Source organism: Pseudomonas sp. SWI7 (genome assembly GCF_006351945.1).
Lineage (GTDB): Bacteria > Pseudomonadota > Gammaproteobacteria > Pseudomonadales > Pseudomonadaceae > Aquipseudomonas > Aquipseudomonas fulva.
The window spans coordinates 3,970,597-4,312,500 of sequence record NZ_CP040930.1 but is presented as its reverse complement, the minus strand read 5'-3'; the positions used below and the strand labels follow the sequence as shown (position 1 = coordinate 4,312,500).

The window sequence follows — 341,904 nt, the reverse complement described above, 5'->3', positions numbered from 1 at the left end:
CACTGCCCAGCAGGTCCCGCGCCTGCGCCGAGTTCTTGACCAGCCCGGCACGGTTGAGCACTGCAGCAATCGGCAGCGCCTCGGTTGCAGTCACTTCGATTTCGGGCAGGTCTTCCGGCAACTCGCCTTCCTTCATACGATTACCGGCGCCACGATGAGCGTTGGCTGCGGCTTCTTCCCCATGGAACCGCGCCACGATCTCCTCCGCCAGCTGGATCTTGATGTCCCGAGGGTTCGCCCCATTGGCCACATCCATACGCAGCTGATCGATCTCCTCCATGGAGCGGAAGCTCAGCAGCTCGAAGTAACGCCACATCAAGGTGTCCGGAATCGACACGAGCTTGCTGTACATCACACCCGGCGCTTCCTGGATGCCGACATAATTACCCAGGGACTTGGACATCTTCTTGACGCCATCAAGCCCTTCAAGCAGGGGCATGGTCACGACGCTCTGAGCTTCCTGACCGTAGGCACGCTGCAATTCGCGCCCCATGAGCAGGTTGAACTTCTGGTCGGTACCGCCCAGCTCGACATCCGCCTTGAGCGCGACCGAGTCATAGCCCTGCACCAACGGATAGAGGAACTCATGAATGGCGATGGGTTGATTGGTGGTATAGCGCTTGTCGAAATCGTCACGCTCCAGCATACGGGCGACCGTGTACTGCGACGCCAGACGGATGAAGTCGGCGGGCGTCAGTGCATCCATCCAGGTGGAATTGAACGCGACCTCGGTCTTGGCCGGATCGAGAATCTTGAAGACCTGCTGTTTATAGGTCTCGGCATTGTCCAGCACCTGCTCACGGGTCAGTGGCGGACGCGTGGCACTCTTGCCACTGGGGTCGCCGATCATGCCGGTGAAGTCACCAATCAGGAACACCACGGTATGCCCCAATTCCTGGAACTGGCGCAGCTTGTTAATCAGTACCGTGTGACCGAGATGAAGGTCAGGTGCGGTAGGGTCGAAACCGGCCTTGATGCGCAAGGGCTGACCACGCTTGAGTTTTTCAACCAGCTCGGACTCCACCAGTACTTCTTCCGCACCGCGCTTGATAAGCGCCAGCTGCTCTTCAACCGACTTCATAGACAAACCCGCAAGGCTCAGATTCAGGGGGAGCCAACCATACAAGATCGGCCGTCAAATACAAGTTTTGCAAAGGAATGTGACCTGGGGACGTGCTCGCAGCGTCTACGCGCCCTTGCGTGAAAATGGTTTTGGTTATATTTTATACAGTTATTTCATCTTCATCATGTCATTCATCTATTCCATTTCACCTTTTTCAAAGTCTCCTTACCCATGACCAACGAACCGCCTAAAGCGCCTCCGCTTTATCCGAAAACACACCTGTTGGCCGCCAGCGGCATTGCCGCCCTGCTTAGCCTGGCATTGCTGGTATTCCCATCCAGCGACGTGGAAGCCAAAAAAACCACCCTCAACCTCGAGCTGGAAACCCCTGCCGAGCAACTGAAAGACGAATCCCGCGCCGCGCCGCTGTTGCAGGCATCCGGCGAGCAGGGCTCGCCGTTTGCGCAGATCGATGAGGCGGCCGCATCCACCCAGAAAGCCGAACAGCAAACCCCTCCGGCAGAAGCTGCCGCACAGCCCGCCAAGGACCCTGCCCACCGGGAAGTCACCGTCGCCAGCGGGGATACCTTGTCAACGCTGTTCGCCAAGGTCGGACTGCCGGCCAATGCCGTCCACGACATTCTTGCCAGCAGCAAGCAGGCCAAGCAGTTCAGCCAGCTCAAGCACGGCCAGGTCCTGCAGTTCGAATTGGACAAGCAAGGCCAGCTGGCCAGCTTGCACAGCAAGGTCGGCAACCTGGAAACCATCCGCCTGACCAAGACGGCCAAGGGCTACACCTTCAATCGTGAAATCAGCAAACCCGTGGTGCGCACTGCCTACGCCCATGGCGTCATCAAGAGCTCGCTCTCCGCATCGGCACAGCGCGCCGGGTTGTCCCACAGCCTGACCATGGACATGGCCAAGGTGCTGGGATACGACATCGACTTCGCCCAGGATATTCGCCAAGGTGACGAGTTCGACGTGGTCTATGAGCAGAAGGTGATGGACGGCAAAGTGGTCGGCACCGGCAATATCCTCTCGGCGCGCTTCACCAACCGCGGCAAAACCTACACGGCCGTGCGTTATACCAACAAGCAAGGCAACACCAGCTACTACACGGCCGATGGCAACAGCCTGCGCAAGGCCTTCATTCGCACACCCGTGGATTTTGCGCGCATCAGCTCTCGCTTCTCTGCCGGGCGCAAGCACCCGATTCTGAACAAGATCCGCGCCCACAAGGGGGTGGATTATGCAGCCCCGCGAGGCACGCCCATCAAGGCTGCGGGTGATGGCCGCATCGAGCTCGCCGGCCGGCGCGGCGGCTACGGCAATACGGTGATCATCCAGCACGGCAATCGGTACAAGACCTTGTACGGTCATATGCAGGGCTTTGCCAAGGGCATCAAGACCGGGGGTTCGGTCAAGCAGGGCCAGATCATCGGTTATATCGGGACCACGGGGCTTTCTACCGGGCCTCACCTGCACTACGAGTTCCAGGTCAACGGCGTGCACGTCGACCCGCTGAGCCAGAAAGTGCCGATGTCCGACCCGATCGCCAAGAACGAGCGCCAGCGCTTCCTGCAGCAAAGCCAGCCGCTGATCGCACGCATGGATCAGGAAAAAGCCACGCTACTTGCCATGAACAAACGGTGAGCCCATGGGCCTCTACCTAGGCGTGATGTCAGGGACCAGCCTGGATGGACTGGACATCGCCCTGATCGAGCAAGGCGAGCACGTCGAACTGCTTGCCACCCATTACCTGCCCATGCCAACGGAATTGCGACAAGCGCTGCTTGACCTGTGCACATCTGGGCCGGATGAAGTGGCGCGGGTCGCCCTCGCTGAAAACGCGTGGGCGGCGGTGGCAGCGCAAGGCATACTCGATTTGCTCGACCACCACGCCTTGCAGCCCACCGACATTCGCGCCATCGGCAGCCATGGCCAGACCATTCGCCATGAGCCTGCCCGAGGTTTCACCGTGCAGATCGGCAATCCGGCGCTCCTGGCGGAGCTGTCAGGCATCACGGTCGTGGCTGACTTTCGTCGCCGTGACGTAGCAGCCGGCGGTCAGGGCGCGCCGCTCGTCCCAGCGTTCCACGAAACGCTGTTCGGCCATCTCGAACAGCCGTTGGCCATCCTGAACGTAGGCGGTTTCAGCAACCTCAGCCTGATTGCCAAGGACAAACCGGTCCGAGGTTTCGATTGCGGCCCGGGCAATGTCCTGATGGACGCCTGGATCGAGCGCAAGCGCGGCCAGGCATACGATGCCGACGGCGCCTGGGCGGTCTGTGGAGCTGTGCAACCTGCCCTGCTGGCCTCTCTCATGGCCGACCCATTCTTCGCCGGCAGTGGGCCCAAGAGTACAGGCCGTGAAGTCTTCAACCTGCGCTGGCTGGACAGCCACCTCGCTGCCCTGCCTGCTTATCGCGACGAAGACGTCCAGGCAACGCTGCTGGAGGTCAGTGCACAAAGCATCATCGATTCGCTGAGCACCGCACAGCAGGGCACCAGGACGCTTTTGGTGTGTGGGGGCGGCGCGCACAATGGCGCCTTGATGGCTCGCCTTGCAGCAGGCCTGCCTGACGTGAAGGTGTCCAGCACCGCTGAACAGGGAGTAGACCCTGACTGGGTCGAGGCCATGGCGTTCGCCTGGCTGGCGCATTGCTGCCTCGAAGGCATACCTGCCAACCGTCCCAGCGTTACAGCGGCCAAAGGCCTGCGTGTTCTGGGCGCCATCTATCCGGCTTGAGCCATTGACCTGCCCAACGAAAAACGCCGCGCTTGAGCGCGGCGTCTTGACGAGGGCATGTCGTCAGATCGAGAACGAAGAGCCACAGCCACAGGTAGTGGCGGCGTTAGGGTTCTTGATGATGAAGCGTGAGCCTTCCAGGCCTTCCTGGTAATCCACTTCGGCACCGGCCAGGTACTGGAAGCTCATCGGGTCCACTACCAGCGAAACACCCTCGCGCTCAACGATGGTGTCGTCATCGGCCACTTCTTCATCGAACGTGAAGCCATACTGGAAACCCGAGCAACCGCCACCGGTGACGAATACACGCAGTTTCAGCCGGTCATTGCCTTCTTCGGACACCAGGTTCTTCACCTTCAGCGCAGCACCGTGGGTAAATTCCAAAACCGTAGGGGTGAAGGTTTCGACGCTCATGTTGATTCTCCCGGCGCGGTGGCCGTCATAAAACTCGATGACGGCCATTATCCGCTTTCCCGAGAAAATCGGTCAACAATAGGCGACGGGCTGGTCGCGAATCAGTGCAGCCTGCCGCAAGCCTTCTTCAGCTCACGGCAACAGGCCGGCATGGCTCAGCCCCATGCGCTCATCGAGCCCGAACACGATGTTCAGGTTCTGCACGGCCTGCCCGGAAGCGCCTTTGACCAGGTTGTCGATGACCGACAGCACCACGACCAGGTCACCGCCTTGCGGACGATGAACAGCGATGCGGCAGACGTTGGCGCCGCGCACGCTGCGGGTCTCGGGGTGGCTACCCGCGGGCATCACGTCCACGAAGGGCTCGTTGGCGTAGCGCTTCTCGTACAGCGCCTGAAGATCGACCGATGTGTCGGCGACGGTCGCATACAAGGTGGCATGGATGCCGCGGATCATCGGCGTCAGGTGAGGGACGAAGGTCAGCCCAATGTCCTTGCCCGCAGCCAGACGCAGGCCCTGGCTGATTTCCGGAAGGTGACGATGCCCTTTGACCGCGTAGGCCTTCATGCTCTCACCGGCTTCACAGAACAGCGACCCCACGGCCGCACCACGTCCGGCACCGCTGACACCGGACTTGCAGTCGGCGATCAAGCGCGACGCATCGGCCAAGCCAGCTTCCAGCAACGGCAGGAAACCCAGTTGAGTGGCGGTTGGGTAGCAACCCGGAACCGCGATCAGTCGTGCCTGGCGGATCTTGTCGCGGTTGACCTCGGGCAAACCATACACGGCACCGTCGAGCAGATCAGGCGCGCCGTGAGGCTGGCCGTACCACTTGGCCCATTCAACTGCGTCCTGCAGGCGGAAGTCGGCCGACAGGTCGATGACCTTGGTGCCCGCGGCCAGAAGCTCGCCCGCCAAGGCATGAGCGACACCATGAGGGGTGGCGAAAAACACCACGTCACACGCGCCCAGCGCCTTGCTGTCGGGCACGCTGAATGCAAGGCCGTCGTAATGGCCGCGTAGGTTCGGGTACATGTCGGCCACTGCTACACCCGCCTCCGAGCGCGACGTGATGACCGCCACCTCGGCCTGTGGGTGCTGAGCCAGCAGACGCAACAGTTCGACGCCGGTGTAACCCGTGCCGCCGACGATACCGACCTTGATCATAACGCTTGCCCCTTATCAACGAGCCGTCTGGAAAACGCACGATGATAGGGGCGTGATGCGTCTGTCACAACACTTCAGGTGTCCCTGAGGGCGCCTGGGCACTACTATCTGACGACCGTGAATACCTGAAGGAATGCCCCGATGCTCTACCTATGGATCAAAGCGCTGCACATTGTCAGCGTCGTATGCTGGTTTGCCGGCCTGTTCTACTTGCCACGGCTGTTCGTCTACCATGCCCAGAGCCAGGACAGCATCAGCCAGGACCGGTTCGTGACCATGGAGCGCAAGTTGTACCGAGGCATCATGAACCCGGCGATGATCGCCACCTACGTATTCGGTGCCTGGATGCTCTACCTCACGCCTGGGTGGCTGAGCCAGGGTTGGCTGCACGCCAAACTCACCCTGGTGCTTCTGCTGACCGGCTACCACCACGTGTGTGGCGCCCAGCGCAAACGCTTCGCTGCCGGCACCAACACCCGCAGCCATGTCTACTATCGCTGGTTCAACGAGGTACCTGTGCTGATCCTGCTGGCGGTCGTCATCCTGGTGGTGGTCAAACCGTTCTGAGGGTGTTGCCCAGCACTGGGCGGTGCAGCGCTAACGGCCGATCGGCATAAGCGCCACTGACAGGCCCTGCAGCGGCTCATTCCCAGGCTTGGGCGGCCCAGCAAAACGCAGCATCCACCACTGCCAAGCTGTACACTAGATGCCCTCTTCGGCCCCAGGAGCCCTGCATGACCCGTTACGCCATGATCACCGGCGCTTCCACCGGCCTGGGCCTGGCCCTGGCGGAGGCCCTGGCACGGCGCGGGCGCAACCTGATCCTGGTCGCACGCCACCGTGAAACGCTGGAGCCGGTCGCCATCGAGCTTGCCCAGCGTTTCGGCGTCGAGGTGCTGTTGCGTGCGTGCGATCTGAGCCAACCGCTGAGGCTGTCGGGGTTCGTTCTCGAGCTCGAAGAAGGCGAGCGACGCATCGATTTGCTGGTCAACTGCGCCGGTCACCGCACCTACGGGCCATTCCTGGCCCATGAGTGGGCCGACGAACAGGATCTGCTCGAAGTCAATGTGCTGGCGCTGAGCCGCTTGTGTCATGCCATCGGCAATCTGATGGCGGTACAGGGCGGCGGCCAGATCCTCAACGTTGCCGGGCTGGCCGGTGTGGCCCCTGGGCCCTGGATGGCCACCTATGCCGCCAGCAAGGCCTACGTGATGAATTTCTCCCAGGCCCTGCGCGAAGAACTCAAACCCACAGGCATCAAGGTCTCCGTGCTGTGCCCGGGACCGGTACGCTCCTCACGGCGCCGCATAGCCCGGCTCGAAGGCAAAAGCCGCTGCCTCAGCCCCGAGGAAGTGGCGCTGTACACCGTTCGCGCGCTCGCCCGCAACCGCGCCCTGATCCTGCCGGGGCGACGCAATCGCTGGCTGGCGATCGCCCCGCGGCTGCTGCCGAACTGGCTGGTGCGCAAGCTGGCAGGTGTGATTCACCGGCGTTATTGCCCAGCCGGTATGGAATAGTCGCTGGGCGAGCGGCTCCGGCCTGAGTACACTCGGCCCGGACCCTCACCATGGAGCAAGTGCTGTGGACGATTTATTCCTCAAGATCATCAACCGAGAGATCCCGGCGAAGATCATCTACGAAGATGACCAGGTTCTGGCATTTCACGACATCGCCCCCCAGGCCCCGGTGCATTTTCTGGTCATTCCGAAAAAGCACATCCGCACCCTCAACGACCTGACCGAAGAAGACAAGGGCCTGGCTGGGCACATTCTGTTCACGGCCCAGCGCCTGGCCAGGGAGCTGGGCTGCGAGAAAGGCTTTCGCGTGGTCATGAACTGCAATGAACAAGGTGGCCAGACGGTCTACCACATTCACATGCACGTGCTCGGCCAGCGCCAGATGAACTGGCCACCGGGCTGATCCACCGCAAGCGACTCGAGCGCGATTGGGTTAAACTGTCGGGCACATTCTTGCGGAGGTGCCCGATGGCTACCGAACGTCACTATTCCCCGCTCGACCGCTTGTTGCTGCAGGCCGACACCGCCATGCGCACCTTGCTGCCGTTCAGCGGCCAACCCTCTCGCCCGTCCCCGGCTATCGTCAAACCCGCCGTCGAACTCGAAGATCGGCAGGCACGCCACGTGGCAGGGCTGATGCGCATCAACCACACCGGCGAAGTCTGCGCCCAGGCGCTTTATCAAGGCCAGGCCTTGACGGCCAAGCTGCCGTCAGTGCGCAAGGCCATGGAGCGCGCTGCGGATGAGGAAATCGATCATCTGGCCTGGTGCGAACAACGGATCCGTCAACTCAACAGCCACCCCAGCGTCCTGAACCCGCTGTTCTACGGCATGTCATTCGGCATTGGCGCTTTTGCCGGGCTGGTGAGTGACAAGGTGAGCCTGGGCTTCGTGGCAGCCACCGAGCACCAGGTCTGCAAGCACCTGGATGAGCACCTGGTGCAGATCCCTGCCGAAGATGAAAAATCCCGGGCCATCCTCGAGCAGATGCGCGTCGACGAAGAACAGCACGCCGATGCGGCACTGCAAGCCGGTGGCTACCGCTTCCCTGCGCCTGTGCGTTTTGGCATGAGCCTGCTGGCCAAGGTCATGACAAAGAGCACCTATCGCATCTGAAGGCTCGCCATGACAACACGTTTCGACGCCAAGGACCTGGCGCGAGCGGTCGAGGCGGGGATTCTCCAGCCAGACCAGGAACAGGCCCTGCAAGCCTTTCTCAGCCAGCGGCATAGTGCGACGGGCAGCCTGCAGCTGGCCCATGGCGCGTTCTACTTCGGCGCACTGCTGGTCATGGGGGCCATGGGCTGGCTGCTCAATGAAGCATGGCTACGCATCGGCGACACCGCGTTGCTGGCCGTGGCCAGTGCCTACATCGGGTTGCTGACCCTGGTCGCACTCAGCCTTCAGAAGCGTAAACAACCCGTTGCGGCCGGCGTACTGGCCGCAGCCGCGGTCAGTATCGTGCCACTGGCCGTTTTCGCACTGGAGCGATTGCTCGGTTGGTGGCCGCTCGATGACGTGCAAGCCGATTACCACCAGTACTACACCCAGGTACAAGGCGGTTGGCTGGCCATGGAGGCCGCTACCGTTCTTGCAGGTGTGATGATGCTCCGCCTAGTTCCCTACCCGTTTATCGTCATGCCCATTGCCGTTGCCCTGTGGTTCATGTCGATGGACCTTACCGAGTGGGTAGTCGGCGCGCCATTCAGTTGGGAACAACGCCGGGAGGTATCCCTGTGGTTCGGATTGGCGACCTTGCTGGTGTTTCTGCTGGTCGATGGCAGAACACGGCATGATTATGCCCACTGGGGCTATCTTGCCGGTCTGGCGGCCTTCTGGGGTGGGCTGACCATGCTCGACAGCGGCAGTGAATGGGGAAAAGCCACCTACTGCCTGATAAACCTTGTGCTCATGGGGGTGGCAGTGCTGCTGCGAAGGCCCGTTTTCATGGTGTTCGGCGCACTTGGCGTTGCCGCCTACCTGGGGTACCTGGCGTATGACGTATTTGCCGAATCATTGCTGTTCCCGGTGTTGGTCAGCTTGATCGGCCTGGGCGTCATAGGGCTGGGCCTGCTTTACCAGAAACACCGGGAGCCGTTGAGCCAGTCGGTCAGAAGCGCACTGCCAGGCTGGCTATACGCAACGCTGCCAGCACTGCGCCATTGACGGTCGCCGGTACGCCACGCAGCTCGCGCCCTTTGCTCAACCCAGTTCCACGATCTCGTAGCCATGGGTGATCTCGACCCCGGCACGCTCGAGCATGATCGACGCTGAACAGTATTTTTCGGCCGAAAGCTCGACGGCACGCTTGACCTGCGCCTCTTTCAATCCCCGGCCCTTTACCACGAAATTCATGTGGATCTTGGTGAATACCTTCGGGTCTTCACCTGCGCGCTCGGCCTCAAGAAACGCTTCGCAGCTCTCCACCGCTTGGCGCGATTTCTTCAGGATGCTGACCACATCGAAACTGCTGCATCCACCCAGGCCCAGCAACAGCATCTCCATCGGCCTGACGCCCAGGTTTCGGCCGCCGGCTTCGGGTGGGCCATCCATCACCACGACGTGACCGCTGCCGGATTCGCCAAGGAACATTGCCTCACCGGCCCACTGGATACGTGCCTTCATCACCCGAACTCCTGATTTCGCAAAAAGGGTGTCAGCTTAGTCGTTGTGCCGCTGTGGGAAAAGCATGTAAGGACTCGCTTTAATGCCGAAACATTTTGTAGTGTCTGATAAGCTGGCGCCAATCGAATGGCGTTTTTCCAGCCAGCTGCCATGGATGCCCATGGACTGCACAGAACAGGATTTCGCGATGGTAGCCTCTGCCCTACCCCCAAAGATCAAGAACATCGACAAATTGCTGGTGCACTGTCAACGCCGGCGCTACAGCGCCAAGAGCAACATCATCAGTGCAGGTGAACGCGCGCAGACGTTGTCGTTCATCATCAAGGGGTCGGTCACCATCCTCATCGAAGACGAAAATGGCCATGAGATGATCATCGCCTACCTCAACAGCGGTGACTTCTTCGGTGAGCTAGGGCTGTTCGAACCGGTTGAGGCGCAGCAGCATCGCAGCGCGTGGGTTCGGGCCAAGACCGAGTGCGAAGTGGCCGAAATCAGCTACGACAAGTTCCGCGAACTGGTACGACATGAGCCAGACATGCTCTACGCCGTCAGTAGCCAGATGGCCCAGCGCCTGCGCGACACTACCCGCAAAGTCGGTGACCTGGCTTTCTTCGATGTAACCGGCCGAGTTGCCCGGTGCTTGCTCGACTTGTGCAAGCAGCCCGACGCCATGACCCATCCAGACGGCATGCAGATCAAGATCACCCGCCAGGAAATCGGGCGAATCGTCGGTTGTTCACGGGAGATGGTCGGCCGCGTCCTGAAGGACCTGGAAGAACGCAGCCTGGTCCAGGTCAATGGCAAGACCATGGTGGTACACGGCACCCGCTAGCTGATGGGCACCTCAGCCAGCACCTGCGCGTACGCTTGCGACAGCTGTGCAAACCACGGCGCCGCCGGTACTACCTCATGCAGGGCGATGTGGGCATCGGGGCGGCATCGCTGTTCGAGGTTGCAGCACGTATTGAAGTGGTTGACGGCGGCTACCATCGCCTCGCGATCGTTGTCCAACAGCAATGCCCCATGTACCAGCACCACCGGGCCTTTGCCTGCGGCGCTCTGGCGCCAGCGCTGGGCGGTCCCCACCAACTTGCGGCCATTGAGGTTGACGTTGTAGCGGCCATCGCAGAATGCGCCCTCGATCTCGCCAACCGAGGCGACACCCCCCCACGCCTGCAGCACCTCGCACAGCGGCAGGCACAAGCGCTGGTAGGCTTTTTCGATACGCCCCTGATCGCCCTCACTGCGCGGGGCCGCATAGACCAGGGCAATATTTACCGTCGAATGGGACTGCGGTACAGGCTCGCCGCCGGTCTCGCGCAGCAGCACTGGCCATCCAGTGCCAGCCAGTTGCGAACTCGCCGCTTCAAAGTGCTCCAGCCGGCTCATCCTGCGAGGCATCACCAGCGCCTGATCAATGGGGCGCCAGAACAACACACCGTTATCGCGCTCGCCCCGGCAAACGGCGGCCAGCAGGTCCTGTTCAGTAGACAGCCCTTGCTCGACGGTAAGGGCCAGAGGCTGGTCAGTCATTGCTTCACCTTCAATTGAGTTACGCAGGCTGCGGCCATCATCGTAAGCGTCACAGCCTCTGCACGACTGGCATTGGGGCGCCCATGAGCCAAATGGCAGCCATGAAAAAGCCGGCAACATGGCCGGCTTGGTTCATTCAGTCCAGTTGCTGGATGGTCTTTTTCACTTGATCAGGGAAGAACAAGCGCTGGAGCTCAATCCCCGGGTTCTCAGCCCGCATGAACGCTTCACCCACCAGGAATGAATAGACGCGGTTGATTTTCATCAGCTGCACATCGGCCTGATTGAGGATGCCGCTTTCGGTAATGGCGAGCCGATCCGCGGGGATACGTGGCAGCAGGTCCAGCGTGGCCTCCAGGCTCACTTCGAAAGTGTGAAGGTTACGGTTGTTGACCCCCACCAACGGCGTGTCCAGCGTCTTGAGCGCGCGCTCCAGTTCATCACCATCGTGCACTTCCACCAGCACATCGAGCCCGACCGACTTGGCCGTGGCCGCCAGCTCGGCCATTTTCACATCGTCGAGCGCCGACACGATCAGCAGCACGCAATCTGCACCCAAGGCACGGGCTTCGACGATCTGATAAGGGTCGACCATGAAGTCCTTGCGGATCACCGGCAGTGATACGGCTGCTCGCGCCTGCTGGAGGTAGTCGTCCGCCCCTTGAAAATAATCGACGTCCGTTAACACCGACAGGCAGGTTGCGCCGCCTTTCTCGTAGCTGACGGCAATGTCTGCAGGGACGAAATGCTCCCGGATCACACCTTTGCTAGGAGAGGCCTTCTTGATTTCAGCGATCACCGCTGGTTGCTTGCGCTCAGCCTGACGCAGCATGGCGTTGGCAAAACCACGGGGCGCGTCGGCCGCCTTGGCCAACTGCTCAAGTTCGCCAAGGCTTACGCGGGCACTGCGTTCAGCCACTTCTTCGAACTTGCGGGCGATGATCTTTTCCAGCACCGTTGGCACGCTCATGCTTCGTTCTCCACCTTGAATACGGCTGTAAACGCACCCAGCTCTTGCAGTTTTTCCCAGGCCAACCCGGTGTGCAGCACGTCGTGGGCAAGTTCAACGCCGGCCTTCAGGCTCATGGCGTGATCTGCGGCGTAAAGGGCTGTACCGGCATTGAGCACGATCATCTCGGCGGCCTTCTGGCCGTTCTCGGTCTTGCGTCGACCCAGCGCATCACGAATCAGCGCCAGAGACGCCTGCGAGTCCTCGACCGCCAGGCCATGAAGGCTCTGGCTCTTCATGCCCAAGTTTTCCGGTTCAACCCAGTACTCGGAAATCTCGCCATTTTTCAATTCAGCCACGAAGGTGGGCGCAGCCAGGCTGAACTCGTCCAGCCCATCCTTGGAATGCACCACCAGCACATGCTTGCTGCCCATGCGGTGCAGCACCTCGGCCAGAGGACGGCAGAGCGCCTGGGTGAAGACGCCAACCACCTGATGCTTCACACCTGCCGGATTCGTAAGCGGGCCAAGCATGTTGAACAAGGTCCTGAGCCCCAGATCGCGACGTGGCCCAGCGGCATGTTTCATGGCGCTGTGGTGACTCTGGGCGAACATGAAGCCGATACCCAGGCTGTCGATGCAGCGGGCCACTTGAACGGGTGTCAGGTTCAGGTAGATGCCAGCAGCTTCCAGCAGGTCTGCGCTGCCACTTTTGCCGGACACCGCCCGGTTGCCATGCTTGGCGACGGTGCAGCCGGCAGCGGCCAGGACGAAAGCCGATGCCGTAGACACGTTGAAGATATTGGCGCCATCGCCGCCGGTACCCACAATGTCGACCACCCCATCCAGGGTTTTGAGTTCGACCTTGTCAGCCAACTCCCGCATGACCGACACCGCGCCAACGATTTCGTCGATGCTTTCACTTTTCATGCGCATGCCCATTAGAAATGCGCCAATCTGCGCATCACTGCATTGGCCGGTCATGATCTGGCGCATCACACCGCGCATTTCCTCGGTGGAAAGGTCCAGATGGCCGACGATGCGACCCAGCGCGCTCTTGATATCCATATTCGTTCCTTAGCGGTGGCCGCCGGTCTGCTGGAGGAAATTGGCGAACAGTTCATGGCCCTGCTCGGTGAGTATCGACTCGGGGTGAAATTGCACGCCCTCGATATTCAACGTCTTGTGCCGTACCCCCATGATCTCGTCGACCGAGCCATCTTCGTGTGCGGTCCAGGCCGTCACTTCCAGGCACTCAGGCAGCGTCTCACGCTTGATCACAAGCGAATGGTAGCGGGTCACGGTCACGGGGTTGTTCAGGCCGCTGAATACGCCAAGGTCGCGATGGTGGACCGGGCTCGTCTTACCGTGCATCACCTGGCGTGCCCGCACGACATCGCCACCGAACGCCTGGCCAATGGACTGATGCCCAAGGCACACGCCCAGAATCGGCAATTTACCGGCGAAATGAAGAATGGCTTCGATGGACACACCGGCTTCGCTCGGCGTACAGGGCCCAGGCGAGACGACGATGCGCTCCGGCGCCAGGGCTTCGATCTGGGCGATGGTCATTTCGTCATTGCGAATGACCCGTACATCAGCCCCTAACTCGCCCAGGTACTGGACGACGTTGTAAGTGAATGAGTCGTAATTGTCGATCATCAGTAACATCGAATGAAACCTCTTGAACCTACTGACTTCATGATTCGAACCTTCCTGCACCTGTCGCAGGCGCAACTTAGCCGCTAATGACGTTGAGACAGGAAGGCAAACAAGGGCGGGCCGGACGAACCGGCAGAGGATAAAGTCAGGCGCGCCAACGCCAACGGGCGTGGGCCTTGATAACGCGCATCAAGAGTTTGCTGACGATCAACACAGGGTAGGTCTCGCTCATACGTCTCGGCACAGTAGCCTACCGGGGCGACGGGCGCAATATGCCCGTAAACACTGGGAAACGAATGGCATCAGGTGCGATGCACGCCGTTTTGCTAAGGTCGATGAGGTTGTCCTGATAAAAACAAAGAAAAGGATGTTTATCGATGCTCAACGTACCGTTATTGCGCGTCACCGCCGCCTCCCTGGCATTGGCCTGCGGCCAGGCATTCGCATCCCCTGACCCATACGCTTCATTGATCGTGTTCGGTGACAGCCTGAGCGACGCCGGCCAGTTCGCAGGCCTTCGCTTCACCAACCGCAACGCCGATGGCAGCTATGCACCGGTGTCGCCGATGATCCTGGGCGCTCGCCTGGGCCTGGACGCCAATGCGCTTGGGCCTTCCACATCGCCAGTCAATGCGGCGCTGGGCCTGCCCGATGGTAACAACTGGGCGGTTGGGGGCTATACCACTCGGCAGATCCTGGACTCCATCACCACCACCTCCAGCACGGTCATCCCACCCGGGCGCCCGGGCGCAGGCCTGGTGCTTCGGGAAAAGCCTGGCTATCTGGCCACCGGCCTTCGCGCCGATCCCAATGCACTGTATTACGTGACAGGCGGCGGCAACGACTTCCTGCAGGGCCTGGTCAACAGCCCAGCCGACGCCGTGGCTGCCGGCGCACGCCTGGCCGCCAGTGCTCAGGCCCTGCAACAGGGTGGTGCCCGCTACATCATGGTCTGGCTGTTGCCCGATCTTGGCCAGACGCCCAACTTCAGCGGTACGCCACAGCAAAATCCTCTGTCATTGCTGTCCGGTGCCTTCAACCAGGCACTGGTCAGCCAGCTCAGGCAAATCGACGCTCAGGTCATCCCCTTGAATGTCCCACTGTTGCTGAGCGAGGCCCTCACCAATCCCGCTCAGTTCGGGCTGGGCAGCGACCAGAACCTGATCGGTACGTGCTACAGCGGCGAAAGCTGCGTCGGCAACCCGGTGTACGGCGTCAATGGCAGCACGCCAGACCCTATGAAGTTATTGTTCAACGACGCCGTGCACCCGACCATTGCTGGCCAGCAACTGATCGCCGATTACGCCTACTCCGTTCTGGCCGCCCCTTGGGAGCTTACCCTGCTGCCCGAAATGGCCCACGCCAGCGTCAGAGCTCATCAGGATGAGCTGCGCAACCAATGGCAAGCCCCGTGGCAAGCTGTTGGTCAATGGCAGCCTTTCATCGCCGCTGGTGCCCAAGACCTGGACTTCGGCGGGCAACGCAGCGCCGCCAGTGGTGACGGCCACGGTTACAACTTGACCGTCGGCGGTAGCTACCGGGTTGACGATGCCTGGCGGCTGGGGCTGGCTGGCGGCGTGTACCGGCAGAAGCTGGAAGTGGGCAGCCATGATTCGGACTACACACTCGACAGCTACCTGGCCAGTGCCTTCGCGCAGTACCGTCAGAACCGCTGGTGGGCAGATGCGGCATTGACCGTCGGGCACCTGGATTATGACGATCTGAAACGCACCTTCGCGCTGGGGGTGAGCGAGCGTAGTGAAAAAGGCGATACCCAGGGCGAGACATGGGCCGTGTCTGGCCGACTGGGCTATAACCTGGCGCCGGACAGTGCCCGCTGGCAGCTGGCGCCCTTCCTGAGCGCCGACTATGCCAGGGTCAAGGTCGATGGCTATGACGAAAGAAGTGATCGTGCGACCGCGCTGGGGTTCGATGACCAGGAGCGCACGTCACGGCGGCTGGGCCTGGGCCTGCTGGGTAGCGTGCAGGTATTGCCTGCTACCCGTGTATTTGGCGAGGTGGCCCGTGAGCACGAGTTCGAGCATGACCAGCAGGACGTACGCCTGAAGTTCACCGCTCTGCCGGACAATGATTTCACGCTCGACGGGTATACCCCCCATAGCAACCTGACCCGAGCCAGCGTTGGGGTCAGTCATGAAGTGGTGGCAGGCGTGAATGTGCGTGCCGGGTACAACTGGCGCAAGAGCGATGAGCTCAAGCAACAAGGCGTGAGCCTCGGCATTAGCGTGGACTTCTAGCAGAGGACCAGCCCTGATCAACACTTGACGCTTATCGAAATCCTGAGGCTGCTGTGGCGCCTGTCGAGGCCACTCATGGACCGTTCTGTAGAAGCGGTCTTGTCGGGGCGACTGACCGGCCGCGACGGGCTGCGCAGCAGACCCAGCATGTCAGCTTCGCAGCACAACTTGTCGGGGCCGGTCCGGCGCCCCGACAAGGCCGCGCCTACAAGGGCATGGGCTGCGATATCTCAAGCGACTGCCACCTACCGCGAAGTGGTCTGTTCGGCCAATGCCACCGCGCGGAACATGGCCCGACGCTTGTTGATGGTTTCTTCCCACTCCAGCGCTGGCACCGAGTCGGCGACAATGCCACCGCCGGCCTGTACGTGCAGCTCTCCATCCTTGATCACAGCGGTACGGATGGCGATTGCCGTGTCCATGTTGCCGTTCCAGGCGAAATACCCCACTGCACCGCCATAAACCCCGCGTTTGACCGGCTCCAGCTCATCGATGATCTCCATCGCACGGATCTTGGGCGCGCCGGACAGCGTACCGGCAGGCAAAATGGCACGCAGTGCGTCCATCGCCGTCAACCCTTCGCGCAACTGGCCGGTGACGTTGGAAACGATGTGCATGACGTTGGAATAACGCTCGATCACCATCTTCTCGGTCAGGCGCACGCTGCCTGTCGACGATACGCGGCCGACATCGTTGCGCCCCAGGTCGATGAGCATCAGGTGCTCTGCAATTTCCTTGTCATCCGACAGCAAGTCGTCTTCCAGCGCGCGGTCGGCCTCCTCCGTTGCTCCGCGTGGGCGAGTACCGGCAATGGGGCGCACCGTGACCAGGTTGTCCTCGACCCGCACCAGCACTTCAGGGGAGCTGCCGACGACATGAAAGTCCCCAAAGTTGAAGAAATACATGTACGGCGTCGGGTTGAAGCAACGCAAGGCGCGATAAAGGTCGATGGGTGCTGCCTTGAAGTCGATGGACATGCGCTGCGACGGCACCACCTGCATGCAATCCCCGGCCAGGATGTATTCCTTGATACGGCCGACGGCATGCTCATAGTCATCGCGCGTATAGCTTGACCGGAATGCAGGCTCGGCGGCCTGAGGCCCGCTCAGGTCCAGCCCGCGGCGTGGCGTAATGGGCTGGCGAAGCGTTTCGAGCAGGCTTTGCAGGCGCGCCTGGCCCTGCTCGTAAGCGTGTTCCTGAGCAGGGTCCACCAGCACGATGGCGTGCATCTTGCCAGCCAGGTTGTCGAACACCACCACGGCGTCCGAGACCATCAGGAGGATGTCCGGCACCCCTAGCGGGTCCGGATTGGGGCTCGCGCCCAGACGCTTCTCCACGTAGCGCACGCAGTCATAACCGAAATAGCCGACCAGTCCACCGTTGAAGCGCGGCAGCCCGGGAACGTCGGCCACGTTGTAGCGCTGCTTGAAGGTTTCGACGAACGCCAGGGGGTCCTCGACGTCATGGCTTTCGACCTCGACACCATCCTGCAGGATGGTCACGTGGTAGCCATGGACGCGCAGCACGGTCCGCGACGGCAAACCAATCATCGAATACCGCCCCCATTTCTCGCCGCCCTGCACCGACTCGAGCAGGTAGGAGTTGGGCTGGTCAGCCAGTTTCAGGTAAATCGACAGGGGCGTATCGAAGTCGGCCAGGGTCTCGCAGGCCAGGGGGATGCGGTTATAGCCGGCAGCGGCCAGGCGCAGGAATTCTTCGCGGATCATGAGTAGCCTCGTGGCAAACAGCGTTGGTTCGGGCAAACGGATGGGCCGGCATGCGCCGGCAGGCAGGCGTCAGGCGCGCCAACGCCATCGGGCCAGGGCCTTGATGACTTTCATCCAGAATTTGCCGGTAACCGCCACGTTGGACCCTTTTTGGTCTGAGGCTTGAAGGTCCGCCAACGTTATCCCAGTGGCAGGGTCTACGCAACCGGGCAACAAAGCCCGCAGGTCATCGATCACGAGGCTGGGCGACTCTTCTTCGATAGGCCGCCCATGATTGTAGCCATAGGTCAGCCCAACGCATTGCACGCCAGCTGCCTTGGCTGCCAGCACATCGCTACGCGAATCGCCGACGAACAACGCTTGCTGCGGCGTCACGCCGGCCATCTGCATCACGAACAGCAACGCTGCTGGGTCCGGTTTCTTCTGCGCCAGGGTGTCTCCGCCGATGATCCAGCGGAAATAGCTGCCCAGCTTCATCTGGTCCAGCAAAGGCCCCACGAAGCGCTCCGGCTTATTGGTGATCAAGGCCATTTCCACGCCCCGCTTGCGCAGCCAGCGCAAGGTGTCCTGCACACCTGGGTACACGACCGTCAGGTCGTGGCTTTCGGCGTAGGCGTCCATGAACAGCGCCAAGGCCTGCTCGGCCAGGGCATCGTCCACTCCAGCGTGGTCGATGTCACCCGCCAGCGCACGACGTACCAGCACCTGCGCGCCATTGCCTACCCACTGGCGCACGGCATCGAGGCCCGCGGCGGGTCGGCCGAGTTCGAGCAGCATGCGGTCCACCGCTGCGGCCAGGTCCGGGACGGAGTCGACCAAGGTGCCATCCAGGTCGAACATCACCAGCCTGGGCAGCGCTCCTGGGAACAGCTGCTCGAAGCCGCTCATGGGCGGGCCTGTGCCAGTTCGCTGCGCATCTGGGCAATGACCTGCTGGTAGTCAGGGGCGTTGAAGATCGCCGACCCGGCCACGAACGTATCGGCACCGGCGGCGGCGATCTCGCGGATGTTGTTCACGTTGACGCCACCGTCGATTTCCAGACGAATGTCGCGGCCGCTGGCGTCGATCAGCGCGCGCGCTTCACGTAGCTTGTCGAGCGTGCCCGGAATGAACTTCTGACCACCGAAGCCTGGGTTGACGCTCATCAGCAGCACCATGTCGACCTTGTCCATCACGTATTTCAGGACGTCCAGACTGGTGGCCGGGTTGAACACCAGGCCGGCCTTGCAGCCGCCGTCCTTGATCAGTTGCAACGAACGGTCGATGTGCTGGGTCGCTTCGGGATGGAAGGTGATGTAGGTGGCGCCGGCCTCGATGAAGTCGCCGATGATACGGTCAACAGGGCTGACCATCAGGTGCACGTCGATCGGTGCGGTCACGCCGTACTTGCGCAGTGCGGAGCAGACCATGGGACCAATGGTCAGATTGGGTACGTAGTGGTTGTCCATCACGTCGAAGTGGACGATATCGGCGCCTGCGGCCAGGACATTATCGACTTCCTCGCCCAGACGGGCGAAGTCGGCGGAAAGAATGGAGGGAGCAATAGCGTAGGGCTGCATGGCGCACCTGTTGGGCAGAATCACGGTGGCGCGCATTGTAACTCAGGCAACGGGGTGAAGGCTGATTGGTATCAACGCGTGGCGAGCAGCGGTTGCAACAGGCGCTGGCTTGTCTGCCGCCACAAGGGCTGACAAGCCAGCGCAGACAGCGCTGTCAGGCCGGTTGCTGGGTCCGCAGCTTCTCGCTGCGCCCCCGCAGCCATTCCAAGGTCAGCAGCAGCACCACCGAAAAACCGATCAGCAGGGTTGCCGCAGCCGCGATGGTCGGGCTCAGGTTCTCGCGAATGCCACTGAACATCTGCCGTGGCAGGGTCGCCTGCTCTGGCCCGGCCAGGAACAAGGTCACCACCACCTCGTCGAAGGATGTGGCGAACGCAAACAAGGCCCCGGAAATCACCCCTGGTGCGATCAGCGGCAAGGTCACCCTGCGAAACGCCAGCAGCGGCGAAGCACCCAGGCTGGCAGCCGCGCGCACCAGGTTGTAGTTGAAGCCTTGCAGCGTCGCCGACACGGTGATGATGACAAACGGGACACCCAACACCGCGTGCACCAGAATCAACGAGGTGAAACTGTTGCCAAGGCCCAGAGGCGCGAAGAACAGGTAGCTGGCCACGCCAATGATCACCACCGGCACCACCATCGGTGATATCACCAGGGCCATTACCAGGGACTTACCGGGGAAGTCACCGCGGGTCAGCCCGATGGCCGCCAGCGTTCCGAAGACCATGGCCAGCACGGTCGCCGCCGGAGCTACGATGATGCTGTTCTTCAAGGCCCGCATCCACTCGGCCGAGCCGAAGAAGTCCTGGTACCACTGCAGCGAGAAGCCTTGCAGGGGGTAGACCAGGAAGCTGCCGCTGTTGAACGACAGGGGCACGATCACCAGCACCGGCAAGATCAGAAACAGCAATATCAGGCCGCAGAGAATGCGCAGGCTGTAGAACCAGACCCGCTCGATGGGCGACATGTAAGGGCTCAGCATGACAAGGCTCCTCAGCTCAGGCGCAGGCGGCTGGCGCCGACCAGCCAGCTATAGATCAGGTACAGCAGCACGGTGGCCAGCAGCAGCAGACCGCCCAGCGCGGTGGCCATGCCCCAGTTGATGCTGGTGTTGGTGTAGAACGCCACGAAATAACTGACCATCTGGTCGTTCGGGCTGCCAAGCAGCGCCGGGGTGATGTAGTAGCCGATGGCCAGAATGAACACCAGCAAGCACCCTGCCCCTACCCCGGCATAGGTCTGCGGGAAGTACACCCGCCAGAAGCTCGCGAAGGGATGGCAGCCCAGCGAGATGGCCGCGCGCATGTAGCTCGGGGAGATGCCTTTCATCACGCTGTACAACGGCAGGATCATGAACGGCAGCAGGATGTGCACCATCGAGATGTACACGCCGGTACGGTTGAAGACCAGCTCCAGCGGCTGATCGATGATGCCCATGGCCATCAGCGCGCTGTTGATCAGCCCGCCTGACTGCAGCAGCACGATCCAGGCTGCCACCCGTACCAGAATCGAGGTCCAGAACGGCAGCAAAACCAGGATCATCAACAGGTTGCTCTGGCGTGTCGGCAGGTTGGCCAGCAGGTAAGCCAGCGGATAGGCCAGCACCAGGCAGATGGCGGTGATCACCACACCCATCCACAGGGTGCGGGTGAAAATGTCCAGGTAGATGGCCTGGTCCGGCGTGGCCTTGGCCAACTCGCCCAGGTCGTCGATGCGGTGGTCCAGCGACGCCAGCAAATAGAAGGGTGTCAGGGTACTGGTATTGCGGCGAATCGCCTGCCAATAGGCAGGGTCGCCCCAGCGCTCGTCCAGCGCCTGCAAGCCGTCCTTGTAGGAGGCAGGCTCGGTCTTGAAGGGCAGCGCCCGCGCGGTCTTGGCCAACAGGCTGCGGTAGCCGGCCAGCTCCATGTTCAAGCGCTTGGACAGGTCACCCAGGGTCTGGTTCTTGCGCGATTCGGCCAAGTCCTGGCTCAACGCCTGGTAGACGTCCTCGCCCGGCAAGCCCTTGCCATCCCACTGTGTAATGATATCGACCGTGCGCGGCAAGCCGGCGACCACTTCCGGGTTACCGACGCTCTTGTACAACAGGGCTGCGATCGGCACCAGAAACACCAGCAGCAAAAACAGCGCCAGGGGCGCGATCAGCGCCTGGGCCTTCCAGCGGTTGACCCGCTCGGCGTGTTTAAGGCGCTGTTTGAGATTGGGACCGGCGCCTTCGTTGAGGGGCACTGCAATGGCCATGGCGAACTCCACGATACACACTGAAAGAGGGGCCGCAGCGCAGCCCCTTGCACTGGACGTTTACTTCTTCGCCGCCCAGGCGTTGAAACGTTGCTCCAGCTGCTCGCTGTTGTCCGCCCAGAACGCCACGTCGATCTGCACCTGGTTGGCGATGTTCTCAGGCGTGGTCGGCATGTCTTTCTTGACCTCTTCGGACAGCAGGTCGACCGCCTTGCTGTTGGCCGGGCCATAGGCGATGTTTTCGGAATAGATCTTCTGCTGTTCAGGCTGCACGCTGAAGGCGATGAATTTTTTCGCCTCGTCGCTGTTCTTGGCGCCCTTGGGAATGGCCCAGGCATCGAAGTCATAGATGCCGCCGTTCCACACCACCTTCAGGTTGCTCTCCTTCTGCACCGCAGCGATGCGCCCGTTGTAGGCCGAACTCATGACCACGTCGCCCGAGGCAAGGTACTGCGGCGGCTGGGCGCCGGCTTCCCACCACTGGATGCTCGGCTTGAGCTGGTCGAGCTTCTTGAAGGCGCGGTCCACGCCCTCTTTGGTGCCCAGCACCTTGTACACGTCCTTGGGCGCCACACCATCGGCCATCAAAGCGAATTCCAGGGTGTACTTGGCACCTTTGCGCAGGCCGCGTTTGCCTGGGAATTTCTCGGTGTCCCAGAAATCAGCCCAGCTGCTCGGGGCGGTCTTGAGCTTGTCGGCGTTGTAGGCCAGCACCGTCGACCAAACGAAGAAGCCGACACCACAAGGCTGAATCGCGCCTGGCACGTAGTCGGCCTCATTGCCAAACAGCGCCGGGTCGAGCTCTTCGAACATGCCCTCGTCGCAGCCTCGGGCCAGTTCGGGTGATTCCACCTCCACCAGGTTCCAGGAGACGCTCTTGGTGTCGACCATGGCCTTGACCTTGGCCATTTCACCGTTGTACTCACCAGCGACGATCTTGCCCTTGCCGGCCTTTTCCCACGGCTCGTAGAACGCCTTGACCTGGGCGGCCTTGTTGGCGCCGCCGAACGAGACCACGGTCAGGTCCGCAGCCATGCTCTGGCCAGCGGCGAACAGCCCCAGGGCCAGGGCGGTCAGTTTCAACTGCTTGCGCATTATTATTCTCTCCACAGTTCAGGGTTGGTGCTGCAAACCATCAATGGGCTTCGGTGATCGGATCCAGTGCACGGGCGTGTTCCACTTCCCAACCCAGTGGCACCACATCGCCCACGGCCAAGGCCGGGTCGAGTTCGGCGATGGGCTGCTTCACGAAGAAGTCGGCCTTGCCACACACTTCAAGGCGAACGCGCACGTGGTCGCCCAGGTAGATGAATTCGGCCACACGGCCGGAAAAGCGGTTGGCGCAGTGCTCACTGTGGCCGTTGAGCCGTACCCGCTCCGGGCGGATCGACAGGGTCACCGCTTCGCCTGGCTGGCCCACGTTGACCGCCAAGGCTTCGACCCGCTCGCCGCGCGCCAGCTGCACCTGGCAGCGGTTACCGTCATGGCTCAGCAAGGTGCCGTTGAGGCGGTTGTTCTCACCGATGAAGTTGGCGACGAACGTGTTGCTGGGCGCCTCATACAAGGTGCGCGGATCGGCAATCTGCTGAATTTCCCCTTGGTGGAACACCGCCACCCGATCGGACATGGTCAGCGCTTCGCCCTGATCGTGGGTCACGTACACCACGGTCACGCCCAGGCGCTGGTGGATGTGCTTGATCTCCATCTGCATGTGTTCGCGCAGTTGCTTGTCCAGCGCGCCCAGTGGCTCGTCCATCAACACCAGCTGCGGCTCGAACACCAGCGCCCGCGCCAGGGCCACGCGCTGTTGCTGCCCACCGGACAATTGGCCCGGATAGCGCTTGGCGAAGCTGTCGAGCTGAACCATGTTCAATACCCGTTTGACTCGCTCGGTGATATCGGTCTTGCTCAGGTTGCGCACGGTCAGCGGAAAGGCGAGGTTCTCGGCCACGGTCATGTGCGGGAACAAGGCGTAGTTCTGGAACACCATGCCGATATCGCGCTTGTGCGGGGGCACATTGTTGATGGAGCGACCGGCCAGCTGAATTTCCCCGGCTGTGGGGGTTTCGAAGCCGGCCAGCATCATCAGGCTGGTGGTCTTGCCGGACCCGGAAGGCCCTAGCAGGGTGAGGAACTCGCCCTTGCGGATGTCGAGGTTGAGGTTCTTGACGATCAGCGACTCGCCGTCGTAGCTCTTCTGCACACCACGGAAGCTGACCAGCGTTTCGCCGGTGGCAGCGTTCGACTTCGCCTCACTCATGCCTGCACCTTATTGTTGGATGACTGCGTGAGGCAAAGCGTAGAAGAGCCGCATCCCCCCGGAAATCGGGCGCCCAGAGAGAATGCCATCGTCCGGATGGAAGATTTGTTGTAGGGAACGCCCTACAAGCATGGCGCTTTCAGAACACAAGCCCACACAGTTTGAGGCGTTCGACCGTCAGTCCTTGAGCGCACGACCGCGCCCATGCAAGCGCCGGCGCTGCGTGCGTGCCGGCAGCCTTGGTCTACGCACCGGCTCACGACAGCGATGGCACGGCCCTGAATGTCGCAATCAGATCAGCTTGTGCTCCATCGCATACTTGACCAGCTCGGCCAGCGAATTCACTTTCAGCTTCTGCATCAAGCGCGCCTTGTGGGTGCTGATGGTCTTGCTCGATAACGCCAGTTGCTGGGCGATGTCATTGACGTTGGCGCCCTGGGCCAGGCGTTCGAACACCGAAAATTCTCGTTCCGACAGCAAGGTGTGCAACGGCCTGGATTCGGTCAGGCCCACTTCGAAGACCATGCGGTCGGCCAGCGCCGGATCGATGTAACGCCCGCCCCCAGCTACCCGACGTATCGCCGCCAGCAACAAGGCCGGGTCGCTGTCCTTGGTCGCGTACCCAGCCGCGCCGGCCTTCAGGGCGCGGGCCGCCATCTGCGCCTCATCGTGCATCGACAGCATCAGGATCGCAGGCGCATCGTGCAGGGCACGGATGCGCGGGATCGCTTCCAGGCCACTCACGCCCGGCATAGAAATATCCAGCAGCACCACGTCACACCGGATGTGCCGCAGGCTATCGAGCAACTGCTCGCCGTTTGCGGCTTCCCCTACCACCTGCATGTCCTTCGCCAGCCCGATCAACTGCTTGATCCCCTCCCGGACAATGGTGTGGTCCTCGGCCACCAGCACTCGAATCACGTTCGCTCCTCCTGCTCTAGGGCAATGGCTACGCTCAAGCGCGTGCCGTCGCCGGGCTCACTGTGCAGCACCATGCTGCCGCCCATCATCAATACCCGCTCGCGCATCCCGACCAGGCCAAAGGAGCTGGGGCGCGGCTGGTCGGGGCAGAAACCCTGCCCGTCATCACTGACCGTCATGCGCAAATGCCCGGCCTCGCGCACCAGCTCGATTTCCACGCTGTGCGCCTGGGCGTGGCGCATCACATTGGTGAGCGCTTCCTGAAGGATACGGAAAAGGCCCGTTGCCCGGGCGTCGCTCAATGCCGGCAGCTGGTCAGGAACCTGCACCAGGCAAGGAATCTGGGTGCGCGCCTCGAAGCGTCGGGCTTGCCACTCGATGGCCGAGGCAATCCCCGCATCCAGAATGGGCGGGCGCAGCGCGGTGGCGACATCGCGTACCAGCTGAAACAGCTGGCTGATCAGGCGCTTCATGGTCGTCAGCCGCTCATTGAGGCCGGGGTCCAGTTCGGCAAAGGCCAGTTCGCACATGGACACTTCGAGTTTGAGCACGGTCAGCATCTGGCCCAACTCATCGTGCACCTCGCGGGCGATTCGGGCTTTTTCCTCCTCGCGCACGCTTTCCAGGTGCGCCGAAAGTTCGCGCAGTTGCTCCTGGGAACGGGCCAGGGCCTGCTCGGCGCGCTTGCCCTGGGTGATGTCCCAGACCACCCCATCCCAGACCAGTTGGCCATTACCCAGGCGCCGGGTGCTGGCCTTGATGTCGGCCCAGCGTTGCTCGCCCTGACGCGTCAGGATGCGCCCCTGCCAGGCCCAGTCCTGCTCATTGGCCAGCGCCAGGTCCTGCACCCGGTGATAATCGGCGCGGTCGTCGGGGTGCACCAGGTTGCGCAGCCCCATCTGTGGGTGCTGGATCTCGCCAGGCGTATAACCCACCAATGCCTCACTCCCCTCGCTGACATAGGGAAATTCAAGCCCCTTTTCAGCCGGGTCCCGCTCCAGGCGAAACACCAACCCTGGCACGTTGCCAGCGATTCCCTTGAGGCGTGCCTCGCTTTCGCGCAAGGCAGCCGTGGCGCGATGGCGCTCGGTGACATCAGCCATGTACACCACCAGGTATTCCGCATCGCGAAATCGCAGGAAACTTAATGACAGCTCCACCGGCAGCAGGCAACCGTCAGCACGCAGGCATTGAGTTTCGAACTGCCCGGCACCGCTGTCGCCTGAACGCGCGCCTTTCCACAGGTCCAGCCAGCGTTCCATGCTCAGCGAGGGTTCGAAGTCTCCCAAAGGCCTTTCCAGCAAGGCGCCTTCGCCATAGCCCAGCATGCGCTCAGCGGCCGGGTTGGCATAGCGCACATGGCTGTCCCAATTGACCCACAGAATACCCACGGTGCTCTGATCGATGGCGAACTGACTCAGGCGCGAGGCTTCATCGCGCGCATGCCGCTCTACCAGTCGCTCACGGGTGGCCAACAGGCTGCGCTCCAGCTGACTCTGCTGGCGGCGCTGCCATACCAAGGTGATCAATGCGCAGATCAGCAACAGCCCCAGCAACAAGGCCAGGTTTTGCCAGAACCCTGGCGACTCGCTGATCCTGGAGTACCTGGGCTGCAACCAGCGCTGATGCAACTGTTCCAGTTCCTTGGCCGGCAATGCCTGCAAGCCACGCTCCAACACCTCGGCCAACCGTGGCCAGTCTGGCCGAGAACCCATGCGCAGCAGTTGCGGCAGGCCGATATCCCCCACGACCGCCAGTTCGCTGAACTCGCTTTCACGGGACAGGCGACTCAGTTGGGCCTCGTCCAGGACGGCATAGCTGGCCTGCCCTCCGACCACCAGTTGCAAGGCTTCACGGTCGTTCGGCACTCCCTGCAGGTTCAGGTTGCCGTAGTTGGCACGCAGGTAGTTGGCCAGTGCCCCTGGCATGCGCACGGCCACGCGCTGGGCTGCGTCCAGTTTCTCCAGCTCAACGCCCAGCGCCGCGTTGCGTGGCCCAACGATCAGCTGCGGCACGCGCATGTAGGGGTCGCTGAACAACCACAGGCGCAACGTGGCCGGTGTCTGAGTCAAGCCTGGTGCGAAGTCGATCTCCCCTGCCTGCAAGGCCCGTTCGAGACTGGCCTGGTCTGGATAATGGCGCCACGTGAGGTCCAGATGCAGCACTTTGGCCAGGCTGCTTACCAGCTCCACGTTAGCGCCGTACAGTTGCTGCAGGCGGCGGTCGAACTGGGCATAGGGGGCTTGCAGTACCAACCCAACGCGCAGGCTGCGGTGGGTGTCGAGCCACTGTTGCTGCGTCGGCTCCAGCGCGACCTCTGGCACCGCCTCAGGCCTTGCCACGGCCATCAGCGGCAGCCACAGGCAGCCGATCATCAACAGGCGATGCAATCGCTTCATCTACACGTTCGTCCACACAGGGGCGGCCATCGACCGTGGCCGTAACGGGCAAATACCATTACGCTGCCGGTATCATTCTTGCCTTGGGTTGAGACATGTTCACACTCTATCGCACGACGCTGGCAATGTGCTGCCTGGTCTCGCTCCTTCCTGTGGCTGCGCTGGCTGACGACGCACCGGCGACCCCGCCTGAGAAAGCGCCGGCAGCCACCGAAGCTGCGCCCTCGCGCCCGCCCCTGATCGAGCGCAGCCAGGAGGACGCCCAGGCACTCGAGCGCCGCGTGCCCAAGGCCGAGCAGCAAACCCTGCAAGCCGGTACTGACAGTTTCCTTGCGTTGTGGAAGGCCGCCAACGACAGCGACCCACAGGGCGCGGTGATCATCGTGCCGGGTGCTGGCGAAACGGCAGACTGGCCCAACGCCGTGGGCCCGCTGCGCCAGAAATTTCCGGATGTGGGCTGGCACAGCCTGAGCGTGAGCCTGCCTGACCTGCTGCTCGACAGCCCATTGGCACGTGTGGAAACCAAGCCTGCCACCGCGCCTGCTCAGGCCGATGGGCAAACGGCGCCTGCCAAGGACGAACCTGCCGACGCCAACGCCAACGTGGCGCAAGCCACCGCTGCCGAGCCCGAAGCGGCTCAAGGCACCGACGCCGAAGCTGCCAGCCAGCAGGCCGACCCTGCCGATGCCGAGCGCATTTTCGCCCGCCTGGACGCCGCCGTCGCGTTCGCCCAGCAACACAATGCTCGCAGTATCGTGTTGATCGGTCATGGCAGCGGCGCCTACTGGGCAGCCCGTTACCTGAGCGAAAAGCAGCCGCCAGAGGTGCAGAAGCTGGTCATGGTGGCCGCCCAGACCCCTGCCCGTGTCGAGCATGACCTGGAAAGCCTGACGCCTACCCTGAAAGTGCCCACGGCCGACATCTACTACGTGACCCGCAGCGCAGACCGTAACGCTGCGATGCAGCGCCTGCAGGCCAGCAAGCGGCAGAAAGACAGTCAATACCGCCAGTTGTCCCTGATCGCCATGCCGGGCAATCAGGCCGCCGACCAGGAACAGTTGTTTCGTCGCGTGCGGGGCTGGATGCAGCCCTGATTTCGCAGGCAGGGCAGGATCACTGCCGGCGCTCGGTGCCGGCTAGAGATCCCGGCGCTTACGGATCAGCGCGTAGGCCTGGTGCAGCTCGCGAGTTCGCTCGGTGGCTTCGCGCAGCTGCGCCTCGCTGGCGCCAGTGCCGGCCAGCTTGTCCGGGTGATGACGACTGACCAGTCGGCGATAAGCCTGTTTGACAAGTGCGCCGTCGGTATCGGTGTCCACGCCAAGCAGGCGCATCGCTGCCGCATAGGTCATGCCGACCCCTGCCATGCCAGCCGTTCGACGAGGTTCGTACTCCTGGGACATGGCCTGCACCTGGCGCCGGCTCATGCCCAGTTTGTGTCCCCAGTCCAGCAGCAGCTCACGCTCCTTGTTGCCCATCTTGCCGTCGGCCCAGACCATGCGCCAGCTGGCGCGCAAGGTGCCTTCGGCCGCATGAGGCTGCTGGCGGATCCGGCGCAGATAGCTGCCCAACCGTTCCTTGCCACCCTTGCCCCGATTGAAAGCATCGATCGCCCGCAACCTGGCCGCTTCATCCAGGTTCAGCCGGGCCATTTCCTGCCGAGCCTGCTGGATATGCTGCTCGACCACACGCCCATCGCTTTTGGCCAGGCGCCCCAGCAGCACAAACAGCAACTCTTCGTCCCTTGGCGCCGGACGCCCGCCTAACCGCTCGCGCACATCGTCCCAGCCTTGCAGGCGCAGGTGACGGTCCATCATCTGCCCCAGCAGTGCACCGAGCAGGGCACCCGGAATGCTGGCGATGGCAAACCCTGCCCCAGCCCCGATCAACGTGCCTGGCCACCACATCTCAGCGCTGCTCGCCCAGCAGACGCTCGGCCTCGGCCAGGCGCTCGACGGTACCCACATCGACCCAGTGCCCGGCAAAATGCTCACCGCTCACCTGGCCGCTGGCCATGGCCTGGCGCAGCAAGGGCGCCAACTTGAAGGCGCCAGGTGTGCAGCCTTCGAACAACGCCGGATGCAACACCGAGATACCGCTGAAGGTCAACGTGCCGGGTGCACCGTCCCCATCGACCACCTGAGTGCCGGCCAGGCGAAAATCGCCTAGGCCGTGATGCCCGGGGTTGTCCACCAGCACCAGGTGAGCCAACCCTTGCAGCGGCGCCTGTAGATGGGAGAAATCGTACTCGGTCCAGATATCACCGTTGATCAGCAGGAACGGCGCATCTCCCAGCAAGGGCAAGGCCTTGAAAATACCGCCTCCGGTCTCCAGCGGCTCGCCTTCCGGGGAATAGGCGATACGCAGGCCGTAACGGCTGCCATCGCCCAGGTGGTCCTCGATCTGCTGACCCAGCCAGGCGTGGTTGATCACCACGTCGGTGACCCCTGTCGCCGCAAGCGCCATCAGGTGGTATTCGATCAGCGGGCGCCCCGCCAGCGGTATCAGCGGCTTGGGCGTGTGCAGGGTCAGCGGGCGCATGCGCTCGCCTTTGCCTGCTGCCAGAATCATCGCCTTCATGCACGCGCTCCTGCTTGCAGGCCAGCGATCAGCTCGCCCAGCTCGGCAAGCTCCGGCCGCCGGCCGATCACTTCTTCTATATAGGCGAAGAAGCGCGGTACGTCGGCCAGATAACGCGGTTTGCCATCACGGTGGCAGATACGGGCGAAGATACCGATCACCTTCAGGTGGCGCTGTACCCCCATCAAGTCGCTGGCACGCTGGAAGGCTTCGAACGTGGCCTGCACTGGAACACCGGCGGCCTTGGCCTTGTGCCAATAGTCGTGCAGCCAACCTTCGACCCTCGCTTGCGGCCAACTGAGGAACGCATCCTTGAACAGGCAGGTGATGTCGTAGGTGACCGGGCCGTAAACGGCATCCTGGAAATCCAGCACGCCGGGGTTAGGGTCGCTCTGCATCAGGTTGCGCGGCATGAAATCGCGGTGTACCAGCACCTGCGGCTGGGCCAGGGCGCTGTCGATCAGCAACTGGCTGCATCGCTGCCACGCCGCTGCCTGCGCCTCGTCGAACGCCAGGCCAAGCGCATGCTTCACGTACCACTGGGGGAACAGTTCCACCTCCCGGCGCAGCAGTGCTTCGTCATAGCGGGGCAACGGTGCATCCATGGGCAGCGCCTGCAAGGCCAGCAGGGCATCGATGGCATCGGCGAACAGGGCATCGGCATTGTCGGCGTCGATGACGTCCAGGTAGGTCTGGCGGCCCAGGTCGCCCAGCAACAGGAAACCGCGTTCAAGGTCCTGGCCATGGATCAGCGGCACATGCACACCACCACCGGCAAGCAGGTGATCGATGGCGACGAACGGTCGGCAATCTTCCTGTGGCGGCGGTGCATCCATGATCACGAAACTGTGCCCTGCGCCTTCCCAGCGAAAATAACGGCGAAAGCTCGCATCGCTGCTGGCAGGCGTCAGGCTGCCGGCCGGCACCGGGCCCCAGGCCTGGCGCAGGAAAAGGTCTTGGAGTTGCTGGTCGAGCCACGCGGACAGTTGCTGCAGGCGTACATCGTGTTCAGGCATTACAAGGGTCTCCGACGGCCCTAGCCGTCAAGCGGGTCATGCTTTATTATCCAGCATCTTTTTCAGACCATCGAGAGGCGTGCGGCCCCACACGCGGGCAGATGGCACGCAGGAAGCCCGGACTAATAAGATGGCATTGAAATCCCCCGCGTTTCGTAGAAAGTTTCCGTTGCTCGTCACCGGCAGTCTGCTGGCCCTGCAACCTCTGGCCATGTCGCACGTCATGGCAGCCGAACAATTCGACTGCCAAGTGTCCGCCTCCGGTGGTTGGGACTGCAAGCCCAAAACCGCCGTCACCAACCTGCCACCGCGCCCGGTGCACGAGGGTGCCGCCGCTGCTGGCGGTACCGGCACCGAAGCGACGGGTGAAGCCGAGGCCGACCGGCCGATGCTGGTCACCGAGGCCAAGGGCCGTGGGCTGAAGTCGCGCAGCGAGGACTACAGCCACCTGGACTGGGTCCCGCGTGACAAGCTGACCGCCGCGCAGCTGGCCGAAACCGGCCCGTACTGCGGCGGTGCCTATGTCGAGCCGCTGCGCCCCGGCATGGCGGACACCACGCCCAAGGACGAGTCGCCGACCTACATCAACGCCAAGGTATCCAAGTACCAACAGGAGCAGCAGATTGCGACCCTGGCCGGTGACGTGGTCATGCGCCAGGGCAGCATGCAGGCCCAGGCCGACGAGGCCAACCTGTATCAGGCCGAGAACCGTGGCGAGCTCAAGGGCAACGTCAAGATCCGTGACAACGGCTCGCTGGTCGTCGGTGACCAGGCGCAGATCCAGCTCGACACCGGCGAAGCCCAGGTCGACAACGCCGAATACGTGATGCACAAGTCGCACATTCGCGGCAGTGCCCTGTACGCCAAGCGCGGTGAGAACGCCATCATCCGCCTCAAGGACGGTACGTACACCACCTGCGAACCGGGCAGCAACGCCTGGCAGCTCAAGGGCAACAACATCACCCTCAACCCGGCCACCGGGTTCGGCACTGCCACCAACGTCACGCTGCGGGTCAAGGATTTCCCGGTGTTCTACACACCGTACATCTACTTCCCGATCGACGACCGCCGCCAGTCCGGCTTCCTGCCGCCGTCGTTCAGCACCAGCAGCGACACTGGCTTCATGCTGGTCACCCCGTACTACTTCAACCTGGCGCCCAACTACGACGCCACGTTGTACCCGCGCTACATGACCAAGCGTGGCCTGTTGATGGAAGGCGAGTTCCGCTACCTGACGCCTTCGAGCGAAGGCCAGTTCGGCGGCGCCTACCTCAACGACAAGAGCGACGAGCGCAAGGACCAGACCGACTACAAAGACCAGCGCTACATGGTCAACTGGCAGCACAAGGGTGGCCTGAACGAGCGCCTGATGACCGAGGTGAACTACACCGACATCAGCGACCCGTTCTACTTCCAGGACCTTGAGTCGGACCAGATCGGCGTCGAGAACAAGGACTTCCTCGATCAGCAGGGCGCCCTGACCTATCGCGGCGACAGCTACACCGCGCGGTTGAACGTGCATGCCTACGAGGCAGCGACCATCTCGCAGATCACGCCTTACGACCGCCTGCCGCAGATCACCCTCAACGGTGTGCTGCCGTACCAGCCGGGCGGCCTGACCATGGCCTACGAAACCGAAGCGGCGCGCTTCGATCGTGACCTGAAGAACGGCCCGGTGTTCGACAAGGACGGTAATCTGGATCTCACCGCTGGCGCCGACGGTCGTCGTCTGGACCAGAACATCCAGGGTATCGAACGGGCCAACGGCACGCGCCTCAACGTGGCGCCATCGATCAGCTACCCCATGCAGGCCAGCTATGGCTACCTGACGCCGAAGCTGAAGTATGCCTACACCCAGTACGATCTTGACCTCGATAGCCAAGGCAAGGCTGACGCTGTTCGCCTTGCCAACGCCAACCCTGGTGCCTATGGCAGCTACAGCAGCTCGGTCAACCGCAGCGTCCCGATCTTCAGCGTGGACAGCGGCCTGTACTTCGACCGCAACACCTCGCTGTTCGGCAACAACTACAAGCAGACCCTCGAGCCGCGCCTGTACTACCTGAACGTTCCCTACAAGGATCAGAAGGACATCCCGCTGTTCGACACCGGTGAGACGCTGTTCAGCTATGACTCGCTGTTCCGTGACAACCGCTTCAGCGGTAGCGACCGCATCGGCGACGAGAACAAGCTCTCGCTGGGCGTGACCACCCGCTGGATCGAAGACAATGGCTTCGAGCGCCAGAACTTCAGCATCGGCCAGGCCTACTACTTCAAGGACCGCAAGGTCCAGTTGCCGGGCCTCGACTACCGTGACCGCCAGGACTCGCAGTCGGACGTCTCGCCGTACGCGCTGGTGTACAACTACTACTTCAACCGCGACTGGCGCTTCAATTCGGACTTCAACTGGGACCCGGACAGTCACAGCACCCGCTCGGGCAGTGCAATGTTCCACTACCAGCCTGAAGACAACCCGAACAAGATCGTCAACCTCGGTTATCGCTACCGTAACGACACCATCGCCTACGACTCGGCCACCGGTACGTGGAAAGTGGGTGGTGGCGACTACGGCACCCCGGGTAGCCCGAACTACATCAAGGACTACTACAAGATCCAGCAGCACGACTTCTCGGTCATCTGGCCGATCGTCCCGCAGTGGAGCGTCATCGCTCGCTGGCAGCATGACTACAACCGTAACCGCACCCTGGAAGCCATGGGCGGTTTCGAGTACGACAACTGCTGCTGGAAGCTGCGCTTGATCAACCGTTACTGGCTCGACTTCGACGACTTCAGCCAGGCACTGCCGCAGAACGAAAAAGGCGACCATGGTGTATTCCTGCAGGTCGTTCTCAAGGGCCTCGGCGGCGTCGTTGGCAACAAGGTCGAATCCTTCCTCGGCCAAGGCATTCAAGGTTACCGTGAACGTGAAGAACAAGCTTATTGATCGACTGCGCCCAGTGCTGCTGGGCGTCGCTTTGCTGAGTGGCGCGGTGCATGCCGCGGTGCAACCGCTTGATCGGGTGGTGGCCATCGTCGACAACGACGTGGTCATGCAAAGCCAACTGGACCAGCGCGTGCGGGAAGTTCAGCAGACCATCGCCAAGCGCGGCGGCAGCGTGCCGCCCAGCGGCGCCCTGCAGCAGCAGGTGCTGGAACGCCTGATCGTCGAAAACCTGCAGCTGCAGATCGGCGAGCGCTCGGGCATCCGCATCACCGACGAGGAGCTGAACCAGGCGATCGGCACCATTGCCCAGCGCAACGGCATGTCCATCGACCAGTTCCGCGCGGCCCTGGCCCATGACGGCCTGTCGTTCGACGATGCTCGCGAGCAGGTCAAGCGCGAGATGATCATCAGCCGCGTGCGTCAACGCCGGGTGGCCGAGCGCATCCAGGTGTCGGAGCAGGAAGTGAAGAACTTCCTGAATTCGGACATGGGCAAGATGCAGATGTCCGAAGAATACCGCCTGGCCAACATCCTGATCCCAACCCCGGAAGCGGCCAACTCCAGCGACATCCAGAAGGCTGCGCGCAAAGTGGGCGATGTCTACCAGCAGCTCAAGCAAGGTGCGGACTTCGGTCAGATGGCAATCGCCAACTCGGCCAGTGAGAACGCGCTCGAAGGCGGCGAGATGGGCTGGCGCAAAGCTGGTCAACTGCCTCCGGACTTTGCCAAGATGCTGAGCAGCATGCCGGTGGGTGAAATTACCCAGCCCATTCGCATCCCCAACGGCTTCATCATCCTCAAGCTTGAGGAAAAGCGTGGTGGCAGCGAGAACGTGCTGCGCGACGAGGTGCACGTGCGCCACATCCTGATCAAGCCAAGTGAAGTGCGCAGCGAAGCCGCCACTCAGCAACTGGCTGAAAAGATCTACGAGCGCATCGAAAACGGTGAAGACTTTGCCACCCTGGCCAAGAGCTTCTCGGAAGATCCGGGCTCGGCGCTCAACGGCGGTGACCTCAACTGGGTAGACCCGAACACCCTGGTGCCGGAGTTCCGCGAGCAGATGGCCAACGCCCAGCAAGGCGTGGTGACCAAGCCGTTCAAGACCCAATATGGCTGGCACGTGATGGAAGTGCTGGGCCGCCGCGCTACCGACAGCACCGAACAGGCCCGTGAACAGCAAGCCCTGAGTGTGCTGCGCAACCGCAAGTACGACGAAGAGCTGCAGACCTGGCTGCGCCAGATCCGCGACGAAGCCTACGTTGAAATCAAGCTGCCTGGCGCTGACCAGGCTGCTCAGTGAAGCCCCTGCGCTTCGCCGTCACACCCGGCGAGCCGGCGGGGATAGGGCCTGACCTATGCCTGCTGCTCGCTGCCGACGCCCAGCCCCACCCTCTGATTGCCATCTCCAGCCGTGACCTGCTCGCCGAGCGGGCCACCCAGCTGGGGCTGGACGTTAGCTTGCTGTCTGTCATGCCAGGGCAATGGCCGAGCCAACCGGCACCCGCCGGCAGCCTGTATGTGTGGGACACGCCGCTGTCTGCCCCAGTGGTGGCTGGTCAGCTGGACCAGGCCAATGCGCCATTCGTGTTGCAGACCTTGACCCGTGCCGGACAAGGCTGCCTGGACGGCCATTTCGACGGCATGATCACAGCGCCCGTGCACAAGGGCGTCATCAATGAAAGCGGTATTCCTTTTTCGGGGCATACCGAATTTCTGGCTGAGCTGACCCATACCGCCCAAGTGGTAATGATGCTGGCCACCCACGGCCTGCGCGTCGCCCTGGTCACCACCCACCTGCCGCTGCGTGACATCGCCGAGGCCATTACTGCCGAGCGCATCGAGCGCGTGACACGCATTCTGCATGCCGACATGCGCGACAAATTCGGCATCGCCAACCCTCGCATCCTGGTATGCGGCCTGAACCCCCATGCGGGCGAAGGTGGCCATCTGGGCCGCGAGGAAATCGACATCATCGAGCCTACCCTGACCCGTCTACGTGCCGAAGGCATGGACCTGCGCGGGCCACTGCCGGCCGATACCCTGTTTACCCCCAAATATCTGGAGCACTGCGACGCGGTGCTGGCGATGTACCACGACCAAGGGCTCCCCGTCCTCAAGTACAAGGGCTTCGGCGCTGCGGTCAATGTCACGCTGGGCCTGCCGATCATCCGTACCTCGGTTGATCATGGCACGGCCCTGGACCTGGCCGGCACCGGCAAGGTCGATACCGGCAGCCTGCGCGTTGCCCTGGACACCGCCTACCAGATGGCCGAGAACCGACCATGAACGAGCAATACCAACACCGGGCGCGCAAGCGTTTCGGGCAGAACTTCCTGCACGATGCAGGCATCATCGACCGCATCCTGCGTGCCATCAATGCCAAGCCAGGCGAGCATTTGCTTGAAATCGGCCCGGGCCAGGGCGCATTGACCGAAGGCCTGCTGGGCAGCGGCGCGCAACTGGATGTAGTGGAGCTGGACAAGGACCTGGTGCCGATCCTGCAGCACAAGTTTGCAGGCAACGGCAATTTCCGCCTGCACCAAGGCGACGCCCTGAAGTTCGACTTCAACCAGCTGGGGGTACCGGCACGTAGCCTCAAGGTGGTGGGCAACCTGCCCTACAACATCTCCACCCCGCTGATCTTCCACCTGCTCAGCCACGCCGACCTGATCCGCGACATGCACTTCATGCTGCAGAAGGAAGTGGTCGAGCGCATGGCCGCAGGGCCTGGGGGCGGTGATTGGGGTCGGCTGTCGATCATGGTCCAGTACCACTGCCGCGTCGAACACTTGTTCAACGTAGGGCCCGGCGCGTTCAACCCGCCGCCGAAAGTGGACTCGGCCATCGTCCGGCTGGTGCCGCACGACGTGCTGCCTCATCCGGCCAAGGACCCGCAGTTGCTTGAGCGGGTGGTGCGCGATGCGTTCAACCAACGTCGCAAGACCCTGCGCAATACCCTTAAAGGCTTGCTCGACAGCGCCGCCATCGAGGCCGCTGGGGTGGATGGTAGCCTGCGCCCCGAGCAACTGGACCTGGCGGCTTTCGTGCGCCTGGCCGACCAGTTGGCTGATCAGACGGCCTGACCGTCCCCCTGCCCCGCTGAACGCAGTCAGCACCTGCAAGCAGATCGCCGCCCCGATGCCCGGCGCCTGCTTGCGGGTCAGTCCGCCAGCGCACGTGCCCATCGCGCCGCTGGCCCTCTCCCCTCCCTATGGCCTAGACTGCATCATTGCGTCAGTTCCCAAGGCCCTTGCATGACCGACCCTCGCTATCAGATCGACGTCAGCGTCGTGACCCGTTACCTCAAAGAACAATCCGACCCCGAGAGCAGCCGTTTCGCTTTCGCCTATACCATCACCATCCATAACCATGGCTCGCTCAAAGCCAGGCTGCTGTCCCGGCACTGGCTGATCACCAACGGTGATGGTGAGGTCGAAGAGGTGCAAGGCTCTGGCGTGGTTGGTCAACAACCTACGATCGAGCCGGGCCAGAGCCACACCTACAGCAGTGGCGCCGTCATCACCACCCGCGTGGGAACCATGCAGGGGAGCTACGAGATGTTCGCCGAAGACGGCAAGCGCTTCGACGCACAGATCGCGCCGTTCCGCCTGGCAGTACCTGGGGCGCTGCACTGATGGCCACGTACGCCGTCGGTGACTTGCAAGGTTGCCTACAGCCGCTCAAATGCCTGCTCGAACGTGTGCGCTTCGACCCGGCGGTGGATAAGCTGTGGCTGGTTGGCGACCTGGTGAACCGTGGGCCTGAGTCGCTTGAGACGCTGCGCTACCTGTATTCGATTCGCCAATCGCTGACCTGCGTGCTGGGCAACCATGATCTGCACTTGCTTGCGGCCTGGCGCAACGTCGAACGCCTCAAGAAGAGCGACACGCTGCGTGAAATCATCGAGGCACCTGACGCCGACCAGCTGCTCGACTGGCTGCGCCAGCAAAAGCTGCTGCATTACGATGAACCGCGCGGCATCGCCTTGGTACACGCGGGCATTCCGCCGCAATGGACACTGGGCAAAGCCCTGGAGCTGGCTGGCGAAGTCGAAGAAGTACTGCGCGATGACAGCCGTCTGCCGCTGTACCTGGACGGCATGTATGGCAACGAGCCCGCCAAGTGGAGCAAGAACTTGGCGGGTGTCGAACGCCTGCGGGTCATTACCAATTACCTGACGCGCATGCGCTTCTGCACCGCAGAAGGCAAACTCGAATTCAAGAGCAAGGAAGGGCTGGACAGCGCACCCAAAGGGTACAAGCCCTGGTTCGCCCACAAAGGCCGGCGTTCTCGCCACGTGAAGATCATATTCGGGCATTGGGCCGCCTTGCAGGGCCAGGTCAAGGAACCCGGCGTCATCGCGCTGGACACTGGCTGCGTATGGGGCGGGTCCATGACCTTGTACAACGTCGATAACGGCCAGTACCACCATTGCGATTGTGCCGATGACGGCACACTGCGCCCTGCGGCGCCAACTTCAACCCTCAACGATCAACCCGGAACAGAGCCAACCCCATGAGCGAATTCAAGCGCATCCCCCCCGAACAGGCCCTGGCCCTGCGTGCGCAAGGTGCCGTCGTGGTCGACATTCGTGACCCGCAGGCTTACGCAGCAGGTCACATCACCGGTGCCCGCCACCTGGACAACCATTCGGTCGCCGACTTCATTCGCAATGCCGACCTGGACGCACCGACGCTGGTCGTCTGCTACCACGGCAATTCGAGCCAAAGCGCGGCTGCCTACCTGGTAGGGCAAGGCTTTTCCGACGTCTACAGCGTCGATGGTGGCTTTGAGCTGTGGCGCTCCACCTACCCTGCCGAAACCGCCCAAGGCACTGAAGAATAAATTTTTCATCGTCACTGCAGCCCGCGCCATGTGCGGGCTTGAGACCGTTCTGACGAACGGTCGCTGGCAACTTCCGTCACCCACGCCCTTGACCTTGCCGATTACCAACTATCCTTAAGCGCAGGCCATCCGGAAAAAGGGGAGAGCCGGTACACCGGCGTGCGGGTCATCGGTAGCGCTATAGGGTGTTTGGGGGGTATATGGCAATCGGCAGTGCCGCTTGCATGCCAGCATCAGCTGACTGATCCGGCGTCGTCTCAACGTATCGAGCGAGGTGACGTCATGAGTATTTTTAGCCACTTCCAACAACGCTTCGAGTCCACGCGCCAGGAAGAACTCTCGCTGCAGGAGTACCTGGAACTGTGCAAGGAGGATCGTAGCGCCTACGCATCGGCATCCGAGCGCCTGTTGCTGGCCATCGGTGAGCCAGAGCTGATCGACACCTCTACCAACTCCAGGCTGTCGCGCATCTTTTCCAACAAGGTCATCCGGCGCTACCCGGCCTTTGCCGACTTCCATGGCATGGAAGAGTGCATCGACCAGATCGTGTCGTACTTCCGCCATGCCGCCCAAGGCCTGGAAGAGAAGAAACAGATTCTGTACCTGCTCGGCCCCGTGGGTGGCGGCAAATCCTCCCTGGCCGAAAAGCTCAAGCAACTCATGGAACGGGTGCCTTTCTACGCCATCAAGGGGTCGCCGGTCTTCGAATCACCGCTAGGGTTGTTCAACGCCACTGAAGACGGGGCCATCCTCGAGGAAGAATACGGCATCTCGCGGCGCTACCTGAACACCATCATGTCGCCGTGGGCCACCAAGCGCTTGCAGGAATTCGGCGGCGATATCAGCAAGTTCAAGGTGGTCAAGCTCTATCCGTCCATCCTCAACCAGATTGCCATCGCCAAGACCGAGCCTGGCGACGAGAACAACCAGGACATCTCTGCGCTCGTGGGCAAGGTGGATATCCGCAAGCTCGAAGAATTCCCGCAGAACGACGCCGACGCCTACAGCTATTCAGGCGCGCTTTGCCGCGCCAACCAGGGCCTGATGGAATTCGTCGAGATGTTCAAGGCGCCCATCAAGGTGCTCCACCCACTGCTGACCGCCACCCAGGAAGGCAACTACAACAGTACGGAAGGTTTGGGCGCCATCCCCTATTCCGGGATCCTGCTGGCGCACTCCAACGAATCCGAATGGCACACCTTCCGTAACAACAAGAACAACGAAGCCTTCATCGACCGTATCTACATCGTGAAGGTACCGTACTGCCTGCGGGTCAGCGACGAGATCCGTATCTACGACAAGTTGTTGGTCAACAGTTCGCTGTCCAAGGCCCACTGTGCCCCGGACACGTTGAAAATGCTGGCTCAGTTCACCGTCCTTTCGCGCCTCAAGGAGCCTGACAACTCCAACATCTATTCGAAGATGCGGGTGTATGACGGTGAAAACCTCAAGGACACCGATCCCAAAGCCAAGTCCATCCAGGAATACCGCGACTCGGCCGGCGTCGATGAAGGCATGAACGGCCTGTCGACCCGCTTCGCCTTCAAGATCCTGTCTAAGGTGTTCAACTTCGACCCCCATGAGGTGGCGGCCAACCCGGTGCACCTGCTGTACGTGCTTGAACAGCAGATCGAGCAGGAACAATTCCCGGCCGAGGTACGCGAACGCTACCTGCGCTACCTGAAAGAATACCTCGCCCCCCGGTACATCGAGTTCATCGGCAAGGAAATCCAGACGGCTTATCTGGAGTCCTACAGCGAGTACGGCCAGAACATCTTCGACCGTTATGTGCTGTATGCCGACTTCTGGATCCAGGACCAGGAATACCGCGACCCGGAAACCGGCGAGATTCTCAACCGCATCGCCCTGAACGAAGAGCTGGAGAAGATCGAGAAACCGGCGGGTATCAGCAACCCCAAAGATTTCCGCAACGAGATCGTCAACTTCGTACTGCGCGCCCGTGCCAACAACAATGGCAAGAACCCAAGCTGGCTCAGCTACGAGAAGCTGCGGGTGGTGATCGAGAAGAAAATGTTCTCCAACACCGAAGACTTGCTGCCCGTCATCAGCTTCAACGCAAAGGCCAGCAAAGAGGATCAACAGAAACACAACGACTTCGTCACGCGCATGGTGGAGCGTGGCTACACCGACAAGCAGGTGCGTCTGCTGTCGGAATGGTACCTGCGGGTCAGGAAATCGCAATAAAGCGGCAAGCGACAAGCCGCAGGCTTCACGCTGGCCGGCGCCGGGCACCCGTTCGGCGCCAGTGCCCGCAGCTGCGGCGGCTGCTCTTTCTTGCAGCTTGAAGCTTATGGCTTGCAGCTGCTCCCCGCAGGAGGAACCATGAGCTACGTTATCGACCGACGCCTGAATGGCAAGAACAAGAGCACGGTCAACCGCCAGCGCTTTTTGCGCAGGTACCGTGATCACATCAAGAAGGCCGTTGAAGAAGCGGTGAGTCGCCGTTCCATCACGGATATGGAGCACGGCGAACAGATCAGCATCCCTGGCCGTGATATCGACGAGCCGGTGCTGCACCATGGCCGTGGCGGCAAGCAGACCGTCGTACACCCGGGTAACAAGGAATTCACCGCCGGCGAGCATATTCCCCGTCCGCAGGGTGGTGGTGGCGGCAGTGGCCGTGGCAAGGCCGGCAACGCCGGTGACGGCATGGACGACTTCGTTTTCCAGATCACCCAGGAGGAGTTCCTCGAGTTCATGTTCGAGGACCTGGAATTGCCAAACCTGGTCAAGCGTCACCTGACGGGTGCAGATACCTTCAAGAACGTGCGCGCAGGTATCGCAAGCGAGGGTAACCCGTCACGCATCAATATCGTACGTACACTGCGCTCGGCCCATGCCCGGCGGATCGCATTGACCGGCAGCAGCCGTGCCCTGCTTCGCGAAGCCCAGAAAGAACTTGCCCGCCTGCGCGTCGAGGAGCCTGACAACTTCACCGACATCCAGGAAATCGAGCAGGAGATCGAGCGGTTGAAGGCGCGTATCAACCGTCTGCCCTTCCTCGACACCTTCGACCTCAAGTACAACTTGCTGGTGAAACAACCGAACCCCAGTTCAAAGGCCGTCATGTTCTGCCTGATGGACGTCTCGGGTTCGATGACCCAGGCCACCAAGGACATTGCCAAGCGCTTCTTCATCCTGCTGTATCTGTTCCTCAAGCGTAACTACGACCGGATCGAAGTCGTGTTCATACGGCACCATACCAGCGCGCGCGAAGTGGATGAGGAGGAGTTCTTCTACAGTCGCGAAACCGGCGGCACCATCGTTTCCAGTGCCTTGAAGCTGATGCAGGAAATCATGGCCGAACGCTACCCGGCCAGTGACTGGAACATCTACGCGGCCCAGGCCTCGGACGGCGACAACTGGAACGACGACTCACCCATCTGCCGCGACATCCTCACCCGGCAGATCATGCCGCACGTTCAGTACTACACTTACGTGGAAATCACCCCACGTGAACATCAGGCGCTCTGGTACGAGTACGAACGTATCGGCGATGCCTTCCCCGACACGTTCGCGCAGCAGCAATTGGTATCGGCCGGCGATATCTACCCGGTCTTCCGTGAACTCTTCCAGCGCAGGTTAGCCACATGACCGCCAGAGCACAGAGACGCCAGCCCATCTCCACCGGCTCAGAGTGGACGTTCGACCTGATCCGGACCTACGACCGGGAAATCGGCCGCCTGGCCGAACGTTACGCCCTGGACACCTACCCCAACCAGATCGAGGTGATCACCGCCGAGCAGATGATGGATGCCTACGCCTCGGTCGGCATGCCGCTGGGTTATCACCACTGGTCCTACGGCAAACAGTTCCTCAGTACCGAGAAATCCTACAGCCGCGGGCAAATGGGGCTTGCCTACGAAATCGTCATCAACTCCGACCCCTGCATCGCCTACCTCATGGAAGAGAACACCATGTGCATGCAGGCCCTGGTGATCGCTCATGCCTGCTACGGGCACAACAGTTTCTTCAAGGGCAATTACCTGTTCCGCACCTGGACCGATGCCAGCTCCATCATCGATTACCTGGTGTTTGCCAAGCAGTACATCGCCCAGTGCGAGGAACGTCACGGGATCGATGCGGTGGAAGACCTCATCGACTCTTGCCACGCTCTGATGAACTACGGGGTGGACCGCTACAAGCGTCCCTACCCCATTTCCGCCGAGGAAGAACGTCGCCGCCAGAAGGACCGGGAGGAGCACCTCCAACGGCAGATCAACGACCTGTGGCGCACCATTCCCAAGAGTGCCGACAAGGCCAGTGAGCGGGACGACATGCGTTTCCCCGCCGAACCCCAGGAAAACATCCTCTACTTCATCGAGAAGAACGCGCCACTGCTCGAACCCTGGCAGCGCGAGGTGGTGCGTATCGTGCGCAAGATCGCCCAGTATTTCTATCCGCAGCGCCAGACACAGGTGATGAACGAGGGCTGGGCGACCTTCTGGCACTACACGCTGATGAACGATCTGTATGACGAGGGGCTGATCACCGAAGGCTTCATGATGGAGTTCCTTCAGTCCCATACCAGCGTGGTCTTCCAGCCAGGTTTCGATAGCCCCTATTACAACGGTATCAATCCATACGCACTGGGCTTTGCCATGTACACCGACATTCGGCGCATATGCGAGGCACCCACGGAGGAAGATCGCCATTGGTTCCCCGACATTGCCGGCAGCGACTGGCTTTCGACCCTCAAGTTCGCCATGAGCAGCTTCAAGGACGAGAGTTTCATCCTTCAGTACCTGTCGCCCAAGGTGATGCGTGATCTGAAACTGTTCAGCATCCTGGACGATGACCAGCGGGACGAGCTTTACGTGCCTGCCATACACGATGATGCGGGTTATCGCACCATCCGCGAACAACTGGCTGCCCAATACAACCTCGGCAATCGCGAGCCGAACGTGCAGATATGGAGTGTTGATCGTCGCGGAGATCGCTCACTGACGCTTCGTCACCAGCAACACAACCGCAAGCCCTTGGGGAGTTCGACCGAAGAGGTGCTCAAACACCTGCATCGGTTGTGGGGGTTCGATATTCACCTGGAGACCGTGCAAGGCGACCAGGTGATGAAAACCCATCATATGCCGCCCCGTGGCGAGCACGGCGAAGGCTCCGACTACGGACGCCTGGACATGGCGGTCATTCACCACCTGTGATGCGCCCCCTGGCGGCCGGCAGGTTATGCTGTCGGCAATCAGGGGGAGTTACCTATGCACATTTACAAAGTGGGGGGCGCTGTACGCGACCGTCTACTCGGGCGCCCGGTCAGTGATATCGACTGGCTTGTGGTAGGCGCCACGGTTGAAGACATGCTTGCCGAAGGATTTCGCCCGGTAGGCGCCGACTTTCCGGTGTTCCTGCACCCCAAGACCGGTGAGGAATATGCGCTGGCCCGCACCGAGCGCAAGAGCGGCAGGGGCTACGGTGGGTTTACCTTTCACGCAAGCCCGGACGTCACACTGGAGCAAGACCTGATACGCCGCGACTTGACCATCAACGCGATGGCCGAGGACGCGTGCGGTACGCTCTACGATCCTTACCAGGGCAAGGCCGATCTCGATCGACGCCTGCTTCGCCACGTTTCTCCGGCGTTCGCCGAAGATCCTCTGCGTGTATTGCGCGTGGCCCGTTTTGCTGCGCGCTATGCGCCCTTGGGTTTCAAGGTGGCCAACGACACGCTGGGGTTGATGCAGCACATCAGCGCGTCGGGTGAGTTGCTGGCGTTGACGGCAGAACGCACCTGGAAGGAAATCGAGCGGGCATTGATGGAAGCGCACCCCCAGGTATTCTTCGAAGTCCTGCGAGCGTGCAATGCCCTGCAAGTGCTGCTGCCGGAACTGGAGCCTCACCCCCAGACCCTGGCCTCACTGGAACAGGCAGCCAAGCTTCAGCTTGCTTTGCGCATACGCTGGGCCTGTCTGCTGCATCCTTTGCCCACCGCGTCGATCAAAGCGCTCAATCAGCGCCTGAAAACCCCGCGAGAATGCCAGGAGCTGTCGATGCTGACCAGCCAGTGCCTGGAGCAGGCCAATCAGGCCTTTGAGCTGCCTGCCCAGGCGCTGCTGGATCTGTTGCAAACGTTCGACGTTTACCGCAGACCGCAACGTTTCGAGGACTTTCTAGCAGCGTGCAGGGCGATGGCGCAGGGCAACGGGCGGACAGACTACCGGCAGGCAGACTACTTGCAAGGGGCTATGGCCGCTGCCCGGGCCGTGGATGTGAAGCCGCTGGTTCAGGATGGTCTCACTGGCCAGGCATTGGGTGAGGCCTTGAAAAATGAGCGCCTGCAGGCGCTCGATGCCTACAAGGGCAGCTAGCGACGATGCCGCGCAGCTCGCTCGACCTGCGCGGCAACCCCAGCAGCAGATGGCTGACATACCGGGACTTGCATCCGACAGTACGAGCCTCCATCAGCCAGGCGTCAGTTGCAACCCACGCCACTCGAAGGCGACTGGCGCCAGCACCTGATCGATCTGCGCCTCTTGCCATACCTGCGCCATGGTCTTGCCTACACCCGGGTGCACCAGTTCAGGCGCCAGCAGCGACAACGGCCACAGCACGAAGGCATTTTTCAGAATCTCGGCCCGGGGCAGCACCAACCCGTCGAAAGTGCCATGCAGGTCGTCATACATCAGCACGTCGATATCCAGGGGTAGGCCGAGTCGATCAGGGGCATACCGGCCATTGTCGGCCTCGATGAATTTCAGCCGCCGGTCCAGTTCGATCAACGGCAACGTCGTCTGCCCGGTCACCACGAAATTGATGAACGGCCCGCTCTTGATGCCCACCGCCTGGCTTTCGAAGGCTGGCGAGCAGCGCATGTCGGTCAGGATGGCGGCCAGCGCATCGAGGCCGGCACACAGGTGGGTGTGCCGATCGACGTTGCTGCCAAGGCCTAGGTATACCGTGCTCAGAGACATCCGCGCTCGATCTCCACGCCAACACCACCACGCGCTGCCGGCACTGCGCCCGGCTTGGTGAGCTTCAGGCGTACCCAAGGAATGCCGAACTCGTCCATCAACACGGCAACGAGGCGCTCGGCGAAGGTTTCGACCAACTCGAAGCGTGCCTGCTCGGCGAACCCCTGGATACGCGTCGAAACGCTCGCGTAATCGAGCGCCAGGGCGAGGTCGTCGCCCGCGGCCGCAGGCTTGTTGTCCCAGGCAAAGCTCAGGTCAAGCCGCAGGCACTGGCGAATATCCCGCTCCCAGTCATAGGCACCAATCACGGTATCGACTTCCAGGCCTTCGATGAACACTCTGTCCAAGCACTTCTCTCCACAGCACGACAAGGGCGACTGGCGCCGTTAGAATCAGGGCGTCCTCGCCCGGAATAGTTAGCATGTTTTGGTTACTGGCGCTGCTCGCCTACCTGCTCGGCTCGCTGTCCTTCGCCATTGTCCTGAGCCGCCTTGCAGGCAGCCCGGACCCGCGTTGCAGTGGTTCGGGCAATGCCGGCGCGACCAACATGCTGCGCCTGGCAGGGCGCAAGATGGCGATCCTGACCCTGCTTGGCGACCTGTGCAAGGGGCTGTTGCCGGTAATGCTCGCCCGCCTTGCCGGGCTTGACCTGCACGCGCAGGCCTGGATCGGTATCTGCGCAGTGCTGGGCCACCTGTTCCCCGTGTACTTTCGCTTTCGCGGTGGCAAGGGCGTCGCGACCGCGGCCGGCATGCTGGTCGGCCTGTACCTGCCTGCCGCATTGCTGGCCATCGTTGCCTGGCTGCTGACCCTGTACCTCACCCGGACCAGTTCCCTGGCTGCGCTGATCGCAACACCGCTGACCCTGCCATTGCTGGCCTGGCGCCAGCCCGAGGCCCTGCTGCCGATGACGGTACTGACCGTCCTGATCGTATGGCGCCATCGCAGTAACCTGCGTGACCTGTTTGCAGGCCGCGAGCGGCACTTCTGAGCCCTACAGGGGCGGCAGCTGCTCCATCGGCCAGCGCGCCTGCACACTGATCGCCAGGTCCTGCTGCTGCCCCGCCAGCAGTCGCTGGCAGCCGGCATAGGCGATCATGGCCCCGTTGTCGGTGCAGAACTGCGGACGGGCGTAATAGACATTGCCCTTGAGGTTGCCAAGCATGTCTTCCAGCGAAGCGCGCAGGGCCTTGTTGGCGCTGACACCCCCGGCGATGACCAACCGCTTGAGGCCCGTCTGCTTGAGCGCCCGCTTACACTTGATGGTCAGAGTCTCTACCACCGCCTGCTGGAACGCCAGGGACACGTCGCAACGGGTTTGTTCGTTGTCGTCGCCAGCCTCCCGGCACTGCTGCCAGGTATTGAGGGCAAAGGTTTTCAAGCCACTGAAACTCATTGCCAGGCCTGGCCGATCGGTCATCGGTCGTGGGAACACGAACCGGCCCGGCGTGCCGCGCTCGGCAAGCCGGGCAATTTCCGGCCCACCGGGGTAGTTCAGCCCAATGAGCTTGGCGGTCTTGTCGAACGCCTCGCCGGCCGCATCGTCCAGGCTCTCGCCGAGCAACTCGTATTGACCGATGCCATCGACGCGCACCAGCTGGGTATGACCGCCGGAAACCAACAAGGCGACGAACGGAAACGCCGGCGGGTTTTCTTCCAGCATGGGCGCCAGCAGGTGGCCCTCCATGTGGTGTACACCGATGGCCGGGATATCCCAGGCAAAGGCCAGGGCCTGGGCGCAGGAGGCACCGACCAGGAGTGCGCCGACCAGCCCGGGGCCTGCGGTATAGGCGATGGCGTCGATTTCGGTGGCCACGCAGCCCGCTTCGTCCAGCACCTGGCGGATCAGCGGCAGCATGCGCTTGACGTGATCGCGCGATGCGAGCTCGGGCACCACGCCGCCGAATACGCGGTGCAGGTCGATCTGACTGAACAGCGCATCGGCCAGCAGGCCCCGCTCACTGTCGTATAATGCGACGCCGGTTTCGTCGCAGGATGTTTCCAATCCCAGTACTAGCATGGGCTCGTCCCTTGTGGGGGCTGAATTCGAAGGCGCGCATGATAGTCCCCGTGCAAGGTGCCGACCAGCGGTTTTCGATCAGAGGCTTTGCATTCCGGCTTGCTAAGGGTTAACATCCGCAACCCTTGAAAACCGACGTTCTCCAGCACACCTTTGTTTTGCCAGGAGCGCGTCTACCCCGGTAATGAATTAAGGTAGCCCTGGATGCCAGCCGTCAAAGTTAAAGAGAACGAACCCTTCGACGTAGCTCTGCGTCGTTTCAAGCGCTCCTGCGAAAAAGCCGGTGTACTGGCTGAAGTTCGTAGCCGCGAGTTTTACGAGAAGCCGACCGCAGAGCGTAAGCGTAAGGCAGCTGCCGCTGTCAAACGTCACGCCAAGAAAGTTCAGCGCGAACAGCGCCGCGCCGTTCGTCTGTACTAATACAGACGTTCATCGCAAAGCTTCTGCCCTGCCCGGTTAACCGCCGGGCGATGGCAGTGGTCGTTTCAAACTTGAGCAACTTGCTCAAGGCTCCATGCACCTGTTCAAGCACCGTGCATGCGGGCAACCTGCCTGAAACGTCAGAACTGGTCATTGTGCTGTAGGCCAGGCGTGCACGTCCGACTGACGGGCCTTATGGGCCGGCGACGAGCACTTATTCCCCGCATAGCTTCAAGCATCACCCGCTGCATTCGGCGCGTGAGCGATTAGACTTGCCAGTTGCCAGATTGACGAGACTGCCATGGCCGGGCTGATTCCCCAGAGTTTCATTGACGACCTCATCAACCGCCTCGACATCGTCGACGTGGTCAGCTCCCGTGTCCAACTGAAAAAAACCGGCAAGAATTATTCTGCCTGCTGCCCGTTCCACAAGGAAAAGACCCCGTCCTTCACCGTGAGCCCCGACAAGCAGTTCTATTACTGCTTTGGTTGCGGCGCCGGTGGCAATGCCCTTGGCTTCGTCATGGACCACGACAACCTGGATTTTCCCCAGGCCGTCGAGGAACTGGCACGCGCGGCAGGCATGGAAGTCCCGCGCGAGCAAGGCCGGCGCGACCAGAAACCGCGCCAGCCGACCGATTCCCCGTTGTATCCGCTGCTGGACGCCGCCTCGGAGTTCTACCGCCAGGCCCTGCGCAGTCACCCGACCCGCAAGGCGGCGGTGGAATACCTCAAGGGCCGCGGCTTATCCGGCGAAGTGGCGCGGGATTTTGGCCTGGGTTTCGCGCCGCCGGGCTGGGACAACCTGCTCAAGCACCTGGGTGCCGACACGCTGCAGCAGAAGGTCATGATCGATGCCGGCCTGCTGATCGAGAATGCCGAAACCGGTAAACGCTATGACCGCTTCCGCGATCGGGTGATGTTCCCGATTCGTGACAGCCGTGGCCGTATCATCGCCTTCGGCGGCAGGGTGCTAGGCGACGACAAGCCCAAGTACCTGAACTCCCCTGAAACGCCCGTGTTCCACAAGGGCCAGGAGCTGTACGGGCTGTACGAGGCCCGCAAGCACAACCGCAACCTCGACGAAATCATCGTGGTCGAGGGCTACATGGACGTGATTGCCCTGGCCCAGCAGGGCTTGCGCAACGCCGTGGCCACCCTGGGCACTGCCACCAGCGAAGAGCACCTCAAGCGCCTGTTTCGCGTGGTCCCGAGCGTACTGTTCTGCTTCGACGGCGACCAGGCCGGGCGCAAGGCGGCCTGGCGGGCGCTGGAGTCCGCCCTGTCGAACTTGCAGGATGGCCGTCGCGCGCGCTTTCTGTTCCTGCCCGAAGGCGAAGACCCGGACAGCCTGGTCCGCGCCGAAGGCACCGACGCCTTCATGGCCCGCATCAATCAGCACGCCCAACCGCTGGCCGATTACTTCTTCGAGCAGTTGAGCATCGAGGCAGACCCTCGCTCGCTCGAGGGCAAGGCGCACATGGCGACCCTGGCTGCACCGTTGATCGAAAAAATTCCGGGCGCCAACCTGCGTCAGCTGATGCGCAACCGCCTGCGGGACATCACCGGGCTCGATCCGCAGCAGGTCGAGCAACTGGCCCAGCAGGCCCCCGCGGCGCCCAGCGCAGACTACGATCCAGGCTATGACTACGACGCCATGGTCAGCTACACGCCTGATTACGGCGACATGCCGCAGCCCGATTATGCTGGCGCCCATCAGGAACAAGCCTGGACGCCAAAAAAGGCCGGCGGCAAGAAAGCCTGGAGCGACAAACCCTGGGACAAGCATCGCAAGGGCGGCAAGCCGTGGCAGCGTGACGAGCCCCCGCCCCGCGTGCCGGCACCGGTCGAACCGCCTACGCTGGCGGCGCTGCGTACGCTGCTGCACCATCCGCTGTTGGCCGGCAAGGTGGAGGACGCCAGCCATTTTGCCGACGAAGAACAGCTCTACAGCCAACTGCTGGTGGCATTGATCGAAGCTGCACAGAAAAATCCTGGGCTAAGCTCAATGCAGCTGATCGCACGCTGGCATGGCACCGAACAAGGTCGCCTGCTGCGGGCTTTGGCGGAGAAGGAATGGTTGATCGTGGCCGACAACCTTGAACAACAGTTTTTCGACACCATTACTAGCTTGTCCGCTCGCCAACGTGAGCGAAGCCTGGAACAACTGCTCAGGAAATCCCGTCAAAGCGAATTGACCAGCGAGGAAAAAACCCAGCTTCTCGCCTTGTTGAGCCGGAATGTTCCCGCACAAAACCCGACCTCATCTGGCGCGTGAGGTCCATGCTCGGGTATAATCCTCGGCTTGTTTTTTGCCCGCCAAGACCTTCAGTGGATAGGGTGTTATGTCCGGAAAAGCGCAACAGCAGTCTCGTATCAAAGAGTTGATCACCCGCGGTCGTGAGCAGGGCTACCTGACTTACGCGGAGGTCAACGACCACCTGCCTGAGGATATTTCAGATCCTGAACAGGTGGAAGACATCATCCGCATGATCAACGACATGGGGATCAACGTATTCGAGAGTGCTCCGGATGCGGATGCCCTTCTGTTGGCGGAAGCCGACACCGACGAAGCCGCGGCCGAAGAAGCCGCTGCTGCGTTGGCGGCAGTTGAGACCGATATCGGCCGCACGACCGACCCGGTACGCATGTACATGCGTGAAATGGGCACGGTCGAGCTGCTGACCCGTGAAGGCGAGATCGAAATCGCCAAGCGGATCGAGGAAGGCATTCGTGAAGTCATGGGCGCCATCGCCCACTTCCCGGGCACTGTCGATTACATTCTCGGCGAGTACGACCGCGTCACCACCGAAGGTGGCCGTCTGTCGGACGTCCTCAGTGGTTACATCGATCCCGATGACAACATCGCAGCACCGACAGAAGAAGTGCCGATTCCAGGCGCCAAGACTGCCGCTGCGAAGGAAGAGTCCGAGGACGAGGAAGAAGAGTCCGACAGCGACGACGAAGAAGAGACCGAAAGCGGTCCGGACCCTGTCGTTGCGGCCCAACGCTTCGGCGCGGTATCCGATCAGCTTCAGGCCACCAACAAGGTCCTGAAGAAGAACGGCCGTGATCACAAGGAAAGCATTGCTGCCCTGCAGGCACTGGCCGATCTGTTCATGCCGATCAAGCTGGTACCCAAGCAGTTCGAAGTGCTGGTCGAGCGCGTTCGCGGCGCACTGAGCCGCCTGCGTCAGCAAGAGCGCGCCATCATGCAGCTGTGCGTGCGTGATGCCCGCATGCCGCGTGCCGACTTCCTGCGCATGTTCCCGAGCAACGAAACCGACCAGACCTGGAGCGGTGACCTTGCCAAGCGCAACACCAAATGGGCTGCGGCCTTGGGTGAAAAGGACGCAGCTATCGTTGCGTGCCAGCAGAAACTGATCGACCTTGAGACCGAAACCGGCCTGACCGTTTCCGAAATCAAGGAAATCAACCGTCGCATGTCGATTGGCGAAGCCAAGGCTCGCCGCGCCAAGAAAGAGATGGTCGAGGCGAACCTGCGTCTGGTGATCTCCATCGCCAAGAAGTACACCAACCGTGGCTTGCAGTTCCTGGACCTGATCCAGGAAGGCAACATCGGCTTGATGAAGGCTGTGGACAAGTTCGAATACCGTCGCGGTTACAAGTTCTCGACCTATGCCACCTGGTGGATTCGTCAGGCGATCACTCGCTCCATCGCCGACCAGGCACGCACCATTCGTATTCCGGTGCACATGATCGAAACGATCAACAAGCTCAACCGCATTTCCCGGCAGATGCTGCAGGAAATGGGTCGTGAGCCGACCCCGGAAGAGTTGGGCGAGCGCATGGAAATGCCTGAGGACAAGATCCGCAAGGTATTGAAGATCGCCAAAGAGCCGATCTCCATGGAAACCCCGATCGGTGACGATGAAGATTCGCACCTGGGTGACTTCATCGAGGACTCGACCATGCAGTCCCCGATCGACGTGGCCACGGTCGAGAGCCTCAAGGAAGCGACCCGCGATGTCCTGTCGGGCCTCACGGCACGTGAAGCCAAGGTCCTGCGCATGCGCTTCGGCATCGACATGAACACCGATCACACCCTTGAAGAAGTGGGTAAGCAGTTCGACGTGACCCGCGAGCGGATCCGTCAGATCGAGGCGAAGGCGCTGCGCAAGCTGCGTCACCCGACTCGAAGCGAGCACCTGCGCTCCTTCCTCGACGAGTGATGACTAACCCCGGCCCAGGCCGGGGTTTTTTCTAGGCTTCGCACACCACTGGCCATCCGTCTCCAAGGCCCTGTTAAGCCTGAAAAAACCTCCCTGACACCCATCCAGAGGTGATTGGCCGTCTACACTCGACTCAGACCATTTGAATGCGAGAGGCCGCTATGCCCCTGATGCCGGCAATCCTGCTGGTGACCCTGAGCCTGTGGACCACGACGGGCGTTGCGCAAGTGCAACAGCCAAGTTCGGTCGCCGAGTACGTCGCCGTGGCGATGCCCAGCCCAACCACGGGGCAACCCGACTCCCCGCAAGCCTCCGCACAGCACGGCACTGCCCGCATGTTCTGGTCCGATCTGGTGGTGTACGGCGTACCCACCGTATTGTTGCTGGTACTGGTGCTGGCCACGGTCATGCGTATCAACCGGCGCCTGAGCTCCGAAATCTCCCGGCGCATCGCACTGGAACAGGAGCTGCGCAGCAGCGAGTACCATTACCGTGGTCTGGTCGAGAGCCTTTCAGCCATCGCCTGGGAAGCGGACGTGAACGATTTCACGTACAGCTATGTATCGCCCCATGCCGAAGCTTTGCTCGGTTACCCCCTGAGCAATTGGCTAAAGCCCGGTTTCTGGCGCAGCATCGTGCACCCTGACGATGCGTTATGGGCTCAGGCCTACTGCGAAAGCGAAACCGCCGCCGGGCGCGACCACAGCCTGGATTACCGGGTGATTCGTGCCGATGGCCAAGCGTTGTGGGTGCGCAACATCGTCAGCATGATCAAGCATGGTCACCAGCCCGTCATGCGCGGCCTGATGATCGACATCAGTGAAACCAAGCGCACCGAAGATGCGCTGCGTCTGTCCGAGCAGAAGTTTGCCTCGGTGTTCCAGCAGTGCCCGGACATCTTGCTGATCGCCCGCCACAGCGACGGCTGCTTGCTGGAGGTCAACGAAGCGTTCGAGGAGCAGATAGGCCTGACGCCTGGCCAGGTCATCGGCCGGACGGCGACCGAGCTCAATCTATGGGCAGTCGAGGGTTCAGGCCCTCGCTTGCTGGAGCGCCTGCACCTGGGCGGCATCCGCAACCTGGAAATGAGCTTCAGGCGCAGCAACGGCCAGGTGTTCACAGGGCTTACGTCTGCTGAAACCTTCGAACTCGACGGCACACCTGCGCTGGTGGTCGCCGTACGCGACATCAGCCAGCTCAAGGAAACCCAGCAACAACTGCAGATTTCCGAAGAAAAGTTCGCCAAGGCGTTTCATGCCTCACCAGACGGCCTGTTGCTGTCCCGTCAGCACGATGGCTTGCTGCTGGAGGTCAACGACGGGTTTTGCCGCCTGACCGGCTACGCCCTGCACCCGACCCTGGACCAGACGTCGCTGGACCTTGGCATCTGGGTAGACCTCAATGAACGCAAGCGTCTGCTCGACCAGCTCAACCGAGAAGGCTTCGTACGCGACTTCACCTGCCATATCCGCCGTAGCGACGGGCAGATTCGCCTGTGCGAATTGTCTGCGCGCCCGCTGCCAATCGCCGGCACCGACTGTATGTTGACCATCGCACGGGACATTACCGAGCGCCACCTGATGCAGGAAAAACTGCAACTGGCCGCCACAGTGTTCGAAAACACGGCCGAGGGCGTGCTGATCACCGACATCGACCAGCGCATCAGTGCGGTGAACCGTGCCTTCAGCGAGATCACCGGCTACAGCGAGATCGAAGCGCTGGGCCAGACCCCCCGCCTGCTCGCCTCGGGCCAGCATGACAGCGCCTTCTACGCTGCCCTGTGGCATCAACTGACCGATGAAGGGCACTGGCAGGGCGAGATCTACAACAAACGCAAGAACGGCGAGCTGTACCCTAGCTGGCTGACCATCAGTGCCGTGCGCAATGCCGAGCGCGAGATCACGCACTTCGTGGCGGTGTTCGCCGACATCTCCAGCATCAAGCACGCACAAGCCGAGCTGGACTATCAGGCACATCACGACCCCCTTACTGGCCTGCCCAACCGCACCCTGTTCGAAAATCGGCTCCAGGCCGTGCTGACCTGTGGACAACTGTCCAATCGCCAAGGCGCCGTGCTGTTCCTGGACCTGGACCGTTTCAAGCACATCAACGACAGCCTCGGCCATCCGGTAGGCGACCTGCTGCTCAAGGGCATCGCACAGCGCCTCAAAGAGCAGGTGCGCGACGTGGACACCGTGGCGCGCCTGGGGGGCGACGAATTCATCATCCTGCTGCCTGGCCTGCACAAGCCCAGTGACGCGAGCACCATCGCCAACAAGCTGCTGGCGTGTTTCAACGCCCCCTTCCAGGCCGGCGAGCATGAGTTCTTCACCAGCGCCAGCATCGGCATAAGCCTCTACCCACACGACGGCAGCGATGTCGCCACGCTCATCCGCAACGCCGATGCCGCCATGTACCGCTCCAAGGCCAAGGGGCGCAACCGGGTGGAAGTCTATACCCGCGACCTTACCGCCCAGGCCAGTGAGCGTGTTGCCCTGGAGCACGAACTGCGCCGGGCCATCGAACGCAACGAGATGAGCCTGTGCTTCCAGCCCAAGCTCAGCCTGCAAACCCAGACCCTGGTCGGTGCCGAAGCCTTGATCCGCTGGAGCCACCCGACATTTGGCGAAGTGCCACCGGAGCATTTCATCCACCTGGCAGAGGAAAACGGCACCATCCTGCAACTGGGCGATTGGGTACTGGAACAGGCCTGCCGCCAGATGCAAGTCTGGAAACAGCGTTACGAACCCTTTGGCCCGCTGTCGATCAACCTGGCCGGCGCGCAGCTTCGCCAACCCAACCTGGCACGGCGCATCGAGGCACTGCTCAAGCAACACCAACTCAAGGCCGGCGATCTACAGCTGGAGATCACCGAAAACTTCATCATGAGCCAAGCCGAAGAAGCCCTCGCGGTTCTGCACCAGTTGAAGAAATTGGGCGTGCAACTGGCGATCGACGATTTTGGCACCGGTTATTCGTCGTTGAGCTACCTCAAGCGGCTGCCGCTGGACATCCTCAAGATCGACAAATCCTTCATCCGCGGCCTGCCCGACGACCCCCACGATGCCGCTATCGCCCGCGCCATCATCGCGCTGGGCCGCAGCATGCAGCTGACCATCATTGCCGAAGGCGTCGAGAACCAGGCCCAGCAGCGATTTCTGGCTACCGAAGGCTGCGAGCAGATCCAGGGCTACATCGTCAGCCTGCCCTTGCTGCCGGAGGAATTCGCTGCGCAATTTCTTCGTATAGCACTAACGGATCTTTCGGATGGCACAGGTGCGAAACCCTCGTTATAATCGCGCCTCCTACTGAGGGCCTATAGCTCAGTTGGTTAGAGCAGAGGACTCATAATCCTTTGGTCCACGGTTCGAGTCCGTGTGGGCCCACCATACCCAAAGCCGCGCACTGCGCGGCTTTCGTGTTTTTGGCGGAACCACCTCAGATACAGTCCTATGGTCTAAAGGTACAAATTAGGTACAGTGCGGCTTCGCTTGCACGCCTTTGGACTCCTTCAGATGGCTTCAATCGTCAAAACCCCTGCCGGTTCCTAGAGGGCCGTTATCCGCAAGACCGGGTGGCCAACCAACGCCAAAACCTTCCGCACCAAACGCGATGCTGAGGATTGGTCACGACGCACCTAAGACGAGATGGTGCGCGGTGTGTACATCCAGTGCAGCGGCTCAGAGCGCATGACGCTTGAAATGGCGCTCAAGCGCTACCTGAACGACATCACTCCCACCAAGAAGCCTGCAACCAACGCGGCGAGACATCGAAAGCCAAGAAGCTCACAGAGCCCCTGGGCAAATATTCGCTTGCGGCGCTTTCTGCTGAAATTATTGCCAACTATCGCGACAAGCGCTTGAGCGAGAAAGGGCGCGTAGGAACCACCAGCAACAACGCCGTACGCCTGGAGCTTGCCCTACTCAGCCATCTATTCACCGTGGTCATCCAGGAGTGGGGCTTGGGCCTCACCTTCAACCCGGTGCTGAACATTCGCAAACCAAGCCCGGGCGAAGGGCGTAATCGTCGCCTTTCTACCGATGAAGAAAGACGACTCATGGCCGCAGTGAACAAGCACAGCAATCCCATGCTTGGCTGGATCGTCAGTATCGCTTTTGAGACGGGTATGCGCTCTGCCGAGATCAGCACGCTGCGTAGACCTATGGTCGATCTGCATCGAAACTAGGCACATTTCACCTACAATCTGGCATCTCAGTATCACCAGCGATCATGAAGCTGAAGGGGTTTCTACCTACACGATCACACGGATGGTCTCGGGCCATTGCGAATCCCTCTAAAATAATTTCAGAGATTTGCCCGTACGAGTGCCGCCACCATGCTTGGTGGGGATGTCCGCCATACCTCGCGAGCGATTTGAAGGCGGCTGTATTTTTCATTCCCTACAAAGCTGCGCATGTGATCGCACTCCTGCAGACGAATGAAAAAAAACAACATGTGATCATCAATGTAGTAGAACTCGTCATGATCAAAGCCCTGGGCACGCGCAGATTCGATCAAGTAGTCTAGGTAAACGAAGGAGTCATCTAGGTTATCACCACCTTCTGCATCAACCGGCAAACGCAGATTTGGTTTTCTATTGAATGTGGCGTGTTGCCGTTCATGGCATTCGTAGCAAAGGGTGATGCCGTTGCCAGGCTGGAACCAACCATGCGGGTATAAGGCTCTACGAAAGATGTGATGGGCTTGAACACGATCATCTGAAGCACAGACGACACATTGATTGCCATCTCTAGCCTTAATGAACCGGCTCCAGAGCTGAAGACACCATTTATCCGACCGCCCCTGCTTCACAGCCAGAATCAATCTTAGCTGTTTATCAATAAGATCCAACCGCACCTCTTCCATAGCACCTCCCTTCTCACGAAACCCTACGCGAATGCTCTGCCATCGCGAGGTCTGCCTGACAATAATCAAAATGGAGGGCTGAGGTTGCCCCCAGGTATAGATTTCAGCCAGGACAGAGATGCCTTATGGATCATCATGAGTGCCTGTACATTTGGGGTACGGTACTCAGGTTGGTCAACCTTTTAAGAACTACGCTAAATCCTTTGTATTACGTGGCCTCCAGCTATGCTTACCTCCTCCAAGCCTTGAGTGATTTCGCTAGGCATAACGCCTAGCCCAGCAACTCATAATCCTTTGGTCCACGGTTCGAGTCCGTATGGGCCCACCATATTCAAAGCCGCGCACTGCGCGGCTTTCGGCTTTCTGGGTCGGCGGCGCGGGCGGCAAGGTCACCGTGGCTCAGGCCAGCAACCGGTCGATCAACGCCTGCTCGTAATCGTTGAGTGGCTGATCCTCGTAGAGCTTGTCGGAGGCCGCGACCAGCGCCTGGCCCTCGACCTCACGCCCACTGTCACCATAGACATGCCCAAGGTTCTCCAGCGACTGCAGGTTGCCGTGCTCTGAGAAGGAAATCAGGTACCAGCGCTCGGCCGCCTCGAGCTCGCCCAGTCGGTGATAGGCCACAGCCAGGTTGTGCTGGGCGTAGACGTGGTCGGACTCCAAGGCCTGCAACAACGCCTGCTTGGCCTGTTGATAGTCTTCGAGCTGCAAGTAAAGAAGGCCAAGATTGTTGTAGCCGTCGACATTGCCCAACTCGGCCGCGCGCCGGTAGGCCTGCTCAGCCTGCGGATAACGCTCTGCATGCAGATGGACGTCACCCAGCAAGTTCAACGCCTCCGGATGATCGTGGCGCACAGCCTTGTTGAGGTGTTCGACGGCAGCATCGTGATCGCCATCCTGGTAGGCCATGCTGCCCAGGTAGAAGTGGCTACGGACACAGTCGTACTCGGTGGCTTTCTGGAAGTATTGGCGGGCGGTGTCGTGGTCACCCTCCTGGAAGGCCATGCTGCCAAGGTTGTAGTGGCTGCCCGGATAGTCGTGCTCGGCAGCCCTCTGGAAGTGTCGGCGGGCAACGTCGTGATCACCGTCTTGGTAGGCCATGATGCCCAGGTTGTAGTGGCTGCCGGGATAATCACGGTCGGCGGCCCTCTGGAAGTGTCGATGAGCATTGGCGCGATCATCACGTGCCAGGCTCACCGCGCCAACGCCATTCATCCAGCGCGGGTCGTCGGGACACGCCTTGGCAAGGTTCTCGAAGCACTGCTGCGCAGCGTCCAGATCCTGTGCTCGGAACGCCGCCCAGCCCTGGTCATTGAGCGCAGTCGCCTGCTCGGCACTGAGCGTTTTTTTATTCGTGAACCACATGGTGTTTCCTGCCTTGCGAGGGTCTGCCATGTTAAGGGCGTATAGAAAAGCCAACAAGGTAAAGGCTCTGCTGGGCAGGTTCGAACCACCTTCTCCGAAGCCGCGCAACTGTGCGGCTTTTTTGCATTTCATATCACGTCATGGGCCCGATGCCCGTGTTGAAACCGCCCTTGAGGCCACTATGTTCCCTGCTATGCATTGGACAGTGAGCCGAATAGGCGGCATTATCGGCTCATTTAATGAGCCGAATAGGCTCGCTAATCGGCTCACGTGAACGTAACCTATGAATGACCCGCAATGGATCTGGCAGCAGCCCGGTTGGCCAGGGTTTACTTGGCAAACTGAAACACTCGCCCCACTGCTGCACGCCTGCAGTCAGGCGCAGGGCCGTCTGTTGGGGATGCTCGATGCCGCAGGGCACGACACTGAAGTGCAGAGCAGCCTGGATGCCATGCTGCAGAACATAATCACCTCTTCCGCCATCGAGGGCGAGCAACTGAATGTTGGTTCCGTGCGCTCATCGCTGGCGCAGCGCTTAGGGTTGAACGAGGAAAGCCAATCAGCCACACCGCGATCAGAAGGCCTGGCAGCATTGCTGCTCGATGCCACTCAGGGGTATGAACAAACGCTAGACACAGAACGGCTCTTCATTTGGCACCGCTGGTTGTTTCCAAGCGATGACCCGCTGATGTCAAGACCTCTGCATATCGGCACATTGCGCGGCGATGAGCCCATGCAGGTGGTTTCCGGTCGGCTCCACCGCCCGACGGTCCACTTCGAAGCACCTGCGCGAACTGGCCTGGAAACACAAGTGGCGGATTTTCTCGTCTGGTTCGAGCGCAGTCGCCGCGATGCCAACCTGAACCCTTTCTTGCGTGCGGGTATCGCGCATCTTTGGTTCGTTACCCTGCACCCGTTCGATGACGGTAACGGCCGCCTTACCCGCGCCCTCACCGACTTGGCGTTGGCGCAAGGTGAACGACAAGCCATCCGTTTCTATGCGATGTCCGCGAGCATTCTCGACGACCGCGCCGGTTATTACCGCATCCTGGAAGCCAGTCAGAAAAGTGGACTGGACATCACCCGTTGGCTGTATTGGTTTCTGACCACCTTGCTCAACAGCCTGGAAAAGGCTCTCGTACGTATTGATCGAGTACTGGCAAAGGCGCGATTCTGGCAGGCGCACCGCGGCCAGGGGTTATCCGCAGAGCAGGTAAAAGTACTCAACCGTCTGCTCGACGGTGGCGAGCGCGGCTTCGAGCAAGGTATCAGCGCAGCGCAGTACCAAGCCGTAGCGAAAGTTTCCAAAGCCACTGCTACTCGCCACCTCAGTGATCTTCTGGAAAAAGGCTGCATCGAACGCCTGCCCGGTGGCGGCCGCAGTACGCGTTACCAAATAGCCCAGTGAGCCTCAATGAACGTCTGAGCGCAGCGGGGCAATCCTCCTTGCCCCCACCCACCCAGCCTAGCTAGGCTACCTCCCCCCCTTTCGCTCGCCGAGCCACGCCATGCCAGACCCTCGCCCGTTCGCCCTGGATGAAATCGACCGCCAGCTGATCGCCCTGTTGCAGATCAATGCCCGCGAAAGCGTAGCCATGCTCGCGCGCCAGTTGGGCATCGCTCGCACCACGGTCAACTCACGGCTTGAGCGGTTGGAGAAGAACAAGGTGATTTCCGGTTATGGCGTGCGCTTGGGGCAGCAGGTGATGGGCGGTGGGCTACAAGCGTATGTGGGCATCAAGGTGCAGCCACGCTCGGGCAAAGAGGTCGTCAAACGACTAAGCGCGATGGCCGCTGTGCGGCAGTTGTGCGCAGTGAGCGGCGAGTTCGACTACGTGGCCTGGCTGCACACGGAGTCACCGGAACAACTGGACCAGTTGCTGGACCGGATCGGCAACGTCGAGGGCGTCGAAAAAACCACCACGTCGATCATCCTCAGCAGCAAGGTGGATCGCGGTCAGGCGCTTTGAAACCAATGCTCATGAAGCCGAAATCGTCAAAGTGCTCACCTGACACGTCACTATGACCAACCCTGAGACATTTCGACCTCATTCTGCTTCTTAATAACGAAACGCCCCCTCTCTAAAATGACCGCCAGACGTCTCCTATACTCAGGCTCAGCACATCGCGCAGCCGCTCTGGCAAGGTCCTTCAATGAACAAGAACAACCGGCACCCTGACGACGGCAAGAAACCCATCACCATTTTCGGCCCGGATTTTCCATTCGCCTTCGATGACTGGCTGGAGCATCCGGCAGGCCTGGGCACGATTCCGGCTCAACGTCACGGCGAGGAAGTCGCGATCATCGGCGCCGGAATCGCCGGCTTGGTGGCCGCCTACGAGCTCATGAAACTGGGGCTCAAGCCAGTGGTATACGAAGCCTCGAAACTGGGTGGCCGGCTGCGCTCGCAAGCCTTCAATGGCACCGATGGCATCGTCGCCGAGTTGGGTGGCATGCGCTTTCCGGTCTCGTCCACGGCGTTCTATCACTACGTGGACAAGCTAGGGTTGCAGACCAAGCCCTTCCCTAACCCGTTGAGCTCGGCCTCCAGCAGCACGGTGATCGACCTCGAAGGCCAGACCTACTACGCCGAAACCCCTGCCGATCTTCCCCAGTTGTTTCATGAAGTGGCCGACGCCTGGGCTGACGCGCTGGAAAGCGGTGCGCAATTCGCCGATATCCAGCAAGCGATCCGTGATCGCGATGTACCACGCCTCAAGGCGCTGTGGAACAAACTCGTACCGCTGTGGGACGACCGCACGTTCTACGACTTCGTCGCCACCTCGCGCTCGTTCGCCAAGCTCAGCTTCCTGCACCGCGAAGTGTTCGGCCAGGTAGGCTTCGGCACAGGCGGTTGGGACTCTGACTTCCCCAACTCGATGCTGGAAATCTTCCGGGTGGTCATGACCAACTGCGATGATCATCAGCATCTGATCGTGGGCGGCGTGGAGCAGGTACCGCAAGGTATCTGGCGTCATCGGCCCGAGCGCTGCGCCCATTGGCCCGAGGGCACCAGCTTGCGGTCCCTGCATGGCGGCGCACCCCGCACCGGGGTCAAGCGGATCCAGCGCGCTGCCGATGGCCGCCTGGCCGTCACCGACAACTGGGGTGATACCCGCCAGTACGGCGCCGTGCTCGCCACCTGCCAGACGTGGTTGCTGACCACCCAGATCGACTGCGAAGAATCGCTGTTCTCCCAGAAAATGTGGATGGCACTGGACCGCACCCGCTACATGCAGTCGTCGAAAACCTTCGTCATGGTCGACAGGCCGTTCTGGAAGGACAAGGACCCGGAAACCGGCCGCGACCTGCTGAGCATGACCCTGACCGACCGCCTGACCCGCGGCACGTACCTGTTCGATAACGGCGACGACAAGCCGGGGGTCATCTGCCTGTCCTATGCCTGGATGAGCGATGCCTTGAAAATGCTGCCACACCCGGTCGAGAAACGCGTGCAGCTGGCCTTGGACGCGCTGAAGAAGATCTATCCGAAGACCGACATCGCCGGCCACATCATTGGCGATCCGATCACGGTGTCGTGGGAAGCGGACCCATATTTCCTCGGCGCCTTCAAAGGCGCTCTGCCCGGTCATTACCGCTACAACCAACGCATGTATGCCCACTTCATGCAAAAGGACATGCCCGCCGAGCAGCGCGGCATCTTCATTGCCGGCGACGACGTGTCCTGGACGCCTGCCTGGGTGGAGGGCGCCGTGCAGACGTCGCTCAATGCGGTGTGGGGTATCATCAATCACTTCGGCGGGCATACCCACCCCGAGAATCCGGGGCCAGGCGATGTGTTCGACGAGATCGGCCCGATCGCGCTGGCCGACTGACCCAGGAGCTGTCATGCGCATAGCCTTGTTCCAAGCGCTGCCTGGCCCGCTGGATGTGCCCGGCAACCTGCAGCGGCTGCGCGACCAGGCGCAGTTGGCGGCCGGCCAGGGCGCGTCACTGTTGGTTTGCCCGGAAATGTTTCTGACCGGCTACAACATCGGCTCGGCCCAGGTGCAGCAACTGGCCGAAGCCTGCGATGGCCCGTCAGCGCAGCACATCATGCAGACAGCGCAGACCTACGGCATCGCCATCGCCTACGGTTACCCGGAACGCGACCCAAACGGTGCCGTTTTCAACAGCGCGCAACTGATCGCTGCCGATGGCCGCACCCTGGGCAACTACCGCAAGACGCATCTGTTCGGTGAGCTTGATCGCACGATGTTCACGCAGGGGCCGGATCATTTTCCGGTCGTCGAGCTGGACGGCTGGAAAGTCAGCCTGCTGATCTGCTACGACATCGAGTTCCCGGAAAATGCCCGTCGGCTGGCCTTGGCCGGCGCCGAGCTCATCCTGGTCCCTACGGCCAACATGAAGCCTTACGACTTCGTTTGCCAGGTGACGGTGCGGGCCCGGGCCCAGGAAAACCAGTGTTACCTGGTGTATGCCAACTACTGCGGCACGGAAGACGCCATCGACTATTGCGGACAAAGCAGCATCGTCGGCCCGGATGGCGGCGTGTTGGGCATGGCAGGCCATGAAGAATGCCTGCTGCTGGCCGAGCTGGAACAGCAAGCCGTGGTGCAAGGCCGTCGAGCATTCCCCTACCTCACCGACCTGCGTCAGGCCTTGCACGGACGAACGCCTGGGCAGGATCACTGACAGCGCAGCGCTTGCAGGCTAGCATGGTCGGACCACACGGAGCCCCCATGCCTGACACCATCCGCCAGCTCACCCTTGCCAACGGCCTGCAGCTCACTCTGCGCCACGCCCCTCGTCTCAAGCGCGCCGCGGCGGCGCTCAGGGTGCACGCGGGCGGCCACGACGCCCCTGCCAAGTGGCCTGGGCTGGCGCATTTTCTCGAGCACCTGTTCTTTCTGGGTACAACGCGTTATCCCCTCGAAAATGGCCTGATGCGCTACGTGCAGGCGCTCGGCGGCCAGGTCAATGCAAGCACCCGCGAGCGGACGACGGACTTCTTCTTCGAAACCCCACCCACAGCCTTGGCGGGCGGTTTGATGCGGCTGTGCCAGATGCTGGCCGAGCCGGACCTGGCCATCGCCCGCCAACGCGACGAGCGCGAAGTGATCCACGCCGAATTCATCGCCTGGTCGCGCAGTCGTCAGGCCCAGGCGCATCATGCCTTGCTGCAATCCGTCGCGCCGTGTCATCCGTTGCGCGCCTTCCAGGCCGGTAACCGTTACACCTTACCGCTGCAAGACCCCGCCTTCCAGCAAGCACTGAGGGACTTTCACCGACGCTATTACCAGGGTGGCCAAATGGTGCTGGCGGTGAGCGGCCCTCAGCCCCTGGATGAACTGGAACAGTTGGCCGTGCCCCCCGCACAACTGTTCGCCAGCGGCACGCGCGAGCTGCAGCGCCCTCCACCCCCATTGGGCACAAGCTGCAACCCGCAACTGTTCGCTCATGACCAGATGCCGGCCGGCGCAGAGCATGCCCTAGCGCTGCTGATCAGTTGCCTGAACGACAGCCGGCCCGGTATGTGGCTCGCTGCCGCGCGCCAGCACTGCGGGTTGCAGGCCATCAAGGTTGAAACGCTCTACGCCTTCGCCGGGCAATTGCTCTGGCACATCGACCTGACGCCAGGCACCGGTGTGGCTGTTGGGCAGGCCATGGCCCTGCTTCACGGCTGGTTCGGATACATGCAGAACGCGGACTTGGCGCAGCTCAATCGAGAATTCGGCCGTTTGCAAAGGCGTCGTGAGCACAGCGCCAGCGCCATGGAGCTGGCACGCAGGGACAGCGCAGGGCTTCCCTTTACCGCGCTCGACACACAGGGCCAGCGCGCTTTTGCTGCGCTTCTGGCGAGCCTGCCCCATTCGGACCAGGGTCGCTGGCAGCTCCCTGTGAGCGAGCCGTTGCTGCACACACCGTTGCCTGAGACCGGTGAGTGGTCCTTACCCGGTGGACTGAGCATCAGCGACGCCTTGCCTGCTACGCGTCAGCAAGCAGCCCTGCTTGTGCGTTGGCAGGTACCCCTTGCTTTGAAGGAATCACTGCATGCCGTTCTGGATCAAGCCCTGGCCCCACTCAAAGCGCGCTGCGAGCGCGCTTCGGTACAGCTGAGTTTCGCCAGGGCCGGCCAGGGATGGGCGCTGCGCTGCGCAGGCGTAGCTTCGGCCGTGGTCACCGCCATGGGGATTGCCCTGCCATTGTTGAAGGCCCCGCCGGCCGACTGCTGGGCTGACCGCACAGTGCCACCCAGTGAGCCCATGCCCATCAGGGCACTGCTCGAGCAGTTGCCAAACGCCGTGGCAGGCCTCGAGGTGCAGGCGGTGACCGTGTCACGGCAAAGCCAGGCCCAACTCGACAGGCTCTGGCAACAGGCCACCTGGCATGGGTTGGCTGTGGGTTTCGATACAGATACACAGCGGGCACTGGCAGCCGTCCTGCAAGGCCTGCCTGGCCATGGCCGCGCGCCTGTTCCCGTCCCACCGCCCGCCCGTCGTTGGCACACGGTGGACGGGTACGGCAGCGAGCATGCCCTCCTGTTGTTCTACCCTCTGCCAGCGGGCATGGAGGCAGCGGGCAGGCTGCTGGCTCACCTGCTTCAAGGCCCTGTCTATCAACGTTTGCGGGTCGAACTGCAACTGGGCTATGCGGTGTTCAGCGCCATGCGCCAGGTGGAGGGCGTGCACGGGCTGATGATCGGCGTGCAATCGCCCCACGCCAGCCCGGCGATGATCCTGGAACAGGTGGTCACCTTGTTGCGCGAGCGCGTCACGCTCGATCTTTCCTCACAGCAACTGCTGGCCGATCAGTTCGATGAAGCGGTGATGAGCAACGCCGAGGTCGTGGAGTGGGCCTGGCAGACACACCTGGCTACACAACCCTGGACGCTGGATGGCGTACGCAGGGCTATCCTCAACGTGCGGCAGCATGATCTGGACAGGCTGCAGGACGCATTGCTCAATGGGCAGGCGCCCTGGATCTGTCTGGCCACCGCTGCCGCGCCACCTGACTTTCAGGCCAAGCAGCGCGAGATTATTGCACCTGGTGCAACGCTACTTTCCTGATACACAGTCTTCGGATGAACGGTTTTCTTGTAAGATAGCGCAACCCTGATTCAGGGAACCTCCTGCCTATGGCGGTACCCAAGTAGTAGTCAAGCGTTCCTCAAACCCATTCGGAAGGAGTAATCCCATGTGGACCAAACCTGCATACACTGACCTGCGTATCGGCTTCGAAGTCACCATGTACTTCGCCAACCGCTAAGCACGGCTTAGGGTACGACGCCTCGGCCTGCCGGGGCGTTTTCGTTTTTCAGGCATGACTTTCCGCACAGCATAGAGAGCACCCATGTATATCCAGGTTCTCGGCTCGGCCGCCGGTGGCGGATTTCCGCAGTGGAACTGCAACTGCGTCAATTGCAAGGGCTTCAGGGACGGTACCCTGCGGGCCACTGCCCGCACCCAGTCATCCATCGCCCTGTCCGACGACGGTGTGCATTGGGTATTGTGCAACGCTTCGCCAGACATTCGCGCACAGCTTCAGGCCTTCGCGCCCATGCAGCCTGCCCGGGGTCTGCGCGACACCGGCATAGACGCCATCCTCCTGCTGGACAGCCAGATCGACCACACCACTGGCCTGCTCAGCCTGCGCGAAGGTTGCCCGCACCCGGTGTGGTGCACCGACATGGTCCATCAGGACCTGACCACCGGCTTTCCGCTGTTCACCATGCTCAGCCACTGGAACGGCGGCCTGCAATGGAACCGTATCGAGCTTGAGGGCAGTTTCGTCATCCAGGCCTGCCCCAACCTGCGGTTCACCCCTTTCCCGCTGCGCAGTGCGGCGCCGCCTTATTCGCCACACCGTTTCGACCCGCACCCAGGCGATAACCTCGGCCTGCTGGTCGAGGACACCCGCACCGGTGGCAAGCTGTTCTATGCGCCCGGCCTTGGCCAGGTGGACGAGCAACTGCTGGAGATGATGCAAGGCGCCGACTGTCTGCTGGTCGATGGCACCTTGTGGGAAGACGACGAAATGCAGCGCCGCGGTGTGGGCACGCGCACCGGCCGTGAAATGGGCCACCTGGCCCAGAACGGCGCCGGCGGCATGCTCGAGGTGCTCGACGGCTTTGCACGCCAGCGCAAAGTGCTTATCCACATCAACAACACCAACCCGATTCTCGACGAAGACTCCCCCGAGCGTGCCGAAGTGCTGCGCCGCGGTGTGGAAGTGGCCTTCGACGGCATGAGCATCGAGTTGTAACGGGCCTGCCCGCCACCTCAAGTCTTCCAGGAGCCAGCCGAATGAGCGATGCACTGCCGATGTCCCCTGCCGAGTTCGAGCAGGCCCTGCGCGCCAAGGGCGCCTACTACCACATTCACCACCCCTACCACGTGGCCATGTATGAAGGCCGTGCTACCCGCGAACAGATCCAGGGTTGGGTAGCCAACCGCTTCTATTACCAGGTCAACATCCCGATGAAGGACGCCGCCATCCTGGCCAACTGCCCGGATCGCGAGGTGCGCCGGGAGTGGATACAGCGCTTGCTCGACCACGATGGCGCACCTGGTGAGGATGGCGGCATCGAAGCCTGGCTGCGACTGGGCCAGGCGGTTGGTCTTGACCCCGAGCAGTTGCGCTCACAGGAGCTGGTATTGCCGGGGGTGCGCTTTGCCGTGGACGCCTACGTCAATTTCGCCCGTCGCGCCAGCTGGCAGGAAGCGGCCAGCAGCTCGCTGACCGAGCTTTTCGCCCCGCAGATCCACCAATCGCGCCTGGACAGCTGGCCACAGCACTACCCTTGGATCGACCCGGCAGGCTACGCGTATTTCCGCACGCGCCTTGGCCAGGCTCGCCGCGACGTTGAGCATGGCCTGGCCATTACGTTGCAGCACTACACCACCTGGGCTGGGCAGCAGCGGATGCTGGAAATCCTCCAGTTCAAGCTGGACATCCTGTGGAGCATGCTCGATGCCATGAGCATGGCCTACGAGCTGAACCGGCCGCCTTATCACTCCGTTACCCAGGAACGGGTATGGCATAAAGGGATCACCCTATGAATTTCGATCGTCAGCAAGTGCCCAGGTGGCGCCAGGGTTACCGCTTCCAGTACGAGCCTGCCCAGAAAGGCCATGTGCTGCTCTACCCTGAAGGCATGATCAAGCTCAACGAAAGCGCCAGCCTGATCGGAGGGCTGATCGACGGTCAGCGCGATGTGGCAGCCATCATCGACGCACTCCAGCAGCAATTCCCCGATGTGCCGGAAGTGGCCGACGATATCGAGCAGTTCATGGAGGTGGCCCGTGCCGAACACTGGATCGAGCTTGCCTGAGCTGCCGCCCACGCCCGAAGTCGGCCTGCCGCTGTGGCTGCTGGCCGAGCTGACCTATCGTTGCCCGCTGCAATGCCCCTATTGCTCCAACCCTCTGGATTTCGCAGCCCAGGGCCAGGAGTTGAGCACTGCGCAGTGGTTCAAGGTCATGGCCCAGGCCCGCGAGATGGGCGCCGCGCAGATTGGGTTCTCCGGGGGCGAACCTCTGGTTCGCCAGGACCTCGCCGAGCTGATCGCCGAGGCCCGCCGGCTGGGGTACTACACCAACCTGATCACCTCCGGTATCGGCTTGACCGAGGCGCGCATCGCCGCCTTCAAGCAGGCCGGCCTGGACCATATACAGATCAGCTTTCAGGCCAGCGACGAGCAAGTGAACAACCTGCTGGCCGGCTCCCGAAAGGCGTTCGCACAAAAGTTGGAAATGGCCCGCGCCGTGAAGGCCCACGGTTACCCCATGGTGCTCAACTTCGTTACCCATCGGCACAACATCGACAAGATCGACCGCATCATCGAGCTGTGCATCGCACTGGATGCGGATTTCGTAGAACTGGCCACGTGCCAGTTCTACGGATGGGCGCACCTGAACCGGGTCGGGCTGCTGCCCACCCGTGATCAGCTGGAGCGGGCCGAGCGGATCACCAATGAATACCGCGACAAGCTCAAAGCCGAAGGCAACCCGTGCAAGCTGATCTTCGTCACGCCGGACTACTACGAGGAGCGGCCCAAGGCCTGCATGAACGGTTGGGGCAATCTGTTCCTGACCATCACTCCCGACGGCACCGCGCTGCCGTGCCATGGCGCCCGTCAGTTGCCGGTGCAGTTCCCCAACGTGCGCGACCATGACCTGCGACACATCTGGTACGAGTCGTTCGGTTTCAACCGCTTCCGTGGCTACCAATGGATGCCGGAACCCTGCCGCTCCTGCGATGAGAAGGAGAAGGACTTTGGCGGCTGCCGCTGCCAAGCCTTCATGCTCACCGGTGATGCCAGCAATGCCGACCCGGTATGCGCCAAGTCGCCCGACCATGACTTGATCCTGAAGGCCCGCGAGCAGGCGCAAAGCGCCGACCTCGCCATAGAACAGATGACTTTCCGAAATGAACGAAACTCCCGTGTCATCGCCCGAGGCTGAGTTCACCGCCGCCCAGGCTGTCGCCGCCGGCACCGATTTCGCCGAACTCAAGGTCGGTGACGCCGGCCTGTTCTGGGTCGAGTTTCGGCCTGCCGACGACGCTTGCCGCATTTGGCACTGGCATCATCACCAGGCACGCTGCCTGACCCCCGACGGCTTCAGTGTACGCAGCCGTGTCTACGAATATGGCGGGGGCAGTTTCTGCCTGGGCGGGGACGGACTGGTGTTCGTCAACGAAAAGGACCAGCAGGTTTACACCCAACCTTTGGACAACACGCCGCCGCGCGCCCTTACCCATGACCCCGCCTGCCGTTATGGCGATGTGCAATGGCATGGCGGGCAGGCCCTGGCCGTGGAGGAGCGCCATGGCGAAACCGTGGAGCACCGTCTGGTGGCCTTGGCCGAGGGCACACGTCAGGTGCTAGTCGAAGGCGCCGATTTCTACGCTTCGCCCACGGTCAGCCCGGACGGGGAGCGCCTGGCCTGGATCGAATGGGATCGCCCGGCGCAGCCGTGGACGGTAACGCGACTCATGACCTGCCGTCGCGAGGCCAGCGGCCAATGGGGGCCAGCGCAAACAGTAGCCGCGGGCGATGAATCGCTGCAGCAGCCCCGATTCGATGAGGCCAACCGCCTGTACTGCCTGTCCGATCGCGATGGTTTCTGGCAGCCGTGGGGCGAGCGTGACGACGGCTGGCAAGCGCTGGCAAGCGAGCCTGCCGACCATGCCGCAGCGCCGTGGCAACTGGGCGCCAGTACCTGGCTGGCACTCGGGCCACAGCATTACCTGGCTACTTGGTTCGAAGCAGGTTTCGGACAACTGGGTCTGCGCACGCCCGATGGTCGCACTGAGCGGTTCGCCAGCGCCTACACCCGCTTTCGGCACCTGGCCATGGACGCCACCTGCGTGTATGCCATCGCCGCCTCGCCCATCAGCCCGGCGGCGGTCATTGCGATTGCGCGTGACACTCACGAAGTGAGCATACTGGCTGGGGGCGCCGAGGTACTGCCGGCGCATCGGGTCAGCATGCCCCAATCATTTCATTGCGGAACCGGGAGTGCGCTGGCCCATGGCTTTTTCTATCCGGCGGCAGGCAGCACTACGCCATCGCCGCTGATCGTCTTCATTCATGGTGGCCCGACCTCGGCCTGCTATCCGGTGCTCGACCCGAGGATCCAGTTCTGGACGCAACGAGGTTTTGCCGTTGCGGACCTCAACTACCGCGGCAGTAGCGGCTATGGCCGCGCGTACCGCCATGCGTTGCACTTGCGTTGGGGGCAAAGCGATGTGGAAGATGCTTGCTCAGCCGTCGAGCGCCTGGCGGCCGATGGCCTGATCGACAAGACCAAAGTGTTCATCCGTGGCGGCAGTGCCGGCGGCTACACCGCCCTCTGCGCACTGGCGTTCAGGGAGGTATTCCGGGCAGGCGCGAGCCTGTATGGCGTCAGCGACCCGGTTGCATTGGCGCGTGCCACGCACAAGTTCGAGGGTGACTACCTGGACTGGCTGATCGGTGATCCGGAACAGGATGCCGAGCGCTACCGGCAGCGCACGCCGCTCCTGCATGCCGAGCGAATCAAGGTGCCGGTGGTGTTCTTTCAAGGGGAACTGGATGCGGTCGTGGTGCCGGAGCAGACCCGCGCCATGCTCGCAGCGCTCAACGCCAATGGCATCGAGGCCCAGGCACATTTCTACGCGGGGGAGCGGCACGGGTTTCGCAAGGCCCGTAACCTTGAGCATGCGCTCGAACAGGAATGGCGATTCTACTGCAAGGTGCTTGAGCAGCATTGAACCTGCGGCTCACGGCTACCCGTGAGCCGCAGGGAATTCAACGCTTGGCGATGATGTACACCGCGTGCACGATGCCTGGGATATAGCCAAGCAAGGTCAGCAGGATGTTCAGCCAGAAGGCTCCGCCAAACCCCACCTGCAGAAACACGCCCAAGGGCGGCAGAATGATTGCGATGATGATCCGAATAATGTCCATGCGAGTCTCTCCGTAAGGGGTTACATCACAGACTCGCCGCCGCTTGCAGAGGTTCCACAGGCAAAAAAAACGCCCTGGATCGAATGTGACAGACCCAGGGCGGTGCGCAGAAACGCCAGACGGTTCGGTTGTACGTGGGTGGACTAGGCTGGCATCTTGCGCCCCGAGACCTGGGCCGCGTGCAGTCGCGCGAACGCGCGCGATAGGCGCAACAGCATTTCGTCGACGTTGCCGCGGGTCACGGTAAGCGACGGCGAGAGCCGCAGTACATCGGCCTGGGGCGCACCGACCAGCAGGCACTCTTGCAACGCTGCACGCTCAAGCGCCCGTGCCAGGGGCTCGTTGAGCTGCAATGTCCACAGCAGCCCGCTCCCGCAGACCTGGCCCTGGCCAAAGCGGCCCGCCAAGCGGCTAAGTCCCTCGCGTAGATGGCGGCCAGTGTCCTGCACGTGCTCGATGAAGCCCGCACTCAGCACCGTTTTCAGGACTGCCAGGCCTGCTGCGGCCGTCAACGCATTGCTGTACCAGGCATCCGGCAGGCCTGCCATCGGCGTGCAGCCAGCGCTGCTGCGTACCAGCAAGGCGGCCAGTGGAACGCCTCCACCCAGGCCGCCACCTAGCACCACCATGTCGGCATGCACGCCGTACAGGTTTTCGGCCAGCAACGCACCGCAGCGGCCCATGCCGGTGTGCGCTTCATCAAGGATCAGCAGAATGCCCAGCTCGCGGCAAAGGGCCTCAGCGCCCTTGAGGTATTCCTCGGTTGCAGCAACGATTGCACCCTGGCTTTGCAACGGTTCCAGCACGACGGCTACCGTGCGCGACTCCACGGCCGCGTGCAGTACGGCCAGGTCATTGAACGGCACATGGCTGAGAGGGGCGTGTTCGGGTGTGCAATGGCTTGCACGGCTGGCCACAGGCGCACCATACGCGGCTTCGCCGCCCTGGCGGGCAACGATGATATGGCCAGCACCGTGGCGATGGCGCTCACCCCACTGGCGAGCCAGGCGCACAGCACCTTCATGTGCCTGAGCCGTGCTGTCGAAAAGCAGGGCACGGTCACTCCCGGTTGCTTGGCAGAGCTGGTCGCGCAACGCCAGAACGCCCTCATGCGAGCGCCCCACGCCCGGGTTGATCAAGGCTTGAGCCTGGCTCGCCACCGCCTTCACCACGGGCTCTGGGCTGTGCCCCAGCGTGTTGACCCCGTCGCCTTGATTGAAGTCCAGGCACGCGCGGCCTTGGTCGTCCCAAAGCCAGGCGCCTTGCCCTCTGACGAAAACAGGTGAGCCCATCGCCGCTGTATCGAGACGAGGCCGAGCACGTGCTGGCTCATGCAATGTTTCAATCCCGACAGCACGCGCTGGACGGCGAAGGTTGAACAGATTCATCGAAGTTCTGCACGCTAGGATGATGGGCAGGGCTGGAACGGCTTTGATTCAACTGAATGCCGTACCTATGAATAGGAAGTCAGGCTGCGGTAACGGTGGGGTCCGCACAAAGCCTGTAACCCGTTGTTATACAGCGATAGACTAGGCGTCGAATGCCGATTCCGACATTTCGATTTAGCAGTATTTTCAATAAGTAGAACTTATGGATTTTCGTCAACTGCGTTATTTCGTCGCGGTCTATGAAGAAGGCCATGTCGGGCGCGCCGCCGAGCGTCTGTCATTATCTCAACCGGCCCTGTCCCAGCAGATTCGCCAACTCGAGCATGGCCTGGACCTGAGCCTCTTCGAGCGCAGTAACAAGCGCCTGCTGCCTACACTGGCGGCGCACACCTTGTACAATCATGCCCTGCCCCTGCTCGACGGCCTGCAAAGGGCCCACGAGGCGATGCGAAACTTCAAAGGCCAGGCACTGCGCACCTTGGCGATCGGCGTTTTGCAGACGGTTCGGCCAAGCCTGGTACCGCAGCTTCTGGAACGACTGCGCAAGGCCCAGCCGCACCTGGTGGTGCAGATCTATGAGTTGTCGGGTCTGGAAATCGAGAAGCGCCTGATCAGTGGCACGCTGGATATCGGCATCAGCTATTTGCCCGCGCGCCAACCTGGGCTGCATGGCGTGTTGTTGTACGAGGACGAATTGCAGTTGGTCATCCCAGCGACCCACCCGCTCAAGGACTTCAAGAAGGTGTCGATCCACCAGGCGGCGGAATTGCCCATGCTGATGCTGGGCGAGGAGTTCCAGATGCGCCAGATCTGGCAGGCCCAGCTGGCCAGCCAAGGTCGTCGCCCGCAGGTTCAGGCAGAAATGAATAACATGGCAGGCATTCTCGACAGCCTGTCACACACCTCATTGGCGACCATCCTGCCGGGCCGTGCCAAGGAAGCCGAACAGGCGCAGCAAGGGCTGCTGTGGAAACCATTGAGTGAACCCAGGGTGCCCTTGAAAGTAGGGCTGGTGTTTCGTGACGCTCAGCGTCAACAGGCCTCTATCGAGCTTCTGCGTGGCCTGCTCGAAGAAGAAACCAACCTGCGCGGACCGGTGGCTTCGCCACTGGATGCACTGAGCTGAACGTGACGCACAAGAAAAACCCCGCCGAGGCGGGGTTCTTCAGACTGTTTCCCTGTGACATCCGTATCGCCCCACCATCCTGGCAGGAAATCCTTCGTCGTCTTCCTTGATCTGTCCTATGCGCTTCCTGCGCAACGTCCATGGAAGAAAGATAACCCTGGATCCAATCTGAGAACAGTGGTGAAAAGTCACCACGTGTTGTAGGAAAAGGCTTACAAAGGGTAATCATTCCTATCACCACCCTTTGTCATGGCGACCACCCTGGCGCCGAGCCCTTGCGCTACAGTCGTCTTCATCGCCTGCGCCAGTCCTAGAACTGTTCCGCACCCAGCAGGTACAGCGATTCGCTACCCGCCTTGACCGAGGCGATAAGCGAATCGACGCGGGGCAGCAAGCGAGCGAAATAGAAGCGTGCCGTGCCAAGCTTGCCTTGGTAGAACGCTTCATCACCCTCGCCTGCCAGTGCAGCCTGGGCCATCAATGCCCACATGTAGCCATAGGCGACATAGCCAAAGGCATGCAGGTATTCAACCGACGCCGCCCCGATTTCGTTCGGATTGCCCTTGGCTTGTTGCAGCACCCAGTCGGTCACGCCATCGAGCTGGTCGAGCGCCGCTTCCAAGGGGCTGGTAAACGCAGCCATGCCATCACCGGCACCGGCAATGAACTCACGCACTTCGTTCGAGAACAGCTGGTAGTACGCGCCACCACTGGCCACCACCTTGCGGCCCATCAAGTCCAGCGCCTGGATACCGTTGGTGCCTTCGTAGATCTGGGTAATACGCACATCGCGCACCAGCTGCTCCTGACCCCATTCGCGGATATACCCGTGCCCACCGAACACTTGTTGACCGTGCAAGGTGCACTCAAGGCCCAGGTCGGTCAGAAACGCCTTGGCCACCGGGGTCAACAGCGCGACCAGCTCCTCGCTGCGCTTGCGCACGGCACTGTCTTGCGCGTATTTGGCGCTGTCCAGTTGCAAGGCCACGTAGCTGGAAAACGCCCGTCCGCCCTCGGTCAGCGCCTTCATGGTCAGCAACATGCGCCGCACATCCGGGTGCACGATGATCGGGTCAGCAGGCTTTTCCTTGGCTTGGGGCCCGGTCGGTGCACGGCTTTGCAGGCGATCCCGGGCGTATTCGACAGCGTTCTGATAAGAGCGCTCGGCCGAAGCGAGCCCTTGGATGCCAACCCCGAGCCGCTCGTAGTTCATCATGGTGAACATCGCGGCCAGCCCCTTGTTGGGCTCCCCCACAATGTAACCGACCGCCTCGTCGAAATTCATTACGCAGGTGGCCGAGGCCTGGATACCCATCTTGTGCTCGATGGACCCACAGGTCGCCGGATTGCGAGCACCCAGGCTGCCGTCTTCGTTGACCAGGAACTTGGGGACCAGGAACAGGGAGATCCCTTTGGGGCCTGCCGGTGCGTCTGGCAGCTTGGCCAGGACCAGGTGAATGATGTTCTCGGTCAGGTCGTGCTCGCCACCGGTGATGAAGATCTTGGTGCCGGTCACACGGTAGCTGCCGTCAGCCTGGGGCTCGGCCTTGGTGCGGATCATGCCAAGGTCAGTACCTGCATGAGGTTCGGTCAGGCACATGGAGCCTGCCCACACACCTGAATACATGTTCGGCAGGTACGTGTGCTTGAGCGCCTCGTCGGCGTGGGCGTTGATCGACAGGCAGGCACCTGCGGTGAGCATGGGGTACAAGCCAAACGACAGGCTGGCTGCGTTGACCATCTCCTCGACCTGGGCCGATACCGCCTTGGGCATGCCCATGCCGCCGAAGGCAGGGTCGCCACCCACGCCTACCCAGCCGCCTTGAGCATAGGTGTCGTAGGCTTCGATGAACCCGGCAGGCGTATGCACCGCGCCGTTGTCCCAGCGGCAGCCTTCCTCGTCGGCAGCGCGGCTGAGCGGTGCAATGCTGCGTGCAGTGACCTTGCCTGCCTCCTCAAGCACCGCCATGGCCGTTTCGGCATCGACCAACTCAGCCAAGCCCGGCAGCTGCGCCCACTGCTGGCCCACGTTGAAGACTTCATTCAGTACGAAGCGCATGTCGCGCAGGGGCGCTTTATATTCAGCCATGACAACCTCTCGCTGGTCAGGACGGGCGGCGATGAGCATCGCAGCACGGGTAGTGGAACCAGTGTAACCGAACAACTTTTACGACACATAGGGTCATCAAGAGACTAAGTAGTCAGTTATGGTCACGCTTCCCGCACTGCTCCCCGACGATTTTTCAGGCCGTGCACCATCAAGCAATTACGCCCCGCGGCCTTGGCAGCGTACAGCGCCTGATCGGCAGCCTTGAGCACCTCTTCAACGCTGCGGTTATCGCCCTGCCGTTCGGCCACACCTACGCTGATGGTCACGGTAACCGTGTCGCCACTGCTGCCTGTGCGGCGCTGGCGGCCGGCGTTGTCATCCAGCGGACGAGCACTCTGGTCACGCAAGTGCATGGCATAGCCGGCAATCGCTTCTCGAACCGCTTCCAGATGCGGCACGCACTGGTCAGCCGTCTTGCCCGCGAACACCACGGCGAATTCTTCGCCGCCATAGCGGTAGGCGCGGCCTCCCCCCTTGACCTTGCCAAGCCGGCTGGCCACCAGCCGCAAGACCTGGTCGCCCACATCATGGCCATGGGTGTCGTTGAAGCGCTTGAAATGGTCCACGTCGGCCATGGCGATCACATAGGAGCGCCCTAGTCGCTGCAGGCGCTCATTGAGCGCGCGACGGCCCGGCAACCCGGTGAGCTCGTCACGGAACGCCATCTGGTACGCTTCGTGAGCGACTGCCGTGGCAATCATCAGCATGACCTGGCTGCACATGATGTTCAGCGTGAAAGGCAACACGAACGTCTTGGGCAGCATCCAGAAAATACCGACCAGGCCCACGATCAAGGCGCCATGCAGGGGCCTGGGCGCACGCAGGTACTGTACGACGAGTAACGCCAGCATGCCCATGAACACCGGGTAGGCCAGCTGAATCAGGCTCATCCACTGACCGTGCAAGATCGGCCAGCGGATTTCCGCCAGGCTGGCCAGCAGTGCCTCGGGAAAGCTTTGCTCGAAGCCGGCCGCCACTGCGGCCGTGGCCAACAGCACCGCACACCTGGCGACCAGGTCCTGGAGCAGGTGCGTGCGCTCCTGCCAGATGCCATAAAGGCCATACAACGCCGGTAACAGCAGGCACACGAGGTGGAAGATCACGGCAGCATCTTCACGAACGCGGCCGTTGTCTCGATAGAAGTCAGTCTGGGTATCGAGCAGGAAATAGGCGATGTAGACCGTGAGCATCAGAAACAGCTCCCGCTGGCGCCTGTACACCGCGCAATAGGCGCCGCCCATCAACAGCACGAGGGTTGGCAGCACATTGAAAAGCGATGTGAAGAAAACGCTGAGGTCCTTGACGTAAGCCGCAGCCAAGCCTGCCCCCAGCAAGACGAGAGAGGGTACGAAATGGCTTGGGCGGACAGCGTTAAGGCGAAGCAAGGGCAATTCCAACCTGGCAGACCAATAGTGGCATTGTGCCCTTAGTTGATCGGCCGTTCACCTGGACACTTGAGTACCTTTATTGTTGGCTTGCGCCAGACATAAAAAAACCGTCTGCCGAAGCAGACGGTTCGCATACGACCTGAGGTGACTCAGTAAGCCAGGCCGAAGTGTTCTTCGTCCATGGCCATCAGGTTGTCAGCACCGGACAGCATGGCAGCCACATGCGTGCGGGTACGCGGCAGGATGCGCTGGAAGTAGAAGCGTGCCGTTTGCAGCTTGGCGGTGTAGAACGCCGCTTCACTGGTACCTGCTGCCAGCTTTTCGGCAGCCAAGCGGGCAATGTCGGCCCAGAAGTAAGCCAGGCAGGCGTAGCCGGAGTACATGAGGTAGTCCACCGATGCCGCACCCACTTCCTCACGGTCCTTCATGGCAGCCATGCCCACCTTCATGGTCAGCTCGCCCCATTCCTTGTTCAACGCAGCCAGGGGCTGAACGAACTCGTTGACCGCCTCGTTGCCTTCCTGCGACTGGCAGAACTTGTGCACGATCTTGGTGAAGCCCTTGAGGGCCTCGCCTTGGGTCATCAGCACCTTGCGGCCCAGCAGGTCCAGGGCCTGGATGCCCGTGGTGCCCTCGTACAGCATGGAAATACGGCTGTCACGAACGTTCTGCTCCATGCCCCACTCGGCGATGAAGCCATGCCCACCGTAGACCTGAACCCCATGGTTGGCCGCCTCGAAGCCGACCTCGGTCATGAAGGCCTTGGCGATTGGGGTCAGGAACGCCAGCAGGGCATCGGCCTTCTTGCGCTCTTCCTCATCCTGACTGTACTTGACGATGTCCACCTGCTTGGCCGTGAAGTAGACCATCGCACGGGTGCCCTCGGCGAAGGCCTTCATGGTCAGGAGCATGCGACGTACATCCGGGTGGACGATGATCGGGTCGGCGGCCTTCTCAGGCGCCTTGGGCCCGGTCAGCGAGCGCATCTGCAGGCGCTCGCGGGCATACTTCAAGCCACCTTGGAAGGCCACTTCGGCATGGGCCAGGCCTTGCAGCGCAGTCCCCAGGCGTGCCGTGTTCATGAAGGTGAACATGCAGTTCAGGCCTTTGTTGGCCGGGCCGATCAGGTAACCGGTGGCTGCGTCGAAGTTCATCACGCAGGTGGCATTGCCATGGATACCCATCTTGTGCTCGATGGAGCCGCAGCTCACACCATTGCGCTCACCTGCTGCGCCTTCGGCGTTGGGCAGGAACTTCGGCACGATGAACAGGGAAATGCCCTTGGTGCCAGCCGGTGCATCGGGCAGGCGTGCCAGCACGATGTGCACGATGTTCTCGGCCATGTCGTGCTCACCGGCCGAAATGAAGATCTTGGTACCGCTGACCTTGTAGCTGCCATCGGCCTGGGGTTCGGCCTTGGTACGCAGCATGCCCAGGTCGGTGCCGCAATGCGGTTCGGTCAGGCACATGGTGCCGGTCCATTCACCCGAAACCAGCTTGGTCAGGTAGGTGTGCTGCTGTTCGGCAGTGCCGTGGGCCGAGATGGTATTCATTGCGCCGTGGGACAAGCCTGGGTACATGCCCCACGACCAGTTGGCACCGCCCACCATTTCGCTCAGGGCCAGGCCCAGCGACTCGGGCAACCCCTGACCACCGTGCTCCACATCGTGCGCCAGGCTCGGCCAGCCGCCTTCGACGAACTGCTGGTAGGCTTCCTTGAAACCGGTCGGCGTCTTCACGCCCGCCTCGCTCCAGGTGCAGCCTTCCTGATCGCCTACGCGGTTGAGCGGCGACAGTACCTGCTCACAGAACTTCGCACCTTCCTCGAGAATCGCGTCCACCATGTCGGGCGTGGCGTCCTGGCAACCTGGCAGGCTCTGATAGTGCGCCTCGTAGCCGAGTAGCTCATCACGCACGAAGCGAATATCACGCAGGGGGGCTTTGTAGTCAGGCATCGCGATGAACCTCTAGGTGAGTTCTGTGGGGGACCGGCGCACGCGGCAGGGTCTATCAAACAGTTGTTTGAAACTTACGTTTACCGCTGCCGGATGTCAAGAAGGGCCAGAGGTGCCATTTACGCCACGGAAAATGGCGCATCCGCCATCAACGCCCACGCCACTTCGCCCGTGAGGACGGGGACGCTTCTGGCGAAGAAAAGAAAACGAGGCAGTGCAAGCCTCTGGGCGGTGTGTGGCAGGCGGGAACGCGCTATCGACCGTTAGGCGTAGGTGTCGATGATACGACCCAGCATTTCGTCGGATGCCTTGACGACTTTGGCGCCAAGCTCGACTTCGGTTCTGCCCAGCGCCATTTGCACGGTGCTGGTGGCCAGGTCCATTTGCTGACTTCTGTCGACGGCACGCAGCCGCTCGGCCTGAAAATCACTCGACTGACTGGTGGCGGAACGTTCGGCGGTGGTGTTGGCGAGCTGGCTGGCGGCCTGGTCAACGCGATTCTGACCATTGTGAATGGCACCAAGGCCTGCGTAGAAGGCGGAGCTACCGGTGATTTCCATGTCAGGACTCCATCGACACTGGATGACGGTGAGGCCTCATTAAAGCAGGCCAGCTACCAAAAAGCCCGTTTAAATCGCTAATGGCTCAGTGCCACTTGATAGGCCTTGACCATACCAGCGTCAGTTAACCTTCACGCTTGGCCCCGCCGCTACCGCAGACACGCGCTGGTTAATCCAGCAAGTCCAGTTGCAAATGCTCGGCCACCTTGTCCGCCGTGGCTTGCTTGAGCTTGGGCACTCGGCCCAGACAAGGCGCCGGCAGCCGTTCGGCCAGGCTGGCCAGATTCTCTTCGAGCCGCGACGTTTTTGGCTCGATGATGTTCGCCACCCACCCGGCGAGCTGCAGTCCGTCCCGTTCGATGGCTTCGGCACTGAGCAGCGCGTGGCTGATGCAGCCCAGCCTTACCCCGACCACCAGGATGACCGGCAGCTGCAATGCAACGGCCAGGTCCGACAGGTTCGCCAGGCCCGAAAGCGGCACCCGCCAGCCGCCTGCGCCTTCGATCAAGGTGAAATCGGCCTGGTGCTGCAACACCGTGCGCATATCCGCCAGCAGCTGCGCCACCGCCAGCGTCACACCGGCTTCCCGCGCGGCGACATGGGGGGCGATGGCTGGCTCGAAGGCGAATGGGTTGACCTGCTCGTAGGCGAGCTTGATGGTGCTCTCGTCGATCAGCGCCAGGGCGTCGCTGTTGCGCAAGCCCTTGGCCGTCATGCTGCAGCCAGATGCCACCGGCTTGGCCCCCAGGGTGCTCAACCCCTGCAACTTCGCTGCGTGTAGAAGACCGGCTGCAATGGTGGTCTTGCCGACATCGGTGTCAGTTCCAGCAATGAAATACGCCTGACTCATGAAGTACTCCTATGCCACAGGCTTGCGCAGCACGCCGTAGACCACTTGATAAGTGGCAGGCAGCCCTTGGGGCTGGCGGTAGGCCTCGTACGCCTGGAGCATACCCTGTATGCGGGCGCGCCCGGTGAGCCCGGCAGGACGACCCGGGTTGAGGTTGTGCGCCCCCAGCGCCTTGAGTTCATGGGTCAATGTGCGCACGTGTGCATAATGCAATACATGCGGCAACTGTTGCAGTACCTGCGTTTCGAGGGCACTGGCTGCACATGAACGTTGGTATTCGTCGAAGCGCCTGAAGCGGTTGACGTGTACCTGGCCATCCACGGCCTGCCAACTGCCGCGCAATTCATCGAGCGTACCCACGCACAGGCTGCTGAAAGCCAGGACGCCGCCTGGTCGCAGAATACGCGAAGCTTCTTCCAGCACTTGGGCAAAATGGCTGCACCACTGGACGGCCAGGCTGGAAAAGACGAGATCGACGCACCCCTCCCCCAGCGGCAAGCGCTCGGCATCGCCGACGATGTAGCTTTGGGCGCCATCGGCTCGATCGCGAGCATGACGCAGCATGCCTTCGGCGATGTCCACGGCAACACCGCTTGCAGGCCCGTAACGCTCGGCAAGCACCCGGCTGAAATGGCCCGTGCCACTGCCCAGATCAAGCCAGCGAGTCGGTTCGAGGTCAGATGGCAGCATCGTCAGCAGGTTCATGCCGACCGAACGCTGCAGGGCTGCCACGCTGTCATAGCTGGCTGCCGCACGCGAAAACGACGTGGCCACCTGGCGTTTGTCGGGCAAGGCGCCAGGCAAGCCTGGCTGGGAAAGATCAGTCATCGCCACTCTCATGCAGGAAACTTTTGATACCGCTGGCCAGTTCTTGTGGGTACTCGAGCACAAACGCATGGGAACTGTCTTCGACAAGGCCCACTTCCACGTCGGGCAACAGCTCGCTCAACGCCTGCGCAGCTTCGGCTGGCACCAGGGCATCTGCGCCGGCAAAAAGATGAAGCTGCGGGCCGGCGAAGGCCTCCAGCGCTGCTCGGGTATCGAGCTGGGCCAGTACCTGTAGCGCCGTAGCCAGGTACAGCGGATCGGTGTCTGGAACGCCTACGCCCAGCTGGCGAAGCAAGGTGCGCGGTTGCATGGCCCCTTCGCTGCACAACGTGCGAAAGCGCTTGAGCGTGACCGACGGATGGCTGCGGCAACCATCCAGGAACGTCCCGAAGGTGTCTTCGGCCATCCCGTGAGGCCAATCGGCACGGGCCACGAAACTAGGGTTACTGGCCAGGGTGAGCAAGCCGCAACAGTGGTCGCCGCGCTTGTCGGCCAGGGCACTGGCCAGCATACCGCCCAGCGACCACCCCCCCAGCCACACATCGTTGGGTACCTTGCGATCCAGGTGCTCGACCCAACCCTGGACGTCACAGTGATCCAGCTCCGGCATGGGCATCAGCGTCACCTGAAGCCCAGGGTCCTGGGCGCGCAGGCTGGCTGCAAGCGGCTCAAGAGAAGCGGTGCCCAGGCCCCAGCCTGGTAGCAGTACGAGTCGGTTACGCATCGGCGCGCTCCAGCTGTGGATAACACTCTGCCAATGCATTCAACAATAGCTGCACCTGAGCTGCTGTGTGGGCAGCGCTCAAGGTAACGCGCAATCGCGCACTACCGACCGCCACCGTAGGTGGCCGGATAGCGGTCACCAACAGACCGCGCTCGCGCAGTAGCTGCGACAGACGAAGCGCTTGCGCGCTGTCACCGATGACAATCGGCTGGATCGGCGTCTGGCTCTCCATTAGGCGCAAGCCCAGTTGTTCTGCGCCTTCGCGAAATTGCTGTATCAGTGCCGCCAGGTGCTCGCGTCGCCAAGGCTGTGTCCGCACCAGCTCAAGGCTCTTGAGGGTGGCGCAGGCCAAGGCGGGCGGTTGGCTGGTGGTGTAGATGTAAGGCCGGGCGAACTGGATCAGCGCTTCGATCAGCGCTTCACTGCCAGCCACGAACGCACCCGCCGTACCGCAGGCCTTGCCCAGCGTACCGACCAGTACCGGGACATCGTCCACGCCCAGGCCATAGTGCTCGACGACTCCTCCGCCGCCCACACCCAGGGTGCCCAGGCCATGGGCATCGTCCACCATCAGCCAGGCATCGCGCGCACGCGTCGCCTGGGCCAGCGCCGGCAAATCGGCCACATCACCGTCCATGCTGAACACGCCATCGGTCACGACCAATGTATTGCCCGTGGCCTTGGCCAGGCGGTCGCTCAGGCTGCCGACATCATTGTGCAGGTAACGGCTGAAACGCGCGCCGCTGAGCAGGCCACCGTCGAGCAGCGAGGCGTGGTTCAGGCGATCCTGCAACACCGTATCGCCCTTGCCCACCAATGCGGTGATTACCCCCAGGTTGGCCATGTAGCCGGTGGAGAACAGCAGCGCTCGCGGCCGCCCGGTGAGTTCGGCCAATGCTTGCTCAAGTTGATGGTGTGCCGTGGTATGGCCTATGACCAGATGCGAAGCCCCCCCACCCACACCCCAGCGATCAGCACCTGCCTGCCAGGCCGCGAGCACGTCAGGATGACTTGCCAGGCCCAGGTAATCGTTGCTGCAGAAAGCCAGCAGCGGCTGGCCATCGACCACTACCAGCGGCCCTTGTGGGCTTTCCAGCAAGGGGCGCTGTCGGTAGAGGTCCGCCGCGCGCCGGTCGGCCAGCCGCGCGGCCAAGTCGAAGGCCATGTCAGGCCGAAGCTGCATCGTAGAACAACGCATCGTTGCGCTGCTCGACCAGCGCCTGCTCGATCGCAGCCTGGTGGACTTCATCGGCGTGCTCTTCACCGGCTTCAGGCTTGATTCCCAGGCGTGCGAACAGCTGCATGTCCTTGTCGGCCTGCGGGTTGGCCGTTGTCAGCAACTTTTCACCGTAGAAGATCGAGTTGGCACCGGCCAGGAATGCCAAGGCCTGCATTTGCTCGTTCATCTGCTCACGGCCTGCCGAAAGGCGCACGTGCGACTTGGGCATGAGAATACGGGCCACTGCCAGCATGCGGATGAAGTCGAACGGATCGACGTCGGCCTCGTCGGCCAGCGGCGTACCGGCCACCTTGACCAGCATGTTGATCGGCACGGACTCCGGATGCTCAGGCAGGTTGGCCAGTTGAATCAGCAGGCCTGCGCGGTCATCGAGCGTCTCGCCCATGCCGAGGATGCCGCCAGAGCAGATCTTCATGCCGGCATCGCGCACATAGGCCAGGGTCTGCAAGCGCTCGGCGTAGGTGCGCGTAGTGATGATGCTGCCGTAGAACTCGGGGGAGGTATCGAGGTTGTGGTTGTAATAGTCCAGGCCCGCCTGGGCCAGCGCTTGGGTCTGCTCCTGGTCGAGCTTGCCGAGGGTCATGCAGGTTTCCAGGCCCATGGCCTTGACCCCTTTGACCATCTCCAGCACATAGGGCATGTCCTTGGCCGAAGGGTGCTTCCACGCAGCGCCCATGCAAAAGCGCGTGGAACCAATGGCCTTGGCGCGCGCGGCCTCCTCGAGCACCTTCTGCACCTCCATGAGCTTCTGCTTTTCCAGGCCGGTGTTGTAGTGCCCGGACTGCGGGCAGTACTTACAGTCTTCGGGGCAGGCACCGGTCTTGATCGACAGCAGGGTTGAGACTTGCACCCGGTTGGCGTCGAAATGCGCACGGTGTACAGCCTGGGCGTTGAAGATCAGGTCGTTGAACGGCTGTTGGAACAGCGCCTTGACCTCGGCCAGGGACCAGTCGTGACGTGTTGTTGCAGTTGTACTGGCGCTCATCGGCGTTTCCTTGTTTAGGCTCTAGCAGGCGCCGGGCAAGGAGAACGCCCGCGCTTCACGGATAGCCGAAATAGTCAGGGAAGGCCCATGAACTGTCAACTTAAGCTTAAGAAGCTGGTCTACAATTGGTCACTAGTTAACCAAATATGCGCACTATGCGGTGCCACTGCGCTCCAGCCCTACGCGCTATGCGAGCCATGTGAACAACAACTGCCCTGGCTGAATGATGACCACTGCTCACGGTGCGCCCTGCCTCTGGCCATGGCAGGCATGGAATGCGGACAGTGCAACCGCAGGCCGCCAGCATTCGAACGGGTTCTGGCACCCTGGCATTTCACATTTCCGGTGGACACCCTGATCAGTCGGTTCAAGCACAACCGTCAGTGGCCGCTGGGACGCCTGATGGCTGAGATTGCCGGTCATGCGCTGAGCCATCACTATGCCGAAGGCCTGCCCCGCCCCGACGTGCTGCTTGCTGTACCCCTGACACGGCGCCGGCTGCGTGAACGGGGGTTCAACCAGGCTGCGATGCTGGCGCGTTGGTGGTCAAGGCAACTGGCAGTGCCCTTCGTCGAACACCTGCTGGTACGCACCCGCCACACCACGGCCCAGCAGCATCTGAGCGCCAAGGCTCGATGGCGCAACCTGCGTCAGGCGTTCGCCGTATGCGGTGGCCTGCACGGCCAGCATGTCGCGCTCGTCGATGATGTACTGACCACCGGCGCGACGGCGCAGGCTGTTGCACAGGTCCTGCGCAAGGCAGGTGCCGCACGTGTAGACGTCTACTGCCTGGCACGCACACCCAAGCCCGGCTATGCATGAGCGTGCAGGCCAGTGGCGGCGACGCAGTGGTACGCTACGCCCACCCCGTACACTGGCCCATCACCGAACCGGTCGGATGCCCATGCCCTTACCTGCCCCACTGACCCATCACATTACCCGCCGCCCACAGCGCGTGGCCCTCTTGCAGCACATTGCCGAGCAGGGCTCCATCACCCGCGCCGCCAAGGCTGCCGGCATGAGCTACAAAGCTGCCTGGGATGCGATCGATGAACTCAACAACCTGGCCAGCAGCCCCTTGGTAGAGCGCAGCACTGGCGGGCGCGGCGGCGGCGGTGCACGCCTGTCTGCCGAAGGCGAACGGGTGCTGAGGCTGTATCAGCGCCTGCAAGCCTTGCAAGCTCAGTTGCTCGAAGCCACCGATGATGTGAGCGACCTTGACCTGCTCGGTCGCCTGATGCTGCGCACCAGCGCCCGGAATCAGCTGCAAGGCCAGGTCAGCGCCCTTCATCGCGTGGGGTGGCATGATCGGGTCGGCCTTGCACTGAGTGGGGGGCTGCAGATCGAAGCCTTGATCACTCATGACAGCACCGAGCGCCTTGGGCTGACCTTGGGCACGACGGTGGTGGCCTTGCTCAAGGCAGGTTGGGTGCGCCTGCTGGGCCACAGCGACGAGGCGGATCAACAGCACAATTGCCTGCAGGTGACCGTGGACTCGATTCTGACGGGCACCGATGGCCCCCACGAGGTGCGCCTTGCGCTTGGCAATGGTCAGACCCTGTGCGCCTTCGCCGAACCGGCCTGGCTGGCAGAGCACCAGGTGACCGTTGGCAGCGCCCTGCGTGCGCAGTTCTCGGCCGCCGATGTGGTGATTGGTATCCCGGCCTGACCTGTAACGGCGTTTGGCACATGGCCGAGTGCCCTGCGGCGCCTCGGTGGCCAACGCGGTAACATGGGGGCCACGCTGCCTACCGCCGGAGTCATCATGTCCCACCCGTTCGCCACACTCACCCCCGACTTGGTGCTCGACGCCGTGGAATCATTGGGGTTTCTCAGCGATGCGCGGGTATTGGCACTCAACAGCTATGAAAACCGCGTCTACCAAGTGGGCATCGAGGGCGAGCAGCCCTTGATCGCCAAGTTCTATCGACCCGGTCGCTGGAGCGATGCAGCCATCGTCGAAGAACACCGCTTCACGGCCGAATTGGCCGGCTGCGAAGTGCCGGTGGTAGCGCCTCTGCAGCATCAAGGCAACACGTTGTTCGAACACGGTGGCTTTCGCTTTACGCTGTTCCCGCGCCGTGGTGGGCATGCCCCTGAACCCGGCAACCTCGATCAGTTGTACCGCTTGGGCCAGTTGATCGGACGCCTGCATGCCGTGGCTGCCAGCCGGCCGTTCGAACACCGGGAAGCGTTGGCTGTGGATAACTTCGGGCACGCCTCACTGGACACACTGCTAAAAGGCGGGTTCGTGCCCCGGGAACTGTTGCCCGCCTTCGAATCGGTCGCGCGCGATGTACTGGCTCGAGTGGAAGCCATCTATGCCCGCACCCCGCACCAGGTCATCCGCCTGCACGGTGACTTGCACCCGGGCAACCTGATGCACCGCGACGAGATCTACCATGTGGTTGACCTGGACGACTGCCGCATGGGCCCTGCGGTACAGGACCTGTGGATGATGCTGGCAGGCAATCGGGATGAGCGTCAGGGCCAGTTGGCCGAGCTGGTCGAGGGCTACAACGAATTTCACGACTTCGACCCGCGTGAGCTGGCGTTGATCGAGCCGCTGCGTGCCCTGCGTCAACTCCACTACAGTGCCTGGCTGGCGCGTCGCTGGGACGATCCGGCATTTCCGCCCAGCTTCCCGTGGTTCGGTCAGCCTAGGTACTGGGGTGATCAGATTCTGGCGCTGCGTGAGCAAATGGCCGCCCTCGATGAAGCCCCACTCAAGTTGTTCTAGATCGACCGTCGGCGCTGTCTACAATAGCTGCCGTTAATCAGCATCTTAAGCAAGGACTCTGCATGCACGCTGCAAACCCGCGTCGCGGGTATCTACTGGGCCTGAGTGCCTACATCATCTGGGGCCTGTTCCCCCTGTACTTCAAAGCCATCCAAAGCGTCCCCGCCGTGGAGATCATCGTCCACCGTGTGCTGTGGTCAGCGCTGTTCGGCTCGATACTGCTCGCCTTCTGGAAACACCCCGGCTGGTGGCGCGACCTGCGCGACAACCCGCGGCGCTTGGCCATCCTGGCATTGAGCGGCACATTGATCGCAGCCAATTGGCTGACGTATGTCTGGTCGGTGAACAACGGACGCATGCTCGAGGCCAGCCTTGGCTACTACATCAACCCGCTGATCAACGTGCTGCTCGGCATGCTGATTCTCGGCGAGCGCTTGCGCCGTTTGCAGTGGCTGGCGGTCAGCCTGGCCGCGCTCGGCGTCATGCAACAGGTCTGGCAGGTGGGCAGCCTGCCCTGGGTATCCTTGGCACTGGCGCTGACCTTCGGGTTCTACGGGCTTATTCGCAAGCAAGCCCCCGTGGCGGCCCTGCCCGGCCTGGTTGTCGAGACCTGGATGCTGGTACCGCTGGCGCTTGGGTGGTTGCTGCTGCACCCCGGCGCGATGAGCGCGCAAGGTGAGTTCTACACCACAAGCGAGGCCTTGTGGCTGATGGCTGCAGGCCCCGTGACACTGGTGCCGCTGGTGTGTTTCAACGCTGCCGCACGGCATCTGCCCTACACCACGCTGGGCTTTCTGCAATACCTGGCGCCAACGCTGGTCTTGCTCCAGGCCATCTGGCTGTTCGACGAGCATCTATCCCCAAGCACGCTTACCGCATTCATGTTCATCTGGGCAGGGCTGGCGTTGTACAGCGTCGATGCGTGGTGGAGTTTGCGTAAAAGTCGCTGATCAAAAAACGATCATGTCTCTGTACGCCTTGATATACATGGCCTGCAGAGACATCTCCAGAGCTTATCCACACCCTCGTCCCCGCCGTTTGTGCACAACCCCCTCTGCATTGATCAATTTTCGATCAAATCTCTGCAGCCCTTGCAAGCCGGGCGCTGGGGCCCGATAGCCCCAGCTTATCCACAAGGCCGTCCTCTCTAAATCGGGATAACTTCTGCCAGAGTCTGCGGCAGTGGCGAGCCGCATTTACTCATCCGCGCGCAACCGCAACTCCACCATCAAGTCATCGGCCAGCGCTTCCAGACGTTGCTGCAACTGCTCCAGCGGCAGGGACGCGGGTAATGCCAGAAGGGCCTCGGCATGAAACAGGGGTTCGTTGCTCATCGGTGCCGGGCGTACCTCTGTGGCAATCCGTTCGACGTTCACATTCAGCTCGGCCAGCACACGGGTGATATCCCGCACGATCCCTGGCCGGTCGTTACCTACCAGTTCCATGCCAAAGGGTTTGGATGCATGGGCAGGCTCGCTGCCACTTTCGGCCAGTTGCACGCGAATGCCGTGTGCGGACAATGCCCCTAGCGCGTCCACCAACGCGTCATACCGATCCGCCGGCACTGCCACCCGCAGGATGCCGGCAAATTGCCCAGCCATGCGCGACATGCTGCTTTCCAGCCAGTTACCCTCGAAGTCGGCGATGCACTGGGCGATCCGCTCGACTTGGCCGGCCTTGTCCGGGGCGATCACGGTAAGCACAAGATGTTCCACGGAATGTTCCTCGAGTGGGGTTCAGGCCATACAGCGCCAAGGTGTCGCCACAGTATAGGCAAGGCGCGTCAACCTGCCGCAGGGCAATCCTCCTTATAAATCGTGTACTGTTTTTAGATTTATCTGGAACAATCACTCCGTTTTTTGCGAACATGGCGCTTCCTTGCAGGATCCTGTGCGACCAACAGGTCGCCTGACGGCGCTTTTAGTCTGATAGTGCCCAGCCGGCTGCTTCATGTAGTATCCGTGGGCGCGGACTACACAACGTCGTTTGAAGGTCTGTCGAGGCGCCTGTGAAGAATGCACGTTGCTTGCTGTCAGGCAGGCAAACCGCACCCAGCCGCGTCCGGGCTTGTACCGGAGGCATGCACTGGTGCCGTGCGAGGAGAAGCGCTACAGGCTCAATACAAAAGAGCGAAATAGCTGAGCAGAGTGAGGCAAGCAATGACTGGATACGTTCAAGTCGGTGGCCTTCAGGTCGCCAAAGTCCTGTACGACTTCGTGAACAACGAAGCCATCCCCGGAACCGGCATCATCGCCGAGCAGTTCTGGGCAGGTGCTGAAAAGATCATCAACGACCTCGCTCCAAAGAACAAAGCCCTCCTCGCCAAGCGCGACGAGCTGCAAGCCCAGATCGACGCCTGGCACCAGGCCCGCAAAGGCCAGGCCCACGACGCCCCGGCCTACAAGGCTTTCCTTCAGGAAATCGGTTACCTGCTGCCACAAGCCGACGATTTCCAGGCCACTACGCAAAACGTGGACGAAGAAATCGCCCACATGGCCGGTCCGCAGTTGGTGGTACCGGTCATGAATGCACGCTTTGCCCTGAACGCCGCGAATGCCCGCTGGGGCTCGCTGTACGACGCGCTCTACGGCACCGACGCCATCAGCGAGGAAGGCGGCGCCGAAAAGGGGCAAGGCTACAACAAGGTACGTGGCGACAAAGTGATCGCCTTCGCCCGTGCCTTCCTCGACGAAGCGGCACCACTGGCTGCTGGTTCGCACGTCGACTCCACGGCCTATCGCATCGAGGCTGGCCAGTTGGTCGTCACCCTCAAAGGCGGCAGCAACACGGGCCTGCGTGACGACGCCCAACTGGTCGGGTTCCACGGCGACAGCAACGCCCCCACTGCCGTGTTGCTCAAGCACAATGGCCTGCACTTCGAAATCCAGATCGATGCCAGTACCCCGGTGGGCAGCACCGATGCCGCAGGCGTCAAGGACATCCTGATGGAATCGGCACTGACCACCATCATGGACTGCGAAGACTCCGTGGCGGCAGTCGACGCCGACGACAAAGTGATCGTGTATCGCAATTGGCTGGGGCTGATGAAAGGTGACCTGGCCGAAAGCGTCAGCAAGGGCGGCAAGACGTTCACCCGCACCATGAACCCCGATCGCGAGTACGCAGCGCCGAACGGGGGCAGCGTCACGCTGCATGGTCGCTCGCTGCTGTTCGTGCGCAACGTGGGTCACCTGATGACCAACCCGGCCATCCTCGACGCGCAGGGTAACGAAGTCCCGGAAGGTATCCAGGACGGTCTGTTCACCAACCTCATGGCGCTGCACAACCTCAACGGCACCACCAGTCGCCGCAATACCCGTACCGGCAGTGTGTACATCGTCAAGCCGAAGATGCATGGCCCGGAGGAAGTGGCGTTCGCCGCCGAGATATTCAGCCGGGTCGAAGACCTGCTGGGTATGCAGCGCAATACCGTCAAGGTCGGCATCATGGACGAAGAGCGCCGCACAACGGTCAACCTCAAGTCCTGCATCAAGGCCGCTGCCGAGCGCGTGGTGTTCATCAATACGGGCTTCCTCGATCGCACGGGCGACGAAATCCATACCTCCATGGAGGCAGGCCCGGTCGTGCGCAAAGGCGCCATGAAGAACGAGAAGTGGATCGGCGCCTATGAAAACAACAACGTCGATGTAGGCCTTGCCACCGGCCTGCAAGGGCGTGCGCAGATCGGCAAGGGCATGTGGGCCATGCCCGACCTGATGGCCGCCATGCTGGAGCAGAAGATCGCTCACCCGCTGGCCGGTGCCAATACCGCGTGGGTGCCTTCGCCGACGGCAGCCACCCTGCACGCCCTGCACTACCACAAGGTGGATGTGCAGGCGCGCCAGCGCGAGCTGGCTTCGCGCACACCGGCTTCGGTCGATGACATCCTGGCCATTCCGCTGGCGACCAACCCCAACTGGTCGGACGAGGAAATCCGCAACGAGCTGGACAACAATGCCCAGGGCATCCTGGGCTACGTGGTGCGCTGGATCGATCAGGGTGTGGGTTGCTCCAAAGTGCCCGACATCAACAACGTGGGGCTGATGGAAGACCGCGCCACCTTGCGCATTTCCGCCCAGTTGCTGGCCAACTGGCTGCGACATGGTGTAGTCAGCCAGGAGCAGGTGCTCGAAAGCCTCAAGCGCATGGCGGCAGTGGTCGACAAGCAGAACGCCAACGACCCGCTGTATCGCCCGATGGCGGGCAACTTCGACGACAACGTTGCCTTCCAGGCGGCAGTCGAGCTGGTGCTCGAAGGTGCCAAGCAGCCTAACGGCTACACCGAGCCTGTGCTGCATCGCCGTCGCCGTGAGTTCAAGGCACGCAACGGGATCTGAACGACCGGCGTATAGCGTGAGCTGCTTGCAGCGTTGATCGGCGGGGCCTTCGGGCCCCGCTTGCACATCAGGCCAGCTTCAATTCGCGCTTCACCAGTTCGAGCAGTTTCGCCAGGTCGACGGGCTTCAACAGAAAGTCCACAACCCCCAGGTGCATGACATCAACGGCCTCTTTCACATCGGTATCGCCTGATACCACGATGATCGAAAGCGCAGCCCGGTCCGCTTCCTGCATCTCGCGCACCTTGTGGATAAGGTACAGCCCATCCTCGGGCTGCATCCGCAGGTCGGTGATCATCAGCGCGATGCGAGGCTCCCAATGGAGCTTGAACAGCGCCTCCTGGGCGCCATCGGCCGTCATGCCGTCGATACCCTTGCTTTTGAGATACAACATCAAGGCTTCGCTGTTGACCGGATTATCGTCGACCACGAGCACTACCGGCCGGGCAGGCGGCGGCGCACTCACAGCAGCGAGTGCCGCACGCTCTGCGTCGCTCAAGATATCGGTGTGCTCGGACATGGTCGTCTCGTATCCATTCGCTCTACTGGTAAGACCGCAGATTCTCCGACACCCAATTTACCTTTCGTCGGATTATTGACGTGTTCGTGCCCTAGACTTACGTCCAATGGGCACCACGCCCTCTGCAGGCCGACCATGAATGCCGAAAACAACAAAGCCGACCCTATAGATAGATATATATAGTTCGGCGTAGCGATACGGTCAGGTCGATGAGCAAAAAAGACGCCTACCAGCAAGCGGGTAGAACGGCAGTGCTGCAAAACATCCAGGGCACCCTGCAATTCCTGCAGCGCTTTGCGCCCTTCAACCAGATGGAGCAGAGCCATCTGGCCTACTTGGTCGAGCAGTGCCAGCTGCGCTTCTACGCCAGCGGCGAAAGCATCATCAAGCCAAGCGACGGGCCGGTCGAGCACTTCTACATCGTCAAGCAGGGCCGCGTCGTTGGTGAGCGGCAGCACCTGGTCAAACCCGGCGTCGAAACCACGTTCGAGATTACCCACGGCGAGTGTTTTCCACTGGCAGCCTTGCTCGGCGAGCGAGCCACGCGTACGGAGCACCTGGCCGGTGACGACACCTTCTGCCTGCAACTGAACAAGGCGGCATTCATCCGCGTCTTTTCCCTTTCCGAGGTGTTCCGCGATTTCGCCTTGCGAGGGGTCAGCAGTCTTCTGGATCAGGTCAACCAACAGGTCCGTCAACAGGCGGTGCAAACCCTGGGTACCCAGTATTCCCTCAATACACCGCTAGGCGAACTGGCCATGCGTCACCCCGTGGCCTGCGCCCCCGAGACACCGCTGCGCGAAGCCGTGCGGCTGATGCATGAGCAGCAGGTTGGCTCGATCGTGATCGTCGATGGGCAGCGCCAGCCGACGGGCATTTTCACCTTGCGCGATCTGCGCCAGGTGGTTGCCGCAGCCGATGCCGATCTGGGTGCACCCATTGCACGGCACATGACCGCCGCACCGTTCTACCTGAGCCCCCAGGCGAGTGCCTTCGATGCGGCCATGGCGATGACCGAGCGGCATATCGCGCACGTGTGCCTGGTGGAGAGCGGGCGGTTGTGTGGGGTGGTGTCCGAGCGCGATCTGTTTTCCCTGCAGCGGGTGGACCTTGTGCACCTGGCGCGTACCATTCGTCATGCGCCGCGCCTGGACACGCTTGTTTCCCTGCGAGGCGAAATCAGTCAGTTGGTCGAGCGCATGCTCGCCCACGGTGCCTCCTCTACGCAGATCACCCAGATCATCACCTTGCTCAACGACCACACGGTATGCCGGGTCATCGAACTGGCGCTGGCAGAACGTGGCGATCCGGGGGTGCCGTTCAGTTGGCTCTGTTTTGGCAGTGAAGGGCGGCGCGAGCAGACCCTGCACACCGACCAGGACAACGGTATCCTCTTCGACGCGGCCGATGACACCGAAGCGCAGGCCATCCGGGCGCGGCTGCTACCGTTGGCGCAGTACATCAACCAATGCCTGGCGCAGTGCGGTTTTACCCTGTGCAAGGGCAATGTCATGGCCGGCAACCCTGCGCTGTGCCTGTCGCACAGCGAGTGGTCACGGCGCTTTGCCGGCTTCGTGCGTGACGCAAGCCCGGAGAACCTACTCGGCTCGAGCATCTACTTCGACCTGCGAGTAGTCTGGGGCGACGAACACACGTGCGAGGCGTTGCGCAGCACATTGCTGACGCAGATAGCCGACAACCGTATCTTCCAACGCATGCTGGCTGACAACGCCCTGCGCCAACGCCCGCCTGTGGGGCGTCTGCGCGACTTCGTGCTGACACGCCAGGGCACTGACAAGGCTGGCACCCTGGACCTCAAGGTTCAGGGCCTGACGCCCTTCGTCGATGGCGCACGTGTGCTGGCGCTGGCCCATGGGATCGGTGCTTGCAATACCCTGGAGCGCATCCGCCAACTGGTGGTCAAGGGTGTGATCGATCCCCTGGACGGCGCCGCCTACGAAGAGGCGTACCATTTCATCCAGCAGACCCGCATGCAGCAACATCAACGCCAGGCACGCGACAACCTGGCCTACTCCAACCGCCTGGACCCAGACAGCCTCAACCACTTGGACCGGCGCATCCTGCGCGAGTCGTTGCGCCAGGCTCAGCGGTTGCAAAGCAGCCTGGCCATGAGGTACCAGCTGTGAGCTTCTTCGCATGGCTGCGCCCCCAAGCTCCGCAACTGGCGCTTTCGCAGCGCGAACGCCTGGCGGCCTTGCCCCTACCCACCGCGCTTGGCACCTGCACCCTGCGCGAGCAGCGCTGGGTGGTACTTGACCTGGAAACCAGTGGCCTGAACACCAACCGCGATCAAGTCCTGTCCATAGGCGCAGTGGCCATCGAGGACGGGGCAGTGGACTTCTCGCAGCAGTTCGAGCGGACCCTGTACCGACCTGAGCAGAAGACCAACCCCAGCGTCCTGATACACGGCCTGGGCCCAAGCGCCCTGGCAGCGGGCTGCGACCCAGGGCACGCACTGCTTGACCTGCTCGAGTTCATTGGCACCAGCCCGGTGCTGGCTTTCCATGCGCCGTTCGATGAGCGCATGCTGGCACGGGCCCTCCGGCAGAGCCTGGGTCATCGTCTGCAAATACCCTTCCTCGATGTGGCCGAGCTGGCACCCATGCTCAATCCCGACACGGTGTTGCGAGAAGCCGGTCTCGATGACTGGGTAGCGCGTTTCGAGCTGCAGGTACAAGCGCGTCATCACGCCAGCGCCGACGCACAGGTGACCGCAGAGCTGGCGTTGATTCTCTTGAGCCAGGCGCGCCGCCAGCACATCCAGAGCCCGGCGCAACTTGAGCAATGCCTGCAGAACTGGCGACGTCGGATGGCCCAGCGCCACGGCCTATAGGCAACGGGTCAGGCAGCCGGCCCTTACTACGTGATGGCGGTAGCGGGCTAGCACGCATGCCCCTGCCATATCGCCCAGGCTCGCGATCTCTCTAAAGGAGTTCGCACCATGTCATCCGTCTCACCCTTGCAACATTTCGAGTCATTCGACGCTGAAATCACTGCCCTACTGGCTCCCCTGCCCTTACCAGACCTGCAGCTTTCACCGCTGGCGGGCCGGCAACAATTCTTCGGCGCGCTGGCAGACTACTGGAACCTGCCGGACGAAGCAGGCAGCAACCGCCGTGCTCGGCTCATTGCGCTTCGGCGACAACAGCTTCAGGCCGAAATGGACCTGCGCATCGCTGACGCAACACTGGAGCCTCCGGCAGCATCGCTATTACAGATGTGCCTTGACCAACCCATGTCCTGGACTCGCCAGGGCATCGAAGCGTCCAAGCGCCCACAGCTCTATCGGCTGCTGCTCGATTGCTCAAGACCCAACTGGCGGGCCTACTTGCCCGGCGCCATACTGCTTGTACAAGGCAGTATCGAGGGACAGATGATGACGGGCGATGCGGCCGGCGGCCCAGCCTTGTTATGCAGCCTCTCCCACGGCATCGAAGCGTTCGCCGATGTCCAGAGCCTGCACCTTGAGCTGTGCGAGCGGCTGGATGATCCCCTGCAAAGTCAGCCGATGCTCAAGCTACTGGCGCCTGGTGATGCCGACCGCGCCCATAACGCACAACGACTGCGTTACGACTGGCTGCCCGACGATCTAGTGGAAGTCCAGATTCAGGCCTTGATCGATGCCCAGCGGGCGCGATTGAACGCGGTATGGGGCAGCCAACCCGTGGATCAAACTGGGTTCGCCGAACGCCTGGCAACGGCCGCAGACCTGCTGCCTTGGGTGACCAGCAAGGCAGCGCTGCCGACGCGTTATGGCCTGCTGCTTGAAAAGCACGCTCCTGCCTGGCTCAAGAAGACCTCTACCCAAGGGCTCACGCATATCATGCAGACGATGCAGGAGCTGATCGTGGCCATCGATCAGGCCGCAGCGTCGGGCATTCCTACGCTTGAACAGTTCACCGAACGCAACAGCCTGCTGCAGTGGACCCGCGCCCGCCTCAGCGAGCGATTGAGACTGGACCACCAACTCGATCTGGCACCCGAACAGATCTTCATCAGCGTCACCATTGCCCGTCAGACCGGCCCGGTGATGCCTCCAGCTCAGCCCAGCAGCTATATACCCATCGCTAGCCGGCCGCAGACAGGGGACACCGTGGAGTTGGTCAGGCAAACCTACAGTCTGGATCAGTTGGCGTTGGTGAATGTGGGCTTGCTGGACCTGGACTACTGGCTGACCGCTCGAGTCCACCATAAGGACGAGACAAACATTCAAGGCTTGTCCCCTGCGCAGGCTCGGCAGATGGTCCGTGAGCTCAATGTCGGCGACAGCTATTCACGCTTTCTACGCAGCCACCTGATCGATCTGGAGCAAGGCCAGTGGCGACGGGATGCACATGCGCGAATCAACTGTGCTCGCATGCGGGCTGAAGCCGCCAAAGCCCGCTATGCCGGCCACTTCATGCTCGACCCGCTTGAGCAGGGCTATCGCTGGAGCAGGACCGTGCTCAACTACCCCGACAGCGACTGGCGCCCCCTGGTGCAAGAGAACCGCCTGAGTGTACGGCAGTTGCTGATTGCCGGGCACACCGTACAGGGGGTACTGCTGATCACGCCTGAAACACCGCAAATGCAGCGCTTTCTGGTGTATGCGCCAGATGCACCGGATCGCAGGCCTTGGCGCGAATATGCCAATGCGCGTGCGCTGATCCGATCGCTCCGCGCCAACCCGGATCTACGCACCTACGTGATGGACCGCATACCCTTGGCCCGGCGCAAAACCATCGAGCGCTTGCTGACCAAGGGCGGGCTCGCTCAGCGTCTGAGTCGCCCGGTCATCTCCGGCAATTTTTTGCACGCCTGTTATCTGGCAGAGGTCCGCGCGCTCATGTCGACGGTCGATGCCAGCACTAACACCAAACTGGAGCTGCTGGGCGAGGCCAGCCTGCATGCGTTGTGGATAATACTCGACTTGCTCAGCTTCGTGATTCCGGTACGTGGCCTGGCGCCGTTGGCATTCGCCCGCGCGGTGCTGAGCGTGCTGGACAGCCTTGAAGCGCTGGAAAAGAAAGATCGGGTAGGCGTGCTCAAGCATATGGTGGAGGCTTTTACCCACATGAGCGACGGGGTCAACAGCATCGGCGGCACGACAGTGATCAGGCGCGCCATTCGCGCCATGCCTCCCAACCCACCCTTGATGCTACCGCCTACCTTCCAGGTACGTCCGGACACCGCCAAGTTGCGTTACCGAATCGACGGCATCCATAGCGAAGGCGTGTATGAAAAGCCATCCGAACGTGCGGGACTGGCCCTCTACTACATCCAGGACAAGCAAGGCCGGTACTATCAGGTGGCGTTCGACGGTTATCGCTGGCGTGCCATAGACCCCAGGAAAACCGATGCCTACAGCAAGGTGGCGGTCAGACGGAACGCTGAAGGTGAATGGATCGTCGACTCACCCGTGCTGTGGCACGACGGCCTGCCAGACCTCAACGCATTGCTGGAGCTCTGTCAGCTTCCCGCGCCCCCAGACGGGATCCCACTGGAAGGGGCGAAGGAACTGTACGAAAGCGACGGCCAACCTTACTTGCTTGCCGGTGGCCATGCCTTGCCCGTGCGTGCCCACCTGCTGGCGGATCACTACCATCTGCTGATACCCGGACAGCCCGCTGCGACCACCACCGCATGGGCAATCCTGCGCTGGCACGACGGTCAATGGCGTATACGCGTGCGCCAACCGGGGCGAAGCAGCGACTGGCTGGCACTGCCTGCCGCTTATGCCGTCACTGTAGGCAGCACCTGATCCAGCCGTTGGTACAAGGCACTCTCAGCCGGCCAGTTGCGAAGTAGCCTCGCCCGGTCCCGAGCGAAAGCCGGCGCGAAGCTGCCCTGGCTACCGTGCTGGCACATGGCGTCCAGGTCGATCAGCGACCACCGGCCCCGCTCCCAGAACAGGTTGTGCCCCTTGAAGTCACCGTGGCTGATGCGCTCGCCGATCAGCTGTTGCATGAGCTGCACCAAGGCCTCCACCTGTTCGGCCGGCGCATCGCCCTGCTCGACGAAGGGGGCAAAGCATTCGATGAGGTCGGGGCCGTCGATGTAGTCGGTCACCAGGTAGGCGCGCGTGCGCAAACCCAGTACTCGCTGCTCCAGCACCGCCAGCGGGCGCGGGGTAGCGATGTCGAGAAACGACAGGCGATGCCCTTCGATCCACGAGTGCCAGGCCCTGCTCGGTCGCCAGAAGCGCTTGAGCCAGTGGAGGGTGTTCTTGATGTTGTAGCGTTTGATGACCCGCTTGCGGCCATCCACCTCGACCCGTGCCACGCTGGCTGCGCCGCCAGTCTTGTACAGGTGCCCACGGTCGATCAGCTCATCCGCCTGCTCAAGCACCGGCAACAGGGCCTGGGCCTCGCTACGGACCACAGCCCGCAGGCTCGTCAGGCTGCGCTCCACACTGAACAGGCTGCAATCGCGGCCGGCCTTGTTCAGGAAGTCGCGTTGGCGCCAGACGCGGATCTTGTCTATGTGCTTCTGCAACGCCTCCATCGGCAATGCATGCTCGGCATTGGCCAACAGGTAATGCACCAGCAGCTCCTCGGTGTACGGTTTCAGGCGCTTGGGTAGCTGCGCGAAGAACACACCAAGGTTTTCCAGCACGCGAGGGCGAGAAAGCTGCTGGCCTGGCGTTTCAGCCTTGATACCGGCCCCATCGATCAGGTACAGCTTGCCTGCATGACGCAGCAGGTTGTCCAAGTGCAGGTCCTCCTGCCACAGCCCCTGCTTGTGCATCTGCGCCACAGCCGCCAGGGCCTCGCCCAGCACCTGCTGCTGCTCGTCGGCGAGCACAGGCAGGTGCTCGACCGCCGCCCAGGCATCGGCCAGGCTTTGCGCGCCATCGAGGTACTCGAACAACAGCCAGCCGCCCTCACCCTCCACCAGGCCATCGGCGAGCAGCACCGGCGTAGTCAGCCCCTGCGCGGCGAGCAGCTTCACGCCTTGCAGCTCACGCTGGAACTGGCGCGCGGCATTGCTGCCCACCAGCAATTTGGCCAGTACCGGCCTGCCACGCCATACCCCGACCCCCACATAACGCTGGCCCGGCAGCACGCGCAGTAGACTGAGCAACTGCAGCTCGGCGCTACCGGCGGCATCGGCGAGGTTGATGGCAAGCGGCAGCGATGGGCTGCGTCCTGTGTCCTTCAGCTCGGAAAGCTGCATCAGCGAGCCTCCTTGTGATGACGGCGTTGTACCAGGCGGTTGACCCAGGTTTGGACCAGCGTGCTGTCGATGGGTTGTGCGAGGTAGGCTGCCAGCAATGTGCGTATCTCGCCGTCGCTCCATACCGGTGCCCGGCGCAGCAAGGGCTCGAGGTCCTTGAGGCGGTCGCGCATGCCGAAGAGCAAGGGCCGGGTCTTCTCCAGGTCGATCAACTGCGCCTCCCAGCCTTCTTTGCGCTTACGCAGGAAGATGTGCTTGGGGTAGAAGCAACCATGCACCTGCCCAGCACCGTGCAGCGTGCGCGCCAACTGGCCGCAGGCCTGGAGCATGCCATCGCGTACCGATGCATCGAGTTCGGGCCATTGCAGCAACTGGCTGTCGAGGTCGCGCCAGTCGTCCAGCGCGCGGGTCATCAACAGTGCCCGGTGCTTGCCACCTTGCTTGCGCTCACCGTAGAACACTGCCTCCAATGCAGGAATGTGCAGCTTCTGGTAGCGAACGATATTGCGAAATTCGCGAGCGAAGGTCGGCTCGCCAAAGGGCTTGTGCAGGCTACGGGTAAGGTAGTCGCTCTGGCGCTTGAGGTAATACCCTTTGCCCTCGAGTTCCAGGCGGTACACGCTGCTCCATCCGCCGCGGCCGGTATTGGGCTCGTCCACCGCGTCGAGTTCGAGCGCCCACAGCGCCTCGAAGTCGTCCAGGCCATGGCGCTGGAGCAACGCATGGTCTGCGCTGGCCATATAGTCGGTCATTCCCTTCCCTCGAAAAAGCCCAGTACCTGACGAATGCGCTTCTTGTCACGGGCATTGAGCCGGTCGCGGCCTCGGTACTGCAAGTAAAAGCGCAGGCGCTGGGTTGCCGAAAGGTGGTACTTGGCGACCTTGTCCAGGCAGGCCAGGTCCTTGATCAGGCGATGGCGCCACATGAACCCACGCCAGAAGTCACCCGTGGGGCAATCGATGAAGAACAGCGTCCCTTGGTCATCGACCAGCAGGTTGCGCCACTTCAAATCGTTATGGGCGAAGCGATGCTCGTGCATGACCCGGGTGTGGCGTGCCAGCTGGCGGCTGATGTGGTCCACCCAGGCGCGATCGGCCAGGCGGGCATCGTTGCGGTCGGCCAGTGCCGAGAGGTCCTCGGTGTTGGGCAGCTCGCGGGTGATCATTGCGCCACGGCCGAACGCCAGGCCATTGCGTTCGAGCCCCCAGGCGACCACGTCGGCCGTGGGGATGCCCCACTTGGCGAACTGCTTGAGGTTCTGCCATTCAGCCTTGATACGTGGGCGACCCAGGTAGCGGCGCATGTGCTTGCCAGCACCGGTGTAGCGCTTGACGTAATAGTTGACGCCTTCACGCTCGACACGCACCACTTCGCTGAGCGGATCCCGGGTCAGGCGTTCGCCCTGAAGGGCGAATACCGCCTCGAGGCTGCCGAAATCATTCGCCAGGTGCGCGTAACCTGGCGCCAGTGTCCAACTGGCCATCAGAGTGCATCCCCATAGCGTTGTTTACGGTCGTAGAGTTTCTGCGCCTTGCGCTCAAGCCAGGCGAGCAGTGCAGCTTCGTCCTTCATGACCTGACGCAGCGGGCGCTGGAAGTAGCTGCGCAGAAAACGCAGTTTGTCGCGTTGGGTCAGGCCAATGTCCAGGGCTGAGAAATACAGGGCAGCCAGGTCCTTGTTGCGCCAGCGGCGGCTGATGGCTGGGCGGGTCTGGGCGCGGTGCAGGTCGATCACCGACAACTTGAAATCATCGGCCGTCACGGGCCGGTCGGTGTGCAGCAGGAAGTGACAGATGTAGCAGTCCCGGTGGTTGACGCCGGCACGGTGCATGCCACCGGTCATCTCGGCCACGCGCGTGATCAGGGCACGTTTGAGGCGTGGCGCAGGCGGCTGCCTGATCCAGTCGATGCTGAAGTCTTCCAGGCTGACGGTCGGCGCCAGTTCCTCGGTGATGATGAACGAATGCTGAGTGGCCGGGTTGCCGCCCCGCTCACCGAAAGCCACGGCCGTCATGGTTGGCACGCCAACCTGGTGCAGGCGCTCGATGGCCTGCCACTCCTGGCCGGCGCCCAACACCGGCAACTTGGCCGTGAGCAGGTTCTTGAAGATCTCGCCCCAGCCAATGCCGCGGTGGATCTTCACGAAAAAGCCTTCGCCGGCGACCTCCGTACGCAGGGTGCGGCGCCCCTCGAGCTCCCGATAGACTTCGCCCTGCAGCGCTTCTACCGCCTCGAAGGCATCGCGCCCAGCCCAAAGCCGCTTGAAGGGCTCTGCCACGATCAATTTCATGCCCCCTCCTGCCCTAGGATTACATCGGCGGCATGCTGCGGCATGCTGTAAAGGTCGGCCGTGTCGGCAAATGCCAGGCCGTTGCGCGACCAATCGGCCCGCGCCGCGGGGTCATCGAGCATACGCTGCAGGTAGCGGTTAAGCTGCTCCTGCTCGAACGGCTCGTCCAGCACCAAACCGCAGTCGGCCTCGGCGATGTAGTGGGCATAGCCGCACACGTGCGAAACCAGCACCGGCAGCCCGGCGACCAGGGCTTCAAGCAGCACGGTGCCTGTGTTCTCGTTGTAAGCCGGGTGGATCAGCAGGTCGGCGCCCAGCAGGAAGCGTGGGATATCGCTGCGCCCCTTGAGAAACTGCACCTGGTCGCCCAGGCCCAGCGTCGCGCTCTGCAACTGGAAGACCTTGGGGTCGTCCTGGCCGATCACCAGCAACCGGGTGCGCTTGCGCAAGGGCGCGGGCAATGCCGCCAACGCTTTGAGGCTGCGGTCCACGCCCTTGGTCTTGAAACCGGAACCGATCTGCACGATCAGCAACGCATCCTCGGCCAGGTCGAACTCCTTGCGCAGGTCGGCGCGAATTTCAGCAGCGTTGGGCGGCGCCCGACGATCCTGGGAAATGCCCGGTGGCAGCAGGTGAAAACGCTCGACCGGCGTGCCGTAGTGCTTGATGAACAGCGGCTGCTGCACCTCGGAAATCATCAGGATCTGGGTGCCGGCATCCTTGGCGAACACCGCCCGCTCGTATTCGGCGAAATGCCGATAGCGGCCCCAGCGGCGGTACAGGTCGCTGCGCAGGTTCTGCGCCTTGTCCTCAAAGCAGCCGTCGGCGGCGTAGTACACATCCAGCCCGGGCATCTTGTTGAAACCGATGAGCCGGTCTACCGGGCGCTTGGCCAGGTCGGCCTGCATCCAGGCGGTGAGTTTCTCGTTGCGCCGGTGATTGAAGATCGCCTTGACCGGCGCCACCAGCACTTCGAAACCCGGCGGAATGTCGCCCTCCCAGATCAGTGTGTAGACCCGGATCTGGTGGCCGCGCTGCTGGCACTCCAGGGCTATGCGCATGAAGTCGCGCTGCAGACCGCCAAAGGGGAAGTATTTGTAAAGTACGAAAGCCAGTTGCATCAACGGACATCCTCAGCCAGCAGCAGCGCGCTCAGGCGGCTCGCTACATGCTCGGGATTCAGGCGAGTGAAACACAATGGCCACTCGCGGTTCAGATCGTACCGGCGCAGGTCTTCGGCGCTCGGTTTGTAGGTGCACTTCTTCTGCAAGCAGGGTGCGCACGGCCAGTCACTGGCCTGGTGGATCTGGGTCCGTCCATAGGCGCCGGTCAGGCCCGGATTGGTAGGGCCGAACAGCGAAAGCGTCGGTACATCGAGGGCTGCCGCCAAATGGCCCAGGCCGGTATCGACGGCGACGCAGGCCTTTGCAGCGGCCAGCACACGTGCGACGCCGGCCAGGTTCAACTTGGGCAGTACCTGGCAATGGTTCAAGCCTTGGGCGATGCGCTCGGCCCGGGCCTTCTCGGCCGGGTTGCCCCAGGGCAGGCGCACTTCCAGCCTGCGCCGGCCCATGCGCTCGGCCAGCTCGCGCCAGTAGGCCTCGGGCCAGTGCTTGGTGGTCCAGGTGGTCCCGTGCAGGAAAACCACATAGGGCGCTGCCGGCGGCAACTGCAAGCGCTCAAGGTCCAGGCCGTAACGGCCGATGCCCTCGGGCAGGTCATAGGCCAGCGCCATGGCGAACAGCTGGCGCACGCGCTCGACGGCATGCTGGCCGACCGCAACCGACAGGCGTCGGTCGTAGAAGCGGCTGGCCCAGCCCTCACGGGCCGAATACCGGTCCAGGCCTGCGACCGGCGCCTTCACGTAGCGGGTCAGCCACGCCGACTTGACCAGGCCCTGGGCATCGATCACCAAGTCGTACTGGCGTTCGCGCAGGCGCTGCTTGAAGGCCTTCCACTCGCCGCTGCGAACGGTCTGCCAGAGGTGTTTGCGCCAGCGACGGATGGCCACCGGAATGACCTGATCGACCGCCGGATGCCAGCTGGGTATCTCGGCAAAGCCTTCCTCGACGACCCAGTCGAACCGGATGCCGGGTATGGCATGGGCTGCATCGGTGAGCGCTGGCAGCGTGTGGATCACATCGCCCAGCGAGGACGTCTTGATGATCAGTACCCGCACTTAGTCGACCTCGGTCAGCACGTCGATGATGTTCGCACCGCCCAGACGGGTCAGCGCGGCGATGACCTGACCGGGTTCGAGCAGACGCAGGCAGTTGTAGTGACCGAAGCGGCAGGTGCGATCGAAACAAGGGCTGCATTCGATGCCCAGGCGCACCACCTCGACCTGGCTGGCCAGCGGCGGCGTGAAGCCAGGCGATGTCGAGCCGTATACGGCGACCAGCGGGCGATTGAGCGCCGCCGCCACATGCATCAACCCGGAATCGTTGGAGACCACGGCGTCTGCGCAGGACATCAGGTCGATCGCCTCGGCCAGGGAGGTTTCACCGGCCAGGTTCACGGACTCTTCGCGCAGCCCAGGGATCAGCCGTTCGCGGATCTGCTCACCCACTGGGTGATCACTTTTCGAGCCGAACAGCCAGACCTGCCACCCCTGGCGGATCATGGCATCGGCCACGGCGGCGTAGTGCTCGGCCGGCCAGCGCTTGGCTTCGCCGAATTCAGCGCCTGGGCACAGCGCCAGCACCGGACGGTCCAGCTCCAGGCCGAACTTGGCCAGGGCCGCCTCACGGCTGTGTGGCTCGATCTGCAGGCTGGGCTGGGGGTAGGGCTTTGGCAGCTCGGCGCCCGGGGCATAGGCCAGGGCCATGAAGCGCTCGATCATCAGCGGATAACGCGCTTTGTCCAGCTTGCGGACATCGTTGAGCAAACCGAAACGCATTTCGCCACGCCAGCCGGTGCGCTTGGGGATACCGGCAAAGAACGGCACCAGCGCCGATTTCAGCGAATTGGGCAACAAGATGGCCTGGTCGTACTGACCACTGAGCGACTTGCCGAGGCGCCGCCGCGTGGCCAGCTCCAGCGCACCGTGGCCGAGCGGGAAGCTCAAGGCCTGGCGCACCTCGGGCATGCGCTCGAGGATTGGCCGGCTCCATTCGGGGGCCAGCACATCGATCACGCAGTCGGGGTGCTGCTGTTTCAGGCACTGGAACAAGGTCTGCGCCATCACCATGTCGCCGACCCAGCTGGGGCCAATGATCAGTATTCTCATGCTAGGTCCAGAAACGCTCGGGGAGGCGACAGGCTGCGATTCAGCCTGGCCTCCCCTCTTTATATTCAGGCTATGTGGCCGACAGTGTAACACCGGGGCTGCTTCACGCCCCAATCGCGGCGGATCGTCACCCAGACGAGCCGCCGCCACAGGGTTCAGCTCAGGCCGAGCTCGCTCCAGATACGCCGCACCTGGCGGCGCTCATCGACAAACTGCGCTGCATCGATCACCCCGGCCTGCTTCTGCAGCGCCTGGCGGTGAGAGGCAGCGCGAAACGCCTTGTATACCTCGCGCAGCAGCACCGCGTCGGCAGCAGGCATCAACCCTACTTGCTCCAGCTCTTCCAGAATGCGGATGTTATCGGTCCATCGAACCAGGGCCGTATGGTCATGGGACCAGGCCAAAGCGGCGTATTGCACCATAAATTCGATATCGACGATACCGCCCGCATCCTGCTTGATGTCAAAGGGCATACCCGGGTCGAAGGCGTTGGGTGCGGTGCCGGCCACAGTGGCCTTCGTGCCCAGGCTGGCGCGCATCTTGGCGCGCATTTCACTCACTTCGATACGCAGCTTCTCAAGGTCGCGCGGTTGCCCCAGCACCTGCGCCCGCACCTTCTCGAACGCCTGGCCAACCCGCGGGCAACCCACCAGCACGCGCGCGCGGACCAATGCCTGGTGCTCCCAGGTCCAGGCCTCGCTTTGCTGGTAGCGTTCGAATGCGCCCAGCGAGCTGACCAACAAGCCCGCGGCACCCGAGGGCCGCAGACGCATGTCCACGTCATACAACTGGCCCGAGTTGGTCTGGGTGGTCAGCAGGTGAATGATGCGTTGCCCCAGCCGCGTGAAGAACTGCGCACTGTCGATGGGCTTGGCACCGTCGGTTTCGGCCTGAGGGTCGCCATCGTGGATGAACACCAGGTCCAGGTCCGACCCATGGCCCGTTTCAAGGCCACCGACCTTGCCATAGCCGATGATGACGAATCCCGGGTCGCAGGGGATGCCGTCACTGCCCATGGGTTGACCGTGGCGGGCAACGGTCTGACGCCAGGCCAAGGCAAGCACTTGGTCGAGGATGGCCTCGGCCAGCCACGTCAGGTAGTCGCTGACTTTCATCAACGGCAGGTTGCCACTGATTTCCGAGGCCGCCACGCGCAAGCTGTGCGCCAGCTTGAAGTGACGCAACGCCTCCATTTGCTGCTCCAGATCATCCTCTGGAATGCGCGTGAGGCGCTCGCGCAATTCGCTGGCCAACTCCGGTGCCAGTGGCGGGCTGAACAGGCGGCCTTCATTGAGCAACTCATCGAGCAACAAGGGGTAGCGTGCGATCTGCTCGGCAATCCATGGGCTGGCGGCGCACAGGGTCAGCAGACGGCGCAGGGCACCGGGGTTCTCGGTGAGCAGGACCAGGTAGGCAGAGCGCCGGGCCACGGCTTCGACCAGCGGCAGTACCCGCTCGAGCACCAGGTCGGGGTTCTCGTGCTCGACCGCCTGGGCCAGCAATCGCGGGATGAAGGCATCCAGCCGCTCGCGCCCAAGGCGCTGCATCGAACGCAACTGCGGGCTGGCGCGCAGGGCCGCCAGGCGCCGCAAGGCCTCGCCTGGCAGCGTGAAGCCGGCCTCCTCCAGCTGACGGCCAGCAGCCTCTTCATCCTGGGCCTGCTCCCACAACGGCGACCATTCACCGCCGACCACCAACTCGCCTTCGCTTTCCTCCTCATCGGGATCGGCGATGACCTGCCGGAAGTGCCAGTCGATGCGCTCACGCCACTGACCAAGTTGAGCCTCGAAGGCTTGCCAGTCGGCGTAGCCCAGCATGTAGGCGACTCGGGCCTGATCGGTTTCGTTTTCCGGCAACATTTGCGTCTGGCGGTCGGCGATAGCCTGGATGGCGTGCTCGGTGTAGCGCAGGAATGCATAACCCTCTCGCAGCTCGGTGACCACGGCAGGGGGCAGGTAGCCTTGGCCTTCCAGGGTAGCCAGCACCTTGAGCAAGGGCCGCTGCTGCAAGCTGAGGTCGCGGCCGCCGTGAATCAGCTGGAAGGCCTGGGCGATGAACTCCACTTCGCGAATGCCGCCTGCGCCCAGCTTGATGTTGTCCGCCATGCCCTTGCGCCGCACTTCCTGCTGGATCAGCTGCTTCATGGTGCGCAGGGCCTCGATGGCCGAGAAGTCCAGGTACCGTCGGTAGACGAACGGGCGCAACATTTCCTGCAGCTGGGCGCCGGCAGCCTGATCGCCTGCCACTACCCGGGCCTTGATCATGGCGTAGCGTTCCCAGTCGCGGCCTTGGTCCTGGTAATACTGCTCCAGCGCGTTGAAGCTGAGCACCAGCGCACCGGACGACCCGTACGGGCGCAGGCGCATGTCGACGCGAAACACGAAGCCATCGACCGTGACCGGGTCCAGGGCCTTGATCAGGCGCTGCCCCAGGCGGGTGAAGAACTCCTGATTATCCAGCGAGCGTTTCACGCCTTCGGTTTCGCCGCCTTCGGGGAATGCGAAGATCAAGTCGATGTCCGAGGAAAGGTTCAGCTCCCCCGCACCCAGCTTGCCCATGCCCAGCACCACCATGTGTTGTGGCTGGCCGCTGCGGTTGCCGATCGGCGTGCCGAATTGCTGGCAGTGGCGTGGATACAGCCACTGGTAGGCCTCATCGATGGCGGCGTCGGCCAAGTCGGAGAGGTCGCGGCAGGTCTCACCGAGATCGGCCTGGCGGGTGATGTCACGCCAGATGATGCGTACCTGCTGGCGGTTGCGTTCGCGACGCAGGTTACGGGCAAGCTCGTCCTCGCTTTGCGCCGCCTGGGCAACCTTGGCCACATGGCCGCGCAGCTCGCCCTGCCCGTAGGCCCGTTCCAGCTCGCCGCTGCCCATCAGGCCGAACAGCAGCCCCGGGTCACGTTGCACCTGGGCGAGCACGAAGTCACTGACCGCCGCCACCTGATCGAACTGCCGAGCATGCTGCTCGCTCCAGCTGCCCAGGTCCAGTTCCGGGTGTGCGGCCACCGCCTCGTGCAGAAACTGTTGGTTGCGCAGGGTCAGTGGGTGAAGAACGGCAGGCAGCTGGCAAGGCAAAGGCAGGCGCATGGGCTATCCTTGATCGGCGTGAAATGGATGAGGAAAGGCGGCCAAGGGAAAGCCGGACCACGGTTGGACTGTCATACAAAAGTTGGAAATAGCTGAAAACTTCGAATTCGTGGCATGGAACATCAACAGTTACCCGTTCGTGGAACATTGCCAACCAACATGAACGTTTTTCCTCACAAGCCAGGATGCGACCAAACGTCGCACAAATGTAGTTTTACTACTGTGCCTGTCGTGCAAAAGCATGAAATGCGAAAGCAAATGTAGTAAAACTACACGGCGCCGGACGAAGATCCCGGTAATCCAAGAATTCACGACGTCTGCCCATAAGGCCAGTCGCAATCTCAGGCAATCGATTCTGGTTGCCTTTCCGCCCTGGAGCAAGCCATGCAAGACCTCGATCCAATCGAAACCCAGGAATGGCTGGATGCCCTGGAGTCGGTCCTCGACAAAGAAGGCGAAGACCGCGCTCATTACCTGATGACCCGTATGGGCGAGCTGGCCACCCGCAGTGGCTCCCAGCTGCCGTATGCGATCACCACGCCATACCGCAACACCATCCCTGTCACCCACGAAGCACGCATGCCTGGCGACCTGTTCATGGAACGCCGCATTCGCTCGATGGTGCGTTGGAACGCCCTGGCCATGGTCGTGCGCACCAACCTGAAAGACTCGGACCTGGGCGGACACATCTCCAGCTTCGCTTCCAGCGCCACCCTGTACGATATCGGTTTCAACTACTTCTTCCAGGCACCGACCGAAGAACACGGTGGCGACCTGGTCTTCTACCAGGGCCACGCCTCGCCGGGCGTCTACGCCCGCGCCTTCATGGAAGGCCGCATCAGCGAAGAGCAGATGAACAACTTCCGCCAGGAAGTCGATGGCAACGGTCTGTCCTCGTACCCACACCCTTGGCTGATGCCTGACTTCTGGCAGTTCCCGACCGTTTCGATGGGCCTGGGCCCGATCCAGGCCATCTACCAGGCACGCTTCATGAAGTACCTGGAAGCGCGCGGCTTCATCCCGGCAGGCAAGCAGAAAGTCTGGTGCTTCATGGGCGACGGCGAGTGCGACGAGCCAGAATCCCTGGGCGCGATCGCCCTGGCCGGCCGCGAGAAGCTGGACAACCTGATCTTCGTCATCAACTGCAACCTGCAGCGCCTCGACGGCCCGGTTCGCGGCAACGGCAAGATCATCCAGGAACTCGAAGGCGTGTTCCGCGGCGGTGGCTGGAACGTCAACAAAGTGGTCTGGGGTCGCTTCTGGGATCCGCTGCTGGCCAAGGACACCAACGGTGCCCTGCAACGCCGCATGGACGAAGTCATCGACGGCGAGTACCAGAACTACAAGGCCAAAGACGGCGCCTACGTGCGTGAGCACTTCTTCAACACCCCAGAGCTCAAGGCCATGGTCGAAGACCTGTCCGACGACGAGATCTGGAAGCTCAACCGCGGCGGCCATGACCCGTACAAGGTCTATGCAGCCTACCACCAGGCGGTCAACCACAAGGACCAGCCTACCGTCATCCTGGCCAAGACCATCAAGGGTTACGGTACCGGTGCCGGCGAAGCCAAGAACACCGCGCACAACACCAAGAAGGTCGATGTCGACAGCCTGCGTCACTTCCGTGACCGCTTCGATATCCCTGTCAAGGATGCGGACTTGGAGAACCTGCCGTTCTACAAGCCCGAAGAAGGTTCTGCCGAGGCCCGTTACCTGGCCGAGCGTCGTGCGGCCCTGGGCGGCTTCGTGCCTCAGCGCCGCGCCAAGAGCTTCAGCGTGCCGACCCCGCCTCTGGAAACCCTCAAGGCGATCCTGGACGGCTCGGGCGACCGTGAAATTTCCACCACCATGGCCTTCGTGCGCATCCTGGCGCAGTTGGTCAAGGACAAGGAAATCGGTCAGCGCATCGTGCCCATCATCCCTGACGAAGCCCGCACCTTCGGCATGGAAGGCATGTTCCGCCAGTTGGGCATCTACTCGTCGGTGGGTCAGCTCTACGAGCCGGTCGACAAGGACCAGGTGATGTTCTACCGCGAGGACAAGAAAGGCCAGATCCTCGAGGAAGGCATCAACGAAGCCGGCGCCATGTCGTCGTTCATCGCTGCCGGTACTTCGTACAGCTGCCACAACCAACCGATGCTGCCGTTCTACATCTTCTACTCGATGTTCGGCTTCCAGCGTATCGGCGACCTGGCCTGGGCCGCTGGCGACAGCCGTACCCGTGGCTTCCTGATCGGCGGCACCGCCGGCCGTACCACACTCAACGGCGAAGGCCTGCAGCACGAGGACGGTCACAGCCACATGATGGCCGGTACCATCCCGAACTGCCGCACCTATGATCCAACCTACGGCTACGAGCTGGCGGTGATCATCCAGGACGGCATGAAGAAGATGACCGAAGAGCAACAGGACATCTTCTACTACATCACCGTGATGAACGAGTCCTACCAGCAGCCTGCCATTCCGGCCGGTGCCGAGGAAGGCATCATCAAGGGCATGTACCTGCTTGAAGAAGACACCCGCGAAGCCGCACACCACGTGCAGCTGATGGGTTCGGGCACCATCCTGCGCGAAGTGCGCGAAGCGGCGAAGATTCTGCGTGAAGAGTTCAACGTCGGGGCCGACGTGTGGAGCGTCACCAGCTTCAATGAACTGCGTCGCGACGGCCTGGCCGTGGAACGTGCCAACCGTCTCAAGCCTGGCCAGAAGCCACAGCAGACCTACGTCGAGCAGTGCCTGAGCGGCCGCAAGGGGCCGGTCATCGCGTCCACCGACTACATGAAGCTGTTCGCCGAGCAGATCCGCCAATGGGTGCCGAGCAAAGAGTTCAAGGTCCTGGGTACCGACGGTTACGGTCGCAGCGACAGCCGCAAGAAGCTGCGTCACTTCTTCGAAGTAGACCGTCACTTCGTGGTACTGGCTGCCCTGGAAGCGCTGGCTGACCGTGGCGAGATCGAACCCAAGGTTGTGGCTGACGCCATCGTCAAGTTCGGCATCGACCCGGACAAGCGCAACCCATTGGACTGCTGAGGAGTATTTTTAAGTGAGCGAACTCATTCGCGTACCTGACATCGGCAGCGGTGAAGGTGAAATCATCGAGCTGTTCGTCAAGGTCGGTGATCGTATCGAGGCTGATCAAAGCCTGCTGACCCTGGAGTCCGACAAGGCCTCCATGGAGATTCCGGCGCCCAAGGCCGGTATCGTCAAGGAACTGAAGGTCAAGCTGGGCGATCGCCTGAAAGAAGGCGACGAGCTCCTGGTTCTGGAAGCCGAGGGAGCCGCTGATGCGGCCCCTGAGGCACCTGCCGCCGAGCAGAAGCCCGCACAGGCTGAAGCGGCCGCACCGGCGCCTGCTGCCCAAGCAGCGCCAGCGCCTGCTGCCGCCCCGGCTGCTGCCAGCGTGCAGGACATCCACGTGCCGGACATTGGCTCGTCGGGCAAGGCCAAGATCATCGAAGTGCTGGTCAAGGCAGGCGATACCGTCGAAGCCGATCAATCGCTGATCACCCTGGAGTCCGACAAGGCCTCCATGGAAATCCCGTCGCCTGCTGCTGGCGTGGTCAAGGAAGTCATTGCCAAGCTTGACGACGAAGTGGGCACAGGCGACCTGATCCTCAAGCTTGAAATCGCAGGTGCAGCGCCTGCCGCGGCGCAGGCTCCGGCCGCCGCTGCACCGGCCAAGGCCGAGGCCGCACCCGCCGCCGCTGCCCCTGCCGCCGCCCCGGCTGCCGCTACCCCTGCGCCAGCCGCAACCGCCCCGGCTGCCGGCAACAACGCCAAGGTGCACGCCGGCCCAGCCGTGCGTCAGCTGGCCCGTGAGTTTGGCGTAGAGCTCGGTGCCGTGGCAGCGACCGGCCCACATGGCCGCATCCTGAAAGAAGACGTGCAGGTTTACGTCAAGGCCATGATGCAGAAGGCCAAGGAAGCGCCGGCAGCTGCCGGTGCAACCGGCGGCGCTGGCATTCCGCCGATTCCGGTGGTCGATTTCAGCAAGTTCGGTGAAGTCGAAGAAGTGGCCATGACCCGCCTGATGCAGGTCGGTGCTGCCAACCTGCACCGCAGCTGGCTGAACGTGCCGCACGTCACCCAGTTCGATTCGGCTGACATCACCGAGCTCGAAGCCTTCCGCGTGGCCCAGAAAGCCGTCGCAGAAAAGGCCGGCGTCAAGCTGACCGTCCTGCCGCTGTTGCTCAAGGCCTGCGCCTTCCTGCTCAAGGAACTGCCAGACTTCAATAGCTCGCTGGCACCAAGCGGCAAAGCGGTCATCCGCAAGAAATACGTGCACATCGGCTTTGCCGTGGACACGCCCGACGGCCTGCTGGTACCGGTGATCAAGAACGTCGACCAGAAGAGCCTGCTGCAGCTGGCTGCCGAAGCGGCTGCACTGGCCGAGAAGGCGCGTACCAAGAAGCTGTCGGCGGACGAGATGCAGGGCGCCTGCTTCACCATCTCCAGCCTCGGCCATATTGGCGGCACCGGCTTCACGCCGATCGTCAACGCCCCTGAGGTGGCCATCCTGGGCGTCTCCAAGGCGACCATGCAGCCTGTCTGGGACGGCAAGGCCTTCCAGCCCAAGCTGATGCTGCCGCTGTCGCTGTCGTACGATCACCGTGTGATCAACGGCGCTGCCGCTGCGCGCTTCACCAAGCGTCTGGGCGATGTGCTGGGCGATATCCGCACCATGCTGCTGTAAGGCAGCGCACTGCCCCTCCCGGTGAGGGGCAGTCTCTTTTTCGAGCTGCCACGCTCGTACCTCAACCCCGTCGATTGACGGGGCTTTTTTTGCCTGGCGCAAAGTGGGCGCTGAGCGGGGACATGATGGCCCCGGTGCGCGTCGGCGTTGCCGATCATCGTTGCACAGCCGCTCTGAACAGCCGTCCTACAGATTCCGTACCCTCGGCCGATAACCTTGTTACAGCTTCGTACATGGCCGCTTGCCAGCTATAGGGACATGATGCAACCTTGCCAGATTCGACGCGGTCCAACGCGCGCGTTCCCTCTTCAAGCGAGTTTTCGATGAAAAGCCAACCCGATGCTGGCAACCGTGTGACGGGCGAGGTCGTCACGCAGTTACCCGTGCCCTCGCGGTTGGGCATGCTGCGCTTCGAAAGGCTCAATGAAGCCAGTTGGTCGTTGCTCTACCTGGACCCGGCCTGCGAGCGCCAGTTCGGCGTTCATGCCAGTGACCTCTGCGCGCTGGTCGATGCCCCTTACGCCAGCCTCATGGAACCTGAGGCCCGCTACCGGCTGCATGACGACATCCAGCTGCAACTGTCGCAACGCGGCTACTACCGCGTGCGCTACACCCTGCACACGCCAGGCGCTTCCGTGCGCATGCTGGAGGTCGGCGAAGCCTTCAAACAGCACGCCCGGCAGTTGCTGTGCGGCTACCTGAGCGTACTGGACGATCACCCGGAAGACACGGGCGAGACCGCCAGCGACCTGGAGTCACGCAACAACCGCCTGCAACTGGCCCTGCAACTGAACCAGCGTGCCCAACGTGAGCAGCTCGAGCACCTGGAGCGCGTACGCAGCCAGCAAGACCTGATCCTGCGCCTGGCCCGTCAACGCTACAGCGCCGAGAACTCGTTGCTCGAAGCCGCCGAACTGATCACCCGTAGCGCCTGTGAGATCTACAAGATCGACTGCGCCGGTATCTGGCACCTGGAAGGCCATCGGCTTGAGCCGATCACCGCCTGGTACAGCGATGTGCAAGCGCACCGGCAACCCCAGGCAATCGACGCCAGCCATTTCCCGGATTACCTCGAGGCCCTGCATGCCAGCCGTGCGATCGATGCGCACAACGCTGGGCACGATCCCCGTACACGTGCGTTGATGCAGAGCCTGGGGCCTGGCAACAAGGCCATGCTCGATGCCAGCATTCGCGTCGATGGCCAGGTGGTGGGCGTGTTGTGCCTGGAACAGGCCGGCCAGCCACGGGCCTGGCAGTCCGATGAGATCGCCTTTGCCGGCGAGCTGGCCGACCAGTTCGCCCAGGTCATTACCAATCACAACCGCCGCGCGGCGGCCAGTGCGCTGCACCTGTTCCAACGCGCCGTGGAGCAGAGCGCCAGCGCCTTCCTGCTGGTGAACCGGGATGGGCAGGTCGAGTATGTGAACCCGAGCTTCACCGCCATCACCCAATACAGCACCGAGGAAGTGCAAGGACGTCACCTGGGTGAACTGCCCGCCCTTGAGAACCTCAACGAGCTGCTGTTCGATTCGCCTTCGAGCCTGGCCATGGGTAATAGCTGGCAGGGTGAATTCAAGAGCCGGCGCAAGAACCTGGAACCCTACTGGGGGCAGCTGTCGATCTCCAAGGTGTATGGTGACAACCGCGAGCTGACCCACTACATCGGCATCTACGAAGACGTCACCCAGAGCAAGCTGGCCCAGCAGCGCATCGAGCGGCTGGCCTACACCGACAACCTGACCAACCTGGGCAACCGTCCGGCGTTCATCCGCAGCCTGGACGAATGCTTCGCCCGGGATGTGCAGAATCCGATGTGCCTGCTGCTGGTGGACATCGACAATTTCAAGCGCATCAACGACAGTCTCGGCCATCACACGGGCGACAAGTTGCTTATCAGCCTGGCCAGGCGCCTGCGCAACAGCCTGCATGCCGGCGGTATCCTGGCCCGTTTTGCCAGCAACGAATTCGCCGTGCTGCTCGACGACACCAGCCTGGAGGCTGGCCAGGGGGTTGCCCAGCAATTGTTGCGCACCCTCGACAAGCCGATGTTCGTCGATAACCAGCTGATCAATGTCACAGCATCGGTGGGCCTAGCCAGCGCTCCCCAGCATGGTGCCGACCCCACTAGCCTGATGAAGAATGCCGGGTTGGCGCTGCACAAGGCCAAGGCCAACGGCAAACACCAGGTGCAGGTGTTCACCGAGGTCCTCAACGCCGAAGCCAGCTACAAACTGTTCGTCGAGAACAACCTGCGCCGCGCATTGACCCAGAACGAGCTGGACGTGTTCTACCAGCCCAAGCTGTGCCTGCGCAGCGGCCGGCTGCTGGGCCTGGAGGCACTGTTGCGCTGGAACCATCCCGAGCGGGGCATGATCCGGCCTGACCAGTTCATCAGCGTGGCCGAAGAAACCGGTTTGATCATCCCCATTGGCAAATGGGTGGTGCGCCAATCGTGCCGCATGAGCAACGAACTGCGTGCAGCAGGGCTTGGCAATCTGCACGTCGCGATCAACCTGTCGCCCAAGCAGTTTTCCGACCCTGATCTGGTCGCCTCGATCAGCAGCATCATCAGGGAAGAAGGCTTGCCTGCGCACCAACTGGAGCTGGAGCTGACCGAAGGGTTGCTGCTCGAAGCCAGTGAGGACACCCATCGGCAACTCGACGAGCTCAAAGCCTTGGGCCTGACCCTGGCCATGGATGACTTCGGCACCGGTTATTCCTCGCTCAGCTACCTGAAGAAATTCCCGATCGACATCCTCAAGATCGACCGCAGCTTCATCAAGGACATCCCCGACAACCAGGACGACATGGAAATCACCTCGGCGGTGATCGCCATGGCCCACAACCTCAAGCTGAAGGTGGTAGCCGAAGGCATTGAAACCCCTGCGCAGCTGGGTTTCCTGCGTCGACACCGGTGTGACATCGGGCAGGGCTACCTGTTTGACCGACCTATTCCGGGGCGAGAGCTGGCAGAGCGCCTGCAACGCTATCCGCGAGGTCCAGCCGCCTGACAGCGGCGCAAACCTCGGGCACACTAGAAACCATTCGGGCTACATCGCGAGCAGGCCCGTCCCCACCAGGATCACGCAGGTCATGTGATCGGGAGCGGACTTGTCGGCGATGGCCCTGAAGCTATCCAACTGAATAGACACAGAGGAACGGCCATGGTCCTGCGTTCGGAAATACTGGTGAACAAAAACGTCATGCCCACTGCGGAGCAGGCCCTGCCTGGCCGCGAAACGCCGATGAGCCTGCCCGAGTTCCACTACGTGTTCGAGGAAACGCCGCTGCTCGGGCCATTCTTCGAAGATGTGGATTTCGCCATTTTCGGCCTGGGGTGTTTCTGGGGCGCAGAGCGTCGATTCTGGCAGCGTGAGGGTGTGGTCAGTACCGTGGTGGGTTATGCCGGCGGCTTTACTCCGAACCCTACCTACGAAGAGGTCTGCTCAGGCCTGACCGGGCACACCGAAGTTGTGCTGGTGGTCTTCGACAAGAGCAAAGTGAGCTACGGTGAACTGCTGGCCATGTTCTGGGAACTGCACAACCCGACCCAGGGCATGCGCCAAGGCAACGATGTCGGCACGCAGTACCGCTCGGCCATCTACTGCACGAGCCCAGAGCAGCTCGAGCAGGCCCAGTCCAGCCGCGAGGCCTTCCAGGCCGAGCTGGACAAGGCTGGCTTCGGTCAGATCACCACCGAAATCGACAAAGCACCCACTGTGTACTTCGCCGAGGCCTACCACCAGCAATACCTGGCCAAGAACCCGGACGGCTATTGCGGTATCGGCGGGACGGGCGTGTGCATGCCGGCCAGCTTGCAAGGGAATTGAGCATGAGCACCATGACCCTGTTCCACTCGCCCCTGTCGCCATTCGTGCGCAAGGTCATGGTGGTATTGCACGAAACCGGCCAATTGGACCGAGTGGCACTGCAGCCTGTGAACATCAGCCCAGTCAACGGTGACGAGCAGCTCAACGCCGGCAATCCCATCGGCAAGATTCCGGCGCTGCGCCTGGCCGACGGAACCGTGCTGCATGACAGCCGGGTGATCTGCGAGTACCTGGATCAGCAACATGTGGGGTTGCCACTGCTGCCCCGGGAAGGCTCGGCTCGCTGGCGGCGCATGACGCTGGCCTCCCAGGCGGATGCCATTCTGGATGCAGCCGTCTCGAGCCGCTACGAAACGTTCGTGCGACCCGTCGAGAAACGTTGGGATGGGTGGTTGGAGGCGCAGGGGGACAAGATCCGCCGCAGCCTGGCCAACCTCGAACAGGCCCACTTGGCGGAGCTGATGTCGGGATTCGATTTGGCAGCGATCGGCGTGGCTTGCGCATTGGGGTACCTGGACTTGCGTCAGCCAGCGTTTGGCTGGCGTGAGCGCCAGCCTGGGCTGGCGGCCTGGTACGCCGAGGTGAGCACACGGCCGTCAATGGTCGCCACCGCACCCGATGCCTGAACAGAAGGCTATTGCCGTCAAGCCGGCTCGTGTAGAAGCGATCCGGCGCCCCCTGTAGGCGTGCGTCAGCGGCGATGCGCCCGTTCATGCAACGATAATCAGCAATCAGGCTTGCCAGCGGTAAATCGTTTGGCAGGGTTCACCGCGCCTTTGAACTCGCGCAACGCCTTGGCACCCACCAACAGTGGGTAATTGAAGTTGCTGCGATCCACCAGGTTGACCTCCACGGTTCGCTTCACGTCTCCCAGGCACAGTTCCAGGTCCACCACTGGCCGCTTGGCGCTCTCGGGTGCATCGCCCTCATCCTCATCATCGGCACGGCCCTTGATCTTGCTGATGCGCGAGACCTGGTGCTCGTAAACCTTGTCGTCGGCATCCTTGGTTGCCAAACGGAAACGTACCCACTCCTGCCCATCGCGGGTGAACAGCTCGATGTCCTTGGCAGACAGTGACGCCGTATAGGCGCCAGTATCCATCTTGGCCTTGAGCGTCTGGCCAATCTCCGGCAGCGCGATATTCTCGTAACGCCCGTACAGCGTAGGCTCGGCGGCCATCACCGGTAGCGTCAACAGGGTCAGCACGGCAAACAGTGATTTCACAAGCAAGCTTCCTTGATCGATTTACGGGTTAGACCGCACAGGCAGCCCAGGTTCGCGGTCCAAAGCCTAACCAACATAATGTGAAACATTTGTCCGTGCCGCCGGGCATTGGAGGTTTGGCGTAGTTCGCAACCCTGCTTATCATTGCCGATCGTTATGGTTCTGACAGAAAGAGTCTCCTTATGCGTCGCGTGCTGACCGGCATACTTACAGCCACTTTGCTGCTGCTCAATACCTTGGTGTTGATCGGGCCCCTGCTGGTGTTCGCCTTGTTCAAACTGGTGCTACCTGGTCGTGGGCGAGACCATGCATCAGGGGCTGTAATGTGGGTGGCCGAAACCTGGTCGGAAATCGACAAAGCCATCTTTGCCTTGTGCACCCCCACACAATGGGACATTCGCGGCATCGAAAACCTGCGCCGTGACACCTCGTACCTTGCGATCAGCAATCATCAGAGCTGGGTGGACATCCCCGCCTTGATCGAGAGCCTCAACCGGCGCACACCCTTCTTCAAGTTCTTCCTGAAAAAGGAATTGATCTGGGTGCCGCTGCTGGGCCTGGCATGGTGGGGCCTGGACTATCCCTTCATGAAACGCTACAGCAAAGCCTTTCTGGAGAAGCACCCCGAGCTCAAGGGCAAGGATCTGGAAATCACCAAGGCTGCCTGCGAGCTGTTCAAGCGCCAACCGGTGACCGTGGTCAATTACCTGGAGGGCACCCGCTTCACCGAGGCCAAGCGCCAGGAGCAGCAATCACCCTACCGCCATCTGTTAAAGCCCAAGGCCGGAGGCGTGGCGTTCGTACTCGCAGCGCTGGGTGAGCAGCTCGATGCATTGCTGGACGTCACCATCGTCTACCCCGGCGACAAGGCGCCAGGTTTCTGGGACTTGCTCAATGGCAGTGTCAGCCGGGTAATTATCGACATTCAGGTGCGTGAGCTCGACCCAGCGTTGTGGGCCGGCGGCTACGAGAGCGATCCTGTTTTCCGCCAGACAGTACAGGCGTGGGTAAACCAGCTGTGGCTGGAAAAGGATGAACGGATCGAGCAGTTGCGTTGGGAATAAGGGACGTTGTTGCCTGTAATGGCTATGGCGCCGGCATGCTGGGTCCTGCGGGGTCATGACGGTGCGCGGGGCATCCAGGCGATAGGCGCATTGGACGCTTGGACACCCCGCCAATGAGAGTTCGGCGTCTATTCGGCCCCTGATACTTCTTGTCACACACCCCTTTTGTGGATAAAGATCGATCACAGCACAACTATAAAAATGTCTGGATCGACCGATGACCCACCCATCAAGCTCCGCCCCGCCCCAACTGCGTCGTGTTCTGGGCCTCCCTGCCCTGGTGTTCTTTGGCCTGGTGTACATGGTCCCACTGACCATTTTCACTACCTACGGCATCGTCACCGAGCTAACCGGTGGCCGTACGGCAACCGCCTATCTGATCACGCTGATGGCCATGCTGTTCACAGCCGCGTCCTACAGCTTTATGGTCAAACGCTTCCCGGTCGCGGGTTCGGCGTACTCCTACACCCACATGGCTTTTGGCCAGAACGTAGGCTTTCTGGCGGGCTGGTCGCTGCTGCTCGACTATCTGTTTCTGCCGATGATCAACTACCTGCTCATCGGCCTGTTCCTGAATATCGCCTTTCCAGCGGTGCCGGCCTGGGCGTTCGTACTCGCCTGCATCAGCTTGGTGACCGTGCTCAACGTGGTTGGTATCAGCTCGGTGGCCAAGACCAGCAATCTGATCGTGGGCGCGCAGATCGTCTTCATTGGTGTGTTCATCGCGCTGTCCTGGCAGTCCCTCAGCGACGGCCACCCCATCGACTGGCTGGCGCCGCTGCAAGGTGACGGTAGCGCACCCGGCTTTGGTCCGATGATGGCCGGCGCGGCAGTGCTGTGCCTGTCGTTCCTGGGGTTCGATGCCGTTTCCACCCTGGCCGAGGAAAGCCGCAATGCTCGGCGTGATGTGCCTCGGGCGATCATCCTCACCACGCTGTTCGCCGGCCTGCTGTTCACCGTGCTGGCCTATGTGAGCCAGTTGGTGCTGCCGGGCAGCACCTTCGCCAATGCCGATGCTGCTGCAAACGAGGTCATGCTCAAGGCGGGCGGCCAGTTCCTGGCCAACTTCTTCACGGCCGCTTATGTCGCCGGTAGCCTCGGCTCGGCCTTGGCCTCCCAGGCCGCAGTGTCGCGCATCCTCTACACCATGGGCCGGGACCGGGTGCTGCCCCCGCGCACCTTCGGCCACCTGTCGCCACGCCTCGGCACACCGGTATTCGCCATCGCGGTGGTATCGGCGTTCTCACTGCTGGCGCTGGTAATCGACTTGTCCACCCTCGCCTCGCTGATCAGCTTCGGCGCCTTGGTGGCGTTCTCGGCGGTGAACCTGGCGGTGGTGAAGACCCACCTGATGGACGATGCCAGCCAGCGCAATACCAAGGGGTTGCTGAGCTATGGCGTGGTGCCACTGGTGGGGTTGGGGCTGACGCTGTGGCTGTGGACCAGCCTGTCGGCGCTGACGCTGGTGATCGGGCTGTGCTGGTTCGCGCTGGGCCTTGCCTACCTGGCCGTCCTGACCGCCGGCTTCCGCCGCCCGGTGCGGCTGGTGGATTTCAGCGAAGCGGCCTGATCCAATGATCTGGCGGCCTGCGCTGGCTGTTGTGGAGCGGACGCGTGTCGCGAAAGGGCCGCGCCAGCCTTCACCATCTACCTGGATTGTCCATACCGTGCCCTAGACCGAAGGCTGGTTCAAGGGCGCTGGTGCGGTCCACAAGCTACCCAGGTTCTGCAACAACGACCCTGCAATGCCCTGTTGGCCGAGGTATTGCAGAATCAACGGCGCAAACTGCCCGATCATCCCGGCATCCATCCCCAGCGCCTTGAATGCACTGTACAAGTCGCTGCGGTTTTCCACGTTGTTGCCCAGCGCGTTGCTCAATGCCGACTGGCTTTCGCTATTCTTGCCCAGTATTTCACCCCACCCGCCCAACTCACCCAGCGCATTGGCCCCAGCCAACAGGTCCAGCCCAGGCACCGCTTTGGTCAACTGGCCATATTCCTCAGTGCTGAGGTTGTTACGTGCCATCCCTAGCATCGCCCCCGCCCCGCCCACGGCCTGTTCGGGGGTGATGTTCAATTGGCTGCCCAGGGTATTGAGCAGATTGGCCTGGGCCGCAGGAGCCTGCACCTGGCCTTGTTGCTTCTGGTTCTGCATGGCAGAGACGGCGTTGGCGGCGTCGCTGAGGTTGAAGGCGAACACCGGGCTTGCGGCCAGGGTCATCAGGGTCGCCAGGGTGAATGCTTTCATCGGGAGGGACCTCGTAGGCCGGGATGGCCTGGGAAACGAGGCATTCGACTGGGGTTTGGGGGATTTGTTCCTATCCGACTGTCGACGCAGATGTTCACCCGTACCGTATCCATCACCTGTTACTTCTGCCAGTAGCGGCATACGGAGATCACCGGGATACTCAGAGCAGCCGCTTTAAAAGAGCGAGAGCTATGCGCATTCTGACAGGAGCACACCCGTATGAAAGACGTCGGACCGCACGTTTATTCTGCCTATGGCTTCTGCGCAACACTCCAGCCAGCAAAAATCTTACTTGGATTCAACGGCCAGGCCATAGAGCAGTTCACAAAGTATTATCAGCTGGGCGTCGGTTATCGTAGCTATGCACCGTCACTTCTACGTTTTCTAAGTCCTGACAGTCTGTCCCCCTTTGGCGAAGGCGGGATTAATGCATACAACTACTGCGCTGGTGACCCGGTTAATTTTCAGGATCCTACGGGACATATGCCGAGGCCGATTACTAAAGTCGGTCTACTCCCGAGATACAAGGGACTCGGGCCGACAGCCAAACTGGCGCTCGTCAAAAAATCGCTTAATACTTCTACACCCCGACCGGGTAAACAACCAACAATAAAGCCGGCAGGCACTGCTCCTCAGCCAAAGCACAAACCACCTCGAGCTTCAGAGGTCCCAACCCTGTCTATCAGTACAAATCCTGAGCAGCTCTCGAGCTTACCAGGGGTTAGCAGTTCACATGGTTCTTCCCGAGCGCGTAGCGTCCTTGATGACTACGTAAGTGATATTAACATCAACATCAAAAAATTAAGGATGGTGCAGCGAAAGCGGGAAGAGCACTAACGCGCGACGAGCAAAATTCAATTGATCACTTCAGACGTGAAATTGAGTCCACGCGTCCAGCCTGGAGCTCTTCGAATGCCGACAGCGGTAGTCACCCACCAGAAGCGAACGCAAAGATCCGTGAAGACAGATTGTTATATTAGGTAATGCCCAACCGGACCAGCGGATCAGCGCGCCTAACGCCGCCAGTTTTCCGATTTTTCCGCTTACTTGTAGGACGTTTCAGAAATATGCTTCCAAGCCGTTTAAGCCGTTGCGGTGATCCGGGATGGGCTCTAGTCTCGGCCGGTCGTTGCAAAATCAGCGACCGGCTTTGACAGGCCGCCTTCGTCAAACACATGGCTTAACCTCTATGGCAGCTGTGCATGGGGCACTTCACGTGCGCCGGGTTTTGTTTGACCTACCGGTCTGTCAACCCATGTACAGCTGCCGCCTTCTTGTTTGACAGCAGGCTGGTTGTGGCCCCACTACAGGTCATTCCTCACGCTTAAAATCGTATATGCACGGGATTTGACCATTGACGGCCTGATGGACAACAAGCCGCAGTTGCTTTGGGCTTCGCATTATCTAAGCGCGCTGGCCAAGGCGCTGTTGGACGATGCGGAGTTGGGGATGATGCGCTGAGTGATGGCTAGGGCGGGCTGGCCTCTTCGCGGGCGGGCCCGCTCCTACAGGTTCCGTGTGAGCTTCCGAAACTGTCATTTCTGCCAGTACCTAAATCCCTGTGGCTGTTCAGAATGGGCTTAGAGCAACCTCCATTCACCCCGCACGGCAGGGAGTTGAACCATGAGCAAAGCACCGAACAGTTCGCTTTTATTCTACCAAGGCAACAAGCTGAGTACCGTCCGGGAGGACGCCGTCACTCGTACGATCCTGCGCGGCGCTGAAGCGCCTTTGGCAGAACAACTCACGGGGGCCACAACAACCGCCGGGCTGCTGACAACCGACGACAAGGGTTCTGTGCTCTCTGTGCTGAGCGACGATGAGGAGCCTCCCCACAGCTATTCAGCTTACGGACATGATCCCACCTTGCCTTCAACGCGAGTGGCGACAGGCTTTAATGGTGAGGCGTTGGAACCAACTGCCAGATGCTATCTACTGGGGCAAGGATACCGCGCTTACTCTCCTAGCCTTGGCAGATTTATCGCAGCAGACAGTCTCAGCCCCTTTGGCGAAGGCGGCCTGAATAGCTACGCCTACTGTACGAACGACCCGGTGAACGCGGTCGATCCCTCAGGCCATGCCACGCTCGTTATTGAAATTTTCAAACAAATCAAGCGACAGCCCACAACGACTGTAATCAGGCTTACAGCGGGTAGCAACGTGCCGCCCTCGACGAAGATCGTGAAACAAGGGAACAGCAAGTATTACTCAAAAACCTGGCAGCCGGATACCCTCTATGGATATGAAACTCGAACGCTTAACAGCGTACCGGTAAACCAGGATCTGGGCGGTGGAAAAGGGGCCATATTGAAGGAAAATTTGGCCCGATATAAAGCCAATGAAAAAGATCTACGGACGTTGCAAACATTACAAGATCTACTTCCGACGGAAGCGGGTGGACTGCACCTCAACACACTGGTGGAACGACAGCGCGGTATGTTGAACGAGGGTGGAAGACTGCTGAAGAGCGCATTGGATCCTCAGGACCTTACCACTTATGTCCGTGGTAACCCCAGAACGACTCAGGGCGAATGATCCAGCCAAACGCAAAACGCCACGCACTCCCATGCGTGGCGCTTTCTTATACCGTTGCGAAGCCCGTCACGCCGCGCCCCACATCTTGTGCGGGTCGATCACGAATTTCTTCGGCACACCTGCATCGAACTCGCCATACCCTTCCGGCGCCTGATCCAGGTTGATCACCTGCACACCCACCACTTCGGCAATGTTGATGCGGTCCCACATGATCGCCTGCATCAGCTGGCGGTTGTACTTCATGGTCGGGGTCTGGCCGGTGTGGAAGCTGTGCGACTTGGCCCAGCCAAGGCCGAAGCGGATGCTCAGCGCGCCGATTTTGGCAGCAGCATCCACTGCACCCGGGTCTTCGGTCACGTACAGACCGGGAATACCGATCTGCCCGGCCACACGGGTCACCTGCATCAGCGAGTTCAACACGGTGGCAGGTGCCTCGTGCTTGGCGCCTTCATGGCCATGGCCGCGCGCTTCGAAGCCGACGGCATCGACGGCGCAATCCACTTCCGGCTCGCCAAGAATGTCCACGATCTGTTCGTGCAGCGGGGTGTCTTTGGACAGGTCGACCACTTCGAAGCCCTGGGACTTGGCGTGAGCCAGGCGAGCAGGGTTCAGGTCGCCCACGATCACACAGGCAGCGCCCAGCAGGCGAGCCGAAGCAGCGGCAGCCAGGCCCACAGGGCCGGCACCTGCAACATAGACGGTGCTGCCTGGGCCTACGCCTGCAGTCACGGCACCGTGGTAACCGGTTGGCAGAATGTCGGACAGGCAAGTCAGGTCACGGATCTTTTCCATGGCCTTGTCGCGCTCAGGGAGCTTCAGGAGGTTGAAGTCGGCGTATGGCACCAGTACATATTCGGCCTGACCACCGGTCCAGTCGCCCATGTCCACATAACCGTAGGCACCACCGGCGCGGGCCGGGTTTACGGTGAGGCAGACACCGGTGTGCATTTCCTTGCAGGAACGGCAACGGCCGCAGGCGACGTTGAATGGCACCGAGACCAGATCGCCGATCTGCATGCGCTCGACGTCACTGCCCTTCTCGACGATTTCACCAGTAATTTCGTGGCCCAGAACCAGGCCGACCTGGGCAGTGGTGCGGCCGCGGACCATGTGCTGGTCAGAGCCGCAGATGTTGGTGGAGACCACCTTCAGGATCACGCCGTGCTCGATCTTCTTGCCGCGCGGGTCCTGCATTTTCGGGTAGTCGATCTTCTGCACCTCGACCTTGCCGGCGCCGAGATATACCACTCCACGATTGCCAGACATGCTCTTACCTCGCTTGATTTGTATTTATGCAGCGGTGGTTGAACGCGCCGCCATCCATGGGCGGCATGTGTTTCTGGAATGGGGGAATTGTGGGCCGGATGGGGCCCGATGCACTGACTGGGAGCGACAGGGAGATGCCTTTTAGCGGCAGGTTTGTCGCGGGAAGATAAGGCGCACACACAGGGAGAGGCAGAGGCGAGCCTCGCCGCGACCCAAGCGGCGAGGAGGCCAGCAAAAACGCTAAAGAACGACCGTGCGGTTGGCGTTGAGAAACACCCGCTTCTCGATGTGGTATCCCACCGCCCGTGCCAGGGTCAGGCACTCGATGTCTCGCCCCTTGGCGATCAGGTCTTCGGGGTAATAGGTATGGTCCACCACTTCGACACCTTGGGCGATGATCGGCCCTTCGTCCAAGTCATTGTTGATGTAGTGTGCCGTGGCCCCGACCATCTTCACACCCTTGTTGTACGCCTGGTGGTAAGGCTTGGCACCCTTGAACCCCGGTAGCAACGAGTGGTGGATGTTGATCGCGCGGCCATCGAGCTGGCGGCACAGCTCGGGCGAGAGCACCTGCATGTAGCGCGCGAGGATAACCAGCTCTGCGCCCGTCTGTTCGATCACCTGCAACACCTTGCGCTCTTGTGCAGGCTTGTCCTTCGGGTCGAGCGCGAAATGGTAGTAGGGAATCTTGTGCCAGTGTGCCAACGGCTCGAGGTCGGGGTGGTTGGAGACCACCGCCACCACGTCCATGCCCAGTTGACCGATACGCTGGCGATACAGCAGGTCGTTCAGACAATGGTCGGCCTTGGACACCATGATCACCACCTTGGGGCGATGGTTGGGAGCCGTCAGCTCGAACGCCATGCCAAACGCCTCGCTGCGCTCGGCAAGGCCTGCACGCAACCCGTCTTCGTCGAAGCCGTCAGGCACGCGAAACTCCACGCGAATGAAGAAGCGCCCGGACAGCCGATCATCGAAGGAATGGTGCTCCGTCACGTAGCAGCGTTGCTCGAAGAGGTAACGCGTCACCACGTCGACGGTACCGAGCATGCTCGGGCAGTCGGCGGTGAGAATCCAGGTATCCGGTGCCCGACTCATGGCAGTTCTCCTTAAGCTTCGATGGCCAGCCCGTACTCGGCCGATGCGTCCTGCAGCCACATCCACCAGTAATCGGAGAAGCTGCGGCGGATGACCAGCTCCCAGGTGTCTTCGGCAGTACGCCGAATCACCAGCTGCGACTTGGCGAACACCGTGCCGACAGCCTTGCCGACCGGGAAGTTGTTCGGATGCACGTCGTAGCTGGTGGACTTCATCAGCACGTCGCGCACGTTCGGGCCGCGCAGCTCCAGCAGGCTCTGCCCACCGCTGACATTGACCACCTGGATGTGTTGCCCTTCAAGGGCAGCACGCAGCTTTTGTTCAATCGCCACTTCCTGCCCACCCGGGACGATCAGCAGCCACTCATCAGGACCGACCCATTGCAGCGACAGATCGCCGTTGGCCACGACGGTCAATGCCACCGGCAACTCCAGGCCCAGGGCCTTGTGTACGCCACCGGCAAAGGCTGGATCATGACCGTTGCCACGCAGGGTCAGGTGGCCGAGGAACTTGCGCTCGCGCAGGGTCACGCCAGCGTTGTTGCGGCCCTTGCCCACCAGGCTTGCCAGGTCGGCGTGGTGCAATGGCGACTCGGCCTTGGCCGAGGCGCCGGGGTTTTGCTCGAAGACGTTGATAGCGCTCATTTCATACCTGCCTTGAATTCTTGTTCGTCGATGGGATGCAGACACCCGGTCCAGCAAGCTCTGCCAGCCTCATCGCCGGCGAGCCGGCGCTTACTGAGCGTGCATGAACCTCGGTGTCTGCACCGCGCCTGTAGGAGCCGGCCGGCCTGCGACCCGGCCTGGCCTGCTCCCCAGGGGCCCGGAGTCAAACGTTCTGCCGCTCACCCTTCGGATCGAAGACCACCGAAGACACGATTTCCGCCTCGATCACGCTGCCATCGGCCTGAGGCGAGTAGACACGCTCGCCCATGCGCTTGAGGCCGCCCTTGACCACACCCATGGCGAACGAATAGCCCAGGGAGTTGGCGGCGTAGCTGGAGGTGACGTGGCCAACCATGTCCATCGGGATGGGCTGCTTCGGATCGAACACCAGCTGAGCGCCTTCGGGCAGCCACTGGTTCGGGTCGATCGGTTTCAGGCCAACCAGCTGCTTGCGGTTTTCACGCACGCAGTCTTCACGGTTCATGCCGCGCAGGCCAATCCACGAATACGGCTTGTTGCGCCCCACGCACCAGCTCATGTTCAGGTCGTCCGGCGTCATCGAGCCGTCCGTGTCCTGGCCGACAATGATGAAGCCCTTCTCGGCACGCAGCACGTGCATGGTCTCGGTGCCGTACGGGGTCAGGTTGTACTTCTTGCCTGCCTCGACGATCTGCTCCAGCACGCCCATGGCGTAGTTGGCTTGCACGTTGATTTCATACGACAGCTCACCGGTGAACGAGATACGGAACACACGGGCTGGCACACCACCGACGTTGCCTTCCTTCCAGGTCATGAACGGGAAGGCTTCCTTGTCCATGTCGATGTCGGTCAGCTCGCTGAGCAGCTTGCGGCTGTTCGGCCCGGACAAGGTCATGGTCGCCCAGTGGTCGGTCACCGAGGTGAAATACACCTTCAGGTCTGGCCACTCGGTCTGGTGGTACAGCTCCAGCCATTGCAACACGCGCGCCGCGCCGCCAGTGGTGGTGGTCATAATGAAGTGGTTGTCGCCGACGCAGGCGGTTACGCCGTCGTCGAACACCATGCCGTCTTCCTTGCACATCAGACCATAGCGCGCCTTGCCCACATCGAGCTTGGTCCAGGCGTTGGTGTACACGCGGTTGAGGAACTCACGCGAATCCGGGCCCTGGATATCGATCTTGCCCAGGGTGGAGGCGTCCAGGAAGCCGACGCTGTCACGCACCGCCTTGCATTCGCGGGCAACGGCGGCGTGGATGTCTTCACCGGCTTTGGGGAAGTACCACGGGCGCTTCCACTGACCAACGTCTTCGAACTCGGCGCCATTCTTCACGTGCCAGGCATGCAGGGCCGTGAAGCGCACGGGCTCGAACAGGTGCCCACAGTGACGACCCGCCACCGCGCCGAATGTCACCGGCGTGTAGTTGGGGCGGAACATGGTGGTGCCCATTTCCGGAATGGTGATGCCCATCGAACGCGCCGCAATGGCCAGGCCGTTGATGTTGCCCAGTTTGCCCTGGTCGGTACCGAAGCCCAACGCGGTGTAGCGTTTGACGTGCTCGACCGACTCGAAGCCTTCACGGGTAGCCAGCTCGATGGCAGCGGCCGTCACGTCGTTCTGCTGATCGACGAACTGTTTAGGCGCACGTGCGGTGCCCTTGTCGTGTGGCACCTGGAACAGCGCCAGGGTGGCGTCTTCCTTGCGCGAGACGGTTTTCGGCAAGGTGCCTACGGTCGCCTTGAAGCCTGCTTCGGTGGCTGCACGCACGCCGCCTTCGAAGCCGTCGGCAATGGCATCGCCCAACGGATAGACACCGTTGATGCCGCCAACGCACTCACGCTTTTGCGGGGCATTGCCCGGCACGAAGCCCAGAATGTCTTCACGCCATACCGGACGGCCGCCCAGGTGCGAAGCCAGGTGAACCACAGGGCTATAGCCCCCGGAGGTGGCGATCAGGTCGCACTCGAGGGTTTCGCCAGGGCTGGTGACCTTGTGGGCCTGCACATCGATGGCGGCCACCCGAGCACCCGTGACGTGCTTGCTGCCCTTGGCTTCGATGACAGCACTGGAGGTGAGGATACGAATACCCTTGGCACGCGCTTCTTCGACCAGCGAGCCCCGTGGGTTGTGGCGGGCATCGGCGATGGCCACCACCTGCAAACCTGCATCGTGCCAATCCAGCGCGGTACGGTAGGCATGGTCGTTGTTGGTCGACAGCACCAGCTTGCGGCCAGGCGCTACGCCGTAGCGGCGAACATAGGTCGAAACGGCGCCGGCCAGCATGTTGCCTGGCACGTCGTTGTTGCCGTACACCAGCGGGCGCTCGTGGGCGCCGGTGGCCAGCACCACACGCTTGGCCCGTACACGGTGCACGCGGTGGCGAACCTGGCCGAGCGGAGCACGGTCGCCCAGGTGGTCGGTGAGGCGCTCATGGATGGTCAGGAAGTTATGGTCGTGGTAGCCGTTGACCGTGGCGCGTGGCAGCAAGGTCACTTCCGGCAGGCCTTCGAGCTCCTTGATGACGCCACTGACCCATTCAGCGGCCGGCTTGCCGTCGAGGGTTTCACGGGTGTCCAGCAGGCTGCCACCGAATTCTTCCTGCTCGTCGGCCAGGATCACGCGAGCACCGCTGCGCGCAGCCGCGAGGGCCGCCGCCAGGCCAGCAGGCCCTGCACCGACGATCAGCACGTCGCAGTGCTGGTTCATGTAGTCGTAGCTGTCCGGATCATTTTGCAGCGGCGCGCGGCCAAGGCCGGCTGCCTTGCGGATGTACTTCTCGTACGTCATCCAGAACGACTTGGGGTACATGAAGGTTTTGTAGTAGAAGCCCGGCGGCATCATGCTGCCGCCTACCTTGCCCAGGATACCCATGACGTCATTGTTGACGTTCGGCCAGCCATTGGTGCTGGTGGCGACCAGGCCCGAATACAGGGCTTGCTGGGTAGCGCGCACGTTGGGGATCTGGGTGGCTTCGCTGGAGCCGATCTGCAAGATGGCGTTCGGCTCCTCGGTGCCTGCGGCGATGATGCCGCGCGGACGCGAGTACTTGAAGCTGCGGCCAACGATGTCGACGCCGTTGGCCAGCAAAGCCGCCGCCAGGCTGTCGCCGGCATAGCCCTGGTAAGTCTTGCCGTTGAAGGTGAAGTTCAACACCTTGCTGCGGTCGATACGGCCGCCGCTGGCGAGGCGATAGGTCTGGCTCATACGTTGACTCCCCGTTCGTTTACAGCAGCCGAGCGCGCCGGTGTGTGTTCACGGGCGCTGACTTGCGGCTTCTCGCCAATCTTGTAGGTTTCCAGGATCTCGTAGGTTTCGGTGTTACGGGTGACGTTGAAATACTGACGGCAGCCGGCAACGTGGTCCCACAGTTCGTGGTGAATACCGCGCGGGTTGTCACGGTAGAACATGTACGTGCCCCACTCCTGGTCGGAGCAGGCGTTGGGGTCCAGCGGACGGGCGATGTGCGCCTGGCCAGAGGCGTGGAACTCTTCTTCGGAGCGCAGCTCGCCGCAGTGGGGACAGAAAATATGCAACATGACGGTGTCTCCGGTTAGTGGGCGACGGCGGCAGCGCCGTGTTCGTCGATCAGGGCGCCGTTGTAGAAGCGGTCCATGGAGAACGGCGCGGCCAGGGGGTGCATCTCGCCCTTGGCCAGGCTCGCGGCGAAGACGTTGCCCGAACCTGGGGTCGCCTTGAAGCCGCCAGTACCCCAACCGCAGTTGAAGAACATGTTCTTGACCGGGGTCTTGGTGATGATCGGGCAGGCGTCCGGCGAGGTGTCGACGATGCCGCCCCATTGGCGGTTCATGCGCACACGCGAGAGGTTGGGGAACATCTCGACGATGGCCTGCAAGGTGTGCTCGATCACTGGGTACGAACCACGCTGGCCGTAGCCGATCCAGCTGTCGATACCCGCACCGATCACCAGGTCGCCCTTGTCCGACTGGCTGATGTAGCCGTGCACGGCGTTGGACATGATGACGCTGTCGATGATGGGCTTGATCGGTTCGGAAACCAGTGCCTGCAATGGGTGCGATTCGAGCGGCAGGCGGAAGCCGGCCAGCTTGGCCATATGACCGGAGTTACCTGCCGTGACCACGCCCACGCGCTTGGAGCCGATGAAGCCCTTGTTGGTTTCCACGCCGATGACCGCGCCGTTTTCCTTGCGGAAACCCGTCACTTCGGTCTGCTGGATCAAGTCCACGCCCAGGGCGTCGGCGGCACGGGCGTAGCCCCAGGCCACGGCGTCGTGGCGGGCGACGCCGCCACGGCGCTGCACGGTGGCACCCAGGATCGGGTAACGGGTGTTCTTGGAGCAGTCCAGGTACGGAATCTCGGCCGCGACCTGGGCGGTATTGAGCAGTTCGCCATCGACCCCATTGAGGCGGTTGGCGCTGACCCGGCGTTCGGAGTCACGCATGTCCTGCAGGGTGTGGCACAGGTTGTACACGCCGCGCTGGGAGAACATGACGTTGTAGTTGAGGTCCTGGGACAGGCCCTCCCACAGCTTCATGGCGTGCTCATACAGGTGGGCCGACTCGTCCCACAGGTAGTTGGAGCGCACGATGGTGGTGTTACGGGCGGTGTTGCCGCCGCCCAGGTAACCTTTTTCGATCACCGCGACATTGGTGATGCCGTGTTCCTTGGCCAGGTAGTAGGCCGTGGCCAGGCCGTGGCCACCACCGCCGACGATGACCACGTCGTACACCTTCTTCGGTGTCGGCGTACGCCACATGCGCTGCCAGTTCTCGTGGTGGCTGAGGGAGTGCTTGAGAAGGCCGAAGCCCGAGTAACGTTGCATGGTGTGGGACTCCACTCAGCGGTAAACAGGGAAATCTGCGCACAGCGCCGCGACATTGCTGGCCACATCGGCTTCGACGTCAGCGTCACCGAGGTTGTCGAGCACGTCACAGATCCAGCCGGCCAGGGCCACGCATTGGGCGACCTTGAAGCCGCGGGTGGTCACCGCCGGGGTGCCGATGCGCAGGCCCGAGGTCACGAAGGGCGATTGCGGGTCGTTGGGGACGGCGTTCTTGTTGACGGTGATGTGCGCGCGGCCCAGGGCAGCGTCGGCATCTTTGCCCGTCAGGCCCTGGCGAATGAGGCTGACCAGGAACAAGTGGTTGTCGGTGCCACCGGAGACCACGTCATAACCGCGATCGATGAACACCTGGGCCATGGCCTGGGCGTTTTCGATGACCTGCTTCTGGTAGCTCTTGAACTCAGGCTCAAGCGCTTCCTTGAAGCACACCGCCTTGCCGGCGATCACGTGCATCAGCGGGCCGCCTTGGGCGCCCGGGAAGACGGCAGCGTTGAGTTTCTTCTCGATCTCTTCGTTCGACTTGGCCAGGATCAGGCCGCCACGCGGGCCGCGCAGGGTCTTGTGGGTGGTGGTGGTCACCACATCCGCGAACGGGATTGGGTTCGGGTAAAGGCCCGCAGCGACCAAGCCGGCCACGTGGGCCATGTCCACGAACAACAGCGCCCCGACCTTGTCGGCGATGGCGCGGAAACGCGGGAAGTCCAGGGTCTTGGAGTAGGCCGAGAAGCCCGCGACGATCATTCTAGGCTTGTGCTCGACCGCCAGTCGCTCGACTTCGTCGTAATCGATCAGGCCGGTATCGGTGTCGATGCCGTACTGCACGGCGTTGTACAGCTTGCCCGAGGACGACACCTTGGCGCCGTGGGTCAGGTGGCCGCCATGGGCCAGGCTCATGCCCAGGATGGTGTCGCCAGGCTGCAGCAGCGCCAGGTACACCGCGCTGTTGGCCGAGGAGCCGGAGTGCGGCTGAACGTTGGCATAGTCGGCACCGAACAGCTGCTTGGCGCGCTCGATGGCCAGCGCTTCGACCTTGTCGACGTGCTCGCAGCCACCGTAGTAGCGCTTGCCTGGGTAGCCTTCGGCGTATTTGTTGGTCAGGCCGCTGCCTTGGGCCTGCATCACGCGCTTGGACGTATAGTTCTCCGAGGCGATCAGCTCGATGTGGTCTTCCTGACGCTGCTCTTCGGCACTCATCGCCGCCAGCAGTGCATCGTCATAACCCTGGATCTGGTCTTGCTTGCTGAACATCTTGTATCTCCCGGCAGCGATCATTTTTTGTTCGGAGGGTTCACTCTGACCCTTTGTGGCGATGGTAGGGCTGGCCGGGGTGTGCCAGATGCCTGCGCACGCCTTGCAATGGCGCGTTTACGACATTGGTCAGCGTCCGGATCACACTGGCCACACGTACGGCGCCCGGTGGGAGGCACAGGCCTGAAAACCAGCCGAGCCAAGCCCCCGTCTGCTCAAAGGGCAACGCTCACCCGTGTGGCGCTTCGGCGAGGTTGGCCACATTCGAATGTCGAGGATTCCTTGAACACACGACCTGAAAACGCACGGGTATCCGGGTTGTATAGTCAACCGCTGAATCGATGGTTTAGAGTGCTGTTCTGCGTCGTTCACAGGACAGTGTCATGACAGATAAGAGCCAACAATTCGCCAGCGACAACTATTCCGGCATCTGCCCGGAGGCCTGGTCTGCGATGGAAAAAGCCAACCACGGCCACGACCGCGCCTACGGCGACGATCAATGGACTTCGCGCGCCTCGGAATACTTTCGGGCCTTGTTCGAAACCGACTGCGAAGTGTTCTTCGCCTTTAACGGCACCGCCGCCAACTCCCTGGCCCTGGCCTCGCTGTGCCAGAGTTACCACAGCGTGATCTGCTCCGAGACCGCGCATGTCGAAACCGACGAGTGCGGCGCGCCGGAGTTCTTTTCCAACGGGTCCAAGCTGCTGACGGCACGCAGCGTCGGCGGCAAGCTCACGCCCGACAGCATCCGTGAAGTGGCGCTCAAGCGGCTGGACATCCACTACCCGAAACCGCGGGTGGTCACGCTCACGCAGGCCACTGAAGTCGGCACTGTTTACCGTCCCGACGAACTCAAGGCGATCAGCGAGACCTGCCGGGAGCTGAACCTGCACCTGCACATGGATGGCGCACGCTTTTCCAATGCCTGTGCCTTCCTGGGCTGCTCGCCTGCCGAGCTGACCTGGAAAGCGGGAGTGGATGTGCTGTGTTTTGGCGGCACCAAGAACGGCATGGCCGTGGGCGAGGCGATTCTGTTCTTCAACCGCGAGCTGGCCGAAGACTTCGATTACCGCTGCAAGCAGGCTGGGCAATTGGCTTCGAAGATGCGCTTCCTGTCGGCACCTTGGGTCGGTTTGCTGGAAGACGGCGCGTGGTTGCGGCATGCGCAGCACGCCAACCATTGTGCGCAGCTGCTGGCCTCGCTGGTGCAGGATCTGCCTGGCGTCGAGGCGATGTTCCCAGTAGAGGCCAATGGCGTGTTTCTGCAACTTCCCGAGCCTGCACTGACTGCGTTGAGGGATGAAGGATGGCGCTTCTACACGTTCATCGGCAATGGCGGCGCTCGCTTCATGTGCTCCTGGGATACCGAAACGGCACGGGTCGAGGCCCTGGCATCGGCCATACGCCGAATCGTGGCAGCCTAAGATCGACTGCGACTAGCAGATTTGCCAGTTGGGCGTGGTGCACCGCCTGAGTACCTTGGGCCCTCTAGTCCTAAGAGTATCCGCCATGAAATCTCTGAACGCACCTGATCGCCCATACAGCTCTGTACCAGTGGATCCGGAAAAACTGTTGCAAGCTAGCTTCGGCAGCATTTTTCCGGAACCTGCCTTGAATCACCGCGTCTGGGTACGCTACATCGAGTTGGATGAAGCATCGGACACTGCGGTTCTTAGTGTGCAAGCGCAAAACGTCGACGATGGCTCGACCCAGTTCTATACCGCGCAAGTTACCCGCCAGCAAGCCATAGACTGGAGCGGCCCACTCGATATAGTCATTGTCGATGGTAGTTACCACCATATCGAGCAAAAGCTCGTAACCAACAACCCTAAAGCCACTGCTCTTAAAACGTTGCCATGCCCCACGGATGCTCTCGTGCTCGGCGAGAAACACCAGGCGGCCCTGTACGCACCCAAAGGTACGGTGATCATGCTGCCAAGCACGTGGGAGACGGTTCATCACAGGACGCTGTATCACCTGGCAGACGGCACGCGTAAGTTCATCGTGAACCTTGGCGGTGACCGGCACCTGGAATACCCAGTCGATACCAGTGCTGGCCCGCTCGGTGTACCCGGCGATTTCATGGCGTTTGAGGGCAGTGGTTACGTGAGCCTGATCGTTGGTCGCTTATCGGAGAGGGAACTCATTAGAGACGACTCGAAACCGTTGATGCTCCTGGGCCTGGGCAAAGGGCAGTGGTTACGTGAGCCTGATCGTTGGTCGCTTATCGGAGGGGGAACTCATTAGAGACGACTCGAAACCGTTGATGCTCCTGGGCCCGGGCAAAGTGCAGGGCGTTGTAAACCCCGATTGAGCACGCGGCGCTAGGTGACTGCTGCACCAGCGGCCGTGGGCCGCTGGTGAAGTGAACGCGTCATCCGGCAAAGGCTGGCGCTTCTACACCTTCATCGGCAGCGGCGATGCGCGGCTCATGTGTTCCTGGGACACCGAGCAAGAACGTGTGCGTGAGCTGGCGGCAGACATCCAGGCCATCGCTGGCACCTGATACTTCTGCCAGTTTCTCTCTGCCGGACAGGACGATAGGCTGCTTACACCTGGCCGGGTAACCACTCTTGTGACATGGAGAAACGCGATGAACGAAAAAAATCAGGCAGTGCTCAGCGAAGCTGATGTTGCCAAGTGCATCAAGGTTGGCGACCGGATCAATGGCCAGGTCGTCACGGAGAAGGTGTGGACCCGCGACACCCCGGGGAACCTTACCGTTCACGTCATCTATAACAGTGACATCGCAGAGCGGGTGGAAGTACTCGATCCCGATATACTTTTCACCGTGCGTGAAGGCCTGGTGAGTTCAGGCGAGGTGTACGAAAAAAAACGTGTGGAAACACAGTACACCAAGTCTGATTCGGGTTGGACTGTCCAGGAAGTTCATTACGACCTGTTCGACGTGCTGAGTCTTAAGACTTGATAATCCAGATGCCGCCTCCTGCTCCGGACTGAGCGAAAGCAGGGCGCTTGGTGTGGTTGCCAGTGAAGCCATTGCTTTGCAAGCAGGACCACCTACACCTTCAGTCATTCAATGACTGGAGAAAACGTGAAGCGTGGGGGCGGGGTTAGCCGCTCCCACGTAGCTTGGCCAACGGCCTGTCACTGCTCGGCGATGGTCCGAACGATCGCATCCACCGTGGCGTCGATCTGTGCCTGGGTCCGGGCAAGGGTCCGCTGATGTTCCTTCTGCAGTTCGACCTGCTTTGAGCACAGGTTCAAGGCTGCCAGTACCAGCAGCTTGTCGCCGATCAGGGTCGGATACGAACGCTTGGTCTCGGCCAGGGCAGTGTTCAACATACGCACCGCGTGGGCCAAGGTCTCTTCCTGGCCTTCGGGCGCCTTGATCGAATAGTCGTTGCCCAGGATCGACACGACATTGACCGGCTGCGCTTGCAGGCTCATGCGTTGACGACACCCGCGCTGGCACGATCGACCAACGCCTGGATACGGGCGGCGGTGGCGCCGTTCTTTTCTTCCTGCTCCATCAACGACAGCTGCAGGGTTTCGTTCTCTTCGTTTGCCTGGGCCAGTTGCTGGCCGAGGACGTTGTTTTGCTCGGTGAGTTGAGCGTTCTTTTGCATCAGGTCGCTGACCAGTTGCTCGAGTTGATTCAGGGAAGCTTCAAGCATGGGTCTATCTCAGGTTGTTGCGAGGGGCGCACACGATAAAGAAAACCGTTGCCCATCGCCATTAAATATCGGATTCACAAGGGTTGTGCCCCGCACATTGACAGGGTAACCCCCCTCTTGTTCCGACCTGAGTCAACCATCGGTCAGTCAAAGACGTGGGGCTGCACCGCAGCCCCCGACAGATCCAAGCTGTGCCCTGGACTCAATAATCGATGCGCACATCCCCTTTCGGTACGCTGCAACATGACAGGATGTAGCCTTCGGCCTCGTCTTCCTCGGTGATGCCGCCGTTGTGTTCCATCTCCACTTCGCCGCCCAGCTTCAACACCTTGCAGGTACCGCAGATCCCCATGCCGCAGGCTTTGGGGATCATCAGCCCGACTTTCGCCGCCGCTGCGTGCACGGTTTCGCCCGGCGCGATGCGAATGCTTTTGTCGCTGCCGATGAACTCGACCAGGTTGAGGTCGGCTGCGTCCACTTCCGGCGCATCGGCGGCCGCTTCGGCATGTTCCACTGCATCGGCCTTGGCTTCGGCTGGCGTCGCCCCGAACGACTCCTCGTGGTAATTGTTCATGTCGAAGCCGACCGCTTCGAGCATGCGCTTGACCGCCGTCATATAGGGGGTCGGGCCGCAGCAGAACACCACGCGTTCCATGTAGTCCGGCGCAATCAGCTCCATCAGCCGCTGGTTCAGGTAGCCACGGTAGCCCGCCCAGGGTTCGCCCAGGCCATGCTTCTCGCAGATGATGTGCAGGCCGAAATTGGGCACGCGGGACGCCATCTGCTCCAGTTCGCGATGGTAGATGATGTCCTTGGGTGAACGGGCGCTGTGTACGAACACCATGTCGACATTGGCGTTGGTGTCATAGAACCAGCGGGCCATCGACATGACCGGTGTGATGCCCACGCCGCCAGACAGGTACAGCACCTTGGCGCCGGGGAAGTCGATGGCGTTGAACAGCCCCACAGGTCCGTGCACCGGCAGCTCGGCACCTTCGTGCATGGTGTCATGCAGGAAGTTGGACACCAGCCCGCCGGGTACGCGCTTGACTGTGATGGAGAAGCTGTAGGGCACCGAAGGCGAGCTGGATATGGTGTAGGAACGCATGACCGGCTTGCCTTCGATTTCCAGCTCCAGGGTCACGAATTGCCCAGGCTTGAAGAAGAACATGATCGGCTGGTCTGCCATGAAGCAGAAGGTGCGCACGTCCCAGGTCTCCTGGATGACCTTGACGCAGCGCACGATGTGGCGGCCGTTGGCCCAGGTCTGGGTAGTGACCGGATTGAGGTAGGTTTCGGACATGTTCATCTCCAGCAGCCGACAGTTGGCCTTTTTATGGCTCGGATGATGCTCAAGCTTGCGACCTTGAACATTCCTGCCAGCGACATCGGCGTACTTATCGCGACCAGCCCCGCACGACAAGGGTTGCGGCGTCGTAATTCAAATCGGCCATGTCGCCCATGGATACGGTTCACGCCGCCTTCGCACGCACACTCCACCGCAAAACAACACGCTGTTCATGGTTAACAGCCTTGCGGCACCACAACAACGATTAGCCACCTTTTGCCGGCCGCGCACGGCCCCGAGGAATACACGATGGACGTCACCGCAACCCTGAGCCTGGGCGATCCACTTGAACCTGCACGCAAGGCGACCGCCGAGATGCTGCAAAACCGCGAGCGCACCTACTCGCTGCCCCAGCCTTTCTACACCGACGAGCGTCTGTTCCAGATCGACATGCAGGAGATTTTCCACAAGGAGTGGCTGATCGCTGGCATGACCTGCGAGATCCCGGCGAAAGGCAATTACCTCACGCTGCAGATCGGCAAGAACCCGATCATTGTCGTGCGCGGCACCGAGGGCAAGGTGCATGCGTTTCACAACGTCTGCCGTCACCGCGGCTCGCGCCTGTGCGTCAGCGAAAAAGGCAAGGTGGCCAAGCTGGTGTGCCCTTACCACCAGTGGACCTACGAGCTGGACGGCCGCCTGCTGTTCGCCGGCACCGAGATGGGCGCTGACTTCGACATGAACCAGTACGGCCTGAAGCCTGTGAACGTGAAGGTCGCTGGCGGTTACATCTTCATCAGCCTGGCGGAAAACCCGCCAGCCATCGACGAGTTCCTGGCCACCCTGGACCACTACATGGAACCGTACGACATGGAAAACGCCAAGGTGGCGGTGCAGACCACCTTGATGGAAAAGGCCAACTGGAAGCTGGTGCTGGAGAACAACCGCGAGTGCTACCACTGCAATGGCTCGCACCCGGAACTGTTGCAGACCCTGCTGGAGTGGGACGACACCAACGACCCGCGCGCCAGCCAGGAATTCAAGGACCACGTGGCCGCCTCTGCTGCCGCCTGGGAGGCCGAGAAGATCCCGTACCTGCACAAGAGCCATGGCCTGCGTAACCGTATCGTACGCATGCCGCTGCTCAAGGGCACGGTTTCGATGACCATGGATGGCAAGCAGGCCTGCAAGAAGTTGATGGGCCGCATCAAGAACCCGGACCTGGGCTCGATGCGCATCCTGCACCTGCCGCACTCCTGGAACCACTGCATGGGCGATCACATGATCGTGTTCACCGTGTGGCCGATCAGTGCCCAGGAAACCATGGTCACCACCAAGTGGCTGGTGCACAAGGATGCCGTCGAAGGCGTGGACTACAACCCAGAAAACATGCGCAAGGTATGGGACGCCACCAACGACCAGGACCGCCGCCTGGCCGAAGAGAACCAACGTGGCATCAACTCCACGGCGTACCAGCCTGGTCCTTACTCCAAGACGTATGAGTTTGGGGTGGTGAACTTCATCGACTGGTACAGCGGGCGCTTGCTGAACAACCTGGGGGCGGAGCCTGCGCCGTATCTGAAGGAAGTGCAGGCGCAGTAACTGGCTAGAAGCCGGGATAGCGGCAACTGTCGCTATCCTTTCTTCAAGCCGGCATTAAGTAGATCTTATAGTTGCAGCCTGAGTCCGCATCCTTTCCGAGGAGCCAGGGTCTGCAGAGTGCCTGCGTCTCCCTGAAGCCCTGTCAGGGGCACTCACCGATCGCTCGGCCAACGGCAGGTTAACGAGTTCGGGCACGTTTAGTCGCCACGGTTTCGCTTGAGCCAGCTTCCATGCTTCATAGGTAGAGGTGCCCAGCGACACTATCGTCAGCGCTGCAAGCGCCCAGGTTTGCCATTTGCTGTCCGGGTCGACCGCTCTGGTCACCCCAATGGTCAACCCCGCCGTACCCGATAGGGCACTGATACTCGATAACACCCACTCAGCCCGCTTTGGCTTGGGTATCAGCGGTTGAAGAGCTTCCACGGCAGTTTGGGAAGCCGAATTGATCCGTTTATGGAAAGACCTGAAACGTAGGCCGCTGATAAAGACGCCCATGAGGTTGGTGAAGATGCTCAGGACTGGCAGCACATATTCCTCTGGCTTTTGCCCAGTAGGGTCGCTGTGGTTGACTGGATCACCCACGCAGTAGGCATAGGCATTCAAGCCGCCGTTACCGAATGGGCTCAATATGTCGGGTGAATGGAAGCGCATGAGCGATGGCTTGTAGTGCCGGTGTCCATTCCCCAGCGGGTAGCTGAACGTCAGCGGATCGCGCAACTCTCCACAAAAGGCAAGGCTTGGCTCCGAGAGTTCGTTCCCAGTGCCATAGGGCGAATAAGCCCGATGACCTTGGCGCCCGGTGTCTGATACGGGATGTCGTCGGTTGGCGCTGTAGAGAAAGGTCGGCATGATTCCCCGAACTCGCGTGGCATGCGTGCAGGATAGACGGGCATGCAGCGCTGGGGTACTGGCAAAAATGACAGGTCTTGCACGGCGCGCGTCACCCGCTGTGCTCCCCGGTGGAAGCGGGCTTGCCCGCGATCACCGGCACAGCCGATGCCAGCCGCTGCGCGGGATGCCTGGCGGGTTCAGTCGCCAGGCATGCCCATCAGCGCAGTACGCCTTCCTCCACCAATAGTTTCACAATGGCCTCGGCACCTTCCTGCGGCGTGACGTCCTTCAACACTTTGCCCCCGCCCCCGCTGGCCTTGGCCGTGGCGGCCTTCATGCGGTCGGCGCCGCTTTTGGCCTTGATAACCTTCAGCCGTTTGGGCCGTGGGCGGGCCGGTTGCAGGGCCTCTTCGCCCAGCAGTTCATCGTCCACCACCTGTACGTCCTGCGCCGCCAGCACACCACGGCGCGCTGGTCCGAAGGCACTTTGACGCGGCTTGGGCGCGGCGTTATCCACCGTCGCCACCATGGGCAGGCGTACCTTCAAACGCCGGCGCTGACCGCGCGGTAACGCCTGCAACACTTGGGCAGTACCGTTCTCGATGGATTCCACCTCGGCCAGCCCCACCACCAGCGGCCAGCCCAGTTTTTCAGCGAGCAGGAACGGCAGCATGCCCGACCCCTCCCCCGTCTCGGCCTGGCTGCCGGTAAGCACCAGTTGCGCACCGGCACCGCGCAGGTAATCGCCCAGCACCCCCAGCACATCGGCGCCGGCGGGTTGCTCGAGCACATCAAGGTGTTCCAGGCCCATGCCCAGGTAACCGCGCAAAGCCTCCTCACGGGGATCCCCTGCATGCACGACTTGCAGGTCCTCGCCGGCCAGTTGCAGACCCAACTCGACCGCCCGTGAGTCCTGCTCGGCGCGCCGCGCGCGACCGGAGCTTGGGTGCGCACCGATCGAAACCAGGCTGATGACTTTCGTACTCATGCTCGTGCCCTTATGCCGCGTCACGCTGGGCGCCGTTGCGGAACTGCTCCACAGCGTCGATCAGTGCCTGAAGAATCGCCGCGCTGTCGCCAATCACCGACAGGTCGGCGCGTTTGATCATGTCGCAACCGGGGTCCATGTTGATCGCCACCACCTTGTCGCAGGCACCGATGCCCTGCAGGTGCTGGATAGCGCCAGAGATACCTACCGCCATGTACACACGAGCCGTTACCCACGTCCCCGTAGCGCCGACTTGGCGATCACGCGGCATGTGGCCATCGTCCACCGCCACCCGCGATGCACCTTGGGTCGCGCCCAATGCGGTGGTCGCCTTGTGAAACAGGGCCCAGTCCTTGACACCGTTGCCACCGGATACAATGAACTCGGCTTCGGCCATGGCGATCTTGGCCGGGTCGACGGCCACCGAGCCCAGGTCCTCGATGCGCGAGATACTGCGCGCCACACTGCCGGACAGCTCGACCGGCAAGGCCTCGTGACGGGTTTCGCTCACAGGCTCTGCACATTCGGCCGCAGCCAGGATCAGGCGTGGCAGCACGCGTTGCATGTCTTGCTGCCCCGCACCGGCGCGGCCGATGCACTGGCCGTCCTTGACCTGCCAGACACGCGTTGCCGGGCGCTCGCCCAGCGCAGCACCGAGGCGTCGGCCGAGCTCGCCACCGCCGGAACGGCTGTCTGGCAGCAGCCAGTGACGCGGGGCGAACTGGTTATCGACAGCGCGCAGGCCCTGCACCAACTGCTCCGGTGCATACCCTTGGTACGCCTCGCCTTCGATGACCAGCAAGCGGTCCACGCCTGCGGCGGCAAAGTTGGTTTCCTTGTGCTCGCCGAACACGATGGCCAGTACCGCGCCGTCGCTGCCCGCCAACCCATGGGCCAGGCCCAGCAGGTCGCGGTCGTGGCTACCCAGGCGCCCGCCTATCATGTCCGGTACCACGGCAATGTAGAACGCAGGCTCTGCCACCTGGTGCAGCGGCAACTGCACTTCGGCCGCAGCGCTACGCCGTGCGCCACCGCTGGTGCCCTGCTGGGCCCCCGAGCGATCGATACGCTTGAGGCCGTTGGGGCCGATGAAGCCAGCCGCACTGGCGTGGGGGTTCTTGCGCATGAGGCCGTTGGGCCCCATCCAGCTGGTTTGTTGCGTCTGCATGGCCGCATGCAGCGGATGCAGACGGTTACGGGCGATCCACTCGGCGCGAGGGTCGCGGCGGATGATGTCGCTCATCAATGCACCTCCGCAGGTTCACGTTTGGATTTCGCAGGTTTGGCAGCCGCTGGCTGGGCCTCTTCCTCGATCAGCACATCGGCCACCAGTTCGGCCAAATCCTTGATCAGCGGCCGTGGCTCTACCACCCCTTCGAGCATGGCCGTGCACTGCGGGCAGCCCACGGCGACCACTTCGGCTTCGGTGGTGCGGATGTCGTCCATGCGCATGTCGGGAATACGCTGTTTGCCCGGGATGTCGGTGATCGGCGCACCGCCGCCACCGCCACAGCAGCGTGAGCGAAAGCCCGAGCGCTCCATTTCGCGAACTTCGATGCCCAGTGCGCGAAGCACCTCGCGAGGCGCCTCGTACTCGCCGTTGTAGCGGCCCAGGTAGCACGGGTCGTGGTAGGTCACGCTGCCGCCCTTGTGCTGCCCCAGGTTGAGCTTGTTGGCACCGATCAGCTCGGCAATGTAGGTGCTGTGGTGCTGCACCTGGTAGTTGCCACCCAGCGCACCGTATTCATTCTTGAGCACATGGAAGCTGTGCGGGTCGCAGGTAACGATGCGTTGGAACGTGTATTTGGCCAGGGTCTGAATGTTGCGCTTGGCCAATTGCTGGAACGTGGCTTCATCACCCAGACGACGCGCCACGTCACCACTGTCGCGCTCCTCCAGGCCAAGCACGGCGAAATCGACGCCAGAGGCCTTGAGCACCTTGACGAACGCGCGCAGGGTGCGCTGGTTGCGCATGTCGAAGGCGCCATCACCCACCCAGAACAGCACGTCGGTACGTTTGACGTCCGCCAGCAGTTTGAGGTTGAGGTCAGCCGCCCAGTTCATGCGCCCGCCCGGGGCGAAACCGCCCGGGTTGTCGGTGGCGATCAGGTTGTCCAGCACCTCGGCGCCCTTGTTCGGGGTGGCGCCTTTTTCAAGCGTCAGGTGACGGCGCATGTCGACGATGGCATCGACATGCTCGATCATCATCGGGCACTCTTCTACACACGCGCGGCAGGTGGTGCAGGACCACAGTGTCTCGGCATCGACCAGCCCATTGACGATAGGCTGGTGGGGGTGGCCGCCGTGCTCACCCAACGGCTTGCCAGGATAGGGGCTGCCAGCGAACTTGGCATCGGTGCCGCCCGCCAGGCCGATGACCATGTCCTGAATGAGTTTTTTCGGGTTCAACGGCTGCCCGGCGGCAAAGGCCGGGCACATGGCCTCGCACTTGCCGCACTGCACGCAGGCGTCAAAGCCCAGCAGTTGGTTCCAGGTGAAGTCCACTGGCTTTTCAACGCCAAGCGGCGCACGGGGGTCTTCCAGGTCCAGCGGCTTGAGGCCAGTGGAGCGCCCGCCACCGAAACGCTCGGCGCGCCGGTGCCAGGCCAGGTGCAGGGCACCGGCGAAGGCGTGCTTCATGGGCCCGCCCCAGGTCATGCCGAAGAAAAGCTCCGACACGCCCCACAGCACGCCCAGGCCCAGAATCCCGACCATCACCCAGCCGCCCGTGTTGGCCGGCAGAATACCGGCCACGGGCAAGGTGGCGATGAAGAAGCTGGCAGCAAATACCAGCAGGCTCTTGGGCAGGCGCATCCAAGGGCCCTTGGACAGGCGCGAAGGCGGGTTCAGGCGGCGCTTGAAGACGAAGATGGCGCCGGTGAACATGATCACCGTGGCCAGCAGCAAGGCGTAGCCCAGGATCTTGCTCTGCAGGCCGAAACCATGCACCAGGATCGCCAGCAGCGCCGACAGCACGAAGCCGCCAGCGGTGGCCACGTGGGTATTGGACATGTACTTGTCGCGCTCGACCACGTGGTGCAGGTCCACCAGGTAGCGGCGCGGCATGGCCAGCAGACCGCCGATCAGGTCCACCTTGGAGGGTCGGCCTCGGCGCCACATGTTCACACGGCGCAGCGCACCGAGCACGGCAAGCCCGAGCGCGGCGAACAGCAGGATGGGTAGAAGGGTGTTCAACATGGGAAGCTCCCACAACAGCTAGATTCTTGCGCCACCCCGAAGGCCAGCGCGGGCCCCTGCGGGAGCGGCCTGGTGCTGCGAAAGGGCTATGAAGCGGCCCCAGCATCCGTGGTACTGATCAAATGCTGGGGCCGCTTCGCGACCCTTTCGTGGCACAAGGCCGCTCCTACAGGGGGGCCAGTCCCGCTTTCAGAAAGGCGGTGCGATCAGAAGTCCTTGCACAGACGCAAGGCATCGTAGATCGCCGCATGCACGTTACGCTGGGCCACACAGTCGCCGATGCGGTACAGCAGGTAGCCTTCGCCTGGCTGGCTCAAGATCGGCTGTGGCTTGATGGCGAACAGCGCCTCCACGTCGATCTGGCCCTTGTTGCGCGAACCGTCCTTGAGGGCGTAGTACAGCTGCTCGTCCGGACGCACACCGTTCTCCACCACCACCTGATCGACCACCCGCTCTTCCTTGGCGCCGGTGTACTCGTTCTCCAACACAGCGACCAGCTTGTCGCCCTCGCGGTAGACTTTCTCCAGCATCATGTCCCCGGTCATGATCACTTCCTTGGGGTACATGCTGCGGTAGTAGGTCGGGAACGTAGTGCCGCCCATGGCGACACCCGGCTTGATGTCGTCGGTGACGATCTCGACCTGGCTACCCTTGTCGGCAATGAAGTCGGCCACCGACATGCCGGTGAACTCGCAGATGGTGTCGTACACCAGCACGTTCTTGCCCGGCGCGACCTTGCCATCGAGCACGTCCCAGCTGCTGACCACCAGCCCTTCGGCCGCACCCCAGTGTTCGTTCTGCTCCAGGAACGAATGCCCGCCCACAGCCAGCACGATGATGTCCGGGCGCAGATCCTGAATGGTGTCTACATCGGCCGCGGTCCCCAGGCGCAGGTCCACCTTCAGGCGGGCCAACTCCAATTGGTACCAGCGGGTAATACCAGCAATCTGGTCACGTTGCGGCGCCTTGGCCGCGATGGTGATCTGACCGCCGATCTGGTCGCGTTTTTCGAACAGGGTCACATCGTGGCCACGCTCGGCGGCCACGCGCGCCGCCTCCATGCCTGCAGGGCCGGCACCGACGATGACGACCTTGCGCTTGGCGCCGGTGGTCTTCTCGATGATGTGCGGCACACCCATGTACTCACGCGAGGTCGCGGCGTTCTGGATGCACAGCACGTCCAGGCCTTGGTACTGGCGGTCGATGCAGTAGTTGGCGCCGACGCACTGCTTGATCTGGTCGATCTGGCCCATCTTGATCTTGGCGATCAGGTGGGGGTCGGCCATGTGTGCACGGGTCATGCCGACCATGTCCACATAACCACCTTCGAGAATCCGGGTGGCCTGGTTCGGGTCCTTGATGTTCTGCGCGTGCAGGACCGGGACCTTGACCACTTCCTTGATGCCCGCTGCCAGGTGCAGGAACGGCTCTGGCGGGTAGCTCATGTTCGGGATGACGTTGGCCAGGGTGTTGTGGGTATCGCAACCCGAGCCCACTACCCCGATGAAGTCGAGCATGCCGGTGCCATCGTAATAGGCAGCGATCTGCTTCATGTCTTCGTGGCTGAGGCCATCGGGGTGGAACTCGTCGCCGCAGATCCGCATGCCCACGCAGAAGTCGTCGCCCACTTCGGCACGCACGGCCTTGAGCACTTCCAGGCCGAACTTCATGCGGCCTTCGAAGCTGCCGCCCCACTCGTCGGTACGCTTGTTGACGCGCGGGCTCCAGAACTGGTCGATCATGTGCTGGTGCACTGCCGACAGCTCGACGCCATCGAGGCCACCTTCCTTGGCGCGGCGGGCTGCCTGCGCGTAGTTGCCGATCACACGCCAGATCTCTTCCACCTCGATGGTCTTGCAGGTGGCACGGTGCACCGGTTCGCGGATGCCCGAGGGCGACATCAGGGTCGGCCAGTTGAAACCATCCCAGCGCGAGCGACGCCCCATGTGGGTAATCTGAATCATGATCTTGGCGCCATGCTTGTGCATGGCGTCGGCCAGGTTCTGGAAGTGCGGAATGATACGGTCGGTGGACAGGTTGACCGACGACCACCATTCCTGCGGGCTGTCGATGGCCACCACGGACGAGCCGCCGCAGATGGCCAGGCCGATGCCGCCCTTGGCCTTTTCTTCGTAATACTTCACATAGCGGTCGGTCGTCATGCCGCCGTCAGTGGCGTAGACCTCGGCGTGCGCGGTGCTGAGCACGCGGTTGCGGACGGTCAGTTTGCCGATCTGGATCGGCTGGAACATTGCTTCGAATGCCATGACGCTATCTCCGGCTTACAACGGCTTCGTTACGAACAGGCCATCTTCGTGGCCTTCTTCCGACCCACCGTACACCTGCTCGGCAACGGTGCGGATCGAGCTGCCGCGGGCAGCGAGAATCTGGTCCATGGCACCGGCGAACCAGCCAGTGAACATGTAGTCGACCTTGCGGCCGCACTTGCCATAGACGTAGACGAAGGCCGAGTGCTTGAGCTTGACGCTGCACGTGCCCTTGTCCAGGTCGATGTCCTGGATCTCGAACAGCCCCCAGCCACGCTGGCTCAGGCGCTTCATGTAGTGCTCGAAGACCGCGACCCCTTCCAGGCCATGGCACTCGGCTTCTTTCTCGCACCAGTGCCACGCCGACTTGTAGCCCGCCTTGTAGAGAATGTCGGCGTACTTGTCGGCGCCCAGGACTTCTTCGATGCCCATGTGGTTGTTGACGAAGAAATGGCGTGGCACGTACAGCATCGGCAAGGCGTCGCTGGTCCAGACACCGGTCTCGCTGTCGACTTCGATTGGCAATTGCGGGGCGATCTTGGCCATGGAAACTCAACTCCAGAAAAAATTTTTATTGGGTAGCCCCGGCGTTGCTGGCAGGGGCTCGAAGCTTGAGAGCGGCTTATTCGCCCCAGACGTCTTTCAATACGTTGACCCAGTTCTCGCCCATGATCTTGCGAACCACGCGCTCGGAGTGGCCACGCTTGAGCAAGGTTTCGGTGAGGTTGGGGAACTCGCCCACGGTGCGAATGCCCAGCGGGTTGATGATCTTGCCGAAGTTGGTCAGGCGACGGGCGTAGCCCTTGTCGTGGGTGAGGTATTCGAAGAATTCCTTGCCGTGACCCTGGGTGAAGTCGGTGCCGATGCCGATGGCATCTTCACCTACGATGTTCATGGTGTACTCGATGGCCTCGGCATAGTCGTCGATGGTCGAGTCGATACCCTTGGCCAGGAACGGTGCAAACATGGTCACGCCAACGAAACCACCGTGGTCGGCGATGAACTTCAGTTCTTCATCGGACTTGTTGCGCGGGTGCTCTTTAAGGCCCGATGGCAGGCAGTGGGAGTAGCACACCGGCTTTTTCGATTCGAGGATGACTTCCTCGGAGGTTTTGGAGCCGACGTGGGACAAGTCGCACATGATGCCGACGCGATTCATTTCGGCAACGATTTCGCGACCAAAGCCCGACAGGCCGCCGTCACGCTCGTAGCAGCCAGTGCCTACCAGGTTCTGGGTGTTGTAACACATCTGCACGATGCCCACGCCCAGCTGCTTGAACACCTCCACATAACCGATCTGGTCTTCGAAGGCATGGGCGTTCTGGAAGCCGAAGAGGATACCGGTCTTGCCCAGTTCCTTGGCCTTGCGAATGTCGGCCGTGGTGCGCACGGGCATCACCAGGTCGCTGTTCTCGCGGATCAGTTTCTGGCTTGCAGCGATCTGGTCGACGGTTGCCTTGAAACCTTCCCAAACCGACACGGTGCAGTTGGCGGCGGTAAGGCCTCCTTTGCGCATATCTTCGAACAGCTCGCGGTTCCACTTGGCGATGATCAGGCCATCGATGACGATGCTGTCGGCGTGTAATTCGGCTGGGCTCATCAGGCGTCCCCTTTTATTGAATGGGCTGGCGCCAAACCTTGTGCCGGCGCTTTGGGGCCAGCATATGCCTGTGCCCCGAGGCGCCCCGATGCAAAAACGACAGGGGGTTTGCCGAAAGCGTCAATGCGCGACAAGCCGGCCTCTGGCGCGGCCTGCGGCGATGAGACACAGTCTCGATAACGACCATCGAGGGCCCTTTGATGAACAATCTGCCCAGGTGATACCGTACGCGCCGAGAGTGCGCGAGAATCGTCAGGATTCGTCAGCCGGTGGAGGAAACAACGAATGAAAGCGATGGCAGGGATGGTACTGCTGGCCGTGGTGGCCGCAGCCCAGGCCGGTGAGGAAGAAAATACCCCGTGCGACAACGTCGAGACCGAGGCGCAAGCCCACGCCTGCGCAGCGTTTAACAAGCAAGCCTCCGAACGGGAGCTGAAATCGGCCTATGACGAACTTCTCCAGCGCGTTCATGACGCGTTCGACGACAAAGGCAGCGTTGCAGCAACAATGATCGAGCACTTGAAGCAGGCTCAGGGGCTGTGGACGCAGCTTCGCGATGCCGATTGCAAGGTGGAAACCCTCACCCTGCCAACCAACGGCAAAGCTTACCAGGCCGCCTGGGACACCTGCGTGGCGCAACGCACCGATGACCGGTCCGAGTACCTGCAATCGATTCTGCAACAGTAGCGCGAGACTGCCTGGTCAGGAAAAGTTTGCGGCTTATTCATCGCACCAACCTCAAGCTCCAACGTGTGGGCAACGACATTTTGCAGGGCTAATTCGGCGGTGACGGCTTCACGACCCTTCGCTCCTCGCGCGGGCAGCGCCCGAAACGGCGCTTGTAACGTCGGGTGAAGTACGACGGCAGTTCAAAACCGCATGCCACGCTGACCTGGGTGATCGTCATCTGGGTTTGGCGCAACAACTGGCAAGCCTTGTCCAGGCGCAGGCCGAGGTAAAAGCCGCTGGGGGTGTCGTTGAGGTGCAACCTGAACAGGCGCTCCATCTGGCGACGGGTGATCATCGCGCGCGCGGCCAGTTCCGTTGTGCCAAGGGGGTGTTCGGTGTGCTTTTCCATCTCACCGATCACCTGCACCAGCTTGCGGTTGCTGATGCCATAGCGTGCAGCGATCTGCATGCGTTGATGATCTTGGCGCGGTCGAATACGGCTCAACACGAACTGCTCGGAAACCTGCACGGCGAGCTCGGCGCCATGGGCCTGGGCAATCAGATCGAGCATCAAGTCGATTGAAGCGGTGCCGCCCGCACAGGTAATGCGTTGCCGGTCAATTTCGAACAGCTCCTGGGTGGCCTGCAGGCTGGGGTAGTTTTCCCTGAACGCATCCAGCGCCTCCCAGTGTACGGTCGCACGATGGCCATCGAGCAAGCCTGCCTCGGCCAGCACCACAGCACCCGTATCGATCCCGCCTAGCATGCCACCCTCGTGAGCCAGGCGTCGCAGGCTTTGCTGGAGCTTGGGGGCGTAGCAGCGCAGGGGTTCGAAGCCTGCCACGATCAGCAACGTACCGCAGGGCGTTTGCGCACCCAGCGCTGCGTCGGCATTGACCGACATGCCATTGCTGGCGTTCACGGCGCTCCCATCCAGGCTCAACACCTGCCAGTGGTACGCCTGGGCTTTGAACCTATTGGCCACGCGCAGGGGCTCCAGGGCACTGATGAACCCCATGGCCGAGAAACCGGGCAATAACAGGAAGTGGATGATCTGCGCCATGGCGTGCTCCAGAGAACAGGTCGCCTGCGTGCAAATGTTGGTCGCCGGCGTGCGATTTTCAATAGTGCCACCAGCGTAGCGTGTTCACACGGTCCGCAGAGACCGCCACCATAACAATCTGTACTGCCGATGGAGAGCCACCATGCACAGCTTGATCCGCCGCAGCCTGTTGACCTTGGCCCTGACCAGCCTTGTTACCCCCTCGCTTTACGCAGCCGATGCCGCTGCCTGCAAGAATGTCCGTCTGGGCGTGGTCAACTGGACCGATGTGATCGCGACAAGCGCCATCGCTCAGGCATTGTTCGATGGCCTGGGTTACACCACCAAGCAAACCAGCGCGTCGCAGCAGATCATCTTCGCTGGCATTCGCGACAAACGCCTGGACATGTTCCTGGGGTACTGGAACCCGATTATGACCCAGACCATCACTCCCTTCATCGAGGCCGGGCAGGTCAAAGTCATGGACAAAGCCAGCCTCGAAGACGCCCGGGCCACGTTGGCAGTGCCCAGGTACCTGGCGGACAAGGGGCTGCGCACCTTCGCCGACATACACAAATTCGAGAAGGAACTGGGCGGCAAGCTCTATGGCATCGAGCCGGGTTCCGGTGCCAACACCCAGATAAAGGCCATGATCGCCAAGAACCAGTTCGGCCTGGGCAAGTTCCAGCTGGTCGAGTCCAGCGAAGCGGGCATGCTGGCCGCCGTGGACCGCGCAGTACGGCGCAAGGAAGCCGTGGTGTTCTTCGGCTGGACCCCACACCCCATGAACGTGAACATCGACATGGTTTACCTCGGCGATAGCCAGGATGCGCTCGGCCCTGACGAAGGTCGCGCGACGGTGTGGACCGTAACCGCGCCCGATTACGCAGCGCGCTGCCCCAATGCCAACCGCCTGCTGGCCAATCTGAGCTTCAGTGCCGAAGACGAGAGCCGCATGATGCAGCCACTGCTCGACCACAAGGACGCGCTGGAATCGGCGCGCCAATGGCTCAAGGATCACCCCGAGGACAAGGCCCGCTGGCTTGAGGGGGTGATCACCTTCGATGGCAAGCCGGCCGCCGACAACCTCAAGCTTACCGCCAACTGATACCGCCCCATCACCAACAAGCCGGCCCCTACAGCTCCCTGCACACCGAGGTTCGTCCAGGACCTTGCAGGGGCCGGCTTGCCGGCGAAAAGCCCACAACAGATCGCACAGGATCCCTTATGAACCACGACGTCATCATCACGTGCGCCCTGACCGGCGCCGGCGACACCGCCTCGAAAAGCCATCTGGTCCCAGTCACACCCAAGCAGATCGCCGCAGCGGCCGTGGAAGCCGCCAAGGCCGGCGCCACCGTGGTGCACTGCCATGTACGCGACCCGCAGACAGGGCGCTTCAGCCGTGATGTGGCCCTGTACCGCGAAGTCATGGAGCGTATTCGCGAAGCCGACGTGGACATCATCGTAAACCTCACCGCCGGCATGGGCGGCGACCTGGAAATCGGGCCCGATGAAAACCCCATGGCATTCGGGCAGGGCACTGACCTGATCGGCCCGCTCGAACGCCTGGCCCACGTCGAGGCGTTGTTACCGGAAATCTGCACCCTGGACTGCGGCACTCTCAACTTCGGTGACGGCAATTCCATCTACGTTTCCACGCCCGCGCAACTACGCGCCGGTGCCCGGCGCATCACGGAACTGGGGGTCAAGGCAGAGCTGGAAATCTTCGATACCGGCCACCTGTGGTTCGCCAAGCAAATGATCAAAGAGGGCCTGCTCGACAACCCCTTGTTCCAGCTGTGCCTGGGAATCCCGTGGGGCGCACCCGCTGATACCACCACCATGAAAGCCATGGTCGACAACCTGCCCGCCAATGCGACCTGGGCCGGGTTTGGCATCGGCCGCATGCAGATGCCCATGGCCGCACAGGCCGTGTTGCTCGGCGGCAACGTGCGGGTCGGCCTGGAAGACAACCTGTACCTGGACCGTGGCGTACTGGCCAGCAACGGCCAGTTGGTCGAGCGCGCGGTAGAGATCATTTCACGCCTGGGCGCCCGTGTGCTGAGCCCCGCCGAAGGCCGGGCAAAGATGAACCTGAACCGTCGCTGATCGCTTCTGGAGACCCGCATGAACTTCATCACTGACATCAAGACATTCGCGGCATTAGGCAGCGGCGTGATCGGCAGCGGCTGGGTTGCACGCGCCCTTGCCCACGGGCTGGACGTGATCGCCTGGGACCCGGCGCCAGGCGCCGAACAGGCCCTGCGCAAACGTATCGCCAACGCTTGGCCTGCCTTGGAGAAACAGGGCCTTGCGCCGGGCGCGTCACAAGCCCGACTGGCCTTTGTCGACACCGTTGAAGCGTGCGTGCGCGACGCCGATTTCATCCAGGAAAGCGCGCCTGAGCGGTTGGACCTGAAACTCGACCTGCATGCACGGATCAGCGCCGCAGCCAAACCCGATGCGATCATTGCCAGCAGCACGTCGGGCTTGTTGCCCAGCGAGTTCTACGCCTCGGCCTTCCACCCTGAGCGCTGTGTGGTGGGGCATCCTTTCAACCCGGTGTACCTGCTGCCGTTGGTCGAGATCGTCGGCGGCATGCGGACCGCGCCGCAGGCCGTCGAGGCGGCCAGCACCGTCTATACCGCCCTTGGCATGCGCCCGCTGCACGTGCGCAAGGAAGTCCCCGGTTTCATCGCCGACCGTTTGCTCGAAGCGCTGTGGCGCGAGGCGCTGCACCTGGTCAACGACGGAGTCGCCACCACCGGTGAAATCGACGACGCCATCCGCTTTGGCGCGGGCCTGCGCTGGTCGTTCATGGGCACCTTCCTGACCTATACCCTGGCGGGGGGCGATGCCGGCATGCGCCACTTCATGTCGCAATTCGGGCCGGCATTGAAGCTGCCGTGGACCTACCTTCCGGCGCCTGAGCTGACCGACAAGCTGATCGACGATGTGGTGGAAGGTACGTCGCAGCAATTGGGTGATCGCAGCATCGCCGCGCTGGAACGCTACCGGGATGACTCACTGCTGGCGGTGCTGGAAGCGGTAAAGATCAGCAAAGCCAGACACGGCATGCCGTTCAGCGAATGAGGAGAGCACGATGCCTGCACTGATCACCTATCGCACCCCAGTCAAAGCAGACTGGGTCGACTACAACGGGCATCTGCGCGATGCCTTCTATCTGTTGATCTTCAGCTATGCCACCGATGCGCTGATGGAGCAGATCGGGCTGGATGCCGACAGCCGTGGACGGAACGGTCATTCGCTGTTTACCCTGGAGGCGCACATTAACTACCTGCAGGAGGTAAAACTCGATACTGAGGTATGGGTGCAGACCCAAATCATCGGCTTTGATCAAAAACGTCTGCATGTTTATCACAGTCTGCATCGGCACGGTCTTGAAGAAATCTTGGCTGCGAGCGAACAACTGTTACTGCACGTGGACATAGCAGGTCCGAGGTCGACACCTTTTAGTTCACGAACACTGCAAGGCCTGGAGCGGGTGACCGCACAGCAACGAGACGTACACAAGCCTGAGCACGTGGGCAAAACCATCCAGTTACCAAATGGCAACAATGCCCAATGACGCATGAAGGGCTGGCATAGGCCATGCCGCGGCGAGGCGGCAGGCCGTGCCAGAAACGGGCTTTTCCTGCTACAGCGCGTAAACCTGAGTATCCATCAAGCCTTTGCCTGCTAAACGCACACAACCCTAACGGTTGGGCATTAATGCAGCGTTACGCAGGGTGCCATTGAATGGTCATTTGGGTACGATGCTCTTCTGAAACCGGTGGACATTTCCATTCATATAACTACCAGATTGAGTTCTTTTAAGAGTGGGTGGAATACCCCGCGTAGAGTCGAAATTGGCGATATCAAATCTTCCTCTTACCTCTCCTTCGAAGCACAACGTACGGGTGCGGTCTTGGTTAAAAAAACACCATTTATAATTGGTGGTGATCACGTCTTGACTAAAGACCCGTGCAGATCGCGCCAAGCCTCCGCCCTTTACACAACCTGGCAGATCAGCAATGAGATGATTGGCCAAATACGTGCTGAACCCACAAATCGGTTTTTTGAAGTCAGCTGCTGCGAACAGGAGCACCCCGTGACTCCCGTACAGCGCATCAACAACTTGGCCTGCCAGCGCTCCCCCCTTGAATGTACGGACAAATCCTTGAGGCACATTGGTACTATCTATATCGACCACAACGAACTCTCGGGGAGATGACGCCCCTCCGCGATAACAGACATGCCGATCACCGGGTCCATTGTAGAAACATAATTTCTCTCCCCCCTCATACCCCCGTACCTTGAAAGAGCGTACCGCCTGGCCTGAACATTGGCTCGCAACGTTGACTGGGCTGGTGAGTCGAATACTCACTGGGCACGAACTGCCCTGGAGATTGGTTCCACTGTAGAGGGTGAGCTCGACACCCCGGAAGGGATCATAGGTATTCTCAACACGCTCTCGGTTTTCATTAATTGTGCGTGCCACATCGTGGTGTGCCATCGTTCCTATAGGCACGCCCTGATAAGAAAGCCTAGGGTTAGAAAAATAAGGTATGGACCCCCATGTGGTTACCATACGTGTGTGGAATGTCGGATTGTCACGTTTATAACCGTGATGGTAACCCCCCGATGACCCGTTCCACCCATGGCCAGCTCCCAGCACGTGCCCCATCTCGTGAGCGAAGGCGTCAACTGCACCGACGATGAGATACCCGCCGGTAGCGGCTTCACCACCTGTACCCGGATAGGAGGTGTAAAGGGTGACCACATCGGCAGAGAAATAGTCGCGCCAGCGGCTCACCTGATTATTCAGGTCACGCCCCGGTGTTCTGAAATCTTTGAATTGCTCAACCCCGGTCTTGTCGCCCTCTGCGTAGTCTAGCTCTATGAACCCCGCGATGCTGACGGTGACCGGGACCTGTGAGTTAATCATCACCTGGTTGGCATCCTGGACTACCCTGGCTATGGTCGCGCGATAACTCGGATTCTTGGCACGTTGTTCATTGGTTGCGAAAAACAGCACGCGGATCGTGCTGGAGGCAGCGCGCGGGGCCTTGCCAGCAACAGCATATTGCTGGAGGTGCTCCAGATCAGTTGCCTGTTCAAAAGGCCGCTTGGCTTCGTCGACTTTGACCACTACATGCTGCCCGGCCCCAACATAGTGCAAATCATAAGACACGCCCTCAATGTGAATAGCGCCCGCCAGCTGCTCGCCGTCTCGCACTATCGAGATCCAGGTCAATGGGTTGAAATCAATGTCCGTGTCCGCGTTCTTCTCTAACTCAGCCACTGAGTCCCCCACCCAACCCACCATGCCCGGGGCGGGCGGATCGCTGCGCCGCAACCGAAATGTAATGGCCTTCCCTTGCGCCAACCGCACACTTAACGTTTTGGTGGCTTCGTTGATCAATGAAGCATCCACATCCACCCACTGCACCTCCTCTGTGGCGGGATCTTTCAGCACGTCATTCAATAAGCGATACGTCCGCTTGCTCTGTTTGAGGGCCTGCATGTTTTTTGACTTAGCCATGTCAAAAAGCGGCTGAGCGGAAGAGGCGTCCACCTGTCGATCTGGTGCAGGCAGCCCTGAACACGCCGTTAAAAACAACACCATCGAAATAAACCAGGCTCTGCATTTCATCGCTCACGCTCCAAAGGCACTTGAAGCCTAATTACTGCCTGGTTTCTAGTCTCGGTAAACTGGCAAATTTATCAGGCCTGAAGATACGCCTGAACGAACGTCTAGGCCTAGGGTGCGGTTAGTTTTGTATCAGCACGCCTGCGCTGTGCGAGGCAAGAAACAAAAAAACCCCGGAAAGCCGTGAGCGTCCGGGGCCAAGAGCGAGCAACATCCACTGTGCACGAGTGAGGGTGACCAAACCCTCCGCTTCGGTAGATGACTAGAGTGTGCGCAGTTCCTGGGCAGCGGATTTAGCCGGAAACGACCTGTTCATAGCCAAAGCAGCCACCCCGCCCTTTCGAGGTTGCGAGCATGACGGCGGCGTCACAGAATCGGTCGTGATCACTGCAGCACTCTCTATGCGATAAAAGGGACAACAGCCATGATGCATGCCGATTTGATTGATCAAGACGACCTGGCGGGCCACCTGCGAGCACGCGGGTTCGAGATTCCGGCCGGTGCCAGTGCCGAGCAGGCATGTGAGGCCGTGGTACGCGGGCTCACCGAACCAAACGCGCGGGCGCTCAAGGGGATGGTCGAGCAGATGTACGCGGGCAGCGCCACCTTGTTACCGGCCGTGCGGCAGGCGATTGATAAACAGCTGCTGCCAGCCTTGGCGCAATTCAATAACCGCACCTGAGCAAACGCTGCGATGCAGGCGTGATCGTCGGCAAGCCGGCCCCTACAGGGGCCGCGCCATGCCGGCGAGTGGGTTGAGACGCCGCCCCGGACCCTTAGAGCCTCACACTGGCAAACGTCGACTCATTACGCGCCTGACTCAATGCCGCCATGGGACCGCTGTGGGGCGACAGGGTGATGGCTTGTGGAATCGGCATCATCGCCACCTGCTGGGTCGTATTGGAGCCAACACGCTCGTCGCGCGGTGGAATGCCGAAGTACTCGCGGTAACACTTGGAGAAGTGTGGCGTGGACACGAAGCCGCAGACCGACGCCACCTCGATGATCGACATCGGCGTCTGCTTGAGCAGCTGACGTGCGCGTATCAGACGCAGCTTGAGGTAGTAGCGCGAAGGCGAACAGTGCAGGTACTTCTGGAAAAGACGCTCAAGCTGCCGACGCGACACCGATACGTAGACGGCGAGCTCGTCCAGGTCGATCGGCTCCTCGAGGTTGGCTTCCATCAGCGCGACGATTTCCTGCAGTTTCGGCTGGTTGGTGCCCAGCATGTGCTTGAGCGGTACGCGCTGGTGATCCTGCTCGTTACGGATGCGCTCGTAGACGAACATCTCGGAAATGGCCGCCGACAATTCCCGACCATGATCGCGGCTGATCAAGTGCAACATCATGTCCAACGGCGCAGTGCCGCCAGAGCTGGTGAAGCGGTTGCGGTCGAGGGTGAACAGGCGGGTGCTCATGTTGACCCGTGGGTAGGCCTCCTGCATGGCCGCCAGGCACTCCCAGTGCACGCTGCAATCGAAGCCGTCGAGCAGGCCGGCACAGGCCAGTGCCCAGCTGCCGGTGCACACCGCTCCAAGGCGGCGCGATTGGCGAGCCTGGGCTTGCAGCCAGGTCACGTGCTCACGTGTCACGGTACGCTGGATACCCACACCGCCACAGACGATGACCGTGTCCATGGGGGGTGCGCTGTGCATGGCGGCATCGGGGGTGATCTGCAGGCCGTCACTGGCCCAGACCTGGCCGCCATCGACGGTCAGGGTATGCCAGCGGTACAGCTCACGGCCGGACAGCTGGTTGGCCATGCGCAGGGGCTCGACCGCCGACGCCAGGGAAATGAGCGTGAAATTGTCCAGGAGAAGAAACCCGATGGACTGGGGGGTTGTGCGGTTCTGGGTTGGATTCCCGGAGGTGTACGACGTCATCGCGATTTCTCCTCACACAAATGCAGGGTGTGCCTCAGGCGGGCACTGATTTCTTGTTATTGCCCCAGGGTCGTCCACGGGGCTTGGTTGTCTATCACTACGCAAACGCCGTGCCTGAAATTGAACAGCTATCCGAAAAAACCTGAAAACGACCTACTCAGTGATCAAAATCAGGACTTTCCTACAAGTCTGTTACAGCGCTCAAACAGGCGTTCTAGGCGGTATGCGTGTAACCCCTGAGCACTTTGGTGACATACAGTCCCCAAGTTGCCCAGAAACGACACTCTTGAGTGTCACCGACAATGCCTGCACCGATCACGACATCCGACTGACGGTAGGCATCGTCTTGCACGTTTTAAGGTCACGAGGTGGTGCTTTGCACCGTTATGATGAGCGCAGTGCCAACGATTACGCGCCGATGACACTGCAGATCGAAGAAGTGCCTCAGCACTCGATGGCGCTGACGGCAAGGCCGCCGCGCGAGGTTTCCTTGTACTTGTCGTGCATGTCGGCACCTGTATCACGCATGGTGCGGATCACCTGGTCGAGGGAGATGAAATGCTCGCCATCACCGCGCAACGCCATCTGCACGGCGTTGATGGCCTTCACCGCAGCAATCGCATTGCGCTCGATGCAGGGCACCTGCACCAAGCCACCTACCGGGTCGCAGGTCAGGCCCAAATTGTGTTCCAAGGCAATTTCGGCTGCGTTTTCAACCTGGGGCGGGGTAGCACCCAGTACTTGGGCAAGCCCTGCCGCGGCCATGGCACATGCCGAGCCTACCTCACCCTGACAGCCCACTTCGGCACCTGAGATCGAGGCGTTCTTCTTGCACAGGATGCCCACGGCGGCGGCTGCGAGGAAGAAATCGACCACGCTGGACTCGTCCACCTCGTCGCTGAACCGCATGTAGTAGTGCAGCACCGCCGGAATGATGCCGGCCGCGCCGTTGGTAGGCGCAGTGACCATGCGCCCGCCTGCGGCGTTCTCTTCGTTCACGGCCAAGGCGAACAAGTTGACCCACTCCATGGCGCTCATGGTCGAGCCGATCACGTTGGGCTTGCCGATCTCCTGCAGGCTGCGGTGCAGCTTGGCAGCACGGCGGCGCACGTTCAGCCCGCCCGGAAGCGTGCCTTCGTACTTGAGCCCATTGTTGACGCACTCCTGCATGGCATCCCAAAGCGTGTGCAGGCCGGCGCGAATCTCCGCCTCGCTGCGCCAGACCCGTTCATTGGCCATCATCAATTGCGACACGCTCAGGTCGTTTTGCTTGCACAGGCGCAACAGTTCAGCCGCGCTGTTGAAATCGTAAGGCAGCACGGTCTGGTCGGCGTCCAGCACGCCACTGGCGGCCTGGGCGGCATCGACCACGAAGCCACCGCCGACCGAGTAGTAGGTATCGCGGTGAATTTCGCCCTGCTCGCCTTCTGCCACAAGGGTCATGGCGTTCGGGTGGTAAGGCAGGTTCTCCTCGAGCAGCAGCATGTCACGGGCCCAGATGAAGTCGATGGGCAGGCGGTTATCGAGCTTGAGCACCTGGGTTTCACGCAGGTCGGCAATACGCGGGACGATCTGGGTGGGGTCGATGGCGTCTGGCCATTCGCCCATCAGCCCCATGATGGTGGCGTTGTCGGTCCCATGGCCGATACCGGTAGCCGACAGCGAACCATACAGGCGCACCTCGATCCGCTTTACCTGTTCCAGCTCGCCGCGCTCACGCAGCCCTTGGACAAACAGGGCACCGGCACGCATGGGGCCGACGGTGTGCGAGCTGGAAGGCCCGACACCGATCTTGAACAGGTCGAACACGCTGATGGCCATTGTCGAATCACCTCTTGCTGGGCTTGTCTGTGCGCGCAATGCGCAGGGCGGGGCAGCTGCTAGGCTGAACTGCAGGCCGCCTTCAATGCACGCATCATCGGGCTTTTGCCACCCTGCTCGCCGTCTGCAACCGACGTAGTCTTGTCCAGCCGCGCCGCCTGTTTTGCAGGCCCAGCGCGCCGCTTTCCGGCGCCTTGGTGACGCAAAAAAGCGGCAGGATGGGCAGAAGAATCCATAAGCGACATTGCCCATACTGGATGCGACCCGTTGCGTACTGGATACGACTCCACCAGTAGGCGATTGCTCGGCGCTGGAGGATTATCGAAAGCGACTCGTAAAGCACGGCCACGCAACCTGCCCTCTGCAGGCCTGATCGATCGGACCCTCAGAACGTCCGACGAACCACGCGAACCCGAAGACAAAATCACAGGAGTCCACCCATGAAAGGTTCACCCTCGCTGTTGCTGGTCGCGTTGCTGTCCGCACCGGTACTGGCCCAGGCTGCAGAACCCGAGCAGTGCCAGACGGTGCGGTTTTCGGATGTCGGCTGGACCGACATCACGGTAACCACGGCCACCACCAGCGCTGTGCTCGACGCCTTGGGCTACAAGACGCACACCACCATGATCTCGGTGCCGGTGACCTACAAGTCGCTGGCGGCCGGCAAGGACCTGGACGTGTTTCTCGGCAACTGGATGCCGACCATGGAGAACGACATCAAGCAGTACCGCGACGCCGGTACGGTCGAAACCCTGCGCGCCAACCTGGAAAACGCCAAATACACGCTGGCAGTACCGCAAGCCCTGTACGACAAGGGCTTGAAGGATTTCAGCGACATTCCCAAGTTCAAGGATGAGCTAGGCGGCAAGATCTACGGGATCGAGCCGGGCAATGATGGCAACCGCACCATCCAGAGCATGATCGACAAGAACGCCTTCGGCCTGAAGGACGCCGGCTTCAAGATCGTCCAGTCCAGCGAGGCCGGCATGCTGTCCCAGGTGGATCGCTCGCAGAAACGTGGCGAAGCCATCGTGTTCCTGGGGTGGGAGCCGCACCCGATGAACACTCGGTTCAAGATGCAGTACCTGACCGGTGGGGACGAGTTCTTCGGCCCCGATTTCGGCAAGGCGACGGTGTACACCAATACCCGCAAGGGGTATGCGCAGGAATGCAGCAACGTCGGCCAACTGTTGAAGAACCTGTCGTTCGAGCTCAAGGACGAAAGCACCATGATGGGCTATGTCCTGGACGACAAGATGAAGCCCGACGCCGCCGCGCGCAAATGGCTCAAGGACAATCCTGGCAAGCTGGACACCTGGCTGGCAGGCGTGACCACCGTGGATGGCAAACCTGGTCTCGAGGCGGCCAAGGCCAAGCTGACGCAATAACCGAACTACGCAGTAGCGCTACCTCGGGGCAGGACCGTGCCCGCCCCGGGTTGATTTCAATCTACGCAGGTGGAAGCTCGCTATCATGCTTATCGATCAGAAAATACCCCTGGGCCAGTACATGTCCTCGTTCGTCGAGTGGCTGACCCAGCACGGCGCGAATTATTTCGACGCCATCGCCCAAGGCCTGGAGTTCATGATCCATGGGGTCACCAGTACCCTGACCTGGTTCAACCCGCTCGTGCTCATCGCGCTATTCGCTGCCCTGGCGCACCTGATCCAGCGCAAGTGGGCATTGACCGCCTTCGTCGCAGTGTCCTTTCTGCTGATCCTCAACCTGGGCTACTGGCAGGAAACCATGGAAACCCTGGCCCAGGTCAGTTTCGCCACCGTGGTCTGCGTGGCCATCGGCGTGCCGCTGGGTATCGTCGCCGCACACAAGCCGATGTTCTACACCGCCATGCGGCCGGTGCTCGACCTGATGCAGACGGTCCCCACCTTCGTCTACCTGATCCCTACCCTTACCCTGTTCGGCCTGGGCGTGGTGCCTGGGTTGATCTCGACGGTGGTATTCGCCATCGCCGCCCCCATCCGCCTGACCTACCTGGGTATCTGCGATGTGCCCCAGGAACTGATGGACGCCGGCAAGGCTTTTGGCTGCTCGCGCCGTCAACTGCTCACCCGTATCGAACTGCCCCATGCGATGCCGAGCATCGCCGCAGGCGTCACCCAATGCATCATGCTGTCGCTGTCGATGGTGGTGATCGCCGCCCTGGTGGGCGCCGACGGCCTGGGCAAACCCGTGGTCAACGCACTGAACACCGCCGATATTTCCTTGGGCTTCGAAGCGGGCCTGGCAATCGTGCTGCTGGCGATCATGCTCGACCGTATCTGCAAGCAACCGGAGCTGCCGGCCAGGAGTGAAGCATGAGTATCATTCGATTCGAAGACGTCGACGTCATCTTCTCCAACAAGCCACGCGAAGCGCTGTCGCTGCTGGACCAGGGCAAGACCCGCGAAGAGATTCTCAAGCAGACCGGGCTTGTGGTCGGCGTCGAGAAAGCCAACCTGGACATCCAGAAAGGCGAGATCTGCGTGCTCATGGGCCTTTCCGGTTCGGGCAAGTCCAGCCTGCTGCGCTGTATCAACGGGCTGAACACCGTGAGCCGCGGCAAGCTGTTCGTGGAGCACGAAGGCAAGCACATCGATATCGCCCACTGCACCCCGGCTGAACTGAAGATGATGCGCACCAAGCGTATCGCCATGGTGTTCCAGAAGTTCGCCCTGATGCCTTGGCTCACGGTGCGCGAGAACATCAGCTTCGGCCTCGAAATGCAGGGCCGCCCCGAGAAGGAGCGTCGCAAGCTGGTCGACGAAAAGCTCGAACTGGTAGGCCTGGCACAGTGGCGCAACAAGAAGCCCGATGAATTGTCCGGCGGCATGCAACAGCGCGTCGGCCTGGCACGCGCGCTGGCCATGGATGCCGACATCCTGCTGATGGACGAACCGTTCTCGGCCCTGGACCCCTTGATTCGCCAAGGCCTTCAGGACGAATTGCTGACCCTGCAGAGCCAGCTGAACAAGACCATCGTCTTCGTCAGCCACGACCTGGACGAGGCGCTCAAGCTGGGCAGCCGGATCGCGATCATGAAGGACGGCCGGATCATCCAGTACAGCAAGCCCGAGGAAATCGTGCTCAACCCGGCCGATGAATACGTGCGCACCTTCGTGGCCCATACCAATCCGCTGAACGTACTGTGCGGACGCAGCCTGATGCGCTCGCTCGACAACTGCAAGCGCGTCAACGGCTCGGTCTGCCTGGACCCCGGTGGCGATTCGTGGCTGGACTTGGGTGAAGGCAATTCGATCAAGCGTGCACGGCAAGGCCAGAACGGGCTGGAGATGCAGAACTGGGCGCCAGGGCAGTCAGTGGAAGGCCTGAGCCGCAGGCCAACCCTGGTGCATGCCGATATCGGCATGCGTGAGGCACTGCAGATTCGCTACCAGACCGGCAACAAGCTGGTGCTGCAGGAAAACGACAAAGTCGTGGGGATTCTGGGAGACACCGAGCTTTATCACGCCTTGCTGGGCAAGAACCACGGTTGATTGCACGAGGGCCGCATTCGCGGCCCTCTTCTTTGAAGGCGGCGCGCGCTGCGGGCTGGCTTGCCTACATCTTCAGAAACGCTTTACAGGCTGCCAATTCATCAGGTTAGAATCGGTTGGCACGCGACCTGCTAGCAAACACCGAATCCGCGCTATCACGTCTTCCCTCCTCGTTGTCCCGGAGTACCTGCCTTTGGATGCCAGTACCATCAATAGCCTGTTCCTGATCGGCGCATTGCTGGTGGGGGCAAGCATCCTGGTCAGTTCGCTGTCGTCGCGGCTTGGCATCCCGATTCTGGTCATCATCCTGGCCGTCGGCATGATCGCTGGCGTGGACGGGGGTGGCATCATTTTCAACAACTACCCAACCGCCTACCTGGTGGGCAACCTCGCGCTTGCCGTGATCCTGCTCGACGGTGGTTTGCGCACGCGGGTGGCAAGCTTCCGGGTCGCCTTGTGGCCGGCGCTTTCGCTGGCAACGGTCGGGGTCATGATCACCACGGCGCTGACCGGCATGGTGGCGGCCTGGTTGTTCGACCTGAGCCTGATCCAGGGCCTGCTGATTGGCGCCATCGTGGGCTCCACCGATGCCGCAGCGGTCTTCTCACTGCTGGGCGGTAAAGGCCTGAACGAACGGGTCACCGCCACACTGGAAATCGAATCGGGTAGCAACGACCCGATGGCGGTGTTCCTCACCGTGACCCTCATCGACATGATCGCCAGTGGCCAGACCGGGCTGCACTGGAGCCTGCTGGGCCACCTGTTGCGCGAGTTCGGCATCGGCGGGTTGCTGGGGCTGGGCGGCGGCTGGGTGATGCTGCAGTTGGTCAACCGCATCAACTTGGCAGGCGGCCTTTACCCGATTCTGGTCGTGGCCGGTGGGCTGGTGGTCTTCTCGCTGACCAACGCTTTGCACGGCAGTGGTTTCCTTGCGGTCTACCTGTGCGGGCTGGTGCTGGGCAACAAGCCGATCCGCAGCCGGCACGGCATTTTGCACATGCTCGACGGCATGGCATGGCTGGCCCAGATCGGGATGTTCCTGGTGCTGGGCCTGTTGGTGACGCCTCACGACCTGCTGCCTATCGCCCTGCCGGCACTGGGCCTTGCCCTGTGGATGATTCTGATCGCACGCCCGTTGTCGGTCGTTGCCGCACTGCTCCCCTTCAAGGCGTTCCACGACCGCGAGAAAGCCTTCATTTCCTGGGTAGGCCTGCGCGGCGCCGTGCCCATCATCCTGGCGGTATTCCCGCTGATGGCCGGCCTGCCGGACGCCCAGCTGTTCTTCAACCTGGCGTTCTTCATCGTCCTGGTTTCGCTGCTGGTGCAGGGCACCAGCCTGCCCTGGATGGCCAAACTGCTCAAGGTGACGGTGCCGCCAGACCCGGCGCCCATCTCTCGCTCGGCACTGGAAGTGCACATCACCAGCGAATGGGAGATGTTCGTCTACCGCCTGGGCGCCGAAAAGTGGTGCATTGGAGCGGCGCTCAGGGAGCTGAAGATGCCAGAGGGCACGCGCATCGCCGCGCTGTTCCGTGGCGAACAGCTGCTGCACCCTTCGGGCAGTACCGTGCTGGAAGTGGACGACATGCTGTGCGTGATCGGCCATGAGCACAACCTGCCTGCACTGGGCAAACTCTTCAGCCAGGCGCCCCAACGCGGCCTGGACCTGCGCTTCTTCGGCGACTTCGTGCTCGAAGGCGATGCCGAGCTCGGCGCCGTGGCGTCGCTCTACGGCCTCAACGTCGACAGCCAGGATGCCCACATGCCGCTGGCGCAGTTCATCCGACAGAAGGTCGGAGGCGCGCCAGTGGTAGGCGACCAGGTCGAATGGCATGGCACGATCTGGACCGTGGCGACCATGGACGGGAACAAGATTCAGAAAGTGGGCGTCAGATTCCCCGAAGGATCGCGACCAGGACCAGGATTGTTCCTCTAAACTTCGTTTCTGCCTGATCCACAAGTAGTCTGCCTATGTCCTTTCGCCTGCACCTTCGCACAGCCCTGCTCGGGCTGTGCCTTTGCCTTCCCCTGGCGGTCGCCGCCGCTGAAGCCCCCACCACCGCCAGCGTCCAGGAAAGCCTGGACAAGATCGCCGAGCGCAAGCTGCCCGAAGCCGATCAGAAGGCCCTGCAGCAAGTGCTCGAGCAAACCCTCAGCCTGCTGGCCAGCAAAGAAGACAACGAACGCAAGCTGACCGCCCTCAAGCAGCAGCTGGCCAGCGCGCCCAAGGAAACCAGCGACAGCCAGAAAGAACTGGCAAGGCTCAAGCAGAGTTCGGTGCAGTCGGTGGCCCAGCGCTACGCCAGCCTGGGCGTGCCGCAGCTCGAGCAGATGCTCAGTGAACGCACCACCCAGCAAGGCGAGCTGCAAAAGGCGCTGTCCGAAGCCAACAGCCTGATCATCAATTCGCAGACCCGCCCCGAACGGGCCCAGTCCGAGATCAGCAGCAGCCAGGCGCGGGCCCAGCAGATCAACAGCATCCTCAAAAGCGGCAAGGATGCGGGCAAGCCCATCAGCGCCGACCTGCGCAACCAGCTCAACGCCGAACTGGCCTCGCTCAACGCCCTCACCCAATTACGCCGCCAGGAGCTGGCCGGCAACAGCGTGCTGCAGGACCTGGGCAATGCCCGCCATGACCTGCTGATCGAGCGCACGGCACGCCTGGAGCAGGAAATCCAGGACCTGCAGACCCTGATCAACGACAAACGCCTGGCCCAGTCCCAGGAAACCGTCACGCAGCAGTCGATCGAAGCCCAGAAAGCCGGCGGCAGCAGCCTGCTGGCCACCGAAAGCGCGGCCAACCTCAAGCTGTCCGACTACCTGCTCAGAAGCACCGACCGGCTCAACGAACTGACCCAGCAGAACCTGCGGACCAAGCAGCAGCTCGACACCCTGACCCAGGCCGATCAGGCGCTGGACGAGCAGATCAGCGTACTCAAGGGCAGCCTGCTGCTGTCCAAGATCCTGTACAAACAGAAACAGACTCTGCCGCACCTCAAGCTCGACCGTGACCTGGCTGACCAGATCGCCGACACGCGCCTGTACCAGTTCGAAGTCAATCAGCAGCGCGAGCAGATGAGCAGCCCGGTCAGCTACGTGGACAAACTGCTGGCTGCACAACCCCCCGAAACCGTCACCCCCCAATTGCGCAAGGCATTGCTGGAAGTGGCCATCACCCGCAGCGACTTGCTCGAACGCCTGAACCGAGAGCTGTCGGCGCTGCTCAACGAATCCATTACCCTGCAACTGAACCAGAAGCAGCTACTGGGCACTGCCCAAAGCCTGCGCACCACGCTGGACGAGCAGATGTTCTGGATACCCAGCAACAAGCCGTTGGACTGGGACTGGCTGGCCTATGTGCCGCAACGCCTGGCCGACCAGGTGGCGGACCTGCCGTGGAGCTCGGGCCTCAAGGAGCTGGCTGACGGGTTGAGCCAGCGCCCATTGCTGTTCCTGCCGCTGTTGCTGGTGATCGGCGCGTTGCTGTGGCGACGCAAGTACCTGTACCAGCGCCTGGGCAAGGTGCACCAGGACATCGGCCATTTCCGTCGCGACAGCCAGTGGCACACCCCGCAGGCGATCCTGATCAACATCCTGCTGGCGATGCCGGTGAGCCTGGGCCTGGCGCTGTGCAGCTACGCCCTGCAGATCGACGCTCGCGGCCAGAACGCCAACCTTGGCGCGGCACTGTGGCAACTGGCCCAGGCCTGGCTGGTGTTCTATACGGCCTACCGCATCCTCTCGCCTGGCGGGGTGGCCGAGATTCACTTCCGCTGGTACAAGCCCCAAGTGGAGTTCTTGCGCGGCTGGGTTCGGCGGCTGGGCACTGTGGTGCTGGCACTGGTGGGGGTGGTGGCGGTGGCCGAGCACCAGCCCTCGGCGCTGGCCGACGACGTGCTGGGGATTGGCGTTGTGCTGACCTGCTACGCACTGATGGCCTGGTTGCTCAGCCGCCTGTTGCTGAGCAGCCCTGCCCACCGCGACACCTCGCTGTTTCGCAAAGCAGTGGGCGTGGCCTTCACGGCCTTGCCCATCGCCCTGTTCATCGCCGTGTGCTTCGGCTACTACTACACGGCGCTGAAACTCACCGACCGCCTGATCTACACCCTCTACCTGCTGCTGTTCTGGCTGGTGATCGAGGCGGCATTCGTGCGCGGGCTTTCCGTGGCCGCCCGACGCCTGGCCTACCAGCGCGCGCTCAGCAAGCGGGCTGCAGCCAAGGAAGGGCTCGATGGCGAAGTCGTCGTCGAAGAACCGACGCTGGACATCGAACAGGTCAATCAGCAGTCCCTGCGCCTTATCCGCCTGGCCTTGCTCGGCGGCTTCATCGCCGGCCTGTACTGGGTGTGGTCGGACCTGCTCTCGGTATTCGCCTACCTCAACAACTTCGTGCTGTACGAATACACCAGCGGTACGGGCGCTGCGGCGAGCATGGTCCCCATCAGCCTCGGTGACCTGCTCGGCGCACTGGTGATCGTGGGCATTACCTTCGCCCTGGCCGGCAACTTGCCTGGCCTGCTGGAGGTGCTGGTACTGTCGCGGCTTAATCTGGCCCAAGGCAGTGCTTACGCCACCACCACGCTGCTGTCCTACACCATCGTCGGCGTCGGCATCGTCAGTACCCTCTCCACCCTGGGGGTCAGCTGGGACAAGCTGCAGTGGCTGGTCGCCGCGCTGTCGGTAGGCCTGGGTTTCGGCATGCAGGAAATCTTCGCCAACTTCATTTCGGGCATCATGATCCTGTTCGAACGCCCGGTGCGTATCGGCGACACCATCACCATCGGCAACTTGTCGGGCACGGTGAGCAAGATCCGCATCCGCGCCACCACCATCACCGACTTCGACCGCAAGGACATCATCGTCCCCAACAAGACGTTCATCACCGGGCAACTGATCAACTGGTCGCTCACCGATACCGTTACCCGCGTGACCCTGAAACTGGGCATCGACTACGGCTCGGACCTGGACCTGGTACGCGACCTGCTGCTCAAGGGTGCGCATGAGAACCCGCGGGTGCTCAAGGACCCGGAACCTCTGGTGTACTTCCTGCAATTCGGCGAAAGCTCACTGGACCACGAACTGCGCATGCACGTCCGTGACCTGGGTGATCGCAACCCGACGCTGGACGAGATCAATCGCTACATCAACCGGGAGTTCAAGGCGCACGATATCAAGATCTCCGTACGCCAGGTCGAGGTGTTCCTGATGGACCCCAAAGCCGGCAAACAACAGTTGATACCGATGGACTCGCCCAAATCCGATGGCACTCAACCGGTGTGATTGGACTCCATAGGGCAGAGACGCCCGTTCAACCCGCGAGGGCCTGGCCCTCGCTCACGGCCGGTCCGCCCGCACAGGGCCACGCAGCGGCCGCTTGCCACCTCGACTCAGGAGCAGCCCCGTGAAAGCCCTCGACCAGCTCACCTTCGACAACCGCTTCGCCCGCCTGGGGGACGCATTCTCTACCCAGGTACTGCCCGAGCCGATCGCAGACCCTCGCCTGGTGGTCGCCAGTGCATCGGCCATGGCGCTGCTCGACCTCGACCCGGCCCAGGCCGAGCTGCCGTTGTTCGCCGAACTGTTCAGTGGCCACAAGCTCTGGGAAGGCGCCGATCCACGAGCGATGGTGTATTCCGGCCATCAGTTCGGCGGCTACAACCCGCGCCTGGGTGACGGCCGCGGCCTGTTACTGACCGAGGTGGTCAACGATGCCGGTGAACATTGGGACCTGCACCTCAAGGGCGCCGGCCAGACCCCCTACTCGCGCATGGGCGATGGCCGTGCCGTGCTGCGCTCCTCGATTCGTGAGTTTCTGGCGAGCGAAGCCTTGCATGCCCTCGGTATCCCCAGCAGCCGAGCCCTGTGTGTGATCGGCTCCAGCACTCCGGTGTGGCGGGAAACCCAGGAAAGCGCCGCCATGCTCACCCGCCTTGCCCAGAGCCATATCCGCTTTGGCCATTTCGAATACTTCTACTACACTCAGCAGCCCGAGCAGCAGCGCGTGCTGATCGACCATGTACTCGATGAGCATTACCCGCAGTGCAAAGACGCCGAGCAGCCTTACCTGGCCATGTTCCAGACCATCGTCGAGCGCAATGCCGAGCTGATCGCACGCTGGCAAGCGTACGGTTTCTGTCACGGCGTGATGAACACCGACAACATGTCGATTCTGGGGATCACCTTCGACTTCGGCCCGTTCGCTTTCCTTGACGACTTCGATGCCAACTTCATCTGCAACCACTCCGACGACCGCGGCCGCTACAGCTATGCCAACCAGGTACCGATCGCCCATTGGAACCTCAGCGCGCTGGCCCAGGCCTTGACCACGGTGGTCGAGGTCGAAGCGCTCAAGCAGGCACTGGCGCTGTTCCTGCCCCTCTACCAGGCCCATTACCTGGACCTGATGCGTCGCCGGCTCGGCCTGACTACCGCCGAGGATGAAGACATGGCCTTGGTCGAGCGCCTCCTGCAACGCATGCAGAGCGGTGGTGTGGACTACAACCTGTTCTTCCGCCGCCTGGGCGATCAACCGCTGGCCGACGCGCTGCAATCGGTACGTGACGCCTTCATCGACCTGGCGGGTTTCGACGCCTGGGCTGTCGACTATCAAGCGCGCTGCGAACGTGAACCGAACCATGCTGCCGGGCGGCGTGAGCGCATGCACGCCGTGAACCCGCTGTATGTGCTGCGTAACTATCTGGCGCAGAACGCTATCGAAGCGGCCGAGGCAGGCGACTACACTGAGGTCAGGCGTTTGCATGAGGTGCTGAGCCGCCCGTTCGAGGAACAGGCCGGAATGCAGGCCTATGCAGCGCCGCCACCTGCCTGGGGCAAGCACCTGGAAATCAGTTGCTCGTCCTGAAGCCCACAGACGCCAACGGAGATGCAATGACCGATCCGCTAATTGTCCCTTGCCCTCACTGCAACGGCCTGAACCGCATGTCCGCCGACCGCCTGGGCGATGCGCCCAAGTGTGGCCGCTGCAAGCAGCAAGTGGTGCTCCAGGCGCCGTTCGTGCTGACCGAGAGCAGCTATGCAAGCCAGGTCAAAGGCGACCTGCACTTGCTGATCGACGTCTGGGCCGATTGGTGTGGCCCCTGCAAGGCCTTCGCGCCAGTCTTCGAACAAGCGGCCCGCCAACTGACTGGCCGCTGCCGCCTGGCCAAGCTCGACAGCGAAGCCAACCGCTCCCTGGCCGGGCAACTGGGCATTCGCTCGATCCCGAGCCTCATACTGATGCGCAACGGCCGCGAGATCGCGCGCCAGGCAGGGGCACTTCCCCTTCAGCCACTGCTGGAGTGGCTGCGCAGCCAGGGGGTTTGACCTCAGGTACCTGCAAGCAGCGACTCATAGGGGATACGTAGCCCCTCGTGCAGACGTCTGATCAAGCTGCACCTACTCATCCCCACCCAGCAAATCATGCAGCGCCACGAATTGCTGGGTCAGTTTGTGACGGGGGTCGAGGTGGATCAGGGGCAGGCTGGCGTGATGCGACTCCCGCATCTTCACTGAACTGCCCAGGTACACCGGCAGCACCGGCAAGCCTTCGGCCAGTAGCGCGTCCAGCATCTGCTGCGGCAGGCTGGCACGGGGCTGGAACTGGTTCACCACGATGCCCTCGACGACCAGGTGTTCGTTGTGGTCTTCCTTGATGTCCTCGATCTCGGCCAGCAACCCGTACAGGGCCTGACGCGAGAAGCTGTCGCAGTCGAACGGGATCAGCACTCGGTCCGCTGCGATGAGCGCCGAGACGGCATAGAAGTTGAGGGCCGGCGGGGTGTCGATGTAAATCCGCTCGTAATCTTCACTCAAGACGTCGAGCAATTTACGCAGCTTGTTGATCTTGTGCTTGGCTTCGAGCTTGGGTTGCAGGTCGGCCAACTCCGAGGTGGCGGTGACCACATGCAGGTTTTCGAACGGTGTCTGGTGGATATCGACCTTATTCTTCTTCACCCCGGGCCCACTGGACAGGCTCTGCTTGAAGAAATCGGCGATGCCCATGGGAATGTCTTCGCCCACCAGCCCGGTGAGGTACTGGGTCGAGTTGGCCTGTGCATCCAGGTCGATCAGCAAGGTTCGGTAGCCTTCATGGGCGCTTACCGCTGCCAGGTTGCAGGCGATGCTGGATTTGCCCACCCCGCCTTTCTGATTGAACACCACGCGTCGCATGACTGACCTCCGGATAGGGACGAGTTGCCGAGTATGTGGCGACGCCGTGCCCATGGCCAGCGCTGCTACAGCGGCTGCGCACCAGACATGGCGCTGTGCCGACTGTCGGAAAAAGGAAACTATTCAATCGGACCACGCCACATCCGCTTGAAGGCGTTGTCTCTTTGGATCCGAATCCATTGCTACATCACCGCCGCACCGGGATAATGCGCGCCACTCGATGAACGCACCACCCCTGACAGGCAGGCGCCGACACGTTCGCTCGGCATGGAAGCCCCTCAGGGCGGGAAGAAAACCACCGTGATCACCTTCAACATCACCCAATGGCGTGCATGGGCTCCGGGCCTTTCGGCGCCTGCCGACTGGCACGCCTGGGCCAGTGGCAATTCGCCATCGGGTGCTGACGCCTGCGCGCCTGACGTGGCCTTTCTGCCGGCCATGCAACGCCGTCGGCTGAGCCACATGGCGCGCATGGCGTTCGCGGTGGCCTGGCCATTGGCAGAGGGCCAGCCGCCGCTGCCGCTGGTCTTCGTGTCACGCCACGGTGAAACACCCCGTACGTTTTCGATTCTGGGCGAACTGGCTGCGGGGCAGCCGCTGTCACCTACCCAGTTCAGCCTCTCGGTGCACAACGCGGTCATCGGCCTGTGGTCGATCCTGCGCGGTTCCACCTGCGAGATGACGGCACTGGCCGCCGCGGGGGATGGTTTCGAGCAGGGCGTGGTGGAAGCCGCAGCGCTCATGGCTGATGGTGCCCCAGCCGTGCTGTTGATCGTTACCGAAGAACAGCCGCCGCCGGCCTATGGCCCCTGGATAGACGACGTCCCATTCGCCTATGCGCTCGGCCTGTTGCTGACCCCAGGCCAGCAATGGCAGCTGGCGCCCGGCCAGGTCGCCGCATCACCGGCAGTGCCTGGGCTGCCTCACGGCTTGGCCTGGCTCAAGGCCATGCTCAACGGCCGCACCGATTTCACTCACACAGGGAAGCGTCGTACATGGAACTGGCACCGACAGCCGTGAGCAGGTCAGGCGATGCCTTCATATGGCGCCTGTTGGCCACCGCGACGAGCTTTATACTGTTTGGCATGGGCTGCCTGACCCTGCGGCTGTTCGTGTTTCCGCTGCTGGCCTGCCTGCCCGGTGGCCGGGTGCGCCACCGCGAGCGGGCCCGGCGCACCATCAGCTGGTTGTTCTGGCGCTTCGTGCAGTTCATGCGCGCCATGGGCGTGCTGACGTACGAAATCGAAGGGGCCGAGCGCCTGGGCCGGCCGGGTCAGATGATCATTGCCAATCACCCCTCCCTGATCGACGTGGTGTTCCTGATCGGCCTGGTACGCCAGGCCAACTGCGTCGTGAAGCAGAGCCTGTTCGACAACCCGTTCACACGCGGGCCGGTCAGTGAGGCGCAATACATCGGCAACGATGGCAGCATGGACATGCTCGACGCCGCCGTCGCCTCGCTGCAGCAGGGCCAGACCTTGGTGATTTTCCCGGAAGGCACGCGCACCTCGCCCGGCCAGCCGCCGGCCTTTCACCGCGGCGCGGCTGCGATTGCCCTGCGCGGTGCAAGCGTCATCACCCCAGTCACCATCAAGGTCAGCCCAACCACGCTGACCAAGAACGAACCCTGGTACCGCATCCCTGGCAGGCGTGTGCACTTCACCCTTTCGGTGGGCCCGGACGTGCATCCCGACGCCTACGCAGCGCTGGGCCCTGCACCCAAAGCTTCCCGCCTGCTCAACGACTACCTGCACAACTACTACATCAAGGAGCTCGCCGCCGATGAGCGCGCCACAGCAAGACCTCAACCGTGATCTCAAGCAACTGATCATCGACGCCCTGGGCCTGGAGGACATCAGCATCCAGGACATCGACGACGAACAGACCCTGTTCGGCGAAGGCCTGGGCCTGGATTCGGTTGATGCGCTCGAGCTCGGCCTGGCCATCCAGAAGCGTTATGGCATCAAGATCGACGCCGATGCCAAGGACACCCGCAACCATTTCAGCAGTGTCGCCGCCCTGGCGGCGTTCGTCACTGCCCGTCAGGCCGCCTGAGATCGCATCATGCAAACCCGTGAAGACATCTTCAACATCCTGCGCGACGCCTTGGTCGAATTGTTCGAGCTCGAGCCTGAGCGTATCAGCCTGGACGCCAACCTTTACCAGGATCTGGAAATCGACAGCATCGACGCCGTCGACCTGATCGATCACATCAAGCGCCAGACAGGCAAGAAGATAGCCGCTGACGAGTTCAAGTCGGTGCGTACCGTCAACGACGTGGTCGAGGCCGTGTTCCGCCTGGTGAACCCGGAGGCATGAAGCGACTGATCGGCGCCGGCCTGCTGATTGCCGGGCTGGTGTATCCGTTCGCCGTGCATTTCGGCATGGCGCACTACGCCCCCTGGCAATTTGGCCTGCTGCTCGGCGGCCTTTGGCTGGCACGTGCGCTCAGCGCCCCTCGTCGGCCCGGCAGCCTGTGGATGGCAATTGCCGCCCTGCTGTTCTGTGGGCTGCTGGGGCTGTCGGACAGCCAGGCACTGCTGCGTTGGTATCCGGTGCTCATCAGTACCTTCATGCTGGGGCTGTTCGGTAGCAGCCTGCTGCACGGCATGCCGGTGGCCGAACGCCTGGCACGCTTGAGCGACCCAGCGCTGCCACCGCGCGCGGTGCGTTATACCCGGCAGGTCACCCAGGCCTGGTGCCTGTTCTTTTTGCTCAACGGCCTGATCGCGGCCGCGCTTACGCTGTGGGCGCCGTTGGGCTGGTGGACGCTCTACAACGGCGTGATCGCCTATGCCGCGATGGGCGTGCTGTTCGCCCTCGAATGGCTGATTAGACAACGTGTGCGAGGACGCTCATGAACTGGATCAACCTCCAACACCTGCTGCTGCCGCTGGATGCGCCGCGCCAGGTGACCCAAGCCCCTGTCCTGGACCATGCCGAACTGAGCCAGCAGGCACTGCGCCTGGCCGGTGGCCTGCGTGCGCGGGGTGTTCGCCGATTGGCGGTGCACCTGGAGGACGCCGCGCAACTGGCCGCTGCCCTGCTCGGTGCATGGCGGGCCGAGGTTGAGGTCTTGCTGCCGGCCGACCTGCAACCGGCCACACGCGAGCGCTGGAATGCCCACGTAGACCTGTGGCTCACGGATCAGGCTGAGGATACGCTGCCCGACGACCTGTTCGACGCGCCCTTGCCACCTGCCGTTCTGGACTTGGCCCGGTGCCGCATCAGCCTGTGCACCTCCGGGTCCAGCGGCGAGCCCAAGCGCATCGACAAGCAGCTCACGCAACTGGCCAGTGAGGTGAACGCGCTGGAGCACTTGTGGGGCGAGGCTCTGGGCCCTGCCTGGATCATCGGCAGCGTCGCCACCCAGCACATCTACGGGCTTTTGTTCCGCGTGCTGTGGCCCTTGTGCGCCGGGCGTGGTTTCGAGCGCCGTCAATTGCCGTTCCCCGAAGACCTGCAACGGGCCAGCCGCGCCCACCCGGCCTTTGCCTGGGTCGCCAGCCCGGCGCTGCTCAAGCGCATGGGGGAAAACCTCGACTGGCCAGCCCTGCAACCGGTGCGCAAGGTGTTCTCGTCGGGCGGTGAGTTGCCCGCCGATGCGGCCGAGCGCCTGCACCAGCGTCTCGGCCAATGGCCGGCAGAGATCCTCGGCAGCTCGGAGACCGGCGGGATCGCCTGGCGCCAGGGGCAGCCCTTGTGGCAGCCGTTTGCCGGTGTACAGGTCAGCCAGAATGAACAGGGCGCGCTGTGCATCGCCTCGCCCTACCTCCCTGCGGGGCATGTGGAGCACAGCGCCGACGCTGTCGAATTCTCATCAGATGGGCGCTTTCGCTTGCTAGGGCGACTGGATCGGATCGTCAAACTCGAAGAAAAGCGCATTTCGCTGCCCATGCTCGAACAGGCCTTGTGCACGCATCCATGGGTGTCTGAAGCACGCCTTGGCATGATCGAAAACGGCCGGGCCAGCCTCGGCGCCCTGCTGGTGCCGACCCCCGCAGGCTTGCACGCCCTGCGCAACCAGGGGCGGCGGGCCTTGGTCGAGGCCCTGCGCAGCCACCTGGCAGGCCACTGCGAGGCGCTGGCACTGCCCCGCCGCTGGCGCTTGGTGCAGCACTTGCCGCTCAACAGCCAGGGCAAGCTGACCCAGGTTGCGCTGCAGGCATTGCTGCTGGCGCCTCGCAGCATGGCACCGCATGTGCTGGAGCAGCATCGCGAAGGTGACGAACTCCAGCTCAAGCTCGGCGTGCCCCTGGACCTTGCCTGTTTCCCGGGGCATTTTCCCCGCACGCCCGTGTTGCCCGGTGTGGTCCAGATCGACTGGGCCGTCGCGCTGGCCGCTGAGCTGACCGAGTCGCCGCTGCGCTTTGCAGGCATGGAGGTGCTCAAGTTCCAGCAGTTGGTGCGGCCCGGCGATGAGCTGGCGCTGAGCCTTCGCCTGGACAAGGCCCGCGGTAAGCTTTACTTCGCCTTCGCCTGTGCCGGTCAACCGTGCTCGAGCGGCCGGGTTCTGTTGGAGAACGCCTGTGCATAAGCCCTGCGCGGTGATCCCGGTTTACAACCATGAACAGGCCGTTCCGGCGGTCGTGGACGACTTGCTGCGCGCGGGCCTGCCCTGCGTGCTGGTCGACGATGCCAGCGACGCAGGCTGCGCGCAGGTGCTCGCCCGGCTGGCCCAACAGACGAACGTGTTTCTGGTCACCCTCCCCGTCAACCAGGGCAAGGGCGGTGCAGTCATGGCCGGCCTGCGCGAGGCAGCGAGACTGGGCTTCAGTCATGCGTTGCAGGTCGATGCCGACGGCCAGCACGACCTGGGCGATGTGCAGACGTTTCTGGAACACTCCCGTCACGCCCCCCAGGCACTGGTGTGCGGTTATCCACAGTACGACGCCAGTGTGCCCAAAGGGCGGCTGTACGCGCGCTACCTAACCCACGTCTGGGTGTGGATCAACAGCCTGTCGCTGCAGATTCCCGACTCCATGTGCGGGTTTCGGGTCTATCCGCTGCCAGCCACGCTGGCCTTGATCGACACCGTGCGACTTGGCAAGCGCATGGACTTCGACCCGGAAATTCTCGTGCGCCTGGCCTGGCGCAACCAACCAATGCGCTGGCTGCCGACGCGGGTACATTATCCACAGGATGGCCTGTCGCATTTTCGCCTGGTCCACGACAACGCACTGATTTCCAAGATGCACGCCAAGCTGTTCTTCGGCATGCTGGTGCGCGCACCGGCGATCCTCTGGCGTCGGTGGCGGTCATGAGCGAACCGTCGCAGCACTGGGCCGACCACCAGGAGCGGGGCAGCTTCTGGCTGATGAAGCTGACCGCCGCCCTGGTACGGTTGCTAGGCCGCCGCGTGCTCAGCCCATTGATCCACTTGATCGTCGCCTACTTCTTCCTGTTCGGCCGCCGTGCCCGCCGCAGCGCGTGGCAGTACCAGCAACGCTTGCGCCAGTGGAACGCCGGGCAGACGCCTGCCCCTGGCTCATGGCAGGTCTTTCGTCAGTTCATGGCCTTTGCCGAGGCCCTGCTGGACAAGCTTGACGTGTGGAACGGCAAGCTGCGCATCGAGGATATCGAAATCCACGACCCTGCCGGCCTGCGTCAGCAACTGCGCGGCGCACGCGGGCAGATGCTGGTGGGCGCCCACCTGGGCAACCTGGAAGTCTGCCGGGCCCTGGCCGAAATCGGCGAGCAGGTGACCATGAACGTGCTGGTGCACACCCGCCATGCCGAGCGCTTCAACCGCTTGCTGGGCGAGGCGGGCGCCACCAACCTGCGGCTCATCCAGGTCAGCGAGCTGGACCCTGCGGTGATGCTGCAACTGTCCGAGCGCCTGGAGCGCGGTGAATGGCTGGCCATCGCGGGTGATCGCGTGCCGCTGCATGGCGGGCGTACCGTCGAGGTGGACTTCCTGGGCCACCGCGCCGCCTTCCCGCAGGGCCCCTGGTTGCTGGCGGGCATGCTCGAATGCCCGCTCAACCTGCTGTTCTGCCTCAAGCACGACGGCCGCTACCACGTCACCCTCGAGCCCTTTGCCGAACGCCTGCAATGGCGACGCGGCCAGCGCGATGAAGTCATCGCCCAGTGGGCCGCCCGCTACGCCGATCGCCTGGGCCACTACTGCACGCGCGCGCCCCTGCAGTGGTTCAATTTCTACCCTTTCTGGAAGACCGATGACGATGCAAGCGCATGAACCTGTCACGTTCGGCGAATCGCCGCTGGCTATCGAAGACGTCGTGGCGCTGGCCGAAGGCCGTGCCACGGCACACCTGCAGGGCGATGCCGCCTACCGCGAGCGCATTGCCCGCGGGGCGCGCTTTCTCGACACCCTGCTCGACAAGGAAGGGGTGATCTACGGCGTGACCACCGGCTACGGCGACTCCTGTGTCGTGGCCGTGCCGCTGGAACACGTCGAGGCGCTGCCACGCCACCTCTACACCTTCCACGGTTGCGGCCTCGGCAAGCTGCTGGACGCCTCGGCCACACGCGCAGTGCTGGCTGCACGCCTGCGGTCGCTCAGCCACGGGGTATCCGGTGTTCGCCTGGAACTGCTCGAGCGCCTGCGCGACTTCATTGCCCACGACGTCCTGCCGCTGATCCCCGAAGAGGGTTCGGTAGGCGCCAGTGGCGACCTCACCCCGCTGTCCTACGTGGCCGCGACGCTCTCGGGCGAGCGCGAGGTGATGTTCCAGGGCCAGCGCCGCCTCAGCGCCGACGTGCACCGCGAACTGGGCTGGCAGCCCCTGGTGCTCAGGCCCAAGGAAGCCCTGGCCCTGATGAACGGCACGGCAGTGATGACCGGCCTTGCGTGCCTGGCGTTTGCCCGCGCCGATTATCTTCTGCACTTGGCAACCCGCATCACCGCACTGAACGTGGTTGCCCTGCAAGGCAACCCCGAGCATTTCGACGAACGCCTGTTCGCCGCCAAGCCACACCCTGGCCAGGCGCAGGTCGCCGCCTGGCTGCGCCAGGACCTGGCGATCGACGCACCCCTGCCGCCCTTGCACCGCCTGCAGGACCGCTATTCGCTGCGCTGCGCGCCGCACGTCCTGGGGGTACTGGCCGACAGCCTGGGCTGGTTGCGTGGTTTCATCGAGACCGAGCTCAACAGTGCCAACGACAACCCGATCATCGACGGTGATGCCGAGCGCGTGCTGCACGGTGGGCATTTCTATGGCGGGCACATCGCCTTTGCCATGGACAGCCTGAAAACCCTCGTCGCCAACGTGGCCGACCTGCTCGACCGACAACTCGCGCTGGCGGTGGATGTGCGTTACAACCACGGCCTGCCGAGCAACCTGTCGGGCGCACCGGCCGAGCGCGCCATGATCAACCACGGTTTCAAGGCTGTGCAGATCGGGGCCAGCGCCTGGACTGCCGAAGCGCTCAAGCAGACCATGCCCGCCAGCGTGTTTTCGCGCTCCACCGAATGCCACAACCAGGACAAGGTGAGCATGGGCACCATTGCCGCCCGCGATGCCCTGCGGGTCCTGGAGCTGACCGAGCAAGTCGCCGCCGCTGCGTTGCTGGCCGCCAACCAGGGCGTCTGGCTGCGCAGCCAGCAGCCCCAGGCACACGCGCTGCCCCCTGCGCTGGCGCAGATGCACGAGGCGTTGTTGCAGGAGTTCGCGCCGGTCATCGAAGACCGGGCGCTGGAAGGCGAGCTGCGCCACTGCCTGGTGCGCATCGGCCAACGTCACTGGAGGCTGCATGCGTAACCCTGGCGTTTTCCACGTCGACACCGAAGTCATCGTGCCGTTTTTCGATGTCGACAGCATGCATGTGGTCTGGCATGGCCATTATGTGAAGTACCTGGAAGTGGCGCGGTGCGCCCTGCTCGACCGCCTGGCGCACAACTATGTGCAGATGCAGGCCAGCGGCTATGCATGGCCGGTGATCGACCTGCAGCTGCGCTACATGCGCGGCGCCACGTTCGGTCAGCGCCTGGTGGTGCGGGCCAGCCTGGTGGAATGGGAAAACCGCCTGAAGCTGCATTACCTGATCAGCGATGCCGTGACCGGCGAGCGCATGACCCGTGCCAGTACGGTTCAGGTGGCCGTGCACATCGACAGCGGCGAGATGCAGCTGGCCTCGCCGCAGGTCATGCTCGACGCCGTGCAGCAGGTGTTGTCATGAGTGCTGCGCTAAAACGGCTGGCCTGCGTGCTGGCAACGTTGGCGGTGCTGATCGTCAGCCCCTTGAGCGCAGCCTTTGACCTGGACGCCCTGCAACACCAGCTCAGCGCACCTGCGGTGGTCAAGGGCCCCTTCATTCAGGAAAAACACCTGCGTGCCCTGCCCCAGCCCTTGCTGAGCGAAGGTGAGTTCGTGCTTGCCCGTGATCATGGCCTGCTCTGGATGCTGCATACGCCACTGCGTCAGGACTACCGGATCGACGCCCATGGCATTGCCCGGCGCGACCCGAGCGGCTGGCAAGTGCTGCCGAGCCGCAGCGCCGGTGCACAGCAAAACCAGTTGTTCTTTGCCGTGCTGCAAGGTGACAGCACCGGGCTGCAGCGTGATTTCGAACTGGCCTTGAGCGGCGATTCAACCCAGTGGCAACTGCGTCTGATCCCACGCTCGTTGCTGCTCAAGCAAATCTTCAGCCGCATCGATATCAGCGGCGGGCGTTTTGTGCAGCGCATCGAGCTGAGCGAGACCCAAGGCGACAGCACCGTGTTGCGCCTGCCTGAAAGCACCGGCGCTGCCGAGCTGAGCGACGTGGAGCGCAGTGACTTTGCCGACTGAACGCCAGTTGCCGCGCCTGTTCGTCTGCCTGCTGCTGATCATGCTGGCCGTGGCCGGCTGGCAGTGGCACCGCGGCGCGCCCTTGTCCGCCGACTTGATGACGCTGGTACCCGGAGCGACCCAGGATCCGCTGGTGCAACAGGCCGAGCAGCGGATGCAGGAACCGCTGAACCGCGAGTTGCTGCTTCTGGTCGGCCACGCTCAGCGTCAACAGGCAGTGGCGCTGGCACAACGGTTGGCGGATCAGTGGCAGGCCACTGGCCTGTTCGAAAAGGTGCAGTGGAGCCTGGACACCGACCTGCAGGCGGTGCGTGATCAGTTGCTCAAAGGTCGCCTGGCCATGCTGCCGTCATCTGACCGGCAACAATTGCAGCAGGAGCCGGACGCCTTCGTGGCGCAGCGCGTCCAGAGCCTGGTCGATCCCTTCGCAGGGTTCAGCCTCGTGCCAGGCCAGGATGACTGGCTAGGCCTGACCGGGCGTATCCAGAATGCCCAGCCCAAGCCCGCGAACGTGGAACTGGACACCGCCAGCGGTGCCTTGATTGCCCAGGCCGAAGGGGATTACTGGGTGCTGGTGCGCGCGCGCACCCTGGGCAATGCCTTCGACATGCACCTGCCCCTACAGGTCGCGGACTTGCTGGCCCAGGCGCGTGTGCAGGCAAGCGCTGTCGATGCGCAGTTGCTGGCCGCCAGCGGCCTGCTGCACGCGGCCGCCGGCCAGCAGCAAGCCAGCCGGGAGATCACCTGGGTAGGCGGCGGGGCAACGCTGGGCATCTTGCTGTTGCTATTGCTGGCCCTGCGCAGCGTGCGTGCGCTGCTGGCGTTCCTACCCGTGCTGGTCGGCATGCTGTTCGGTTCAGTGGTGTGCGTGGCGGTGTTCGGCCAGATGCACGTCATGACCCTGGTGCTGGGCTCCAGCCTGATCGGCGTCGCGATCGACTACCCCCTGCACTACCTGACCAAGAGCTGGAGCCTCAAGCCCTGGCAAAGCTGGACGGCCGTGCGCCTGACCCTGCCAGGCATGAGCCTGAGCCTGGCCACCAGTTGCATCGGCTACCTAGCATTGGCCTTCACCCCGTTCCCGGCGCTGACCCAGATTGCCGTTTTCTCCGCCGCTGGCCTGTTGGGCGCCTACCTCAGTGCGGTGTGCCTGGTCCCGGCCCTGCTGAGCAAGGCGCAGCTGCAACCTGCCGATTGGCCAATGCGTATCGCGCAGGCGCTCACCCGCTGGCGTGAGGCATTGCTGCGCAAAGTACCGAGCGCAGCGCTGTTGGCCCTGCTGCTGTTGTTCTGCGCCAGCGGCCTCTGGCACCTGCAGACCCACAACGACATCCGCCAATGGGTGGGCACGCCGCCGCAACTGTTGCAGCAAGCCCAGGCAGTGGCACGCATCACCGGTTACCAGCCCACCAGCCAGTTCTACCTGGTGCGGGCTGCCGACCAGCAGCAATTGCTCGAACGCACCCAACAGCTTGGGGCCAAGCTCGATGAGTTGGTCGCGCTGGGCAAACTCAAGGGCTACCTGAGCCTCGGCCAGCTGGTCGCAACCCCTGCCGAGCAAGCACAGGTGCGCGAGGCCCTGGCCACGCTAACGGCGCATTGGCAGCCGCTGGTGGCGCTCGGCGTTCCCCAGGCGGCCTTGGCCGCTGAAGTCGCGCAACTGCGCGCACTGCCACTGCAGCGTATCGACGACGTGCTGGCAGGCCCGTTGGGCGAGGCATGGCGGCCCTTGTGGCTGGGCAGCACAGGTGACGGCGTGGCTGCCATCGTCAGCCTGCAAGGCTTGTCTGACGCCGCCCTGTTGCAGTTGCAGGCGCAGGGCCTGCCCGGTGTACAGCTGGTTGATCGTCTTGGCGAGCTGAACCAGTTGTTCGCCGCCACCCAGGTCAGCGCAGCGGAACTCAAACTGCTTTCGTGTGCGTTGATTCTGATGCTGCTGGCAATGCCTTTCGGGTTGCGGGGTTCTTTGCGCATCGTTGCCCTGCCGCTGTTGGCTGCTCTGTGCAGCCTGGCGAGCCTCGGCTGGCTGGGCGAGCCGTTGACACTGTTCAGCCTGTTCGGATTGCTGCTGGTGACGGCCATCAGCGTCGACTACGCCATCCTCATGCATGAGCGCATCGGCGGCGCCGCGGTGAGCCTGCTCGGAACCTTGCTGGCTGCGTTGACCACATGGCTGTCGTTCGGCCTGCTGGCCCTGTCCAGTACGCCGGCAGTCAGCAACTTTGGCATGGCGGTAAGCCTGGGCCTGGTGTTCAGCTTCCTGCTGGCGCCTTGGGCAGCGCCTCGCGAGGGAGCGCACGACCGCTCATGATGATCGCCGTCTTCTGGGCGCTGGCGCTGGCGCTCTTCACCCTGGCCAGCAGGCTGGGCAAGCGCCTCGGGCTGATCCCGATCGTCAGCCATCTGTTGCTGGCAACACTGGTACTCCCTGCCTTGATGGGTCTGTGGGTAACGCCGCACTGGCAATTGGAGGGCACTGCGTTAATCGCACCAGCATGGGTAAAAGCCCTCTACGGCGGCAGTTTCGCCTTGTTGCTCGGTCATATCCTGATCGACGTGCTGGCGCTGCGCCCGGACCGACAGGCGCTGAAACTTGCCGTGCCCAGCTTCCTGCTGCCGTTCCTCTGCGGTATCACCTGCGCGATCTGGGTGATAGGCCTGAGCGGGGTCGGTGCACTGGCACTTGGCCTGGTGTTCGCAATCACCGCCATACCGGTGCTCTACCTCTATCTCCAGGCAATCGACTATCCCCCGGCGGCCAGCCGGCGGTTGTTGCAGGCTGCCATCTTGATCGACCTGGCGTGCTGGCTATTGCTAGGTGTGGGCCAAGGCAGCCTCGATCCCGGCACACTGGCCGTGCCGCTGTTGGCGGCGCTGCTGCCATGGCCGTTGCACGCGCTGGGTCTGCGCGCGCCTTCGCTGTATGGCGCGTTGTTCCTGGTGCTGCTGTTCATTGCCGAACACTACAAGCTCAACGCACTGATCCTGGGGGTTGGCTACCTGGCGTGCCTGGCCTGGCTCAAGGTCGCGGCGGCATTGCCGCTGCCAGAGCGGTACAACCGCCGCGTGCAACAGGGCTTGGCGGTCCCCATGATCCTGACCTACGGCGTGGTGCAGATCGATGCCCACCAGGCCCTGGGGCAGTTGGACGCGTGGCAGCTAGTCGCCTTGCTGGTGCTTCCGATCGCCAGCAAGTTGCTGGGCAACTGGCTGGGCCTGTGCTGGGCTGCTGCGTCGCCCGGCGCTGACGGCAAATGGCGCGAAAGCCTGCTGCTGAACATTCGCGGCCTCAGTGAAATCGTTTTTCTCAACCTGCTGCTGTCCCAGCAGTTGATTACCCCAGCGGTGTACTTCGCGCTCATGCTGATGAGCCTGGTCGCCACTCTGATGCCGGCGCTGGCCGGCCTTCATCGCCTTCCGCTCAACACAGAACCCATGGCAAGGAGCCCGCATGCCAACCCTTGAAACCCAACAACGCCAGGTCCTGGTCATCGGCGCCGGGCCTTCCGGTGCCATCGCGGCGGCCTTGCTCAAGCGCAGCGGGCACGACGTGCTGGTGATCGAGCGTCAGCGCTTCCCGCGCTTTTCCATCGGCGAAAGCCTGCTGGCGCACTGCCTGGACTTCGTCGAAGAGGCGGGCATGCTGGATGCCGTGCAGGCGGCAGGTTTCCAATACAAGAATGGTGCTGCTTTCGCATGGGGCGACGAATACACCGCCTTCGACTTCGGGCAGACCTTCACGCCAGGCAAGACCAGCACCTTCCAGGTGCAGCGTGCTCGCTTCGACCAAATACTGGCCGACCAGGCCCAAGCGCAGGGCGTGGAGATCCGCTACGAGCATGAGGTGGTCAGCGCCGACATGGGCGGGCTACAGCCACAGGTGCGTGTGCGCCGGCCTGATGGCAGCGAGTACGTGCTCCAGGCACAGTTCGTCCTGGATGCCAGTGGCTATGGCCGCGTGCTGCCGCGTCTGCTGGACCTTGAAGCCCCGTCCGCCTTCCCAGTACGCAAGGCGGTCTTCACGCACATCGAAGACCGCATCGACCACCCCGGCTTCGACCGCGACAAGATCCTCATCACCACCCACCCCGAGCACCGTGACATCTGGTTCTGGACCATCCCCTTCAGTGATGGCCGCACCTCGTTGGGGGTAGTGGCTGCCGCTGAGCGCTTTGCCACTGCCCCTGACGACCTCGATGCGTGCCTGAAGCACTTCGTGGCGCAAGCGCCCGCCCTGGCCAAGGTGCTGGCCAATGCAGTCTGGGACACCGCGGCTCGAACCATCGGCGGCTACTCGGCCAACGTGAAAGCCCTGCATGGGCCGGGTTATGCGCTGCTGGGCAATGCCGCAGAGTTCCTCGACCCGGTGTTCTCCTCCGGGGTCACCATCGCCATGCGCTCTGCCAGCATGGCTGCAGGCCTGCTGCATCGCCAACTGCAAGGGGAGGCAGTGGACTGGCAGAGCGCATTTGCCGAGCCGCTGCAGCGTGGCGTCGACACCTTCCGTGTCTACGTGGAGGGCTGGTACGACGGCAGCTTCCAGGATGTGATCTATCACCCCGGCAGCTCACCGGAGATTCGCGCCATGATCAGCTCCATACTGGCCGGGTATGCCTGGGATACACGTAACCCGTTCGTCGCCGAGCCTCGGCGCCGGCTGCGTACCCTGGCTGAACTGTGCGCAAGGGACACCCCATGACCCAGCGCCCGTTCCTGAGCGAGACTTACGTGGAAGAAACCCGCATCGGGTTTCGCTTCCTGAGCAGCCACACCTGGCAGCATCACGTGCTGCGGGTGGCGATCGATGACCTCGCCCGACTCTTCGCAGGCGCCCTTCCCCAGGCGCCGGTTCTGCTCGATGCCGGCTGCGGGCAGGGCAAGTCGTTCAAACACCTGCAACGGGTATTCGCCCCCTCCAGGCTGCTGGGCACCGACGCCGATCCGCACAGCCTCGACCTCAGCGCAGCCGAGGCCAAGCGGCTGGGCATCGAGGTGGAATTGTCTGGCGGTGACTGCGCCAGCCTGCCCTACCCCGATGCCAGCATCGATGTGCTGTTCTGCCATCAGACCTTTCATCACCTGGTCGAACAGGAAAAGGCCCTGGCCGAGTTCTACCGCGTACTCAGACCGGGCGGCTACCTGCTGTTCGCAGAATCCACCCAAGCCTATATCGATACCTGGGTGATTCGCTGGTTCTTCCGTCACCCCATGCACGTGCAGAAAAGCGCCGAAGGTTATCTGCACATGCTGCGCATGCAGGGGTTCGCGTTCGGGCCCGACAACGTGTCCTATCCCTACCTGTGGTGGAGCCGGGCCAAGGACTTCGGCCTGCTGGAGCGTCTGGGCCTGCGCAAGCCACCTCCCGTTGGCGAACGCGATGAAACGCTGGTCAATGTCGTGGCTCGCAAGCCCTTGGAGCACGCATGAAAACCTGGATGGCGCTAGTCCTTTGCCTGATGCTCGGTGCCTGCGCCGCCAGGGCCCCGCTGCCCGCATCCCCCCCGGCGCTTGCCCTGCCGCAGCAACTGCATGTGGAGCGTACCCAGGCCGGTCAGCGCCAGGACTGGCTGCTGGTGATCCAGGACGAGGGTGGCCGCCTGCGCTGGTCGCTGCTCGACCTGCTGGGTATTCCCCAGGCGCGACAAGTGCTGGACGGCCAGCAGTGGCAGGCCGACGGCTTGCTGCCACCCGACCCGGCGGCCCGCGAGTTGTTCGCCGCCGTGCTGTTCGCCCTCACGCCACAGGACCAGTTGGCCCGGTCGTATCCCCAGGCCCGGCAGGAGCAGGGGCAGCGTTGGCTGGGCAAGCGCTGGCGAGTGACCTACCGCACGGCCCACGCCTTCGACTTGCACTTGGACCAAGGCCTGCGCTATGTAGTCGCCCCCCTGCCCCGTGAGCACACACCATGACCGCCTACCTCAATGCCCTGGGCCTGATCTGCGCCCTTGGCCATGGCCAGGCCGAGGTCGCCGCACGCCTGTTCGCCGGCGACTGCTCAGGAATGCGGCCGGCCGCAGGCTGGATCCCCGAGCGCCAGCCTCCGGTGGGAGCCGTGATGCAGCCACTGCCAGCCGTCCCCTTGCCGGAGCAGCACAGTCGAAACAACCAGCTGCTGTACGCCGCCGCGTTGCAGATAGAGCCCGCCCTGCGCCAGGCGATCGCACAATACGGCGCCCACCGTGTTGGGGTGGTCCTGGGCACCAGCACTTCGGGCATCGCCGAAGGCAGTGCCGCCATTGGCCACTTCCTGGCGGGCGGCCACTTCCCGGCCGATTATCACTATGACCAGCAAGTGTTGAGCGCGCCGGCCGACTTTCTCGCCGACTGGCTGCAACTCGGCGGCCCGGCCTATGTGATTTCAACCGCGTGTACCTCCAGCGGCCGAGCACTGCTGAGCGCTCGGCGCCTGCTGGACCTGGGCGTGTGCGATGCAGTGCTGTGCGGCGGCGTGGATAGCCTCTGTCACCTCACGCTCAATGGGTTCAGCGCCCTGGAAGCGATCAGCGAGCACCGCTGCAATCCGCTCTCGGCCAACCGCGACGGCATCAATATCGGCGAGGCCGCCGCCTTGTTCTTGATGACCCGCACACCCGAAGCGCAAGGCGAGCGTATCGCCTTGCTCGGCGCGGGCGCCAGTTCCGACGCGCACCACATCTCCGCGCCCGACCCAACTGGCGCCGGTGCCTTGCAGTGCATGGGCAAAGCGCTGGACAATGCGGGGCTTGAGCCCGCGCACATCCATTACCTGAACCTGCACGGCACCGCCACGCCCCATAATGACGCCATGGAAAGCCTGGCCGTCGATACCCTGTTCGGCGCCGGCCTGCCCTGCTCATCCAGCAAGCCGATGACGGGCCACACCCTGGGCGCTGCCGGTGCGCTCGAGGCAGCGTTCTGCTGGCTGAGCCTGAGCAGGCACAACCCGTTGGGTTTGCTGCCGCCGCACGTGTGGGACGGTCAGCCCGACCCTGCCCTGCCTGAACTGACCCTGGTCGACGGCAGCCAGCGCCTGGCAACCCATGGCCCACGCCGACTGATGAGCAACTCGTTCGCCTTCGGCGGCAACAACGTCAGCCTGATTCTTGGAGACACCGCATGATCACCTGGCCCCTGGCCGAGCTGCTGCCCCATGCTGGCGACATGATCCTGATCGATCACATCGAGCATTGTGACGAGGAGCAGATCAGCACCCGCACCACCGTACGGCCCGGCGCACTGTTCAATCGCGCCGATGGCAGCCTGCCGGCCTGGTTCGGCATCGAATTGATGGCCCAGAGCGTGGCCGCCTATGCCGGCTGTCGGGCACGGCGCAATGGGCAAGCCGTCGAGCTGGGTTTCCTGCTCGGTGCCCGCAAGTACACGTGCGATGTCGAGTCTTTTCCGGCCGGCGCCCAATTGCATGTGCACGCCCAGCGTTCGCTCGAAGACGAGAACGGCATGGGCGTTTTCGAATGTCACCTGCGCGGCCCCGGCATCCACGCCACCGCCCGCCTGAATGTGTACCGCCCGCCGCAAGCGGCCAGCTACCTGGCCGAAGCGGGCCCTGAGGAGCCCCTGTCATGACTGATACCATTCTGGTGACCGGTTCGAGCCGTGGAATCGGCCGCGCCATCGCCCTGCGCTTGGCCCGCTCGGGCTACGACCTGGTGCTGCATTGCCGCAGCGGCCGGGCCGACGCCGACGCGGTGGCCGATCAAGTGCGCGCGTTGGGGCAGCAGGCACGGGTGTTGCAGTTCGACATCGGCGAACGTGCCGCCTGCCGCACAGCGCTCGAAGCCGACGTGGAGGCCCACGGCGCCTATTACGGCGTGGTGTGCAATGCCGGCCTGACCCGCGACGGCGCTTTCCCGGCGCTGACCGACGAGGATTGGGACCAGGTGCTGCGGACCAACCTGGACGGTTTCTACAATGTGCTGCAGCCGCTGACGATGCCCATGATCCGCCGCCGTGCGCCGGGTCGCATCGTCTGCATCACCTCGGTTTCGGGGCTCATCGGCAACCGCGGGCAGGTCAACTACAGCGCGTCGAAGGCGGGCCTGATCGGGGCGGCCAAGGCCCTGGCAATCGAATTGGGCAAGCGGCGCATCACCGTCAACTGCGTAGCGCCCGGGCTGATCGACACCGCCATGCTCGACGAACATGTGCCGGTAGACGAACTGATGAAGATGATCCCTGCCGGGCGCATGGGCACCGCTGAAGAGGTAGCGGGCGCCGTCAACTTCCTCATGTCGCCGGAGGCCAGCTACATTACCCGCCAGGTGCTGGCGGTCAACGGGGGGCTGTGCTGATGCGTCGCGTGGTCGTCACCGGCATGGCCGGCATCACCTCGCTGGGCAACGACTGGGCAACCATTGCCGGTCATTTCGCCAGCCAACGCAGTGGTATCCGCCGCATGGACGAGTGGGACCGCTTCGAGGAAATGAACACGCGCCTGGCAGGGCCCATCGATGATTTCAAGGTCCCGGCGCACTGGACGCGCAAGCAGCTTCGCAGCATGGGCCGGGTGTCCCGCCTGGCCGTTGGCGCCGCCGAACAGGCCCTTGCCGATGCAGGCCTGCTCGGCGACCCGAGCATTCGCGACGGCCGCATGGGCGTGGCCTGCGGCTCGTCCACCGGCAGCACCGACGAGATCAAGGCGTTCGGCAACATGCTGCTCAACTCGGTGGCCGACGGGCTCAATGCCAACTCCTATGTGCGCATGATGCCGCACACGACCGCCGCCAACATCAGCATTTTCTTCGGCCTGACCGGGCGCCTGATCCCCACGTCCAGTGCCTGCACCAGCGGCAGCCAAGGCATCGGTTATGCCTACGAAGCCATCAAGTACGGCCGCTTGCCGATGATGCTGGCCGGCGGTGCCGAAGAGCTGTGCCCGACCGAGGCCATGGTCTTCGATGCGCTCTATGCCACCAGCCTCAAGAACGACACACCGCACCTCAGCCCGCGCCCCTACGACTGCGGCAGGGATGGCCTGGTGATCGGCGAAGGTGCCGGCATGCTGGTGCTCGAAGCGCTTGAGCATGCACAGGCGCGGGGCGCGAAGATTCATGCCGAGATCATCGGTTTCGGCAGCAATGCCGACGGTCAGCACACGACCCGGCCTGAACAGTCGACCATGCGCAGGGCCATGGAGCTGGCGCTCGAAGACGCAGGCCTGGCCCCGGAGGCGATTGGCTATGTGAACGGCCATGGCACCGCCACCGAGCAAGGCGACATCGCCGAAACCCTGGCCACCAGCGGCCTGTTCGGCCCACGCATGCCCATCAGTTCGCAGAAGAGCTTCCTGGGCCATACGCTGGGGGCGTGCGGTGCACTGGAGTCCTGGTTCAGCATCGAGATGATGAACAGCGACCGCTATGTGCACACGCTGAACCTGGACGCGGTAGACCCTCGCTGCGGCGAACTGGATTACCTGCGGGGTGAGTTTCGCCATATGAACCACGGGTTTGTGATGAACAACAATTTTGCCTTTGGCGGGGTCAACACATCGCTGATCTTCCGCCGCTGGCCCTGACCCTCGATAGGAGCGCAAGGAATGTCCTCACTGCTACGCGCCGCTGCACTAGGGCTGGTACTGGCCGGCATTGCCGGCTGTACCTCCAAACCGGTGCTCAACCCCTCGGAACAATTGGCTGCTGCCACCCCTTACACCCAGCAGCAGGTCCAGCAGGCGATCCTCAAGGCCATCGTCGAGCGTGGCTGGACGGCCCGGTCGGTCGGCGCTTCGGTCATTCAGGCTGACATCACCGTGCGCAATACCTTCTACGCCGCCGTGGACATCCACTACAGCGCCAGCCAGTTCCGCATCGATTATCGCGACAGCCGCGAACTGGGGTATGACGGCGGCAAGATCCACCGTAACTACAACCGCTGGGTCTACAACCTGGACCGCAGCATCGTGCGCCAGCTCAACGCACTGTCCGCCGATCAGCTTCTGCAACGCAGCAACGCCTCATCCAACCACTGACCAAGGAAGAACCCGATGCGCTTGAAAACCCTGACCGCCGCTACCGCCCTGCTGCTGGCTGCCCTGCCCGGCCTGAGCCAGGCCCGCGACACGGCGTTGTACCTGCCGTTCGAAAAGGTGGTGCAGCAGATGCTTGCCGAGAAGAAGCTCGATGGCTCGGTCAAATTCTACCTGGCCGGCGTAAAGCCGCGCGGCAAGGTCACCGTGATCAGCCCTAACTCGGTCACCAACAAGAAAACCAACGCCTTCAACAAGAGTGACGAGGCTGCCTGCGAGTGGGCCCTGCAGTCCGCGTTGCTGACCTTGCAGGACGCTGCCCGCAAGGCCAACGCCAATGCGGTGACGAACATCGCCAGCTACTACAAGCGCAACGAACGCAAGGACGCTTCCACTTACGAATGCCACGCCGGTGCAGTGATTGCCGGTGTTGCACTCAAGGGTGACCTGGCCCGCGTCAACTGATGATCCGCTCTGCTCACCGGTCAGGTTTCACCCCTGAACCTGCCCGGTGAGCAGCTCGGCAAACGCCTGAGCCATCGCTGACCTGCGGGACTGGCGCTGTACCAGCCAGACCGCCGAGGTGGCCTGCTCGTCCAGCAAGGTGCGGTACACCACGCCCTCAATGCGCATGCGCTGATAGGACGCCGGCAGCACCGACACCCCAAGCCCCGCCGACACCAGGCCGATGATGGTCATGGCCTCCCCTGCCTCCTGCGCAAAGTGGGGACTGAAACCCGCCTGGCGCGCCAGCTCCAGTAACTGCGCGTACAAACCACTGCCGTAGCTACGCGGAAAGAACACGAAGGGCTCGTGGGCCAACGCTGCCAGGTGCACACCCTGTTCGGCGCCGTTGGCCAGCGCATGAGAGGCGTTGATCACTGCCACCAAGGGCTCACGAAACAGCTCGGTCGCCACCAGGCCGTCTGCCAGCGGCATGGGCCGCATTAGCCCCACTTCGATGGACTCGTCGAATACGCCCTGCGCCACTTCGCGGCTGCTCATTTCCATGAGGTTCAGGTGCACGGCAGGAAAGCGCTGCCGGAATGCATGAATCGCCTTGGGAATTTTGGAGGTGAACGGTGCCGAGGAGGTGAAGCCGATCTTCATCTCACCCAGTTCGCCCAACTGTGCGCGCCGGGCGACATCGGCGGCCTTTTCGACCTGCGCCAACACCTGGCGAGCCTCTTCCAGAAACAGTCGCCCGGCCTCGCTGAGCTCGACACGGCGGTTGGTCCGCTCGAACAGCCGCGCCCCGAGTTCTTGCTCGAGCGCCAGAATCTGCTGGCTAAGCGGCGGCTGCGAAATGCCCAGGTGCTGAGCCGCCCGGCCGAAGTGCAATTCTTCGGCAACCGCGACGAAATAGCGTAAATGGCGCAGCTCCATCACCCACCCCTCATAGGTTGTGAAACGTCTTAATTAGGTCGAACAATATATTGGACCTAATTATTAGCCAGCTATATGATTTTTTCACTGCCTCTGAGGTACTTGCCTGTGAAAACCGCTGTAGCCCTTGTAGCGACCAAACCCGAACCCGAGCCCATGACCTCGAACGACGCCTGGATCGAAAAAGGCACGCCGGCCTTCATGAGAACGGTGCTGGCGCTGTTCAGCGGCGGCTTCGCTACCTTTGCCCTGCTTTACTGCGTCCAACCGATGATGCCCTTGCTGTCGAAGGAGTTCGGCATCAACGCTGCACAGAGCAGCCTGGTGCTTTCGGTTTCGACCGGCATGCTGGCGCTCGGTCTGCTGGTCACAGGCCCGATTTCCGACCGCATCGGCCGCAAGCCGGTAATGGTGGCGGCGCTGGGCTGCGCGGCCTTGTCCACGATAGCCAGCGCGGTGATGCCGACCTGGGAGCTGGTCCTGGCAACCCGGGCACTGGTCGGGTTGTCGTTGAGCGGGCTGGCGGCGGTGGCCATGACCTACCTCAGTGAAGAAATCCACCCACAGCACATCGGCCTGGCCATGGGCCTGTACATCGGCGGCAATGCCATCGGCGGCATGTGCGGACGCCTGATCACTGGCGTGCTGATCGATTTCGTCAGCTGGCACGCGGCACTGCTCACCTTGGGAAGCCTGGCGTTGCTGGCGGCGATCGTGTTCTGGAAGGCATTGCCCGAGTCGCGCAACTTCCAGCCCCAGACCCTGAACCCACGCACGCTGGTCAACGGGTTCCTCATGCACTTCAAGGACGCCGGCTTGCCCTGGCTGTTCCTCGAAGCCTTCCTGCTCATGGGCGCCTTCGTCACTCTGTTCAACTACATCGGCTACCGCTTGCTGGCCGAGCCTTATCACATGAACCAAGCCCTGGTGGGTTTGCTGTCGGTCGTCTACCTGTCCGGCATCTACAGTTCGGCCCAGGTGGGCGCACTGGCTGACAGGCTGGGGCGGCGCAAGGTGTTCTGGGCCAGCATCGTGGTCATGGGCGGCGGCTTGCTCATGACCCTGACCCAGCCGCTGTCACTGATCATCCTGGGCATGCTCGTCTTCACCTTCGGCTTCTTCGGGGCTCACTCGGTGGCCAGCAGCTGGATCGGGCGCCGGGCGCTGAAAGCCAAGGGCCAGGCCTCTTCGCTGTATCTGTTCTGCTATTACGCCGGTTCAAGCGTGGCGGGCACGGCGGGCGGGGTGTTCTGGCATCATTGGGGCTGGAATGGTATTGGCCTGTTCATTGGGAGCTTGCTGGCGGTGGCCCTGATGGTGGCGTTGCGCCTGAGCACCTTGGCGCCAAAGGCCGCCTGAAGGCTGGGGGCAGGCCGGTTCACGGCGCGGCGGACTCGCCAAGAACCGGCCTGCCTGCGACAGGAGTGCTGGATCAGTTGATGATCTCGACACGGTCCACGTCCACCTCGCGGCTCATCAAGTGTTTCTCGACTTCACCAGTGAGCTTGACCTTGGTCTTGTCATTGAATGGCGTGGCTGGCAGGTCCTCGTCATCGATCTCGACCGTGATGGTGCCGGTGCTGTCCTTGAATTCGTATTTGTCATCGTTGTCGAGCTTGCGGGTTACGTAGCCCTGCAAGACCACCGGGGTATCGTCTGCGGCCTCGCTGGCAGCGGCCACGGTGGAAATCGACTGCGCGCCAGGGCCGGTGTAGCCACCTGAAGCCAATGCAGCGGTGCTGAACAGGGGGGCAAGGATCAGGGCAAGATAGCGTGCTTTCATGGGGGCGGGTCCTATCTGTGTTGGAGTAGGACCAGCCTAGCGAGCACCGCTGAATTGAAACTTAATGCGACAGCCTTGCTGCATTCAGCCCCAGTCGGGCCATGCAGCGTAATGCGCTGTCACAACCGGTTCACTGGTGATACTGCGCCGACAGCTCGTGCACGGCATTGATGAAGGCGCCCGCGTTTTCAGGGTCGACCTCCGGCGTGATGCCGTGGCCCAGGTTGAACACATGGCCGCTGCCATGGCCGTAGCTGGCCAGGATGCGCGCCACTTCCGCACGAATGGCCTGCGGCCGGGCATACAGGACGGTCGGGTCCATATTGCCCTGCAAGGCGACCTTGTCACCTACCCGGCGACGGGCATCGCCGATGTCGCAGGTCCAGTCCAGCCCCAGGGCATCGGCCCCGGCATCGGCAATGCTTTCCAGCCACAGGCCACCGTTCTTGGTGAACAGGATGACGGGGACTTTGCGCCCGTCATGTTCGCGAATCAGGCCGCTGACGATTCTGCGCATATAGGCCAGGGAGAATTCCTGATAGGCCGCCGACGACAGGTTGCCGCCCCAGGTATCGAAGATCTGCACGGCCTGGGCTCCGGCCAGGATCTGCCCATTGAGGTACGTGGTTACCGACTGCGCCAGTTTGTCCAGCAACAGGTGCAGTGCCTGTGGGTTGTCGTAGGCCATGGCCTTGGTCTTGCGGAAATCCTTGGAGGAGCCGCCTTCGACCATGTAGGTGGCCAGGGTCCAGGGGCTGCCGGAGAAGCCGATCAGAGGCACGCGGCCATTGAGTTCGCGGCGGATGGTACTGACCGCGTCCATCACATAGCCCAGGTCTTTCTGCGCGTCGGGAACAGGCAGCGCCTCGATGTCGGCCGGGGTGCTGACCACCTTCCGAAAACGCGGACCTTCACCGGTTTCGAAATACAGGCCCAGGCCCATGGCGTCCGGGATGGTGAGGATGTCCGAGAACAGGATCGCCGCATCCAGCGGGTAACGGTCCAGCGGCTGCAGGGTCACTTCGCAGGCGAACTGCGGGTTCTTGCACAGGCTCATGAAGTCGCCGGCCTTGGCGCGGCTGGCGCGGTACTCCGGAAGATAGCGGCCGGCCTGGCGCATCATCCATACCGGGGTGACGTCAACGGGTTGCTTGAGCAGAGCACGCAGGAAACGGTCGTTCTTCAGGGCAGTCATGTCGGCATCCGGAAAAATAGTGGGGGCATTTTCTCAGACACCGACACAAAAGGCACGGTCGGGGCCATGCGTTTTGTTTTTTGCGTGCTTCAGGTCAAGCATTCCTGGGCAAGCCCGGGCGTCTGCCCCAGGCAAGTGAGGCCGCCCAGCGACCCCACCTTACCTGCCAGGGCGCTTAGACTTCCAGGTAGTCCAGAATGCCTTCTGCAGCGGTACGCCCTTCGAAAATCGCGGTCACGACCAGGTCCGACCCGCGCACCATGTCGCCACCGGCGAACACTTTCGGGTTGCTGGTCTGATGCTTGAACCTGCTCTTCTCCGGCGCCACGACACGGCCCTGGCTGTCGAGCTGGATATCGTGCTGCTCGAACCAGGAGGCGGGGCTGGGGCGGAAGCCGAACGCGATCACCACCGCATCGGCCGGCAGGATCTCTTCAGAACCCGGGATTGGCTCCGGGCTGCGGCGCCCGCGCGCATCAGGCTCGCCCAAACGGGTCTCGACCACCTTCACGCCCTCCACCTTGTCCTCGCCAACGATGGCGATGGGCTGGCGGTTGTAGAGGAACTTCACCCCTTCTTCCTTGGCGTTCTTCACTTCCTTGCGCGAACCCGGCATGTTGGCTTCGTCGCGGCGGTAGGCACAGGTCACCGTCTGGGCACCCTGGCGAATCGAGGTACGGTTGCAGTCCATGGCCGTGTCGCCACCGCCCAGGACCACGACTTTCTTGCCCTTCATGTCGACGAAATCTTCAGGCGACTTCTCGAAGCCCAGGTTGCGGTTGACGTTGGCGATCAGGAAATCGAGGGCATCGTGCACCCCTGGCAGGTCTTCGCCAGGGAAGCCGCCTTTCATGTAGGTATAGGTACCCATACCCATGAAGACCGCGTCGTACTCGGCCAGCAACTGTTCCATGGTCACGTCCGTGCCCACGTCAGTGTTGAGGCGGAACTCGATACCCATGCCGGTGAAGACTTCGCGGCGATTGCTGAGCACGCTCTTTTCGAGCTTGAACTCAGGGATACCGAAGGTCAGCAAGCCGCCGATTTCAGGATTCTTGTCGAACACCACGGGCGTCACGCCAGCGCGCACCAGCACGTCTGCGCAGCCCAGACCAGCCGGGCCGGCACCGATGATGGCCACGCGCTTGCCGGTAGGCTTGACCTTGGACATGTCCGGGCGCCAGCCCATGGCGAAGGCCGTGTCGGTGATGTACTTCTCCACCGAGCCGATGGTCACGGCGCCGAAACCGTCGTTCAGGGTGCAGGCGCCTTCACACAGACGGTCCTGTGGGCATACGCGCCCACAGACTTCGGGCAAGGTATTGGTCTGGTGCGACAGCTCGGCGGCCGCCAGGATGTTGCCCTCGGACACCAGCTTCAACCAGTTGGGGATGAAGTTGTGCACAGGGCACTTCCACTCGCAATACGGGTTACCGCAGCCCAGGCAACGGTGCGCCTGTTCAACGGACTGCTGCGGCTTGAAGGGTTCGTAGATTTCCACGAACTCTTTCTTGCGCTGGCGCAGCAATTTTTTCTTCGGGTCCTTGCGGCCCACTTCGATGAACTGGAAGTCGTTGTTCAGACGTTCAGCCATTTTTCAAAACCTCTTAACAGCAGCCGCACGCTACACGCTGCAAGCCGCAAGACGATCACTTGAGCCGGGCAAACCCTGGGCTGCTCCGGTCGAGCGCCCAGGGTTGGTCACGTGCAGCTGTTTACTGCGGGTTGGCGCGGGTGCTGGACAGCAGTTGCTTGAGGTTGGCGGCCTTGGGCTTGACCAACCAGAAACGTCGTACGTAGTCGTCCAGGTTTTCGGAGAGCTCGCGCCCCCACTCGCTGCCGGTTTCATCCACATACTCGGCAAGAACCCGCGCCAGGTGGCTGCGGTAAGCCTCCATCGCTTCACCACTGATGCGCTGGATTTCCACCAGTTCGTGGTTGAGCTTGTCGACGAAGCTGTTGTCCATGTCGAGCACGTAGGCGAAGCCGCCCGTCATGCCAGAGCCGAAGTTGTAACCGGTCTTGCCCAGGACGCAGACGAAGCCGCCGGTCATGTACTCACAGCAGTGATCACCAGTGCCCTCTACCACGGCGTGGGCACCAGAGTTGCGAACAGCGAAGCGCTCGCCCGCCGTACCGGCAGCGAACAGCCTGCCACCGGTGGCGCCGTACAGGCAGGTGTTGCCGACGATTGCGCTGTGCTGGGTTTCGAACGGGCTGCCGGCCGGCGGCACGATGGTGACCTTGCCACCGGTCATGCCTTTGCCGACGTAGTCGTTGGCATCACCCTCGAGGTACAGGTTCAGGCCACCGGCGTTCCAGACGCCGAAGCTCTGGCCTGCGGTGCCTTTGAAACGGAACGTGATCGGCGTACCGGCCATGCCCTGGTTGCCGTACAACCGCGCGATCTCACCGGACACACGCGCACCGATGGAACGGTCGCAGTTGCAGATGTCGAGCGCGAACTCGCCACCGGCCTGGTCACGCACCGCCGGCATGGCCATTTCGACCATCTTCTCGGCAAGCTCGCCCTTGTCGAAAGGCGGGTTCCTGTCCACCTCACAGAACTGCGGCTTGTCGGCCGCAATGTGCGAGCTGCCCAACAGCGGGGTCAGGTCCAGGTGGTGCTGACGCTCGGTGTCGCCCGGCAGCACTTCGAGCAGGTCGGTGCGCCCGATCAGCTCCCCAAGGCTGCGTACGCCTAGCCTTGCCAGCCACTCACGGGTTTCCTCGGCAACGAAGGTAAAGAAGTTGACGACCATGTCGACCGTGCCGATGTAGTGATCCTTGCGCAGCTTGTCGTTCTGGGTAGCCACGCCGGTTGCGCAGTTGTTCAGGTGACAGATACGCAGGTACTTGCAACCCAGCGCGATCATTGGCGCAGTGCCGAAGCCGAAGCTCTCGGCCCCCAGGATGGCCGCCTTGATGACGTCCAGGCCGGTTTTCAGGCCGCCGTCGGTCTGCACCCGCACCTTGCCGCGTAAATCGTTGCCACGCAGGGTCTGATGAGTCTCGGCCAGGCCCAGTTCCCATGGCGCGCCCGCATACTTGATCGAGGTCAGTGGCGACGCACCCGTGCCGCCGTCGTAGCCCGAGATGGTGATGAGGTCGGCATAGGCCTTGGCCACGCCAGCGGCGATGGTACCGACACCCGCCTCGGCCACCAGCTTGACCGAAACCAGCGCCTGCGGATTGACCTGCTTGAGGTCATAGATCAGCTGCGCCAAGTCTTCAATCGAGTAGATGTCGTGGTGCGGTGGAGGCGAGATCAGCGTCACGCCCGGTACGGCGTAGCGCAGCTTGGCGATCAGGCCGTTGACCTTGCCGCCGGGCAGCTGACCGCCCTCGCCGGGCTTGGCACCCTGGGCCACCTTGATCTGCAAGACTTCGGCATTGACCAGGTATTCAGGGGTCACGCCAAAGCGGCCGGTTGCCACCTGCTTGATCTTGGAACTCTTGAGGGTGCCATAGCGCGCCGGGTCTTCTCCGCCTTCGCCGGAGTTGGAGCGCGCGCCCAGGCGGTTCATCGCCTCGGCCAAGGCTTCGTGAGCTTCTGGAGACAGCGCACCCAGCGAGATACCGGCAGAGTCGAAGCGCTTGAGGATGGCGTCGAGCGGTTCGATCTGCTCCAGCGGCAACGGCTGGTCAGCCACTTTGACCTTCAACAGGTCGCGGATCATCGACACCGGGCGCTGATCGACCAGCGTGGTGTATTCCTTGAACTTGGCGAAGTCGCCCTGCTGCACGGCGGCCTGCAGGGTGTTGACCACGTCGGGGTTGTAGGCGTGGTATTCGCCACCATGGACGAACTTCAGCAAGCCACCTTGCTGAATCGGCTTGCGTACGCTCCAGGCCTCGGCAGCCAACAGCTTCTGGTCACTTTCCAGATCGACGAAGCGCGCACCCTTGATACGGCTCGACACACCCTTGAAGCTCAGCCCGACCACTTCCTCGGCAAGACCGATGGCTTCGAACAACTGAGCGCCCCGGTAGGAGGCGACCGTGGAGATGCCCATCTTCGACAGGATCTTGAGCAGGCCTTTGGAGATGCCCTTGCGGTAGTACTTGAACACCTCGTCCAGATCGCCCAGCACTTCGCCAGTGCGGATCAGGTCGGCCAGCACTTCATAGGCCAGGTACGGGTACACCGCCGAAGCCCCGAAGCCCAGCAGCACGGCGAAGTGGTGCGGGTCACGGGCGGTGGCGGTTTCCACCAGGATGTTGCTGTCGCAACGCAGGCCTTGCTCGGTCAAGCGGTGATGCACTGCACCTACGGCCAGCGAAGCATGCACCGGCAGCTTGCCAGGGGCGATGTGGCGGTCGCTGAGTACCAGTTGCGTCTTGCCCGCGCGCACGGCTTCTTCTGCCTGGTCGGCGATGTTGCGGATAGCCGCTTCCAGCCCAACGGCCTCTTCGTAGTTCAGGTCGATCAGCTGGCGCTCGAAGCCGTCACGCTCCAGGTTCATCAGCGAGCGCCACTTGGCCGGCGAGATGACGGGCGAGCTCAGGATGACGCGCGAGGCATGCTCCGGCGACTCCTGGAAAATGTTGCGCTCGGCGCCTAGGCAGATCTCAAGCGACATCACGATCGCTTCGCGCAGCGGGTCGATCGGCGGGTTGGTGACCTGGGCGAACTGCTGGCGGAAGAAATCGTATGGCGAGCGCACGCGCTGCGACAGCACGGCCATCGGCGTGTCGTCCCCCATCGAACCGACCGCTTCCTGGCCCTGTTCACCCAAGGGGCGCAGCACTTGGTCACGCTCCTCGAAAGTGACCTGGAACATCTTCATGTACTGCTTGAGCTGGTCAGCGTCGTAGCTGGCCACACCCTGGTCGTCGGTCAGGGTCGCCTGAATCCGCGTGGCGTGCTGACGCAGCCAGCGCTTGTACGGGTGGCGGGACTTGAGACGGTCATCGATGGCATCGGTGTCGAGGATCTGTCCGGTTTCGGTGTCCACCGCCAGGATCTGCCCGGGTCCGACGCGGCCTTTGGCCAGTACTTCATCGGGCTGATAGCCCCACACCCCGATTTCCGAGGCAATGGTGATGTAGCCGTTGGTGGTGGTGACCCAACGCGCCGGACGCAGCCCATTGCGATCGAGCAGGCACACTGCGTGGCGACCTTCGGTCATCACGATGCCGGCCGGGCCGTCCCAGGGTTCCATGTGCATGGAGTTGTATTCATAGAAGGCGCGCAGGTCGGCATCCATGGTCTCGACGTTCTGCCAGGCTGGCGGCACCAGCATGCGCACGCCACGGAACAGATCGATACCGCCGGTCACCATCAGTTCGAGCATGTTGTCCATGCTCGACGAGTCTGAGCCGACGCGGTTGACCAGCGGGCCTAGCTCCTCGAGATCGGGGATCTGGTCATTGGCGAACTTGGTACGCCGGGCCATGGCCCAGTTGCGGTTACCTGTGATGGTATTGATTTCGCCGTTATGGGCAAGGAAGCGGAAGGGCTGCGCCAGCGGCCACTTCGGCAGGGTGTTGGTGGAGAAGCGCTGGTGGAACACGCAAATCGCGGTTTGCAGGCGCTCGTCGCTCAGGTCCGGGTAAAACGCAGCCAGGTCCCGCGGCATCATCAAGCCTTTGTAGATGATGGTCTTGTGCGAGAAGCTGCAAATGTAGTGGTCGGCGTCATGGGCATTGGCTACCGACGAACGGCGGCGGGCGCTGAACAGCTTGATGGCCAATTCCTGGTCGCTCAGGCCGTCGCCGCCGATGAACACCTGCTCGATTTGCGGCAAGCGTTCCAGGGCTAGGCGACCCAGCACGCTGGTGTCGATCGGCACCTTGCGCCAGCCCACCAGTTGCAGGCCAGCCGCGCGGATTTCACGGTCCATGTTGGCGCGGGCCGCTTCTGCCTTTATCGGATCCTGGTTGAAGAACACCATGCCGACGGCGTACTGCCTGGGCAGTTCGACGGCAAAATGTTCCTGGGCCATGGCACGCAGGAACTGATCGGGCTTCTGCATCAACAGCCCGCAACCGTCGCCGGTCTTGCCGTCGGCGTTGATACCGCCGCGGTGCGTCATGCAGGTCAATGCCTGCATGGCGGTTTGCAGAAGGTGGTGGCTGGGCTCGCCCGTCATATGGGCGATCAGGCCGAAACCACAGTTGTCCTTGAATTCTTCGGGATGGTACAGACCTGTTTTCATAGACACATTCTCACCAGGTTCACCCCTCAACGGAGGCAAATCTCTTTTTTTAACAACCACTTACCATCCACGCCGATCAAACGCCAGCTTTTTTGCGGTGGCCATGGAAAACCATTGTTGCACAGAGACAGCGACACTCACAAATTTTCATGTCTCACCATTGAAAATTTATGTCGCATTTTTGAATGTATTGATGCCGCCAACCATGTGGCAACTTCGCTGGACTCTGAAGCGATTCAGCCAGGACTGCATGGGCGGCTTGTGGCCGGCAGCCCGGGACAGAAAAGCCTGCCGCGCTCAGGCGCAGCAGGCTAGACGAAAACCAGAATTCGCTTGGCTACAGGGCAGCGGGGTGGTGCTGCCCGGAAGGTATCAGCGGGCCGAAGCCAGCTCTTGTTGGACGCTGGCGACAGTACGTGGCCAAGGTTTACCAGCCTGGACCTTCGCTGGCAAGTTCTTGATGGCAGCCACAGCTGCATCGCGGTTGGCGAAGTTACCGTAAGTGACCACGTAAAGCGGTTTGCCCTGCAGGGACTTGCGGAAGTAGCGATAGTCGCCACCTTGGGCTTTCACGAAGGCCTGGGCGGATGCTTCGGAGCTGGTCCCCAGAATCTGCACCACGTAGTTGCCCGGCTTCTGACCGGTGTACCAGCTGCTGTTGCCGCTGCCACCTGACGCTGGTTTTTCAGCAGCTTTCTCGGCGACCTTGGGCGCGGGCTTGGCCACCGCCACCTGGGTAGGTGCAGGCTCAGGCTTGGCCGGCGTGGTTTGCTTGGGCTGTTGCGTGACCACCGGCTTGGGCGTGGAGGTCACCGGCTGGGCAGGCGCCGGCGCGGGGCCAGCAGACACGCCCTGTGGCGGTGCGATGGTGGTTACCGTGGGTGGCGGGTTGCCCGGTTGCAACGCGGTATCACCCGCCGGGCTGCCTTCTTCGCCCTCGCCCATGCCTGCTGCCTGGGCCAACGGTTCACGCATGACCGGTTGCGACTGCCCGCCCAGCGGCAGGGGCTTGGGCTGGGACGAGCCGGAGAACTCGATTGCCGCGCTGGAATTGCCGTCGCCAAGGGGCAACTGGGCCTGGGCTGCGGGTGCATCTTCAGGGGCCTTGTCGCCCTTGCGGGGCATCAACACCGCCGCGGCCACGGCGACGACGACCACGGCGGATAGCGCGAGTACGTGTTTTTTAGGCATCTTGAACCCCATGGCTGGTCGCTTTGCCGTCGAGCGGCTGGCGATCATGGCTTCGATCAGAGTGTCACGGGCAACCTGGTTGATAGTGCCAGGCCACCCATCGGCATTTTCATGGATATCGGCGATCTGCTCCCGGCTGAACACCTCGATACCCCGGCCGGCACCCACCAGGCGCTGTTCGAGATACTCGCGGGTTTCCTCCTCGCTGTACGGCGCAAGTTCGATGATGTGGAAGCGTTCTTCCTCGATATTCAACTCATCGAGCCCTGCGATCAGCGATGGCTCACCGAACAGGAATACATGCGGACGCCCTTCGGGAACGCCTGCCGCCAATTCCAGCAACGCTTGGAGTGCCGACTCGTCCAGTTGTTCCGCATCGTCCACCAGCAGATACACTTCCTGGCCAGTCAGGGCCAGTTGCACCATCTTGGACAGGATGCTCTGGACCTGCGGCTCGGCCACATCCAGGTACTGCGCAATCTGGCCGAGGATACTGGCAGCATCGCCGGCACTGCGGGCCGAAACCACGACGCTCTGCACCGACTGCTTGTTGGTGCTGGCCGCCAGCGCCTGGCGCAGCAAGGTCTTGCCGCTGCCCAGAGGCCCGGTGACCACCAGCATCAGGTGGCTGTAGCGAGCCAGGTGGTGCAGCTGCGCCAGAACCGGCTTGCGCTGGGCGGGAAAGAACTTGAAGCCCGGTACGCGCGGTGCGAACGGGTCATGGCTCAGTTGGTAATGGTCGAGAAAGGCCTCATCGGCGTGCAAACTGGTCATTGCGCTGTCACAACCTCAAAGCTGGGCCACGATCGCGCGGTAATCCGCCGACAGCGTGGCCTGGAGAATCTCATTGGGATAGTCGTCGGTGACCACGGCCTCGCCTAGCTGGCGCAACAGCACCAGGCGCAGACGGCCGTCCAGCACCTTCTTGTCGACCGCCATGTGTTCCATGAAATGCGCTGGGGTCATTTCCTGCGGGGGCACCACCGGCAAGCCTGCCTCCAGCAGCAAGCCAATGCCGCGGTCGCGTTCGGCCTGCGTGATCCAGCCCAGACGCATGGACATTTCCAGCGCCATGGCCGTACCTGCTGCCACGGCTTCCCCATGTAGCCAGACGCCATAGCCCATATGGGTTTCGATGGCATGGCCGAAGGTATGGCCAAGATTGAGCGTGGCGCGAACACCCGACTCGCGCTCGTCAGCCCCTACGACGGCTGCCTTCGCCGCGCACGAGCGGCGGATGGCTTCGGTCAACGCGACGGCGTCGAGGCTGCGCAGCGCCGGCATATTTTCTTCGAGCCAGGCCATGAAAGGCTTGTCACAGATCAAACCGTACTTGATGACTTCGGCCAACCCGGCAGACAGCTCACGCGCTGGCAGGGTCCCGAGGGTCGTGGTGTCGATCACCACGGCGTTGGGCTGGTAGAACGCCCCGACCATGTTCTTGCCCAGTGGGTGATTGATGCCGGTCTTGCCGCCGACCGACGAATCCACCTGCGACAGCAGGGTGGTGGGTACCTGGATGAAATCCACACCGCGCTGATAGCACGCCGCAGCAAAACCGGCCATGTCGCCGATCACGCCGCCACCGAGCGCTACAACGGTGGTGCGCCGATCGTGGCGGGCCGTCAGCAGGCCATCGAAGATCAGCTGCAACGTTTCCCAGTTCTTGTGGGCCTCACCGTCGGGCAGGACCACCGGCAGTACGCTGTAAGCCCCCAGAGTCTTGCTCAGGCGCTCCAGATAGAGCGGCGCCACGGTCTCGTTGGAAACGATGGCAACCTGACGGCCAGCGATATGCGGCGTCAGCCACTCAGGCTGGTCCAGCAGGCCTTCGCCAATGTAGATCGGGTAGCTGCGCTCGCCCAGGTCGACCTTCAGTGTCTGCATGTATCCCCACAATGAGCTGGTGCACGGCGCCTTTGGCAGGCAAGCCACGCGGTATCGTTGAGCCTCGCCTCGGCGCAGGAGGCCGAGAATAGTCCCGGGTTAACGGGGCGGCAACTGCTGCAGGCGCTCGAGAATGTCGATCACCACCATTCGCGGTGGCCGCTCGTCGGTTTGCACCACCAGGTCGGCAATTTCACGGTAGAGCGGGTCTCGGGTTTCGAGCAAGGCGCGCAGGGTCGCCTCCGGGTTGGCGGTACGCAGCAATGGCCGGTTACGATCCCGAGCGGTGCGGCCGACCTGCTGCTCGACCGAGGCATGCAGGTAGATCACCCGCCCGCCCTGGTGCAGCGCGCGGCGATTGGCCTCGCGCATGACCGCCCCGCCACCGGTGGCAACGACCACGCCATCAAGGCTGCACAATTCGGCAATCATGGCCTGCTCGCGGTCACGGAAACCCGGTTCGCCTTCCTTGTCGAAGATCCACGGAATGTTGGCACCGCACCTCAGTTCGATTTCCTTGTCGGAATCCCTGAATGGCAGGCGCAGCTCTTTGGCCAATAGGCGCCCGATGGTGCTTTTACCAGCACCCATGGGCCCCACAAGTATCAAATTTCGCACAGAATCAACGACTCACAGCAATCGTCTGGTCACTCATGATACGCGGAGTCAGGAAGACCAGCAGCTCGGATTTTTTCTCTTGTAGTACATCGCGTCGAAACAGCCGTCCAACATACGGCAGATCGCCAAAAAATGGCACCTTGTCCACTACATTGTTTTGCGTGGTGGAGTAGACGCCACCGATCACGATAGTCTGCCCGTTCTCGACCCTGACCTTGGCATTGACCTCGTTCTTGCGAATGGGCGGGACGTCATTGAGGGCATTGACGTAGTCAGGTTCGTCCTTGGTCACTCTCACGGTCATGACGACACTGTCATCCGGCGTGATCTGCGGCGTCACCTCCAGTGAAAGCGAGGCTTCGCGAAACGACACGGTTGTCGCGCCATTCTTGTTGGACTGCTGGTAAGGCACCTCGGTACCTTTGAGTATCCGCGCCGTCTCCTTGTCGGCGGTCACTACCTTGGGCTGGGAGATGATCTCGCCCTCACCGCTCTTTTCCATGGCACTGAGCTCAAGGTCAAGGAGCACGTCGCCGCGCAACAGACCAACGCCAAGGCTGCTGCCGCCCCGCTCGACGCCCAGGTCAACGAACAGGTCCTTGCCCGCTCTCGGTGCGGCGCTGTACAGGTCGCCGCCCCATCTCACCCCCAGGCCTTTCTGGTAGTCGACGTTGGCCTCCACGATACGGGCCTCGATCGCTACCTGACGCACGGGCACATCCAATTGGGCGATCAGTTGCCGAATCTCGGCGAGTCGATTCGCCGGCTGGTGGACCACCAGCGTGTTGGTGCGCTCATCCACGCCCAGGCTGCCCCTGCCGGCAAGAATGCCGTCCTCAGACAGGCTCGCCAGTAACAGCTCGGACAAATCGGCGGCCTTGGCGTAGTGGATACGCATCAGTTCCCGACGCATGGGTTGTGATTGCGTGTCGAGTGGGTTCGAGGTGCCCTCGAACGACTGCGCGCTCAGGGTAGAAAGCGGTGCGATCAGCAGCACGTTGCCTTCGTGGCGTCGACCCAGGCCCTTGCTGCGCAATACCAGGTCGATCGCTTGATCCCAAGGCACATCTTCCAGTCGCAAGGTGACGCTCCCTTGTACGTCGTCGCTGGCGACCAGGTTGATGCCGGCATGATCGGCAAGCACCTGCAGCACGGCGCGTACCTCGACATCCTGAAAATTCAGTGACAGCCGCTCACCCTGGTAAGGGGCCGCCATTGCCGTCAACGGCAGCAGCAGGGTTGCCAATAGCCATTTCCATGTCTTGCTCATCCAGGACCAGGGCCTCCTTGCCCACAGGTGTTGCCATAGAGATAAACGCAACGCGCTCGTGCCATGCACTGTCCATGAACCAGTGTTCGCGGATTTCCACTTGAACCGAATCGATATGCGTAACGACCCCTTGATCGCGCCCGACCCGGTCGCCCAGCCGCACCCGATGAACCTTACCGGCCGCCATTAACAGCGCTTCGTTAGCCTGTGCCCGTGACAGGCTGCCAACCATGCGCACCTGGGACAGCGGCACGCTTGCCAGCCCGCGATCAGGCAGCCGGTCCTGCTGCGGCCTGAACGGATCGACCTGTGGTGCCGCCGCGGGCACGCTTGCCGGCAGCTGGGCCACTGTCTGTGGTTGCAGCGTCGGGACAGTTGCCTGAAAGGCATCGACCTGCAGCCGTAGCTGCACCATGCCAGGCTGCCCGGTGACAGGCTCCAGGCTCATGTCGCCAGTGCGCAGCAGCCGAGCTTGGCCAAGCCACTCCAATAACCATTGCCGCACGCCGGCATACTCGCCTTTGACCCGCAGCTCCAGCGGCACCTGTTGGTACTCACCATGGGGTTGCGCCTCTTGCACCCGCAGCAGCTCGATGAGCAAGCCGTGGGCACGGCCCAACGCCGAGATGTGGTCCACCAAGTCGCTCATGTCCTGGCCGGCGGCCATGTTCCACAGGGCCACCTGCAGGCGTTGCTCAGCCCCTGCCACCGAGGCGCGCAGGCTGTCGAGCGTTGCGCGTTCTCCATTCAAAGCCGATTGCTGCTCATCCAGTGCCTGGGACTTGGCCTGCTCCTGGTCCATTTGCTGCAGCGCTGCGGGCAGGCGTATCGCGCAGCCCAAGGCGAACAGGCAAACGGCCAGCAGCACTGGCGCCATGCGCTTGGCCCGCACGGACTGCCCGAGCAGCGCCGCTCGATCCAAGTGCGCCTGCAGTTTCATGACCAGGACGCAGCGACGCGTGCCGTCAGCAGGAACTGATCGGCACGGGGCAGGCTTTTGATCTGCTTGAGTTGCAGGTCGATCAACATGCCAGAGCGACCCAGGTCCCGCATGAACTGGGCGATCACGGCGCCAGAGGGAGCGAGGCCCGTAATCTGCAGGTGGCTGGCTTCGAGTTGCAGGCCCAACAACTGCACAGTGGTCGGCAGGGCGCGCTCAAGGTCCGTGAACAGCCCCTCCAGGATGCGCTGTTCAGCGCGCAGCGTCTCAAACCGGGCAAGCTGACTCGACGACGTGGCGTACTGGTCCTGCAGCTGCGCCCTCGACGCTGTCGGCTCATTCAGGGCCGCCAATGCCGCCGCACGCTGCCTGTTATCGGTCGTCTGCAACTGGGCCCGTTGACGCGCCAGCTGATCGACCATCGTCACGGCGCACAGGGCCGCCAAGGCGCTTGCCAACAGCTGGTTGCGAAAGCGCCGAATGGCCGCTTGCCGCTGCCGCTCGCGCCAAGGAAGCAGGTTGAACCTGATCATGCCCGTAACCCACCTGCCGCCAGCGTGCTGGCAAGCAGCATGGGACCACCGAGACACTCGAGCCCGCCGGGTGAGGGTAACGGCCGGCAACGCACGTTGAGCCGTTCGCTCATCGCGTGCAGCTGCCGAGGGGTCATGCAGGCGCCGCTGGACACCCACAGGTCCGCCGGCAGGCCCTGCGACACGAGCGCCAAGACGACCTGCTCTGGCAGCTCACCCGACAACATGGGTTCAGTCGACGTCCACGCCCATCGTTGGCAGACGCCTTGGCACTGCCAACGATGCAGGGCGATGTTTTGCAGATCGATCCGCAACACGGCGGATTGATCCGAACAGGCAGGGGGTAACAGCCGGGTAAGGGCAATCGTATCGACCTCGACGGCTTCCAGTTGCAGCCCCGCGTGCCTCGCCACCGATTGCACCAGTGCCAGCGTGCTCTGCCGGCAAGCCGCCACCATCACGTCGACACTGTTCGGCTCATCAGAGCAGGGACCCAGCACATGGAAATCCATGGCCAGGTCATCCAGCGCAAAAGGCAGTAGCCGCTCGGCTTCGGCGAGCAACTGCGCTTCGATCTGCTCCTCGCACGCCTGACGCGGCACGCGGCACGGCTTGCAGATCACCTGGTCGGCTGCCAGCGCCATGGCCACTCGCTGCTGGCATATACCGTGACGCTCGAAGGCACGGCGCAGCGCCGCTGCAGCATGTGCTGGCTGAACCATCCAGGTGGTGTCGGCTGGCTGCTGATAGGGTTCCTGTGCTTGGCACAGCACCTCAAAGCGCCGCTTGCGCTTGCGCAACTGAACCACCCGCACCGCATTCTCGACGATTTCAATCCCTGTAAATGAACCGGCATCCTTGCTGAAGCGTCCAAGCATCGCGGCCTCCCTTGCGCTCGATGCAGCCTGGGGCACCCCCTGGACCTGGCCGCCGCCAGACGACGAGCAGCCCGGGCGGTAACCCCGGCGTGGCGAAAAATGCTTATAATGCCCGGCGTTTTCCGGCCCGCCGGGCCTGCGTGCAACCCATTCACAACCTGGACACCGAAAAGCCTTGATACGTCTGCTTAAGTTCTTCTGGTGGTCTTCCGTCGCAGCCATCTGCGCGCTCGTACTCGGTGTGAGCGGCGCGTTTCTGTATCTTAGCCCCAACCTGCCTTCGGTCGATTCGCTCAGAAGCATCCAGTTGCAGATCCCCCTCAAGGTGTTCAGCAGCGACGGCAAGCTGATCGCGGAATTTGGCGAAATGCGCCGCTCCCCGATCCGCTTCTCGGAGATTCCGCCACAGTTCATTCAGGCACTTCTGTCGGCCGAGGACGACAATTTCCTCAACCACTATGGCGTCGACCCCAGCAGCCTGATGCGCGCGGCCACACAGCTGGTCAAGACCGGACACATCCAGACCGGCGGCAGCACCATCACCATGCAGGTGGCGAAGAACTTCTTCCTGACCAGCGAACGCAGTTTCTCGCGCAAGACCAACGAGATCCTGCTGGCACTGCAGATCGAGCGCGAGCTGACCAAGGACGAAATTCTCGAGCTGTACGTGAACAAGATCTACCTGGGCAACCGTGCGTACGGCATCGATGCCGCCGCCCAGGTTTACTACGGCAAGTCGATCCGTGACGTGAGCCTGGCGCAGATGGCGATGATCGCGGGCCTGCCAAAGGCGCCGTCACGCTTCAACCCGCTGGCCAACCCGGTCCGCGCCAAGGAGCGCCGTGACTGGATCCTGGGCCGCATGTACAAGCTCGGCAAGATCGACGAGGCAAGCTACCAGGCCGCCCTGGCCGAGCCGCTGAACGCCCGCTATCACGTGCCCACCCCTGAGGTGAATGCGCCCTTCGTCGCCGAAATGGCCCGTGCCGAAATGGTCGGCCGCTACGGCAGCGACGCCTACACCGAAGGCTTGCGTGTGACTACCACCGTGCCTAGCGACACGCAGGAAATCGCCAACAAGGCGGTCCTCAAAGGGTTGACCGACTACGACCAACGCCATGGCTACCGCGGCCCCGAGGCACGCTTCCCAGGCCGCACCGTGGCAGCCTGGACTCACGAACTGGCCAGGCAGCGCACACTGGGGGGGCTGGAACCGGCAATCGTTACCCGCGTCGAGAAGACCGGCCTTCAGGTGTTGACCCGCAATGGCAAGGAACAAACCGTAGCCTGGGACACGATGAAGTGGGCGCGTCCGTTCATCAACACCAATGCCCAAGGCCGTGCGCCCCAGTCGCCGGCAGACGTTGCCCAAGTCGGCGACCTGGTGCGCCTGCAGCGGCTGGATGACGGGTCGTTCAAATTCAGCCAGGTGCCCAGCGCCCAGAGCGCGCTCGTCACCCTGGACCCTACCAGCGGCGCCATCCGCGCACTGGTCGGCGGTTTCTCGTTCGAGCAGAGCAACTATAACCGTGCCATGCAGGCCAAGCGCCAGCCCGGTTCGAGTTTCAAGCCTTTCATCTACAGCGCAGCGCTCGACAGCGGCTACACCGCCTCCAGCCTGGTCAATGACGCACCCATCGTGTTCGTCGACGAATCGGTGGACAAGGTCTGGCGCCCCAAGAACGATACCAATACGTTCCTCGGCCCGATTCGCATGCGCGAAGCCCTGTACAAGTCGCGCAACCTGGTTTCGATCCGACTGCTGCAGGCCATGGGCATCGACCGCACCATCGACTACATCGCCAAGTTCGGTTTCAACAAGCAGGACCTGCCACGCAACCTGTCGCTGGCACTGGGTACTGCCACACTGACACCGATGGAGATCGCCACCGGCTGGAGTACGTTCGCCAATGGCGGCTACAAGATCTCGCCGTACCTGATCGACCGTATCGAGAGCCGCAATGGCGAGACGCTGTTCACGGCCAATCCGCCACGCGTTCCTCAAGGTTCGGAAGACAATGCCGGGCTGGCCGCTCCCGAGCAGCCCATCAGCACTGGTCAAGTGCCGGGTGAGCCCTCCACTTCGCTCGATCAGGCGCCCGCACCACAAGCCCCGGCAGTGGCCGAACGCATCATCGACGGCCGTACCACCTATATCCTCACCAGCATGCTGCAGGACGTCATCAAACGCGGTACGGGCCGCCGAGCGCTGGCACTGGGACGCACCGACCTTGCGGGCAAAACCGGTACCACCAACGAATCGAAGGATGCCTGGTTCTCGGGCTACAACGCCGATTACGTGACCACGGTGTGGGTTGGTTTCGATCAGCCCGAAACCCTGGGTCGTCGGGAATACGGTGGCACTGCCGCACTGCCGATCTGGATGGGCTTCATGGGCCCGGCTCTCCAAGGCCGGCCTGAGCACCCGCCCGCGCAGCCTGAAGGCATCCTGAGCCTGAGGGTCGATCCCGTCAGTGGCCGTGCTGCCTCGGCAAGCACGCCCAATGCCTATTTCGAGCTGTTCAAGGCAGAGGACTCGCCACCGTCGGTGGACGAACTGGGTAACGGGACTGCACCGGGTAGCCCGCTTCCAGCCGATGAAGCAACGCCAATGGATCTCTTCTGATACCTGACCGGTACCCTGACAGGGCTGCAAGGCGGCCCTGGCATTACGGCTCGATGCCGGCGAATTCCCGCTGCCCCTTTGTTCTACAGCCATGAAAAAACCCGGCTGTCATGGCTTGATACTGTCTTGATATCGTTGGGCCGCTTCGCGGCCCTACGTAAACAGCATCAGGCCATGACAGCCGGGTTTGTTGGTGCAGAACGACGATCAGCCGTTGAACACGTCATCAACGTTCTTGAGCGGGTAATGCTTCGGGTACGGCAGCGTAGCGACGCCCGACTCGATAGCAGCCTTGGCCACGGCGTCGGAGACGACAGTGATCAGGCGTGCATCCAGCGGCTTGGGAATGATGTACTCACGACCGAATTCCAGGCCGTCCACGCCGTAGGCTTCGCATACTTCCTTGGGAACCGGCTGCTTGGCCAGGTCTTTCAGCGCGATGGCAGCGGCGATTTTCATTTCTTCGTTGATACGCTTGGCTCGAACGTCCAGCGCGCCGCGGAAGATGAACGGGAAGCCCAGCACGTTGTTGACCTGGTTCGGATAGTCGGAACGACCCGTCGCCATGATCACGTCGTCGCGCGTGGCGTGGGCCAACTCAGGGGCGATCTCAGGATCGGGGTTCGAGCAGGCAAACACGATCGGGTTGGCGGCCATCGACTTCAAGCCTTCAGCGCTCAACAGGTTTGGACCGGACAGGCCCACGAACACGTCAGCCCCTTTGAGGGCATCGGCCAGCGTACGCTTGTCGGTGGCGTGCGCGAACTGTGCCTTGTACTGGTTCAGGTCGTCACGGCCAGCGTGGATGACGCCGCTGCGGTCGATCATGAAGATGTTCTCGACCTTCGCACCCATGCTGACCAGCAGCTTCATGCAGGAAATGGCCGCTGCACCTGCGCCCAGGCAAACGATCTTGGCGTCTTCGAGGGTTTTGCCGGCGATTTCCAAGGCGTTGATCATACCGGCGGCCGTTACGATGGCGGTGCCGTGCTGGTCATCGTGGAAGACCGGAATGTCGCACTGCTCGATCAGGGTGCGTTCGATCTCGAAGCACTCTGGCGCCTTGATGTCTTCGAGGTTGATGCCACCGAAGGTGATCGAAATACGGCGCACGGTATCGATGAAGGCCTGCGGGCTCTCGGACTCGACTTCGATGTCGAACACGTCGATACCGGCGAAACGCTTGAACAGAACACCCTTGCCTTCCATGACAGGCTTGGACGCCAGCGGACCCAGATCGCCAAGACCGAGAATGGCAGTACCATCGGAAATCACTGCAACCAGGTTGCCTTTGCCGGTGTACTTGTAGGCCAGCTCCGGATCACGACCGATCTCGCGCACAGGCTCTGCCACACCTGGGCTGTAGGCCAGGGCGAGGTCACGGGCGGTGGCGGTGGGCTTGGAGAGCTCGACGCTCAGTTTCCCTGGGCGAGGGTGAGCGTGATATTCGAGAGCGGCGGTTTTCAGGTCTGACATGTTGGGCATTCCGCTATTGGCTGTTCTGACGGACCGCCGAGGATACGCAAAGAGTCCAGCCGTCACAAGACTGGCCGGTCACTCGTGTCAAGGCCTCTAGCCTAAGACTTTATGCTACAACCCACGGGGCATGCAGGCTTCAGTGTGTACAATCTGGTGTAGAAATGTCTACATCTTTTATCTTTGCAGGCGGTCGAGCATGCTGACGTCTGTAAGGGTCATCTGCCAGCGTCGCTGACCCGGCGCGTAGGGCACTTTACGTGAATGGCTGCGAATCCAACCCCTGGCCTCGACCTTTTGCCCTTTGAGGTTATCGAAGAAACCCGCGGGCAATGCACGGCGCAGACGAGCGGGTATGTGCAGCGTCATGGCGCTGTCGAGGGTCAATCGAACCCCCGTACGACTGCGTTCGATGGCGGTGACGCGGCCTGACACCAGCGCAAAACCTGGTTTACGCACGGCATGGGCAGGCATCACCGGTGAGCGTTTCCACACACCGACAGCCGCCCGGCGCGCGACTGACTCGGCGCGCTGCTGGCAACCGCTCAGCTCAGTATTGGGTGCAATGGCAATACGGTATGCAAGCCCTTCGCTGAGCAGCTGCGCCTCAAGATTATGCCCTTCACGGCTGTACAAGTGGGCCAGGCTGCGACCGTACCGGTCTTTGCCCTCCTTGCCGCGTACCAAGCCAACGCGCCCGTCACTGGCTTTGATCAATGCTTGCAGGCGTTTGCGGGCAGCCTGGGCAAGAGGCTCATCCGCTTGCCCCTTGCGGCCGATTTCGGGGGCATTGATCCCGATCAGACGCACACTGCGGCCATCGACCAAGCGCACGGTGTCACCATCGACCACATGCCGTACGGCCACCCATTGAGCACGTGACGGCGCCGGGCAGAAAGCCTGCGCCTGGGATACCCAACAAGCGAGCATAAAAAAAGCGCCCACAAGGGGCGCTTTTTTCTGCAACGCTGCGAAACCCGAAGGGTTCGCCATGCGCATCAGCCTTTCTTGGCACCGAACATGCCAAAGCGATCGGCGAACTTCTGTACGCGGCCGCCGGTGTCCAGGACTTTCTGCTTACCGGTGTAGAAAGGGTGGCACAGGTTGCAAACGTCGATCGACAGGGTATCGCCCAGGGTCGAACGGGTTTCGAATTTGTTGCCGCAGCTGCAGGTGACAGCAACTGCTTCGTAGTTCGGATGGATATCAGCTTTCATGGTCACTTCCTCGAGCTGCGTGCCGCCATCCAACACCAATTGTTGAATACCGCACGTAATTAGGCGGCAAATAATACCAGAGCATGGCGCCAGCGCAAGTTGTCGCTTGTACCGACCGTCGTCTGCTAGGCTCGCCAGTTCTGAAACGCCCCCCGAGACCATTAGCGTGCCCGACGTCATCCTGCGCCTTGCCCTGCCCTCCCCGCTGCGCCGCCTGTTCGACTACAAGGCGCCGGTCGGCATGGCGAACCAGACATGGGTGCCAGGCATGCGCCTGCGCGTACCGTTCGGGCGGCGCGAGATGATCGGTGTTCTGGTAGAAGTGTGTGCCGAAAGCGAGGTGCCGGCTGACAAACTCAAGCCAGCCAGCGCCCTGCTCGACCCGGTATCGCCCATTCCGGCGTCGCTGTTCAAGCTGTGCCTATGGACCGCCCAGTACTATCAGCACAGCCTGGGCGACACCTTGAGCTGGGCGCTTCCTACCCTGCTGCGTCAGGGTGAACCTGCCGAGATGCGCCAGGAACGTTTCTGGCATGCAGCGCCGGGCGCTCGCCTTGAAGACCCACGCATCGCACGCGCCCCTCGCCAGCGTGATGCGCTCAAGACCCTGGCTCAGCACCCACATGGGGTGGCCCACAGCGTGCTGTCGAAGCTCAACCTCAACAAGGACAGCCTTGATCTGCTGCTGGCCAAGGAGCTGGTGTGCGTGGAAATACGCCGCCAACGCCCGGCAGAACGGCGTGAGCACTGGCTGGCGCAGTCGGAGTTGCCACTGAACGAAGAACAGCGTGATGCCTTCGATGCCGTGCTCAGCGGCTTCGGGCAGTTTGGCGCTTTTCTGCTGGCGGGCGTCACAGGAAGCGGCAAGACCGAGGTTTACCTGCAACTGATCCGCGAAACGCTCGAGGCAGGCAAGCAGGCCCTGGTACTGATCCCGGAGATCAACCTGGGGCCACAGACACTGGCGCGTTTCGAGCAGCGCTTCAACGCCCGCATTGCCCTCGTGCACTCGAACGTCAGCGACCGTGAGCGCCTCGATGCCTGGTTGGCCGCGCGTGACGGCGAGGCAGACATCATCATCGGCACCCGCTCGGCGTTGTTCACGCCAATGAAGAACCCAGGCCTGATCATCATCGACGAGGAACACGACGGCTCCTATAAACAGCAGGAGGGCTTGCGCTACCACGCCAGGGATCTGGCGCTGGTGCGCGCGCACCAGGAGAACGTGCCGATCGTGCTTGGCTCGGCCACCCCGTCCCTGGAAACCCTGCACAACGCAGTGAGCGGCCGCTACCGCCTGCTGCACATGACCCAACGCGCAGGCGGTGCACGCGCACCACGCATGTTGCGCCTGGACGTGAAAAGCCTGCCGCTGGACAGCGGCATCAGCGGCCCCTTGCAGCAGGCCATTGGCCAGACCCTGGAGGCGGGACAACAGGTACTGGTGTTCCTCAATCGCCGTGGCTTCGCCCCAACCCTGCTGTGCCACGATTGCGGCTGGCTGTCCGAATGCCCGCGGTGCGATGCGCGCATGACGGTTCACCAGCGCTCCGGCGTGCTGCGTTGCCACCACTGCGGCTACGACGAGCGGTTGCCGCATCACTGCCCTCAATGCAAGCACGTGGACCTGCGCCCTGTCGGGGCCGGCACCGAGCGCGCCGAAGAGCGTCTGAAGGTGTTGTTCCCGGACTATCCCGTGCTGCGCGTGGACCGCGACAGCACTTCGCGCAAGGACGCGATGCACCAACTGTTCACAACCATTCAGCGCGGCCAGCCAAGCCTGCTGGTCGGCACGCAGATGCTCGCCAAAGGGCACCACTTCCCCCGGGTGACGCTGGTTGCCATTCTCGATGCCGATGGCGGTCTGTTTTCCGGTGACTTCCGCGCCAGTGAACGCATGGCCCAGCTGATCGTGCAGGTCGCAGGCCGTGCAGGACGGGCGGAAGAACCCGGCAAGGTCATCATCCAGACGCACCTGGCTGACCACCCTCTGCTGGTTCAACTGACCGAGCAGGGCTATTTTGCCTTTGCCAAGCAGGCGCTCGACGAACGCCGCGCCGCCAATTTGCCGCCTTTTTCGCACTTGGCCCTGTTGCGCGCCGAAGCGCACAAGCCGGGGCAGGCCGAGGCGTTTCTGGATGAAGCCTGCACGGCGGCCGAGCGCCTGATGGCGCAGCAGCACCTGCCCGGCATCGAGCTGCTTGGCCCGGTACCCGCCCCCATGGAGCGCCGAGCCGGGCGTTTTCGCGCTCAGTTGCTGCTGCAGGCCAGCACCCGCGCGCCCTTGCACCGCCTCATCAGCGCCTGGCTGTTGATGCTGGAGCAACTGCCGAGCGGGCGCCAGGTGCGCTGGTCGGTAGACGTCGACCCGGTGGATCTTTACTGAGGGCGGTTTCAAGCGCCAAGCCGCGAACGGCAAGGCTGTGGGCGGGCCCAACGGCGGTTTTAAGACGGCTCCATGCCTGGGCACATGCCTGCCAAGGTTGGCAACGCGCGCCCAGCCACGGATAATGCTCAGTTTTTCCACCAGCGCATCCAGGCGCCCGCCGCGCTTGCGGTCGAAAAGAGATTCCTATGAAAGACACCATTCGCCAGCTGATCCAGCAAGCCCTCACCCAACTCGTCAACGACGGTGTGTTGCCTGACGGGCTGTCGCCGGCGATCCAGGTGGAAAACGCCAGGGACAAGACCCACGGCGATTTCGCCAGCAACATTGCCATGATGCTGGCCAAGCCGGCCGGCATGAAGCCACGTGACCTGGCCGAAAAACTGATCCAGGCCCTGCCGGCCAGCGCCGACATCAGCAAGGTCGAGATCGCAGGTCCGGGCTTTCTGAACTTCTTCCAGAACACCGCCGCGTTGGCGGCCCGCCTGGACGCAGCGCTTGACGATCCCCGGCTTGGCGCGCGCAAGGCTGGCCCAGCGCAGACAGTGGTGGTCGACCTGTCGGCGCCCAACCTGGCCAAGGAAATGCACGTCGGCCACCTGCGCTCGACCATCATCGGCGACAGCGTGGCGCGGGTGCTGGAGTTCCTGGGTGACCAGGTGATCCGCCAGAACCATGTAGGCGACTGGGGCACCCAGTTCGGCATGCTGCTGGCCTACCTTGAAGAGAACCCGATCACCAGCGACGAACTCTCCGACCTGGAAAACTTCTACCGTGCGGCCAAGAAGCGCTTCGACGAATCCGAAGCCTTCGCCACGCGCGCGCGGGGGCTGGTGGTCAAGCTGCAGGCGGGCGACCCGGACTGCCTGGCCTTGTGGACACGGTTCAAGGACATCTCGCTGTCGCACTGCCAGAAGACCTACGAACTGCTCAACGTCAAGCTGACCATGGCCGACGTGATGGGCGAAAGCGCCTACAACGATGACCTGGCCAATGTCGTTGCCGAACTCAAGGCCAAAGGCCTGCTGGTCGAAGACCAGGGTGCTCAGTGCGTGTTCCTGGAAGAATTCAAGAACAGCGAGGGCGAACCGCTCCCCGTGATCGTGCAGAAGGCCGATGGTGGCTACCTGTACGCAACCACGGACCTTGCCGCGGTGCGCTACCGCAGCAACGTACTCAAGGCAGATCGCGCCCTGTATTTCGTCGACCAACGCCAGGCGCTGCACTTCAACCAGGTGTTCGAGGTCGCTCGCCGCGCCGGCTTCCTGGGCCACCCCATGCAGATGGAGCACATGGGCTTCGGCACCATGAACGGCGCCGACGGTCGCCCGTTCAAGACGCGTGACGGCGGCACGGTCAAGTTGATCGACCTGCTCAACGAAGCCAAGGACCGTGCGTATGCGCTGGTGAAGGAAAAAAACCCAGGCCTGCCCGAAGAGGACCTGCGTCGCATCGGCGAGGTGGTGGGCATTGGTGCGGTGAAATATGCCGACCTGTCCAAGCACCGTACCAGCGACTACAGCTTCAACTTCGAGCTGATGCTCAACTTCGAAGGCAACACTGCCCCCTACCTGCTTTACGCCTACACCCGCGTGGCCGGTGTGTTCCGCAAGCTGGGCAAGGGCTTTGACGAAGTCGAAGGCACTATCGTGCTGCAAGCGCCTCATGAGCAGGACCTGGCCGCGCGCCTGGCCCAGTTTGGAGAAATTCTCAATAACGTAGCCGACAAGGGTACGCCGCACGTCTTGTGCAGCTACCTGTACGACCTGGCAGGCCTGTTCTCCAGCTTCTACGAAAATTGCCCGATCCTGGCTGCCGAGACGCCCGAGCAGCAACAAAGCCGCCTGCGTCTGGCAGCCCTGACCGGGCGCACCCTCAAGCAAGGTCTGCAACTGCTCGGCCTGGAAACCCTGGAGCGCATGTAAGGTGGCTGCCAAGAAGAAACCTGCTCCCAAACGTGGCGCCAGTCGCCAGACGGCGCCCGCCAAGCAGCCCATGCCCGGCTGGGTATGGCTTGCAGTCGGCCTGACCATCGGTGCGTTCATCGTGTTCCTGATGAAGCTCGAACCCGGTGGCGGCGATATCAAGCGCACCAAGCCCGAGCAGCAGAAAACCGAAAAGACGGTCGAAGCCGGGAAGTCGACCCAGGCCACACCGCAACAGCCGGTAAAGCCCAAGTACGATTTCTACACCTTGCTGCCGGAGTCGGAAGTCATCGTGCCGCCTGAGGCCGTGCCCGAGAAAACGCCACCTGTGCCAGCCCAGCCCGTCACCCCAGTGACCCCGGCAGAGGCCGCCAAGATCGACACCGCACGCGCCCAGGCTGCATTGCTGGGCCAGACGCCACCGCCTGCCCCTCCGGTGATCAAGCCGGCGGCAACCACGCAGTTCTTCCTGCAGGCAGGCTCATTCCGCAAGCAGGCCGATGCGGACAAGGTGCGCGCGCAGATCATCCTGCTGGGGCAGAGCGTGAAAGTGGAGTCCGGTACGGTGAAGGACGAAACCTGGTATCGGGTACTGGTCGGGCCGTTCAGCAACCGCGAGCAGTTGACCGTGGCCCAGAAGCAACTGGCAGGCGCAGGCTTCAGTAACCTGCTGCTGCAACAGCGTCAGACCCGCCAATAGCCTTGGTGCAGCGCGGTTGGCGCGGCCTGTCCAGGCCGCGCCAGAGGGTCTGACGGTCAGCGCTGGCCGGCATTGCGCTCGGACACCTGCCCGTTCAATGTCCAGAAGTCGTACAAGACGCCCACCAAGAACAACCCGCCCGTGCAGAAGTAGATGATGGCGGTGATCCACTTGCCTTGGTAAAGGCGGTGCAGGCCGAAGATGCCCAGGAACGTCAGCAGTATCCAGGCGATGTTGTAGTCGATGCGGCCAGAGTGGAAACGCAGGTCGGCTTCGCGGTCCATGGCCGGGATCAGGAACAGGTCGATGAGCCAGCCAATGCCCAGCAGCCCGAAGGTGAAGAACCAGATTGTCCCGGTGATGGGCTTGCCGTAGTAGAAACGGTGCGAGCCGGTGAAGCCGAAGATCCACAGCAAATAGCCGATCACCTTGCTGTGGGTGTCATGGAAGGGCGCGCCCTGTTGATAAGTATTCATGCATGGCCCTCGTGGGTTGCTGATTAAATTTTCTAAAAAAAGTTGTGACTTTTTCCGCCAAGGCCGACGGATGGTAAGCGAGAATCGACCAACGGATCAGAATTTGAACAAAAAGCTGTTATAAAGTTGCGCGCCCAACACACAACTATTCATAAGAGCTTCATCTATGCCGCCTTTGATCAAGACATGGCTGACCCTCTGCCTACTATTGCCCCTGGCCGCCCACGCCACCAACCGTGAGCAACGTCTTCCCAACGGCTTTACCGGCTACACCACCAACGCTTCGGTAAAGCGCACGCCTATCAAGCAGACCACCCTGCACGCCCGTCCTGGCAACGCTGCCAGCACCACGCGTGGCAAGACGGTGGCAGCCGCGTCGAGCAAGCAAAGCAGCGATGTGCTCGATCGTGCCGTTAACATGCTCGGCACCCCTTATGTTTGGGGCGGCACCAGCCCGAAAAAAGGGTTCGATTGCAGCGGCCTTGTTCGCTACGCCTTCAACGACGTGGCCGAGGTCAACCTGCCTCGCACCTCCAGCGCCATGGCCAGCGGTCACGGTACCAAGGTCGCCAAGGGCGACCTCAAGCCGGGCGACCTGATCTTCTTCAACATCAAGAGCCGCCGCGTCAACCATGTTGCCATCTACCTGGGCAATGACCGCTTCATTCATGCGCCGCGTCGCGGCAAGCGGGTGAGCATCGATAACCTGAGCAAGCCCTACTGGCAGAAACACTACGTGGTCGCCAAACGCGTACTGCCCAAGGAAAAGCAACAGCTAAGCCTGGCCAAGCGCTAATCGAACCTCATCCCAATCTCGTGCGCCGCCGCTCACTTGCCCACCTTGGGTAATGGGCGGCGGCACGGGTTGCATCACTCGGCGAGCAGCCCGCCCGCTTGAAGTTGCTTCATGGCCCCGGCCAGGGTTTGCATGCCCTCTGCCGCGCCGGTCTGCATCACCGAATGAAGCTGGGCCATGCGCCCTTCGCGGATCAGGTTGCGGGCCGCATCGTTCACCACCAGCACTTCTCGCGCCGCGACCCTGCCCCCGCCCCGCCGGCCGACCAGCACTTGCGCCACAACCACTCGTAGCGAGTCCGCCAGCATCGCGCGCACCCAAGGCTTTTCCTGCGCTGGGAATACCTCCACCACCCGGTCGACAGTGTTCACCGCTGACCGTGTATGAACGGTTGCCAGTACCAGATGACCCGTTTCGGCGGCACGCAGTGCAAGACGAATGGTCTCCAGGTCCCTCAACTCGCCCAGCACGATCACGTCGGGGTCCTGGCGCAATGCGCTGCGCAGGCCTTGAGCAAAGCTGCAGCAATCGCGGCCGATTTCGCGCTGGTTGACCACACCTTGATGGCTGGCATGGACGACCTCGATCGGATCCTCGAGGGTGACGATGTGCAGCGCACGCTCGCGGCCCATCTGATCGAGCAGGGCTGCCAATGTGCTCGTCTTGCCACTGCCCGTCGGCCCGCCTATGAGGACCAGACCGTCACGGTATCGGCCAGTGGTTCGGATGATCTCGCCCAGGCCGAGCGCCTCAGCGCAGGCGATGCGCGCGGGGATCAAGCGGACAGTGAGCGCGGGGCCGTTCATCTGCCTGAACAGGTTCACGCGAAACCGCCCGAGCGCGGGGAGCTCCAGTGCCACGTCTAGGTCGTGACCGGCAGCCCACTGTCGATACGGGTCGGCATCGAGCAACGATTCCATGCTTCGCATCAATTCATCCGGCGTTGCCATCGGTACCGGCAGGCGTTGCAGCACGCCATCCACGCGCATCGCCGGCGCCTGACCTGCAGCCAGGTGCATGTCACTGGCACCTGCCTTCAAGGCAAGCGCCAGCAGGTCTGTCACCTCCATGAGACTCCCCATCTGCCTTCAACCAGGTAAAATGCGGCGAACCTTCAGTTGCCGGCGTCGATCTATGTCCACCCTAGCAGACAACCTTTCCTCGATTCGCGACCGCATCACGCGGGGCGCCCAGGCTGCCGGGCGTGATCCCGCCGACGTCCGGCTGCTGGCTGTCAGCAAAACCAAGCCGGCCGCCGCCATACGCGAACTCCATGCCGCGGGCGTGCATGATTTCGGGGAAAACTACCTACAAGAGGCGCTGACGAAACAACAGCAACTCATCGACCTGCCTCTGACCTGGCACTTCATTGGCCCGATTCAGTCGAACAAGACCAAGGCCATTGCCGAGCATTTCGACTGGGTGCACTCCGTGGATCGCCTGAAAATCGCCCAACGCCTTTCAGAACAGCGCCCAGCTGGCCTGGCGCCGCTCAACATCTGCCTGCAGGTGAACGTTAGCGGTGAAGCCAGCAAGGCCGGTTGCGCACCCGCGCAACTGCCCGCCCTGGTGACGGCCGTGGCTGCCCTGCCTAACCTGCGTTTGCGGGGGCTGATGGCAATCCCCGAACCTACCGATGATCGCAACGACCAGGAAGCCGCCTTCGCCCAGTTGCGTCAGCTACAGGACGCGCTAGGGCTGGGCCTGGACACCCTGTCAATGGGCATGAGCCATGACCTGGAAGCTGCAATTGCTCAAGGCGCGACCTGGGCCCGTATCGGCACCGCCCTGTTTGGTGCCCGCGACTACGGCAACGCTTGATGACATGCTTAACTCACTTTTCCTAACAAGGACCTGACATGAGCAAGACACGTATTGCCTTTATCGGCGCCGGCAACATGGCCGCAAGCCTGATCGGTGGTCTGCGTGCCCAGGGCGTGGAGGCGTCGCACATCCGCGCCAGCGACCCCGGTGCCGAAACCCGTACCCGCCTTCAGGCCGAACAGGGCATCGAAACCTTCGAGCACAACGCACAGGCCATCGAAGGCGCCGATGTAATCGTGCTGGCGGTCAAGCCGCAGGTGATGAAGACCGTGTGCCAGGCCTTGCGCGCCGACCTGAAGGACGGCCAGCTGATCGTGTCCATCGCTGCAGGTATCACCTGCGCCAGCCTGCAGAGCTGGGTGGGCAGCCGCCCAGTGGTGCGTTGCATGCCGAACACGCCGTCGCTGCTGCGCCAGGGTGTCAGTGGCCTGTACGCCACAGCCGAAGTCACGGCCGAGCAGCGCCAGCAGGCCGAGCAACTGTTGTCGGCGGTAGGGACGGCGCTCTGGCTCGAACAGGAACAACAACTGGATGCAGTGACCGCCGTCTCCGGTAGCGGCCCTGCGTATTTCTTCCTGCTGATCGAGGCCATGACGGCGGCTGGCGAAAAACTCGGCCTGCCCCGTGAGACCGCCACCGAGTTGACCTTGCACACGGCGCTGGGCGCCGCCCGCATGGCGGTTGCCAGCGATGTGGATGCCGCCGAATTGCGCCGCCGCGTGACCTCACCTGCCGGCACCACCGAAGCCGCCATCAAATCGTTCCAGGCCAGTGGCTTCGAGGCCATCGTGGAGCAGGCGCTGCGGGCTGCAGCCACGCGCTCTGCAGAACTGGCCGAGCAACTGGGCAAATAAGGAGTTTCAGATGAATGCACTGTCCGGCGCCGCGATCTTCGTGGTGCAAACCCTGGTCAGCCTGTACCTGGTGATCGTCCTGCTGCGCTTTGTGCTGCAACTGGTCAAGGCCAACTTCTACAACCCGCTCAGCCAGTTCACGGTGCGAGCGACCCAGCCGCTGCTCAAGCCGATCCGCCGAATCGTACCCAGCATCGCCGGGCTGGATACCTCGTCGCTGCTGTTGGCCGTGGTCATACAGGCCTTGCTGATGGGGTTCGTGCTGATGGTGACCTACGGTACCTTCGGTGATGTGCTGCACCTGCTGTTGTGGGCCATCATCGGTATCACCTCGCTGTTCCTGAAAATCTTCTGGGTGGCCATGATCGTCATGGTGATCGTTTCCTGGATAGCGCCCAACAGCCACAACCCGGCGGCCGAGCTTGCGTATCAGATCAGCGAGCCGGTGCTGGCGCCGTTCCGCCGTATCGTGCCGAACCTTGGGGGTTTGGATATTTCGCCGATCTTCGCGTTCCTGGCCATCCAGGTCATCCAGTCGTTCGTCATGCCGCCATTGGCCGCCTACGCTGGCATGCCGCAAGAGCTGTGGCGGATGATCTGACCCGACAGCACCCCGGCGACAAGCCTTCGCTTGCCGCTGGGGGTGGTGCTCTTTAGACTTACGCCTCCGTCAAGCGTGAGCAGGGTCGATGTCCACTGTCTTTCCCGAAGATTCCGTCGGTCTGGTCATACCCCAGACCGCCCGGTTCGACGAGCCGCTGGCTCTGGCCTGCGGCCGTTCACTGAACCGCTATGAGCTGGTCTACGAGACCTATGGCACGCTGAACGCCAGCGCGAGCAATGCGGTACTGATTTGCCATGCCCTGTCTGGGCATCACCATGCCGCGGGTTACCACGCTGCCACTGACCGCAAGCCGGGTTGGTGGGACAGCTGCATCGGCCCAGGCAAGCCCATCGACACCAATCGCTTCTTCGTGGTCAGCCTGAACAACCTGGGTGGCTGCAATGGCAGCACCGGGCCGAGCAGCATCAACCCGGCCACTGGCAAGGCCTATGGCGCCGACTTCCCGATCCTGACCGTCGAAGACTGGGTTCACAGCCAGGTCCGCCTGGCAGAGCGCCTGGGCATCGCGCAGTGGGCAGCCGTGGTGGGTGGTAGCTTGGGCGGCATGCAGGCGCTGCAGTGGACCATCAGCTATCCCGAACGCGTGCGCCATTGTGTCGATATCGCCTCGGCGCCCAAGCTGTCCGCGCAGAACATCGCATTCAACGAGGTGGCGCGCCAGGCCATTCTCACCGACCCCGAGTTCCATGGCGGCTCGTTCCAGGACCAGGGCGTCATTCCCAAGCGGGGCCTGATGCTGGCACGCATGGTCGGGCATATCACCTACCTGTCGGATGACTCGATGGGTGAGAAATTCGGCCGCGAGCTCAAGAGTGACAAGCTCAACTACGACTTCCACAGCGTGGAATTCCAGGTCGAAAGCTACCTGCGCTATCAAGGCGAAGAATTCTCCGGGCGCTTCGATGCCAACACGTACCTGCTGATGACCAAGGCCCTGGACTACTTCGACCCGGCTGCGGCTCACAACGGCGATCTGGCCGCGACCCTGGCCCACGTCAAGGCCAGCTACTGCATCATGTCGTTCACTACCGACTGGCGCTTCTCGCCGGCCCGTTCGCGGGAAATCGTCGATGCCCTGATGGCGGCGCGCAAGGACGTCTGCTACCTGGAAATCGACTCGCCCTACGGCCACGATGCCTTCCTGATTCCCACGCCTCGCTACATGCAGGGTTTCTCGAACTACATGAACCGCATTGCCATCTGAGGACAGCATGAGAGCCGATCTGGAAATCATCCACGACTGGATTCCCGCCGGCAGCCGGGTACTGGACCTGGGCTGTGGTACCGGCGAGCTGCTGGCTTCGCTGCGCGACCGCAAGCAGGTCACCGGCTACGGCCTGGAGATCGACGGGGACAACATCGCCGCCTGCGTGGCCAAGGGCGTGAACGTCATCGAGCAGGACCTGGACAAAGGCCTGGGCAATTTCGCCAGCGACAGTTTCGATGTGGTGATCATGACCCAGGCCTTGCAGGCGGTGGAGTACCCCGACCGCATCCTGGACGAAATGCTGCGCGTCGGTCGCCAGTGCATCATCACCTTCCCCAACTTCGGTCACTGGCGCTGCCGGTGGTACCTCGCGACCAAAGGCCGCATGCCCGTCTCGGACTTCATGCCGTACACCTGGTACAACACCCCCAACATCCACTTCTGCACCTTCGCCGATTTCGAAGAGCTGGTTCACGAGCGCAAGGCCAAGGTGCTGGACCGGCTGGCGGTGGACCATATGCACCGCAACGGCCTGGGCGGCCGGCTGTGGCCCAACCTGCTTGGCGAAATCGGTATCTACCGCGTCAGCAGCCCCGGCCTGCAGGCACATCAAGTCGCGGTCTGACCCAGGAGAATCTGCGCCATGCGTCGCCTTGCCCTGCTTTTGATCGGCCTGTGTCTGGCGTTGCCAGTACTGGCAGCCGATACTGCACGCGCTGCTCGCAAAGAAGTATTTGGCGATATCACGGTGCACTACGGCGCGTTCACCTCGAGCATGCTCACCCCGCAGGTCGCAGCGGCCACGGGGCTGGTCCGCAGCCGTCACCAGGGCGTGCTGAGCCTTACCGTACTCAGAGACGGCAAGCCGATTACGGCCGTGGTCAGCGGCGCGGTCAAGGACCTGACCGGGCGCAAGCAGCCCCTGGCCTTCAAGCAGGTGACCGACCACGGCACCGCGTCGTACGTCGCCCAATTCACGATCGAACAACCTGAGACCGTCGTCTTCGAGCTAGGCGTCCAAGCCGGTGGTGTCAGTCACTCCTTCAGCTTCAACCAGGACGTTTTCCCAGGCGAATGATGAATTTCCAGCAACTCGTATTGGCCAGCCATAACGCCGGCAAACTCAAGGAACTGCAGGCGATGCTCGGTCAATCCGTGCAATTGCGATCGATCGGCGAATTCAGCCAGGTCGAGCCGGAAGAAACCGGTCTGTCGTTCGTCGAGAACGCCATCTTGAAGGCCCGCAATGCCGCGCGTATTTCCGGGCTCCCCGCCTTGGCGGACGATTCTGGTCTGGCCGTGGACTGCCTGGGCGGTGCACCGGGCATCTACTCGGCGCGTTATGCCGATGGCCAGGGCGATGCCGCCAACAACGCCAAGTTGCTCGACGCGCTGAAGAACGTGCCGCAGGCCGAGCGCACTGCGCAGTTCGTCTGCGTCTTGGCGCTGGTGCGTCACGCCGATGATCCGCTGCCAATCCTGTGCGAAGGCCTGTGGCAGGGCAGCATCCTGTTCAAGGCGAGCGGCGAACATGGTTTTGGTTACGACCCGCTGTTCTGGGTGCCAGAACGTGATTGCTCAAGCGCCGACCTGACCCCGGCTGACAAGAACCAGATCAGCCACCGTGCCCGCGCCATGGCGCTACTGCGTCAACGTCTGGGCCTGGCATGACCCTGACGTCGCCGCTCATCCAGGCACCCGGCATCAGCCAGCTGCCGCCGTTGGCGTTGTACATCCATATCCCGTGGTGCGTGCGCAAATGCCCCTACTGCGACTTCAATTCCCATGCCGCCGGGCCTGAACTGCCCGAAACGGCCTACGTGGCGGCGCTGCTGACCGACCTTGATCAGGAACTGGCCGCAGTCCAGGGCCGCGTCATCACCTCGATCTTCTTCGGTGGTGGCACACCCAGCCTGTTCAGCGCCGATGCCCTGGGCCGGTTGCTGCGCGGCGTCGAGCAACGCATCCCGTTCGCTTCGGACATCGAGATCACCCTGGAAGCCAACCCGGGAACGTTCGAACAGGACAAGTTCAAGGCCTATCGCCAGACCGGCATCAACCGCCTGTCCATTGGCGTGCAGAGTTTCCAACCGGCCAAGCTGCAAGCGCTGGGCCGCATCCATAACGGCGAGGAGGCGATCCGCGCCGCTGGCATGGCAAGGGCCGCAGGCTTCGACAACTTCAACATGGACCTGATGCACGGCTTGCCCGACCAAACGATGGACGACGCCCTGGGCGATCTGCGTCAGGCAATTGAGCTTGGGCCCACGCACCTGTCCTGGTATCAGCTGACGGTAGAACCCAACACCGTATTCTGGAACCAGCCGCCCGAGCTGCCCGAGGACGATATCCTCTGGGACATTCAGGAGGCCGGCCAAGGCCTGATGGCGGCCAACGGGTTTGGCCAGTACGAGGTGTCTGCCTACGCCCAGCCCGAGCGCGCTGCTCGCCACAACCTCAACTACTGGCGCTTCGGGGACTTCATCGGTATCGGTGCCGGCGCCCATGGCAAGCTCACCTACGCCGACGGGCGCATCGTACGCACCTGGAAAACCCGGTTGCCCAAGGACTACCTGAACCTGGCCAAGCCGTTCAAGGCCGGCGAAAAACAGTTGCCCGATGACGAATTGCCCTTCGAGTTCCTGATGAACGCGCTGCGCCTGACCCAGGGTGTGGAAGCGCAGCTGTTCACCGAGCGCACGGGATTGCCGCTCGCACGGCTGGCCCAAGCCCGTCGCCTTGCAGAACAAAGAGGGCTTTTGCAGGTCGAACCGGATCGACTGGTGGCAACGCCCAGGGGCCAACTGTTCCTCAATGACTTGCTGCAGTATTTCTTGACCTAAGGATGACCCATGGATTTGGTACTCGACCTGCTCGCGACGATTTCCCGCTGGAGCCGCAGCAACTTGTCGGAGATTTCTCTGGCGTTGGTAGGCTGTCTGCTGGTGCTGTTCGGGACGGACATCAAGGCCTGGGCTGAACAGCGCCTGGGAGGGCTGACAGGGGCCCTGCGGGTACCGCTGATGGCATTGCTGGTGATGATCGGCAGCGGCGCGGCCTTGATCTACGCCACACCTTGGGTCCTGAAGGGGCTGAGCCAGTTCAACAACTATGCGTTGGCGCCTGTGCTGCTGGTGGTCTTGGCGCTGATCGGTGTGGTAGCGGATCGTCGCGGCTGAAGCTGTAGCAGTCCAGGCGCCTTATGCGCAACGCTTCAGCGTAAGGCCGCCTAGCGGCTCAGCAACCAAAAAAACCGCCCTTTCGAGGCGGTTTTTTGTCTATCAGCACAGCGTACGGTTCATCGCCTCACGCGGTCTTTTCGAATTTCAGGTCCCACACACCATGGCCCAAGCGCTCGCCGCGGCGTTCGAACTTGGTGATCGGCCGCTCGCTTGGGCGCGGCACGTAGGTACCGTCCGCTGCCTGGTTACGATAGCCAGGGGCTGCATTCATCACTTCCAGCATGTACTCGGCATAGGGTTCCCAGTCCGTGGCCATGTGGAACACGCCGCCTGGCTTGAGCTTGCGCCGGACCAACTCGGCGAACTCCAGCTGGACGATGCGACGCTTGTGGTGACGCGCCTTGTGCCAAGGGTCGGGGAAGAACAGCATCAGGCGGTCGAGGCTGTCGTCGGCCACGCAACGATTCAACACTTCGATGGCATCGCAGTCATATACCCGCAGGTTGGTCAGCCCTTGGGTGAGCACGCCGTTGAGCAGTGCTCCTACGCCTGGGCGATGGACCTCGACACCGATGAAGTCCTGCTCAGGTGCAGCGGCCGCCATTTCCAACAGGGAGTGACCCATGCCGAAGCCGATTTCCAGCGTGCGCGGTGCCGAGCGGCCGAAGACCTGGTCATAGTCGACCGGGCTGTCCGCCAGCGGCAGGACGTACAGCGGCCCACCCTGGTCCAGGCCGCGCTGCTGGCCTTCGGTCATGCGCCCGGCACGCATCACGAAGCTCTTGATGCGGCGGTGCGGGCGGGCGTCGCCGTCGGCGGCGTTCGGCAGATCTTGTGAATCAGTCATCAGGGGCTCTTACTTGATCAGACCATCCAGCGGCGAAGAGGCGCTGGCATAGAGTTTCTTGGGCATGCGACCGGCCAGGTATGCCATGCGACCCGCCACGATGGCGTGCTTCATGGCCTCGGCCATCAGTACCGGTTGCTGGGCGTGGGCGATGGCCGAGTTCATCAGTACCGCCTCGCAGCCCATTTCCATTGCGATGGTGGCGTCGGAGGCAGTGCCTACGCCAGCATCCACCAGTACCGGTACCTTGGATTCTTCGAGGATGATCTGCAGGTTGTAAGGATTGCAGATGCCAAGCCCCGTACCGATCAGGCCAGCCAGGGGCATGACGGCGATACAGCCGGCTTCGGCCAGCTGGCGGGCGATGATCGGGTCGTCGCTGGTGTAGACCATCACGTCGAAGCCATCCTTGACGAGCACTTCGGCGGCCTTGAGGGTTTCGATCACGTTGGGGAACAGGGTTTTCTGGTCGGCCAGCACTTCCAGCTTGACCAGGTTGTGCCCATCGAGCAGCTCCCTGGCCAGACGGCAGGTGCGCACCGCCTCGACGGCGTCATAGCAGCCGGCAGTATTGGGCAGAATGGTGTAGCGGTCCGGCGGCAGTACGTCCAGCAGGTTCGGCTCGCCCGGGTTCTGACCAATGTTCGTGCGGCGCACCGCGACAGTCACGATCTCGGCACCCGAGGCCTCGATGGCCTGGCGGGTTTGCTCCATGTCACGGTACTTGCCGGTGCCTACCAGCAGGCGCGACTGGAAGGTGCGCCCGGCCAGGGTGAAGGGCTTGTCGCTGCGAACGTTGCTCATCGTTGTTCCTCGGGAAAAGGTTGCTGGGCCTGCGGTTGGGTTGCCGACAGCGGTCAGCCGCCACCGATGGCGTGCACCACTTCGACCTGGTCGCCATCGCTCAGCGCGGTGGTGTCATGCTGACTGCGCGGCACGATGTCCTGATTCAGCTCAACCGCCACGCGGCGGCCAGCCAGCTCAAGGCGTGCCAGTAGCCCGGCGACGCTTTCGCCAGCAGGCAATTCGTAGGGTTCACCGTTCAGTTGGATACGCATGCTCACGGCCACCATTGTTCTTTGGGGCCCGCATTCTAGCGCCGAAAGGCCGCGCAACCCAAGGCCACCGCACGCCATTAGTCGTTAATGTGGACTGGGCGGTCAGCCCAGTCGCCATGCGGCGAGCCCTAGGCAGAGCCACCCTGCCAGGAAGCACAGGCCGCCGATGGGCGTGATCATGCCCAGCTTGCTGATGCCCGTCAGTGTCAGCAGGTACAGGCTGCCGGAGAACAGCACGATACCCAGCACGAACAGATAACCGGCCCAACCCACCAGCCGGCCAGGCAGATGGACCGCCAGCAATGCCACGCCAAACAGCGCCAGCGCGTGAACCAGTTGGTAGGTGACTCCGGTGTGGAAAATAGCCAGGTAGTCAGCGCTGAGTCGATTTTTCAGGCCGTGGGCTGCAAAGGCGCCCAGGGCCACGCCGGTAAAACCGAAAAAAGCGGCAAGCATCAGGAAGCTGCGAAGCATGGGACGACTCCTCGAATCGGGTCTGTATAATGGCCCTTCCCCAACGTCCGGCCAAGCCACCCTATGCTGCGAAACCTTCTCCGACGTCTTCTGCGCGCTCTGCTCTGGTTTGCCGCCGTGAGTATCGTGCTGGTCCTGGTGTTTCGCTGGGTACCTCCGCCCGGCACGGCGTTGATGCTCGAGCGTAAGGTGCAATCGTGGGTAAGCGGCGAACCGATTGACCTGCAGCGCGAATGGGTGAGTTGGGACCATATCTCCGATGACCTCAAGGTGGCTGTCATTGCCGGTGAAGACCAGAAATTTGCCAGCCACTGGGGCTTCGACATACCCGCCATCCAGGCAGCCCTGGCCTTCAACGAGCGTGGCGGTAACGTGCGCGGCGCCAGCACCCTGACCCAACAGGTGGCCAAGAACCTGTTCCTGTGGCCAGGGCGCAGCTGGCTGCGCAAGGGTCTGGAAGCATGGTTCACTGGCTTGATGGAGCTGTTCTGGACCAAGCAGCGCATTCTCGAGGTCTACCTCAACAGTGCCGAGTGGGGCCAAGGGGTATTCGGTGCCCAGGCAGCCGCTCGCTATCACTTTGGCGTGGAAGCCAGTCAGCTCAGCCGGCAGCAAGCCGCACAACTGGCCGCCGTGCTGCCCAGCCCCCTCAAGTGGAATGCTGGCAAGCCAAGCACCTACGTAGCCAGCCGCGCGGGCTGGATTCGCCGCCAGATGAGCCAGCTGGGCGGGCCCAGCTACCTGATGCAACTGGACACATCACGCAGGCCATGAGCCTGTCACCGCATACAGAGCAGGCATGAAAAAGCCGCTATCCCCTTGCAGGGCAGCGGCTTTTTGTCGAACAGAGAACGATCAGGCAGCGATCAAGGCCTTGACCTTGTTCATCGCGTTCTTCTCCAGCTGGCGAATACGCTCGGCCGACACGCTGTATTTCTCGGCCAGCTCATGCAGGGTGGCTTTCTCTTCGGCCAACCAGCGCTGGTACAGAATATCCCGGCTACGGTCATCCAGGCCCTGCAGGGCTTCATGAAGGTTGCTGGTGGAGTTGTCGCTCCAGTCTGCATCTTCAAGTTGTACCGCCGGGTCGTAACGGTGGTCTTCCAGGTAATGCGCTGGCGACTGGAAGGCACTGTCGTCGTCGGCTTCGGCCGCCGGATCGAACGCCATGTCGTGACCGCTCAGACGGCTTTCCATCTCGCGTACTTCACGAGGCTCGACCCCCAGGCTTTCGGCAACCCGATGCACTTCGTCGTTGTTCAACCAGGCCAGACGCTTTTTCTGGCTGCGCAGGTTGAAGAACAGCTTGCGCTGGGCCTTGGTGGTCGCCACCTTGACGATGCGCCAGTTGCGCAGGATGAACTCGTGGATTTCGGCCTTGATCCAGTGCACGGCGAACGACACCAGGCGCACGCCCATTTCCGGGTTGAAGCGCTTGACGGCCTTCATCAGGCCGACGTTGCCTTCCTGGATCAGGTCGGCCTGGGCCAGCCCATAACCGGCATAGCTGCGGGCGATGTGCACGACGAACCGCAGGTGGGCCATTACCATTTGCCGAGCAGCTTCGAGGTCCTGCTCGTAATAGAGACGCTCAGCCAGATCCCGCTCCTGCTCGACAGTCAGCAGCGGGATGCTGTTGACCGTATGCACGTAGGACTCCAGGTTTGCACCGGGTACCAGGGCATACGCAGGTTGCAACGATGTGGTCATTAAAGAACCTCCGACTTACTGAACTCGCGCTTTTCAGGCGCTGCCTACATAGACCTGAGGCCCAGGTACAAGTTCCAACGGGCGCGCCCAGGCCAATGCTGGCAAATAAAAACTATCGCGGCGCCAGCTCGTTCAAGTGGCGGGCGACTGCAATCCATGCACCGATATACCCCAACAGCACCGCTCCGATCAAGAGCGAAAGACCATCGGAGGCCGGTACGCCACCCAAGGCAAAATCGCTGCCATACAGACCAGAAAGGCTCACCACGGCCTCGTTCAGCCACCCTAGGCCAAACGCCAGGATAGCCCAGGCCAACAGGCCCGCACCCAGGCCGTACAAGGCCCCCATGTACAGGAAAGGCCGGCGTACGTAGGCATCGGTGCCCCCCACCAGCTTGATCACCTCGATCTCGACACGGCGGTTCTCGATATGTAGACGAATTGTGTTACCAATTACTAAGAGCAGCGCGGAAATCAGCATGACGGCCAGCCCGAATACGAACCGGTCCCCAAGCTTGAGGATGGCCGCCAGTCGCTCGACCCATACCAGGTCCAGCTGCGCCACATCGACGCGCGGCAACTCGGACAGGCGCTGACGCAGCGCTTCCAGAGCCGGCTTGTCGACTTCGGTCGGGGTCACCACGACCACGCCGGGCAGTGGGTTGTCGGGCAACTCTCGCAGCGCCTCGCCGAGGCCCGATTGCTGCTGGAACTCCTGCAGTGCCTGCTCGCGACTCACATACTGCGCCTCTGCTACGCCCGGCATGCCCTTGATTTCATCGCGCAACGCCTCGCCGTCACGGCTGTTGGCATCGAGCTTGAGGTACAGGGAGATTTGCGCGGCGCGCTGCCAGGACCCGCCCAATTGCTCGACGTTCTTGAGCAGCAATGACAGCCCCATGGGCATGCTCAGCGCCACGGCCATCACCATGCAGGTGAAGAAGCTGCCAATGGGTTGCTTGCCCAGTCGCCGCAAGCTGTCCGCCAGGCTGGCGCGATGGCTTTCAAGCCAGGCGTGCATAAGGGTACGCAGGTCCGGGCCGTCATCGTCGGCGCCTGCACCACGCTTCTTGGCAGGCTGGGGGTCGGCAGGCTTGGGCGCAACGCGCTCGGAAACTTTTGGTGAACGTGTGGTGCTCATTGTCCGGCCTCCCCGTCGCCGATCAAACGGCCGCGCTGCAAGGTCAACATGCGGTGACGCATGCGCGCGATCAGGGCCAGGTCGTGGCTGGCGATCAAGACCGTTGTGCCCAGTCGGTTGATGTCTTCGAAAACACCCATGATCTCTGCGGCCAGGCGCGGGTCGAGGTTGCCGGTTGGCTCGTCGGCCAGCAGCAAGGCTGGCTGGTGCACGATGGCGCGGGCGATACCCACGCGCTGCTGTTGGCCGGTCGACAAGTCGGCAGGGTACAACTCGCCTTTGTCGACCAGAGACACCCGCTCCAGCGCCGAGTCCACGCGCTTGGCGATCTCGGCCTTGGACAAGCCCAGTATCTGCAGGGGCAAGGCAATGTTGTTGAAGACCGTGCGGTCGAACAGCAACTGGTGGTTCTGGAACACCACGCCTATCTGGCGGCGCAGGAACGGGATCTGCGAATTGCTGATCTGACCCAGGTCCTGCCCGGCCAGCATCAGTTTGCCGCTGGTGGGACGCTCCATGGCCAGCAGCAGGCGCAGCAGCGTACTTTTACCTGCACCCGAATGCCCGGTGACGAACAGGAATTCGCCCCGACGCGCCCGGAAACTCAGCTCGTGCAGCCCCACGTGGCCGTTGGGGTAGCGCTTGGCAACCTGTTCGAATCGAATCATGGTCAGTCTCGCTCGGCGAACAGGGCCTTGACGAACGGCTCGGCTTCAAAGGTGCGCAGGTCATCGATCCCCTCACCGACACCGATGAACCGGATAGGCAGCTTGAATTGCTTGGCCAGGGCGAAGATGACACCACCCTTGGCGGTACCGTCGAGCTTGGTGAGCGCAAGACCGGTCAGCTCCACGCTCTGGTGGAAATACTTGGCCTGGCTGATGGCGTTCTGGCCGGTACCGGCGTCGAGCACCAGCAGCACTTCGTGCGGCGCATCGGGATCGAGCTTGCCGATGACGCGGCGGACCTTCTTCAGCTCCTCCATCAGGTTGTCCTTGGTGTGCAGGCGCCCGGCAGTGTCGGCGATCAGCACATCCACGCCCCTGGCCTTGGCTGCCTGCACCGCGTCGAAGATCACCGAGGCGGAGTCGGCGCCAGTGTGCTGCGCGATCACCGGGATGCGGTTACGCTCACCCCACACCTGCAACTGCTCGACCGCTGCGGCCCGGAAGGTATCGCCTGCAGCCAGCATCACTTTCTTGCCTTCCATCTGCAGCTTCTTGGCCAGCTTGCCGATGGTGGTGGTCTTGCCGGCGCCATTGACGCCTACCACCAGGATCACATAAGGCTTGTTCTGCGCCGCCACGACCATCGGCTGCTCGACAGGCCTGAGCAACGCGGCCAGCTCTTCCTGCAAGGACTTGTACAGCGCGTCGGCGTCGGCCAGCTGCTTGCGGGCCACCTTCTGCGTCAGGTTCTGAACGATGGTGGACGTGGCCTCCACGCCGACGTCGGCGGTCAGCAGGCGGGTCTCGATCTCGTCGAGCAAATCGTCATCGATGACTTTCTTGCCCAGGAACAGGCTGGCCATGCCTTCGCCAATGCTGGCGCTGGTCTTGGACAACCCCTGCTTGAGGCGGGCGAAAAAGCCTGCTTTCACAGGCTCGGACTGAGCGGCTTCGACGGACGGGGCAGCCTCGGCCTCGATGTGCAAATCGACCTTGGCCGGCTCTGCAACGGGCTGGACTGCCGGCGCAGGCGCCGGGCGATCCGGAATCACTGGTGGCGCCTTGGCTTGCAGATCGGGCACCAGCGCCACGGGTTCTTCTGCAACCGGCAGCACCAGGTTGCTCACGGGGGCAGGAACTTCCACTTCAGGCACAGCAGCAGGCGTTGGTGCAGGTGCAGGTGCAGGTGCAGGCACGTGTGGTGCAGGGTCGGCGACCGGCGCGGGTGCCACAGGCACAGCGACCTCGGGCAAGGGCGCAGGCGTCACCTGAACTGGGGGTGTCGGCTCCGCAGTCGGCGCTACGGCCGGGGCAGCTTGCTCGGCCAGCGGTGCAGGCCCATCCGTTTGATCGGGTGTCGCTGGCGCGGGCGCTTGGACAGCAGGGGATTTTTCCGTCGGCACGTCCGCTTGCGCAGGTGGCTGCGGCTTCTTGCGGAACCAGCCGAACAGGCCTTTCTTCTCGCCAGCCTCGGCCGGCGCTTTTTTGTCGTCGTTGGAACCAAACATGGAAGACGGCTATCTCAGGGTAGCGATGGCCCGCTAGGGCGCATCAGGAATTCTTTCTACGCAGAACAGACTATCTAGAAGCCGGCTGGTTCATGCGCAACGTTTTGTCTTGATGTCCTGCAGGCCAGAACGGCGACAGGCATGGTCGCCAGGCAACCGGATCAGTATCCTAGCACCTCCTGGCCTGCCGACGCTAAACCCAGCGGGCCGCCGAACAGGTTAAACACCGTATGAATGCTCTAGCCCGCCGCGCCGCTGGCCTGTTGCTCGGCACGCTGTGCCTCCCGCTTGCGGCCTTCGCCGCCGATGTGCAACCCACTCACGAATTCATCCTGGATAACGGCCTCAAAGTGGTCGTGCGCGAAGACCATCGCGCCCCGGTGGTGGTCTCGCAGATCTGGTACAAGGTCGGCTCCAGCTACGAGACGCCTGGCCAGACCGGCCTTTCGCATGCGCTCGAGCACATGATGTTCAAGGGCAGTGCCAAGGTCGGCCCTGGCGAAGCCTCGCGCATCCTGCGGGATTTGGGCGCCGAAGAGAACGCGTTCACCAGCGACGACTACACCGCCTACTATCAGGTGCTGGCGCGCGATCGCTTGCCGGTCGCCTTCGAGCTGGAGGCCGATCGCCTGGCCAGCCTGCGTCTGCCGGCCGACGAGTTCAGCCGTGAAATCGAGGTCATCAAGGAAGAGCGCCGCCTGCGCACCGACGACCAGCCCAATGCCAAGGCGTTCGAGCTGTTTCGTGCCATGGCCTACCCGGCCAGCGGCTACCACACCCCAACCATCGGCTGGATGGCTGACCTGGAGCGCATGAAAGTCGAGGAGCTGCGCCACTGGTACACCTCGTGGTACGCCCCCAACAACGCCACGCTCGTGGTGGTGGGCGATGTTACCGCCGACGAAGTCAAGGGCCTGGCCCAGAAGTACTTCGGCGCTATTCCTCGCCGGGACACACCTGCGGCCAAGCTGCCGCTGGAGCTGGCAGAGCCCGGCCAGCGACAGCTGACCCTGCACGTGCGCACCCAGCTGCCGAGCCTGATCTACGGCTTCAACGTACCTGGCCTGCCCACGGCCCAGGACCCTCGCACGGTGCATGCCTTGCGCCTGATCTCGGCCTTGCTCGATGGCGGCTACAGTGCACGCATGCCCGCACGACTGGAGCGCGGGCAGGAGCTGGTGGCCGGGGCCTCGTCCAGCTACAACGCCTTCACGCGCGGCGACAGCCTGTTCCTGATTTCAGCCACGCCCAACGTGCAGAAACAAAAAACCCTGGCAGACGTGGAAAAGGGCATCTGGCAACTGCTGGATGAACTCAAGACCACACCGCCGACGGCAGAAGAGCTCGAGCGCGTGCGCGCCCAGGTCATCGCCGGGCTGGTGTATGACCGCGACTCGATCAGCAGCCAGGCAACCACCATCGGCCAGCTGGAAACCGTCGGCCTGTCCTGGAAGTTGATCGACAGCGAGCTGGACGAACTCAAGCGCGTTACCCCTCAGGACATCCAGCAAGCTGCCCGTACCTATTTCACCCGCGAACGCCTGAGCGTTGCCCATGTTCTGCCCGAGGAGTCCGCTCATGAGTGACCGTCGCTTGCATCGTCCCCACTGGCTGGCTACGGGTATCTGTACCTGGGCATTGACGGCTGCACTGGCCGTACCGGCACTGGCCGAGGACGCTGCCAAGGCTGGCAATGCACAAGCCCGGCAGGCCAACACTTTACAGTCCCTGGCCGAGCTTGACGGCAAGGCGCCCACTACCCGCCAGCTGAACATCCAGCACTGGAATACGGCTGAAGGCGCGCGGGTGCTGTTCGTCGAGGCCCGCGAGCTCCCGATGTTCGACCTGCGCGTGACCTTCGCCGCCGGCAGCAGCCAGGACGGTGACACACCAGGCCTGGCGGCCCTGACCAACGCCATGCTCAACGAAGGCGTAAAGGGCAAGGATGTGACTGCCATCGCCCAAGGCTTCGAGGGCCTTGGGGCGGATTTCGGCAACGGCTCGTACCGCGACATGGCCGTCGCTTCGCTACGTAGCCTCAGTGCCAAGGACAAGCGCGAACCGGCCTTGAAGCTGTTTACCGAGGTCACAGGCAAGCCCACCTTCCCGGACGAGGCGCTCAAACGGCTCAAGAACCAGATGCTGGCCGGCTTCGAGTACGATAAGCAGAACCCCGGCAAGCTTGCAGGCAAGACGCTGTTCACCCACCTGTACGGCGAACACCCTTATGCGCATCCCAGCGATGGGACACCGCAAAGCATCACCGGCATTACCCTTGAGCAGTTGCGTGCGTTTCATGCCAAGGCTTACACACCGGGCAATGCCGTCATTGCACTGGTGGGCGACCTGAACCGCAGCGAAGCCGAGGCAATTGCCGCGCAGGTTTCAGCCGGCCTGCCCAAAGGCCCGGCCTTGCCTGCCCCAGCCCAGCCGACAGCGCCCAAGGCAGGCTTCACCCACATCGAGTTTCCGTCCCAACAGACACACCTGATGCTCGCAGAGCTGGGTATCGATCGCCAGGACAAGGATTGGCCAGCCTTGTCACTGGGCAATCAGATCCTCGGTGGCGGCGCGTTCGGCACGCGGCTGATGAGTGAGGTGCGTGAAAAGCGCGGTCTGACCTACGGTGTCTATTCGGCCTTCAGCCCGATGCAAGTGCGCGGCCCGTTCATGATCAACCTGCAAACCCGCGCCGAACTCAGCGAAGGGACATTGAAGCTGGTTCAGGGTATTCTGGCCGACTATCTGCGCAGCGGCCCTACCCAGCAGGAACTGGACGATGCCAAGCGCGAGCTGGCTGGAAGCTTCCCGCTTTCCAATGCGAGCAATGCCAGCATCGTCGGGCAACTGGGCGCCATCGGCTTCTACAACCTGCCATTGAGCTGGCTGGAAGACTTCATGCAGCAGTCCCAGGCCCTGACCGTCGAACAGGTCAAGGACGCCATGAACAAGCATTTGTCCGCCGACAAGCTGGTCATCGTCACAGTCGGTCCGAAGGTGCCGCAGAAGCCACTGCCAGCCCCTACTGATAAACCCTCCGGGCAACCGCTCGGGGTACCGGAGCACTAATGCCAAGATCCAACCCTCCCGCCCGCCAGCAACCGGGCCAGAGCAAGGGCCAGGGCCACCTGCGCATCATCGCGGGCCAATGGCGCAGCCGTCGTCTGGCCGTGCCCGATGGTGAGGGCTTGCGCCCTACACCTGACCGGGTACGCGAGACGGTTTTCAACTGGCTGGCCCCCTATATTGAGGGCGCGCACGTGCTCGACGCCTTCACCGGCAGCGGGGCGTTGGTACTGGAGGCCCTGTCTCGCGGGGCCGAGGATGCCGTGGCACTGGACAGCAATTCTGCCGCCATCGCCAACCTCAAGCACAACCTCGAGATCCTGCGCTGTCCACGGGGGCAGATCCTTCAGACCGATGCCTTGCGCTATCTGCAAGGCCCTGCCAAAAAGCAATTCGACCTGGTATTCCTGGACCCACCTTTTCATCAGCAGTTGCTGGCAGACACCTGCAACCTGCTCGAACAGAACCAGTGGCTGAGCGAGCAAGCGTGGGTATATACCGAGAGCGAAGCGGCTCCGTCGACCTTGCAGCTACCTGCCAACTGGCGACTGCACCGGGAGAAGAAAACCGGACAGGTGCATTACGCACTGTGGCAACGGGGCTAACTATTTAGCGCAGCTGGCGCCCCACGTTGACTGATGCTGCTCGGGTCTCTAGCCATCCGAGCACCTCAGCATGACCGTATCGCTCTCCGCGCCTTCACTGGCCGATGATGTCTCGGCGGCGCTTGCCTCTCTTGCAGGCGCCAGCCCCTCCCCTGTGCAGCATTTCACGCTTGAAAACGGCCTGTCCGTCTACCTGAGACAGCAGAGCCGAAATGCCCTCGCCGCCGTCCAGCTCTGGTACAACGTCGGTACCCGTCACGAGCCAGCAGGGCAGACGAACCTCTCGCACTTGCTCGAACACGTCATCTTCGAAGGCAGCCGCAAGCTTGAGCCTGGGCAGTACGCGAAAGTCGTTGCCCGCCTTGCGGGACAGGCCAATGCCAGTACTCTCCTCGATGCCACCTCTTTCGACATGTTGTTGCCTGCATCGCGCCTGCCCGTTGCGCTCGAACTGTTGGCAGATGCCATGGACACGGCCACATTCGGGTTGCCCGAGTTGACACGAGGCGCCAAGGCGATCGCTGACGAACGACGCCTGAAAGTAGACGCCCAGCCCATCCAGCAAGCCTACGACCGTCACTTGGCCCTGGCTCACGGCAGCAGCCCGTATGCGACCCCAAGCTTCGGTTCGGCGATAGATCTACAGAACATCGACCTGCCAACGCTGCGGCAGTGGTACACCACCCGCTACCGGCCTAACAACGCCACGCTCGTCGTGGTGGGCAACGTGGAACTGGAAACGTTGAAACAGCAGGTCGAAACGTACTTCGCGCACCTGGAGCGCGGTCAGCTGCCAGACTCGCCTTTTCCCCGCTCAGACGCTCCAATGGCGGAACGCAGCCAGGCCGTTAGCTTGCCCGGCCTTAGCCATGGCCTGCTGATGTCCTTCAACGTCCCCAGTTGTGCCACAGCCAACGATGCACTCACGAGCAAAACCCTCGAGCTGATCTGTGAAGTGCTGGCCGAGGGCTCCAGCGCTTGGCTGTATGCCGAACTTGTCAGGGGACGGGGCCTGCTGACAGGCGTTGCCGCAACCTATGACCCCCTTGTACGTGGCGACACCGTAATCACCTTCTCAGCCTACGTGAACACACTGAATGCGACCCTCGAACAAGCTACTGAAGCGACTTATGAGCAGATAGCACGCTTGCAAACCGAAGCCTTGTCGGCTGAACAGTTGCAGCAGATAAAGCTGCGACTGCTCGCCCGCCAGCTTTTCTCTCTCGACAGCGCAACGGCCCAAGCTTCGCAAATCGGCGCCATGGCCGCGACAGGGCAACCAGCAAGCCTGATCGACGAACATGCGCGCCTGATATCGATCATCGACAGTGCTCAGGTGCAGCAGGTAGCGCGCACTTATCTGGGGCGTGAGCGGCTGACCACCACCTCTCTTCTACCAGGAGCGCAAGCATGAACGACGATCAGATACGCCAACCAGCACCTGTGCTGTGCCAAGGGCCTGCCATCGATACGGCGCGGCAAGCGATGGCAAGGCTGAGCTCGACCCAGCGTGTCGAACTCGACCAGCCTCCTGCACTCCTGGCCACGGCTGAGCGGTGGGAGACGGCGCAAGGCACGAAGGTCAGTTTCATGGCTACGCATGATCGCCCCATGATTGATCTGGTGCTGCGATTCCGGGCAGGTAGCGCACTTGATGGCGATCACCCAGGGCTGGCCGCGCTGACGCTCTACAGCCTTGATCAGGGCACGGCAACCCTGAGCGCGGCGCAATTTGCCGAGCAAATGGCTGCAAGGGGCGCCATCGTGGGACGCTCGTTGAGCGAAGAAAAAGCCACGATCACGCTAACGTGCCTGAGCACACCCGGTTTGCTGCGAGCAGTTTCGCAAACGCTGGCGCAGATGCTGGCTCGCCCTGCGTTTCGCCCAGAGGACGTTACGAAGATACGTGATCGAATAGCGCTCTACCAAGGCCGGCAAAAACTCAATCCGCTGGCACGCCTGATCAATACAACCACCGGTCATGTCTTCAGCGGCCATCCGTACGCGTCGCACGCCGATGCTGGGATCATCGGCCCCTTGACCACTGACCAAGTGCGGGCTTTTCATGCAAAGGCCTACTCGGCCAATAACCTCGACATAGGGCTGGTCGGCGACCTTAGCCGGGACGACGCAGAGCAACTGGTCAATGACCTGACACGTGATTTGCCGCAGCAGTGGGCAGCGCAGCCGCCGTCCATGCTGGCTGAGCAGTCGCCGCTGTCACACCATATCACGCACCCTGGCAGTGCAACTCAGGCAATGCTGACAGTGGCCGTTCCTGTGCTACCCAGCGACCCGGTCTATGCTGCACTGGAGTTGCTGACCGAGATTCTTGGCGGCAACCACGAAGCGCGCTTGCCTCAGGAACTGCGCCATCTGCGAGGGCTGACCTACACGGTCACCACCAAACTCAGGCACTTGGATGCTGGAACACTGCTGCACATACACTGGGACGTCGCCCCCCAATACCGGGAAGCTTCACATGCACTGGTCGCAGGGATGCTGGACTGCCTGCACACACGTGGGCCAACTCAGGTCGAGTGCGACATGGCCGTCAATCAGATCGCTGCCCGGCTGCACCGCCAACTGGCCGACAGCGCACATCTGGCAGCGACATTGGCCACGCACAGCCATCAGGGCTTGCCCGCCGATTACCTGACCACCCATCTGGACAGGCTTGCTTCATTGACCCCTGCATACCTTCGTGAAGTGGCGCAGGTGTGGTGGCGAAAGGCACCTCAGGTATTCGTCACCCTCGGCCCCGACGCTGAGCAGTCCCCCTTGCCTGCGCCGGAGCCAGCCCAGCGATAGGCGAGCACGGGGTAAGGCGAGTCAGTGAAGGCTGATACAAGCGCTGTTTCATGGCACTCTAGCCGGGCACATCACGAGTTGCCCAGCATGCCAAGTTCCAGCGCCCTGTTTCATCCTGCCAAAGGCCTTTCCAACCCTCACCTGCAAACATTGTGGGGACCGCTGTGGCGCAAGACGCCGACGCTGCAACGCGAGCGCGAACGCATCTGGCTGGCGGACGGGGACTTCATCGACCTTGACTGGCATGGCCCGCACCAGCCCCATGCGCCGCTGGTGCTGGTGCTTCACGGGTTGACGGGGTCATCGGGCTCACCCTATGTCAAAGGCTTGCAACAGGCGCTGCACGCACTGGGCTGGGCGAGCGTCGCGGCGAACTGGCGGGGCTGCTCTGGGGAACCGAACCTGCTGCCCCGCAGCTACCATTCCGGCGCCAGTGAGGACCTGGCTGAGATCGTCAGTCACCTGTGTGCCAAAAGGCCGCTGGCGCCCCTGTACGCGGTGGGCTACTCCCTGGGAGGCAATGTCCTGCTCAAATACCTGGGCGAACAGGGTGACAACAGCCGGTTGCAGGCGGCAGTCGCCGTTTCCGTGCCTTTTCGCCTGGATCAGTGTGCCGATCGTATCGGCCTGGGGTTTTCGAAGGTGTACCAGGCGCATTTCATGCGCGAGATGCTGGCCTATGTGCAGGTCAAGCAGCGCCTGTTCAAAGACCATGGTCACCCAGAACGGCTGGCAATCCTGGAGCAGCTCGGTCCACTGCATGGCTTGCGCACGTTCTGGGATTTCGATGCCAAGGTCACTGCACCGCTGAACGGTTTTCAGGATGTGCACGACTATTATCGCCGCGCTTCAAGTGGCTTCTACCTGAACCATAACCGTACCCGGACCCTGATCATCCAGGCCAGCGACGACCCCTTCGTCTCGCCTCTGAGCGTGCCGACGGCAGATGAGCTGGCCCCAGGGACCGAGCTTGAGCTGCACGCTCAGGGTGGCCATGTCGGGTTCGTCGACGGCAGCCTGCGAAAACCGGGCTATTACCTGGAGCGCCGAATTCCGCAATGGTTACGCGAAGGCCTGTAGTGGAGGGCCTACTGGTCGCCCGTTGCCACTGCATGCTCAGAGCGGGTGATCCACTCACTCCATGAGCCTGCATACAGTTTGCCGAGCGGGTAACCGGCCAATGCCAGCGCGAACAGGTTATGACACGCCGTTACCCCTGAACCGCAGTACGCAACCAGATGCTCAGGCGCGCGTCCCTGCAGCTGCTGCTCGAAACGTTGCCGGAGTTGCTCGGGCGGAAGAAACCGGCCGTCGCTGCCAAGGTTCTCGGTGAAGGCGGCGCAGCGTGCGCCAGGGATGTGTCCTGCCACTGGGTCGATGGGTTCCATGTCGCCACGAAAACGTGGCAATGCGCGCGCATCCAGCAGGGTCAGGTCTGAGCTGCCCAGGCGCTGAACCAGGCTTTCGGCATCGATCAGCATGGCCTCATCGGGCTGGCCGCTGAAGTTGCCTTCGCGCCGGGCCGGGGGATCCAGGCTCAATGGCAGGTGCGCGGCGTGCCAGGCGGTCAGGCCGCCGTCCAGGATTGCAACGCCACTGCGTTTGCCCAGCCAGGCCAGCAGCCACCAGCCTCGCGCCGCATAGGCACCGGTACCGTCGTCGTACAGCACCACGTCGCTCTCGTTATCTACGCCCCATTCGCGCAGGCGCGCTACCAGCTTTTCTGGATCAGGCAGCGGGTGTCGCCCTGTCACACCCTTGCTGACCGGGCCGCTGAAGTCTCGCTCAAGGTCGGCAAAGTGCGCCCCTTCGATGTGACCCAAGGCGTAACTGCGCTGACCGTAATCCACATCCTCAAGGGCGAAACGACAGTCGAGAATGACAAGGCCGGGTGAATCCAGCCGCTCGGCCAACTGCTGCGGGGTGATCAACTGCGCAAGTGACATGACAATCTCCTGATCGATGTAATCCCGGGCCCGGGCGCTAGTGCTCAAGCGCCTGAATGAACGGTACGTGAAACTCGCTGCACAAGGCCTGCACGGCATTGCGCGCAGGCTCGGTGACGAACCCCAGCTCAAGGGCCAGCACCTGATAGACGCCCCGCTTGAACGCTTCTTCACCCAGGTGCGTTGCATGCTCCCGGGTCGTGCTGAGAAAGCGCACCCACGAGGTGAGCACGATCCAGGCATTGATGGTCAGCGACTCCTGCTGCGCGGGGTTCATCGCCAGAATACCCGCCTCGACGAAGCCGCGGTAAATGGCCTTGCCCTGACGCATGCAGCGTGCGGAGAAGCGCCGATAACGGGCTGCCAGCTCAGCATCGCTGCCCAGCAGATGCTCCAGGTCCCGGTGCAGGAAACGGTAGTTCCACATGGCAGCCAGCAGCGCCTGCAAGTAGAACCGCTTGTCCTGCACCGCCAGCGGGCGCCCCTGCGGCGGACGCAGAAAACTGTCTACGTGCGTTTCGTACTGGCTGAACAAAACCGCGATGATCGCCTGCTTGTTGGGGAAGTGGTAATAGAGATTGCCTGGCGAGATGCCCAGGTGCGCCGCGATATGGTTGGTGCTGACGCTGCGTTCGCCCGACTGATTGAACAGCTCAAGGCTGCTCTGAACGATTCTCTCGCGGGTCTTGATGGGCCGGGCCATGTCCAGCATCCTGTCTACGGAGCAGTGAAAACCGCCATGGTACGAGGTATTGCCAAGGCGTTGCACCGTATCAAAGCGCCGTGCCCTCGCACCATTGGCTGGCCCAAAGTATAGTGCCTTGGCCGGCCGCATGACTTGGCCGGGCGCAGTCGCTGCGCTACCATCCGACTCCCCAACGCACTCCAGCCAGGATGACGCGATGAACCGAGTGTTGTACCCGGGTACTTTCGACCCCATTACCAAAGGCCATGGCGATCTGGTCGAGCGCGCCTCGCGGCTGTTCGACACCGTGATCATTGCAGTGGCCGCCAGCCCCAAGAAAAACCCTTTGTTCCCGCTGGAACAACGCGTGGAGCTGGCCCGTGAGGTCACCAGGCACCTGCCCAATGTCGAAGTCATCGGCTTTTCCTCGTTGCTGGCGCATTTTGCCAAGGAGCAAGGTGCCAATGTGTTCCTTCGGGGTTTGCGTGCAGTGTCGGACTTCGAATACGAGTTCCAGCTGGCGAACATGAACCGTCAACTGGCACCCGACGTCGAGAGCCTGTTTCTCACGCCGTCGGAGCGGTACTCGTTCATCTCGTCGACCCTGGTCCGCGAAATAGCCGCACTGGGGGGCGATATCAGCAAATTCGTGCACCCGGCCGTGGCCGATGCGCTGACTGAACGCTTCAAGAAGTAAAGCCGCTGTTCCAGATCGTCGCGCCTGCGTGCACTGCAGGCGCGAATGCGGCACAATTGTGCCCATTGCGTTGAACATGCCCGGGCGCTGAGCCCCGGCCGGAGCCCCCATGTCCCTGATCATCACCGACGATTGCATCAACTGCGACGTCTGCGAACCCGAGTGCCCCAACGAGGCCATCTCCCAAGGCGAAGAGATCTACGTGATCGACCCCAACCTGTGCACCCAGTGCGTGGGTCATTACGACGAGCCGCAGTGCCAGCAGGTCTGCCCGGTCGACTGCATCCCACTGGATGAGGCGCACCCGGAAAGCGAAGAGCAACTGATGGCCAAGTACCTCAAGATCACTGGCAAGGCCTGACGCTGCCGGCCGTCGGCATCCTCGCGCATCGGCCTCTCCATGGCGATCATCCCGAAGCGCGCACGGCCTCAGCGTTGGCAGCGCGGGCAGAACACACTGGCGCGTTGCCCAAGCTTCACATCCCGCAACTCGGTGCCACACACCTTGCAGGGCAAGCCGCCGCGCCCGTAGGCGAACAGTGTCTGCTGGAAGTACCCTGGCTGGCCATCACCGCCGATGAAATCGCGCAGCGTGGTGCCGCCCAGTTCGATGGCGGCCGCCAGCACGCGTTTGATCTCGATGGCCAGCTTCAGGTATCGCGCCCGCGAGATGCCACCGGCCGCTCGGCGCGGATCGATGCCGGCAGCGAACAGTGCTTCGGTCGCATAGATGTTGCCCACCCCAACGACCACGGCGTTGTCCATGATGAAGGGCTTGACCGCCATCGAACGGCCTCGGGACAGCTGGAACAGTCGCTCACCGTCAAACAGGTCGGTCAGCGGTTCGGGGCCGAGCCGCAGCAGCAATTGATGGTTGAGCGGGTCCTGGCTCCAGAGCATGGCGCCAAAGCGGCGCGGGTCGGTATAGCGCAGCATCAGACCGGATTCGAGCTCGATGTCCACGTGCTCATGCTTGCCAGCCGGCAAGCCCGCCTCCACCAGCCGTAGATTGCCCGACATGCCCAAGTGGCTGATCAGGGTGCCCACTTCGGCATTGATCAGCAGGTACTTGGCCCGGCGTTCGACCGTGACGATGCGCTGCCCGGAGAGCCGCACGTCCAGGTCTTCCGGGATCGGCCAGCGCAAGCGGCGATCACGCACGACCACGCGGCTGACGCGCTGACCTTCGACGTGCGGTGCAATACCGCGCCGGGTGGTCTCTACCTCGGGTAACTCAGGCATGTATCAGTGCCCACCTAGTTCTCGGATGTTCTGTTTGAGGTTGTCGAAGTCGTATTCCGACAAGCCTATGTAATCGAGCACCAGCGGCCCCACTACGTTCCATTCCTGATCCACCGACTGGTTGCCCAATACCCGGTAGGAGGCACAGATATGCTCGGCCATCTTGAGCACCGCCAACAGGTTTTTCATCTGGCTCTGGTTGTTGCGGGCACTGTCATCGCGAAACACCGCCAGCGCGTTGTGGTGGTTGGCGATGGCCCCGGTCAGGTGTTCGGGCAAGCGCCAGGACTTGGCCGTGAAATAGCCGACGACGGCATGATTGGTGTTGAAGGCGCGGTTCTCCGTGTCCACGACGCGGGTCTGCTCGTCGGTTTTTGCATAGGCTTCTTCGAGCACATCCATGTACGTGGGGAAGCGCTTTAGCATCAGCGGAACGCCGCAGTCGTGGAACAAGCCGAGGGTATAGGCTTCGTCGGCAGGCTGAATACCCGTGCGCTTGGCCAGCGTCAGGCAGGTCATCGCCACATCCTGCGCGGTATCCCAGAACCGGTTGAGCGTGACGATGGTTTCATCGCTCATTTCGCCCTTGATCGACTGCGCGTTGATCAAGTTGATGATCGAACGACTACCCAGCAAGTTCACCGCACGCTGGATCGAGCCTATCTTGTTGGACAGGCCAAAGTGCGCCGAGTTGACCAGCTTGAGCAAGGCGCCCGACAACCCAGGGTCCTGTGCGATCAGTTTGGCGATGGTTTCCAGGTCCGGATCAGGCATGTACTGCTCGAACTGCAAATCGACCATGATCTGCGGCTGCGGCGGGATGGTGATGCCTTGCAAGGCTTGCTGGATCTGTTCGGCGGTGAGTTCTTGGGACATGCGTGCACACTCGTATGGGACTGCCAATTCTACCGCGATGCACCCCACAGAACTAACCGCTGGATCAGTGAACTTGAACTTTCACAAGCGCGGACGGGCCTGTTTATCATATTCATCGAGTAAAGGAGCAAGGCCCATGGGTACTGAATTGAACGGCAAGCGCGTGGCCATCCTGGTGACTGATGGCTTCGAACAGGTGGAATTGACAGGCCCGCGTGACGCCCTGCAGCAGGCAGGTGCGCAGGTGCACGTGCTGAGCGAGAAGCAAGGCACGGTGCGCGGCTGGAACCACGACGAGCCCGCGGACGAGTTCAAGGTCGACGGCACCTTCGACAGCGCCAGCGCCAGCGAGCTTTATGATGCCGTGGTCCTGCCAGGCGGCGTACAGAACTCGGACACCATTCGCCTGGTTGAAGGCGCCCAGAAAATCGTCAAAAGCCATGACGCAGCCGGCAAACCGATTGCCGTGATCTGCCACGGCGGCTGGCTGCTGATTTCGAGCGGCTTGACCCAGGGCAAGCGCATGACCAGCTTCAAGACCCTGAAGGATGACCTGCGCAACGCTGGCGCCGAGTGGGTCGACGAAGAAGTGGTGGTTGACGGGAACCTGATCAGCAGCCGGCAGCCCGATGACATCCCTGCCTTCAACAAGGCACTGATCCAGGCCCTGTCGTCCTGACCGCTGGCGCTCAGCAATAAGGCTGGGTAGGGGTTATACTCCCGCTCTTTTTTCCGGAGCGACGTCATGTCCCTGCCCAGTCTTCGCCTTAAAGCCAATGCCGACCGCCGCCTGCGCGCAGGCCACCTGTGGGTCTACAGCAACGAAGTGGACGTTGCCGCCACCCCGCTTCAAGGCTTGCAGGCCGGTCAGCAGGCCGTGCTCGAAGCCGCCAACGGCAAACCACTGGGCATCGTTGCCCTGAGCCCCAATAACCTGATCTGCGCCCGCCTGCTGTCACGCGACGTTAAACTGCCGCTGGACAAATCGCTGCTGGTGCACCGCCTGAACGTGGCCTTGTCCCTGCGCGAGCGCCTGTTCGACAAGCCGTGCTACCGACTTGTCTATGGCGATTCCGATTGGCTGCCGGGGCTGGTCGTCGATCGCTTCTTCGACATTCTGGTGGTGCAACTGGCATCGGCAACCATGGAAGCGCACAAGGATGAGGTCATCGCGGCGCTGGTCCAGGTGCTCAAGCCAAGCGGCATCCTGTTCAAGAACGATTCGGCAGCCCGCGATGCCGAAGGCCTGCAGCGCTATGTGGAAACCGTCTACGGTGAAGTCCCGGATTGGGTACCGCTGGAAGAAAACGGTGTCCGTTTCGAAGCCCCGGTCCGTGAAGGCCAGAAAACCGGCTGGTTCTATGACCACCGCATGAACCGTGCACGCCTGGCCCCCTATGTTCAGGGCAAGCGCGTACTCGACCTGTTCAGCTACATCGGCGGTTGGGGCGTGCAGGCAGGTGCCTTCGGCGCCAGCGAAGTGTTCTGCGTCGATGCCTCGGGCTTTGCCTTGGATGGCGTTGAACGCAACGCCCAGCTCAACGGTATCGGTGACAAGCTGACCTGCATCGAGGGCGACGTCTTCGAAGCCTTGCGCGAACTCAAGGCAGCCGAGGAACGCTTCGACGTGATCATTGCCGACCCGCCCGCCTTCATCAAGCGCAAGAAAGACCTGAAGAACGGCGAGGCTGCCTACCGCAGGCTCAACGAGCAGGCCATGCGCATGCTGAACAAGGACGGCATTCTGGTCAGCGCTTCCTGCTCGATGCACCTCCCCGAAGACGACCTGCACAACATCCTGCTGACCAGTGCCCGTCACCTGGACCGCAACATGCAGTTGCTCGAGCGCGGTGGTCAGGGCCCTGACCATCCGGTGCACCCGGCGATTGGTGAAACCCGCTACATCAAGAGCATTACCTGCCGGTTGCTGCCTAACAGCTAAACCAAGACGGGGGCCTGGGTGGCCCCCGATCGTTTTAAAGCCCAAGCACCTGGGTCGCGATCCCGAAGTACACCAATACGCCTGCTGCGTCGGCAATCGAGGTGATCAGCGGCCCGCTGGCCGTGGCAGGGTCCAGCTTGAGCCGGCTCAGCAGAAACGGCAGGCTCATGCCGATCAGGCTGCCGACCAGCACGATCACCACCATGCTGCTGGCCACGATCAAGGCGATCTGCGGGCCGCCCCGCAGCAGCCCAAGCGATGCCACGGCCATCGCCATGGTGCAGCCCAGCAGCAGCGCGACGCCAAATTCACGGCCCAGCATTCTTCCCCAGTCGCTCAGCGTGACCTCGCCTGTGGCCAGACCTCTGACCATGAGAGTAGCCGACTGCGAGCCGGCATTGCCGCCGCTGTCCACCAGCAGTGGCAGAAAGAATACCAGCGCGATGTGCGCGGCAATCGTTTCTTCGAAGGCCGCGATGCCGGCCCCTGAGAACAGGTTGCCGAACACCAGCAGCACCAGCCACAGCACACGCTTGCGGTACAGCAACCCGAGGGTCGCATGCCGCAGGTCACCGATGGTGTTAGTGAGGGAGGCGCCTTTGTGAAAGCTTTCGGTGGTTTGCCGCCGTTGCGTATCGAGCGCAGCGTCTACGGCACAAACAGCGGTGTTTTTATCGATAGGGTTTTGCATGAAGTTCTCCAGGCGCCGACCAGGCGCCTGCAGGCTTCAGCCTCGCAGACTCAAGCCCTAGGCAGCCCTGGCGGCGGCGCGCTCAGTGCCAGATTGCAGTTCATGGTGAACCGATAACTGGGAAGGTCCATTGAGGGTTATCTCGTCAAGCCGCACATGCGGCGGCCGAATGATAATGGCAAGTCAGGTGCAGGTCAGCCTCACACGGATCGTTTCAGACGGTTCCTACAACTTCGGGTTTTGCCCAAAAACGCCACCTGGGCACATCGTCATGCCTTCCCGGCGCCAGCGGTGTAGAATCGGGCTATTCATCGCCAGTCATCCCCCGGCGGGTTTATGAGCTCTGGCCAAGCACGCGGCGATCCCGCGCGGTCTTCGGCCCCATCCGTGCCAGTGGCAACCGGCCTGCGGTACAGAGGACAAGAGAAGCTCACTCCCCTTTCTGTGACCTGATTAAGCCGCCAGGAGTGTTTCATGCCTGATTATCGTTCCAAGACTTCCACCCACGGCCGCAACATGGCAGGTGCACGCGCCCTGTGGCGTGCCACCGGCATGAAGGACGAAGACTTCAAGAAGCCGATCATCGCCATCGCCAACTCCTTCACCCAGTTCGTGCCGGGCCATGTGCACCTCAAGGACCTGGGCCAGTTGGTCGCTCGCGAGATCGAGCGCGCCGGTGGCGTGGCCAAGGAATTCAACACCATCGCGGTCGATGACGGCATCGCCATGGGCCACGACGGCATGCTGTACTCGCTGCCCAGCCGTGAAATCATCGCCGACGCGGTGGAGTACATGGTCAACGCGCACTGTGCCGATGCCATCGTCTGCATCTCCAACTGCGACAAGATCACCCCCGGCATGCTGATGGCCGCCTTGCGCCTGAACATTCCGGTGATCTTCGTCTCCGGCGGCCCGATGGAAGCTGGCAAGACCAAGCTGGCCAGCCATGGCCTGGACCTGGTCGATGCCATGGTCATCGCCGCCGACAGCACGGCCTCCGACGAAAAGGTCGCCGAATACGAGCGTAGCGCCTGTCCTACCTGCGGCTCGTGCTCGGGCATGTTCACCGCCAACTCGATGAACTGCCTGACCGAGGCGTTGGGCCTGGCCCTGCCGGGCAACGGCTCCACCCTGGCTACCCATTCGGACCGCGAGCAATTGTTCCTGACCGCCGGCCGCACCATCGTCGAGCTGTGCAAGCGTTACTACGGCGAGAACGACGCATCGGTCCTGCCGCGCAGCATCGCCAACTTCAAGGCGTTCGAGAACGCCATGATGCTGGACATCGCCATGGGTGGCTCGACCAATACCATCCTGCACCTGCTGGCGGCGGCGCAGGAAGGCGAAGTGGCGTTCGACCTGCGCGACATCGATCGCCTGTCGCGCAAGGTGCCGCAACTGTGCAAGGTGGCGCCCAACATCCAGAAGTACCACATGGAGGACGTGCACCGCGCTGGCGGTATCTTCAGCATCCTGGGTTCGCTGGCCCGTGGCGGCCTGCTGCACACCGACCTGCCTACCGTGCACAGCCGCAGCATGGAAGAAGCCATCGCCAAGTGGGACATCACCCAGACCGACGACGAAGCAGTCCACACCTTCTTCAAGGCGGGCCCGGCCGGCATCCCGACCCAGACCGCGTTCAGCCAGTCGACGCGTTGGGAAACCCTGGATGACGACCGCGAGAACGGCTGCATCCGCAGCTTCGAGCACGCGTATTCACAAGAGGGTGGCCTGGCCGTGCTGTACGGCAACATCGCCCTGGACGGCTGCGTGGTGAAAACCGCCGGTGTCGACGAATCGATCCACGTGTTCGAAGGCACGGCCAAGATCTTCGAAAGCCAGGATAGCGCCGTGCGTGGCATCCTCGCCGACGAAGTAAAAGCCGGCGACATCGTGATCATCCGCTACGAAGGCCCGAAAGGTGGCCCGGGCATGCAGGAAATGCTCTATCCCACGTCGTACCTCAAGTCCAAGGGCCTGGGCAAAGCGTGCGCCCTGCTCACCGACGGCCGCTTCTCGGGGGGCACCTCGGGCCTGTCCATTGGCCATGCCTCGCCGGAAGCCGCCGCAGGCGGCGCCATCGGCCTGGTACGCGACGGCGACAAGGTCCTGATCGATATACCCAACCGCTCGATCAACCTGCTGGTCAGCGATGACGAGCTGGTCGAGCGCCGCGCCGAGCAGGACAAGAAGGGCTGGAAACCGGCTGAAGTACGCCCGCGCAAGGTGACGACAGCCTTGAAGGCCTACGCCCTGCTGGCGACCAGTGCCGACAAAGGTGCCGTGCGCAACAAGGCGATGCTCGAAGGGCTGTGATACCCGTCCAGCTGTACAAGAACCGGCGCCTTGAGCGCCGGTTTTTTTTGCCGAAACGGCGATGGGGCTTATACAGCATGGAACCACGGCCTGCCTCATTGAATCTGTTCAGGCGTCACGATCACCCAGTTCTTGTCCGCCGTCACCGGCAACCCTTCCTTGGCCTGGGCAGCTGCCTGGCTGGCGATCATCCCCTCGAGCTGCTCCATGTACTTGGGCTTGCGGTTTATCCACAGGTGGATACCGCCCTTGCCTACATCCACGCCATGAAACTGCATGTAGCCATCACTGGTCGGGGTATCGCCGCCCACCAGCACGGGCTTTTTCCATTCATCAATGTAGGTCAGGATCGCCGCTTGCTTGCCCGCCATCCACGTGGCTGGTGTCCACAGGTAAGGGGTCAGTTCAAGCCCTTCGTTAGCCTTGGCATCGTAGTGCCCAGCGCTGATCTGCTTGCGTGCCGTTGTCAATTGTCCCGTGGCGCGATCCTTGAGCAACAGGCTGACTCCAATCACGTTCTGCGGTTTCACGTTGTAGCCGTACTTGGGGTCGGAGGCGACCATGCGCACCAGCTCTTCGGAAGCGGCTGATACCACGTAGACCTCGATGCCGTTCTCCATCAACTTGTTGTACAGCTCGGCCTGGCCCTTGAAGACCTTGGGCGGCTGCACTTCGATGGCCTTGACCTGACCCCCTTCGTAATAGGTGCTGGGCACAGGCTTGCCAGACGCCATGAGTTCATCCACCTGTACTTTCAGTTCCTTGAGGGTGAAGCCGGAAAACACTTGCGCCACCCAGGGGTAGCAGACCATGTCGTCGATCTCGCACAGTCGGTAGTAGTAGCTGAACAGGCTCTCCTTGTGCTCGGCGCTGTCCTTGAAGGGTATGAGTTTCAGCGAAGGGTCCAGCTTGTCGCGGCTCAGCAGCCCTTTGTTCTCCATGAAGGGCAGCAAGGCCTCTTCCAGGTCATAGCGATAGCTGGTGTTGTCCATGTCGAACACCGCGTAGTTACCTTTGTGGGCATTGGCGGTGATCATGCGGTCGAGCTGTTTGGCGGCTTCAGATGGCCAATGATCAAGCTCGGTAGCGAAGGTTTTCAGGCTCAACAGCAGGGATAGGCCAATGGCAGCGGTTTTGAGCGCAACGTTCATGTACGAATCTCCTGAGACGACTGACAGACGCTAGTCGAGTGAGACCCGTCGGTCACGCTCGATTGCGACCTTTATGCCCCCGTAAACGCCGTGTTCATTGCAATCCGCGACGTCTCGATATTCCATTTACGACTATACAAATTCCATTTGGGTATAAATTCCTTTGTTTTCAGGCTGTTAGCATTTCCACTCGCAATCGCACATAGAGGCGGCGACTCATCCTCTCGTTTCCGGAGCTTTAATGAACCTGCCACTGCTGCTTAACCTGCTGGCGTTCCTGGCCTTGTTGCTGGGGCTGGCGCAGACCCGTCATACCGATTGGAGCCTGGCCAAGAAAGTGCTGCTGGGCCTGGCACTGGGCGTGGGCTTCGGCCTGGTACTGCACACGATCTATGGCGCAGGGCACCCCGTGCTCAAGACCACCATCACCTGGCTGGACCTGGTCGGCAACGGCTACGTAGGCCTGTTGCAGATGATCGTCATGCCGCTGATTTTCGCCTCCATCCTCAGTGCCGTGGCGCGTCTTCACAATGCTTCTTCCCTGGGGCGTATCAGCGTCCTGAGCATCGGCACGCTGCTGCTGACCACGGCGATCGCTGCCCTGATCGGCATCCTGCTGACCAACCTCTTTGGCCTCAGTGCCGAAGGCTTGGTGGCAGGCGCCCAGGAGAGCGCACGCATGCAGGTGATCCACAGCGACTATGCAGGCAAGGTCGCCGACCTCAACATCCCGCAACTGCTGCTCTCGTTCATCCCCAGCAACCCGGTCGGCGACCTGGCGCGGGCCAAGCCGACATCGATCATCAGCGTGGTCATCTTTGCCGTTTTCGTCGGCCTGGCCGCCTTGCAGTTGATCAGGGACGACGCCGAGAAGGGTCAGCGTGCACTGTCGGCCATCGATACCCTGCAAGCCTGGGTAATGCGTCTGGTGCGCGTGGTCATGAAACTCACCCCTTACGGCGTGCTGGCGTTGATGACCAAGGTGGTGGCCAGCTCGAACATGGAAGACATCCTCAAGCTGGGCAGCTTCGTGGTCGTGTCCTACCTGGGCCTGGCGCTGATGTTCGTGGTTCACGCGCTCATCCTGGCGGCAATCGGGGTCAGCCCGCTGCGCTTCTTCCGCAAGGTGTGGCCGGTGCTGACCTTCGCCTTCACCAGCCGTTCGAGCGCTGCCAGTATCCCGCTGAACATCGAGGCCCAGACGCGCCGGCTGGGCGTGCCGCAGTCGATCGCCAGCTTCAGCGCCTCGTTCGGGACCACCATCGGCCAGAATGGCTGTGCCGGGCTCTACCCTGCCATGCTGGCAGTGATGGTCGCGCCAGCGGTTGGCATCGATACCTTCGACCCGCTGTGGATCGCCACCTTGGTGGCCATCGTCACGCTCAGTTCAGCCGGGGTGGCCGGGGTTGGCGGCGGCGCCACCTTCGCCGCGCTGATCGTGCTGCCGGCCATGGGCTTGCCGGTGGAGCTGGTGGCACTGCTGATTTCGGTAGAGCCGTTGATCGACATGGGCCGTACGGCGTTGAACGTGAACGGTTCGATGACGGCAGGCGTGGTAACCAGCCAGCTGCTCAAGGAAACCGACAAGCAGGTACTGGCCGATGATGAACACGCAGAATTGAGCCATACCTGAGTGCAGATGGGGCCGCACAGCGCGGCTCCCTTCCTGGCGCAACAGGCGTTCAGGCCTTGTCCCACACCTCGAAGTGATACAGCGGCTTGCCTTCCTCAGCCTGCGCGTGGCTGGACGTGAGCGTCCACTGCTTGCGATCGAAATCCGGGAACCAGGCATCGCCCAGCGGCGACAGCTCGACCCGCGTCACGTACAGGCGGCTGACGAGCCCTTGCTCCAGCGCCTGCCCGTAGAGCTGCGCACCACCGATCAGCATCAGTTCGTCGACACCTTGCTCGCGCGCCCACTGATCGGCCCGCACCAGCGCCTCTTCCAGTGAAGCGAAAACCTCGGCACCGGCCAGTTCCAGCCCGGGCTGCCTGCTGACCACGATGTTCAACCGCCCAGGCAGCGGCCTTCCCAGCGAGTCCCAGGTCTTGCGGCCCATGATGATGGGCTTGCCCAAGGTGGTGGCCTTGAAGTACTTGAAGTCCCCCGGCAAATGCCAGGGCATGGAATTGTCGATGCCTATCACGCGGTTTTCGGCGCAGGCCACGATCAGGCTCAGGGGCAGTAATGTGTTCATGCCAGCGAGAATAGCACCGCACGGGTGAGTTATGCTGCTGCCACGACCTGTGCAATGGAAGACCCTGTGACTGCACCTTCTTTGCTGGACAAGCGCTGGCTCACCGAGGCGATACGCCTGCGCGAGGAACATGCCGGCCCCCTCGAGGATCAGGAAGCCAACCGCCGTGCTCGCCAGCAAGGCGGCAGCCTGGCCTTGCGCATCGAGACCCGTGCGCTGCTGTTGGCCGAACGCGACGGCATGACCGCCGCGTTGTGGCGCTGGAAGCAAGGGGCGCGCCTGGCGCTGTTGGCGATGCTGGTGATGGCGGTGCTCAGTGGCGGGGGCCTGGCGTTGGCCGCCCTGGGTGACGGGCAGCGGCCGGTGAATGTCTTCTGGGCGCTGGGCAGCCTGCTGGGGCTGAACCTGGTCATGCTGCTGGGCTGGCTGATCGGCTTGTTCCTGAGCGGTGAGCACGGCGCGCTGCTGGGGCGGCTTTGGCTGTGGTTGAGCGAACGCTTGGCCCGCGACGCCCGTGCCGCCCACCTGGCGCCGGCCTTGCTAGTGCTGCTGGGACGCCAACGCCTGGGCCGTTGGTTGCTGGGTTTGCTGGTCCACAGCCTGTGGCTGGTGGCCATGCTGAGCGCGGTAGGTGTGCTGCTGACATTGCTGGCCACCCGGCGCTATGGCTTCGTCTGGGAAACCACGTTGTTGGCGGCCGAACCCTTCATCGCCATGACCCAGGCCCTGGGCGCCCTGCCCGCGCTGCTGGGCTTTGCGGTGCCTGACCCGGCCATGATCCGTGCCAGCGGCGACACCGCGCCGGCCCTGGCCATGACGCGCCAGGCATGGGCCAGCTGGCTGCTGGGCGTGGTGTTGGTCTATGGCGTGCTGCCGCGCCTGCTCTTGGCCGGCGTGTGCCTGTGGCGCTGGCGGCAAGGGCGCGAACATTTGGCGCTGGACACGAACCTGCCAGGCTACATGCCGCTGCGCGACAGGCTGATGCCCAACAGCGAGCGCCTGGGCGTCCAAGACGATGCACCCGACACACTGCCGCAGTTCAAGGCCGAGCCGTCACTCATCGAAAATGCCGGCGCACTGCTGGTTGGCGTCGAGCTGGACGATCAGCGTCCCTGGCCGCCGTCATTGCCCGCCAACGTCGCCGATGCCGGCGTACTGGACAGCCGGGAGTCGCGGCATCGTCTGCTCGAACAACTGGGGCGTTTTCCACCCGCACGCCTGGCCATTGCCCTTGACCCTGAGCGCTCGCCGGATCGCGGCAGCCTGGCCTTGCTCGCCGAGCTGGCGCGCAATGCCGGAAGTACGCGCATCTGGCTGTTGCCTGCCGCCGCTGATCAGCCTCGCGATGAGCGGCGCCTGAATGACTGGCGTGAAGCCCTGGATCGCCTGGGGCTTCCCTATGCCGACACCCTACCGCTGGCCTGGTTGGAGCACGCTCATGACTGAGCCCTTGAAGCTGGCCGTGGTAGGCCACACCAACGTGGGCAAGACCTCGCTGCTACGCACCCTCACGCGCGACGTCGGTTTCGGGGAGGTCTCGCATCGTCCCAGCACCACACGCCATGTGGAAGGCGCTCGCTTGTCCGTGGACGGGCAGCCTCTGCTGGAGCTCTACGACACACCGGGACTGGAAGACGCAATTGCCCTGCTCGACTACCTCGAACGCCTTGAGCGCCCTGGCGAGCGCCTGGATGGCCCGGCGCGGCTGGAGCGGTTTCTTCAGGGCAGCGAGGCCCGCCAGCGCTTCGAGCAGGAGGCCAAGGTGCTGCGCCAGCTGCTGGCCAGCGACGCCGGGCTCTATGTCATCGACGCCCGCGAGCCGGTGCTGGCCAAGTACCGTGACGAACTCGACGTGCTGGCAAGCTGCGGCAAGCCACTTCTACCGGTGCTCAACTTCGTTTCCAGCCATCCGCATCGCGAACCGCAGTGGCGTGAAGCACTTGCCCGGCTTGGGCTTCATGCATTGGTGAAATTCGACAGCGTGGCCCCGCCAGAAGATGGCGAGCGCCGCCTGTACGAGAGCCTAGCCCTGCTGCTGGAGGAGGCGCGCCCCAGCTTGCAGCGCCTGATCGACGATCAGCAGGCCCAACGGGTAGCTCGTCAGCAAGGCGGCAAGCGTCTGATCGCCGAATTGCTGCTGGACTGCGCCGCTTGTCGGCGCAGCGTGGAAGGTGAACCGTCTGCCCAGGCACAGGCCATCGAGGCGCTTCACCAGGCCGTGCGCCAGCGTGAACAGCGCTGCGTGGAGGCCCTGCTCAAGCTCTATGCGTTCCGGCGCGACGATGCGCACGCCAGTGACCTGCCGTTGCTGGACGGGCGCTGGGGAGACGATCTGTTCAATCCTGAGACCCTGAAGCAGCTTGGGGTGCGGGTAGGCGGCGGAGTGGCGGCAGGCGCGGCGGCCGGTGCCGGGGTGGACCTGCTGGCAGGTGGGCTGACCCTGGGGGTCGCCGCATTGGCCGGGGCCATCGCCGGCGGTGCCCTGCAGACGGCTCGCGGCTATGGCGCGCGCCTGATGGGCAAGCTCAAGGGCAAACGCGAGCTCACCGTCGACGATACCGTCCTGCGCTTGCTGGCCCTGCGTCAGCAACAACTGATGGTGGCACTGGACCACCGTGGGCACGCCGCTCAGGACAGTATTCGCCTGGGCCAGCTGGATGAAAAGACCTGGCGTCAGGGCAAGCTGCCCGAACCGCTGGTGCGGGCTCGCGCGCATCCACAATGGTCCACGCTCAATCCCGGTGCTAAACCGAACCAGGCCCAGCGCCAGGAGCAGCTCGAATCGCTGGTGCAGCAGCTCTAGGCCTGGCCTTTGAGTCGGCGGTCACTTGCGCAACAAGCGCAGGCCGTTGAACACCACCAGCAGGCTAACGCCCATGTCGGCGAATACGGCCATCCACATGGTGGCCAGCCCGGCGAACGTTATGCCCAGGAAGATCGCCTTGATCGCCAAGGCCAGCACGATGTTTTGCTTGAGGATCGCTGCGGTATGCCGCGACAGCCTGATGAACGCAGGGATCTTGCGCAAGTCGTCGTCCATCAGCGCCACATCGGCCGTTTCGATGGCGGTATCGGTGCCAGCTGCCGCCATGGCGAAGCCGATTTCGGCCCGGGCCAGCGCTGGTGCGTCGTTGATGCCGTCCCCGACCATGCCAACGCGATGACCTTGGTCGTACAGCGCCTGGATACTACTGAGCTTGTCGGCTGGCAGAAGGTTACCTTCGGCCCGATCAATGCCTACTGTACGCGCGATAGCCGCAGCGGTGTGCGGGTTGTCGCCGGTCAGCATGGCCGTCTGGATGCCCAGCGCATGAAGCTCGGCAATGGCTTGCCGGCTGCTTTCCTTGACGGTATCGGCCACTGCAAACAATGCCAGGGGGCCTGATGCGTTGAGCAGCAACACCACTGTCTTGCCCTGCTGTTCCAAGGCATCCAGCTGGGCCTCCAGTTCTGGTGAACACAATCCCAGCTCCTCGACCAGACGATGGTTGCCCAGATGCAACACCTCACCCTCAAGGTTGCCACGCACGCCACGGCCCGCCAGCGCGGTGAAATCCCGGACCTCAAGGTGGGGCAGGTCGTTGTCCTGGCCGAACTGGGCTATCGCTCGGGACACGGGGTGATCGGAGCGTGCACCCAGGCTCGATGCCAGGGCCTGCGCACGATGCTCGAACGCCGGTTGCAGGGCTTTGAAGTCTGTCTGGACCGGCTTGCCGTGGGTGATCGTGCCGGTCTTGTCCAGGGCCAGGAAGTCCAGGTGGCGCCCGCCCTCGAGGTACACCCCGCCCTTGATCAGGATGCCTTTGCGCGCTGCCGCCGCCAGGCCACTGACGATGGTGACGGGGGTCGAGATCACCAGTGCACAGGGGCATGCCACTACCAGCAGCACAAGCGCGCGATACACCCAGTCGAACCACGTGCCGTTCAGCAGGAGCGGCGGGATGATCGCCACGGCCAACGCCAGGGCCAGCACTGCCGGCGTATAGATCCGCGAAAACCGGTCGACGAAGCGCTGGGTTGGCGCCCGCGCCCCTTGCGCCTGCTCGACGGCCTTGATGATGCGCGCCAGCGTGGACTGACCAGCTACTGCGGTGGCTTGGATTTCCAGTGCGCCTGCCTGGTTGATGGTACCGGCGAAGACCTTGTCGCCCTGGACCTTCTCCACCGGCAGGCTTTCACCCGTGATCGGTGACTGATCGACGCTGGACTGCCCGCTGATCACTTGGCCATCGAGCCCGATCCGCTCGCCTGGCCGTACTCGCATCGTTGCGCCGACAGCGACTTCACGCACGTCCACTTCGCGCCACTGGCCATCGGCCTGTTGCACGGTTGCCATGTCCGGCGCCAGCTGCATGAGCCCGCCAATGGCATTGCGTGCACGGTCCAGCGAGCGGGCCTCGATCAGTTCGGCCACGGTAAAGAGCACCATCACCATGGCTGCTTCCGGCCATTGGCCGATCAGCAGCGCACCGGTGACCGCGATGCTCATCAGGGCATTGATGTTGAGGTTTCGGTTTTTTAGCGCGATCCAGCCTTTCTTGTAGGTACCCAGACCACAACCCAGGATCGCCGCCAGTGCCAGCGCGGCCACCACCCACTGCGGTGCGAGCTGGGCGAAGTGCACGACTTCGGCGCCCAGGGCTGCCAGACCGGACAGCGCAAGTGGCCACCAAGCCTGTCTGGGCGGCGGCGCTGGCGCGGCAGCGCTATCGGCATCCCCCACGAGCGGCTCGGCTTTCATCCCCAGGCTGTCGATGGCCCGTTCGATGTCGGACGTGCCATCGAGCGTGTGCCTGACCCCAAGAACGCGGCTGATGAGGTTGAACTCCAGGGCCTCGATGCCGGCCATCTTACCCAGCTTGTCCTGGATCAGCGTCTGCTCGGTCGGGCAATCCATGGCTTCGATCCGAAAACGGCTGAGCAGAGCCTGCTTGCTGGGCCGGGACGTCAACTGCACATGAGCAGGCGCCGCCTGCGTGCTGCAACAGGCATGACCCTGATCGCCATGGCCCACGCCGTCATGGGCATGGTCATGATTGTGCTCATGATGATGCGAGTGTTCGGGGCTGACAGACTTGTTCATGGGTCATCCTTATTGAGCCTGTTGCCAAGTGAACACCCTGTAGCCACTATAGGGTCAAGCGAATGCCTGGAGTTTCCAACATGAAGATCGGCGACCTTGCCAAGGCGACGGACTGCGCTGTCGAGACCATTCGTTATTACGAACGCGAGAAGCTTCTGCCAGAGCCTGCGCGCAGCGAGGGCAACTACCGGATGTATACGCAAGCGCATGTCGAGCGCCTGACATTCATCCGCAACTGCCGCACGCTGGACATGACGCTGGATGAAATCCGCAGCCTGCTGCAGCTGCGTGACAGCCCCCAGGCCTCGTGCGGCAGCGTGAATGCCTTGATCGACGAGCATATCGAGCACGTCCAGGCCCGGCTCGATGGATTGGTGGCGTTACAGGCGCAACTGATGGATTTGCGAAGACGGTGTAGCGAAGAAGGCGCGCAATGCGCGATTTTGCAGCAGCTGGAAACCAACGGCGCGGTGACGGTGCCGGATATCGAGCATTCACATGTTGGACGTAGCCATGGGCATTAGTGGGCGTGACCAGCCTGTCGGTCACCCTGCCAGAACCACTGTCTTGCGCCGCATCTGAAGGCTAGCGAATTTCGGGGCGGCCTTGCCGGGGCGCCGGCAAGACCGCTCCCGGGATCGTTCACCGGGGGTATGAAGGCGCCACCTTCAAACCGCCATCGGAGCCGTCATCGGGGCATGATGTTCATACCCTTCGAGCCAGAAATCACTCGGCTCGATCTGTTCAAGCCACTGCGGCTCGTACTTGCCCGTCTCGGCGAACGCCGGCACCCGATCGCTGATCACCAGCTTCGGCGCTTCCAGCGGCTCGCGCTTGAGCTGCTCGTTGAGCATGTCCAGATGGTTCTCGTACACATGGGCATCGCCGATGAAATAGGTGAACCAGCGCGGGGTATAGCCGGTCAGCCGACCGAACAGCGCCAGCAATGCCGCCCCTTCGGTGAGGTTGAATGGCGTACCCAGGCCAAGATCGTTGGAACGGATATAAAGCGTCAGCGAGAGCTCGCGCGTTGTCACGTTGGGGTGGAACTGGTACAGCAGATGGCAAGGCGGCAAGGCCATTTCATCGAGCTGGGCGCAGTTCCAGCCATGGAACAGGATGCGCCGGCTGCCAGGGTCGTTTGCGATGGTGTCCAGGCACTGACGGACCTGATCGATGGCTTTGTACAGGATGACAAACGCCACGCCATCCTCTTCATCCTCGGCAATCTGACGGAACCCGGCCTTCTCCGCCATCTCGATCGCGGCTCGATTGCTCAGGGGGATGCGCTTGTAGCCCGGCCACTGCCGCCACTGGACCCCGTAGATCTCGCCCAGGTCGTCATGGCCCTGGCGGAACGGGTTGGCCAACCACTGGGCGTTTTCGTTGGCGTTCTGGTCCCAGACCTTGCAACCCAACTCACGGAATTGGCCTGCATTGCGAACCCCGCGCAGGAAACCTACCATTTCGCCGATCGCCGACTTGAACGCCAGCTTGCGCGTGGTGATGGCGGGGAACCCCTTCTGCAGGTCGAAGCGCAGCATCGCCCCTGGCAGGCTGATGGTGCGGATGCCGGTACGGTTTTCCTGCAACGTGCCGTTTTCGATAACGTCGCGGACCAGGTCCAGATACTGTTTCATGGCTTACCTGTAGCTAGACGGCAGGGGGATCGCCCCTGCCGGGAGAGTGATCAGGCGGGTGTCGCCGTAGGCTTGCGATTATAAGCCCACCAGATGAGCGCAAGGCCAGCCACGATCATGGGGATGCACAGAATCTGACCCATGGTCAGCCATCCCCAGGCCAGGTAACCGAGCTGGGCATCCGGAACTCTCACGAACTCGACGATGAAACGGAAAATACCGTAGAACAACGCGAACATTCCGGAAACGGCCATGGTGGGCCGAGGTTTGCGCGAGTACAGCCAGAGAATCACGAACAGCGCCACGCCTTCGAGGGCGAACTGATACAGCTGCGAAGGGTGGCGCGGCAACTGGGCCGGGTCGCTGAACGGTGGGAAGACCATCGCCCATGGCACATCGGTCGGCTTGCCCCACAGCTCGGCATTGATGAAATTGCCGATACGCCCGGCACCCAGGCCGATCGGCACCAGCGGGGCGACGAAGTCCATGAGTTCGAAGAACGACTTGTTGTGGCGCTTGCCGAACCACAATGCAGCGAGCATCACGCCAATGAAACCGCCGTGGAACGACATGCCGCCTTTCCAGACCTCGAAGATCAGCGTCGGGTTGGCCAGGTACGCGTGCAGGTCGTAGAACAGCACATAGCCCAGCCGCCCTCCCACGATCACCCCCATCGACAGCCAGAAGACCAGGTCGGAGAGCTTTTCGCGGCTCCAGGTAGGGTCGAACCGGTTGAGGCGGCGGGTGGCCAGCAACCAGGCCCCGCCAATGCCGATCAGGTACATCAGGCCGTACCAATGGATTTTCAGCGGTCCGATGGCCAGTGCCACGGGGTCTATCTGCGGGTAAGGCAGCATTTAACATCCTCTCGATTCAAATCAGAAAGCTCAGGCCTACACAGAACAACAGGGCCGCAAACAGGCGCTTCAACAGGCGCGGTGACAGTCTGTGAGCCAACCGCGCCCCGTAACGTGCGAAAAACATGCTGGTCACGGCGATGCCGACCATCGCCGGCAGGTAGACGTAACCCACGCTGTGCGGCGGCAATTGAGGTTCATGCCAGCCCAGCACCATGAACCCCACTGCACTGGCGATCGCAATGGGCAGGCCACACGCTGACGACGTTGCCACGGCCTGCTGCATGGGCAGGCTGCGCCAGGTCAGGAAGGGCACGGTCAGCGAGCCGCCGCCGATGCCAAAAATGGCCGAGGCCCAGCCGATCACGCCCCCCGCTGCCACCCGTGCAGCCTTGCCGGGCACACCGCGGCTGGCCTTGGGCTTGAGGTCCAGTGCCATCTGCGCGGCAATCACCAAGGCAAAGACGCCGATGATCTTCTGCAGCATGGGCCCCTGGATCAGCGACGCCGTCTTGGCCCCGACACCGGCACCCAGCAGGATCCCCAGGGTCATCCAGGCAAAGATCGGCCATTGCACCGCGCCTTTGCGGTGATGCTCGAGCACGGCGTTGATGGAGGTGAAGACGATGGAGGCCAGGGAGGTGCCTACCGCAAGGTGCGTCAACACCGAAGCGTCAAAGCCCTGCAACGTGAAGCTGACCACGAGCACAGGCACGATGATGATGCCCCCGCCCACGCCAAACAGGCCAGCCAGCACCCCCGCACATGCACCCAAGACCAGATAGAGCACGAATTCCATTCGGCTTCCCCGAGAAATCAATCCGGCATGGTAACGGAAGCTGGGTTCGCGGCTCTAGTGAAGTCTGTGTCAGGTTGGATCTGCCGCGCTGCCTGGGTACAGTGGAAGAAAACACAGGACCGGAAAAATGTGCCTGATCGTGTTCGCCTGGCGGCCAGGGCATGCCCTGCCGTTGATCGTGGCAGCCAACCGTGATGAATTCTATGCCCGCCCTACCCTGGCGTTGGCACCGTGGGAAGACGCACCGCAGGTGTACGCGGGCAGAGACCTGGAGGCTGGCGGGACTTGGCTGGGAGTCGGCCCACAGGGAAGGTTCGCCGCGTTGACCAATATCCGGGACCCCAGACAGCCACTGGGATCGCATTCGCGTGGCGAGTTGGTGGCCGCTTTTCTGAAGGGTGAGCAAACCGTAGAAACTTATCTGAATCAGGTGGCAAGCCGAGCCGACCAGTATTCAGGCTTCAACCTGCTCATTGGCGATCACCATGCTCTGGGGTACGTCAATGCCAGGGAAGCAGTGCCACGTCTGCTTGAGGCGGGCGTGTACGGGCTTTCCAATGCGCAGCTTGATACCCCGTGGCCGAAGCTGGTCAAGGCGCGCAGCCGCCTGGCGGAGTTGTTGGAAAAACCAGCCCCTGACCGACTATTGGGACTGTTGGCAGATGACGAGCCTGTGGTCGACGCCCTGTTGCCGGAAACAGGCGTGGGCCTGGCCACCGAGAAACTGTTGTCGAGCGCGTTCATCGCCAGTCAGCACTACGGCACACGCGCCAGTACCGTGCTGATTGTCGATAATCAAGGCCAAAGGCAGTTCATCGAACGCAGCTTCGGCCCGTTCGGATCCCTTCTCGGGGAGGTGAAACTCTCGGTTTGATCACCCAGGCCGACCTTGTATGCAGGTCAACTCACTAGGCGCCGGTACACATGGCGCTCAGAGCGGCTTGTTGGCCCCGGGCCCGATCATTCGTGCAAGCCCCAGGTTCTTCAGCGCCAGCTGCAGCGAGCTGTGGATGACCTGCGGGTTGTCATGGCTCAGCGCCTCTTGCAGCAGCTCTTTAGCCTTGCTCATGTTCACCTGGCGCAGCATCCACTTCACCTTCGGCAGGTTGGTGGCGTTCATCGACAGGCTGTCGAAGCCCATGGCCATGAGCAGGATGGCAGCTGCCGGGTCGCCCGCCATTTCGCCGCAGATACTTACCGGTTTGCCTTCGGCATGAGCATCGCGGACCACGGTGTTGACCGCCTGCAGCACGGCTGGATGCAGGTAATCGTAGAGGTCGGCTACCCGAGGATTGTTACGGTCCACAGCCAGCAGGTACTGGGTCAGGTCATTGGACCCCACTGACAGGAAGTCCACCTGTCGCGCCAGTTCACGGGTCTGGTACACCGCGGCCGGGATTTCCACCATCACGCCCACCGGCGGCATCGGTACATCGGTGCCTTCGTCGCGCACCTCGCCCCAGGCACGGTGAATCAGGTGCAGCGCTTCCTCGAGTTCTTGAACGCCGGAAATCATCGGCAGCAGAATCCGCAGGTTGTTCAAGCCTTCGCTGGCCTTGAGCATGGCCCGCGTCTGCACCAGGAAAATCTCGGGATGATCGAGCGTGACGCGAATGCCACGCCAGCCCAGGAAGGGGTTTTCTTCCTTGATCGGAAAGTAGGACAGCGCCTTGTCGCCGCCGATGTCCAGTGTGCGCATGGTCACGGGCAGTGGATGGAAAGCCGCCAGCTGTTCGCGGTAAATCGCCAACTGCTCTTTTTCGCTGGGGAAGCGCTGGTTGATCATGAACGGCACTTCGGTGCGGTACAGGCCTACCCCTTCGGCGCCACGCTGCTGGGCGCGAGCGACATCGGCCAGTAGGCCGGTATTGACCCACAGCGGCATGCGGTGGCCGTCAGGGGTCACGCAGGGCAGCTCGCGCAAGGCGTCCAGGCCCTGTGCCAGCTGGCGCTCTTCCTCGACCACGTCGCTGTACTGTTTGCGCAGCACATCGCTTGGGTTGGTAAAGACCTCCCCTTTGTAGCCATCGACGATCAGCTCGATGCCATCGACCTTCGAATAAGGCAGGTCGACCAGGCCCATCACGGTCGGAATACCCATGGCGCGGGCCAGAATGGCCACGTGCGAGTTGCCCGAGCCCAATACCGAGACCAGGCCCACCAGCTTGCCTTCGGGCACTTCGCCCAGCATGGCCGGGGTCAGCTCTTCGCTGACCAGAATGGTGTTGTCGGCATACACCAGCGACTGCGAGCGGGCCTGTTGCAGGTAGGCGAGCAAGCGTCGGCCCAGGTCCTTGACGTCGGAGGCCCGCTCGCGCAGGTAATCGTCGTCCATCAGTTCGAAGCGGTTGACGTGCTCGCCCACCACCTGGCGCAGGGCGCCCTGCGCCCATTGGCCGGTCTTGATGACCTCCCGCACCTCGCCGCCCAGGGCAGCGTCCTCGAGCATCATCAGGTAGACATCGAACAACGCCCGCTCTTCGGGGCGCAGTTGGGTGGCCAGCTTGGCCGACAGCTTGCGCATGTCGGCGCGCACACCTTCGAGGGCCGCATGGAACAGGTGCAGTTCGGCGTCGATGTCCTCGACCGTCTTGTCCGGGACCACTTCCAGGTCGGCCGGTGGCAGCATCACCACCGCCCGCCCTACGGCAGCACCAGGCGAGCCAGGCACACCAACGAACCGCGCCTCCTGAATACCCTTGCCCTGGCGACCCAGGCCGCGAATCGAGCCAGTGGCCTCGGCATGGGCGATCACCCCCGCCAATTGCGCACTCATGGTCACCAGGAAGGCCTCTTCGCCTTCGTCGAACTGGCGACGCTCGCGCTGCTGAATGACCAGGACCCCCACCACGCGGCGGTGGTGGATGATCGGGGCGCCCAGGAAGGAAGCGAAGCGTTCCTCGCCGGTCTCGGCGAAGTACCTGTAGCGCGGGTGTGCGGCGGCATCTTCGAGGTTCAGGGGTTCTTCGCGGGTGCCCACCAGCCCGACCAGGCCTTCGTTGGGGGCCATGCTGACCTTGCCGATCGAACGCTTGTTCAGCCCCTCGGTGGCCATCAATACGAACCGGTTGGTTTCCGGGTCCAGCAGGTAGACCGAACAGACCTGGCTGGCCATGGCCTCTTTGACACGCAAGACAATGATCCCCAACGCCGACTTGAGATCTTTGGCGGAGTTTACTTCCTGGACGATCTTGCGCAGCGTATTGAGCATGGCTCGGGGTCGAACTCCGTCGTCAGTCGCGCGTCAGAAGACGCGGTGCTAGCTCTTTCAGGGCGCGCCGATAGACCTCGCGCTTGAATGTCACAACCTGGCCCAGCGGGTACCAGTAGCTCACCCAGCGCCAGCCATCGAACTCCGGCTTGCCGGTCAGGTCCATACGCACCCGTTGTTCATTGCTGATCAGACGCAGCAGGAACCACTTCTGTTTCTGGCCGATGCACAACGGTTGGCTGTGGGTGCGCACCAGTCGCTGGGGTAAACGATAACGCAACCAACCACGGGTGCAGGCAAGAATTTCCACATCATCGCGTTCAAGGCCAACTTCTTCGTTCAGCTCGCGGTACAGGGCGTCTTCTGGCGTCTCGTCAGGGTTGATACCGCCCTGTGGAAATTGCCAGGCATCCTGGTTGATCCGTCGAGCCCATAGCACCTGCCCGGCATCATTCGTGAGAATGATCCCGACATTGGGGCGAAAACCATCCGGGTCGATCACGGCAGCAACCTCGCAAACGCATGTCACCGCATTGTTCCACAAAGCCTGCGAGCGCAGCAACGCGCCTGCGGTGCTTATATACCGTCAGCGCTATGCAAGTCTGTGAACCAGGCTTTGCCGACAGGCAATCGGTGGATACCTTGGCGAGGATCAGACGGGCTTGGCGCCCATCAATCCGGCGATGGCCAGCAGGCACACGGCACTGAACACGGCCAACGCCAGTGTTAGCCGAGCACCCTGTGCAGGTGTCCTGCGCAGCCGATTCAGGCGCACCACAAGCCATACCCAGGCCAACGCGCCCACGGTATACAGCGCACTCGACGCCAGTAGCCAGGTCTGACCCAGCGGCCAACCCACCAGGTGCACCAGCCACCAACCGGTGAACGGCATGCTGATCAGGCTGATACCCATCACCAACCAGACGAAGACCAGAGGCCGCTGCATCAACCTGCCATACACCGTCCCGCCACCCTGCCGGCGGGCGCGCATCGTCCAGATCGCCAAGCCCAGAGCACCCAGCAACAACAAAGCGGTGCCGATCACGTGCAAGGCTTTGAGGGTGTTGAGGTGTTCCATGTCACTCGTCCTGGGCTGGTTGCGTTACAGGGGGCTGCGAGCGAGCAAGGCCGCCAGGCTGCGCCGCCTGTTCACTGCGAAGCGGCGCCCCCCGTGGGTAAGAGCTTAGCCGTTCAGCCAAGGAACAACGTGTAGGCCGGGTTCTGGGTTTCATCCCAGTAGGGGTAGCCAATCTGCGCCAGCGCGGCCGGCACCAGGTGGCGCTCGTCCTCAGGGACCTGCAGCCCCGCCACCACACGGCCATCTGCCGCGCCATGGTTACGGTAGTGGAACATCGAGATGTTCCAGCGCCCGCCCAGCTTGTCGAGGAAGTTGAACAGTGCCCCTGGCCGCTCGGGGAATTCGAAACGCAGCACCATTTCATCGCTCGCCCCGGCCGAGTGCCCGCCCACCATGTGGCGAATGTGCAATTTGGCCAGCTCATTGTCGGTAAGGTCCGTGACCGGGAAGCCCTGGTCGATCAACTGCTGCACCAATGCCGCGCGGGGGTCGTTTTCCGGATGGGTCTGCACGCCCACGAAGATGTGCGCTTCATCGGAGGTGTGTTTGCGGTAGTTGAATTCGGTGATCTGGCGCTTGCCCACCGCTTCGCAGAAGGCCTTGAAGCTACCGGGGCGCTCCGGGATGGTGACCGCGATGATAGCTTCGCGCTTTTCACCCAGCTCTGCCCGCTCCGCGACATGGCGCAGGCGGTCGAAATTGACGTTCGCCCCGGAATCGATGGCGACGAGGGTCTGGCCGCTGACCCCGTACATCTCCACGTAACGCTTGATACCCGCCACCCCCAGTGCCCCCGCAGGCTCGGTGATCGAACGGGTATCGTCGTAGATGTCCTTGATCGCCGCGCAGATTTCGTCGGTGCTGACGGTGATGACTTCGTCCACGTACTGGCGGCAGATGTCGAAGGTATGCTGGCCAATCTGGGCCACCGCCACGCCGTCGGCAAACAACCCTACCTGCGGCAGCACCACCCGCTCACCAGCGGCCATGGCGGCCTGCAGGCAATTGGAATCGTCCGGTTCAACGCCAATCACCTTGATTTCCGGGCGCAGGTACTTCACGTAGGCAGCGATGCCGGCGATCAGACCGCCGCCGCCGACCGGCACGAAAATGGCGTCCAGCCGACCAGGGTGCTGGCGCAGGATTTCCATGGCCACGGTGCCCTGGCCCGCGATGGTGTGCGGATCATCGTAGGGATGGATGTAGACGAAGCCTTTTTCATCGACCAGTTTCAGCGAATACGCCAATGCCTCGGGGAACGAGTCACCGTGAAGAACCACTTTGCCGCCGCGCGAGCGCACACCTTCGATCTTGATCTCAGGTGTGGTCTTGGGCATCACGATGGTGGCCTTGATGCCCATTTCCCGCGCAGCAAGGGCCAGCCCCTGGGCATGGTTGCCTGCCGACGCGGTGACCACACCGCGAGCCAGCTCTTCTGCGGTCAACTGCGCCAGCTTGTTGTAGGCCCCGCGGATCTTGAACGAGAACACCGGCTGCAGGTCCTCGCGCTTGAGCAGAATCTGGTTGCCCAGGCGTTTGCTCAACTGCCCGGCGCTGTGCAAGGGGGTTTCGACGGCAACGTCATAGACGCGCGAGGTGAGGATCTTCTTGACGTACTGTTCGAGCATCGGGAAAGCATCACTGGCCGCGGGACAAGGGCTCGGAGTCTACCCCAGCGTTATGTCGGACGACCACAGCCAAGCCGCGCTTGCCGTTATACTGGTCGCCTTTACATCCGCCCTGCCCCCTCTCGGAGCCCGCATGACCCAGGACCAACTCAAACAGGCCGTTGCCCAGGCTGCCGTCGACTTCATTCTGCCCAAGCTCGATGACAAAAGCGTCGTTGGCGTTGGCACCGGTTCGACCGCCAATTTCTTCATCGACGCCCTGGCGCAGCACAAGACGGCCTTCGACGGCGCGGTCGCCAGCTCCGAAGCCACGGCCCAGCGTCTCAAGGGGCATGGCATCCCGGTCTACGAGCTCAACAGCGTCAGCGGGCTGGAGTTCTATGTGGACGGCGCCGATGAAAGCGACGAGCACCTGAACCTGATCAAGGGGGGTGGCGCGGCCCTGACTCGGGAAAAGATCGTTGCCGCCGTGGCCAAGACATTCATCTGCATCGCCGATGGCAGCAAGCTGGTACCGGTTCTGGGCAACTTCCCGTTGCCGGTGGAGGTGATCCCGATGGCGCGCAGCCACGTCGCTCGCCAGTTGGTCAAGCTGGGCGGTGACCCGGTCTACCGTGAGGGCGTGGTCACGGACAACGGCAACGTGATCCTCGACGTGTATAACCTGCAGATCACCAACCCGGTGGAGCTGGAAGCCCAGATCAATGCCATCGTGGGCGTGGTCACCAATGGCCTGTTCGCCGCACGGCCTGCCGACCTGCTGCTGTTGGGCACTGCCGACGGCGTGAAGAGCCTGAAGGCCGAGTAACCATACAAGCCGGCATGCCCGGGTACGGTTGCGCCGTCCGGGGCTTGCCGAGCGCCGATATGGTCATGGCGCCGGCTGCTTGAATACGTAGAACAGGTTCGGCTCACTGACCATGTAAATGGTCCCGGTCTCGTCCATCGCAATGCCCTCCGCCTGCGGGACTGTCGCTTTGAGCCCCTGGAACCCCTTGCGCAATGACAAGGTGCTCAGTGGCCGCCCTTGCACATCCAGCTCCAGGACCAGGCGTGATTCATCCGACAGCGCCAGCAGGTGCCCACTGCGCTCGTCGAACTGCAGGCTCGACAGGTCGCGCACGAACAGGCGCGAATCGCGCTTTCGGTCCTGGACAACGTTCACGGCATAGGGTTGTTGCGGATCGTCATGAGGAAACCCGTGCACTTCATAGATGAGCATCGGGTCGCGCTCCTTGGCCACGAACAGCCGCTTGCCCACCGAGTCGAAGGCCAGCCCCTCGAAACCCTTGTTACCGTTGAGGCCGATGCCCAAGGTCAATTGCTCGGCCTGAGTAGCGTCCAGGGACAAGGTGTCGTCGGTGAGCCGCACACGGATCAGCCGCTGCTGGCGCTCGTCGGTAATCACGTAGCTGTTGGGACCGATGTACTCCACCGCCTCGGGATCACCGAAACCGTGCAACGCGATGCGCCGCAGGATTCGCCCGTCCAGCGACAGCTCGATCAGCTCCGAGCGGGCGTTGGTCACGGTGAACAGGCTCTTGCGGTCAGGGTCGTAGGTCAGCGCCGAGACATCGTCATCCAGCCCTTCGATCGGCCGCCCTTCGACCACCACCTGATAGCGATTCAAGCCAATGCTTTGCTCCGCCGGCTGCCACCACGTGGTGAGGTTGAACCAGGCACGTTCGAACAGACGAAATTCCTGCCCGACCCAGCCCAGCAACAGCAGACCTAGAACGACAGGAACCAGTGACAGACGCAGATAACGGTGCATGAAGGCAGACTCGACGAAGGATGGCGAATCTAACCACAAACAACTGAAATAAAGCTTAATGCCATCATGTAAATAGCAGAAAAACCTAGCCTTTGGTAAAGCGGTAGAACAATGCCGGTTCGCTGACCATGTACAGGGTGCCCTGGTCATCCATTGCCACACCTTCGGCCCGAGGAATGGTGTGCTGCAGGCCATTGAAGCCCCCCAGCAACGTCATGAAGCTGACCTGCTCACCCTGCTCGTCCAGTTCCAGCAGCATGTTGGAGTCGGCAGACAGCGCCAGCAGGTGCCCCGTTCGCGGGTCAATGCCCAACGCCGACAGGTTTCGCAGGTCGAGCGAATCACTGGGCAGCGGCGTTTTCTCGCCCGTCAGTTGGCCTTGCCCATTGGACTTCCATTCGTAAAGGCGCGGCGGCCGCTCCTCGCCGATGACCAGCCGCTGCTTCGACGCATCCCACACCACGGCCTCATAGCCCTTGTTTCCGTTTGGCGACTCCCCTAGGTCGTGGCTGAGGAAGTCCGCATGGTTGAGCACGGTAGTGGTGGCATCGACTTTCACCACCGTCAGGTCATGCAGCCGCTCGTCCGTGATTGCCAGGTAGCCGCCGTCCATGACCGTGACGCCTTCCGGGTTTGCCCAGCCATTAAGGGGAATGTTGCGCAGTACGTCGCCGTCCAGGTTCAGCTCGGTGAGGAAGGGTTGCTTGCCCATGACGGCGAATAGCGTACGCGTACTGGGGTTGTACGCGAGGTCCGATGCCTCGTAGTCGGCCATTGCCGGCAAGGGCTTGGCATCGATATCCACCGTGTAGTCCGGCAGCCACACGCTTTCACTGCGCTCGGCCGTGCTTTCGAAACCTTCCTTGATCCACAATGCTGCCCGATCGTCCCAATGCATGGCGAAGGCCACGCCATAGGTAATCACCACGCCCACGGCCAAGCCGAACGGCCAGCGCAGGTAGAACGGGCGCTTGAAGGAGGCAGGGGCGTTTGATTGCATCGAGGCGTCCTGGGGAAAGAAGCAAAGGTCTGCGCATTATCCAGAAGACGTGTGAAAAAACAGTCAACCCGCCCGGGCATTCGCAGATGACGCGGAGGTGGGCCGCCTGACCGCTGCCGTGGCCAAGGCGGATCATCCGCGAAAAGCCGAGTGGGTAGCGGCTTAGAGCACCCGGCTCTCGAAGCGGCTAATCCCTGGCAGCTCCAGAACCACGTCATCGCCCACGTTGAAGGGGCCTACGCCTGCTGGGGTGCCGGTCAGGATGACGTCGCCGGCCTGCAGCGAAAACTGCGCAGCCATGTGCTGGATCATCGGCACGATCGGGTTGAGCATCATTGCACTGGAGCCGTCCTGGCGGACTTCGCCGTTTACCGTCAGGCGCACCGGGATGGCCGTGATGTCTTCGAAGCTGGCGGCAGACACGAAGGGCGGCAACACGCAGGCGCCGTCGAAACACTTGGCCAACTCCCAAGGCAAGCCCTTTTCCTTGAGCTTGGCCTGCACGTCCCGCAGGGTCAGGTCCAAGGCCGGCGCGAAGCCGGAAATGGCATCGAGCACCTCTTCCTGGCTCGGCCGCGTGGACAGTGACTTGCCCAGCAATACCGCGATTTCCACCTCGTAATGCACCGACCCGCGGTCGGCAGGAATCTTGAACCCGCCCTCGGCCGGCACCACGCAACTGCCCGGTTTGATGAACAGGAGGGGTTCGGTCGGAATGGGATTGTCCAGCTCCTTGGCATGTTCGGCGTAGTTACGCCCGATGCATACCACCTTGCCCAGTGGAAAATGAATGCGCGTGCCGTCTGCATACTGGTGCTGGTAGTTCATGGCCACTCCTCTGGATACCGCTTTTTATTCAGGTGCGAAGATCTTACCCGGATTCATGATGCCCGCAGGGTCGAACACCGCCTTGATCGCCTTCATGCAGGCGATTTCTTCAGGGGAACGGCTGTAGCCCAGGTAGTCGCGCTTGGTCATGCCCACACCGTGCTCGGCGGAGATCGAACCGTCGTAGCGCTGGACGATCTCGAACACCCACTTATTGACCTCGGTGCAGGATGCGAAGAAGTCATCCTTGCTCATGTGCTCGGGTTTGAGGATGTTCAGGTGCAGGTTGCCGTCGCCGATATGCCCGTACCAGATCACCTCGTAGTGCGGGTAATGCGCCTGGACGACGGCGTCGATGTCGCGCAGGAAGGCCGGCACTTTCGAGACGGTCACGGAAATGTCGTTTTTATACGGCGTCCAGTGCGAAATGGTTTCGGACAGGTATTCGCGTAGCTTCCACAAATTCTTCAGCTGCGTCTGGCTCTGGCTCATCACGCCATCGAGCACCCAACCTTGCTCGACACAGTGTTCGAAGGTGGCCAAGGCTTCGTTGGCCACCGCTTCGGTGCCGGCCTCGAACTCCAGCAAGGCATAGAACGGGCATGGCGTTTCGAAGGGCGCAGGCACGTCACCGCGCGCCAGGATCTTGGCCAGGCCCTTGTCGGAGAAAAACTCGAACGCCGTCAGGTCCAATTTGCCCTGAAACGCGTGAAGTACCGGCATGATCGAGTCGAAATCAGGTGTGCCCAACACCATGGCGGTGAGGTTGCGCGGTGCACGGTCCAGGCGCAGGGTGGCCTCGACCACGAACCCCAGCGTACCTTCGGCGCCAATGAACAGCTGGCGCAGGTCGTAGCCGGTGGCGTTCTTGATCAGGCCCTTGTTCAATTCCAGCAACTCGCCGCTGCCGGTGACCACCTTGAGGCCCGCGACCCAGTTGCGGGTCATGCCGTAGCGGATCACCTTGATGCCACCGGCATTGGTACCGATGTTGCCGCCTATCTGGCTGGAGCCACTGGAGGCAAAGTCCACTGGGTAATACAGGCCCTGCTCCTCGGCGAACGCCTGCACCTGCTGGGTAATGACCCCTGGCTGGCAGACCACGGTGCGGTCGAAGGCGTTGAAATCCAGGATGCGGTTCATGTAATCGAAGGCGACGACCACCTCCCCGCTGGCGGCCACGGCGCCCGCGGACAATCCGGTACGCCCCCCGGAAGGCACGAGCGCCACACGATGGGCATTGGCCCAGCGCACGATGGCCTGCACCTGTTCGATCGTCCGGGGCAGGACGATGGCGCTGGGCGCAGGCGGGTAATGGCGCGTCCAGTCCTTGCCATAGGCTTGCAGGGACTCGGGGTCGGTCAACACCTTGCCGGGGTCGACCAGGGTCATCAACTCATCCAATGCAGCGGGCTGGGTCATCGCCTGAACTCTCGCTTTATTCATGGTCACCCTGAGCACTCTTCACCTGTCGGGATAAGCTCAGATTGTGTCGCGTATGCTAGCATAGCGCCCCCGCTGTTCATGCTAGAGCTGCCCACGGGCGCCTGGCATCACCCTCGCCACTTTTCTCCGGGATACAGGTTTACGCAGATGAGCAAGACTTCTCTCGACAAGAGCAAGATCCGGTTCCTTCTTCTTGAAGGTGTACACCAGAACGCGGTCGATACCCTGACGGCTGCCGGCTACACCAACATCGAATACCTCACTGGTTCGTTGCCCGAAGCAGAGTTGAAGGAAAAGATCGCCGACGCCCATTTCATCGGCATCCGCTCACGCACCCAGTTGACCGAAGAAATCTTCGACTGCGCCAAGAAACTGGTCGCCGTCGGTTGCTTCTGCATCGGTACCAACCAGGTTGACCTGGAAGCGGCCCGTCAGCGCGGTATCGCGGTGTTCAACGCGCCGTACTCCAACACCCGTTCGGTAGCCGAGCTGGTACTGGCCGAAGCCATTCTGCTGCTGCGCGGCATTCCGGAAAAAAATGCCTCGTGCCATCGTGGCGGCTGGATCAAGAGCGCAGCCAACTCCTTCGAGATTCGCGGCAAGAAACTGGGCATCGTCGGTTACGGCTCCATCGGTACCCAACTGTCTGTACTGGCCGAAAGCCTGGGCATGCAGGTGTACTTCTTCGATCCGCTGACCAAGCTGCCGCTGGGCAATGCTGTCCAGGTGACCAACCTGCACGAATTGCTCGGCTTGGCCGATATCGTCTCGCTGCATGTGCCTGAGCTGCCATCCACCCAGTGGATGATCGGCGAGAAGGAAATCCGAGCGATGAAGAAGGGCTCCATCCTGATCAACGCTGCCCGCGGTACCGTGGTCGAACTTGATCACCTGGCCGCAGCCATCAAGGACAAGCACCTGATCGGCGCTGCCATCGACGTGTTCCCGGTCGAGCCACGCTCCAACGATGAAGAGTTCGAAAGCCCGCTGCGCGGCCTGGACAACGTGATCCTGACGCCGCACATCGGCGGTTCCACTGCCGAGGCTCAGGCCAACATCGGCCTGGAAGTGGCCGAAAAGCTGGTCAAGTACAGCGACAACGGCACCTCCGTGTCGTCGGTCAACTTCCCGGAAGTGGCCCTGCCTGCTCACCCTGGCAAGCACCGCCTGCTGCACATCCACGAAAACATCCCGGGTGTTCTCAGCGAAATCAACAAGGTATTTGCCGAAAACGGCATTAACATCTCGGGTCAGTTCCTGCAGACCAACGAGAAAGTGGGCTATGTGGTGATCGACGTCGACGCCGAATACTCGGACCTTGCGCAGGAGAAGCTGCAACAGGTCAAGGGCACCATCCGCTCGCGCGTACTGTTCTAACACGCGGCCAGCGTGAATCGAGGGAGGCCCAGGTGGCCTCCCTTTTCGTTATGGGGCCACCACAGCGGCGGACGGGGAGCACAAAAAAACCAGGCTGCACGTCAAACGATGCCGCGACTTCAGGGTCATAGGCTGCGCTCGACCATGGCGAGGAATAAAGCCGTGGCGACGGTTATTCATTCGCTAAACGAAAAGGGGCATTCATGCGTTCGACCATAGGGGTACTGCTGGCAGTACTGATCAGCCCATTGGCTCAGGCAGAGCTGATGGACGAAATCGCCGATCGCGGTGAACTGCGCATCGCTGTGCAGAGTGACAACGCACCATACGCCTTCAAGCAGGATGACCACCTGACAGGGTTCGATGTGGAGTTCGGCCAGGCCCTGGCCTCGGAGCTCGACCTGCGCGTGGAGTTCGTCGAAGCACCCGAGGCGCAAACCCTGCCCGGCGTTGAAAGTGGTAAATACGACATCGCGTTGCTGCCTGTCACGGCAATACCGCAAGGCGATAGCCCGCTCGACACCAGCCAGCCTTTTGGCAAGCAACAGCTGGTGGTGCCGTTCCAGAAGGACAACCCAGCCTTCGAAAGCGCCGTGAACAACGCGCTGCAACGCCTGAAGGACAGCGGGCGTACGGCCGAACTGGAACACAAGTGGCTTGCCGACGAGCAGCAGGCCGCAGCGACTCGGTAGCGTGCCGCAGTCAACCGTGGCAGGTGCTGATCAGCATGCTCGCCCGCTCAGAAGGGATCATTGCCACGGCGCCTGAACCAGCCAGTCAATGACAGGCGCTCGCGACCGGCCGGCAGCACCTCATGAGGGACTTCGCCGGACAGGAAGACCACCAGGCACCCCGCGACGGGCTGAACATCGTGCTCCACCCCATCGGCCAGGAACATGCGCAACTGTCCCCCGTCTGCGGGCGTCCAGTCTTCGTTCAGGTAGAACACGGCCGAAACCATGCGCCGGTCGTCATCGCGAAAACGGTCCAGATGCCGTTTGTAGAACGCGCCGGGTGGGTAAAGCGCAAAGTGGCATTCGAAGTCTTCCAGGCCCAGGAAGAGCCCTTGGTTGATTGCCAGGCGCAGTTGGTCCATGGCTGCCAGGTACTGGTCGCAGGCGTGCGCCTGGCCTGGATCGATCCACTGGATCTGATCCCCACGGATGGCCTCGCGCACCTCTTGGGAAGGCCCCCGTCCAATCCCTGCGGGGTTGAGCTCCCCTTCGGCATAACGGCGTCGGCATTCGTTTGCCAGCGCGCCGACCAGGTCCGCCGGCAGAAACAGTGCCTGCTGGGACCAGCCATGGGTGGCCAAATCGTCGACGACGGCCGCAAGCATTGGGTGTTGGGGGGAAATGTGCATGGCGCATCATATCCATTCGCCCCGTCGGCGCACAGCGCCACTTGGCTGAGAAGCGCGTGGATATCTCGACAAACCGGCGCTGCCCCACAGACAATAGCCCTCTGCCGACAGGAGTCCTGAATGCGCCGTCTGTTTTCCCTGATTCTGCTGATGAGCTGCACGTTGCCTGTCTGGGCAGATAGCCTGGATCAGCTGTACAAGACCGCTGGCTGGCCCGAGCAACGCGCCCATTTCACCGACGCCTTGAACGCCGCCCAGCAGCGCTACCGCAACAGCTTGCCACCTGCCGTTTACCAGGCGCTGGTGAGCAACAGCAACCAGCGCTTCCAGGCCCAGGCCGTGGACCGCCGTGCACTGGCGCAACTGCGCTCGGCACTGCCCAATCCATCACCGGCGCTGGCCTTTTTCCAGTCGCCGCTAGGGCGCAAGATCGTCGCGGCCGAATTGCGGGCTACCCGCAAGGATGAGTTGGCCAAGAACGCCGATGGGCTCCCGAAGATTCAGGCCAGCGATGATCGCATGCTGATCATTGGGCACCTGGCCCAGGCGCTACCCGCCCGTGAGGCAGGGGCCGAGGTGAGCCTTGCCATTGCCGGCATGGCTGCCGACAGCCTGAGCTCGATGATTCCGGGGTTGTTGGGCGGTGGGCAGGCCCAAGGTCTGCTCGACGGCCAGCGCCAACGCCTTATGAAGCAGATCGGCCAGGACCTGAACAACACCCTGCTGTATGTATACCGTGACCTCACGGACGCAGAACTCGAAGCGTTTGCAACCTTTGCCGAATCCAACGACGGCAAAGCCTACTATCGAGCTGCGCTGGCAGCCATTCGCGCCGGCCTGGCGGTTGGCCAAAGTACCGGCGAGCTGAATTGATCAACCCAAGTGCTGGTCGATGAAGTCGAAATAGCGCTGTCGAATGGCAGGCAGTTCGTTGGCAAGATGATGTCGGGCCCCGGGTAGCATCATGACCTGCGGCTGCGCGAACTTAGCCCTCAGCACCTGAAGGTTGTAAGGCCAGTCGACCGTGCCATCGGCCTCTCCTTGCACAATCAAGGGCTGCCGGGTACTGACGGGCGCCGCCTCGATGCGTGTGATCCAATCGATCAGTGCGCCAACCCATGCCGTTGGTAATCGCCTGGGCTGAAGCGGATCAGCTTCAAGAAACGGTAGAAACGCAGGGTCTGTGCTGTTTTCGGTGAAACGCCGCTCGATGCCGTTCACGAAGTGGCGCAACACGTGATAGCTGAGCTTCGACCAGCGCCAGGCACAGGGGCGTACCAATGGGGCAAGCAGCAATACCTGCCCATCGATGGGGCTTGTCTGTGGGTTGTGCAGCAGGTGATCCACGGCAATGGCCCCACCTGTGCTCTGCCCGCACAGGTGCCATGGATGAGGCAGCTGCAAGCTGCGCGTCTGTTCGAACAGGCACTCAAGTACCTGCTGGTAGATCGCGAAATCATCGATGCTGGCGCGTTCGCCGCTAGACAGGCCGTGGCCGGGTAAATCGCAGCTGACAACGGCATAACCGCGCTTCAATGCCCATGCCACCAGATGCCTGTACAAGCCCATGTGGTCGTAGTACCCGTGCAACAGCAGCAAGGTAGCCTTGGGCTGCTGTGGACACCACACCTGCGCAACCACCTCGAATCCGGCAACCGCAAACTGCCCAAGCCAGCTGTGGACAGGCAGATCGAGCCCATAGAAGCGTTGGTAGGCCTTCGCATGGGTGCACAGCGGCTTACGCGCATTCAGCGGGGCCAGGCTTGTGCGCAGGAGGTCTGGATGGAAGCTTGCAGGCATTTTGGTGGGTCCGGCGTGAAGCAAGTATTGACCTGAGATATTCAGCTCATCGACGCGCCGTGGCAAGCTGGCCGTACCAGCAACCCACCTCCCACTGCCCGTGGGAGCAGCAATCGGCCTTTCATGAACCTGCGAACTCTCAAATGGCTGAGCATGATGCTCGGCGTCGTGGCCGGGACGGTCATCATCTGGCAGGCGTACACGACCTTCCAGGTCCGCTATTTACGCCCGTTCGACAACCAGGCCACGTTGTTCGACGGCTCGCACTTACAGCTACCTACCGAACTGGCCGGCCCCGGACCCGTGCGGGTCGTGCATTTCTGGGACCCAGCCTGCCCGTGTAACGTTGGCAACCAACAGCACCTGGCCGACCTGATGAAGCAGTTCACGAACCGGGGCGTCAGCTTTCACGTCTTGCACAAACCCGGCACACGGGGCTATCTGCCGGACGACCTTGCTGCGCTGGAACCACTAAGCAACCTGCCTGGCAGTGAACATATGCCAGCGTCGCCCGCGGTAGCCATCTGGGATCGCCAAGGGCACCTGGCCTACTTCGGCCCGTACAGCGAAGGCGCGGTATGCAACGCTGCCAACAGCTTCATCGAGCCCATACTCACCGCGCTGCTCGACGGCCGCCCTGTCAGCGCCTCCAACACCCTGGCGATCGGCTGTTACTGCCCCTGGGCAGACTGATGTATGCGAGCAGGGTTGCCCACCACCGTCGCCCCTGCCGGAACATCCCGGGTAACGACACTGCCTGCGCCGACCACTGCATCATCACCGATGCACACCCCTGGAAGAATGATGGCACCGCCACCAATCCACACGTTATTGCCAATGCTGACCGGCCGCCCACTCTCAAGGCCCGTGCGCCGCAGCTGCGGGTCGAGCGGGTGGTCGGCCGTGTAGATCTGCACATTGGGGCCGATCTGGCAGTCCTCGCCGATGTGCACAGGCAGTACGTCAAGGATCACGCAATTGAAGTTCATGAACGTATTGCGGCCCACGCTGATGTTGTATCCATAGTCGCAATAGAAAGGGGCACGCAGCACCACACCCTCACCCGCATGGCCGAGGTGCCCTGCCAGCAATGCATGCCGCGCCTGGGCCGTCAGCTCCACGTTGTTGTTGTAGCGGTGCATCCAGTGTTTGTTGGCCGCCTGTTCGGCTTGCAACTCGGGGCACGTGGCGTGATACAGCTCGCCTGTCAGCATTTTCTGTTTTTCGCTTTTGGACATGGAAACTCCTGGCGGCTCGTTATGCTACTGATCGTCAGACCTCACGATGAACCAGACTTCCCAACGCGTCGCATGAAAGCGGCGTGCTGCTCAACCCCGCAGCGGCTGTGCAGCGCGCTATCAGAACCCGCCGATGGCAACGCGTTTGCCAAAGGATACGTTCTGGTGTGCATCCACTAATCAGACAAGCGCATGTAACGAGCAGGCCTACGCGCTTACTGCATGCATTTTTTCTCAAGAGAAATGACCTATGCATAAAAGATTCATGGAAATCGATGGCGCACGGCTGAGCTACATCGACCAGGGCCAAGGTTTTCCAGTGCTCCTTGGCCACAGCTATTTGTGGTCAGCTGACATGTGGAGTGAGCAGCTCGACGCGCTGTCCCGGCATTTTCGAGTCATCATTCCAGAGCTCTGGGGGCACGGCGACTCCGATGCTCCGCCGGTTACGACCAGAACCACCTCTGATCTGGCGCGTCAGCACATTCAATTGCTCGACAAGCTGGGGATTGAACGCTGCCACCTGGTGGGGCTATCGGTCGGGGGGATGTGGGGGGCACTGCTGGCCGCCGAGCATCCCGAGCGGGTTGACCGCCTGGTGCTGATGGATACCTACCTGGGCGCAGAGCCGGACGCCACCAAACGCAAGTATTTCGCCTTGTTGGATGCTGCGTCTGCCGCAGGTGCGTTCGACGATGAGCTGCTGGACGTCATCGTACCCATCTTCTTTCATCCCGGCGGCCATACAGTGCCAGCACTGCGTGAACGGTTTCGAGCAACATTGAAGGCCACGTCCGCCAACACTATCCGCGACAGCTATGACCCAATGGGCCGCATCATATTCGGCCGACCGGACGCACTGGCGCAATTAGGGGGCCTTTGTAGCGAACGAACCATCGTGGTGTGTGGCGACCAGGACATCCCCAGGCCACCGGCTGAAGCCAACGAGATGGCGCAGATCATCAATTGCCTGGCCGCTCAGATCCCCGTTGCGGGGCATATCTCGTGCCTGGAAAACCCTGAGGTGGTGAACCAGTTTCTCTTGAATTGGCTACCGCGACACTGCTGAAGCCTGCTGGCCTGTTTCAAGCAGCTGACCATTCTTGCAACGCGGTAACCTGAGCCCAATAGGGTTGGGCTCAGGTGGAGACGCCCTCAGGTCGCGATTGGAAACGACCCGAAGGCAGCCGGTGCATCAGAATGCAGGCAGCACGGCACCTTGGTATTTCTTGGCGATGAATGCCTTCACTTCAGGGCTGGTCAAGGCTTTGGCCAGCTTCTGAATGGCATCGCTGTCCTTGTTGTCAGGACGCGCCACGAGGAAGTTGACGTAAGGCGAGTCGCTGCCTTCGATGACCAAGGCATCCTTGGCAGGATTCAGGCCGGCTTCCAGCGCGTAGTTGGTATTGATCATGTCCAGGTCGACCTGATCCAGCACGCGCGGCAACATGGCCGACTCCAGCTCGCGAAACTTCAGGTTTTTCGGGTTCTCGGCGATGTCTTTCGGGGTGGCCAGGGCGTTCTTCGGGTCCTTGAGGGTGATCAGCCCCGCCTTCTGCAAGAGCAGCAGTGCGCGGCCGCTGTTGCTGCCCTCGTTAGGAATGGCAACGGTTGAGCCTTCCTTGAGCTCATCCAGGCTTTTGACCTTCTTCGAGTAGCCACCAAACGGCTCGACATGCACGCCGATCACGGTCTCAAGGTGCGTACCCTTGCCCTCGTTGAAGCTCTGCAGGTACGGGAGGGTCTGGAAGTAGTTGGCATCCAGACGCTTCTGATCAACCTGCACGTTGGGTTGCACGTAGTCGGTGAATACCTTGATCTGCAAGTCGACACCTTCTTTGGCCAACGTCGGCTTGATCAGCTCCAAGATCTCGGCATGGGGCACCGGCGTTGCGGCAACCACCAGTTTTTCGGCGGCGGCGACCAGGCCGCTAAAGGACAGGGCGGCAGCCAGGGCAGTGGTCAGCAGGGTCTTCTTCATGGTGATCCTTGTTCTGCATCTGAGCCATCGAAGATGGCAAATGGGGCGCCCAACGCAATGCGATGACGGGCGTGAAGCGGACAATACCGATAATTTTTATTCCCGAACAATATCTTTTATTTCGTTGCTTATTCCAAAACCAAAATGCCACCAGCGTGTTTGCTTATGAGCTGCCTCTAGCGTGGAACGTCGGGCAGGTCCAGGTCTTCGGGCAGGATTTCCGGCCCATCACTGACCAGCAGGGCGAAGTGGATGACGTTTTCCAGCTCACGGGTATTGCCGGTCCAAGGATGCTGCTCGAGCAGGCTCTGTGCAGCCTCGCTTATCAACGGCACGGGCCGCTGCAAACGCCCGCTGTAGATGCCAACGAAGTATTCCGCCAACGCAAGGATGTCCCCCGGCCGCTCGCGCAGCGGCGGCAATTCAAGGGCGCCCTCGCGCAAATATTGATACAACCGCTCGCTGAAGCGCCCTGCCTTCACCACCCGCGCCAGGTCAATGCTCGTGGCCGCCACCAGTCGTACATCCACCGGCTGCGCCTGGTGTGCGCCTACGCGGGTGACTTCGCGGTTTTCCAGTGCTGCCAGCAGCTTGGCCTGAATGGCCTGTGGCAAGTCGGCGATCTCGTCCAGGTAAAGCGTGCCGCCGTTGGCCGATCCGAACCAGCCAGCGCGGCTGCTGGCAGTGCCGCCATGGCTACCGGCGCTATAACCGAACAGCTCTGCATCGGCATAGGTTGGGCTGATGGCGGCGCAGTTGACCGACACGAACAGGCCGGTGCGGTCGCTGGCGCGGTGAATCTGGCGGGCCAGCAACTCCTTGCCGGTGCCGGTTTCGCCTCGGATCAGCACCGGCAGCGGCAGCGGCGCCAGGTGCTCCAGCTCCGTGCGCAATCGCTGGGAACGCGGGTCGATGAAGACCAGCGCCTTGGCGCGAATGCTCAGCGGGCTCTTGTCGAGTTCGGGGAATGTCAGCAATGGCTGGCCGAAGGGGTTCTGATACGTCATGACGAGCTCCCGCCCCTGGCCTGCGGCGGCCGGGCGTGTGACGGATGGAAACGGACGCCGTTCAGGCGCGGCGCAGCGCGCGTTGTTCGATGCGGCCTTGCAGGCGATACAGGTAGGCGAACCCCTGCTCCCAGCATTCATGGCCGGATTTCACGTTGATGTGGCCGGCGCCGGTCAGAAGCCCTGCTTCTGCACCCCACTGCTGGGCCATGTGCAAGGCGCGCGGGACGCTGACAGCGGGATCGTTGTCCGAGCTGACCACCTGACTCGGAAAGGGAAGCGGCGCCTGCGGGATGGGCGAAAAATTGCGCAGCGCCGGCGCGCACCCTGGTCGCTCGACATCCGCCGGCGCCACCAACAAGGCGCCACGCACGCGACCGAGCAGAGCGGCAGCGGCCTGTTCGGCCCAATGCGCCACCGTGATGCAGCCCAGGCTATGGGCAATCAGGATCACCGGGCCGGGCTCGGCGGCGATGGCGGTATCCAGCGCCTTCACCCAGTCCTGGCAGAGCGGTGTCAGCCAATCGCGCTGCTCCACGCGTGCGCTGTTGGGCAGCGTACGCTGCCAGTGGCTTTGCCAATGATTGTCCGGCGATCCCTGCCAGCCTGGGATGATCAGGTAGCGAACTGATTCGTTACGCATGAAGTGGGTCTCCAGTAGCTTGCGTGCTTGGAAACCCAGTATAAGGCGGCCTATATATACTTAAAGGAATAAAAAGAAATTTGTTTATAACCTTTAAGTAAATAACCAGCCGACGTGACCTTGCGACGCCGCGTTATTCCCATCAACCGTACTGCCTCAAATGGCTGGCAGTTTCTGCCAGACCTTCGGCCGGAAGAACAACGTTTCGCCCCTTGCCAGCCCTGTCAGACTGTCGTGGTCCTTGACCACCTCAGCTTCGATCAGCTCGCTTTGGCCCTCGACTTTCAAGGTCACCCGCGTGGTGGCACCCAACGGGCGAATATCCCGAACTTCGGCGGCATGGTGGCCCTCGGTTTCATGACGCGACAACGACACTTCATGGGGCCGGAACAGCACATGCTGACCCTCGCTCAAGGCCAGGCGGTTGGAATCCCCCAGGAAGTGGTAGACGAAATCATTGGCGGGTTGTTCGTACACTTCGCCCGGCGAGCCGATCTGCTCGATCACGCCCTTGTTCATGACCACGATCCGGTCAGCCACTTCCATGGCCTCTTCCTGGTCATGGGTCACGAATACCGAGGTCAGGTTGATATCTTCGTGCAAGCGGGCCAGCCAGCGGCGCAGCTCCTTTCGCACCTTGGCGTCCAGTGCGCCGAAGGGTTCGTCCAGCAGCAGCACCTTGGGCTCCACGGCCAGCGCGCGGGCAAGGGCGATACGCTGACGCTGACCACCGGACAATTGCTCCGGGTAGCGATCGGACAGCCAGTCGAGCTGCACCATGTTCAGCAGCTCGTGCACTTTATGGGCAATGCTGCTTTCGCTCGGGCGCTCACTCTTGGGCTTCATGCGCAGGCCGAAGGCGACGTTGTCGAATACGGTCATGTGCCTGAACAGCGCGTAGTGCTGGAATACGAATCCGACGTTGCGATCACGAACGTCATGGCCAGATACGTCCTCGCCATGGAATACGATATTGCCCTGATCAGGTGTTTCCAGGCCGGCGATGATGCGCAGCAGCGTGGTCTTGCCGCAGCCGGATGGGCCCAGCAGCGCTACCAGCTCACCGCTGTTGATGTCCAGGTTGATACCATCGAGCGCCTGGAAACTGTTGAAACGCTTGCTGACGTTACGAACTTCGATCGACATGAATCATTCCTCCGCAGCGCTATGGCGCAGACGGTTAATACGGTTCTCGCTCCACTGCTTGAGCAGCAGGATGAAGAGCGCCAGGATCAGCAACAGGCTGGCCACGCTGAAGGCCGCCACGTGGTTGTACTCGTTGTAGAGAATTTCCACGTGTAGCGGCAGCGTGTTGGTCACGCCACGAATATGGCCGGAAACGACCGACACCGCGCCGAATTCGCCCATCGCCCGCGCTGTACACAACACCACGCCATAGATAAGGCCCCACTTGATGTTCGGCAGCGTCACATGCCAGAACATCTGCCAGCCATTGGCACCGAGCAACCGGGCAGCTTCTTCTTCCTGGGTGCCTTGTTCCTGCATCAGCGGAATCAGCTCGCGGGCTACGAACGGGACCGTGACGAAGATGGTGGCCAGGACGATGCCCGGCAGGGCGAAGACGATCTGGATGTCGTGATCCTGCAGCCACGGCCCGAACAGGCCCTGGGCACCGAACATGAGCACGTAGACCAGGCCGGCGATCACGGGCGACACCGAGAACGGCAGGTCAATCAGGGTGACCAGAATACTTTTGCCGCGGAAGCTGTACTTGCTCACGCACCATGCCGCACTGACCCCGAACACCAGGTTCAGCGGCACCGAAATGGCAACGGCGAGCAGGGTGAGTTTCAGGGCCGACAACGCGTCGGGTTCGAAGATGGCTTCGAAGAAAGTGCCGAACCCATTCTTCAGGGCCTGGGAAACCACGATGACCAGCGGCAACAGCAGAAACAGTGCAAACACCAGCCAGCCAAGGCCGATGAGTAACCGCCGCGATGTGGCGCTGCCGCGGCGGGCGGCGTTGGCGGCGGCGGTTGCATTCAGGGAAGAACTGGACATGCCGACCTCCTTCAAGGGGTTTCGATGCGGCGCTGCAACAGGTTGATCAGCAGCAGCAGAATGAAGGAAACCACCAGCATCAACACGCCAATGGCGGTAGCGCCGGTGTAGTCGTACTGGTCGAGCTTGACCATGATCAGCAGGGGCAGGATCTCGGTTTTCATCGGCATGTTGCCGGCGATGAAAATGACCGAACCGTACTCACCCACGCCACGGGCGAACGCCAGGGCAAAGCCGGTGAGCCAGGCCGGTAGCAAGGCCGGGGCCAGGATGTGGCGAAACACCTGCAGCGGTCTGGCGCCCAGGCAGGCAGCGGCTTCTTCGACCTCGCGCGGGATGTCTGCCAGCACTGGTTGTACCGTGCGCACCACGAACGGCAGGGTGACGAACGTCAGCGCCAGGGTGATGCCCAAGGGGGTATAGGCGATCTTGAAACCCAGGTCGGTCGCGAACTGGCCGACCCAGCCCGCCGGCGCGTACAGCGCGGTGAGCGCGATGCCGGCCACTGCCGTTGGAAGGGCGAAAGGTAAATCGATCATCGCGTCGATGATCTTGCGCCCGGGGAAGGTATAGCGCACCAGCACCCAGGCCAGCAGCGTCCCGATCACACCGTTGATGATCGCGGCAAACAGGGCGGTGCCAAAGCTCAGCTTCAGCGCAGCGATGACCCGCGGCGCGCTGATGATGGTCCAGAACTGTTCGAAGGTCAGCTGCGAGGCATGGATGAACATGGCCGCCAGCGGTATCAGCACAATCAGGCTGAGGTACACCAAGGTGTATCCCAGCGTCAGCCCGAAGCCGGGTATGACGGGGGAAATGCGACGTGACATAGAGATCCCTGGTTGAATGCACGTGGCCCGGGAACCATCCCGGGCCGTGGTAGGCGTCCGAATTGTGTGTTGTTCCTTGGCCCTTACTGTGCCTGATAGATCTGGTCGAACACACCGCCATCATTGAAGAATTTTGGCTGGGCGATCTTCCAGCCGCCGAAGTCCTTGTCGATGGTCACCAGGTCCAGCTTGGGGAACTGCTTGCCAAATTCAGCCGCCACCTTCTCGTCACGCGGGCGGTAGAAGTTCTCGGCGGCGATCTTCTGTCCGGCCGGGCTGTAGAGGTGTTTCAGGTACTCGGTAGCGATTTCGGTATTGCCCTTTTTCTCGGCGTTCTTATCGACCACCGCCACGGGCGGCTCGGCCAGGATCGACAGCGACGGCACGACGATGTCGAACTTGTCAGCCCCACCGTCTTCCTTCAACGCCAGGAAGGCTTCGTTCTCCCAGGCCAGCAGCACATCGCCCTGACCGTTGTTGACGAAGGTGATGGTCGATCCGCGGGCGCCGGTGTCCAGGACTGGCACGTGCTTGAACAGTTCCTGCACGTAGGCTTTTGCCTTGTCCTCGCTACCGCCGGTTTTCAGGCCATAGGCCCAGGCGGCGAGGAAGTTCCAGCGCGCGCCCCCGGAAGTCTTGGGGTTCGGGGTAATGACCGACACATCCTTCTTGATCAGGTCGCCCCAGTCCTTGATGCCTTTGGGGTTGCCCTTGCGTACCAGGAATACGATGGTCGAGGTGTAGGGGGTACTGGCGTCCGGCAAACGCGTCTGCCAGTTTTCCGGCAGGGTCTTGCCGAGCTTGGCGATTTCGTCGATGTCGCCGGCCAAGGCCAGGGTCACCACGTCGGCGCGCAGACCGTCAATCACCGCACGGCCCTGTTTGCCCGAGCCGCCATGGGACTGCTGGATCTTCACCTTATCGCCTGGATGGGCCTGCTGCCAGTGCTTGATGAACTCGGCGTTGTACTGCTGGTACAGCTCACGGGTCGGGTCGTAGGACACGTTCAGCAGTTCGTAATCCTTGGCGATGGCGGAACCGGCAAAAATAGCACTGGCCAGAGCGGCAAGCGCATAACGACGGATGGACATGGTGAAGCTCCCGATTGGCATTTTTCTAGTTCTGGAAGGTGGGGCGTGTTCAGCCGGGCTTGTTGCCAGGCTGCTGCAGGCGGAACTTCTCCTTGCGCTCGATCTGCACCACCTGGGCGTTGTGCACGGTGATTTCCACAGCGCCAAAGCGCAGATCGCGCAGCGCGCTCTGGATCTCACGCAAGATGGTGGCTTCGTCCTGACCGTCGATACTGCGCAGCGATGCACTCATGCTCGTTCTCCTTGGAGTGAGATTGCCGGGCAGAGGTTTGAATGAGGGTTTGCGCCTGGCGTGAGGGCAATAGTAGTGGGGGCGGATTATTCTTAAAAATACTGTTTGGGCATTTTTATATAACCATTTACACGATTGTCTGGATGCGCTTCCTCAATGGACGTATTAGCGCAGGCCATGCGCTGGTTGACGTGTTTGCGCGTAGAGTCCATCGCCGAAAAGTCGGCTTTTACGCGCAGGGTCGCTGGCTTCCAGGTCGTGGCTTAGGTGTGCAGTTGAGGGGTGCAGGTTCGCCTCGTAGGCGCGGCGTCTGCGGGGCGCCAAAGCGGCCATGATGGGCCGCAGAACGGCCCCGCATGGCAAGCGGCGCGATAGGCGCCTCAACCTTCCTGATGCGGCTCGCGGATCTTGTAGGACGCTACGTAGAGCGCTGGCAAGAACAGCAAGGTGAGCAAGGTTGCCACAATGATGCCGCCAATCATGGCGTACGCCATTGGCCCCCAGAATACTTCGCGGGCAATCGGAATCATGCCCAGGCTGGCAGCCGCAGCTGTCAGCAGGATTGGCCGGCGACGATGGTTGGTGGCCTCGACCACGGCATCCCATGGTGAATACCCCTGGGCTTCGAATTCATCGATCTGGGTGACCAGAATGACCGAGTTACGAATGATGATGCCCGCCAGCGCCAGGATGCCCAGGATCGCCACGAAGCCCATCGGCGTACCCGTCGGCACCAGCGCCAACACCACACCGATCAGGCCCAACGGCGCGACGCTGATCACCAGGAACAGCTTCTTCACGCTGTGCAACTGGATCATCAGGAACGTGGCCATCAGGAACAGCATCAGCGGGATCACTTTAGCGATGGGCCCCTGTGCCTTGCCGCTCTCCTCCACGGTGCCGCCGGTGGCCACTTCGTAGCCGGTAGGCAACTCGCTGGCGAACTTTTCGATGTCTGGCTTGAGCTGAGCCACCAGGTCCGTAGGCTGAATATCCCCGTTGACCGACGCTTTGAGGGTGATCGTAGGCTTGCGATCGCGCCGCCACACAAGAGGCTGCTCCTGCTCGTAGCGCACCGTGGCGAATGACAGCAAGGGTATCGAAGTGCCGTTGGGTGTAAGGATCTGCAGGTTCTGCAGCGTATCGGGCGAGCCCCGCTCGCTATCCACGGCGCGGGCCACCACGTCGATCAGGTAGATATCATCGTTGACCTGGGTAACGGGCACGCCGGTGACGATGCTGTTCATTACATTGGCCACATCTTCCGAAGAAAGCCCCAACTGGCGGGCCTTGTCCTGGGCAATATCGATGCGCAGCACTTTACCCGGCTCGTTCCAGTCGTAAATCATTTCGCCGATGTTGGGGTTCTTGTCCAACAGGGTCGCCAGCTCGATGGCATGCTTGCGCACCTGCTCGATGTCCTTCCCGCTGACGCGGTACTGGATTGGTCGCCCCACAGGTGGCCCCATCTCCAGCGACTGAACGTTCGAACCGATACCGACGAAGTCCTCTCGCAGGCGTTTCTGCAGGCGAGTGATGAGCTCACCGCGCTCTTCCAGGCCTTTGCTGACGATGACCAATTGGGCGTAGTACGGGTTCTGCAGTTGCTGGTCCAGCGGCAGGTAGAAGCGCACCGCACCTTGACCGATATAGGTGCTCCAGTGATCGATGTCTTCGTCATCCTTGAGCGTGGCCTCCAACTGGTCGACCACCTTGCGAGTTTCCTGGATCGACGCGTTCTGTGGCAGGTTCAGATCGACCAGGATTTCCGGACGGTCCGAAGCAGGAAAGAACTGGTTCTGCACGAAGCGCATGCAGAACACGGCCAGGGCGAACAGCACCACGGTGCCGATGATGGTCATCCAGCGGTGGCGCATGCTCCACAGCAGGCCATGCTCGAAGACCCGGGCTACCCTGCCCGGCTTGTCATCATGGGACTTCACTTTGCGGGCGTTGAGAATGTGCACGCCAAGCACGGGGGCGAAGAACACGGCCACCACCCATGACACCAACAGCGCAACGGCAATGACCGCGAACAAGGTGAAGGTGTATTCACCTGCCGAACTTGCGTTGAGGCCAATCGGTACGAAACCTGCGACAGTCACCAGCGTACCGGTGAGCATTGGAAATGCCGTGGAGGTGTAAGCGAAAGTAGCAGCGTCTTCCTTGCTCTCGCCCATTTCCAGGCGCGTGACCATCACCTCCACGGTGATCATGGCGTCATCCACCAGCAGCCCCAGCGCAATGATCAGTGCACCTAGCGAGATACGCTGCATGGTGATGCCGCTGTATTCCATGAATACGAACACCATGGCCAGTACCAGCGGGATCGAGCACGCCACCACCAGGCCTGCACGCACACCCAAGCTGACGAAGCTCACGGCCAGAACAATGATCACCGCTTCGAACAATGCACTGGTGAAGCCACCGACGGCCTTCTCCACCACCGTCGCCTGGTTGGACACCGTGTGCACATCGACGCCTACCGGAAGCTCGTTGGTGATGCGCTGCATGGTTTGCTTGAGCGCCTTGCCAAACTCCTGGATGTTGCCGCCCTTCTGCATGCCGATGGCAAGGCCCAGGGCCGTCTTGCCGTTGTAGCGGAACATCGGCGCAGGCGGGTTGGTGTAGCCGCGTTCGACCTCGGCGATGTCTGCCAAGCGGAAGAAGCGATCGTTGATGCGCAGGTTGACGTTCTCAAGGTCCTTTTCCGAGGCGAACTGCCCACTTGTCCGTACGGAGATGCGCTCCGGCCCGGCCTCGATCACGCCCGCTGGCGTCACGCTGTTCTGCGCCTGCAGAGCCTGCATCACCTGACGCTGGTCGATACCCAAGGCGGCGAGCTTGCGGGTGGAGAAGTTCAGGTAGAGCACTTCGTCCTGGATACCGACCATTTCGATCTTGCCGATATTGGGTACTTCGCGGACCTCGGCCCGCGCCTGCTCCACATAATCACGCAGCTGGCGCAGGCTCAGCCCGTCGGCGGTGAAGGCGTAGATGGAACCGAACACATCGCCGAATTCATCGTTGAAGCCGGGGCCCTGCAAGCCCTCGGGGAAATCGCCGCGAATGTCCTGGATCTTCTTGCGGACCTGATACCAGATCTGCGGTATGTCGTCTGCCTTGGTAGTGTCGCGCAGGTAGACGAACACCGTTGATTCACCAGGCCGGGTATAGCTCTTGGTGTAATCGAGCGAATCGAGCTCCTCGAGCTTCTTCTCGATCCGGTCGGTGACCTGCAGCAGCGTTTCTTCCTGGGTAGCGCCAGGCCAGCGGGTCTGGATCACCATGGTCTTGATGGTGAAGGACGGATCCTCCTCACGACCCAGGTTGAAGTACGAAAAGATGCCCATGAGCAAACCGACGAACATCAGGTACCACACGAACGACTGATGCTTGAGCGCCCATTCGGACAGGTTGAAGCTTCCTTTCATTGCGCATCCTCGTCGAAGGTGACCTGCTGGCCAGGCTTGAGGCTATTGACGCCGGCGATCACCACCCGCTCCCCAGGCTGTACGCCTGATGAGACGACGATGCGGTCCTCGTTTCGGTCGATCAGGGTCACGTCGCGCAAGGCGACGGTTTTCTGCTGGGGGTCGACGACCCATACCTGTGTCTTGCCATCGCGCTCCAGCAGCGCGCTGACCGGCAGCTCGCTGCGAGGAGAAACCTGCGAGCTGAGAGTGACGCTGACGGCAGTTCCCAGATGGAACGTTTCAGGGGTGCTGGCCAAGGTCAGCCGCGCACGCCGCGTGCGGGTGGTGGCATCGGCCTTGGGCTCGAGCTCGCGCAGGGTGGCGGTGGTGTTGACGGCGGGGTTGAGCTGCGAGGCGACAGTGAAAGTCAGGTCCGGTGTCAACTGCTCGGCAATGCCGATGGGCAGGTCAATCACCGCTTCCTTCACGTCCGGCCTGGCGAGCGTGACCACAGCCTGCCCAGCGGTGACGGTTTGCCCGGCTTCGGCCTGCCAGTCAGTAATCACCGCCGCATGATCGCTGCGCAGCGTGGTATAGCCCAGCTGGTCACGGGCCTGACTGACCGAGGAACGAGCCTGCTCCAGCGTGGCGCCAGCTGTTTTCAGGTTGGTCTGGGCGATGTCCAACTGGGCCTGAGCACCCACGCCTCGGTCGTACAATTGTTGTTGCCGGCGGGCGTCGGACTGCGCGTTGATCCACTGCGCCTGCACCCTGGCCAGATCGCCTTCGGCAGCGCGCAGCTGATTTTGCTGGTCGGTCGGATCCAGCGTGGCCAACGTATCGCCCGCTTTGACCTGGGCCCCGACGTCCAGCCAGCGGCGAGCGATGCGCCCGCCCACACGAAAGCCCAGGGTACTTTCGTAACGCGCTTCGATCACGCCTGCAAAGCGGCCCAAGCGGGCCTGCAACTGAGGTTGCACCACTACCGACAGCACTGGACGAACCGGCTCCGGCGGCTGCTCTTCCTTGCCGCACCCGACAAGCAAAACACCGGCACACATCAACGTCAGCCAAGGCTTCATAGCGGGCTCTCCGGCGCTTTGGCGGGTACTTTTTCAACTTTCATACCGGGGTGCAGCAGCTGCCCGCCGGTTACCACGACGACTTCGCCACCGTCGAGACCTTTGCCGATGACCACAGTGCCGGTCAGGTAGCGGCTTACTTCGACTTCCCGCAACTGCACCTTGTCCCCCTCGCCCACGATCCACACGGCGGGTTTCTTCAAGCCTTTGGTCAGTGCCGACCAGGGCAGCTCGACACTCGGCTTGCCGCGCCCTTGGGTGGTCACGGTGACGGGCGCGCCCAACTGCATCGCAGGCGGAACGTCCTGCAATCCGACCTTGACCTGCACCGTGCCGCTTTGAGCCGAGACAGTGGGGGTAATTTCACGCACCGCTCCACGGGCCTGCACCTTCGGATCGTCCAACAGGCTGACCACGACGCTGGCATCACTGGGCGTGCCCGCCAGAAGCGACTCGTACACGTTGAACACCGCATCACGCTCGCCGTCACGGGCCAGGCTGAAGATGGGCATGGTCGCTTGCACCACTTGCCCTACCTCGGCCTGACGCTCGGTGACCACCCCGTCGGCTTCGGAGACCAGCGCGGTATAACTCAATTGCTCGTTTGCGTTGGCCAGTTGAGCTTGCGCAGCCTTCAGCGCGCTTTGATTGCTGCGCAACGAGGCCTGGGCAGCATCATATTCGCTTTGACTGGTATAGCCCTTGGGCAACAGCTTCTGCTGACGAACGAAGGCAGCTTGGGTCTGGGTCACCCGTGCCTGCGCCGCGAACACTTCGGCCTTGGCCGAAGCCACGTTGTTCTGTAAGTCTTTAGGGTCGAGCCGGGCCAGTACCTGCTTGGCCTTTACGTGATCGCCTACATCTACACTGCGCGAAATGATCTTGCCGCCTACGCGGAATGAGAGGTCCGTCTGCACCCGCGCCTGGATGTCGCCAGTCAGCGTCACCCGGGCTGCGAAATCGGCGGACTGGACATTCTGTACCCCTACACGGGGCAGCGTTTCAGGCAGCTCTTCCTTGCTGCAGCCGGTGAGCATGCCCAGCAGCCCCAAGCCCGTGACCAGTAGCGCACGCGACAACGTCATGGAGGCTCCTTTCTTGCGCGCAAAAGATTCATGCATGCGATTCGCCAAGCAGGCCAGGGTTCCATAATTCTTGCTGTAGACGCCAGACGCCCTGCCCCCTCCAGCCTCGTGGGTGGCTTCGTCAGGCCAGGTGTTGGCAAACCCTGGCAATTCTGTCAGTAGCCCACGCTTTCAAGATCACGATACTGTCGCCTGACGCGAAACTTCCAACCTACCACTGCTTGCAGACGGTCGGTCTTATTCATCCGGGGATGTTGGTATGGACAAATCTGGCAGGGTCCACGCGTTCTATCAAGCCGGCCAACTCGTCACGGAACTGGGTGACGACGTCAAACGCTCGGTGTTCCGAGGTCAGGCACGCTTTCTAGGCCATCTTGCAGGCGATAAGCGGACGCCTTCAGTAAGCGCGGTAGACAGGGGCAACACCGTAATGGCCGAGCCCCACACCAACTGCCTGGCTCGCTTTTCCTACACGCCTTACGGCCAAAGGGCCCGTTTGAATGAACCGGACACGCCATGGGCGTATCACGGTGAGCGACTGGATGCACTATTGGATGGGTATCCACTGGGCAACGGCTATCGACTGTATAGACCGGCACTCATGCGGTTTGGCGCCCCTGACAACCTGAGCCCTTTTGGACAGGGGATGCTCAATGCGTATGCCTACTGCCTGGGTGACCCTGTCAATCAAAGTGATCCATCAGGCCACTTCGCGGTGAGAAGCCTGATCAAGTATGCAAGCTGGATCACAGCCGCTGCGTCCTTAACAGCAGGCACAGCCCTTGCTGTCGTCGGTGCTTCGAAAAATGACGATAACCTTATCGGAGTGGCGATCGGCGTTTATATTGGTGGGTCATCGCTTGTCGCCGCTTTATTCGTCCGGGAAAAATATATGAGTACGCTCAGAGCCGACTCGTCATATGGAGAACGGTTCTCGACTACAGTGGGAGGCAGCGACCGACGAAACGTGCATGACCCTGTACAGAGCTTTTCATCAGCGGATGTGACCTTGGTACCTCCAAGTGTCCATACGAATAGAAGATTTGGTGGCTCGCATTTAACAACGCAACCGGTAGTTCCGGCCCCGCCTCCCAGCTATTCGAGTTTAAACCTTCAAGCGCCAGGTCTGGACGAGCTTCCCAGCTATTTGGATCTTTATCCCAACCAGGACTCAACTGGAGGAAGCTTGTCGCACAGGAACAGCCTCCCCCCACATATCGAGCCACAGCGAATTATGAATAGAGTTCGGCGCTTAAGTGTCTAGTGACCTCGCCGTAGCAATTCGTCACAAACGATACGTTTATGCGGCCACATTCAGTTCTCCGCACGGCGCAAGCGCAAGTGTGGAACAGCTGCTCGCTCCAAAAGCGTAACGAGCAGCCATACCTCGATCAGATCGGCGCTACCGGCGCCGGGCGCCGTACCTGAGGCTGCGACGCATTGGCCGCCGCACCTTCTTCAATCGCCTGCTGTATGGCCTTGCGGCGACGCTCTTCGGCACGGCGACTGAAGTACCAGACGAAGAATGTCACCAACGAGACGGACAGCAGAATCAGGCTGGCCACGGCGTTGATCTCAGGTTTCACGCCCAGGCGTACCGCCGAGAACACTTCCATCGGCAACGTGGTCGAGCCTGGCCCGGACACGAAGCTGGCCAATACCAGGTCATCGAGCGACAAGGCGAACGACATCATGCCACCTGCCGCCAGCGAAGGCGCAATCATGGGGATGGTGATCAGGAAGAACACCTTCCAAGGCTTGGCCCCCAGGTCCATGGCCGCCTCTTCGATCGACAGGTCCAGCTCACGCAGCCGGGCCGACACGACGACGGCCACATAGGCCGCGCAGAAGGTGGTGTGGGCAATCCAGATGGTGACAACGCCACGCTCCTGCGGCCAACCGATCAATTGCGCCATGGCCACGAACAGCAGCAGCAGCGACAGACCCGTGATGACTTCAGGCATGACCAACGGTGCGGTGACCAAGCCACCGAACAAGGTACGCCCGCGGAACCGGGTGACCCTGGTGAGTACGAAAGCCGCCATGGTGCCCAACGCGACAGCCGCTACCGCCGTGTAGCAAGCGATTTCCAGCGAGCGCATCACCGAACCGATCAGCTGAGTGTTGTCCAGCAAGCCGACATACCATTTGACCGACCACCCGCCCCACACCGTCACCAACTTGGAGGCGTTGAACGAGTAGATGACCAGAATCACCATCGGCAAGTAGATGAACAGCAAGCCGAACACCAGCATCAGCTTGGAAAAACCGAAGCGCTTCATGCCCTGCCCTCCATTTCCTTGGCCTGGCTGCGGTTGAACAGCAAAATGGGCACGATCAGGATCGCCAGCATCACCACCGCAAGCGCCGAGGCCACCGGCCAGTCACGGTTGTTGAAGAATTCCTGCCACAACACTTTACCGATCATCAGGGTTTCCGGTCCGCCGAGCAGTTCGGGGATCACGAACTCGCCCACCACGGGGATGAACACCAGCATGCAACCGGCGATGATGCCGTTTTTTGACAGCGGCACGGTGATTTTCCAGAAGCTGTTGAAGGTGCTCGACCCCAGGTCGGATGCCGCTTCGAGCAGGCTTGGGTCATGCTTCACCAGGTTGGCGAACAAGGGCAGGATCATGAACGGCAGGTAGGAATAGACCACGCCGATGTACACCGCCAGGTTGGTGTTGAGTATCTGCAGCGGCTGGTCGATCAGCCCGGTCCACATCAAAAAGCCATTGAGCAAACCGTTGTTGCTCAGAATGCCCATCCAGGCATACACGCGGATCAGGATCGCGGTCCAGGTCGGCATCATGATCAGCAGCAGCAGGACGGTCTGGGTTTCCTTCTTGGCGTTGGCGATGGCATAGGCCATCGGGTAGCCGATCAGCAGGCAGAGCAGCGTGCTGATGAACGCCATCTTCAGCGAACCGAGGTAGGCCGAGATATACAGTTCGTCCTCGGTCAGCAAACCGTAGTTGGCCAGGTTGAGCACCAACTGGATCTTGTCCTCGACGTAGCTGTAGATCTCGGTGTACGGCGGGATCGCCACGTCGGCTTCGGCGAAGCTGATCTTCAGGACGATGAAGAACGGCAGCATGAAGAACAGGAACAGCCACACGAAAGGAACACCGATCACCAGGTGCCGCCCTTCAGGGGTGATGCGCCGGAACGCTCGCTTGAGCTTGCGCAGCTTCATGACCGCAGTACCACGCCGCTGTCGTCTTCCCACCATACGAAGACTTCATCGTCCCACGTAGGGCGCGCGCCTTGGCGTTCGGCGTTGGCGACGAACGACTGCACCACCTTGCCACTGGGTAGCTTCACGTAGAATACCGAATGCCCGCCCAGGTAGGCGATGTCATGGATCTTGCCGCGCGACCAGTTGTACTGGAAATCAGGCTGGACAGTGGTGACCAGCATCTTTTCCGGGCGCAGTGCATAGGTGATGTGCTTGTCCTCCACGGAGGTGGAGACACCGTGCCCGACGTAGATCTTGCGCTCAAGTTCAGGCGAGGCGATCAGGGCGTGGCCTTCGGCATCGTCGATCACCTCGGCATCGAACAGGTTGACGTTGCCGATGAATTCGCAGACCAGGCGGCTGGTCGGGGTTTCGTAAATGTCTACCGGCGAGCCGATCTGAGCGATCCAGCCCAGGTGCATGATGGCAATGCGCTGGGCCATGGTCATGGCTTCTTCCTGGTCGTGGGTCACCATCACGCAGGTCACGCCGACGCGCTCGATGATTTCCACCAGCTCCAGCTGCATCTGCGAACGCAGCTTCTTGTCCAGGGCACCCATCGGCTCGTCCAGCAGCAACAGCTTAGGCCGCTTGGCCAGGGAACGAGCCAAGGCCACGCGCTGGCGCTGGCCACCGGAGAGCTGGTGCGGCTTGCGTTTGGCGTACTGAGTCATGTGCACCAGCTTGAGCATCTCGGCCACGCGGGCGTCGACCTCGGCCTTGGGCAAGCGGTCCTGCTGCAGGCCGAAGGCGATGTTCTGCGCCACGGTCATGTGCGGGAACAGGGCGTAGGACTGGAACATCATGTTGATCGGCCGCTCGTAGGGCGGCATGTCGGTAATGTCCACGCCGTCCAGGAAGATGCGTCCTTCGGTGGGGCGTTCGAAGCCTGCCAGCATGCGCAGCAAGGTCGACTTACCGGAGCCGGAACCCCCAAGCAAGGCGAAGATTTCGCCCTTGCGGATTTCCAGGGACACATCGTCCACCGCTACCGTTTCGTCGAATTTTTTCGTGACCCGGTCGATCTTGACCAGCACCTGCTTGGGTTGCTGGCCACCCTCGAGGGCTTTCTTATAGGCGCCGGAGGCAACTGCCATGAGTGAAACTCCCAACAAGTTTTTTGTGCCCGCGCGGCCTGCCAGGCAGGCCGCGCGGGTGAGGTGGATTACTTGCCCGACTTGACCTTGGTCCAGCTGCGGGTCATCAGGCGCTGCACTTTGGGCGGCAGCTCTGAGTTCACGAACATCTTGTCCAGCACATCCTGCGGTGGATAAACCGCAGCGTCAGTCCTCACGGCCTGGTCCATCAGGTCGCCAGCCTTCGAGTTAGGGTTGGCATAACCGACGTAATCACTGACCTGGGCGATAACCTCAGGTTTCAGCAAATAGTTGATCAAGGCATGCGCCTGCTCCACGTTTTTGGCGTCCTTGGGAATCGCCAGCACGTCGAACCAGAGGTTGCCGCCTTCTTTGGGAATGGCATAAGCCAGGTTCACACCCTTCTTCGCCTCTTCGGCGCGGGCCTTGGCCTGGAACACATCACCCGAGAAACCTGCCGCGACACAGATGTTGCCGTTGGCAAGATCGGTGATGTACTTGGACGAATGGAAATACGTCACGTAGGGGCGTACCGCCAGCAGCTTCTGCTCGGCCTTGGCGTAATCCTTGGGGTTGGTGCTGTTGGGATCCAGGCCCATGTAGTTGAGGACGGCCGGAAGCATTTCGTCCGCCGAGTCGAGGAAGGCCACGCCGCACTTGGACAGCTTCTTCATGTTCTCGGGTTCGAACAGCACCGCCCAGGAGTCGATGGTATCGACGCCAAGCGCCTCTTTGACCTTGTCGACGTTGTACCCGATGCCATTGGTGCCCCACAGGTAAGGCACGGCATACAGGTTACCCGGGTCGTTCTTCTCCAGGCGCTTCATCAACGCAGGTTCAAGGTTCGCGTAATTGGGCAGCAGTGCCTTGTCGAGCTTTTGGAAAGCGCCCGCCTTGATTTGCTTGCCCAGAAAATGGTTGGAGGGCACGACCACGTCGTAGCCGGTCCTGCCGGCCAGCAGCTTGCCTTCCAGGGTTTCGTTGGAATCGAAGACATCCTGCACCGGCTTGATGCCCGTGGCTTTCTCGAAGCCTGCGAGCGTGTCGGGGCCGATATAGTCGGACCAGTTGTAGAAATGCACCGTAGGCGCCGCTTGGACGCTGCATGCCAGCGTCAGGCTCGCTGCAGCCATCACGGCCTTGCGTAATACAGAATTGGACAAGTGGGTGGTCCTCACAATCAGTGTCTGGATAGCGACAATGCTGCCGCACACGCAAAACCGGCGCGCAACTTACCTTCGCAGCTTCGATGCCGCAATGCTCAATTGCCTTTCACTGGTTTCGGACCGGGAATACCCGGTCCGAAAATGCTACATCAGGCTTATTTGCCCGATTTGATCTTGGTCCAGCTGCGGGTAATTACCCGTTGCACTGCTGCTTCAGGGGCGGCAATGGCGTACAGATTCTTTTTCACTTCAGCGGACGGATAGATGCTTGGGTCGCTGGTGATGTCCTTGTCCACAAAGGCGGTCGCGGCCTTGTTGCCGTTGGGGAAGCGCACGGCATTGGTGATTTCGGCCATGACTTGCGGCTGCATCAGGAAGTCCATGAACTTGTAGGCCGCTTCCTTGTGCTCGGCATCCTTGGGCATGGCAACCATGTCATAGAAGGTGCCGGCGCCTTCTTTCGGGATCACGTAGTCCAGCTTGACCTTGTCCCCCGCTTCGTGGGCGCGGGTCTTGGACTGCTCCAGGTCACCCGAGTAGCCGACAGCCAGGCAGATGTTGCCGTTGGCCAGGTCGCCAATGTACTTGGAGGAGTGGAAATAGGTGATCGACGGACGGATCTTGAGGAACAGGTCTTCGGCAGCCTTGAGGTCTTCCTTCTTGGTGCTGTTGGTCGGCAGGCCCAGGTAATGCAGGGCCGCTGGCAGCATTTCGGTTGGGGCATCAAGGAAGCTCACGCCACAGCTCTTGAGCTTGGCGATGTTCTCTGGCTTGAAGACCACGTCCCAGGAATCGATCTTGTCCACGCCCAGCGCTGCCTTGACCTTCTCGGGGTTGTAGCCGATGCCGATCGAGCCCCACATGTAGGGGAAGGCATGCTTGTTTTCCGGGTCGCTGGCATCGCCCACGGCCTTGAGCAGATCCTCGTCGAGGTTCTTCCAGTTGGGCAGCTGGGTGCGATCGAGTTCCTGGTAGACGCCCGCCTTGATCTGCTTGGCCAGGAAGTTGTTGGAAGGCACCACGATGTCATAGCCCGACTTACCGGCCAGCAACTTGGCCTCCAGGGTTTCGTTGCTGTCGAACACGTCGTACTTGACCTTGATGCCCGACTCTTTCTCGAACTTGGCGATGGTGTCCGGAGCAATGTAGTCCGACCAGTTGTAGACGTTCAGTACCTTGTCTTCAGCCTGTACAGCCCCGACCACTGCGCCCATCAGCGCAGCGGCCAACAACGTCTTGCCCATATTCTTCATGCGTCATGCTCCAGAGTGTTCGATTAGCCATCCGTTCAGAAGCCGGGTCCCGCAGTACACGCGTGTGGGCGACTGAAGCAGCCGCTAGTCTGGCAAGTTACAAGGCCCGGTTTCAAGGAAACCTGGCCCTTGTAACGACTTAATGTCACATCGCTAGCTGTCAGCGAATCGCCTCGAGTGTCAGGTCCAGGCATTTGCGTGCCTTTTCCACCAGCTCGTCGATCTGCGCCGGGCTGATGACCAGAGGTGGCGCGATGATCATCGTGTCGCCGACGGCCCGCATGATCAGGCCATTGTCGAAGCAGAAATTACGGCATATCATGCCAGCACCTTTGCCCTCGAAACGGCTGCGTGTCGCCTTGTCCTTCACCAGCTCGATCGCGCCGAGCAGGCCAACACCGCGCACCTCGCCCACCAGCGGGTGGTCCTGCAACTCACGCAAACGCTTTTGCAAATACGGTGCCGCTTCGGTGCGCGCTTTCTCGACGATCTGTTCGTCGCGCAGGATGCGCAGGTTTTCCAGGCCTACCGCGGCAGCCACCGGATGCCCGGAATAGGTGAAGCCGTGATTGAAATCCCCGCCTTCGCTAAGCACCTTGGCAACCTTGTCACGCACGATCACACCGCCCATGGGGATGTAACCGGAGGTAAGGCCCTTGGCGATGGTCATCAGGTCGGGCTTGAGGTCATAGAAATCCGAGCCGAACCACTGCCCTGTTCGCCCGAAACCGCAAATGACTTCGTCAGCCACAAAGAGGATGTCGTACCGGGCCAGGATTTCCTTGATCTTCGGCCAGTAGGTGTCTGGCGGGATGATCACGCCACCGGCGCCCTGGATAGGCTCGGCGATGAACGCGGCGACGTTGTCCTCGCCGACTTCGAGAATTTTCTTTTCCAGTTGCTCCGCAGCCCAGACCCCGAACGCCTCCGGTGTCATGTCACCGCCCTCGCCATACCAGTACGGCTGAGGGATATGCACCACGCCCGGGATGGGCAAGCCGCCTTGCTCGTGCATGCCACTCATGCCGCCCAGGCTGGCACCGGCCACGGTGGAGCCGTGATAGCCGTTGACCCGACCGATCAGGGTCTGCTTGCTCGGCTTGCCCTTGAGTGCCCAGTAATGGCGAACCATGCGCAGCACGGTGTCGTTGCCCTCGGAGCCTGAACTGGTGAAGAACACATGGCTCATGCCCTCGGGCGCCACTTGGGTGATCGCCTTGGCCAACTCCAGCGCCGGAGGATGGGCGGTCTGGAAGAACAGGTTGTAGTAGGGCAGCTCACGCATCTGCCGCTCTGCCGCCTGAACCAGCTCCTCCCGCCCATACCCCACGGCCACGCACCACAGGCCAGCCATGCCGTCGAGAATCTTGTGCCCCTCGCTGTCCCACAAATGCACGCCTTGCGCCTTGGTGATGATGCGCGGCCCCTTGTCCTTCAGCTGCTTGTAGTCGCTGAAAGGCGCGAGGTGATGCTCGCCACTGAGGGCTTGCCATTCACGGGTTTGCGGGTTGTTCAGGCTCATGTGGTTCTCCGTTGACGGACGGCCGCGCGTCTGCGGGGCCGAGGTTGATCAAACTGCGAACAGCAGGAATTCACGCTCCCAGGAACTGATGACGCGCTTGAAGTTCTCGTGCTCGGCACGCTTGGTGGCCACGTAACCGGCGATGAATTTCTTGCCCAGGTATTGCTCCAGGGCGCGGCTGATTTCCATGCGTTCCAGGGCGTCTTCGATGGTCAGCGGCAGGCGCAGGTTGCGACGCTCGTAACCCCGGCCCTGGACCGGTGCGCTGGCCTCGATACCTTCGACCATGCCGATGTAACCACACAGCAGGCTCGCGGCGATGGCCAGATACGGATTGGCATCCGCACCCGGCAGGCGGTTTTCCACCCGGCGGCTTTGCGGGCCAGCGTCCGGGACGCGCAGGCCTACCGTACGGTTTTCCTCGCCCCACTCGACGTTCACTGGCGCCGAGGTATCCGGCAGGAAGCGGCGGAACGAGTTCACGTTGGGCGCAAACAGCGGCAACGCTTCGGGAATGAATTTCTGCAAACCGCCGATGTGGTTCAGGAACAGCGTGCTCATGCTGCCGTCTTCATTGCTGAAGATGTTCTTCCCGGTGGTCACATCGACCACGCTCTGGTGCAGGTGCATCGCACTGCCAGGCTCGCCGGTCATGGGCTTGGCCATGAAGGTGGCTGCCACGTTGTGCTTGAGCGCCGCCTCACGCATGGTGCGCTTGAACACCAGGATCTGGTCGGCCAGGTGCAGGGCATCGCCGTGACGGAAGTTGATTTCCATCTGCGCCGTGCCGTCTTCGTGGATCAGCGTGTCGAGGTCCAACTGCTGCAATTCGCACCAGTCATAGACATCCTCGAACAGCGGGTCGAATTCGTTCGCAGCTTCGATGGAGAAGGACTGGCGCCCGGTTTCAGGCCGGCCCGAACGGCCCACTGGCGGTTGCAGCGGGAAGTCAGGGTCTTCGCTGCGTTTGGTCAGGTAGAACTCCATCTCGGGCGCGACGATGGGCTGCCAGCCCTTGTCGGCGTAAAGCTTGAGCACCTTCTTGAGCACGTTGCGCGGCGACAGCTCTACGGGGTTGCCCTTTTTGTCATAGGTATCGTGGATGACCTGCGCGGTCGGCTCGATGGCCCATGGCACCAGGAACACGGCATTCTCATCGGGCCGGCAGATCATGTCGATGTCTGCAGGGTCCAGCAGCTCGTAATAGATGTCGTCGTCGACATAGTCGCCGGTCACGGTCTGCAGCAACACGCTCTCGGGCAGGCGCATGCCTTTCTCGGCGATGAACTTGTTGGTAGGCGAAATCTTGCCGCGCGTGATGCCGGTCAAGTCGCTGATCAGGCATTCGACTTCGGTGATCTTGTGCTCTTTCAACCAATCGGTGAGCTGGTCGAGGTTGTTACTCATAAATACCTCAGGAGGTAAGGTGGTCCGCGACTTGATTCTGGATGCAGTGGATGGCTAAAGCAAAACCCCCGCGCAGGCGGACGGTGGATACACTGAAATGACGTGTGTCCTAAGCGATTCGTAATGGCAGAAAGAAGCGAAGCGTGGAGATGAGGTGCCATGAAGGCGGGGCCGAGCATGCCAGACGTCAATTATTGCGAGCACTGCCGCCATGGGATTGGCAGGCCAGGCTAACGTGACTGAACAGCCTGATTGCACTGCATTGGCAGCGCTTCCAGGTCGCGGCAGGCGGACCATGAGACCCTCGTATTATTCTGTTTTGGGTTGAATCGGAGCTTAGCGCCGTTCATTTTTTTACACAACACCTGCGTAAAAAATAAACGACGCAGTGCTCGCGATAGCGCTTTTCCAGAGAAATAGCGGATAATGCCGTGCCCCGATATGCAGCAAATCTGCCGTAGACGTGCCATTTCAGGGCATCATGGGGTTGGCTTGACATCAGTATGGCTTTTCGATTGACTGGTCCTGCAAGCCCCCCTTGATTGATATTTTTAACAACAAAGGTGTTGCATCATGTCGGTACCCCCGCGTGCCGTTCAGCTTAACGAAGCGAACGCGTTCCTTAAGGAACATCCTGAGGTTCTCTACGTTGACCTTCTGATTGCAGATATGAATGGTGTGGTGCGTGGCAAGCGCATAGAGCGCACCAGCCTCCACAAGGTTTACGAGAAAGGCATCAACCTGCCGGCCTCCCTGTTTGCACTGGATATCAATGGCTCCACCGTCGAAAGCACCGGGCTGGGCCTGGACATCGGCGATGCAGACCGCATCTGCTATCCGATCCCCGACACCCTCTCCAACGAGCCGTGGCAAAAGCGCCCGACTGCCCAGTTGCTGATGACCATGCACGAGCTCGAGGGCGAACCTTTCTTCGCCGACCCGCGTGAAGTACTGCGCCAGGTGGTGAGCAAGTTCGACGACATGGGCCTGACCATCTGCGCCGCCTTCGAGCTGGAGTTCTACCTGATTGACCAGGAGAACGTGAACGGCCGCCCACAGCCGCCGCGCTCGCCCATTTCCGGCAAGCGTCCGCAATCGACCCAGGTCTACCTGATCGATGACCTGGACGAGTATGCCGACTGCCTGCAGGACATCCTCGAAGGGGCCAAGGAACAGGGCATCCCTGCCGACGCCATCGTCAAGGAAAGCGCCCCGGCTCAGTTCGAAGTCAACCTGCACCATGTGCCGGACCCGCTCAAGGCGTGCGACTACGCCGTGCTGCTCAAGCGCCTGATCAAGAACATCGCCTACGACCATGAAATGGACACCACCTTCATGGCCAAGCCCTACCCAGGGCAGGCAGGCAATGGTCTGCATGTACACATTTCCGTGCTGGACAAAGATGGCAACAACATCTTCACCAGCGAGGATCCCGAGCAGAACGCCGCGCTACGTCATGCTGTCGGCGGTGTGCTCGAGACCCTGCCCGCGTCCATGGCGTTCCTGTGCCCGAACGTCAACTCCTATCGCCGCTTTGGCGCGCAGTTCTATGTGCCCAATGCGCCAAGCTGGGGCCTGGACAACCGCACCGTGGCGTTGCGCGTACCGACCGGATCCCCGGATGCCGTGCGCCTGGAGCACCGCGTGGCGGGTGCTGACGCCAACCCGTACCTGATGATGGCGGCCGTGTTGGCAGGCGTTCACCATGGCCTGACCAACAAGGTCGAGCCGGGCGAGCCTATCGAAGGCAACTCGTACGAGCAGCTGGAACAGAGCCTGCCGAACAACCTGCGTGATGCGCTGCGCGAGTTGGATGACAGCGAAATCCTGAACAAGTACATCGATCCGAAGTACATCGACATCTTCGTCGCGTGCAAGGAAAGCGAGCTGGAGGAGTTCGAACATTCGATATCCGACCTCGAGTACAACTGGTATCTGCACACCGTGTAAACCAGAACGCCGCCCTTGAAGGCGGCGTTTTCATTTCAGGCGCACAGGCGCAGAACGCCTCACCCCAACGGCTTTTCGAAGATTTTCGAATTGCGCTGGAAGTTGTACAGCGAAGCCCGTGCCGCCGGCAGCCGCTCGACACCACTGGGCGAGAAGCCGCGTTCGCGGAACCAGTGCGCCGTGCGTGTAGTGAGCACGAACAGGGTGCTCAACCCCATCTCCCGTGCCCGGCTTTCGATACGCGCCAGCAGCTCGTCCCCGCGCCCGCCATGGCGGTATTCCGGATTCACCGCCAGGCATGCCAGCTCGCCAGCATCGGACTCTGCAATCGGATACAGCGCTGCGCACGCGATGATCATGCCTTCGCGCTCCACCACACTGAACTGCTCGATTTCCCGCTCCAGCACTTCCCGTGAACGGCGCACCAGGATGCCCTGTTCTTCCAGCGGGCTGATCAGGTCGAGCAGGCCGCCGACGTCTTCGATGGTGGCCTCTCGCACGATCTCGAACTGCTCCTGGGACACCAGCGTACCGCCACCGCCCCGGGTGAACAGTTCGGTCAGCAGCGCGCCGTCCTCGGCATAGCTGACGATGTGACTGCGTGCCACGCCGCCTTTGCACGCCTCGGCAGCGGCATCGAGCAGCTCGGCCTGGTAATCACTGCCCAGGCGCTGCAAGTGCGGCGCAACCTGTTGGGGGCGCAGTTCGCGCACCAGGCGGCCATGCTCATCCAACAGACCAGGTGCTGCACCGAACAACACCAACTTCTCTGCACCCAGTTCGATGGCCGCACGGGTGGCCACGTCTTCGCAGGCGAGGTTGAAGATCTCGCCGGTTGGCGAATAGCCCAGCGGCGAGAGCAACACGATGGAGCGTTCGTCGAGCAGGCGGCTGATGCCCTTGCGGTCTACCCGACGCACTTCGCCGGTGTGATGAAAATCCACGCCTTCGAGCACGCCGATCGGCCGCGCGGTGACCAGGTTGCCGGAGGCCACCCGCAGGCGCGAGCCCTGCATGGGCGAGGCGGCGATGTCCATCGACAACCGCGCTTCGATGGCCAGGCGCAACGCGCCGACCGCGTCGATGACGCAATCCAGGGTAGCGGCATCGGTGATACGCAGGCCGTGGTGGTAATGCGCTGCCAGGCCACGTTCAGCCAGGCGGCTCTCGATCTGCGGACGAGAGCCGTGCACCAGGACCAGGCGTACCCCAAGGCTGTGCAGCAGCACCAGGTCGTGGACGATGTTGCCGAAGTTAGGGTGTTCGACCCCATCGCCGGGAAGCATCACCACGAAGGTGCAGTCGCGGTGGGCGTTGATGTAAGGAGAAGCGTGGCGTAGCCAGTTGACGTAATCGTGCATGACAGGGCCTGTGGATAAGTGGACGGAGAACGGCGTTACAGGGGCGTTCAGGATCATCGTCGGAACAGGCTTGCGGTCACGCGCGGTCTCCTCTAGGCAGAAACGAATAAATGGGGTGGACGTTTAATGCAGACAATAGTGCCCGATCAAGTCACGCAATAGACGCACGGTCGGCTCGATACGTGACATGTCCAGGTATTCGCCAGGCTGGTGTGCGCAGGCGATGTCACCAGGGCCGAGCACGATGGTCTGGCAGCCAAGCTGCTGAAGATAAGGTGCTTCGGTGCCGAATGCCACCGCTTCGGCACGGTGGCCGGTGAGCCGTTCTGCCACCTGGACGAGTTCACTGTCGGCCGCCTGTTCGAACGGCGGCACTTCGGGGAACAGCGGCGCGTAGTCGATACGCACGTCATGGCGCTCGGCCACCGGAACCAGTTTTGCACGGATGGCAGCGCGCAACTGCTCCACGTCCATGCCCGGCAATGGGCGCAGGTCGAACTCCAGGGCGCACTGACCGCAGATCCGGTTGGGGTTGTCGCCACCGTGAATGCAACCGAAGTTCATGGTGGGTGCCGGCACCGTGAACTGCGGGTTGTTATAGGCCTTCTGCCATTGCTGGCGCAGGCCCATCAGTTCGCCCATGACCGCATGCATGGCGTCCATGGCGCTACGGCCCAGGCTTGGGTCCGAGGAATGACCACTGCGCCCCAGGATGTCGATACGATCCATGAGAATGCCCTTGTGCATGCGGATCGGCCGCAGCCCGGTCGGCTCGCCGATGATCGCCGCGCGACCCAGGGGCTGGCCAGCATCGGCCAGGGCACGGGCGCCAGACATCGAGCTTTCCTCGTCGCAGGTGGCCAGAATCAGCAGCGGCTGCTTGAAGTCGTGCTGCAGCAACGGAATGACGGCTTCGATCACCAATGCGAAAAAGCCCTTCATGTCGCAACTACCAAGCCCCACCCAGCGACCCTCGACTTCGGTCAGCTTCAAAGGGTCGCTGCTCCAGAGCTGCTCGTCATAGGGCACGGTGTCGCTGTGGCCGGCCAGCACCAGGCCGCCCGGGCCGCTGCCGCGGCTGGCCAGCAGGTTGAACTTGCCGGGGGTCACCTGCTGAATGTCGCAGGTGAAGCCCAGATCGCCCAGCCAAGTAGCCAACAGGTCGATGACCTGACGGTTGGACTGGTCAAGCGAGGCCTGGGTGCAACTGACCGAAGGCGCGGCGATCAAGGCGGCAAATTGGTCTTTCAGCGTCGGCAACGGCATGCGTTTACTCCTCGGAAGCATTGCCCATCATAGGACCATCCGCCGTCTGGAATAAACCGTTGACGGCCTACTGCTGTAGACTCTGCATCGACCACGCCCCCTTTCGAGCCTGTGATGCCCAAAGAAACCGAACTCAAGCTGCGCGCCAGCCCCGAGACCCTCGCCGCCTTGCGCGAGCACCCGCTGCTGAAAAAGCGCAACAAGTCTGGCTGGCAGACCCGCGAACTGCTGAACCAGTATTTCGACACGCCTGAGCGCGCGCTGGCCGAGGCACGCGTTGCCCTGCGCCTGCGCCGTGACGGCGATACCGTCATCCAGACCCTCAAGTGCCGCGGAACCAGTGTGGCTGGCCTGTCCGAGCGCAACGAGCACGAATGGCAACTGGACAAGGTCAAGCTGGACCTCAAGAAGCTGGATGACAGCTGCTGGCCGGCGCAACTGGCCGACCTGGACAAGAAGACCATCAAACCGTTGTTCACCACCGATTTCACCCGCGAATATGCCGAAATCGCTTGGGGCCGTGGCAAGGCCAAGGTGGTGATCGAGGCTGCGCTGGACCAAGGCTTCGTAATTGCCGGCAAGCGCAAGGAAGCGATATGCGAGTTGGAACTGGAGCTGCGTGAAGGTGAGCCGGCGGCGCTGCTGGAACTGGCTGCCGAGCTGACCACAAGCGTTGCGCTGATGCCCTGCGATATCAGCAAGGCCGAGCGCGGCTATCGTCTGCTGGAGCCAGAGCGTTTCGAGCTGGATCTGAGCGTCGCCGACCTCGAAGCGGACATGGCCTTGGACGACGCCTATGCTGCGTTGGCCTGGCAACTGCTGGGCAACAGCCAGCGCCTGGCCGAGCAATACCGCCACAGCGGCCACTGGCGGTCGCTGCAGGACTGGGTGCAGAATATCATCGAGCTGCGCGCAATCACCGCCAGCCTGGGCCAGGCCGCCCCCCGCGCGGCTACCCGTGACCTGCGCGCGCGCCTGGATGCCCTGCTCGAAGACTGGCGTCCACTGGTGCAAGCCGGCAACGATGACGAAGACATCCGCCGCGCCGCGCCCGAGCAGTTCGCAGAAGAGCTGGATGATCCTCGCTGGGGCCAGTTCTCCCTGGAAACCTCACGTTGGCTGTTGTCGCGTGCCTGGACTGCCGAACGCAAGGGCCGTGGCGAGCGCCAGGGCAAGGCGCTTCTGGCAAGCTGGCTTGCACACCTGATTGCCGAGGAAGGCCGCGCCCTGAAGTTGTCGCTGTACACCCAGCGCCCCGAGGACCTGGCAGAGCAACTGCCGCGCATCGAGCAATTGATGGCCTGGCTGCACCATGCCCGCCATGTGCTGGACGCACCACAAATGGACCGCCTGTACGGCGACATGAAGAAGTTGCACGAACTGGCTGAGCAACCGATCAGCGATGAGGTACTCGAAGCCCGCATCGAGCAGGCACGTGCCGTCGATCAGAGCCGTGGTTGGAAACATCTGCTCAAAGCGTGATGCCCTCAGCCCGATAGCGGCAGGCTGGTGGTGGACTTGATCTCTGAGAGGGCCACGATCGAGTTCACCTCCTGAATGCCGGGCACGTTCGAGAGCTTTTCGAAGAAGAACCGCTCGTACGCCTCGATGTCCGGGGTGACGATACGCAGCAGGAAGTCCACCGAGCCCATCAACACGTAGCACTCCAGTACTTCCGAAAACCCGCGAATCGCCTCCGTGAACTCGGTGAAGTTCGAACGGCCGTGGGCATTCAATTTTACTTCGGCGAATATTTGGGTGTTCAGCCCGATCTTCTTGCGGTCCAGCAAGGTGACCTGCCCGCGAATCACCCCCTCCTCTTTGAGCCGTTGAATCCGTCGCCAGCACGGCGATTGGGACAAGCCAATGCGTTCGGCGATCTGGGCGCTGGACAGCGAAGCGTCTTCTTGTAGCAACTCAAGGATACGACGGTCGTAAGCATCCAATGCGCTGTGCATGAACAATTCTCCAGATCGACCCGCATCGATAATAGCTATGCAAAAAAAGACTCATTAGGTCGAATCTTAGCGAAAAAATTCCGGCCTAGGCATGCAAAAATTTCTGCATTCAACGAGGATAACGCATGAACTCACTGCCGCGTGCCGATGTATGGGCCAACAACAATGCCCACACCACCGTGCTGTATCGCTTGCAGGCCGAAGCCGAGCCCGACAGCTTGTGCCGGATACTCAATCAGTTCGCCTTGCAAATGCTCACACCGCACAGCATGCAGGTCACTCAACAGGATGACTGGTTGACCATCGACATCGGCATTGGCGGATTGAGCTGGCATCGCGCCGAGGTGATTGCTCAGAAACTGCGCAACATGGTGTGTGTGGCCGATGTGCACATGGCCCCGCAACACCGTGTGGAGCTGTCAGTAGTGCACGCCTAACGGCGCCTGCCAACGCATTGAGGCGCGGAGCAAGCGTCACCCTCAGGCAAAACCCTGAAACCCTTCCGATCCGGCTTGAGCGAAGGCTGAGCTAGCCTTGATCAGGTCTTCTTGATCAGGCACGGACGCCTCATGCATAACCCAGATACCCTGGCACTCGACCTGCACCGGGTGCTCGAAGCCCTGCTTATCGATCAGCGCCTGCATGCCAGCGATAGCGTGCGTGTCCTTGAGCAGGCCGTCGATCACCCCGCTGATCATCCGCTGGAGCAGGTGGCCGCCTGCAACCTTGTCGACCGCCTCCACCCGGGGCAGATACTGGACCTGGATCGGCTTTGCCAATGGCTGGCTGCCAAGGCGGGTCTGCCCTATCTGCGTATCGATCCGCTGCAAATCGACCTGCAGCAGGTGGCTGAGCTGGTGTCGCCGGCCTTTGCGCAAAACCACGGCATTCTCATCGTGGCGGCTGACGCCGCGAGCGTCACCGTGGCCAGCGCACAGCCCTATCAGTGCTGCTGGCAGGCCGATCTTGCCCTGAGCCTTGGACGAACCGTACGGCGGGTGCTCGCAAGCCCTGTGCAACTGCGTCAGGCCGGTGAACCCTTCCAGCGCCTGGCCCAGTCGGTGAAGGGCGCGCATCATCAGCAATCGAACCGCTTTAGCGAGCTTGAGCAGTGGCTGGAGCTGGGCAAACGCCACCTGCAGGCCAGTGCGGATGACGCGCACATCGTGCATATCGTCGACTGGCTGCTGCACTACGCGATCGACCAGCGCGCCAGCGACATCCATCTGGAGCCACGCCGCGACCAAGGGCACTTGCGCTATCGCATCGATGGCCTGTTGCACACCGTCTACGTGTTCCCCGGCGCAGTCATGGTGGCCCTGATCAGCCGCCTGAAGCACCTTGGGCGCATGGACGTCGCGGAAAAACGCAGGCCTCAGGATGGCCGACTGCAAAGCCGCCTGCCAAACGGTAACGAGGTGGAGCTCCGGTTGTCGACCCTGCCCACTGCCTTTGGTGAGAAGCTGGTTTTGCGCCTGTTCGACCCGCAGCAGTTGCACGAGAGCTTTGATCGGCTCGGCCTTCAGGGGCAGCAATTGAGCCATTGGCAAGGCCTGCTGCAACGGCGCCAGGGCATCATCCTGGTCACAGGGCCCACAGGCTCAGGCAAGACCAGCACGCTGTACGCCAGTCTCAAGCTGTTGGCCACCCCGCAGGTGAACCTGTGCACCATCGAGGACCCCATCGAACGGCTCGAACCCGCGTTCAACCAGTTTCAGGTGCAGCCGCCACTGGACCTGGGCTTTGCCAACGGCGTGCGCGCCATGCTGCGCCAGGACCCGGACATCATCATGATTGGCGAAATACGAGACCCCGATACCGCACGGGTGGCCGTGCAGGCCGCCCTTACCGGGCACCTGGTGCTGTCTACCCTGCACACCAACGACGCCTGTGCCGCAATTATCCGCCTGCAAGAACTGGGTGTGGCTGACTACCTGATCAAAGCGACGTTGATCGCGGTGATGGCTCAGCGGCTCGTGCGTACGGTGTGCAGCCAGTGCCAGGGGCGCGAGGCAGCCAGCTGCAGAACGTGCCGCGGCACGGGCTTTCACGGGCGTACAGGTTTGTTCGAATTACTCGAGCCTAGCGACAACCTGCGGGCTCTGATCGGCCCTGATACAGACCTTGCGCAATTGCGACGCCAAGCCCAGGCAGATGGTCTTGTGGACCTGCTCCGCTGCGGCGAAGCCAAGGTTGCGTGTGGGCGAACCCTGGCAGAAGAAGTCCTGCGTACATGCAGCTGATCAGAAGCGGCAAGCCCCGGAACTTGGCAGGCCCGCGAGCATCCAACCGCACATCTTCAACGCTCACCTTCGAGGTGTCTCATCATGCGTCTCAACACTGCCATCGCTGCCGCAGCCCTGCTCGCGCTGCCCGTGGGTTCGGCCATGGCCGATTCCTTCTGGCGTAATGTGATCTCTTCCGGGGCAACCACCGGCTCGACCTACCTGACCTCGCGCGACCACAAGTTGGTGATGGCGGCGCAGGATGATGCCGGCAGCTTCGTAGCCAGTGAAGGCGCTATCCGTGGGCCATTCCTGGAGTCGGCAATCAAGCAGGTGCGTGCGGAACATCCAGGCCTTCACGCGTCCGACATGGAACTGGCCAATGCCATTCTGGCCGAGCATGCAGTAGTCGACTGATCGATACAGCGCCGGCCCCATCGCTGGCAAGCTCGCGCCGGGAGGTCTTCACCCCCTGGCTGCGAGTGCTCATGCCAGTGATGGCCGGACGGCTTACTCGCCGATCACGGCCTTGTAGCCAGCCGCATCCAGCAGTTTATCCAGATCAGCCTGGCTGCTCGGCTTGAGCTTGAAGATCCATGCGTCGTAGGGCTGCTCGTTCAGTTGCTCAGGGCTGTCAGCCAATGCCTCGTTGACGGCGATCACTTCGCCACTGACCGGGGCATAGATGTCGGAAGCGGCCTTGACCGACTCCACGACACCGGCCGCGTCGCCTGCGGTGAACACCTTGCCCACCTCGGCCAGCTCGACGAACACCACGTCACCCAGCGCTTGCTGGGCATGGTCACTGATGCCTACCGTGACGGTACCGTCGGTTTCCAGGCGGGCCCATTCATGGCTTTCGGCAAAACGAAGTTCGGCGGGGATATTGCTCATGTCTTGAATTCCTCGATTGGCTCAGCGGTACGCCCGCCGTTTGATGATGGATCAGATCAGAATCTTGCCATGGCGCACGAAAGTCGGCCTGACCACGCGCACCGGGTACCATTTGCCACGAATTTCCACTTCGGCCCGGTCGCCCGTGGCCATGGGGACGCGTGCCAGGGCAATGGACTTGCTCAGCGTAGGTGAGAAACTACCACTGGTGATCTCCCCTTCGCCAATCCCCGCCACACGGACCACCTGGTGGGCACGCAGTACACCGCGCTCTTCCAGTACCAAACCCACGAGCTTTTCCTGTACGCCCCGCTCGATTTCCGCCAACAATGCCGCGCGCCCGATGAAGTTTCGGCTCGCCGGCTCCCAGGCGATGCTCCAGCCCAGGTTGCACGACAACGGCGTGTGCTGCTCGTCGATGTCCTGCCCGTAAAGGTGCATGCCGGCTTCGAGCCGTAACGTGTCGCGAGCCCCCAAGCCGCTGGGTGCAATACCGGCGCCGACCAGGTCGTTGAAAAAGGTCACGGCCTGGTCACCCGGAAAGATCATCTCCAAGCCATCTTCGCCGGTGTAGCCGGTGCGCGCGATGAACCACTCCCCGTCCATCACGCCTTCGAACGGGCGTAGCGTGCGTATCAGCGCGGCCCGCGAGGCACTGACCAAAGCAGCTACCTTCTCGCGCGCGTTCGGGCCCTGAACGGCAAGAATGGCGAGGTCCGGACGAACCTGAACGTCGACGGCAAGCCCGTCACGCTGCTGGTCCAGCCACGCGAGCACCCGGGCTCGGGTAGCTGCGTTGGTGACCAGGCGGTAACCCGTCGCCGTGCGGTAGGCGATCAAGTCGTCGATCACCCCGCCCTGCTCATGCAACATGGGGCTGTAAAGTGCCTTGCCAACCTGATCGAGCCGGGCGACATCGTTAGCCAGCAACCGCTGCAACCAGGCCGTGGCCGCATCGCCCTTAATATCAATGACGGTCATGTGGGAAACGTCGAAGACCCCACAGTCACTGCGCACCTGGTGGTGCTCATCGACCTGCGAGCCATAATGCAGCGGCATGTCCCAGCCACCGAAATCGACCGTCTTGGCGCCAAGCGCCAGATGCAGGTCGTACAAAAGCGTGCGCTGTCCCATGGGTTTCTCCTTCCGGGCGTGGCGAAGCGGCAGCAGTGGAGGGCTCATGGCCTTCAGCTGTGTGAACAGCGTTGTTTTGATTGCCTGCTGCGCGAGTGCCGCGCATTGTAGCGGCAAGGGCGCACGCTGGCACCCTTAGCAGGAATGGCCGGGCCTGCGCGCCGAGCGGCGGATCAGGCCAATGACCGGCAGCAGCCCTACCACCACCAGCGTCAATGCTGGCAGCGACGCCCGCGCCCATTCACCCTCGCTGGTCATCTCGAACACCCGTACCGCCAGCGTATCCCAACCAAATGGGCGCATCAGCAGGGTTGCCGGCATTTCCTTCAGCACATCGACGAACACCAGCAACGACGCGCTCAGTGCGCCTGGCAACAGCAGCGGCAAGTACACCTTGATGAACAGCCCTACCCCGCCCACACCCAGGCTGCGTGATGCCTGCGGCAGCGAGGGACGAATCCGATCCAGGCTGCTCTCCAGCGGGCCGTATGCCACGGCGATGAAGCGAATGACATAGGCCAGCAGCAACGCCGCAAGGCTGCCCAGCAGCAATGGCCTGCCAGCGCCTCCCAACCAGCTGGACAGCGGCGCGACGACCTGACTGTCCAGGTAACTGAAGGCCAGCATGATCGACACCGCCAGTACCGAGCCGGGCAAGGCATAGCCCATGTTGGCAAGCCCTACGCCGATGCGGATACCCGGTGTAGGTGCCTGGCGACGGGCGAAGGCCAGCAGCAGCGCCACGCAGACCGTCACCAGCGCTGCAACGCCGCCCAGGTACAGGGTGTGGAGCACCAGGCCGATGTAGCGATCATCCAGATCATGGCGCCCGCGCTGCCAGAACCACACCAGCAGTTGCAGCAATGGGATGACAAATGCGCAGGCGAAGACCAACAGGCACCAGCCGCTGGCCATCAGCGCCTTGCCACCCTGCAGTCGGTACAGCGCCTGGCCTCTGGGGCGTTCACTGGCGCTGTGGTTGGCGCCCCGCGCACGGCGCTCACCGTACAGCACCAGCATGACGGCCAGCAGCAGCAAACTGGCCAATTGCGCAGCGCTGGACAGGCTGAAGAAGCCATACCAGGTCTTGTAGATGGCGGTCGTGAACGTGTCGAAATTGAAGACCGCCACGGCGCCGAAGTCAGCGAGGGTTTCCATCAGGGCCAAGGCGATACCCGCCCCAATGGCAGGCCGCGCCATGGGTAGGGCCACACGCCAGAATGCCTGCCAGGGGGAGAGCCCCAATACCCGGGCGGCCTCCATCAACCCTTTGCCCTGGGCAAGGAACGCTGTGCGTGCCAGCAGGTAAACATAGGGATAGAAGACCAGCACCAGCACGGTGATCACGCCGCCGGTGGAGCGCACCCGTGGCAGGCGCATGGGCCCGAAAGCCTCACGCAGGGCACTCTGCACTGGGCCGGCGAAGTCCAGCAAACCTACGAAGACGAAGGCCAGGACGTACGCCGGAATGGCGAACGGCAACATCAGCGCCCAATCCAGCCAGCGGCGGCCCGGAAACTCGCACAGGCTGGTGAGCCAGGCCAGGCTGACACCGAGCAAGGAGACGCCCAGACCGACCCCCACCACCAAGGTGGCGGTGTTACCCAGCAAGCGCCCCATCTGCGTGTCGAGCAGGTGGGACCAGATCTGCAGGTCGATCGACTGCCACGACAACAGCAGCACGCTCAGGGGCAGCAGCACGAGGCCAGCGATCAGGGTGACGGGGAGGTACCAACGACGACGGTGGGTGTAGGGCACTTTAGATCTCTATGACGGGCCGCAGCTCGACCCACGAAGAGGCCTTTGCAGGCCTCTCGAGCGGGATGTGGCGCTCAGTTCCAGCCGGCACGGTCCATCAGGCGGATGGCTTGGGCCTGTCGCTTGCCGGCCACTTCCACCGCAATGCTGTCGGCCTCGAAGTCGCCCCACGCGGCGACTTCGTCCGAAGGCTTGACCTGAGGGTTGGCCGGGAACTCCTGATTGAGGTCGGCGAACAACTTCTGCGCCTGTTCACCGGTCATCCATTCCACCAGTTTCGTTGCGGCCTCAGGATGAGGCGCGTGCTTGGTCAGGCCGATGCCGGAGAGGTTCACGTGCACGCCACGGTCTTGCTGGTTGGGCCAGAAAATCTTCACCGGCAGGTTAGGATTCTGCTTGTGCAGCCGGCCGTAGTAGTAGGTATTCACAACACCCACGTCGCACTGACCCGCCTCGACGGCCTGGATCACTGCGTTGTCATCCGAGAATACGTCGGTGGAGAGGTTGTTGACCCAACCCTTGACGATCTGCTCGGCCTTCGCTTCGCCGTGGCTTTCGATCAGGGTGGCGGTCAGGGACTGGTTGTACACCTTCTTCGCCGTGCGCAGGCACAGCCGACCTTCCCACTGCTTGTCTGCCAGGGCTTCATAGGTGCTGAGCTCCGACGGCTTGACCCGTTCGGTGGAGTAGATGATGGTACGCGCCCTCAGGCTCAGGCCGGTCCAGTCGTGGGACGAGGCACGGTACTGAGGCGGGATGTTGCGCTCGATGATGTCGGATCGGATCGGCTGCAGGATGCCCATCTGCTCTGCCTGCCACAGATTGCCTGCATCGACGGTGAGCAGAAGATCCGCCACACCGTGCTCGCCCTCGGCCTTGATGCGCTGCATCAGGGGAGCTTCCTTGTCGGTGATGAACTTGACCTTGACGCCGGTCTCGGCCGTGTAGGCGTCGAACACCGGCTTGATCAGCTCATCGATACGCGAGGAGTAGACCACGACCTCGTCAGCGGCCTGCACGGTACCACCGACAACGCTCAGGGCCAGGGCGGCCAGTAGGGACTTGCGTGGCAACATGGAAGGCGCTCCTCGATCGAATAGAGAGGCGCAGATGGTAGTGAATCCCATTTGAAGGCTCACCCCCATTGACGTTACTGGATGTTGCAATGTGCCAGGGCCCGCCACGCATCCGCTCTCGCCAACGCGCCAAGAGCAGCCTTTACACCTTGGCCAAATCCGGCAAATCGCCACTCAAGCCCAGTGCCTGTCGCACGAACACAGCCTTGGCCTCTGGCAGCTGCTCAACCAGCTTCAAGCCACTGTTGCGCAGCCAACGCAGCGGCAACTTGTCGGCCTGGAACAACCGCTCGAACCCTTCCATGGCTGCCATCAGCGCCAGGTTGTGCGGCATGCGACGACGCTCATAGCGGCTCAGCACCTTGACATCGGCCAGCCTTTCTCCGCGCTTGCAGGCATCCACCAGGACTTCGGCCAGTACCGCCGCGTCAAGGAACCCCAGGTTCACCCCCTGCCCTGCCAGCGGATGAATGGTGTGGGCCGCATCACCGATCAGCGCAAGGCCGGGTTCCACGTAGCGTTTTGCATGTCGCTGGCGCAGAGGTACGCACAGCCGCGGGTCAGCCTGCAGCACCGTCCCGAGGCGGCCTTCGAATGCACGCTCCAGCGCCTTGAGGAAGGCTGGCTCATCCAGCGCCATCAGCCGCTCGGCCTCGGCCGGCGTGGTTGACCACACGATCGAGCACCAGTCCTGTTTGCCGTCGCGGGTCAATGGCAGGAAGGCGAGCGGACCATCGTCGGTGAAACGCTGCCAGGCGGTGGCCTGGTGATCCTGAGCGCAACGCACGCTGGTGACGATGGCATGGTGCAAGTAGTCCCACTCGCGCGTTTCACAACCTGCCAGGCGGCGAACCGCGGAATGAGCACCGTCGGCTGCGACGACCAGCGGCGCACGCAGCTGCCGGCCGTCGTGCAGCGTCATCAGCCAGTCTTCGCCGGAATGGCGCAGCTGTTCCATGCGCGCATTGGGCAACAGGCCGATGTCGCTGTCGTGCAGGCGCTCGAGCAAGGCATCCTGGACCACTTTGTTCTCGACGATATGGCCCAGCACCTGCGCATGCACGCTGGCGGCGGAAAAGTGGATCTGCCCGGTGCCGCTGCCATCCCATACCTGCATATCCGAATAGGGCGTCGCGCGCCGCCGTGCGATGCCTTCCCAAGCCCCCAGGCGGTCGAGAATACGCTGGCTGGCGGCCGACAACGCGCTGACCCGCGGCTCGAACGGCCCCTGGGCGTCGAACGGCCTGACGGCCAGGGGACCGCCATCGAGCAGCAGCACCTGCAAACCGCTATGGCGCAAGGCGAGCGCCAGCGCGCTGCCGACCATACCGGCACCTACGATCAGAACATCTGCGCGTGTTTCCATGCCTTACGCCAGCCTCGCTTGCGGCTTGAGCCGCACGTATAGGGTTTTATCGACCCGCGCCACCAGTTCACCTGCGCCGTCGCGGATATCGACCTGCAAACGGGGCAGGCATTTCTTGCCGGTGGCGGTCTGCTGGCGGATGTCGTCCAGCAGCGCGTCATCGACATGGAACTCGGCATACACCGGGCCCTTGCCAGGGGTGATGAAATCGATGCTGGCGGCCTTGTCCCAGACGATGTAGTCGCGCCCCAGCCGTTCGATGAGCAAGAGCATGTAGAACGGATCGACCATGGCATAGAGGCTGCCACCGAACTGGGTGCCCACGTAATTGCGGTTCCAGCGGGTGAGTTTCATCGCCACCCGGATGCTGCGCATGTCAGGGCTGATGTGCTGCACACGGATACCGGCGCCCAAGTAGGGCGGATACAGGTTCAGCATCCAGCGCAGAACGCGCGCACGCCGGGCCAGTTTGCGCGGGTTGCTCATGCCTTGCCCCGTACATCGGAACGCGTACCCAGGCCCATGGCCTGGCGGGCGAACCAGCTTTTGGCCGGTGGAAGCAGGTCCAGGCCCAGCAAACCCAGGTTACGGCCCGCGGCGAGCAAAGGCTGGCCGCTGCCGAACAACCGTGTTACCTGATCGGAAAACCCGATGGTGAGCGTTTGATCCAGGCGCTGGCGCTTACCGTAAGCCCGCAAGGTCGCAAGGTCGCCTGGCCGCTGCGGCCCTGCAAGCAGCGCCTCGGCAAGGGACTGCACATCCCGCAGCGACAGGTTGAACCCCTGGCCTGCGATGGGGTGCAGGCTGTGTGCGGCGTTGCCCAGCACAACCAGGTGGGGGCGGATCTGCTCCTGCGCCTCGATCAGCGACAGCGGGTACAGGTGCCGCACGCCTACCTGGCGAAGGGTCCCCAGGCGGTAACCGAAGACGCCCTGCAATTCACGCAGGAAATTGCGCTCATCCATGTCGGCCAGGCGCTGCGCATCCATGCCCTGCCGTGTCCAGACCAGCGCGCAGCGGTTTTCCGGTAACGGCAGCAAGGCCATGGGACCGGCTTCGGTGAAGCGCTCGAAGGCCTGGCCGCGGTGAGGCTCGCCGGGGGTGATGTTGGCGATCAATGCACTCTGCTCATAAGGCGTGTGGCAGACGTGAATGCCCAGTTGCTCACGCAGCCCCGAGCGCCCACCATCGGCCAGCACCGCCAGGTCGCAGTCAATGTGCGTGTCGTCATTGAGGCGCAAGCGGTAACCGCCCTCTATAGCCTGCATCGACGTCACTTCGGCCGGGCAGCGCCAGCTGACCACATCCCTGTCCAGGCCCTGCCAGAGGCATTGCCCGAGCCAGGCATTCTCGACCACGTAGCCCAGGGCCGGAACACCTTCCTCCCTCGCGTCCAGGCGGGTGGCACCAAAGCGTCCTCGGTCCGAGACGTGAATCTGTGCGATCGGTTCAGCACGCCGCTCGATGGCAGGCCACAGGCCCAGTCGATCGTAGATCTGGCGGGTCCCGAACGACAGTGCCGAGGACCGCGCATCGTAGCTGGGCTGGAAGCTGTCGCCGGGGGCAAAGGGTTCGATGAGAAGGATTTTCCAACCACGCGCCTTGGCGCCTGCCTGCAGGGTCAGCGCCAGGCTGGCCCCAACCAGCCCGCCGCCGATGATAGCGAGATTCACCTGGGTCATAGGCTGGCCTGACGCGCGTCGTGCATCAACGCCTCGATCTCGGCGACGGTGCGGGGAACGCCCGATGTCAGGATTTCACAGCCTTGCCTGGTGACCACCACATCATCCTCGATCCGAATGCCGATGCCGCGCCATTTCTTGGCCACGCTTTCATTGTCGGCTGCTATGTAAATGCCGGGCTCGACCGTCAAGGCCATGCCTGGCTCGAGCACCCGCCACTCACCGCCCACCTTGTAATCGCCCACGTCATGCACATCCATGCCCAGCCAGTGGCCGGCACGGTGCATGTAGAACGCCCGGTACGCCTCGCTCTCGATCAACGACTGCACGTCACCCTTGAGCAGGCCCAGCTCAACCAGCCCTTCGGTGATCACCCGCACGGTGGCTTCATGGGCATGGTTCCAGTGCTTGCCCGGGGCGATTTCGGCAAACGCCGCTGCCTGGGCGCTCAGAACAAGCTCATAGATAGCCTTCTGCTCGGATGAAAACCGCCCACTGACGGGAAACGTGCGGGTGATGTCACTGGCATAGCAATCGATTTCGCAGCCCGCGTCGATCAGGACCAGGTCGCCCTCCTTGAGCGGCGCGTCGTTCTGCTGGTAGTGCAGGATGCAACCATTGCGCCCTGCGGCGACGATCGACCCATACGCCGGCATCTTTGCCCCGCCCTGGCGGAAGGCGTAATCGAGTTCGGCTTCAAGGCTGTACTCATGAAGGCCCGGGCGGCAAGCCTGCATCGCCCGCACATGGGCCTTGGCAGAAATCTCGGCGGCCGTGCGCATCACTTTCACTTCCGCCGCCGATTTATACAGGCGCATGTCGTGCAGCAGGTGATCCAGGGCAACGAATTCGTTCGGGGGCTGTGCACCGAGGCGGGCCTTGGAGCGAATCACGTTGATCCAGTCCATCAACCTGCGATCGAATTCGGGATTGCTGCCCATGGCGCTGTAGACGCGTTCGCGGCCTTCGATCAGCCCCGGCAGGATCTCGTCGATGTCGGCGATGGGAAACGCATCGTCAGCGCCAAAATCGCGCACCGCACCCTCCTGGCCGGCCCGCAAGCCGTCCCACAGCTCGCGCTCAGGGTTGCGCTCGCGGCAGAACATCACGTATTCGCCATGCTCGCGGCCAGGTATCAACGCAATCACCGCCTCGGGCTCGGGAAAACCACTGAGGTATTGAAAGTCGCTGTCCTGGCGGTACACGTGCTCGACATCACGGTTGCGGATGGCAACGGCGGCGGCAGGCAAGATGGCAATGCTGTTGGGGACCATCTGCGCCATCAGCGCCTTGCGTCGGCGGGCATATTCGGCCTTGGGAATGCGGCTCATGGGCAGACTACCCCGTGGTTCAGTGCAGAGAAGGCTTGGGCGCAGGCGCTGCAGGCTTGGCCAGTTCGGAAAACAGCAGCAACGGCGCGACGCGCAGGTATTCCATCACTTCCATGTAGTCGCTTTCGCCGTCTTCGGATTCTTCCAGCGCTTCCTGGACCTGGGAGATGGCCACCAGGTCCTGGAGCACTTCCTTGGCCTCGATGGACAGGTCCTTGCCACCGGCGTTCAGGCCGAAGCCTGTGATGAAACCCTGGCACCACTGCCCCAGGGCGGTGGCGCGATCGGTCAGCGCAGCGTCGTCGGACGGCAGCAGCAGCACGATGGCCATATCGTCGCTGGTAAGCTCGCCCTTGACCATTTCCTGCAGGCCAATCAGGGCATTACGCACAGCGTCTTGCGGTTCGGTTTCCAGCAACTGGGCCGCATCGGCCAGCCAGCCGTCGGCATCGAAGCCGGCGCCCGCACAGCTGCGGCCGATGAGCAGGCCGTGCAGTTCGGCGGGTGTGACGGGGTGGCCATTGCTGGAAAGCAGCATGGCGAAGGCAACGTAGGGCGATTGAGTATTGGGCATGGGCTGCTAGGCGCCGGAGGGCGCAATGACTAGAATGAAGGCCTTGTATCCTAGCACCGGCAGGCGCGCCAAGACCATCGGCACTGGCAGCCACGGCCCAGGGAGAGGCATCATCGCAAGATGAGTCAATGACGGAGCGAATCGAGTGCAACCCACGCAAGAGAACGACCTGCAGGCCCTGATGAGCCGATTCGAGCTGCTGATCGAGCGTGTCGAGCAACTTAAACGGCAAAATGCACTCCTAGTAGCTCAGGAAAAGTCCTGGCGCGAAGAGCGCGCCCACCTCATCGAAAAGAACGAGATCGCCAGACGCAAGGTCGAGTCGATGATCTTGCGTCTCAAGGCCCTGGAGCAAGACTCATGAGTTCAAGCAATAGCGTCACCGTGCAGATCCTCGACAAGGAATACTCGATCATCTGCCCGCCCGAAGAGCGCAACAATCTGGTCAGTGCAGCTCACTACCTGGACAGCAAGATGCGCGAGATTCGCAGCAGCGGCAAGGTGATCGGTGCCGACCGCATCGCGGTCATGGCGGCGTTGAACATTACCCACGAGATGCTCCATCGCCAGGAAGACCGCAGCGCTGCTCCGGCCGGCGGGGCCACGCGCGAGCAGGTGCGCGATTTGCTGGACCGGGTCGACCAGGCGCTGTCCGACGAGACGGGTACCAAAAAAAACTGAGGTTGTTATACTGGCGCCACTCCCTGGTGGATGCGCCAGTCGGTTATGTCCCTGAGCCGATACGCACAACCACGGGGGTTGCACGCTGGGGCAGGTGTGCATGTCCGCTCGACGGAAAGCCTTAATGTCCCCTGCAATCTCCACCTTGAACTTTCGGGTTCAAGGGCTACACCGATAGCGGTCTTATCGGGGAGCCCGAATTCCTTTGCCCGCCTCCCGGCGGGCAAATCGTTTTGGCCAACAGCAATGGCCAGCACCCTCGGATCGCCCGTGCCATGACCGACACCGCGACGCTCACCCGCCCTCAACTTCGCAGGCACTTGCGCAATGCGCGCAGGGCGCTCACGCCCGCGCAACAGCGTCAGGCCGCTGCGGGCCTGTACCGTCTGCTGGCACAGCACCCGCTCTTTCGCAAGGCCAGGCATATCGCCTTGTACCTGCCCAACGATGGCGAGATCGACCCTGCATTGCTGCTGCGCGAGGCGCAGCGACGCGGCAAGCGCACCTACTTGCCGGTGCTGCATCCATGGCCACGCACCCGCATGGTGTTTCAGCGATTCGAGAAGGGCGAGAAACTCACGCCCAACCGGTTCCGAATCCCTGAGCCGACCACCGACCGCAGGCGTCAACGCCCCGTGTGGGCACTGGACCTGATTCTGCTGCCCCTGGTGGGCTTCGACGACGCGGGAGGGCGACTGGGCATGGGAGGTGGCTTCTATGATCGCAGCCTGGCTTACCTGGCTCGCCGGCAGACCTGGAAAAAACCACGGCTGCTGGGCTTGGCGCATGAGTGCCAGAAGGTCGAACGGCTAGCACAGGCCAGCTGGGACGTACCTTTGCAGGGAACGGTCTCGGATCGTCACTGGTACGTGGCACCACGCTGAGCGGTGCCGGGAGGGTCAGCGTTGCGCCTGACCGGCTTCGTACGGCATCTGGTAGGCGTTATCCAGCTTGCGCTCCCAGATCCCCTGCGCATAACCGGTGGTAACCACACCCAAGCCAAAGATGAACACCAGGACCCACAGTAGGTCCGGCTTTTTACGTTGATTCATCGACGATTGCCCCCCAGGCAAACTGTTCAGTGCTCGGCGACTTCTGGGTCGTACCTGAGCATCGCACCTCAAACGGGGCGCATTCTCCGACAACCTGAGCCACCACGCAAACGTTGACGTCAACCAGTCGTCGGTTTGATTGAACGAGTTATTTCAAAGCATTTCTGGAGCAAACAACATGGCCTATTGGCTGATGAAGTCCGAGCCCGACGAACTGTCCATCGAAGGTTTGGCTCACCTTGGCGAAGCCCGCTGGGACGGTGTGCGTAACTATCAGGCGCGCAATTTCCTGCGTGCGATGAGCGCGGGGGACATGTTCTTCTTCTACCATTCCAGCTGCCCTCAACCTGGCATCGCCGGCATTGCCAAGGTCATCCGCGCAGCCTATCCGGACCCCACTGCGCTGGACACGCAGAGCCCTTACCACGATGCCAAGGCCACGCCCGACAAGAACCCGTGGAGCGCGGTAGACGTGGCTCACGTGCGGACACTGCCACGCGTGCTTGAGCTGGGCTGGTTGAAACAACAGCCAGCCCTCGCCGAACTGGCGCTGGTGCAAAAGGGCAGCCGCCTGTCGGTCATGCCGGTAACGGCCGAGCAATGGACTGCCATCCTGCCGATGGATTGAGGCACCTGCCCCGCTCCGACATTCCCATGAAACCCAGCCTTCAGTGGCTGACCGAAGACCGGGTTAGCCGCTCACTGGACGATCAGGTTGTTGAACAGCAGGTCCTCGACGATCGGCTTGCCCTCTTCGGTCTCCATCACCTGCTGAACCTGCTTGAGCGCCTCCTGGCGCAAATGCTCCTTGGCCTCCACATTACTCATGCTGTCCACGGTCTGCTGGGTAAACAGTGCGACGAGCTGGTTGCGGATCAGCGGTTCATGGTGCTGTACCGCCTTGGCGGCCTCATCCCCGGTCACTCGCAACGCGACATCGGCCTTGAACACCCGCAACCGCGGACCACCATCGAGCGCATAGTTACCTACGAACGGCGGTGTCAGCGTGATATAGGCCACCTTGGGCGCGCCCTCCTTGGCCTCTTCGGCCACGGCTGCGGCGGGTAACACCAGTGCCAACACCATCAATATCCACGCTTTCACGAAATCGCTCCTCTATTCAGGTGGCGCCAGCTTAACCAGCACATCATTCAAACCCAAGCCTGGGCTTATGCCGGCTCATCAGGACAAGCCATGCTCGTTGACCCGACTGGCGGCCCTCCTACACTTATCGGCCATTACCCGCAAAGGAATAGGCCACGATGAAAGCGCTGCTCTGCAAGCACCTGGGCCCGGCCCGCGACCTGGTCCTGGAAGACGTGCCCAGCCCAACGCCCAAGCCCAACGAAGTGCTGCTGGACGTGCAGGCGGCAGGGGTCAACTTTCCCGATACCCTGATCATAGAAGGCAAATACCAGTTTCAGCCGCCCTTGCCCTTTTCTCCGGGTGGAGAGGCGGCGGGCACGGTCGCAGCCGTCGGCGCCAAGGTGGACGCCTTCAAGGTGGGTGACCGCGTCATGGCGCTGACCGGCTGGGGTGCTTTCGCCGAGCAAGTGGCAGCGCCCGCCTACAACGTAATGCCCGTGCCAGCCGGCATGGACTTCATTACCGCCGCCGCATTCGGTATGACCTACGGCACCTCGATGCACGCCTTGCGCCAGCGCGGTCGATTGCAAGCCGGCGAAACCTTGCTGGTATTGGGTGCGTCCGGCGGGGTGGGCCTGGCAGCGGTTGAGATCGGCAAGGCCATGGGGGCGCGGGTTATCGCGGCTGCCAGCAGCGCGCAAAAGCTCGCGGTGGCCCGTGCCGCCGGTGCTGATGATCTGATCGACTACAGCCAGGAAAATCTGCGCGAGGCCATCAAGCGCCTGACCGATGGCAAGGGTGTGGATGTGATTTACGATCCGGTCGGCGGCGAGCTGTTCGAGCACGCCGTGAGGGGCCTGGCGTGGAACGGTAGGCTGTTGGTGGTAGGTTTTGCCAGCGGCAGCATTCCCCAATTGGCAGCCAACCTGGTGCTGCTCAAGGGGGCGGCGGTGCTGGGCGTGTTCTGGGGCGCGTTTGCACAGCGCCAACCGGAGGATAACGCAGCCAACTTCAAGCAGCTGTTTGCCTGGCACGCGCAGGGCAAATTGAAGCCGCTCGTCTCACAAACCTACACCCTGGCCGACGCGGGTACGGCCATCGAAACACTGGGCCAGCGCCAGGCGGTCGGCAAGCTGGTGGTGGTGCCGCCCGGCACCTGATCACCGTTCGCGCAGGTCATGACAGCGCCTGAAGCGCGCCTCCAGGTTGCGATCAGGCATGTGATGGCTGCGCAGGGCGTGAAGGGTCTGCTCGACATAATCACGCGTGGTGCCATACCGCCCTTTAGCGCTGGCCAGTATGTGGCTGAGCACGTTATCCGGCAGATTGCCCGCATAGCAAGGCAGATGCCGCTCCAGCACGAAGCCCAGGGCCTGTACCTTGCTGCCATCGTCGAGCCGGCAGTTGAGCCAATGCGGGCGGTAGGCCGGGTAAGGCATTTCGCGCTGCCACAGGGCACGAAGCGACGCATCGAGGGTGGCATCGTCCAGCCTGTAGGCAAAGCCGCTGCACGAGCCGCCTCGATCCAGACCGAACACCAAACCTGGGGTTTCAGGCGTGCCACGGTGCTCGTGCGACCACAGGTACAAGCCCCGGTGGTAACCGTGCACCCGCGCACGTCGACGCTCCACCGCGCTGCACTCGGGCCGCCAGATCAAGGAGCCATAGGCGAACAGCCACACTGGCCCGCCCTGGTGACGGGACATGGCGGCTTGCATGGAGTGATGCAGTTGCTCGTGGGTCAGTTGCTGACCAAAATCGAGCGAAGGGGGGTATGGGACTTGCCAGGATGAACGTTCGAGCGCCGACATAAGCTGCCGCTATGATTCCCTGTGAACAAAGCATGTAACGTGGCCGAGCCTGATGCGTTAGCCACTGGGTCGTTGACCAGAGCCCTCAGGCAAGTCATTTACGGCAGTCGCGCCAGGCGGTGTATAAGCTAAGTCAGGGCAAGGGGCTGAACAAGTGCATGCAGAGCTTTTCACGCCAGGCGCCGACGACCGGCCGTGCAGCGCGTCAAGTGCGTACGGGGTGGCGCGGGCAGCCTGACGGGCGCCGCGCACCGCGAGGGGATGCTTCAGCCGCGAGGCGCGTAAGCGAACACGTCCGCACGCATGCGGTGCGCATCCATGCCGGCGTCCACCAGCGCATCGAGCGTGGCGTAGATCATGTTCGGCGAGCCACTGGCGTACACGTGTACGCCGTTGAGGTCGGCAATGTCCTCGCAAACCGCTTCGTGCAGCATCCCACAACGGCCCTCCCAGCCACACAGGTCGCTAACCACCTGGTGCAGGGACAGGTTGGGCAGACTCAGCCACTGATCCCAATGCTCGATCTGATAGAAGTCTTCCGGGCGTCGTACGCCCCAGTACAAGTGAACAGGGTGTTTGAAGCCCTGAGCGCGGCAGTGTTCCACAAGGCTGTGCATCTGCCCCATGCCGGTACCGGCGGCGATCAGCACCAAGGGGCCGTCGGGCAGTTCGGCCAAGTGGGTATCGCCGAAGGGCATTTCGATACGAGCCAAGCGCTCGCGCTGCAATTGCTCGATCAACTGCACGGCGCTGGGCTCGCGCGCCAGCACGTGCAATTCAAGCTCGCGCCCTGCATGGGGAGCGGAGGCCAGCGAAAAAGCGGCCGGCTTGCCCGCTTCACGTTCGATCATCAAATACTGCCCGGCATGGTAGCGCGGCGGCTTGCCCGCAGGCGCCAACAGGCGCACGCGCCAAACGTCGCCACCCACTTCACGGCATTCACTGACCGTGCAGGTCAGCTTGCGCACCGGCAGCTCGCCCAAGGCCAGCACGCCGTCCCATAGCAGGATGCAATCTTCGAGCGGCTCGGCGATGCAGGTGAACAATTCGCCATGGTCCCGGACTTCTCCGTTCTGGCGCACACTGCCTTCGACCAGCAACGCAGCGCAGACATGACAGTTGCCATTACGGCAGCTGTTGGGGCAGTCATAACCCAGCCGACGCGCACCTTCCAGGATCCGTTCCCCGGGCTCTAGCGTCAGCACTGCTCCGGACGGCTGCAACGTTACCTGCATCAATCTATTCCCAACTGATCCCACAGCTCATCGATACGCCGGGTGACGGCTTCGTCCTTGACGATGACCCGCCCCCACTCGCGTGTAGTCTCGCCCGGCCACTTGTGCGTGGCATCCAGGCCCATTTTCGATCCCAGCCCCGACACTGGAGAGGCAAAGTCCAGGTAGTCGATCGGCGTGTTGTCGATCATCACCGTATCACGCTTGGGGTCCATGCGTGTGGTGATGGCCCAGATCACGTCGTTCCAGTCGCGGGCGTTGATGTCGTCGTCGGTCACGATAACGAACTTGGTGTACATGAACTGTCGCAGGAACGACCACACACCCAGCATCACGCGCTTGGCATGCCCCGGGTACTGCTTCTTCATGGTCACCACCGCCATGCGGTAGGAGCACCCCTCCGGTGGCAGGTAGAAATCGACGATTTCCGGGAACTGTTTCTGCAGGATCGGCACGAACACTTCGTTCAGCGCCACGCCAAGAATCGCCGGTTCATCCGGCGGCCGACCGGTGTAGGTGCTGTGATAGATAGGGTTTTGCCGGTGGGTGATGCGTTCGACGGTGAACACCGGGAAGCTGTCCACTTCGTTGTAGTAACCGGTATGGTCCCCATAGGGGCCTTCAGGCGCCATCTCGCCTGGGTGGATTACCCCTTCGAGGATGATCTCGGCCGTGGCCGGCACCTGCAGATTGCTGCCGCGGCACTTGACCAGCTCAGTGCGATTACCCCGCAACAGGCCCGCGAAGGCGTATTCGGAAAGCGTATCGGGCACTGGGGTCACTGCACCCAGGATAGTGGCAGGGTCTGCCCCCAACGCCACGGCCACTGGGAACGGCTGGCCGGGATTTTTTTCACACCACTCACGGTAGTCCAGGGCGCCGCCACGGTGGCTGAGCCAACGCATGATCACTTTGTTGCGGCCAATTACCTGCTGCCGGTAGATGCCCAGGTTCTGGCGATCCTTGTTCGGGCCGCGCGTGACGGTCAGGCCCCAGGTGATCAGCGGTGCCACATCGCCCGGCCAGCAGTGCTGGATCGGCAATGCGCCAAGGTCCACGTCCTCTCCTTCGAGCACCACTTCCTGGCAAACGGCGTCCTTGACCACCTTCGGCGCCATCGATACCACTTTCTTGAAGATCGGCAGCTTGGACCAGGCGTCCTTGAGCCCTTTCGGGGGTTCAGGCTCCTTGAGAAACGCCAGAAGCTTACCGATCTCGCGCAGCTCATCGACCGACTCGGCACCCATGCCCATGGCCACCCGCTCAGGCGTGCCGAACAGGTTGCCCAGCACGGGAATGTCGAAGCCGGTCGGCTTTTCGAACAACAGCGCAGGGCCTTTGGCACGCAGCGTGCGATCGCAGACCTCGGTCATTTCCAGCACTGGGGAGATCGGGACCTGGATGCGCTTGAGCTCGCCGCGCTGTTCCAGGCCACGAATGAAGTCGCGCAAGTCGCGATACTGCATGCATGAGCCTCGTGTTGGCCGTATCGGTCGGGGGTTCAGAGTGTAGCGCCGTTCAGAGCGCAATGGTCAAAACTGATCAGGGCCGCGTCGCGTCCCATCGCAGCCGGTCCGACGTCCCGGCAAAGCCGTTCTTACAGGATTACGCTATCCCTGTAGGAACGGCCTTGCAAAGGCATCGGACCAGCCGCGATGGGCTGCGAAGCGGCCCCATTCGATCTAGACCTGAAACGCTTACTTGCGCTTCATCGACAGGAAGAACTCGTCGTTGGTCTTGGTCTGCTTGAGCTTGTCGACCAGGAACTCGATGGCAGCGATTTCGTCCATCGGGTGCAACAGCTTGCGCAGGATCCACATGCGCTGCAGTTCGTCGTCGGCGGTCAGCAGCTCTTCGCGGCGAGTACCCGAACGGTTGATGTTGATGGCAGGGAACACACGCTTTTCAGCGATACGACGGTCCAGGGGCAGTTCCATGTTGCCGGTGCCCTTGAATTCCTCGTAGATCACCTCGTCCATCTTCGAACCGGTTTCGACCAGCGCGGTGGCGATGATGGTCAGCGAACCGCCTTCCTCGATGTTACGGGCGGCACCGAAGAAGCGCTTGGGCTTCTCCAGGGCGTGAGCGTCGACACCACCGGTCAGCACTTTGCCCGAGCTTGGAATGACCGTGTTATAGGCACGTGCCAGACGGGTGATGGAGTCGAGCAGGATGACCACGTCCTTCTTGTGCTCGACCAGGCGCTTGGCCTTCTCGATGACCATTTCGGCCACTTGCACGTGACGGGTTGGCGGCTCGTCGAAGGTGGAGGCAACCACTTCGCCGCGTACGGTACGCTGCATCTCGGTCACTTCTTCCGGGCGCTCGTCGATTAGCAGAACGATCAGGTGGCACTCGGGATTGTTACGCGTGATGTTGGCTGCGATGTTCTGCAGCATGATGGTCTTGCCCGCCTTGGGCGGGGCGACGATCAGGCCACGCTGGCCCTTGCCGATCGGGGCGCACAGGTCGATGACCCGGCCGGTCAGGTCTTCGGTGGAGCCGTTGCCGGCTTCCATCTTCAGGCGCTTGTTGGGGAACAGCGGCGTCAGGTTCTCGAACAGGATCTTGTTCTTGGCGTTTTCCGGCCGGTCGAAGTTGATGGTATCGACCTTCAACAGGGCGAAGTAACGCTCCCCTTCCTTCGGCGGGCGGATCTTGCCAACGATGGTATCGCCGGTACGCAGGTTGAAGCGGCGGATCTGGCTAGGCGAAACGTAGATATCGTCAGGGCCGGCCAGGTAGGACGCATCAGCAGAACGCAGGAAACCGAAACCATCCTGGAGAATCTCCAGCACGCCGTCACCCGAGATCTCTTCGCCGCTTTTCGCATGCTTTTTCAGCAGGGAGAAAATCACGTCCTGTTTGCGCGAACGGGCCATGTTCTCGATGCCCATTTGTTCGGCCATTTCCAAAAGATCGGTAATCGGCTTTTGCTTGAGTTCAGTCAGGTTCATAAGGGGAATGACGTAATCATGTAAGAAGGGAGAATTAAGCTTCTGGCTTAATGAAGCCGCGCCGCTAGATGGCGAAAGGATCGCGTACTGATTCGAATTGGGGATGCTTCGGCGACGGCATGTAGAGGGCACTGAAGAAGCAGTGCGAGGCCGAATGTAACACTTGCTTTTTTGTGCGTCTAGTGCTCTGAAAAAGAAAAGCCCCGCATTTGCGGGGCTTTTTTATCACAGGTGGGCGTCGAGGAACGCTGCCAGCTGCGATTTGGACAAGGCACCGACCTTGGTGGCTTCCACGTTGCCGTTCTTGAACAGCATCAGCGTCGGGATACCACGCACGCCGTGCTTGGCTGGGGTTTCCTGGTTTTCGTCGATGTTCAGCTTGGCGACGACCAGTTTGCCTTCATACGTGGAGGCGATGTCGTCCAGAACCGGAGCGATCATCTTGCATGGGCCGCACCATTCAGCCCAGTAGTCGACCAACACCGGGCCTTGAGCCTGAAGCACTTCAGCATCGAAGGTGGCGTCGGTGACGTGTTTGATTTTGTCGCTCATGGAAATCTCCAAGGTCGTAAGCACGGAAAACGTTGCCCATCATAGCCGCCCCCGCGGTCGACAGGAAGCCGCAGACGATTGAGTGTAACTATAGTTGTGCAAGAGCACTCGAATCAAAACTGTCACATCGTCTTCATAGAATCGAATGGCACATTGCCGTATATCAAGCGCATCGCGCAGGCCAGGTGCCACGCGTTGGCGACCAGCCTGCTATCGTGGCACGATTGCCAGGTTAACGACCGAGAACTTCCAGATCATGCCGCATACCACCGCGAAGAACCTGTCCCTGATAGCCGCCATCGACCTCGGCTCCAACAGCTTCCACATGGTCGTGGCCAAGGCCCACCACACCGAAATCCGCATTCTCGAGCGGCAGGGCGAGAAGGTACAGCTGGCCGCCGGCATCGACGAGGAGCGCAGGCTCAGTGAAGAAGCCATGGAGCGCGGCCTGGAGTGCCTCAAGCGCTTCGCTCAGCTGATCAACGGCATGCCCGCAGGCTCGGTGCGCATCGTCGGCACCAACGCCTTGCGTGAAGCGCGCAACCGCAACATCTTCATCCAGCGTGCCGAAGCCATTCTTGGCCACCCGGTAGAAGTCATCTCAGGCCGCGAAGAAGCCCGCCTGATCTACCTGGGCGTTTCCCATACGCTGGCCGACACCGCGGGCAAGCGCCTGGTGGCGGACATCGGCGGTGGCAGCACCGAATTCATCATTGGCCAGCGCTTCGAGCCGCTGTTGCGCGAGAGCCTGCAGATGGGCTGCGTCAGCTTCACCCAGCGCTATTTCCGTGACGGCAAGATCACCCCTGCGCGCTATGCCCAGGCCTATACGGCCGCCCGGCTTGAGTTGATGAGCATCGAGCATGCCCTGCACCGCCTGACCTGGGATGAAGCCATCGGTTCGTCGGGTACCATTCGCGCCATCGGCGCCGCCATTCGGGGTGCAGGCCTGGGCAATGGCGAGGTAAACGCCGAAGGGTTGGCCTGGGTCAAGCGCAAGCTGTTCAAGCTGGGCGAAGTCGACAGAATCGATTTCGAAGGGGTCAAGCCGGATCGGCGCACCATCTTCCCGGCGGGCATGGCCATCCTCGAAGCGATCTTCGATGCGCTGGAGCTGCAGCGCATGGACCACTGCGACGGTGCGCTGCGTGAAGGTGTGCTGTTCGATCTGCTTGGCCGGCATCATCATGAAGACGTACGCGAGCGTACCCTCAACTCGCTGATGGAGCGTTACCACGTCGATCAGGGCCAGGCCGCCCGGGTCGAGCGCAAGGCACTGCATGCCTTCGACCAGGTGGCCGTAGCCTGGGACCTGCAGGACGGCAATTGGCGCGACCTGCTGGGTTGGGCAGCCAAGGTCCATGAGATCGGCCTGGACATCGCCCACTATCATTACCACAAGCACGGCGCGTACCTGATCGAGCACTCCGACCTGGCAGGCTTTTCGCGCGAGGATCAGCAGATGATGGCCTTGCTGGTGCGCGGCCACCGCCGCAACATCCCCAAGGACCGTTATGCCGAGCTGGGGGATGATGGGGTCAAGCTGCTGCGCCTGTGCGTGCTGCTGCGCTTTGCCATCCTGTTTCATCACATCCGGGGCACGCAGCAGATGCCCAAAGTAGAGCTCAAGGCGGCCGATAACCGCCTGGAAGTGGTATTCCCGGAAGGTTGGCTCGAGCAGAACCAGCTGACCCAGGCCGACTTCGCCAACGAAGCGGAGTGGCTGGCCCGGGTCGGCTTCGTCCTCAGCGTACGTTGAGGACCGGGTTGCTCAGGCGCTCCAGCAAGGTCGCCTGGGCACTGCGGGGGTTCTGGTTACCCGTCGGGCTGCTGCGCACATAGCGCCCGTCTGGCTGAAGGGTCCAGGCGTGAGTGTTGTCGGTCAGGTACGCCTCCAGTTCCTTTTTCACCCGCAGCAAGAGCTTCTTGCCCTCGACCGGGAAGCAGGTCTCGACCCGCTTGTCGAGGTTGCGCTCCATCCAGTCCGCACTGGAGAGGTAGATCTGCTCTTCACCGCCATTGAGGAAGTAGAACACACGGGTGTGTTCCAGGAAGCGGCCGATGATCGAGCGTACCTGGATGTTGTGTGAAACCCCTGGAATACCTGGACGCAGGCAGCACATGCCACGCACGATCAGGTCGATCTTCACCCCCGATTGACTGGCCTTGTACAAGGCCTTGATGACCTTCGCATCGGTCAGCGAGTTGAATTTGGCGATGATGTGCGCCGGCTTGCCGTCCAGGGCGAACTGGGTTTCGCGGGCGATCATGTCCAGCATGCCCTTTTTCAGGGTGAACGGCGCATGCATCAGTTTCTTCATGCGCAGGGTCTTGCCCATGCCGATCAGCTGGCTGAACAACTTGCCGACGTCCTCGGTGAGCGCATCGTCGGAGGTGAGCAGGCTGTAGTCGGTGTACAAGCGGGCATTGCCAGCGTGGTAGTTGCCGGTCCCCAGGTGCGCATAGCGAACGATCTCGCCCTGCTCGCGGCGCAGGATCAACATCATCTTGGCGTGCGTCTTGAAACCGACCACGCCATAGATCACCACCGCGCCTGCCGCTTGCAGGCGGCTTGCCATCTGCAGATTGGACTCCTCGTCGAAGCGTGCGCGCAGTTCGATCACGGCGGTGACTTCCTTGCCGTTGCGCGCTGCATCGACTAACGCATCGACAATTTCCGAGTTGGCGCCGGAGCGGTAGAGCGTCTGACGTACGGCCAGAACGTGCGGGTCCTTGGCCGCCTGGCGCAACAGGTCGATGACCGGCGTGAACGACTCGAAGGGGTGCATGAGCAGGATGTCCTGCTTGCTGATCACGCTAAAGATGTTGTCGGCGTTCTGCAGCAACTTCGGGATGGCCGGGGTGAACGGTACGTATTGAAGTTCGGGGTGGCTGTCCAGCCCAGTGATGCTGAACAACCGCGTCAGGTTGACCGGCCCATTGACCTGGTAGAGCTCGCTTTCGCTCAGGCTGAACTGCTTGAGCAGGTAGTCCGACAGGTGCTTGGGGCACGTATCGGCGACTTCCAGGCGCACGGCATCGCCGTAGCGGCGCGAGAACAGCTCGCCACGAAGCGCCCGGGCCAAGTCATCGACCTCTTCGGAATCCAGCGCCAGGTCGGCGTTACGGGTCAGGCGGAACTGGTAGCACCCCTTCACCTTCATGCCCTGGAACAGGTCGTCGGCGTGGGCGTGGATCATCGACGAAAGGAAGACGTAATTGGCACCGGTGCCACCCACCTCCTCAGGCACGCGAATGACCCGTGGCAGCAGCCGCGGTGCCGGAATAATGGCCAGGCCTGAATCGCGGCCGAACGCATCGACGCCTTCAAGCTCGACGATGAAGTTCAGGCTCTTGTTCACCAGCAATGGGAATGGATGGGTAGGGTCCAGGCCGATCGGGGTGATGATGGGCGCAATCTCGTCGCGGAAGTAGCGACGCACCCATGTCTTGAGCTTGGGTGTCCAGTGACGGCGGCGAATGAATCGGATCTGGTGTTTTTCCAGCTCCGGAAGCAGCACATCGTTGAGAATCGCGTACTGGCGATCGACCTCGATATGCACCAGTTCGCTGATGCGCGTGAGGGCCTGGTGCGGCTGCAAGCCGTCGGCACCGGCCTGCTCGCGGGCAAAGTTGATCTGCTTTTTCAGCCCGGCCACACGAATCTCGAAGAACTCGTCCAGGTTGCTCGAGAAGATCAGCAGGAACTTCAGGCGTTCGAGCAACGGGTAGCTTTCATCCAGCGCCTGTTCCAGTACGCGGATGTTGAACTGCAGCTGGGACAGTTCGCGATGAATGTACAGGCTGGTATCGTCCAGGCCAGGCACGACGATGGCCGGGGCGGGGGCCGGCGTGGGCGCCGCTGACTCCGCTGCAGGTTCCACAGCGACCTGAGACGCGGGTGGCAGATCAGGCGGGGTCTGCACCAACTCCTCTGGAAGCTCCTTGGCATCCTTGATCAAGACAGGGGGAAGCACTTCGTTATTCATCTGGCGGTCCTGAGGACGTTAACGCCCTATCATCAATTGAGCGGCAAGATAAGCGCCCATTATGACGCCTGTGTTACACGCCAGGGCAAGCCATGGCACACGGTTGCAGACATTGTGGTAGCGGGCACTGTTCACGTCGAGACACATTTGGACACTTTCCCGAACGCACGCGAAGGGGTAGGCTGCGCGTTCATTTCGCCAGCACCTCAGAAAATGCTCCAACAATTCCTGCAGGATTTCGGCTACTTTGCCCTTTTTCTAGGCACCTTCTTCGAAGGCGAGACCATTCTGGTCCTTGCAGGCTTTCTTGCGTTCCGCGATTACATGGACATCAAACTGGTATGCCTGGTGGCATTCATGGGCAGCTATGCCGGTGATCAGCTGTGGTATTTCATGGGTCGTCGCCATGGGCGCAAGATCCTGGCGCGCAAGCCTCGCTGGCAGGCAATGGGCGACCGCGCCCTGGGCCACATCCGTCGCCATCCCGATATCTGGGTGCTCAGCTTCCGCTTCGTTTACGGGCTTCGCACGGTAATGCCGGTCGCGATTGGTCTCTCGGGCTATCCGCCGCGGCGCTACCTGCTGCTCAATGGCATCGGGGCCGCGATCTGGGCCATCGCCCTGGGTGCTGCGGCCTATCATTTCGGCGCAATCCTCGAAGGCCTGCTGGGCAATATCAAACGCTACGAATTGTGGGTACTGGGCGCCTTGCTGGTGCTTGGCGTAGGCCTGTGGCTGCACCGGCGCTTTCGCACGCTGCGGGCAGAGCGCCGGGCTGCGCGCGAGTCCCAGGACTGAACACCTGCACCTGTGCACACTCCAACAGACATGGACCATCCCGCACTGCGCCGCGCTGCCAGCCTGACGGGTATCAAGCGCTTCGACCTGGAGTAATGAGCATGACAAAAAAAGTGGCGGTGATTCTTTCCGGCTGTGGCGTTTATGACGGCGCAGAAATTCACGAAAGCGTGATCACCTTGCTGCGCCTGGACCAACGCGGCGCGCAAGTGCAGTGCTTTGCACCGAACATCGCACAGATGCATGTCATCGACCACCTGACAGGCCAAGAAATGCCCGAGTCGCGCAACGTGCTGGTGGAATCTGCCCGTATCGCGCGTGGCGATGTGAAAGACATTCGTGAGGCGCGCGTCGAGGACTTCGACGCCTTGATCGTACCGGGCGGCTTTGGCGCAGCCAAGAACCTCTCGGACTTTGCCGTGAAAGGCGCAGACTGCACTGTCAATCCGGATGTCCTGGGGTTGGCCGAGGCGTTCGCCGCCGCCTGCAAGCCAGTTGGCCTGATCTGTATCTCGCCTGCATTGGCTGCCAAGATCTATGGCCCTGGCGTGGTCTGCACCATCGGCAACGACGCCGACACCGCCGAGGCCGTCGTCAAGATGGGCGGTACCCACGAAGAATGCGACGTGCACGACATCGTCGAGGACCCGCAGCGCAAACTGGTGACCACCCCTGCCTACATGTCGGCAAAGACCATCAGCGAAGCCGCTGGCGGGATCTACAAGCTGGTTGATCGGGTGCTGGAACTGACCCACGAGTAAGCGCCGCTTGCCCGGCTGGAGCGCCTGACCAGGCGATTGGCGCTCCATTGGCTATCAAAGCGCCGACAGCCGAGCGATGATCCGGTCCAACGCATTGGCAAACGCCTGTTTGTCGCGATCCCCATAAGGCCCCTGCCCGCCACCTGACTGGCCTTGTTCACGCAGCTCGGTGAACAGATTGCGCGTAGCCAGGCGCTCGCCCATGTTGCGCTCGTCGAACTCGCGCCCGCGCGGGTCCAGCGCCGCTACGCCCTTTTTCACAAGCCGGTCGGCCAGAGGCACGTCGCTGCAGACGACCAACTCGCCGGGTACGGCATGCTCGACCAGATAATCGTCGGCCGCATCCATGCCGCTGGGTACCACGATCAGTCGTACGATGCCGAATGCTGGTTTTGCCACTGCCTGGCCCGCGACCATGACCACTTCGAACTTGCGCTTGAGGGCGAACTTGACGATCAGGTCCCTGGCAGCCTTGGGGCAAGCGTCGGCATCGATCCAAACACGCATGATTGACCTCACGTTGTCATTTAGCCAGTCATGATGCACTACCCCGACAGGTTGCAGGAACTCGCGCAAATAGCCCCAGAACTGAATGAGCCTGTGTGAGCCGTACCGTTCAGGCTACACTCGCCCCAGCTTCAGCGGACTGATGAGCGCAAAATGAATTGTCCCGACGAGATCCAACTGGACCTGGACAACGGGATCGACCGTAAGCTGCTGGCCAACTTGCGTGGGCGCTACCTACAGATCAACGCAGGCCGCCTGCAGCGAGCAATGGCCGGTTTGTCCCCCCGCCAGCAGCAGGTCCTGACGGTGCTGCCCGTACTGTTCCATGTAAATCATCCGCTACTGCCCGGCTATGTTTCGTCGACGACGCCGGCAGGCATCTGCGACTTCGAGCCAAGCGCCGATCAGGTATTCGAAGCTCAGCGCCTGGCACGCGCCTTCAGCTACAAAGCCCGCGACAACACCTCACCACGCCCCATCGACGGGCTGTTTCTAATCGGCAGCCTGGGCACGCTTGCCCAGGCTGAGGACAGCGACATCGATGTATGGGTATGCCATACCAGCGACCTGGAGCGCGAAGCGCTGGAGGCACTACAGCGCAAATGCCAGTTGCTGGAAACCTGGGCCGCGATCCAGGGCGCCGATACGCACATCTTTCTGATTGACACCCAGGGGTTCGCTCAGGGCCAGCGCACAGGCCAACTCGGCACCGACGATTGCGGCACTACGCAGCATTATCTTCTGTTGGACGAGTTCTACCGCACGACCCTTTGGCTGGCAGGGCGGACGCCGCTGTGGTGGTTGGTGCCGCCCGACCAGGAGAGCGGCTATCCGGCCTACGCCCAAGCCCTGCTGGCAAAGCGTTTCGTACGCCCTGGGGAAGCCCTGGACCTGGGTCACCTGGCGCAGATCCCAGGCCACGAATTCGTCGGCGCCGGGCTTTGGCAGCTGTTCAAGGGCATCGATGCCCCTCACAAGTCCTTGCTCAAGTTGCTGCTGACCGAAGCCTATGCCAGCGAATACCCCGCCGTGCGTTGCCTGAGCCTGGACTACAAGCAAGCGGTCTTCGCCAATCAGCTCGACCTTGACCGTCTCGATCCTTACGTCATGGTCTACCGACGGATCGAGCGCTACCTGATGCAACGCCGTGAGCAGGCTCGGTTGGAACTGGTGCGGCGCAGCTTGTACCTGAAAGTGAACAGCAAGCTCAGCGAACAGGGCCGCGCCGAAGGCTGGCAACGCCGCCTGCTGCGCAGCCTGACCGACGAGTGGGGATGGGGAGGCGCGCAGTTGGCCCTGCTCGATGGTCGCCCTGGCTGGGGCGTGCACCAGGTTACCATGGAGCGCCGAGAACGGGTGGCCGAGCTCAGCCGCAGCTACCGGTTCCTGGTGCAGTTCGCGCGCACACATGACGCGACCAGCCGCGCCGACTTGCGCGAGCTCAACCTGTTGGGACGGCGATTGCAGGCAGCATTCGAGCGCCGTGCGGACAAGGTGGAAATCCTCCAGAGCGACCGTGCCTGCGACCTGGCCGAGCAAACCGTGACGCTGGCCCAGTCACCCAGCCGCAGAGCGCCAGGTGGCCACCCCTGGGCACTCTACAGCGGCAACCTGCATGGCCATGAAATGGAACTCGCCAACCCGATCAAGCGCTGCTGGCACCTTGTGGAGCTGTTGGTCTGGGCCCATTGCAATGGCGTGATAGACAGGCATACACGACTGGCGCTTCATCCGGGTATCAGCGATCTGAAAGAGCCTGAATTGCAGGGCCTGCTCGCGAGCCTGCAGCAGCTCATCGTGTTGCCGCTGCCCGCCGTCAGCGAGGTGAGCCTGTTGCAGCCAAGCGTCGCCGACGATGTGCTGCTGCTGATCAACGTGGGCATTGACCCCCTGCCCCACCACCGTGAGCTGGATATCCTGCTGACCACCGAGCGTACCGACTCGCTCAGCTACGGTGGCCTGCGGGAAAACCTGGTATTGACAGTGGACCAGGTCACGGTCAACTCCTGGAACGAGGTGCTGGTACATCGCTACGACGGCGAGCATGCGCTGATGCGATGCCTGCGCGATTTCATCAACCTGCCGAAACAGGCAAGCGGCTGGCCCAATGTGCGGGCGCACTGCTTTGCCCAGCACCGGGCGCAGGCCATCAGTCAGCGTGTGGCCGAGCTCTTCCAGACTGCGCGGCAGTTGCACGCACAGGACGTTCCTGGCCGTTACCTGGTGCAGGTGGCGCACCAGGTTCATGTGCTGGAGTGGCTCCAGGGCAAGGTCGTCCTCACGAGCCTTGACGACCATGATGCGCTACTCACGTTCATGGGCCAGGAGCGCAGTACCTACAGCCCCGTGTGCCTGGATGCCAATGCCCTGCCGGACACCGATGTGGGCCTTGTGCTCGAGCAAGGCCGCCGCGACTGCGTCCAGGTCTTCTATCGACTGTTCGACAGCTGGGCCGAGCTCTACGTGCTGGATGAATGCAACGCTTTGTGGCACCAGCGCGTGCCGTTGCAGGACGAACCTCACCTTCTGCTGCCGCTGCACCGCTTTCTGGCTTCGGTCTTGCGCCGACGCGAGGCGCAGTTGCCTTATGGTGCAAGGCAAGCAGCACGCCTGGACATCGTGTACGCGCAGCTGCTTGGGTCTGGATCAGCCAGGGCACGGGGCCTGGAGCAGAGGGCGGCACCGGATGCGGGGAACGTGCAGCCCTACTACGACGTCCAGGCCATGATTCACGCCGACACCGACGGTGCCACGCACGTGACCTTGTTCTGCGAACAACAGGAGTTCTCCGAGCTCGACCATGGGCCGAGCCTGTATGGCGTGGTGGCACGAGAAATCATCGCCCAGCGGCGAAGTGCAGGCCTGTATCGGTGCTACATCACCGACTTGGATGTTTCCGGGTTACCCGATGGCCGCCAGGCCACGACGCAGGTTTACCTGAACTACAAGCGGACACTTGAGCAGGCCTTGAATGAGGGGCTACAGCAGGTGCTGGCTGGCCAGGCTTAGGCACTGGCCACGCCACAGGTGCGTTGAAAGCACTACAGGTCGAAATCGCCCGCCGCTTCCGGCTGATACTCGACTTCCAGCAACTCTAGCCTGAGGGTCTTGCCCCCTGGCGCCGGCCAGTCGATCTGCTCACCCACCGACAACCCGAGCAAGGCACAGCCGATGGGCGCCAGGACCGAGACCTTGCCGTCTGGCCCGGCATCCTTGGGGTAGACCAAGGTCAAATGGTAGTCCTTGCCACTGGCTAGCTCGCGGCAATGCACGCGCGAATTCATGGTCACCACACCTGCCGGCACCTCATCATGCCCCACCACCTGCTCGGCGCGGTCGAGCTCGCCGCTGAGCGCGAGCACGCCAGGGGTACTTTCGTCGAGACTATCGAGCAGACGCTCCAGACGTTGTACATCCAAACGGGTGAGGATAAGGGAAGGCTTGGTGCTCATGATCCAGTCAGACTCCTTTGAACAGGCAGTTTTCGATGCACAGATAAAGCAAAACCCCGCCCTATGCGCGTAGTGCTGTTCACTTGAGAGTGTTTGGGCTGCAGAGCAGCCCTAAGTGACCAGCATTACGCCCAAAGGCGGGGTTTTCGAATGCTTTGGCGTCATCGACGCAAGCCCCGACACTACCACAGCGGGGCAAATACTCAAGCCCTTGCTATCAGTGTGCCTTAAGGTCGCGAAGCGCAGTGGCCTCGCGGCAGATCTGCCGACGGCGCTCATCATCGGCAGAGCGCCATTCGCGGATATGTTCAACATGCCGATGACAGCCGGTGCACACGCGCTGTTCGTCAAGGCGGCAGATGCTGATGCACGGCGATGGCACCGCTGGGCTGACGTTGCTGTAAAGCGGCTTGGGGGGCCGAACGGGTGCATTGCTCATGTCAGATGTCGTCGAAATCCAGCTTTTCGCCGGCTCGCTCCCACACGATGCGCTCAAGCATTTCACCCAGCAGCTCTTCGCTCTTCTCGCACACCCACTTGCCGCTCTCTTCGTCATAGTCGAAGTGGAAGCCGCCGGACCGATCGGCCAGCCACAGCTGGCGCAGAGGCTCCTGGCGGCTGAAGATCAGCTGGGCTCCACCTTCGAACTTCACGGTCAGCACTCCAGCGGAGTTCTCCATGTCCAGATCCAGCCCGCTTTCGTCGAACAGGTCTTCCAGCGCCTGCTGGGTAGCGTCGACCAGATCATGGAAACGCGCTTCACTCAAACTCATTGCAGGAACCTCGAAATTGGCGGCGTGACAGGCAAGCCGGGCACGATACGGGCGCTTGCCGATGAATGCAAAGGTTTAGCCAGGGTCCTTGCAGGCCACTTCGCTTGCAACGCGGCCCTGACGGCAAACAGGTGCGGCTCGGCACCCAGAATAGCCTGCCCGGCGGGCCGGTACTTGCATAGGCAAGCCGCCGGTCGCTCGGTATACTCGGGCTCAATACTGCATTTTTCTAAGGATTTCATCCATGAAGCGCCTGATTTCCTCCCTCGCGGCGCTGGTCGCTGTTGCCTGCCTCGTTTCTGCATGCGGCCAGAAAGGCCCGTTGTACCTGCCCGATGACGGCAAGGACCGCAAAGACGCCCACTCGGCGCACCAGCACCAGACCAAAGCCAAGTCAGCACAGACCCAGGAGCAGCAAGACACGCTGCAGTCCGAGCCTGAGCAGTCGCCTGAGCAGTAAGGGAATCGGATGAACGTCTTCAATTACCGCGACGGTGAACTGTTCGCGGAAGGGGTGTCCCTGTCGGCAATCGCCGAGCGGCACGGCACCCCCACCTACGTGTACTCGCGTGCCCACATCGAGGCCCAGTACCGTAGCTACACCGATGCCTTGCAAGGTTGCGAACACCTGGTCTGCTTCGCGGTGAAAGCCAACTCGAACCTGGGCGTGCTCAATGTACTGGCGCGCATGGGTGCAGGGTTCGACATCGTTTCCGGTGGCGAACTTGAGCGCGTACTGGCTGCCGGCGGGCGCGCTGACCGCGTGGTGTTTTCCGGCGTGGGCAAAACCCGCGAAGACATGCGTCGCGCGCTTGAAGTGGGCGTGCATTGCTTCAACGTCGAGTCCACCGATGAGCTGGAGCGTTTGCAGCAGGTGGCCGCCGAAATGGGCAAGGTTGCGCCCGTCTCGCTGCGGGTCAACCCGGACGTGGATGCAGGTACCCACCCGTACATTTCCACCGGGCTCAAGGAAAACAAGTTCGGCATCGCCATCGCCGATGCCGAGGCCATCTACGTGCGGGCCGCTCAGTTACCCAACCTGGACGTAGTCGGGGTCGATTGTCATATCGGTTCGCAGCTGACCACCGTGGAGCCCTTCCTCGATGCGCTGGACCGCTTGCTGGTACTGGTCGACCGCCTCGCAGAGTGCGGCATCCACCTGCGCCACCTGGACCTGGGTGGCGGGGTCGGCGTGCGCTACCGCGACGAAGAACCACCGCTGGTAGCCGATTACATTCAGGCCATCCGCGCGCGCCTGGGCGATCGGGACCTGGCGCTGGTATTCGAGCCGGGGCGCTACATCGTGGCCAACGCTGGCGTACTGCTGACCCGTGTGGAGTACCTCAAGCATACCGAACACAAGGACTTCGCCATCATCGATGCGGCCATGAACGACTTGATCCGCCCAGCCCTGTACCAGGCCTGGATGGGCATCTGTGCAGTCAAGCCGCGTGAAGGCGAAGGTCGCCCGTATGACCTGGTCGGCCCGATCTGCGAAACCGGCGACTTCCTGGGCAAGGACCGGGTTCTGAACCTCGCCGAGGGTGACGTGCTGGCCGTTCAGTCAGCGGGCGCCTATGGTTTCGTGATGAGCTCCAACTACAACACCCGTGGCCGTTGTGCGGAAATACTGGTCGACGGCGACCAGGCTTTCGAAGTACGCCGCCGCGAAACCATCGCCGAATTGTACGCTGGCGAAAGCCTGCTGCCGGAGTAAGCCCATGCTGCTGCGTTTTACCAAGATGCATGGGCTGGGCAACGACTTCATGGTCCTGGACCTGGTAAGCCAGCACGCCCACATCCAGCCCAAGCACGCCAAGCAGTGGGGCGATCGCCACACGGGCATCGGCTTCGACCAGTTGCTGATCGTCGAGGCGCCGAATAACCCGGAAGTCGATTTCCGCTACCGTATCTTCAATGCCGACGGCTCCGAAGTGGAACAGTGCGGCAACGGGGCACGCTGCTTTGCGCGGTTCGTGCTCGACAAGCGCCTGAC

At 62.1% G+C, this 341,904-nt stretch carries 308 protein-coding genes, 1 tRNA gene, 1 other RNA gene and 4 pseudogenes (2 of these 314 cut by a window edge); 155 read left to right on the top strand and 159 right to left on the bottom strand.

Translation table 11 applies throughout. The annotated features are described in order from the left end of the window. Positions 1–1,081 carry the 5' portion of a tyrosine--tRNA ligase gene (tyrS, locus tag FH041_RS19710; protein ID WP_027913656.1) on the bottom strand. Its footprint begins 119 nt before the window's first position, so the window shows 1,081 of its 1,200 coding nt (coding positions 1–1,081); it begins with the start codon at positions 1,079–1,081; its stop codon lies off the left edge, out of view. A gap of 213 nt (positions 1,082–1,294) precedes the next feature. On the opposite strand from tyrS, the gene FH041_RS19700 reads away from it, so the two are divergent. Next, entirely contained in the window at positions 1,295–2,716 is a 1,422-nt protein-coding gene (locus FH041_RS19700) for a peptidoglycan DD-metalloendopeptidase family protein (protein ID WP_088523749.1), read from the top strand. Between the two features lie 4 nt (positions 2,717–2,720). Then, on the top strand, positions 2,721–3,812 hold the full coding sequence (locus tag FH041_RS19695) for an anhydro-N-acetylmuramic acid kinase (RefSeq protein ID WP_028686611.1): 1,092 nt from the start codon (positions 2,721–2,723) through the stop codon (positions 3,810–3,812). A gap of 63 nt (positions 3,813–3,875) precedes the next feature. Here FH041_RS19695 and erpA read toward each other — a convergent pair whose 3' ends face one another. Together erpA and argC are read right to left on the bottom strand one after the other, a co-directional pair. Continuing rightward, the gene (erpA, locus tag FH041_RS19690) at positions 3,876–4,226 is read right to left on the bottom strand and encodes an iron-sulfur cluster insertion protein ErpA (protein WP_023532751.1); all 351 of its coding nucleotides are present in this window, start codon (positions 4,224–4,226) and stop codon (positions 3,876–3,878) included. Positions 4,227–4,358: 132 nt separating this feature from the next. Then, the gene (gene argC, locus FH041_RS19685) at positions 4,359–5,393 is read right to left on the bottom strand and encodes an N-acetyl-gamma-glutamyl-phosphate reductase (protein ID WP_027913653.1); all 1,035 of its coding nucleotides are present in this window, start codon (positions 5,391–5,393) and stop codon (positions 4,359–4,361) included. A 141-nt stretch (positions 5,394–5,534) separates the two neighbouring features. On the opposite strand from argC, the gene hemJ reads away from it, so the two are divergent. The 5 genes from hemJ to FH041_RS19660 all read left to right on the top strand — a co-directional run bounded on the left by hemJ (position 5,535) and on the right by FH041_RS19660 (position 9,076). Next, on the top strand, positions 5,535–5,960 hold the full coding sequence (gene hemJ / locus FH041_RS19680; RefSeq protein ID WP_023532455.1) for a protoporphyrinogen oxidase HemJ: 426 nt from the start codon (positions 5,535–5,537) through the stop codon (positions 5,958–5,960). 167 nt (positions 5,961–6,127) lie between these two features. Beyond that, a complete protein-coding gene (locus FH041_RS19675) occupies positions 6,128–6,910 on the top strand; it encodes an SDR family oxidoreductase (RefSeq protein WP_027913652.1) in 783 nt (260 codons plus the stop codon). 64 nt (positions 6,911–6,974) lie between these two features. Next, positions 6,975–7,313 carry a histidine triad nucleotide-binding protein gene (locus FH041_RS19670; protein WP_059183587.1) on the top strand — a complete coding sequence of 113 codons (339 nt, stop codon included), beginning with the start codon at positions 6,975–6,977 and terminating at the stop codon, positions 7,311–7,313. 65 nt (positions 7,314–7,378) lie between these two features. After that, on the top strand, positions 7,379–8,026 hold the full coding sequence (coq7, locus tag FH041_RS19665) for a 2-polyprenyl-3-methyl-6-methoxy-1,4-benzoquinone monooxygenase (protein WP_027913650.1): 648 nt from the start codon (positions 7,379–7,381) through the stop codon (positions 8,024–8,026). A 9-nt stretch (positions 8,027–8,035) separates the two neighbouring features. Beyond that, the gene (locus FH041_RS19660; protein ID WP_027913649.1) at positions 8,036–9,076 is read left to right on the top strand and encodes a hypothetical protein; all 1,041 of its coding nucleotides are present in this window, start codon (positions 8,036–8,038) and stop codon (positions 9,074–9,076) included. Positions 9,077–9,112: 36 nt separating this feature from the next. On the opposite strand, the gene FH041_RS19655 is transcribed toward FH041_RS19660, so the two are convergent. Continuing rightward, positions 9,113–9,535, bottom strand: coding sequence for an OsmC family protein (locus FH041_RS19655; RefSeq protein WP_023532673.1), 423 nt, complete (start codon positions 9,533–9,535; stop codon positions 9,113–9,115). A 187-nt stretch (positions 9,536–9,722) separates the two neighbouring features. Here FH041_RS19655 and crp point away from each other — a divergent pair, with 187 nt between their 5' ends. After that, positions 9,723–10,367, top strand: a complete 645-nt coding sequence (gene crp, locus FH041_RS19650) for a cAMP-activated global transcriptional regulator CRP (protein ID WP_059184129.1) — start codon at positions 9,723–9,725, stop codon at positions 10,365–10,367. Here crp and FH041_RS19645 read toward each other — a convergent pair. The 4 genes from FH041_RS19645 to FH041_RS19630 all read right to left on the bottom strand — a co-directional run bounded on the left by FH041_RS19645 (position 10,364) and on the right by FH041_RS19630 (position 13,687). Next, the gene (locus tag FH041_RS19645) at positions 10,364–11,068 is read right to left on the bottom strand and encodes a lipoate--protein ligase family protein (protein ID WP_027913647.1); all 705 of its coding nucleotides are present in this window, start codon (positions 11,066–11,068) and stop codon (positions 10,364–10,366) included. The genes crp and FH041_RS19645 overlap by 4 nt on opposite strands. A gap of 136 nt (positions 11,069–11,204) precedes the next feature. Then, on the bottom strand, positions 11,205–12,038 hold the full coding sequence (gene trpC, locus FH041_RS19640; protein ID WP_027913646.1) for an indole-3-glycerol phosphate synthase TrpC: 834 nt from the start codon (positions 12,036–12,038) through the stop codon (positions 11,205–11,207). After that, positions 12,035–13,084, bottom strand: a complete 1,050-nt coding sequence (trpD, locus tag FH041_RS19635) for an anthranilate phosphoribosyltransferase (RefSeq protein ID WP_027913645.1) — start codon at positions 13,082–13,084, stop codon at positions 12,035–12,037. Before trpD ends, trpC begins: the two co-directional genes overlap by 4 nt. Positions 13,085–13,093: 9 nt before the next feature. Further along, complete coding sequence (locus FH041_RS19630; RefSeq protein WP_027913644.1) at positions 13,094–13,687, bottom strand: aminodeoxychorismate/anthranilate synthase component II; 594 nt, start codon at positions 13,685–13,687, stop codon at positions 13,094–13,096. A 368-nt stretch (positions 13,688–14,055) separates the two neighbouring features. Here FH041_RS19630 and estP point away from each other — a divergent pair, with 368 nt between their 5' ends. After that, positions 14,056–15,936 (top strand): esterase EstP, encoded by a 1,881-nt coding sequence (gene estP, locus FH041_RS19625; RefSeq protein WP_088523751.1) that lies wholly within the window; start codon positions 14,056–14,058, stop codon positions 15,934–15,936. A gap of 245 nt (positions 15,937–16,181) precedes the next feature. On the opposite strand, the gene trpE is transcribed toward estP, so the two are convergent. The 9 genes from trpE to FH041_RS19580 form a co-directional block, all read right to left on the bottom strand. Further along, positions 16,182–17,663 carry an anthranilate synthase component I gene (gene trpE / locus FH041_RS19620; RefSeq protein ID WP_027913642.1) on the bottom strand — a complete coding sequence of 494 codons (1,482 nt, stop codon included), beginning with the start codon at positions 17,661–17,663 and terminating at the stop codon, positions 16,182–16,184. Between the two features lie 69 nt (positions 17,664–17,732). Beyond that, positions 17,733–18,551, bottom strand: coding sequence for a phosphoglycolate phosphatase (locus FH041_RS19615; RefSeq protein ID WP_027913641.1), 819 nt, complete (start codon positions 18,549–18,551; stop codon positions 17,733–17,735). Continuing rightward, entirely contained in the window at positions 18,548–19,222 is a 675-nt protein-coding gene (rpe, locus tag FH041_RS19610) for a ribulose-phosphate 3-epimerase (protein WP_027913640.1), read from the bottom strand. The genes FH041_RS19615 and rpe overlap by 4 nt, the downstream gene beginning before the upstream one ends. Positions 19,223–19,376: 154 nt before the next feature. Further along, the gene (locus FH041_RS19605) at positions 19,377–20,204 is read right to left on the bottom strand and encodes an ABC transporter permease (protein WP_023532438.1); all 828 of its coding nucleotides are present in this window, start codon (positions 20,202–20,204) and stop codon (positions 19,377–19,379) included. 11 nt (positions 20,205–20,215) lie between these two features. Then, a complete protein-coding gene (locus FH041_RS19600) occupies positions 20,216–21,463 on the bottom strand; it encodes an ABC transporter permease (protein ID WP_027913639.1) in 1,248 nt (415 codons plus the stop codon). A gap of 60 nt (positions 21,464–21,523) precedes the next feature. Beyond that, positions 21,524–22,558: an ABC transporter substrate-binding protein gene (locus FH041_RS19595; RefSeq protein ID WP_023532618.1), complete on the bottom strand. Its 1,035-nt coding sequence runs from the start codon at positions 22,556–22,558 to the stop codon at positions 21,524–21,526. Between the two features lie 40 nt (positions 22,559–22,598). Continuing rightward, positions 22,599–23,723 carry an ABC transporter ATP-binding protein gene (locus tag FH041_RS19590; protein ID WP_027913638.1) on the bottom strand — a complete coding sequence of 375 codons (1,125 nt, stop codon included), beginning with the start codon at positions 23,721–23,723 and terminating at the stop codon, positions 22,599–22,601. Between the two features lie 291 nt (positions 23,724–24,014). Beyond that, the gene (locus FH041_RS19585; RefSeq protein WP_027913637.1) at positions 24,015–24,644 is read right to left on the bottom strand and encodes a response regulator transcription factor; all 630 of its coding nucleotides are present in this window, start codon (positions 24,642–24,644) and stop codon (positions 24,015–24,017) included. Beyond that, the gene (locus FH041_RS19580) at positions 24,641–27,043 is read right to left on the bottom strand and encodes a PAS domain S-box protein (protein WP_027913636.1); all 2,403 of its coding nucleotides are present in this window, start codon (positions 27,041–27,043) and stop codon (positions 24,641–24,643) included. Before FH041_RS19580 ends, FH041_RS19585 begins: the two co-directional genes overlap by 4 nt. Positions 27,044–27,138: 95 nt before the next feature. Here FH041_RS19580 and FH041_RS19575 point away from each other — a divergent pair, with 95 nt between their 5' ends. Beyond that, complete coding sequence (locus tag FH041_RS19575; RefSeq protein WP_027913635.1) at positions 27,139–28,137, top strand: alpha/beta hydrolase family protein; 999 nt, start codon at positions 27,139–27,141, stop codon at positions 28,135–28,137. Positions 28,138–28,179: 42 nt separating this feature from the next. Here FH041_RS19575 and djlA read toward each other — a convergent pair whose 3' ends face one another. Genes djlA through FH041_RS19560 form a run of 3 tightly spaced genes read right to left on the bottom strand, consistent with a single transcriptional unit; the run spans position 28,180 to position 30,636 of the window. After that, positions 28,180–28,947, bottom strand: a complete 768-nt coding sequence (djlA, locus tag FH041_RS19570) for a co-chaperone DjlA (protein WP_027913634.1) — start codon at positions 28,945–28,947, stop codon at positions 28,180–28,182. Position 28,948: 1 nt separating this feature from the next. Then, on the bottom strand, positions 28,949–29,620 hold the full coding sequence (murU, locus tag FH041_RS19565) for an N-acetylmuramate alpha-1-phosphate uridylyltransferase MurU (RefSeq protein ID WP_027913633.1): 672 nt from the start codon (positions 29,618–29,620) through the stop codon (positions 28,949–28,951). After that, a complete protein-coding gene (locus FH041_RS19560) occupies positions 29,617–30,636 on the bottom strand; it encodes an aminoglycoside phosphotransferase family protein (protein WP_027913632.1) in 1,020 nt (339 codons plus the stop codon). Before FH041_RS19560 ends, murU begins: the two co-directional genes overlap by 4 nt. A gap of 130 nt (positions 30,637–30,766) precedes the next feature. Here FH041_RS19560 and FH041_RS19555 point away from each other — a divergent pair, with 130 nt between their 5' ends. The 11 genes from FH041_RS19555 (at position 30,767) to FH041_RS19505 (ending at position 44,763) form a co-directional block, all read left to right on the top strand. Then, positions 30,767–33,577, top strand: coding sequence for an LPS-assembly protein LptD (locus FH041_RS19555; RefSeq protein ID WP_027913631.1), 2,811 nt, complete (start codon positions 30,767–30,769; stop codon positions 33,575–33,577). Beyond that, a complete protein-coding gene (gene surA / locus FH041_RS19550) occupies positions 33,552–34,877 on the top strand; it encodes a peptidylprolyl isomerase SurA (RefSeq protein ID WP_088523757.1) in 1,326 nt (441 codons plus the stop codon). Before FH041_RS19555 ends, surA begins: the two co-directional genes overlap by 26 nt. After that, a complete protein-coding gene (gene pdxA / locus FH041_RS19545; protein WP_027913629.1) occupies positions 34,874–35,863 on the top strand; it encodes a 4-hydroxythreonine-4-phosphate dehydrogenase PdxA in 990 nt (329 codons plus the stop codon). Before surA ends, pdxA begins: the two co-directional genes overlap by 4 nt. Beyond that, on the top strand, positions 35,860–36,660 hold the full coding sequence (rsmA, locus tag FH041_RS19540) for a 16S rRNA (adenine(1518)-N(6)/adenine(1519)-N(6))-dimethyltransferase RsmA (RefSeq protein WP_027913628.1): 801 nt from the start codon (positions 35,860–35,862) through the stop codon (positions 36,658–36,660). The genes pdxA and rsmA overlap by 4 nt, the downstream gene beginning before the upstream one ends. A gap of 171 nt (positions 36,661–36,831) precedes the next feature. After that, entirely contained in the window at positions 36,832–37,212 is a 381-nt protein-coding gene (apaG, locus tag FH041_RS19535) for a Co2+/Mg2+ efflux protein ApaG (RefSeq protein WP_023532682.1), read from the top strand. Continuing rightward, positions 37,212–38,096 (top strand): symmetrical bis(5'-nucleosyl)-tetraphosphatase, encoded by an 885-nt coding sequence (locus tag FH041_RS19530; RefSeq protein WP_028686620.1) that lies wholly within the window; start codon positions 37,212–37,214, stop codon positions 38,094–38,096. Before apaG ends, FH041_RS19530 begins: the two co-directional genes overlap by 1 nt. After that, on the top strand, positions 38,093–38,422 hold the full coding sequence (gene glpE / locus FH041_RS19525) for a thiosulfate sulfurtransferase GlpE (protein ID WP_023532468.1): 330 nt from the start codon (positions 38,093–38,095) through the stop codon (positions 38,420–38,422). The genes FH041_RS19530 and glpE overlap by 4 nt, the downstream gene beginning before the upstream one ends. 282 nt (positions 38,423–38,704) lie before the next feature. Further along, positions 38,705–40,627, top strand: a complete 1,923-nt coding sequence (locus tag FH041_RS19520) for a PrkA family serine protein kinase (protein ID WP_027913626.1) — start codon at positions 38,705–38,707, stop codon at positions 40,625–40,627. A 138-nt stretch (positions 40,628–40,765) separates the two neighbouring features. Then, a complete protein-coding gene (locus FH041_RS19515) occupies positions 40,766–42,037 on the top strand; it encodes a YeaH/YhbH family protein (protein WP_028686621.1) in 1,272 nt (423 codons plus the stop codon). After that, the gene (locus FH041_RS19510; RefSeq protein WP_027913624.1) at positions 42,034–43,602 is read left to right on the top strand and encodes a SpoVR family protein; all 1,569 of its coding nucleotides are present in this window, start codon (positions 42,034–42,036) and stop codon (positions 43,600–43,602) included. The genes FH041_RS19515 and FH041_RS19510 overlap by 4 nt, the downstream gene beginning before the upstream one ends. 54 nt (positions 43,603–43,656) lie before the next feature. After that, a complete protein-coding gene (locus tag FH041_RS19505; protein WP_140174977.1) occupies positions 43,657–44,763 on the top strand; it encodes a multifunctional CCA addition/repair protein in 1,107 nt (368 codons plus the stop codon). A 93-nt stretch (positions 44,764–44,856) separates the two neighbouring features. Here FH041_RS19505 and folK read toward each other — a convergent pair whose 3' ends face one another. After that, a complete protein-coding gene (gene folK, locus FH041_RS19500; RefSeq protein ID WP_027913622.1) occupies positions 44,857–45,366 on the bottom strand; it encodes a 2-amino-4-hydroxy-6-hydroxymethyldihydropteridine diphosphokinase in 510 nt (169 codons plus the stop codon). Next, positions 45,357–45,713, bottom strand: coding sequence for a dihydroneopterin aldolase (gene folB / locus FH041_RS19495; RefSeq protein WP_028686623.1), 357 nt, complete (start codon positions 45,711–45,713; stop codon positions 45,357–45,359). The genes folK and folB overlap by 10 nt, the downstream gene beginning before the upstream one ends. Positions 45,714–45,787: 74 nt before the next feature. On the opposite strand from folB, the gene plsY reads away from it, so the two are divergent. Further along, on the top strand, positions 45,788–46,357 hold the full coding sequence (gene plsY / locus FH041_RS19490; RefSeq protein ID WP_027913620.1) for a glycerol-3-phosphate 1-O-acyltransferase PlsY: 570 nt from the start codon (positions 45,788–45,790) through the stop codon (positions 46,355–46,357). Between the two features lie 3 nt (positions 46,358–46,360). Here the strand turns inward: plsY and tsaD are convergent, their stop codons facing one another. Then, complete coding sequence (tsaD, locus tag FH041_RS19485) at positions 46,361–47,386, bottom strand: tRNA (adenosine(37)-N6)-threonylcarbamoyltransferase complex transferase subunit TsaD (RefSeq protein WP_058603029.1); 1,026 nt, start codon at positions 47,384–47,386, stop codon at positions 46,361–46,363. A gap of 204 nt (positions 47,387–47,590) precedes the next feature. Between tsaD and rpsU the strand changes: the two genes are divergently transcribed. The 6 genes and pseudogenes from rpsU to FH041_RS19455 all read left to right on the top strand — a co-directional run. After that, complete coding sequence (gene rpsU / locus FH041_RS19480; protein WP_003255575.1) at positions 47,591–47,806, top strand: 30S ribosomal protein S21; 216 nt, start codon at positions 47,591–47,593, stop codon at positions 47,804–47,806. 301 nt (positions 47,807–48,107) lie between these two features. Further along, positions 48,108–50,084, top strand: a complete 1,977-nt coding sequence (dnaG, locus tag FH041_RS19475) for a DNA primase (RefSeq protein ID WP_023532591.1) — start codon at positions 48,108–48,110, stop codon at positions 50,082–50,084. A gap of 67 nt (positions 50,085–50,151) precedes the next feature. Further along, entirely contained in the window at positions 50,152–51,999 is a 1,848-nt protein-coding gene (gene rpoD / locus FH041_RS19470; RefSeq protein ID WP_027913617.1) for an RNA polymerase sigma factor RpoD, read from the top strand. Between the two features lie 332 nt (positions 52,000–52,331). Beyond that, positions 52,332–55,295 (top strand): annotated as a pseudogene (locus tag FH041_RS19465) (EAL domain-containing protein); the annotation flags it as partial. A 16-nt stretch (positions 55,296–55,311) separates the two neighbouring features. Beyond that, a tRNA-Ile gene (locus FH041_RS19460) sits at positions 55,312–55,388 on the top strand. 171 nt (positions 55,389–55,559) lie between these two features. Then, positions 55,560–56,179: pseudogene (locus tag FH041_RS19455) on the top strand (site-specific integrase); the annotation flags it as partial. 125 nt (positions 56,180–56,304) lie between these two features. On the opposite strand, the gene FH041_RS19450 reads toward FH041_RS19455, so the two are convergent. Beyond that, positions 56,305–56,865, bottom strand: coding sequence for an HNH endonuclease (locus FH041_RS19450; protein WP_033694887.1), 561 nt, complete (start codon positions 56,863–56,865; stop codon positions 56,305–56,307). A 399-nt stretch (positions 56,866–57,264) separates the two neighbouring features. Next, the gene (locus FH041_RS19445) at positions 57,265–58,230 is read right to left on the bottom strand and encodes a lipopolysaccharide assembly protein LapB (RefSeq protein ID WP_027913615.1); all 966 of its coding nucleotides are present in this window, start codon (positions 58,228–58,230) and stop codon (positions 57,265–57,267) included. Between the two features lie 283 nt (positions 58,231–58,513). Here FH041_RS19445 and FH041_RS19440 point away from each other — a divergent pair, with 283 nt between their 5' ends. From FH041_RS19440 to FH041_RS19390, 11 genes are all read left to right on the top strand, one after another. Next, positions 58,514–59,638 carry a Fic family protein gene (locus FH041_RS19440; protein ID WP_140174975.1) on the top strand — a complete coding sequence of 375 codons (1,125 nt, stop codon included), beginning with the start codon at positions 58,514–58,516 and terminating at the stop codon, positions 59,636–59,638. A 100-nt stretch (positions 59,639–59,738) separates the two neighbouring features. Then, on the top strand, positions 59,739–60,200 hold the full coding sequence (locus tag FH041_RS19435) for an Lrp/AsnC family transcriptional regulator (protein WP_027913613.1): 462 nt from the start codon (positions 59,739–59,741) through the stop codon (positions 60,198–60,200). Between the two features lie 184 nt (positions 60,201–60,384). Then, on the top strand, positions 60,385–62,067 hold the full coding sequence (locus FH041_RS19430; RefSeq protein ID WP_027913612.1) for an NAD(P)/FAD-dependent oxidoreductase: 1,683 nt from the start codon (positions 60,385–60,387) through the stop codon (positions 62,065–62,067). Between the two features lie 13 nt (positions 62,068–62,080). Continuing rightward, positions 62,081–62,887 (top strand): carbon-nitrogen hydrolase family protein, encoded by an 807-nt coding sequence (locus tag FH041_RS19425; protein ID WP_140174973.1) that lies wholly within the window; start codon positions 62,081–62,083, stop codon positions 62,885–62,887. Between the two features lie 47 nt (positions 62,888–62,934). Next, entirely contained in the window at positions 62,935–65,262 is a 2,328-nt protein-coding gene (gene pqqF / locus FH041_RS19420; RefSeq protein ID WP_140174971.1) for a pyrroloquinoline quinone biosynthesis protein PqqF, read from the top strand. Positions 65,263–65,389: 127 nt separating this feature from the next. After that, positions 65,390–65,461, top strand: a complete 72-nt coding sequence (gene pqqA / locus FH041_RS19415) for a pyrroloquinoline quinone precursor peptide PqqA (RefSeq protein WP_003243383.1) — start codon at positions 65,390–65,392, stop codon at positions 65,459–65,461. An 84-nt stretch (positions 65,462–65,545) separates the two neighbouring features. Then, the gene (gene pqqB, locus FH041_RS19410) at positions 65,546–66,457 is read left to right on the top strand and encodes a pyrroloquinoline quinone biosynthesis protein PqqB (protein WP_140174969.1); all 912 of its coding nucleotides are present in this window, start codon (positions 65,546–65,548) and stop codon (positions 66,455–66,457) included. 41 nt (positions 66,458–66,498) lie between these two features. Then, on the top strand, positions 66,499–67,254 hold the full coding sequence (pqqC, locus tag FH041_RS19405; protein WP_023532576.1) for a pyrroloquinoline-quinone synthase PqqC: 756 nt from the start codon (positions 66,499–66,501) through the stop codon (positions 67,252–67,254). Further along, a complete protein-coding gene (gene pqqD, locus FH041_RS19400) occupies positions 67,251–67,526 on the top strand; it encodes a pyrroloquinoline quinone biosynthesis peptide chaperone PqqD (protein ID WP_023532357.1) in 276 nt (91 codons plus the stop codon). Before pqqC ends, pqqD begins: the two co-directional genes overlap by 4 nt. Next, positions 67,498–68,658, top strand: a complete 1,161-nt coding sequence (pqqE, locus tag FH041_RS19395) for a pyrroloquinoline quinone biosynthesis protein PqqE (RefSeq protein WP_104926578.1) — start codon at positions 67,498–67,500, stop codon at positions 68,656–68,658. Before pqqD ends, pqqE begins: the two co-directional genes overlap by 29 nt. Next, on the top strand, positions 68,624–70,450 hold the full coding sequence (locus FH041_RS19390; protein ID WP_088522863.1) for a S9 family peptidase: 1,827 nt from the start codon (positions 68,624–68,626) through the stop codon (positions 70,448–70,450). Before pqqE ends, FH041_RS19390 begins: the two co-directional genes overlap by 35 nt. A 37-nt stretch (positions 70,451–70,487) precedes the next feature. Here the strand turns inward: FH041_RS19390 and FH041_RS19385 are convergent, their stop codons facing one another. Together FH041_RS19385 and FH041_RS19380 are read right to left on the bottom strand one after the other, a co-directional pair. After that, complete coding sequence (locus FH041_RS19385) at positions 70,488–70,646, bottom strand: YqaE/Pmp3 family membrane protein (RefSeq protein WP_012316587.1); 159 nt, start codon at positions 70,644–70,646, stop codon at positions 70,488–70,490. 143 nt (positions 70,647–70,789) lie between these two features. After that, positions 70,790–72,034 carry an aminotransferase class III-fold pyridoxal phosphate-dependent enzyme gene (locus tag FH041_RS19380; protein WP_059183580.1) on the bottom strand — a complete coding sequence of 415 codons (1,245 nt, stop codon included), beginning with the start codon at positions 72,032–72,034 and terminating at the stop codon, positions 70,790–70,792. 202 nt (positions 72,035–72,236) lie between these two features. Here FH041_RS19380 and FH041_RS19375 point away from each other — a divergent pair, with 202 nt between their 5' ends. Further along, on the top strand, positions 72,237–73,160 hold the full coding sequence (locus FH041_RS19375; RefSeq protein ID WP_028686632.1) for a LysR family transcriptional regulator: 924 nt from the start codon (positions 72,237–72,239) through the stop codon (positions 73,158–73,160). A 310-nt stretch (positions 73,161–73,470) separates the two neighbouring features. Here FH041_RS19375 and FH041_RS19370 read toward each other — a convergent pair whose 3' ends face one another. The 9 genes from FH041_RS19370 to bioB form a co-directional block, all read right to left on the bottom strand. Beyond that, positions 73,471–75,249 carry an acyl-CoA dehydrogenase C-terminal domain-containing protein gene (locus FH041_RS19370; RefSeq protein WP_028686633.1) on the bottom strand — a complete coding sequence of 593 codons (1,779 nt, stop codon included), beginning with the start codon at positions 75,247–75,249 and terminating at the stop codon, positions 73,471–73,473. Positions 75,250–75,371: 122 nt separating this feature from the next. Then, the gene (locus FH041_RS19365) at positions 75,372–76,655 is read right to left on the bottom strand and encodes a diguanylate cyclase (RefSeq protein ID WP_027913604.1); all 1,284 of its coding nucleotides are present in this window, start codon (positions 76,653–76,655) and stop codon (positions 75,372–75,374) included. 152 nt (positions 76,656–76,807) lie between these two features. Continuing rightward, a complete protein-coding gene (locus FH041_RS19360) occupies positions 76,808–78,613 on the bottom strand; it encodes a phenylacyl-CoA dehydrogenase (protein ID WP_027913603.1) in 1,806 nt (601 codons plus the stop codon). A gap of 263 nt (positions 78,614–78,876) precedes the next feature. Then, positions 78,877–79,173, bottom strand: a complete 297-nt coding sequence (locus FH041_RS19355; protein ID WP_059183577.1) for a hypothetical protein — start codon at positions 79,171–79,173, stop codon at positions 78,877–78,879. Between the two features lie 169 nt (positions 79,174–79,342). After that, positions 79,343–80,023, bottom strand: coding sequence for a dethiobiotin synthase (gene bioD / locus FH041_RS19350; protein WP_027913601.1), 681 nt, complete (start codon positions 80,021–80,023; stop codon positions 79,343–79,345). 9 nt (positions 80,024–80,032) lie between these two features. Next, positions 80,033–80,851: a malonyl-ACP O-methyltransferase BioC gene (gene bioC, locus FH041_RS19345; RefSeq protein ID WP_059183576.1), complete on the bottom strand. Its 819-nt coding sequence runs from the start codon at positions 80,849–80,851 to the stop codon at positions 80,033–80,035. Further along, positions 80,844–81,575 (bottom strand): alpha/beta fold hydrolase, encoded by a 732-nt coding sequence (locus FH041_RS19340; RefSeq protein ID WP_088522859.1) that lies wholly within the window; start codon positions 81,573–81,575, stop codon positions 80,844–80,846. Before FH041_RS19340 ends, bioC begins: the two co-directional genes overlap by 8 nt. Further along, a complete protein-coding gene (bioF, locus tag FH041_RS19335) occupies positions 81,568–82,740 on the bottom strand; it encodes an 8-amino-7-oxononanoate synthase (RefSeq protein ID WP_088522858.1) in 1,173 nt (390 codons plus the stop codon). The genes FH041_RS19340 and bioF overlap by 8 nt, the downstream gene beginning before the upstream one ends. A 1-nt stretch (position 82,741) precedes the next feature. Next, positions 82,742–83,800, bottom strand: coding sequence for a biotin synthase BioB (gene bioB / locus FH041_RS19330; RefSeq protein WP_023532484.1), 1,059 nt, complete (start codon positions 83,798–83,800; stop codon positions 82,742–82,744). An 87-nt stretch (positions 83,801–83,887) separates the two neighbouring features. Here bioB and FH041_RS19325 point away from each other — a divergent pair, with 87 nt between their 5' ends. The 4 genes from FH041_RS19325 (at position 83,888) to rarD (ending at position 87,490) form a co-directional block, all read left to right on the top strand. Then, positions 83,888–84,622, top strand: a complete 735-nt coding sequence (locus FH041_RS19325) for a ComF family protein (RefSeq protein ID WP_027913597.1) — start codon at positions 83,888–83,890, stop codon at positions 84,620–84,622. A gap of 82 nt (positions 84,623–84,704) precedes the next feature. Beyond that, on the top strand, positions 84,705–85,469 hold the full coding sequence (locus FH041_RS19320; protein WP_027913596.1) for a TOBE domain-containing protein: 765 nt from the start codon (positions 84,705–84,707) through the stop codon (positions 85,467–85,469). 96 nt (positions 85,470–85,565) lie between these two features. Next, entirely contained in the window at positions 85,566–86,540 is a 975-nt protein-coding gene (locus tag FH041_RS19315; protein ID WP_028686641.1) for a serine/threonine protein kinase, read from the top strand. Between the two features lie 62 nt (positions 86,541–86,602). Further along, positions 86,603–87,490 (top strand): EamA family transporter RarD, encoded by an 888-nt coding sequence (gene rarD, locus FH041_RS19310; RefSeq protein WP_027913594.1) that lies wholly within the window; start codon positions 86,603–86,605, stop codon positions 87,488–87,490. Positions 87,491–87,736: 246 nt separating this feature from the next. On the opposite strand, the gene FH041_RS19305 is transcribed toward rarD, so the two are convergent. Then, positions 87,737–88,255 carry a glycine cleavage system protein R gene (locus FH041_RS19305; protein WP_027913593.1) on the bottom strand — a complete coding sequence of 173 codons (519 nt, stop codon included), beginning with the start codon at positions 88,253–88,255 and terminating at the stop codon, positions 87,737–87,739. A gap of 444 nt (positions 88,256–88,699) precedes the next feature. On the opposite strand from FH041_RS19305, the gene FH041_RS19300 reads away from it, so the two are divergent. Continuing rightward, positions 88,700–90,877, top strand: a complete 2,178-nt coding sequence (locus FH041_RS19300) for a malate synthase G (protein WP_027913592.1) — start codon at positions 88,700–88,702, stop codon at positions 90,875–90,877. A gap of 67 nt (positions 90,878–90,944) precedes the next feature. Here FH041_RS19300 and FH041_RS19295 read toward each other — a convergent pair whose 3' ends face one another. After that, on the bottom strand, positions 90,945–91,397 hold the full coding sequence (locus FH041_RS19295; protein ID WP_027913591.1) for a response regulator: 453 nt from the start codon (positions 91,395–91,397) through the stop codon (positions 90,945–90,947). Positions 91,398–91,606: 209 nt separating this feature from the next. Between FH041_RS19295 and FH041_RS19290 the strand changes: the two genes are divergently transcribed. From FH041_RS19290 to FH041_RS19280, 3 genes are all read left to right on the top strand, one after another. Beyond that, the gene (locus FH041_RS19290; protein WP_027913590.1) at positions 91,607–93,544 is read left to right on the top strand and encodes a DUF294 nucleotidyltransferase-like domain-containing protein; all 1,938 of its coding nucleotides are present in this window, start codon (positions 91,607–91,609) and stop codon (positions 93,542–93,544) included. Further along, positions 93,541–94,251 (top strand): PolC-type DNA polymerase III, encoded by a 711-nt coding sequence (locus tag FH041_RS19285; protein WP_027913589.1) that lies wholly within the window; start codon positions 93,541–93,543, stop codon positions 94,249–94,251. The genes FH041_RS19290 and FH041_RS19285 overlap by 4 nt, the downstream gene beginning before the upstream one ends. Positions 94,252–94,359: 108 nt before the next feature. Continuing rightward, entirely contained in the window at positions 94,360–97,158 is a 2,799-nt protein-coding gene (locus FH041_RS19280) for a dermonecrotic toxin domain-containing protein (protein WP_140174967.1), read from the top strand. On the opposite strand, the gene FH041_RS19275 is transcribed toward FH041_RS19280, so the two are convergent. From FH041_RS19275 to glnE, 8 genes are all read right to left on the bottom strand, one after another. Further along, positions 97,131–98,573 (bottom strand): lipopolysaccharide kinase InaA family protein, encoded by a 1,443-nt coding sequence (locus FH041_RS19275; RefSeq protein ID WP_132578173.1) that lies wholly within the window; start codon positions 98,571–98,573, stop codon positions 97,131–97,133. The two genes, FH041_RS19280 and FH041_RS19275, sit on opposite strands and share 28 nt — an antisense overlap. After that, positions 98,573–99,325, bottom strand: a complete 753-nt coding sequence (locus FH041_RS19270) for a lipopolysaccharide kinase InaA family protein (protein WP_132578171.1) — start codon at positions 99,323–99,325, stop codon at positions 98,573–98,575. Before FH041_RS19270 ends, FH041_RS19275 begins: the two co-directional genes overlap by 1 nt. After that, on the bottom strand, positions 99,322–100,056 hold the full coding sequence (locus FH041_RS19265; protein WP_027913585.1) for a lipopolysaccharide kinase InaA family protein: 735 nt from the start codon (positions 100,054–100,056) through the stop codon (positions 99,322–99,324). Before FH041_RS19265 ends, FH041_RS19270 begins: the two co-directional genes overlap by 4 nt. Continuing rightward, positions 100,056–100,862, bottom strand: a complete 807-nt coding sequence (rfaP, locus tag FH041_RS19260; RefSeq protein WP_027913584.1) for a lipopolysaccharide core heptose(I) kinase RfaP — start codon at positions 100,860–100,862, stop codon at positions 100,056–100,058. Before rfaP ends, FH041_RS19265 begins: the two co-directional genes overlap by 1 nt. Then, on the bottom strand, positions 100,859–101,983 hold the full coding sequence (locus FH041_RS19255) for a glycosyltransferase family 4 protein (protein ID WP_028686646.1): 1,125 nt from the start codon (positions 101,981–101,983) through the stop codon (positions 100,859–100,861). Before FH041_RS19255 ends, rfaP begins: the two co-directional genes overlap by 4 nt. Further along, the gene (gene waaC, locus FH041_RS19250) at positions 101,983–103,041 is read right to left on the bottom strand and encodes a lipopolysaccharide heptosyltransferase I (RefSeq protein ID WP_028686647.1); all 1,059 of its coding nucleotides are present in this window, start codon (positions 103,039–103,041) and stop codon (positions 101,983–101,985) included. Before waaC ends, FH041_RS19255 begins: the two co-directional genes overlap by 1 nt. Next, positions 103,042–104,091 carry a lipopolysaccharide heptosyltransferase II gene (waaF, locus tag FH041_RS19245; RefSeq protein WP_027913581.1) on the bottom strand — a complete coding sequence of 350 codons (1,050 nt, stop codon included), beginning with the start codon at positions 104,089–104,091 and terminating at the stop codon, positions 103,042–103,044. A 155-nt stretch (positions 104,092–104,246) separates the two neighbouring features. Then, positions 104,247–107,180: a bifunctional [glutamate--ammonia ligase]-adenylyl-L-tyrosine phosphorylase/[glutamate--ammonia-ligase] adenylyltransferase gene (gene glnE, locus FH041_RS19240; protein WP_132578169.1), complete on the bottom strand. Its 2,934-nt coding sequence runs from the start codon at positions 107,178–107,180 to the stop codon at positions 104,247–104,249. A gap of 384 nt (positions 107,181–107,564) precedes the next feature. On the opposite strand from glnE, the gene aceE reads away from it, so the two are divergent. The 5 genes from aceE to FH041_RS19210 all read left to right on the top strand — a co-directional run bounded on the left by aceE (position 107,565) and on the right by FH041_RS19210 (position 116,329). Then, on the top strand, positions 107,565–110,210 hold the full coding sequence (gene aceE, locus FH041_RS19230) for a pyruvate dehydrogenase (acetyl-transferring), homodimeric type (protein WP_027913579.1): 2,646 nt from the start codon (positions 107,565–107,567) through the stop codon (positions 110,208–110,210). Positions 110,211–110,223: 13 nt separating this feature from the next. Next, positions 110,224–111,873, top strand: a complete 1,650-nt coding sequence (gene aceF, locus FH041_RS19225; RefSeq protein WP_132578167.1) for a dihydrolipoyllysine-residue acetyltransferase — start codon at positions 110,224–110,226, stop codon at positions 111,871–111,873. Positions 111,874–112,196: 323 nt separating this feature from the next. Beyond that, positions 112,197–114,884, top strand: a complete 2,688-nt coding sequence (locus FH041_RS19220) for a bifunctional diguanylate cyclase/phosphodiesterase (protein WP_027913577.1) — start codon at positions 112,197–112,199, stop codon at positions 114,882–114,884. A 153-nt stretch (positions 114,885–115,037) separates the two neighbouring features. After that, entirely contained in the window at positions 115,038–115,703 is a 666-nt protein-coding gene (gene msrA / locus FH041_RS19215) for a peptide-methionine (S)-S-oxide reductase MsrA (RefSeq protein WP_132578165.1), read from the top strand. Between the two features lie 2 nt (positions 115,704–115,705). Next, the gene (locus tag FH041_RS19210; RefSeq protein WP_028686653.1) at positions 115,706–116,329 is read left to right on the top strand and encodes a glutathione S-transferase; all 624 of its coding nucleotides are present in this window, start codon (positions 115,706–115,708) and stop codon (positions 116,327–116,329) included. Between the two features lie 98 nt (positions 116,330–116,427). Here FH041_RS19210 and FH041_RS19205 read toward each other — a convergent pair whose 3' ends face one another. Then, a complete protein-coding gene (locus tag FH041_RS19205) occupies positions 116,428–116,928 on the bottom strand; it encodes an ATP-dependent zinc protease (protein WP_028686654.1) in 501 nt (166 codons plus the stop codon). 182 nt (positions 116,929–117,110) lie between these two features. On the opposite strand from FH041_RS19205, the gene FH041_RS19200 reads away from it, so the two are divergent. Together FH041_RS19200 and FH041_RS19195 are read left to right on the top strand one after the other, a co-directional pair. Further along, on the top strand, positions 117,111–117,992 hold the full coding sequence (locus FH041_RS19200; protein ID WP_088522853.1) for an acyltransferase: 882 nt from the start codon (positions 117,111–117,113) through the stop codon (positions 117,990–117,992). 217 nt (positions 117,993–118,209) lie between these two features. Beyond that, a complete protein-coding gene (locus tag FH041_RS19195) occupies positions 118,210–119,562 on the top strand; it encodes an APC family permease (RefSeq protein WP_088522852.1) in 1,353 nt (450 codons plus the stop codon). A gap of 102 nt (positions 119,563–119,664) precedes the next feature. Here the strand turns inward: FH041_RS19195 and FH041_RS19190 are convergent, their stop codons facing one another. After that, positions 119,665–120,240 carry a DUF2780 domain-containing protein gene (locus FH041_RS19190; protein ID WP_049695333.1) on the bottom strand — a complete coding sequence of 192 codons (576 nt, stop codon included), beginning with the start codon at positions 120,238–120,240 and terminating at the stop codon, positions 119,665–119,667. Positions 120,241–120,459: 219 nt separating this feature from the next. Here FH041_RS19190 and FH041_RS23315 point away from each other — a divergent pair, with 219 nt between their 5' ends. The 3 genes and pseudogenes from FH041_RS23315 (at position 120,460) to FH041_RS19175 (ending at position 122,775) form a co-directional block, all read left to right on the top strand. Beyond that, positions 120,460–121,077, top strand: a complete 618-nt coding sequence (locus FH041_RS23315) for an RHS repeat-associated core domain-containing protein (protein ID WP_140174965.1) — start codon at positions 120,460–120,462, stop codon at positions 121,075–121,077. 498 nt (positions 121,078–121,575) lie between these two features. After that, a pseudogene (locus FH041_RS19180) lies at positions 121,576–121,701 on the top strand (DUF3077 domain-containing protein); the annotation flags it as partial. Between the two features lie 162 nt (positions 121,702–121,863). After that, the gene (locus FH041_RS19175; RefSeq protein WP_140174963.1) at positions 121,864–122,775 is read left to right on the top strand and encodes an RHS repeat-associated core domain-containing protein; all 912 of its coding nucleotides are present in this window, start codon (positions 121,864–121,866) and stop codon (positions 122,773–122,775) included. Positions 122,776–122,841: 66 nt separating this feature from the next. On the opposite strand, the gene fdhA is transcribed toward FH041_RS19175, so the two are convergent. From fdhA to FH041_RS19140, 7 genes are all read right to left on the bottom strand, one after another. Then, positions 122,842–124,041 (bottom strand): formaldehyde dehydrogenase, glutathione-independent, encoded by a 1,200-nt coding sequence (fdhA, locus tag FH041_RS19170; RefSeq protein WP_023532721.1) that lies wholly within the window; start codon positions 124,039–124,041, stop codon positions 122,842–122,844. Positions 124,042–124,281: 240 nt separating this feature from the next. After that, a complete protein-coding gene (purU, locus tag FH041_RS19165; protein WP_028686656.1) occupies positions 124,282–125,139 on the bottom strand; it encodes a formyltetrahydrofolate deformylase in 858 nt (285 codons plus the stop codon). Positions 125,140–125,150: 11 nt separating this feature from the next. Beyond that, a complete protein-coding gene (locus FH041_RS19160) occupies positions 125,151–125,783 on the bottom strand; it encodes a sarcosine oxidase subunit gamma (RefSeq protein WP_027913569.1) in 633 nt (210 codons plus the stop codon). Positions 125,784–125,967: 184 nt separating this feature from the next. Continuing rightward, entirely contained in the window at positions 125,968–128,985 is a 3,018-nt protein-coding gene (locus FH041_RS19155; RefSeq protein ID WP_140174961.1) for a sarcosine oxidase subunit alpha, read from the bottom strand. Further along, positions 128,982–129,317: a sarcosine oxidase subunit delta gene (locus FH041_RS19150; protein ID WP_027913567.1), complete on the bottom strand. Its 336-nt coding sequence runs from the start codon at positions 129,315–129,317 to the stop codon at positions 128,982–128,984. The genes FH041_RS19155 and FH041_RS19150 overlap by 4 nt, the downstream gene beginning before the upstream one ends. A gap of 14 nt (positions 129,318–129,331) precedes the next feature. Next, positions 129,332–130,582, bottom strand: a complete 1,251-nt coding sequence (locus FH041_RS19145; RefSeq protein WP_140174959.1) for a sarcosine oxidase subunit beta family protein — start codon at positions 130,580–130,582, stop codon at positions 129,332–129,334. 15 nt (positions 130,583–130,597) lie between these two features. Continuing rightward, positions 130,598–131,851, bottom strand: coding sequence for a serine hydroxymethyltransferase (locus tag FH041_RS19140; RefSeq protein WP_023532571.1), 1,254 nt, complete (start codon positions 131,849–131,851; stop codon positions 130,598–130,600). Between the two features lie 383 nt (positions 131,852–132,234). Here FH041_RS19140 and FH041_RS19135 point away from each other — a divergent pair, with 383 nt between their 5' ends. The 4 genes and pseudogenes from FH041_RS19135 (at position 132,235) to FH041_RS19120 (ending at position 134,780) form a co-directional block, all read left to right on the top strand. Further along, on the top strand, positions 132,235–133,275 hold the full coding sequence (locus FH041_RS19135) for a low specificity L-threonine aldolase (RefSeq protein ID WP_027913565.1): 1,041 nt from the start codon (positions 132,235–132,237) through the stop codon (positions 133,273–133,275). Between the two features lie 85 nt (positions 133,276–133,360). Further along, a complete protein-coding gene (locus FH041_RS19130) occupies positions 133,361–134,098 on the top strand; it encodes a hypothetical protein (protein ID WP_125921859.1) in 738 nt (245 codons plus the stop codon). A 118-nt stretch (positions 134,099–134,216) separates the two neighbouring features. Continuing rightward, positions 134,217–134,357 (top strand): annotated as a pseudogene (locus FH041_RS19125) (threonine aldolase); the annotation flags it as partial. 87 nt (positions 134,358–134,444) lie between these two features. Further along, positions 134,445–134,780, top strand: a complete 336-nt coding sequence (locus tag FH041_RS19120) for a hypothetical protein (protein ID WP_027913563.1) — start codon at positions 134,445–134,447, stop codon at positions 134,778–134,780. 179 nt (positions 134,781–134,959) lie between these two features. Here FH041_RS19120 and FH041_RS19115 read toward each other — a convergent pair whose 3' ends face one another. The 3 genes from FH041_RS19115 to gbcB form a co-directional block, all read right to left on the bottom strand. Further along, a complete protein-coding gene (locus FH041_RS19115) occupies positions 134,960–135,262 on the bottom strand; it encodes a cell division protein ZapA (protein ID WP_027913562.1) in 303 nt (100 codons plus the stop codon). Next, entirely contained in the window at positions 135,259–135,489 is a 231-nt protein-coding gene (locus tag FH041_RS19110) for a hypothetical protein (RefSeq protein WP_027913561.1), read from the bottom strand. Before FH041_RS19110 ends, FH041_RS19115 begins: the two co-directional genes overlap by 4 nt. Positions 135,490–135,691: 202 nt before the next feature. After that, complete coding sequence (gbcB, locus tag FH041_RS19105; protein ID WP_027913560.1) at positions 135,692–136,792, bottom strand: glycine-betaine demethylase subunit GbcB; 1,101 nt, start codon at positions 136,790–136,792, stop codon at positions 135,692–135,694. Between the two features lie 294 nt (positions 136,793–137,086). Between gbcB and gbcA the strand changes: the two genes are divergently transcribed. Then, a complete protein-coding gene (gbcA, locus tag FH041_RS19095) occupies positions 137,087–138,379 on the top strand; it encodes a glycine-betaine demethylase subunit GbcA (protein WP_028686661.1) in 1,293 nt (430 codons plus the stop codon). Between the two features lie 54 nt (positions 138,380–138,433). Here the strand turns inward: gbcA and FH041_RS23310 are convergent, their stop codons facing one another. The 7 genes from FH041_RS23310 to FH041_RS19060 all read right to left on the bottom strand — a co-directional run bounded on the left by FH041_RS23310 (position 138,434) and on the right by FH041_RS19060 (position 147,263). Beyond that, the gene (locus FH041_RS23310) at positions 138,434–139,228 is read right to left on the bottom strand and encodes an RHS repeat-associated core domain-containing protein (RefSeq protein ID WP_104926589.1); all 795 of its coding nucleotides are present in this window, start codon (positions 139,226–139,228) and stop codon (positions 138,434–138,436) included. Between the two features lie 199 nt (positions 139,229–139,427). Beyond that, on the bottom strand, positions 139,428–140,198 hold the full coding sequence (locus tag FH041_RS19085) for an electron transfer flavoprotein subunit beta (RefSeq protein ID WP_027913558.1): 771 nt from the start codon (positions 140,196–140,198) through the stop codon (positions 139,428–139,430). A gap of 10 nt (positions 140,199–140,208) precedes the next feature. Beyond that, positions 140,209–141,441, bottom strand: a complete 1,233-nt coding sequence (locus tag FH041_RS19080) for an electron transfer flavoprotein subunit alpha/FixB family protein (protein ID WP_027913557.1) — start codon at positions 141,439–141,441, stop codon at positions 140,209–140,211. Continuing rightward, entirely contained in the window at positions 141,441–143,396 is a 1,956-nt protein-coding gene (gene dgcB / locus FH041_RS19075; RefSeq protein WP_027913556.1) for a dimethylglycine demethylation protein DgcB, read from the bottom strand. Before dgcB ends, FH041_RS19080 begins: the two co-directional genes overlap by 1 nt. A 206-nt stretch (positions 143,397–143,602) precedes the next feature. After that, entirely contained in the window at positions 143,603–145,663 is a 2,061-nt protein-coding gene (gene dgcA, locus FH041_RS19070; protein WP_027913555.1) for a dimethylglycine demethylation protein DgcA, read from the bottom strand. A gap of 15 nt (positions 145,664–145,678) precedes the next feature. Continuing rightward, on the bottom strand, positions 145,679–146,209 hold the full coding sequence (locus FH041_RS19065) for a DUF5943 domain-containing protein (RefSeq protein ID WP_023532428.1): 531 nt from the start codon (positions 146,207–146,209) through the stop codon (positions 145,679–145,681). 76 nt (positions 146,210–146,285) lie between these two features. Continuing rightward, entirely contained in the window at positions 146,286–147,263 is a 978-nt protein-coding gene (locus tag FH041_RS19060; protein ID WP_023532386.1) for a dipeptidase, read from the bottom strand. Between the two features lie 285 nt (positions 147,264–147,548). On the opposite strand from FH041_RS19060, the gene FH041_RS19055 reads away from it, so the two are divergent. Further along, the gene (locus tag FH041_RS19055) at positions 147,549–147,950 is read left to right on the top strand and encodes a lysozyme inhibitor LprI family protein (protein WP_140174957.1); all 402 of its coding nucleotides are present in this window, start codon (positions 147,549–147,551) and stop codon (positions 147,948–147,950) included. Between the two features lie 88 nt (positions 147,951–148,038). Here the strand turns inward: FH041_RS19055 and FH041_RS19050 are convergent, their stop codons facing one another. Continuing rightward, a complete protein-coding gene (locus FH041_RS19050) occupies positions 148,039–148,995 on the bottom strand; it encodes a GlxA family transcriptional regulator (protein WP_027913553.1) in 957 nt (318 codons plus the stop codon). Positions 148,996–149,137: 142 nt separating this feature from the next. Between FH041_RS19050 and choX the strand changes: the two genes are divergently transcribed. From choX to FH041_RS19030, 4 genes are all read left to right on the top strand, one after another. Continuing rightward, a complete protein-coding gene (gene choX / locus FH041_RS19045; protein WP_140174954.1) occupies positions 149,138–150,082 on the top strand; it encodes a choline ABC transporter substrate-binding protein in 945 nt (314 codons plus the stop codon). A 119-nt stretch (positions 150,083–150,201) separates the two neighbouring features. Then, the gene (locus FH041_RS19040; protein ID WP_028686664.1) at positions 150,202–151,086 is read left to right on the top strand and encodes a 3-keto-5-aminohexanoate cleavage protein; all 885 of its coding nucleotides are present in this window, start codon (positions 150,202–150,204) and stop codon (positions 151,084–151,086) included. Between the two features lie 18 nt (positions 151,087–151,104). Continuing rightward, positions 151,105–152,070: an L-carnitine dehydrogenase gene (locus FH041_RS19035; RefSeq protein ID WP_027913550.1), complete on the top strand. Its 966-nt coding sequence runs from the start codon at positions 151,105–151,107 to the stop codon at positions 152,068–152,070. A gap of 10 nt (positions 152,071–152,080) precedes the next feature. Continuing rightward, a complete protein-coding gene (locus FH041_RS19030; protein ID WP_027913549.1) occupies positions 152,081–152,566 on the top strand; it encodes a thioesterase family protein in 486 nt (161 codons plus the stop codon). A gap of 174 nt (positions 152,567–152,740) precedes the next feature. On the opposite strand, the gene FH041_RS19025 is transcribed toward FH041_RS19030, so the two are convergent. After that, positions 152,741–154,633, bottom strand: coding sequence for a reprolysin-like metallopeptidase (locus FH041_RS19025; protein ID WP_140174952.1), 1,893 nt, complete (start codon positions 154,631–154,633; stop codon positions 152,741–152,743). A gap of 421 nt (positions 154,634–155,054) precedes the next feature. On the opposite strand from FH041_RS19025, the gene FH041_RS19020 reads away from it, so the two are divergent. After that, the gene (locus tag FH041_RS19020; RefSeq protein ID WP_027913547.1) at positions 155,055–155,312 is read left to right on the top strand and encodes a hypothetical protein; all 258 of its coding nucleotides are present in this window, start codon (positions 155,055–155,057) and stop codon (positions 155,310–155,312) included. A 94-nt stretch (positions 155,313–155,406) separates the two neighbouring features. On the opposite strand, the gene FH041_RS19015 is transcribed toward FH041_RS19020, so the two are convergent. Next, a complete protein-coding gene (locus tag FH041_RS19015; protein WP_023532694.1) occupies positions 155,407–156,513 on the bottom strand; it encodes a GlxA family transcriptional regulator in 1,107 nt (368 codons plus the stop codon). Between the two features lie 444 nt (positions 156,514–156,957). Continuing rightward, positions 156,958–158,334 (bottom strand): L-serine ammonia-lyase, encoded by a 1,377-nt coding sequence (locus tag FH041_RS19010; protein ID WP_104926593.1) that lies wholly within the window; start codon positions 158,332–158,334, stop codon positions 156,958–156,960. A gap of 440 nt (positions 158,335–158,774) precedes the next feature. Here FH041_RS19010 and FH041_RS19005 point away from each other — a divergent pair, with 440 nt between their 5' ends. The 7 genes from FH041_RS19005 to trxC all read left to right on the top strand — a co-directional run bounded on the left by FH041_RS19005 (position 158,775) and on the right by trxC (position 169,151). Then, positions 158,775–159,722, top strand: coding sequence for a choline ABC transporter substrate-binding protein (locus tag FH041_RS19005; protein ID WP_023532510.1), 948 nt, complete (start codon positions 158,775–158,777; stop codon positions 159,720–159,722). Positions 159,723–159,804: 82 nt separating this feature from the next. Beyond that, a complete protein-coding gene (gene choW, locus FH041_RS19000; protein WP_173645905.1) occupies positions 159,805–160,653 on the top strand; it encodes a choline ABC transporter permease subunit in 849 nt (282 codons plus the stop codon). After that, positions 160,650–161,828, top strand: a complete 1,179-nt coding sequence (choV, locus tag FH041_RS18995; RefSeq protein WP_027913544.1) for a choline ABC transporter ATP-binding protein — start codon at positions 160,650–160,652, stop codon at positions 161,826–161,828. Before choW ends, choV begins: the two co-directional genes overlap by 4 nt. A gap of 193 nt (positions 161,829–162,021) precedes the next feature. Beyond that, positions 162,022–163,764: a potassium/proton antiporter gene (locus FH041_RS18990; RefSeq protein ID WP_023532459.1), complete on the top strand. Its 1,743-nt coding sequence runs from the start codon at positions 162,022–162,024 to the stop codon at positions 163,762–163,764. A gap of 35 nt (positions 163,765–163,799) precedes the next feature. Further along, complete coding sequence (gene mscK / locus FH041_RS18985) at positions 163,800–167,108, top strand: mechanosensitive channel MscK (protein ID WP_104926594.1); 3,309 nt, start codon at positions 163,800–163,802, stop codon at positions 167,106–167,108. 121 nt (positions 167,109–167,229) lie between these two features. Then, positions 167,230–168,690 carry a protein adenylyltransferase SelO gene (selO, locus tag FH041_RS18980; RefSeq protein ID WP_140174950.1) on the top strand — a complete coding sequence of 487 codons (1,461 nt, stop codon included), beginning with the start codon at positions 167,230–167,232 and terminating at the stop codon, positions 168,688–168,690. 26 nt (positions 168,691–168,716) lie between these two features. Continuing rightward, positions 168,717–169,151 (top strand): thioredoxin TrxC, encoded by a 435-nt coding sequence (gene trxC, locus FH041_RS18975; protein ID WP_140174948.1) that lies wholly within the window; start codon positions 168,717–168,719, stop codon positions 169,149–169,151. Between the two features lie 72 nt (positions 169,152–169,223). Here trxC and FH041_RS18970 read toward each other — a convergent pair whose 3' ends face one another. Further along, positions 169,224–169,997 carry a ParA family protein gene (locus FH041_RS18970; protein ID WP_027913540.1) on the bottom strand — a complete coding sequence of 258 codons (774 nt, stop codon included), beginning with the start codon at positions 169,995–169,997 and terminating at the stop codon, positions 169,224–169,226. Between the two features lie 267 nt (positions 169,998–170,264). Here FH041_RS18970 and FH041_RS18965 point away from each other — a divergent pair, with 267 nt between their 5' ends. From FH041_RS18965 to FH041_RS18860, 22 genes are read left to right on the top strand one after another with little or no spacing between them, the layout of a single operon-like run. Continuing rightward, positions 170,265–171,017, top strand: coding sequence for a beta-ketoacyl synthase chain length factor (locus FH041_RS18965; RefSeq protein WP_173645885.1), 753 nt, complete (start codon positions 170,265–170,267; stop codon positions 171,015–171,017). Continuing rightward, complete coding sequence (locus FH041_RS18960) at positions 170,993–171,811, top strand: 1-acyl-sn-glycerol-3-phosphate acyltransferase (RefSeq protein ID WP_027913538.1); 819 nt, start codon at positions 170,993–170,995, stop codon at positions 171,809–171,811. The genes FH041_RS18965 and FH041_RS18960 overlap by 25 nt, the downstream gene beginning before the upstream one ends. After that, positions 171,780–172,052, top strand: a complete 273-nt coding sequence (locus tag FH041_RS18955) for a phosphopantetheine-binding protein (RefSeq protein WP_027913537.1) — start codon at positions 171,780–171,782, stop codon at positions 172,050–172,052. The genes FH041_RS18960 and FH041_RS18955 overlap by 32 nt, the downstream gene beginning before the upstream one ends. Positions 172,053–172,061: 9 nt before the next feature. Next, positions 172,062–172,316: an acyl carrier protein gene (locus tag FH041_RS18950; protein WP_027913536.1), complete on the top strand. Its 255-nt coding sequence runs from the start codon at positions 172,062–172,064 to the stop codon at positions 172,314–172,316. Continuing rightward, the gene (locus tag FH041_RS18945; protein ID WP_125921863.1) at positions 172,313–172,858 is read left to right on the top strand and encodes a hypothetical protein; all 546 of its coding nucleotides are present in this window, start codon (positions 172,313–172,315) and stop codon (positions 172,856–172,858) included. The genes FH041_RS18950 and FH041_RS18945 overlap by 4 nt, the downstream gene beginning before the upstream one ends. Then, entirely contained in the window at positions 172,855–174,534 is a 1,680-nt protein-coding gene (locus FH041_RS18940) for an AMP-binding protein (RefSeq protein WP_049695326.1), read from the top strand. Before FH041_RS18945 ends, FH041_RS18940 begins: the two co-directional genes overlap by 4 nt. Beyond that, a complete protein-coding gene (locus tag FH041_RS18935; RefSeq protein WP_059183560.1) occupies positions 174,527–175,261 on the top strand; it encodes a glycosyltransferase family 2 protein in 735 nt (244 codons plus the stop codon). The genes FH041_RS18940 and FH041_RS18935 overlap by 8 nt, the downstream gene beginning before the upstream one ends. After that, positions 175,258–176,196, top strand: coding sequence for a glycosyl transferase (locus tag FH041_RS18930; RefSeq protein WP_049695324.1), 939 nt, complete (start codon positions 175,258–175,260; stop codon positions 176,194–176,196). The genes FH041_RS18935 and FH041_RS18930 overlap by 4 nt, the downstream gene beginning before the upstream one ends. Then, a complete protein-coding gene (gene hutH, locus FH041_RS18925) occupies positions 176,177–177,721 on the top strand; it encodes a histidine ammonia-lyase (RefSeq protein ID WP_371259655.1) in 1,545 nt (514 codons plus the stop codon). Before FH041_RS18930 ends, hutH begins: the two co-directional genes overlap by 20 nt. Next, positions 177,714–178,139, top strand: coding sequence for a thioesterase family protein (locus tag FH041_RS18920; RefSeq protein WP_027913530.1), 426 nt, complete (start codon positions 177,714–177,716; stop codon positions 178,137–178,139). Before hutH ends, FH041_RS18920 begins: the two co-directional genes overlap by 8 nt. Further along, complete coding sequence (locus FH041_RS18915; RefSeq protein ID WP_125921865.1) at positions 178,136–178,750, top strand: outer membrane lipoprotein carrier protein LolA; 615 nt, start codon at positions 178,136–178,138, stop codon at positions 178,748–178,750. Before FH041_RS18920 ends, FH041_RS18915 begins: the two co-directional genes overlap by 4 nt. Next, positions 178,740–181,061, top strand: coding sequence for an MMPL family transporter (locus FH041_RS18910; protein WP_125921901.1), 2,322 nt, complete (start codon positions 178,740–178,742; stop codon positions 181,059–181,061). Before FH041_RS18915 ends, FH041_RS18910 begins: the two co-directional genes overlap by 11 nt. Beyond that, positions 181,058–182,215: a sodium:proton antiporter gene (locus FH041_RS18905; RefSeq protein ID WP_125921866.1), complete on the top strand. Its 1,158-nt coding sequence runs from the start codon at positions 181,058–181,060 to the stop codon at positions 182,213–182,215. The genes FH041_RS18910 and FH041_RS18905 overlap by 4 nt, the downstream gene beginning before the upstream one ends. Beyond that, positions 182,202–183,449 (top strand): NAD(P)/FAD-dependent oxidoreductase, encoded by a 1,248-nt coding sequence (locus FH041_RS18900; RefSeq protein ID WP_125921867.1) that lies wholly within the window; start codon positions 182,202–182,204, stop codon positions 183,447–183,449. The genes FH041_RS18905 and FH041_RS18900 overlap by 14 nt, the downstream gene beginning before the upstream one ends. Beyond that, a complete protein-coding gene (locus FH041_RS18895) occupies positions 183,446–184,177 on the top strand; it encodes a class I SAM-dependent methyltransferase (RefSeq protein WP_027913525.1) in 732 nt (243 codons plus the stop codon). The genes FH041_RS18900 and FH041_RS18895 overlap by 4 nt, the downstream gene beginning before the upstream one ends. Then, positions 184,174–184,659: a hypothetical protein gene (locus tag FH041_RS18890; protein ID WP_028686678.1), complete on the top strand. Its 486-nt coding sequence runs from the start codon at positions 184,174–184,176 to the stop codon at positions 184,657–184,659. The genes FH041_RS18895 and FH041_RS18890 overlap by 4 nt, the downstream gene beginning before the upstream one ends. Beyond that, positions 184,656–185,849, top strand: a complete 1,194-nt coding sequence (locus FH041_RS18885; protein ID WP_027913523.1) for a beta-ketoacyl-[acyl-carrier-protein] synthase family protein — start codon at positions 184,656–184,658, stop codon at positions 185,847–185,849. Before FH041_RS18890 ends, FH041_RS18885 begins: the two co-directional genes overlap by 4 nt. Further along, on the top strand, positions 185,846–186,313 hold the full coding sequence (locus tag FH041_RS18880) for a hotdog family protein (RefSeq protein ID WP_023532704.1): 468 nt from the start codon (positions 185,846–185,848) through the stop codon (positions 186,311–186,313). Before FH041_RS18885 ends, FH041_RS18880 begins: the two co-directional genes overlap by 4 nt. Further along, complete coding sequence (fabG, locus tag FH041_RS18875; RefSeq protein WP_027913521.1) at positions 186,310–187,038, top strand: 3-oxoacyl-ACP reductase FabG; 729 nt, start codon at positions 186,310–186,312, stop codon at positions 187,036–187,038. Before FH041_RS18880 ends, fabG begins: the two co-directional genes overlap by 4 nt. Further along, positions 187,038–188,264 carry a beta-ketoacyl-ACP synthase gene (locus tag FH041_RS18870; RefSeq protein ID WP_027913520.1) on the top strand — a complete coding sequence of 409 codons (1,227 nt, stop codon included), beginning with the start codon at positions 187,038–187,040 and terminating at the stop codon, positions 188,262–188,264. The genes fabG and FH041_RS18870 overlap by 1 nt, the downstream gene beginning before the upstream one ends. Positions 188,265–188,285: 21 nt before the next feature. Further along, positions 188,286–188,717 carry a hypothetical protein gene (locus FH041_RS18865; RefSeq protein WP_027913519.1) on the top strand — a complete coding sequence of 144 codons (432 nt, stop codon included), beginning with the start codon at positions 188,286–188,288 and terminating at the stop codon, positions 188,715–188,717. A gap of 15 nt (positions 188,718–188,732) precedes the next feature. Beyond that, complete coding sequence (locus FH041_RS18860) at positions 188,733–189,179, top strand: hypothetical protein (protein WP_027913518.1); 447 nt, start codon at positions 188,733–188,735, stop codon at positions 189,177–189,179. A 27-nt stretch (positions 189,180–189,206) separates the two neighbouring features. Here the strand turns inward: FH041_RS18860 and FH041_RS18855 are convergent, their stop codons facing one another. Continuing rightward, positions 189,207–190,100, bottom strand: coding sequence for a LysR family transcriptional regulator (locus FH041_RS18855; RefSeq protein ID WP_027913517.1), 894 nt, complete (start codon positions 190,098–190,100; stop codon positions 189,207–189,209). A gap of 156 nt (positions 190,101–190,256) precedes the next feature. Between FH041_RS18855 and FH041_RS18850 the strand changes: the two genes are divergently transcribed. Next, the gene (locus tag FH041_RS18850) at positions 190,257–191,459 is read left to right on the top strand and encodes an MFS transporter (protein ID WP_372237577.1); all 1,203 of its coding nucleotides are present in this window, start codon (positions 190,257–190,259) and stop codon (positions 191,457–191,459) included. Positions 191,460–191,532: 73 nt separating this feature from the next. Here FH041_RS18850 and FH041_RS18845 read toward each other — a convergent pair whose 3' ends face one another. The 11 genes from FH041_RS18845 to pilM form a co-directional block, all read right to left on the bottom strand. Next, positions 191,533–191,883 carry a YgiW/YdeI family stress tolerance OB fold protein gene (locus tag FH041_RS18845; RefSeq protein ID WP_023532560.1) on the bottom strand — a complete coding sequence of 117 codons (351 nt, stop codon included), beginning with the start codon at positions 191,881–191,883 and terminating at the stop codon, positions 191,533–191,535. A 130-nt stretch (positions 191,884–192,013) separates the two neighbouring features. Next, complete coding sequence (gene hemE, locus FH041_RS18840) at positions 192,014–193,078, bottom strand: uroporphyrinogen decarboxylase (protein ID WP_027913515.1); 1,065 nt, start codon at positions 193,076–193,078, stop codon at positions 192,014–192,016. 175 nt (positions 193,079–193,253) lie between these two features. After that, on the bottom strand, positions 193,254–194,672 hold the full coding sequence (locus tag FH041_RS18835) for an FAD-dependent oxidoreductase (RefSeq protein ID WP_027913514.1): 1,419 nt from the start codon (positions 194,670–194,672) through the stop codon (positions 193,254–193,256). A gap of 121 nt (positions 194,673–194,793) precedes the next feature. Beyond that, positions 194,794–199,239 (bottom strand): glutamate synthase large subunit, encoded by a 4,446-nt coding sequence (gene gltB, locus FH041_RS18830; RefSeq protein ID WP_027913513.1) that lies wholly within the window; start codon positions 199,237–199,239, stop codon positions 194,794–194,796. 372 nt (positions 199,240–199,611) lie between these two features. Continuing rightward, entirely contained in the window at positions 199,612–201,204 is a 1,593-nt protein-coding gene (locus FH041_RS18825) for an SPOR domain-containing protein (RefSeq protein ID WP_027913512.1), read from the bottom strand. 15 nt (positions 201,205–201,219) lie between these two features. After that, a complete protein-coding gene (aroB, locus tag FH041_RS18820) occupies positions 201,220–202,317 on the bottom strand; it encodes a 3-dehydroquinate synthase (protein ID WP_027913511.1) in 1,098 nt (365 codons plus the stop codon). A gap of 99 nt (positions 202,318–202,416) precedes the next feature. Next, a complete protein-coding gene (gene aroK, locus FH041_RS18815) occupies positions 202,417–202,935 on the bottom strand; it encodes a shikimate kinase AroK (protein WP_027913510.1) in 519 nt (172 codons plus the stop codon). Between the two features lie 4 nt (positions 202,936–202,939). Next, positions 202,940–204,205, bottom strand: coding sequence for a type IV pilus secretin PilQ (locus tag FH041_RS18810; protein WP_042138980.1), 1,266 nt, complete (start codon positions 204,203–204,205; stop codon positions 202,940–202,942). Next, entirely contained in the window at positions 204,129–205,145 is a 1,017-nt protein-coding gene (locus tag FH041_RS18805; RefSeq protein WP_140174946.1) for a pilus assembly protein PilP, read from the bottom strand. The genes FH041_RS18810 and FH041_RS18805 overlap by 77 nt, the downstream gene beginning before the upstream one ends. Next, the gene (locus tag FH041_RS18800) at positions 205,142–205,678 is read right to left on the bottom strand and encodes a PilN domain-containing protein (RefSeq protein WP_110606387.1); all 537 of its coding nucleotides are present in this window, start codon (positions 205,676–205,678) and stop codon (positions 205,142–205,144) included. Before FH041_RS18800 ends, FH041_RS18805 begins: the two co-directional genes overlap by 4 nt. Next, positions 205,675–206,556: a type IV pilus biogenesis protein PilM gene (gene pilM / locus FH041_RS18795; RefSeq protein WP_140174944.1), complete on the bottom strand. Its 882-nt coding sequence runs from the start codon at positions 206,554–206,556 to the stop codon at positions 205,675–205,677. Before pilM ends, FH041_RS18800 begins: the two co-directional genes overlap by 4 nt. Positions 206,557–206,731: 175 nt before the next feature. On the opposite strand from pilM, the gene FH041_RS18790 reads away from it, so the two are divergent. Then, on the top strand, positions 206,732–209,182 hold the full coding sequence (locus FH041_RS18790) for a penicillin-binding protein 1A (RefSeq protein ID WP_027913506.1): 2,451 nt from the start codon (positions 206,732–206,734) through the stop codon (positions 209,180–209,182). A gap of 207 nt (positions 209,183–209,389) precedes the next feature. Here the strand turns inward: FH041_RS18790 and FH041_RS18785 are convergent, their stop codons facing one another. From FH041_RS18785 to rpmE, 3 genes are all read right to left on the bottom strand, one after another. Then, positions 209,390–210,658: a malic enzyme-like NAD(P)-binding protein gene (locus tag FH041_RS18785; RefSeq protein ID WP_104926603.1), complete on the bottom strand. Its 1,269-nt coding sequence runs from the start codon at positions 210,656–210,658 to the stop codon at positions 209,390–209,392. A 177-nt stretch (positions 210,659–210,835) separates the two neighbouring features. Next, a complete protein-coding gene (locus FH041_RS18780; protein WP_028686686.1) occupies positions 210,836–211,657 on the bottom strand; it encodes a thermonuclease family protein in 822 nt (273 codons plus the stop codon). Beyond that, positions 211,657–211,875 carry a 50S ribosomal protein L31 gene (gene rpmE, locus FH041_RS18775; protein WP_023532368.1) on the bottom strand — a complete coding sequence of 73 codons (219 nt, stop codon included), beginning with the start codon at positions 211,873–211,875 and terminating at the stop codon, positions 211,657–211,659. The genes FH041_RS18780 and rpmE overlap by 1 nt, the downstream gene beginning before the upstream one ends. 166 nt (positions 211,876–212,041) lie before the next feature. Here rpmE and FH041_RS18770 point away from each other — a divergent pair, with 166 nt between their 5' ends. The 3 genes from FH041_RS18770 (at position 212,042) to FH041_RS18760 (ending at position 216,886) form a co-directional block, all read left to right on the top strand. Beyond that, on the top strand, positions 212,042–214,261 hold the full coding sequence (locus tag FH041_RS18770; protein ID WP_140174942.1) for a primosomal protein N': 2,220 nt from the start codon (positions 212,042–212,044) through the stop codon (positions 214,259–214,261). Between the two features lie 188 nt (positions 214,262–214,449). Continuing rightward, the gene (gene argS, locus FH041_RS18765) at positions 214,450–216,186 is read left to right on the top strand and encodes an arginine--tRNA ligase (protein ID WP_027913503.1); all 1,737 of its coding nucleotides are present in this window, start codon (positions 214,450–214,452) and stop codon (positions 216,184–216,186) included. A 1-nt stretch (position 216,187) separates the two neighbouring features. Beyond that, positions 216,188–216,886 carry an SPOR domain-containing protein gene (locus FH041_RS18760; protein ID WP_023532748.1) on the top strand — a complete coding sequence of 233 codons (699 nt, stop codon included), beginning with the start codon at positions 216,188–216,190 and terminating at the stop codon, positions 216,884–216,886. Between the two features lie 56 nt (positions 216,887–216,942). Here the strand turns inward: FH041_RS18760 and FH041_RS18755 are convergent, their stop codons facing one another. After that, a complete protein-coding gene (locus tag FH041_RS18755) occupies positions 216,943–217,362 on the bottom strand; it encodes a TM2 domain-containing protein (RefSeq protein ID WP_023532338.1) in 420 nt (139 codons plus the stop codon). A 166-nt stretch (positions 217,363–217,528) separates the two neighbouring features. Here FH041_RS18755 and FH041_RS18750 point away from each other — a divergent pair, with 166 nt between their 5' ends. Continuing rightward, complete coding sequence (locus tag FH041_RS18750; protein ID WP_140174940.1) at positions 217,529–218,158, top strand: C40 family peptidase; 630 nt, start codon at positions 217,529–217,531, stop codon at positions 218,156–218,158. 74 nt (positions 218,159–218,232) lie between these two features. Here FH041_RS18750 and FH041_RS18745 read toward each other — a convergent pair whose 3' ends face one another. Next, positions 218,233–219,228: a type IV pilus twitching motility protein PilT gene (locus FH041_RS18745; RefSeq protein ID WP_140174937.1), complete on the bottom strand. Its 996-nt coding sequence runs from the start codon at positions 219,226–219,228 to the stop codon at positions 218,233–218,235. Between the two features lie 64 nt (positions 219,229–219,292). Here FH041_RS18745 and FH041_RS18740 point away from each other — a divergent pair, with 64 nt between their 5' ends. The 9 genes from FH041_RS18740 (at position 219,293) to FH041_RS18700 (ending at position 225,847) form a co-directional block, all read left to right on the top strand. Further along, on the top strand, positions 219,293–219,979 hold the full coding sequence (locus FH041_RS18740) for a YggS family pyridoxal phosphate-dependent enzyme (protein ID WP_111475148.1): 687 nt from the start codon (positions 219,293–219,295) through the stop codon (positions 219,977–219,979). Positions 219,980–220,017: 38 nt separating this feature from the next. Further along, on the top strand, positions 220,018–220,836 hold the full coding sequence (proC, locus tag FH041_RS18735) for a pyrroline-5-carboxylate reductase (protein ID WP_027913499.1): 819 nt from the start codon (positions 220,018–220,020) through the stop codon (positions 220,834–220,836). 10 nt (positions 220,837–220,846) lie between these two features. Beyond that, complete coding sequence (locus tag FH041_RS18730) at positions 220,847–221,437, top strand: YggT family protein (protein WP_023532686.1); 591 nt, start codon at positions 220,847–220,849, stop codon at positions 221,435–221,437. 88 nt (positions 221,438–221,525) lie between these two features. Beyond that, positions 221,526–222,665: a homoserine O-acetyltransferase gene (locus FH041_RS18725; protein ID WP_028686690.1), complete on the top strand. Its 1,140-nt coding sequence runs from the start codon at positions 221,526–221,528 to the stop codon at positions 222,663–222,665. A gap of 7 nt (positions 222,666–222,672) precedes the next feature. Beyond that, positions 222,673–223,293, top strand: a complete 621-nt coding sequence (metW, locus tag FH041_RS18720; RefSeq protein WP_023532733.1) for a methionine biosynthesis protein MetW — start codon at positions 222,673–222,675, stop codon at positions 223,291–223,293. An 18-nt stretch (positions 223,294–223,311) separates the two neighbouring features. Further along, entirely contained in the window at positions 223,312–223,746 is a 435-nt protein-coding gene (locus FH041_RS18715) for a DUF4426 domain-containing protein (RefSeq protein WP_027913497.1), read from the top strand. Continuing rightward, entirely contained in the window at positions 223,743–224,339 is a 597-nt protein-coding gene (gene rdgB / locus FH041_RS18710; protein WP_027913496.1) for an RdgB/HAM1 family non-canonical purine NTP pyrophosphatase, read from the top strand. Before FH041_RS18715 ends, rdgB begins: the two co-directional genes overlap by 4 nt. Next, the gene (gene hemW / locus FH041_RS18705; RefSeq protein WP_027913495.1) at positions 224,336–225,511 is read left to right on the top strand and encodes a radical SAM family heme chaperone HemW; all 1,176 of its coding nucleotides are present in this window, start codon (positions 224,336–224,338) and stop codon (positions 225,509–225,511) included. Before rdgB ends, hemW begins: the two co-directional genes overlap by 4 nt. Positions 225,512–225,520: 9 nt before the next feature. Continuing rightward, positions 225,521–225,847 (top strand): DUF3392 domain-containing protein, encoded by a 327-nt coding sequence (locus FH041_RS18700; RefSeq protein WP_023532330.1) that lies wholly within the window; start codon positions 225,521–225,523, stop codon positions 225,845–225,847. A 127-nt stretch (positions 225,848–225,974) separates the two neighbouring features. On the opposite strand, the gene trmB is transcribed toward FH041_RS18700, so the two are convergent. The 4 genes from trmB to FH041_RS18680 form a co-directional block, all read right to left on the bottom strand. Then, complete coding sequence (trmB, locus tag FH041_RS18695) at positions 225,975–226,697, bottom strand: tRNA (guanosine(46)-N7)-methyltransferase TrmB (RefSeq protein WP_028686691.1); 723 nt, start codon at positions 226,695–226,697, stop codon at positions 225,975–225,977. A 9-nt stretch (positions 226,698–226,706) separates the two neighbouring features. Next, positions 226,707–227,501: a thiazole synthase gene (locus FH041_RS18690; RefSeq protein WP_023532295.1), complete on the bottom strand. Its 795-nt coding sequence runs from the start codon at positions 227,499–227,501 to the stop codon at positions 226,707–226,709. A 53-nt stretch (positions 227,502–227,554) separates the two neighbouring features. Then, positions 227,555–227,755 (bottom strand): sulfur carrier protein ThiS, encoded by a 201-nt coding sequence (thiS, locus tag FH041_RS18685; RefSeq protein ID WP_033728350.1) that lies wholly within the window; start codon positions 227,753–227,755, stop codon positions 227,555–227,557. Positions 227,756–227,857: 102 nt separating this feature from the next. Further along, positions 227,858–228,229 carry a DUF423 domain-containing protein gene (locus FH041_RS18680; protein ID WP_027913492.1) on the bottom strand — a complete coding sequence of 124 codons (372 nt, stop codon included), beginning with the start codon at positions 228,227–228,229 and terminating at the stop codon, positions 227,858–227,860. A 63-nt stretch (positions 228,230–228,292) separates the two neighbouring features. Between FH041_RS18680 and mtgA the strand changes: the two genes are divergently transcribed. Continuing rightward, the gene (mtgA, locus tag FH041_RS18675; RefSeq protein WP_049695319.1) at positions 228,293–229,003 is read left to right on the top strand and encodes a monofunctional biosynthetic peptidoglycan transglycosylase; all 711 of its coding nucleotides are present in this window, start codon (positions 228,293–228,295) and stop codon (positions 229,001–229,003) included. An 81-nt stretch (positions 229,004–229,084) separates the two neighbouring features. Here mtgA and rpoH read toward each other — a convergent pair whose 3' ends face one another. The 4 genes from rpoH to ftsY all read right to left on the bottom strand — a co-directional run bounded on the left by rpoH (position 229,085) and on the right by ftsY (position 233,256). Then, on the bottom strand, positions 229,085–229,939 hold the full coding sequence (rpoH, locus tag FH041_RS18670) for an RNA polymerase sigma factor RpoH (RefSeq protein WP_023532728.1): 855 nt from the start codon (positions 229,937–229,939) through the stop codon (positions 229,085–229,087). A 112-nt stretch (positions 229,940–230,051) separates the two neighbouring features. Then, entirely contained in the window at positions 230,052–231,080 is a 1,029-nt protein-coding gene (gene ftsX / locus FH041_RS18665; protein WP_027913490.1) for a permease-like cell division protein FtsX, read from the bottom strand. After that, positions 231,077–231,748 (bottom strand): cell division ATP-binding protein FtsE, encoded by a 672-nt coding sequence (gene ftsE / locus FH041_RS18660; RefSeq protein ID WP_023532835.1) that lies wholly within the window; start codon positions 231,746–231,748, stop codon positions 231,077–231,079. The genes ftsX and ftsE overlap by 4 nt, the downstream gene beginning before the upstream one ends. Before the next feature lie 2 nt (positions 231,749–231,750). After that, positions 231,751–233,256: a signal recognition particle-docking protein FtsY gene (ftsY, locus tag FH041_RS18655; RefSeq protein ID WP_140174935.1), complete on the bottom strand. Its 1,506-nt coding sequence runs from the start codon at positions 233,254–233,256 to the stop codon at positions 231,751–231,753. A 230-nt stretch (positions 233,257–233,486) separates the two neighbouring features. On the opposite strand from ftsY, the gene FH041_RS18645 reads away from it, so the two are divergent. The 6 genes from FH041_RS18645 (at position 233,487) to FH041_RS18620 (ending at position 240,818) form a co-directional block, all read left to right on the top strand. Further along, positions 233,487–234,842 carry a pitrilysin family protein gene (locus tag FH041_RS18645; protein WP_027913488.1) on the top strand — a complete coding sequence of 452 codons (1,356 nt, stop codon included), beginning with the start codon at positions 233,487–233,489 and terminating at the stop codon, positions 234,840–234,842. Then, a complete protein-coding gene (locus FH041_RS18640; protein WP_027913487.1) occupies positions 234,835–236,325 on the top strand; it encodes a pitrilysin family protein in 1,491 nt (496 codons plus the stop codon). Before FH041_RS18645 ends, FH041_RS18640 begins: the two co-directional genes overlap by 8 nt. Continuing rightward, positions 236,325–236,927, top strand: coding sequence for a 16S rRNA (guanine(966)-N(2))-methyltransferase RsmD (gene rsmD, locus FH041_RS18635; protein ID WP_027913486.1), 603 nt, complete (start codon positions 236,325–236,327; stop codon positions 236,925–236,927). The genes FH041_RS18640 and rsmD overlap by 1 nt, the downstream gene beginning before the upstream one ends. A gap of 70 nt (positions 236,928–236,997) precedes the next feature. Beyond that, positions 236,998–238,341, top strand: a complete 1,344-nt coding sequence (locus FH041_RS18630; protein WP_050437982.1) for a pitrilysin family protein — start codon at positions 236,998–237,000, stop codon at positions 238,339–238,341. After that, entirely contained in the window at positions 238,338–239,738 is a 1,401-nt protein-coding gene (locus FH041_RS18625) for a pitrilysin family protein (protein ID WP_140174933.1), read from the top strand. The genes FH041_RS18630 and FH041_RS18625 overlap by 4 nt, the downstream gene beginning before the upstream one ends. Before the next feature lie 87 nt (positions 239,739–239,825). Continuing rightward, positions 239,826–240,818 (top strand): hydrolase, encoded by a 993-nt coding sequence (locus tag FH041_RS18620; RefSeq protein WP_140174931.1) that lies wholly within the window; start codon positions 239,826–239,828, stop codon positions 240,816–240,818. 8 nt (positions 240,819–240,826) lie between these two features. Here the strand turns inward: FH041_RS18620 and FH041_RS18615 are convergent, their stop codons facing one another. Together FH041_RS18615 and FH041_RS18610 are read right to left on the bottom strand one after the other, a co-directional pair. Beyond that, on the bottom strand, positions 240,827–241,684 hold the full coding sequence (locus tag FH041_RS18615) for a sulfurtransferase (protein ID WP_110606377.1): 858 nt from the start codon (positions 241,682–241,684) through the stop codon (positions 240,827–240,829). Between the two features lie 37 nt (positions 241,685–241,721). Then, on the bottom strand, positions 241,722–242,387 hold the full coding sequence (locus tag FH041_RS18610; RefSeq protein ID WP_027913481.1) for a TetR/AcrR family transcriptional regulator: 666 nt from the start codon (positions 242,385–242,387) through the stop codon (positions 241,722–241,724). 199 nt (positions 242,388–242,586) lie between these two features. Here FH041_RS18610 and coaD point away from each other — a divergent pair, with 199 nt between their 5' ends. Both coaD and FH041_RS18600 read left to right on the top strand, forming a co-directional pair. After that, a complete protein-coding gene (gene coaD, locus FH041_RS18605) occupies positions 242,587–243,066 on the top strand; it encodes a pantetheine-phosphate adenylyltransferase (RefSeq protein WP_023532462.1) in 480 nt (159 codons plus the stop codon). A 109-nt stretch (positions 243,067–243,175) separates the two neighbouring features. After that, complete coding sequence (locus FH041_RS18600) at positions 243,176–243,427, top strand: YfhL family 4Fe-4S dicluster ferredoxin (protein ID WP_023532594.1); 252 nt, start codon at positions 243,176–243,178, stop codon at positions 243,425–243,427. Between the two features lie 68 nt (positions 243,428–243,495). Here FH041_RS18600 and mutM read toward each other — a convergent pair whose 3' ends face one another. Continuing rightward, the gene (gene mutM, locus FH041_RS18595) at positions 243,496–244,308 is read right to left on the bottom strand and encodes a bifunctional DNA-formamidopyrimidine glycosylase/DNA-(apurinic or apyrimidinic site) lyase (RefSeq protein WP_028686700.1); all 813 of its coding nucleotides are present in this window, start codon (positions 244,306–244,308) and stop codon (positions 243,496–243,498) included. 3 nt (positions 244,309–244,311) lie between these two features. Then, positions 244,312–245,130 carry an HDOD domain-containing protein gene (locus FH041_RS18590; RefSeq protein WP_173645904.1) on the bottom strand — a complete coding sequence of 273 codons (819 nt, stop codon included), beginning with the start codon at positions 245,128–245,130 and terminating at the stop codon, positions 244,312–244,314. Between the two features lie 190 nt (positions 245,131–245,320). Between FH041_RS18590 and FH041_RS18585 the strand changes: the two genes are divergently transcribed. Together FH041_RS18585 and FH041_RS18580 are read left to right on the top strand one after the other, a co-directional pair. Then, positions 245,321–245,863, top strand: a complete 543-nt coding sequence (locus tag FH041_RS18585; protein ID WP_140174929.1) for a type 1 glutamine amidotransferase domain-containing protein — start codon at positions 245,321–245,323, stop codon at positions 245,861–245,863. A 66-nt stretch (positions 245,864–245,929) separates the two neighbouring features. Further along, a complete protein-coding gene (locus FH041_RS18580) occupies positions 245,930–247,126 on the top strand; it encodes a class I SAM-dependent rRNA methyltransferase (protein ID WP_027913478.1) in 1,197 nt (398 codons plus the stop codon). A gap of 34 nt (positions 247,127–247,160) precedes the next feature. Here FH041_RS18580 and FH041_RS18575 read toward each other — a convergent pair whose 3' ends face one another. Further along, positions 247,161–247,817: a magnesium transporter gene (locus FH041_RS18575; protein WP_088522827.1), complete on the bottom strand. Its 657-nt coding sequence runs from the start codon at positions 247,815–247,817 to the stop codon at positions 247,161–247,163. A 474-nt stretch (positions 247,818–248,291) separates the two neighbouring features. On the opposite strand from FH041_RS18575, the gene ilvD reads away from it, so the two are divergent. Beyond that, positions 248,292–250,133 carry a dihydroxy-acid dehydratase gene (gene ilvD, locus FH041_RS18570; RefSeq protein ID WP_140174927.1) on the top strand — a complete coding sequence of 614 codons (1,842 nt, stop codon included), beginning with the start codon at positions 248,292–248,294 and terminating at the stop codon, positions 250,131–250,133. 95 nt (positions 250,134–250,228) lie between these two features. Here the strand turns inward: ilvD and FH041_RS18565 are convergent, their stop codons facing one another. Next, positions 250,229–251,284: a haloacid dehalogenase-like hydrolase gene (locus FH041_RS18565; protein ID WP_132578131.1), complete on the bottom strand. Its 1,056-nt coding sequence runs from the start codon at positions 251,282–251,284 to the stop codon at positions 250,229–250,231. A gap of 241 nt (positions 251,285–251,525) precedes the next feature. Here FH041_RS18565 and FH041_RS18560 point away from each other — a divergent pair, with 241 nt between their 5' ends. Continuing rightward, on the top strand, positions 251,526–252,917 hold the full coding sequence (locus FH041_RS18560; RefSeq protein ID WP_023532302.1) for an L-cystine transporter: 1,392 nt from the start codon (positions 251,526–251,528) through the stop codon (positions 252,915–252,917). A 49-nt stretch (positions 252,918–252,966) separates the two neighbouring features. Here FH041_RS18560 and FH041_RS18555 read toward each other — a convergent pair whose 3' ends face one another. Continuing rightward, positions 252,967–253,482, bottom strand: coding sequence for a dihydrofolate reductase (locus tag FH041_RS18555; RefSeq protein ID WP_104926611.1), 516 nt, complete (start codon positions 253,480–253,482; stop codon positions 252,967–252,969). Between the two features lie 54 nt (positions 253,483–253,536). On the opposite strand from FH041_RS18555, the gene FH041_RS18550 reads away from it, so the two are divergent. Both FH041_RS18550 and FH041_RS18545 read left to right on the top strand, forming a co-directional pair. After that, complete coding sequence (locus FH041_RS18550) at positions 253,537–254,928, top strand: DUF2868 domain-containing protein (protein ID WP_049695311.1); 1,392 nt, start codon at positions 253,537–253,539, stop codon at positions 254,926–254,928. Further along, on the top strand, positions 254,921–256,285 hold the full coding sequence (locus FH041_RS18545) for a GTPase/DUF3482 domain-containing protein (protein ID WP_028686706.1): 1,365 nt from the start codon (positions 254,921–254,923) through the stop codon (positions 256,283–256,285). The genes FH041_RS18550 and FH041_RS18545 overlap by 8 nt, the downstream gene beginning before the upstream one ends. 21 nt (positions 256,286–256,306) lie before the next feature. On the opposite strand, the gene FH041_RS18540 is transcribed toward FH041_RS18545, so the two are convergent. Next, the gene (locus tag FH041_RS18540; RefSeq protein WP_028686707.1) at positions 256,307–258,565 is read right to left on the bottom strand and encodes a heavy metal translocating P-type ATPase; all 2,259 of its coding nucleotides are present in this window, start codon (positions 258,563–258,565) and stop codon (positions 256,307–256,309) included. An 80-nt stretch (positions 258,566–258,645) separates the two neighbouring features. Between FH041_RS18540 and cadR the strand changes: the two genes are divergently transcribed. Then, entirely contained in the window at positions 258,646–259,089 is a 444-nt protein-coding gene (cadR, locus tag FH041_RS18535; RefSeq protein ID WP_027913469.1) for a Cd(II)/Pb(II)-responsive transcriptional regulator, read from the top strand. A gap of 144 nt (positions 259,090–259,233) precedes the next feature. Here cadR and FH041_RS18530 read toward each other — a convergent pair whose 3' ends face one another. The 3 genes from FH041_RS18530 to FH041_RS18520 are packed head-to-tail and all read right to left on the bottom strand — an operon-like array spanning position 259,234 to position 261,861. Then, the gene (locus FH041_RS18530; RefSeq protein WP_132578129.1) at positions 259,234–260,205 is read right to left on the bottom strand and encodes a thymidylate synthase; all 972 of its coding nucleotides are present in this window, start codon (positions 260,203–260,205) and stop codon (positions 259,234–259,236) included. A 50-nt stretch (positions 260,206–260,255) separates the two neighbouring features. Next, positions 260,256–261,062 (bottom strand): prolipoprotein diacylglyceryl transferase, encoded by an 807-nt coding sequence (gene lgt, locus FH041_RS18525; protein ID WP_027913467.1) that lies wholly within the window; start codon positions 261,060–261,062, stop codon positions 260,256–260,258. Positions 261,063–261,078: 16 nt separating this feature from the next. Continuing rightward, entirely contained in the window at positions 261,079–261,861 is a 783-nt protein-coding gene (locus tag FH041_RS18520; RefSeq protein WP_028686735.1) for a sulfite exporter TauE/SafE family protein, read from the bottom strand. A 127-nt stretch (positions 261,862–261,988) separates the two neighbouring features. Here FH041_RS18520 and FH041_RS18515 point away from each other — a divergent pair, with 127 nt between their 5' ends. After that, positions 261,989–262,735, top strand: a complete 747-nt coding sequence (locus FH041_RS18515; RefSeq protein WP_059183552.1) for an NRDE family protein — start codon at positions 261,989–261,991, stop codon at positions 262,733–262,735. A 57-nt stretch (positions 262,736–262,792) separates the two neighbouring features. Here the strand turns inward: FH041_RS18515 and ptsP are convergent, their stop codons facing one another. The 4 genes from ptsP to ilvA form a co-directional block, all read right to left on the bottom strand. Next, complete coding sequence (gene ptsP, locus FH041_RS18510; RefSeq protein WP_027913464.1) at positions 262,793–265,072, bottom strand: phosphoenolpyruvate--protein phosphotransferase; 2,280 nt, start codon at positions 265,070–265,072, stop codon at positions 262,793–262,795. A gap of 22 nt (positions 265,073–265,094) precedes the next feature. Next, complete coding sequence (locus FH041_RS18505) at positions 265,095–265,574, bottom strand: RNA pyrophosphohydrolase (RefSeq protein ID WP_023532670.1); 480 nt, start codon at positions 265,572–265,574, stop codon at positions 265,095–265,097. A 150-nt stretch (positions 265,575–265,724) separates the two neighbouring features. Next, positions 265,725–266,150: a DUF2269 family protein gene (locus FH041_RS18500; RefSeq protein ID WP_059183551.1), complete on the bottom strand. Its 426-nt coding sequence runs from the start codon at positions 266,148–266,150 to the stop codon at positions 265,725–265,727. Between the two features lie 113 nt (positions 266,151–266,263). After that, positions 266,264–267,778 (bottom strand): threonine ammonia-lyase, biosynthetic, encoded by a 1,515-nt coding sequence (ilvA, locus tag FH041_RS18495; protein ID WP_027913462.1) that lies wholly within the window; start codon positions 267,776–267,778, stop codon positions 266,264–266,266. A 133-nt stretch (positions 267,779–267,911) separates the two neighbouring features. Between ilvA and rpiA the strand changes: the two genes are divergently transcribed. Then, positions 267,912–268,586: a ribose-5-phosphate isomerase RpiA gene (gene rpiA / locus FH041_RS18490; protein WP_059183550.1), complete on the top strand. Its 675-nt coding sequence runs from the start codon at positions 267,912–267,914 to the stop codon at positions 268,584–268,586. A gap of 63 nt (positions 268,587–268,649) precedes the next feature. Here rpiA and FH041_RS18485 read toward each other — a convergent pair whose 3' ends face one another. The 4 genes from FH041_RS18485 to FH041_RS18470 all read right to left on the bottom strand — a co-directional run bounded on the left by FH041_RS18485 (position 268,650) and on the right by FH041_RS18470 (position 272,802). After that, complete coding sequence (locus FH041_RS18485) at positions 268,650–269,552, bottom strand: SdiA-regulated domain-containing protein (protein ID WP_027913461.1); 903 nt, start codon at positions 269,550–269,552, stop codon at positions 268,650–268,652. Between the two features lie 85 nt (positions 269,553–269,637). Continuing rightward, positions 269,638–270,552, bottom strand: coding sequence for an SdiA-regulated domain-containing protein (locus FH041_RS18480; RefSeq protein ID WP_027913460.1), 915 nt, complete (start codon positions 270,550–270,552; stop codon positions 269,638–269,640). A gap of 162 nt (positions 270,553–270,714) precedes the next feature. Beyond that, positions 270,715–271,380: a fumarylacetoacetate hydrolase family protein gene (locus FH041_RS18475; protein WP_027913459.1), complete on the bottom strand. Its 666-nt coding sequence runs from the start codon at positions 271,378–271,380 to the stop codon at positions 270,715–270,717. Between the two features lie 24 nt (positions 271,381–271,404). Continuing rightward, on the bottom strand, positions 271,405–272,802 hold the full coding sequence (locus FH041_RS18470) for an FAD-binding oxidoreductase (protein WP_059183549.1): 1,398 nt from the start codon (positions 272,800–272,802) through the stop codon (positions 271,405–271,407). Between the two features lie 171 nt (positions 272,803–272,973). On the opposite strand from FH041_RS18470, the gene serA reads away from it, so the two are divergent. Both serA and FH041_RS18460 read left to right on the top strand, forming a co-directional pair. Further along, a complete protein-coding gene (serA, locus tag FH041_RS18465) occupies positions 272,974–274,203 on the top strand; it encodes a phosphoglycerate dehydrogenase (protein WP_023532441.1) in 1,230 nt (409 codons plus the stop codon). A gap of 203 nt (positions 274,204–274,406) precedes the next feature. Next, positions 274,407–274,895, top strand: a complete 489-nt coding sequence (locus tag FH041_RS18460; protein WP_027913457.1) for an ABC transporter substrate-binding protein — start codon at positions 274,407–274,409, stop codon at positions 274,893–274,895. 47 nt (positions 274,896–274,942) lie between these two features. Here the strand turns inward: FH041_RS18460 and FH041_RS18455 are convergent, their stop codons facing one another. Continuing rightward, positions 274,943–275,566, bottom strand: coding sequence for a 2OG-Fe(II) oxygenase (locus FH041_RS18455; protein WP_059183548.1), 624 nt, complete (start codon positions 275,564–275,566; stop codon positions 274,943–274,945). Between the two features lie 120 nt (positions 275,567–275,686). On the opposite strand from FH041_RS18455, the gene FH041_RS18450 reads away from it, so the two are divergent. Next, the gene (locus FH041_RS18450) at positions 275,687–276,439 is read left to right on the top strand and encodes a DUF2059 domain-containing protein (RefSeq protein WP_027913455.1); all 753 of its coding nucleotides are present in this window, start codon (positions 275,687–275,689) and stop codon (positions 276,437–276,439) included. Here the strand turns inward: FH041_RS18450 and FH041_RS18445 are convergent, their stop codons facing one another. Beyond that, positions 276,440–277,366 (bottom strand): alpha/beta hydrolase, encoded by a 927-nt coding sequence (locus tag FH041_RS18445; protein ID WP_027913454.1) that lies wholly within the window; start codon positions 277,364–277,366, stop codon positions 276,440–276,442. 123 nt (positions 277,367–277,489) lie between these two features. On the opposite strand from FH041_RS18445, the gene FH041_RS18440 reads away from it, so the two are divergent. Beyond that, a complete protein-coding gene (locus FH041_RS18440) occupies positions 277,490–278,059 on the top strand; it encodes a DUF6436 domain-containing protein (RefSeq protein WP_027913453.1) in 570 nt (189 codons plus the stop codon). Here the strand turns inward: FH041_RS18440 and FH041_RS18435 are convergent. Further along, entirely contained in the window at positions 278,038–278,604 is a 567-nt protein-coding gene (locus FH041_RS18435) for a sugar O-acetyltransferase (protein WP_027913452.1), read from the bottom strand. The genes FH041_RS18440 and FH041_RS18435 overlap by 22 nt on opposite strands. A gap of 250 nt (positions 278,605–278,854) precedes the next feature. Between FH041_RS18435 and FH041_RS18430 the strand changes: the two genes are divergently transcribed. Next, positions 278,855–279,673 (top strand): alpha/beta fold hydrolase, encoded by an 819-nt coding sequence (locus FH041_RS18430; protein WP_027913451.1) that lies wholly within the window; start codon positions 278,855–278,857, stop codon positions 279,671–279,673. 126 nt (positions 279,674–279,799) lie between these two features. Here FH041_RS18430 and FH041_RS18425 read toward each other — a convergent pair whose 3' ends face one another. The 11 genes from FH041_RS18425 to FH041_RS18375 all read right to left on the bottom strand — a co-directional run bounded on the left by FH041_RS18425 (position 279,800) and on the right by FH041_RS18375 (position 291,993). Beyond that, positions 279,800–280,585, bottom strand: coding sequence for a MetQ/NlpA family ABC transporter substrate-binding protein (locus tag FH041_RS18425; RefSeq protein ID WP_027913450.1), 786 nt, complete (start codon positions 280,583–280,585; stop codon positions 279,800–279,802). A 176-nt stretch (positions 280,586–280,761) separates the two neighbouring features. Beyond that, positions 280,762–281,592, bottom strand: a complete 831-nt coding sequence (locus tag FH041_RS18420; protein ID WP_027913449.1) for a sigma 54-interacting transcriptional regulator — start codon at positions 281,590–281,592, stop codon at positions 280,762–280,764. 61 nt (positions 281,593–281,653) lie between these two features. Continuing rightward, on the bottom strand, positions 281,654–282,235 hold the full coding sequence (locus FH041_RS18415; protein WP_027913448.1) for an alpha/beta hydrolase: 582 nt from the start codon (positions 282,233–282,235) through the stop codon (positions 281,654–281,656). 156 nt (positions 282,236–282,391) lie between these two features. Next, on the bottom strand, positions 282,392–283,381 hold the full coding sequence (locus FH041_RS18410) for a sulfate/molybdate ABC transporter ATP-binding protein (protein ID WP_027913447.1): 990 nt from the start codon (positions 283,379–283,381) through the stop codon (positions 282,392–282,394). Positions 283,382–283,384: 3 nt separating this feature from the next. Beyond that, a complete protein-coding gene (gene cysW / locus FH041_RS18405) occupies positions 283,385–284,257 on the bottom strand; it encodes a sulfate ABC transporter permease subunit CysW (RefSeq protein ID WP_023532630.1) in 873 nt (290 codons plus the stop codon). An 11-nt stretch (positions 284,258–284,268) separates the two neighbouring features. Continuing rightward, positions 284,269–285,087, bottom strand: coding sequence for a sulfate ABC transporter permease subunit CysT (cysT, locus tag FH041_RS18400; protein WP_023532644.1), 819 nt, complete (start codon positions 285,085–285,087; stop codon positions 284,269–284,271). 83 nt (positions 285,088–285,170) lie between these two features. Then, a complete protein-coding gene (locus FH041_RS18395) occupies positions 285,171–286,178 on the bottom strand; it encodes a sulfate ABC transporter substrate-binding protein (RefSeq protein ID WP_027913446.1) in 1,008 nt (335 codons plus the stop codon). Between the two features lie 49 nt (positions 286,179–286,227). Further along, positions 286,228–286,410, bottom strand: coding sequence for a sulfur starvation response protein OscA (oscA, locus tag FH041_RS18390; RefSeq protein ID WP_003248957.1), 183 nt, complete (start codon positions 286,408–286,410; stop codon positions 286,228–286,230). Between the two features lie 380 nt (positions 286,411–286,790). Beyond that, on the bottom strand, positions 286,791–289,844 hold the full coding sequence (locus FH041_RS18385; protein WP_028686747.1) for an efflux RND transporter permease subunit: 3,054 nt from the start codon (positions 289,842–289,844) through the stop codon (positions 286,791–286,793). Beyond that, a complete protein-coding gene (locus tag FH041_RS18380) occupies positions 289,841–290,908 on the bottom strand; it encodes an efflux RND transporter periplasmic adaptor subunit (protein WP_027913444.1) in 1,068 nt (355 codons plus the stop codon). Before FH041_RS18380 ends, FH041_RS18385 begins: the two co-directional genes overlap by 4 nt. Then, complete coding sequence (locus FH041_RS18375) at positions 290,905–291,993, bottom strand: efflux RND transporter periplasmic adaptor subunit (protein WP_088522824.1); 1,089 nt, start codon at positions 291,991–291,993, stop codon at positions 290,905–290,907. The genes FH041_RS18380 and FH041_RS18375 overlap by 4 nt, the downstream gene beginning before the upstream one ends. Positions 291,994–292,252: 259 nt before the next feature. On the opposite strand from FH041_RS18375, the gene FH041_RS18370 reads away from it, so the two are divergent. Further along, positions 292,253–293,257 carry an RHS repeat-associated core domain-containing protein gene (locus tag FH041_RS18370; protein WP_080992802.1) on the top strand — a complete coding sequence of 335 codons (1,005 nt, stop codon included), beginning with the start codon at positions 292,253–292,255 and terminating at the stop codon, positions 293,255–293,257. A 127-nt stretch (positions 293,258–293,384) separates the two neighbouring features. Here the strand turns inward: FH041_RS18370 and FH041_RS18365 are convergent, their stop codons facing one another. The 7 genes from FH041_RS18365 to FH041_RS18335 form a co-directional block, all read right to left on the bottom strand. Further along, complete coding sequence (locus FH041_RS18365; RefSeq protein ID WP_023532426.1) at positions 293,385–294,275, bottom strand: ABC transporter permease subunit; 891 nt, start codon at positions 294,273–294,275, stop codon at positions 293,385–293,387. After that, complete coding sequence (locus tag FH041_RS18360; protein WP_027913442.1) at positions 294,272–295,192, bottom strand: ABC transporter permease subunit; 921 nt, start codon at positions 295,190–295,192, stop codon at positions 294,272–294,274. The genes FH041_RS18365 and FH041_RS18360 overlap by 4 nt, the downstream gene beginning before the upstream one ends. Beyond that, positions 295,189–296,331 (bottom strand): polyamine ABC transporter ATP-binding protein, encoded by a 1,143-nt coding sequence (potA, locus tag FH041_RS18355; protein ID WP_027913441.1) that lies wholly within the window; start codon positions 296,329–296,331, stop codon positions 295,189–295,191. Before potA ends, FH041_RS18360 begins: the two co-directional genes overlap by 4 nt. Positions 296,332–296,399: 68 nt before the next feature. Then, on the bottom strand, positions 296,400–297,494 hold the full coding sequence (locus FH041_RS18350; RefSeq protein WP_027913440.1) for a polyamine ABC transporter substrate-binding protein: 1,095 nt from the start codon (positions 297,492–297,494) through the stop codon (positions 296,400–296,402). Positions 297,495–297,652: 158 nt separating this feature from the next. Next, entirely contained in the window at positions 297,653–298,750 is a 1,098-nt protein-coding gene (locus tag FH041_RS18345; protein WP_027913439.1) for a polyamine ABC transporter substrate-binding protein, read from the bottom strand. A 160-nt stretch (positions 298,751–298,910) separates the two neighbouring features. Continuing rightward, on the bottom strand, positions 298,911–300,272 hold the full coding sequence (locus tag FH041_RS18340; RefSeq protein ID WP_027913438.1) for an aspartate aminotransferase family protein: 1,362 nt from the start codon (positions 300,270–300,272) through the stop codon (positions 298,911–298,913). Positions 300,273–300,320: 48 nt separating this feature from the next. After that, positions 300,321–301,679 carry a glutamine synthetase family protein gene (locus FH041_RS18335; RefSeq protein WP_023532328.1) on the bottom strand — a complete coding sequence of 453 codons (1,359 nt, stop codon included), beginning with the start codon at positions 301,677–301,679 and terminating at the stop codon, positions 300,321–300,323. Between the two features lie 573 nt (positions 301,680–302,252). Between FH041_RS18335 and FH041_RS18325 the strand changes: the two genes are divergently transcribed. Next, positions 302,253–303,629, top strand: coding sequence for a glutamine synthetase family protein (locus FH041_RS18325; protein ID WP_023532636.1), 1,377 nt, complete (start codon positions 302,253–302,255; stop codon positions 303,627–303,629). A gap of 59 nt (positions 303,630–303,688) precedes the next feature. On the opposite strand, the gene argA is transcribed toward FH041_RS18325, so the two are convergent. Both argA and argE read right to left on the bottom strand, forming a co-directional pair. Then, positions 303,689–304,990, bottom strand: coding sequence for an amino-acid N-acetyltransferase (argA, locus tag FH041_RS18320; protein WP_027913437.1), 1,302 nt, complete (start codon positions 304,988–304,990; stop codon positions 303,689–303,691). Between the two features lie 123 nt (positions 304,991–305,113). Beyond that, the gene (gene argE / locus FH041_RS18315) at positions 305,114–306,256 is read right to left on the bottom strand and encodes an acetylornithine deacetylase (protein WP_028686748.1); all 1,143 of its coding nucleotides are present in this window, start codon (positions 306,254–306,256) and stop codon (positions 305,114–305,116) included. A gap of 114 nt (positions 306,257–306,370) precedes the next feature. Between argE and FH041_RS18310 the strand changes: the two genes are divergently transcribed. Next, complete coding sequence (locus tag FH041_RS18310; RefSeq protein ID WP_027913435.1) at positions 306,371–307,738, top strand: CYTH domain-containing protein; 1,368 nt, start codon at positions 306,371–306,373, stop codon at positions 307,736–307,738. 5 nt (positions 307,739–307,743) lie between these two features. Here FH041_RS18310 and FH041_RS18305 read toward each other — a convergent pair whose 3' ends face one another. Further along, complete coding sequence (locus tag FH041_RS18305) at positions 307,744–308,214, bottom strand: Lrp/AsnC family transcriptional regulator (protein ID WP_027913434.1); 471 nt, start codon at positions 308,212–308,214, stop codon at positions 307,744–307,746. A gap of 125 nt (positions 308,215–308,339) precedes the next feature. On the opposite strand from FH041_RS18305, the gene FH041_RS18300 reads away from it, so the two are divergent. The 3 genes from FH041_RS18300 (at position 308,340) to FH041_RS18290 (ending at position 310,856) form a co-directional block, all read left to right on the top strand. Then, positions 308,340–308,651 carry a hypothetical protein gene (locus tag FH041_RS18300; protein WP_027913433.1) on the top strand — a complete coding sequence of 104 codons (312 nt, stop codon included), beginning with the start codon at positions 308,340–308,342 and terminating at the stop codon, positions 308,649–308,651. 132 nt (positions 308,652–308,783) lie between these two features. Then, on the top strand, positions 308,784–310,457 hold the full coding sequence (locus tag FH041_RS18295; RefSeq protein WP_028686749.1) for a GspE/PulE family protein: 1,674 nt from the start codon (positions 308,784–308,786) through the stop codon (positions 310,455–310,457). A gap of 84 nt (positions 310,458–310,541) precedes the next feature. Beyond that, the gene (locus FH041_RS18290; protein WP_028686750.1) at positions 310,542–310,856 is read left to right on the top strand and encodes a DUF2388 domain-containing protein; all 315 of its coding nucleotides are present in this window, start codon (positions 310,542–310,544) and stop codon (positions 310,854–310,856) included. Positions 310,857–310,949: 93 nt separating this feature from the next. Here FH041_RS18290 and gcvH read toward each other — a convergent pair whose 3' ends face one another. From gcvH to FH041_RS18245, 9 genes are all read right to left on the bottom strand, one after another. Continuing rightward, complete coding sequence (gene gcvH / locus FH041_RS18285) at positions 310,950–311,333, bottom strand: glycine cleavage system protein GcvH (RefSeq protein ID WP_028686751.1); 384 nt, start codon at positions 311,331–311,333, stop codon at positions 310,950–310,952. A gap of 51 nt (positions 311,334–311,384) precedes the next feature. Then, positions 311,385–312,467 carry a glycine cleavage system aminomethyltransferase GcvT gene (gene gcvT, locus FH041_RS18280; RefSeq protein ID WP_028686752.1) on the bottom strand — a complete coding sequence of 361 codons (1,083 nt, stop codon included), beginning with the start codon at positions 312,465–312,467 and terminating at the stop codon, positions 311,385–311,387. 135 nt (positions 312,468–312,602) lie between these two features. Beyond that, complete coding sequence (locus tag FH041_RS18275) at positions 312,603–314,225, bottom strand: iron ABC transporter permease (protein ID WP_028686753.1); 1,623 nt, start codon at positions 314,223–314,225, stop codon at positions 312,603–312,605. Between the two features lie 74 nt (positions 314,226–314,299). Continuing rightward, positions 314,300–315,301, bottom strand: coding sequence for an extracellular solute-binding protein (locus FH041_RS18270; protein ID WP_140174925.1), 1,002 nt, complete (start codon positions 315,299–315,301; stop codon positions 314,300–314,302). 142 nt (positions 315,302–315,443) lie between these two features. Beyond that, positions 315,444–316,667: a 2-octaprenyl-3-methyl-6-methoxy-1,4-benzoquinol hydroxylase gene (locus FH041_RS18265; protein WP_028686755.1), complete on the bottom strand. Its 1,224-nt coding sequence runs from the start codon at positions 316,665–316,667 to the stop codon at positions 315,444–315,446. 3 nt (positions 316,668–316,670) lie between these two features. Next, entirely contained in the window at positions 316,671–317,153 is a 483-nt protein-coding gene (locus tag FH041_RS18260; RefSeq protein WP_027913425.1) for a DUF4442 domain-containing protein, read from the bottom strand. Beyond that, on the bottom strand, positions 317,150–318,349 hold the full coding sequence (ubiH, locus tag FH041_RS18255) for a 2-octaprenyl-6-methoxyphenyl hydroxylase (RefSeq protein ID WP_028686757.1): 1,200 nt from the start codon (positions 318,347–318,349) through the stop codon (positions 317,150–317,152). Before ubiH ends, FH041_RS18260 begins: the two co-directional genes overlap by 4 nt. Continuing rightward, on the bottom strand, positions 318,346–319,680 hold the full coding sequence (pepP, locus tag FH041_RS18250; protein WP_028686758.1) for a Xaa-Pro aminopeptidase: 1,335 nt from the start codon (positions 319,678–319,680) through the stop codon (positions 318,346–318,348). Before pepP ends, ubiH begins: the two co-directional genes overlap by 4 nt. Before the next feature lie 19 nt (positions 319,681–319,699). Continuing rightward, complete coding sequence (locus FH041_RS18245) at positions 319,700–320,254, bottom strand: YecA family protein (protein WP_027913422.1); 555 nt, start codon at positions 320,252–320,254, stop codon at positions 319,700–319,702. Between the two features lie 181 nt (positions 320,255–320,435). On the opposite strand from FH041_RS18245, the gene FH041_RS18240 reads away from it, so the two are divergent. The 4 genes from FH041_RS18240 (at position 320,436) to FH041_RS18225 (ending at position 321,819) form a co-directional block, all read left to right on the top strand. Further along, a complete protein-coding gene (locus FH041_RS18240) occupies positions 320,436–320,618 on the top strand; it encodes a TIGR02449 family protein (protein WP_033693939.1) in 183 nt (60 codons plus the stop codon). Continuing rightward, a complete protein-coding gene (locus FH041_RS18235; RefSeq protein ID WP_023532287.1) occupies positions 320,615–320,935 on the top strand; it encodes a cell division protein ZapA in 321 nt (106 codons plus the stop codon). The genes FH041_RS18240 and FH041_RS18235 overlap by 4 nt, the downstream gene beginning before the upstream one ends. 17 nt (positions 320,936–320,952) lie before the next feature. Continuing rightward, positions 320,953–321,132, top strand: a non-coding RNA gene (gene ssrS / locus FH041_RS18230) — 6S RNA. A 78-nt stretch (positions 321,133–321,210) separates the two neighbouring features. After that, positions 321,211–321,819 (top strand): 5-formyltetrahydrofolate cyclo-ligase, encoded by a 609-nt coding sequence (locus FH041_RS18225; RefSeq protein ID WP_027913421.1) that lies wholly within the window; start codon positions 321,211–321,213, stop codon positions 321,817–321,819. A gap of 15 nt (positions 321,820–321,834) precedes the next feature. On the opposite strand, the gene FH041_RS22830 is transcribed toward FH041_RS18225, so the two are convergent. Further along, positions 321,835–321,987 (bottom strand): hypothetical protein, encoded by a 153-nt coding sequence (locus FH041_RS22830; RefSeq protein WP_023532702.1) that lies wholly within the window; start codon positions 321,985–321,987, stop codon positions 321,835–321,837. A 178-nt stretch (positions 321,988–322,165) separates the two neighbouring features. Here FH041_RS22830 and FH041_RS18220 point away from each other — a divergent pair, with 178 nt between their 5' ends. Next, positions 322,166–322,615: an EVE domain-containing protein gene (locus FH041_RS18220; RefSeq protein ID WP_049695304.1), complete on the top strand. Its 450-nt coding sequence runs from the start codon at positions 322,166–322,168 to the stop codon at positions 322,613–322,615. A 71-nt stretch (positions 322,616–322,686) separates the two neighbouring features. Here FH041_RS18220 and FH041_RS18215 read toward each other — a convergent pair whose 3' ends face one another. Continuing rightward, a complete protein-coding gene (locus tag FH041_RS18215) occupies positions 322,687–323,091 on the bottom strand; it encodes a flagellar basal body-associated protein FliL (RefSeq protein ID WP_027913419.1) in 405 nt (134 codons plus the stop codon). A gap of 158 nt (positions 323,092–323,249) precedes the next feature. Between FH041_RS18215 and FH041_RS18210 the strand changes: the two genes are divergently transcribed. Next, a complete protein-coding gene (locus FH041_RS18210) occupies positions 323,250–324,233 on the top strand; it encodes an NADPH:quinone oxidoreductase family protein (RefSeq protein ID WP_049695303.1) in 984 nt (327 codons plus the stop codon). Here FH041_RS18210 and FH041_RS18205 read toward each other — a convergent pair whose 3' ends face one another. From FH041_RS18205 to trxA, 5 genes are all read right to left on the bottom strand, one after another. Beyond that, positions 324,234–324,884, bottom strand: coding sequence for a gamma-glutamylcyclotransferase (locus tag FH041_RS18205; protein ID WP_027913417.1), 651 nt, complete (start codon positions 324,882–324,884; stop codon positions 324,234–324,236). Between the two features lie 266 nt (positions 324,885–325,150). Continuing rightward, positions 325,151–326,119, bottom strand: coding sequence for a CDP-6-deoxy-delta-3,4-glucoseen reductase (locus FH041_RS18200; protein ID WP_027913416.1), 969 nt, complete (start codon positions 326,117–326,119; stop codon positions 325,151–325,153). Continuing rightward, entirely contained in the window at positions 326,119–327,585 is a 1,467-nt protein-coding gene (ubiD, locus tag FH041_RS18195; RefSeq protein WP_028686760.1) for a 4-hydroxy-3-polyprenylbenzoate decarboxylase, read from the bottom strand. The genes FH041_RS18200 and ubiD overlap by 1 nt, the downstream gene beginning before the upstream one ends. A gap of 231 nt (positions 327,586–327,816) precedes the next feature. Then, on the bottom strand, positions 327,817–329,076 hold the full coding sequence (gene rho, locus FH041_RS18190; protein WP_023532437.1) for a transcription termination factor Rho: 1,260 nt from the start codon (positions 329,074–329,076) through the stop codon (positions 327,817–327,819). Between the two features lie 225 nt (positions 329,077–329,301). After that, positions 329,302–329,628, bottom strand: coding sequence for a thioredoxin TrxA (gene trxA / locus FH041_RS18185; protein WP_023532641.1), 327 nt, complete (start codon positions 329,626–329,628; stop codon positions 329,302–329,304). Between the two features lie 256 nt (positions 329,629–329,884). On the opposite strand from trxA, the gene ppx reads away from it, so the two are divergent. Continuing rightward, positions 329,885–331,387 carry an exopolyphosphatase gene (ppx, locus tag FH041_RS18180; RefSeq protein ID WP_027913414.1) on the top strand — a complete coding sequence of 501 codons (1,503 nt, stop codon included), beginning with the start codon at positions 329,885–329,887 and terminating at the stop codon, positions 331,385–331,387. Here ppx and ppk1 read toward each other — a convergent pair. After that, positions 331,374–333,617 carry a polyphosphate kinase 1 gene (gene ppk1, locus FH041_RS18175; RefSeq protein WP_027913413.1) on the bottom strand — a complete coding sequence of 748 codons (2,244 nt, stop codon included), beginning with the start codon at positions 333,615–333,617 and terminating at the stop codon, positions 331,374–331,376. The genes ppx and ppk1 overlap by 14 nt on opposite strands. Before the next feature lie 213 nt (positions 333,618–333,830). On the opposite strand from ppk1, the gene FH041_RS18170 reads away from it, so the two are divergent. Then, the gene (locus FH041_RS18170) at positions 333,831–334,415 is read left to right on the top strand and encodes a DedA family protein (RefSeq protein ID WP_023532679.1); all 585 of its coding nucleotides are present in this window, start codon (positions 333,831–333,833) and stop codon (positions 334,413–334,415) included. Between the two features lie 101 nt (positions 334,416–334,516). Further along, on the top strand, positions 334,517–335,176 hold the full coding sequence (gene elbB / locus FH041_RS18165; RefSeq protein WP_027913412.1) for an isoprenoid biosynthesis glyoxalase ElbB: 660 nt from the start codon (positions 334,517–334,519) through the stop codon (positions 335,174–335,176). 54 nt (positions 335,177–335,230) lie between these two features. Here the strand turns inward: elbB and FH041_RS18160 are convergent, their stop codons facing one another. Beyond that, positions 335,231–335,683 carry a YaiI/YqxD family protein gene (locus FH041_RS18160; RefSeq protein WP_027913411.1) on the bottom strand — a complete coding sequence of 151 codons (453 nt, stop codon included), beginning with the start codon at positions 335,681–335,683 and terminating at the stop codon, positions 335,231–335,233. A 153-nt stretch (positions 335,684–335,836) separates the two neighbouring features. On the opposite strand from FH041_RS18160, the gene FH041_RS18155 reads away from it, so the two are divergent. After that, positions 335,837–338,692 (top strand): class I adenylate cyclase, encoded by a 2,856-nt coding sequence (locus FH041_RS18155; protein ID WP_049695301.1) that lies wholly within the window; start codon positions 335,837–335,839, stop codon positions 338,690–338,692. Positions 338,693–338,724: 32 nt separating this feature from the next. On the opposite strand, the gene rnk is transcribed toward FH041_RS18155, so the two are convergent. From rnk to cyaY, 3 genes are all read right to left on the bottom strand, one after another. Then, complete coding sequence (gene rnk / locus FH041_RS18150) at positions 338,725–339,135, bottom strand: nucleoside diphosphate kinase regulator (RefSeq protein WP_023532559.1); 411 nt, start codon at positions 339,133–339,135, stop codon at positions 338,725–338,727. Between the two features lie 217 nt (positions 339,136–339,352). Further along, positions 339,353–339,574, bottom strand: a complete 222-nt coding sequence (locus FH041_RS18145) for a DUF1289 domain-containing protein (RefSeq protein ID WP_028686761.1) — start codon at positions 339,572–339,574, stop codon at positions 339,353–339,355. 1 nt (position 339,575) lies between these two features. Further along, positions 339,576–339,908, bottom strand: a complete 333-nt coding sequence (cyaY, locus tag FH041_RS18140; RefSeq protein WP_023532439.1) for an iron donor protein CyaY — start codon at positions 339,906–339,908, stop codon at positions 339,576–339,578. Positions 339,909–340,152: 244 nt separating this feature from the next. On the opposite strand from cyaY, the gene FH041_RS18135 reads away from it, so the two are divergent. The 3 genes in view from FH041_RS18135 to dapF are tightly spaced (at most 9 nt apart) and all read left to right on the top strand, a layout consistent with a single transcriptional unit that may run on beyond the window. Further along, positions 340,153–340,368 (top strand): lipoprotein, encoded by a 216-nt coding sequence (locus FH041_RS18135; RefSeq protein ID WP_033694875.1) that lies wholly within the window; start codon positions 340,153–340,155, stop codon positions 340,366–340,368. Positions 340,369–340,377: 9 nt separating this feature from the next. Further along, entirely contained in the window at positions 340,378–341,625 is a 1,248-nt protein-coding gene (gene lysA / locus FH041_RS18130) for a diaminopimelate decarboxylase (RefSeq protein ID WP_028686762.1), read from the top strand. Between the two features lie 4 nt (positions 341,626–341,629). Then, positions 341,630–341,904 carry the beginning of a diaminopimelate epimerase gene (dapF, locus tag FH041_RS18125; protein WP_027913408.1) on the top strand. Its footprint extends 556 nt past the window's final position, so the window shows 275 of its 831 coding nt (coding positions 1–275); its start codon is at positions 341,630–341,632; its stop codon lies off the right edge, out of view.

Bases quoted from the DNA above. Each gene is read 5' to 3' on its own strand.
- erpA (WP_023532751.1), bottom strand. From the start codon at position 4,226: ATGAGCGTCGAAACCTTCACCCCTACGGTTTTGGAATTTACCCACGGT.
- rfaP (WP_027913584.1), bottom strand. From the start codon at position 100,862: ATGAAATTGATCGTGGCAGAGCCCTTCAAGCGGCTTTGGGCTGGGCGC.
- potA (WP_027913441.1), bottom strand. From the start codon at position 296,331: ATGGCAGTTGCCTCCGGCGCCTATAAGAAAGCCCTCGAGGGTGGCCAG.
- FH041_RS18450 (WP_027913455.1), top strand. From the start codon at position 275,687: ATGCGCCGTCTGTTTTCCCTGATTCTGCTGATGAGCTGCACGTTGCCT.
- FH041_RS19390 (WP_088522863.1), top strand. From the start codon at position 68,624: ATGAACGAAACTCCCGTGTCATCGCCCGAGGCTGAGTTCACCGCCGCC.
- FH041_RS18335 (WP_023532328.1), bottom strand. From the start codon at position 301,679: ATGAGTAACAACCTCGACCAGCTCACCGATTGGTTGAAAGAGCACAAG.
- FH041_RS18325 (WP_023532636.1), top strand. From the start codon at position 302,253: ATGTCGGTACCCCCGCGTGCCGTTCAGCTTAACGAAGCGAACGCGTTC.
- FH041_RS18225 (WP_027913421.1), top strand. From the start codon at position 321,211: ATGACCGACACCGCGACGCTCACCCGCCCTCAACTTCGCAGGCACTTG.
- pqqB (WP_140174969.1), top strand. From the start codon at position 65,546: ATGTATATCCAGGTTCTCGGCTCGGCCGCCGGTGGCGGATTTCCGCAG.
- FH041_RS18210 (WP_049695303.1), top strand. From the start codon at position 323,250: ATGAAAGCGCTGCTCTGCAAGCACCTGGGCCCGGCCCGCGACCTGGTC.
- FH041_RS19110 (WP_027913561.1), bottom strand. From the start codon at position 135,489: ATGCTTGAAGCTTCCCTGAATCAACTCGAGCAACTGGTCAGCGACCTG.
- FH041_RS18885 (WP_027913523.1), top strand. From the start codon at position 184,656: ATGACCGCCTACCTCAATGCCCTGGGCCTGATCTGCGCCCTTGGCCAT.
- FH041_RS18555 (WP_104926611.1), bottom strand. From the start codon at position 253,482: ATGAACACATTACTGCCCCTGAGCCTGATCGTGGCCTGCGCCGAAAAC.
- plsY (WP_027913620.1), top strand. From the start codon at position 45,788: ATGTTTTGGTTACTGGCGCTGCTCGCCTACCTGCTCGGCTCGCTGTCC.
- FH041_RS19115 (WP_027913562.1), bottom strand. From the start codon at position 135,262: ATGAGCCTGCAAGCGCAGCCGGTCAATGTCGTGTCGATCCTGGGCAAC.
- ftsY (WP_140174935.1), bottom strand. From the start codon at position 233,256: ATGTTTGGTTCCAACGACGACAAAAAAGCGCCGGCCGAGGCTGGCGAG.
- hemW (WP_027913495.1), top strand. From the start codon at position 224,336: ATGACCCTGACGTCGCCGCTCATCCAGGCACCCGGCATCAGCCAGCTG.
- FH041_RS19440 (WP_140174975.1), top strand. From the start codon at position 58,514: ATGAATGACCCGCAATGGATCTGGCAGCAGCCCGGTTGGCCAGGGTTT.
- FH041_RS19135 (WP_027913565.1), top strand. From the start codon at position 132,235: ATGACAGATAAGAGCCAACAATTCGCCAGCGACAACTATTCCGGCATC.
- FH041_RS19290 (WP_027913590.1), top strand. From the start codon at position 91,607: ATGAGCAAAAAAGACGCCTACCAGCAAGCGGGTAGAACGGCAGTGCTG.
- rarD (WP_027913594.1), top strand. From the start codon at position 86,603: ATGCACGCTGCAAACCCGCGTCGCGGGTATCTACTGGGCCTGAGTGCC.
- FH041_RS18345 (WP_027913439.1), bottom strand. From the start codon at position 298,750: ATGAAGAATATGGGCAAGACGTTGTTGGCCGCTGCGCTGATGGGCGCA.
- FH041_RS19015 (WP_023532694.1), bottom strand. From the start codon at position 156,513: ATGACGTCGTACACCTCCGGGAATCCAACCCAGAACCGCACAACCCCC.
- FH041_RS18155 (WP_049695301.1), top strand. From the start codon at position 335,837: ATGAATTGTCCCGACGAGATCCAACTGGACCTGGACAACGGGATCGAC.
- FH041_RS18530 (WP_132578129.1), bottom strand. From the start codon at position 260,205: ATGAAACAGTATCTGGACCTGGTCCGCGACGTTATCGAAAACGGCACG.
- FH041_RS18435 (WP_027913452.1), bottom strand. From the start codon at position 278,604: ATGTCCAAAAGCGAAAAACAGAAAATGCTGACAGGCGAGCTGTATCAC.
- FH041_RS18240 (WP_033693939.1), top strand. From the start codon at position 320,436: ATGAGCCGATTCGAGCTGCTGATCGAGCGTGTCGAGCAACTTAAACGG.
- lgt (WP_027913467.1), bottom strand. From the start codon at position 261,062: ATGCTGCCTTACCCGCAGATAGACCCCGTGGCACTGGCCATCGGACCG.
- FH041_RS18430 (WP_027913451.1), top strand. From the start codon at position 278,855: ATGCATAAAAGATTCATGGAAATCGATGGCGCACGGCTGAGCTACATC.
- FH041_RS19190 (WP_049695333.1), bottom strand. From the start codon at position 120,240: ATGAAAGCATTCACCCTGGCGACCCTGATGACCCTGGCCGCAAGCCCG.
- folK (WP_027913622.1), bottom strand. From the start codon at position 45,366: ATGTCTCTGAGCACGGTATACCTAGGCCTTGGCAGCAACGTCGATCGG.
- glnE (WP_132578169.1), bottom strand. From the start codon at position 107,180: ATGCGCCTGCCTTTGCCTTGCCAGCTGCCTGCCGTTCTTCACCCACTG.
- FH041_RS18740 (WP_111475148.1), top strand. From the start codon at position 219,293: ATGTCCACCCTAGCAGACAACCTTTCCTCGATTCGCGACCGCATCACG.
- FH041_RS19630 (WP_027913644.1), bottom strand. From the start codon at position 13,687: ATGTTACTGATGATCGACAATTACGACTCATTCACTTACAACGTCGTC.
- argE (WP_028686748.1), bottom strand. From the start codon at position 306,256: ATGCCGTTGCCGACGCTGAAAGACCAATTTGCCGCCTTGATCGCCGCG.
- FH041_RS19520 (WP_027913626.1), top strand. From the start codon at position 38,705: ATGAGTATTTTTAGCCACTTCCAACAACGCTTCGAGTCCACGCGCCAG.
- rpmE (WP_023532368.1), bottom strand. From the start codon at position 211,875: ATGAAAGCTGATATCCATCCGAACTACGAAGCAGTTGCTGTCACCTGC.
- FH041_RS18850 (WP_372237577.1), top strand. From the start codon at position 190,257: ATGACCTCGAACGACGCCTGGATCGAAAAAGGCACGCCGGCCTTCATG.
- FH041_RS18425 (WP_027913450.1), bottom strand. From the start codon at position 280,585: ATGAAGAAGACCCTGCTGACCACTGCCCTGGCTGCCGCCCTGTCCTTT.
- FH041_RS18370 (WP_080992802.1), top strand. From the start codon at position 292,253: ATGGACAAATCTGGCAGGGTCCACGCGTTCTATCAAGCCGGCCAACTC.
- FH041_RS18365 (WP_023532426.1), bottom strand. From the start codon at position 294,275: ATGAAGCGCTTCGGTTTTTCCAAGCTGATGCTGGTGTTCGGCTTGCTG.
- FH041_RS19175 (WP_140174963.1), top strand. From the start codon at position 121,864: ATGAGCAAAGCACCGAACAGTTCGCTTTTATTCTACCAAGGCAACAAG.
- hemE (WP_027913515.1), bottom strand. From the start codon at position 193,078: ATGACTGCCCTGAAGAACGACCGTTTCCTGCGTGCTCTGCTCAAGCAA.
- FH041_RS18515 (WP_059183552.1), top strand. From the start codon at position 261,989: ATGTGCCTGATCGTGTTCGCCTGGCGGCCAGGGCATGCCCTGCCGTTG.
- ftsE (WP_023532835.1), bottom strand. From the start codon at position 231,748: ATGATTCGATTCGAACAGGTTGCCAAGCGCTACCCCAACGGCCACGTG.
- FH041_RS18160 (WP_027913411.1), bottom strand. From the start codon at position 335,683: ATGCGTGTTTGGATCGATGCCGACGCTTGCCCCAAGGCTGCCAGGGAC.
- fdhA (WP_023532721.1), bottom strand. From the start codon at position 124,041: ATGTCTGGCAATCGTGGAGTGGTATATCTCGGCGCCGGCAAGGTCGAG.
- FH041_RS19615 (WP_027913641.1), bottom strand. From the start codon at position 18,551: ATGAGCGGCTTCGAGCAGCTGTTCCCAGGAGCGCTGCCCAGGCTGGTG.
- FH041_RS19445 (WP_027913615.1), bottom strand. From the start codon at position 58,230: ATGTGGTTCACGAATAAAAAAACGCTCAGTGCCGAGCAGGCGACTGCG.
- FH041_RS18805 (WP_140174946.1), bottom strand. From the start codon at position 205,145: ATGAAACTGCAGGCGCACTTGGATCGAGCGGCGCTGCTCGGGCAGTCC.
- FH041_RS19320 (WP_027913596.1), top strand. From the start codon at position 84,705: ATGCCCTTACCTGCCCCACTGACCCATCACATTACCCGCCGCCCACAG.
- FH041_RS18360 (WP_027913442.1), bottom strand. From the start codon at position 295,192: ATGAAGCTGCGCAAGCTCAAGCGAGCGTTCCGGCGCATCACCCCTGAA.
- FH041_RS18780 (WP_028686686.1), bottom strand. From the start codon at position 211,657: ATGCGCATGGCGAACCCTTCGGGTTTCGCAGCGTTGCAGAAAAAAGCG.
- FH041_RS19645 (WP_027913647.1), bottom strand. From the start codon at position 11,068: ATGACTGACCAGCCTCTGGCCCTTACCGTCGAGCAAGGGCTGTCTACT.
- ilvA (WP_027913462.1), bottom strand. From the start codon at position 267,778: ATGCTCGAACAGTACGTCAAGAAGATCCTCACCTCGCGCGTCTATGAC.
- FH041_RS19270 (WP_132578171.1), bottom strand. From the start codon at position 99,325: ATGACCGACTATATGGCCAGCGCAGACCATGCGTTGCTCCAGCGCCAT.
- mscK (WP_104926594.1), top strand. From the start codon at position 163,800: ATGTCCTTTCGCCTGCACCTTCGCACAGCCCTGCTCGGGCTGTGCCTT.
- FH041_RS18245 (WP_027913422.1), bottom strand. From the start codon at position 320,254: ATGCCCAATACTCAATCGCCCTACGTTGCCTTCGCCATGCTGCTTTCC.
- FH041_RS18725 (WP_028686690.1), top strand. From the start codon at position 221,526: ATGTCCACTGTCTTTCCCGAAGATTCCGTCGGTCTGGTCATACCCCAG.
- FH041_RS18610 (WP_027913481.1), bottom strand. From the start codon at position 242,387: ATGGCCCGGCCCATCAAGACCCGCGAGAGAATCGTTCAGAGCAGCCTT.
- FH041_RS19425 (WP_140174973.1), top strand. From the start codon at position 62,081: ATGCGCATAGCCTTGTTCCAAGCGCTGCCTGGCCCGCTGGATGTGCCC.
- FH041_RS18825 (WP_027913512.1), bottom strand. From the start codon at position 201,204: ATGACCAGTTTGCACGCCGATGAGGCCTTTCTCGACCATTACCAACTG.
- FH041_RS19555 (WP_027913631.1), top strand. From the start codon at position 30,767: ATGGCATTGAAATCCCCCGCGTTTCGTAGAAAGTTTCCGTTGCTCGTC.
- FH041_RS18585 (WP_140174929.1), top strand. From the start codon at position 245,321: ATGGGTACTGAATTGAACGGCAAGCGCGTGGCCATCCTGGTGACTGAT.
- ptsP (WP_027913464.1), bottom strand. From the start codon at position 265,072: ATGCTCAATACGCTGCGCAAGATCGTCCAGGAAGTAAACTCCGCCAAA.
- cyaY (WP_023532439.1), bottom strand. From the start codon at position 339,908: ATGAGTTTGAGTGAAGCGCGTTTCCATGATCTGGTCGACGCTACCCAG.
- FH041_RS19220 (WP_027913577.1), top strand. From the start codon at position 112,197: ATGAAAAGCCAACCCGATGCTGGCAACCGTGTGACGGGCGAGGTCGTC.
- FH041_RS19380 (WP_059183580.1), bottom strand. From the start codon at position 72,034: ATGAATCTGTTCAACCTTCGCCGTCCAGCGCGTGCTGTCGGGATTGAA.
- ubiD (WP_028686760.1), bottom strand. From the start codon at position 327,585: ATGCAGTATCGCGACTTGCGCGACTTCATTCGTGGCCTGGAACAGCGC.
- FH041_RS18640 (WP_027913487.1), top strand. From the start codon at position 234,835: ATGAGTGACCGTCGCTTGCATCGTCCCCACTGGCTGGCTACGGGTATC.
- FH041_RS19660 (WP_027913649.1), top strand. From the start codon at position 8,036: ATGACAACACGTTTCGACGCCAAGGACCTGGCGCGAGCGGTCGAGGCG.
- hemJ (WP_023532455.1), top strand. From the start codon at position 5,535: ATGCTCTACCTATGGATCAAAGCGCTGCACATTGTCAGCGTCGTATGC.
- FH041_RS19150 (WP_027913567.1), bottom strand. From the start codon at position 129,317: ATGTTGCATATTTTCTGTCCCCACTGCGGCGAGCTGCGCTCCGAAGAA.
- FH041_RS18170 (WP_023532679.1), top strand. From the start codon at position 333,831: ATGCTCCAACAATTCCTGCAGGATTTCGGCTACTTTGCCCTTTTTCTA.
- FH041_RS18750 (WP_140174940.1), top strand. From the start codon at position 217,529: ATGCCGCCTTTGATCAAGACATGGCTGACCCTCTGCCTACTATTGCCC.
- FH041_RS18480 (WP_027913460.1), bottom strand. From the start codon at position 270,552: ATGCAATCAAACGCCCCTGCCTCCTTCAAGCGCCCGTTCTACCTGCGC.
- FH041_RS19515 (WP_028686621.1), top strand. From the start codon at position 40,766: ATGAGCTACGTTATCGACCGACGCCTGAATGGCAAGAACAAGAGCACG.
- FH041_RS19430 (WP_027913612.1), top strand. From the start codon at position 60,385: ATGAACAAGAACAACCGGCACCCTGACGACGGCAAGAAACCCATCACC.
- FH041_RS18385 (WP_028686747.1), bottom strand. From the start codon at position 289,844: ATGAAAGGAAGCTTCAACCTGTCCGAATGGGCGCTCAAGCATCAGTCG.
- elbB (WP_027913412.1), top strand. From the start codon at position 334,517: ATGACAAAAAAAGTGGCGGTGATTCTTTCCGGCTGTGGCGTTTATGAC.
- FH041_RS18645 (WP_027913488.1), top strand. From the start codon at position 233,487: ATGAATGCTCTAGCCCGCCGCGCCGCTGGCCTGTTGCTCGGCACGCTG.
- FH041_RS19530 (WP_028686620.1), top strand. From the start codon at position 37,212: ATGGCCACGTACGCCGTCGGTGACTTGCAAGGTTGCCTACAGCCGCTC.
- FH041_RS18880 (WP_023532704.1), top strand. From the start codon at position 185,846: ATGATCACCTGGCCCCTGGCCGAGCTGCTGCCCCATGCTGGCGACATG.
- FH041_RS19035 (WP_027913550.1), top strand. From the start codon at position 151,105: ATGAACTTCATCACTGACATCAAGACATTCGCGGCATTAGGCAGCGGC.
- FH041_RS19210 (WP_028686653.1), top strand. From the start codon at position 115,706: ATGAGCACCATGACCCTGTTCCACTCGCCCCTGTCGCCATTCGTGCGC.
- lysA (WP_028686762.1), top strand. From the start codon at position 340,378: ATGAACGTCTTCAATTACCGCGACGGTGAACTGTTCGCGGAAGGGGTG.
- bioD (WP_027913601.1), bottom strand. From the start codon at position 80,023: ATGAGTCAGGCGTATTTCATTGCTGGAACTGACACCGATGTCGGCAAG.
- FH041_RS18945 (WP_125921863.1), top strand. From the start codon at position 172,313: ATGAAGCGACTGATCGGCGCCGGCCTGCTGATTGCCGGGCTGGTGTAT.
- FH041_RS19130 (WP_125921859.1), top strand. From the start codon at position 133,361: ATGAAATCTCTGAACGCACCTGATCGCCCATACAGCTCTGTACCAGTG.
- FH041_RS18625 (WP_140174933.1), top strand. From the start codon at position 238,338: ATGAACGACGATCAGATACGCCAACCAGCACCTGTGCTGTGCCAAGGG.
- FH041_RS18485 (WP_027913461.1), bottom strand. From the start codon at position 269,552: ATGCACCGTTATCTGCGTCTGTCACTGGTTCCTGTCGTTCTAGGTCTG.
- FH041_RS18950 (WP_027913536.1), top strand. From the start codon at position 172,062: ATGCAAACCCGTGAAGACATCTTCAACATCCTGCGCGACGCCTTGGTC.
- FH041_RS18205 (WP_027913417.1), bottom strand. From the start codon at position 324,884: ATGTCGGCGCTCGAACGTTCATCCTGGCAAGTCCCATACCCCCCTTCG.
- oscA (WP_003248957.1), bottom strand. From the start codon at position 286,410: ATGAGTGCATCGCTGCGCAGTATCGACGGTCAGGACGAAGCCACCATC.
- dgcB (WP_027913556.1), bottom strand. From the start codon at position 143,396: ATGTTGAACACCCTTCTACCCATCCTGCTGTTCGCCGCGCTCGGGCTT.
- FH041_RS18290 (WP_028686750.1), top strand. From the start codon at position 310,542: ATGCGTCTCAACACTGCCATCGCTGCCGCAGCCCTGCTCGCGCTGCCC.
- FH041_RS18845 (WP_023532560.1), bottom strand. From the start codon at position 191,883: ATGAAAGCACGCTATCTTGCCCTGATCCTTGCCCCCCTGTTCAGCACC.
- FH041_RS19360 (WP_027913603.1), bottom strand. From the start codon at position 78,613: ATGCCTGACTACAAAGCCCCCCTGCGTGATATTCGCTTCGTGCGTGAT.
- mtgA (WP_049695319.1), top strand. From the start codon at position 228,293: ATGCTGCGAAACCTTCTCCGACGTCTTCTGCGCGCTCTGCTCTGGTTT.
- FH041_RS19355 (WP_059183577.1), bottom strand. From the start codon at position 79,173: ATGGAAATCACCGGTAGCTCCGCCTTCTACGCAGGCCTTGGTGCCATT.
- FH041_RS19700 (WP_088523749.1), top strand. From the start codon at position 1,295: ATGACCAACGAACCGCCTAAAGCGCCTCCGCTTTATCCGAAAACACAC.
- FH041_RS18460 (WP_027913457.1), top strand. From the start codon at position 274,407: ATGCGTTCGACCATAGGGGTACTGCTGGCAGTACTGATCAGCCCATTG.
- FH041_RS19060 (WP_023532386.1), bottom strand. From the start codon at position 147,263: ATGAGCCCAGCCGAATTACACGCCGACAGCATCGTCATCGATGGCCTG.
- FH041_RS19510 (WP_027913624.1), top strand. From the start codon at position 42,034: ATGACCGCCAGAGCACAGAGACGCCAGCCCATCTCCACCGGCTCAGAG.
- dnaG (WP_023532591.1), top strand. From the start codon at position 48,108: ATGGCCGGGCTGATTCCCCAGAGTTTCATTGACGACCTCATCAACCGC.
- FH041_RS19595 (WP_023532618.1), bottom strand. From the start codon at position 22,558: ATGCGCAAGCAGTTGAAACTGACCGCCCTGGCCCTGGGGCTGTTCGCC.
- FH041_RS18620 (WP_140174931.1), top strand. From the start codon at position 239,826: ATGCCAAGTTCCAGCGCCCTGTTTCATCCTGCCAAAGGCCTTTCCAAC.
- FH041_RS19600 (WP_027913639.1), bottom strand. From the start codon at position 21,463: ATGGCCATTGCAGTGCCCCTCAACGAAGGCGCCGGTCCCAATCTCAAA.
- FH041_RS18930 (WP_049695324.1), top strand. From the start codon at position 175,258: ATGAGCGAACCGTCGCAGCACTGGGCCGACCACCAGGAGCGGGGCAGC.
- argC (WP_027913653.1), bottom strand. From the start codon at position 5,393: ATGATCAAGGTCGGTATCGTCGGCGGCACGGGTTACACCGGCGTCGAA.
- FH041_RS18970 (WP_027913540.1), bottom strand. From the start codon at position 169,997: ATGCGACGCGTGGTGTTCAATCAGAAAGGCGGGGTGGGCAAATCCAGC.
- FH041_RS18905 (WP_125921866.1), top strand. From the start codon at position 181,058: ATGATGATCGCCGTCTTCTGGGCGCTGGCGCTGGCGCTCTTCACCCTG.
- FH041_RS18220 (WP_049695304.1), top strand. From the start codon at position 322,166: ATGGCCTATTGGCTGATGAAGTCCGAGCCCGACGAACTGTCCATCGAA.
- rsmA (WP_027913628.1), top strand. From the start codon at position 35,860: ATGAACGAGCAATACCAACACCGGGCGCGCAAGCGTTTCGGGCAGAAC.
- rpsU (WP_003255575.1), top strand. From the start codon at position 47,591: ATGCCAGCCGTCAAAGTTAAAGAGAACGAACCCTTCGACGTAGCTCTG.
- FH041_RS18295 (WP_028686749.1), top strand. From the start codon at position 308,784: ATGCATAACCCAGATACCCTGGCACTCGACCTGCACCGGGTGCTCGAA.
- trxC (WP_140174948.1), top strand. From the start codon at position 168,717: ATGACCGATCCGCTAATTGTCCCTTGCCCTCACTGCAACGGCCTGAAC.
- FH041_RS18755 (WP_023532338.1), bottom strand. From the start codon at position 217,362: ATGAATACTTATCAACAGGGCGCGCCCTTCCATGACACCCACAGCAAG.
- FH041_RS18900 (WP_125921867.1), top strand. From the start codon at position 182,202: ATGCCAACCCTTGAAACCCAACAACGCCAGGTCCTGGTCATCGGCGCC.
- rpoD (WP_027913617.1), top strand. From the start codon at position 50,152: ATGTCCGGAAAAGCGCAACAGCAGTCTCGTATCAAAGAGTTGATCACC.
- bioC (WP_059183576.1), bottom strand. From the start codon at position 80,851: ATGACTGATCTTTCCCAGCCAGGCTTGCCTGGCGCCTTGCCCGACAAA.
- FH041_RS18835 (WP_027913514.1), bottom strand. From the start codon at position 194,672: ATGGCTGAACGTCTGAACAACGACTTCCAGTTCATCGAAGTGGGCCGC.
- pqqF (WP_140174971.1), top strand. From the start codon at position 62,935: ATGCCTGACACCATCCGCCAGCTCACCCTTGCCAACGGCCTGCAGCTC.
- FH041_RS19160 (WP_027913569.1), bottom strand. From the start codon at position 125,783: ATGAGCGCTATCAACGTCTTCGAGCAAAACCCCGGCGCCTCGGCCAAG.
- dgcA (WP_027913555.1), bottom strand. From the start codon at position 145,663: ATGGCATTCGAAGCAATGTTCCAGCCGATCCAGATCGGCAAACTGACC.
- metW (WP_023532733.1), top strand. From the start codon at position 222,673: ATGAGAGCCGATCTGGAAATCATCCACGACTGGATTCCCGCCGGCAGC.
- trpE (WP_027913642.1), bottom strand. From the start codon at position 17,663: ATGATCCGCGAAGAATTCCTGCGCCTGGCCGCTGCCGGCTATAACCGC.
- FH041_RS18680 (WP_027913492.1), bottom strand. From the start codon at position 228,229: ATGCTTCGCAGCTTCCTGATGCTTGCCGCTTTTTTCGGTTTTACCGGC.
- FH041_RS19655 (WP_023532673.1), bottom strand. From the start codon at position 9,535: ATGAAGGCACGTATCCAGTGGGCCGGTGAGGCAATGTTCCTTGGCGAA.
- tsaD (WP_058603029.1), bottom strand. From the start codon at position 47,386: ATGCTAGTACTGGGATTGGAAACATCCTGCGACGAAACCGGCGTCGCA.
- FH041_RS19025 (WP_140174952.1), bottom strand. From the start codon at position 154,633: ATGAAATGCAGAGCCTGGTTTATTTCGATGGTGTTGTTTTTAACGGCG.
- FH041_RS19020 (WP_027913547.1), top strand. From the start codon at position 155,055: ATGATGCATGCCGATTTGATTGATCAAGACGACCTGGCGGGCCACCTG.
- FH041_RS19295 (WP_027913591.1), bottom strand. From the start codon at position 91,397: ATGTCCGAGCACACCGATATCTTGAGCGACGCAGAGCGTGCGGCACTC.
- FH041_RS19450 (WP_033694887.1), bottom strand. From the start codon at position 56,865: ATGGAAGAGGTGCGGTTGGATCTTATTGATAAACAGCTAAGATTGATT.
- FH041_RS18410 (WP_027913447.1), bottom strand. From the start codon at position 283,381: ATGTCGATCGAAGTTCGTAACGTCAGCAAGCGTTTCAACAGTTTCCAG.
- FH041_RS19315 (WP_028686641.1), top strand. From the start codon at position 85,566: ATGTCCCACCCGTTCGCCACACTCACCCCCGACTTGGTGCTCGACGCC.
- FH041_RS18895 (WP_027913525.1), top strand. From the start codon at position 183,446: ATGACCCAGCGCCCGTTCCTGAGCGAGACTTACGTGGAAGAAACCCGC.
- rpe (WP_027913640.1), bottom strand. From the start codon at position 19,222: ATGCAGCCCTACGCTATTGCTCCCTCCATTCTTTCCGCCGACTTCGCC.
- FH041_RS19140 (WP_023532571.1), bottom strand. From the start codon at position 131,851: ATGTTCAGCAAGCAAGACCAGATCCAGGGTTATGACGATGCACTGCTG.
- coaD (WP_023532462.1), top strand. From the start codon at position 242,587: ATGAACCGAGTGTTGTACCCGGGTACTTTCGACCCCATTACCAAAGGC.
- FH041_RS18960 (WP_027913538.1), top strand. From the start codon at position 170,993: ATGGAACTGGCACCGACAGCCGTGAGCAGGTCAGGCGATGCCTTCATA.
- aceE (WP_027913579.1), top strand. From the start codon at position 107,565: ATGCAAGACCTCGATCCAATCGAAACCCAGGAATGGCTGGATGCCCTG.
- FH041_RS18420 (WP_027913449.1), bottom strand. From the start codon at position 281,592: ATGACGTATCAGAACCCCTTCGGCCAGCCATTGCTGACATTCCCCGAA.
- FH041_RS18700 (WP_023532330.1), top strand. From the start codon at position 225,521: ATGGATTTGGTACTCGACCTGCTCGCGACGATTTCCCGCTGGAGCCGC.
- FH041_RS18300 (WP_027913433.1), top strand. From the start codon at position 308,340: ATGAACTCACTGCCGCGTGCCGATGTATGGGCCAACAACAATGCCCAC.
- FH041_RS18470 (WP_059183549.1), bottom strand. From the start codon at position 272,802: ATGACCCAGCCCGCTGCATTGGATGAGTTGATGACCCTGGTCGACCCC.
- FH041_RS18520 (WP_028686735.1), bottom strand. From the start codon at position 261,861: ATGGAATTCGTGCTCTATCTGGTCTTGGGTGCATGTGCGGGGGTGCTG.
- FH041_RS18500 (WP_059183551.1), bottom strand. From the start codon at position 266,150: ATGGAACACCTCAACACCCTCAAAGCCTTGCACGTGATCGGCACCGCT.
- FH041_RS19580 (WP_027913636.1), bottom strand. From the start codon at position 27,043: ATGAAGCGATTGCATCGCCTGTTGATGATCGGCTGCCTGTGGCTGCCG.
- FH041_RS18445 (WP_027913454.1), bottom strand. From the start codon at position 277,366: ATGCCTGCAAGCTTCCATCCAGACCTCCTGCGCACAAGCCTGGCCCCG.
- FH041_RS19200 (WP_088522853.1), top strand. From the start codon at position 117,111: ATGCGTCGCGTGCTGACCGGCATACTTACAGCCACTTTGCTGCTGCTC.
- FH041_RS18270 (WP_140174925.1), bottom strand. From the start codon at position 315,301: ATGTTGCCACGCAAGTCCCTACTGGCCGCCCTGGCCCTGAGCGTTGTC.
- pqqD (WP_023532357.1), top strand. From the start codon at position 67,251: ATGAATTTCGATCGTCAGCAAGTGCCCAGGTGGCGCCAGGGTTACCGC.
- ppx (WP_027913414.1), top strand. From the start codon at position 329,885: ATGCCGCATACCACCGCGAAGAACCTGTCCCTGATAGCCGCCATCGAC.
- FH041_RS18690 (WP_023532295.1), bottom strand. From the start codon at position 227,501: ATGAGCAACGTTCGCAGCGACAAGCCCTTCACCCTGGCCGGGCGCACC.
- FH041_RS19005 (WP_023532510.1), top strand. From the start codon at position 158,775: ATGAAAGGTTCACCCTCGCTGTTGCTGGTCGCGTTGCTGTCCGCACCG.
- FH041_RS19155 (WP_140174961.1), bottom strand. From the start codon at position 128,985: ATGAGCCAGACCTATCGCCTCGCCAGCGGCGGCCGTATCGACCGCAGC.
- gbcB (WP_027913560.1), bottom strand. From the start codon at position 136,792: ATGTCCGAAACCTACCTCAATCCGGTCACTACCCAGACCTGGGCCAAC.
- FH041_RS18870 (WP_027913520.1), top strand. From the start codon at position 187,038: ATGCGTCGCGTGGTCGTCACCGGCATGGCCGGCATCACCTCGCTGGGC.
- FH041_RS18560 (WP_023532302.1), top strand. From the start codon at position 251,526: ATGAACCTGCCACTGCTGCTTAACCTGCTGGCGTTCCTGGCCTTGTTG.
- FH041_RS18630 (WP_050437982.1), top strand. From the start codon at position 236,998: ATGACCGTATCGCTCTCCGCGCCTTCACTGGCCGATGATGTCTCGGCG.
- FH041_RS18475 (WP_027913459.1), bottom strand. From the start codon at position 271,380: ATGAACTACCAGCACCAGTATGCAGACGGCACGCGCATTCATTTTCCA.
- FH041_RS19675 (WP_027913652.1), top strand. From the start codon at position 6,128: ATGACCCGTTACGCCATGATCACCGGCGCTTCCACCGGCCTGGGCCTG.
- FH041_RS18965 (WP_173645885.1), top strand. From the start codon at position 170,265: ATGGAAGCCCCTCAGGGCGGGAAGAAAACCACCGTGATCACCTTCAAC.
- ppk1 (WP_027913413.1), bottom strand. From the start codon at position 333,617: ATGAATAACGAAGTGCTTCCCCCTGTCTTGATCAAGGATGCCAAGGAG.
- FH041_RS18855 (WP_027913517.1), bottom strand. From the start codon at position 190,100: ATGGAGCTGCGCCATTTACGCTATTTCGTCGCGGTTGCCGAAGAATTG.
- FH041_RS18865 (WP_027913519.1), top strand. From the start codon at position 188,286: ATGTCCTCACTGCTACGCGCCGCTGCACTAGGGCTGGTACTGGCCGGC.
- gcvT (WP_028686752.1), bottom strand. From the start codon at position 312,467: ATGGGACAGCGCACGCTTTTGTACGACCTGCATCTGGCGCTTGGCGCC.
- FH041_RS18565 (WP_132578131.1), bottom strand. From the start codon at position 251,284: ATGAACGTTGCGCTCAAAACCGCTGCCATTGGCCTATCCCTGCTGTTG.
- trpD (WP_027913645.1), bottom strand. From the start codon at position 13,084: ATGGATATCAAGAGCGCGCTGGGTCGCATCGTCGGCCATCTGGACCTT.
- FH041_RS19065 (WP_023532428.1), bottom strand. From the start codon at position 146,209: ATGGCCAAGATCGCCCCGCAATTGCCAATCGAAGTCGACAGCGAGACC.
- FH041_RS18785 (WP_104926603.1), bottom strand. From the start codon at position 210,658: ATGTCAGACCTGAAAACCGCCGCTCTCGAATATCACGCTCACCCTCGC.
- FH041_RS19275 (WP_132578173.1), bottom strand. From the start codon at position 98,573: ATGCAGCTTTCCGAGCTGAAGGACACAGGACGCAGCCCATCGCTGCCG.
- pepP (WP_028686758.1), bottom strand. From the start codon at position 319,680: ATGAGCCGCATTCCCAAGGCCGAATATGCCCGCCGACGCAAGGCGCTG.
- rho (WP_023532437.1), bottom strand. From the start codon at position 329,076: ATGAACCTGACTGAACTCAAGCAAAAGCCGATTACCGATCTTTTGGAA.
- cadR (WP_027913469.1), top strand. From the start codon at position 258,646: ATGAAGATCGGCGACCTTGCCAAGGCGACGGACTGCGCTGTCGAGACC.
- waaF (WP_027913581.1), bottom strand. From the start codon at position 104,091: ATGAGAATACTGATCATTGGCCCCAGCTGGGTCGGCGACATGGTGATG.
- FH041_RS18580 (WP_027913478.1), top strand. From the start codon at position 245,930: ATGTCCCTGCCCAGTCTTCGCCTTAAAGCCAATGCCGACCGCCGCCTG.
- serA (WP_023532441.1), top strand. From the start codon at position 272,974: ATGAGCAAGACTTCTCTCGACAAGAGCAAGATCCGGTTCCTTCTTCTT.
- FH041_RS18455 (WP_059183548.1), bottom strand. From the start codon at position 275,566: ATGCACATTTCCCCCCAACACCCAATGCTTGCGGCCGTCGTCGACGAT.
- choV (WP_027913544.1), top strand. From the start codon at position 160,650: ATGAGTATCATTCGATTCGAAGACGTCGACGTCATCTTCTCCAACAAG.
- crp (WP_059184129.1), top strand. From the start codon at position 9,723: ATGGTAGCCTCTGCCCTACCCCCAAAGATCAAGAACATCGACAAATTG.
- FH041_RS18915 (WP_125921865.1), top strand. From the start codon at position 178,136: ATGAGTGCTGCGCTAAAACGGCTGGCCTGCGTGCTGGCAACGTTGGCG.
- FH041_RS19050 (WP_027913553.1), bottom strand. From the start codon at position 148,995: ATGGCGCAGATCATCCACTTCCTGTTATTGCCCGGTTTCTCGGCCATG.
- FH041_RS18380 (WP_027913444.1), bottom strand. From the start codon at position 290,908: ATGAAGCCTTGGCTGACGTTGATGTGTGCCGGTGTTTTGCTTGTCGGG.
- FH041_RS19325 (WP_027913597.1), top strand. From the start codon at position 83,888: ATGAACTGTCAACTTAAGCTTAAGAAGCTGGTCTACAATTGGTCACTA.
- FH041_RS23310 (WP_104926589.1), bottom strand. From the start codon at position 139,228: ATGCCGACCTTTCTCTACAGCGCCAACCGACGACATCCCGTATCAGAC.
- FH041_RS19030 (WP_027913549.1), top strand. From the start codon at position 152,081: ATGCCTGCACTGATCACCTATCGCACCCCAGTCAAAGCAGACTGGGTC.
- proC (WP_027913499.1), top strand. From the start codon at position 220,018: ATGAGCAAGACACGTATTGCCTTTATCGGCGCCGGCAACATGGCCGCA.
- FH041_RS18715 (WP_027913497.1), top strand. From the start codon at position 223,312: ATGCGTCGCCTTGCCCTGCTTTTGATCGGCCTGTGTCTGGCGTTGCCA.
- FH041_RS18920 (WP_027913530.1), top strand. From the start codon at position 177,714: ATGCGTAACCCTGGCGTTTTCCACGTCGACACCGAAGTCATCGTGCCG.
- pqqC (WP_023532576.1), top strand. From the start codon at position 66,499: ATGAGCGATGCACTGCCGATGTCCCCTGCCGAGTTCGAGCAGGCCCTG.
- apaG (WP_023532682.1), top strand. From the start codon at position 36,832: ATGACCGACCCTCGCTATCAGATCGACGTCAGCGTCGTGACCCGTTAC.
- FH041_RS18135 (WP_033694875.1), top strand. From the start codon at position 340,153: ATGAAGCGCCTGATTTCCTCCCTCGCGGCGCTGGTCGCTGTTGCCTGC.
- rsmD (WP_027913486.1), top strand. From the start codon at position 236,325: ATGCCAAGATCCAACCCTCCCGCCCGCCAGCAACCGGGCCAGAGCAAG.
- FH041_RS19435 (WP_027913613.1), top strand. From the start codon at position 59,739: ATGCCAGACCCTCGCCCGTTCGCCCTGGATGAAATCGACCGCCAGCTG.
- FH041_RS19010 (WP_104926593.1), bottom strand. From the start codon at position 158,334: ATGGCCATCAGCGTGTTCGACCTGTTCAAGATCGGTGTCGGGCCTTCC.
- FH041_RS18940 (WP_049695326.1), top strand. From the start codon at position 172,855: ATGAACTGGATCAACCTCCAACACCTGCTGCTGCCGCTGGATGCGCCG.
- FH041_RS18545 (WP_028686706.1), top strand. From the start codon at position 254,921: ATGACTGAGCCCTTGAAGCTGGCCGTGGTAGGCCACACCAACGTGGGC.
- trxA (WP_023532641.1), bottom strand. From the start codon at position 329,628: ATGAGCGACAAAATCAAACACGTCACCGACGCCACCTTCGATGCTGAA.
- ftsX (WP_027913490.1), bottom strand. From the start codon at position 231,080: ATGAGCACCACACGTTCACCAAAAGTTTCCGAGCGCGTTGCGCCCAAG.
- djlA (WP_027913634.1), bottom strand. From the start codon at position 28,947: ATGTGGTGGCCAGGCACGTTGATCGGGGCTGGGGCAGGGTTTGCCATC.
- gcvH (WP_028686751.1), bottom strand. From the start codon at position 311,333: ATGAGCAATATCCCCGCCGAACTTCGTTTTGCCGAAAGCCATGAATGG.
- FH041_RS18305 (WP_027913434.1), bottom strand. From the start codon at position 308,214: ATGCACAGCGCATTGGATGCTTACGACCGTCGTATCCTTGAGTTGCTA.
- coq7 (WP_027913650.1), top strand. From the start codon at position 7,379: ATGGCTACCGAACGTCACTATTCCCCGCTCGACCGCTTGTTGCTGCAG.
- FH041_RS22830 (WP_023532702.1), bottom strand. From the start codon at position 321,987: ATGAATCAACGTAAAAAGCCGGACCTACTGTGGGTCCTGGTGTTCATC.
- argS (WP_027913503.1), top strand. From the start codon at position 214,450: ATGAAAGACACCATTCGCCAGCTGATCCAGCAAGCCCTCACCCAACTC.
- FH041_RS18745 (WP_140174937.1), bottom strand. From the start codon at position 219,228: ATGGAGGTGACAGACCTGCTGGCGCTTGCCTTGAAGGCAGGTGCCAGT.
- FH041_RS23315 (WP_140174965.1), top strand. From the start codon at position 120,460: ATGAAAGACGTCGGACCGCACGTTTATTCTGCCTATGGCTTCTGCGCA.
- FH041_RS19590 (WP_027913638.1), bottom strand. From the start codon at position 23,723: ATGAGTGAGGCGAAGTCGAACGCTGCCACCGGCGAAACGCTGGTCAGC.
- FH041_RS19280 (WP_140174967.1), top strand. From the start codon at position 94,360: ATGTCATCCGTCTCACCCTTGCAACATTTCGAGTCATTCGACGCTGAA.
- pilM (WP_140174944.1), bottom strand. From the start codon at position 206,556: ATGCTTGGACGCTTCAGCAAGGATGCCGGTTCATTTACAGGGATTGAA.
- choX (WP_140174954.1), top strand. From the start codon at position 149,138: ATGCACAGCTTGATCCGCCGCAGCCTGTTGACCTTGGCCCTGACCAGC.
- FH041_RS19145 (WP_140174959.1), bottom strand. From the start codon at position 130,582: ATGCAACGTTACTCGGGCTTCGGCCTTCTCAAGCACTCCCTCAGCCAC.
- cysW (WP_023532630.1), bottom strand. From the start codon at position 284,257: ATGTCCAGTTCTTCCCTGAATGCAACCGCCGCCGCCAACGCCGCCCGC.
- FH041_RS18800 (WP_110606387.1), bottom strand. From the start codon at position 205,678: ATGATCAGGTTCAACCTGCTTCCTTGGCGCGAGCGGCAGCGGCAAGCG.
- FH041_RS19560 (WP_027913632.1), bottom strand. From the start codon at position 30,636: ATGCCTGAACACGATGTACGCCTGCAGCAACTGTCCGCGTGGCTCGAC.
- FH041_RS19255 (WP_028686646.1), bottom strand. From the start codon at position 101,983: ATGCAACTGGCTTTCGTACTTTACAAATACTTCCCCTTTGGCGGTCTG.
- fabG (WP_027913521.1), top strand. From the start codon at position 186,310: ATGACTGATACCATTCTGGTGACCGGTTCGAGCCGTGGAATCGGCCGC.
- FH041_RS19040 (WP_028686664.1), top strand. From the start codon at position 150,202: ATGAACCACGACGTCATCATCACGTGCGCCCTGACCGGCGCCGGCGAC.
- FH041_RS18200 (WP_027913416.1), bottom strand. From the start codon at position 326,119: ATGCAGGTAACGTTGCAGCCGTCCGGAGCAGTGCTGACGCTAGAGCCC.
- FH041_RS19340 (WP_088522859.1), bottom strand. From the start codon at position 81,575: ATGCGTAACCGACTCGTACTGCTACCAGGCTGGGGCCTGGGCACCGCT.
- bioB (WP_023532484.1), bottom strand. From the start codon at position 83,800: ATGAGCGCCAGTACAACTGCAACAACACGTCACGACTGGTCCCTGGCC.
- cysT (WP_023532644.1), bottom strand. From the start codon at position 285,087: ATGTCACGTCGCATTTCCCCCGTCATACCCGGCTTCGGGCTGACGCTG.
- FH041_RS19505 (WP_140174977.1), top strand. From the start codon at position 43,657: ATGCACATTTACAAAGTGGGGGGCGCTGTACGCGACCGTCTACTCGGG.
- gbcA (WP_028686661.1), top strand. From the start codon at position 137,087: ATGGACGTCACCGCAACCCTGAGCCTGGGCGATCCACTTGAACCTGCA.
- FH041_RS18340 (WP_027913438.1), bottom strand. From the start codon at position 300,272: ATGAGCCTGAACAACCCGCAAACCCGTGAATGGCAAGCCCTCAGTGGC.
- FH041_RS19080 (WP_027913557.1), bottom strand. From the start codon at position 141,441: ATGAGCGACATCATCCGCCGCGACCCTCGCGCCGAGTGGATCGCCCGT.
- FH041_RS18395 (WP_027913446.1), bottom strand. From the start codon at position 286,178: ATGTCCATCCGTCGTTATGCGCTTGCCGCTCTGGCCAGTGCTATTTTT.
- FH041_RS18890 (WP_028686678.1), top strand. From the start codon at position 184,174: ATGAAAACCTGGATGGCGCTAGTCCTTTGCCTGATGCTCGGTGCCTGC.
- FH041_RS18600 (WP_023532594.1), top strand. From the start codon at position 243,176: ATGTCCCTGATCATCACCGACGATTGCATCAACTGCGACGTCTGCGAA.
- FH041_RS18375 (WP_088522824.1), bottom strand. From the start codon at position 291,993: ATGACGTTGTCGCGTGCGCTACTGGTCACGGGCTTGGGGCTGCTGGGC.
- hutH (WP_371259655.1), top strand. From the start codon at position 176,177: ATGACGATGCAAGCGCATGAACCTGTCACGTTCGGCGAATCGCCGCTG.
- rnk (WP_023532559.1), bottom strand. From the start codon at position 339,135: ATGAGCACCAAGCCTTCCCTTATCCTCACCCGTTTGGATGTACAACGT.
- FH041_RS19085 (WP_027913558.1), bottom strand. From the start codon at position 140,198: ATGAGTACGAAAGTCATCAGCCTGGTTTCGATCGGTGCGCACCCAAGC.
- FH041_RS18860 (WP_027913518.1), top strand. From the start codon at position 188,733: ATGCGCTTGAAAACCCTGACCGCCGCTACCGCCCTGCTGCTGGCTGCC.
- FH041_RS19605 (WP_023532438.1), bottom strand. From the start codon at position 20,204: ATGCTGAGCCCTTACATGTCGCCCATCGAGCGGGTCTGGTTCTACAGC.
- FH041_RS18235 (WP_023532287.1), top strand. From the start codon at position 320,615: ATGAGTTCAAGCAATAGCGTCACCGTGCAGATCCTCGACAAGGAATAC.
- FH041_RS18145 (WP_028686761.1), bottom strand. From the start codon at position 339,574: ATGAGCAATGCACCCGTTCGGCCCCCCAAGCCGCTTTACAGCAACGTC.
- glpE (WP_023532468.1), top strand. From the start codon at position 38,093: ATGAGCGAATTCAAGCGCATCCCCCCCGAACAGGCCCTGGCCCTGCGT.
- FH041_RS18440 (WP_027913453.1), top strand. From the start codon at position 277,490: ATGAACCTGCGAACTCTCAAATGGCTGAGCATGATGCTCGGCGTCGTG.
- FH041_RS19055 (WP_140174957.1), top strand. From the start codon at position 147,549: ATGAAAGCGATGGCAGGGATGGTACTGCTGGCCGTGGTGGCCGCAGCC.
- thiS (WP_033728350.1), bottom strand. From the start codon at position 227,755: ATGCGTATCCAACTGAACGGTGAACCCTACGAATTGCCTGCTGGCGAA.
- trpC (WP_027913646.1), bottom strand. From the start codon at position 12,038: ATGAGCGTGCCAACGGTGCTGGAAAAGATCATCGCCCGCAAGTTCGAA.
- FH041_RS18265 (WP_028686755.1), bottom strand. From the start codon at position 316,667: ATGGAAACACGCGCAGATGTTCTGATCGTAGGTGCCGGTATGGTCGGC.
- FH041_RS18575 (WP_088522827.1), bottom strand. From the start codon at position 247,817: ATGCAAAACCCTATCGATAAAAACACCGCTGTTTGTGCCGTAGACGCT.
- estP (WP_088523751.1), top strand. From the start codon at position 14,056: ATGCTCAACGTACCGTTATTGCGCGTCACCGCCGCCTCCCTGGCATTG.
- murU (WP_027913633.1), bottom strand. From the start codon at position 29,620: ATGAAGGCGATGATTCTGGCAGCAGGCAAAGGCGAGCGCATGCGCCCG.
- FH041_RS18730 (WP_023532686.1), top strand. From the start codon at position 220,847: ATGAATGCACTGTCCGGCGCCGCGATCTTCGTGGTGCAAACCCTGGTC.
- trmB (WP_028686691.1), bottom strand. From the start codon at position 226,697: ATGACTGATTCACAAGATCTGCCGAACGCCGCCGACGGCGACGCCCGC.
- FH041_RS19195 (WP_088522852.1), top strand. From the start codon at position 118,210: ATGACCCACCCATCAAGCTCCGCCCCGCCCCAACTGCGTCGTGTTCTG.
- ilvD (WP_140174927.1), top strand. From the start codon at position 248,292: ATGCCTGATTATCGTTCCAAGACTTCCACCCACGGCCGCAACATGGCA.
- rpiA (WP_059183550.1), top strand. From the start codon at position 267,912: ATGACCCAGGACCAACTCAAACAGGCCGTTGCCCAGGCTGCCGTCGAC.
- FH041_RS18615 (WP_110606377.1), bottom strand. From the start codon at position 241,684: ATGTCACTTGCGCAGTTGATCACCCCGCAGCAGTTGGCCGAGCGGCTG.
- FH041_RS18550 (WP_049695311.1), top strand. From the start codon at position 253,537: ATGGAAGACCCTGTGACTGCACCTTCTTTGCTGGACAAGCGCTGGCTC.
- FH041_RS18810 (WP_042138980.1), bottom strand. From the start codon at position 204,205: ATGAGCAAGACATGGAAATGGCTATTGGCAACCCTGCTGCTGCCGTTG.
- FH041_RS19385 (WP_012316587.1), bottom strand. From the start codon at position 70,646: ATGGACATTATTCGGATCATCATCGCAATCATTCTGCCGCCCTTGGGC.
- FH041_RS18540 (WP_028686707.1), bottom strand. From the start codon at position 258,565: ATGAACAAGTCTGTCAGCCCCGAACACTCGCATCATCATGAGCACAAT.
- gltB (WP_027913513.1), bottom strand. From the start codon at position 199,239: ATGAAAACAGGTCTGTACCATCCCGAAGAATTCAAGGACAACTGTGGT.
- FH041_RS19120 (WP_027913563.1), top strand. From the start codon at position 134,445: ATGAACGAAAAAAATCAGGCAGTGCTCAGCGAAGCTGATGTTGCCAAG.
- FH041_RS19370 (WP_028686633.1), bottom strand. From the start codon at position 75,249: ATGGCTGAATATAAAGCGCCCCTGCGCGACATGCGCTTCGTACTGAAT.
- FH041_RS18955 (WP_027913537.1), top strand. From the start codon at position 171,780: ATGAGCGCGCCACAGCAAGACCTCAACCGTGATCTCAAGCAACTGATC.
- FH041_RS19265 (WP_027913585.1), bottom strand. From the start codon at position 100,056: ATGGCCAGTTGGACACTGGCGCCAGGTTACGCGCACCTGGCGAATGAT.
- FH041_RS18415 (WP_027913448.1), bottom strand. From the start codon at position 282,235: ATGCGTAACGAATCAGTTCGCTACCTGATCATCCCAGGCTGGCAGGGA.
- FH041_RS19575 (WP_027913635.1), top strand. From the start codon at position 27,139: ATGTTCACACTCTATCGCACGACGCTGGCAATGTGCTGCCTGGTCTCG.
- FH041_RS19695 (WP_028686611.1), top strand. From the start codon at position 2,721: ATGGGCCTCTACCTAGGCGTGATGTCAGGGACCAGCCTGGATGGACTG.
- purU (WP_028686656.1), bottom strand. From the start codon at position 125,139: ATGAGTCGGGCACCGGATACCTGGATTCTCACCGCCGACTGCCCGAGC.
- bioF (WP_088522858.1), bottom strand. From the start codon at position 82,740: ATGGCCTTCGACTTGGCCGCGCGGCTGGCCGACCGGCGCGCGGCGGAC.
- FH041_RS19300 (WP_027913592.1), top strand. From the start codon at position 88,700: ATGACTGGATACGTTCAAGTCGGTGGCCTTCAGGTCGCCAAAGTCCTG.
- mutM (WP_028686700.1), bottom strand. From the start codon at position 244,308: ATGCCTGAGTTACCCGAGGTAGAGACCACCCGGCGCGGTATTGCACCG.
- FH041_RS18310 (WP_027913435.1), top strand. From the start codon at position 306,371: ATGCCCAAAGAAACCGAACTCAAGCTGCGCGCCAGCCCCGAGACCCTC.
- rdgB (WP_027913496.1), top strand. From the start codon at position 223,743: ATGATGAATTTCCAGCAACTCGTATTGGCCAGCCATAACGCCGGCAAA.
- argA (WP_027913437.1), bottom strand. From the start codon at position 304,990: ATGCACGATTACGTCAACTGGCTACGCCACGCTTCTCCTTACATCAAC.
- FH041_RS18260 (WP_027913425.1), bottom strand. From the start codon at position 317,153: ATGAGCAACCCGCGCAAACTGGCCCGGCGTGCGCGCGTTCTGCGCTGG.
- FH041_RS19375 (WP_028686632.1), top strand. From the start codon at position 72,237: ATGGATTTTCGTCAACTGCGTTATTTCGTCGCGGTCTATGAAGAAGGC.
- aroB (WP_027913511.1), bottom strand. From the start codon at position 202,317: ATGCAGACACTGAAGGTCGACCTGGGCGAGCGCAGCTACCCGATCTAC.
- ubiH (WP_028686757.1), bottom strand. From the start codon at position 318,349: ATGACCCAGGTGAATCTCGCTATCATCGGCGGCGGGCTGGTTGGGGCC.
- msrA (WP_132578165.1), top strand. From the start codon at position 115,038: ATGGTCCTGCGTTCGGAAATACTGGTGAACAAAAACGTCATGCCCACT.
- rpoH (WP_023532728.1), bottom strand. From the start codon at position 229,939: ATGACCACATCGTTGCAACCTGCGTATGCCCTGGTACCCGGTGCAAAC.